Source organism: Ferrovibrio sp. (assembly GCF_964218355.1).
Taxonomy (GTDB): domain Bacteria; phylum Pseudomonadota; class Alphaproteobacteria; order Ferrovibrionales; family Ferrovibrionaceae; genus Ferrovibrio.
In genome coordinates this window covers 1-447,236 of sequence record NZ_CAXPMC010000016.1, presented here as the reverse complement: position 1 = coordinate 447,236, position 447,236 = coordinate 1, and the positions used below count along the sequence as shown (strand labels likewise).

Genomic DNA, 447,236 nt, shown 5'->3' with positions numbered 1-447,236 from the left:
ACAACAAGGTCGAGGCGGCGGATCTGCCGGCGCTGATCCGGCAGATCTATGGCACCCTGTCCGGCCTCGACGGCGTCGCGCCGGCGCCGGCGGTGCTGTCCGACAAGCCGCAGCCGGCCGTGCCGATCAAGAAGTCGGTCACGCCGGAACACATCATCTGCCTCGAGGACGGGCAGAAGCTGAAGATGCTCAAACGGCATCTGATGAGTCATTACAGCATGACGCCGGAACAGTATCGCGAGCGCTGGGGCCTGCCGGCCGACTATCCCATGGTCGCACCCAATTATGCCTTGCAACGGCAGGTGCTGGCGAAGAAAATCGGTCTGGGCAAGGGCCGGCGCCGCGGCCGCTGAACAGCCGGAAGGCTTGCCAGTCAGGTGGTGTTGCGCTACCTCGCTGGTCACCGCGGCCGGGCCGCGCCGGAATCTGCCGGTCGGGGGCAACGTGAAGAACAATAAAGAGGGCTTCGGCGCATGAGCAGCCGTCTCGAACAGCTTTGTGAACAGCTCGGCATGCGCATGACCGACCAGCGCCGGGTGATCGCGCAGGTCCTCAGTGCTTCCGACGACCATCCGGATGTGGAAGAGCTGCATCACCGTGCCGCGGCCGTCGATCCGCGCATTTCGATTGCCACCGTCTACCGCACGGTGCGCATGTTCGAGGAGAACGGCATCCTCAGCCGGCTCGATCTCGGCGACGGGCGCGCCCGCTATGAGGAAATGCCCGAGTCGCACCACGATCACCTGATCGACACGCGCAGCGGCAAGATCATCGAGTTCAACGATCCCGAGATCGAGGCGCTGCAGGAAAAGATCGCGGCGCGCCTGGGATACAAGCTGGTCGATCACCGGCTGGAACTGTTCGGCGTGCCGCTCGACGACAAGGGCAAGGCCCCCGGCAAGAAGGGCGCCGACTGACCTGTCGGCCATTTCCGTGACCATGACCCTGCGTGCCATTGCGACCCTGACCGTCTTCACGGTCTGGACGCTGCTGCTGATTCCGCTGCAGGTGCTGCTGATCCGCACCCGCAGCCCGCTGCGCCGGTCGCTGCCGCATTTCTACCACCGCAGTCTCGCCTGGCTGCTGCGGGTGAAGATCCGCCGGGTCGGCGTGCCTTCCGCCGCCGCGCCGACGCTGTTCGTCTGCAACCACATCTCGTGGCTCGACATCGTCGTGCTCTCGGCGGCCCTGCCGGCCAGCTTCATCGCCAAGCACGAGGTCAACGACTGGCCGTTCTTCGGCCTGCTGGCGCGGCTGCAGCGCACGGTCTTCGTCGAGCGCAACAACCCCCGCCGCACGGCCGAGCACCGCGACGAGATGCGCGAACGGCTGGAAAGCGGCGACAACCTGATCCTGTTCCCGGAAGGCACCTCGTCGGACGGCCTGCGCATCCACAATTTCAAGTCGGCCTTCTTCGCGGCCGCCGAACAGCCGGTGCGCGGTCGCCTGCTGACGGTGCAGCCGGTCAGCCTGGGCTACAGCCGGCTCAACCACATGCCGGTCGGCCGGCGCTGGATGCGGTTCTTTGCCTGGGTCGGCGACGAAGACCTGCTGCCGCATCTGTGGCGGTTCCTCAAGGCCGGCCCCAGCGAGGCGGTGGTGGAATTCCACCAGCCGGTCACCATGGACGCCTTCGCCTCGCGCAAGGGCATGGCCGCCTGGTGTCACCAGCGGGTGCTGGAAGGCCTCAGCGATATCAATGCCGGCCGCCCGCCCGGCCGTCGCAGCCTGCCGCCGCTGCGCCACTGACCGTCAGCCGGCATCGTGGAAGATGATGCCCAGCGTGTGCCGGCTGCCACTGCGCAGCCGGCTGACACCGTGGCGCATGGTCACGCGGTAGGTGCCGCGCCGGCCTTTCACCGGGCGGCCCTGCACGGGACGATGATGTACCGGGAAGATCGCCGCCTCGCCCTGCTGCAGCGGCACGACTTCGGCGCGCGACTGCATGCGCGGCCGCTGTTCGGTCAGCACCAGCTCGCCGCCGGTGAAGTCCCGCGCCGGGTCTGACAGCAGGATCACCGCCTGCAGCGGGAAGACCATCTCGCCGTAAAGATCCTGGTGCAGGCAGTTATAGTCGCCTTCGCCGTAGCGCAGCAGCAGGGGCGTCGGCCGCGTCTGCCCGGCGGCATGGCATTGCGCCAGATACTCGGCATGTGTGGCCGGCCAGCGTTGCGGGCTGCCGGCTGCGGCGGCCCAGCGGCCGGCGATGGCGGCCAGCGGCGGATACAGCGCCGTGCGCAGGGCCTGCACGATGGCGGGCAGGGGATAGGCGAAATAGCGGTACTCGCCCTGGCCGAAGCCGTGGCGGGCCATCACCACCCGGCTGCGGAACGGCGACGCCCCGTCATCAGGCGGCGCGTCATACAGGGCCGCCAGCGCGGCGCAGGTCTGTGCATCCAGCAGCGGGATTCCGGTGGTGGCGACGCCATGGCGGTCGAGAGCGGCGGCCAGCCGGTCCCAATCGAGCGGGGGATGCGGAAGGGGCGGATTCTGCAGGGTCATGGCGCCAGTCTAGGCATCCGGCACCGCCGGTGCTTCCCGGTTCCTGCGCCGGCCTGCAGGGGGGCAATAAAAATTTTCCGTTACGGTGAAGAAACGGCTGGCGCGGAACGTCTTGTGTATGGGGCCTCTGACCGGCGAACCCGTTCATCCCCGGAGCGTCCGGTAGTCAGCCAGCTTCCGCCAGCCAGCCATCCGGGCGCTCCTCTCGCATCGCCTGTGCCGGTTGCCTGCGCGGGTGATATTGACAATATTCCTAATTATACACTTTAGGTCATGACGCAAAATTCTATTATGTCACTGATGTAACTGCGTTTTATATCAACTTGACGGACGAGAGCAAAAAGGGTACGATCTGCCGCTAGATCGAGTCCGCTGACGATAAAACCAATTCCAATCCGGTTGGATTTATCATTGGCGTGATACAAAATGTAGCGTAGGTTTGTTGCGAAATTCGCAAACGAACGCAACCGCGTGCGGATTTCGCAAAAGGTGAGAGCGGCAGGTTTCCCTGCCGCCCTCGGGTCCCCCAACGGGGCTGCGAGCTATGGCGGTGTTGCTAGCGCCTCCATAGCCCGGAAGGAGATTATATTATGGGTTGCATGCCCACGCACCTCCTTTCGGCACTACACTTGGGGCGTGGGGAGGCCACCGACCGCTAAATCAACGGCCTCCCCGGCCCCAGCCAACTCCGGTTACGCAACCAGAGTGCCATAACGGTACGCGGAAATGCGGGAGTGGCAATAGCAGACTCTAAATCCGTGAACATTTTCTTGTAAGCCGTTGAATTACAAGGGGTGGTGCAGGCGTGCAAATCCGATAAACCCCAGAACAGGAAGCCTTCAGCCTCAAATATGACGAGCACGAGGCCGAGTCGCGGCTCCTGGTGGCGCTACGCGGTATGCTTGCCACCCCATAATATTCCATTCATTCCTATGTATGTTCGTGCCGGCGATGGCCGGATTGCTGTTGGACATCGTGGATCTGTCTGAGATCTGCCCGGTTGTGCGACTGGGCTCGAATTGGCTTTTATGATGGAAAACAGCCATATATTTTGGATCGAACGGGATTTTGCCGGCCAGGCCGGGATCGGACGGGCTTCTGCTGGCCGCAGCGGGCTGCAACGGGCTGCAGTGGGCCGGGCCGGGCCGCAGATGGCCGTCGCCGGCAGCGGCGGTGGCGGCCGGCCGGCGGGTTGCCGGATTCCCGGGTGGCATCTAAGTGACTGATTTTTCTGTGAAGAATCCGTGACCGGAGTGGCGTTGCGGCGTTGCGGCGCTTGATTCTGGCGCCCCAGATGGTAGGTTGTAGACCGGTCGGTTTCTCTTGCAAGGAGCGTCTGGGGCGGCTGCCAATCGCATTTTGCCCCGCTGAAACACGGACTTGGCCAAGAAGCTGTTTATCAAGACCTACGGCTGCCAGATGAATGTCTACGATTCCGCCCGCATGGCGGACGTGCTGGCCCCGCTGGGATACGCCAAGACCGAGACGCCCGATGATGCCGACATGGTCATCATCAACACCTGCCATATCCGCGAGAAGGCCGCCGAGAAGGTGTTCTCCGAGCTCGGCCACTGGCGCATCCGCAAGACCGAGGCCCGCGCCGCCGGCGGCGACGTCACCATCGCGGTCGCCGGCTGCGTCGCCCAGGCCGAGGGCGACGAGATCATGGCCCGCGCCCCCTTTGTCGATCTGGTGGTCGGCCCGCAGGCCTATCACCGGCTGCCCGAGCTGCTGGCCCGGATGGAAAGGAAGCAGGGGGCGGACCGCCGCCGGCCGGCGGCGGCCGGCCATGGGCCCGCCCTGCGCGGCAGCGGGGTGATGGACACGGATTTCCCGGTCGAATCGAAATTCGACCATCTGCCCGAACAGGCCGCCGCGGCGCCGGGCCCGGTCGGCCTGCTGGCGATCCAGGAGGGCTGCGACAAGTTCTGCACCTTCTGCGTCGTGCCCTATACCCGCGGCGCCGAATATTCCCGCCCCGCCGAGGCCGTGATCGCCGAGGCCGGCCGCCTGATCGGGGCCGGGGCCCGCGAGATCGTGCTGCTGGGCCAGAACGTCAATGCCTGGCATGGCGCGGCGGCGGATGGCGGCAGCTGGTCGCTCGGCCGGCTGCTGCGGGCGCTCAACGACCGCTACGGTGCGCAGCATCCCGGCCTGCGCTGGCGCTACACCACCTCGCATCCGCGCGAGATGGACGACGACCTGATCGCCGCCCATGGCGAGATCGCGGCGCTGATGCCGTTCCTGCATCTGCCGGTGCAGTCGGGCTCGGATGCGGTCCTCAGGGCGATGAACCGCGGCCATACCGGCGACGATTACCGCCGCATCATCGAAAAGCTGCGCGCCGCACGGCCCGATATCGCGCTCAGCTCCGATTTCATCACCGGCTTCCCGGGCGAAAGCGACCGCGATTTCGAGGCAACCCTGCAGCTGGTACGCGATATCGGCTTCGCCGCGTCCTATTCCTTCCGCTATTCGGCTCGGCCGGGCACGCCCGGCAGCCTGATGCCCGGCAAGGTGCCCGAGGCAGTGGCCACCGAGCGGCTGCATGCCCTGCAGGCGCTGCTGCAGGAGCAGGCGGCGGCCTTCAACCGGACGCTGGTCGGCCGCCGCATCGACGTGCTGTTCGACCGGCCGGGCAAGCATGCCGGCCAGCTGATCGGCCGTTCGCCCTGGATGCAGTCGGTGGTGGTCGCCGACAGCGGCCTCGCCATCGGCGATGCCGCCACCGTGACGGTCACGGCCGCATCCGCCAGTTCCCTTGCCGGACAGCTTGTGCTGGCCGGTGACGGCCGCGAGGCCGCGTGACGCGGGCCCGGCACAAGGACCTGCTTGAAATCGAAAGGCTCAAGCCTGTGAGCGATGCGCGCGGCGCCGGATCATCCGGCCAGCCGATCACCCTGGAATTCGACGACAACCGCCTGCTGGCCCTGCTGGCCGGCGAGCATGACCGCCATCTGGCACAGATCGAGCAGAAACTCGACGTTGCCGTCACGCCGCGCGGCAACCTGCTGATGATCAGCGGCGACGGGCCCGCGCAGCAGCGCGCGCGGGCGGTGCTGAACGAACTTTACGGCCGGCTGGCCCAGGGCCGGATGATCGAGATGGGCGATGTCGACGGCGCCATCCGCATGGCGCTTGCCGAGGATGCAGCACAGGGAGGCCCGATGAACGCTCCGGTGATCACCAAGTCGCGCGATCGCAACACGGCTGCCGGTGGCGGCGACCGGCCGGTGCCGGAAGGCGCCGTCCGCACCACCAAGCGGCTGATCATTCCGCGTTCGCCGGTGCAGAAGGAATACCTGACGGCGCTCAGCCGGCATGAACTGGTCTTCGGCCTCGGCCCGGCCGGCACCGGCAAGACCTATCTGGCGGTGGCCATGGCGGTCTCCATGCTGCTGGAGGGCCGTGTCGACCGCATCATCCTGTCGCGGCCGGCGGTGGAAGCCGGCGAGCGGCTCGGCTTCCTGCCCGGCGACATGCGCGAGAAGATCGATCCCTATCTGCGGCCGCTGTATGACGCGCTCTACGACATGCTGCCGGCCGAGCGGGTCGCCAAGGGCCTCGAAAGCGGCGAGATCGAGGTGGCGCCGCTGGCCTTCATGCGCGGCCGTACGCTGGCGAATGCCTTCGTCATCCTCGATGAATCGCAGAATACCTCGCCGGTGCAGATGAAAATGCTGCTGACGCGCCTGGGTGAAAACTCGCGGCTGGCAGTAACAGGCGACCTGTCGCAGATCGACCTGCCGATCGGCGTGCCTTCGGGCCTGCGCCATGCGCTGGACATCCTCGACGGCACCGAGGGCATTTCCTTCGTGCGCTTCGGCGAGGCCGATGTGGTGCGGCATCCGCTGGTCACCAAGATCGTGCGCGCCTATGCCCAGCACGAGCAGGAACTCGGCCTTGGCCGGCCGGATGCCAACGGCCGGCCGCCGCGGCGCTGAGCGACGGACGCCCCATGCCCGACGACCCCGGACCCAGTACCCGTTCCCGCCGAAGCCGCTCCCGCGCCGTCAGCGCGGAGATCGACATCCGCATTGCCGCCGCCGCCTGGCGTGCGGCGCTGCCCGGGCCGGCGGCGGCGATCCGCAGGGCGGTGACGGCCGCGCTGGCCGCCGAACTGCCGGCCGGCTGCCGCACCGCGCTCAGCATCCTGCTGACCGACGATGCCGAGATGCGCAAGCTGAATGCCGGCTGGCGCGAGAAGGACAAACCGACCAACGTGCTGTCTTTCCCGGCAGAGGCCGCGGTCGATCCGGAACACCCGCCGCCCTATCTCGGCGACATCGCCCTGGGTCTGGCGACCTGCGCGCGCGAGGCGAAGGCGCAGGGCAAGAGCCTGGCCGATCATGTGGCGCATCTGGCCGTGCATGGCGCGCTGCACCTGCTGGGCTATGATCACATGACGGCCGACGAGGCCGCCGCAATGGAGCCGCGCGAGGTGGACATCCTCGCCGGGCTCGGCATTGCCGATCCCTACCGGCTGCCGGCGAAACGCAAGGCGGCGAAGGCCGCCGTAAAGAAACCGTAAAGAAGACCGTAAAGAAAACCGTAAAGAAGACCGTGAACAGGACGAGTGCGAAAGTGGTTGCGAAACGGAAGCGGGCGGCATGAGCGAGCCGCGCGAAACGAATGGCAATGGGCATGGCGGCAGCCTGTGGCGCCGCCTGACCGGCCTGCTGCGCGGGCGCGGCCCGGAGGAATCGCTGCGCGACAGCATCGAGGAGCTGCTGGAGGAGCATGCCGGCGAGGACGGCACGCCGGAGGAGAGCGCCGAGCGCGCCCTGCTGCGCAACGTGCTGGAAGTCACCGAGCTCAGGGTCGGCGAAATCCGGGTGCCGCGCACCGACATCATTGCCGTGCCGCAGGACATTGCCTTCGCCGACCTGGTCGCCCGGCTGATCGAGGCCGAGCATTCGCGCCTGCCGGTCTTTCGCGACACGCTGGACGACGTGATCGGCATGGTGCATGTGCGCGACGTGCTGCCCTACCTGGCCGGACGCGAAGGCTTCGAGATGGCCAAGGTGCTGCGCAAGCTGCTGGTGGTGCCGCCATCGAAATCGGTGCTGGACCTGCTGCGCGAGATGCGCGACACCCGCACCCATATGGCGATCATCGTCGACGAGTATGGCGGCGTCGACGGCCTCGTCACCATCGAGGACCTGGTCGAGCAGATCGTCGGCGAGATCGATGACGAACATGACGAGACGGAAGGGCCGCTGCTGCTCGAACGGGGTGAAAACCTGTTCGAGGCCCATGGCCGCTGCCCGGTCGAGGATCTGGAAGAAAAGCTCGGCCGCCACCTGATCGACCCCGAAGACGGCGAGGATGTGGATACGGTGGGCGGGCTGATCGTCGCGCATATCGGCCGGGTGCCGCATCGCGGTGAACTGGTCGAGCATCCGGCCGGCCTGTCTTTCGAGGTGCTGGATGCCGATCCGCGACGGATCAAGCGGGTGCGCATCCATGTGCGCCGGCCGCAGCCCAGTGCCGATGCCGCGTAAACTGCCGCGACCCTGACATGGCCCGCATCGACGCGACGATCCGCCGCCTGCAGGCGCTGACCGGCTGGCGGCGCTGCGGATTCGCCCTCCTGCTCGGCGTCCTGCTGGCCGCTGCCCAGGCGCCGCTCTATCTGTGGCCGCTGGCTTTCGTTGCGCTGCCTCTGCTGCTGCTGCTGGGCGAGGCGGCCGGGAACGGCTGGCGCCATGGACTGACGGTCTATGTCTTCGCCTATGGCTATTTCGTGGCCGGGCTGTACTGGATCGGCATCGCCTTCTTCGTCGATGCGGCGCAGTTCGCCTGGCTGTCGCCGCTGCCGGTGCTGGGGCTGCCGCTGCTGCTGGCTGCCTTTCCGGCCGGCGGATTGTGGCTGGCGCGCCGCCTGGGCGGCGGTGGCGCCTGGAGTCTGGTGCTGGCCGCAGCCGGCTGGACGTTCGGCGAGTGGCTGCGCGGTTTCGTGCTGACCGGCTTCCCGTGGAATCTGCTGGGCTATGTCTGGGCCGATCATCCGCCGGCGATGCAGGCTGCCGCACTGGTCGGCAGCCATGGCCTCGGGGCGCTGACCTTCCTGGCCGCTGCCGGTCTGGCGCTGGCGCTGCGGCCCGGCAGCGGCCGCCGCGCCCGGCTGGCCGCCCTGCTGCTGCCGGCCGGTTTCGCTCTGGTGGTGCTGGCCGGCCAGCTGCGGCTCGTCCAGGCGCCGGAACGGTTTGTCGACGGTGTGCAGTTGCGGCTGGTGCAGCCGAGCATCGCGCAGACCCTGAAATGGCAGCCGGAATTACGGCAGAAGCATCTCGAGCAGCAGATCGCGCTGAGCCGCCGGCCGGCGGCCGTTCCGCCGACCCATATCGTCTGGTCCGAGACCGCGATCCCCTATCTGATCGACGAGGCCGGCGCCCTGCGCCAGGCGCTGGCACAGCTGGTGCCGCCGCAGGGGGCGCTGGTGGCCGGCGCGATCCGCCGCCGTTTCGGCGACGATGGCGGCATGATCGTCTACAACAGCCTGTTCGCGCTGAACGGTGCCGGCAATGTCGCGAATTATTATGACAAGCTGCATCTGGTGCCGTTCGGCGAATACCTGCCCCTGCGCCGCTGGCTGCATCCGCTGGGCCTCGACGCGCTGGCTGCCGGCAGCGTCGACTTCACCGCCGGCGAAAGCGCGGCGCCGCTGCTGCTCGACGGATTGCCGCCGGCGCGGCCGCTGATCTGCTACGAGGCGATCTTCCCCGCCGAGATCGCCGGCGCCGGGGCGCTGCGGCCCGGCCTGCTGCTGAACATCACCAACGATGCCTGGTTCGGGCATTCCTCCGGCCCCTACCAGCATTTCGCCTCGGCACGGATGCGTGCCGTCGAGCAGGGACTGCCGCTGGTGCGCGCGGCCAATAACGGGATCAGCGCCATCGTCGATCCCTATGGCCGCGTGATCGCCAGTCTCGGCCTCGATGCGACCGGCACGGTCGACGGGCCGCTGCCGGCAGCGATTGCCGCGCCGCTCTTTGCGGTCTGGGGCGATGGGCCTGCGGTTGCAGCCGCTGTGCTCGCGACGCTTGTGGCGGCGATGATCCGACGTAGACGGATCAAGCATTGACCATGTCCGCGGCCCCGCCCTAGAGTTGCCTGTCGCGGCAGCTGCCGCCCAGCCTGCCCAGACCGCCCGTCTTGTTCCGTTCCGGCCGTGCTTCTCGCCGCCGGCCGTGTGTAAAAAGGATTGTCTGCTTTGCCCAAGAACCCGGTCGATGTCCATGTCGGCAACCGGCTCAAACTGCGTCGCGCCCTGGTCGGTATGAGCCAGGACAGGCTTGGTCAGATTGTCGGCCTGACATTCCAGCAGATCCAGAAATACGAAAAGGGAGCCAACCGGATCGGCGCCAGCCGCCTGTACCAGTTCGCCACCATCCTCGATGTGCCCCCGGCCTATTTCTTCGAGGGCCTGGAAGGCCAGCCGGTGATCGCGCGCAACGGCACCACCCTGCAGGCCGCCGTGCCGGACGCGATTCCGGCCCCGGCCTTTGGCCGCGAGGATGTCGATCTGCTGCGCGCCTTCCATCTGGTCCGCGGCCCTGCCCTGCGGCGCCGGCTGATCGATCTGGTCCGTGCCATGGCCGAGGCCGCCGATGCCGATACCGAGACCAGGGCGGCATAATGGCGCCGGTCGCCTGAATACCGGGCTTTTCGCCCCATTCCGCTTGACCGCCGGGACAAGCTCTGCGAAATAACCGGGCCTTGTGCAAGGGCGGTTTTGCCGCGAATCCGTGCGATTCGGTGTGAAATCGCGATGACCCAATCCCGGCGCGCGCCAAGCGTCGGTGCGGGCTGATCTTCTTCTGGCCGGTTGGCGCGGCCGTGGGGAGTTACCAACGTGGCGCGTTCCTCTTACCTGTTCACCAGTGAATCGGTCTCCGAAGGCCATCCCGACAAGGTCTGCGACCAGATTTCCGATGCCGTGCTCGACCTCTTCCTCAAGGAAGACCCCTATGCGCGCGTCGCCTGCGAAACCCTAACCACCACCAACCGCATCGTGCTGGCCGGCGAAGTGCGCGGCCCGGCGAGCCTGGTGTCGAAATCGGGCAAGGTGAACAAGAAGAAGATCGAGGACGTGGCCCGTGCCGCCGTCAAGAAGATCGGCTACGAGCAGGACGGTTTCCACTGGAAGACCGCCAAGGTCGATGTGCTGCTGCACGGCCAGTCGGCCGACATCGCGGTCGGCGTCGATGCTGCCGGCAACAAGGACGAGGGTGCCGGCGACCAGGGCATCATGTTCGGCTATGCCGTCAACGACACGCCGGAACTGATGCCGGCGGCGATCCAGCTGTCGCACAACATCCTCAAGCTGATGGCCGATGCGCGCCACAGCGGCAAGGAGCCTCTGCTCGGGCCCGACGCCAAGAGCCAGGTGACCCTGCTCTACAAGAACGGCAAGCCGACCGGCGCCACCGCCGTGGTCGTCTCGACCCAGCATGCCCTGAAGGACAAGAAGGGCCGCGAGCTCGAATCCGGCGACATCAAGCGCATCGTGAAGCCCTATGTACTGAAGGCGCTGCCGAAGGGCTGGATGTGCGACGACGAGCATTTCTACGTCAACCCGACCGGCCGTTTCGTCATCGGCGGTCCCGACGGCGATGCCGGCCTGACCGGCCGCAAGATCATCGTCGACACCTACGGCGGCGCGGCGCCTCATGGCGGCGGCGCCTTCTCGGGCAAGGACCCGACCAAGGTTGACCGCTCGGCCGCCTATGCCGCGCGTTACCTGGCCAAGAACGTGGTGGCGGCGGGCCTCGCCTCGCGCTGCCTGATCCAGCTGTCCTACGCCATCGGCGTCTCGCATCCGCTGTCGGTCTATGTCGATACCTTCGGCACCGGCAAGGCGGACGAGAACAAGATCTCGAAGATCCTGCAGGAACTGATGAACCTCAGCCCGCGTGGCATCCGCGAGCATCTGAAGCTGAACCGCCCGATCTATGCCCGCACCGCCGCCTACGGCCATTTCGGCCGCAAGCCGGAAAAGGACGGCGGCTTCTCGTGGGAGAAGACCGATCTGGTCAAGGACCTGAAATCGGCCTTCAACGTGCGGTAAGCGTGGGCGACACGCCGCTTGACCCCGCGGCCGCGTCGCGGCGCCTGATCTACGGGCGCCGGCGCGGCCGCAAACTTTCTCCGGCCCGTGAATCGCGGATGGCCGAGTGGCTGCCGCGCGTCAGCTTCACGCTGCCGCCCGGGGGGCAGGGGCTCGACCCCGCTTCCCTGTTCGCCGCGCCCATGAAAGACGGCTACCGCGTCGAGGTCGGCTTCGGCGACGGCACGCATCTCTTCTCGCTGGCGGAAGCGATGCCGACGACCGGCTTCATCGGCGTCGAGCCCTACGAGCATGGCGTCGCCAAGCTGGTCACCCGCGTGGCTGGAAAGGTCGCGGCCGGCGGGCCGGACAATATCCGCGTGCTGACCGACGATGCCCGGCTGCTGCTGAAGGCCCTGCCCGATGCCAGCCTTGCCGGCGGCTATGTGCTGTTCCCGGATCCCTGGCCGAAGAAGCGCCACCAGTGGCGGCGCATCGTCAATCCCGACACCCTGGCCGACTGGGCGCGGCTGCTGCCCCAAGGCCATGAACTGCGACTGGCGACGGACGTGCCGGATTACCAGCGCTGGATGCTGCGCTGTATCCTCGGCGAGCCGCGTTTCGCCTGGCTGGCGGAAGGCCGCGCCGACTGGCTGCGGCGGCCCGCCGACTGGCCGGCCAGCAAATACGAGCAGAAAGCCATCGCCGCCGGCCGCACCCCGCACTACTATCGCTTGCAACGGGTGTGAAGCCCGGCAACGCGCGGAGGCACAATGCCGTTCCGTCTGGGGGCAGCCGCCATGATGGCGGCGATTCTGTCGACGCTGGCGGTGATGATCGCCCGCGCCGTCATCGATCCGCCGATCACGCCCGACATCCCCGGCCGCGAAGCCTTTCTGTTCCAGCATCTGATTCTTGCGGCGATGGCGGCGGTGATCCTGCAGATCCTGCTGCTGTGGCAGGGGCGGGCGGATTACCGCACCGGCCTGGTCTGGGGCGCCGGCGGCTTTGCCGCCGCGGTGGTGGCGCCATGGCTGGCCCTGCCGCACCTGCCGGTGGGCGAACTGCCCATGCACGATCCTGCGGCCCTGCTGTTCTGGCTGCTGACGGTGGTGGTCAGTGCGATCGGCCTGTGGCTGCTGCTGCGCGGCGGCTTTCCGCTGCGCCCGGCGGCACCGGGCGGCCTGCAGGCCCGGCTGGGCGGTGTTGTCCTGCTGCTGCTGCCGCTGCTGCTGGTCCCGGTGCCAGACTGGGCCGGAGCGGACTGGGCCGGGCCGGAGATGCCCCCGGCCGCCCATGATGCGTCGGGCGATCCGCTGAACGGGCTGGAGGATGACGGCGCGGCCGTGATGCTGGTGGTGAATCTGCTGTTCTGGCTGGCGCTGGGCCTGGCCTCAGTGCTGGCCGCCCGCCAGATCGTGCATCGCCCGGCGTCGTAGGTCCGCCCTGCAGGGAGGGATGATCGCTTTTTGTTCCTGCCGCTCCGGCGACTGCGGAAAGGAAGCCGGCACCGCTGCCAGGCCTGCCAACTAGCTCTTGCATCGCCCGGATTTGCCGCTATAACAGCCTCCGACATTGCTGGTCTGATCCGGTTCCGGATCGGAATGTGAGAATGGGCCAGCGGGCCCATTTTTCATTTCACCGCTTTCACGGCCGCAAAGCCGGCCGGGCCAGGCCGGTGCCTGATCTGCAGACCGGCTTTTTTTGAAGACCGACGAGGAGTTTCGCCGACGCATGGATGCGATGGCCCGGATTGCTGGCATGATCACGCCGACGCTGGACGCGATGGGCTTCCAGCTCGTCCGCGTCAAGCTGGTCGGCACCCAGCGGCCGACCCTGCAGATCATGTTCGAGCGCGACAGCGGCGGCGCCCCCCATGACGGTGGCGTCACTGTCGACGACTGCGCCGATGTCAGCCGCGCGGTCAGCGCCATCCTTGATGTGGAAGATCCGATTGCCGGCGCCTACCGGCTGGAAGTCTCTTCGCCGGGGCTCGACCGGCCGCTGCTGAAGCCGGCGGATTTCGCGCGCTTCAGGGGGTTCGCCGCCAAGGCGGAACTGGGCCGGCCGCTCGATGGCCGCAAGCGTTTCCAGGGCCGCATCGTCGAGGCGACCGGCAGCGAGGTCGTGCTGCGCGACGAGGAAACCGCTGCCGAATTCCGGCTGCCGCTGGCCGAGATCGCCTCCGCCAAGCTGGTGCTGACCGACGACCTGATCGCGGCCAGCGCCGCGGCACGGGCCGGCAAGGATGGCGTGGCGCAGGGTGCAACCATGGGCGGCGATGCCGCTGCCGAATAAGACCAGTCCAGTTAACGGGTTCGAGGAACAGGATCGATGGAAACCGTAACCAGTTTCAACCGGCTCGAGCTGCTGCAGGTAGCCGATGTCGTCGCCCGCGAGAAGGCGATCGAGCGCGATGTCGTGCTGATGGCGATGGAAGACGCGATCCAGAAGGCGGCGCGCTCGCGCTATGGCCTCGAGAACGACATCCATGCCGAGATCGACCGCAAGACCGGCGAAATCCGGCTCGAACGGCATCTGCAGGTGGTCGACAAGATCGAGAACGACGCCATCGAGATCGGCATCATCGAGGCGCAGCGCCGCAATCCGGACGCCCAGGTCGGCGACGTGATCGCCGAGCCGCTGCCGCCGATCGATTTCGGCCGCATCGCCGCGCAGACCGCCAAGCAGGTGATCGTGCAGAAGGTGCGCGAGGCCGAGCGCGAGCGGCAGTATAACGAGTACAAGGACCGCATCGGCGAGATCGTCAACGGCCTGGTCAAGCGCGTCGAATACGGCAACGTGACCATCGACCTCGGCCGCGCCGAGGCGATCGTGCGCCGCGACGAGCTGCTGCCGCGCGAGACCTTCCGCCAGGGCGACCGTGCCCGGGCCTATATCTACGACGTCCGCCGCGAGCCGCGCGGGCCGCAGATTTTCCTGTCGCGCTCGCATCCGCAGTTCATGGCCAAGCTGTTCGCCCAGGAAGTGCCGGAAGTCTATGACGGCATCATCGAGATCCGGGCCGTTGCCCGCGATCCGGGCAGCCGCGCCAAGATCGCCGTTCTCTCGAACGACAATTCGATCGATCCGGTCGGCGCCTGCGTCGGCATGCGGGGCAGCCGCGTCCAGGCGGTGGTCAACGAGCTGCAGGGCGAGAAGATCGACATCATCAAGTGGTCGCCCGATCCGGCCACCTTCATCGTCAACGCGCTGGCGCCGGCGGAAGTCGCCAAGGTGGTGCTGGACGAGGAAACCAATTCGGTGGAGGTCGTCGTGCCGACCGACCAGCTGTCGCTGGCCATCGGCCGCCGCGGCCAGAATGTGCGGCTCGCCTCGCAGCTAACCGGCTTCGATATCGACATCCTGACCGAGGAAGAAGAGAGCGAGCGTCGCCAGAAGGAATTCCGCGAGCGCAGCCAGCTGTTCATCGATACGCTGGATGTCGACGAGACCCTGGCCCAGCTGCTGGTCACCGAAGGCTTCACCAAGGTCGAGGAACTGGCCTATCTGCCGCTCGAGGAGCTGACCGAGATCGAGGGCTTCGATGCCGAAGTGGCGCAGGAGCTGCAGGAGCGCGCCCTCGAATATATCGACAAGCGCAACCAGGAGCTGGAAGAGAAGCGCCAGGCGCTGGGCGTCGGCGATGACGTTGCCGCCGTCGAGGGCGTGACGCCGGCCATGCTGGTCGCGCTGGGCGAGAAGGGGGTCAAGACCCTCGACGATCTCGGCGATCTGGCGGCTGACGAACTGCAGGAAATCGTCGGCGGGGAATTGTCCGACGAGGATGCGAATACCATCATCATGGCGGCCCGCAAGCACTGGTTCGCCGATGAGGATGAAAAGGACGTGCAGGAGGGCGACCAGGCGGATGCCTGACGCCCCGACGGGTCCGCGCCGCCGGTGCCTGTTGACCGGCCAGCGGACCCGGCCGGACCGGCTGCTGCGGTTTGCCGTCGATGCGGCGGGCGCGGTGGTGCCGGACCCGGCACGGCGGATGCCGGGGCGCGGGCTGTGGCTGGCGCCGGCACCGGATGCGGTGGCAGCTGCGGCGGCCAAGGGCCTGTTTGCCCGCGGTGCCAGATGCAGGGTGCAGGTGGCCGGGGATCTGGCCATGCGCACCCGCAGGGCCTGGGCCGCCCATGCGGCGGCACAGGTGGCAAAGGCCCGGCGTGCCGGGCTGGTACTGGCCGATGCGGCCGCGGCCGGCAGGGCGGATGTCCTGTCCGTGGCGGCGGAGGGCATCGGCGAAGGACAGCTGGTGCTGCGGCACACGCCGCTCACCCGCCGGCTGGCAGCGGATCTTGCGCTGCTGGCGGCGCTGGGGCCGGAAGATGACGGCCGGTAGTTGACGGGTGGGGCTGCGCAGTGCCAAGTGCGTGACCCCGCAGGCACCGCCCGATGACGGGCGGTGGCGAGTAGAGAAGTGATGCGGCAGGCGGAAGCGGACCAGGTAATGAGCGACGTGAACGAGCAGGACAAGGACAAGACGGCGGCGCGGCCCAAGCGGCTTGAGCTGAAGAAGACTGTCGAGACCGGACAGGTCCGCCAGAGCTTCAGCCACGGCCGGACCAAGGCCGTCACCGTCGAGGTGCGCAAGAAGCGCACCATCGTCCCGCCGGGCAGCAAGGGTGCCGCCGCGGCGGCACCGTCCGAGCCGCCAGCCGCCCCGAAGGCCGCCGGACCGGCGCCGACGGTGCATGTCCAGTCGGTTGCCGAGAAGATCGCCGAACACGATGCCGCCCGCGCGGCCGAGGCCGCCGCCCAGCGCGCCGCCGAGCCGGCCGAGGCGCCGGCCCGCAAGCCGGCCGCTGCCGAGGCGAGGCCGGCCGCCGCAGAGCCGGCTGCCGAAGCGGCAGCCCCGGCCGCACCGGCCGCCGATGCCGGCCCGCGCCAGGGCCCGCGCATGACCGCGCGCCCGACCGGCGATGTCCGCCCGGGTGGCGGCCGTGCCGAACGCCCCGATCGTGCAGCCCAGCGCCAGCAGCGCCCGACCGGCATGGTGCTGAAGCCGATGTCGGAAGAGGAAAAGCAGGCGCGCAACCGCGATGCCGACCTGCGCAGCCGCTTTGCCGAAATGCGCCGCGCCGCCGAGGACGATCTGCGCCGCCGCCAGGAAGATTTGTCTAAGGCCCATGCCGAACGCGAGGCGGCAATGCGCCGCCAGGCCGAGGAGGAAGCCCGCAAGAAGGCCGAGGATGAAGCCCGCAAGAAGGCCGAGGCCGAGGCGGCCCGCCGCCTGAATGCGCCGGAAACCGCCGGCAGCGAGGCCTCGCCCGGCGCGCCGGGCGGCCGTGCCGTCGATGATGACGATGACGGCGCCGCGCGCCGCCGCGGCGCCGGAGCCAAGGCGACCCCGGCCAAGCCGGCCCCGCGCACCACCCGCGATGCCGGCGAACGCCGCCGCGGCAAACTCAGCGTCAGCAAGGCGCTGGACGAAAACGAGCGTGTGCGCTCGGTGGCCTCGTTCCGCCGCCGCATCGAGCGCGAAAAGCGCATGCATCACCAGAACGACGGATCGGAGCAGAAGAAAGTGTTGCGCGACGTCGTCGTTCCCGAAACCATCACCGTGCAGGAGCTGGCCAGCCGCATGGCCGAGCGCGGCGTCGACGTCGTCAAGGTGCTGATGAAGATGGGCGTGATGGCGACCATCAACCAGACCATCGATGCCGATACCGCCGAGCTGGTGGTCGGCGAGTTCGGCCACCGCATCCAGCGCGTTTCCGAAGCGGATATCGAGCTCGGCCTCGGCGGCGAGGCGGATGCCGAGGAAGCACTGCTGCCGCGTCCTCCTGTCGTCACCGTCATGGGCCATGTCGACCACGGCAAGACCTCACTGCTCGACAGCCTGCGCCAGACCGACGTGGCCGGCGGCGAGGCCGGCGGCATCACCCAGCATATCGGCGCCTACCAGGTGCACCTGAAATCGGGCAAGGCGATCACTTTCCTCGACACGCCGGGCCACGAGGCATTCACCCAGATGCGCGCGCGCGGCGCCAAGGCCACCGACATCGTCGTGCTGGTCGTGGCTGCCGACGACAGCGTGATGCCGCAGACCATCGAGGCGATCCACCATTCGAAGGCCGCCGGCGTGCCGATCGTGGTGGCCATCAACAAGTGCGACAAGCCGCAGGCCAATCCGCAGAAGGTGCGGCAGGAACTGCTCAGCCACGAGATCGTGGTCGAACAGATGGGCGGCGACGTGCAGTCGATCGAGGTTTCCGCCAAGACCCGCAAGGGTCTGGACGAGCTCGAGGAAGCCATCCTGCTGCAGTCTGAAATCCTTGACCTCAAGGCCAATCCGGAACGCCGCGCCGAGGGCGTGGTGGTCGAGGCCAAGCTGGAACGTGGCCGCGGTTCGGTTGCCACCGTGCTGGTCCAGCGCGGCACCCTGCATGTCGGCGATGTTTTCGTGGCCGGCAGCGCCTGGGGCCGCGTGCGCGCCCTGATCGACGACAAGGGCAAGAATGTGGTCGATGCCGGTCCTTCGGTGCCGGTGGAGGTGCTCGGCCTGCAGGGCAGCCCGGAGGCCGGCGACGAATTCGTCGTGGTCGAGAATGAAAGCCGGGCCCGCGAGGTCGCCGAGTTCCGCGAGCGCAAGCAGCGCGAGGCCAAGGCCGCCATCTCGGCGCGCGGTTCGCTCGAGCAGATGTTCTCCAAGATCAAGGCCGGCGAGGCCAAGGAACTGCCGATCGTCGTCAAGACCGACGTGCAGGGCTCGCTGGAGGCGATCCTCGGTTCGGCGCAGAAGCTGTCCACCGAAGAGGTGGCGGTGCGTGTGCTGCATGGCGCGGTCGGTGCGATCAGCGAATCCGACGTGGCCCTGGCGGCCGCTTCGGGCGGCGCCATCATCGGCTTCAACGTCCGTGCCTCCAAGCAGGCCCGCGACCTGGCCGAGCGCGACGGCGTCGACATCCGCTACTACTCGATCATCTACAACGTGCTCGACGACCTGAAGGCGCTGCTCAGCGGCATGCTGGCGCCGACCATCCGCGAGAACTTCCTCGGCTATGCGGAAATCCGCGAGGTCTTCAACATCACAAAGGTCGGCAAGGTTGCCGGCTGCATGGTCACCGAAGGCCTGGTCAAGCGCGGCGCCAAGGTCCGCCTGCTGCGCGACAACGTGGTGATCCACGAGGGCGCGCTGTCCACCCTGAAGCGCTTCAAGGACGATGTCCGCGAGGTCAAGCAGGGCATGGATTGCGGCATGTCGTTCGAGAATTACGACGACATCAAGCAGGGCGACGTGATCGAGTGTTTCGAACTCGAAAGCGTGGCGCGCGAGCTGTAAGCCCGCGCGTCCACCCGGGGAGCAGGGCCTGATGGCGCAGCGCAAGCGCGGCGGCGGCAGCCGTGATCAATTGCCCGGCGGGCGCAGCCAGCGCCAGCTGCGGGTCGGCGAGGAACTGCGCCATATCCTGTCGGACGTGCTGCGCAACGGCCATTTCCGCGATCCGGACCTGGCCGATCTCGTGGTCACCGTCACCGAGGTGCGGATCAGTCCCGACCTGAAGGCGGCCACGGCTTTCGTCATGCCGCTGGCCGGCAAGGATGCCGCCAGGATCATTGCCGGCCTCAACCGCGCGCAGGCCTATATCCGCACGGAAGCCGTCAAGCAGATCAACCTGCGCGTGGCGCCGCAATTCAGCTTCAAGCTCGACCACAGTTTCGACGAGGCCGCCCGCGTCACCCGCCTGCTGCAGCAGCCGGCGGTGCAGGCAGACCTGCAGAAAGACGGATCCGGCGAGGAATGAGCCGCAGCCGCCGCGGCCGGCCGGTCCATGGCTGGGTCATCCTCGACAAGCCGCTGGGCCTGACCTCCACGCAATGCGTCGGCAAGGTGCGCCGGCTGACCGATGCCGCCAAGGCCGGCCACGGCGGCACGCTCGATCCGCTGGCATCCGGCATCCTGCCGATCGCGCTCGGCGAGGCGACCAAGACGGTCGCCTGGGCCATGGGGGCCGGCAAGACCTACCGTTTCACCGTCCGCTGGGGCGAGGCCACCGCCACCGACGACGCCGAGGGGGCGGTCACCTGCACCTCCCCGGTCCGGCCGGACCGGGCGGCGATCCTGGCCATGCTGCCCGGCTTCGAGGGCGAGATCCTGCAGACCCCGCCGGCCTATTCCGCCCTGAAGGTCGAGGGCCGGCGCGCCTATGACATGGCCCGGGCCGGGGATATGCCGGACTTGGCCCCCCGGCCGATCCGGATCGACCGGCTGGCCCTGCTGGATATGCCGGATGCGGACCATGCCGTCTTCGAGGTGGATTGCGGAAAAGGCGCCTATGTGCGTGCCCTGGCTCGGGATTTCGGCCAGGCGCTGGGCAGCTGCGGGCATGTGACCGCCCTGCGCCGGACCCGGGTCGGCCGGTTCGACGAATCCCGGGCGTTTTCGCTGGATTCACTGGCGGAACTGTGCCAAAAGGACGCCGCGCACGCGTATCTGTTGCCGGTTGAAACCGCGCTGGACGACATCCCGGCCCTGGTTGTGACCGGCCCGCAGGCCGAACGCCTCAGGCATGGCCAGCCGATACGGATCGCGCTCGCGGGTCCCGGACTCCCGCCGGAAGGACAGCTCCTGGTGAAAGCCGACGGCAGGGCCGTCGGCCTCGCCGAGCGTATCGCCGACGAGATCCGCCCGCTGCGTTTGTTCAATCTGTGATGTCGCGGAGATAACCGATATGTCGATTACCGCCGAGCGCAAGACCGCGCTGGTTTCCGAATATGCCACCAAGAAGGGTGATACCGGTTCGCCGGAAATCCAGGTGGCCCTGCTCACCGAGCGCATCAACAATCTCACCGAGCATTTCAAGACCCACAAGAAGGACGTGCATTCGCGCCGCGGCCTGCTGATGATGGTGAGCAAGCGTCGCAGCCTGCTCGACTATCTGAAGCGCAACGATGCACCGCGTTACGACGCCCTGATCCAGCGCCTGGGTCTGCGCAAGTAAGGGACATGGCCGCTCGCGCGTACAGAACCGCCAGCGGCCGTCATCCGGACACGACCATCGACGCCCGTCATCCCTTCCGTCCTTCCAGCAAGGCGGCAGCGGAGGCGGGCGTCGGCTTTATGATCGGCCCGGATCAGGCCGGCCACCACCGGGATGGGCCCGGCGGCCGGTTCGCCGCACGCAGCTGATGCAAGGCTGATGCGGCCGGGCGGGGGGCGATGGGCGCCGTCCCGCCGGGTGCCGTCCGTCAGGGACGGCGGCGCCTCAGAAGGAAGAAGGTAGATATGTTCAATATCCACAAGACCGAACTGATGTGGGGCGGGCGCAAGCTCGTCATCGAGACGGGCAAGGTTGCCCGCCAGGCCGATGGCGCCGTGATGGTGACCTATGGCGATACCATCGTGCTGTGCACCGCCGTGGCGGCGAAGTCGCCGAAGCCCGGCGTCGATTTTTTCCCGCTCACCGTGAATTACCAGGAGAAGACCTTCGCCGCGGGCAAGATCCCCGGCGGCTTCTTCAAGCGTGAGGGCCGTCCGAGCGAGAAGGAAACCCTGACCTCGCGCCTGATCGACCGTCCGATCCGCCCGCTTTTCGCCGAGGGTTTCCGCAACGAGACCCAGGTCGTCGCCACCGTGCTGTCGCATGATCTCGAGAACGATCCCGATATCGTCGCGATGGTCGGCGCCTCGGCCGCGCTCACCATCTCGGGCATCCCGTTCATGGGTCCGATCGGCGCCGCCCGCGTCGCCTATATCGACGGCCAGTATGTGCTGAATCCGACCAAGTCGCAGATGGCCGAGGGCAACAAGCTCGACCTCGTCGTCGCCGGCACCACCGATGCCGTCCTCATGGTCGAGTCGGAAGCGCAGCAGCTGCCGGAAGACATCATGCTGGGTGCCGTGATGTTCGGCCACAAGGGCTTCCAGCCGGTCATCGAGGCGATCATCGGCCTGGCCGAGCGTGCCGCCAAGGATGCGATGCCGCTGGCCGAGCGGACCGGTTTCGAGGCCGCGCTGAAGAAGCTGCAGGATTCGGGCATCGAGGCCGAACTGCGGGTTGCCTACGAAGAGAAGGTCAAGCAGGCCCGTTACGCCAAGGTCGGCGAAGTGAAGGCCAAGGCCAGGGCGCTGTTCGCCGAGGGCGAGGCCAACCCGGTCGATGTCTCGGATGCCTTCAAGCATCTCGAGGCCCAGGTCGTTCGCTTCAACATCCTGGATACCGGCCTGCGTATCGATGGCCGCGACACCAAGACGGTGCGCCCGATCGTTGCCGAGATCGGCGTGCTGCCGCGCGCCCATGGCGCCGCGCTGTTCACCCGCGGCGAAACCCAGGCGCTGGTGGTCACCACGCTGGGCACCGGCACCGACGAGCAGATCATCGATGCGCTCGATGGCGAATACCGCGAAAGCTTCATGCTGCATTACAACTTCCCGCCCTATTCGGTCGGTGAAGCCGGCCGCATGGGTTCGCCGGGCCGCCGCGAAATCGGTCACGGCAAGCTGGCCTGGCGTGCGGTGCGGCCGCTGCTGCCGGCGAAGGAGGAATTCCCCTACACGATCCGCGTCGTCTCGGAGATCACCGAGTCGAACGGCTCCTCCTCGATGGCCACTGTCTGCGGCAGCTCGCTGGCGCTGATGGATGCCGGTGTGCCGCTGAAGGCGCCGGTGGCGGGTATCGCCATGGGCCTGATTCTCGAAGGCGAGCGCTTTGCCGTGCTGTCCGACATCCTCGGCGACGAGGATCATCTCGGCGACATGGACTTCAAGGTGGCCGGTACTGCCGAGGGCGTCACCTCGCTGCAGATGGACATCAAGATCGCCGGCATCACCGAGGAAATCATGCGAGTCGCCCTTGGCCAGGCCAAGGACGGCCGCATGCACATCCTCGGCGAGATGGCCAAGGCGATTTCGCAGAACCGTTCGGGCGTGAAGGAAAACGCACCGCGCATCACCACCATGAACGTGCCGAAGGACAAGATCCGCGAAGTGATCGGCTCCGGCGGCAAGGTGATCCGCGAGATCGTCGAGAAGACCGGCACCAAGATCGACATCGAGGACGATGGCACGATCAAGATCGCCTCGTCCGACAATGCCGCGACCGAGGCCGCCGTGCAGTGGATCAAGTCGATCGTCTCGGAGCCCGAGGTCGGCGTGATCTACAAGGGCAAGGTCGTGAAGATCGTCGATTTCGGCGCCTTCGTGAATTTCTTCGGCAGCCGCGACGGCCTCGTGCATGTCTCGGAGATGGCGTCCAAGCGCGTCAACAAGCCGAGCGATGTGGTCTCGGAAGGCCAGGAAGTGCGCGTCAAGGTGCTGGGTATCGACGAACGCGGCAAGGTCCGCCTCTCCATGAAGGTCGTCGACCAGGAGACCGGCGAGGACCTGTCGCTGAAGAAGGGCGAGGTCGCCGACGAGGCGGCACAGGCCGAGTAACCACCCCCTGCCATCCGGCAGGATGCGAAGGGCCGGGAGTTAATCCCGGCCCTTTTCGTTTGCCGTCTTTCCCGCCATTCTGGCCCGGCAACCGATGCCGAGGGGCAGATGACGGATTCCCTGGTTCAGTCGTGGCGGCAGCCGGAAACCGGCCGGCTGCTGAGTGTGACATTCGACTGGTCGACGCTGGTGCTGTGGGACCGGCTGCTGTCGGCCGGCCGGCCGGATGATCCGTTATGGGCCGATCTGCGGGCCCAGCTTGGGCTGTTTCCCGGCAGCGACAGCGTCGGCCGCCGCATGCGGCTGCTGGCGCTCGGCCGTCTGGCCGGCGCAGTGATGCGCAGTGGTGTGGCCGGGGATGTTGCGGAATGCGGTTGCGCGGCCGCGGTGTCCACCACGCTGATCGCCAGCCAGCTGCAACGCGGCGGGTTTGCCGGCCGCCTGCATGTCTTCGACTCTTTCGAAGGCCTGTCGCCGCCACAGGCAGAGGACGCGGTTCCGCCGGACATGGCAACGCCTTACGGGCATCAGAGCAATCATGGCACCAACCGGCGGTTTGCGGTTCCGCTCGATTTCGTGCGGGCACGGCTGCAGGCCTTCCCGTTCATTGACCTCTATCAGGGCTGGATTCCCGAGCGGTTCCCCGAGGTCGCGGACCGCCGCTTTGCCCTCGTCAACATCGATGTCGACCTCTACCAGCCGACCCGCGATGCGCTTGAATTCTTCTGGCCGCGCCTGAGCCCTGGCGGCGCGGTCTTCATTGACGATTTTCACATCGTCGACTGGCCCGGTGCCACCCGGGCGGTCGAAGACTTTGTCGATGGCCTGCCATCGCCGCCTGCAGCGGTGCTGCCGCTGGCGCTGGGCGGCATCATTCTGCGCAAGGGTGACGCATGACACTCCGCAATGGCGACAAGCTGAGCCTCAAGGCCGAAGACGGGCAGACCAGGACGGTGGTGCTGGGCAACGACGTCGTGGCAACCTGGCTGCGCTACCAGCCCGTGCTGCTGAAGGACGATGCCTGGACCGGATACCGGGCCGTTGCCGCCCATGAAGAAGGCGATACGGTGTTCCGGCGCGCCCAGCTGATTCCGTTGCAGCCGGCCATCCGCAACCTGCTGCGCAATGGCACGCCGGGCAGTTTCGTCGATATTGCCCCGGTGGCCGGAATGCTGGCGCTGCTGCTGCACAGGCAGGTCGAACCCGGCCGGTTCTGGCGTGGCAAGCTGTCGCTGGCTGGGGAGGCCGCCGATCCGTCGGATGCGCCGCCGCCGGGATATGCCGATTATTTCGGGCTGCGGACGGCTGCACGGCCCCTGCCGCCCTATCCGGTCCATCCGGCCAGCCGCAGCGAAGCCGGCGACGCGGCTGGCCTGGCCGGCCTGCTGCCGCCACAGATCGCCTTTGCCCGCCTGTCGGCGCATCTGGCGCGGCCGACCGGCATCCTGCTGCCGGCCATGCTCGAGCGGCTGGCGCCGGGCGGCATGATCCTGCTGGCCGATTACGATTATGCCGATTTCCCGGGCGCCACCGCAGCCATCGACCGGCTGCTGGCAGACCGTGACGGCGGCCTGTTCCTGCCGCTTCCGCTGGGTGGCGGCATATGGATGCGGAACTGAGGGCCGCGCGGCCGGGACCGGGCGATCAGGATGGCGGTTCGCGCAGCGGCGCCACGATCCTGTCATAGGCGCCGGACTGGCGCAGCCCGTCATAGGCGGCACGCAGCTTCGCAACCGTGGCCGGCGGCAGGTTGCGCGAGCCGGCGATCCAGAAGGACATCAGGGCAAAGGCTTCGCCATGCTGGATCTCTGCCGGCGGAAAGCCCAGCTCATGCCAGGTGGCCCGGCCCACGGCGCGCAGGGTGAACCAGGCCTCGATGCGCTCGGCCCGCAGCAGCCGGGCGTTATGGTCCTCGGAGATGTTGGTCTCGACATTCTGCAGGCCGAATGAGCGCAGGATGCCGTGCAGTTCGGAGCCGCGCATGACACTGATCCGCTCCAGCCGCCGGGCTGCCGCAATTTCGCTGACCGGCGGTCCGTCTCGACGGGTAAACAGCACCGCCCGGTCTGCAAAGACTTCGCCGATCCATACATACAGATCCTCCCGCGGGGGAGTGCGCAGCAGGGCGGGATACAGGGTGTCGCCCTCGTCGAGCTGGCGCACTGCCCGCTGGAACGGCAGGATGCGCACCTCCTGGTCGATGCCGGCGGCGCGGGCAATCAGGCGGACCAGTTCGACTGCCGGCCCGCTGCCGCTGCCATTCCTGTCGACGATATAGGGCAGCCGCTCCGGGCCGACGATCTGGATATCCGGCTGCGCGGCTGCGGTGCAGGCACAGCCGAGCCAGGCCAGGATCGTCAGTCTCGACAGCAGATGCGGCAAACCGGGCTCCCGTGTGGACGGCGATCCGGCAAGAATACGGCGGATGGGCGCATTGCGAAATGCTAGGGTATTGATCTGTATCGGGATTTTCCGCCAGAATCTTGCCGCTTTCCCGGGGCATCATAGCGCAGACGGAAAGGAGTCCGCGTCATGGTCGAAGGAATGCCGTCGCGCCGCCTGCCGATCCTGCTGCTGGCTGTCCTGCTGGCCGCGCCGGCGGCCCTGCAATCCGCCCGGGCCCAGGACCGACAGGTTCAGGGCAGCGATCCCGGGGCGACCGAGGATGCGGTGGCCGGCAGCAAGACGGTGCGCGGCCATTACCGCGCCGGCGAAATCCAGGCGGACTGGGAAGCGGCGGTGCGCAACGGCCGGGTCGAACGCATTGTGGAATGGCGGGATTACGGCGCCTACGGCAACGCCAATGTCGTGTTCAACTTTTTCGGCGGCCGACTGATGCATTACGGAGAGAGCAGCCAGCGCCGGGCCGGTCAGGCCGGCACCGCCGACAGCTTCCGCCGGGTGTCGCTGAACCTCAATTTCGCTGCCGGCCGGTTCACCTCGGGAACCAAGACGGTGGATGGCATCGATACCGAGCTGGACGAAGCCGACATCACCGGCGCCGTGGCCCAGTCGCGGGCCGCCCTGCAGCGGCTGGAAGATATCCGGTCGGCCTGGGCCGGGGATGGTCGCGGTGGCACCACCCATTTCAGCCTGCAGAGCCTGCCGCAGCCCGAACCCGGGCCGACCGCCGAAGCCCGGCGGCTGGCCGGCGGGGGCGGCCTGGTCGCGTTTCGCTGCGACAATGGCCTGAATATCCTGCTGGGCAGCAGCGGCGACCGCCTGGTGGTTGACGGCAAGGGCATGCTGCCCGTCGTCCTGCACCGCCAGCCGCGCGGTGCCCGCTATGATTACATGTCGCCGGACTGGGGTGCGGAGCGCCAGGGCGACACGATCCGGCTCAGCCATCTGGGTGTGCCGTCGGTTTATTGCGGCGTCATCTCCGCAGAGGCGGCCCCGGCCGAGATACCGTCGCCGGCTGCCTCTCTTACGCCGATGGCCAAGCCGCCGGCGCCGCCACTGCCGCTGATGCCGCCGGCCACGCGCTAGGATTCAGGGCAGGATTCAGGGGCTGTCCGGAGCTCTGTCCGTCACCTTGAAGACGGCGCTGGTCCGGTTGGTGACGGTCTCGCCGGCCCGCAATTCGCAGCGCACCGTGATGAAATCCCGCTCGCGCTCGATTCCGGTGCAATAGCCTTCCAGCCAGGCGCCCATCGGGGCCGGGCGCTTGTATTCCATCTCCAGCCGTACCGTCCACATGCGGGCGATTTCAGGACGGGTTTCATGCACGAAAGCCGCCATGAAGGTGTCCGCCAGGGTGGCGAGGAAGCCGCCATGGCCCGTGCCGTGCCGGTTGGCATGCTTGGGGCGGACATGCAGTCCGTAGACCGGCGGCCGTCCGGGACCGTCGGGACGGACATAGACCTTGCCCAGGGTGGCGAAAAAGCGGGAGACCGGCGGCAGCGGTACGAAGCCGGCCGGCACCGGATGCGGTTTGCGTCTGCTAGGCATGATGCGCCTTGATGGCCCATGCGACCGGCGAAAGCAAGCCATGCAGGGTCTGCAACGATACCGCAAAAAGAGAGGGACGGCCGGGGGAAGGCCGTCCCTCAGGGGGGGATTCATAGGGGAGGAAATGAGAAACAAGAAGACGCTGCAACATCGATCTCGTTTCGTGAATTCTATATAGGCGCTGGCGTGCTGCGGTGCAGTGATGACGGTCACGATTCCGCGGGCACCGGAAACCGGCGGGATTTATGGCGGTTTCGTGGCGGCCGGAAGCCGCGCCGGTCAGGCCGGCAGCATGACGTCGACGGTGGTGCCGTGGCCGGGACGGCTGCGGATCTGCATATGCCCGCCATGCCGCTCCACCAGGCTGCGGCAGATCGACAGGCCGAGGCCGGCACCGCTGTTGCTGTGGCTGCGATAGGCATCGATGCGCTGGAAGGCCGCCATGGCGGCGCGGGTTTCCGCCTCGGTCATGCCGATGCCGGTGTCATGCACCGAGAGGCGCATCACCCTGTCCTCGATAACGGCGGCGAGCGTGACGCTGCCACCCTTGCGATTGTATTTCACGGCATTGCCCAGCAGGTTCACCAGAATCTGCGTCAATGCCCGGCGGTCGGCCCGTACCGCGAGATGGCTGGGGGAGAAGGAGAGGCCGATGCTGCCTGCCGCCGCCTGTGGCCCGACCATCGCCAGGGCGGCTGCGGCAATCTCGTCGAAGGCGCAGGTTTCGATTTCCAGTTCCAGCCGGCCGGTTTCGAGCCGCGACAGGTCGAGGATGTCGCTGACCAGCTGCAGCAGGTGCTCGCCGGACTGCCGGATGCTGATGGCATAGTCGCGCTGGCGGTCGCTCATGTTGCCGAGATATCCGGCGGCCAGCATCTCGGAAAAGCCGATGATCGCATTCAGCGGCGTGCGCAGTTCGTGGCTCATGTTGGCAAGGAAGGCGGTCTTGGTGCGGTTGGCGGATTCAGCCGCCTCGCGCTGCTCGATCAGCTGCGCTTCGGTTTCTTTCAGGCGGGTGATGTCGACGCCACAGGTGATGATGCCCTGGACCCGCCCGTCGGCATCGCGCAGGGGCACTTTCATTGCCCAGATGATCAGCTGCCGGCCATCCCGGCCGGCCCAGCCCTGTTCCATATGGATGGTTTCGCCGCTGGCCAGGATGCGCCGGTCTTCCTGTTCGACGGCAGCGGCGGCCTCCGGGCCGACCACCTCGCTCCAGGTGCGGCCGATGACGTTGACAAGGTCCGCCGGCATGATATCGCGCATGCGCCGGTTGATCATGCGGTAGCGCAGGTCGTGATCCTTGAAGGTCATGGTGGCCGGCATGGCATCGATCAGCGTTTCGCTGAACAGGCGGGCCTGATGCTCGTCTTCGCGTGCCCGCACCTCGCGCTGCCGGGCATTGTCGAACTCGATCATGATCAGGCCTAGTGCCGTCAGCAGATTGGCGAAGACGGAAAATGCCAGCGTGGCATTGAGATCGGCCATATGCATCAGCTGGACGGCATAAAAGACGGCGAGAATGCCGCGGCCCAGCAGCAGGATGCCGGTGGCCGAGTAGAGCAGGGAGCGGCGATGCCGCAGCAGCAGGCTGCCGCCATACAGCAGCCCGGCGCCGGTGACGAAATTGGCCGCACCGAAATACATCAGGTCCGAAGTCTGCTGCACCAGGGAGACGCAGGCGGTCAGGGCCAGGCTGAGCAGCAGGGCCGTCGTCATGCTGTCCTGGTGACCGGTCAGAACGCGGATGCCGGTGACCAGCATGACCATGAACGTGAGGCTGCCGGCGGTGGCTGCCAGCACCGAATACCAGACAGGATCGGCGATCCAGTCGGTGAAGCCGAGAATGCCAAAGGGCAGAACCAGTGCCACATGGCCCGCCGCCCAGAACAGCAAATGACCGCCGCCACCCAGATTGCGATAGGCAAACAGGCAGACCAGGCCGACCATCAGCGGTGCGGCCACCGCGGTTACGGCGATCGTCAGAAGAATCATCCGGCGGCCCTGTTTCCGTTCAGCGGCCAATCATCCGATTTGGCGGGTGGCAATTTCAATCAAAAACTGTATCGCGGGCCGGCCGGCCACCAGCCAAGCGCTTGAAACCGCGAATCGTTCTCTCCAGAGTGCGGGCATGGCAATGACTTGGTCACGGCTGCTTTCCGCCCAGCGACTCGGCCACCAGGGGGCTGAGCCGGTCACTCCGGCGCGCAATCCGTTCCAGAAGGACTGGGACCGGGTTGTATTCTGCTCGGCCTTCCGCCGCCTGCAGGACAAGACCCAGGTGCATTCGCTGCCGGAAAGCGACTATGTGCGCAACCGGCTGACCCACTCCCTCGAGGTCTCCTCGGTCGGCCGCTCGCTGGGCGCGCAGGTCGGCGAGAGCGTCGTCCAGCGTCACGGCGCCGATCTGGGCGGGGTCACCGCAGCGGAATTCGGCCACATCGTGGCGGCCGCCTGTATCGGCCACGATATCGGCAACCCGCCTTTCGGCCATTTCGGCGAGGCCACGATCCAGCACTGGTTCCGCTCCGGTCCGGGTGCCGAGCTGGTCCGCCCGCTGACCGCGCCGCAGCGCAGCGATTTCCTGCATTTCGAGGGCAACGCGCAGGGCTTCCGGGTGATGAGCCGGCTGCAGAACTGGCGCGATGCCGGCGGCCTGCGCCTGACCTGTGCCACCCTGGCCACCTTCATGAAATACCCTTTCGGCAGCCAGGCCGCCGATCCTGCCAAGGGCAAGTTCGGCCATTTTGCCGCCGAGGCCGGGCTGTTCGAAGACATGGCCGGCGCCGTGGGCCTCGAAGCTCTGGGCGGCGGTCGCCATGCCCGCCATGCCCTGACCTGGCTGGTCGAGGCGGCGGACGACATCTGCTACTCGGTGGTCGACATCGAGGATGGCTACAAGCTGGGCCGCATCACCTTTGCCGAAGCCGAGGAAAGGCTGCATGCCCTGCTGCAGCGCATGCCGCCGCGCTACCGCGAGATCGCCGACGAGCCCTGGAAGATCGCCTATCTGCGCGCAAAGGTGATCGGCGACCTGATCGACCTGGCCGTGACCGTTTTCCTCGATTGCGAACCGGCCATCATGACCGGCCGCTATGACGGCGACCTGATGGCGGAAACACCGGTGGCCGGCGCGCTGGCGGAGATCGCCGCCTTCACGCGGGCCCGCATTTTCGAAACGCGGGAGCGCTTCCAGACCGAAGTGATGGGCGGCGAGATCCTGACCAGCCTGCTCGATGCCTTCTGTGATGCCCATCTGGCACTGGAGATGGCCGGCGGCGAATTCGCCGCGCTGGCGCCGCGCCAGCGCGCCCTGCTGCGCCTGATGCCACAGCCGCCGCAGGCCGGCGCCGCCCGCTACGAATGGCTGCTCAGCGTGACCGATTTCATCAGCGGCATGACCGACAGCTATGCCCTCAAGCAGTTCCAGCGGCTGCGGGGGCTGCAGTAAAAAACCCGATCGCCGGAGGAAACCCATGGCTGCCCGAATCGACTACATCTTCACGCCCGTCTCGCCCTGGGCCTATCTCGGCGCGCCGCAGTTCAACGCCATGGTGGCGAAATACGGGGCGGATGTGAAGGTGATGCCGGTCGATCTCGGCAAGGTCTTCTCGGTCTCGGGCGGCCTGCCGCTGGCCAAGCGGCCGCCGCAGCGCCAGGCCTATCGCCTGATGGAGCTGAAGCGCTGGCGCGATTTCCGTGGGCTGCCGCTGAACCTGCAGCCGAAGGGGTTTCCGGTCGATGCCGGCCTGGCGTCACGGCTGATCACAGCGACGCGGGAGCTGTCGCAGAAGCAGGCGCTCGACCTGTCCTTTGCGATCGGCCGTGCGGTATGGGCGGAGGAGCGCAACATCGCCGATGCCGAAACGCTGGAGGAAATCCTCAACGAATGCGGCCTCGACCCGGCCCGGCTGTTTGCTGCGGCCGACAGCGATGCCGTGAAGGCGGCCTATGACGCAGATACCCAGAAGGCGATGGATATCCAGGTATTCGGTGCCCCGACCTATATTCTCGACGGCGAGATGTTCTGGGGGCAGGACCGGCTGGATTTTCTCGAGCGCGCAGTGGCAAAGGCAGGGTAAAACAGGCTGCTGGATTCTGGTTTCCGCTTCCGGAGCCCCATGATCGACAAGCTCGAATTCCTGCTCGCGCTGGCCCGCGAGCGCAATTTCGGCAAGGCCGCCGAATTGTGCGGTGTCACCCAGCCGACCTTTTCAGCCGGCATCAAGCAGCTGGAAGAGCAGCTTGGCGTGATGCTGGTGCAGCGCAGCTCGCGTTTCCTCGGTTTCACCGCGGAAGGCGAACGGGTGCTGGACTGGGCGCGGCGCATTGTCGCCGACACCCGGGCGATGCGGCAGGAGGTGCATGCCCAGAAGCGGGGTCTGGTGGGGCATCTCAAGATTGCGGCCATCCCGACGGCGCTGGCCATGGTTTCGGCGCTGACCACGCCATACCGGGCGAAGCATCCGAATGTGAAATTCACCATCTATTCGCGCACCTCGATCGAGGTGCTGTCGATGCTGGAAAATCTCGAGGTCGATGCCGGCCTGACCTATCTGGACAACGAACCGCTGGGCAAGGTGCGGGCGGTGTCGCTGTATCCGGAGCAGTACCGGCTGCTGACCTCGGAAGACAGCCCCTATGGCGACCGCGACCAGGTCAGCTGGTCCGAGGTCAGCCGCATTCCGCTCTGCCTGCTGACGCCCGACATGCAGAACCGCCGCATCATCAACCGGCTGCTGCGCAATGCCGGCGGCGGCGAGCCGCAGCCGACGCTGGAATCGAATTCGATGATCGTGTTGTTCTCCCATGTGCGCACGGGGCGCTGGGCCAGTGTGATGCCGGAGAAGCTGGCCGACACGCTGGGCCTGACCGAGAAGCTGCGGTCGATCCCGATCGTCGAACCGGAAGCCGTGCACATGATCGGCCTAGTCGTGCCCAACCGCGAGCCGATGACGCCGCTGGCGGCGGCGCTGGTGGCAGAGGCCAAGCACCTGGCGGCCAGCCTGGCAAAATCTTCATAAGAGAACGCTTCTTAATTGCAGTTCTTACGGATTGGTTTTACGCCCGAATTCCATAAACACGCCAATTTTGATAGAAATGTTCTATCGCAGCATCCGACCGCTTTATTGAAGCTTCCATCCGCGGGGCAGATGATCCGCCCGTAATTGTTGGGTGGAGCGCTTCGATGTTTGCCGCTTGGGACGAAAACCGGGCCACGGAAATCATTGCACAATTTGCCGGGACGGAGGGTGCGGCGCTGCCGATGCTGCATGCCCTGCAGGCGGAGTTCGGCTTTCTGCCGGATGCCGCGCTGCTGGCCGTGGCCGATGCCCTGAACCTGTCGCGGGCGGAAATCCATGGCATCGTCAGCTTCTATCATGACTTCCGCCGCGCCCTGCCGGGCCGGCATGTGCTGAAACTCTGCCGGGCGGAGGCCTGTCAGGCAATGGGCGGCGAATCGCTGGCCAGGCAGGCGCTGGACCGGCTTGGCCTCGACTGGGGTGGCACCACCCCGGATCGCCGCCTCACCATCGAGGCCACCTACTGCCTCGGCCTCTGCGCCTGCGCGCCGGCGGCGATGATCGACGGCCGCGTGATCGGCCGGCTGGACGGCGACGGCCTCGACACGGTGATCCGGGAGGCGCGCGGCTGATGGCCAGGATTTTCATTCCCCGCGATGCCGCGGCACTGGCAGTGGGTGCCGAGGCCGTGGCCGCGGCCATCCGGACGGAAGCGGCGAAACGCAATCATGCCATCGAGGTGGTGCGCACCGGCTCACGCGGCCTGTTCTGGCTGGAGCCGATGGTCGAGGTCGAAACCCCGGCCGGGCGCATCGCCTATGGCCCGGTGCAGGCCGCCGATATTCCCAGCCTGTTCGAGGCCGGCTGGCTGATCGGCGCGGCGCATCCGCGGCGCATCGGCCGACCCGAGGACCTGCCCTTCCTGCAGCGGCAGACGCGCCTGACCTTCGCCCGCTGCGGCATCGTCGATCCGCTGTCGCTGGAGGATTACCGCAGCCATGGCGGCTATCGCGGCCTGACCCGTGCGCTGTCGCTGGGTCCGGCCGGTATCGTTGCGGAGGTGACGAAATCCGGCCTGCGCGGGCGCGGCGGTGCCGGTTTCCCGACCGGCATCAAGTGGAAGACAGTTGCCGATACTGCCGCCGACCGGAAATACATCGTCTGCAATGCCGATGAAGGCGATTCCGGCACCTTTGCCGACCGCATGCTGATGGAAGGCGACCCCTTCGTGCTGATCGAGGGGATGACGATTGCCGGCATCGCGGTGGGGGCCACCAGGGGCTATGTCTACGTGCGCTCCGAATATCCGGATGCGGTTCGGGTGATGCAGGCCGCCATCGACGTGGCGCGCGCGGCCGACTGCCTCGGCGACCGGGTCTGCGGCACTCCCTATGCCTTCGACATTGAGGTGCGGGTCGGTGCCGGGGCTTATGTCTGCGGCGAAGAAACCGCCCTGCTGGAAAGCCTGGAGGGCCGGCGCGGTGTGGTGCGGGCCAAGCCGCCGCTGCCGGCCCATAAGGGCCTGTTCGGCCGCCCGACCGTGATCAACAACCTGGTGTCGCTGGCCAGTGTGCCGGTCATCCTGGCCGAAGGCGCCCAGCATTACGCCGATATGGGCCTCGGCCGCTCGCGCGGGACCATGCCGATCCAGCTGGCCGGCAACGTGAAATACGGCGGCCTGTTCGAGGCGGCCTTCGGGCTGACGCTGGGCGAGATCGTCGACGATATCGGCGGCGGTGCCGCCTCCGGCCGGCCGGTTCGTGCCGTGCAGGCCGGCGGGCCGCTGGGAGCGTATTTCCCGCGGGCGCTGTTCGAGACGCCCTATGATTATGAGGCCTTTGCGGCCGCCGATGGCCTGATCGGCCATGGTGGCCTGGTCGTGTTCGACGATACCGTCGACATGGCGCGGATGGCCCGTTTCGCCATGGAATTCTGCGCCATCGAATCCTGCGGCAAATGCACGCCCTGCCGCATCGGCTCGACCCGCGGCGTGGAGGTGATCGACCGCATCATTGCCGGTACCGACCGGGCGGCGAACATGGCGCTGGTGGAAGACCTGTGCCAGACCATGAAATTCGGCTCGCTCTGCGCACTCGGCGGCTTCACGCCCTATCCGGTGCTGAGCGCGCTCAGGCATTTCCCCGAGGATTTCGGCCGGCCGTCCCTGGCCGCGGCCGCAGAATGACCAGGAAGGCGCCCCATGCCTCTCGTCCCTGAAACCGATTTCGGCACCCCGGCCAGCAAGGCCGAAAAGACCGTCACGCTGACCATCGACGGCATCGGCATCACCGTGCCCGAGGGCACCTCGGTGATGCGCGCCGCGATGGAAGCCGGCATCCAGGTGCCCAAGCTGTGTGCCACCGACATGGTCGATGCCTTCGGCTCCTGCCGGCTCTGTCTGGTCGAGATTGCCGGTCGCGCCGGCACGCCGGCCTCCTGCACCACGCCGGTCGCCGAGGGCATGGCGGTATCGACGCAGACGGCGCGGCTGAAACAGCTGCGCCGTGGCGTGATGGAACTGTATATCTCCGACCATCCGCTCGACTGCCTGACCTGCGCCGCCAACGGCGACTGCGAATTGCAGGACATGGCCGGTGCCGTCGGCCTGCGCGAGGTGCGCTATGGCTACGAAGGCGACAGCCATCTCGGGCAGGCCAAGGACGAAACCAATCCCTATTTCACTTTCGATGCGTCGAAATGCATTGTCTGCTCGCGCTGTGTCCGGGCCTGCGAGGAAGTGCAGGGTACCTTTGCGCTGACCATCCAGGCGCGCGGATTCGACTCGAAAGTGTCGCCCGGCATGGCGGAAGATTTCCTTGAATCGGAATGCGTGTCCTGCGGTGCCTGCGTGCAGGCCTGCCCGACGGCAACGCTGATGGAAAAGTCGGTGATCGAGATCGGCCAGCCCGAGCATTCGGTGGTCACCACCTGCGCCTATTGCGGGGTCGGCTGCAGCTTCAAGGCCGAGATGCGCGGCAACGAGGTCGTGCGCATGGTGCCCTACAAGGATGGCAAGGCCAATCGCGGTCATTCCTGCGTCAAGGGCCGCTTCGCCTGGGGCTATACCAATCACCGCGAACGCATTCTCAACCCGATGATCCGCGACAGCATCGACCAGCCCTGGCGCGAGGTCAGCTGGGAGGAAGCCATCGGCCGGGTTGCCTCGGAGTTTCGCCGCCTGCAGGACCGGTATGGCAGGCGGTCGATTGGCGGCATCACCTCGTCGCGCTGCACCAACGAGGAAACCTACCTGGTGCAGAAACTGATCCGTGCCGGCTTCGGCAACAACAACGTCGATACCTGCGCCCGCGTCTGTCATTCGCCCACCGGCTATGGCCTGAAGACCGCCTTCGGCACGTCGGCCGGTACCCAGGATTTCGATTCGGTCGAGCAGGCCGACGTGGTGATGGTGATCGGCGCCAATCCGACCGACGGTCATCCGGTTTTCGCTTCGCGCCTGAAAAAGCGTCTGCGCCAGGGCGCGAAGCTGATCGTGGTCGATCCGCGCCGCATCGATCTGGTGCGCACGCCGCATGTCGAGGCGGCCCACCACCTGCCGCTGCTGCCGGGCACCAATGTGGCCATCCTCAATGCGCTGGCCCATGTGATCGTGACCGAGGGGCTGGTCGACGAGGCCTTCGTGCGGGATCGCTGCGACTGGGAGGATTTCTCGGAATGGGCGGCCTTTGTTGCCGAGCCGCAGAACAGCCCGGAAGCGGTCGGCCCGATGGCCGGTGTCGATCCGCAGGAAATCCGGGCCGCCGCCCGGCTTTATGCCACCGGCGGCAACGGCGCGATCTATTACGGCCTCGGCGTCACCGAGCACAGCCAGGGGACGACCACCGTGATGGCCATCGCCAACCTGGCCATGGCCACCGGCAATCTCGGCCGCCCCGGCGTCGGCGTGAATCCGCTGCGCGGCCAGAACAATGTGCAAGGGTCCTGCGACATGGGGTCCTTCCCGCACGAACTGCCGGGCTATCGCCATATCTCGGATGACGCCACCCGTACCATGTTCGAAGCGGTCTGGGGCACCGGGCTCGATCACGAACCCGGCCTGCGGATTCCCAACATGCTGGATGCCGCAGTCGGCGGAACCTTCAAGGGCATCTACATCCAGGGCGAGGACATCCTGCAGTCCGACCCGAATACCCAGCATGTGGCAGCCGGCCTCGCGGCGATGGAATGCGTGGTCGTGCAGGACCTGTTCCTGAACGAAACGGCCAACTACGCCCATGTCTTCCTGCCGGGTTCGACCTTCCTCGAAAAGGACGGCACCTTCACCAATGCCGAACGCCGCATCAACCGCGTGCGCAAGGTGATGCCGCCGAAGAACGGCTATGCCGACTGGGAGATCACCCTGCTGATCGCCGAGGCCATGGGTGTGCCGATGGCATACAGCCATCCGTCCGAAGTGATGGACGAGATCGCCCGCCTGACCCCGTCTTTCGCCGGCGTATCCTATGCCCGGCTGGAGGAGATGGGCTCGGTGCAGTGGCCCTGCAACGAGCAGAAGCCGCTGGGCAGCCCGATCATGCACATGGACGGGTTCGTCCGTGGCAGAGGCAAATTCATGATCACCGAATACGTGCCCACCGAGGAGCGCACGGGTGCCCGCTTTCCGCTGCTGCTGACCACCGGGCGCATCCTGTCACAGTACAATGTCGGCGCCCAGACCCGGCGTACCGACAACGTGGTCTGGCATGAGGAGGATCGCCTCGAAATCCATCCCCATGATGCCGAGCAGCGTGGCGTGCGGGATGGCGACTGGGTGCGAATCCAGAGTCGGGCTGGCGAGACGGCCCTGCGCGCACTGATCACTGACCGGGTGGCGCCGGGCGTGGTCTATACGACCTTTCATCATCCGGCGACCCAGGCCAATGTAGTGACCACCGATTATTCCGACTGGGCCACAAACTGTCCGGAATACAAGGTCACTGCCGTGCAGATCGCACCATCCAATGGTCCGTCCGAATGGCAGGAGCAGTATCAGGATCTCGCCGGCCGCAGCCGGCGGATCGCCCGGGACGCGGCCGAATGACCGGCCCGTGCCAGCCAAGCCGGCGGGTGGTCCGGCAGGCCTGGACCGGCAGCGGTTTTGCCGGCGGCGAGCGGGCCGTGCCGGAAGAGACGGCGGTTGCAATCACCTGCAACGGCAGCACCCATGCGGTGATGATGGCAACGCCGGCGGACTGCGAGGACTTTGCCATCGGCTTCTGCCTGTCGGAGGGCATCGTCGCGACGGCGGGCGAGATCCGCGAGATCGAAGTGGTCGAGACCGCCGCCGGCCTCGATCTGCGCCTGTGGCTGGCGGATGACCGTGCCGCAGCCTATGCGGCGCGCCGCCGTGCGATAGCGGGCCCCACCGGCTGCGGCCTATGCGGCATCGAGAGCCTGGACGAGGCGATGCGGCCCGCGACCCGGGTCGACAGCGATGCGCGCTTCACGCCGGACCAGATCATTGCGGCCATGGCGACGCTGCCGCCGGCCCAGCGGCTGAACACCGTCACCCGGGCCGTGCATGGCGCCGGCTTCTGGGAGCCGGGCGCCGACCTGGTGGCGATCCGCGAGGATGTTGGCCGTCACAATGCTCTCGACAAGCTGGCCGGCGCACTGGCGCGCCAGGGCACGGCCGTGTCCCGCGGGCTGCTGCTTCTGACCAGCCGGGTTTCCGTGGAAATGGTGCAGAAGGCTGCCCGCCTCGGTGTGCCGGCTCTGGTCGCGGTGTCGGCGCCGACTTCCCTGGCCATCGCGATGGCGGAGCAGGCGGGACTGACCCTGGTCGCGGTCGCCCGTGGCAGCGAATTCGAGGTTTTCACGCGGCCCGACCGCGTGCTGCAGGGAGCCCGCGACCATGTCGCCTGACAAGCTGGTGATGATGGCCAACCAGATCGGCAGGTTCTTCACGCCGCAGCGCCGGATCGATGTTCCGGCCGCGATTGCCGATCACCTCGAAAAATTCTGGGATCCGGCCATGCGGGCGGCAATCGTCGCGCATCTGGAGGCCGGCGGTGCCGGCCTTGATCCACCGGTTCGCGCGGCCGTTGCCCGGCTGAGGAAACCGGTAGCGACTATGCCCCGGTAAAGCGTGCCGGCCGTTTCTCGACGAAATGGGCGACGCCCTCGCGGAAATCGGCACTCCGGAAGCTTTGCAGCATCTCGGCATTGCCGATGGCGGTTGCTTCGGCCAGGGTCTGGAACTGCGCATCCCATAGCTGACGCTTCATCACCTTCAGCGAGCGCGGCGAGACATTGGCCGCCAGATCGGCCGCGTAAGCGCGAACCTCGCCCATCAGCTGCCCGCCGGGGACAGCCCGATCCACCAGCCCGATGCGCAATGCTTCGGCGGCATCGACCTTGCGGGCGGAGAACATCAGGTCCATGGCCCGCGCCGGGCCGACCAGGCGCGGCAGCAGCCAGCTGATACCGTGTTCGGCGATCAGTCCGCGCCGCGAAAAGGCGGTGGTGAACACGGCGCTGTCGGCAGCAAAGCGCATGTCGCAATACAGCGCCATGATCATGCCCAGGCCGGCTGCCGGACCGTTCACGGCAGCGATGACCGGCTTCGGGATGGACGGGAAATAGCCGTACTGCATCTGGAAATCCGGCCGCGCGGTCAGGTCGAAGGCCGGTGGTGGGCCCCGGCGTTCGCCGCCACCCTGGATATTGTTGAGCAGGTCCATGTCGGCGCCGGCACAGAAGCCACGGCCGGCGCCGGTCAGCAGGATCACCCGCACGGCGGCATCTTCTGCTGCCCGTGCCATCGCCGCCCGCACCTCCGTTTCCATGGTCGTGGTCCAGGCATTCAGCCGGTCCGGCCGGTTGAGTGTGACTGTCGCAACGGCATCAGTCACATCGTACAGGATCTCGGTATAGGCCATGGCCGGCGTCTCCTCCTTGCTTTTGCGGCAATGCTGCTACACTGCGGCCCGCGAAACAACGGAGAAGACAACGGGAGAAAGCGTCATGATCACCAGCGCGGAACTGCAGGCCCTGCTTGATGCCATGACTGCCGCAGCGGAAAGCGGCGACAGTGCCGGCTTCGCTGCGGCGTTTACCGGGGATGCGGTCTATCACGACTATATCTACGGGGATCACGCCGGCCATGCCGGAATCCGCAGCATGCTGGACGAGCATTTCCTGCGCGACGCGACGGATTATCACTGGAAGTTCTTCGATGCGGTGTGTGATGGCGATCATGGCTATGCCTGGTCGCTGTCGCGCTTCGTCTCGACGGTGCCGGAATTCGCCGGCCGGCCGGTTCTGATCGATGGGATGAGCCGGTTCCGCCTGCGCGGCGGACTGATCGCCGAATACTGGGAATCGGTCAATGGCGGCATCGCAATGGCGCAGCTGGGCGTGGCCCCGGCCCGCATGGAAAAGGTGTTCCGCAAATGGGGCGGCTGGCTGGAGGCGAGGCCGGAGGTGCGCCGGTATCTGGGTCTTTAAATTAATTGTTGACTTAATTAAGCAGAAATCATAAATAAAGGCCCATGCAGGGCTTCGCCGCGCTTTCCGATCCTACCCGCCGCCGCATCGTCGAGATGCTGGGGCAGGGCGAATTGTCGGCCGGGGAGATCGGCGCAGTCTTTGCCATGAGCGCACCGGCGGTGTCGCAGCATCTGAAGGTGCTGCGCGAGGCGCGGCTGGTGCAGGTCCGCGCCGAGGCCCAGCGGCGCATCTACAGCCTCGATCCGGCGGGTCTGGCCGAGATGGACCGCTGGATCGCCCAGGTGCGGCGTTTCTGGGGCCCGCGTCTCGACGATCTCGAGCGCGAACTGCGCCAGCCGGAGCGGCCGGCAGCGAAACCGAAAGGACGCAGGAAATGAGCGGCGAAGTGATCGACAACGATGCCTATGGCCAGGTGCTGGAATCCGGCGCGGTGCGGTTCCGCCGCCTGCTGCCGGGACCCGTCGAACGGGTCTGGAGCTACATCACCGAACCGGAGAAACGCGCGGTCTGGCTCGCGTCCGGCAGCATGGAGCTGCGTGTTGGCGGTCGCGTGGTGCTGAATTTCCACAATGCCCTGCTGGCGCCGGCGGGAGAGCCGGTGCCGGAATGGCTGCAGCCCTATTCCGGCCCGCTGACCCAGCGCGGCCGCATCACCCAGCTCGATCCGCCGCAGCTTCTGGCCATGACCTGGGGCGAGGCCGAGGATGGCAGCCCCGCTTCCGAGGTGGTTTTCGAACTGACCCCGCAGGGCCGCGACGTGCTGCTGGTTCTGACCCACCGCCGGCTGACCAGCGGTACCGAAGGCCTCATGGTTTCCTGTGGCTGGCATGTGCATATGGGTGTACTGATCGCCAGGCTGAAAGGCGATCCGCAGCCGGCCTACTGGGGCCGGTTCGACCAGGTGCAGGCGCATTATAAAACGCTCTTCACAGCCTGAAGCCCCGTAATTGAAAAGCCCGATCCTGCGGTCGGGCTTTTCTGCGCGTGCCGGCGCCGCACCGATTACACCTGTATACAAGCACGCAGAATTCCGCCCGCGCCGGAGATTGCGGGTATACCCGTGCATGGCGACCCGCCATAGTCGTGCAGAGACGCGCGCCAGAAGCGCGCGCCTGAAACGGGGTCGTCATTCGGCAGGCGCGGGGAAGATATGCTGACGCTTCTGTTGCAGTTCTCGGATCGGATCAATACGGCTGCCGCACAGGTCATTGCCGCGCGCGAGGCTTCCGGCGCGACCGCTGCCAGCGCGGCAGTCCTGCCCGGCCTCGTTGCCGCCGCTGCACCGTCATTCGCCGGCATCAGGCAGGCGGTTGCGAAACTGCCCGCAGCCGAGCGGGCCGGCCTGTATGATGAACTGAACGCGCTGACAGCACGGAATGGACCGGCGCGGCGGAATGCATCCCTGGCGGCGCGCGTCGCCGGCCTGGTGCTGCATCCGAAGCTGGGCAGCGCCACAGACGATGCGATCCTGCTGTATCTTCTGTTCTGGCTGCTGGACCAGCTGGTGATCGCCGATTTCGTGGCCATGAAGCAGCCCTTCGATCTGCGGAATCCATCACCGGACTACTGGTATCAACGCACCGATACGGCCGGCAGCCATGCATTCAACACCGCCGATGGCTGCTATCTGGTCAACAGCATTCCGGCGATACCAAAGCCGTCATCGGGTCAGGCGCTGCAATATTTCAATGCCGAGATCTACAACAGCACACAGACATCGGTTCAGCCCAGGAATGTGATCGTCAATCTCTTTCCGGTCGACGATCCGAAAACCGATCCGGCACATTTCTGGTACGACCTGTTTCTCAATGTGCCTTATTCCCCCGCCACCGGCCTGCGCTTCGAGGCCGAGGTCAAGGCCTCGAACCCTGATGGCGGCTCGCGTGGCTGGGGCTTCTGGAACACGGATGTGTTCCCGCTCAGCATGCAGATTGCGTGGTTCATCCAGCTGCAAGGCCAGAGCGGACCGGGCGAGAAGCCGCTTTATCCCAATGGATTCTATGCCACCGTCCAGAACGGCCTGACGGTCAGGTCGGTGCCGCTGGCGGGGGTGGATATCCAGGCCTGGCATCATTACCGCATCGATGTGACGGCCGCGGCGGTGGAGTTCTTCATCGATGGGCAGTCTGTGTTTGCGATATCCGACCCGGCTGCGATTCCCTCCGCGCCGATGGCTTTTCATGACTGGGTCGACAATGCCGTCTTCGGGTTCGAGGGCGGCGTGATCACGCATATCCTGCAGACCACCACCCTGCCGCGCAGCAACGCCATGAAGAATCTGCGGCTCAGCAGCCTGACATCATAGCCGGTCAACGAAAAAGCCCGGCCTTGCGGCCGGGCTTTGCCATGGAGTGAACCGGCTGCGGTCAGTTCACGCTCTGGATTGCATCCTTCAGGATGCCGAAGATGTCGTCGATATGGCCCTTGTTGAGGATCAGCGGCGGCGACAGGGCGATGGTGTCGCCGGTCAGGCGGCACATCAGGCCGGTCTCGTAGGCCTTCACGAACACCTCATAGCCGCGTTTGCCGACCCCGTCCTCGCGCGAGGCCAGCTCGATGCCGGCCATGATGCCGCAATTGCGGATGTCGATGACGTTCTTCACGCCCTTCAGGCTGTGCACGGCGTCTTCCCAGTAGGGTGACAGCGCCTTGGCATTCTCGAAAATGCCTTCGTCGCGATAGACATCCAGGGTGGCGATGCCGGCGGCGCAGGCGAGGGCATGGGCCGAGTAGGTATAGCCGTGGAACAGCTCGATCATGTTCTCCGGCCCCTGCATGAAGGCGTCATGCACGTGTTTGCGGGTGAAGACCGCGGCGGCCGGCACGGCCGCATTGGTCAGGCCCTTGGCCACCGTCATCATGTCGGGAATCACGCCGAAGGTATCGGCGCCGAAAGCGGCACCGGTGCGGCCGAAGCCGCAGATCACCTCGTCGAAGATCAGCAGGATACCGTGCTTGTCGCAGATCTGCCGCAGCTTCTGCAGATAGCCCTTCGGCGGGATCAGCACGCCGGTCGAGCCCGCCACCGGCTCGACGATCACCGCAGCGATGGTGCTGGCGTCATGCAGGGCGACGATGCGTTCAAGATCGTCGGCCAGATGCGCGCCCCAGTCGGGCTGGCCCTTCGAGAAGGCCATGTCCTTCAGGCTGTGGGTATGCGGCAGGTGATCGACGCCGGCCAGCAGCGGGCCGAAGACCTTACGGTTGGAGACGATGCCGCCCACCGAGATGCCGCCGAAGCCGACGCCGTGATAGCCGCGCTCGCGGCCGATCAGCCGGGTGCGGGCGCCTTCGCCGCGGGCACGGTGATAGGCGATGGCGATCTTCAGCGCGGTATCGACCGCTTCCGAGCCCGAGTTGGCGAAGAAGACATGGTTCAGGTCGCCCGGGGCCAGATGGGCCAGGCGGGCGGCGAATTCAAAGGCCTTCGGATGGCCCATCTGGAAGGTCGGCGCGAAATCCATCTCCGCCGCCTGTTTCTGGATCGCGTCGATGATCGGCTGGCGGCAGTGCCCGGCATTCACGCACCACAGGCCGGCGCTGCCGTCGATGACCTGGCGGCCGTCATGGGTGGTGTAATGCATGTCCTTGGCACCGACCAGCAGACGGGGCTTGGCCTTGAACTGGCGATTGGCGGTGAACGGCATCCAGAAGGATTCGAGGTCGTTCGGAACGGCGGCGGTGGCAACGGCCATAAGGCTCTCCATGGGGTGTCGGCAGGGCACGGGTCCGGCCGATATTCGGCGAGTTTCACCGGCCCGGATACTCTATTTCTTTGATTCTGCAAGCTGTTGATTTTGCAGGGCGGAATGTCAGAATGTTCAGGATATTGAACACCTGAACAGCCCGACGGAGCATCCGCCATGGAGATCGATATCGGGGCCCGGCTGAAAGCAGTGCGGCAGGCCCGCAAACTGTCGCAGCGCGAACTGGCGCGCCGGGCCGGGGTGACCAACGCGACCGTCTCGCTGATCGAGTCGAACCAGGTCAATCCCTCGGTCGGTGCACTGAAACGGGTTCTCGACGGTGTGCCGATGGGGCTGGCCGAGTTTTTTGCCCAGGACATGGCTGTTCCCCGCCAGGCTTTCTACAAGGCCGAGGAGCTGACCGAGGTCGGCCGCGGCAAGATCAGCTTCCGCCAGGTCGGTGCCGATCTCGCCGGCCGGGCCCTGCAGATCCTGGTCGAGCGCTATGCGCCCGGCGCCGATACCGGCCGGGTGCCGCTGAAGCATGAGGGCGAGGAGGGTGGCATCGTGATCCGCGGCCGGCTGGAAGTGACCGTGGCCGGCCAGACCCGGGTGCTGGGCCCCGGCGATGCCTATTATTTCGAGAGCAGCCAGCCGCACCGTTTCCGCAATATCGGCGGCGAGGCCTGCGAGATCGTCAGCGCCTGCACGCCGCCCAGTTTCTGAGGGCGGGCACCGGCATCAGTCTTTCGTGGCCGCGACGGCGACGATCTCGATCAGGTCGCCGTCTTCCAGGCTGGCGCCGATGCAGGCGCGCTGCGGCGGATTGTCCTGGTCGACCCAGCCCAGCCAGACCTCGTTCATCTGCGGTTTCAGCGCCATGTCGGTGATGTAGACCGTAACCGACAGCAGCCGGCTCTTGTCGGTACCGGCCGCGGCCAGCTGGTGGTCCAGCTTGGCCAGCGCCTCGGCGGCCTGCTTGCGCATGTCGAGGTCGTAGGTATCCGCCGTGGCGACGGTGAAGACCATGCCGTTCCAGACAGTGGTCTGGGCACGGCCCGGGGCGCCGGGAAAGCGGCTGATCGGCAGCATGGCGGATGTTTCCTTCTCGAAAGGCCGTGCTTCAGCCCGGCCCGATCATCTGCGCCGGCAGCCAGGTGGCGATGCCGGGGAAGATGAAGATCAGGGCCACCGCGATGCACATCAGCAGGAACAGCGGAAAGGTGACGCGGGCAATGTAGGTGATCTGGTGGCCGGTCATGCCCTGCAGCACGAACAGGTTGAAGCCGACCGGCGGCGTGATCTGGGCCATCTCGACGACGAGAACGACGAAAATGCCGAACCAGATCAGGTCGATGCCGGCGCGTTCGATCATCGGCAGCACCACGGCCATGGTCAGCACCACCATGGAAATGCCGTCCAGGAAGCAGCCGATCAGGATGTAGAAGATGGTGAGGGCGATGATCAGCAGGGCAGGGCTGAGGCCGAGATGGTCGATCCAGTCGGCCAGCTGGCGCGGCAGGCCGGTGAAGCCCATGGCAAGGGTGAGGAAGGCGGCGCCCGACAGGATCAACGCGATCATGCAGCTGAGCCGGGTGGCACCCAGCAGGCTTTCCTTGAAAGTGGCCCAGGTCAGGCTGCCCTGCGCGCGCGAGATCGCCAGGGCGCCGACCACGCCCAGCGCCGCCGCCTCGGTGGCGGTGGCAAAACCGGTATAGATCGAGCCAAGCACGGCAAGGATCAGGCCGATGGTCGGCAGCAGGCTGCGCGAAGCCCACAGCTTCTGGCCGAAGGACAGGCGCTCGGCCGGCTGCGGTATGCTGCCGGGCTTCAGCCAGGCGTTGACCATGACATAGCCCATGAACAGGCCGGCCAGCAGGATGCCGGGCAGCACCCCGGCGATGAACAGCTTGGCGATCGAGACTTCGGCGGCAACGCCGTAGACGATCATGATCAGGGACGGCGGGATCAGCAGGCCGAGCGTGCCGGAACCGGCCAGCGTGCCGACGATCAGGCCTTCCGGATACTTCCTGGCGCGCAGTTCGGGGATGGTCATCTTGCCGATGGTTGCGCAGGTGGCGGCGGACGAGCCGGAGACGGCGGCAAAGATGGTGCAGCCGATGATGTTGGTGTGCAGCAGGCGGCCGGGGATGTTGGTCATCCACGGCGCCAGGCCGCGGAACATGTCTTCCGACAGCCGGGTGCGGAACAGGATTTCGCCCATCCAGATGAACATCGGCAGGGCGGTCAGCGTCCAGCTGGTCGACGAGCCCCAGATGGTGGTCAGCATGGCATCGCCGACCGGTCGCGTGGTGAACAGGGCCATGGCGATCCAGCCGCAGGCGATCAGGCCGAGCCCGATCCACAGGCCCGCCGCAAACAGCGCGAAGAGGGCGACGATCAGGAAAACGGCAATCAGGATCTGGTCCATCGTCCTATTCCGTGTGCGAGATGTCGGAATGACCGGCCGCCGGCGCCTTGCCGCGCAGCACCAGGACGAATTCCTCGATGAAGGCCAGCGCGAAAACCGTGGTGCCGACGGCGATGCCGAGCTGCGGAATCCACAGCGGCGAGGCATCGTTGGCCGACGAGATGTCGTGGAATTTCCACGACCACCAGGTCATCTTGATGCTGTAGAAGGCAAAGGCGCCCGAGACCGCAACGGCCAGTGCCAGGCAGAACAGCTCGAAGCCGCGCCGGGTGCGGCCGGTCAGGCGGCCGATCACCAGGGTCACGCGGATATGGTCGCCATGGGTGAAGGTGCCGGCCAGCGCCAGGAAGGCAGCCGCAGCCATGCAGTATCCGGCATAGGCGTCGATGCCGCGGATATAGAAATCGAACTGGCGTCCGGCGATGCTGATCAGGATGGTCCCCAGCAGGGCGATCATGAACAGGCCGGCCAGCCAGAGGCAGGCGCGATAGAGCGGCGCAAGCGGGGATGTCATTGGAAAATCCGGAGCCGAAAGGGAGCCGGGCGGGCCCTGATGGGTCCGCCCGGCTGGATCGTTACATTTTCTTGTAGGCGTCGACGATGGCGGCGCCGTCGGCACCGGCCTTCTTGGTCCATTCCTCGATCATGGTGGCGCCGACCTGCTGCAGGCCCGTCTTCAGCTCGGCGCTGGGCGGGGCCACGGTCATGCCGTTCTTCACCAGGTCGGCCTTCGACGATTCCGTCTCGGCCTTCGAGGCATCCCAGCCGCGCTTTTCGGCGGCGGCGGCGGCATCGGTCAGGGCCTTCTGGGTGGCGGCATCCAGCTTCTTGAAGGCATCGCTGTTGACGATCACGATGTTCTTCGGCAGCCAGGCCTGGGCGTCATAGAAATACTTCAGGCTTTCCCAGACCTTGCTGTCGCGGCCGGTCGAGCCCGAGGTCATGAAGGTGGTCACCGTGCCGGTCGCCAGCGCCTGGGCCAGTTCGGCGGCCTGGATGGTCACCGGCTGGGCGCCGACCAGTTCGGCGATGCGCGAGGTGGCCGGGCTGTAGGCGCGCCACTTGGTGCCCTTCAGGTCGGTAATGGTCTTCAGTTCCGTCTTGGCATAGATGCCCTGCGGCGGCCACGGCACGGCATAGAGCGCCATCATGCCCTGCTCGGTCAGCTTCTTCTCGATCACCGGCTTCTGCGCTTTCCACAGCTTGGCGGCATCGTCATAGCTGGTGGCGAGGAACGGCACGCCATCGGCGCCGAAAGCCGCAATCTCGTTCTCGACGTTGACCATCAGCACTTCGCCGAGCTGGACCTGGCCAGTCTGCACCGCGCGCTTGATCTCCGGCGCCTTGAACAGCGAGGCACCCGGATGGACGGTGATGTCGAGCTTGCCGCCGGACATCTTCTTCACATCCTCGGCGAAGGTCACCAGGTTCTTGGAATGGAAGTTGTTGGCGCCGTAGGCACCGGGCAGGTCCCACTTGGTCTGCGCATGGGTGGCGCCGGCGACCAAAGCGGTACCCAGCACGGCTGTCGAAAGCCACGTCTTAAAAGACATCTGTCTGATCTCCCCGTTGAGACAAGCCACTGCTCCCGCGACGGCAGGAGCGTGCTGAAATTAGTTTGTCATCGTATGATGCGCTTTGGCAAGGCAGACCCGCACAGAAAGGCATCTGCCAAGAAAATCGGCAGCCATGGCGCGTAATCCGTCAGAATGCGGTTCAAACCGGCGGTCTGCCATGCCGCCGTAACAGTGGCAGGGTAGCGGAAGGCCGGATGAATTGGTCCGCGGCCATTGGGCCGCAATTGTTCGGTCCCGGCCGGAACGGCTAGGATGCAGCGGGTGGAGATGGCGGGGATGGAGAGCAGCATGGCGGTGGCAGCAGCGAATGGCGGAACCGGCATCCGCCCGGCGACCCCGGCGCCATGGTCGGCGCGACTGTCCTGGGCGTTCTTCGACTGGGCCAACCAGCCTTATTTCACCGTCATCACCACCTTCATCTTCGCCCCGTATTTCACCAGCAAGGTGATCGGCAACCCGGTGGACGGCCAGTCGCTCTGGGGCTTCGTCCAGGCTTTCTCGGCGGTGATCGTGGCGCTGGGCGCGCCGTTCCTCGGTGCCATCGCCGATGCCGGCGGACGGCGCAAGCCCTGGCTGTTCGGTTTCCAGCTGCTGCTGGCTTTCGGCTGTGCGCTGCTGTGGCTGGCGCAGCCCGGCCAGCTGCAGCTGCTGCCGCTGGTCATCCTCGGTCTGGTCCTTGCCAATATCGCCGCCGAATATTCGATCATGTTCAACAACGCCCTGCTGCCGGGGCTGGAAACACCGCAGCGGGTCGGCTGGCTCAGCGGCTTCGGCTGGGGCATGGGTTATCTTGGCGGGCTGATCGCGCTGTTCGCCGTGCTGGTCGTCTCGCAGCCCGAACTGGTCGGCATCAGGCCGCCGCCCGGCGAGGCCCTGCTCGGGCTGCAGCGCTCGAGTTTCGAGGCCGAGCGCATCATCGGGCCGGCCGCGGCCCTGTGGCTTGCCGTCTTCGTGTTGCCGATGTTCCTGTTCACGCCGGACCGGCCGGGCTCGGGCCGGCCGTTTGCCGATGTGGCACGGGCCGGCTTCCGGCGCGTGATCGACACCCTGCGCCATGTGCGGCAATACGGCAACCTGCTGCGCTTCCTGATCGCCTACATGATCTACTATGACGGCCTCGTCGCCGTGATCGGCTTCGGCGGTATCTATGCGGCCGGCATTTTCGGCTGGGGCACCACCGAGCTCGGCATCTTCGGGATCGCACTCAACGTGATCGCGATCCCGGCGGCGATTGCCGGCGGCTGGCTGGACGACCGCATCGGCTCAAAACGGGCGGTGCAGATCGCGATCGTCTCGGTGGCGCTGGGCACGCTCGGGATTCTCTCGATCACCGCCGACAGCGTGCTGTTCGGCATCGAGGTGGCACCGCGCGCGGCCGGTGCCGGCGCCTTCAGTTCCGCCGGCGAGCAGGTCTTCTTCGTCTGCGCCATCCTGCTCGGCCTCGGCATGGGACCGATGCAGGCGGCCAGCCGCACCCTGGTGGCGCGGCTCAGCCCGCCCGACATGGTGGGTGAATTCTATGGCATCTACTCGCTGTCGGGACGCGCCACCACGTTTCTGGCGCCGCTGCTGATCGGCATCGCCACGGCGGTCTTTGCCACCCAGCGGGTGGCCGCCGTGATCGTGCTGGTTTTCCTCGCCGTCGGTTTCGTGCTGCTGTGGAAGGTGGTAGAGCCGGAGCACACGTGACGGCGCAGAGACAGCGCCGGCCAGATAAGGCCGGCACCATGGCCGGCCCGTCCCCCCTGGCTGCACCGGCCGGTCAGCCCGTCTTGGCGAATGGCCGTTGTGGCTTCTCGGTGCCGGCCAGCCGCCGCTCGTCCTCCAGCATGTAGTCGCGGGTCACCGGCAGGGTGTCGACCCGCCTGGTCAGCTGCGCCTGGAACACCATGTGGCCCCAGTGCCGGAAGGTGACCTCCGAGGCGGCCAGATAGAATTCCCACATGCGGCAGAAGCGCTCGTCATACAGCGCCTTCGCCTTGTCCCACTGGGCGACGAAGCGCATGCGCCAGTGTTTCAGGGTCTCGGCGTAATGCAGGCGCAGGATTTCCATATCGGTCAGCCACAGGCCGCTGCGCTCGATGCTGGGCATCACTTCCGACAGGGCCGGGATGTAGCCGCCGGGAAAGATGTATTTGCGGATGAAGGCCGGTGTGGTGCCGGGACCCTCGCTGCGGCCGATCGAGTGGATCAGGGCGACGCCATCCTCCTTCAGCAGCCGGTGCACGCCGCTGAAATATTCCGGATAATGCGGCACGCCGACATGCTCGAACATGCCGACCGAGACGATGCGGTCGAACTGGCCGTCCAGCTTGCGGTAGTCGCAGATGCGGAACTTCACCCGGTCGGCAAGGCCGCGTTCCTGCGCACGGCTGGTGGCGATGGCGTGTTGTTCATGGCTCAGCGTGATGCCCAGCACCTCGACGCCGCAGGTTTCGGCCAGATACAGCGCCAGCCCGCCCCAGCCGCAGCCGATTTCCAGCACCTTCATGCCGGGCTTCAGCTTCAGCTTGGCGGCGATATGGCGCTTCTTGGCCAGCTGTGCCTGTTCCAGCGTCGCATCCGGCGCCGGAAAATAGGCACAGGAATACTGCTTGTCGGTATCGAGGAACAGGTCGTAGAGCCGGCCGTCGAGATCGTAATGATGGCGCACCCGGCGCGAGGCCGCGGCCTCGGGATTGAACTGGTGCCACCAGCGCATCAGCTTCTCCCAGCCGCGCTGCAGGACCTGGAAGGGCAGTTCGCCATGCGGGCCCAGATTCTGCACCACCGTTTCAAGGAAGTCGTAAATGCTGCCCTTTTCCAGTACCAGCCGGCCGTCCATGAAGGCTTCGCCGACTGCGAGCTTGGGATTGAGGGCCATTCGCCACGGGGTGAAGGCACCGTTGAGGCGTATTACCACCGTTCCGTCATGGACCGGTTCCCCGTAATGGAAGGACCGGCCTTTGGGGTCGATGACTGTCAGCGACCCGTGTTTGACGACCCGTTTCAGAAGGCCATCCAGCAACATGCGAAATCTCCTCGGTAAAAAAAGAGATAGCGCCCCATCCGGATGCTATAGTGGCGCCCTCAGGGGGCGACGGCAAGGGGGCTTGTTCGCGTGAAAGGCGCTGAAACTTTCGGTAGGCACCTGCGGGCGGCCATTCGCGCCTGCGGGATTGCCAGTGCGGCAGGGGTGCTGGCCGTGCTTCTGGCCGGCTGCATGCAGACAGGCTCGCCCGGCGAGGCCCGCTTCGATGCGGCCCTGTCACGCGACGATGCCGACTGGGATGCGGCCATGGCCCGCAGCGAGGCGACACTGACAGCCGAGGCCGGCAGCGGCGTGGCGCGCCGCAACGGCCAGCTTGAGCTGATGCTGGCCGATGGCCGGGTCATTGATGTGGCGGAGGATCGCGCCTGCGCCACCAGGCCGCCGCGGGACATCTGGCATGACTGCCTGCGCAAATATGCAATCTGGCGCTTTCCGCAGCAGGGCTTCTGGCTGCTGGCCGTGCGGCTCTATGCCGGCGAGGCCTATGCGCTGGTCGACATGCGCACCGGAGCCGAAACCCGGCTGATCGGGCCGCCGCATTTCTCGCCCGACGGCCGCCACCTGGTGGCGGTGAATGCCGCACCGAAGGGCGGCGACACGGTCAGCGGCGTCGAGGTCTGGTCGCTGGCCGGCCCGGTGCCGGAACTGGTTTTCTTTCGGCCGGCGCATCTGGAACAGGAATTCCGCTTTGCCGACTGGGCTGGCGGGACCGTGGCGCGGCTGACCGTGCAGGGGCGGCAGCGCGCGCCACAGGAAGCCGTGCTGTATTTCGCCAACCGGCGCTGGCAGCTCAGCCAGCCGCGCTGAGCCGGTGCCCGGCCGCCGGCCGGATCACCTCCAGCGGTGGGAGATGTCCGTTGAAATGTAGTCGGCAAACTGTTCGATGGGGGTGCATACGACGATCTTGTAGCCATCTTTGTCCGGAATGTCCGTCCCGTGGGTCATGATACCGAGAAAATCGTCGCCATAAAAAACCGGGCCACCGCTGTCACCCTGCTTTACAGGTATTGGATCGTCCTTTTTTACTTTCAGAATCATCACGTCTGTCAGTCTTTGTCGTTTTCCGTGTTCGTCCGTGAACGAAAATGTTTCGCGCACACCTGAGACAATGCCGACATGGACGCCGGTTCTCGCTCCCACAAACATGACTTGGGCCCCCTGCCTTGGGCGTGACCTGGCGATGCTTGTTATCTGTCGCCGCATGGTGCTCCGGCCGTCCGGGCCGACGAACCCCACGGTCCAGGGTTCGATATTCTGGTTCCTTACCGAATCGAGAAGTCCGACAAGTGCGAAGTCACCACCATCTCGACTATACGCATAATTTGCAAAGACCGTGCCGATCTGCACCCCGGGCTTCTGGTCTGGGGTCGCATCATAGACACGGGCAGTCTCCGCGCCCACGACATGACCGGCCGTGATGAGAAGGCGCGTATCCCCCGGGGATTTTACGGCAAGTCCTATCGTTCCCTGATATCCGTCTCTCCCACTTCGGCCCATAATAAGCCTGCCGCCCAAAATAGGTCTGGTCATTGTGAAGAATCCTCCGTGTATGCACTTGAGACCAGCCGCAACCACAACCAGATGCGGCCCGCCGCCTTCTGTCCTGTATCGGGGACACGGAGCTTCGCTAGCAGCCGGGAATAAGCCGGTGCATGCAGGCGGGTATCAAAAAAAGATCAATTTTTGGAATCAGGAGGAAAGTGGCGCATTAGGGCAGAGAAGTGGCCGGCCGTCCTCAGGCCACCGGCCACTTCTCTGCCCAGGCGATGCCCTGCTTCTGCATCATGCGCTGGAAGGCCGGCCGCGTGTAGGTGGCGCCGACGACCCGGCGGATATTCGGCCAGTCCCACATCGGCCGCTCGAGAAAACGGCTCCAGCGCGCCAGCATGGCCAGCCAGATGTCGCAGGCGGTAAAGGCCGGGCCGGCCAGCCATGGCTGGCCGCCGATGCCGTCATCGATCACCTGGAAGGACCGGTACAGTTCCCGCGCCGAGGCGGCCTTCAGTGCCGCCTGAGCCTCCGCGTCGCCGAAGGTCCAGTCGGGATGGAACCAGCCGAGGAAGGCCGGCTGCACCGTATTGGTCATGTAGGTCAGCCACTGGTAATAGCGGCCGCGGGCATGGCTGCCTGCCGGCGGTGCCAGGCTGGCTTCCGGATGCCGGTCGGCCAGATACTGGCAGATCGCCGCCGTCTCGAAGATGACGAAATCGCCGTCGACCAGGGTCGGGATGCGGCCGTTCGGATTGAGGCGCCGGTATTCGGCCTGCTCGTGCTGCTTCGCGGCGATGTCGAGGCGGACGGTCTCGTAGGCGGCGCCGATCTCCTCCAGCATGGCCTGCGGTGCCATCGCCGCGGTTCCGGGTGCCCAGAAAAGCCTGTACATCCTGCAGTCCTCCGTCAGTGGCGGAAATGCCGCATGCCGGTGAACACCATGGCCAGTCCGGCCTTGTCGGCCGCGTCGATCACCTCCTGGTCACGGATCGAACCGCCGGGCTGGATCACGGCGGTGGCGCCGGCCTCGACCAGCACCTCCAGCCCGTCGGCGAACGGGAAGAAGGCATCCGATGCGGCCACCGAGCCCTGGGTCAGCGGCGCGCCAAGACCTGCCGCCTTCGCCGCATCCTGCGCCTTGCGGAAGGCGATGCGGGCGGAATCGACGCGGCTCATCTGGCCGGCGCCGATGCCGACGGTGGCGCCGCCCTTCGCATAGACGATGGTGTTCGACTTCACATGCTTGCCGACCCGGAAGGCAAACAGCATGTCGGCCAGCTCCTGCTGGGTCGGCGCGCGCCGGGTGACGACCTTCAGCTCGGCCTCGGTGATGCGCCCGGCATCCCGGGTCTGCACCAGATAGCCGCCGGCGACCGACTTGACGAACCAGCCGGGGCTGAGCGGATCGGCCATGCCGCCGGTCAGTAGCAGGCGGAGGTTCTTCTTGGCGGCGAGAAGCGCCTTGGCATCCTCGTCGGCATCGGGGGCGACGATCACCTCGGTGAAGATGGCGCCGATCTTCTCGGCCGTGGCCTTGTCCAGCCTGCGGTTCATGGCGACGATGCCGCCGAAGGCCGAGGTGCTGTCGCAGCGCAGGGCGGCATCCCAGGCATTGCTGAGCGTGTCGGCGGTGGCCACGCCGCAGGGATTGGCATGCTTGATGATCGCGATGGCGGGCCGGTCGGCGAATTCCGAGACCAGCTCGAAGGCCGCGTCCGTGTCGTTCAGGTTGTTGTAGCTGAGCTCCTTGCCCTGCAGCTGGCGGGCGGTGGCGACGCCGGGCCGCGGTTCGCCGGTCACATAGAAGGCCGCCTGCTGGTGCGGATTCTCGCCATAGCGCAGGGTCTGCTTGCGCTCGGCCGACAGCAGCAGGGTGGGCGGGAAGCTCTCGCCGTTCTGGCGGGCGAACCAGGTGGCGATCATGCTGTCGTAGCTGCCGGTATGGGCATAGGCCTTGGCGGCCAGCCGGCGGCGCAGCTCCAACGGCGTGGCGCCGGCATTGTCCTTCAACGCCGCCAGCACGGCGCCGTAATCGGCCGCATCGACCACCACGGTGACATAGCCGTGGTTCTTCGCCGCCGAGCGGATCATGGCCGGGCCGCCGATATCGATATTCTCGATGCAGGTGGCGAAATCGGCGCCCTTGGCCACGGTGGCGGCAAACGGATAGAGGTTGACCACCACCAGGTCGATCGGCGGGATGCCGTGCTTGTCCATCGCCGCCCTGTGCTCGGGATGGTCGCGCAGGCTGAGGATGCCGCCATGGATGGTCGGGTGCAGGGTCTTGACCCGGCCGTCCATCATCTCGGGGAAGCCGGTATGCTCGGCCACTTCCTTCACGGCGATGCCGGCGTCTTTCAGGGCCCTGAAGGTGCCGCCGGTGGACAGGATCTCGACCCCCAGCCCGGCCAGGGCCTGGCCGAATTCCACCAGCCCGGTCTTGTCGGACACGGACAGCAAGGCGCGGCGGATCGGGATCAGGTCGGTCATGGCGGGGGCCTCGGCAGGAGGGAAAGAGGATGGCGGCGCGGTCATAGCATGCCGCGCCCGGGCGTGAAAGTCGGTCGGAGAATCCCGGAAAACAGGGTCTTTTCCAACGGGTTAGGGCATTTGTGCAAGGCTGCGATCCGTGCTACACGAAGCGCCCATGCACTCCTATCTGGAATTCGAGAAGCCGATCGCCGAACTCGAGGCGAAGATCGCCGAGCTGAAGCAGCTGGCGGCCGACGGCAATGCCGACATCGCCGAGGAACTGGGCCGCCTGGAGGCCAAGGCCGAACAGCAGCTGCGTGCCACCTATGCCAAGCTCGGCGCCTGGCAGAAGACCCAGGTTGCCCGCCACCAGGACCGGCCGCATTTCGCCGATTATGTCGCGGCGATGATCGAGGATTACACGCCACTGGCCGGCGACCGCGCCTTTGCCGAGGATGCCGCCATCATGGGCGGGCTCGGCCGCTTCCGCGGCCGCGCCGTGATGGTGATGGGCCACGAAAAGGGCCGCGGCATCGACGGCCGCATGAAGCACAATTTCGGCATGGCCAAGCCGGAAGGCTACCGCAAGGCGATCCGCCTGATGCGGCTGGCCGAGCGGTTCCGCCTGCCGGTGATCACCCTGGTGGATACGGCCGGTGCCTATCCCGGCGTGCAGGCGGAGGAGCGCGGCCAGGCCGAGGCGATCGCGCGGGCCATCGATTGCTGCCTCGACCTGCGGGTGCCGCTGATCGCCGCCATCGTCGGCGAGGGCGGCTCCGGCGGCGCGGTGGCGCTGGCCGCCGCCAACCGGGTGGTGATGTACGAGCATGCGGTCTATTCGGTGATCTCGCCGGAAGGCTGCGCGGCGATCCTCTGGGGCGATGGCGGCCGCGGCCCCGATGCGGCGGCGGCCCTGCGCATCACCGCCGACGACCTGCTGAAGCTGAAAGTGGTCGACGAGGTCGTGAAGGAGCCGCTGGGCGGTGCCCATCGCGACCCGAAACAGGCGATTGCCGATCTCGGCGACGCGCTGGAACGTGGCCTGCGCGACCTGGCCGGCCAGGAACCGGGGGCCCTGCGCGAGGCGCGCCGGCGCAAATTCCTCGATATGGGCAGCGTCGGGCTCTGAAGCCGCGCTAACCACCTGGAATCATGGACCGGCGGCCGTGGGATCGCCGCCTGTTGCGAGCCAATTGCATCCCATTCGCGCCAATGAGATGCCAATTCGCGCCCAGTGACAGCCAAGTCCCGCCAGTTGGCGCCAATGGCCGGCCGGTCGCGGCCGGTGCCGGCCGGATGTCTCCGGCCTGCCTGCAGGGGATTCACGATGTCCGTCAGCGGCAGCGCGGCAGCAGATGGTGCGGCGGGGCAGGCGCATCAAGAGGCGGGTCTGTTCAACCGCCGGTCCGGATATGCGCCGCCACCAGCGGCGCGATCTCGGCCGCCCGGTCCTTTGCGAAACCGTGGTCACCGCCGGCGATCACCTGCAGCTTCGCCCGCGGCAGCAGCCGCTGCAGATGCCGGCCCACCGCCGGCGGGCTGATCGCATCGGCATCGCCCCATAACAGCAGCACCGGCTGGCGCACATCCGCCATCTCGGCCGTGTGGTCGGGTTTTTCCGTTTCGATCCAGCGGGCGGCGCGGGGATATTCGGCGTAATAGCCGGGCCGCCAGTCGGCGGCGCCGAAGCGGCCGAGATCGAGGCCGCCGGACCCGGCCGTCAGCACCAGCGTGTTCACCCGGTCCGGATGCGCCAGCGCCAGGCGCAGGGCGACGATGGCCCCCATCGACTGCGCCAGCACGACATTGTCGCGCGCAACAAGATGACCGGCGGCCCAGGCGGTCAGGGCGTCGAACCCCTCGAAACCCGGCCGGTGACCTTCATGGCCGAGACCGGGCCAGCTGAGGAAGGTTTTCTGCCAGTCCGCCGGCAGCAGCGCGCCGAGCGGATGCCAGAATTCCGCGGCGCCGCCGGCACCGGGCAGGAACAGCAGATGGGGCACGGTTTCTCCTCAGTACCGGGAGCGTCCGATGATGCCCGGCGGCTGCCGCCAGCGCAAATTTTTGCGGCGCCGCAGAATACCATGGTAAACTCAGGCCCGAACCATACAGATCCGGCACGGCGATTCGCAGGGGGGAGGCAATCGCATGCATGCTTCGGACAGCGAGACGACGCGGCCGCCGGCCACCGGCGAAAACGACCTGCATGCGGCGCTGCATGCCATCCGCTATGGCATCCTGCTGCTCGATGCCGAATTCCGCGCCGTCTTCATCAACCAGGCCTTCCGGCGCATGTGGCGCCTGCCCGATGCCATGGCGGACAGCCATCCCAGCTTCGCCCAGCTGCTGGAACATGGCTGGTCGCAGGGTTTCTACCGGGTGCAGGAAGGCGATCACGACCGCTATTTCGCCGAGCGCATGGCCCAGGTCGAGCGGTTGGACGGCTCCGGCCAGGTGCGGCTCGACCTGCAGGATGGCCGCCACCTGCTGTTTGAAAGCGTGACCCTGCCGAACGGCCAGCGCATGCTGACCTATGCCGATGTGTCGCCGCTGGTGGAAGCCGTGCAGGCGGCCGAGAGTGCCAACCGCGCCAAGGCGGATTTCCTGTCCGGCATGAGCCACGAACTGCGCACGCCGCTGAATGCGGTGATCGGCTTTGCCCAGCTGCTGGAGATGCAGGCGCGCGACCGGCTGTCGGCACAGCAAGCCGGCTTCGTCGAGTATATCCGCCGCGGCGGCGACCACCTGCTGCGGCTGATCGACGACGTGCTCAGCTTCGCCAAGGTCGATGCCGGCAAGCTGCCGGTGCGGCCCGAGGCGGTGCGGCCCGCCGATCTGCTGGACGATATCCGGCCGATCGTGATGCCGCTGGCCGAGCAGGCGCAGATTTTCGTCGACTGGCCGGATCCGTCCGGGTTTCCGCTGCTGCTGCAGGCGGATCGCATGCGCGCTGCCCAGGCGCTGCTGAACCTGCTGTCGAATGCCGTCAAATACAGCCCGGCCGGCAGCCGGGTGCGGCTCGAATGCGGCCCCGGCGACGGCATGTTCCGCATCGCCGTGCATGACGAGGGGCCGGGCATCCCCTATGATCGCCAGGGCGAGGTGTTCCAGCCGTTCAACCGGCTGGGCCGCGAGGCCGGCGGCATCGAGGGCAGCGGCATCGGCCTGGCGCTGACCCGCAAGCTGGTCGCATCGATGCAGGGCCGGATCGGCTTTTCCAGCCGGCCGGGCGAGGGCAGCTGCTTCTGGATCGAACTGCCGCTGGCCGGCCGCGTCGAGGAGGCCGGCCCGGTCGCCGCCACGCCGCCGCCGGAGGCAAAGGAGGGCGAGGACGAGACCGGCGTGGTGCTGCGCGGGGGCTTCAGCCTGCTCTATATCGAGGACAATGCGCCGAACCGCGTGCTGATGCAGCATGTGATGGCAACCCTGCCGGATGTGCGCTATCTGGCGGCGGCAAGCGGCGCCGAGGGCCTGGCGGCTGCGCGCGCCAGCCGCCCCGATGTCATCATCACCGACATCAACATGCCCGACATGAACGGCTACGAGGTGCTGCAGCACCTGCGCGCCGCCCCGGAAACCGCCGCCATTCCGGTGCTGGCGCTGACCTCCGACGTGCATCCCGAGGCCATCGAACGCGGCCGGGCGGCCGGATTCGATCTCTACATCACCAAGCCGGTCGATCTTGCCGCCCTGCTGCGCGGGCTGGACCGGCTGCTGCGCAGCCGCGCGATCTGACGCCAGCCCGGCGGCGGCCGGGTTCAGTGCCTGCCGGCCAGCGCGACGGCGATCCGGGCCGCCAGCCGCGCGTTGTTTTTCACCAGGGCGATATTGGCGGCGAGGCTGCGCCCTTCCGTCAGCGCATTGATGCGGGCCAGCAGGAAGGGGGTGACCTCCTTGCCGGCGATGCCACGCCCTGCCGCCTCGGCCACGGCCGCGGCGATGGTCTGCTCGATGGCGGCGGCATCGAGGGCATCGGCCTCCGGGATCGGATTGGCGATCAGCAGGCCGGTGCCGCTGCCCAGCGCCGCATGCAGGGTGATGGCGGCGGCGATGGCGGCCGGATCGTCCAGCCGCTGCGGTGCCGCCTCGCCGCTGCGGCGCGCGAAGAAGGCGGGAAACGCGTCGCTGCCATGCACGATCACCGGCACGCGCTGGGTTTCCAGCACTTCCAGCGTCTTCGGGATGTCGAGGATCGACTTCATGCCGGCACAGACCACGGCCACCGGCGTGCGGCCCAGCTCGGTCAGGTCGGCGGAAATGTCGAAGGTGTTCTCGGCGCCGCGATGCACGCCGCCGATGCCGCCGGTGGCAAAGACGCGGATGCCGGCCTGCGCCGCCAGCAGCATGGTGGCCGATACCGTGGTGCCGGCACTGGCGCCCTGCACGGCCAGCGCGGCAAGGTCGCGGCCCGAGGCCTTGGCCGCATTGCGGTCGGCGGCGAAGGCCTCCAGCAGGGCATCGTCCAGGCCGATATGGAACCGTCCGGCAATCAGCGCGATGGTGGCCGGCACCGCGCCGGCCTCGCGGATGATCGCCTCGACCGACCGGGCCATGGCGAGGTTGTCGGGATACGGCATGCCGTGGGTGATGATGGTGGATTCCAGCGCCACCACCGGCCGGCCAGCGGCCAGTGCATCGGCAACCGCGGGCGAGAGGACCAGCTGTGCGGCGGATGTCGTCATGCCGGGTTCCCTATCATGGATCGGACAGGGCCGACAGGGCGGCGGCGAGATCGGCCCGCACGCTGTCGCCGCTTTCGACCGTCAGGGCTGCGGCCTGCAGGCCCTGCCGCAGGGCCGCCGCCAGGTCGCGGCCGGCGGCCAGCCCGGCCAGCAGTCCGGCCGCCAGCGCGTCGCCGGCGCCGGTCACGTCCGTCACCTGCCGTGCGGGTGCCGCCGGAAGATGCCGGCTGCCGGTGCCGTCGGCCAGCCGGCAGCCCTGCTGCCCCAGGGTGACCACCACGGCGCCGCAACCGCGGCTGCGCAGGGCCTGTGCGGCAGTTTCGGGCGCTGCGCCGGCGTCGGCGCAGAGCGTGCGGGCCTCGTCGAGATTGAGCAGCAGCAGGTCGATGCCGGCCAGATCCTGCGGCAGCCGCGCCACCTTCGGCGTCGAGACGGCATCCACGGCCAGCCGCCAGCCGGCGCCGGCCTGGCGCCGGTGCCGCAGGGCATCCAGCGTGGCGGCCGGCAGGTTGCAGTCGGCAAACACGAAGCCGGCCGCATCCAGCTGCGGCTGCAGCCCGGCCAGCCAGTCCGGCGTCAGCGTATCGAAGATCGCCATGTCGGCCAGCCCCAGCACCAGGCTGCCATCGGGCTCCAGCACGGCGGCATATTCGGCGGTGCTGTGGCTGCTGCTGCGTCCGATGCCGGCAGTGTCGATCCCGAGGGCGGCCAGATGCCGCCGCAGGGCCTCGCCGCGGCCGTCATCGCCGACCAGGCTGCCCAGCGCCACGCGGCAGCCCAGCCGGGCGAGGTTTTCCGCCACGTTGCGGGCGACGCCGCCGAAGCCCTGTACGCTGTCGACCGGATTGGACGTGGCCGGCCGGATCGCGGCGCGGCCGCGATACTTGCGGTCGACCGCGGCGCCGCCGAGACAGAGGATGCGGGGTGCCGCGCTCACACAGGCCGCTTCTTCACCAGCTGGTTGCCGAAGAAGCTCATCACCGTCTCGCCCTTCTGGTTCTCGATCCAGTATTTCATCTTCACGATGCCGCGGTCGGGTTTCGACTGGCTTTCGCGTTTGGCCTCGATGCTGGCCTTGCCATACAGCGTGTCGCCCGGCCGCACCGGCAGATACCAGCGCAGCTCGTCCAGCCCCGGCGAGCCCATGCTGCCTTTGCCCAGCAGGCCCGCCTGCAGCAGCATGCGGAAGCCCAGCAGGCCGGTCTGCCAGCCCGAGGCGATCAGGCCCTGGTAGATCGACTGGCCGGCGGCGGTCCTGTCGAGATGGAAGGGCTGCGGGTCGTAGCGGAAGGCGAAATCGAGAATGTCGGCTTCCGCGATGCTGACGCCGTCGGCGGCGATCACCTCGCCCACGTCGTAATCTTCGTAATAGCGTTCGCTCTTCGGCATCGGTCTCTCACAGGCTCTGCTTGGCAAAAAAGCTCTGCACGTCGGCGACGAAGGCCTCGGGCTGCTCCATCGCCACGAAATGGCCGCCGCGTTCCAGATTCGTGCGGTGCACCACATTGTAGCCGCGTTCCAGCCAGCCCGGCGGTGCCGGCGGCACCAGATCCCAGGGCGGCAGCAGGAAGCCGCAGGGCGGCCGCACGAAATCGCCGGGCTTCATGGCGAGATCGCCGGTCTCGGCGGCGGCGCGGTAAAGCCAGGTGGCGGTCACCATGCTGCCGGTCAGCCAGTAGAGCGCCACATTGGCGATGATGTGATCCATGGCGAAGGGCGGATCGTGATCGGCCGGCGCGCGCGGGAAGCCGTGGAATTTCTCGACGATCCAGGCCGCCATGCCGGCGGGACTGTCGGCCATGGCGAAGCCCAGCGTCGACGGCTTGGTCGACTGGATGGCGTGATAGCCGGCCTCGGTCGCCTGCAGCTTCTTCACCCGCAGCACCCATTCCTTCTCGGCGGTGGTCAGGGGCGGGCTGTCCCTGGTCAGCGGCGGGCGCAGGGGCACCATGTTCAGATGCAGGGCGGCGACATGGTCGGGGAAATCCGCCCCCAGCCAGCTGGAGACGATCGAGCCCCAGTCGCCGGCCTGCACGAAGAAGCGCGGATGGCCCAGCACCTCGACCATCAGGTCGCGCCACAGCCGGGCGATGGCGCGCGGGCCGATCGGTCGCGCCAGAGGCATCGAGAAGCCGTAGCCCGGCAGGCTGGGGCAGATCACGGTGAAGGCGTCTTCCGCACGGCCGCCGAAGCGTTCCGGATGCGCCAGCCGGTCGATCACGTCGATGAATTCGAAAACCGAGCCGGGCCAGCCATGGGTCATCAGCAGCGGCCGCGGCGCATCCCCCGAGCCCGGCTCGATCAGGACATGCACGGGCTGCAGGTCGCCGCCCGACAGGTCATGCCGTTTCAGCGCCACGCGATACTGCCGGAAGCGGTTGAGCTGCGCCTCCCACAGCCGCCAGTCGAAACCGTCCTGCCAGCGGGCGACGAAGCGGCGCATGTAGTCACCGTTGCTGCCATACTGCCAGGCGGCCTCGGCCGGTTCCGCCGGCCAGCGGGTCAGTGCCAGCCGCTGCTGCAGGGCGGCGAGATCGGCATCGGGAATGGCGGCGGTGAAGGCCTGCGCCGCCGGGGCCAGCCGCAGCATTTCAGGCCGACCGCTTCAGCGTGGCGGTCAGCAGCCCGGCACCGACCAGCATGGCGCCGCCGGCCCGGTTCATGTTTTTCAGCACCTGCGGATTGGCGATCACCCCGCGCGCGCGGCCCATGGCGAGGATATAGGCACCCTGGATCAGCGCCGCCAGCAGGTCGAAGGTGATCATGAACACGATCACCTGCGGCCAGAGCGGTCGCGCCGGATCGATGAACTGCGGCAGGAAGGCGGCGAAGAACAGCAGCCCCTTCGGGTTCAGCAGGGTGACCAGGAAGGTCTGGGCGACGGCGCGGCCGCCGCCGCCCGGCACCTGCGCCTGCACCGTCAGTTGCGGCGGCGGGCTGCGCCAGAGCTGGATGCCGAGCCAGACCAGATAGGCCGCGCCGAGCCATTTCATCACCAGGAATGCGGTGGCCGAGGCCGCGAGCACGGCGCTGAAGCCGAGCACCGAGAGCGTGATGGCGCAGATGTCGCCGAGCGTGACGCCGACCAGGCTGAGGGCACCCATGCGCCAGCCGCCCGACATGGTGTGGCCCAGCACCATCAGGGTGGTGGGGCCGGGAATGGCAATCAGGACGGCCGCGGCGGCGGCGAAGGCAAGCCACAGTTCGGGGCTGACGGGCATGATGTTTCCTCCACGTTTGCAGGTCAGCCAGCCACAGCCGGCCGGGCTTGGCAAGGCTGCCGTGGGGAAAGCGGGTTACAGCCCGTCGGCCGCCAGCGCCGCGAAGGTGGCAAGCCAGTGCTCGCCGCCGTAATCGCCGCTGTCGAGGAAGGGCAGGCTGGCGGCTTCGTGGGCCTCGGCGCAGGCGAGCAGGGCCGGCTGCCGCGCCGCCGGCAGGGCGGCGGCGATGCCACGCAGGCACCAGGCGCGGCTGAGATTGAGACCATCGAGATGCACGCCCTTGGCATCGGTGCGGTCGGCGACGATGGCCGGCGTGAAGGCGGCCGCCGCCTGCGGCAGGAAGGCCGTCCACCAGGCGGCGAAGTCTGGCGGCGGCAGCAGGTGCCGCAGCAGCAGGGCCTCGGTCAGGGCGCCGGACAGGAAATCGTCGCCGCTGGGCTCATAATGCGCCGGATAGTCGCGGTCGGACAGGAAGGCGTGCCGCGCATAGCCGTCGATGCCTGCCGCAAGCGCGGCATCGCCGGCGCCGCGGGCATACTGCAGCGCCAGCACCAGGGCGAAGGCGGTGTTGAAATGGGTGCCGGTGCGGATCGGATAGGTGAGCTTTGCCAGATAGGGCGCGAAACGCCCGGCCAGCAGCCGTTCCAGCGGCTGCAGCGCGCGGCGCCAGCCGGCGGCCTGCGGCTGCGGCAGCCGGCGCAGCTCGTCGGCCAGCGCCAGCAGCCAGCCCCAGCCATAGGGGCGGGTGAAACCGGCGCGGCCCGGTGCCTCGAAATACGCCACCTCGCCGGCGATATGTCCGGCGGTCAGATGCGCGTCGAACAGGGCCGTGATGGTGTCGGCTTCGGTGCCGTCGGGAAACCGCCGCAGGATGCGGGCCAGCAGCCAGAAACCGTGCACCGCCGAATGCCAGTCATAGCTGCCCCAGAAAGCCGGATGCAGGGCGCGCGGCGTCTGCGCATCGGCTGCATCGTTCAGCAGATGCATCACGTGGTTCGGGTATTCGCGCCCGAGATTGCGCAGCGGCAGGGCGGCGAAACGCGCCGCCCGCGCGGGGGTCAGGCCCGGAAACAGGCCGCCACCGCTCATTTGCCGTGGCAGTGCTTGTATTTCTTGCCCGAGCCGCAGGGGCAGGGCGCGTTGCGCGGGGTGTTCTTCCAGGTCGCCGGCTCGTCGGGGTCGACTGCCGTGCTGCGGTTGCCATGCACCGGGCGGGCCGGCAGCAGGCCCTGCGCCGCATCCGAATCGCCCGCGCCCTCGATCTCCTCGCCGCGGCTTTCATGCCAGGCCTGGCTCTGCGGCTGCGACGGCCGGGCGAACAGCTCCTGCGGCTGCTCCTCGGCGCGGATCTCGACGCGGGCGAGGATGGCGGTGACCTGCTCGCGCAGACGGGCCAGCATCTGGCCGAACAGCGCGAAGGCCTCGCGCTTGTATTCGTTCAGCGGGTCCTTCTGGGCATAGGCGCGCAGGCCGACCGCCTGGCGCAGGTAATCCAGGTGATGCAGATGTTCCTTCCAGCACTGGTCGAGAATCTGCAGCAGCAGGCTGCGCTCGACCATGCGCATCACATCGGGGCCGAAATTGGCGGCCTTTTCGGCCATCTTGCGGTCGGTGGCATCCAGCAGGCGTTCGCGGATCACCTGGTCGGCGATGCCCTCCTCCCGGGCCCAGTCGGCGATCGGCAGGTCGAGGCCGAAAATGCGGGCCACCTCCTGCTGCAGGCCTTCGGCATCCCACTGCTCGGCATAGGCCTTTTCCGGGATATGGCGGCTGACCAGGTCCTCGACGATCTCGTGGCGCATGTCGGTGACGGTATCCGACAGATCGTCGCTGCCCATCATCTCGATGCGCTGCTCGTAGATCACCTTGCGCTGGTCGTTCATCACATCGTCGAACTTCAGCAGGTTCTTGCGGATCTCGTAGTTGCGCGCCTCGACCTTCTGCTGCGCCTTTTCCAGCGCCTTGTTGATCCAGGAATGGATGATCGCCTCGCCCTCTTCGAGGCCGAGCCGCTGCAGCATGCTGTCCATGCGCTCGGAACCGAAGATGCGCAGCAGGTCGTCTTCCAGGCTGAGGAAGAATTTCGAGGCACCGGGATCGCCCTGGCGGCCGGAGCGGCCGCGCAGCTGGTTGTCGATGCGGCGGCTTTCATGGCGCTCGGTCCCGATCACGTAGAGGCCGCCGGCGGCCAGCACCTGCTCCTTCTCGACGGCCACCTCGGTGCGAATCTGCGCCGCCATCGCCTCCTTCGCGGTGCCGTCCATGCCCTGGGTCTCGGCCAGGATGCGCATCTCGGCATTGCCGCCGAGCTGGATGTCGGTGCCGCGGCCGGCCATGTTGGTGGCAATCGTCACCGCGCCGAGCCGGCCGGCCTGGGCGACGATGAAGGCCTCCTGGTCGTGGTGGCGGGCATTCAGCACGTTGTGGGTGATCTTCTGCTGCTTCAGGAAATCCGACAGCAGCTCGGATTTCTCGATCGACACGGTGCCGACCAGAACCGGCTGGCCCTTGGCCCGGCATTCGCCGATCAGCTTGACGATCGCCGCGTATTTCTCGCGGGCGGTGCGGTAGACCTCGTCATCGGCATCGATGCGGGCAACCGGCACGTTGGTCGGGATCTCGACCACGTCCAGCTTGTAGATGTCGGCGAATTCCGCCGCTTCCGTCGCCGCCGTGCCGGTCATGCCGGCCAGCTTCGGATACATGCGGAAATAATTCTGGAAGGTGATCGAGGCCAGCGTCTGGTTTTCGGTCTGGACGGCGACGCCTTCCTTGGCTTCCAGCGCCTGGTGCAGGCCGTCGGAATAGCGGCGGCCTTCCATCATGCGGCCGGTGAATTCGTCGATGATGATGACCTTGCCGTCCTTGACGATGTAGTCGACATCGCGGGTGAACAGCGCATGGGCGCGCAGGGCCTGGTTGGCGTGATGGACGACGGCGATGTTGTCGGTGTCGTACAGGGAGGCCGATTTCAGCAGGCCGGCATCGCGCAGCAGCTGCTCGATATGCTCGGTGCCGTCTTCGGTGAAATGCACCGTACGCTGCTTCTCGTCCTTCTCGTAGTCGGAGGCGACGAGCTGCGGGATCAGCACGTTGACCTTGACATAGAGGTCGGTGGTGTCTTCCGACGGGCCCGAGATGATCAGCGGAGTGCGCGCCTCGTCGACCAGGATCGAGTCGACTTCGTCGACGATGGCGAAGTTGAACGGCCGCTGCACCATCTGCGCACGCTGGAACTTCATGTTGTCGCGCAGGTAGTCGAAGCCGTATTCGTTGTTGGTGCCGTAGGTGATGTCGCAGGCATAGGCGGCCTGGCGTTCGGCATCGTCCAGCCCGTGCACGATGATGCCGGTGGAAAGCCCAAGGAAACCGTAGACCCGGCCCATCCATTCGGCATCGCGGCGGGCGAGGTAGTCGTTGACGGTGACGACATGCACGCCCTTGCCGCTGAGCGCGTTCAGGTAGACGGCCAGCGTGGCGACCAGCGTCTTGCCTTCGCCGGTCTTCATCTCGGCGATGCGGCCGTCATGCAGCACCATGCCGCCGATCAGCTGCACGTCGTAATGGCGCTGGCCCAGCACGCGCTTCGCCGCCTCGCGCACCACGGCAAAGGCTTCGGGCAGCAGGTCATCGAGATCGGCGCCGCCATTCTTGCCGTCGCCGGCGAGGCGCTGCTTGAATTCGACCGTCTTCGCCTGCAGCTGGGCATCGGTCAGCTGCGAGATTTCCGGCTCCAGGGCGTTGATCGCCTGGACCGTCTTCAAATAGCCCTTGACCGCCCGGTCGTTGGCCGATCCGAACAGTTTCTTGGCAAGCGCGCCGAACATGCCCTACTCCCGCGTATTCCGGCCCAGATTGTCGGCTGGAGAGACGTAAATCCGCGTCGCCAAAAGGAAACCGGCGACGGAAACCGGGGTTACAGATATGCATTGCCACCCCCGATGTCAACGAAGCCACCCTGCGGCAAAGCGGAGCGCCGGGCGCCGCCGGGCGCCGTTGACCCGCGCCGTTTCAAGGGGTTACATGCCACTGTCACGATCCGGTATTCCCCCGATGCGGCGGGAATGACGGCATCGCCCCGTTTTCCTGCCGCAAGGTTCCCACCGTGCCCCAGTCCGCCCCCGCCGTGCCTGCCCCCCTCGACCTTGCCCAGGCCCTGATCCGCTGTCCGAGCGTCACCCCGGCCGACAAGGGAGCGCTGGGTGTGCTGGAGGCGGCGCTGGTCCCGCTCGGCTTCCGCTGCGAGCGGCTGCGCTTCAGCGCGCCGGGCACGCCGGATGTGGAGAACCTGTATGCCCGCTGGGGCGATGGCGGCCGCAATTTCTGCTTCGCCGGCCATACCGATGTGGTGCCGGTGGGCGATGCCACCGCCTGGACGGTCGATCCCTTTGCCGGCGACGTCATCGAGGGCCGTCTCTACGGCCGCGGCGCCACCGACATGAAATCGGCGATTGCCGCCTTCGTGGCGGCGGCCGGGCGCTTCCTTGCCGGCGGCGGGGGCCGTCTAGACGGCTCGATCAGCCTGCTCATCACCGGCGACGAGGAGGGGCCGGCGATCAACGGCACCACCAAGGTGCTGCAGTGGCTGGCGGAGCGCGGCGAGGCCCTGTCGGCCTGCGTGGTCGGCGAGCCGACCAATCCGCTGCGGCTGGGCGAGATGATGAAGATCGGCCGGCGCGGTTCGCTGACCGCACGCATCACCGTGCATGGCATCCAGGGCCATGTCGGCTATCCGCATCTGGCCGACAATCCGCTGCCGCGACTGCTGGACATCCTGACGATGCTGAAGACACGACGGCTGGATGGCGGCAACGCCCATTTCGAGCCGTCGAACCTGGAGATCACCACCGTCGATGTCGGCAATCCTGCCAACAACGTGATCCCGGCCGCCGCCCATGCGGTGCTGAACATCCGCTACAATACCGAGCAGACATCCGCCGGCCTGAAAAGCTGGATCACCCGCTGCTGCGAAGCAGTCTGCGGCCCGGCCGGCCGCGCCGATGCCAATGCCGGCCGCTTCGATCTCGTGCTGGAGGACGGCGCGATGCCCTTCCTGACCGAGCCCGGGCCGTTCGTGGCGGCGATGGCGGAGGCCGTGCAGGCGGGCACCGGCCGGGTGCCGGAACTGAGCACCACCGGCGGCACCTCGGATGCGCGGTTCATCCAGGCTTTCTGCCCGGTGGTGGAATTCGGCCTGGTCGGCCAGACCATGCACAAGGTGGACGAGAATGTGCTGGTCGCCGACATTGCCGCGCTGTCGCAGGTCTACGAGGGCATGCTGCGGCGCTTCTTCGCCCTGCAGTCCTGACGCCGCCGCGCCATGGGATTTCCCACGCGCCTGGAAATGACCGCCGCCCTGCGCGGCTTCGCCGCTGTGCTGCGCGGCGAGGCGGATGCCCTGCGCCATTACGACCTGTCGGTGGATGGCTTCTGGCGGTCGTTCTGGCCGGCCCTGCTGCTGACCGTGCCGTATGTGCTGCTGCTGGAACCGCTGGTCGCCGCCGCCGCCGAGGATGCCGGCGGAGTCGGCTATATCGCCGGGCAGGGGCTGCTGCAGCTCGCCAACTGGTTTGTCTATCTCGGGCTGATGATCGTGCTGTGTCGGGCCTTCGGGCTGACCGGCCGCTATGCCGCCTTCGTGGTGCTGTATAACTGGGCGCAGGCCATCGCCATCCTGGCGACGCTGCCGGTGCTGGCATTGACCCAGTGGGGCCTGCTGCCGCCCGGCACGCCGCTGGGCTGGAGCGGCATCCTGCTGCTGGTCTGGCTCTATGCCGTGGTGCGGATGGCCCGTATCGCGCTCGGCGCCCCGCTGGCGGCGGCGCTGATGGCCGCCCTGCTGGATCTGGCAGTGACGGTGTTGTTGCACCGCCTGGTTGATTTTATACTCTAGGGAGCAAGCCTGCAGAGGGTGGCAATGAGGGTGCTGGAACGGCTCCTGGGGTTCCTCCTGCCGGTGCCGGTCAGCGACGCGGCGCTGCTGGCCGACCTGCGTCACGAGCAGATTGCTGCCGTTACCGCCAACATCACGGCGCTGAACATCTCCCGGCTCGGCCTGGCCGCGGTCAGCGTGGTGCTGCTGGCCGGGCAGGTGCCGGCCTGGATGCTGTCGCTGTGGACCCTGGTCTTCCTGCTCAAGACCGCATTCGACGAGCGCCAGTGGCGACGGTACCGCAAGGCGGCGCAGTTGCGGCGCAGCACGACGCGGCAGCGCCGCGCGCTGGTGTTCGATGCGGTGATCTTCGCCGTGATCTGGGCGGCCCTGCTGCTGTTCCTGCTGTTCGACCTGCCGCTGATCGACAAGGCGCTTCTGCTGCTGCTGGTCGGTGCGGTGATGATCTTCTCGATCATGACGATGCATCCGGTGCTGGGCGCCGCCTATGCCTATGTCTTCCCGATTTCCGCCATCATGATGATCCTGATCCCCTCGCTGGAACAGCCGCGGCTGGAGGCGCAGGTGCTGTTGCTGGTGATGGTGTTCCTGATGGGGCTTCTGGTGTCGCGCGCCAGCCATCTGACCTTCGTCGACGGGGTGCGGATCAAGCTGCAGAACCGTCGGCTGTTCGAGCAGGCCGAGATGGCCAGTCGCGCCAAGTCGGAATTCATCGCCAACATGAGCCACGAGCTGCGCACGCCGCTGAATGCCATCATCGGCTTTGCCGAGGTGATGCGGGCGGCGCCCTATGGCCCGCTGGAAGCCCATTACAGCGATTATGTGCAGGATATCGAATCGAGCGGCCGCCACCTGCTGGCCCTGATCAACGACATTCTCGACCTGTCGAAGATCGAGGCCGGCCGGATGGAGCTGCGCGAGGAGGCGGTCGATCTCGATGCGCTGGTCGAGAGCTGCTTCAGCCTGCTGCGGTCGCGGGCGGCGCAGGGCGGCCTCGATCTGGTCAGCCGGCTGCCGCCGGGCCTGCCGGAATTCTGGCTCGACCCGCTGAAAATCAAGCAGGTGCTGCTGAACCTGCTCAGCAATGCGGTCAAGTTCACCCCGGCCGGCGGGCAGGTGACCACGATGGCGGAGCAGGGGGCGGATGGCGACTGGATGCTGACGATCGCCGATAGCGGCATCGGCATGTCGCCCGAGCAGATCGCCGTGGCGATCCAGCCCTTCGGCCAGATCGACAACCGGCTGTCACGTAACCATGCCGGCACCGGGCTGGGTCTGCCGCTGGCCCGGCGGCTGGTGGAATTGCACGGCGGCGAACTGGACTTGCACAGCGTGCCCGGGCAGGGTACGCAGGTAAGCATCCGCCTGCCGGCGGACCGGCTTCTGCATAATGCCATGGCCCGGGCCCAGGATATCTGAACGCGGTATCCGCGGGCCGTGGCCGGGCGTCGCCGGGGTGTTTCACACGGGCCAAAGTCAGACGGGGGATTCCGGATGGACCAGAGTTTGCGTCAGCGCCTGATCGACATGGTCGACGAGGCTCGCCGCCTGCGCAGCGAGCTGGCGGCCGACGGCAGGCTGTTCATCGGCTACAACGCCGATCTGCGGGCAGCCCACAATGCCCAGGCCAAGACGCTGGCCGGGCTGGTCGACGAGTATGGCTGGCCCGATGTGGCCCTGGTCGGCGAGGATGGTGCCGCCGCCGCCTGGATGATCGCCCAGCAGGCCATCGGCCTGCCGCGGTTCATGCGGGCCTGCCTCGAGATGGTCGAGGAAGCCGCCGCCGCCGGACGGGTGCCGCGCTGGCAGGCTGCGCTGCTGACCGACCGGGTGCGCTGGCTGGAAGGCCGGCCGCAGGTCTACGGCACCCAGTTCGACTGGAACCAGGCTGGCGAGCTGGTGCCGCTGCCGATCGAGGACGAGGCGAATGTCGATGCCCGCCGGGCCACGGCCGACCTGAAGCCGATGGCCGACGGCCTGAAGCAGCGCCGCGAGGAGGCGGCCCAGAATGGCGAGGTTGCGCCTGCCGACTGGGCGGCCCGCCAGAAGGAATTCGAGGACTGGGCCAGGGCCATCGGCTGGCGTGGCTGATGCCCGCCAGAAAGGCGAGGGGGGGCTGGCGCGGCTGATGCCGGGCCGTCAGTAATCCACCCGCATCAGATACAGGCCCTCCGGCGGGGCCGTCGGCCCTGCGGCACGGCGGTCGCATTTCTCCAGGGCGGCCCGTACATCGGCGGCGGTCCAGCGGCCCTCGCCGACCAGCCGCAGCGTGCCCACCATGATGCGCATCTGGTTGTGCAGGAAACTGCGCGACTGTGCGGCGATGTGGATCTCCTCGCCGTCGCGGGTCACTTCCAGCCGGTCCAGCGTGCGCAGGGCCGATTTCGCCTGGCATTCGCTGGACCGGAAGCTGTTGAAGTCGTGATGGCCCACCAGCATCTGCGCGGCGGCCTGCATCGCCCCGGCATCCAGCGGCACCGGCACATGCCAGACGCGGCCGGCCTCGATGCCCGGCGGTGGCCGGCGGTTGAGGATGCGGTAGAGGTAATGGCGCGCCGTGGCCGATAGCCGCGCGCTGAATTCCGTGTCGGCAATGGCGGCATCCAGCACGCTGACGCGCGCCTCGCGCAGGTAGAAATTCAGGCCGTCGCGCAGGCGGTCGGGGGTGAAGTCGCGGTCGAGGTCGAAATGCACCACCTGGCCGCGGGCATGCACGCCGGCATCGGTGCGGCCTGCCACGATGGTCTCGATGGTCTGGCCGCTCATCGCCTGCACGGCGTCTTCCAGCGCCTGCTGCACGCTCGGCTGGTCGGCCTGGCGCTGCCAGCCGGCAAAGCGGCCGCCATCATATTCGAGGGTGAGGCGGAAGCGCGGCATTACGACAGCCGGCTGCCGCGCGGCAGCGGGTGGCCGTTCAGGAAGGCCTCCACCGGCACCGCGGATTTGCCGGGCCGCTGCAGGCGCAGAAGCCGCAGCGCGCCGGGATCGCTTTCCATGCAGCAGGCGACGAGCCCGGCATCGTCCAGCATCGTGCCCGGCCTGCCCCTGCCTTCGGCCGGCGCGCAGGCCAGCAGCTTGACCCGCTCGCCATTCTCCGTTGCGAAGAAAGTGCCTGGCCCCGGATTGAGGGCGCGCACCGCGCGGTCGATCTCGATGGCCGGGCGGGTCCAGTCGATGCGTCCCTCGTCGCGTGCCAGCTTGGCGGCATAGGTGACGCCCTCGGTCGGCTGCGGCTGCGGCACGATCCTGCCATCGGCAAAATCATGCACGGCGCGCACCATCAGCGGCGCGCCGGCGCGCGCGAGGTCGTCATGCAGTTCGCCCACCGTCATGCGCGGGCCGATGGCGACGGTCTCGCGGGCCAGCACCGGGCCGGTATCGAGGCCGGCATCCATCTTCATGGCACAGACGCCGGTCTCGGCATCGCCGGCCAGGATGGCGCGCTGGATTGGCGCCGCGCCGCGCCAGCGCGGCAGCAAGGAGGCATGCAGGTTGAAGCAGCCCAGCCGTGGCGCATCGAGGATCGCCGGCGGCAGGATCAGGCCATAGGCCACCACGATGGCGGCATCGGCCTGCAGGGCGGCGAAATCCGCCTGTGCCTCTGGGGTTTTCAGCGAGACCGGATGGCGGACCGGCAGCCGGTGGCGTTCGGCCGCCGCCTGTACCGGCGACGGGGTCAGCTTCTGGCCGCGGCCGGCGGGACGCGGCGGCTGGCTGTAGACGGCGGCAATCTCGTCGCCGGCGGCAAGGAAGGCCTCCAGCACCGGCACGGCGAAATCCGGCGTGCCCATGAACACGAGGCGCAGGCGCGGCATGGATGCGGGCCCGGCCTCAGCCGGCTTCGGCGAGGCGCTTCTGCTTCAGCAGCTTGCGCAGGATCATGTTGCGCTTCAGCGCCGAGATGTGATCGACGAACAGGATGCCGTCGAGATGGTCGATCTCGTGCTGCAGGCAGACCGCCAGCAGGCCGTCGGCATGCAGCTCCCGCTTTTCGCCGTTGTAGTCGAGATGGCTGACCTTCACTTCGGCCGGCCGGGCAACCTCGGCATACTGCTCGGGCAGCGACAGGCAGCCTTCCTCGTAGACCTTGTCCTCGTCGGAAATCCAGGTGAATTCCGGATTGACGATGAACAGCGGCCGCTTTTCCTCGTCCTCGCGCGAGACGTCGATCACCAGCATGCGCTTCGGGATGCCAACCTGGATGGCGGCCAGCCCGATGCCGGGTGCCGCATACATCGTCTCCAGCATGTCGTCGAGCTGGCGGCGCACCTCGTCCGTCACCGCCGCGACCGGGGTCGAGACGGTTTCCAGCCGTTTGTCGGGGGCCGTGATGATCGGCAGGAGGGCCATGGGGTCGGGTCCGGTGTCGGTTCCATTACATTCGCTGCGGCCAGATAGGATGCGGGCTGGCGATCCGTCAAGCCCGCTGCTATCTAACCCTGTATGGATATAGTGATTTATGCCGGTTTTGCCATCCTGGCGGCGCTGCTCGGGCTGATCCTGTGGCGGCTGTCGGCCGGCCCCCGGGCTGCTGCGCAAGGCCCTGACGCGGCAGCGGAAATCGCTGCCCTGCAGGCCCGGCTGGAGGCCGCCGCGGGCGGCCGCGAGGCGGCCGAGACAGAACGCGCCGAGTTGCGCGACCGGCTCGACTCGGCGCTGGCCGCCCGCACCGCGGCGGAAACCCGGCTGACGGAACTGACCGCCCAGATCGAGGCCGCCCGCGCCGCACTGGCCGTGGCGGAGGTCGCCCGCGCCGATGCCGACCGGGAACGCATCCGCCACGAGCGCGAGGCGGCGCTGGCGCGCCAGCAGCTGGCCGAGCAGGAGAAACGCTTCGCCGATTACGAGCAGACGGTGCAGCAGATGACCGAGGCCGCCAAGGCGGCGACGCTGGAAACCGGCAAGCAGCTCTCCGCCATGCTGCTCGAAACCCACAAGCGCGAGGCGGACGAGCAGAAGAAGCAGGCCGAGGAAAAGGTGAAGACCACTACCGAGGGCCTGCTGCAGCAGGTCACGGTGATCACCGACACGGTCAGCCGCCTGCACCAGCAGGTCGGCGACAGCCGCCGCACCATCGAGACGGTGCACCGCGCCCTGTCGCATCCCGGCGGCGCCGGCCGGCTGGCCGAGATCGGGCTGGAAAACACGCTGAAGGCCTTTGGCCTGCAGCCGGGCCACGATTTCATCATCCAGTATCACGCGGCCGGCGACGGCGAGCGCGGTGCTCTGCGGCCCGATGCCGTGGTTTTCCTGCCCGGCGACGCGGTGCTGGTGATCGACAGCAAGGCCAGCAAGCTGCTGCTCGACCATGCCGAGGCCGAGGACGCGGCTGCCGAGGCCGCCGCCCTGCAGCAGCTGGCCCAGCGGATGGGCCAGCATCTGCGCGCGCTGTCGGCCAAGGATTACGGCAATGCCGTGCTGGCGACTTGGCGCGAGACGAAGCGCGGCGGCAGCCTGAAGCGCAGCATGACGGCGATGATGCTGCCCAACGATGCGGCGGTGGAGAAGCTGCGCCGCGCCGATCCGGATTTCGAGCGCCGGGCGGCGGAAGCCGATATCGTGATCGCCGGGCCGTCGGCACTGGCGGCGATCATCGCGGTGTCGCGCATGCAGATCGACAGCGGCCGGCAGGTGGAAAATCTGGACCAGATCGTAGAGGCGGTCGGCAAGCTGGTGGAAAGCACCGGCACGGCGCTGACGCTTGCCGAGAAGGTCGGCAGGGGTCTGCAGCAGGCGAGCGACAGCTTCGACCAGTTCAGCCGATCGGTAAACCGGCGCCTGCTGCCACGGATGCGCAGCCTCGCCAAGCTTGGCATCCGGCCAGGAAAGGCGCCGCAGGCCCTGCCCAGCTTCGAGTTCACCATCCGCAACACCGATGACATCATCGACGCGGAAGCCGAGGAGGTGGCGGCACCGCAGCTGCCTGGCTTCGGCAACGGCAATCGCAACGGCGAGGGCGAATGACGGCGCAGCAGCCCATCACCCCGGAACAGGTCTATGCGCCGCGGCGGATTTCCGAGATCGTCGCCGAACTCTGCACCGGCAATCCGGAAGACCGCATCACCCTGCACGAACTGCTGGAGCTGTTCGAGGTGCGGGCCTTCGGTTTCCTGATCCTGGTTTTCGCGCTGCCGAACGGCATCCCGGCGCCGATCGCGCCGGGGCTGTCGGCGATCCTGGGTGCGCCCCTGCTGCTGCTGTCCGGCCAGCTGGTCTTCGGCTTCAACCATCCGTGGTTTCCGAAAAAGTGGCTGCAGCGCAGCTTCCGCCGTGCCGACGTGGCCAGGCTGCTGCGGCCGTCGATCCCCTGGCTGCAGAAGATCGAACGCTGGCTGAAGCCGCGGCTGGAGCGGATCGCCGGCTGGCGCGCCCGCCGCCTGATCGGTGTCATCGTGCTGTGGAATGCCTTCCTGCTGTCGCTGCCGATCCCGTTCGGCAACCTGATCCCGGCCTGGGCGATCATCCTGGCGGCGCTTGGCCAGATCGAGCGCGACGGGCTGCTGGTGCTGAGCAGCCTCGCCGTCAGCGTGCTGGCCACCGGCTGGGTCGGGCTGCTGATCTTCGGCGGCATCGAGATCGTCAGCCACCTGCTCGGGATGTGAGGCGGCGCGGCGCCATGACGGCCGACGAGATCATCGCCCTGCTCGGCCTGCAGCCGCATCCGGAAGGCGGGCATTATGCCGAAACCTTCCGCGATGCGCAGACCGATGCCGCCGGCCGGTCGCGGTCGACGGCGATCTATTTCCTGCTGAAACGCGGCGAACGCTCGCACTGGCACCGCGTCGATGCGGTCGAGACCTGGCACTGGCATGCCGGTGCGCCGTTGCGCCTGAGCATCGCCGCTGCGGCCGGGGCGGCAGTGTCGCATCTCGTGCTGGGCAGCGACCTTGCCGCCGGCCAGCGGCCGCAGGGCATCGTGTCCATGCATCACTGGCAGGCGGCGGAATCCCTGGGCGAGTGGACGCTGGTGGGATGTACCGTCGCGCCGGGTTTCGAGTTCGGCGGCTTTGAGCTCGCCCCGCCGGGCTGGATGCCATGACGGTCCGCCCCGCAGCGGTCCGGATTCGCGATGCGGTGCAGGAAGACATTCCGGCGGTCAGCCGGCTGCTGGCGGAAACCTGGCACGACACCTATGACGTTCTGCTGGGAGCTGCCAGGGTCGCCGAGATAACGCGCCGCTGGCATGCCCTGGATGTTCTGGCGGCCCAGCTTGGCGTGCGGGGCACGGCATTTCTGGTGGCGGAGACCGAAGACACCCTGGCAGGACACGGGCTCGCGATGTGGCGGGACGGGCATCTGCATCTGGCCCGCCTGTATGTCGCGCCGAAATGCCAGCGGCGGGGCGTGGGGCGGCAGCTGCTGGCGGCCCTGGCCGACAGGTTTCCCGGGGCAACGGGAATCCGGCTGGAGGTTGAGAAGGGGAATGTGAAGGGGGTCGGCTTCTACCGTCAGGCGGGCTTCACCGCGACCGGGGAAAGCGTCGATGACGGCGCCGTCATTCTCGCAATGGAGAAGCGGCTGGCCTGACGGCGGCAGGATTTCCGGCCGCGAAATACCTGCCCGGCGTGGTGCCGAGACTGCGGCGGAACATCGCCGTGAAGGCGGCCGGGCTGGCATAGCCGAGATCGGCGGCGACCAGCCCCACCGGCTGGCCCTGCGCCAGCCGTGCCAGCGCCTCTGCCAGCCGCGCCTGCTGGCGCCATTGCTGGAAGCCCATGCCGGTTTCGCGCCGGAACAGCCGGGCGAGCGTGCGGCTGCTCATGCCGGCGTCACGGGCGATCTCCTCCAGCGGCATCTCGTCGCCGATGCCGGCCTCGATACGGCGGCACACCGCCTGCAGGCGGGCGTCCCGCGGCTGCGGCAGATGCAGCGGCAGGGCCTCCACGGCGGCCAGTTCCTGCAGCAGCAGCCGGGCGATGGCATCGCCGCGGCTGCCGGGCAGATAGTCCAGCGGCTCTTCCATGATGGCGAGAACCAGTTCGCGCAGCAGCGGCGAAACCTCGATCACCCGGCAGGCTGCCGGCAGGCCGGGGGCAGCGCCGGGCTCGACATAGAGGGTGCGCATCTGCACCGGCCCGACCATGCGCACCGCATGTTCGCAGGCCGGCGGTATCCATACCGCCCGGTGCGGCGGCACGATCCAGATACCGCCCTGGTCGCTGCCGGCTTCCCGGGCGGTGATCCGCATCACGCCGCTGGCGGCATAGAGCAGCTGCGCCCGGGCATGGCTGTGCGGCGCGATCTCCTCGCCGGGGCCGTAATCCTTCGGCATGGCCGCCACCGGGGGGCGGCTGTGCTGGTAATCGGCCGAATCGATGCTGCGGCCGGGGATGACGCTGCGGGGCATGTCCGATTCTCGATAAAAGCAGGCAGGACTGTCTCTATCAGACACCCCTATCCTGCAGCCTGCAACCGTCTTTCCGCCGGAGTATCGGGATGTCGCAGGCACGCCGGGTGATCGGCTTCGTCAATCTGGCCCACAGCATCGACCACATGTTCGTGCTGATCTTCCCCACCGCCGTGCTGGCGATGGGCGACAGCTTCACCAGTTCCTACGGCGAGCTGCTGGCGCTGTCGGTGGGCAGCTTCATCGCTTTCGGGGCCGGTTCGCTGCCGGCCGGCTGGCTCGGTGACAAGTGGAGCCGGCGCAACATGCTGGCGGTGTTCTTCATCGGCATCGGCGCGGCCACCATCCTGACCGGACTGGCACAGTCCGAGGTCATGCTGGCGGTCTGCCTGACCCTGATCGGCCTGTTCGCGGCGATCTACCATCCGGTCGGCGGTGCGCTGCTGGCCAGCCATACGGAAAAGCTGGGCCGCGACCTTGGCATCAACGGCGTCTGGGGCAATCTCGGTATCGCCTTCGCCGCCCTGCTGACCGCCGGCATCGCCCAGTATCTCGGCTGGCGCTTCGCCTTTTTCATTCCGGGCGCGCTGGCCATCGTGGCCGGCATGGCTTTCCTCGTGCTGGTGCCCGACGACCATGTCGCCATGCGGGCGAAGGCCAAGCCGCAGGCGGCCGTGCCGCGCGCCGTGGCAATGCGGGTCTTTGCCGTCCTGACCGCGGTCACCGTTGCCGGCGGTGTGGTGTTCAGTGCCGCCACCGTGTCGCTGCCCAAGCTGTTCAGCGAACGGCTGCTCGGCCTGGTCGATTCGCCTGCCGCGGTCGGCGCGCTGGTCGCGGCGGTTTATGTCGCCGGCGCGGTGGCACAGCTGATCATCGGCGGTCTGGTTGATCGCCACAGCCTGCGGCGGATCTTCGTGCCGCTCGCGGCCCTGCAGGCGCCCTGCCTGTTCGTCGCCGCCACCGCCGGCGACTGGGGCCTGCTGCTGGCGGCGGCGGGGCTGATGTTTGCCGTGTTCGGCCAGGTCACCATCAACGACGCGATGATCGTGCGCTACACGGCCGATGAATGGCGCTCGCGGGCCTATGCCCTGCGCTACCTGCTGTCCTTCGGGGTCAGCGCCGCCGCCGTGCCGATGGTCGCGCTGCTGCACGACCATGGCGGCGGCTTTGCGTCGCTCTACCTGGTGCTTGCGGGCTTTGGTTTCTGCGTCTTTCTTGCGGCGCTGTTCTTTCCCGGCCGGCACGAGGCGGCACCGGCGGCGCCGTCTGCCGGCCTCAGCGGCGCTTCGCCCTGAGATCGCCGGTACCGAGCAGGGCGCCGGCGACGATCAGCGCGCAGGCCAGGGCCACCTGCCAGCGGGCCTCGCCCTGGCCGAAGGCGAGCAGCAGCAGGGTCGACAGCAGCGGTGCCGCATAGGCCATGCTGCCCAGCGCGCGGATGTCGCCGCGCTTCATGCCGTGGTCCCAGCAGAAGAAGGCCAGCCCGACCGGCCCGAGGCCGAGGCCCAGCACCGCCAGCCATTCGGTGAGGTCGGCCGGCCAGACGCTCTGCTCGAAGGCGAAATGCAGCAGCCATGACAGAACCGCCGTGGCGGCGCAGAAGCCGCCGACGGCGTCGGTCGGCACGCTGGCGAAGCGGCGGCTGAGCACCGAATAACTGGACCAGGTCAGCGCGGCGGCCAGCGCGGCCGCATAGCCGGCCAGATGCCGGCCCTCGAAGGCGACATCGCCCTTGCCGAGCACGAGGTTGACCGTGCCGGCCAGGCCGAGCACGACGCCGGCCAGGTGGAACCAGCGCAGCCGTTCGCCCGGCAGCAATCCGGAAAAGACCACGATCAGCAAAGGCCAGAGATAGTTGATCAGGCTGGCCTCCAGCGGCGGCGCCAGCTTCAGTGCCAGGAAATACAGGGCGTGATAGCCGAGCAGGCCGGCCACCCCCAGAGCCCAGGCCAGCGGCGGCTGGCGCAGGTGGCGCAGGGGATTCTCGCCGCGCGCCAGCCACAGGATCAGGGCGGCCAGCGCGGCGATGGTGAAGCTCATGGCATTGACCTGCAGGGCCGGCAGCGACGGGGTCAGCGCGGTGAACAGGGCCAGCGAGGCCCAGAGCAGGATGGCGATGGCGCCGATCAGGGTGGCGCGGCGGCGCTGCGCGGCGGCAGCGGGAACGGAATCGGTCATGGTTGGAATCCGGGAGACGAAATATCAGGAGGCGCGCAGGCCGCCGTCAGGGCAGGGCGCTGCACGGAGGATGATTGCGGCCGCCGGCGGCCGCGATCTTAGCGGAAGCCGCCTGCCTTGCAAGCAGGCAGGATGCCTTCAGACCGGGCGCGCGTCGTCCAGCCGGTAATAGAGGGCCGAAGCCTGCCCCTCCAGCAGCCGCAGGGTGCCGCGCAGCTGCAGCGGATTCCCGGTCAGGGCGACAGGCTTGCGGCTGCGCACGGCGACGATGCGGCCGAGATCCCCCATCATGCAGCCGGCGCAATGGAACTGCAGGCCGCCGAGCAGGAATTCGCGATGTTCTGCCTCCTGCCGGATCGGCATCATGTAGCCGCTGAGCAGGACCGGCTGCCCATCCAGGTCGCGCAGGGTGGCGGGAAAGCGGCTGATGGCGCCATCGCGGAAACGCTCGGGCCCGGCCGCAGCCAGCAATTCCCAGTCCAGGGCGCCATCGGCCGGCGGGGCGGCAAGGCGGAGATGTGCCGGCGCCGGCTCCAGCGACATGGCCCGCGCCGCAGCGACGGGAGTGCCGGCAAGGGCGAATCCGCCGGCGGCAACTGTGAAAGCGGACAGGAACTGGCGGCGCTGCATGGCGAGCCTCGCAGACGGGAGGGGATGAAACATTATATCGGCGTCGATCCCTACCGTTCAAGATGCCGCCTGCTTTTCCGGCGTGCGTCCGGCCCGGAACTTGCTTATAAACACCGGCGGGTTCCAGCGACCCGGCCAGCGGAGGTTGCCAGGATCGGCAGGCCGGCTGGCGGCCTGACCAGCAGGCCAGAACGACAGGATGCCCCGTCGATGCTGACCACCAAACAGAAAACCCTGCGTAAATTCTGGTATGCCACCGTGAAGCTGGAAGACCTGAAGGCGGGTCCGCAGCCCTTCCGGCTGATGGGCGAGGACATTGTCGTGTTCCTCGACTCGGATGGCCGGCCGGCCGCTCTGGCCGACCGCTGCTGCCACCGCACCGCCAAGCTGTCGAAAGGCTGGTGCGACAACGGCCATATCGTCTGCGGCTATCATGGCTGGACCTATGACCGCGACGGCCGGTGCGTCCGCATCCCGCAATATCCGGAAGGCAGCCCGGTCTCGGGCAACATCGCCGTGCCGGCCTATCGCTGCCAGCCGCGCTACGGCTATGCCTGGGTGGCGCTGGACGAACCGCTGACCGATCTGTTCGACATCCCGGAAGACAGCGATCCCGCTTTCCGCCGCATCGACCAGTTCTACGAGGACTGGGCCTGCGCGCCGATCCGCATGATGGAGAATTCCTTCGACAACGCGCATTTCTCCTTCGTGCACAAGGCCACCTTCGGCCAGTACGACCAGCCGAAGCCGGAGAAATACGAGATGAAGGAAACCGATTACGGCTTCTATGCCGAATCGGTCGTCCCCATTCTCAACCCGCCGGTTGCCCACCAGGTCACCGGCAGCACCGATCCGACCACCAAGCGGCATATGCGCAATCACTGGTACCTGCCGTTCAGCCGGCGGCTCGACATGGAATACCCGTCAGGCATCCGCCACATCATCTTCAACTGTGCCACACCCATGGAGGATGGCCGCATCAAGCTGGTGCAGTGGCTGTACCGCAACGATACCGAAGCCGACTGCCCGACCGCCAAGCTGATCGAGTGGGATGCGGTGATCACCGCCGAGGACAAGGACATCCTCGAGGCGACCGATCCCGATGCCTGCATCGACATCAGCCGCCGGGCCGAGAACCACATGCCGTCCGACCGCGGCGGCGTGATCATGCGCCGGCGCCTGCTGGAGCTGTTCCGCCAGCAGGGCGAGGACGAGGTCTATGGCGGCATGCCGGCACGGCCGCTGCCGCAGGCGGCCGAATAGCCAGGCTGCGCCGCCGCCCGACAACCCCGGCACAGGTCGGCGGCAAGTCGGCAGCCTGACGGTGACTTTGCCATCGCCCCGGCGTATAAGCCGGGGCGATGGTTGCAATCCATCCGGCATCCGAGCTTCCCCGCAGTCCCGGCCATGGCTGGCCGGTGGTGGCGGCGTTGTCGCTCGCCCAGGTGATTTCCTGGGGCACCATCTTCTACGGGTTTCCGCTTTTCGTCGTGCCGATGGAGGCCGAGCTTGGCTGGGGCCGGTCGGAACTGAACGGCGCGGTGTCGCTGGGGCTGCTGGTTTCCGGCCTTGCCGCCTATCCGGTCGGGCGCCTGATCGATGCCCGCGGCGGCCGCTGGCTGATGACCATCGGCTCGGCGCTGGCCGGCATCATGTTCCTGCTGTGGGCACGGGTCGGCAGCCTGCCGGTCTTCTATGCGCTGTGGTTCGGCCTCGGCATCGCTCAGGCAACCACGCTCTATGCGCCGGTCTTCGCCGTGCTGACCCGCATGTTCCCGGATGACTTCCGGCTGCGCATCACCATCCTGACACTGGCCGGCGGATTCGCCAGCACGGTGTTCATCCCCCTGATCGCCTGGTGGATCGAGGCGCTGGGCTGGCGCGATGCCCTGCTGGTGGTGGCGGCCTGCAACCTGCTGCTCTGCCTGCCGGTGCACGGCCTGCTGCTGCGCGACCATGGCCGCCGCGATGCCGATGCGGCGCCACTGCCGGCGGCGGAGGATCCGATGCGGCGCGCCCTGCGCCATCCGGTCTTCTGGGGTCTCGCGGTCTGCTTCACCTTCTATTTCCTGATGCACACCATGCTGGCATTCCATTTCATTCCGATGTTTGCGGAATACGGACTGCCGCTTGGTGTTGCCGTCGGCATCCTCGCGGTGATCGGCCCGGCCCAGGTGGCCGGCCGCGTGCTGCTGCTGTTCGGCCGCCGCCTCGATGCCGTGGCAAACGGGATTATCGTGATGGCGCTGTTCATGGTGTCGCTGCCGCTGCTGATCCTGTTTCCCACCATCGTGCCGGTGCTGTTCGTCTTCGCGGCGCTGTATGGCGCCGCCAACGGCATGATGACCATCCTGCGCGGCACGGCGGTGCCCGACCTGCTGTGGCGCGAGGGGTATGGCGCGATCAACGGCGCGCTGACCCTGCCGACGGCGCTGGCGGCAGCCGTCGCGCCGTCGCTGGCGGCATGGATCTGGGGCCTGGGCGGCGGCTATTTCCCGGTCCTGGTCTGCGCGCTGGTTTTTGCCATGATTGCCGCGACCGCCTTCGGTTATGCCGTTCTGCGGCGCCGGCGCGGCTGACGCGGCAGCCGGTCAATGAAAAACGCCCGCCGGACGGGCCGGCGGGCGCTGCAGAGTTAAGCTAGCTTCTGCTTTTTATTTCGTGGAGTGTCAGCGCTTTTTCGCGGCCTTCTTCGCCGCCGGCTTTCCGGCCTTCACCGGCTTCGGGGCCGGCAGCAGCCTGGCGACGAAGTTCGGCAGCGCGAAGGCGCCGAAATGGATTTCCGGGTTGTAGTAGCGCAGGCCCTTCAGCATCGCCTTGTCGAAGCGGGCAAAGACCTTGCGCGGGTCGACATCGGTGATGTCGCGGTCCGAGGCCCAGGTCATCGACATGAAGCCGCAGACGTAGGTCGGCACCACGGCGAGATAGGTGCCCGAATGCGCCCAGATCTTCTGGAACAGCCTGATCGCGTCGGTCAGTTCCGGGCCCTGCATATGCGGCACGCCGTTCTGGGCGACGAGAATCGCGCCCGGTTTCATCACCCGGCGGCAGTTATCGTAGAAGGCCTTGGAAAAGAGCACGGTGGCGGGGCCGACCGGATCGGGCCGGTCGACAATCACCAGATCGTAGCGCTCGTCGGTGTCGCGCACCCAGGCGGCGCCATCGCCGACCACCAGGTTTGTGCGCTTGTCGGAAAACGCCTTGCCGCAGATTTTCGGCAGGTATTTCCTGGCGATGTCGATCACCATGCCGTCGATCTCGACCATGGTGACGCGCCGGATGCTCTTGTGCTTCAGCACTTCCTCGAGAATGCCGCCATCGCCGCCGCCCACGATCAGCACCGACTGCACGGCGCCATGCGCCAGCACCGGCAGATGCGTCAGCATCTCGTGATAGACGAACTCGTCGCCCTCGGTGCACTGCACGACGCCGTCCAGCGCCAGCATGCGGCCGAAGCGGCCGCTCTCGAACACCTTGACCTTCTGGTACTTCGACTTGCCCTCGAAAAGGACCTTCTTGATTTCGTGACTCTGGCGGAAACCGGAATACAGAGTCTCGTTGAACCAGGTGGTCACAGAATCAGTCCCCGCTTCATCTCGGTGCACTGGATGTTGTCGGGCAGGAAGGCGCGGCGCAGCACCGGGATCGCCCGGGTCGGCTGGCAGTCGCCGCAGACGAAGACATCCAGCGCGGCATAGCCCTTTTCCGGCCAGGTGTGGATCGACATGTGGCTTTCGGCCAGCACGGCCACGCCGGAAATGCCGCCATTGGGCTCGAAATGGTGCAGGTCGATATTCAGCAGGGTGGCGCCGATCTCGCTCACCGCCTCGGTCAGGGTCTGCTTGACCAGCGCGAGGTTGTCGAGATGCTTGCCGCCCCACAGATCGATGATCAGGTGCATGCCGGCATAGCGCACGCCATCCTTGCAGATGAAATGCTCGTCGGCCGCATCAACGGCCGATGCTGCCGGAACTTCATAGAGGGCCGGCTTGGTTGCCTTGTTCGACATGGAATTCTCTCCACCAAAGGCGGGCCGCCGCGACTTGCCTGCTGGCGGTCCCTGGGTTTGTCCGATTGGCAGAGAGACTGTTGGGAAAGCCCCGTGGTTCCGGCCGGCAAAATCCATGAAATCGCCGGCGGCCAGTGCGCCACTTTCCAAACAGCCTCGGTAGGGGGGTATGGGGCACATCTCCCCGCGATGCAAGAAAAAACTGCCTTTCCGGGGGAGTTTTCTGCATTGCGGCAGAGTCATTCCGGCAGTGTCATATTTCTGTCAGGCCGCACGCCAGAATCTTGTCCGCGCGGTCAGATTCGCCTCATCTTCGGTCGTCAGTCCGTTGGCGTCGCATCGGCGAAAATCTGGCAGGCCATCACCATGTCGACGGTGCGGCCGTCATTGGCCAGCGGCAGCCAGATCACTTCGTAATCGTACCAGCGTTCGTCCAGCAGCTGCCGGTTATGGACCAGCAACGGGGCCGGATCGCGCACGATTGCCGTCAGTCGCCCGATCAGCAGCATGCGGTATTCCGGGGCGTCCATCTCGTCCAGCCACTGGCCGGTCGGGTCGCGGTCGAGCCGGCTGGCCTGGTTGGTGCCGGCAAGGCGGATGCGGAACCGCAAAGGATCACGATGCACCTCGATCAGCGCGACATTGCCGAGCGCCTTGCGCATGGTCAGCGGATCGAAATCGGCCCGGGCCGGCAGCCGCCCGGTTTCCGCCTGGCGGCCGAGCCAGTAGCGGTAGAGATCGGCGATCACGGCATGGCGGCAGGCTTCCGGCGCCGGAGACCAGGTCAGCTGGCCGTTGTCATTCGTGGTCGCAATCATCCGGAACTGGCGCCTGTGCTGGGAGAGCCCGATAATAACCCGCTAGGGGAATGTGAAATATTGCCCGGCGGCGGGCAAACCGCAAGCACCGCCGGTCTGGCGGGAAGCCCGGCAGAAGACGGGAGGGGCAGGGAATGTGATGATGCGGCGGGGGGATTTTGGTGGAGCCAAGCGGGATCGAACCGCTGACCTCCTGCATGCCATGCAGGCGCTCTCCCAGCTGAGCTATGGCCCCATAAAATCACGGACTTGAAGGCGTTCCGGAAGGAACGCCGGGGTCCGTCGGCGGGGGCGGACCATAAGCCGGCCCCCGGGACTTTGCAAGTGTTTCATCGGCCCCCGGCGCAGGGATTTCTCATGACCGCCGGATGTCGCTGCCGCCCGGGCGGAAGACCGGGCGGCAGGCGGCCTCAGAGACGGTCAGCGCTCTTCTTCGCCATCGGGCGCGGCATCGACGTCGATCTCTTCCGAGACATCGTCCTCGTCGAAATCCTCCTCGTCCTCAAGCACGTCGTCGCCGATATCGGAATCCTCGATATCGGTATCGACATCATCCGTGGCCGCGGGTTTCGGCGGCTTCGGCGCGGGCTTCGCCTCTTCCGGCTTGGCCGGCCGGCGCGATTTCACCAGCACATCGGGATTGAACTCGGTGCCGCATTTCGGGCACAGGATCGGCGACTTGTTGAGATCATAAAAGGCGGCGCTGCAGCTCAGGCAGCGGCGCTTGTTGCCCCACTCGGGTTTGGCCATCGACAGAATCTCCATGCCATGGGCGTCCGGACCCCGCCCTGGGGGCGGTCTCCGGTGCTGCCCCGCCGGTCTGGCCGGGGCGGCGCGATTGTGTTAAAGAAGCGCGCCCTGTCAACCCGTAATACCGGCTTTTTTCTGGCCGGTTGCCGCCCAGCCAGAACGAGACGGCCCCGCCATGACCGCCGCCCCCGACCCGCACTCCCGTCCGTATCGTGCCCGTCCCGGCCAGGCCCTGTCCGGCCATGCCGCCGTTCCCGGCGACAAGTCGATCTCGCATCGCGCCCTGATCTTCGGCGCGCTCAGTGTCGGCGAAACCCGGGTGACCGGTCTGCTGGAGGGCGAGGACGTGCTGCGCACCGCTGCCGCCATGCGTGCCATGGGCGCCGAGGTCGAACGGCTGGGCCCGAGTACAGCGGGAGGGGGCGAATGGCGGGTCTGGGGTGTCGGCATCGGCGGCCTGTCGGAGCCGGCCGATGTGCTCGACATGGGCAATGCCGGCACCGGCGCACGCCTGGTGATGGGGCTGGTTGCCAGCCACGATTTCACCGCCGTCTTCACCGGCGATGCCTCGCTGCGCCGCCGCCCGATGGGCAGGGTGACGGAGCCGCTGTCGCGCATCGGCGCCGTCTTCACCGGCCGCCGCGGTGGGCGGCTGCCGCTGGCGGTGACCGGCACGGCGCATCCGCTGCCGATCGAATACGAACTGCCCGTGGCCTCTGCGCAGGTGAAATCCGCGGTGCTGCTGGCCGGGCTGAACACGCCGGGCATCACCACGGTGATCGAGCCGGAGCCGACCCGCGACCATACCGAAAACCTGCTGCGGCATTTCGGCGCCAGCGTCGCCGTCGAGACGACGAAAACCGGTGGCCGCATCATCCGGCTGACCGGCCAGCCGGAATTTCGCGCCGCCGCCATCGATGTGCCGGGCGATCCGTCTTCGGCGGCGTTTCCGCTGGTGGCCGCTTTGCTGGTGCCGGGGTCGGAAATCACCATTGCCAATGTCGGCCTCAATCCGCTGCGCACCGGGCTGTTCATGACCCTGCAGGAAATGGGCGCCGATATCACCTACACCAACCGGCGTGAGGCCGGCGGCGAGCCGGTTGCCGATATCGTGGCGCGGCATTCGGCGCTGAAGGGCGTGACCGTGCCGCCGGAGCGGGCGCCCAGCATGATCGACGAATATCCGATCCTGTTTGCCGCCGCCGCCTGTGCCGCGGGCGATACCGTGGTGCGCGGGGCGAAGGAACTGCGGGTCAAGGAAAGCGACCGCCTGATGCTGATGGCGCGCGGCCTGAAGGCCTGCGGCGTCGATCTCGACGAGTTCGAGGACGGCCTCGTGATCCGTGGCCGCGGCCGCCCGCCGCAGGGGGGCGCGGCCATCGCCACCGAGCTCGATCACCGCATCGCCATGTCCTTCCTGGTGCTGGGCATGGCTGCGCGGGATGGCGCTGCCATCGACGATGCCCGGGTGATGGATACCAGCTTTCCCGGCTTCATTGCCCTGATGCAGGGGCTGGGTGGCAACCTCGCGGCGGAAAACCGCTAGCGCAATACCCCTCTGTTGCACCACCGGGTCTCGCCGCCATAATGCGGTGAAACGGGGGCGGCCATGACACAGACAGCGACGCCGGCATACCGGCCGGCTTTCGAGATCGTGCTGGTGAATGCCGGTGCGGTGTCGGGCGGTGCCTATACGGCGGGCGCACTGGATTTCCTCTACGAGGCCCTCGATCAGTGGACCCGCGCCAAGGCCGATGCGGCCGCGGGAAACGGCCCGGCGGTCCCCGATCATGATGTGATCCTGCGTGGTGCCGCCGGCGCCTCGGCCGGAGCCATCGGCAACGCGCTGACCGCCATCGCGCCGTGGCACGGCATCCACCCGGTGCGCGATCTGGTGCGGCGTGATCCGGACGGCACTCTGTCGGGCGTCGCCGCAGCGGAAGATGCCGCCAGCTGGCAGGTCAACGAATTCTTCCGCTCCTGGGTGATCGAGGCGGACCGTATCTCGCTGTTCGGTACCAGCGATCTCGAACGCGAGGCCACGGTGCCCTCGCTGCTGAATGCCGACATGGTGGATGCCATCGGCGACGGCCTGATCGGCCGTCTGACCGAAGCGGCGCCCGCGCCGCCGCAATACCCCTTCATCGCTGCCGATTACCGGCTGACACTCTGCGTCACCAACCTGCCGGGCCTGCCTTACCGCATCGCCATGGGCGGCCTTGCCGGCACCGACGGCCAGACCGTCACCACCCATGGCGATTACGTCGCCTTCCGTGTTTCCGGGCTGGGCGCCGGAGCGGCGCGCAGTGATCCGGCGCCTGCCGCCAGCCTGCCGCCGCCGGCCCCGGCGATGCGCGATGACTGGCTGCCGCTGACGGCGGCGGTGGCGGCCAGTGCCGCGGTGCCGGTCGGCTTCCGCGCCCGGCCGGTCGCGCAGCCGGCGGATGTTTATCTGCAACGACCCTGGACGGTGCCGGCCGACCCCGCTTCCGGCCGCCATACCGACCTGCGGCATATTCCGCCGGCCTGGGATCCGATGCCGGCGGAATATGCCTACTGGGCGATCGATGGCGGCATCGTCGACAATGCGCCGGTGGAGCTGGGGCGGCAGATCCTGGCCGGCGCCGGCAGCCGCAATCCGCGCGATGCCCGGCAGGCGCATCGCGCCCTGCTGCTGATCGACCCGTTTCCCGATGCGCCGCCGCCCTACCGTCCGCCGGGGCCGATGCCGGGCATGCTGGCGGTGGCGGGCAGCCTGTTCGGACTGTGGTGGCAGCAGACGCGCTTCGATCCGGCCGAACTGGAAACCGCGGCCGCCGAACCGGTGCGCAGCCGGTTCATGCTGGCGCCGGTGCGCGTTGCCGCCGGTGGCGAACGCTTCATCGGCGCGCGGGCGCTGTGTGCGGGCGGTCTCGGCGGTTTCGCCGGCTTTCTTGCCCAGCGCTACCGCCTGCACGATTATCAGCTCGGTCGCCGCAACATGCAGAAATTCCTGCGCGACCATTTCACCCTCGATCCGGAGAATGCCGTGTTCGGCGGCTGGCCGGCGCGGCAGCCGGAGGCGGCCGCCGCGTTCTTCGCCCGCGATCATGACGACCGCCCGGAGCGGCACGAATTTCCGGTCATCCCGCTCTGCGGCACGGCCGCCGGGGAAGTCCTGCCCTATCCCTGGCCGGCGGGAATCCCGCTGGCAAAGGACTGCGTGCCGCTGATCCGCCGCCGGCTCGACCTGATGCTGCCGCGGCTGCTGGCGGAAGCGGTATCGCATGCCGACCGGCATGCCGGGGCCGCCTGGCTGCATCGTGCGATCGGCTGGATGCTGCGGCCGGTGCTGTGGCTGCTGGGGCGCTGGCTGTCGGCGCGGCTGGTGAAGGCGATCGGCCGGCAGATCGATGCCTTCCAGGCCGACTGGAAGCTGTGATCAGGCGCGCTAGGCAGCCGGGCCAGTGGCGTCAGGCCTGGGGTGCCGGCTGCCGGGCCGGCTTGAGGATCAGGCCGAGTGCCAGGGCGACCAGCGCCAGCGCGGCGAATTCGGGCCAGCGCGGCTGCTCGCCCAGCATCACCATCGACGAGAAGACGCCGACCACCGGGATCATCAGCGTGCTCAGCCCGCTGATGCCGGCCGGCAGGATGCGCACCAGCGTGTTCCAGGCCCAGTAGCAGAACACGAAGCAGATGCTGGCATTGTACAGCATCGCCAGCCATGGCCCGGCAGAATAGACGAACCAGCGGTCGGTCTCCAGCAGCGGTGCCAGCACGAAGATCGGGATTCCGCCCAGCACCATCTGCCAGCCGACGAAGGGCACGGCATTCATCGGGATGGCATACAGCTTGGTCAGCAGGGTGCCGATGGCCCAGCAGATTGCCGCGCCCAGCACCAGCAGCACGCCGAGCGGCTCGCCGGCCATCGCCTCCCATTCGCCGCCGAGCAGCACGGCGAGGCCCAGCAGCCCGATGCCAAGGCCCGCCAGCTTCCATCCGGTCAGCCGTTCATGCAGCACCAGTGCGCTCATCGGCAGCAGCCACAGCGGCATGGTGAAGGCGAGGATGGTGGTGCGGCCGGCCGGCAGCATGCCGAGGCCATACAGCACGAACACGTTCCAGCCGGTGATGGTGAACAGGCTGATCGCCGCCAGCTTCCAGCCATAACCGCGCGGGATGCCCAGCGGCATGCGTTTCCAGAGGGCAATGGCAAACAGGCCGAGCGCGCCGCCGCCCAGACAGCCGGCTCGGAAAGTGAAGACCGGAATTTCCTGCAGCGCGATCTTCATGATCGGCCAGTTGACGCCCCAGAACAGGGTCAGCAGCGCCAGCAGGGTCAGCGCATAGGCGGAAATCGGGGGCTGTGCGGCCGCCGGGGCGGTGGCGGCGGAACGGTCGGTCATCGGGTTTTCCCGGGCTGGTGGGGCGGACGGGCAGGTTCGTCGGTATGCCGACAAACTAGGGCCGATGGCCTGCGAAGGCTAGAGCAGGTCCAGCACCCGTTCCGGCGGCCGGCCGACCACGGCACGCCCCCCGTGCACGAAAATCGGCCGTTCCAGCGCCGCTGGATGGGCGGCGATGCCGGCGATCAGGGCAGCCTCGGGCATGTCCGGGGTCAGGCCGGCCTCGGCTCCCTCCTTGCGGCGCAGCACATCTGCCGCTTTCAGGCCGAGCCGGTCGAGCAGGCTTTTCAATCCCGCTGCCGAGGGCGGGGTCTTCAGGTATTCGACAATGGCCGGCTCGACACCCTTCTCCTGCAGCAGGGCCAGGGCCTGCCGGGATTTCGAGCAACGCGGGTTATGGTACAGCAGGGTCTCGGCCATGGTCACGCTCCTGTCGTCAGGATGCCTCAAGAATGTCGCTATAACCGGGACTTAGCAACGTCTGCGAAGAGTTGCAATTTGATGACCAGGGTATAAATACTGGACGTCATGACCCGGCACTGGACACTGGACGACATTCCCTGGGCGCAGTTCGACCCGACCAAGGTCGATCCGGATCTGCTGCGCGCGATCAAGGCGGCCGCCCTGGTCGAGCATAATGCCGACGACTACGTCACCTATCTGTGCAACGTGTTCGCCGACGATCCGGATTTCGTCGCCGCGGCGCGGCAATGGGGCGCCGAGGAGGTGCAGCATGGCCAGGCCCTGGCGCGCTGGGCCCAGCTGGCCGATCCGGATTTCGATCCGGCGCTGGCGCTGCAGCGCTTCACGGAAGGTTACCGCCTGCCGCTGGAGGCGACCCAGTCGGTGCGCGGCAGCCGCAATGGCGAGCTGGTTGCCCGCTGCGTGGTCGAATGCGGCACCTCCAGTTTCTACAGCGCAATCCGCGACGCCGCCGCCGAGCCGGTGCTCAGGGCGGTTGCCGCCCGCATCGCGGCCGACGAGTTCCGGCATTTCAAGCTGTTCTACGATCACCTGCAGCGCTACCAGAAGACTAGGCCGATGGGACGGCTGCGCCGTCTGCTGATCGCGCTGACCCGCATGCGGGAGGCCAGCGACGATGAACTCGCCATGGCCTACTGGTGCGGCAACGGCTGCCGCGACGGCTACAGCCGCAGCGCCCAGAGCGCCGCCTATGAACTGCATGCCAGCCGCGTCTACCGTTTCGGCCATATCCAGCGCGGGCTGGGCATGGCCCTGAAAGCCTGCGGCATGGATCCGCAGGGCTGGTTCAGTCGTCGCTTCGCCGGGCTGACCTGGTATCTGCTGCAGCGCCGGCAGCGTCGACTCGCTGCCATCGCCGCCTGATCGTGATTCTCCGCATACTGCCGGCGTGCATATCTTTCCGGTAACATCGGCGGCGCCGGCTTGCACAGCATCTCCGGCGGTCTAGCTTATGCACATGATAACGCGGCCATTGCCCAAGAGCCGGCACATGATGCCGGTGGCGGAGAAGGATCTCGATCCCCGCCTGCAGGATTTGCTGCGCTACTGGCAGGGCAAACGCGCCGGTCGCCGCTATGCGGCGCGCGCCGATTTCGATCCGCTCGACCTGAAACCGGTGCTGGGCAACATCCTGCTGGTCGATGTGGTGGCACAGGACGACGGCAGCAGCCGTTTCCGCTACCGCCTGTTCGGCAGCGAATTCACCTTCTATCATGGTCGTGACCTGACCGGGCAGTGGCTCGACGACATCGCCAATACCGGTTTCCGCGACGAATTGCTGGCGCTGTACCGCGAGGTGGTCACCGCGGGCGAGATGCGCACCCTGTCCTACGATTACCTGGTCGATGACCGTCGCCACCGCTTCCAGGCGGTGCTGCTGCCGTTGTCGGCAGATGGCCGGCGGGTCGACATGGTGCTCGGCTGCGGCGTGCCGGTCGCGGTCTACTAGCTGGGGGCGGCGGTATTCCGCTGCGGCCCCGGCCGGATCAGGTGCGGACCCGGTCGGCGAATTCGGCGACGATCAACTCGTAGATCGGCCGCTTGAACGGCACGATGATGTCGGGCAGCGAGCGGAACGGCGCCCAGCGCCATTCATTGAACTCCGGATGCGCGGTGGCGATGTTGATATCGGCATCGCGGCCGCGGAAGCGGGCGAGATACCATTTCTGCCGCTGACCGCGATAGCGGCCCTGCCACACCCTGGCGGCCAGATCCGGCGGCAGGTCGTAATGCAGCCAGCCCCGGCTTTCGGCGATCACCTCGGCCAGATCCGGCCGCACGCCGATTTCCTCTTCCATTTCGCGCAGGGCCGCGGCCAGCGGATCTTCGCCGGGATCGATGCCGCCCTGCGGCATCTGCCAGGCTTCCGCCGTCTGGTCGATGCGCTGGCCGACGAAAACGAGATCGTCGGCATTCAGCAGTGCGATGCCGACGCCGTCGCGGTAGGGGCGGGTATCGCTGTCGTGGGGGGCACTCATGGTCTGACCTGTGCTGAAAAGCCACCGCGCAGCCGGAAACCGGTCCGGAGGCGGTGCGGATGTGGCGGTGCGCGACTGTTGCGGCGCGGCGGTTATTCCGGGTTCTGGCGGTTGGCCACGGCGGAGACCGGAACCAGCGCGATGCCCTTGCCCGGCAGCGTGCCGGTCCAGGCCAGCAGACGGTCGAGGGTGACAGGATAGGGCTGGGCCGAGCCGACGGCAACGCCGCTGACCCGGGCGGTGCGCTCCAGTTCTTCCAGCCGCGCATCGATCAGTTCGGCGGTGGGCAGCTGGTCGATCTGCCGGTTGCTGAAGGCATAGACGCCGCCGGCCTCGCGCACGATGCGGGCGGCAACGCTTTTCGGTGCCGTGCGGGCATCGACGAACATCAGGCCGCGCGCCTTCAGGGTGCCGGCGATCAGTTTCATGTGCTCGGGCGAGGAGGTGTATTTGCCGCCCATCAGGTTGGTAAAGCCGATATAGCCGGGCGCGCGGGCCAGCGCCCAGTCGAGCCGGCGGACATTCTCGTCCTCGTTCAGCGAGGTCAGCAGCGTATAGGGACCCGGATCGCTGGAAGGATAGTCGAACGGCTCCATCGGCAGGTTCAGCAGCACCTCGTGGCCGACGCTGCGGGTGCGCTCGATCTGCTTGTCGAGCCCCTGCGCATAGGGATTGAAGGCGAAGCTGATCTCGGGCGCCAGCCGCTCGGCCGCCAGCAGGCTGAGCTGCGGGTTGAGGCCCAGATTGTGCAGCACGATGGCGATGCGCGGCCGGTCGGCCGGCGCGTCATAGGGCCTGGCATAGGCGCTCCAGGGCTGGCGGCCATCGGCGCCGATCTTCGGCACCAGGCCGCGTGGCACACGTTCGGCCAGCGCCGGGTCGGGTGCGATCAGCAGGCCACTGGGCAGCCGGCCGACCTCGGCCGGCGCGGCGGCGCGGCTCTGCTTCTGTTCCGGCGCCAGCCGTGCTTCCGGCGGCAGGGTCAGGCGGGTGACGCCGATCACCACTTCCGAGCCCGGCAGGGCGGTCAGCGACTGGCCGGTGGTGACCAGCCAGCCGCCGGCACCGGCCAGCATCAGCAGCACGCCGGTCCATGCCGCCAGCAGCAGCCGGCGGTTGACCGTGCGCAGGTCACCGCGCAGGAAAGGCGGCCAGAAGACATAGCCGAGATAGCGGGTCAGCTTGTGCTTGAAACCCTCGCGGCGCGGCGGCGCTGCCGGTGTGGCGGCAATCTCGTCCTCGCCGCCATTGATGCTGCGCACCAGATCGGCGTCCTCGTCGATCCGCGTCGGGTCGGATGCGTCCTGCAGCAGATCGCCGGCGTCATCACCGGCATCGTCGCCGGCTTCCGCCGCCATGGCCGCCTGCCGCTTCGCCTTGCCACGGCCGAACAGCCGCTTCAGCAGCCCGGGCTTGCCTGCGGGTTCCGCCATGGCCCGATCCTCCGGATCGGCATGCAGCGGCGTATCTGCCATGCGGCGGCGGCCTTCCTGTGCCGGTTACTTCTTGGCGGCCGGCTTCGGCGGTGCACGCAGCACCTCCATGGCGGCCTGCAGCACCACATCGGGACCGTCCTCGCCGGGCACGGGGGCCTTGGCCTGCGGCGTCTTTTCGTTGCGGTCCGGCGCCTTGTCGGCTTCGTCGCTGGTTTCGTGCTTGCCGGTCAGGTCGCGCCTGGCCTTCAGCGCCGCTGCGATCATGTGGTCGCGCTCGTTCCAGGCCTCGATATCGGGGGCGATGCCGACCTTGTCGATGCTGCGGCCCGACGGCGTGAAATAGCCGGCGGTGGTGATCTTCATGCCACCGAACTCGCCCAGCGGGATCATGGTCTGCACCAGGCCCTTGCCGAAGCTGGTGTTGCCGACGATCACCGCGCGGTGGTGATCCTGCAGGGCACCGGAGACGATTTCGGAAGCGGATGCCGTGCCGCCATTGACCAGAACGGCGATCGGCTTGCCATCGGCGATGTCGCCGCGCTTGGCATTGTAGCGCTGGCCCTCGTCGGCATTCGGCCGCAGCGAGCGGGTCGAGACGATCTCGCCCTGGTTCAGGAAGGCATCCGAAACGGAAATCGCCTGGTCGAGCAGGCCGCCCGGATTGTCGCGCAGGTCGATGATGTAACCCTTCAGCGCCGGCCCCATCTCGGATTTCAGGCGGTCGATCGCCGCCGTCATGTCCTGGGTGGTGTGTTCGTTGAACGACGAGATGCGCAGATAGGCGAATTCGCCTTCGCGGCGCGAGCGCACCACGCGGGTCTTGATGACCGCGCGGGTGACCTTGACGTCGAAGATCTTGGCCGCGGCATCCATGCCGCGGCGCACCGTCAGCACGATGCTGGTATTCGGCGTGCCGCGCATCTTCTCAATGGCTTCCTGCAGCGGTTTGCCCATGACGGGATCGCCGTCGAGATGGGTGATCAGGTCGCCGGGCAGCAGGCCGGCACGCTGCGCCGGCGTGTCGTCGATCGGCGACACCACCTTGACCAGGCCGTTTTCCTGGGTGACCTCGATGCCCAGCCCGCCGAATTCGCCGCGGGTCTGCACGCGCGCTTCCTGGAAGCTGCGCGGCGGCATGTAGACCGAGTAGGGGTCCAGCGAGGCGAGCATGCCGTTGATGGCCGCCTCCATCAGGTCCTCGTCCTTGGTCTCCTTGTAGTAATCGTTGCGGACCCGTTCGAAGATCTCGCCGAACAGGTTCAGCTGGCGATAGGTCTCATTGGTCTGCAGGACACCCATCTTGCTCGGCGCGGCGAACAGCGCGACCGATCCCATCAGCGCGAAGGCGCAGACGCCACCGAGGAGGAAATTGCGCATCAGCCGCTCACCTTTCTTTCGCCCGAGGCCAGCCAGGGCAGCGGGTTGACCGGTTCGCCCTTGCGCCTCAGTTCGAGATACAGCACAGGCCTGTCGCCTGCTCCGGAAGTCCCATTCGCGGCGGCGCTCATCAGGCCGACCGGCTCGCCGGCCAGAACCCACTGACCGACCGCACGGTCGATCCGGCCGAAGCCCGCGAGCAAGCTATGGTATCCCCCGCCATGTGCGATGATCAAGAGTTGCCCGTAGCCGCGGAAAGGGCCGGCAAACATCACTTTCCCGTCAGCCGGTGCCACCACCTGGCCGCCGGAGCGGGTTTCGATGCGGATACCCCGCAGGGGCAGGCCATTCTCGTCGGTCTGGCCGAACCGCCCGACGACCCGGCCGCTGGCCGGTAAAGCGGCACTGCCTTCCAAAGCGGCATAACTGTCCGGCGGCTCGCGACCGGCAGGTTTTGCCGGTCCGGCCTGGCTGCGGGCTTCGGCGGCCCGGCGTTCCTGCTCGCGGCGCTCCTGCTCCACCAGCCGCTCGATCAGGGCACGCAGGTCCTTGGCCTGGGCGGCCAGCTGGCTGCTGCGCTCGCGCTCGGCGCTGCGCTGCTCGGCGGTTTCGGCCATGGCGGCATTGGTCTGCGCCTGCAGGAATTCCAGCTCGCGCCGTTCCTGGTCCAGCCGGGCGATGGCGCTGCCGAGCTTTTCCTGCTCGGCAGCGACGCCCTCGCGCAGGCGGGTCAGGCGGGTCAGTTCGTCTTTCAGCCGGGCGGCCCGGCTTTCGATTTCCGGGACCAGGGCCGCCATCAGCTGGCTCGCGCGCACCATGTCGAGTGCCGAACCCGGCGCCAGCACCATGGCTTCCGGCGGCTGCCGGCTCAGCCGGGCAAGGCTGGCCAGGGTCTGGCCGAGTTCGGCGCGCCGGGTTTCCAGCGCTGCCTGCGCGACTTTCTCCTCGGCCAGCAGCCGGGTCAGGCGGTCTTCGGTGCGGATGACGAGGTCTTCCTGGGTCTGCAGCTTGCGGGCGGCGGTAACCAACTGGCGCTGCAGGTCGCGCTGTTTCTGTGCCAGCTTGGCGGCTTCGGAGGCGAGGTCGCGTTCGCGCTCGCGGCTTTCCTGCAGCTTCTTCTGCACGTCCTGCAGCTGTTGCTGCTGCGGGGCGGCGGTCTGGGCACGCGATTCCCCAGTCCCGGCGGCGACCGCCAGCAGCAGGAAAAGGCCGGCGGCCCTATGCAAGACGGCGGGCGCCGGCTGCCGCCGCGGCGCCGGGCTGCGCGAGGTTGCGGCCGGTCATCGCCGCCGGCTGCGGCAGGCCGAGGAAATGCAGCAGGGTCGGCGCGATGTCGCAGAGCCGGCCGTCGCCGAGCGCATAGCCGTCGGTGCGGCGGCCGACCAGCAGGGCCGGCACCGGATTCGTCGTGTGCTGGGTATGGGCCTGGCCGCTCTGCAGATCGAGCATCTCTTCGAGGTTGCCGTGATCGGCGGTCACCAGCATCACGCCATCGGTCTGCTGCACCGCCTGCTCCAGCCGGCCGAGCGCGGCATCGATGGTTTCGGCCGCCCGGATCGCCGCCGGCATCGAGCCGGTATGACCGACCATGTCGGGATTGGCGAAGTTGACGATGATCAGGTCGAATTGGCCTGATGTGATCGCCGCCGTCAGCCTGTCGGTCACTTCCGGCGCCGACATTTCCGGCTGCAGGTCGTAGGTGGCCACCTTCGGCGACGGCACCAGGATGCGCTCCTCGCCCGGGAAGGGCAGTTCCTCGCCGCCATTCATGAAGAAGGTGACATGGGCGTATTTCTCGGTCTCGGCGATGCGCAGCTGCGTCCGGCCGGCCTTGGCCAGGGTTTCGCCCAGCGTGTCGGGATAGCGCACCGGCGCATAGGCCGTGGCAAGAAACGGATTCAGTGCGGCCGAATACTCGGTCAGGCCGACGGCGCCGGCGAATGTCACCAGCCGCGGCCGCGCGAAGCCGTCGAAATGCGGGTCCAGCAGGGCGGTGAGAATCTCGCGGGCACGGTCGGCGCGGAAATTCGCCATCAGCAGGCCGTCGCCGTCGCGCATGCCGGAAAAGCCGTCAATCGCGGTGGGCTGCACGAATTCGTCGGTCTTGCCGGCGGCGTAGGACTGCTCGATGGCGGCCTCGGCGGTGGCGGCCGCTTCGCCCTGCGCATCGGTCAGTGCGGCATAGGCGGCGGCGACGCGGTCCCAGCGCTTGTCGCGGTCCATGGCGAAGAAGCGGCCCGACACGGTGGCAACGGCAATGCCTTCCGTGCCGGCGATGGCCTTGCGGAAATCGGCGACATACTCCAGCGCGCTCTGCGGCGGGGTGTCGCGGCCGTCGGTGAAGGCATGCACCCGCACGGCGATGCCGGCCCCGGCGAAAATCTTCGCCACGGCAGCCATGTGATCCTGGTGCGAATGCACGCCGCCCGGCGACAGCAGGCCCAGCAGGTGCAGCGCGCCGCCGCTGGCTTTCAGCTTCGCAACCAGGCCGGTGATGGCGGCATTGTCCTTCAGGCTGCCATCGGCCACCGCGTTGTCGATGCGGCCGAGATCGGGCACGGCGATGCGGCCGGCACCGATATTCATGTGGCCGACCTCGGAATTGCCCATCTGCCCGTCGGGCAGGCCGACATCGCGGCCCGACGTGCCGATGCGGGCGAAGGGGCGGGTTTCCAGCAGGCGGCGGTAATTGGGCAGCCGTGCCTGGGCCAGGGCGTTGTTGGCCGGATCGTCACGCAGGCCCCAGCCATCGAGGATGCACAGGATCACGGGTTTCTTGGCGTCGGGGGTGTCGGTCATGGGTCGGCGGCATCACGCAGAAGAAGGTGGAGAAATCAGTTTCCTAGATAGCGCATGCCGGTCCCGCCGTCACGCCGGGCTTTCCGTCTGCAGTGATCGATTCCGTCGATTTCCGGCGGTTTTCAGGCGATCTACGGTCAGTCCCGGTGGTAGGGATGGCCGGCCTGCAGGCTCCAGGCGCGGTAGAGCTGTTCCAGCAGCAGCATTCTCGCCAGCAAATGCGGCCATGTCATGGCGGACAGCGACAGGGTCAGGCGGGCCCGGTCCAGCACTGCCGCATCGTGGCCATCGGCGCCGCCGATCAGGAAGGCGACCTCCTGTTCGCCGCCATCGCGCCAGCCGGCCAGGGTCTCGGCGAATTGCCGGCTGCTCAGGCTTCTGCCTTTTTCATCCAGCGCCACGATCACGGCCCCTTTCGGGACGGCGGCCAGCAGCAGGGCGCCCTCGCGGGCCTTGCGGTCGGCGGCATTGCCGCCCTGCCTGCGGTCTTCCACCTCGCGGATCGTCACCGGCCAGGGCAGCCGGGCGCGATAATCTTCCAGCAGGCTCTGGGCCGCATCATGCTTGGCCCGGCCGGCCCGACCGATGCAGGCAACCGTGATCTTCATGGGGTGATTTCACCGCCCCGGTCTGGCCCGGAGCGATGCTTTCATCAGGCCGCCGCCGGTTCCGGAATCGTCGCGCCCCACATCTTTTCCAGATTGTAGAAGCCGCGCACTTCCGGCCGGAAGATATGCACCACGATGTCGCCGGCATCGATCAGCACCCAGTCGCCGGCAGCCTTGCCTTCGGCCCTCAGCTTGCGGCCGGCCGTGGCACTGATGCGCTCGACCAGATGCTCGGCGATGGCGCCGACCTGGCGCGACGAGCGGCCCGAGGCGATCACCATGTAGTCGGCCACCGAGGATTTCCCGGACAGGTCGATCGACACGATGTCCTCGGCCTTGTCGTCATCCAGCGATTTCAGGATCAGTTTGTGCAGCTTCTGCACCGCGGCGGGGATGCCGGTTTTCTTCGGGGCTGCCGGCTTCGCGGCTTTGGGTTTCGCGGCCCTGGATTTCGCGGCGGTCTTGGCCGTCGCCTTGGCCGTCTTGGTCACCCGGGTCGTCACGGTCTTCGCCGTGGGCTTTTTGGCCTTGGCCGCGGGCGATTTGGCGCCCGGTTTGCTCTTTACTGCGCTTTTCACGGTTCTGGCGGCCTTGGGCTTGGACCCGGCGGTCGCGGCAGCGCGCTTGCGCGTCGTCGTGGTTGCGATGGCTAGACCCTCCTCGATTGCACCCCGATCCGGGGCGGGCGGGGCCGCGCCCGAATCGGGATCAGTTTACCCCGACTCGGGTTTACCGACAATTACAGCCTTGTGAATCCCGCAGCGGTCACAGCAGCCACAGCCAGGTGACCAGGGCGAAGACCGGCAGCAGCACCGGCACCGACCAGGCCATGAAGCCGAAGAAGCTCGGCATGCGGATGCCGGCCTGCTCGGCGATCGCTTTGACCATGAAATTCGGCGCATTGCCGATATAGGTCAGGGCGCCCATGTAGACGGCACCCATCGAGATCGCCAGCAGGGTGTTCACCAGCGGGCCCATCAGGGTCGGGGCATCGCCGCCGGCCATGTTGAAGAACACCAGATAGGTCGGCGCGTTGTCGAGGAAGCCGGAGAGGATGCCGGTCAGCCAGAAATACATCTCGTTGCGCGGACCGCCGCCGGGGCCGGTGGCCAGTTCGATGATGCCGCTGAGCGCGCCGTCGGTGCCGGCGCGCAGGATGGCGATCACCGGCACGATGGTCAGGAAGATGCCGGCAAACAGCTTGGCGACCTCGAGGATCGGTTCCCAGTTGAAGCCGTTGCCGACCCGGGTCTCCTTGCGGGTGATCACCAGCGAGAGGCCGGCGAGCGCGAGCAGGATGGCATCGCGGGCCAGGTTCTGCGGCTTCACGTCCACGCCCCAGACATCGAAGCTCCAGCCCGGCTGCCACGAGCCGGACATCAGCACGGCACCGACCACGCCGGCCAGCAGGAAGATGTTCAGGCCGCCCTCGACGCGGATCGGGGTATCCGGCGTCGGGTCGCGGGTGACGCCTTCCTTCACGTAGTAATAGCGGTCGACCAGATAGAATACCGCCAGCAGCAGCATGCTGATCAGCAGGGTCGGTGCGAACAGATGCTCCATGGTCCAGAAGAACTTCACGCCGTTGAGGAAGCCGAGGAACAGCGGCGGATCGCCCAGCGGGGTGAGTGCGCCGCCGATATTCGCCACTAGGAAGATGAAAAAGACGATGACATGGGTGTTGTGGCGGCGGTTGTCGTTGGCGTTGATCAGCGGCCGGATCAGCAGCATGGCGGCGCCGGTGGTGCCCATCCAGCTGGCCAGCACGGTGCCGGCGGCCAGCAGGCCGGTATTCAGGCTGGGGCTGCCATGCAGGTTGCCGACGATGCGCACGCCGCCGGCGATGGTGAACAGCGACAGCAGCAGGATGGTGAAGGGGAGGTATTCATGCAGGGCCACTTCCAGCACCACATGGGCGGTGCTGCCGATGCCGTCCAGCAGGGCGAAGGGTACCAGGAAGGCCAGGGCCCAGAAGCCGGCGATCTTGCCGTAATGATGGTGCCAGAAGGCCGGCGCCAGCAGCGGGAACAGGGCGATGGACAGCAGGATGCCGGCAAACGGGATGCCCCAGACCAGCCCCATCGCGGCGCCGTCGACCGCCGCGGCTTCCGCCGGCAGTGCGATGGACATGATGGCCGTGGCCGCGCCGCTGGCGCGGAGCAAGGGCATGAACATTGCGGAACCCCCTGTGAAATCGCAAATTTCGCGATCCCATATGGAGATTCCGCGCCGTTTCCGCAACCCCCGGCCGGCGCCGGGTCTGCCGATTTCCGCCTCAGAACAGGAAGAACAGCAGGGTGACCAGCGCGAAACAGGGCAGCAGAATGCTGCAGCTCCAGGCCATATAGCCGAAAAAGCTCGGCATCCTGAGGCCCTTTTCCTCGGCGATGGCCTTGACCATGAAGTTGGGCGCATTGCCGATATAGCTGTTGGCGCCCATGAAGACGGCACCGGCCGAGATCGCCATCAGCGTGGTGAACAGCGGTCCCATCAGGGTCTGGGCATCGCCGCCGGCCATGTTGAAGAACACCAGGTAGGTGGGGGCGTTGTCGAGGAAGCTCGACAGGATGCCGGTCAGCCAGAAATACATGATGTTGTTCGGGCTGCCATCGGCGTGCGAGGCCAGGCTGACCAGCGGCCCCAGCGCGCCGTCAGTGCCCGCGCGCAGGATGGCGATGGCCGGGATGATGGTGACGAAGATGCCGGCGAACAGCTTGGCGACCTCGGCAATCGGGCCCCAGGTGAATCCGTTGCCATCGCGGGTCGCCTTCGCCGTCAGCTTCAGCGAGGCGAAGGCGATCGCCAGCAGCAGGATGTCGCGTGCCAGATTCTGGGTTTCGACATGCACGCCGGCGATGCTGATGCCGTGGCCCGGATGCCAGGTGCCCGACATCAGCACGGCCAGGATCACGGCGCCGAGCAGGATCAGGTTGATGCCGCCCTCGATGCCGATCGGGCTGTCCGGGGTCGGGTCGGCTGGCACGCAGCCCTCGCGGCGGTACAGCCAGCTGTCGAGGGCGTAGAAGATGCCGAGCAGAAGCACCACCACCACCATGGTCGGCAGGAACAGGGCATGGGTGGTCCAGAAGAAGCTGACGCCCTTGAGGAAGCCGAGAAACAGCGGCGGATCGCCCAGCGGGGTGAGTGCGCCGCCGATGTTGGAAACGAGGAAGATGAAGAAGACCACCACATGCACGCTGTGTTTACGGTTGTCGTTGGCGCGCAGCAGCGGCCGGATCATCAGCATCGAGGCGCCGGTGGTGCCCATCCAGCTGGCCAGCACGGTGCCGACCAGCAGCATGGCGGTGTTCAGGCTGGGGCTGCCATGCAGGTTGCCGGTCAGCCGTACGCCGCCGGCCACGGTGAACAGAGTGAACAGCAGGATGATGAAGGGGATGTATTCGTGCAGGGCGGTTTCCAGCAGGGTGTGCAGGGTTGCGCCGGCGCCCGCGGTCAGCGCGAAGGGCAAGACCACGCAGAGGCCCCAGAAGGCGGCGACCTTGCCGAAATGGTGATGCCAGAAATGCGGCACCGCCAGCGGCATCAGTGCGATCGACAGCAGGATGCCGGCAAAGGGCAGGGTCCACAGCAGGCCGAGACTGCGGCCGTCGATCCCTTCCGCGGCCAGCGCCGGCATGGTAGGCAGCAGGACAAGGGCGGCAGCCGCCAGGACAAGGCTGCCGGGCGCGAAACGGCGGATCGTCATGTCTGTGGACCTCTCCGGATACCAGTGGCGGCGGAGATCAGCCTGCCGCCCTTGGCGGCGGAGATTAGCCCTGCCGCCTGCCGCCCTCAACCCCGGTGCCGCCGCCGGCGGGGTCCTGGTGGATGATGACTTCGGCGCCGGGGAACAGTGCGAGGATCTCCGCCTCGATGGCATCGGAAATCCGGTGCGCCTCGCGAAGCGATATCTGCGGGTCGAGTTCGAGGTGGAACTGGATGAAGGCCTGGTTGCCGGACTGGCGGGTGCGCAGGTCATGCAGGCCGCGGGTTTCCGGGTGGGCCCGCACCACCTGCGCGATCCGGTCGCGGTCGGCATCGGCCAGTTCGCGGTCCATCAGGTGGTCCAGCGCACCACGCACGATGTCCCAGGCGCTTTTCAGGATCACCGCGGCCACCACCAGGGCGCAGGCGGGATCGGCCCAGGCCAGATCGGGCCGCGTCGCCAGCAGCAGGGCGAGGATCACGGTCGCATTGGTCAGCAGGTCGCTGAGATAGTGCAGGCTGTCGGCCGAGACGGCCAGCGAGCCGGTCTGGCGGATCACGTGGCGCTGGTACAGCACCAGCCCGCCGGTCAGCAGGATCGAGACCGCCATCACCGCCAGGCCGGGCAGGCTGTGGTCCACCGGCCGCGGACTGAGCAGGCGGTCGGTGGCCTCGACCACCAGGAACAGTGCCGAGCCGGTGATCAGCGCGGCCTGGCCCAGCCCGGCCAGCGCCTCGGCCTTGCCATGGCCGAAGCGGTGCTCGGCATCGGCCGGGGCCAGCGCCTGGCGCACCGCCAGCAGGTTGACCAGCGAGGCCAGTGCATCGAGCAGGCTGTCGACCAGCGACGCCAGCAGGGCGACCGATCCGGTAACCAGCCAGGCGGCCAGCTTGGCCCCGATCAGCACGAGCGCCACCGCCACCGAGGCCCAGGTGGCGCGCCGCATCAGCCGCGCCTTCATGGCCGGGTCGGTGGCGACGAAGGCGGCGGGGCCGCTCATCCGGCCGGCACCGTCACGGGAACAGCCGCTCCGTCGTCCAGCCGGCATCCCCTTCAGCATTCTGGCTGCGGCTGTAGACCAGCCGGTCATGCAGGCGGAACGGGCGGTCGGCCCAGAATTCGATGCTGGCCGGCGCGATGCGGAAGCCCGACCAGTAGGGCGGCCGCGGCACCTCGCCGATGGCATATTTCGCCGCGTATTTCGCCACGGCCGCCTCCAGCGCGAAGCGGCCTTCGACCGGGCGGGATTGCTGCGAGGCCCAGGCGCCGATGCGGCTGTCGCGGGGGCGCGAGGCGAAATAGGCATCGGCCTCGGCATCGCTGACAACGCTGACCGCGCCGCGGATGCGCACCTGGCGGCGCAGGCTTTTCCAGTGGAACACGGCCGCCGCCTGCGGGTTGGCGAGCAGCTCGCCGCCCTTGCGGCTTTCGAAGTTGGTGTAGAAGACGAAGCCCTGCGCGTCATAGCCCTTCAGCAGCACCATGCGCACATTGGGCAGCCCGCCGGTATCCGCCGTGGCCAGTGCCATGGCATTGGGGTCGCTGGGTTCGCTCTTTTCCGCTTCCGCCAGCCAGGCGGCGAAATGGGCGAGCGGATCGGCATAGGCATCCATCGGGGAACCGTGGCAGTTGGATGTGACAGCCTGGGGGCAGCCGCAGGCGGGTGATCGCAAACGCGTCGCAAATGCCTGGCCGGCAGGACGGGCGGGCAGTCGCGGACGGCCCGATGGTAGGGGCGATCCGCCACGGATCGCAAGAATTCCGGCCGCAACAATTCCCCACCCCCGCCGCAATCCCGCCGTAATCCCTGCGCAGGATTTCCATGCTGTCCCCGTGAAAACCACGGCGGGACATCGAGAAGAGGAATTCACAGCCATGCAGATTCTGCGTCAGCGTTTCGCCCCCGCCGTTGCGGCCATCGCCGTGGCCGGCCTGCTGGCAGCCTGCGCCGACACCGGCCCGAAACAGAATGTCGGCACCGTGCTGGGCGGTGTCGGCGGTGCCGTGGCCGGCTCGCAGTTCGGCAAGGGCAAGGGCCAGCTGGTCGGTGTTGCCGCCGGCACCCTGCTGGGCGCCCTGGTCGGCTCGGAAGTCGGCAAGTCGCTCGACCGCGCCGACCGCACCTACATGGAACGCTCCAACCAGCGGGCGCTGGAAACCGCGCCCTCGGGCACCCAGGTTTCGTGGCGCAACCCCGACAGCGGCAATGCCGGCACCATCGTGCCGCAGCCGGCCTACCAGACCAGCAGTGGCCAGTATTGCCGCGAGTTTCAGCAGACCATCCAGGTCGGCGGCGAGTCCCAGCAGGGCTACGGCACCGCCTGCCGCCAGCCCGATGGTAGCTGGAAGATCGTCCAGCAATAGGCCGCATCAGGTTTTCCCCCGTGCGCCATCCCCCCGGCGCACGGATTTCCCCCCAGACTAACGGCGCGCTCCTCCCCCCGGACGCGCCGTCTTTTTTTGCCTGCGGCCGTCATCGCTCCGCGCGGGTCAGGCGCGGGCGAAGACCAGGCTGGCATTGACGCCGCCGAAGCCGAAGGCATTCGACATCACGTAATCCAGCGTCTTGTGTTTCGCCGTCTGCGGCACCAGGTCGAGACCGGCCGCCGCCTCGTCGGGCTGTTCAAGATTCAGGGTTGGCGGCAGCAGGCCGTTGACCAGCGCGAGGATGCTGTAGATCGCCTCGACCGCGCCGGCAGCCCCCAGCAGGTGGCCGATGGCCGATTTGGTCGAGGAGATCGACAGGTTGCGCGTGTCGTTGCCGAACACCGCCTTCACCCCGGCGATCTCGGCGGCGTCGCCCACCGGGGTCGAAGTGGCGTGGGCGTTGATGTAGCCGATCTCGGTCGGCCGCAGCCCGGCCGCCCGCAGGGCCAGCTGCATGGCCCGCCGCGGTCCGTCGCCATCCTCGCGCGGTGCCGTGATGTGGTGGGCGTCGGCCGTGGTGCCGTAGCCGGCCAGTCGGGCCAGAATCCGGGCGCCGCGTGCCTTCGCATGGGCGAAGGATTCCAGCACCAGCATGCCGGCGCCCTCGCCCATCACGAAGCCGTCGCGGCCGGCATCGAAGGGCCGCGAGGCTTTGGGCGGATCGTCATTATGGGCGGTGGCAAGGGCGCGGGCCGCGGCGAAACCGGCGATGCTGACGCGGTCGATGCAGGCCTCGGCGCCGCCGGCGATCATCACGTCAGCCTCGCCGGCGCGGATCGCCCGTGCCGCATCGCCGATCGCCTGCGCGCCGGCGGCGCAGGCCGTCACCGGGCAGCCGATCGGGCCTTCGAGGCCCCAGCGGATCGAGGCATGCCCGGCCGCCAGATTGCCAAGGAAGGAGGGAATCACGAAGGGCGACAGCTTGCGCGGGCCGCTTTTCTCCACCGTGCGGGTCGCCTCGGCGATGGCCGGAAAGCCGCCGATGCCGGTGCCGATAATGCAGCCGGCGCGGCTGCGCGCCTCGGCCGCTTCGGACGGATGCCAGCCGGCCTGGCCGATGGCCTGCGAGGCGGCGGCCAGTGCGAACTGGATGAAGCGGTCCATCTTGCGGCGATCCTTTGGCGGGGCCGCCGTCTCCGGATCGAAGCCCTGCGGATCATCGGCGATGTCCGGCACGATGCCGGCGACTTTCGCCGGCAGGTCGCCGGTCTCGAAGGCGGTGATCCGCCGCAGGCCGGAATGCCCGGCGGTCAGCCGGCTCCAGTTGGTGTCCACCCCGCTGCCCAGCGGGGTGACAAGGCCAAGGCCGGTGACGACGACATCCTGATCCTGCATGATGCACTCCCCTTCTATGTATATACATGGACCTGGCAGGCATGTAGGATGCACGGGCTCCTGTTACAAGGGCCCCTGTTGCAGGGCCGCTGATGCAGGGCCGCTGATGCAGGGGCATGGCGGCATTTCCGGCGGAGATGATGGCGGGCAGAGGCGGAACGGGGAAGGATGCGGCGGCGGACCGGGCTTTGCGGCAGCTGGAAACGGCGGGCTGCACCTCGATGCGCCTGCAGGCGGCGGCGCGGCTCGCCATGCAGATCTATGCCCGGTATTTCGCCGATTCCGGCCTGACCGGGCCGCAATTTGCCGCCCTGGCGCATCTCTGCCGCGACGGCGAGCTGACGGTCGGGCGGCTGGCGGACCTGCTCGATGCCGACCAGACCACCGTGACCCGCAACCTGCGCCTGCTGGAACGGCGCGGCCTCGTGCGGCAGGCGGTGGATCCGGGCGACCGCCGCCGTCGCGTGATCGGCCTGACCGCCGAGGGACGCCGCGCCTTCCGCGCCGCGCTGCCGAACTGGCAGAAGGCGCAGGCCGAGCTCGCCCGCCGTCTCGGCGGGGATCGCACCGGGAAACTCAACCGCCAGCTGGACGACGTGCTGCCCCGCCTGCGGGGCTGATGCCGGCGGAATGCGCCGGTGCGGGGTTGATGGCGCCGGCGGTCCCGGTATGGTTGGCCGTCAAACCAACCGGGAGGACCCATGCTGAGCGAAATCCTGCGGCTGGAAGTCGTGGTCGCGCCGCCGCAGAGCGCCGGCCGCGCCGCCACCGGCGAACGCCGCTGCATCCCGATCACCGGCGGCCGGGTCAGCGGCCGGCTGACGGGCCGGGTGCTGGCCGGCGGCGCCGACTGGCAGGTGCTGCGGCCGGACGGCATGGCCGATCTCGATGCCCGCTACATGCTGGAAACCGATGCCGGCGCCCATGTCGAGGTATGGAGCCGCGGGCTGCGGGTTGCCACGCCCGAGATCATGGTGCGCATGGCCGCCGGCGAGCCGGTCGATCCCTCGGCCTATTACATGCGCACGGCGATGCGGTTCGAAACGGCGGCGCCGGACCTGCAATGGCTGGTCAGCCGCCTCGCGGTGGGTTTCGGCGAGCGGCGGCCCGACCGGGTTCTGCTGACGGTCTTCGCGGTGGACTAGGCCGTGGCCGGCTGTACCGGCCGGCGCAGCACACCGAAAATGTGCCGCACATTGCCCTGGCCGTCGGTCTGCGATTCGCCGATCGCCTCGCGCAGGCAGCCGGCTTCGCCGAAGCGGTCATCGGGCCTGCGCAGGCGGAAGACGATGCGGTCATGCCCGGCGCCGTTGCGCAGGCGCTGCACATGGCGGCGCACGGCCTCGTGATCTTCCGGCACCACCAGTTCCAGCAGGGCGGCCAGCGCCGCCGGACAGGCCTGCGGTTCCAGCCCGACCAGGCGGTAGAACTCGTCCGACCATGACATCGTGTCGGCAACCGCATCCCAGGTCCAGCTGCCATAGCCGGCGATGCGCTGGGCGGCGGCATTCTCGCTGAGGATGTCGCGATAGGCCTGCTCGATGTCGTGGCGGCCGGATTCCGCGGCGGCGCGGGCACGATCCAGTTCGCCGATCAGCTCGGCATTGCGCAGGCGCAGTGCTGCGCCCAGCCTTTCGCGGCGGTTGCCGGCATGGGCGGCCAGCGTCATCGCGGTGCCCAGCACCAGCCCCAGCAGCGCCATGTAGATGGCCGGCTTCTCGCCCGACAGGAAGGTGCGGGCGTAGACCGGCACCGACATCGGCAGCAGGAAGGCGTAGTAGGAAGGCAGGTGCAGGGCGCGGGTATTCAGGCTGCTGAAGGCCAGTCCTGCCCAGGCCACCGCCATCACCGCCTGCAGGCGGAAATCGCCGGCGGGAAAATACAGTGCGCCGAGAATGCCCCAGGTCAGGCCGGTGCAGGCCGAGCCCAGCATGAACCGCCGGCCCCAGATTTCCGGCTCGCCGATTTCCCCGTCCATCCCGGCCAGCCTCTGTCGCTGGCGGTCGAGATACCATGTGCCCAGCGTATACAGCGCGGTCAGGCCGATGATGCTCCACCAGTCGGCATAGTCGCGGAATACCAGGAAGGCACCGAACAGCATCGGATAGGGGACGTAGCGAACCGGCCAGCTCGACTGGTACAGCCGCTCGACCATCAGGGCGTCGATATCGCGGGTGCGGCCTTCGAGCAGGGAGTCGTCTGCTTCCGCCAGCCGCCTCAGCAGTGCGGATGACATGCCGCGCCGCTCTGTCATGCCGATGGAACCCCCAGATTCTGTGCGCGGCGCTGCCCCCGCAGCGCGGCATGCGGCAAGCCTAGCAGGCCCGGCCGGAAAAGCCAGCCGGTCGCGGCAGGGATGGCCGGGCGGCCATCCGGCCGCGATTTTCAGGGCATTTCCGCGCGCAGTTTCTGGCGCAGCAGGTCGATCGGCTTGAGTTTGCCTTCGACCTCGAAATGCCAGAAGGTCCAGCCATTGCAGGCCGTCGCACCCATCACATGGGCGCCGATCTTGTGGATCGAGCCGCTGGCATCGCCGGTGACCAGGCTGCCATCGGCGCGCACTTTGGCGGAATGGCGGCGGCTCGGGTCGACCAGCACGGTGCCGGCCGGCAGCAGGCCGCGCTCGACCACCCAGCCGAAGGGAATCCGCGGTTCGTCCTTTTTCGAGCGCGTCACTTCGACATCGTCGGCGGTTGCCGGCTGCACGGTGGCGATGCGGCGCTCGGCGGCCTTCGCATAGGTTTTGTCGCGTTCGATGCCGATGAAATGGCGCCCCAGCCGCTTGGCAACGGCGCCGGTGGTGCCGGAGCCGAAGAAGGGATCGAGGATCACGTCGCCGGGCCGGGTCGAGGCGACGATCACCCGGTGCAGCAGGGCTTCCGGCTTCTGGGTCGGATGCGTCTTGGCGCCATCGGCGCCGCGCAGCCGCTCGCTGCCGCCGCAGATCGGGATCAGCCAGTCCGAACGCATCTGCAGGTCGTCGTTCAGCGCCTTCATGGCATCGTAGTTGAAGGTATAGCCCTTGGCATCCTGGCTGCGCGCGCACCAGATCAGCGTCTCGTGGGCGTTGGTGAAGCGCTTGCCGCGGAAATTCGGCATCGGGTTGGTCTTGCGCCAGACCACGTCGTTCAGCATCCAGAAGCCGAGATCCTGCAGCTGGGCGCCCAGCCGGAAGATGTTGTGGTAGCTGCCGATCACCCAGATGGTGCCGTTCGGCTTGAGAATGCGCTGCGCCGCCAGCAGCCAGGCCTTCGAGAAGGAATCGTATTCCGAGAAGCTGCCGAACTTGTCCCAGTCGTCGTCGACCGCATCGACCACGCTGTCATTCGGCCGGCGCAGCTCGCCGGTCAGCTGCAGATTGTAGGGCGGGTCGGCGAAGATGCAGTCGATGCTCTCGGCCGGCAGGCCGTTCATCTGCGCGATGCTGTCGCCGATCAGGATCTTGTCCAGCGGCAGGGCGGGATGGGGTTCGTTCACGGCCGGCGCGGCACGGGTCGGCACCGGGGTGGCCTTCAGGGCCTTGCCGCGCGTCGTGCGCCGCCCGGTATCGGGATTGGCCGTCACCAGGCTGAGATGGCCCTTGCGGAACGGCTTGCGGGTCGGGTCGGTAAAGCTCGGCGCCATGTGCGGATCATCCCCCAGAAGTGACCCGCAAGTCATTAGATTCTTTGGATTATCAACTGGTTAACGTGGATTCATCATCTGCATTTACCACATCTTGAGTCATCAGCCGTCTCAGAGGCGCAAAACCTAGTCTGTGATGTGGCGAGATGCCGGCGGCCGCCAGTCCGGCCCGGTGCGCCGCCGTGCCGTAGCCCTTGTTGTCGGCCCAGGCATAGGCCGGATAGCGGCGGCCGAGGCGGGTCATCGCCCGGTCGCGGATCACCTTGGCGACGATCGAGGCGGCGGCAATCGACAGGCTTTTCGCATCGCCGTCGACCACCGCCAGCGCCGGACAGGCGAGCTGCGGGCAATGCTTGCCGTCGACCAGCGCCCGGGCCGGCACCACCGGCAGGGCGGCCACGGCGCGGCGCATTGCCAGCAGGGTGGCGCCGAGGATGTTCAGCCGCTCGATCTCGGCGACGCTGGCGGCGCCGATGCCGACTGCCGCGCAGTCCAGCACCGCGGCGAACAGCGCCTCGCGCCGGGCCGGCGACAGCTTCTTGGAATCGTCGATGCCCGGCGGCAGCCGCTGCGGATCAAGGATGGCCGCGGCGGCCACCACCGGCCCGGCCCAGGGGCCGCGGCCGGCCTCGTCGATGCCGCAGACCGGCCCGGCGAACTGCGCCTCGATGCGGAAATCGGGCAAGCTGCCCTCCTGCTGCCATGAATCGACCCTATCTCTACGGCAGCTTGCCGCGCCGCCGCCGGCTATGGAAGACTTGCCGGCGCAGAGAGAGGACCCCGCGACATGAGTACAGCGCCCAGCAGCCATCCGGATGGCGAGATTCTCACCCGGCGCGATGGCGCGGTTTTCGTGATCGGCCTGAACCGCCCGGCCAAGCTGAACGGCTTCACCCCGAAGATGCTGAAGGAACTGGCTGCCGCCTATACCGCCTTCGAGGCGGATGGCGAGGCCCGTGTCGCCGTGCTGTATGCGGAAGGGCCGCATTTCACTGCCGGCCTCGACCTGCCGAAAGTGGCACCGCTGATGGGCGAGAAGGACCTGCTGGCGGCGCCGGGCCAGATCGATCCCTGCAACAATGTGCCGCCCTTCCGCAGCAAGCCGGTGGTGGTGGCCGTGCAGGGCATCACGTTTACCATCGGCATCGAGCTGATGCTGGCTGCCGATGTGGTGATCGCCGCCAGCGACTGCCGCTTCAGCCAGCTGGAGGTGAAGCGCGGCATCATGGCCACGGGCGGCGCCACCATCCGCATGGTCGAGCGAGCCGGCTGGGGCAATGCGATGCGCTATCTGCTCACCGGCGACGAATTCGACGTGGCCACCGCGCTGCGGCTGGGCTTCGTGCAGGAGGTCACCGAGCCGGGCGGCCAGTTCGCCGCGGCGATGCGGATGGCGCAGCGGATCGCCGCGCAGGCGCCGCTGGCGGTCGCCGCCACCCTGCGCAATGCGCGGCTGGCGGTCGATCACGGCCCGGCGGCCGCCGTGGCCGATTTCCGCCCGACCCAGATGGCGCTGATGCAGACCGAGGACGTGAAGGAAGGCGTCGCCAGTTTCGTCGAACGGCGCACCGCCGCCTTCACCGGGCGCTGACCATGACGCGGCTGCGCCACATTCTTCCCGTCCTGGCGCTGGCCGCAGCCAGCGCCCTTGCTGCGGTGCTGCCGGCGCCGCCGGCCGCGGCGCAGATTTTCATGTCGCCCGAGGATGCGAGGAAGCTCGGTGCCCAGGAGCATCCGAAGATCCTGCAGCAATTCGGCGGCGCCTATGACGATCCGCAGATCGGTGCCTATGTCGCCGGCATCGCCGGCCGGCTGGCGGCGCAGTCCGGCGAGCCTGCGGACAGCTTCACCTTCACCGTGCTGAACTCGCCGGTGGTGAATGCCTTCGCGCTGCCCGGCGGCTATGTCTACATCACCCGCGGCACGCTGGCGCTGGCCAACAACGAGGCCGAGGCGGCCGGCGTGCTCGGCCACGAGATCGGCCATGTCATCTCACATCACTCCGAGAAACGGTATGACCGTGCCTTCGGCACCAATCTCGGCGTTGCCGTAGGCTCGATCCTCGGCAGTGTCTTCGGAGGACAGGCGGTGGGCGACCTGATCGGTCAGGCCGGGCAGCTGTTTGGCGGCATGTGGCTGGCTGGCTATTCGCGCGAGAACGAGTTCGAGGCGGATCTGGTCGGCGTGCGGCTGATCAGCCAGGTCGGCTACGGCCCCGATGCCCAGGCGGCCTTCCTGCAGTCGCTGTCGGATTACAGCGACCTGGCGACGAAGCTGGCCGGCCAGGCCGGCCGCGACCGCACCATGGACCTGTTCGCCACGCATCCGCGCGGGCCCGACCGCGTGCGCGCCGCGATCGCCGAGGCCGATACGCATCCGGCCAGCCCGGTCTACCGCCGCGACGCCTATCTCGACCGCATCGACGGCATGCTCTACGGCGACGACCCGAAGGAAGGCGTGGTGCGCGGCAGCAGCTTCCTGCATCCGGGCCTGCGCTTCAGCTTTTCGGTGCCCGACGACTGGCGCATCGTCAATTCCAGCGATGCGGTGCTGGCCTCGGGGCCGGGCGGCAAGCTGCAGTTCGACATGGAACGCGACCGGAAGAAGGTGCAGGCCTCGCGCAGCGCGCTCGACTACCTGACCCGCCAGTGGGTGCCCAACCTGCGCCTGCGCGATGCCGAGGCGATCAAGGTCAACGGCATGCCGGCGGCGACCGGCACCGCGCGGGTGCAGCTGAAAAGCGGCGGCAATGCCGATCTGCGGTTCATCGCGGTGGGCTTTCCCACCGATGACATCCTGCGCTTCGTGGTCATCGCCCCGGCCGGCGGACTGGCGAAGATCGAGGCGGCCATGATCCGCAGCGTGAATACGCTGAAATATCTTTCCGAGGCCGAGGCGAAAGCCGTGCGGCCGCTGCGGCTGAAAGTCGTGCCGGTGCGGCCGGGCGATACCGAACAGGCCTTTGCCGACCGGCTGCCATTCGCGCGGCTGAAGCTGGAGCAGTTCCGGGTGCTGAACGGCCTGCGCACGGGCGAGACGATCCAGCCCGGCCAGCGCGTCAAGATCGTGGAATAGGCGCGGCGGCGGGCTGCTGCAGGTCGGGAATATCGCCGAGCCGGCCGCGCAGGCGCTTCAGCGCCTGGTGCTCGAGCTGGCGCACGCGTTCCTTGGAAATGCCGAGCCGCACGCCCAGCCGTTCCAGGGTCACCGTCTCCTCGCTGAAAAAACGCGCCCGCACGATTGTCCGCTCGCGCGCCGGCAGGGTCTCCAGCGCATTGCCGATCCAGCGGGCGCGCAGCCGGCTGTCATGGCGCAGCATGGCGGTTTCCTCCGGTGTCGGCCGGTCGTCGACCAGCAGATCCTGCCAGACCGACTCGCCGTCTTCGCTGACCACCGCGTTCAGCGACCGGTCGACCGCGGCCAGCCGGCTTTCCATGTGGCGGACATCGCCTTCGCTGACTTTCAGCTGGCGGGCCAGCTTGTGGCGGCCTTCCGGGCTGAGCGCCTCGCGGCCGCCGCCCTCGATGCGGTTGCGCAGCCGGCGCAGGTTGAAGAAGAGGGATTTGTGGGCGGCCGTCGTGCCGGTGCGCACGATCGACCAGTTGCGCAGCACGAAATCCTGGATCGCGGCGCGGATCCACCAGGCGGCATAGGTGGCAAAGCGCACCTCGCGCTCGGGTTCGAAGCGGGTGGCGGCCTGCATCAGGCCGAGATTGCCTTCCTGGATCAGGTCGTTCAGGGGCAGGCCGTAATGACGGAAGCGGACCGCGGTCGAGATCACCAGCCGCATATGCGGCGTGACCAGCCGGTGCATGGCGGTCTGGTCCTGGGTGTCGCGCCAGCGCCGCGCCAGCGCCGCTTCCTCGTCAGGGGAGAGCAGTGGCAGACGCATCGCCCGGCGCACGAAGGCACGGTCACTGGCGTCGGACGAGGCGTGTCCCAAACGCGCATGAGTACGGTCGTGTGTCATGGCAGCCTCGCAGGTCTGCTCATTCTACGCACGGAACCGGGGCGCGGATCACCTCACGGTTTCGTGTTCACACGGTTGCAGTTTTGCGCGCGAACTACGCGCCGTCTTCCATGGGCAGCGGTCGCCGCTGCATCGGGGCCGGGCGCCAGGCACCGGGTAGGTTGACGCTCAGGAAACGGATGACCGCTCCGTCCGGTCCGGTCAGTGGCAGAATCAGTCGCTTCCAGGCGGTGACCGAGACATGGGGCGGCGGCAGGTGGTGGCTGAATACCGCCTGCCGGCGCAGCAGGGCGGCCCGGTACAGCGCCCGCATCAGCCGGGTCATGTAATTGTTGCCGCCAACTTCCGAGACCAGCCGCCCGGTCATGTCCTCGCCGTACATTTCGGCGACCTTGGTGCCATACAGGCGGAACCGTCCGTCGCGGCCGTCATCGATCACATCGATCAGCAGAATGAAGCCCAGCGCCGGCCGCAGGTCGAAGGGCGAGACGGCGCTGACCGGCGGCAGGTCGGCATCGCCGCGGATCGCCAGCCAGTGCGACAGGGCATGGGCCAGCGGCTGCTCCGGGCAATCGGTCAGTGCGGGATTCCAGATCAGCCCGGCCAGGGTGGCGCCATTCCCGGCCATATACCCGTCAAGGGCAGGCCGGTCATCAGCCAGAAACGCATTCACCAGAGGCTGCAGGTCGGCCGGTTCGCTCATATTGGGGGTATATCAGACCGCTTCAGATCGCGAAACTCTCGACGATCGCGCCGTCCAGCGAGAAACAGGCCACGTTCAGCGGCCCGCCAAAGCCGGCCCCGCCATCGAGGCAACAGGTGAAGGCATCGAGATGCGCGCCTTCCCCGCGGGGGTTGCAGCCGCTGATCACCCGGCGGAAGCCGGCATAGGGCTGCGGCATGCCGCGGAAGGAGGGTGATCCCCACCACAGGTGATCCGACTGGGCCTCCAGCGGGGCATGGGGATCGATGCCGGCATGCACGAACAGCAATTCGCCGCCGGCGGTGTAGGCCGCCCGCCGCAGGCTGCCGAACAGGTCGTCATGGCCCGGATGCTTGCGGATTGCGGTGCGCAGGACATTGGTCCAGCGGCTGACCGCCAGCGCGCCCTCGCGCAGGATGCCGCGCACCTGCCGCGGGTCGACGCCGTAGCCGCGCAGGGACGGTTCCAGCCCGTGGCGCAGCATCCAGTCGAAAACCTCGCCGGGGCCCGGCGCGAACTGGATCTGCAGCAGCTTGCGCCACATCTCCTCCTGCGCGCCGCGCAGATACACGATGTCCTCGGGCTCGACGCCCGGCAGGCAGAGGAAGTCGCGGCGGAAGGCCAGCAGTTCGTCGAAGGTGGCAAGCGCGTCGGCGCCATGGCCGGTCAGGTTGCCCAGGTAGATCAGCCGGTCGCCGGGCAGCACGCGGGCGGCCAGTTCCTGGTGCGCCTCGCGCAGGCGGGTGGTCTCGGCATGGATGGCGGCGACCGCCCAGATGCGCCGGGCATGGCGCAGCACGGCGAAAGCCTCGGGGGAGGCGGCAGCCTGGACGGGTCGGTTCGAAGAAGGCGCGGACAAGTCGCTCACGAATCGGGTGATAAGGGCAGCTTAAAACGAAATGGGTCCGGCAACCAATGCTGCCGGACCCATTCAGCAAAACGAAAGGCAGGGGGCGGCGGACTGCCGCCCGCCGGGTCCGTCACGCCACCTTGAGAATCTTTTCCAGCTTCTTGGTGGCGGAATCCTCGTCGATCCGCTCCACGGCGGCCAGTTCGCGCATCAGCCGGTCGAGGGCGGATTCGTAAATCTGCCGCTCGGAATAGCTCTGGTCGGGCTGGCCGGCGTTGCGGTGCAGGTCGCGCACCACCTCGGCAATCGATACCGGGTCGCCGGAATTGATCTTGGCCTCGTATTCCTGGGCGCGGCGCGACCACATCGCCCGCTTGACGCGGGCGCGGCCCTTCAGGGTGTCCAGCGCCGATTTCATCTTCTGCGGCGAGCTGAGCTTGCGGATGCCGACCGAGTTGACCTTCGACAGCGGCACCCGCACCGTCATCTTGTCGCGCTCGAATTCGACCACCATCAGCTCCAGCTCGAAACCGGCAATCATCTGGCGCTCGATGCGCAGGATCTTGCCGACGCCATGGGTCGGATAGACGACATGGTCGCCGGCGGCAAAATCCATTTTCACCTTGGCCGGCACCGGCTTCAGCGGCACCACCTTGATCGGCTGCGACGGCTGCTTGGGTTCGGCCGCGGCGGGCTTCACCGGCTGCGGCAGCGGCCGGCTGGGCGGGGCCGAAACGGCCATCGGCCGGACCGGCATGGTCTTCGCGGCCGGCTTGGCGGCAGCCGGCTTCTGGGCGGCGGCCTTTGCCGCCACCTTGGCCGGCGCGGCCGCCTTGGCCGGCTTCGCCTCGGGCTTTTTCCTGGCGGCGGCAGCCGTGGTCCTGGCGGCAGCCTTGGCCGGGGTCTTGGCGGCGGGTTTCGCGGCGGCCCTGGCAGGGGCCTTGGCGGCAGGTTTCGCTGCCGGCTTGGCGGCCTTGGCGCTCTTGACGGTGGCCGGTTTCTTGGTGGCTGCTGCGCGGGCGGCCGGCTTCACGGCCTTCGTCTTGGCGGCGGCCTTGCTCCGGGTCGTGCTGCCGGTCTTGCTGGTCTTGGCTTTCTTCACTTGCCACCCTCGTTTCGTGTCATCGCGACGGAACAGCCATTCCGCAGGTTCCGGCAGGAACCCGGCGCAACATGCATGCCTCAGTCGAAACCAAATCCATCAGGCGCAACCTCCGGTAAGCAGCCCGGAAATTGCTCCGCTCGTTCAGCCATGATCCGCCGACGAGGTTATTGTTCGGTTACATATATACCACATGCGGCCTGCATTGGACAGCAGCCATCAGGGCGCGCAAGTCGTCAGAGCTTCGCGCAATAATAGAAATCCGGGATATCGGAAGGGCCGCCCGTGGCACGGACAACTGGCAGCAGCCAGTCAGCAGTCGCCAGTCAGCCGTTGGGTCAGCTGCCGGAGGTGCCGGGGTTGGGGCTGAAATGCTTCTCGAACTTGCCCTCGACGCCTTTCCACTGGTCGGCATCGGACGGGGCCTCGCCCTTGCGGGTGATGTTCGGCCATTTCGCGGCATATTCGCGGTTCATCTCGACCCAGGATTCCGCCCGGTTGTCGGTATCGGGCAGGATCGCCTCGGCCGGGCATTCCGGCTCGCAGACGCCGCAGTCGATGCATTCATCGGGATTGATGACCAGCATGTTCTCGCCGACATAGAAGCAGTCGACCGGGCAAACCTCGACGCAATCCATGTACTTGCACTTGATGCACTGCTCGGTCACCACATAGGTCATCGACGGAACCCTCGCTGAACGTCCGGTCGCTGCGCGGCCCGGTCACGGCCGCCTGCAGCCGCTGCCAATATGGGGCGGCAGCGGCAGTCGGGTAGCACAGCAGCATAAACCGGTCAATTATTTGTGTACATATGAAAATGGCAATCCCGCCTCCGGCGCCGGCCGGTTTTCAGGCGGCGGGATTTCCGCATAGGTCGCCTGGGCCTCGGCGGCCGGTCCGCGACGCAGGGGCAGGCGGGTCACCCGCAGCACGCGCACCCCGCCGGGCAGCGGCAGGGTCAGCACGTCGCCCGCTCGTACCAGGGCATGCGGCTTGTCGACCACCCGGCCGTTGATGCGGATGCGCCCCTTGCCGGCCAGGGTCTGCGCCAGCGCGCGCGACTTGCACAGCCGCACCATCCACAGCCACTTGTCGAGCCGCACCGCGGCGGTTTCGGTCGTCATCGCCGCATCATAGGACGACGACCCGGTGTCGTCATCTGCAGCCGTGTCAGGCGCCGAGGCCGGTTTCCTGCCGGTAAAGGGCGGGCAGGAAATTCTCCAGCAGGCCGACTTCCTCGATATTGTGGCGCAGCCAAGCCAGGCCCCGCTGGCGCGGAAATCCGAACCGCTGCATCAGTGGCGTGATGGTGCGCCGCCAGCCGGCCTGCCCGCCGACCAGCAGGGAATTTTCATACAGCGTGCCGGTGGCGGTGGCAGTGAAGCGGTACTCCATGCGCGCCAGGCCGGAAATGCCATGCAGCTCCGGATTGTGGATGAAGCCCTCCTCGTCGAGTTTCTCGATACGGGTCGTGATGTTGACCGCGTAGCCGGGATTGCCGCCGAGATATTCGCGCAGCCGGATCACCGCGCCGGGGCCGACACTGCCATCGGGCAGGCGGTGCGCGTAGCTGGCATGCACATGGTCGAAGGGATGCCAAGCACGATAGCGGTTGACGCGCCGGCCGCCGATCTCGACATCGCCTTCCAGATGCGCGAACCACCAGGCCAGCATGCGTGGCGTGACGCCCTTCAGGATGTCATGGCGGATCCAGTAGCAGAGCCGCCCGTCCGGCAGGCGCTCGACGCCGTAATCCGCCGAGCCGAGCGGCTTAAGCGCCCAGGGCAGGCGCAGCGGTTCGGCCGGCCGGGCGCGGCTGGCCGGGTAGGCCGCAATGGCGCCGCGGGTCTCCGGGTGCAGGCAGGCAGGCAGGGCAGTCATTCGGAGGGCTCCGGAAAATAATTAGTATAGCAATCACTATATACTTTATCCGGAGCCGTCAAGCCGGTACGGTCGGCCGTCATGACCCGCGGTCCGCGTCCCACCAAGCATATTGATATCCTCTGGGCTGCCATCGGGCTGTTTGCCCGGCAGGGCGTCGCCCAGACCAGCACCCGCGAGATCGCGGCGGCGGCCCGGACGACCGAGCGGACGCTGTTCAAGCATTTCGGTTCCAAGGACGGCCTTGTCCGTGCGGTGATCGACGAGGCGGTGCTGCCGCATCTGGTGCCGGGTTCGCTCGATTCCCTGCGCCGGGCCGTTGAGGCGCAGGGCGGCGACCTTGCCGCCTGGCACCGGGGGCTGCTCACCGGACGCGCGCAGGCCATCGAACAGGCACCGGATCTGGCGCGCCTGCTGCTGGTCGAACTGCTGCGCGATGCCGCCCTGCGCCAGCGCTTCGCCGTGCAGTGGCAGGCGGCAGTCTGGCAGCCGCTGACCGGGCTGTTCACGCGGCTGCAGGCAGAAGGCCGGCTGACGCACCGCGTGTCGGCGCAGAGTCTGGCCCGCCTGTTCCTGTCGCTCAATCTCGGCTATCTGGTGGCGCGCTTCGCGATTGCCCCCGGCATGGTGTGGAATGATGCGGACGAGATCGATGCCGTGGCCCGCCTGTTCGCGCGCGGTGCCGCGCCGGACTGAAACATCACCGCCACTGGCGCCGCACAGGGCCCTGCGATAGATTTGCAACTATGCCAGATCGTCAGCGCACGCTCATCCTCACCGGTGCCTCCCGCGGCATCGGCCATGCCACCGTGAAACGCTTTTCCGCCGCCGGATGGCGCGTCTTCACGGTCTCGCGGCAGCCCTTCTCGGAACACTGCCCGTGGGAGGGCGGCGCCGAAAGCCATGTGCAGATGGACCTCAACGACATCTCGACGCTGCCGGCGACCATCGCCGACCTGAAGAAGCGCCTGCCCGACGGCAGGCTGGATGCGCTGGTCAACAACGCCGCGATCTCGCCCAAGGGGCCGGGCGGCAGCCGCATGGGCGTGCTGGATACCGACCTGGCCGCCCTGATGCATGTCTACAACGTCAATCTCTTCTCGGTGGCTCTGCTGGCCAAGGGCCTGTTCGCCGAATTGAAGGCGGCCCAGGGCTCCATCGTCAACGTCACCTCCATTGCCGGCAGCCGCGTGCATCCCTTCGCCGGCATGGCCTATGCCACCTCGAAGGCGGCGCTGGCGGCGCTGACCCGCGAGATGGCCTGGGAATTCGGCCCCCACAATGTGCGGGTCAATGCCATCGCGCCGGGCGAGATCGACACCTCAATCCTGTCGCCCGGCACCGACGAGATCGTGCGCCGCGACATCCCGATGCATCGCCTGGGCAAGCCCGAGGAAGTCGCCGCGACCATCTACTTCCTCTGCACCCAGACCTCGTCCTACGTGAACGGGGCGGAAATCCACATCAACGGCGGCCAGCACGTCTGATAAATCCCGCCGGGTCTTGTGATTTGCGGCGGGGTGGATTAGCCTGAAACACACATACTTCGCGTGATTATTGCGGCGGGGCTTCAGCCCGGCCGGAAACGCCGGGGCTGACCGTGCTGAATGGCAAACGCATCCTGCTGGTAATCTCGGGCGGCATTGCCGCCTACAAGGCGCTGGACCTGATCCGGCGCCTGCGCGAGCGCGGCGCCGCGGTGCGCTGCGTGATGAGCAAATCCGCCCACCAGTTCGTCACCCCGCTTTCGGTTGCCGCGCTCAGCGGCGACAAGGTCTATGACAGCCTGTTCTCGCTGACCGACGAAGCCGAGATGGGCCATATCGAACTGTCGCGCGATGCCGACCTGCTGGTGGTGGCGCCGGCCAGCGCCGACCTGCTGGCGCGCATGGCACACGGCCTTGCCGACGACATGGCGGCCACCGTGCTGCTGGCCACCGACAAGCCGGTGCTGGCGGCGCCGGCGATGAATGTGCGCATGTGGCTGCATCCGGCCACCCGGAGGAATGTCGCCCAGCTGCAGAAGGACGGCGTGCGCTTCATCGGCCCCGGCGACGGCGACATGGCCTGCGGCGAATATGGCCCCGGCCGCATGGCCGAGCCGCTCGAGATCGTTGCCGCCATCGAGGCCCTGTTCGCCGATCCGCCGCCGCCGGCGAAACCGCTGCCGCGGCCTGCTGCCGGCGGGACTGCAAACGGCGCCGGGCGCCTGGCCGGGCGGCGCATGATCGTCACCTCCGGCCCGACCCACGAGCCGATCGACCCGGTGCGCTACATCGCCAACCGTTCGTCGGGCAAACAGGGCCATGCCATTGCCGCCGCGCTGGCGGCCGAAGGCGCCGAAGTCACGCTGGTGACCGGGCCGGTGACCCTGCCAGATCCGCCGGGCGTGAAGACCGTGCATGTGGAATCGGCGCGCGACATGTTTTCCGCCTGCTTCCTCGACCTGCCGGTGGATGCCGTGATCTGCGCCGCCGCGGTGGCCGACTGGCGCGTTGCCGTCGAGGCCGGCCAGAAGCTGAAGAAGGACGGCGACGAGCCGCCGGTACTGCGCCTGGCCGAGAATCCCGACATCCTGCGCGCCATCGCCACCACCGATGCGCGCCGCCGCCCGGCCCTGGTGATCGGCTTCGCCGCCGAAACCGAGAAGGTGGTCGAATATGCCGGGAAGAAGCTGAGGGCGAAAGGCTGCGACTGGATTCTCGCCAATGATGTCGGCGAGGGCACCGGCACCTTCGGCGGCGACAGCAACACCATCCACCTCGTGCGCCGCGACCAGCCGGCCGAACACTGGCCGACCATGAGCAAGGCCGAGGTGGCCGCGCGGCTGGCCGCCCGCATCGCCGATTTCTTCGCCGCCACCCCGGCCGCCACCACCCCGGCCGCTGGCGGCCGAGGCAAGCCCGCCGCCACATCGAAAGCCAGACCGAAAGAGTTGCGTCCATGACGAGTTCGTCCCCGCTGCATGTCGCCATCCGCCAGCTGCCCCATGCCGAGGGCCTGGCCCTGCCGGCTTACGCAACCGCCGATGCCGCCGGCCTCGATCTGCTGGCGGCGGTGGATGCGCCGGTCACCCTGCAGCCGGGCGAGCGCCGGCTGGTGCCGACCGGCATCGCCATCGCGCTGCCGCCGGGCTTCGAGGCGCAGGTGCGGCCGCGCTCCGGCCTGGCGCTCAAGCAGGGCGTGACCGTGCTGAACGCGCCTGGCACCGTCGATGCCGATTACCGTGGCGAGGTCGGCGTCATCCTGATCAATCACGGCCAGCAGCCCTTTGTCGTCAACCGCGGCGAACGCATCGCGCAGATGGTGATCGCCGCCTACAGCCGCGTCGACTGGATCGCGGTCGCTGAACTGCCCGACACCGCCCGCGGTGCCGGCGGTTTCGGTTCGACCGGGACCGGCGCGGCGAAAACCGCATAGGAGACCGAACCATGCTGAAATGCTCGCGGCGCACCATGCACGCGCTGGAAGCGGTGGTCGATATCGCCTTCCATGCCCGGCCCGAGCCGGTGCAGTCCAAGGACATCGCCGCCCGCCAGAATGTACCGCAGCGCTATCTCGAACAGGTGATGCAGCATCTGGTGCGCAACGGCGTTCTCAAGGGCGTGCGGGGCCCGCGCGGCGGCTATACGCTGGCCCGCGAACGCCGCCGCATCACGGTGGGCGAGATCGTGCGCATCGTCACCGAGCTGGATGCCGATGGCGAGGAGAGTTTCCTGGCCGGTTCCGAACTCGGCCGCCGCACCGTGCAGCCGATCTGGGACGAATGCCAGGCCAGCATCCTCGCGCGCATCGACAAGATCACCATGGAAGAGCTCTGCGCCCGCGCCGAAGGGGCCGGCCTCGAAGCCGAACTGGAAGGCGCGGACAACTTCACTATATGAGTCGTTGCAGACGACCGTCCGCCGTTTCAAAAAATATCCGCAGCAGCGGGAGGAACCCATGACCGAGGCCAAACCGAACACCATTCGTCCCGTCAATCCGCCGCGCGGCCGGGTCTACGACTCGATCGTCGACACCATCGGGGCGACGCCGCTGGTGCGGGTGAAGCGGCTGGCCGCCGAGGCCGGCGCGAAGGCCGACCTGCTGGCCAAGCTGGAATTCTTCAACCCGCTGTCGTCGGTGAAGGACCGCATCGGCATTGCCATGATCGAGGCGATGGAGCAGAGCGGCCGGCTGAAGCCCGGTGCCACCATCGTCGAGCCGACCTCGGGCAATACCGGCATCGCGCTGGCTTTCGTCGCCGCCGCGAAAGGCTACCGGCTGATCCTGGTGATGCCGGAGAGCATGTCGCTGGAGCGGCGCAAGATGCTGAAGTTCCTCGGCGCCGAGCTCGACCTCACCCCGGCGCCGCTGGGCATGAAGGGCGCGCTGGCCCGTGCCGACGAGCTGCTGAAGGAAATCCCCGGCGCGGTGATGCCGCAGCAGTTCGAGAATCCGGCCAATCCCGACATCCACCGCCGCACCAGCGCCGAAGAGATCTGGACCGATACCGGCGGCAAGGTCGATGTGGTGATTTCCGGCGTCGGCACCGGTGGCACGCTGACCGGCATCGGCAGCGTGCTGAAGCAGCGCAAGCCGTCGCTGCGCATGGTTGCGGTCGAGCCGGAGGACAGCCCGGTGATCTCCGGCGGCAAGCCGGGCCCGCACAAGATCCAGGGCATCGGCGCCGGCTTCATCCCCGGCAACCTCGAAACCGGCCTGATCGACGAAGTGATCACCATCGGCAACGAGACCGCCTTCGAGACCTCGCGCCGGCTGGCGCGGCTGGAAGGCATCCCGGCCGGCATCTCGTCGGGTGCGGCGATGGCCGCCGCGCTGGAGGTGGCCGGGCGCAAGGACATGGCCGGCAAGACCGTCGTCGTCATCATCCCGAGCTTCGCCGAACGTTACCTGTCGACGGCCCTGTTCGACGGGCTGTGACATCTGCTAGCGTCCGGTCATGACGCAGTTCACCGCGGACGAGCTTGAGCGGTATGCCCGGCATATCATCCTGCCGGAGATCGGCGGCGCCGGTCAGCAGGCGCTGAAGCGCGCGCGCGTGCTGGTGATCGGTGCCGGGGGCCTGGGCTCGCCGCTGCTGCTGTATCTGGCCGCCGCCGGCATCGGCACCATCGGCATCGCCGACGATGACACGGTCGGCCTGTCCAACCTGCAGCGGCAGGTGGCACATGCCTCCGACCGGGTCGGCCAGCGCAAGACCGAGAGTGCCGCCGTCGCCATCGCGCAGCTCAACCCGCATGTGCGGGTGGTCGAGCACAGCCTGCGGCTGACGGCGGAGAATGCGGACGGGATCATCGGCGCCTATGATGTGATCGCCGATGGCAGCGACAATTTCGACACCCGCTTCCTGGTCAACGACACCTGCTTCCGCCTCGGCAAAACGCTGGTGACGGCGGCGATCCTGCGTTTCGACGGCCAGCTGTCGACCTTCAAGGCGCATCTGGGCGATCCGCATCCCTGCTATCGCTGCGTCTTCCCCGAGGCGCCGCCGCCGGGCAGCATCCCGGCCTGTTCGGAAGCCGGCGTGCTCGGTGCGCTGGGTGGCGTGATGGGCAGCCTGCAGGCGCTGGAGATCGTCAAGGAGATCGCCGGGGTGGGCGACAGCCTGTCCGGGCGGCTCATGCTGTATGATGCATTGCGCGGCGATTTCCGCACCGTGCGGCTGCGGCGCGATCCGCATTGCCGCACCTGCGGCAGCCGGGCCGCCGCTTGAGCAGCACGGCCGCAGGTCCGGCCGGCCGCGACCGGGTGGTCGAGCGTTGCGATGCCTGGCCAGCCCTGCCCGATCCGCGCCTGCTGGTTTTCCTGCGCCACTGGGCCGAGCGGCGGCAGGGCCTGACCATGCCGCGGCGGGCGATCGATCCGCTGGCACTGCGCTCCTGCCTGCCGCATGTCTGGCTGCACCGGTACCGGGAGGACAGCAGCGATTTCGTCTGCGTGCTGGCCGGCGAGCAGGTCAATGCCGCCTGGGGCGGCAATATCGCCGGCCGCCCGCTGGGCGAGATCATCCAGCCGGACCAGGCCGCACTGACCCAGGCGCGGTACCGCCAGGTGATGCAGCTGCCGGGGGTGCAGGTGGTGCGGCGCCTGATCCAGCCGGCCGATGCCGCGGCCAAGGCCACCGAGCGGGTGATCGTGCCGGTCGATGACGGCAGCGGCCGGCCCTGGGGGGTGTTCGGCATGACCCTGTACCATTTCGATCCGGTGGCCGGTGCCGACCTGCCGGTGAACCCCCATGGCGACGCCGTCCTCTATCTCTGCACCGGCCTGCCGGCGGCACCGCCATGACGGATGCGGATGCCGGCATTCCGGCCGAGGACGGCAGCGGCGAGATCGTCATGCGCGGGCAGTGGCCGGTGCTGGAGGATGAGATCTGCCGCCTGCTGCTGCACCGCTGGGCCGCCTGGCGGCAGGGCGGGCTGGTGCCGCGGCGCAGCGCCGTCGACCCGGCCGCCATCGTGCCCTGCCTGCCGCAGCTGTGGATCTTCCGGCTGGATGCCGGCCGCGGCCGGATGGTCTGCAGCCTGGCCGGCGACCGGCTCAACGAGGCCTGGGGCTTCTCGATCATCGGCAAGGACCCGGTGGGCCTGTGGGGGGCCGAGGATGGCGGCTTCATCAATGCCCGGCTGTGCCGGGTCGCGCAGATCCCGGCGCTGATTTACGGCCGCTCGGGCTTCACGCCGGCCGGCGACGTTCCGGGCAGCCGGGTCGCCCGCCGCCTGATGCTGCCGCTCTGCGACGATACCGGTGCCCCCTATGGCGCCTTCGGCGTGACCCTGCTGGATTTCGATCCCCGCCGGCACGAGCCGCAGGCGCCGCCGCCGATGATGCGGGCCTGGCGCTATCCCTGCGCCGACCTGCCGGCCACACTGCCGCCGGCCTAGGATTCCGGGCCCGGATGCGGCGGATTGTCGCAGGCCCGGGGCGGCCCGGCCGGCCTCTGCGGGAGCTGAATCCGGGGATTTTCCGCAATCGCGAATTGGCGAAGAAAACCCTGATCTTACAAGGGGGTTGATTTAGCAGTTGCGAGCGATTCGCAAATCAGGGCGCAGCGGCGGGCACCTTGACGCCCGCGGGGTGGATTTCTATGGTGCCGGCGCTTTCCGGGGGCGGTTCCCCGATTCAGCCGGAGGCTCTGCCATGGCCGAACAGGATCGACCGCCGGCACCAGGAGCCGCGCCGGGTGTGACGAAACCGGGTGTGACGCCCAGTGTGACGACCGATGTGGCAGAGGATGCGGCGCAGGGACGTGCCGCGCTCGACCGCCTGGGCACCGAACTGGCCGGGATCCGCAGCCGGCAGGCCGAAGCCGAAGGGCATACGGCCGATCCGCGCAGCGCCCGGGCGGTGGGCAAGGCCTGGTCGCTGGCCATCGAGATGGTGGCGGCGGTCGGGGTTTCGGTTTTCATCGGCTGGTGGCTCGACCGCTGGCTCGGCACCCAGCCGTGGTGCCTGCTGGGATTTATTTTGCTGGGGATCGCTGCGGCCATGTGGTCGGCGATCCGCACGGGACTGAGGATGCAGGCGCAGCAGCTGGCCGACGAGGCCCGCGATGCCGCCGCGAAGAAAGAAGGGGTTGAACGTGGCTGAGGCTCAACACAGTCCGCTCGAACAGTTCCAGGTCAAGTGCCTCGCCCTGTGCGGCGAGGGCGGCCAGATGCAGGCCTTCTCGTTCACCAATTCGTCGCTGTTCATGGTGCTGGCGGTGGCCGCCGCCACCCTGCTGATGGTCTACGGCATGCGCCAGCGCGCGCTGGTGCCGGGCCGGCTGCAGTCGATGGCCGAGCTGTCCTACGAATTCGTCGCCAACATGGTGCGCGAGAATGTCGGCCCCAACGGCCGCCAGTATTTCCCGTTCATCTTCTCGCTGTTCATGTTCATCCTGTTCTGCAACATGCTGGGCATGATCCCGTACAGCTTCACGGTGACCAGCCACATCATCGTCACCTTCGCGCTGGCGATCGTGGTCTTCCTCGGCGTCACCCTGATCGCCATCGCCCGCAACGGCATCCACTTCTTCACCCATTTCATGCCGGCCGGCGTGCCGATGTGGCTGGCCCCGGTGATCGTGCCGATCGAGATCATCTCGTATCTGTCGCGCCCGATCAGCCTCAGCCTCCGCCTTGGCGCCAACATGCTGGCGGGCCACACCACCATGAAGGTGTTTGCCGGCTTCGTCGTCTCGATGGTCGGCATGGGCGGCGCCCTGTCGGCCAGCGGCCTGCTGCCGCTGATCATGGTGACCGCGCTGACCGCGCTGGAATTCCTGATCGCCTTCCTGCAGGCCTATGTGTTCGCCATCCTGACCTGCCTCTACCTGGCCGAGGCGGTCAACATGGAGCATCACTGAGTTTCCGAGTTTTCCGTATCAACCTGTTCTGACCGAACCAACCCAAGAGAAGGATGAGTATCATGGATCTTGCTTCCGCTAAGATGATCGGCGCCGGTATCGCTGCTATCGGCATGGGCGGCGCGGCGATCGGCGTCGGCCTGATCTTCGCGAACTTCCTCAACGGCGCGCTGCGCAACCCGGGCGCCGCCCCGAAGCTGTTCGGCAACCTGATGCTGGGCTTCGCGGTGACCGAGGCGCTCGGCATCTTCGCGCTGCTGATCGCCCTGCTGATCCTGTTCGTCTGAGCTAGATGCCTCAGCTCGAAACAGCAACCTTCCTGCCCCAGCTCGTCTGGCTGGCGATCACCTTTGTCGTCCTCTATCTGCTGATGGCGAAGGTGGCCCTGCCGCGCGTGGCTGGCGTGCTCGACGAGCGCAAGAAGCGTCTCGAGCACGATCTGGAGGAGGCTGCCCGGCTGAAGCGCGAGACCGAGAAGGCCATTGCCGAATACGAACAGGCACTGGCCGCGGCCCGCACGAAGGCGCAGACGATCGCCGGCGATGCGAGGGCGAAGATGGCAGCCGATGCGGCTGCTGTCCGCGCCCGCAGCGAGGCCGGGATCGCCGAGCAGACCAAGGCTGCCGAAGCCCGCATCCTTGCGGCCAAGCAGCAGGCGCTCGGCGCGCTCAAGGCGGTGGCGGTCGACACGGCTTCCGACGTGGTGGCCAAGCTCGGCGGCGCGGCCCCGGCGGCAGGTGCCGTCGAGGCGGCGGTGACCGGCGCGATGGCCCGGAACTGAGGATCGGAGGTATCACGATGCTGCACGATCCGACATTCTGGGTTCTGGTTGCCTTCATCGCCTTCTTCGCGGTGGTCTTTTACCTGAAGGTGCCGGGCAAGCTCGGCGCCCAGCTCGACGAGCGCGCGGCGAAGATCCGGCGGGAACTGGACGAGGCGGAGACGCTGCACCGCGAGGCGCAGCACCTGTTCGCCGAATACCAGCGCAAGCAGCGCAACGCCCTGCGCGAAGCCGAGGAGATCGTCGCGGCCGCCGAGGCCGAGGCGAAGATCCTGGCCCGGCAGGCCGAGGAAGAGCTGCGCACCAGTCTGGAGCGGCGCCGCAAGCAGGCCGAGGACAAGATCGCCCAGGCCGAAAAGCAGGCGCTGCAGGAAGTGCGCGACACCGCGGTCGAGGTGGCCATTGCCGCCGCCGGCCAGGTGCTGGCCCAGCAGCTGCAGGGCCAGGCTGCCGCCGCGCAGATCGAACGCGCCATCGGCGACGTCAAGGCCCGTCTGAACTGACGCCATCCGCATGACCATTCCGGAAGGGCCGCAGCGATGCGGCCCTTCTGCTTTTGGCCGTTCTGGACCTTCGCCCAAGGCCCTCGCTATACTGGCCGCGGGTGAAAAACGGATACCGATGAACGCCACGCCGCCGATGCGCCAGCGCTGCCGAAACCATGCTCCGATGAGCGGGCCGGTTCCGGCAGTTGTCGCGGCCATCGCCACCACCATCGCTGCCGCCGTCGGCACCAGCGCGAGCGCCGGCACCAGTGCCGCCGCACAGCAATCCGATCCCCAGGGGCTGGCCGCGGCGGCCATCGGTCCCGATCTGCAGCAGTCGGAAGCCATGCTTGCCAGGATCTGGCAGGCTTTCGAAACCGGCCTCGGCCTCGGACTGCAGAGCCTGCCGCGTCTTGGCGAGCTCCCGCAGCAATTCGCTGCCCGCTGGCGCGAGGAGGCCGGTGGCACCGGCCTTGCCGATTATCTCTTCAGCCTTGTCGTCGTCCTTGCCGTGGCGGCCGCGATCGGCTGGGCTGCGCGGTGGCTCACGGCCCGTCTCCTGCAGCGGCGCGCGGCGCGCCATCCGGCCACCGCCGCGGCGGACGATCTGCTGGCACGCTTCGGCATCTGCCTGCGCCGCGCCGGCGCCGACCTTGCCGGCCTCGTCGTCTTCGCCGTGGCCGCCGTGCAGATCGGCCGCGTCAGCCTGCCGGGCAACGAGTTCATGCTGCTGGCCGGCCGCGACATGCTGCGCGGCATCCTGGTGACGATGCTGTTCGTGGTCGTGGCCCGCTTCCTGCTGTCGCCCTCCCGCTCGGTGTCCGGCGCCGGCCGCGCGCCGCTGCTGCCGATCCCCCGGCCCGGCTGGCATTTCGCCATGTGGATGGCCTATGGCGTGCTCGGCATGCTGAACGGCACCGTGGTGCTGCTCGCCACCCGCGCCGGTGCCGATCCGCAGGTGATCGAGGGCTGGTTCCTGCTGATGGTGGTGGTGCTGACCGTGCAGAAAGTGTGGTGGTTCTGGGCCGGCCGGCACGATATCGCCGCGGCGCTGGGACGGGACGCGGCCGCCGGCTGGTGGCGCCGCACCATGGCCCGCGGCCTGCCATGGCTGCTGATCGTCATCGCCCTGGCGATTGCCTTCGCCGCTTTCATGGCGGCGTCACAGCCGGAGGCGGTTTCCTGGGGTGCGGCGGCCGGCACCACGCAATTGCTGGTGATCCTGCTGCCGATTGCCGCTCTCGGCTGCGATGCGATCATCGGCGCCTGCATCGACCGTCGCCAGGCGGCCGCCACGCCGGCGCCGATCCGGGTGGCGCTCGCCGTCGTTGCCCGCCAGGTGGCAACCGGCATCGTCTGGGTGGCAGGCCTGTTCGTGCTCGGCCGGCTATGGCGCTTCCTGCTGCAGGATATGGGACTGGCCGATGGTTCCGGCGTGCTGCCGCAGGTGGTGGCGGCAGGCATCACCGGCTGGGTGATCTGGAGTTTCCTGCGCGCCTATTTCGAGGCCCATATGCCCAGGCAGGGCAGCGGTCTGCCCGGTGCCGTTGCCGAAGACGAGGATGGCGAACGCAAGGTGCTTGGCCGCGTCGCCTCGGTACTGCCGGTGATCCGCGATCTCGCCTTCGGCGCGGTCATCGTGATCACCGTGCTGGTGGTGCTGGCCGCCATGGGCGTCGATATCGCACCGCTGCTGGCCGGCTTCGGCGTGATCGGCCTCGCCATTTCCTTCGGCTCGCAGGCACTGGTGAAGGATATCGTGTCGGGCTTTTTCTTCATGACCGACGACGCCTTCCGCGTCGGCGAGTATATCGACACCGGCCGGCTGAAGGGCACGGTGGAGAAGATCTCGCTGCGCTCGGTGCGCCTGCGTCACCAGAGCGGCCAGGTCCACACCATTCCCTTCGGCACCCTGCAGGCGATCACCAATTTCTCGCGCGACTGGGCGACGATCAAGTTCGCCATCCGCCTCGACCGCGAGGTCGATTTCGAGAAGGTGCGCAAGATCATCAAGAAGGTTGGCCAGCAGATGCTGGAACAGCCCGAATTCGCGCAGGAATTCATCATGCCGCTGAAGCTGCAGGGCATGCAGGAGGTGACCGAGACGGCGATGATCGTGCGCTGCAAGTTCACCTGCCGCCCGGTGAAGCCGAGCTATCTGCAGCGCGAGGCGCTGAAACGCATCTATGCGGCCCTGCGCGAGGCCGGCATCCCGCTGGCATCCAATGCGGTGACGGTGCGCTCGAACCTGCCGGGCGGCGAAGCCGACGCGGCTGCGGCCGGCACCCTGCCGGCACAGGGCGGAACGCCCCCGGGGCAGTAGCGCAGGCCGCCATTGCGGCGGTGCGGATGACATGCCCGACTCCGCACGGCAGACAGCGAAAAGAGCCGCAGTCACCTGCGGTTCTTTGTGCCACCGATGATGACCGGGCAATGGTGACAGTTCCGAAGTTATCTTCGTGACACATATCTCCGGTAGGATTCCGCGATGCGAATCGGTATTGCCACCTGCAGGGCTTATCCGGCCCTCTACCCCTCGGACACACTTTATGCCGCCGCCCTGGAACGGCTGGGCTGCTCGGTAGATGTGCTGGAGTGGAACGCAGCACAACTTGATGCCTTCGGCCGCTGCGACGCCATCGTCATCAGAGCGACATGGGACTACCAGGACGACATGTCCGGCTTCGACCACTGGCTCGATCAGCTGGAGACACTCCGGTGGCCTGTTTTCAACACGCCGGCGCTGATGCGCTGGAACAACGACAAGCGTTGTCTGCTCGACCTGGCGCGGAAGGGTGTTGCCATCCCTGCAACCATACCGCTGGTTGGCCCGGATTCGCTGGACGAAGCAATCAGGCGCATCGATGGCGATCATATCGTTCTGAAGCCCTGCTGGGGCGGCGGCGGAATCGGTGTCGATCTGGCACCCCGCGAGGCGGCGGCGGCCGTGCTGGACCGGCTGACTGTGGCAACAGGGGCCCGTGCATTCATGGTGCAGGAATACCTGCCCGAGATCGCCGACGGAGAATTGTCATTTGTGTTCGTTGCCGGTCGGCACGCCCACACCGTCCTGAAGCGTCCCGCTGCCGGTGAATTCCGGGTCAACGGCCGCTACAGCCCGCCGCCTCCGGTTCCCTACCGGGCGGCTGACCGGCTTGTCGCTGACGCGACCGCCGCGCTGGCGGCTGTCGGGAGCGAAACTCTGTATGCCCGGATCGACGGGGTTGTGCGCAACGACAGGCTGATCTGCACCGAGATCGAACTGACCGAGCCGACGCTGTATATGGATGTGGTGCCGGAAACGGCGCCCCTGTTCGCCGAAGCGACCCTGCGGATGCTGGCAGCGGCTTCCGCATAGTTGTGGAGCGGCCGCTCAGTCCACCACGCGGCAGTAGATGCGGTAGAGGCGGACGATATTGGCGTCCATGGCGCTGATGCGGATCGCCCAGTGCTCGCCTTCCGAGATCACCCAGTCGCGCTCGTTTTCGTTGATGTTCTTGCCGAGCAGCTTGAGGTCGCGGTCGTAGCCCGAGAAGGCATCGATCACGGCGCTTTTCACCTCGTGGCTGACATCCTCGATGTAGCAGATGACGAAATTCAGGCTTTCCAGCTCGGCCTGCAGGCCTTCCGGGGTCAGCAGATGCGGCTTGACCGGCTCGCGCTCCCACCAGACCTCGTAGATGCGGCTGTCGGTCGGGCCGGTCAGCAGGAAATCGGTCAGCATCAGCTGGCCGCCCGGCTTCATGGCAGCGCGGATCTTGGCCAGCAGCAGGCGCTTGTCCTGCACGCTCATCAGCCCTTCCTTGGACAGGAAGACGTCGATGCTCTTGCGCTTGAACTTGAGGTCGTCGAGCGGCTGGTTCTTCAGGTTGGTGCGCTGGCGCAGGCCCTGGCTGCGGGCCAGCTCGCCGGCGGCGGTGAACAGGTCCGGATCGGGCTCGTAGGCGTCGATCCACAGGCCGTCGCGGGCCAGCATGCGGCTCATGCCGCCCATGCCGCTGCCCAGTTCGGTGATCGACATGTTGGGATTGAGACCCAGCGGCTGGGTCAGGGTCTTCATCAGCTCCTCGCCGCCGGGCTGGTTGAAGCCCTCGCCGAACAGCCGCTGCACGATCTGCTGGCGGCGCGGGGTCCAGCGCTCGATGGTCGGGGTCTCGACCGGCACGGCCGGTTCGCCGCCGGCCTCCGGCGCCACCGCCTCCGGCATCTCGTCGGGCAGCATGTGGCGCATGGCATAGTCGTCGCCATGCCACCAGGCACGCAGCTTCTCGCGCCACGTGATCTCGCCGTCCTGCTCGGGATTCTCCTTCGCCACCACAGTCATACCTGCCGCCTGAATCAGTCAGCCGTATCAGCGGACGGTTGATTTTCCGTTGCCCGCTGCGCCGGGGCCCGGCCCCGCGCGCTCCTCCTGTGGATAAATCTGACCCAGGGGCCGGCAATAGGCAAGCGCCCGCGATGGCTCGCGGGCGCCTAAGGCATTGATTTCCGGTAATCTCCCGCTGGTTGCGGGCCGCGTTTCCGCGGGATCGGCCGCCGTGTCAGCGGCGGCCGGCGCTGCGTTCGGGCAGCAGGTCGCGCACCCGGCGGCGGGCTTCCGAATCCCGGATGCGGGCCGACTGCGCGGTGATGATCAGCCGCGGGGCCGGCGGATTGGCCAGCACGGTGACCGGATCGGTCAGCAGGCTGTCGGCCAGCTGCTTGATCTCGGCCGGCAGGGTGGTGGCGAAGACGATGGTCTGGCGCTCGGTCGGGGCGGCCTCGAAAATGGCGCGCAGCTCGTTGGTGACGCCGAGTTCCAGCATGCGGTCGGTCTCGTCCATCACCATGATCTCGAGCTTGTTCAGCTCCAGCTGGCCGGCATTGATCAGCTCGACCACGCGGCCCGGGGTGCCGATCAGGATGTCGATGCCGCGGCTCAGCGCCTGTGCCTGCGCGGCCTTGCCCGGGCCCTCGTAGACGGTGGCCTGGCTGAGGCGCACAAAGCGGCCATAGGCGCGGAAACTCTCGTGGATATGCTGCACACGCTCGCGCGAGGTGGTCAGCACCAGGGCGCGGGCCTTGCGGGCGCCGGCCGGATGCCGGTCGATCGACAGGTGCTGCAGGATCGGCAGGGTGAAGGCGACGGTCTTGCCGGCGCCGGCATCGGCCTGGCCCAGCAGGTCGCGGCCCTGCAGCAGGTGCGGGATGGCTTTGGCCTGGATCGGGGTCGGCTCGACGTGCTTTTCGGCCGTGAGCGCCCGCTGGATGGGTTCAACGAGATCGAGCTGCGAGAATTGGACGGTGTTCAACATCAGTCTGCAATCAGTTGCAATCTTGGTTCATGCGGTACGATCCGCCGGATGACGACTTCGCCCTGCCCGGCCGCGCCGGGGCGCGGCGGCTGACAGAACGGCTGTCACGGAAGCCAGGGGGACCGGAGCTGTAGCGCGGCGGTGTCCGGCGGGGGACCGCGAACCCGCGTGATACTAGCGACGGTTCCTGGTTTTGCAAGCGCGAAACCTCATGGTGCGACAATCACGTATGGCGGGTGGGGATAACCCTGGCAGGGGCAGTCACCCGGGTATCTAACTTGGGGTTAATTTTCTGATTTTCAAGATTATTTTCTGAAAAAACGGGATTCACGGAATGGTCCCGTTCCGGTCGGCTGGCGATGCCTGCCACCCGGATTTCCGGCCTCTGAAACCTGGGCGTGCAGGCGACTCGGCCTGTCTGGAGGGGGCGCATACATATGTATTCTATCCTCTGGCGACATGGCGGCCGGGCGGCCCGACCCCGGCCCGGTCCAGGCCCGGACCCGGCCGGGGCCGGCGGAAGCGGCGGGAAAAGCCGGAATCATCCCGGTCCGCGGCCCGCCGGGCGGGCTTGCAAAGGCAGGGCTCTGCCGCTACAAACGCGCCCCTGTATCGGGCGTTCCGGCCGGAAGGGCTGCCGAGTTCGCCTTGAAGATCACTCCATACCTTTCGGAGGTTATGAAATGCCCAAGCTGAAGACCAAGAGCGCTGCGAAAAAGCGCTTCAAACTCACCGCCACTGGCAAGGTGAAGCGCGCCCATGCGGGCAAGCGTCACGGCATGATCAAGCGCACCAACAAGCAGATCCGGAACCATCGCGGCACCGCGATCGTGTTCGAGGGCGATGCGCGCAAGATCATCAAGAACTACCTGCCGAACGCCTGAGCCTGAAGGAGCCCAATCACCATGGCACGTGTCAAACGGGGCGTTACCGCCCATGCCCGCCACAAGAAGGTCCTGAAGCTCGCCAAGGGCTATCGTGGCCGCAATTCCACCGTCTACCGCGTCGCGATCGAGAAGGTCGAGAAGGGACTGCAGTATGCGTTCCGCGACCGTCGCGCCAAGAAGCGGAATTTCCGCGCGCTGTGGATCCAGCGCATCAACGCCGCCGCCCGCGAGCAGGGTCTGACCTATGGCCGATTTATCAACGGCCTCGCGCTCGCCGGCATCGAGGTTGACCGCAAGGTCCTCGCCGATCTCGCCGTGCATGAGCCCGAGGCCTTCAACGCCCTGGTGGCGCAGGCGAAAGCCGCCCTGCCCGCCGCGGCGGCCTGACCGGCCCTCGCTCGCCAGACCACAGCGCGACCGTTTAGCGAAGGGGGCCGTCACCCACGGCCCCCTTTTTGTTTGTCCAAGCCCTGCTGTCCATCCCCGTCGCGCTGACGCTTCAGACTGATGAGGACCCATGACCGAGATCACCACGCTGGCTGCTGAGGCCGAACAGGCAGTGGCGGGCGCGCAGAGCCTTGATGCGCTGGAAGAGGCGCGCCTCGGCGCCCTGGGCAAGAAGGGCTGGCTCAGTGCCGCGCTGAAGGAGCTGGGCAGCCTGGCGCCGGACGACCGCAAGGCGCGCGCCCAGCAGCTCAACGAGGTGAAGGAGCGGCTCGGCGCCGCCATCGAGGCGCGCCGGACGGCCCTGGCCGATGCGGCCATCGACGCACGGCTGCGGGCCGAGACGCTCGACATGACGCTGCCGCTGCACGAGAGCGCGGAAGCGCAGGGCCGCATCCATCCGGTCAGCCAGGTGATCGACGAGATCACCGAGATTTTCGCGGCGATGGGTTTCGCGATCGCCGAAGGGCCGGATATCGAGGACGACTTCCACAATTTCACCGCCCTGAACATTCCGGCCGAGCATCCGGCGCGGCAGATGCAGGACACGTTCTATCTGCCGCCGCGCGACGGCGACGGCGAGCAGATGGTCCTGCGCACCCATACCTCGCCGGTGCAGATCCGCACCATGGAAAGCGGCCCGCCGCCCTACCGCATCGTCGTGCCGGGGCGCACCTACCGCTCCGATTACGACATGACCCATACGCCGATGTTCCACCAGGTCGAGGCGCTGGTGATCGACCGCAACATCCATATGGGCCACCTGAAGGGCGCCCTGGTCGAGTTCTGCCGGGCCTTCTTCGAGACCGACAATGTGAAGATGCGGTTCCGGCCGAGCTATTTCCCCTTCACCGAGCCGTCGGCGGAAGTCGACATCAACTGCTCGCGCGAGGGCGGCGTGCTCAGGGTGGGCGAGGGCGACGACTGGCTGGAGATCCTCGGCTCCGGCATGGTGCATCCGCGCGTGCTGCGCCATTGCGGCCTCGACCCCGATGAGTGGCAGGGCTTCGCCTGGGGCATGGGCATCGATCGCATCGCCATGCTGAAATACGGCATCCCCGACCTGCGCGCCTTCTTCGATGCCGACCTGCGCTGGCTGAAGCATTACGGCTTCGTGCCGCTGGACGTGCCCACTCTGGGCCAGGGGGTGGCCCGATGAAATTCACGCTCAGCTGGCTGAAAAGCCATCTCGACACGCAGGCGCCGCTCGACGAGATCGCCGCGAAACTGACCGCCATCGGCCTCGAGGTCGAGGGCATCGCCGATCCCGCCGCCCTCTATGCGCCCTTCGTGGTCGCCGAAGTGAAGAAGGCCGAGCCGCATCCGAATGCCGACAAGCTGCGGGTCTGCGAGGTCTTCACCGGCACCGAGACCTTCCAGGTGGTCTGCGGCGCGCCGAATGCGCGGGCCGGCATGAAGGGCGTCTTCGCGCCGGTCGGTTCCACCGTGCCCGGCATCAATCTCACGCTCAAGGCCGCCAGCATCCGCGGCGTGGCGTCGAACGGCATGCTCTGCTCGGAACGCGAGATGGGCCTGACCGACGAGCATACCGGGATCATCGACCTGCCGGCCGACACCAAGGTCGGCGCGCCCTTCGCGGCGGTTGCCGGCCTCGACGATCCGGTGATCGAGATCAAGCTGACGCCCAATCGCGGCGACTGTCTCGGCGTGCGCGGCATCGCCCGCGATCTCGCCGCCGCCGGGCTGGGCACGCTGAAGCCGCTGGCGGTCACGCCGGTGCCCGGCCAGTTCGACAGCCCGATCGGCGTGCGTCGCGATTTTGCGCCATTGGACGACAGGGCCTGCGCCATTTTCGTCGGCCGCCTGGTGCGCGGCGTGAAGAACGGCCCGTCGCCGGCCTGGCTGCAGCGCCGGCTGAAGGCGATCGGCCTGCGCCCGATCTCGGTGCTGGTCGATATCACCAATTTCTTCACCTACGATCTCGGCCGGCCGCTGCATGTCTTCGATGCGGCCAAGGTGAAGGGCGACATCGTGGCCCGGCTGGCCAGGCCGGGCGAGACGCTGCTGGCGCTGGACGGCCGCGAATACACGCTGGATGCCGGCATGACGGTGATCGCCGACGAGGCCGGACCCGAGGGTATCGGCGGCATCATGGGCGGCGAGCATTCCGGCTGCACGGAGGCCACCACCGACGTCTTCATCGAATGCGCCTGGTTCGACCCGGTGCGCACGGCGACCACGGGCCGCCGGCTCGGCATCCATTCCGATGCACGCCACCGCTTCGAGCGTACCGTCGATCCCGGCTTCGTGCGCGACGGCATGGAACTGGCCACCGCCATGGTGCTGGAGCTGTGCGGCGGCGTGCCCTCGAAGGTGGTGGTTGCCGGCCAGGAACCCGACTGGCAGCGCAACCTGACCCTGCGTCCCGCGCGGCTGCAGGGCCTGGTCGGCTTCGACCTGCCGGTCGAGCGCCAGGTGGCGATCCTGAAATCGCTCGGCTTCATGGTCAGCCACAGCGGCGACAATCTCGCGGTCAGCCCGCCCTCGTGGCGGCCGGACATCGATGGCGAGGCCGATCTGGTCGAGGAAATCGCCCGCCTGCACGGCTTCGATGCGATCCCCTCGGTGCCGCTGCCGCTGGACCGCGCGGTGCCGGCGCCGGCCCTCAGCCTGCCGCAGCGCCGGCTGCGCCTGGCGCGCCGCGCGCTGGCGGCCCGCGGCCTGGTCGAGGCCGTCACCTATTCCTTCATCCGCAGGGCCGCGGCCGAGGCCTTCGGCGGCGGCCAGCCCGGCCTGCTGCTGGTCAACCCGATCTCGGCCGACATGGACGCCATGCGCCCCTCGGTGCTGCCTGGCCTGATCGCGGCGGCGAAGCGCAACATGGATCGCGGCAATGCCGACCTGGCGCTGTTCGAGACCGGCCCGCAATATGCCGATGCGACGCCGCAGGGCCAGGCGCTGGTCGCCAGCGGCATCCGCCGCGGCCAGAGCGGCCCGCGCCACTGGCGCGAACGGCCGCGCCCGGTCGATGCCTATGATGCCAAGGCCGACGCGCTGGCGGCGCTGGCGGCGGCGGGCGTGGCCACCGATGCGCTGCTGGTGATGGATGGCGCCCCCGCCTGGTACCATCCGGGCCGCTCGGGCACCCTCAGGCTGGGTCCGAAGACGGTGCTGGCGCAGTTCGGCGAGCTGCATCCGCGGACCCTGCAGGCGATGGACATCAAGGGCCCGCTGGTGGCCTTCGAGATCTTCCTCGACCGCATTCCGCTGCCGCGCGCCGCGAAGGGCGGCGGCGGCCGGGCGAAACCGGCGCTGAAGCTGTCCGACCTGCAGGCGGTGGAGCGCGATTTCGCCTTCATCGTCGACCAGCCGGTGGCGGCCGACACGCTGGTGAAAGCCGTGCGCGGGGCCGACAAGGCGCTGATCGCCCGGGTCTCGGTCTTCGACGTCTTCGCCGGCGCCGGCATTCCCGAGGGCCGCAAGTCGGTGGCGCTGAGCGTGCGGCTGGAGCCGCAGCAGCAGACCCTGACCGATGCCGAGATCGAGGCGGTGGCCAGGAAGATCGTTGCGGCGGCCGAAAAGGCCTGCGGCGCCACCCTGCGCGGCTGACCGGACACAGGAACCCAGACCCATGCTGATCCTCGGTATCCATTCGGGCTACCACGATGCCTGCGCGGTTTTGTTCGACGACTACCGCATGGTGGCGTCGGTGGCGCTGGAACGGCTGACCCGGCGCAAGATCGACGGCGGCCGCATCCCCTTCGAGGCGATCGCCGAATGTTTCGGCATCGCCGGCGCCGGGCCCGAGGATATCGGCGCGGTGGCCCTGTCGCGCGGCGCCTTCCCCAGCCGCTATTACCGGCATTTCCCGCTGCCGCGCCTGGTGGAAAACCGGGTGCGCGAGATGGTCGGCCTGGAAAAGCACAAGTCGATGGAACGCGAATGCGTGCGCTACGGCCGCACCGACAGCGCGACGATGTTCGACACCACCGCCTTCCTGCGCGACCTCGGCTGCCGCGGCGGCCTGCCGGTCACCTTCTACAACCATCACGCCTCGCATGCGCTGGCCACCCTGTTCCACACCGACTGGGATGACGCGCTGCTGTATACGGCCGATGGCGGCGGCGACAATGTGCAGTACAGCCACCGCATCCTCAAATACGGCCGCATCGCCACGCTCTATGGCGGCGATGACGGCCTGCTGGCGCCGGTGAAGATCGACTCGCTGGGCCTCGCCTACGGCTATGCCACCCAGGCGCTGGGTTTCCGCATCAACAAGCATGAAGGCAAGCTGACCGGCCTGGCCGCGCTGGGCGAGCCGATGCTGGCTGCGGCGCTGGCGGCGCATTTCCGCATCGACGACGACGGCCGCATCGAGAGCGATTTCGCCAGCTATCCCGAGATGCGCCGCTGGGTGTTCGGCTGGGCGGAGGGGCATCCGCGCGAGGTGGTGGCCGCCTCCGTGCAGAAGGTGCTGGAGGATTTCATCACCGAATCCGTGCGCCGCCTGCTGGCGCGCCACGAGACCCGCCGGCTCGGCCTGTCGGGCGGCGTCTTTGCCAATGTGAAGCTGAACCAGAAGCTGGCCGAGGAACTGCCGGTCGACGAGGTGTTCGTCTATCCGGCGATGAGCGACCAGGGCCTGGCGGCCGGCGGCGTGCTGCAGCATCTGCTGGTGCGCGACGGCACCGAGGCCTGGCTGAAGCAGCGCCACCGGCTCGACCATCTCTATTACGGCCGCGACTACAGCAACGACATCGACCCGGTGCTGGGCGGCGGCGGCGCGCGGCTGGTCAGCAGCGAGCCGGTGCAGGCAGCCGCCGCGCTGATCAATGCCGGCAAGGTGGTGGCGATCTACACGAAGGGCATGGAATACGGCCCGCGCGCGCTGGGCGCCCGCACCATCATGGGCGCGCCGACGAAGGCCGAGATCAACCAGACCCTGAACGAACGGCTCGACCGTTCGGAATTCATGCCGTTTGCGCCGGTGGTGCGCGACGTCGACGCCACCCGCATCTTCCGGCTGCCGCCGCAGTCGCTGTATGCCGCGCGCTTCATGACCATCACCTGCCAGGTGCAGGATGACTGGCGCGACCGCATCCCGGCCGTGGTGCATGTGGACGGCACGGCGCGGCCGCAGGTGATCCGCCGCGACGACAATCCGCTCTATTACGACATCCTGTCGGCCTATGCCGGCCTGTCGGGCATTCCGGTGCTGATCAACACCAGCTTCAACGTGCATGAAGAGCCGATCATCAACACGCCGGCGGAATGCCTGACCGCGCTGCGGCAGGGCCGTATCGACTACGTGGTCACCGAAAGCGCGGTCTGGGAATATCCGGGCTAGCCGGCGGTCTTCCGCAGCCAGGCCCAGGCATCGCCGATCTGGGTCTCCAGTGCCGCACGCTGCGGCTGCCAGCCGAGCACCGCGCGCGCCTGCGCCGCATCGGCCACCAGCACCGGCGGATCGCCGGCCCGTCGTGCGGCCTCCTGCACCGGAATGGCGCGGCCGGTGACATGCCGGGCCGCATCGATCACCTGCCGCACCGAAAACCCACTGCCATTGCCCAGATTGAGACGGGCGCTGTCGCCGCCGCCCAGCAGATGGCGCAGCGCCAGAACATGGGCCGCGGCCAGGTCGCTGACATGCACGTAATCGCGGATGCAGGTGCCGTCGGGGGTCGGATAATCGGTGCCGTAGACGGCGATCTGCGGGCGCTGTCCCGCCGCGGCCTGCAGCACCAGCGGGATCAGATGTGTCTCCGGGTCATGCCGCTCGCCCAGCTCGCCATCCGGATCGGCGCCGGCGGCGTTGAAATAACGCAGGGCCACGAAACGCGAGCCATGGGCATAGGCGAAATCCGCCAGCATGCGCTCGGCCGCCAGCTTGGTGGCGCCATAGGGATTGACCGGCAGCAGCGGGTGGCTTTCCGCCAGCGTCGCGCTCTGCGGCAGGCCGTAGACGGCCGCCGTGCTGGAGAACACGCAGATCCCGATGCCGGCCTCGCGCAGGGCCTGCAGCAGCGACAGGGTGCCACCGACATTCACCGCGTAGAAGGCGCCGGGATCGCGCATCGATTCACCGGCCTCGATGCGGGCGGCGAAATGCAGGGCCGCCATCGGGCGATGCTGCGCCAGCACGGCGGCGAGGCGGCCTCCGTCGCGGATGTCGCCGCGTTCCAGCGGGCCCCAGCGCACGGCATCTTCGTGGCCGGCGGACAGGTCGTCGTAGACCACCGGGCGGAAGCCGGCCGCGGCCAGCGCCTTGCAGACATGGCTGCCGACGAAGCCGGCGCCGCCGGCCACCAGGATGGCGGGCCCGTCACTCATGTTGGCCTGTCGCTCACGCTGCCTGCCCCGTTTCCAGGCAGCGCGGATAGGGATGGAAGCCGTCAAGCTGGCTGGGCACGCCGAAATCCTTCAGGCCCTCGGCGATCAGCCGGCCATCGTCGGCCGGCAGCGGCAGCCGCGCCCGCAGCCAGCGCAGCCAGCTGCCGGCCAGCGGGGCATCATTGGGAAAGCGGCGGCGGAACTTCAGCGCCCGGCCAGTGGCGCGCCGCGCCGCCAGCCTGCGCTGGTCCGGCGTGAGGTCCGGCCGTTCGCGCAGGGTTTCCAGCAGCAGCAGGTTGATGTCGTGCAGGGTGCGCGCCGGCGCATCCGACAGCCGGCCCGGCGCCACTTTCGGCATCAGGGCGATCGGTCCCGGCACATAGGCGACCGGGCCCAGCGGTGCCAGCTTCAGCTGCAGCGAATAATCCTGCGGAATGATGTGCTCCTTGCAGCCGCCGACCTGGCGATACAGGTCCGCCGGCACCATCATGTAGCTGGGGCTGACGAAGGAATTGCGGATCAGCATGGTCATCGCATCGGCAATGACGCGGGAGACGGGCGGGGCCGGCAGTTCCGGCATCACCACCGGCTGTCCGAGTTCGTAGCTGCCGCCATCGCCATAGGCCAGCACCGCCTTGTGTGTCTGCAGGGCCTCCAGCAGCCACAGGCTGCTGTCGGGCACCAGGATATCGTCGGCATCCACCGATTTCAGATAGGGCAGGCGGGCGGCGGCGGCGGCGGCGTTCAGCGCCGCGCTGGGCCCCCTGTTGGCCTGGCGGATCAGCGTGACGTTGCCCCAGCCGGCGGTCAGCTTTTCCACCAGCTCCGGCGAGCCGTCGGTCGAGCCGTCATCGACGAAGATGAATTCGCGTGCGAAATCGCCGCGCTGGGCGGCCAGCCCGGCCACCACGCCTTCCAGATAGGGCGCCTTGTTGTAGACGGTCAGCAGATAGGAAATGCCGGACATGCCTGTATCCCGGAGACGTGCGAAATGCGGACGGCGGGAGCATAGACGGGCGGCCCGGCAGGCGCAATTTCCGGTGCCGGGCGGTGCCGGGGCTGACGGGTGGAATGATCAGCCCGGCCGGTCGATGATGCCGGTCGTGCCCAGCCGCGCGTCCAGCGCGGCATGGAAATGCCGGATGCCGGCCTCGTGGCGGCCATAGACCAGGGTGCGGTTGGCGCCCGAGGCCATGCCGATCTGCGCCTGCTCGGCCACCTGCAGGTCCTCGGCCTGGAACACGCCGCCCTCGATCATGCGGAAGGACCGCTGCCAGTGGGCATCCTCCCGCTCGTCGCGCGGCGCATGCGGCGTCAGCATCACATGGCAGATTTCGGTCTCGTCGGCGGCCAGCGGAAACAGTGTCAGGATGCTGACATAGTCGGGATGGATCACCAGCACGGTATTGGGGAACAGCAGATAGGCGAAGCTGGCATGCAGGCGGTCGTTCCACTGCGCCTCCGGCAGGCCGGCGATGGTGCCGAATTCCTGCCGTGCCACGGCGGAGCGGGTATGCGGACCGATGCAGTCCATCACCGCCATCGCATCCAGGAAGAAGGGGCCCACCGTGTTCCGGTGCAGCCGCACGACATGATAGCTTTCGAGGAAGGCGTCGATCACCAGCTTCCAGTTGGTGCGCCGCCGCGTCACCGCGCGGGCATAGGCATGCAGCCCGGCAAAGCCGAATACGGCGAGGTCGGCATCCAGCCCCTGCAGGAAGCCATCGATATCCGTCGCGCCGGCGCCGGCCGCATCGGCCTGCGGGATGCCGAAGATCACGCCCTCGCGCACCGCCAGCGGAACTGGCGTCAGGCCGCGCGTCGCCGGATCGAGGCCGGGGAAACTGTCGGCCAGCGGCACATGTTTCAGCCGCCCGTCGAGATCGTAGGTCCAGTGATGATACGGGCAGGTGAAGCCGCTGTGCCGCTGCACGCCCAGCGCATTGTCCCGCTCGCCGCGATTGCACAGGCGGGTGCCGCGATGGCGGCAGACATTGAGGAAGCCGCGGATCTCGCCGTCGCGGCCGCGCACCAGCAGCAGGGGGCGGTCCGGCAGGTCGGCCACCAGGGTGTCGCCCGGTTTCGGCAGCAGCGCGGCATGGCCCAGCACCTGCGGCAGGCGGCGGAAGACAGCCTCCATCTCGGCGGAGAAACGCTCCGGCCGCCAGTAGATGTCGGCCGGCAGCTCGAAAGGCTGCGCGGCGGCGAATTCGGCGCGGTCGCCCCGCACCATGGCCAGCAGGCGGCGGAACTGCGCCAGATGCGGCGCGTATTCCATGGCGTTCCTCCCTGAACGCGGTTTTTCTGCCGTTCAGGGAAGCACAGCGGCGGCCGATGTCCAGCGCAGAATCCGGGAGACGTGGCGTCAGGCGTCCCGGTTTTTCAGGCGCCTGACATCGTCGAGCTGGCGGCGCAGGGCGGCGATGGCGTCCTGCTCGGCCGGCGTCAGCCCGTCGAGCGTCGTGCGGTCGAGCAGAACCGCCAGCGCCTCGCCGATGCGGCCGAGCTGGCGGCCGTAGGAGCCGACCTCGTCGAGGATGCGGCGCTCCAGCCCCGGATCGGCCGACTGGCCGAGGCTGATATTGACCAGGCCGAACTGGCTGGCCTTGGGCTGGAAAAACCAGGTCCAGGGATTGATGGTCTGGCTCACATCGCCCGAGAGCGGGAAATGCAGGTCGAGCGGCAGGCGGATATCCGGCATGGCGGGCCTCCTCGGAAAGGGCTGCCGGCAGGCTAGGCCGGCGCGGGGCGGCCGGGCAGGGGAATCCGCCGGCCTGCACATAAATGTATGCATCTCTTGAATTTTGCCAAATCTGTTCCATATATGTTCATATCATCAAGCTTCGCAATCATCAGCTGTTTTCCGGCACAATCCGTACTGGCACAAGGAGAACGAACCGTCACGAACCGCGACGAACCGCCCTGAACCGGGACGAACCGTTCCGAACCATCGGGAACCGGGACGAACCGTCGGGAACCGCCCCGAGCCGCCGTGAGCCGTCCCGGGCGGACTTCGTTGCCGGCCCCTGTTGCCCGGCCGGCTTCGTTGCCGGCCCCTGTTGCAGGTGCTAAAACCCCGGCCCATGAACGCTCCCCAGATTCCAGGCGCAGCCGGGCCGGACGTGCCGGCCGGCATGAAGCAGCTCGATTTCATGGGCTTCATGGAAGTCAACGGGCCGCTCTGGGGCCGGCTGGACCCGGAAGACGGCCTGCCGGTGATGGGGTTCCGGGTCGAGCCGCGCCATTGCAACCCGATGCAGATCTGCCATGGCGGCATGCTGATGACCTTCGCGGACATGCTGCTGGGTTTCACCTGCGTGGTGGCGGCCGGCGGCCGCAAATTCCTGCCCACCGTGAACCTGGCCGGCGACTATGTCGGGCCGGCGCCGCTGGGCAGCTGGGTGGAGGGCAAGGGCCGGCTGGTGCGCAGCACGCGCAATCTCGGCTTTGCCGAAACCCTGATCACCGCCGACGGCGCGCCCTGTCTGCGCGCATCGGGCATCATGAAGATTCCGGCGCAGGAAAGCCGCGAGGCCGACATCCTGCAGCTGTTCCGCTGACCTTCGTTTTCCTCTTTCCGATCCAGAGCACCGCACCGTGGCGACCGACCTCGAGCTGATCCGCAACTTTTCCATCATCGCCCATATCGATCATGGCAAGTCGACCCTGGCCGACCGCCTGATCGAGGCCTGCGGCGGTCTGGAAAAGCGCGAGATGACCGCCCAGGTGCTCGACAGCATGGAGATCGAGCGCGAGCGCGGCATCACCATCAAGGCGCAGACCGTGCGGCTGAACTACACGGCGAAGGACGGCAGGACCTATGTGCTGAACCTGATGGACACGCCCGGCCATGTCGACTTCGCCTACGAGGTGAGCCGGTCGCTGGCCGCCTGCGAAGGCTCGCTGCTGGTGGTGGATGCATCGCAGGGCGTGGAAGCCCAGACCCTGGCGAATGTCTATCACGCCATCGATGCCGGCCATGAGATCGTGCCGGTGCTGAACAAGATCGACCTGCCGGCGGCCGAACCCGACCGCGTCAAGCAGCAGATCGAGGACGTGATCGGCCTGGATGCCTCCGATGCCGTGGAGATTTCGGCCAAGACGGGCCTCGGGATCGACAGGGTGCTGGAGGCCCTGGTCACCCGGCTGCCGGCGCCGAAGGGCGACCGCGCGGCGCCACTGAAGGCCCTGCTGGTCGATTCCTGGTACGATGCCTATCTGGGCGTGGTCGTGCTGTTCCGCGTCATCGACGGCACCATCCGCAAGGGCATGAAGATCCGCTTCATGTCGTCGGGCGCGGTGCATCCGGTCGAGCGGGTCGGCATCTTCAATCCCAAGCAGACCATGATCGACGAACTGGGGCCCGGCGAGATGGGCTTCTTCACGGCCGCCATCAAGGAGGTGGCCGATACCTCGGTCGGCGACACCATCACCGAGGACAAAAGGCAGGCGGCCGCGGCGCTGCCGGGCTTCAAGCCGTCGATCCCGGTGGTGTTCTGCGGCCTCTATCCGATCGATGCGGGCGCCTTCCCGGAACTGCGCGAGAGCCTCGGCAAGCTGCGGCTGAACGATGCCAGCTTCCATTTCGAGATGGAAAGCTCGGCCGCGCTCGGCTTCGGCTTCCGCTGCGGCTTCCTCGGCCTGCTGCATCTGGAGATCATCCAGGAGCGCCTGATCCGCGAGTTCAACCTCGACCTGATCACCACCGCGCCCAGCGTCGTCTACCATGTCTACAGGACCGACGGCACGATGGAAGAGGTGCACAACCCGGCCGACATGCCCGATCCGATGCTGATCGACCATATCGACGAGCCGTGGATCAAGGCCACCATCATGGTGCCGGACGAGCATCTGGGCAGCATCCTCAAGCTGTGCGAGGAAAAGCGCGGCCGCCAAGTCGAGCTGACCTATGCCGGCAACCGCGCCATGGTGGTCTACCGCCTGCCGCTGAACGAGGTAGTGTTCGATTTCTACGACCGCCTGAAATCGGTCAGCCGCGGCTATGCCAGCTTCGATTACCAGATGGACGGCTACGAGGCCGGCAACCTGGTCAAGATGACCATCCTGGTGAATGGCGAGAATGTCGACGCGCTCGCCACCATCGTTCATGCCGGCCGGGCCGAGACCCGCGGCCGCCAGCTCTGCGAGCGGCTGAAGGAACTGATCCCGCGGCAGATGTTCAAGATCGCCATCCAGGCCGCCATCGGCGGGCGCATCATCGCCCGCGAGGACATTTCGGCCCTGCGCAAGGACGTGCTGGCCAAATGCTATGGCGGCGACATCTCGCGCAAGCGCAAGCTGCTGGAGAAGCAGAAGGAAGGCAAGAAGCGCATGCGCAATGTCGGTAATGTCGAGATTCCGCAGGAAGCCTTCATCGCTGCCCTCAAGATCTCCGACCAGTAGGGCCGAAGCAGCGCCGGTTCACGCAAGGGCGCCGAAGCGGCGCCGGCGGCTCGGCGGCCGTTTGCGGAAGATCACCAGCAGCAGCAGGCCGGGGATGCCGAGCGCGAGGATGGCCGGCCAGGTCAGGATGGTGATGACGCCCGGGTCCCAGATTTCCGGCAGCAGCCAGCGCTGCACCACGGCCTGCAGCAGGTTCAGGCTGCCGGGGTCAAGCCGGTACCAGAATTCGCCCAGCGCCGAGAGCACCAGCGTGCCGTTCTGCAGCCAGCCGAGCCCGTCGGCCCCGGCCGCCAGCAATGCCAGCGCCATCAGAATCCAGCCCAGAATCCGCCCCAGCAGCACGGCCCGTTTCCCCGCAAATCGGCCTGTCCTGACGGGACTTTACGCAATTCTGCCTGCCGATTGCAAATTCGTGTCCGGCGGGTATAGTGCCGCCCGCGCCGGAGGGATGGCCGAGTGGTCGAAGGCGCACGCCTGGAAAGTGTGTATACCTCAAAAGGGTATCGTGGGTTCGAATCCCACTCCCTCCGCCACCTAGTCAGCCCCTGGAGAACAGGTTCTCCGTGGGACGCCAAATGATCAAACATTCCGCGCGCTTTGCGCATATATGGCCTCGGAGATCGACGCTTCAGGGCGGCATTTCGGCCGTCATTGGCTGGCTGAATGGCCGGTTTTCTCCGGACCCCACCCACGAAGTCTCGTTTTGAATTTCCGCCGCTAAACGAGCGCGGGCCATGCGTTGCACGAGCCATATCATTCTCCAGCTTTTCAGTGAGGATCAGGCGGCCGTGAAGCCGAACATGCGCCGCTGGTCGGCCCAATTCGGTGGAATGGTCCGCATCATGTCCTTGAGCATCAGGGTCTGCGGCTGGCGGCCTTCGAGGATGGCCTCGGTGATGTCCGGCGCCAGGTAAGCCATCCTGATGATGGCCGACACGTAGCCTCGTGTGAGGCCACCGGCTGTGGCAATCTCATTCAGGGATCTGACCTTGCCGGCATGTAGCTGCCTGGTCCAGGCATGTGCCCGGACCAGCGCCTTGATGAGCGCCGGATCGCGGCGAGGCTTTTCATTACCTGTTTGTCCATCATTGATGATCAGCTTCGTCTCACTGCCGATCCGACGGAAGTTGGCTTTGAAGGTCATGGAGTAAATCTGCTCCTTTGACCCCCGAGCTCGGCCGACATCACCCAGACCGCAGGCGACGGCAAGGCCAATCTTATCGATCTGGAGAGTCAATTCCTCCTGGCCGACGATGACTTTATGGACGATGCGTTTAAGTACATCTGCGGCCTCTTGGGGCGATCCCGTCAGTGTCTCGCGAGCCTTGAGCCTGTGCCCTTTGGTCAATCCGTCGGTATTCAGAATCTCTGCCAATCGCTGCGGTGAGTTCAGCACGACCATAAGGCGGTCGATGATGAGTTGCTCCAGGTCTCCTGCAGCCACACGGATCGCGCGCAGATCCTGTCCATGGTTTTTTGCCGGTCCAGAGACATAATAGCGGTATCGCAAGCCGTTCTTGTTGGTATGGCTGGGAGAGAGGCGACGACCATAGTGGTCATAGACTAGGCCAGCCAGCAGGCTGGGATCCAAAGTCCGGCTCTTGGTGATGTGGTCCCGACGATTGGTCGATATCAGGGCCTGGACTTTGTCGAAGATATCCTGGTCGACAATGGCGGTGTGTTCACCAGGGTAAGATTTGCCTTTATGGACGGCCTCACCGATATAGGCGCGGTTCTTGAGGATGTAGTAGAGCATGCCCCGGGTATAAGGCGTGCCGCCCATCTCCCGGCCGGTCTTGCTGACGCGTGCCTTCGTCTTAATGCCATCCCGGTCCAGTTCAGCCTTGAGCAGGGAGGCATTTCCGAGTCCCAAATAACGCTCGAACATCCACCGCACAAACTTAGCGTCAGTCTGGTTGACCACCAGCTTCCGGTTATCCAAGTCATAGCCCAGTGGAATATTGCCACCCATGAAGATGCCTTTGCGGCGGGAGGCGGCGACTTTGTCCCGGATGCGCTCGCCCGTCACTTCACGCTCAAATTGCGCGAAGGAGAGCAAGACGTTCAGCGTCAGGCGTCCCATGGAGCTGGTCGTATTGAACTGCTGCGTGACCGATACAAAGGACACGCCTTTCTTATCGAAGATCTCCACGATCCTGGCGAAGTCAGATAGCGACCGCGTCAGCCGATCTACCTTGTAGACCACCACGACATCGACCAGGCCCTTCTCAATATCCTCGAGAAGACGTTGCAGGGCGGGGCGGTTCATCGTCCCGCCTGACAACCCACCGTCGTCGTAACTGCCTGGGATCAGCGTCCAGCCTTCATGCCGTTGGCTTTGTATGAAGGAGGCGCAGGCCTCACGCTGGGCGTCGAGCGAGTTGAAATCCTGCTCTAGCCCTTCTTCGGAGGACTTACGGGTGTAGATGGCGCAGCGCAGGTTAGGCATCGACGGACGCTCGCGGGCGAGCAACCTTCTTCAGCCCGAAGAAGACCGGGCCGGACCAGCGGGTGCCAGTGATCTCCCGGGCTATCTCAGAAAGGCTGTCGAACTGCCTGTTTTTGTATGCGAAGCGTTTCTCGAGTACCGTGACCTCGTGACGCTCGCCTTGCCATTCCCGTACCAGCCGTGTGCCCGGCTTGATGCGGATGGGGGCGTTGCCACCTATCTTGCCAGACAGCTTCAGATCGCCGGTGAGCGTGTCGATCTGTCGCTGAAGCTCCCGCGGCAAGCCCCCGAATTCTGCAGCCTGGAGCTCCCCGGCCAAACCTAGAACCAGAAGTTCTCGACTAACCTGTTTGGGGAGCTGAACGGGCCATTTTCGATGCCATCGTTGCTTTAACTGCGCTGTCGACAGCTCTTCAAGTTTCTTGATTTCGGCCGCTGTGCGGCCCTTCTGACCTCGAGCCGAGTCCAGCATGTACGGCCCTCCTTTGAGGCCCATACACGCTTACCGTGGCCGACATAGCCAGCGAAATGTGCTCTGATAATGACCTAAGTACTTCATAGACTTCGATTTCCGTCGTGTTTCTTGGCCCGTGGAAGACGCTGGTTAGTCACTCTGTTCAGTCGCGGGAGAAAATGCCGCGTATCCAAGCCCAGAGCTGGCCAATCTTGGATACCCAAGAGTCGCTCCGTTGAGGCTGTTCTTCGAGAATTGCGGGCTTGTCTCGCTGGTCGAGGTAACGGCGCACATCGAACATCGGGTCGCCGACCGCTTTGGCCGGGTAATGGGGGCACGGCTTACCCCGCCGCCGCGACAGGCGGTCGGACGGCATGATCGTCCCCAGGTTGGCGTCGTAGGCGAAGTAGGCACTACGCAGCGGGTCTCGCGTCCAGGGTGTGATCAGCTGCACAACGAGACCAACGGCGGTGGACGCCAGCACGCCATTCGGCCAGACGACCTGGGGCCGGCTCCCTGCGGCACCATAGCGCTGCGCCTCCGCCTTTAATTTCTCGTCGGTGATCAGCTGAAGGCATCGCAGGCAGGGCTCCCCCGGAGTCGACAGCACGACCTGACCGCTCACCAGGCTCTCCCAAGTGTCCGGTAGCGCCGTCACATCCATGCCCATGTCGATGTAGGGGATCATGAAACGACGACAGAAGGACTCGAGCTCGTCCTTCGAGCCGACATGGTCGAGGCCGCCGACAATTATATTACAGCCTTTCAGAAGATCTCCGGCCTCCTGCCACTTGGCGCGGCGCATGACGATCTGCGCTTTCGGGTTCACCGCGCGGATGACGCGCGCAGCAATCTCTATCTTCGAACGTTCGGCTCCCACGTCGTCTAACGTACCGCCGACCAGCCGGTTGAGATTGGTTAGGGTGATGATGTCATCGTCGAGAAGGACGAAGCCACCAATCCCCAGGTGGGCCAGCTGTTGGACAACATGCGAGTTACCACCGCCCAGGCCGACCAGGCCGATGGTCGCTGCCGCCAGCCGTGCATCGCTTTTCGTGCCGAGGAAACTCTGTCGATCAAGCCAGCTCATAGGTCCCCCATTCGCGCTGCAGCGGCGCGTCAACGCGTTGGAATTGATCGATGATCACCGGCGGTCGATCGCTGGCGAGCCACAGGAGGCCATGGGCGGCGTCGTTGCTGAGAACCAGCAGGCCGTGTGGCATACGTGGAGTGGTTTCGAAGAAGCCGGGGACGAAGGCCATGGCGCTGTCGAGGTCAACCCCGCTGAAGCTGGGTTTGCCTTGGCCGCCGTGGGTGTGGACGTGCAGTAGCGCTGCCGCAGGCCGGTACGCCGATTGCACCGCCTTGCGCATTGCCGCCGAGCCGATCTTGGCTCCAACCTTACGGTCGATCTCGTAATCCTCGTCGGCGACCGGCGTATAATCTCGGACGAGCAGAAGCAAGCGGTCGCCGAGATCGGCGGCGCCGGCCGTGAAGAAGCCGACCCGCTCGTAGGCGAAGGGGTGTGGTCTGTGCAGGTCGTGCCTAACGGTATCGAGCAGCCGGCCATTGATCTTCAGGTGTATCGTCATTGCAGTGGCCTCAAATGCGCGCCCAGGATTTCGTCCCAGGCAAGCTCGGGATCGACGCCGTTCCACGACATGGTGTGCCAGATGGCGCCGAGGATGTTGTGCGTGGTCCAGTTCTGGCCGCGGGTGGGGAAGGGCTTCGATAGGAAAAGGCGAGATACGTAGCCACCGTGCTGACGGGGGCAGAGCAGGCCATTGACCGTCTCCACCCCGCCCGCATGCTCGACCCGAAGCTCCGGAAGATGGACGAGCGGCTGCCCGCCATCTTCATGGAGCTCAGCTCGGCGACAAATCCGACGAAGCTTGCGCAGTTCTGACGTCGGATCTCTCACGACGAGTGCCCCGCCGGCGGGTGGGAGGAGAACTCCATGCCCTCGCGAATCTTGATAAGCTCGCCCGGCTTCAGCTCGCGAAACTCGCCGTCTCGCTCGATCAGGTCGAGGAGATAGCCGGCTGGAGCCTTGAAGATCGCGATCAGCTGCTCGGTCGTATAGACGCCTCGCTCAAGTTCGAAGGGCGCTTCTTTGTAGTAGACCGTCACCGTCTTGGGCGGGCGGCGCAGCATCAACCGCTCTACGCCTTTGGCGGCCAGGTCCACCAGGTCATTGTCCTCGAACACGACATCGCCGTCCTCGGTGTCGAGGACCAGCATCTGATCGTCGCTAGCCTTGGCCAGGAACTTGATGTGCTTGGCTGCCAGCTTCGCCTTGGGCCATTCCATTGACAGCCCCTCCACCGTGAAACGGTGGAGATCGTCGCCGCGCATGATGAAGAAGCGCTCGACACCCTCCTCCGCCAAGTCGACGGCTTCGGTGGGCCGGATCGACTCCAGTTCGCCCGAGCGCAGGTGGCGAAGGATGACGAAAGCCTCGATCGGGTGGGCGCCGGCGGCTTCAGCGATCTGCGCGCCGACCACCTTCCGGTCGTCGAAACGTACGCGACGGAACTGGAAGTCCTTGTCGCTAACCTCGACCGAGAAAACGCCGGCGGCATCTCGGTCGAGGACACTCTCCTCTGTGGGGGCGAGTTGGGTCATGGGGTAGTTACCTCTCGGGCTTAGGGCCATGTTCGGCCGGGTCGTGGAGGTGGCCTGAATGCCATCCTTGTCCATATAAATAATAGCTAATAAATAGCTAGTCAATAGCTAAATTAAAGCTATAAAGCGTTGACAAAATCCCTAAGTTTGTGTAATGTCCGGCCTTGCCAGCGAGGAATGTGTGATGGAAAAGAAAACAATGACGCTCAATCTCAGCGCCCAAGAGATGGAGGTTGTTGACCGTCTGGCCGAAGATAAGGGGCTGTCAAAGACAGCCCTGCTTCGCCAGGCACTACGGCTTTATCAGTCCATCTGCTTGCGGTTGGAGAATGGTGAGAAAGTGTTCGTTGAACACCCGACCACCAAAGAAAAGGCGGAACTGATGGTCCTGTGAGGCCATCATGTTGTTGGGCATATATGATGTTCTGAATCAGGAGATTGGCTCATTTGAGCCAGCCGAGTTGCACTCGCCTATTGGGGAGAGCAACGTCCGCGACTATTCAGATCATTGGCGCCCAGCATTTGAAGAGCGAGTTCGGCATCTGCGCACTCAGGGCGCGTTGGCCTCAGGGATGTCGGAAGAAGGCCTGCAGGCGGTACTGGGGAACAACGATCTCCAGGATGCGCACTGGCAATGGGCCCATAAAGTCAAAGAGCGAGCTTCAACTTTGGAGTGGAAATCCTTTGCTGTAGAGGCAGGAGGGATGACCCAGGCGTTGATGTTCGTTCGGCTGAGTGGATTCGCCCTAGAGCCGACGCAGAAGAATTTACCATTAGCTGGCATCGATCTTCTCGCGACGGCTCCTTGGAATCGCCGGCGGCTCGCGGCGACTCCAAAATACAAAGGACTCGGCAGGCTGCTGATGGCTGCCGCAATCAGTCTAAGTGCTGACGAAGAATTCAAAGGGCGGATCGGGCTGCATGCCCTTCCGCAGGCAGAGACCTTCTATCGCGATGTTTGCGGTATGACGGATCTGGGAATCGACCAAACAAAAATGCGGTATTTCGAAATGACAGAAAGCCAGGCGATGGCTTTCCTTAAGTGACAGGAGGAGCAGATGCGAATGCTAGTCTCGCGGGAGTGGCTCCGAAAGAAAATCGAGGCCGAGCCCGAAGCCGACGTGGAAGCCGGCCCGCCCATAGAGGTGCTGGACGATATTGGTATGTTTTTATCAACAGATGTCGTTGCGGCGTCTGACGCTAAATCAGAACTTAAGGAAGCTCTCCCCCAACTATTAATTAAGGCGCGAATTCGGAAGGGGCTCACTCCAAAAGATTTGGCGAAGGCTCTCGGATTAAAAGAACAACAGATTCGAAGATACGAAGCAGACGAATATAGGGGTGCCAGTGTCAAGCGGCTCCGTGAGATCGCCGCTGCCTTGGGAATAGATATCAAGGAAACATCCAGTCTCCATGCGCCGACCGATCCCACTTTTGCTTGGGCGGATTTTCCTGTGCGGGAGATGAATAAAAGAAAATGGTTTAATGATTTTAATGGAACAACTGCTCAGGCGGTTGCGCGGGCAGATGTCCTGGTTCCTACATTTCTGAGGAGCGGGAATTTATTGCAGCCTGTTGCAATGTTAAACAAACAGAATGTTCGTAAAGGCAGTGCGTCCAACCCGTTAGCTTTACTTGCTTGGCAAGCACGAGTTTCTTTCTGTGCGTCTCAAGAGACGATACCGGCATACAGGCACGGCTCCATAACATCTAATTGGGTGAAAGAACTCGTTTCTCTTTCCGCCAAACAGGACGGGCCAGCATGTGTAAAACCATACCTAAACTCTTTAGGAATCCATTTCTTTGTTGAAGAGCATTTACCTCAAACTCATTTGGATGGTGCTGTGTTCGTGAGCGCTGAAGGTCAGCCAATTATTGGCATGACTATTCGTCACGACCGTCTTGATAATTTTTGGTTCGTCTTGCTCCATGAGGTGGGGCATGTGGTTCAGCATTATGATTTGTTAAAAGCAGCACCCATATTTGATGAAGATATTGAAGGAGAAGATAAAGATTTAATTGAGGATCAGGCTGATGAGTATGCTCAGGAAGCCCTGATCCCAAGTTCCTATTGGAACGAGGCGCTTTCTAGGTTCTTTCCATCCGACGATACAATCGTCGCTGACGCTGCGGCATTAAAAATCGCTCCAGCAATTATTGCTGGGCGTATTAGGCGTGAGCAAATGAAGTATACAATTTACACCAAGCTTATTGGACAAGGTGAGGTTAGAAAACTTTTCAATAGGGGGTAGCATGTTTAATCATAAGCATTACGTCCCAGTCTTAAAATGGCGGCAGGGAGAATATCTCGCGCTGTCAAAGTTAGGGAAATTAGAAAAGTCAAAGATCACTCCTGTACTCGACATACCGCCAGTTGAGTGGGACTTTGAAAAAGGCGAGCACGCAAAAACAATAGACCGTCATCTAGAGACTTTTGGTGCACGGTTAGAAAAAAATTGGGGCACGCGACCGATCTTCGTAGATCTAAAATTGGTCGATCAAAAAATGATAATGAGTGATGGAACACATCCCATTACTCGCGTTCATAAACTTTCAGTGGACAAAAAGTGTAATTGCATTTTTGTAACCGGATTAAATCGACCGAATGACTATCAAGTTGCACTGAAATCAATTGTTCCCGCGACTGATGGATTGGCTATTAGGCTCAACCCCAATCACTTTGCGGATGTAAAGTTGCAAGAAAACCTAGAGACTCTTCTTAATTTTCTGGGGGCGAAAAGTAAGCCTGTCGATCTAATTCTCGATTTGCTGTCTCCCTCGTTTCAGCCGCTCGCCGGCTTTACCGCTCTTGTGATAAATCAATACAATAAGTTACTAAGCTTTCGTGATTGGCGAACGGTTACAATTGCGGCTACGGCATTTCCTAAAACGATGGCGGGTATAAATCCGGGTGTTTTTAAAGTGGAACGCTTGGAATGGACGTTCTACAAGACTCTTGTTGAAGCCTTAGGTGGAAAAGGGCGTTTACCTACCTTTGGAGATTACTGCATCGCTCATCCTGAACTTCCCACTGAAGATCCTAGAAAATTTAAGCCGGCCGCAACCGTGCGATATACCTCCGACGGCAGCTGGCTGATATCAAAAGGGACCACTGTTCGAAAGAAGGATGGTTTCAAACAGTATCGTCAGCGCTGCGAAGAGATCGTCGCCAGATCTGAGTTTAGGGGAGCTGGGTACTCAATGGCAGATCAATACATTTCCGACTGTGCCGAGGGGAAGGCTTCAACAGGAAATCTGACGACATGGAGGTGGGTTGGTACAAACCACCACATTACGAATGTGACTGAAGATCTCGCCAAGTTTTTCGCTGCCTAATCTTTTCGGAAACCAACAACTGTAAGATTTCCAAGCGGCAGCTAAGGACCAGGGCCTCACATAATATCCATTTAGGACGGCGGAGCAGTTTCGCATCTGCTCCGATGCTGTCTAAAATTGATACAAGCTCTGGCCGCCAAAGCTGCGCCGCGATCGCCAACGGTGATACGGACCTATTGCGAGCTGCTGGACGATCTTCAAAAAGTAAAGCCGACCCAGCTGCTGATGGCTCAACAACAATAATTCCCCAAAACGAAGGTAAGATAGCTTTTGCCTTCGTATAATGGCGCTGGGTCGTAACGAGGCTGGTATGATCCATTACGGATGAATACGCATCGATCTGCGCAGGGAGCCGTCTTAAAGAATCACCATCACCTTTAATTTCGTATCCTTGGAAGCAGCCATTAATGACGGCGATATCTACTCTTGCTTCACCGCCTTCTAAGCCCCATTCATCAATAACAATGGAGTTTGGATCCTCGTGATGCTGTTTCAACCAACTGCGATGCATGCTGGAGCGAATCAGCGAATCGCTTAAGTTCCCTGCGGCTGATCGGCCTACCGGCATAGTAAGTACCTAGAAATCTCAAGGAATGTTCGAGAATAAGTACCCCAAATAGCAATAAGGGTCTAATCCAAAAAAATGCCTATTTTCTGCGGATAATTCATTTCTCTGAGTCCGAAACGTAGAGTGAGGCAAGTTACAATCTTGCCGGTCCCGGCTCCACCGTATGAAGGCGAATTTTAGAAATGAGCCTCAATCCATACGAACATATCAATCCTAAATACTCGGCCGTCCTATCCAAAGCCCGCCGTGAAATGATGCGTTTCGAAGCTGCCATGATCGGCGATGATCTTCGTGACCATGCTGAAAATTTCTGCATCACCATACACTCATTTCGGGACCTATTTTGGGTTATGAACCGAAACGCCATATGTAATGCTTATGGATTTCACGGTCTCTTCGCCAAATTCTCATACTTGCACTGGATTCGGCGACATCCACTGCTCCCGGCGGTAAAGGTTTGCAGTGAAGTAATTATAGGTAAGAGAAATCTATTCTCACTCGATGAGTGGAAATCCCCAGAAGCCACTATGATAGGAAGTCGGAGGTCAGAAAGCCTAAAAGCTCAATTGACATTCGAGCAAGCTGCCTTGGAGCTACGCCTGTTTTCCAGTATGGAGAATGAGCTTCTAACTGACTTGCGTCGCTAAGTGACTACAGGGCCAGATCTGATACTTCCGAAGCGCCAGTCCAACACCAAAGCGAAAAGTTATCACGTGATCAGATCCTAGCCGATGTTACTTCTTGGCATCGGGCACGAAACGCAACTCGCCACTGCTGCCAGTGCGAGGCTCCATGATGCCAATGCGTCGCCCATCGCGATCATACACAATGTACGAGCCAGCGCGCCCAGTCATTGGTACATATCGATGGCCACTGCTAAGTGATGGCTTCGAGCGCGGAACGCCGTCGCTCGCTAGGCCGATGTTGGACCAAGAGCAGGCTATGAATGTTCCCGCTGCCATCCTGCCAGCGCGCTTAAGGCAAAAAGCAAAGGCCTCCTGCACGTTACTGGAACGATTTGTTGTTTACATACATTCGGACAGGACGGTCGCCTCCAGGCGCTCTTAGCCAAAGGCGAGATACCCCTGTGAGGAGGCTGTAGTCGTCCATAGTTCCTGTGACGCCAGCCTTCAAGAAGATACAACCTTGGACTGCCTGCATCCATTTGGCGTCTTGGGCGTTGATGGCCCGGCTCATTTCATCCATGGCGTCTTTAGTGGCGCACGCAGGCCATCCCTCCTTCAGCTTGTAAACGGTTTGTGCCAGCGCCGGAGCAGATACTAAAAGAAGCCCCATCCATACAATTTTCCACATAGCAACCCTCTAATTTCCCTGCATAATTTCATCAAATAAAGAACCATAGTGCGTATTTAGTCAACTAGAAGAATATCAGTCACTGTCACCGAATCGGTCTGACCGGTAACCCTCCGCATCGGAGGCTACCTTTGGCGACTCTCAAGCAAATTTTCGGGGCAAATCTTCGTCAGGCCCGCCGAGTAAAGGGCTGGACCCAGGCTGCTTTGGCTGAAGCCGGCAACCTGTCTCTGGATATGATTGGGCGCCTTGAACGAGGGACGGTAGGGCCATCGTTCGAAACCATCGAGATCTTAGCTAAAGCCTTGAATGTCTCGCCGGTAGGATTATTCACCGGACAGCTGGTAAAGGCCGGCAAGGCTGCTGATCGAGCGCAAGTCCTGAACAAAATCGCGATGCAGCTCAGCAACGCTACTGATGCTGAGCTGCGCCGGATCGAGAAGGTGATTTCTGCATCGTTAGATTCCTAGCGAAAGCGAAATCGGTTGGCTCTGCTGCCAAGGCGTGGTTGACCAGTCCATCTATTCATCCGCAGATGAATGATTAGCCTTAAGCGCACTGATGGCATCATCGCCTGTGTCCGTTGCCGGCGTGCCGTCAGTACCACTTTCCAAAGGCGCCGCCGCGGGAGCCGTATCTGAAGCATCGGTGGAAGCAGCTGCTTCCCCTTCTTTCTTTTCTGCCCAGGCGAAGACTTCATCAAGGGATTTTTTAATCTCTTCAGTCCAGACGAAATTGCTATCTGGCAGCAAGCCGCCGGATTTAACAGGCCTGATGACTTCATGCTTGACTGCAGTCTGCCGCGCCTGCAGCCAGATCTTCCAGGCTTTGGCATCACCGCTCAGTGCCGCCTGTCGGATTTTCAGCCATACGGCCTGCTCGGCTGTCACTGTTGTCTTCTTCCCGTTGAGCTTGATCGTGACCAGCTCAGAGGCGACGGCAACATAGGCCGACTCGTTGATGCTCAACGGCGTTTTCTTAGGGCGCCCCTTCTTGTTACCACTCTGCCCCGGTTTGAACTTGGTCTTCTGAGGCGGCACGCCATAGCCAACCTCGTAGCTTTTGCCGTCGGATGCCTTAGACATGGACAGGCTCCGTGCCGCTCTCAGTGTCGCCGGCCGCAGAAGTGTTATTGGGCTTGCGCGGAGACGCCGCTTTCATTTCGGCATAGGTCAGGCCCGTTTCAGTATGGATGGCCTCATGCCCGGTCCAGGCCTGCCAGCGTTCGATGGCGGTATCGACGTAGAGCGGGTCCAGCTCAATCGCACGCGCGATCCGCCCAGTCTTTTCGGCTGCGATCAGAATCGTGCCACTACCAGCAAAGGGATCGAGCACAATACCATTGCGATGCGAGCAGTCACGGATGGCATCCGCGATCATGGCGACGGGTTTGACCGTCGGGTGAAGACTAAGATCCTTAATGCCCCCTTTCTTGAAGGTATTCGCACCCGGGTACTGCCAGACATTGGTGCGGTAACGACCCTTCTCGCCCAAGCCAAAATTGTTGATGTGCGGAGAGGTGCCGTTCTTGAAGACAAAGATCATTTCGTGTTGGGAACGATAGAAGGTGCCCATGCCGCCCACGCCTTTGTTCCAAAAACAAAGATTTTTCAGTTCGTCAAAGGCCTTACCCGCGTCGAGAACATGGCGCATGTGGCGCCAGTCCATGAAGATGTAAATGATTGCCCCGTCCTCACTGTTCTCCACCATGCGGTTGAAGGCGGAGCGCAAGAATTCCACGAACTCCGGATCAGACATTTCACCGGATGCCATGGGAAATTCCCGATGCTTGATCTTGCCCGCACCGCCAACATGGCCCTGAATGGGAACGTTAAAGGGGGGATCAGAAATCACCATCTGGGCTTCATCCCCGCGCATGAGAATGTCAAGGTCATCACGCTCTAAAGCGTTGCCACACAGCAGGCGGTGCACCCCAAGCTCCCACAAGTCCCCAAGCTTGGACACCGGAGGCCTGACAGGCACGGGCACCGTGTCGTCAGGATCCGGCTTCGCCTTCGGCGCGGGTGAGTTCCCCAACTGGATCTGGTCGATCTCAAAGGTCTCGAAGCCCGTGAGCTCGACATCAAAGTCGAGTTCCTGGGTACACAGGAAATCCAGCTCAATGGCCAGCTGCTGTTCATCCCAGCCGGCATTGGTCGCAACCTTGTTGTCCGCCAGCATGTAGGCGCGCTTTTCGGCCGGCGTCAGATGATCCACGAGAATAGTCGGAACCGTTTCAAGGCCAAGTGCCTGCGCCGCCATGAGACGACCATGGCCAGCCAGGATGACGCTGTCTGCATCGATCAGGATCGGGACGAGGAAGCCGAAACGCTTAATGCCGGCTTTCAGCTGGCTGATCTGCTTGGGCCCGTGGGAACGAGCATTGTGCAGCGACACCTGCAGACTACTGAGCTGGCGCTGCTCGATGGCGCTGACGTGAGGCGACGCATGTACGGAGGTCGCACTGGAGGGCTTTAACGTGTGAGTTACCTTTACGCTCATGACGCATCACCTGCCTTTGCCGGCGTCGATGCGATGGAGCCTTTCTCCAGGGCACCAACGACAGCGGTTGAACCACTGTCGCCGACGATGCCCTCCTTGGCGGTATCGGTAACGAGGTGATGGATAGACAGATATGCCCTATCCTGACAAGGGGCACCCGATGATGGCTACTCATCGCACAGGCCTGATCAAATACGACGGGCCGCCATTTTTGATGATTTTGACGTGAATCAGGATGGATTTGGCCGATTTTTGAGAAATTTCGGCAAGTGCGGGCAGACCATTTTTTATTTTCTCGGTGGCTGGGCCACACGCCTTTTAACGCACCACCAGATGGCTGTTCTTGTCGATCAGGAGTGCGACTGGTCGATTCGAGCCTCGGCTATGGGGGCAGCTTGCGGCTGTGTTTTTAGCGTCGTCTTATTTTCCGTATTGAAACGGTCTCCGTATGAGCTGCCACCGCATGGCATGCCCCAACCTCTGCCACCAGCATCAGGTATGGCTAAGCGGCGACACTCGGCTGCCTGCCCGCAATGCTGATTAACCGATCGGTTGCTGCCCGATATTCGCGTTCCATCCGCGTGATCAGGTCGGCGACACGTGGAACATCGTGGATCGAACCGACACCCTGACCGGCACTGAGGATATCGCGCCAGCGCTTCGGCTCGCCCAGAACATCGCTGACATTCATGCTGCCCACTTGGCCACCGGCGCGCAGGTTGCCGGTGGTTGGCAGAGTCTGGCGCAGCCAGTTGGCGCCGACGCCATCGACTTCGGCGGAGTAGATGATGTCGTTGATATTCGACTCGATGATCAGCTGCTTCATCTGCGCCGAGGCCATGCTTTCCGCCGTGTTGATCAGGCGGGTCCCGACATAGGCGATATCCGCACCCGCAGCGATGGCGCCGGCGATGCTGCTGCCGTCTCCAATGCAGCCCGAGAGGATCAGCGTCTTGTCGCCAAGGATTGGGCGCAGTTCGCCGATGAAGGCGAAAGGATTGTAGACACCGGCATGGCCGCCGGCGCCGTTGCAGACGGCGATGATGCCATCGACATTCATTTCCAGCGCGCGACGGGCATGCTGCATGTTGATGGCATCGTGGAACACCAGGCCGCCATAAGCATGCACCGCATCGGTAACCTCGCGGGTGATGCCGAGCGCCGTGATCAGGATCGGCACCTGATATTTCACTGTCAGCGCCATGTCTTCGGCCAGGCGGGCGTTGGTGCGATGCACGGCGAACTGCACGGCCCAGGGTGCATCGGCCGGCGTCAGTCGCTGGCGGATGTCCTTCAGCCACTCCTCGTAGCCGGCCGTGGTGCGCTGGTTGAAGCTGGGGAAGCTGCCGATTACGCCGGCCTTGCTGGTTTCCACCACCAGGTCGGGACCGGAAATCAGGAAAAGCGGCGAGGCCAGTACGGGCATGCGCAGGCGCTGGGCCAGTTGGGTCGGCAGCATTTGTATCTCTCCCTGTATGACGGATGCCCGCCACAGATATGACTTATAAATAATATTATTTACTTAAAAGTCAAATTGACTATAGTCGAGACAATTCCCGCCGGATGCCTGCATCCGGGCCTGCTGCATGCCGGCCGGCCCGGTAGGACGATGGCGACAGCTCGGGCCGCAATGGCCGGCTGCAAAAAAATGAATGGAGGGAACTCGATGGCTGCCAGTGAAATCGACAGCGAACTGGTCGAAGGCGTGCGCCGCTTCGTGCAGAAGCGCATCGCTCCTCATACCGCGGTCTGGAATCGCGATGGCCAGGTGCCGGACAGCGTGCTGGCCGAAATGGGCGAGATGGGCCTGTTCGGCCTGCTGTTGCCGGAGGCGTACGGTGGTTCTGGCTGCAATCTTTCCACTTTCATTGCCGTGATCGAGGAACTGGCGGCCGGCGACGGCGGACTGTCCACCCTGATCCATGTGCATGGCTTGGGTACCGCCATGTTGCTGGCGCGGCTGGGCACAGAGGCACAGAAGCAGGCCTGGCTCGGCAAAATGGCCAGCGGTGAGACGATTGGTGCCGTTTGCCTCACCGAGCCGTCAGCTGGTTCCGATCTTTCCGCCATCACCGGGCGGGCGACGCGCGCCGAAGGCGGCTGGGTGCTCAATGCCGAGAAGCAGTTCATCTCCAACGGCGCCCGGGCCGGTCTGGCGATCGTGCTGGCGGTCACCGATCCGCAGGCCGGCTCGCGCGGGAAAACCTTCTTCCTGGTGCCGAGAGGCACGCCTGGATTCACACCCGGCAAACCCGAACGCAAGATGGGGCAGCACACCTCCGATACCGTGCAGATGCATTTCGAGAACTGCTTCGTGCCGGATGACATGGTTCTCGGCGGCGTCGGTGAGGCTTTGCCGCTCACCATGGGCCTGCTGTCGGATGGCCGCATTTCAGTGGCGTCACAGTCGGTCGGCATGGCGCGGGCCGCCTATGAACTGGCGTTACAGTATTCGCGTGAGCGCACCGCTTTCGGCAAGCCGATCTTCGATCACCAGGCGGTCGGCTTCCGACTGGCCGACATGCATGCCGCCATCGATATGGCGCGGATCTATACCCGCCATGCCGCACGTCTCTTCGATGAAGGGATAGAATGTGCGGTCGAGGCCTCTGTCGCCAAGCTGAAGGCCGCGGAAATGGCGGAGAGAGTCTGCTCTGATGCCATCCAGACTCATGGCGGTAACGGTTATCTGAATGACTATCGCGTTGAGCAGATATCCCGCGATGTGCGGGTCTGCCAGATTTACGAAGGCACCAACGATATCCAGCGGCTGATCATTGCGCGCCGAATCCGTGAGCAGCAGATTTAACTGTCTGGAGCAGTTTAGGCCAAGATTGGGGAACGCGGCATGACCGGCAAACTGGTGACTTTCGAGCGCAAGGGCGCAGTGGCGTGGCTGACGTTGACGCGACCCGAGGCCGGCAACGGCATGAATGTCGCGCTGCTGACCGATCTTGGTGAGGCGGTGCGGCGCTGCGAGGCAGACGCTGATATACGCGCGGTGGTGCTGACTGGTAGTGGGCGCTTCTTCTGTGTTGGCGGCGATCTCAGCGGTATGCGAGATCCAGCCGAAACCGCGCTCAGCATCCGCACCATGACCCTGCATCTGCATGGCGCTATCGCCGCGCTCGCACGGATGCGGGCGCCAAGCATCGCTGCGGTGAACGGCCCGGCCGCCGGGGCGGGGTTCAGCCTGGCACTGGCCTGCGATTTCCTCATCGCATCGGACACCGCACAATTCGCCTCGGCCTATGCCGCGGCCGGGCTTTCCGCCGATGGTGGACAGTCCTGGACGCTGCCGCGCCGCATCGGTTCACAGCGTGCCCGCCTGATGATGCTGCAGGGCCGCAGGGTGCCGGCAGCCGAAGCGCTCGACTGGGGTATTGCCGATCAGGTAGTTGCCCCCGATCAGCTGACCGTCGCCGCCACCCAGATGGCGGAAAACCTGGCCAGCGGGCCGACCGCTGCTTTCGGCCGCATGAAGAACCTGTTGGCCGATTCAGATTGCACCAGCCTTGAAACCCAGCTGGAGCTGGAAGCGCGCGGCATCGCAGCCTGCGTCGATTCAGCAGATGCGCAAGAGGGCATCGCTGCCTTCGTGGAAAAGCGCAAGCCGGTATTCCAAGGCCGGTAAACCGTTTCAGCCTCGGAAGGCGACCACCATGACACAGGACTGGCGCGGCCTGGTTTTACGTTCCTGCATTACGGCGGCGGGAGAGCTGCGTGTTGCCGTGACCGAAGAAGCGGCCGGAATGCCGGGAACGAATGAAGTGGTGGTGCGGGTTGAGGCGGCGCCGATCAACCCCACGGATATGGGCCTGCTGTTCGGCCCGGCCGATCTTGCGGCCGCGCGGCTTGAAGGAACTGCACGGCAGCCGGTGCTGGTGGCGCCGGTGCCGCCGGCCGCAATGTCCTTTGTCGCGCTGCGCATCGACCAGCCGTTGCCGGCCGGCGTGGAGGGGGCCGGTGTGGTGGTGGCGGCCGGATCCGGCCAGGAGGCACTGCTGGGCAAGACCGTGGCCATGATGGGCGATGGCGCCTATGCGCAATACCGCCGGATTGCGGTGGCCGACATCCTGGTACTGCCCGATGGTACCAGCCCGGCGGATGGCGCGGCTGCTCTGGTCAATCCGCTAACCGTGCTTGGCATGCTGGAAACCGCCCAGCGCAACGGGCACAAGGCGATTGTCCACACGGCGGCGGCGTCCAGCGTCGGCAAGATGCTGATCCGCGCCTGCCGGCAGGATGGTGTGCCGCTGGTGAATATCGTGCGCCGCGACGACCAGGTGGCCGAGCTGCGCGCCATGGGCGCCGAACATGTTTGCAATAGTGCCGCGCCGGAATTCCGGCAGGATTTGGCGCGTGCGCTGGCCGATACCAATGCTACGGCCTGTTTCGATGCCGTGGGCGGCGCGCTGACCGGGCGCATCCTGGGCGCAATGGAAGCCGCCGCCTCACAGCACGCCACGCAATACAGCCGCTACGGCACCAATGTGCTCAAGCAGGCCTTCGTCTACGGCGCGCTCGACCGCGCGCCGATCGAGATCAGCCGTATCGTCGGCCTGAACTGGAGCGTGGCCGGCTGGCTGCTGTTCGACTTCCTGCAGCAGGCCGACGCGGCGACGCGGGCCAGACTGCGCCAGCGCGTCTGCGACGAACTGCACACCACCTTTGCCGCCAGCTATGCCGCAACCATTTCGCTGGCCGCCGCCGTGCAGCCGCAGACCGTAATGGCCTACATGGAAAAGCGCAGCGGCGTCAAATACCTGATCAACCCGCAGCTTTGATGGCGCCATCGACTGGGGCACGGTCGCGCCCAAGGATTTCTGCCGTATGTTCGCCCAGGCCCGGCGCGCCGCGGTGGATGGCACTGTGATAAGCGGAGAACTGCACCGGCTGCAGGATATGCTCTTCGCCGCCGGGCAACTGCTGGAACAGGCCGCGGGCACGGAAATGCGGATCCTGCAATACACCGGTGAAATCATGCAGCGGCGACCAGGCGATGTTGCCGGCGGCATCGAATGCCGTGGCCCAGTGGGCGCGTGGTTGCCGCGCCAACAGAGCCGAAATCTCGCCGTGCAATTCGGCGCGCCGCCGCCGCCGTTCCTTGGCCTTCAGGTCGGCATGCTGCGGCAGCCCCAGGGCATTGCACAGCGTCGCCCAGAAGTGATCCTCATGCGCGATGCTGAGGGTCAACTGCTTGCCGTCACTGCAGGTGAAAATGCCATAGGCTGGCTCGTCGAAGACCTCGAAAGCCTTGTCGCCGCTCATATGCGGTACGAGATAGGGCGTCATCCACGAGACCAGGCCATCGGTCATCGAGACATCGATGGCGGTGCCGTGGCCGCTGCGCTCGCGGCCATAGAGCGCGGCGGCGATGGCGAAAGCGGCGAAGGTGGCGCTTGAAAGATCGCCCAGCGGGATTTCCGGCATCGCAGCCGGGGCACCGGCGCTGCCGAACACCATCCCCGCGACCGCCTGGTAGGACAGATCATGGGCCGGCCGCATCCGGCTCGGACCGCTCTGGCCGAATCCGGTGATCGAAGCATAGATCAGCCGCGGATTGCGGGCCGACAATGCGGCATAGCCGAGACCCAGGCGGTCCATGGTACCAGGGCGATAGCCCTCCAGCAGCACATCGGCATCGGCGGCCAGGGCGATGAGTTCGGTGCGGCCTGTTTCGGATTTCAGGTCGAGGCATAGGCTGCGCTTGTTGCGCCCCACGGCGCGGAAGAAGGACGGAAAAGCCCGCGCCGGGTCGCCGCCCGCAGGTCGCTCCACCAGGATCACGTCGGCGCCGAGATCGGCCAGCAGCAGGGTGGCATACGGGCCGGGTAACTGCTCGGCCAGTGAGAGCACGCGGACACCGTCGAAAATCCCTTTCATCTTCCTCTCCTGCTGCTTACGATTCGATGCGGCCCATGGCCGGGTTGTCCGAGTCGGCGGTCTCGCCGCCACGGTAAATAGCTTCTGCATTGCGGACAGCTTGTTTGACTTTGCGGTAAGATTGTTGAAAGTTTCCAGCCGCCGATCCGATTCCCGGGTTTGGGCATCGCCCCCGGTCCAGGCCGGCGGGTATTTCGGGTAAGATTTAAGGGAGAGTGCGTGTGGCACAGCGCGGTCGCAAACCATCGGCTTGGAAGAATGTGGCGCCCAGCCGCGATGAGCTGTTTGCGTTGAAACGCACCGCCCTGCTGCGGGAGGCGGCACGCGCCTTCAGCGCCCGTGGCTATCACGATACCTCGCTCGACGACGTCGCCAAGACTTTGGGCGTCACCAAGCCGGCCCTGTACTACTACGTCACCAACAAGCAGGAGATCCTGTTCGAGTGCCATATGCTGGCGCAGGACCTTGGCAACGTCGCCTACGATTATGCCGTCGAGCATGGCAAGACCGGGCGCGAAAAGATCGTACTGGTCTGTCGTCGTTATATCGAACTGATCACCAGCGAGATCGGCTCCTGCGCCGTTCTGAGCGAATTTGCCGCGCTGGAGCCCAAGAACCGGGCCGTGATTGCGAAGCGCCGTGACGATTTCCAGAAGAAGTTCAGCGAACTGATCATCGAGGGTGTAAAGGACGGCAGCATCCGCGAGGCCGACCCGCGCATGACGGTGTTCTTCTTCATGGGGGCGATCAACTGGATGACGCAATGGTTCCGCCCGGACGGCGATATGAGCGGCGAGGGCATCGCCAGCGTGTTCTCCGACCTGCTGGAGCATGCGCTCAAGCCGCAGTGACGTTCCGCCGGTTACGAGCGGCCAGGTAATCCGCCTGTAACCGTCGCACCAGGTCGGCAACACTCTCAATCGCCCGTACGTCGCCAACACCATGGCCGGCGCTCCATATATCGCGCCAGGCTTTCAGCATCTCCACTTCGCGCAGCAGGCTGAAGCCGCCTTCATGCTTCTTGCCGGTTTTCAGACCGGCGCTTTCCAGACTCTGGCGCAGCATGTTGGCCGGGATGCCGGTGATCTCTGCCGTCAGGATGATATCGTCGGCATTGGCATCCAGCAGCATGTCGCGATATTTGTCATTGGCCATGCTTTCGCGCGTGACGATGAAGCTGGTGCCGATATAGGCCATGTCGGCGCCCATCTCCTGCGCCACGTGGATATACTGGCCGCGTGAAATGGCGCCCGCCAGTACGATCGGGCCGTCGAAGAATTCGCGTACGGCGCCAACGAAGGCGAAGGGATTGAGCCAGCCGGTATTGCCGCCAGAGCCGGCGCATAGCAGGATCAGGCCATCGACCCCGACCTCTGCCGCGCGTCGCGCATGCTTCAGCGAGGCGACATCAGAAAAGACAAGCCCGCCATAGGCATGCACGCGGGCGACGATGTTAGCAGGACTGCCGACGCTGGCGATTACCAGTGGCGCCTTATGCTTTTCGACCAGCATCATATCTTCTTCCAGCCGTGTGTTGCTGGGATGCACAATCATATTGACCGCATACGGCGCAGCATTCGGGCCGCTGGTTTCGGCTGCGATGCGCGTCAGCCATTCGTCGAGCAGTACTGTCGTGCGGGCATTCAGGCTTGGGAAGGAACCGACCACTCCCGCATTGCAGCAACCGATCACCAGATCTGGTCCGGAAATTAAAAACATCGGCCCAGCGATGACCGGAAGTTGTAGCCGCGACATAAAGCGCGCGGCGAGCTGGCGGCTACCGAATTGCAACGACATTTCATGTCCTCCCCAGGATATGCGAAAGAGAGATTGACATGAATTGACCCGTAAGTAAACTAGACGTCCATATGGTCAGATACGTAAATCTGATTGGCCACCGGGACGAACCCGGCTGATGCCAGGGAGGAAATGAGTGGAAGCGATGGCAGTGCCGCATGGCGCGGCTGCCGGAGCGCGCAAGCGTCCGGTGCTCGCCGCCCAAGACATCGGTTTGCAATTCGGCGGCATCAAGGCGCTGGATGGCGTCACCATTGAGATTGGCAGCGACGAACTGGTCGCAGTGATCGGCCCGAATGGAGCCGGCAAATCCTCGCTGATGAACTGCTTCAGCGGCTTCTATCGTCCGCAGCGCGGTGAAATCCAGTTCGATGGCGGACCCGTGGTCGGCAAATCGGTGCACCAGATCGCACGTGCCGGTCTCGCCCGCACCTTCCAGGGGACGCATATCTTCGGCGGCATGACAGTGATCGAAAACATCATGATCGGCCGGCACATGCATATGCGCAGCAGCATCCTGGATGCCTTTATCCACTTTGGCCGTTCCCGCAACGAGGAATTCGCCCAGCGCGAGGTGGTTGAGGAAATCATCGAGTTGCTGGAAATGGAATCGATCCGCCACCGTCCCGTCGGCACGCTCGGTTACGGCCAGCGTAAGCGGGTCGATCTCGGCCGCGCGCTGGCGCAGGAGCCGAAGATCCTGCTGATGGACGAGCCGATGGCCGGCATGAATACCGAGGAAAAAGAAGATCTGGCCCGTTTCATCCTTGATGTGCGTGAAGCGCGCGGCATTCCGGTGGTGCTGGTCGAACATGACATGGGCGTGGTGATGGATCTGGCCGACCGCGTGGTCGTGCTGGATTTCGGCCGCAAGATCGCCGAGGGCACGCCCGCCGAGGTGCAGCGGGATCCGGCAGTACTCAAGGCCTATCTGGGCGAGGGGACGCGCTGATGATCGCGATGCAGACCCTGCCCCAATTGCTGCTGCTGCGCGGCCAGCAGGAGCCCGGCCGCCTGGCGCAGCGCCACAAGAAGCGCGGCATCTGGCGCGAATACAGCTTCGGCGATGTGCTGGAACAGGTGCGCGGCCTTGCCCTCGGCCTTGATGCCATGGGCGTGAAACGCGGCGAGACGGTCGCCATCATCGGCGAAAACGAGCCGGACAATTTCTGGGCCGAGTTCGCCGCGCTGGCGCTGGGCGCCAAGGTGATCTCGCTTTACCCGGACCTGACGGCCGGCGAAATCGACTATCTGCTGAACGACAGCGAGGCGGTCTGCCTGATCGCCCAGGATCAGGAGCAGGTCGATAAGGGGCTGGCTATCCGCGATGCCGTGCCGGGCCTGCGCCATATCCTTTACTGGGACACCACCGGTATGTGGTCCTACGGCGACAAGGGGCTACATACCACCCAGGAAGTGACAGCCCGGGGCATCGAGCGCCATCGCGCCAGTCCCGATGCCTTCGGGGCTATGGTGGCGGCGGGACAGCCGGACGAAATCGCGGTGCTGTCTTACACGTCGGGCACCACAGGCCGACCCAAGGGCGTGATCGTCACCCACAAGATGATGATCGATAACGCGCATCGTATCATGAGTGCGGCCGAGGTGCGGCCCGGCCTCGATTACCTCACCTATATCGCACCGGCCTGGATCACCGAGCAGATCGTCGGCGTCACCATGGGCCTCGCCGTGCCGATGGTGGTGAATTTCCCGGAATCGCCCGAACAGGTGTTGGCCAACCTGCGCGAAATCGCGGTCGAGATGATGGTCTTCGCGCCCCGGCAGTGGGAAAGCCTGGCAGCGACGATCCAGGCCCGCATGCTGGATGCCGGCCCGCTGCGCCGGCGCATCTATGAATGGGGCGTGGCTATTGGGCATCAGGTGAATGTCGGCCGCCTGGAAGGCAAGCCGGCACCCCTGCTGGCGCGGCTGCTGTATCCGCTGGCGGATGGACTGGTGCTGGAACCGCTGCGCGACAAGCTTGGTCTGACCCGACTCAGCCTACCGGTCTGCGGCGGTGCCACCATGGCGCCGGATGTGTTCCGCCTGTTCCATGCCATCGGCGTGCCGCTGCGCAACATTTATGGCGCCACTGAAATCGGCCTGCTGACCCTGCATCAGAGCGAGAGCTACAACCTCGAAACCGTTGGCCACTGGATGAAACCACATCCCGATGCCGGCAAGCCGCTGGAATGGAAACTGTCGGAGGCCGGCGAGCTGCTGGTGCGCGGCGGCTCCTTCTTCCAGGGTTATTATCGCAACCCGGAGAAATCGGACGAGCGCCTGCAGGATGGCTGGTATCAGACCGGCGACGCGGTGACCCAGACCGAGAGCGGCGAGCTGGTTTTCCTCGAGCGAATCAGTGACCTGCGCCGCATGCGCAGCGGCGACAGTTTCCCGCCGCAATATATCGAAACCCGGTTGCGCTTCAGTCCCTTTATCAAGGATATTCTCACTCTTGGTGATGAAAGCCGGGATTTCGTTGGTGCGCTGATCAATATCGACATGGAAGTGCTGTCGCGCTGGGCGGAAGAGCGCAACATCACATATTCCACCTTTACTGACCTGTCGCAGAAGCCGGAAGTGGCGGCGCTAATCCGCGAGGACATCCGCCGGGTCAACCTCTTCCTGCCGGAACATGCGCGCGTGCGCCGCTTCGCCAATTTCCCCAAGGAACTCGATCCTGACGAAGGTGAGTTGACCCGGTCGCGCAAGCTGCGGCGCGAGTTCATCACCGAGCGCTACCAGGCTTTGGTGGAAGAGATCTATCGCGGTAGCAGCACGGCGGCCGTGAATATCCTGATTACCTACCAGGACGGCCGCAAAGGCACGCTCTCGGCAACAGTTCGCATCAACGATGTCGACGAGGGCTTTAACATCATTGAATTGCAGGACAACAGGCGGGCCATCGCATGAGCGAGTTTCTCAACTACACCATCAATGGTGCGCTGATCGGGCTGCTCTATGCCCTGATCGCCATGGGCTTTATCGTCATCTACCGCGCCTCCAAGGTCTTTAACTTCGCGCAGGGCGAGCTGGTGGTGTTCGGTGGCTTCGTGGTCTGGTGGATGATCACATCCATCGGCCTGCCATACTGGATCGGCATTCCGCTGGCTTTCGTCGCCGCGGCACTTTTCGGTTTCGCCATCGAGCGGATCTTCTTCTCGCGCCTGGTCGGCGAGTCGGTCTTTGCCATGGTGATGGTCACTATCGGGCTCCTGATTCTGCTGCGCGGGCTGATCCTGGTGCTGTTCGGCCCGCAGGTGCGGCCGTTCCCGATTATCTTCCCGCTGCAGCCGGTGATCATCGGCGACATCCTGATCCCGCGCTCGCTGTTCATTGGCGGCATGATCACCATCGTCGTTGGCCTTGGCCTCTCCTGGTTCTTCAACCGCACCCGGCCTGGTCTGCGCATGACGGCGGTGGCAGAAGATCACCAGGTTGCGGTGTCGATGGGCATTTCAGTCAAGCGCTCGGTGGCTTTTGCCTGGATCCTCGGTTCGGTGCTGTCCACGCTGGGCGCGATTATCTTCCTGAGTGGAAAGTCTGTCAGCTTCCTGGCCTCCGAGATCGGGCTCGCCGCGCTACCGGTCGCCTTGCTGGCTGGTTTTGAATCGATCGCTGGCGTGCTGCTTGCCGGGATTATCGTGGGCATCATTCAGGGCCTGGTCATGGCTTATGTCGATCCCGTGATCGGCGGCTCGGTCGGCAACGTTTTCCCGTTCATCATCATGCTTGTCATCCTATTCATCCGACCAACCGGCATGTTCGGTTGGAAGATGGTCGAGAGGGTCTGAGTCATGGATCCCGCTGGCGTCTTTGCAACCAGCTTCGCGCGCGACCAGTCGCTGATCCGCACGCGCAAGCAGCTCATCTGCCTGATCCTCTTCATGGTGCTGCTGGCGGTGTTGCCGCTGCTGGTCGGCCCGCGCCTGGTAGCGGTGGCGACCTCGGCACTGATTACGGTCGTGGTGACTGTCGGCCTGCAGATCTGCACCGGCTATGGCGGCCAGATCAATCTCGGCCAGGCCGCCTTCATGGGCAGTGGCGCCTATGCCACCGCGGTGCTGGCCAGCAAGTTCGGCTTCCCGTTCTGGGCCGCAATCCCGCTGGGCGGCTGTGCGGCCGCGGCGTTCGGCTTCATCTTCGGCCTGTCGGCAGTGCGCATCAAAGGCTTCTACCTTGTGCTCACCACCATCGCGGCACAGTCGCTATTCCATTTCCTGGTGCTCAACCTGCCGCAATCATGGCTCGGTGGCTCGAACGGCCTGTCGCTCGAGCCGGCGCAACTGTTCGGCTATGTCATCGATACCGATCGCTCGATTTACTATCTCTGTCTGGTCTTCGCCGTGGTGATGGTGGCCGGCGCCTTCGGCATCGCCCGCAGCCGTCATGGCCGCGACTTCGTGGCGGTACGCGACGATGATGTCGCCTCCGGCATGATGGGCATAGATGTGGTCCGTACCAAGGCCATGGCCTTCCTGGTGGGGTCTTTCTATGCGGGCATCGGCGGTGGGCTGTGGGCCTATTATGTCCGCTTCGTCGCCGTCGACCAGTTCACGCTTTTCCATTCGATCTGGTTCGTGGCCATGGTGATTGTCGGCGGGATCGGCTCGATCACCGGCGCCCTGATCGGGGTCGTGGTCATCCTCTCGATCCGCGAGAGCTTCATCAGTCTCGGCCCCACTTTCGTGCAGGTGGTGCCCTGGCTCGGTGGCGACGTGGTGTTCGCCACACTCAACATCTTCCTTGGTGGTGTGATTGCCGCCTTCCTGATCTTCGAGCCGCGCGGTTTGATGCATCGCTGGTCGATCATCAAGCGCTCCTACCGGCTCTGGCCGTTCTCTTACTAGCGTTCTGCATGGCGTAGACGATTTCCACACACATGAAAAACGGGAGGAAGTAACAATGAAAATGTTCGCACGCACAGTGCTCGCCGGAATGGCCACGCTCATGCTGGCTGCCCCGGCGCAGGCCCAGACCACCTATAACATCGCTTCGCTGGCCGATTTCACCGGCCCTTATGCCGACGTGATGAAGGATCTCAATGGCGCACGGCACTCCGCTGTTGCCTGGTGGAATGCCGAAGTGGGCAAGGACCTGGGCGTCCAGCTTAAGATGAAGGACTACGACCATCGCTACGACGCCGCCCAGGTCGCCAGCCTGTGGCCCGGCATCAAGGCTGAGCTGAATCCGATCATCGCACTGGGTGTCGGCGCGCCGGATGCCACCGCTTTGCAGGGCCGCCTGCCGGCCGACGGCATTCCGCTGATCATGTCCACCGCTGGTTATGGCTTCGGCTGGAAGAGCGACCCCTGGGTGTTCAACCCGCGCTCCACCTATGCGCATGAGGCGGCCGCCTTCCTCGAATGGTATCGCAAGCAGAACAACGTCTCCGGCGCCCTGAAGGTTGCGGTCTTCTCGTCCGAAGCGTCGCCGGCCTATGTCGATATCGCCAAAGGCCTGCGCAAGTATGCCGATGAGAACAAAGCCACCATCGATCTGGTCGAAATCGTCTACACCGAAGTGCAGCCGACCGACCTGACCACCCAGGTCAACCGCGTGCTCAACAAAGGCGCCCAAGTGCTGGACGTGCAGACCAACACAGCGGCCGTCGTGGCGGTGAAGCGCGCGTTGCAGGCGCTGAACAAGAAGGTGCCGATCGTGATGAGTTCGCACAACGGGATCACGGCCTCGGCCTCGGCCATAGGCGGCATTGCCAACCTGGAAGGCGATTACGAAGTTTATGGCATGGCGATGCCGACCGACGAAAACACCAAGTCGCGCCAGTTCTATGAGAAGCTCAAGAGCCAGTACGGGATGAAGGGCGGCTGGACGGTGCCGACCGTGATGGGTCTGAACCAGACCCTGGTGGCCTTGCGTGCGGTAGAGGCGGCGGCCAAGAAGTCGGGCGCGGCAAATGTCACCGGGCGCGGTGTGCGCGAAGCCCTGCTCAGCACCACGATCACCAGCGAGCAAACCTTCGAAATCCTGTCGGATGTAAAATACACAAACGATGCGCCGTTCCCGACCACGGGTGCGACGGTCAATATCGGTATTGTGAAGGGCGGCAAGTATATCACCGCTGCCCCGGGTGTGGCGGTGCCGCAGATCGGGAAGTGGTAACCCAGTCGCAAGGATGGGCCGGGCGCAATGCCCGGCCCTGCAATGCCGGAGGCGCGCGTGCTTGAGCTCAACAATGTCGAAGTGATCTACAGCGAGGTCATCCTGGCGGTGAAGGGTGTCTCGATGCGCATCAGCGAGGGGCAGTGCGTCGCCCTGCTGGGTGGTAACGGCGCCGGCAAGTCGACCACGCTGAAGGCGATTTCGAATGTGATCAAAACCGAGGACGGGCGCGTCACCTCGGGTAATATCCAGTTCAATGGCAAGCGCATCGACAATCAGGATGCGGTCGACATCGTCGATACCGGCATCATCCATGTGATGGAAGGGCGCCGCGTGCTGCGCCACCTCACCGTGGAGCAGAACCTGATCATCGGTGGGCACAAGGAAACCAGCCTGCGTGCGGTGCGGCAGCGACTGGATGAGGTTTATTCCCGCATCGGCCGGCTTGCGGCCCTGAAAGATCGCACCTCTGGCTATCTGTCAGGCGGTGAGCAGCAGATGTTGGTGATCGGCCGTGCCATGATGGCACGACCGAAGCTGATGCTGATCGACGAGCCGTCGCTCGGTCTGGCACCGCTGATGGTCGACGAGGTTTTCGCCGTTCTGAAGTCACTGAAGGATGCCGGCGTCACGCTGCTGGTGGTGGAGCAGAATGCGCGCGTTGCGCTGCAGCTGGCGGATTATGGCTACGTCATGGAAAACGGCCATATCGTGCTGGAAGGCGCAGGCGATGAACTGCGCAGCAATGAAGACGTACGTGAATTCTATCTGGGCCTGAATGTCCAGGGCGAGCGCAAGAGCTACCGCGATGTCAAACACTATCGGCGGCGCAAGCGCTGGCTCGGCTGAGCCAGCCAGAATTTACTGTCGCAGATCGCGCACCAGTGGCGCTTCAGCGTTCAGCTCCGTGCTGCCGGCAATCTCGACATGGTCGGCCTTGAGGCGTGACAGTTCGCGGAACTTCGCCTGAGCGGGTTCGGTCACGCTGCTGGGATCGATACCATCCTGCAGGGCCAGGCGCAGCGTGACGCAGTCGCGATGCCCCTCGCGGGTGATCGAGGCCTGGGCACGCTGGATGCCGGGGATGGCGATCGCCAGTTCCTCCAGCTGCCGTGGATAAATGAAGATCTCGCGCGCCTTCACGGACTGACCGACGCGGCCCTGCAGCATGGAGATATGTGCGACGCTGCCATCGGCATACAGCGCGCGGGCGATGGCGACATCACCGGTGCCGAAGCGGATCAGTGGCCAGCCTGGCCGCAGCGTCGTTACCACGATTTCACCGGGCTCGCCCACCGGCAGCGGGTTTCCGCTGACCGGATCGCAGATCTGCACGATGCGGTCGGGGTGGATTTCGTAGCCTTCCTGAGTGTCGCGTTCGAAGCCGATCAGGCCGAAATCCGCTGTGGCATAAACCGAGAAGGTCCGCAGGCCATAACGCACCTCCAGCCTGCGGCGCTTGCCCATCCAGTCGCCGAATTCGCCGCCCAGCAGGGCGGACGTGACGCCCCAATCGCGCGGCAGCTCGTGGCCGGCCTGTTCCAGTGTTTCGGCCAGGGTGACGAAATAGGCCGTGGCCGCGCAGATGCAGGTCACGCCAAGGTCGCGGATCAGCTTGGCCTGCATTTCGCTGCCTCCAGTGCCGGCGGGAATGACGCTGGCACCGGTGCTGCGCAGGCCTTCATCCAGCAGCAACCCGGCCGGCACCAGATGATAGGACCAGGTGTTCAGCACCACATCGCCGCCGCCGATCCCGGCAGCAGCAAAGGCGGCGCCGAAACCTAGGCCGTCTATCTCACCGCGGAACTGCGGCTCGTTGATCGGGCCGGGCGAGACGAAGATACGCTCGATGTCCGTGGCCGGCGCGGCCAGGAAACCGCCATAGGGCGGGGCCAGGCGCTGCCGCTCGATCATCGCCTCTTTCTTGAACACCGGCAGACGTGCCAGGGCGGCGGCATCGCTGAGTTGATCCGGGTGCAGGCCGGCGGCATCGAACAGGGTGCGGATGGCAGGGGCCTGCGCATAAGCATTGGCCTGAATGGCGCGCAGTCGCGCAAAACGCGTCTCGGTCATCGTGGGCTCTCCCTGGGTCAGCGTCCGGTAAAGCGCGGCTGGCGCTTTTCCACGAAAGCGGCCAGACCTTCCTTCAGATCGGCGCTGTGCGCATGCACTTCCGACGCCAGCAGTTCCAGCCGCAGCGCCTGGGCGGATGGCTGCTCCAGCCCGTCATCGACCAGCGCCTTCATGCGCCGCAGCACCAGCGGGCTTTTCACCGCCAGCTTGGCCACCAGGCGACCGGTGGCAGCCACCAGGTCGGCATCCTCCACCACCTCGTTGACCAGACCGGCAGCCACCAGATCTTCGGCAGGAACCGACTCACCGGTAAATAGCAGATACTTGGCGCGGGTCGGGCCGATCTTGCGTGGCAGACGCACCGAACTGCCGCCGCCCGGCAGAAGGCCAAAATTCGCATGGGCGTCGCCAAGGCGGGCCGACCGCGCCGCGATCACCATGTCGCAGCACAGCAGCAGTTCCAGCCCGCCCGCCATCGCCAGGCCATTCACGGCGGCGATCACCGGCCGCGGGAAGCGTTCCAGCCGCGTCATCATGTCTAGCACGGAATTCAGGAATTTGCTGACGTTCTGGCCATCTTCGCCGCTGGTGGCGCGCACGAACTTGAGGTCGGCGCCGGCACAGAAGGCGCGGCCGCTGCCGCTTAGCACCACGGCGCGGATATCGTCCCGCTCGGCGCGGTCGAGCGCTGCCTGGATGCCGGCCACGATGTCCGGCGTGATGGCATTCAGGGCGGCCGGCCGGTTGAGGGTGATCCAGACGGCGCTATCGCGAACCTCGATCAGGACGCTGGAATCAGCGGATGTGTTCAAGGGTTCCCTCCGTTTATTGACTCATGAGTCATTAAATAATATTATAAGTCATAATGTAGACTATAAAGAAATATTGGCAAGCGCCGTGAGGTCCCTGGATGGCCGGCAGCGCTTATCCAAGGACGAGCCCTGAGGGAGGGAAGGATGGAACAGGTTTACATCGCCGGCGTGGGCATGACGTATTTCGGCCGCCAGCTCGACAAGACGATCAAGACCATGGCCGCCGAAGCGGTGCAGGGTGCGCTGAAGGATGCCGGTCTGGAGGGCCAGCCGGCAGAAGCCGCCTTCTTTGCAAATTCGGCGCAGGGCCACATGGAACGCCAGCACATGATCCGCGGCGAAGTGGTGATGCGCAGCATGGGGGTCGGCGGCATTCCGGTGGTCAATGTAGAGAATGCCTGCGCCAGTGCCGCCACGGCCTTTAACCTGGCAGTCAATTTCCTCAAGGCGGGCGACGGGGATGTCGCGCTGGCGCTGGGTGCCGAGAAGATGTTCTCCACCGATCGCGAGCTGATGTTCTCGGCTTTCGATGGTGCCTGGGACGTGCAGGACATCCCGGCGATCCGCGAGCGCCTGCTGAAGCTGGGCGACGGCGTAGAGGTGCCAGACGGCACGACCTCGCCGAAACCCTACAGCGCCTTCATGGATGTCTACGCCGCCTTTTCGCGTGCGCATATGAAGCGTTTCGGCACCACGCAGCGTCATCTCGCCGCTGTTGCCGCAAAAAACCATACCCATTCGGTGCACAATCCGCTGGCGCAGTTCCGTGATGCCTATACGGTCGATCAGATCCTGGCCGCGCCGCCGATCACCTACCCGCTGACCCTGCCAATGTGCTCGCCGATCTCGGATGGCGCCGCTGCTGCGGTGCTGGTCACCGAATCTGGCCTGCGCCGACTTGGCATCGACAAAAGCCGCGCCATCAAGGTGCTGGCCAGCGTGCTGCAGTCCGGCAGCGACCGCGATCCCACCGAAGTCGAGAAGCACTGCACGGCGCTGGGGTCCAAGCGTGCCTATGAAAAGGCTGGTGTTGGTCCGAAGGATATTTCGGTGGCCGAGGTGCATGACGCGACCGCGATGGGCGAAATCATCCAGATCGAGAATCTCGGTTTCTGCGATTTCGGCGAGGGCGGCCCGATGTCGGAGCGTGGCGAGACCGCGCTGGGCGGTCGTATCCCGGTTAATCCCTCTGGTGGCCTGGAATCCAAGGGCCATCCGGTTGGCGCCACCGGCATTGCGCAGGTCTTCGAACTGGTGACGCAGCTGCGCGGTGAAGCCGGTCCTCGTCAGGTGGAAGGCGCGCGACTGGCGCTGGCCGAAAATGGCGGCGGCCTGCATGGCATCGAAGAGGCGATTGCCAGCGTCATTATCCTCGGCCGTTAAAACACTGCCGTTTCATTCCCGGGAGGAAAACAATGAATCTCCAAAATAAGGTCGCCGTTGTCACCGGCGCCGCATCCGGTCTTGGCTTTGCCACCTGCAAGATCCTGGCGGCCGCCGGCGCCAGGGTGGTTGGCCTTGACCGCGACGAGACGAAGCTGGCTATGCTTGCATCCGAACTTGGCGTCAATGGCCTCGTCCGCAGCGTCGACGTGGCGGATGAAGCCAGCGTGCAGGCCGGCATTGATGCGGCAGTGCAGGCTTTTGGCACTATCCACGTCGCCGTGAACTGCGCCGGCGTGGCCGATTCAGCAAAGACGCTGTCGCGTGGTCAGCCATTCCCGCTTGCGACCTGGAGCAAGGTCATCGCGGTCAACCTCACCGGCACATTCAACGTCATCCGCTTCGCGGCTCAGGTCATGAGCGCGAATGAACCCGAAGTGGGTGGGGAGCGCGGCGTCATCATCAACACCGCCTCGGGCGCGGCCTGGCAGGGCCAGATCGGCCAGGCAGCCTACAGCGCCTCCAAAGCCGGGGTGATGGGGCTGACGCTGCCGGTAGCGCGTGACCTTGCCGAATTCGGCATCCGCGTGGTGACCATCGCGCCCGGCTTGTTCGACACCTCGATGGTGGCCGGCCTGCCGGAGAATGTGTCGCAGTCGATCATCAACCGCATGATCCTGTTTCCCAACCGCATGGGTCAGGCCGAGGAATTCGGAAGCCTAGTGCGGCATATCGCGGAGAACCAATATCTCAATGCGACCACTATCTCGCTTGACGCCGGCGCACGCATGTCTGCGCGTTGACAGGGGAGGGCGGAACGGCGCGACGGCTGGTTACTTTGCCAGCCGTACACGCGACGCAAGCCCGCGATAGATTTTCCATAGTAAAACGCTATCTGATTCTCGGATTTCAGAATTAACGTATAGTCCAGCGCACATCAAATAGCACGGCGGTCTGTAGATGGAGGTATCGAAGGTTCGGCGCAGAGGCCGACACCGAAGTTAATCTCAGAAAAGTATTAGGAGTGAATCGAAACGCTACGAATGTTCGGTCAGACAATTCACGTTATTTGTTGCGTGACTGACCGGCTTCGCCGCTACCTTCAACCACGCTGATAGCGTCGGAACTGGAGCAGATCCAAAACACCTCAGCGTCTTCAAGTCCGTGCGCTAGACAAACATGGCCCATGGTGCTGTCGAAATAGACGCAGTCGCCAGGTTCGAGAATGACTTCCTCATAGAACTCGGTGATGAGCTTGATGCGCCCCGCGAGGACGTAAATCACTTCTTCGCCCTCATGCTTGATCAGGGGGCTAAAGTCCTTCCATTCCCGCTGTTTGATGCGGGCCTTCAACGGAATGATGCGCTTACCAACCACATCGGTGCAAAGCATCTCGTAATCGTAGGTTTCGGTCTCGAAAACCTTACCTTTGCCAAGCCGTGTGATCGAACGCCGGCCATGCGGCGATAATTGCGGCTGATCTGAAAACAGGACCGCAATATCCACGTCCAGACCACGCGCCAGCCGGATGATGTTTTCATATGTTGGCGATAACCGGTTGTTTTCGACCTTCGACAGTGTCGCGACGGCCAGACCTGAGCGGTTGGCCACATCCTTCAGCGTCATGCGCTTGGACTGTCTGATACCCCGCACCCGCGATCCGAGATCGACATTGGTGCCCTGGCCGTACTGCGTCCCCACGCCAGACGAACTGTCCGGCAATTGAGGTAAAGGGGAACGAGGTATCTGATTCATCCGAGATTTTCTGTTCGGCGACTTTTGGTTGGCGTCACCGGTCCAAAAAGGAGCATAGGGCGTTAGCCCCGCGTCCTTAGGTTTACTAGATATCGGATTCGAAATTTTTTTCAAGGTAATACGAATTGACCTCGGTTTAGTCAGAATGCACTCCGGGAAGATTGGGGTTTCGATTTAAATAACTGTATAATAATGAGAAATAACAATTTCGGAATGCAGTTGGACGCGCTCAGGAAGCGACCAGACTGCCAATATTTCAAGCTAAATCAGATTCCCAATCGGATTAATAATTTTCGTATTGGAAAATTTTTGTCGTAATGATAACTACGCAATCACGCCAGATTACTCCCGTAATCGCTGTTTATTCGCTGCGGCCTCCACGCCGCCAATGAGGGAATGACCAAATGTCAGTCGACGCGAAGTCGCTTCACGCGGATGCCATCATCATCGATCCGGTTTGCCCGTTGCTGCATCGGAAGGAGATGCTCGACGTCTACAAGAAGGGCGGATTGACCGCGATCGCCCCGACCGTGGGCGGGTGGGACAACGCGGCCACGACCATGCGGGGCCTTGGCAGCTGGGTTCAGTACATCCGGGAGCGCGGTGATGCCATCCTGGTTCGTAGTGCATCCGACATCGAGGAAGCCAAGCGCACTAACAAGATCGGCGTCATCTTTCACTTTCAGGGCACCGACCCGCTGGAAGACAGCCTCGACCTGATCGATGCCTACAAATCGCTCGGTGTCGGCATGATCCAGCTGACCTACAACGTCAAGAACCGCGTCGGTGACGGTTGCGAAGAGCGCACCGATGCCGGTCTGAGCAAGTTCGGCCTGAAGGCGATTGCCCGTATGAACGAGGCCCGCATCATCGTCGATTGCTCCCACACCGGCTATCGCACGACGATGGATGCTTTCGAGAATTCTGCGGCACCCACGGTGTTCTCCCATGCAAATCCGCGAGCGGTGTACGGCACGCCCCGCAATGTTCTGGACGAGCAGATCAAGGCTGCCGCGGCGACCGGTGGCCTAACTGGCATCGTCGGCTTCCCGCCGTTCGTGGCCGCCGACAAGCGTCCGACCATCGATCAGTATATCGACCACATCAGCTACGTGGCTGACCTGGTCGGCATCGATCACGTTGCACTCGGCATCGACTATTTCACGGGCCAGTCGCCATACACGCCGGATGATGAAGCGCAGAAGTTCTACGACGAAACGATCGCTTCTGGCCGCTGGACTCCGGCTGCGTATCCGCCGCCGCCGTATTTCTATCCGGAGGGGATGGGCACGCCCGACCAGATGCCGAACCTGACGGCGGCGCTGGTGAAACGCGGCTTCGCCGAAGCCGATATCCGGAAAATTCTGGGCGGCAACTGGATGCGGGTGTTCCGCGCCGTTTGGGGCAGCTGAGCCCGAACGGTCTTGAATTTTCACTCATCGCTTAACAGGAATGGGGGTTCTTAAAATGCGTATTCGGATACTGAACATCGCTGCGGCGATCGCGATTGCCACCGTCTCGGGCCAGGCCATGGCAGGCAAGGCCGACGACACGCTGAATGTCGCCTTCGAGGAAGAAGTCAGCACGCTGGACGGCTACAAGGAGATCTCGCGTTCGGGCCTTATTCTCGCCCGCATGCTCTATGACAACCTGCTGATGAAGGATATCAAGACCGGCGAATTCCTGCCGGCCCTGGCCGAGTCCTACAAGATTGTCGACGAGAAGACGCTCGACTTCGTGATCCGCAAGGGCGTCAAGTTCCACGACGGCAAGGAACTGACTGCCGATGACGTGGAATACACGCTCAACCAGGTCAGCAAGAAGGAATACAACACGCGATACCAGATCACGGTGAGCTGGATCGACGTGGTCGAGAAGACCGGCCCGTATTCGGTTCGCATCCGCATGAAGGCGGTATATCCGCTAGCATTGGAAATGCTTGCCGGCCCGTTGCCGATCTATCCGAAGCATCATCTCGAAGCTGTCGGATCGTCTGGCATGTCGGCGAAGCCGATCGGTACCGGGCCGTATCGCCTGGTCGAATCGACCACGGGGACGCGGTTCGTGCTGGAACGGTTCGACGAGCATTATGCGGGCAGCCCGAAGGGCCGTCCGGCCATCAAGCGCTTGGTCGCGAAAGTGCTGCCGGAAGCGAACGTCCAGTATGCCGAGCTGATGAACGGCCAGCTGGACTGGATCTGGCGCGTGCCGCACGACGCCTCCAGGCGCCTGGCGTCGCGGCCGAACCTGACAGTGAAGGCCGCGCCGATCCTGCGTTTTGCTTTCATGGGCATGAACCCGAATTTCAGTGGCGGCAAGAGCCCCATCGCAGACGCCAAGGTGCGTCAGGCCATCAACCATGCCGTCAACAAGGACAGCATCATCACGGCGCTGGTGGGCGGTGCATCTGAATCGATTGCCGCGGCCTGCCATCCGATTGCCTTTGCCTGCTCGAAGGATGTGGTGAAGTATGCCTACGATCCGAAGAAGGCCAAGGACCTGCTGGCGGAGGCCGGCTATCCCAACGGCTTCCCGCTGGAGCTTCTGACGGCGACGACCTTCCCTCGTTCGCAGGTCGAGGCCATTGCCGCCAATCTGAATGCCGTCGGGATCAAGACCAGCATCAACGAGCAGCAGTCCGCGGTGATGCGGACGAACTACATCGAAGGCAAGGCGCCCACGTACCTCTCGAGCTGGGGCGCTTACGGCATCGCCGATGCCGGTCTGGGCACCAGCCCGTTCTTCGGCGGCGCTGGCGACGACGTCGTGAAAGATCCGCAGGTGGTTGCCGACCTGAAGATCGCCGACACGACGCTCGACCGCGATGTGCGCAAGAAGCACTACGAGGCCGCACAGAAGCGGGTTGCCGAACAGGCTTACTGGCTGCCGCTGTGGGCCTTCAGCGTCAACACCGCGCAGGCGAATAACCTGTCACTGGATGTCGATCCGGACGAGTTCGTGCCGTTCTACAAGGCTGCCTGGAAGTAATCACCTCAAGTCCGGCCACCGATGGGATAGTATCCCGTCGGTGGTTCAGTGCAGCAAGTGAGGCGGAATGTATCGCTATATCCTGCGTCGGTCGGTATCTGGACTTCTGCTGATTCTGGCAGTGTCGCTGGCGACGTTCTTCCTGATGTTTGCGGGTGGCGATCCGGCAACGCGCATGGCCGGCGAGTCGGGCAGCGTGGCGGACATCATCCGCATCCGCGAAGCCTACGGGTTCGACCGCCCCATCATCCTGCAGTATCTGTCCTGGCTTGGCGGGTTCCTGACCGGTGACCTTGGCCGCAGCCTGTATTTCGACCTGCCGGTCTCGTCGATCCTGGTCGAGCGGATGTTCACCACCATGAGGCTCGGCGCCTGTGCCATTCTTCTGGCGGTTGCCATCGGTGTGCCGCTGGGTGTCGCAGCAGGTTGTCATCCGAATACGAAGATAGACAGATTTGCATTGCTGTTTGCGGTGGTGGGTCAGGCGATGCCGACCTTCTGGTTTGCCCTGCTGCTGGTGATTGCGTTCAGCGTGACATTCCCGATTCTGCCGAGTTCCGGCCTCGACAGCTGGAAGCATTACATCATGCCGATGGTGGTGCTGTCTTACTTCGCAGCGCCCGCCATCATGCGTCTCACTCGTTCGGGCATGATCGGTGTCCTCGATACCGATTATATTCGTACGGCGCGCGCCATGGGCATCGTGCCCCGCAAGGTGCTGATGAAATATGCCCTGCGGAATGCGTTGATCCCGGTGGTGAGCCTGGCGGCGGCGCAGTTCGGCTACATGCTGGCCGGATCGGTCGTGGTGGAAAGTGTGTTCGCGATCCATGGCGCCGGACGGCTTGCCTGGGAGTCGATCCTGCGCAGCGACCTACCGGTCATTCAGGCGCTGGTCCTGTGCTTCTCGCTTTTTTATATCGTGCTGACCTTCCTTGCGGATGTGGTCAATGCCTGGCTTGACCCCCGAATGAGGATTTCATGACCGCCGCGCCCGTAGCGTCCGCTGTCGGCGCCAAGCCCATCGTCACGCGCATCCTGCCGCGCTGGCGTCAGCATACCGGCTTCATGCTCGGCTTCTCCGTGCTGGTTGTCTTCGCACTGATGGCGATTCTTGCGCCGCTGCTGGCGCCTCACGATCCCTATGCCCAGGATCTGATGTCGCGTATGCGTCCACCGGTCTGGATGGAGGGCGGCAGCTGGGATCACCCGTTCGGGGCCGATCAGGTTGGCCGCGACTACCTGTCCCGCATTTTCTACGGGGCGCGTATCTCGCTCTTCGTTGGCCTGTGCGTCACGCTGCTTTCATGCCTGATCGGCACGACGCTCGGTGTCGCCGCCGGATATTTCGGCGGCCGGGTCGATACGGTCATTTCATTCCTGATCACGGCCCGCCTGGCCATTCCGGTGGTGCTGGTTGCCCTTGCCGTGGTGGCGCTGGTCGGATCCTCCCTGCAGGTGGTGATCGCGGTTCTCGGTTTGCTGTTATGGGACAGGTTCGCGATCGTCATGCGCGCCACCACCCAGCAGATACGCTCCGCCGATTTCATCGTGGCGGCCAAGGTCCAGGGGGCTTCCCATCTGCAGATCGTGGTGCAGGAAATTCTCCCGAACGTCGTCAACAACCTGCTGGTGGTGGCGACCCTGGAGATCGCGCAGGCGATCGTGCTGGAGGCTGCCCTGTCATTCCTCGGCATCGGTGTGCCTGCGCCGACCCCATCCTGGGGCCTGATGATTGCCGAGGGTCGTGCCGACGTCTTCTTCGATCCATGGCTGATTACCATTCCGGGCGCGTTCCTGTTCGTGCTGGTGCTGGCCACCAACATGACCGGCGACGGCCTGCGCGATCTCACCGCGCCAGAGGGCCGTAACCGATGAGTGCCACCGATACCTTGCTCGACGTCAGGGGATTGCGGGTCGATATCCCGACCCCCAAGGGCATACTGCATGCCGTCCGCGGCATCGATTTCGACCTTAAGCGCGGAGAAACGCTCTGCCTGGTCGGCGAGTCCGGTTGCGGCAAGTCGCTGACCGCGATGGCCCTGATGGGGCTGCTGCCGCGCAAGGCGCTGCGCACGGCCGACCGGCTTGAGTTCCAGGGGGACGACATCCTGTCGTTGCCGGAGAAGGCGTTCAATCGCCTGCGCGGCAACCGGATGGCGATGATCTTCCAGGAGCCGATGACCTCGTTGAACCCGGCACTGACCATTGGGCAGCAGCTGGTCGACGTTCACCGCCAGCACCGCAATGTCAGCACAAAGGAAGCCCGCGAACGTGCCCTGTTCCTGTTCGAGAAGATCGGCGTCAGTGCACCGGTGGAGCGACTGAAGCAGTATCCGCATGAACTGTCCGGTGGTTTGCGTCAGCGCATGATGATCGCCATGGCGCTGATGTGCGGCCCGCAACTGCTGCTGGCGGACGAGCCGACCACGGCACTGGACGTGACCATCCAGGCTGAACTGCTGCGCGTCCTGCGCAATCTGCAGGAAGAATTCGGCATGGGCATGATCCTGATCACCCATGACCTGGGCGTCGTGTCTCGCATGGCCGACAAGGTTGCGGTGATGTATGCCGGAGAGATCGTTGAGCGCGGCGACGTGCACCAGGTCTTCAATCGGCCGAGCCACCCCTATACCCGTGGCCTGCTGGAATGCCTGCCGATTCCCGGCCGCCACAAACACATGGCCCATCTGCCATCCATCCCGGGCGTCGTGCCGTCCCTGATCGGCGATCTGGCGGGCTGCGCGTTTCGCCAGCGCTGCCAATATGCCGAAGAGCGTTGCGGCGAGGCTGATATCGACTGGCAGCAACTGCCGGATGGGCAGGGCTACCGGTGCATCCTGCCGGTGAGTTCATATGGCGCCACCAGCGAGGTGTCGCGATGACACAGTCCGAAGCGCCTATTTTCGAGGTCAAAGCGGTCAGCCAGCAGTATCAGCTTGGCGGACATCTGTTCCGTCGCCGCTATCTGCGCGCCGTCGACGATGTGTCTCTGCAACTGCGCCGTGGCGAAGTGCTCGGGCTGGTCGGCGAGTCCGGGTGCGGCAAAACCACGCTTGCCAAGATCATGATGGGATTGATCCAGCCGACGGCCGGCGAAGTGCGCCTGAACGGCAAGCGGTTGGCCGATATTCCCCGGCTCGAAGTGGCCAGCCGCATCCAGTATGTTTTCCAGGATCCGTATTCAGCGCTGAATCCGCGGCACTCCATCGGCCGGATCATCGAGCAGCCACTCCGGATTCACGGTATCGGAACCTCTGCTGAGCGTGCGCAGAAGGCGCGGAAACTGCTGGATGTGGTTGGCCTGCCGCAGCGTCTGATCGACAGTCCGCCGAGCCAGTTGTCGGGTGGTCAGCGTCAGCGTGTTGTGATCGCGAGAGCATTGGCGCTCAGGCCGGACATTCTGGTCTGCGATGAACCGACATCGGCGCTGGATGTCTCGGTTCAGTCGCAGATCCTCAATCTTCTGCTCGATCTGCGGAGCGAGTTTGGCCTCACTTACGTATTCGTAAGTCATAATCTGGCCGTCGTCGAACATATGGCGACGTCTGTGGCGGTCATGTATCTGGGCCGCATCGTCGAGCAGGCCGCGACAGCCGAGCTGTTCGGAAATCCCCAGCATCCTTATACCCGCGCGCTGCTCCATTCGGTGCTGGCGCCGGATCCGGGTGCCGGCATTCCTGATCTGGGGCTTGGTCGAACCGTGCCGAACCCGGCCAAACTTCCCACAGGCTGCCGTTTTCATCCGCGCTGCCCGGTGGCGGTTCCGGTGTGCAGTACCAATGAACCGGCGCGCGGCAGAGGCGAACGCTGGGCCGAGTGCCACCTTGTGGAAGATTCGGCCAGCGCGGCGGCTTGAATGTGTAGGCAGCATTGCTGTCATAAGGAGTGAAAGCGTGAAGGTTATTACCGCGGCAGAAATTCGGCAGAGTCTCGACTGGGCTTCGACAATCCAAGTGCTCGAACAGGCTTTCATTCAGGACAGCAAGATGCCGACGCGACATCACCATGTGATGGCGGACGGGCCGGAGCCGCCGGTACATCTGCTTATGCCCGCTTGGATTCCCAATAAGTATCTCGGTGTGAAGGCGGTGAATGTTTTCCCGGCCAATGCAAAAGCCGGAAAGCCTGCCGTGTCGGGCGTGTATCTCCTGTTTTCCGGCGAGACAGGCGAGACTCTGGCGATCCTGGAAGGCGGTGAGCTGACGGTGCGTCGCACTGCTGCCGCCTCGGCCCTGGCCGCCCGTTATCTGGCGCGCAAGGATGCGAGCAGGCTGCTGATCGTCGGCACCGGGCGGCTGTCCAGGCATCTTGCCTTTGCCCATGCCGCCGTGCGGCCCATAAAGTCCGTGTCCGTCTGGGGCCGTAACCCGCAGAAAGCGGAAGAGGTGGCGCAGGAACTGCGGCAGGGCGGCCTGGAGGCCAGTGCAGTCACGGATCTGGAAACGGCTGTTGGCAACGCGGATATCGTCAGCTGTGCCACGCTGAGCACGCTGCCCCTGGTGCAGGGCGCCTGGTTGCGGCCCGGCACGCATCTCGATTTGGTAGGCGGCTTCACGCCGGCCATGCGTGAGGCGGATGACGAGGCAATTCGCCGCAGCGAAATCTTTGTCGATACCCGTGCCGGTGCAACCAAAGAGGCAGGCGATATCGTGGTGCCGCTGCAGACTTCGGTGCTTTCGGCGGATGGAATCCGTGGCGACCTGTTCGATCTGACCCGCAAGACGCATCCCGGTCGCACCCAGGACAGCCAGATCACGCTGTTCAAGTCGGTGGGTGTCGCGATCGAGGATCTTGCCGCCGCTTCGCTGGTCTACGAGAAAGCGCATTGTCCGGTCGCCGCTTGATGACTACCGACATCGCCATCATCGGTGGTGGTGTCATTGGCATTGCCTGTGCGCGGATACTGCAACGTGCAGGGCGGCAGGTCACAGTGGTTGATGCGGGCGAGATCGGGCGCGGTTGCTCTTTTGGCAATGCAGGTCTGATTGCGGTCGATCATGTTCAGCCGCTTGCGCGTCCAGACGTACTTCTGGGCGCTTTCGGAATGCTTGCCAATCCGCTTGGACCTTTGCATCTGCGATGGGCGTCGTTGCCGTCACTGCTGCCATGGCTGGTACGGTTTGCGCTGGCATCACGACCGAGCGCGGTCCGGAAGGGCACTGATATTCTGGCCCTGCTGCTGCGGAACGCAGTTCCGGCCTGGAGGCAGCTGGCCAGTGAGCCCGGCGAGGCAAACCTGTTCCAGCGGCAAGGGTATCTCACGCTCTTCGAGACCGCGCAGGCTGCCAGGGCGGCCGAAGACGAGAACCGGCTTCTGCTCGAACATGGCATCAGGTTCGAGCCGGTTTCGGGATCCGGAATTCGGGCGATGTGTCCGGCATTGAAACCGCAGATGCATGCGGGCCGGTTCCATCCTGACGCCATATACACGACGGATCCATTCGGACTGGTACAGAACCTGTATCGCAGGTTTGTTGGGGATGGCGGGATTGTGGTGGAAGGTCGGCGCGTCCTGCGGATTCTGACAGAGGCCGGGGCGGCGGTCGGCTTGCAGTTGCAGGATGGCGAGCTCAAGGCCGACAATGTTGTGCTCACGGCAGGAAACGGCTCTCCGGATCTGATCCGGCCGCTCGGCGTGAAGGCGCCGCTAACCAGCGAGCGCGGATATCATGTCATGGTGGAAGCGGGCAAAGTCCCACTGAACATTCCGCTGCTGTTTGCCGAGCGTGGCTTCGTCGCGACGCCGATGGCCTCAGGTCTGCGGCTGGCGGGGACCGTCGAGCTGGGAGCCCATGCACCAGACTGGAAGCGGGCGGATGTCCTGAGGCGGCATGCAGCCGAACTTTTTGATCGGCCGGGATTGGCCGAGCAGACCCGCTGGTTCGGCGACCGGCCCACACTGCCGGACTACCTGCCAATGATCGGAATGGTGCCGGGCTACCGGAACGTGACGCTGGCGTTTGGCCATCAGCATCTGGGACTAACATTGGCTGCAATCACAGCCGAATTGGTTGGCGATATTCTGCGAACCGGTGCGCCTCGACATGACATAAGCGCACTTTCGGTGAGCCGGTTTAGTTGAAGGGTGAAGGTTGCTCGCAGTACTTAGTTGATTATAAAAAGTTGCGGGCCAGCAATTTAAACATCCTTCTGTCCGGTTCTCCACGGCGTCGCGCTTAATCAAACATTCCCGGCGCTGATCGGCCGAGGGCCGGAATTCCGGATTTGGAATTGTTGTCCTGAACGGACGGCGCAGTGGCCCGGAAGCATGCGCCATCGGGCCATATGAAATCAGGCCGCGTATCGCTTCGCCATTTCGACGATACGTACGCCGGCTGCCACCGCCGCCTTGTGGTCCTGGGAAAAGTTCAGGCGGATGTTCGACGCATGCGGGCCGAATTCGGTGCCCGGCGTCACGGTCACATTGGCCTGATGACGCAGCAGCCTGACAAAATCCTGCAGATTGACGCGCAACTTGGGCAGACCCGGGAACAAGTAGCTGCCCGCCTGCGGAATGCGAACCTTCATCCCCGCGCCGCGGAAGGTCTGGACCAGTTCGTCGCGGATCGCCTGATGCTGGACGATACGCTCGTCCATCCAGCCTTCCGGTTCATTGAACCAGGTACGCAGCACCGCCTGATTGTAGCCCGGCGCCCGCAGCGACACGATGGCCTGAAGCTTTTCCATGCGTTCGATGACGGCAGGGGAACCAAAGGCCACACCGAGACGGTAGCCGCTCAGCGACTCCGTCTTCGACGGCCCCATGATGGTAACGACCTGGCTGTCGGGCAGCTCCGTCGCACGCATGTGGGTATAGGTCGCGCCCTCGTAGCGCAGGCGGGAATAGAGCTGGTCGGCAATGACGGTGACGCCAAATTCCCGGGCCAGATCGGCGATCGTGCGAATTTCCTCCGCAGAGTAGACGACGCCGGTCGGATTGTTCGGATTGGAGAACAGGAAGACGCGAACGCCCGCCTCGAACGCAGCCTTCAGCTTGGACAGGTCAAGCCCGGCACCTGGCACGTCGTTCTGGTATTCGATCGAAACCGGGTAGATTTCGCCACCGAAGAACTGCACCAGCTTGCGATTGGCAAAATAGTCCGGCTGCACGATGGCGACCTTGTCGCCGGTTGAGACTGTCGCGGCGACCGAAAGGAAGAGGGCGCTCTGCGTGCCGGGCGTCAGGATCATCTCGTCCTGGCCGGAGATGGCGCTGCCGGTGAAGTCGCCCAGCCGGGTGGCGAGCTCGTCGCGGATATCGGCCGAGCCACGGTATTCGGTATAGGCTTGGCTGCCACCGATCTCGACGGCTTCGAGGAAGGCTTCCATCGAACCCGGTGTCGGCGTGAAGGCATCGACGTCGCCGTGCGAGAAATCGACGGCTGTGCCGGGCAGGATATCCCCGATCATCAGATTGCCGATATTGCCGGTGGTCTGCCGGACTTCCTGTCCCGGTGCGTTGTCGGTGGCGAGCGCCTTGAACTTGTCTTCAATCGACGACATGGGTGCCTCTCGTTAGTGTGCTGATGCTTCGATATCGATCGTCAATGTGCTGGTCATTGCGCGTGAGCAGCATGGGGTAAATACCGCATTCGCTGTCTTGTCCGCGTCGCTCAGGCAGATATCCCGATGATCGGGAATCCCGTCGACAACGCGCAAAGTGCAGGAGCCGCAGATTCCGGCCTCGCAGGAATGTGGAATATCATAGCCTGCGGCGAGCAGGGCCTGGAGCGCAGAGGTGCCGTCAGGCACGAAGATGCTTTGTCCGCGTCCGGCGATCTTCAGGGTGAACCCCTGGCCTGATGTATCGATCACGGCGGCAAAGTGCTCGCGATGCAGGCGGTCCTCGGCCCATCCCGCCTTGCGGGCGGTCTCGAGCACGACATCGATAAATCCGGACGGGCCGCAGATATAGAGATGCGTGCCGGGCGGAGCAGCCTGCAGCACGCCGGCCACATCGAAGCGGCCGCTGTCCGGCGCGTCATCGAAATAAAAGCGGCTGCAGGGTGCAATCTCGCCGGCCCGCATTTCATCCCGGAATGCCATGCGCTCCGGGGAACGGGCGCAATAGTGCAGTTCGAACGGCTTTCCGGCGCGCCGCAGCTCAGAGGCCATGGCCAGGATCGGCGTAATGCCGATGCCGCCCGCGATCAGCAGACTGTGCGGTGCGGCTTGCAGCTGGAACAGGTTTCTGGGCTGGCTGACACGCAGCGTGCTCCCGGCCGTGATGCGGTCGTGCATCGCCATCGAGCCGCCCCGGGAGTTCGGGTCTTTCAGGACTGCAATGCGCCAGACGCCGCCGGACAGCTCGCCGCAGAGCGAATACTGGCGTGTCACGCCGGGTGCGGCTTCCACATCGATATGAGCGCCTGCCGTATAGGGCGGCAGTGCCGAGCCGTCGGTTGCTTCCAGGATGAAACTGGCAATCCCCTGCGCCGCCGCCGTGACTTCGCGAACCCGAACTTCAAAGCTACTCATCCACGCGCCCCACTGAAGCGATACTGTAGTCACCCGCACCTGACCCAAGCTGTCGTCATCCTGTACTAACGCGCGCAGTGAAAAGCGGACAAATGAGTTTTCCTGATAGACTCATTCTTTGCGGGAACACGTCCACTCATTGCGTGGGCGGACACTTACCGGATCGACCGGATACCTAAGGTTGATCGCCGCACCACTTCGGCATCCGACATCCATTGACTCCCGAGCGATGATTTGTGCCACGCAAGCGCCGCGCGCCAGTATGAGCCTGACTCGTCCTTACATGAATCTTCCGAAAGTGGTGCTTAGAAGTTTTACGCATACCAAGGCGGGTCTCGTATGAGCCGGAGTCATGGAATAACGCGATAAAATCAATTGTTTCGGGGTTTGAAGAAAATACCATCGACAACTCATTTGCATGTTGGCGCGCTCAGCATGCGCGACTAAAACATGAGTGGAAGGCAAGTGTGCATGCGAGCAGTTTTTGTAGACGCGAGCGAGACTCTCGCGGAGGTCATGGAGCGCCGGTCTGGCGCCCAGGGTGTCAGCATCCAGGTGAACCGGCAGCCGTCGATCACGCCGGATGCGCTGCCCGCCCTGCTGGCCGATGCAGAAATTGCAATCATCGATCACACCGGCTTTCCCACCAAAAATGCCAGGCTGTGCCCCAGGCTGAAACACGTGATTTTCCTCGGCACCGGCGCGCGCAGCTACATGAGCCCCGAGGAACTGGCCGAAATCGGCATCTCGGTAGATATCATCAAGAATTACGGCGACACGGCCGTGGCCGAGTTTGCCATTGCCTTGATGTGGGCCGCGGCCAAGAGCCTGGCACCGATGGATCGTGCCGTGCGCGCCGGGAACTGGCTGCGCACCGACGGCCTGCAGCTGACCGGAAAGACTCTGGGTCTGGTTGGCTTCGGCGGCATCGCGGGCGAGGTGGCGCGTATTGCTGTCGGTGCCGGCATGAAGGTACTGGCCTGGAATCGCAGTCCGAAATCCTGCCCGGGCGTCGAATTCACCGATCTGGACACGGTGCTGGCGCAAAGCCACGTGCTGTCGATGCATCTGCTGCTCAATGACGAGACCCGCGGTTTCCTGTCGCGCGCGCGTATCACCCAGATGCGCAAGGGCGCCATCCTGATCAACACGGCGCGCGGCGCGGTGGTCGACGAAGCCGCCATGATCGATGCGCTGAAGTCGGGCCAGATCGGACATGCCGGGCTGGATGTGTTCGAGGTCGAACCGCTGCCGGCCAATCATCCGCTCATCAGCCTGCCCAATGTCACCCTGACCGCCCATTCGGCGTTCCGGACGCAGGAAGCGAGCGAAAACCTGATCGATGCAGCGCTGGCGCATTACACACGACTGACCGGGACAGCATGACCTCGAACCGCACTTTGCCGCCACTTCTGGCCCTGCGGGCCTTCGAAAGTGCAGCGCGACACCTCAGCTTCAGCAAGGCGGCCGAGGAACTCTGCGTGACGCAAAGTGCGGTCAGCCGCCACATCAAGAATCTGGAAGAAACCTTCGAATGTGAACTCTTCCTGCGCCGTGGACGGGCCGTGATCCTGTCCGCCGAGGGGAAACAGCTCTATGAGCGGATCTCGATCGGTTTCAGCCTGATCGAGGAAGGCAGCAAACAGCTGCTCAATCGCCGCAACGACAGCGTGTTGCGCCTGAATGTGCTGCCCACGCTCGGCATGCGCTGGCTGGCGCCGCGCCTGCACCGGTTTTCGCAATATTATCCGGATGCCGAAATCCACCTGATCTCATCCATCGAGGCGGTCGATTTCAACGACAACCAGGTCGATGTCGCCATTCGTGTCGGGAAGTTCGAAGGCGAAAGTGAAAACGAATCCTTCTGCCACGCCAAACACGCCGGCGACGAGACCGGAGCCGATCTGGCCAAGATCGACCTGGAAATGCTGGCTGACGTCGAAGGGATCGAGGGCCAGCGATTATTCGCCGACAAGCTGGTCGCGGTCTGCAATTCGCGCCTGCTGACGCCGCCGTCGCGGCCCGAAGACCTGGTCAAGTTTCCCCTGATCACCACGCTGACGCGTGCCAGCGCGTGGGATGACTGGTGCCGGATTGGCGGCCTTCCGCCGATTGCTGCGCGGAAGAAACTCTCGTTTGGCCATTTCTTCATGAGTCTGCAGGCCGCGCTGGAAGGCAAGGGGATTGCAGTACTGCCGGAAGTTCTGATCGAGCAGGAACTCGCGCTCGGAAATCTTCAGAGCCTGTTCCACAAGGCCGCGAGTGCCGGCGAATACTACCTGCTGTATCGCAAACGCGAAGCGGAATCGAGAAAGGTACGCCTGTTCAGGCAATGGCTGACGGAGGAAGCAAAGGAATATCGGCGTACGAATGAATGAGAGCTGTGACGCACTTCAAAGCTGCGGTCACAGATCGATTCTCGCGCAATGCTGATGCTGCATTTTGCGGCGTTGGAATGCTTATTGAGCACGACATTGGAAGTATGAGTTTGACTCATAACTGTGGTCACAAAACTGACTTGTCCCACTTTCGTAAAACTCAAACACTGCTTGCAGCAGTCGAACTGCGAGGCGTGGTTCGATCTGGTGCTTTGTACAAGCTGCAATGATGGATAGAGGGGGTAAAACAGAGATGCATACTGTCGTTACGAAGTTCGCTACATCGGCTTTCCGTTCCATGACGCTGTCGCTGGCCGCAACGGCCGTGGGTGTCATGCTCTTCGCGCCGACTTCGGCCTCTGCTGATCCGTCGCAGGCCATCATCGAAGCGGCCCGCAAGGAAGCCACCCAGGGCAAGTTCGTCAACATGATCAGCTCGCCGAAGGGCGAGAGCGCCCAGAAGGCCATCATGGATGCCTTCCAGAAGCGCTTTAACATCAAGCTCGACTGGGAATGGCTGCCGCTGACCTCCGCTGTCGCCGCGCCGCGTGTCGTTGAGCAGGCCAAGGCGAAGGTGCCACTGCCGACCGTGATCGGCGGCTTCGGCTACAGCACCTACGAACACATGATCGTCAAGAACGGCCTCGATCTGAAGGTGGACTGGGTCGGCGAGTTCGGCACCCTGTTCCCGACCATCAAGGCCGCTGCCGTCGACGGCATCATTCCGCGTTACCACGGCCGCATGCTGCGTCAGTGGGATGTGAGCTATGTGATCGTCTACAACACCGACCAGCTCAAGGCGAAGGATGCTCCGAAGTCGCTGCAGGAGCTGACCGAGCCGAAGTGGAAGGGGCGTTTCGCGATGACGAACCGCTCCACCGCGCCGCTCGACATTCTGGCGCTGGAGCTGGGTGTCGATGGCACCGTTGACCTGACCAAGAAGCTGATGGCCAACCAGCCGCGCTTCAAGGCCGGCCCGCCGGCCGTCGTCGGCGCTGTCGCCACCGGCGAAGTCGCGGTTGGCATGGGCTACACGGCACTGGCCGATGCGCAGAAGAAGATGGGCGCACCGGTGGATTGGGTTCTGGCGGAAAACCTGCCGCTCGGCCCACTGTTCATGTTCCTGCTCAAGGACGCGCCGCAGCCCAATCTCGGCAAGCTGTTCTCGGCCTGGATGGTCACCGAAGGCCTGAAGATCCAGGAAGAGCACGAATACCTGTCGTTCCTGGGCGACAAGGAGTCGCCGACCACCAAGGCCATCTACAAGGCCAATCCGAACGTCAAGGTCATCGAGGCGCGGTCCGACGAAGACACGGTCGTGCTGGAGAAGGCGCAGCAGGAGATCCTCAAGGTGTATTCGGCCGCGCCGAGCAAGTAACCGGCGCGTTGGCCGGAGTGCAGGGAATTGGGACGGGAGGAGTAAAGTATGCTTTCAGTGGAAAAGAACCGGCTTCTGTGTTCGGTCGATGCGGGGACGCCGGGTGGCGAGCTTTTCAGGTCCATGTGGCTGCCCGCCCTGCTGTCTGCGCAGCTTCCCAATCCCGGCTGCAGTCCGGTCCGTCTCAAGCTGCTGGGCGAAGAGCTTCTCGCCATTCGTGTCGGCAGCGGCAAGGCCGGTATCATCCAGTCGCGGTGCGCCCATCGTGGCGCACCACTCTTCTTCGGCAAGATGGAAGAAGAGGGCATCCGCTGCGCCTATCACGGCTGGGTGTATGACGAGAACGGCAAATGCACCGAAATGATGAATGAGCCGAACAAGAACCTGTGCCGCAATGTGAAGATGCGGTCGTACCAGGTTCAGGAAAAGGCCGGCATCGTCTGGGTGTTCATGGGTTCCGGCGAGCCGCCGGCGCTGCCCAAATTCCCCTGGATCGACCTGCCGCAGGATCAGTTCCTCGCCACGGTCTGGCTGCAGGAAACCAACTGGTTCCAGGGCGCGGAAGGCGAAATCGATTCCTCGCATGTGTCTTGCCTGCATCGCACCAATGCCAATGCGACCTCGACCCGTGTGCACCGCCACTACACCTATTCGGATCCGTCGCCCAAATACTTCATCCGTGACACCAATGCGGGCTTCATGTCGATTGCCCGCCGCAATGCGGACAACGAATTCTACTGGCGCATCACACAGTGGATGGCGCCGATGTTCTCGCTGATTCCGAGCGCGGCCTGGCCGATCGGCGGTCGGGCCTGGATTCCGATCGACAACGAGAACACCTATTGCTGGGACTTCAGCTATTCCAAGGACCAGCCGCTGCAGCAGCCGTTCCTCGACTTTGTCGCCAAGGGCGCGGCCTTCCCGCCGGAATATGAATACAAGCCGCATCAGCTCAACACCGGCAGCATGATCGACACCTGGATTCCGCGGCGGCGCATGGACAACAACTATCTGATCGACCGCGAACTGCAGCAGACCTTCAGCACCACCGGTATCTACGGCGTCAACGACCAGGATCGCGCGATGCAGGAAGGCATGGGCCGCATCGCCGATCGCTCGAAGGAGATGCTGATCTCCAGCGACATCGCCATCGTGACGGCGCGTCGCCGCGTGCTGGACATCCTGGAAGCCGAGGGCGGCATCGCGAAATTCCGCGAGAGGATCGCGGATGGCACGGCCTTTGCCGTCGACCCGGTCGACGTCGTGCTGCCGATGGACGGAGTGGACGACTTCCTCGCCGCCCAGGGATTGGCCTGATGCCGGCCGGAATCAATCGCACGCGGCGCGACGTCAAAATCCTGGGCATCAACACCGGGTATTATCGCGAGGGCTCCGGCCCGACGGTGCTGCTGCTGCATGGCGGCGCGCCGGGCGCCTGCTCGGATGTGAACTGGGGTGTGACCTTCAACGCCCTGAGCGGAATGGGTTACGACGTCATCGCCTATGATCAGCCTGGCTTTGGCCACAGCGATGCGCCCACCGACCATTCCATCGAGTTCCGGTATCGGCATGCGGTCGCCTTCATCGAGGCGCTCCAGCTTCAGGATGTCATCCTGGTAGGGAATTCCATCGGCGGCCTGCTGGCGACCATGATGCGGATCCGCGAGGCCTCGCTGCCATTCACGATCGCAGCAATTGTCTCTGTTGCGCCATATCCGCATTTCCCGCTGTCCCCCGAAGGCGAGGCGGCCATCAATGCGCTGCGCGGCCGGTTCTCCAGCCTGGAGCCGACGCTTGAGAGTGTTGAGAAAGTGTCGCGCAATACGTTCTATTCGGCCGACAAGCTGACCCCCGATCTGGTCGCGCTGCGCCATGGCATGATCGCCGGCAAGAACTGGGATCCCATTGCGGCGCGCCGGGAGGCCGGCAACGTCATCGGCGACGATATTGCCAATGTGATGATCCCGGGACCGACACTGATCATCTGGGGCATGAACGATCGCAGCATCCCGGTGCAGGTCGGCTATGAGGCCATCCGCCGCTTTGCCAATGCAGAATTTGTATTCATGCCGGATTGCGGACACTGGCCGCAGACCGAGCAGGCCGAACTCTTTACCGAGCATCTCGGCAGCTTCCTGAAGAACCTGTCCGGCCGCACCAAAGCCGCCGCGTAGTTGGAGTCCAGTATGGGGGACAATATGAAAGTACGGTTCGCAATCTGCGGTCTTGGCTTTGCCGGTTCGGTGCTGATGGCGCCGGCGATGAAGGCCCATCCGGACGTGGAAATCATTGCTGCCTGCGATCCGAATGCCGAGACCCGCGAGAAATTTGGCGCCGACTTCCAGATTCCGACCTTTGCCAGCCTGAACGAGCTGCTGGCCAGCGTGAAGCCGGATGCAGTCTATATCGCGTCGCCGCATCAGTATCATTGCGAGCATGTGCTGCTGGCTGCCGAGCATGGCGTCAACATCATTGTCGAAAAGCCGCTGACGCTGTCGCTGAGCGATGCAGACCGGATGATCGCCGCCGTCAAGGATCGCGGCGTGCATCTCGTTGTCGGTCATTCCCGCAGCCACGATCCGGTGATCAAGACGATGCGGCATATCATCGACAGCGGCGACGTCGGCCGCCTGGCGATGATCAACTGCTGGAACTACACCGACTTCCTGTATCGCCCACGGCGTCCGGAAGAGCTGGATACCTACAAGGGTGGCGGCATCGTGTTCAACCAGCTGCCGCACCAGATCGACTCGATCAAGGCGATCTCCGGCCAGACCATCACCTCGGTGCATGCCATCGCTGGCATTCTCGATCCGAAGCGGCCGACGCAGGGGCATTGCACGGCCCTGCTGAAGCTGTCCAATGGCGTGAGTGCCTCGCTGGTCTACAGCGGCTACGACCATTTCGACAGCGACGAGCTGCAGTTCTGGGTGGCCGAAGGCGGCCGCAAGAAGACGCCGAACCATGGCAACTCGCGCCGCGTGCTGAGCGAGCTGCCGGCCGGTGGCGAGGCCGCCATGCGGGTGCAGCGCTACGGCTATGGCGGCCCGATTTCCAAGGGTTTTGCCGCCGGCGAAATCGGCCGTCAGCAGCCGCATTTCGGCATCATGGTCGCCACCTGCGAGCAGGGCGATCTGCGTCCCTCGCCGACCGGCGTGCTGATCTATGGCAATGAAGGCATCCGCGAGGTCGACGCCATGGTCGGCCGCGGCAGCTTCGGCCAGGGCGACACGATCGATGAACTGGTGGATGCGATGGCCGGGCGCAAGCCGGTCATGCGCGATGCGGCCTGGGGACGGAATACGGTGGCGGTCTGTCTCGCCATTCTGGAGTCATCCAAAACCGGGCAACCGGTTGAGGTGTGAGGGATAGGTTATGGGTCTGAAGATTGAAGGCGTTTCCAAGATTTATCCCAACACGATCGGCGGCCGTGCGCTCGCGCTCGACAATGTGAGCCTGGAGATTCCGACCGGTGCCTTCCTGACCCTGCTGGGGCCGAGCGGCTGCGGGAAATCGACGCTGCTGAACATGATCGCCGGCCTGGATGATCCGACCGCAGGCAGCATCACCCTGAACGGCCGCACCATCTACGATCATGTCCGCAAAATCCAGGTGCCGTCGGCCGGCCGTGACATCTCGATGGTGTTCCAGAGCTACGCGATCTGGCCGCATATGACGGTGCGCGAGAATGTGGAATTCCCTATCCATCATGGCGTCAAGCGGATCACCAACACCCAGCAGCGCCGCGAGGAAGCCCGCAAGGCCGTGGCCAAGGTGCATCTGGAAGCCCTTATCGATCGCGCGGCTCCGCTGCTGAGCGGCGGGCAGCAGCAGCGTGTCTCACTGGCGCGTGCCCTGGTGCAGAAGCCGTCGCTGCTGCTGCTGGACGAGCCGCTGTCGAACCTGGATGCCACGCTGCGCGAAAGCATGCAGAAGGAAATCCGCTCCATCGTGACCAGCGAGGGGGTGACAGCGGTCTATGTCACTCACGACCAGCGCGAGGCGCTGTCGATGTCGGATGTGATCGCGGTGATGAGCGAGGGCCGCATCGAACAGATCGGCACCCCGCGCGAAATCTATTTCGAACCGAACAACCGCTTCGTTGCCGACTTCATCGGGTCCCCGAACCTGATCGAGGCAACGGTTGAATCGGTCGAGCCTGCCTCGGGCCGGTTCCTGGCCGATACGCAGCTCGGCAAGCTGCTCGTGAAGAGCAAGGCGACCGCGCCGGTTCAGGGTGATGCCGTCACGCTGGTTCTGCGCCAGCAGGACTTCGAGTTCGAACCGCCGCCGAATACCGTCAATGCTGTCAATCTCCCGGTCGACCAGCGCGCCTTCTTCGGCGGACAGGTCGAACTGGTCTGCGATATCGGGAATCAGATGATCTCGGTCTATGTCGACTCGCGCGTCGATACGCTCGCGCAAAAAGTCAGGGTCTCTTACGCGCCTGAGCATATTCATTATTTCTGAGGCGATTGAAGCGGGCAGGCTCTCTCTTTTGGTGGAAGTGCAGTAATGGTCGTACTGGTAGGATTGGCGGCAGTATTGCTCATGTGGCTCACGGTGATGCCACTGACGGTACTTTTGATGACGAGCTTTCACCACGTCGGCACCTACGGTCTGGCGAGCGGCGAGTTCACGCTCGACAATTTCATCAAGCTGTTCATGCAGGACGACCTGCCGGTCCTGCTCGGCAATACCAGCGTCTATGTCGGTGGCACCATCGGTCTCACCACGATTCTCGCCTCGATCTGGGCCTGGATCACGGAACGCACTGACTTCAAATACAAGACCACGACGCGCGTGCTGATGATGACCGTGATGGGCCTGCCGCCCATCATCCAGGGCTTTGGCTGGACACTGCTGCTCAACCCGAACAACGGCTATTTCAATCACCTGCTGCGGCAGTTCTTCAATCTCGAGTCCAATTACGGTCCGGTGAATATCTACAGCATGGGCATGATGGTCTTCATCAGCGCCTTCCTGCTGACCCCGACCGTCTACCTGATGTTGTCCGGCGTCATCCGCAATCTCGACTACAAGCTGGAATTCCCGGCCATCCTCGCCGGCGTCCATCCGATGCGGCGCCTGATGCATATCATCATGCCGATCCTGCTGCCGGGCCTGCTCTCGGTGGTGATCTACACCGTGATGATCATGATTCAGGTGTTCGATATTCCGCTGACCATCGGTCTGACGGCTGGTATCCATGTGCTCAGCACGCGCATCTTCCTACTCAGCACTGCCGATCTCGGTGTGCCGAACTATAATCTGGCCGCGGCTTTCGGCGTCTTCCTCGTCATCATCGCCGTCGGCTTCATGATCCTGTATCGGCACCTGACACGGATGGCGGAGAAATTCTCAGTCATTTCGGGCAAGAACTATCGCCATGTGATGACACCGCTGGGCCTGAAGCGGTTCGGCGTCTATCTCTATTCGTCCGTCTTCTTCCTGATGGCGCTGGCACCGGTGTTAATCCTGGCCTGGGCCAGCCTGCTGCCCTTCTACCGGCTGCCGTCGATTGGCGCATTGCAGGCCATTTCATTGAACAACTACTGGCGCCTGTTTGACTCGCAGGTGTTCCAGACCTCGTTCGGCAACACCGTCATCGTCGTGCTGGTCGGCTCCACGATCACGGTGGCATTCAGCCTGCTGGTCGCCTATGTGGCGCTGCGCACCAAGGGTGTTGTCGGCCAGCTGGTCGATGTATTTGCCTTCTTGCCGATCGCCATCCCCCATGTCGTGCTCGGCCTGGCGGTGCTGCTGCTGTATGTGCGCACGCCGATTTATGGCTCGATCGCTGTCATCATCATGGCGCAGGTCAGTGTAAATCTGGTCTTCGGCGTCCGCTCGATATCCTCGACGCTGATCCAGGTCCATCCGGATCTTGAGCGCGCCGCGGCGATCTGCGGCACCGGGCGACTCAAGACGATCTGGCTGGTGCTTATACCGATCCTGCGGCCATCGCTGATCAATGGCTGGCTGTTCATCTTTGCCCATGCCATGCGCGACCTGGCCATTCCGCTGATCTTCCTGACGTCCAAGACAATGGTGCTGAGTTCTGCGCTGTGGATGTTGTGGGGCTATCCGAATATTCCGAGCGGCGCGGCACTCTCGATGGTTCTCGTCGGCATTCTGGTGGTGCTGGTTGTGCCGATTCAGATTTACGCGTCACGCCTCGATGCGAAGGCACAGGGGTAAACACGCGACCTGTGATGCCAGGGCATCAATGTGAGCGGATTACTCATTTGTCCGATTTGCCGGGGTCGGCTAGGACAGTCGAGACTGAGGAAGTTTGCTTAACGCACAGCATGCATGGAGTAAGGCAGTGAGCGCAGTGATTCAACTCGAGGACGTCAGGGGCTCAGCGAAAGCCGCCAGCGCACCGCTGCGCGTTGCAATCGCCGGCCTGGGCACCATCGGCAAGGTCGTCGCCAAGCGTATCGACAAGGGCCTGGATGGTTGCGAACTGGTTGCTGTCTCGGTGCGCAATCCGGGGCCTGCCAAAGAATTTCTGGCCGAGCTGAAGTCGCCGGTGACGCTGGTCGAACTGGAAGACCTGCCGAAGGTCGCCGACGTGATCATCGAGGCCCTGCCGGCTTCAGTGTTCGATACGCTCGCGGAACCTGTTCTGAAGGCGGGCCGTACGCTGGTCGTCATCAGTGTCGGCACGCTGGTCAGCCGCCCACATCTGTTCGACCTGGCCAGGGAATACGGCGGCAAGATTGTTGCCCCGACCGGCGCGCTGATCGGTCTGGATGCCGTCAAGGCAGCCGCGGAAGGCACCATCAACTCGGTCCGCATGGTCACACACAAGCCGGTGAAAGGTCTCGAAGGGGCGCCGCATCTGGTGAAGAACAACATCTCGCTGGAAAACCTGACGGAACCCAAGAAAGTATTCGAAGGCACCGCCCGCGATGCCGTCGTCGGCTTCCCGGCCAATGTCAACGTCGTCGCCGCTTTGAGCCTCGCCGGCATCGGTGCCGACCGCACCATGATCGAGATCTGGGCCGATCCGGCCTCGGACCGCAATCGTCACCGCATCACGGTCGACAGCGACAGTGCTGCCTTCTCGATGGAAATCGCCAACATTCCCTCGGTCGAGAATCCCAAGACTGGCAAGATCACCGCGCTCAGCATCATCGCTGCGCTCAAGAACCTGAGCGGCCCGGTGCGGATCGGCACCTGATGCCGGGGCCAGCCGGTTTCGCAGCACGCAGACTTTATGGAGGGATCGATGAGCCAGCAGACCATCAGCAAAAGCAATTCAGCAGAGCCGAAGTTCTTCGCGGTTCGTCGCCTCGGTCATGTGAACCTTTATTCCGCCGATTTCGACGGCGCCATGAAGTTCTACACCGAAGTCATCGGCGTGGAAGAGGTCTATCGCACACCTCTGGTGGGCGGTGGCTTCATGAGCAATGGCAACACCCATCACGATATCGCCTTTATCGACGTGAACGGTCCGGTGGCCAGGGCGCGCAAAGCTAAGTCGCCGCAGCTCAACCATCTCGGCTTCGAACTGGAATCGGAAGTGGCGCTGGTGGAGTGCTACAACAAGGCGATTGCGGCAGGTCAGACCTTCCTGCGCACCATGGACCATGACATCGCGCACAGCGTTTACAACTTCGATCCGGACGGCAATGTCTACGAAGTGTATGCCGATGTTGTAAGGGAATGGCGCAACCAGCGTTCGGGCACGGTCACCAAGCCCAAGCCGGACTGGACGCCGGGCTCGACTCCGCCGATCGTTGAATCGCTCTATCACGTCGACCCGGAAATCCGGCGCGTGTCGTCCGCGGTGTTCCATCCGGCTTACACCACCCATGCCGCCATGGTCGTCAAGGACCTGGCCAAGTCGGAAGCGCATTACCAGGACCTCATCGGCCTGCGCACCCTTTCGAAGGGCGCCAATGGTGACATCGCCGTGATGGCGGGCACTGCGACCGATATTGCACTGGTCCTGATCCAGGCCACGGATGCCCGTCCGGCTGGCTACCATCATGTCAGCATGAAGGTGGAGGATGTGGCGGATCTGAAGGAGTCGACCTGGAAGGCGCGGTCCATGGGCCTGCCGATTGCGGTTGAGATTTCCGAGTCAGGCCGGTTCGCGGTTCAGATCAGGGATGGCGAGGGCTACTTGACACATCTTTATGCCGACAGCGCCCGGGGGCCGGACTACGAAAGCCTGACGGCGGACAAGGCATTGCTGCTTCTCTGAGTAGGCAGAATTGCTTTTTCTTGTCCGATCACGGACACCAGATTAGCTCAGCTGGCTAGACTTGATCGGTGCCAAGCTTGGGGAGGCTTTTGAACTGCTCGATTTCCTGGAAGTCGCAACATTCCGAATGTGCCCCGCTGAAGCTGCATTGCGAAGCTCATGCTCTCCTGATCCGTAGCGCTGGCTCCTAGATAATTCCCTGATCGATGTCGCCGCCCTTTGCCTCGGTTGGCGATAAACGGTTGATTGGGGTCGGAAATCTCCCGGCCCCGGCCCGCCGGGCGGGACAAAATGCATGAATTTCCCAGTTATTTGCCCAGATCAGGGAAATTGAGTCTGGAGCACAGCTAGCTTCTGACTGCCTCCTCCGCCAGTATCGCCTAGTCACGGTCCCGCCGGCGCAGCAGATAGCTGTCCATGATCCAGCCATGCGCCGCCCGGGCCGCCGCACGTTTCCGCGTGATCTCGTCGGCCACATCGGCCAGCCGGCCGGCGACGAGAATCTCGTCCGGCGTGCCGATATAGGCGCCCCAGAAGATATCGAGATCCGCGCCGGCCAGCCGGGCAAAGGCCTGGTCGGCATCCAGCATGACGAAGACGCTGTCGGCATCGGCCGGCCAGCCGCCGGCGGCCAGCCGGCGGCCGGTGGTGATCTCGACCGGCCTGCCGATCCGGTTCAGGGTCGTCCGGTGGCGCGCCGTCAGTGCCTGCAGGCTGCTGATGCCGGGGATCACCTCGTAGTCGATGGCATGCCGGCCGCTGCTGGCGATGCTGTCGATGATGCGGATGGTGCTGTCGTAAAGGGCGGGGTCGCCCCAGACGAGGATGCCGGCGCACTGGCCGTCTTGCAGTTCCGCGCCGATCAGCTGTTCGAAGACCGCCTGCTTGTCGCGGTTCAGGCCGTCGATCACCGTGCCGTATTCGCCGGCATCGCGGCTCCAGTCCGGGCTGCGGGCCTCGGCGAAACGGTAGCGGCGGTCCGGCCGGATGAACCGCGTGCAGATGTCCCGGCGCAGGGCGATCATCGCCTGCTTGGCCTCGCCCTTGTCCATGAGGAAGAAGACGTCGACCTGGTTGAGTGCGGCGATGGCCTGCGCCGTGATGTAGTCCGGGTTGCCGGCGCCGATGCCGATGATCAGGATTCTCTTCATCTGCCTTGCCGTCATGTCAGGGCCGGGTCCGTTCGGCCAGCTGCCGGAAGGCTCTGGCTGCCGGCGACAGTTCGTAGCCTTTCTTGGCATAGATATGGAAGCTGCGCATCACCACCGGGCTGGCGATGTCGATGAAGGCGGCCCCGAACAGCCGCCCGAAAGGTTCGGCATAGCCCGGCGCGGCGGTCACGCCCATGCCGCGGCCGACCAGCGCCAGCGCGGTGGGCAGATAGCGCACCTGGGTGGTACGCGGCAGATGCACCGACATGCCGGACCACACCGTGCGTTCGAGATGGCCGCTGAAGGTATCGGAATAGAGAATCCATTCGGCATCGGCCACATCGGCCCAGACGAGCATGTCGCGCCGGGCCAGCGGGCTGTCGGCGGCGCAGACGCACTGGATGCGCTCCTGCCACAGCAGGTCCGCCTGCACACCCTCGGGCACCGGCCGTTCGGGACCGATGCCGAGCTCCGCCTCGCCGCGGCCGACCGTGTCCACCACCCGGTCGGCGGTGGTGTCGGTCACCGTCACGGCGATCTCGGGATACAGTCCGCGGTACTGTGCCAGCACCGGCGGCAGCCAGGAACAGGCCAGCATCTGCGGCACCGCCAGCCGCAGGGTGCCGCGGCGCAGGGCGCGCAGGTCGGCGGCGCCATCGACCACCTCGCGCAGGTCGCCGAGGATGCGCTGGGCGATCGGCAGCAGCTGCTGTCCGGTCTCGGTCAGCCGCACGGCGCGCTTGACCCGGTCGAACAGCGCCAGGCCGATATCGGTTTCCAGCTGGCGGATCAGCATGCTGACCGCCGACTGGGTCAGATGCATGCGGCGCGCGGCCTGTGTGAAACCGCCGGACTGGGCGACCTCGCAGAAGGCCCGCAGCTGTCGCAGGGTGATGTTCATAAGATTTCCTTATGAAAAGAGAAGTAGAATTCATTTGTATGATGGATCAACCGCTCTGACAATACATCTCCATGACGGCACCGTGTCCGAACGGGGCCTTTCGGGGGATGGCATGCATATTGCTGTAATCGGTACCGGTATTGTTGGCGTTTGCACGGCGGCATGGTTACAGCGCGATGGCCATCAGGTGACCTTTATCGATCCCCGCGAGGCGGGCGAGGCCTGCTCGTTCGGCAATGCCGGCTCGCTGTCGCCCAGCGCCTGCCTGCCGGTCGGCATGCCCGGCATGTGGAAGAAGGTGCCGAAATGGCTGCTGGACCCCGAGGGGCCGCTGACCATCCGGCCGGCCCATCTGCCGGTGGTGCTGCCCTGGCTGGCCCGCTTTCTGCGCGCTTCGACCCGGGAGGAAGTGACCCGCATCGCCGCGGCCATGCGCGAGCTGCTGAAACCGGTCTTCGACTGCTACGAGCCCCTGCTGCAGCGGGCCGGCGCAACCGGACTGGTGCGGCGCAGCGGCTGTCTTTACGTCTATTCCTCGCGCCAGGCCGCCGACCAGTGGAAATGGGGCATGGACCTGCGCCGCAGTCTCGGCGTCGAACTGCGCGATGTCGACAGCGACGAACTGGCGGAAATGGAGCCCGACCTGAAGGGCCGCTTCCGCTTCGGCCATTACGCGCCCGATAACGGCTCGGCAGCCGATCCCGCCGCGCTGGTGAAGGCGATCTATGCCCAGGCGATCAGGGACGGCGCCACGCATCTGCGCCAGGGCGCGGCGGATTTCCGGCAATCCGGCGGCATCGTTTCGGCTGTTCTGCTCGACAATGGCGAGGCGCTGCCGGTGGATGGCGTGGTGGTGGCCGCCGGTGCCTGGTCGGCCGCGCTGGCGGCGCGGGTCGGTGCCCGCGTGCCGCTGGAGTCACAGCGCGGCTATCATGTCACCGTCGCCAGCTCGAACCTGCAGCTCGGCCGCACCGTGATGGCGACCGAATACAACATGATGGTCAACCCGATGGCGATGGGCCTGCGGCTGGCCGGCACCGTCGAACTGGCCGGCCTGAAGGCGCCGCCGCGCTATGCCCGGGCCGAGGCCCTGCTGAAGAAGGGGCGGGAGCTGTTCCCGCATCTCGACACCAGCAGCACCAGCCTGTGGATGGGGCACCGCCCCTGTCTGCCTGACAGCATGCCGGTAATCGGCCGGGCCCCGCGGGCGGAGAATGCCTGGCTCGGTTTCGGCCACGGACATGTCGGCATGTGCGGCGGTGCCAGCACAGGCCGCGAAATCGCCAACCTGGTTGCCGGCCGGGCGCCGGAAATCGAGCTGGCGCCCTTCCGGCCGGAACGGTTCGGCGAGAGGAGGGCGGGGTGAACGCAGCCGCATCCTGGTCGGTGGGCATCGATGTCGGCGGCACCTATGTGGATGCCGTCGCCAGCGATGGTACCGGCCGGCTGCTGCGGCGCAAGATTCCCCGCACCGATGCCGATCCGGCGGTTTCCGTCCTCGCCGCGACCGACGATTTCCTGGCCGCTGCCGCGATTGCGCCGGCCGCGGTCGGCCGCATCATCCACGGCTCGACCCTGGTCACCAACCTGCTGCTCGAGCAGACGGCGCCGTCGGTGGCCGTGGTCACCAACCGGGGTTTCGGCGATGTGCTGCTGGTCGGCCGGCAGAACCGCCGCGACCTGTATACCCTGACGCCGGAACCGCAGACGCCGAAGGCGCTGTTCCCGGATGCGCTGCGCTTCGGGATTGCCGGCCGTCACGATGCGTCCGGTGCGGAAACCGAGCCGCTGGATCCGGCCGAGCTGGCTGCGCTGGTCCGCCGGGTTGCCGATAGCGGCGTGCCGGCCGTGGCGGTCTGCCTGCTGCATGCGACACGCAATCCTGCCCACGAGACGGCAGTGGGGGCGGCCCTGGCTGCCGTCCTGCCGGACCTGGCGATCTCGCTGTCGCACCAGGTCGATGTGGCTGCCGGCGAGTTCGAACGGTTTCTTGCCACCGCGCTGGATGCCTATGTGAAGCCGTCGGTGCGGCGCTATCTCGATGCGCTGACCGCGGGCCTGCTGGCGCGCGGTCTGCCGGAACCGGCCATTGCGACCTCGGATGCCGGTCTGTGCCTGCCCGCCGCTGCCGCGGCGGCGCCGCTGAGCCTGGCCCTGGCCGGTCCGGCCGCGGCGATGAGCGGTTTCCAGCTCCACGGCGGCGCTGATCCGGCGGTGCCGTGCATCTCGGTCGAAACCGGCGGCACCACCACAGATATCGGCCTGATCGGGCCGGCGGGCATCGTCTGCGGACGCCGGGTCGGGATCGGCGGCCTGACTGTCAGCCTGCGGGCGGCAGACATCCTTTCGGTGCCGGTCGGCGGCGGCAGCATCGTGCAGGTCAACCAGGCCGGCGCCCTGCGCCTGGGCCCGCGCTCGGCCGGCAGCCTGCCCGGCCCGGCCGCCTATGGCCGCGGCGGCACGGCCCCGACCCTGACCGATGCGCTGGTGGTGCTGGGTCGCCTGCCGGCCCGGCTGGCCGGCGGGCTGGATCTGGATGCGGCGGCGGCGCGGCGGGCGATGGATGGCGTGGCGCTGGCGCTGGGCTGCGACCGCGTGGCGGCGGCGGAAGCCGTGGTTTCGGCGGCGGCAGCAATGATCGCCGAGGGCGTGAAGGCGCATGCCTATCGCCATGGCATCGATCCGACCGGTGCGCGGCTGATTGCCGGTGGTGGTGGCGGCGGCCAGCATGCCGCCGAAGTGGCCGATCTGCTGGGCTGCAGCCGGGTCACGATCCTGCCGGATGCCGGCGTGGTGTCGGCGCTGGGCTGCCTGGCGGCGCCGCAGATGCAGGCCGGGGAATGTGCCCTCGATCTTGCCCTGACGGATGCCGGCTGGTCTGCCCTGCAGGCGGCGGCACGCGGGATTGCCGCGGCGGCCGGCCCGCAGGCGGCCATCGAATGGTCGGTCGAGGCCGTGTATCAGGGCCAGTCGGCGGCACTGGAAATTCCCTTCGACCCGGATCGCGACACGGCGGCGGAACTGGCGCAGCGGTTCGACGATGCCCATGAGAAGATCCGCGGCCATGCCTTTGCCCGCAGCCGGCAGCTGCTGCGCCTGCGCGGCCAGTGGGTGACGATTTCCGCCGCGCTGCGCGAGCCGGCCAAACCGGAAGCAGCGCCGCTGCATGCCGATGCCGATCTGGCCGGGCCGGCGGCGCTGTTCACCGACACCACCAGCGTCTGGGTTCCGGCCGGCTGGTTCTGCCGGCGCGAGGCGGGCGGCGGCCTGGCGCTGCAGCGCGGCGGCCTGGCGGAGATGCCGGCCTGCCGGCTGGAGGGGGCGGCATGAACCCGGCCCGCCTGCCTGCCGCTCTGGTGCCGCGGGCCGAACCGCTGCGGCTGTCGCTGCAGGCGGCGGCCGACCGCATGCAGGACAGCCTGATCGGCGGCGCCTATTCCGCCATCGCCCGCGAGGCCGGCGACGGCGCGGCGGCGCTGTTCCTGCCCGATGGGCGGCTGCTGGCACAGGCGCGCTCGCTGCCGCTGCTGCTGGGGTCGCTGATCCCCGCCGTGGCGGCCGTGCTGGTGCGCTTTCCCGCAGTGTCGATGCGCGAGGGCGACGGCTATCTGCTGAATGATCCCTTCGCCGGCGGCACGCATCTGCCCGACCTGACGCTGATCCGCCCGGTCTTCCTGGGCGGCGAGCTGATCGGCTTCGCGGCGGCCAGCCTGCATCACCAGGATGTCGGCGGCATCACGCCGGGCTCGATCCCGCCGCATGCCACATCGATCTTCCAGGAAGGGCTGCGCATTCCGCCGATGCCATCGCACCGCAACGGGCTGCTCGATCCGCAGCTCGAGGCGCTGCTGGCGGCCAACAGCCGCACGCCCGACCTGCTGCTGGGCGATCTGTCCTCGCAATGGTCGGCGACGTCCCTGGGCAGCCGTGAACTGCAGCAGCTGGCCCTGCGTGAAGGCGCGCATTTCCCGGCTCTCTGCGATGCACTGATCGCCCAGGCGGATATCCTGACGCGCCAGGCACTGCTGGCTGCGCCGGATGGCACCGGCCGCTGGGAAGACGCGCTGGACAGCGATGGCGTCGGCGACGACCCGGTGCCGATCCGCGTGACCGTGGAAAAGCGGGGCGACCGGCTGCGCATCGATTTCACCGGCTCGTCGCCGCAGACGCGCGGTCCGGTCAATGCCGCACCGGCCGCCGTCCTGTCGGCCGCCCTGTATTTCATGCGCTCGCTGGCGCCCGATGCACCGAACAATGCCGGCTGCCTGGCGGCCCTCGATCTGGTGCTGCCGGAAGCCAGCGTGGTCAATCCGCACTGGCCGGCCGCGGTGAATGCCCGCACCGGCACCGTGAAGCTGGCCTGCAATGCCATCATCGGCGCCTGGAGTGCCATCGCGCCGGAAACCGCCGCTGCGGCCAATGCCGGGGTGGCCGCGGTGATCGCCTTTGCCGGGACCGGACCCGACGGGCGGTCCTTCGCGCTGACCGAGGTGGTGGCCAGCGGCGCCGGCGGCCATGCCGGCGGCGATGGCACCGGCGGCATCTCCACCGATGTCAGCAATGCCCGCAACACGCCGGTCGAGATCGTCGAGGCGCGCACGCCGATCCGCATCGAAGGCTATGGCCTGGCGGCCGGTTCCGGCGGTGACGGCCGGCATCGCGGCGGCGACGGGCTGCGCCGGATCTACTGCCTGACCGGTGGCAGCGGCACGGTTTCCTATCGCGGCGAGCGGCATCGACAGGCCGCCCGCGGCGCGGCCGGCGGCGCGCCCGGCGCGCTGTCGCTCGCCTGGATCGAACGGGCGGATGGACGGATCGAGACGCTGGGCGCGAAAGCCCAGTTCGAGTGGCGTGCCGGGGATCGGCTGCATGTCGAGACCGCAGGTGCCGGGGGCTGGGGACAGCCGGAGGGTCGACAAGCGACTGCAACAAGCGAAGGAGACTGAGATGACAGGGGTTATTCGACGGGACATGCTGAAAGGGGCGGCGGCCCTGGTTGGTGCCGCGGCCATGGCGCTGGTGGCTTCGGCCGGGCCGGTGCTGGCGGACACCTATCCCTCCAAGCCGGTGACGATCGTGGTGCCGTTTCCGCCGGGCGGTTCGACCGACCTGCTGGCCCGCCAGATCGCCGAGAAGATTGCCGGCCCGCTCGGCCAGCCGGTGGTGGTGGAGAATCGCGGCGGTGCCGGCGGCACCGTCGGCGCCTTCCATGTGGTGAAGTCGGCGCCGGATGGCTACACGCTGCTGATGGGCGTGACCGGTTCCAACGCGATCAGCGCCGCCCTGCGCGACGACCTGCCCTATGACCCGGTCAAGGATTTCGCCCCGGTCAGCCTGGTGGTCAGCGCGCCGCTGGTGCTGGTGGTGAATGCCGACAGCAAGTTCAAGACCGTGCAGGATGTCGTTGCCCACGCCAAGGCCAAGCCCGGCACCTTCACCCATGGTTCGCCCGGCGTCGGCACCTCGATGCATATGGCCGGCGAGCTGTTCGGCCTGCAGTCGGACACCAAGCTGGTGCATGTTCCCTACAAGGGCAGTGCCGCCGCCCTGCAGGACCTGCTGGGCGGACAGATCGATGCCATGTTCGGCGATCTGCTGGTGGTGTCGGAGCATGTGAAGGCCGGCAAGCTGCGGGCGCTGGGCGTCACCTCGATGAAGCGGCATCCGATGCTGCCCGACACTCCGACCATTGCCGAGACGGTGCTGCCGAAATACGAGGCGACCTCGTGGCAGGGCGTGTTCGCTCCGGCCGGCACGCCGGCGCCGGTGCTGACACGGCTGTATCAGGAAGTTTCCAAGGCCCTGGCCACGGACGAACTGAAGGCGTTCTTTGCCCAGCGCGGTTTCCTGGTCGAAGGCCGCACCCCGGAAGAATCGAAGGCCTTCATCGCGGCGGAAGTGCCGAAATGGAAAGAGGTCGTGAAGGCGGCCGGGATCAAGACGCAGTGATCGAGCATATCGGCGGGCCTGTCCTCAGGGGAGGACAGGCCCAACCCATCACACCGGTGATCCGCGTCGATGCCCCGCTGGTTTTCATAGCCGGGCTGGTGCCGATGGTGGACGGCAAGCCGGCGGCACCGGATATTACCGGGCAGACCCGTTGCGTGATCGGCATGGTCGAGGCCGAACTGGGGAAGGCCGGCTGCCGGCTGGAGGATATCGTCAAGGTCACCGTATGGCTGACCGACAAGGACGATTATCCCGGCTTCAATGCCGCCTATGCCGAAATCTTCGGGACCGAGCGGGCGCCGGCCCGGTCGACCGTGATTTCCGGCCTGATCGCGCCGGTGCGGATCGAGATGGAAGTGGTCGCCGCCTGCCGGCGATAGGAACAGGTTTCATGCAGCCTTCCGGAGACGAGCAGATGCAGGCGCATTCACCGGACGAACGGCGGGCCCGCCGCCACGAGCAGATAGCGGCGGGTGTCGTCATGCTGTTCGGCCTGGTCATGGGCGCCATCGCCTATGGCTATCCGATGGGGTCGCTGGCCCGCCCCGGGCCGGGCTTCGGTCCCCTGCTGATTGCCGGGCTGATCGTCGTGCTCGGCGCGGCCGTGATGTTCGAGATGCGCCATGCGGCGGTCCGTCCGTTCAGCCTGCCGCTGCGGCCGCTGCTGGCGGTCAGTGCCGGCATCCTGGCTTTTGCCCTGCTGGTCGAGCAGACCGGGTTCATTCCGGCCACCATCGCCCTGGTGCTGCTGAGCGGCCTTGGCGAGCGCCGCCTGTCGGGCTGGCCGCTGCTGGGCGTCGCGGTTTTCATGGCGCTGTTCGGCTCGGCCGTGTTCATCTGGGGACTGGGCGTCCCCCTCAAGGCGGTGGGGTTGCCGTGATGACGGATTTCCTGTCCAACCTGATGCTTGGCCTGCAGACGGCACTGAGCCCGTCGGCGCTGCTGTTCTGTTTCATCGGCGTCACCGTCGGCACCTTTGTCGGCGCCCTGCCGGGCCTCGGCCCGCTGGCGGCGATCTCGCTGGCCCTGCCGATCACCTACTATCTCGATCCGACCGCCGCCCTGATCATGCTGGCCGGCATTTTCTACGGCACCCAGTATGGCGGTGCGATCGCCTCGATCCTGCTGAATCTTCCGGGCACCGCCACGGCGGCCGTCACCTGCATCGACGGCTACCCGCTGGCGCGGCAGGGCAAGCCGGGGCTGGCCCTGTTCACCACCGCCATCAGCTCCTTCTTCGGTTCGTCCTTTGCCATCCTGCTGGTGATGGGTTTCGCGCCGCTGATTGCGTCCTTTGCGCTGGCTTTCGGTTCGGCCGAATATTTCTCGGTGATGATTCTCGGCCTGGTGGCGGCCTCGACCCTGACCGTCGGCTCGCCGCTGAAGGGGCTTGCCATGGTCGCCTTCGGTCTCGCCATCGGCCTTGCCGGCACCGATGTCGATACCGGCATGTACCGTTTCACTTTCGGCATCCTCGAACTGTCGGACGGCTTCAGCCTGGTGGCGGTGGCCATGGGCCTGTTCGGGGTGGCCGAGATTCTCTGCAATATCGGCCTGCCGGATGGCGAGCGGCTCAATCACGGCCGCATCTCGCTGCGCTCGATGCTGCCCAGCCGCAAGGAATGGCGGCAGTACTGGGCACCGGCAACCCGCGGCGCCGTGGTCGGTTCGTTCGTCGGCGCCCTGCCGGGTACCGGCCCCGGCATCGCGTCGTTCATGGCCTATGCGTTGGAGAAGAAAATCTCCAAAACACCGCAGCGCTTCGGCCATGGCGCGCTGGAAGGCATCGCCTCGCCGGAATCGGCCAACAACGCCTCGGCCCAGGCCGCCTTCATCCCGACCCTCAGCCTCGGCATCCCGGGCGATGCGATCATGGCCGTATTGCTGGGTGCCATGATGATCCATGGCATCACCCCCGGCCCCAGCCTGATCAGCGAGCACCCGGCCATGTTCTGGGGGCTGATCATGAGCTTCTGGATCGGCAACATCCTGCTGCTGATCCTGAACATCCCGCTGATCGGCATCTGGGTGCGGATGCTGACAATTCCCTATCACCTGCTGTATCCGGCGGTGCTGGTCTTCATCTGCATCGGTGTGTACAGCGCGGATAACAGCGTCTTCGACGTCTATATCGTGCTGATCTTCGGGGTGATCGGCTATTTCATGCGCCGGTTCGACTATCCGGCGGCACCGCTGCTGCTCGGCTTCATCCTCGGGCCGCTGCTGGAAGAGCATTTCCGCCGCGCCCTGCTGCTGGGACGCGGCGATCCGGCGGTGTTTCTGGAGCGGCCGATCAGCCTGGTCTTCGTGATCCTCAGCCTGCTGTTCCTGCTCGGCTCGTTCCTGCCGCTGATCCGGCGGCTGGCCGCCCGTTCCGAGGCCTGAGCGGCGACGGCCGTTCGGGTAGCAGGGCTTCAGGCGGCCCGGCTGCTCAGGCCGCCGGGGCGTCGCGGTAGAGCCGGGCCAGCTTGGCGCGGAAGCCGGGCGCGTTCTTGGCCAGGCTGCCGCTGACCGGATCGGCGCCGGCCAGCATGGTGTCGGTGGCGTCGCGCGAGAAGCGCACCACGAATTCCACCCGGTCGCGGCGTCGCTGCTCGATGCGGCGCACGGCCCCGGCAAGATCGCCGTCGTTGCCGGCCAGTGCCTGCCGCAGTTCGGCGACGGCGACGCAGGCATCCTCCATGGCCTGGGTGGCGCCCTGGCCGAGAGTGGGAACCATCGGGTGTGCGGCGTCGCCCAGCAGCAGGATGCGGCCATTCGGATCGGCGAAGGCCATGTCGGCTTCCTGCAGCCGGGCCCAGTGAATATCGGCCACATTGCTGCAGATGGTGTCGATCAGCCAGGCGCTCTGGGCATGAGCTGCGCCATCGGCCGGGGTATACAGGGCGCGCAGCGCCGCGGCGGTTTTCGCCGCCGCCGGCACATCCCGGTCGGCGGGAATCGGGAAGGACCCGGCGATATAGGTGGCATTGCCCGGCACCCGGAAGGCCAGCAGGCGGTTGGGGCCGTTGAACCACTGTTCGTAATCATCGATCAGTTCGGGCCTGGTTTCCTCCACCAGCAGGCGGAAGATGCAGACGCCGAGGAATTCCGGCTGCGGCCGGGCGAGGAAAGTCTCGCGCACGGCAGAATAGCGGCCGTCGCCGGCAATCAGCAGGTCGATGCCGTCGATCACTGCGGTCACGCCGCTCCGGCGGTTGCGGGTCTCGACCACGATCGGCCCCGCCTCGCCGGCACGCGCATAGCGCATGGCGATGACCTCGGTGGAAAAGCGCACATGCTGCAGCACCGGCTGGCGCAGCAGGCGGTAGAGTGCCGACCAGCGGATGCGGATGCCCGGGTTGTCGGCCACATCCAGCAGCGGCAGGTTCATCAGCTCGCGGCCGTTGGTCAGCGAGATGCGCCAGCTGTTCCACGGCAGGCTCTGCTCGACCAGCGTTCCGGCCAGGTCGGGCAGGAAGGCGCGCAGGGCCTTGATCGCGTTGGGGCCGACATTCAGACCGGTGCCGGCATCGCTGTGATCCTCCGGTGCGGCGCGTTCCAGGCAGATGATATCGGCCCCGGCAATGTCCTTCAGGCCGTAAGCGAGGATGCTGCCGGCGACACCGGCGCCGACGATGACGATGCGCCTGCGGGGCCCTGCCGTCATTTGCCACCCCAGTGCACGAAGGATTTCTCGATCACCAGGAAGACCCAGTTCATGCCGTAACCCAGTGCACCGGCGGCAAAGATCGCCGCATACATGGTGGGCATCTCGAACAGCATCTGCGCCTCGATCAGCCGGTGGCCGATGCCGTCGGTCGAGCCGATGAACATCTCGGCCACCACCACGATCACTAGCGACAGCGAAATGCCGTTGCGCATGCCGATGAAGGTCTGCGGCAGCGACTCCCAGAAATACACGTCGGCCAGCACCCGCCAGCGGCCGGCGCCCATCACCTTGGCAGCCAGCACCCGGGTCTTGCGGGCATTCATCACGCCATAGGCGACGTTGAACAGGATCACCAGCACGGCGCCGAAGGCCGCCACCGCGATCTTGGTCTTGTCGCCGACCCCGAACAGCACCAGGAACAGCGGAAACACCGCCGAGGCGGGGGTGGAGCGGAAGAAGTCGATGACGAATTCCACCGAGCGGTAGAGCTTCTCCGCGGCGCCGAGGATCACGCCGAGTGGAATCGCGATGGCCGAGGCAATCGCGAAGGACAGCACGGTGCGATAGATGGTCTGCCAGAAATCGAACAGCAGCGGGCCGGCGACCAGGCCGTCGACCAGTGCCTGCAGGGCCTTCTGCGGCGGTGGCAGCAGCACCGGATCGGCCAGTTCCATGGCGGTGGCCAGCCACCAGACGAAAACCAGCAGGATGACGCCGGCCACCGGGCGCAGGCGGCCAAGCTTGGCGGAAGCGAAGGTCAGCGCGGCGTTCACAGTCTGGCCTCCCGCCGGAAGATGTCCAGGCAATGGCTCTTGATCTCGACGAATTTCGGATCCGACAGGGTCTCGGCGCTGCGCGGACGTGGCAGCGGCACCTCGACATAATCGGCGATGCGGGTTGGCCGCCGGGTCAGCAGCAGCACATAGTCGGCCAGATACACGGCTTCCTCGAGGTCATGGCTGACGATCACCATGGTGGTGTTCGTCTCCATGAAGGCCTTCTGCATCTGGTCGCGCATGAACAGCGTCATCTCGTAATCGAGTGCCGAGAAGGGCTCGTCGAGGAACAGGACTTCCGGTTCCATCACCAGGGAACGCAGGATCGAGACAGTCTGCTGCTGGCCGCCGGACAGCTCGTAGGGATAGCGGTTGAAGTCGATCTTGACGTCGAAGCGGGCCAGAAGCTTTGCCACACGGTCCTCGCGCTCCGCCTTCGACAGGCCCATCAGCTTCAGCGGGTAATGGATGTTGTCGATGGCGCGCAGCCAGGGGAACAGGGCCTCGCGGTAATTCTGGAAGACATAGCCGATCCGGGTCTCGTCGATGGTCTTGCCGTCGAACAGGACATCGCCCTTGTCGACCGGGATCAGGCCGGCAATCATGTTGATGATGGTGCTCTTGCCGCAGCCATTGGGTCCGAAGACCGAAACCACCTTGCCGCGCGGCAGGTCGAGGTCGAAGTTGTCGTAGATGACCGTACCGTTGAACTGCTTGGAGAGGCCGCGCACCGTGATATGGGTGCCGGGCGGAAACCAGCGGTATGACTTTTCGTCGGCCGGAGCCGGGGGCGGCGTCTCCGCCGCCCCGCCGTTCACCAGCCGCATCGCGCTGCGCGACCCTCCGAACATCAGCTGGCCGCCTTCTTGTCGAGGACGACGAGATACTTCGAGGTATCGACCTTCTCCTTCAGCACGCCGCTTTCGGTGGTGAAATCGATCACCTTCTGGAAGTCCTTCTTGTCCTGGGCCGAGAGCTGGTCGACCATCAGCATGCGCGGCAGCGGGATGGTCATGGCCAGATCGGCCGGGGTGAAGGTATTGCCCTTCAGCAGCTCGCGGGTGGTCGGATCCTGCTCGATGTCCTTCAGCGCCTTGCGCCAGGCGGCGGCGAAACGCTTGGCGACCTCGGGCCGCTCCTTCATGAACTTGCCGGTGATGGCGCCGCCGGCCATGAAGGCATAGGCCTCCTCGCGGCCGATGATGTATTTCGACACCACGCCGGCCTCGACCGTGGTGGCGGCCCCGGTCTTGTTCATCACCGTGCCGTTCGGCTCCAGTGTATAGCCGGCATCGAAGGTGCCGGCCTTCATGGCATCCACATGCAGGTTCATCGCCAGCTCGGTCAGGGTGTAATCGGAACCCTCCTTGAGGCCGACGGCGCCCAGAACGGCGCGGGCCATGGCCATGTTGCCGGCGCCGGGTGCCGACATGATCTTCATGGTCTTGCCCTTGAAGTCCTTCACGGTCTTGGCGTCGATGCCGGACTTGGCCACGAACTGCTCCATCTGGGCGAACTTGTTCTGGCCGTAGAGGGCGACGTAATGGACCAGGCCCTCCTTCTTGGTGTTGGCATTCATGCCGTCGACGGTGACGAGATTGGCGCCGGCATCCAGGTCGCCGGTCAGCATGCCCTGCACGATCGGCGGCGCGCCCATCAGCTTGACCATCTCGGCATCGATGCCGGCTTCCTTGAAATAGCCGCGCTCCAGTGCGACGAAATAGGGCAGGGCGGACGAGACCGGGAAGACACCCACCTTCACCTTGTCGGCAGCGGCGGCCATACCGGGGAAGGCGAGGCCGGCCGCGAGGGCCATGGCGGCGGTACCGGCCAGGATCAGGGCGCGCCGGCTGAGGGCATGCAGGGCAGTCTTGGTCTTGGTCATGTCAGCATCCTTTCTGTGAAACGCAGGTCCGGGAATTTCAGGCAAATTCGTAGGCGGCCGGATCGAAGAAACCGGCGCCGGCGACATAGCGCCGGCCCTCCGACATGTCGGGCGGCGGGCCGGATTCGGAGCGGCCGTCGAAGGTCAGCTCAAGCTGCACGCCGTTGGGGTCGTAGACGAAGAGCTGCCAGTAGGTCGTGTTCGGCACCAGGAATTCGCGCCAGGCGATGCCCTGCCGGCGGAACCGGGCGATGAAATCGTGGTAGCCGACGGCGGTCAGCGAGATGTGGTCGATGGCGGCGGTGCCACGCGGCGCCTGGCCGTCGGGGCCGAGCGCCGGGCCGCCGGCATAGATGTGGATGATCGCCTCGCCCACCGGAGTCGGCACCGCGATCCAGGCGCCGGGATAGCCGAAATCCGGACGCGGCGCTTCCGCAAGGCCGAGCAGGTCGCAGTAGAACCAGCGGGTCCGGTCGAGATCCGCCGTCTTGATGGCCACATGAAACAGGCCTGTGATCACTCCGGACATGGCACTGGACCGCTGCGCAGGGTGTATACAATTTCCGGAAGGCAAATTTGCAAGCCGCGTGCCATGCACGCGGGGGCTGCTGCGCCGGAGGCTGCCCGGCCGGGATTCAGCTTAAGGGCGACGCTGGCCGTGCCATTGCCGGAGAATCGTTCAGCTGTGCGGGCGGCGGCGCCCAAGAATTGGGCGTTTTACCGGCGGAGCGGCGCAAATGCCGGGCGATGCGGCGCGGAAAGCGGCGGAATGCAATTTGCTTCAGGCTTCATATCCGTGTTCGCCGTGCAGTCCGGAGGATTATCATGCGCGCGTCCGTTCATCGCCTCGGGATGGCGCATCCCGGCGATCTTTCCCAGCTTGCAGCATTGTTCGACAGTGGCGTGGTCGATCCGCGCCATGTGGTGGCGGTGATCGGCAAGACCGAGGGCAATGGCGGCGTGAACGATTTCACCCGCGGCTATTTCACGCTCGCTTTCTCGGCTTTGCTGGCCGAACGCACCGGCCGCCGGCGCGGGGAAATTGTCGAATCGGTGCCCTGTGTGCTGTCCGGCGGCACCGAAGGCGTGCTGACGCCGCATTACCTGGTGTTCTCCCGCGATCCCGCTGCCGATGGGCCGGCAGGCGGGCCGAAGCGGCTGGCGGTAGGCGTCGCGTTCTCGCCGCCGGTGCCGCCGGAAGCAGTCGGCCGGCAGACCCATGTGGAGATGGTGGCGGCCGCCGTGGGCCAGGCCATGCGGGATGCCGGCATCAGCGACCCTGCCGATGTGCATTTCGTGCAGGTGAAGGCACCCTGCGTGACGGCAGCCCGGGCGCAGGAAGCGGCGGCCCGCGGTGCCTCGGTGCTGACCGCCGATTCCGGCCGTTCGATGGCTTATGCCCGCGTCGCCGGTGCCTTCGGGGTGGCGCTGGCGCTGGGCGACGCACCGGCCGGTCGGCTGACCGAAGCTGCCATGTTCCGCGACTATGACATCTTCTCTGACCGGGCCAGCATTTCGTCCGGCGTCGAGGTCGCCTGCAATGAGGTGATCGTGCTGGGCAATGCCGCCGGCTGGTCCGGCGATCTGGCCATTGCGCATCGGCCCATGAAAGACGCTCTCGATATCGGCGGCATCGTCGCGGCGCTCGATGATCTCGGACTTGCCGCCGCGCCGCAGCTGGTGCCGGCCGCCGCGGCGCGAGTCCGGGGGGTGCTGGTGAAATGCGAGCCAGACCGCCGCGGCCTGGTGCGCGGCAACCGTCACACCATGCTGGACGACACGGATATCAATGCACAGCGGCATATCCGCGGTGCACTGGGCGGGCTGGTGGCCGGCGTGCTGGGCGATGGCCGGATCTTCGTCTCCGGCGGTGCCGAACATCAGGGCCCCGATGGCGGTGGCCTGATCGCCGTGATCGCGGAAATCTGAGGCGTGCCAGCCCGGCAGGCTGACTGCTCCGGGATGTCAGCCTAAGAGGCTGACATGAGCGGAAACCACCTTCCAGCCGTCGGGCGTCCGCATCCAGGTCTGGCTCTGCCGGCCGGTCTTGGTCGAGCCTGCCCGCCGGAATTCGGTATTGGCGGTGGCGAAGTCGCGGCCATAGGTGGTGATCGCCGTGTTGAAGATCTCGCGTTCCAGCCCGGCCGGCGAGCGGCCGGCGCGGAAGGCCTGGATCTGGTCATAGCCATAGAGATTCTCGGTCACGCCATAGCGGATGGTATGCGGGCTGTTGCAGAACAGCTCGTCCAGCACCGCCACGTCATTCGAGGTCAGCGCCTTTTCGTAGCGCATGAAGGCGGCGGTCACCTCGGTCAGAATCTCGGGGATATTGATCTCCATACGCTCCTCACACGGCTTTCGACGCGGCGATGCCGGTCTTCTCGAGATGGCGGGCGACGCGCAGGGCGAGGTCCTCGCGCCACGGCGCGGCGATCACCTGCACGCCGATCGGCAGTTTTCCGTCCCGCTCCGCCCAGGGTGCGGCGACCACCGGCAGGCCGATGGCGGAAACCGGCTGGGTGAACAGGCCGAGATTGGCGCGCACCGGCATCTCGACCCCGTTCAGGGTTATCATCACCTGACCAAGCTTCGGCGCCGTACAGGGCGTGGCCGGGGCGAGGATGATGTCGACATCGCGGAACACCTCGGCGACCCGGGCGCGGTACCAGGCGCGGAAGCGGTGCGCCTGCACCAGCCAGTCGGCCGGCAGCATCAGGCCGGCGAAAAAGCGGTCGCGGGTGGCCGGATCGAAATCGCCGGCGCGGGTCTTCAGCCGCTCGCGATGCAGGTTGGCGCCCTCGCTGGCGGTGATCACATAGGCTGCCGCGCGACCGCGGCCGGCTTCCGGCAGGGTGACGTGGCGGTCGGTGCCCAGCGCCTTCGCGAAGGCGGCCACGGCCGCATGGGCCTCCGCCTCGCCGGTGGCGGCAAAGTAATCGTCGGCGACGGCAATGCGCAGGCCGTCGATGCCGGCTTCCAGCGATGGCAGGGCCGGTTCGGACGGCTTCTGGGCGCACCAGCGGTCGGCCGCATCCGGCCCCTGCATGGCATCGTAGCTGAGTGCGAGATCTGCCACCGATCGCGCCATCGGCCCGAGATGGTCGAGATCGGCCACGAAGGGAAAGCTGCCATGGCGCGTCAGCCGGCCAAAGGTCGGTTTCAGGCCGAACAGGCCGCACAGCGACGAGGGCACGCGGATCGAGCCGTTGGTATCCGAGCCCAGCGCCAGCGGCACCATGCCGGCGGCCACCGCGGTGCCCGATCCGCCCGACGATCCACCCGACATGCGGGTCGGATCATGCGGATTGCGCGACGGGCCGTAATGCACATTCTCGCCGGTGAAGTCATAGGCGTATTCGCCCATGTTCAGTGCGCCGACCAGGATCGCGCCGGCGGCTTCCAGCCTTTGCACCAGGGTCGCATCGGCGGCCGCCGGCTTGCGGTCGCGGTTGATCTTCGATCCCGCCAGCGTCGACAGGCCGGCGATATCGAACAGGTTCTTCACGGCAAAGGGCATGCCGGCCAGCGGACCCAGCGGGCGGCCTTCGTCACGCATCCGGTCGATGGCCGCGGCCTTCGCCCGTGCCCGCTCGGAGGTGACGGCGGTGAAGGCATTGAGTGCGGGATTGGTGTGTTCGATCCGGTCCAGCGAAACGCGCACCGCCTCGGTGGCGGAAATCTTTCCGTCGCGGACGGCGGCGGCGATCTCGGCACCGGTGCTCTGCCAGGTGATCATGGCCGCACCGTCAGGGCTCGAAGCGCGAGGCCGGCTCGGTCTCGTCGGGCAGGGGATGCGACAGGAAAGACTGGGCGATCTGCCAGGATCGCTGCAAGTTGTCCTGAATTCCCGGTTTCCAGCTGTCATCCAGTTCCAGGCCGAGCATGCCGGCCGCGGCCATCATGTGTGCGCCGGCATCGAAAGGAGGTTTGTTCACGCGACTTTCTCCATCGGATCATTCGCTTCGGGCCGGTCGTCACCGGGGAAATGGCAGGCCACCGAATGGCCGGGCCCGACAGCATGCAGCAGCGGCATGCTCTGTTCGCAGGCAACGTTACCTTTCGGACAGCGGCCATGGAAGCGGCATACCTTAGGCGACGGGTCGATCGGGCTGCGCGGTTCACCGGCAATGCGCAGGCGCGGTGCGCCATGACCGTCCTTCCGTGTGCCGGGCTCGAAATGCGGGATCGCCGACAGCAGGGCGCGGGTATAGGGGTGCTGCGGATTCCTGAAAACTTCTTCCGCCGGGCCGGTTTCGACAATACGGCCGAGATACATCACCATCACGCGGTCGCACAGCAGGCGCACGACATTGAGATCATGGCTGACGAACAGGTAGCTCATCCCCAGCCGCTGTTTCAGATCCTGCAGGAGCTGCAGGATCACCACCTGCACCGAGACATCCAGCGCCGCGGTCGGCTCGTCGAGAATCAGCAGGTCAGGTTCGACGGCAATGGCCCGCGCGATGCCGACACGGGCCTTCTGGCCACCCGAAAGCTGGTGCGGAAAGCGGCCGAGAAGTTCTGCCGGCAGGCCGCACATGGCGGCGAGTTCCTCGACCCGTGCCTTCAGGGCGGCCCGCGGCAGCGGCTTCAGGCGCTGGATCGGATCGGCGATGGCGGCGGCAGCCGTGAAGCGCGGGTTGAGGCTGTCGGTGGCATCCTGGAATACCATCTGGATGCGCGGCCGGAAGGGTGAATTCCCGAACCCTTTCGCCGGCATCTGGCCGATCTCGATGCCGTCCAGCCGGATGCTGCCATCGGTCAGATCCAGCAGGCGGGTCAGCAGCCGGACCAGGGTCGACTTGCCGCAGCCGCTTTCACCCACCAGCCCCATGGTTTCGCCGCGGGCGATGGTGAAGGTGACATCGTCCACCGCATGCAGAAGCGACGGTGGCTGTGCGGCACCGCGGATGCGGTCGATCAGTCCGGCCTTGCGGCCGACCGGGAACTGCTTGTGCAGCGACTGCACGTCCAGCAGCGGCTGGCTGAAGGGCGGAGTATCGTCAGGGGCGGTCATAGCGGGTTCCAGCAGGCGACGACACTGTCCGGCCCGTCGCCCAGAACGCGGGGCAGGGCCTGGTCGCAGCGCGCCAGCCTGCGTTCGCAGCGGGCGATATAGCGGCAGGGTGGAATTTCGGCCTGCCGCAGGTCGGGCAGGCCGCCGGGGATGGCGGCGAGCTCGGCCAGGCTGGCGGTCGGCCGCGGTGTGGCGGCGATCAGCTTGGCGGTATAGGGATGGCGCGGATGCCGGAACAGCTCGGCGGTCGGCGCCGCCTCGACGATATGGCCGGCATGCATGACGACGATACGGTCGCAGTATTCGGCCGCCATGCCGAGATCATGGGTGATCAGCAGGGTGGCCATGCCCTGGGCGCTGCCCAGTTCAGCGATCAGATCCATGATCGCCGCCTGGGTGGTGACGTCGAGGCCGGTGGTCGGCTCGTCGGCGATCAGCAGCCTGGGGGCGCAGCTCAGCGCAATGGCGATCATGATGCGCTGGCACATGCCACCCGACAGCTCGAAGGGATAGGCGCGGGCGCGGCGCTCCGGATCGGGGATGCGCACCCGCGCCAGCATCTCGACAGCCCGTTTCGGGGCTTCGGCGCGGGTGACGCCGCCATGCTGCAGCAGCACGTCGGCGATCTGGTCCCCAACCCGGCGGATCGGGTTGAGCGCCACCCGCGGATTCTGGAAGATCATCGACATCTCGCGCCCGCGGATGTCGCGCAGGGCCGCTTCCGGGGCGGTCAGCAGGTCGAGGCCGCCGAAGGTGGCGGTGCCGCCGGAGACGCGGCCGGCCGGGTCGAGGATTCCCATCACCGTATAGGCGGTGACCGACTTTCCGGAACCGGATTCGCCGACTATGGCGACCATCTCGCCCCGACCGATATCGAAGCCGACATGCTCCAGCGCCCTGACGATTCCGGCTCGGGTGCGGAATTCCACCGACAGGTTGTCGACGCTGAGGACCGGTGCGGCGGTCATGTGCGCCTCCGCTTGCTCTCGGTCGGCGCACTCATGTGCGCCTCCGGGGATCGACGATGTCGCGCAGGCCGTCGCCCAGCAGGTTGAAGCAGAACACGGCTACCATCAGCGCAAGGCCGGGAAACAGGGCCACCCACCACTCGCCCGAAATCATGAAAGCGGCGCCCTCGGCCACCAGGATGCCCCATTCCGGGGTTGGCGGCGCGATGCCCAGCCCGATGAAGGACAGGCCGGCGGCATTCAGGATGGCATAGCCCATGGTCAGTGAGCATTGCACCATCAGGATCGGCAGGATGTTGGGCAGGATCTGCAGCAGCAGGATGCGTGCCTCCGAATTGCCGGACAGCCGCGCCGCTTCGACGAATCCGGCATTGCGGCGGACATTGGCCTCGGCACGGGCAACGCGGGCATAGAGTGGCGTGTTGATGATGGCCGTGGCCAGGACGATATTGCCGACCGAGTTGCCGAGCGCGGCGACGATGCCCATGGCCAGAACGAATAACGGGAAGGCCATGATGGTGTCGGCGGTGCGGCCGACAATACGGTCGGTCCAGCCGCCGAAGAAACCGGCCGCAATACCGGCCAGCGCGCCGATGGCAAAGGTCAGCAGAACAGACGCAAAGGCGATGCCGAGATCAAGCCGGGTGGCGACCAGAACGCGGCTGAAGATATCGCGGCCGAGTGCGTCGGTGCCGAACCAGTGGGCAGAGGATGGCGGCTGCAGCGCCATGGCGGCATTGGTCGCCAGCGGGTCGTAGGGGGCGAGCCAGGGCCCGAAGATGCCGCATAGGATGATGAAACCGAACAGCGCGAAGGCGAACAGCGTGATCGGGTTCTCGGTCAGCACATAGCGGATATGGCGCAGAGTTGCGGTCATGCCTCGAAGCCCACCCGCGGATCGATCACGATATAGAGGATGTCAATGGCCAGGTTGAGCGCCACATACATCAGCGCCATGGTCAGCACGAAACCCTGGATCGGCGCATAATCCGAGGCGATCAGCGCCTCGATCGCGAACGTGCCGATGCCGGGCCAGGAAAAGACCTTCTCGACCAGAACATTGGCACCCAGCAGGAAGGAGAACACCATGCCCAGGGTGGTGATCACCGGCAGCATCGCGTTGCGGAAAGCATATGTGTAGATGATCTTGCGGCGCGGCAGGCCGGCCGCGCGGGCGGTGCGCACGAAGTCGCTGGCCAGAACCTCCAGCATGGCGGCACGGGTCATGCGCGCCAGCGGTGCCAGAGTGAAGACGGCCAGCGTGACGACCGGCAGGATCAGCTGGGCAGCAGCGGCGCGGAAGGTCTCGAGATCGCCCTCCAGCAGCGTGTCGATCAGGTAGAAGCCGGTAACGCGGGTGGGCGTGGAATAGAAGATGTCGAGCCGGCCGAGCGGTGCCGGAGCGATACCCAATTGGTAATACAGCACATAGACCAGCAGCAGGCCCGTGAAAAAGGCCGGCAGGCTGACGCCGGCGGTGGTGACCACGCGGCAGGTATGGTCAATGAGCGAACCTGGCCTGGTGGCAGCCATCACGCCGAGCGGCACGGCAATCAGCACCGACACGATCAGGCCAAGCAGGGTGAGTTCCAGCGAGGCCGGCAGGCGGGTGACGATCTCGGTCAGCACCGGCTGGCCGGTGGCGACCGAATTGCCGAGATCACCCTGCACGAGATCCTTCAGGTAGACGATGAACTGTTCCGGCAGTGACTTGTCGAGGCCGAGGCTGCGCCGGATTTCCTCGATGGCTTCCTTGGTGGCGGCCGGACCGGCGAAGAAGGCGGCCGGGTCGCCGGGCAGGGCGCGGGTGAGGACGAAGGTGACCACCAGGACGCCGATCACGCTCGGGATTGCCGACAGGATCCGTTTGCCGATCAGGCCCAGCATGGTGCTCCTTCGCCCTCCTCGTTACCGCGGATGTCCGGTCACATCTTCTCGATGGTGCGGAAATCGAGCTGGCGGTGGAACCAGTAGGTATAGCCCTTGATGTTCTTCTGCATGCCGACATCAAGGATCTGCTGGTACAGCGGGATGCGCGGGGCATCGTCCATGGCCAGCTGGATGAATTTCATCACCTCCGCCTTGTACTTGGCCGGGTCGTGTTCGTAGCGGGCGGTGTCGATCAGCTTGTCCATGGCCGGATTCTGGTAGGACATGGTGTTGAACACCGCGTTCTGGCCGTGATAGCCCCAGAAGAAGAAGTAATCCGGATAATTCAGCCAGCCGCCGAAGCTGGCGATGTGGATCGGCCGGTTCTTCTGCAGCATGGCGCTGCGGAAATTGGCGCCCGGAATTTTCTCGATCGTCGCCTTGATGCCGATCTTGCCCAGGGCTTCCTGCAGCAGGATGGCTTCCGGCTCGGAGGCGGTGGCGTCGCCGAGGTCGATCGAGATGGTGGTCTCGAAGCCATCGGCATAGCCGGCTTCGGCCAGCAGCTTCTTGGCCTTCTCCAGATCGGTCTTGTAGGGGAAGGGCTGCGGCCAGCTGGCATCCTTCGGCCCGGTTGCGTCCGAGCAGCACATCGGGATGCCGCGGCCATAGATCGCGGACTTGTAAATCTGCTCGTAGGGCACGGCATAGGCCACGGCCTGGCGCACCTTCGGATTGTCGAAAGGCTTCATGGTGGTGACCAGGCCGATGTATTTCAGCGAATTCTCGATCGGCACGCCAACCACGGTGTATTTGCCCGAGCCGCCTTCGGCGACGATTTCGGACGAATCCTTCTGCGGCATGTCGACAGAGATATCGGCATCGCCGCGCTCCATCAGGGCGCGGCGGTTGCCGGCAGAAGGCACTTCACGCAGGATCACGCGCTTCACGTTGGAGGCCTTGCCGCCCTTCCAGCCCTCGAAACGGGTCAGCACCGTCTCCTGGCCGGGGGTCCATTTCTCCAGCTTGAAGGCGCCGCTGCCGGCGTCGTTGGTCTTCATCCATTCCATCGCCCACGGATCCTTCTCGGTCGCGTGCTGCTTGGCGAGCTTGGAATTGAAGATGGCAGGCACCACCACGGCCATGTCGGGCAGTGACAGTTTGTCCTTTTTTGGCAGGTCGACCCGGAAGGTGTAGTCGTCGACCACCACGAACTGCTCCGGCTTCTCGAGGCTGCCGGCCTTCATCTGGAAGGTCGGGAAGCCGCCGACGCTGACTGCGCGGTCGTAAGACCACTTCACGTCATGGGCGGTCACCGGGCTGCCATCATGGAAGGTGGCATCCCTGCGCAGCTTGAAGGTGATCGACTTGCCGTCCTCGGCCATGATGAAGCTTTCGGCCAGTTCCGGCTCGATCTTGCTGGAATCGTAGGACAGGGTACCGTCCGGCAGCGTCTTGCGGCCGAAGGTGACAAGCCGGTCGTACATGTTCCAGGCGGCGACGTAGGAGCGGAAGCTGGTTCCGACACCATGGATGTCCATGCTGTTCGGGCCGTTCTCGACCAGAACGACCAGGGTTTCCTTGCGCGACTGCGCGGCAGCCGGTGTGGCGGCGAGGGTCGCGGCCAGGGCGGCGGCGACAAGGCCCGATGTGGCAGACAGGAACAGGCGGCGATGCATGGCTGGACTCCCCCTTTGGCGACGATGGCGATGGCTGGTGCACTGCAACGGATATGCCATTTGCGGTGGCGGCCATGCCTGCGCCGGTAATCGCCTGAAGCGGCAGGAAGAATCCTTCGAGGGCGGATCAGGGGATATCGTCAGGCAATCGTATACAATGGTTAAAATATATGCATATTTAGACGCAGCGGCACAAAAAACAGCCCGGCGGTGTGCCTGAAAATCCATACTTTACTGTATCTTATTGATAGAAATCAGCGGTACACAAGTTGCATACAATAACCCTGAGTGCAGCCGGGCAGCGCGCTTTCCGGCCGCCGCTGGCATGATTATAGACATTGGGGACAGCATGATCGGATCCTTGGACATCGCCACGCTACGTGCCGCCTATGCCGCCGGCGGGCTGACCCCGGCCGACCTCGTGGCGGCGATCTATGATCGCATCGCTGCCCGCGGCGAGGATGCCGTGTGGATCACCCTGGTGCCGCGCGAGGCGGCCCTGGCGCGTGCCACTGAACTGATGCAGGGCCTGCGCGCCCTGCCCCCCGAGGATATGCCCCTCTGGGGTGTGCCGTTCGCAGTGAAGGACAATATCGATGCCGCCGGCCTGCCTACCACGGCGGCCTGCCCGGCCTTCGCCTACACGCCGACGGATTCGGCGCTGGCGGTCGAGCGCCTGCTGCGGGCTGGCGCCATCCTCATCGGCAAGACCAATCTCGATCAGTTCGCCACTGGTCTGGTCGGCGTGCGCAGCCCCTATGGCGTGGCGCGGAATCCCTTCGGCGATGATGTCATCCCGGGTGGCTCCAGTTCCGGCTCGGCGGTCGCAGTCGGCGCCGGACTGGTCAGTTTTGCGCTCGGCACCGACACCGCCGGCTCCGGCCGGGTGCCGGCCGGGTTCAACAACATCGTCGGTCTGAAGCCCAGCATCGGCCTGATCAGCGCCACCGGCATGGTGCCGGCCTGCCGCTCGCTCGACTGCATTTCGGTCTTTGCCAATACCGTAGCGGACAGCCTTGCCGTGCTGCAGGCGGCTGCCGCCTACGATGCACGCGACGGCTACAGCCGGCCGGCCCCCACCGGCTGGTCGCCGACCCTGACCGCGCCGCCGGCACGCTTCCGTTTCGGTCTGCCGCAGGCCGGACAGTTGAAATTCTTCGGCAATGCCGCCGCCGAGACTTTGTTCGGCCAGGCGGTGGCGCGGCTTCAGGCGCTGGGCGGCGAAGCCATCGAGATCGACTATGCACCATTTGCCGAGGCGGCGTCGTTCCTCTACCAGCCGGCCGGTACCGCCGAGCGCACGGCTGCGCTGGGGGATTTCCTCAGCAGCCATGCCGACGATATGCATCCGGTCACCCGCGGCATCATCGAGCGCGGACGCGACGCCACGGCGGTCGACGTGCATAACCTGTATTACCGCCTGCGCGAACTGCGCCAGCAGACGGCCCCGGTCTGGCAGCAGATCGACGTGATGCTGGTGCCGACCAGCGGCACGGTCTACCGCATTGCCGAGGTCGAGGCCGACCCCGTGACGCTGAACAGCAACCTCGGCTACTACACGAATTTCGTGAACTACTTCGACCTGTCGGCGCTGTCGGTGCCGAACGGCTTCCAGCCCGACGGCCTGCCGGCCGGCATCACCCTGATCGGCCCGGCCTTTTCCGAACCAAAGCTGGCGGCACTCGGTCATGCCTTCCACGCCGCCACCGGCCTGACCATGGGCGCCGGCGGCTATGCGCCGCCGGCGACCGGTGCGCTGGCGCCGGTTGCTGCCAATGAAGTGGAGGTGGTGGTGTTCGGTGCGCATCTCTCGGGCGAGCCGCTCAATCCGCAGCTGCTGGATCTGGGTGCGCGACTGGTCGGACCCTGCCGCACCAGTGCCGATTATCGTCTGTTTGCGCTGAAGGAACGGCTGCCGCGGCCCGGTCTGCTGCGGGTCGGTTCCGGCGGTGCAGCCATCGAAGGCGAAATCTGGGCGCTGTCGCCGGCCGCCTTCGGCACTTTCGTGGCCGGCATTGCCATGCCGCTGGGCATCGCCGATGTGCGGCTGTCCGACGGCCGTCTGGTGAAGGGTTTCGTGTGCGAGGCGGCCGCGGCAGCAGGCGCCACCGAAATCACGGATTTTGGCGGATGGCGGGCGTATCGTCGGGCCAGTGCTGCGGCATGAGCGGCTGACCGGGGCGGTGTTCCTCGACGAAATCCACCGAAGCCACCGTCACCTTCGCCACATGGGCCCGCATCGCTGCTTCGGCAGCCGCACCGTCGCCGCGCAGGATCGCCTGCACCACCTGGTCATGCTCGGCATGGGAACTCGACAGGCGGCCGACGACGCGGAACTGTGACACGCGGAAGGGCAGAACCCGGCGGCGCACGGCGCGCGCCGTCTCCTCGAGGAAGCTGTTCTTGCTGGCACGGTAGATGATGTCGTGAAAATCGTTGTTGAAGCTGGCATAGCCCTGCATGTCGCCCGTGCGGACGATGCCCAGCGACTGCAGATGTGCCTGCTCCAGAAAGCGCCGCTCGGGTCCGGTCATGCGGATGGCGGCGAGCCGGGCGCAGGTTGCCTCGATCTCGGCCATCACCTCAAACATCTCCTCCATGCGCCGGCGGGTGGGCAGGGCGACCACCACGCCGCGATGCGGCCGCTGTTCCACAAGGCCCATGCCGGCCAGTGCCTTGAAGGCTTCACGCACCGGAGTGCGCGACATGCCGAAGCGCGTCGCCAGCTCGATCTCGTCGAGCCGGGTACCCGGCCGCAACTCCCCGCTGACGATCTGTTCTGCCAGGTTTTCGCGCAACCGGTCGGCGAGAGTGGACTTTTCGGACATGCGTATGGCTTCGGACCAGAGAGAACGGCGACTCGGAGGATTATAGGGGAAATCCGGACCTTCATGCTGCATCTTTTCGCAGCCATGGTTGACCATATTCCCCCGCGCGGCCATCTTTCGCGCAGACGGCCCCGCTTGCCAAGGGTGCCCATGAAAAACCGATGAGGAACGCCGATGTCGAATGCCCCAGCCAAGGCTTTTGCCTCCACCGGAGACATGGAGGAAAAGACCGTCTCCTTCACCCAGCTGGCTGAAGGGCTCTATGCCTTCACCGCCGAGGGCGACCCCAATACCGGCGTGATCGTCGGCGATGATGGCGTGATGGTGATCGACACCCAGGCGACGCCAAAAATGGCCGGCCAGGTGATCGAACATATTCGCAGGGTGACCGACAAGCCGGTCAAATACGTGCTGCTGACCCATTATCATGCCGTGCGCGTGCTGGGCGCTTCGGCCTACCAGCCGCAGCAGGTTCTGGCGTCGGAGGCGACCCGCAGCCTGATCGTCGAACGCGGGCAGGAGGACTGGGATTCGGAATACGGCCGCTTCCCCCGGCTGTTCCGCGCCGCCGAGAGCATTCCCGGCCTGACCTGGCCGACCATGACCTTCCCGTCGAAATTCACCCTCTACATGGGCAAACGACGGATCGAGATCATGCATCTGGGACGCGGTCACACGGCGGGGGATACCGTCGCCTGGGTGCCCGATGCGGGTGTGATGTTCTCGGGCGACCTGGTCGAGTATCACTCGGCCTGTTACTGCGGCGACGCGCATTTCGGCGACTGGCCGAAGACGCTGGACCGGATTGCAGAATTCTCGCCGAAGGCGCTGGTGCCGGGCCGCGGCGATGCGTTGCGCAACGGCAAGGAAGTCGGCGACGGTCTGGCGCTGACCCGCGATTTCCTCACCACATTGTATGGTTCGGTGTCGGAAAGCGCGGCGAAAGGCCTGCCGCTGAAGGAAGCCTTCGACCGTTGCAACGACGCGATGCGGCCGCGCTTCGGCAATTTCGCCATTTTTGACCATTGCCAGCCGTTCAACGTGGCCCGTGCCTATGACGAGGCGCTCGGCCTCGACCATCCGCGCATCTGGACGGCCGAACGTGACCAGCAGATGTGGGCGGCGTTGAACGGCTAGCGCTTAGCTGGCGTGTTTGGCCGGCGACCAGCCGGTCGGCGCGAGGTTGCGGCTGCCGGCATCGACGCCAATATCTTCCAGCGTGGTCGCCATTGAATCGTTCCAGCGGTTCAGGAAGCCGAACAGGGCCACCACGCCGACAATCTCGACGATCTCGTCCTCGCTCCAGTGAGCACGCAGTTCCTGCTGGATCTCCGGCGTGACGGCATTGGGCACGCAGGCGGCGGCCAGCGCGAAGTCGAAGGCGGCACGCTCGGCATCGGTGAAATGTGGGCTGGTCTGATATTCCCAGATGGTGCCGAGGCGCTCCGGGCTGGCGCCGAAGCGTTCGGCGGCGAGGATCGTGTGCGCCTCACAGTAGCGGCAGCCGGCGGCATGCGATGCCACATATCCGATCAGGCGTTTCTGTTCGGCGGTCACCCGGCCGCCGTTTTCCATCACGGCCTTGTTCAGATCGGTGAAGGCGCGTGCGATGGCCGGCCGGCGTTGCATGGTCAGCACGCTGTTGGGCACCACGCCGAGCGGGCCGCGGAAGAACTGGATTAGGTCGACGAGATCGGGGTTGTGGTCTTCGGGCAGGGGTGCGACGAGCGGCATGACGACTCCGGACAGGCGATGGGGCGAACAGTCAGTCGGCGGCGACGGAACCGGCTGCAGCCGCGGCTTTTTCCTGGTCCTGCAGCACTCGCCACAGGATCTTGCCGGTGGCCGATTTCGGCAGGCTGTCGGAAAATTCCACGATGCGCGGCACCTTGTAGGCCGCCATGCGCTCGCGGCACCAGGCCTGGATCGCTTCCGGGGTCATGTCGGCGGCGCCTTGCTTCGGCACGATCACGGCCTTCACGGTTTCGCCGCGATGGGCATCCGGCGTGGCGATGATGCAGACCTCGCGGATGCCGGGATGGGCATACATCATGCCCTCGATCTCGGTCGGCCAGACCTTGTAGCCGGAGGCATTGATCATCCGCTTGAGACGGTCGACGATGAAGAAATAGCCTTCCTCATCGTAGTAACCGAGATCGCCGGTGCGGAAGAAGCGCTTGCCGTCGCGCTCGAAGAAGACCTGCGCCGTTTCCTCCGGCCGGTTCCAGTAGCCGAGGAAGACCTGCGGCCCCGCCGTGACGATCTCGCCGGTCTCGTTGGGGCCGAGCTCTTCCAGCGTGTCGGGATTGACGATGCGGGAATCGATGTCGAAGACCGGGATGCCCAGGCATTGCGGCTTGGGGCGGTCGACCGGGTTGATATGGGTGCCGGCGATGGTCTCGCTGAGCCCGTAGCCCTCGATATAGTCCAGCCCGGTCAGCGCCTTCAGCTTGGCGGCCACGGCACCGGGCATGGCGGCCCCCCCGCCGCCGATACCCAGCAGGCTGGAAAGATCGAATGTCTCCACATCGGGGTCCGAGAGAAAATCGATCGCCATCGTCGTGATGTTGCGCCAGTGGGTAACGCGGTGGCGGCGGATCAGTTCGGCGGCGACCCGGCGGTCCCAGCGCGTCATCATCACGATGGTGGAGCTGTTGTAGAGCGGCCCGTTCATGGAATTCTGCATGCCGGTGACATGGAACAGCGGCAGGGTGCAGAGCTGCACGGAATCCGACGCGGCCGGATTCCACGTCACCGAACCGTACAGCGTGGCGGTGACGCCGCGGATATTGTGCAGGCAGCCTTTCGGTGCCCCGGTAGTGCCCGAGGAATAGGGCAGCACGCACCAGTCTTCCGGCGTGGCGTGATGGGGCCCGGCAGCATGGCCGGCCGCCAGCGCCTCGTGCCAGGCGATGGCGCCCGGTGCGGCGACAACGGCACGCGGCGCGCTGACCACATCGGGCAGGGCAAGGTCGGTCGGTGCAGCAACATAGTCGCCATAGGCAGCGACCACCGCATGGCGCAGGCTGCCCGCTTCCAGCAGCGGCTGCGCGAAGCCGAGCAGCTCCTGGCCGCACAGCACGGTGGTCGCACCGGTATCGGTGGCGATATGGCGCAGCTCCTCCAGCCGGCTCATCGGATTGACCGGCACGACCACAGCAGTCAGCCGCTGGATGGCGTAGAAGGCGATCACGAATTGCGGACTGTTCTGCATGTAGAGCAGCACGCGGTCGGTGCGCTGCACGCCGCAGGCCTGCGCCAGCCAGCCGGCCAGTGCGTCGACCTGGCGCTGCAGGTCGGCATAGGTGATTGCCGTGCCGTAATAGAGGATGGCCGGCTTGCCGGGAAAGCGGCGGGCGGAAATCTCCAGATTCTCGTACAGGCTGGTTTCCGGCAGCGTCAGATGCTGCGGCACGCCCTGCGGCCAGACCGCGAAATGCCGGTCGAACATGGTTTCCTCCTGCCCTTTGCCCGCATGCTCGATCTTTTGCCGCCGGAATTCAATGCGTTACCTTGCGTCACCGGAAACGGCCTTGACGATGTCGGGCCCGGCGGATATTATTTGCAAATACAAATAAATCTCCGGGAGGAGGCCCCATGACCGCTTTGATGCCGCCCGGCGCCCTGGCGCCCGTCTGGGAAGGCGACGGCTCCAGCCGCATCCCCTTCTGGGCCTATACCGATCCCGATATCTACCGCCGCGAACTCGACCGCTTTTTCTACGGCCGCGGTCACTGGTGCTACGTGGCGCTGGAGGCGGAGCTGCCCGAGCCCGGCGACTACAAGCTGTCTTTCGTCGGCGAGCGGTCGGTGATCGTGGTGCGCGACCGCGACCGCAGCCTGCATGTGGTGGAGAATCGCTGCGCCCATCGCGGCGTGCGCTTCTGCCAGAAGCCGCGCGGCAAGGCGCGCAGCTTCGTCTGCCCCTATCATCAATGGACCTACAAGCTGAACGGCGATCTTGCCGGACTGCCCTTCCGCCATGGCGTGAAGAAAGGCGATGCCGTCGAAGGTGGCATGCCGGAGGATTTCGACCTTAAGCAGCACGGCCTGACCAAGCTGAAGGTCGGCACCTATAACGGGCTGGTCTTCGCCAGTCTCGATCCCGAAGCCCCGCCGCTGACCGACTATTTCGGGCCCGACGTGATGCCGTGGATCGACCGCATCTTCAATGGCCGCAAGCTGACCATCCTCGGCACCAACCGGCAACGCATTCCGGGCAACTGGAAGCTGATGATGGAGAACATCAAGGATCCGTATCATCCGGGCCTGCTGCACACATGGTTCGTCACCTTCGGCCTGTGGCGCGCCGATCAGACCTCGCGCATGGTGATGGATGCGGAGGGCCGCCATGCCGTGATGATCTCGCAGCGCAATGCCGGCGGCGAGGCGAAGGCGGTGACCGAGGGTGTGACCAGTTTCAAGAAAGACATGGCGCTGAACGATCCGCGCCTGCTGGATGTGGTGCCCGAGCCGTGGTGGAACGGTCCGTCGGTCACCATGATCACCCTGTTTCCCACCGTGATCATCCAGCAGCAGGTCAATTCGCTGTCTACCCGCCATATCGTGCCGGCGGGGCCGGATTGTTTTGATTTCATCTGGACCCATTTCGGCTTCGAGGACGACACGCCGGACATGACACAGCGCCGCCTGCGCCAGGCCAATCTGTTCGGCCCGGCCGGGTTCGTCTCTGCCGATGACGGCGAGGTGATCGAATTCTCGCAGGATGGCTTCCGCCAGACCGGCGGCCGGGGCGAGACCGTCTGCGAGCTGGACGGCCGCGGCATCGCGCAGACGCCGCATATGGTCACCGAGACACTGATCCGCGGCATGTATGCCTACTGGCGCCGGGTGATGGAGATCTGATCATGGCCGATCCAGCCCTCGCCCTTCGCCTGCCGGCTGCACTGGAAACCCAGCTGCTGGTCGATCGCTTCAATGCCGCCTATGCCGCCGCGCTGGATGCCGGCAACTACGAGGCCTGGATCGGCATGTTCCGGCCCGACTGCCTCTACAAGGTGATCCCGCGCGAGAATCACGATGCCGGCCTGCCGCTCTGCACCATGGCCCTGGAGGGACAGGGCATGCTACGCGACCGCGTCTACGGCATCAGCAACACGCTGTTCCATGCGCCCTATTACCAGCGGCATGTGATCGGCCCGGCGCTGGTGCACGAGGATGACGGCCGCGAGATCCGGGCCGAGGCGAATTACGCGGTGTTCCGCACCAAGCCTGGCTCGGTATCCGAGGTCTACAATGTCGGCCGCTATCTCGACCGGCTGGTGCGCGAAGACGGAAACCTGTTGCTGCAGGAGCGGCTCTGCGTGTTCGACAGCGAGCTGATCCTCAATTCCCTGATCTACCCGATCTGATCAGACCACATGATCGCGCAGGTCCGCCGCGGCACGCAGCAGCGGCGGCAGGAAGTCGTCCTTCATCTGCTTCGGCGTTGCCCGCTCGATGCGGATGCCGATATTCAGGGCCGCCACCACGCGGCCATCGAAGCGTCGTACCGGTACGGCCAGCGAGCGGAAACCGAGTTCCGCCTCCTGGTCGGATAGCGCATAGCCCTCCTGTCCGGCCTTCTCGATCGCGGCGGCCAGTTCATCCCGGTCGGTGACGGTCTTCGCCGTCAGCGCCTGCGGCTGCAGGGTCGCGAGCCAGGCGGCCCGTGCCTCAGGGCCGAGGCCGGCCACCAGCACGCGGCCAAGCGCGGCACTGAAAGCCGGCACCCGGAAGCCGATGCCCGGTGCGGAGGAGAGAAAGCGCGGCGGCGAGGCATGCGCCACCATCGCCGCCATTTCGCCGTCCAGCACCGCGGCCGAACAGGCTTCGTCGATTTCCAGGCACAGCCGGTCGCAGGCCATCTGCAGGGCGGTGGCATTACCGGCAGAGCCGAGATAGGCGCCGGCCAGCCGCATCACTTTCGGGCTGAGCCGGAACAGGCGGCCGTCGCTGTCGAGATAGCCGAGCTGTTCGAGGGTGTAGAGCGCGCGGCGCACCGTGGCGCGCGGCAGATCGACGATGCGGGCGACATCGGACAGCGTCATCTGGCGATGCTGACTGTCGAAAGCGGTCAGCACGCCCATGCCGCGGGCCAGTGCCTCAAGGAAATCGGGGCCGAGCCCGCTTTTCTGGCGTTTTTCGGCATCGGCGGTGCGCAGACGGGTCATGATCGGTCTTTGGGCAAAAGGAAGATGGCGACAGATTGAACAGCCGGGCTTGTCGTGGCTCGCTGGCCCTACTATAATCGCACATACGTTCGCTAGTCGAACAGAATCTTTCTCGGCTTGTGGGAGAGCTGCGATGACCACCCATGAACAGAATATGCGCATGACTCTGGTCGGTCCCGACAAGCCGGCCGGCAAACTGCTGCGCCGCTACTGGCAGCCGGTCGCCCTCATCGAGGAGCTGGAGGACATCCGCCCGGTCAAGCCGGTCAAGCTGATGGGGCAGGATTTTGTGCTGTTCCGCGACGAGCAGGGCCGTTTTGGCCTTCTGGACCGTGACTGCCCGCACCGGGGTGCCGATCTGGCCTTCGGCCGGCCGGAGGATGGCGGCCTGCGCTGCCCGTTCCATGGCTGGCTGTTCGATGTCGCCGGCAACTGCCTGCAGACCCCGGCTGAGCCGGAAAACAGCCGTCTGTGCCAGCGCATCAAGCAGAAGGCCTATCCGGTGGTGCTGAAGAGCGGGATTCTCTTCGCCTATCTCGGCCCGCTCGATGCCGATGGCAAGCCGCCGGCCTTTGCCGATCTCGACTGCTTCGTCGCTCCCGACAGCCATGTCTTTGCCTTCAAGGGCCATATCGCCTGCAACTGGCTGCAGGCGCTGGAGGTCGGCATCGATCCGGCCCATGCCTCCTTCCTGCACCGGTTCTTCGAAGACGAAGATCCGAACGCCAATTACGGCCGCCAGTTCCGTGCCAATTCTGCCGATTCCGACATGCCGATGACCCGGGTGCTGCGCGAGTTCGAGCGCCCGGTGATCGAGGTTGAGCGTACCGATTACGGCATGCGGCTGTTCGCCCTGCGCCAGCTCAGCGAGAAGAGCACCCATGTGCGGGTGACCAACCTGCTGTTCCCGCAGGCTTTCAACATCCCGCTCTCGGCCGAGATGACCATCACCCAGTGGCATGTGCCGATCGACGACGAGAACTGCTACTGGTACGCCATCTTCACCAGTTTCACCGGTCCGGTCGACAAGCGGCAGATGCGCGAACAGCGCCTGCAGCTCTACACCCTGCCGGACTACATCCCGCGGCAGAACAAGAGGAACAATTACGGCTTCGACCCGCTGGAGCAGAAGACCCAGACCTATACGGGCATGGGCAGCGACATCAATGTGCACGACCAGTGGGCGGTGGAAAGCCAAGGGCCGATCCAGGACCGTACCCGCGAACATCTGGGCAGCACAGACAAGGGGATCATCAACTACCGGTCGATGCTGATGAAGGCGATCGAGCAGGTCGAAACCGGCAGCGGCACGCCGCTGATGGTGCTGGATGCCGCCGAAGCAAAGGAAATTCGCGGGCCGATCACTGTCGACGGCGTTGCCCCCACCGAAGGCTGGCAGGCATACTGGCGCGAGGTGGATGCCCGCAAGCGCCAGGCTTCGTCCTGGCAGGCACCGGCGCCGCTGGCTGCTGAGTAAGCCGCGGCGCATCGGCAGGACGAGGTATCGCAGGGGCAGTATTGCAGGGGGGTAGGGTGGAGCGTTTCGTCGACCGGCACGGCTTGTGGACCGAGCAGCAGCAGAAGGCAGCGAAGGCCGTCGAGAAGGAAGTCGCAGAGCGCGGTCTTGGCGTTGTCCGCTTCTCCTTCGCCGACCAGCACGGCATCCTGCGCGGCAAGACAGTGGTGGCCGAGGAGCTTGGCAGCGCCATGCACAGCGGCGTCGGCTTCACCACTACCCTGCTGGCCAAGGATACATCGCACCGCACGGTATTCCCGGTCTTCACCAGGGGTGGCGGCTTCGGTCTGCCGGAAATGCAGGGCGCTGCCGACATCCTGATGGTGGCCGACCCTACCACGTTCAAGGTTCTGCCCTGGGCGCCGCATACCGGCTGGCTGCTCTGCGATCTCTATTTCGCCGATGGTCGCCCGGTGCCGTTTTCCACCCGCAAGCTCTATCGCGATGCACTGAAGAAAGTGAACGACGCTGGCTACGACTATGTCGCCGGGCTGGAGGTCGAATTTCATGTCTTCAGGCTGGAAGACCCGAAGCTGGCCCCGGCCGATGCCGGCCAGCCCGGCAATCCGCCCGATGTCAGCCTGCTGACGCAGGGCTACAACTATCTCACCGAGCTGCGCTACGACCAGTATGACGAGGTCTACGAGATCCTGCGCAGGGATATCCAGGCGCTCGGCCTGCCGTTGCGGTCGATGGAAGTGGAATTCGGGCCAAGTCAGGCCGAATTCACCTTCCGGCCCGGAATCAACATGGAATCGGCGGATACCATGGTGCTGTTTCGCTCGGCCGCCAAACAGATCGCCAGACGCCATGGCTACCACATCACCTTCATGTGCCGTCCGAAGCTGCCCAACATCTTCTCCTCGGGCTGGCATCTGCACCAGTCGCTGGTTGACCGCGGGACCGGCGTCAATGCCTTCATCCCGACCGAAGCTGACCAGCCGCTGTCGCAACTCGGCCGGCATTTCCTGGCCGGCCTGCTGGAACAGGCGCCGGCCTCGGCGGCCTTCGCCGCGCCCACCATCAATGCCTACCGCCGCTACCGGCCCTATTCGCTGGCACCCGACCGGGCGATCTGGGGGCGCGACAATCGCGGCGTGATGTGCCGTGTGCTGGGCGCCCAGGGCGATCCGGCCAGCCGCATCGAGAACCGGCTGGGCGAGCCGGCTGCCAATCCCTATCTGTACATGGCTTCCCAGCTTCTGGCCGGTCTGGACGGTATGGCGAAGGCCGCCGAGCCGCCACCTTCGGCCGATACACCCTACGAGACGCCGGCGCCGCCCCTGCCGCGCAGCCTGGAGGCCGCGCTCGCCGCCCTGCGCGGCAATGCCTGCTACCGTGCCGGCTTCGGCGACACTTTCATCGACTATTTCCTGCATATCAAGGAAGCGGAGATCGCCCGCTACCAGCTCGAAGTCAGCGAGTGGGAGCATCGCGAATATTTCGATCTGTTCTGAGGCGCGATCTGCTATAAGGCCGGGCCATGACCCTGCTCAGCCTGTTTCCGACCCGCATCTACTCGGCGCCGCTGAAGCGCAGCGGTCTCGACCGCCTCAACCGTACCCTGATCGATGAATGCGACAGCCTGCGGCTGGCTGATGCCGCAGGCCAGGACTGGAGCGCGCGGCATTATCCGGGCGGTTACACGTCCTATGGCAGCCACGACAAGCTGCATCTGATCTCGTCGGGCTTTGCGGCACTGGAAAAGGCCATCGCACCCCATGCGAAAGCCTACGCGAAGGCACTCGGCTACGACCTGCGCGGCCGCCGTCTGGAAATGACCGACTGCTGGGTCAACATGATGGCTGGCGCGGTGGCCCATGGCCTGCACCTGCATCCGCTCAGTTTCATCAGCGGTACGTATTATCTGCAGGTGCCGCGCGGTTCGGCCGCGATCAAGTTCGAGGATCCGCGTCTCGACCGCCTGATGGCGGCACCGCCGAAACGGAGCGACCTGCCGCCGCGTGAGCGGCTGCATGTCAGTGTGAAGCCGAAATCCGGACAGGTGATCCTGTTCGAGAGCTGGCTGCGCCATGAAGTGCCGCCCAGCTTCACAAGGAATGAACGCATTTCAGTAAGTTTTAACTATGGCTGGACCGCAGGCTGACATGCCCCCGGCGATCAGGCGGTATCCGGTTTGCGGCCGCGCATTGAGGATTGCAGTCGGCTGCTGCGCATGTCGACCAGACCGAAATCCCTGAACCATTCCATCATTTCTTCTTCGGTATGTACGCCGTGATAGGTCGGCGTGTAGCCATCGAACATCGCCAGCGCCGAGCGGTCGTGGGTCTCGTGCCTGAAGGTGAAGGGCATCTGCCGGTAGAGGATCTCGAGCAGATGATTGTCGGGCCAGGTGCGGGCAAGGCCGGTGATCCAGTGGCACCATTCATTGAAGGCCTTGTGCGGCAGACGTGAGGTCAGGGGAATCCAGTGCTGCCGTTTGGCGAGATGCGGGCCGTAAACCCAGATGGCCAGTTCTCCGCCGGGGCGCACCAGCGGCACCAGCCGGCCAGCATACTCCCGGGTATCCGGCGTGTGGTGCAATACGCCGCAGGAGACGACGAAATCGAAGGTCTCAGGACGAAATGGCAGATTGCCGATATCAGCCTGCAGAACGATCGAGCGGTCGTGCCCCAGCAGGCAGTGATGGGCAACATCCACCGACAGGCTGAGGTCTGCCCCAATCACCCAGGCCCCCCATTCCGCCAGCAATTCAAGAAGGCGGCCGCTGCCGCAGCCGGCATCCAGCACCAGTTTTCCGCGCACGTCTTCCGGAGTTAATCCCGTTTTCGAGATGAAGTCGGTTTTGCTGAAATCGGAATTGTTCGGAGCGTCATGCTGCGCCGATTTGTACAGCGTCCACTGGAATGAGAAGGACCTTACATACTGGTCCGATGCCACAAAGCGGGGAACTCCGTTGACCACCGGTATCGAGGAACCATCGGCAAGGGTCAGTCGGTCTGTGGCAGCGGAGACAACCGGAGAATGGAAGATTCCGGCAAGCCGAGCGGCAAAGGCAGGATCCAGCGATTTTCCAAAGGCGTTGGTCAGCGAGGCAGGATCGGCAGCCTGAACGGTCATATACCCTCCGTGAGACAGCGCAGGGTTAAACCGGCCGGGGCTTGTTCATCTGCATCCTGCTCAACGATCGCCTGCAGGCCCGCCACAGTTGCTGCCGGTGCGAGTGTCGCGATCAGAATCGCCGCTGCATCGGCGTCGATCCGGCAGCCGAGCGGGATGTCGCCGTCGCGCAGTGCCGCAACGAAACCGGTCAGCCATGTCTGGTACTCCGCGGCCGTGCCGCAGGCTTCGGACATGCCGGCCCGGATGGATGCGAGATCGGACAGATGCAGGGCGGCGGATGTCAGTCCGGCTGCCGACCAGCTGAGGGACATATCTGCCCACACCTGGTCGCCGCCGCGCAGGATGGCCCGTTCGAGGCGCAGATGGCAATCCGCTGTGCAACCAACCGTCATTTCGATATGGGCGGGTCCGGCCAGCCATGGTGCGGTGACGGCATCCGCCTGTATTTCGATCCGGTACCAGTCATTCTCAGGTCCAGACCACTGCACAGCAATATGTTTCGCAAGGATTTCGCCAAAGCCGAGCGGCCGGCAGTCTATGCCGACCTCGGAGAGATGAAATCCGCCGGAGGCTTCCGGCACTGCAGTGCCGATCTGCAGGGCGGCGCCCAGATAGACCTGCAGCTTTGCCAGCAGCCAGAGGCCGAAATTGCCGGTTCCGGTGCGCTGCTTGTTAAGGCCGCGCAATGCGCTGACCTTCTTCATATCCTCGGTGAGCGTCTCGATCAGCTTGTAGTCACGGATTGGCCTGTCTGCCATGACGTTGTCGGACGGGGAGAAGAAGATCGTGTTCTCGACGTGCAGATAGCGCCCGCCGCCGGTCTTCGCCACCTCCTGGCCGCTCAGGGCTCTGGGATGTGGCAGCAGAACATCATCCTCCAGCAGAAGAAAGACTGAACGGCCAACCGTCGCATTCAGGAACCGGGTCTTCAGCTGGGTCGCGTATCCATAGGTGCCGAAGCGCGTGGCGGATTCGACGCGGCCTATCCGGGGCGCCCGGATGAAACTCTGCAGCAGCAGCGGAAGACCGCCGCCGAACTTCGACTGGCGACGGATGGTCGTCAGGAAGAAAACCGTCAGCGCACTGCTGCAGAGGAGGATCGAGAAGATGTTCCGGTCGGTCACTGGGCCTCGGCGCGACACACGGCGCGAATCGCTCCGGCAGCCTAACAGACGCTCAGCGGAGAGGCACCTGTCATCACAGGCCGGGCTGACGGTTGCCTCTTCTCCAGCGGCCGAGGGCCATGACGGCGCCGCCGGCAGCTAGGCCCCAGAAAGCGCCGCCGATCCCGAAGAAGCTGAGGCCCGAAGCGGTCACCAGGAAGGTCATCACGGCGGCCTCGCGGTCTTCCGCCTCCTTCATCGCCCCCAGCAATGCGGTGCCGAAGGCGCCCAGCAGGGCAAGGCCGGCCACCGCCTCGATCAGGATCGGCGGTGCGGCGGTCATGAAGGCCGTTGCTGCCTGCGCGCCGAGGCCGAGCAGGATGTAGGCGAAACCGGAAATCGCCGCCGCCCAGTACCGTGCCTTTGGGTCCGGGCCGGCCTCCTCGCCGGCACAGAGCGCAGCCGTGATGGCGGCAAGGTTGACACCATGGCCGCCGAATGGTGCCGCCAGCAGGCTGAAGATGCCGGTGGTAGTGAATAACGGACCCGGCGCCGGCCGGTAGCCATTTGCATTCAGGATGGCGATGCCAGGGATGTTCTGCGACGCCATGGTGACGATGAACAGCGGCAGCGCAATACCGATCATTGCAGACAACGGGAATTGCGGCATGACGATTTCGGCCCGCGGCCACAGGTCGCCGAGGCTGCCGGCCGGGAAAGTCGTGGTCGTTGCGATCAGCAGCGCGGCGACCAGCACGGCAACCGGAACCGCATAAAGCCGCCGGAGCTTCGCCGTCACCGCCCAGGCGATCACGATGGCCAGCCCCATGGCCGGCGCCTGGATCACGGCTTTTACCGGCGCGAGACACAGGCCGAGCAGCACGCCGGCCAGCATCGCGTTGGCCAGGGCTGCCGGAACCGCCGCCACCCAGCGGCCGAGTGATCGCCACAGGCCGGCCAGCACGATCAGCGCGCTGCAGACAAGAAAGGCGCCGATGGCGGCCGCAAAGCCGCCTTCCGCCATGCCGGTGGTGGCCAGCAGGGCGGCGCCGGGCGTGGACCAGGCGATGCTGACCGGCAGGCGGGTTTTCAGGCTGAGGATTACCGCGCAGAGGCCCATGGCAATGGACAGCGCCATCAGGCCGGATGCCGCTTGGGCCGGCGTGGCGCCCACGGCGGTCAGGCCCTTCACGATCACCGCAAAGGACGAGGCAAAACCGACGAAGGCCGCCAGCAGGCCGGCGGCAATTGCCGGCGCTGCCGGCGCCGTCAGCGGCAGGCCGGATGGCATTGCTTCAGCCATGTTTCACGAAGTCGGCGATCCGCGCGACGGCACCATCCAGCTTGTCGGTGCTCTTGGCGAAGCAGAAGCGGGCGACGCTGCGCACATGGTCGGCAGCATAGAAGGCGCTGACCGGGATGGCGGCGACTTTGGCCTCTTCCACCAGCCGGGTGCACCATGCGGCATCGTCGATATTGTTGGCGAGCGGGCTGAGGTCGATATTGAGGAAATAGGTTGCCCGGCTGGGCAGCACGGTCAGCCCGGCCTGCGTCAGCCCGGCGGCGAAGCGGTCGCGTGCCGCCTGCAGGTCGCGGCGCATGCCGAGGAAATAATCGTCGGTCTTGCCGAGGCCATAGGCCACGGCGGTCTGCAGGTTCGGCGGCGTGGTGAAGGTGATGAACTGGTGTGCCTTGGCCAGCACCTTCATGATCGCCGGAGCGGCACAGACAAAACCGACCTTCCAGCCGGTCAGCGAGAAGATCTTGCCGGCGGAGCCGATCTTGACGCAGCGTTCGCGCAGGCCAGGCAGGCCGATCAGCGGCTCGTGCCGGAGGTCGTCGAACAGCACATGTTCCCAGACCTCGTCGCAGATCGCTATGGCGTTGTGCTTTTCGAGATAGCGGCCGAGCAGTTCGAGATCCTCGCGCGGGAAAACGGTCGCGGTCGGATTGAGCGGGTTGTTGAAGATCACGGCTTTCGTCTTCGGCGAGAAGGCGGCCTTCAGGGCCGCCTCGTCGATGCGCCAGTGCGGCGGGCGCAGGGTGACGAATTTCGGCACGCCACCGGCACGCTTCACCAGCGGCAGATAGGCATCATACATCGGCTGGAACAGCACGACCTCGTCGCCGGGTTCGATCAGGGCCAGCAGGCTGCCGGCCAGCGCCTCGGTGGCCCCCGATGTGATCATCACCTCGCGCTCCCAGTCGAGGTCGAGGGCATGGAAGCGCCGGTAGTGCGCCGCCACCGCCTGGCGCAGTTCGGGCAGACCCATCATCGGCGGATACTGGTTCCATCCCGTCAGCACCGCTTCGGCGGCGGCGCGGCGCACATCCTCGGGCCCGGGATCGTCGGGAAAGCCCTGGCCCAGATTGATCGCCTGGTGCTGGATCGCCAGCCGCGACATGGTCTCGAAGATGGTGGTGGGGATGTCGGCGAAGATCGGATTCATGGCGAATGGTCTTTGTTATCTTTGCCGGCAGGGTGTAGCACGCGGCCGGTCGGCCCGGAAGCCGCCTTATCCCTCAGGCCGGCTGCGGTTTTACCGCCTGCCGACGCAGGATCAGCCGTCGCAGCATGGCCAGCAGCAGGGCCACGGCCAGCGAACCGGCGATGCCGATCACGAAGCCCGCCACACCGCCCAGTCGGCCGGGCAGCAGGATCAGACTGAGAAAGAAAGGCACATGGCTCAGCAGGCCGTATTGCGTGGCACGCAGGGCCGCCCGCATGCCCGCCGTTTCCAGTCGGCGCGGCATGAACAAGCAGACCACCAGCAGGGCGACCGGGAAGGAGGCAAGGATGCCGGCAATGCGCGGGCCCAGCAGGTCGGCCGTGCCGCTGATGAAGGCCACCAGCAGTCCGGCGGCAGCGCCGCGCAGCGCCACTTCATAGACCGGCGAGCGACCGCGCGCGGCCGGCGCGGTCAGGGGCACCCGGCGCCCGGCGGTCCATGCCAGCAGGGCGGCCGTGGCAAAGACGGCGAGCGAGACCGGCAAGGCGGCGGGCAGCAGGCGGATGCCAGCTGCCGCGATGGTCCAGGTTGCCAGGGCGGCCGGCAGGGCAAATGTCATCGGCAATCTGGCCAGCAGGGCGATGACGACTGCGAGAAACAGCTGCACGGCGCCGATGGTGGCGAGACTGCCGAGCGCGGCGTGGCTGGCAAAGGCCGGTCCGTCATGCACCAGCAGGAACAGGTAGGCGGGCGCCGTGACGATCGGCAGGGCCAGTACGATGCCGCCGATGAAGGGCGAAGCGCGCTCCATCAGCCAGATGACCCCGCCGACGAACAGGGCGGTGGCGATGCCGCGGGCCGGGATGGCCAGCCAGACGAGATCGTCGCCGGTCATTGCGGTCGCTCCGTGGCGGCCGGCTCCGGCGGCGGTGTTCCCTGGCTCAGCCTCTGGGTCGGGGCGAACAGGCGATGGCCGCTGACCTCGGCGCCGGCATTCGAGGGCAGGTGGATGAAGGCCAGCGCTGCAAACATTGCGACGAAGCCGACAGTGAAGAAGGCCGGACTGAAATCACCGGCCCCGATCTGCCCGGTTCCGTCGGCAGCGCTGACCGTGGCGTGCAGAACCAGTGCGCCGAGGCCGACCCCGGTGGACAGCGACAGCTGCTGCATCATGCTGGTGAAACTGGTGGCGCGGCTCATGCGGCCGGTCTCGATATCCGAAATGGTCAGCGTGTTGATGCTGGTGAATTGCAGCGAACGGAAGAAACCGCCCATCAGCAGCAGGCCGAGAATCAGTGCATGCGCCGTGTCTGGCCGGAACAGGCCGCAGATGGCGATGAAGCCGCCGCTGAGAACGGCATTGCCGATCAGCACGGTGCGGAAACCGAAACGGCGCAGGATCGGACCGGCCGCCATCTTCATGGTCAGGGCTCCGGCGGCCGAGACGAAGGTGATCATGCCGGATTCGAAGGCGCTGAGCCCGAAGCCGAGCTGCAGCATCATCGGCAGCAGGAAGGGCAGGGCACCGACACCGATACGGAACAGGAAGCCACCGACGATGCCGGCCCGGAAAGTCGGCACTTTCAGCAGCCGCAGGTCGAGCACCGGATGCGGATGCCGCAGGGCGTGACGGATATAGAGGCCGGTGCCGATCGCGCCCATGACCAGCAGGCCGGCGACGGCGGACCCGGGCAGCAGGCCGCGGCCGATGGTCTCGAAGCCGAACACCAGACCGGTCAGGCCGAAGGCCGACAGCAGGAAGCCGCGCATATCCAGCGGCGGCACGTCATCCTCGCGGATATTCGGGATATACAGCGTGACCAGAATCATGCCGAGCAGGCCGATCGGCAGGTTAATCCAGAAGATCCAGCGCCAGGACAGATAGGTGGTCAGGAAGCCACCGAGCGGCGGGCCGATCACCGGACCGATCAGGGCGGGCACGGTCAGCCAGGCAATAGCGCGCACCAGTTCGGATTTGGGAACCGATTTCAGCATCACCAGACGGCCGACCGGCACCATCATGGCACCGCCGAGGCCCTGCAGGATACGGGCACCGACGAGAGTCCAGAAGCTGTCGGCCAGGCCGCAGAGCAGGGAGCCGATGGTGAAGACGGCGATGGCGGCCCGAAAGACGGTGCGGGCACCGAAACGGTCGGCGACCCAGCCGCTGACCGGAATGAAAACGGCCAGACTGAACAGGTAAGAGGTAATGGCAAGATTGAGCCGCAGCGGGCTTTCGCCCAACGAGGCGGCAATGCTCGGCAGCGCGGTGGCCAGCACGCTGCTGTCGAGGTTTTCCATGAACAGCGCGCAGGCGACGATAAGGGGGATCAGCATGACAGAGGCACAAGCGGCGGAAGCCTGATCCTAGCCCGCAAGTGGTTTCCAGACCGTTGCAAATCCTGCAGGGGAGGCATTCGCCCCCGGGGAGTGCGACCGGCGGCCGCAGTGCGGCAATCCGCCCGCCGTATCTGCCTTGATCCGCATCGTCATCGCTGCATGTTATACATCGTCCGCGCGTGGAAGTCGCTGGCGGATGAGGCTAGCAACGGAGTTCCCGATGCACCCGCTGTTCGATCCCCTGTTTCTCGCCCGGTTGCAATTCGCTTTCACGGTCTCGTTCCATATCATCTTCCCGGCCTTCACCATCGGGCTGGCCAGCTATCTCGCCGTGCTGGAGGGTCTGTGGCTGTGGACGAAGCGGGATGTCTTCATCCGCATCTTCCGCTTCTGGCAGACTATCTTTGCCGTTACCTTCGGTATGGGTGTCGTGTCGGGCATCGTGATGAGTTACCAGTTCGGCACCAACTGGTCGGTCTTCTCTGACAGGGCCGGCCCGGTGATCGGTCCGCTGATGGGCTATGAGGTCCTGTCAGCCTTTTTTCTCGAGGCCGGTTTCCTGGGGGTGATGCTGTTCGGGATGAACCGGGTCGGCCGTGGCCTGCATTTCTTCGCCACCCTGATGGTGGCGTTCGGCACTTTTCTCTCGGCCTTCTGGATCCTCGCGGTCAACAGCTGGATGCAGACCCCGGCCGGCCATGTGCTGGCCCCGAACGGTCAGTTCGTGCCGGAAGACTGGCTGGCAGTGATCTTCAATCCGTCCTTCCCCTACCGGCTGGTACATATGGTGCTCGCTGCCTACCTGACCACCGCCTTCGTGGTTGGCGCAGTTGGCGCCTGGCATCTGCTGAAGGATCGCGGCAATGTCGCCGCCCGGATGATGTTCTCGATGGCGATGTGGATGGCGGCCATCGTTGCCCCGGTGCAGATTTTTGCCGGTGACCTGCACGGCCTGAACACGCTGAAGCATCAGCCTGCCAAGGTCGCTGCCATGGAGGGTCACTACGACAGCCATAATGGCGCGCCGCTGATCTTGTTTGGCCTGCCCGACAACGACGCGGCCGAGACGAAATATGCGGTCGAAATCCCGAAACTCGGCAGCCTGATCCTGACCCACGACTGGGATGGCCATGTCGCCGGCCTGAAGGCTTTTCCGCGCGAGGACTGGCCGAATGCCGCCGTGGTGTTCTGGAGCTTCCGTATCATGGTCGGGCTTGGCCTGCTGATGGCGCTGATGGGCGGCATCTCCCTGCTGTGGCGCTGGCGCGGGCGGCTCTACGAGGCGCCGTGGCTGCACCGGGCTGCCGTGATGATGGGGCCGAGCGGCTTCATTGCCGTGCTGGCCGGCTGGGTGACCACAGAAGTCGGCCGCCAGCCCTGGACGATCTATGGCCTGCTGCGCACCGCTGACTCCGTGTCGCCCATCGGCCTGCCCGGCGTGGCCACTTCGCTTCTGGCCTTCGTGGTGGTTTACTTTCTCGTTTTCGGGGCCGGCATTTTCTACCTGTTCCGCCTGATGGGGCGGCCGCCGGGTATCGAGGTGGCGGAACCGCCACTGCCGGAAGCGCCCTTGCGCAGCACCAGCGGGGCACCAGTGGTTGATCTGCTGGCAGAGGAGAAACCATGACCATCGACCTGCCGTTGATCTGGGCCGGCCTGATCGCCTTCGCGGTGCTGGCCTATGTGGTGCTGGATGGTTTCGACCTTGGCATCGGCATTCTCTTTCCGCTGTTCCGCGAGGAACGCCAACGCGACCGGCTGATGAATTCGGTGGCCCCGGTCTGGGACGGCAACGAGACCTGGCTGGTGCTGGGCGGCGGTGGCCTGCTAGCGGCCTTTCCACTGGCTTACGCGATTGTGCTGCCGGCGCTCTATGCGCCGCTGACCGCCATGCTGCTCGGCCTCGTCTTTCGTGGAGTCGCCTTCGAATTCCGCTGGCGCACCCGGCGCTGGAAGCGTGTCTGGGACTACAGCTTCGCCCTGGGTTCGCTGCTGGCGGCACTGATGCAGGGTATTGCGCTGGGAGGCCTCGTGCAGGGCATCCATGTGGAAGGTCGCGCCTATGCCGGGGGCTGGTGGGACTGGCTGACGCCGTTCAGCCTGCTGACCGGCGTGGCCCTGGTGGTCGGTTATGCCCTGCTGGGCGCGACCTGGCTGATCATCAAGACCGATGGCGCCGTCCAGGACCGCTGCTATCTGCTGGCGCGGCGGTTGGCGGTGCTGCTGGTGGCGATGATCGGCATTGTCAGCCTGTGGACACCGCTGCTGAATGCCCGCTTCCTCGATCGCTGGTTCGGTTGGCCGAACCTGATTCTCACTGCGCCTATGCCGGTGCTGGTGTTGGCGGCTGCCTGGCTGCTGTGGAACGGCCTGCATCGCCGTCACCGCGAGGCACAGCCGTTTTTTGCGACGCTGGCCCTGTTCGTGCTGTCCTATGCCGGTCTCGGGATCAGCTTCTGGCCGCTGATGGTGCCGCCCTCCATCACCATCCGCGAGGCGGCAGCGCCGGACGCCAGTCTCGGTTTCCTTCTGGTCGGCGCCGCCATCCTGCTGCCGGTGATCCTGGCCTACACGGCCTATGCCTACCGGGTCTTCCGCGGCAAGGTGGACGACCATGCCGGCTACCACTGAACAGCGCCGGCCGTTGTGGCGACGGCTGCTGTGGTTCGCCGTGCTATGGGCTGCCGGGGTTCTTGCCGTCGGTCTGGCCGGTCTGGCGATCCGCTTCATCCTGAAGAGCTGACCAGCCGCATTGCGCCAGCGCGGCCTGCATGTGGGGCGGCGGGGCAGCCATGACAGTGATGGGATCTCGCTTCGGATAGATCGGCAGCGTGATGCTGCGGCTGTGCAGGTGCAGCGGCAGGTCGCGGTCGGCTGCGGCATCACCATACTGGTGGTCGCCCAGCAGAGGGCAGCCCAGCGCGGCGAGATGCACGCGGATCTGGTGTGTGCGCCCGGTCTGCGGCCGGCATTCGATCCAGCTCAGCCCGCCGCCCTGACCGAGGACGCGATAGCCGGTTGCCGCCTGCTGGCCGTCCTCGGCGGTCACCATGCGCCAGCCGCCAGCCTTGGTGGACAGTTTCTTCAGCGGCAGGTCGACCCGCCCTTCCGGAGCGGCCGGCTGGCCGCGTGCAATGGCCCAGTAGACTTTGCCGACGCGGCCTTCCTGGAACAGTTTGCCCAGGCGGCGCAGCGCTTTCGGATGACGGCCAAGCACCAGGCAGCCCGAGGTGTCGCGGTCCAGCCGGTGCGCCAGTGCCGGCGGTTTCGGCAGGCCGAAGCGCAGATGCTGAAAATAGCGCTCAAGATTCTCTCCGCCGCCGGGCCCGGCATGTACGGGCAGGCCGGCGGGCTTGTCGAGAATCAGCATCAGCCCATCGCGATACAGCAGGCGGGCTTCCAGGTCAGCGGCGGTCAGGGAGGCGGTGGCCATGGGGCATGGCATGGACCGGACGGCGGCAGCCGTCAAGCCGTCTGCATGTTTCCGGCAGCGGTCCAGCTATAAGAAGGCTGCCAGTCCTCTGGTCGCTTGCCGGCCCGGCCCGGCATTCCCTAGGGTTCCGTCATGCTTCTGCCTGCGGGTTTCTCACTTCATGATTACGGTCCGGCCGATGTCGAGGCTGTGCGGGCCCTGCATCGGCAGGCATTCCGTGCACTGGCCGCCGGCCATCACACACCGGCGCAGATCGCCGCCCATGATGCGCTGGTCGCATCTCCCGCCTATGTTGAGGACCTGGCAGGCAGCAACCTGCTGCTGGCCCGCGATGGTGCAGGCCTGCTGGTCGCCACGGCCGGCTGGCTGGCAATGTCCGACCGGCCGGACACGGCGCGTATCCGCAAGGTTTTCGTGCATCCGGCATATTCCCGCCGCGGCCTGGCCACGGCTATGGTGCGCGCAGCCGAGACGCGGGCGGGGTCCGCTGGCCTGCCGCACCTGTTCGTGCGGGCCAACATCAACGCCGTGCCGTTGTATGAAACGCTGGGCTACCGCGCCGTGGAACCGGGCGTGATGCCTGCCGGCACCGAAGCCCTGCCTGTCCTGTTCATGTGTCGCTAGGCAGGGCGGACAGCCGCGGCACCGGCGAGGCCAGCAGGATCATTGCCTGCAAGGCGAAGGCGGTCGCGGCGGCCACGAGACAGGCTTCCATGCTCCACAGGAGGCTGACGGCGGCACCGATGCCGGCGCCGACGGGGCGGCAACCCTGTGCCATGGTGAACAGAGCCGAGACACGGCCCAGCATCGCGGCCGGGGTGACGGCCTGCCGCAATGTCGTGGTGCTGATCGTCCACAGGATCGGTCCGGCACCGATCAGCAGGAAGGCGAGGCAGGCCAGTGCCGGATGCGGCAGCCAAAGCGTCGAGACCATGACCATCGCGGCGATGAAGCCTGCCACCGGGCCGATTGCAACGACGATACCGAAGCGCAGACAACGCATGATCCGCGGTGCCAGCAGCGCGCCGGCCAGCATGCCAGCTCCGTAGAAAGCGAGTGTGAAGCCGGTTTCGCCGGCATCAAGGCCCAGCCGCTGCACGGCATAGGGCACGAAGACGGCCATCAGGATGAAGAATGCGGTATTGAACACCATTTGCGTCAGCAGCATCGGCAGCAGCAGGGGATGGCCCAGTGTGAAGGTCGTGCCATCCCGCAGGTCGCGTAAGGGGTGTCGCGCCGGTGCCGGTATCCGGGCGGGCTCGTGCAGTCCCCTCAGCAGCAGGGCTGCCGCCGTCGACAGCAGCACGGCGACGGCAAAGGCCGGGGTGGCACCGGTCCAGCCGACCAGCAGGCCGGCCAGGGCAGGGCCACCGGCAAAAGCCGCCGTGCGGGCGAGCTCGATACGGCCATTGGCAAGGCCAAGCAGGGCGCGTGGCACCAGTGCCGGAACCAGGGCGGGCGCAGCCACGCTGTAGGCGACTGTTCCGGCGGCACCGGCAAAGCCGAACAGCGCCAGCAGCGGCAGGCTGAGCAGGCCGGTGGCGGCGCAGGCGAGGATGCCGAGCAGAGACAGGGCACGCAGCCCCTCGGCCAGAGTCATCAGCAGCCGGCGCGACCAGCGGTCGGCCAGCAGGCCAGCCGGGATCGCCAGCAGCAGGAAGGGCAGGGTCTGCGCGGTTTGCAGCAGGCCGGTCTCGCCGGCGCCGGCCCCCATGGCCAGTACGGCCACGATCGGCGCGGCGGCCAGTGCCACCTGCTCGGCCGACTGGGCGGCCAGATTGGACCAGGCCAGACGGTGGAAAGCGGGCGGCAGGTCGCGGGCGGGGGCAGTGAGGATGGTTTCAGACATGATGGCATCGGCAGACAGGGGAAAGCGACCTGCGTTCTGCCGCACTGCAAGCCCGACCGGATATACGCATCTTGCTGTCTGATACGGAGTGCCTGGGTCGCATGGCCCGCCCGCACTGCCAATATAATTGGCAATGCGATCCCTATCTGTCCCAGAGCCGATGGTGATTGGTCCGCGGCAACGCGCAGCTGACTTTTCAAACAAGGCTGTACCAATTCAGCAGTGAGCCGATATCGCTGGCATATCGATTGCATACACGATGCAACGGACTGGATGCCTCTCCAGCCATTCTGGGCCAATGAACCCGCAACCAACGGAGCAAGATCCATGAAACGCCGCACCTTTGTGAAGGCGGGGCTGGCCGGCGGCGCTGCCGCTGCGTTTGCCGCGCCGAGTGTCGCCACCGCGCAGTCGAAGACCTTCCAGTGGAAGATGACCAACGCCTATGGGCCGGGCTCGCCCTTCTATGTGACCGGCCCGGGCAGCCCGATGGATTTCTGCGCCATGGTCAAGTCGATGTCGGGTGGTCGTCTGCAGATCCAGCATTTCGCCGCCGGCGAACTGATCCCGGCGCTGGAAGGTTTCGACGCCGTATCCAAAGGCACGGTCGAGATGAATGCCGCCAATGCCTATTTCTGGGCGGGCAAGAGCTTTGCGGCACAGTATTTCACCACCGTGCCCTTTGGTCTGAATTTCCAGGGCATGAATGCCTGGCTGTATCACGGCGGCGGTATGCAGCTGTGGGAAGAGCTGTACAAACCCTTCGATCTGGTGCCTATGCCGATGGGCAATACCGGCGTGCAGATGACCGGCTGGTACCGCAAGCCGATTACCGGCCTTGACGATTACAAGGGCCTGAAAATGCGCATTCCGGGTCTTGCCGGCAAGGTCTATGCCCAGCTCGGCGTGGACGTGAAGCTGCTGCCCGGCGGCGAAATCTTCCCGGCGCTGGAGCGTGGCGTGATCGATGCCGCCGAGTTTGTCGGTCCCTACCAGGATCGCCGCCTCGGCCTGCAGAAGGCAGCGAAATACTACTACACCACCGGCTGGCACGAACCGTCGAATGTCACCGAGCTGATTGTCAATGCCAAGGCCTGGGCCTCGCTGCCGGACGACCTGCAGGCGATCGTGCGCGCCGCGGCCGCGGCTTGCAACGTGCTCAGTCACACCTGGTGCGAGGCGACTAATGCCGAGGCGCTGGACGATCTGGTCAAGAACCACGGCGTCATCGCCCAGCCGTTGCCGCCGCAGGTGGTGGCCAAGCTGAAGGACGTGACCGAGCAGGTGCTGTCCGACGCCGCCGGCAAGGATGCCGCGGTGAAGAAAGTCCACGACAGCTTCATGAAGTTCAAGGCCAACCACGACAAGTGGGCCGGCATTTCGGAAGCGGTCTACCAGTCGCAGATTCGCGGCACGATGTCGCTCTGACGGCGGAGCGCAAGGTCATGGGACGCGTGGTGCGGGCGCTGGATGCGGTTGTCGAGGGTTGCGGGCGGGTTACCGCCTGGGCCGCACTGGCGATCGTTCTGGTGATGGCGACGAATGTGCTGCTGCGCTACGCGTTCAGTACGGGATCGGTGGCCATGCAGGAGCTGGAATGGCACCTGATGGCCCCGATTGCCATCCTGTCCATGGCCTATGCCATCCGGCATGACGGGCATGTCCGGGTGGATGTGATCTACAACCGGTTTCCGCCGCGCCTGCAGCGGGGAATCGAAATGGTTTCCTTCCTGCTGGTGGCGGCGGTTTCCGCCCTGATCGTCTGGCTGTCGATTCCCTACGTGATGCAGTCCTTCTCGGTCGGCGAGGGCTCGCCCGATCCGGGCGGTCTGCCCTATCGCTGGGTCCTCAAGGCCTGCATCCCTGCCGGTTTCGTGCTGCTGGTATTGCAGAGCCTGGCGGCTGCCCTGCGTGTCATTCTCACCGGGTCGGCAGCCCTGTCCGCTGCTGGCCAACCAGGTTCCATGGTTTCGCCCCGTCATGCCGCTGAATGAAATTCTGGCGATTGCCTGCATCGCCTCGTTCTTCCTGCTGCTCGCACTCGGTATCCCGGTCGCGCTGACCCTGGCAGTCAGCGGTTTTGTCTTCGGTTATCTCGGTTTCGGGGCGCTGCTGTTCAACCTGCTGCCGGCGCGCATCTTCGGGGTGATCTCGAACTACACCCTGCTGGCAATTCCGTTATTCGTCTTCATGGGTGTGATGCTGGAGAAATCCCGCATTGCCGACGAGCTGATGGATGTGATCGGGCATCTGGCCGGAAGCCTGCGTGGCGGCATGGGTATCGGCCTCGTGCTGGTCGGCGTCCTGATGGGGGCAACCACCGGCGTGGTCGGTGCCACCATCGTCACCCTCGGCCTACTGACCCTGCCGGCCCTGCTGCGACGCGGCTATGACGCGCGGATTGCCTGTGGCGCGATCTGCGCCTCGGGCTCGCTTGGCCAGCTGATTCCGCCCAGCCTGATCCTGATCCTGCTGGCCGATATTTTCGGCGAGTCCGTCGGCACGCTGTTTGCGGCGGCCGTTTTCCCCGGTCTGCTGCTGTCGGCGGTCTACGTCATCTATCTGCTCGGGCTGGGCTGGCTGCGGCCCGACCTGATGCCGCCGGTACCACAGGCAGAGCGCGATGCCATGCCGCGGCGGGAACTGCTGGTCAAGGTGCTGCAGGTCGGGCTGCCGCCGGTCGGCCTCGTGATCGCCGTGCTGGGGTCGATCATCGGCGGCGTCGCGGCGCCGACCGAGGCGGCTTCCATGGGCGCTCTGGGCAGCATCCTGGTGGTGGCACTGGCACGCCGCTTCAGCTGGACGGTTCTGCGGGAGGCGGTCTATTCCACCACCCGGATCACCGCGATGATGTTCTTCGTGCTGATCTGCGCCCAGGTCTTTGCACTGGCCTTCCGCGGTCTGCATGGCGAGCAATTGGTCCAGGATGTCTTCCGATTGGTTCCGGGCGGGACCACCGGTGTGATCATCTTCATGATGGTACTGATCTTTATCCTCGGTTTCTTCATCGAATGGATCGAGATCAGCTATATCGTGGTGCCGCTATTCCTGCCGATCCTGCAGGCCGACAGTGTCAATCTGGTCTGGGTCGCGATCCTGATCGCGGTCAACCTGCAAAGCTCCTTCCTGACTCCCCCTTTCGGCTGGGCGCTGTTTTACCTGCGTGGTGTCGCTCCGCCGCAGGTCGCCACGCTTGACATCTACCGTGGTGTGGTTCCATTCATCGGACTCCAGATCATCACTCTGGTGCTGGTCTTCCTCTACCCGCCGTTTGCCACCTGGCTGCCGAAGGCCATCGGCTGGTAGCGGCCGGTTGGCACCAAGGGTAAAAAGGGCTGTTTCGCATGGACCTACCGCTTTCCGACCTGCTGATTTTCGGCGGCCTGCTGCTGGCGGCCGGTGCAGTGGCAGGCATAACGGCAGGCCTGCTCGGCGTCGGCGGCGGCATCGTCATCGTACCGGTGCTGTGGCATCTGTTTTCCAGCATCGGCATTGACGAGGCGGTGCGGATGAAGGTCGCGGTTGGCACCTCACTGGCCACCATCATCGTGACCTCGGTGACGTCGGTGCGGGCGCATCATCGGCGCGGCGCCGTGGATTTCGACCTGCTGAGGTCCTGGGGGCCGTGGATCTTCCTTGGCGTGCTGGCGGGCACCGCACTGGCGGGCGTGGTACGCGGGCCGGTGCTGACGGCGGTATTCGCCGTGGTGGCGACCGTCGTCTCGCTGCATATGGGCTTCGGACGTCAGGATTGGCGCATCGCCGAACGCCTCCCGGAAGGTCCGCCGAAAAGCGCGCTGGCCTCCGTGATCGGGGCCATATCGGCGATGATGGGCATCGGCGGCGGCACACTGAGCGTGCCGATCCTGACCCTGTTTGGCTATCCGGTGCATCGCGCGGTTGGCACGGCTGCGGCGATCGGTTTCATCATCGGCATTCCCGGCACCATCGGATTCGTGATCAGCGGATGGAATGCGGAGAATCTGCCGCCATTCTCGCTGGGCTATATCAACCTGATCGGCTTTGCACTGATCTTCCCGACCTCGTCGCTGCTGGCGCCGGTGGGGGCGCGGATGGCGCATGGCCTGAACACGAAGAACCTGAAGCGGGTCTTTGCCGTGTTCCTCGGCCTGACCGCCCTGCGCATGTTCCACGGCCTGCTGTTCTAGGCACGTCATGCTGAACACGCCCCGCGCCCGCCGTGGCATGGTCACGGCTCCGCATCATCTGGCTTCCGAAGCCGGCCTGCGCGTGCTGCGTGAGGGCGGCAACGCCATCGAGGCGACGGTTGCCATGGCCGCCACGCTGACGGTGGTCTATCCGCATATGACCGGCATCGGCGGCGACGGGTTCTGGCTGATTGCCGCGCCGGGGCAGGCCCCGGTGGCGATCGAGGCCTGCGGCCGCGCCGCCGCCGCGGCGACACCGGACCTCTACCGCCGCGCCGGTCATGACAGCATCCCCTGGCGCGGACCGCTGGCCGCCAATACCGTGGCCGCCACGGTCAGCGGCTGGGGCGAGGCAATGCAGCTGAGCAGTGAACTGGGTGGCCGCCTGCCGCTGTCGCGCCTGATGGAAGACGCCGTCTGGCATGGCGAGAGCGGCTTCCCGGTGACCGCCAGCCAGCAGGAACTGACCGCCGAGAAACTGCCGGGCCTGAAGGATGTGCCGGGCTTTGCCGCTGCTTTCCTGCCGGATGGCCGGCCGCCGCGCGAAGGCAGCCTGCTGAAACTGCCGGCCCTGGCGGCCACCCTGAAAGCCATCGGTGCCGGCGGCACCGAGGATTTCTATCGCGGTGCGCTGGCCGGAAGAATCGCTGCCGATCTCGCCGCTATCGGCAGCCCGGTGACCGGGGCCGACCTGGCCGCGCACCGGGCCCGCCGGCTCGCGCCGCTGTCCGTCGATATCCGCACAGCCGGCGGGGCGACCCTGTACAATTTTCCGCCGCCGACGCAGGGGCTGTCCTCGCTGATGATCCTCGCGATCTTCGACCGGCTCGGTGTCGGCGAAGCCGAGGGCTTCGACCATCTGCATGGCCTTGTTGAGGCCACCAAGCAGGCTTTCCTGGTGCGCGACCGCATTCTCGGCGATCCTGACAGCATGCCGGAGCGGGCGGAAGACTGGCTGCAGGCCGACCGCCTTGATGCGCTGGCGGCAAAGGTCGACCGCCGCACGGCCCTGCCGTGGCCGCAGCCGGCGGAAGCCGGCGACACCACCTGGATGGGTGCCATCGACGGCAGTGGCCTGATGGTCAGTTTCATCCAGTCGATCTATTTCGAATACGGGTCCGGCTGCGTGCTGCCCGAGACCGGCATCAACTGGCAGAACCGCGGCAGCAGCTTCACGCTGGACGGGAACGGTCCGCGCCTTCTGGCACCCGGCCGCATGCCCTTCCATACCCTGAACCCGGCCATGGCCCGGTTTGTCGACGGGCGGGAAATGGTCTACGGCACCATGGGCGGCGAGGGCCAGCCGCAGACCCAGTCGGCCCTGTTCAGCCGCTATGCCATGTTCGGCCAGAAGCTGCAGGCGGCGGTCACCGCACCGCGCTGGCTGCTGGGCAAGACCTGGGGCGAGGGCAGTGTCAGCCTCAAGCTGGAGGGCCGCTTCGACCCTGCACTTGTCACCGAACTGCAGGCGGCCGGTCATCTGGTGGAAAGGCTGCCGGATTTCACCGGTACCATGGGGCATGCCGGCGCGATTGTGCGGCATACGGATGGTATGCTGGAAGGTGCCACCGATCCGCGCAGTGATGGCGCCGTAGCCGGCTTCTGATGGGGTCTGCCTGAAAAAATGGCGCCGGCTGACCGGCCATTGGGCGGATATGGCGCGGCTGGCCGTTTAGGGCTGGACAAGCGCGCGGCATACCGATTGCATCGGGGCAGAGAACATCTGTCCGAGAGCCAGCAGGATGAGCATCCAGGTCGCGCTGCATCACCGTACCAGCTACAGCTACGATCGCCTGATCAGCCTCGGTCCACAGACCATCCGGTTGCGTCCGGCCCCACACAGCCGCACCCCGGTTCTCAGCTATTCGCTGCGCATCGAGCCGCAGGACCACTTCATCAACTGGCAGCAGGACCCGCAGGGCAATTATCTCGCCCGCCTGGTCTTTCCGGAAAAGACCGACCGTTTCGAGGTGGTGGTCGACCTGGTCGCCGACATGGCGGTCATCAATCCCTTCGACTTCTTCCTCGAACCGGATGCCGAGCATTTCCCTTTCGAATACGACCACACGCTTGACCAGGAGCTGGCACCGTTCCAGCGCGTGGACCCGCCGGGCCGCCTGCTCAGCCAGTGGCTGGCTGCCGTGCCGCGCGAGCGCGCCCGCACCGTCGATTTTCTCGTCGGCCTGAACCAGCGGCTGGCCAGCGAAATCAAGTATCTCATCCGCATGGAGCCGGGGGTGCAGACCGCCGAGCAGACCCTGGAGATGAAAAGCGGATCCTGCCGCGACACCTCGTGGCTGCTGGTGCAGGCCCTGCGCCACCTCGGCTTCGCCACGCGTTTCGTTTCGGGCTATCTGATCCAGCTGGTGGCCGACGTGAAGCCGCTGGACGGCCCCGAAGGGCCGGCGGCGGATTTCACCGACCTGCATGCCTGGGTCGAGGTCTACCTGCCCGGCGCCGGCTGGATCGGCCTTGATCCCACCTCGGGCCTGATGGCCGGGGAGGGTCATATCCCGCTGGCAGCCACACCGGAACCGCAATCGGCAGCACCGATCTCGGGCGCGCTGGAGAAAGCGGAAGTCAGCTTCGACTACGACATGCGGGTTACGCGGTTCCGCGAGACGCCGCGGGTGACCAAGCCGATTTCCGACGAGAACTGGCAGAAGATGCTGGCGCTCGGGGACGCTGTCGATGCACGTCTGGTCACCGGCGACATGCGTCTGACCATGGGCGGCGAACCGACCTTCGTGTCGGTCGACGACATGGAGGGCGCCGAATGGAATACGGCCGCCCTCGGGCCGACCAAGCGGCTGCTGGCGGGCAAGCTGCTGCGGCGACTGGCTGATCGTTTCGCGCCGTCGCCGCTGCTTCATTATGGCCAGGGCAAATGGTATCCCGGTGAGCAGCTGCCGCGCTGGGCGCTGAGCTGTCACTGGCGCCGCGATGGCGAGCCGGTCTGGCGTGAGCGCGACCTGCTGGCCGCCGATGAGGATGCCGGTGATGGCGCCACTGACCGCGATGCCGACATCTTTGCCGCAACTCTGGCCGAACGCCTGCAGGTCGATCCGGGCTGTCGCATCCCCGGCTTCGAGGATATCTGGTATTACCTGTGGCGTGAACGCCGCCTGCCGGTGAATGTCGACCCTTTCCGGTCGCATCTGCAGGATCCAGAGGAACGCGCACGCCTCGCCCGCGTGTTCGAGCAGGGCCTCGACAGGGCAGTCGGTTATGCCCTGCCGCTGACCCGCGATTACAGCAGCGGCGTGCCGCGCTGGCGCTCCGGGCCATGGTTCTTCCGGCCGCAGACCATGTACCTGCTGCCCGGCGATTCGCCGATGGGTTTCCGCCTGCCGCTCGATTCTCTGCCCTGGGTGGCCGCCAAGGATTATCCGTATCAATATGCCGAAGACACCATGGCGGACCGGCCGCCCCTGCCACCGCATGCCGTGTTCCGCGAGGCGAACCGGCAGGTCGCCGACCGCATGCAGGCCTGGGCGCGCGGCCAGGGTGTGACCGGACAGCTTCGGCGCGAGCAGGCGCCGCTGCCGCCGGGCAGCCAGCAGTCCGATGCTTCCGTCACGCGTACCGCCATGTGCATCGAGCCGCGCGGCGGCCTGCTGCATGTCTTCATGCCACCGCTGCAGCAGGCGGAAGACTATCTCGATCTCGTCACCGCCATCGAGGACACGGCGGCGACGCTCGGCCGCAAGGTGGTGATCGAAGGCTATCTGCCGCCGCGCGATCCCCGCCTGCTGCATTTCAGCGTCACACCGGACCCGGGCGTGATCGAGGTGAACATCCACCCATCTGCCAGCTGGCGCGAACTGACCGAGCGCACCACGGTCCTGTACGACGAGGCACGGCAGACCCGGCTGGGTACCGAGAAATTCATGCTTGATGGCCGTCATGTCGGCACCGGCGGCGGCAATCACGTCGTCATGGGCGCCGCACAGCCGGCCGACAGCCCGTTCCTGCGCCGGCCCGACCTGGTGCGCAGCCTGGTCGGCTACTGGCAGAATCACCCGTCGCTGTCCTATCTGTTTTCCGGCCTGTTCATCGGTCCGACCTCGCAGCATCCGCGTGTCGACGAGGGCCGGGACGACGCTCTGGTCAACCTCGAGATCGCTTTCGAGCAGGCCAGCCGCAATCCGGATCCGCCCCTGTGGCTGGTCGACCGCATTTTCCGCAATGTGCTGGTCGATATCACAGGCAATACGCATCGTACGGAATTCTGCATCGACAAGCTGTATTCACCGGATGGCCCGACCGGCCGCCTCGGCCTTGTCGAGCTGCGTGCCTTCGAGATGCCGCCGGATGCGCGCATGAGCCTGGCCCAGCAATTGCTGCTGCGCGGCCTGCTGTCGGTATTCTGGGACAGGCCCTATACCCGCCGGCCGGTGCGCTGGGGCACGCGGCTGCATGACGAATTCCTGCTGCCGCATTTCTGCCTGCAGGATTTCCATGACGTGCTCGACGACCTGCAGGAAGCCGGACTGCCCTTCGAACGCGACTGGTTCGCCGCCCATGGCGAATTCCGCTTTCCGCAGATCGGCAGCTTTGCCGCGCGCGGGCTTGAGGTCGAACTGCGTCATGCACTGGAACCCTGGCATGTGCTGGGCGAGGAGGCGACCGGCAGCGGCACTGCACGCTATGTCGACAGCGCGGTCGAACGCCTGCAGATCAAGGTGCAGGGTCTGGTGGACGGCCGCCATGTGCTGGCCTGCAACGGCCGGGCCGTGCCGCTGCGGGCAACCGGCGTGCCGGGGGAGTATGTGGCCGGCATCCGCTACAAGGCCTGGTCACCGCCCAGTGCGCTGCATCCCACCATTGGCGTCCATACGCCGCTGACCATCGACCTGTTTGACGGCTGGAACGGCCGGTCGCTAGGGGGCTGCAGCTACCATGTGGCGCATCCGGGTGGCCGCAACTACGACACTTTCCCGGTCAACGGGAACGAGGCCGAGGCGCGCCGCCGGGCCCGGTTCTTCGCCATGGGCCACACACCCGGGCCAATGCCGGTGCCGGTGGCGCCGACCCGGCGCGAACAGCCGCTTACTCTCGATCTGCGAACCGGTTAAACTCGCATCCCGATTCGGATGCCGCCCATGAACTCGCCCCTGCAGGCCATGACTGCCCCGGCACCGGCCGCGCAACCGGCCTCCGCGCCGATGGTGCCGGTCGAGGAAGCCTATGATGAAATGGTCACCGGCCAGGGTGTGATCCGCGCTCACTGGCAGGGCCTGCTGGCGAGTCTGTCGACACTGGGCTCCAGCGGCCTCGCCGAACGCGCCCAGCGGGCCCGCCAGTATCTCGAGGATGAGGGCGTCACCTACAATCTCTATGAGTTGCCGGGCGATACCGGTGCGGCCAGCGAGATCGTGCCGCCCCTGCCGGAACAGCGGCCCTGGCGCCTCGATCCGGTTCCGGTGCTGCTGTCCGCCGAGGAGTGGAGCCATATCGAGGCCGGGCTGATCCAGCGTGCGACCCTGCTCGATCTGGTCCTGCGGGACTTGTACGGGCCGATGCGGTTGCTGGCCGAGCGGCGGATTCCGCCGGCGCTGGTCTTCGGGCATCAGGAGTTTCTCCGCCCGGCCTGCCGCACGGACGGCGAGATGCCGGGGCGTATGCTGCAGCATTATGCCGCCGAGCTGGTGCGCGGCCCGGACGGCATCTGGCGGGTGATAGCCGACCGCACCCAGGCCCCGGCCGGGGCCGGTTATGCCCTGCAGAACCGGCGCGTGATGTCGCGCGTGATGGGCCAGGCGCTGCGGCAATGCCGGGTGCGGCCGCTGAACACCCATTTCGAATACTGGCAGGCCGATCTTGCGGCGCGTGCGCCATCGGGGCCGGACAATCCGAAGGTCGTCCTGCTGACGCCGGGGCCATATAACGAGGCCTATTTCGAGCATATCTATCTGGCGCGCGAACTGGGCGCGACGCTGGTCGAGGGCGCCGATCTTGCCATGCGCGACGGCAAGGTCTTCATCAAGACGCTGGCCGGTCTCGAACAGGTCGACGTGGTGCTGCGCCGCATGGATGGCGAATGGTGCGATCCGCTGGAACTGCGTGCGGATTCCGCCCTCGGGGTTGCCGGCCTGATGCAGGCGGCCCGTGAGGGGCATGTCGCGATCTGCAATGCGATCGGCAGCGGTCTGGTCGGCGCGCCGGGACTGCAGGCCTTCCTGCCGAACCTGGCCGAGCATCTCCTGGGGGCGCGGCTGCTGCTGCCATCCATCGCCACCTGGTGGAGCGGCCAGGCTTATGCTCTGGCCGAAATCGAGCAGCGTTTCGACAATCTGGTCGTGCGCAATGCCCACGACCTGCGCAACCAGCCTGTTGTGGTGGGCGACCTGCAGGACGACCAGCGTGCAGCGCTGCTGGCGCGCATCCGGGCGCGGCCGGCGGATTTTGTGGCGCAGGAACGCATTGTTCCCTCGGTGGCGCCCGGGCTGGGTGAACAGGGCCTGGAACCGCAATCGATTCTCTTGCGGGTGCAGGTGGTGGCGGATGGCGATGGGTATGTCGTGCTGCCCGGCGGCATGGCGCGCGTCCCGGAGAAAAACGATCCCTTCGGCGCCACCCTGCAGCGCGGCGGCGTCAACAAGGATGTCTGGGTGGTGGCGCAGGAGCAGGCGCCGACCGTGATCCGTGGCAGCAGCCAGCGCCAGCGGCTGGCATTGCGGCGCTCGTCGGGCACGCTGCAGAGCCGCGTTGCCGAAGACCTGTTCTGGCTCGGCCGCAGTGTTGAGCGGCTGGACGATGGCGCCCGGCTGCTGCGCGCGGTGCTGTCGCGGCTGGTCGGCGAGTTTTCCACCGCACGCGATCTGGTGGAAATGGCCGTTCTGGCCCGGGCGCTGGCCCGCTGCGGCATCATCGACCAGAAGGATGCGGCGGCGCCGCCGGACACGTTGTCCTTTGCCAATGCGATCACGCGCAGCTGCGCGCCGAACCAGCTGATGGGACAGACGCTGGACAGCATCGAAAGACTGGCGGCGGTTTCGCGTCACCGTCTGTCGGCGGATATGTGGCGCATGTTCAACCACCTGATGGGGGAATTGCATATCAGCCGGCCGGTCGCTGCCGGCGATGCCGATGCCATGCTGGAATTCTGCGACCAGATGATCCGCGCCACGGCGGCGATTGCGGGCATGCTATCGGAGCATATGACGCGGGGATCGGGCTGGCGCTTCCTTGATGCCGGCCGCCGGCTCGAGCGCGGCATCTTCATCGGCCGCACGGTTTCCGCGGCGACCACGGCGCTCGGCGGCAACCCGGACAGCGCCTTCCGGATTGCGCTTGAGATCAACGATTCCAGCCTGACCTACCGGCGGCGCTACCGTTCGACCCTGCAGGCGGCGGCGGTATTCGACCTTCTGCTGCTGGATGTCAGCAACCCGCATGCGCTGGCGTTCCAGCTCAGGACGATGGCCCAGCATCTCGACGCCCTGCCCAATCCTGAGGCGCCGCCGCGTGGCGCCGACTGCATTGCCCTGGCCCAGCCTTTTGCCGATCTGGTGGCGAAGTTCGACCGCGACGAGATTGCACCCGAGGAATTCGCCCAGCTGGCTACCCGCCTGCGCGGCAGCCTGGATGCGGCCTGCCAGGCGATGATGGATGTGTCGGATCAACTGACGCGCAGCTATTTCAGCCATGTGCAGATGGCGCGCGCCTTCGGCTTCGGACTCTGACCATGCGCTACCGGCTGCGGCATACCACCTCCTATACCTACTCCTGGGCGGTCGATATTTCGCATCACATGCTGCATCTGGCGCTGCCGGAACTGCCGCGCCAGCGGGTCAAGGCCTGTCTGGTGACGACCAATCCGCAGGCCGGCCGGCTGGCGGCGCAGATCGACCATTTCGGCAACCGGGTCGCACACCTGACCATCGAGGCACCGCATACCCGCTTCGATGTCGAGCTGCGTGCCGAGGTCGAGGTCGATGCCTATCAGGCGCCCGATGCGGCGACGACGCCGGCCTGGGAAACGCTGCGGGATGCCCTGGCCGGGGACGGGTTTCCGGAGTTCATGGCCGAGAGCGAATTCGCCCAGATATCGCCGCTGACCGCCGGCACGCCGGAGATGATTGCCTATGCCCGCGAGAGCTTCACGCCGGGCCGGCCGGTTCTGGATGCGGCCCGCGACCTGACCATGCGCATTTTCCAGGATTTCCGTTACGACCCGACGGCCACCGATGTCTCGACGCCGGTGGCCTCGGTGATGGAGGCGCGGGCCGGTGTCTGTCAGGATTTCGCCCATGTCGAGATCGCCATGCTGCGCGGCCTCGGTCTCGCGGCCCGCTATGTCTCCGGCTATATCCGTACCCTGCGGCCGGCCACCGAGGCGGCGCCGGCGGACAAGAAGCCGGCGGAAGGTTTGCGCGGGGCCGATGCCAGCCATGCCTGGCTGTCGGTCTGGTGCGGCGCTGCGACCGGCTGGGTCGATCTCGATCCCACCAACAACCTGATCTGCTCCGACGAGCATGTCACCGCCGCGTATGGCCGCGATTACGGCGATATCAGCCCGGTGCGCGGCGTGGTGCTGGGCGGCGGCCCGCACCGGATCGGGGTGGCCGTCGAGCTGGTGCCGCTGCCCTAGTCCGGCCTGTGGCTGTCTGCCCGGGGGATGGGCAGCCCGCAGGCAGGTCGCCCGCTTCTTGCGCAAGCGGATGGCGAAAATCGGCCGGAAATGACCAATGCGCCAAGGATCGGGCTTGGCATGAAACCTGCTTTACAGAAAGCAGCATTCCGGTGCCGAGGCGCATCGGGCTGCGAGACCCGGCTCTTTTCCGCCGGGTGGCGAGACGGACACTTGCGCCGGCCGCAACGGTTCCCACCGTTGCTGCCGGCGTTTTTTTCGATCCTCCGGTTCCGGACCCCGGCTGGCGGCCCCGGCGGCGAGCGGCTAGGCTCTGCCGGCAATCAGTCCTGAGGAAACCCCATGAAGCTCTATTTTTCCCCGACCTCGCCCTATGTCCGCAAGGTCACGGTTATGGCCCTGGAAACCAACCTCGACAGCCGCATCGAGCGCATTCCGGCCGCGACCACCCCGATCGAGCCCAATGCCGCCGTCGCGGCCGCCAACCCGCTGGCCAAGGTGCCGGCCCTGGTCACTGATGGCGGCGAGATTCTCTTCGACAGCCGGGTGATCTGCGAATATCTCGACAGTCTGCATCAGGGGGCGAAGTTCTTTCCTGCCGATGCGGCGCGCTGGAGCGTGCTGCGCCAGCAGGCACTGGGCGATGGCCTGCTTGATGCAGCCCTGCTGGTGCGGTACGAGAGCTTCCTGCGTCCCGAAGACAGGCGCTGGCCGCAATGGGCGGATGGCCAGTCGGGCAAGATGCACGGTGCCCTGGCCGAGATCGAGAAACTGGCGCCGGGCTTCGGTGACCGCGTTGATATCGGCACCGTGACCATCGCCTGCGCGCTGGGCTATCTCGATTTCCGCTACGACCATCTGAACTGGCGCGGCAGCCACCCGCAGACTGCGGCCTGGGCCGACCGGTTCTTCGCCCGGCCGTCGCTGAAGGCCACCATCCCGGCCTGACCGCGATGGACTCGGCGCCACAGCCCTGGACCGTCGACCGCCGCGTCCTGCGGCTGCTGGATTACTGGCGCATACGCCAACCGGCCGCAGGCCGGCTGCCTGCCCGCGCGGATATCGATCCGGTCGCGCTCGGTCCTGACCTGCTGCCGTATATGGCGCTGGTCGATGTGATCGATGCCGGCGGCGACAAGGCTTTCCGGTTCCGGCTGGTCGGCACCATGCTGGCGGAACAGGCGGGGCTTGACCTGACCGGACACCGGATCGACGAGCTGAATCCCAACCGCAGCTATGCCGCCTATATCAACGGACTGTACCAGCAGTCGCTGGCGTCGCGACGGCCGGTCTATTCGGAAACCGGCTATCGTGCGCTCAGCGGCCGGCGGGGACTGACCCGCCGGCTGATCTGTCCGCTGGCGGCGGACGGTCTCGTGCCGGACATGTTCGTCGCCATACAGGTCTTCGAGACGGACACCGCCTTCGGCGATGCGCCCACCTACACCCATGCCAAGGATTTCATCCCCGGCCCGACCCTGGTCGTGCCGTGACCGGCTATGCCGCCAGCGCGCGGCGCCGGTCCTCGACCACGCGGTCGGCCAGCTTGCCGGCCAGTTCCTGCAGGTGATCGAAACAGCTGGTGAAGCCGCCGACCCCCATGGTCGCCGAACGCAGCTCGACAGCCAGATCGCGCATTTCCGCCTCGGGCATGTAGCAGTCGATCTGGTCCCAGCCGGGCCAGCCCTCGCGCGCCGCCATGCCGAGAATCTGGCCGCGTCGCGCCGAGACGATGGCATGCACCTTGGCAGTATATTCGTTCGGCACGGTGAAGCTGACGGCCTGGATCGGCTCCAGCAGGACCGGCGCGCATTCCGGCAGGCCTTCGCTCATGGCGATGCTGCCGGCAGTGCGGAAGGCCTGATCCGATGAATCGACCGAATGGAACTGCCCGTCGGTCAGGGTCACCATCACGTCGATGACAGGAAACCCGAGCGGGCCGCGTTGCAGCGAATCCTGCACGCCCTCGTCGACGGCGGGAATGAAGTTCTTGGGGATGGCGCCGCCGACGATGCGGTTGACGAAGCTGTAGCCGGTACCGCGCGGCAGCGGCGCGATGTCGATCTTGATGTCGGCGAACTGGCCATGACCGCCGGACTGCCGCTTGAACCGCGCATGCTGGTGAGCGCCGTGGCGGATGGTTTCGCGGTAGGCGGTGAACGGCAGGCCGGTGCGCACGCCGACATTGAAGCGCTGCTGCAGCTTGTCGATGGCCAGTTTGAGGTGAATCTCGCCCTGGCCGCGCAGCAGCAGCTGGTTGTCGGTCTGATCGATCACCAGGCTCGGATCCTCGTCGCGCAGACGGGCCAGCGCGGCAGTCAGTTTCACCTCGTCCTTGCGATCGGTCGGCGTCAGGGCCACGGCATGCACGGGTGCGGCCGGCATCGGCCAGTCGGCAACCGGCATGCCGTGGCCATCGACATCAAGCTGCATGCCGGTGGCGATGTCGTCGAGCCGGCCGAAGGCCACCACATCGCCGGCCGTGGCCTGGCCGGCCCGTTCGACGGCGGCACCCTGCAGGCGGTACAGCCCGGCCAGGCGCCGGCTGCCGAACTGGGTATTCTCGGCGATGCTGCCCTGCCAGAGGCGGGCGATGCTCAGCTTGCCGGTATGCGGCTGGTGCAGGGTCTTGAACACGGTGGCGGACAGCGTATCGCCCGTGGCCAGCCCGAGCCGCGTGGCGGTTTCCGCCGGCTGCGGTGTTTCATGCCGCAGGGCCTTCCACAGCCGCATCACCCCGTTGCCATGTTCGGCCGAGCCGAAGAAGACCGGCACGATCAGGTCGCCGGCCAGATCCTTGCGCAGCTGGGCGTATATGTCGGCCGGGCCAGGCACGCTGTCCTCCAGCAGCTGTTCCAGCAGGGCATCGTCGAAATCGGCAATGGTTTCCAGCAGCTGCTGGCGGGCCTCGCTCTCACGCGGCTGCAGTTCGGTCGGCATGCCGATCAGGTCGGAGGCGGCATTCTCGCGCCAGCGATAGGCGCGTTCGCTGACCAGGTCGACATAGCCGGTGACCGTTTCGCCGTCGCGGATCGGCACCTCGCGCAGTACCAGCGGCCGGTCCGAGACCTGCTGCAGCACGGCCAGCAGGTCGCGCATGCGGATATCGGTCCGGTCCAGCTTGTTGACGAACAGCAGATGCGGGATGCGGCGCGCGTCGAGAAATTTCAGCAGCGGGGCAAGCACGACGGCACGCGCCGGATCCGGCTCGGCGACGACGATGGCGATATCGGCAACCATCAGGGCAGCGAGGGCTTCCTGCGCCAGTTCGACCGAACCCGGGCAGTCGAGGAATACCCATGGATCGTCGAGAAACCGGCAGCCGGCGATGTTGGGCTCGATGGTCATCTGGCGGCTGCGTGCCTCGGGCGCGGCATCGCCGAGGCTGGTGCCGGCGGCAACGCTGCCCTTGCGCGGCAGGGCGTCGGCGGCAAACAGCAGGGCTTCCAGCAGACTGGTCTTGCCGGCCGTGTAGGGGCCGACCAGGGCCGCCACCCGGGCGGCAGACGGTTGTCTCGCGGTCATGGCTTGTCCTCCCTCTGGCGCAGCGGGGCTGCGCGGTGGTGTCCGGCCCGGGGGCCGGCGAGAAAGCGGTCTGGACAGGCTGTCGCGACGGTCGGTTCTGACGCCGAACTGCGCGGCGGGCTCACTCAACCTGCCGACAGGATTCCATAGCGCCGCCGGCCCGAACAGAGGGGTTTTGTGACTTTATCGTGCCGCGTACGGAGCGAGGGCTTGTTATTTTAGTAACAGCTAATATCTGTGAGGGAGACCTGATCCGGCCGCTGTCCGGCCGAGGGATACGACCATGAGCGAAGCGTTGCATATTGCCTGCCCCCATTGCAGCAGCCTGAACCGGGTGCCGGCCGACCGGCTGTCGGATGGCGGCAAATGCGGGCGCTGCGGCCAGCCGCTTTTTGCCGGCCGGCCACTGGCGCTGACCGCACAGAATTTCGAGCGCCATGCCGGCAGCGACCTGCCGTTGCTGGTGGATTTCTGGGCCGCCTGGTGCGGTCCCTGCCGGATGATGGCGCCGGTGATCGACACAGCCGCGCAGGAATTCGAGCCGCGGCTGCGGGTGGCCAAGCTGGATACCGAGGCCGAGCAGGGGCTGGCGGCCAGGTTCGGCATCCGCTCGATCCCGACCCTGATGCTGCTCCGCAAGGGACGCGAAGTTGCCCGCACCGCCGGTGCCATGCCAATGCCGCAGCTGAAGGCCTGGCTCGGGCAGGCGCTGTCGGCCTAGGCGTCAGAGCGGCCAGAACACCGGCAGCAGCAGCATGGCGACGCCGAACACGACGATTTCCAGCGGCAGGCCCATGCGCCAGTAGTCGCTGAAGCGATAGCCGCCGGGGCCCATCACCAGCAGGTTGTTCTGGTGGCCGATCGGGGTGAGGAAGGCGCAGGAGGCGCCGATTGCCACCGCCATCAGGAAGGCATCGGGGCTGACCTGCAGGCGCTGGGCGATATCGATGCCCAGCGGCGCCATCAGCAGCGCGGTCGCGGCATTGTTGACGATATCGGAAACCAGCATGGTGACCACCAGCACCAGGGCGAGAATCCATAACGGCGACAGGTCGCCGGACAGGCCGACCAGAAGGTCGGCGATCAGTTTCGTCGTGCCCGTCTTGTCGAAGGCGTCGCCCACCGGCATCATGGCGGCCAGCAGCACCAGCACCGAGCCATCCACGGCATCATAGGCCTCGCGCAGGCGGATGCGGCCGCTGACCATCAGTACAACGGCTGCCGCTGCCAGGCAGATGGCGGCCGGTGCCAGGCCGAATGCCAGTGCCAGCAGGGCCAGAAACACGATGCCGATGGTAACGAAGGCGCCGGGCCGGGGGCCGATGGTAAGATCGCGGGTGGCGAGCGGCAGCAGGCCAAGCCGGCCGACCGCATCGTCGATGCGGTCGCCTTCACCCTGCAGCAGCAGCACGTCGCCGGGGCTGAATCGCCAGTTCTTCAGGCCGCGGAAACGCCGCACGCCCTCGCGCGCGACGCCGAGAAGATTGACCAGATAGCGCTGGCGCAGCCGCACTTCGGCCGGGGTCAGGCCTTCGATCAGGCCATAGGGGCGCACCACCGCCTCGATCAGCTTCAGGTCGCCGGCGCGGGCATCCTCGATGACCTCGTTGTCGGGCTGGAACAGGGACAGGTCCAGCGCCTTGACCATTTCGCCGACATCGTCCGGCGCGGCTTCGATCAGCAGGGTGTCGCCGGCGCGCACCGGGGTCCACTGGGCGGCACTCGGGATGGTCACGTCGCCGCGTTTCAGCCCCAGCAGGGTGGCGTCATGCTCGTCCAGTTTCGTCGTTGTCTCGCGCAGCGGCTTGCCGGCCAGCGGCGATTCGTCGCCGACACGGGCCTCCAGCAGGTATTCCTGGACGCCTTCGTGCCCGCCGCCGTTTCTGGCCGCCACCCGCTGCGGCACCAGCCGCCAGCCGATCAGCGCGATGAAGGCAATGCCGGCAATGGATACGGCGATGCCGACCGGGGCGAAATCGAACAGATGGAAGGCCTCGCCCAGCCGGTCGGCGCGCACCGTGGCGATGATCACGTTGGGCGGGGTGCCGATCAGGGTGATCAGGCCGCCCAGCATGGAGATGAAGGACAGCGGCATCAGCGTCAGGCTGGGTGAGGCCTGGGCCGAGCGGCTGACGGCAATCGCCACCGGCATCATCAGGGCCAGCGCGGCCACGTTGTTCATCACCGAGGAAGCCAGGGCCGCCGGCAGGCCGAGCAGCACAATCAGCAGGAAGGGATGCTTTGCCCGTGCGGCCAGCCGCGAGGCGACATTGTCGAGAATGCCGGTGGCGGCGATGGCGCGGCTGACGACGAGGGCGGCGGCCACGGTGATCACGGCGGGATGGCCGAAACCGGCAAATGTCTGGTCGAACGGCACCAGGCCCAGGATCACGGCCACCAGCAGGACCAGCAGGGCCACCAGGTCATGGCGCAGCCGGCCCGATGCAAACAGGACCAGGGCGACCAGCAGCAGGATGAGAATCTCAATCTGGGGAAGGGTCATGGCCGGAGCGTATTCAAAACCGCGGGAGGCGTCCAACGCCGCGCAGCCGGCCTGTGCATAACCCGGTACGGACGATTCGCCGGCCGCGCCGGTCGGGGCCTGCCGGTTTCTTGACCATTTGGACAACATCTGGGCGCATCCGTCTCCCCGATCCGCGGATTGCGCGGCATTTCCCCGACGCCAGCTTGGCAGCCGCCGGATGAATGCTCTAACCTGTCGGCGAGACAGACGGGGCGGGCTGAACGCACAATGATCGACGCTGAAGCGCTGGATCGCAGAATCCGCGCCGGACGAACCGGCCATGCGCACTGACACCGACAGCATTGCCAGGGATGTGGCGGCGGTTCCGCTGCTGGAAACCCATGGCCTGGTGAAGCGGTTCGGTGCGCTGGTGGCCAACGACCACATCGATCTTGCCGTGCGACCGGGCGAAATCCATGCACTGCTCGGCGAGAACGGTGCCGGCAAATCCACCCTGGTGAAGATGCTCTACGGACTGCTGCAGCCCGATGCCGGCCAGATTCTCTGGCAGGGTGATCCGGCGCCGGCGGCCGAACCGCGTGCGGCCCGGCAGCGTGGCATCGGCATGGTGTTCCAGCATTTCTCGCTGTTCGAGGCAATGACGGTGGCGGAGAATGTGGCGCTTGGCCTCGACGATGCCCCGCGCGATGCGCGGGTGCTGGCGAAGCGGATTCGCGATGTCTCGGCGGCCTATGGCCTGCCGCTCGATCCCGCCCGCTACGTGCACGACCTATCGGTCGGTGAACGCCAGCGCATCGAGATCGTGCGCTGCCTGTTGCAGGCACCGCGCCTGCTGATCATGGACGAGCCAACCTCGGTGCTGACCCCTCAGGAGGTGGATCGCCTGTTTGCCACCCTGCGCCAGCTAGCTGCCGAGGGCTGTGCCATCCTCTATATCTCGCACAAGCTGGAGGAAATCCGCAGCCTGTGCGACCGGGCCACGATCCTGCGTGGCGGGCGGGTTGTCGCCGCCTGCGATCCGCAGGCAGAAACCGCCCGCAGCCTGGCCGCGCTGATGGTCGGATCGGAATTCCGCACTGCCGAACGGCGGGCGGCCGATGCCGGTGGGGATGCCGGTGCGGATGCCGGCGCGCCGCGGCTGGAGGTGGCCGGCCTGTCGCTGGCCGCCGAGGCGGCCCATGGGGTCGGTATCGCCGATGTCAGCTTTGCCGTTGCAGCCGGCGAGATTCTCGGCATCGCCGGCGTTGCCGGCAACGGCCAGGGTGAATTGCTGGCGGCGCTGGCTGGCGAGCGGCTGTCCGACACGGCGGCCAGCCTGCGCATCAATGGCGAGCCGGCCGGACGGCTCGGGCCATCCCGGCGCCGGCGTCTCGGCCTTGGCATCGTGCCGGAAGAGCGCAACGGCCATGGCGCGGTGCCGGAACTGTCGCTGGCCGACAATGTGCTGCTGACGGCACGCGACCGGCTGGGCATGGTGGCGCGCGGTTTCCTGGATCGTCCGGCGGCGCGTCGGTATGCAGAGAAGGTGATCGCCGCCTTCGACGTGCGCTGCAAGGGACCGGAGGCGCCGGCAGGCAGCCTGTCCGGCGGCAACCTGCAGAAATTCATCATCGGCCGGGAAATCCTGCAGGAACCTGACGTGCTGGTGGTCGCGCAGCCGACCTGGGGCATCGATGCCGCGGCGGTCGCCACCGTGCAGCAGGCCCTGCTTGATCTGGCCGCGCGCGGCTGTGCCGTGGTGGTAATCTCGCAGGACCTTGACGAATTGCTGGCTTTGTCGGACCGCATTGCCGTGATTCATGGCGGCCGGCTGTCGGCGCCGCGCCCGACCGTCAGCCTGACGGTCGACGAGATCGGCCTGCTGATGGGCGGTGCATCCGTGGCGGCGGTGCATTGATGGCCATCCGCATCGAAAAACGCGCCGCTGCCTCGCTGCCGCTGCTTTATGCCACACCGCTGCTGGCGCTTGGCCTCACGCTGCTGGCCGGGGTGGTGCTGTTTCTGGCGCTGGGTGTCGATGCCGGAGCCGCGCTGTATCACATCTTCATCGAACCCTTCGAAACGCTGAGCAGCATTGGCGAGGTGCTCATCAAGGCGGCGCCGCTGGTGATGATCGGCATCGGGCTGGCCATCGGTTTCCGCGCCAATGTGTGGAATATCGGTGCCGAGGGGCAGCTCACCCTGGGCGCAGTCGCTTCCGGCGGCGTGGCGCTGGCCTTCTGGCACGAAACCGGCGTCTGGATATTTCCGCTGATGGTGCTGGCCGGCATTCTCGGCGGCATGGCCTGGGCGGCCATTCCGGCTTTCCTCAAGGCGCGCTTCAACGTCAACGAGATCCTGACCAGTCTGATGCTGACCTATGTGGCGGCGCTGTTCCTCTCCACGCTGGTCTACGGCCCGTGGAAGGATCCGCAGGGTTTCAATTTCCCGCAATCGCGCATGTTCAACGACTCCGAGACCCTGAGCCTGCTGGTGGAGGGGACCCGCATCCATGCCGGCGTGCCGGCCGCCATCGTCATCGCGCTGCTGGCCTATGTGCTGCTCGAGCGCACGGTCACCGGTTTCGAAATCCGCGTCGCCGGGCTGGCGCCGGCGGCCGCGCGCCATGCCGGCTTCCGCGAGAACCGGCTGGTCTGGCTGTCCTTCCTGGTCTCCGGCGGCCTGGCCGGCCTGGCCGGCACCCTGGAAGTGGCCGGCCCGATCGGCCAGCTGGTGCCGGTGATCACGCCGGGCTACGGCTTCACCGCGATCATCGTGGCGTTTCTCGGCCGGCTGCATCCGATCGGCATCCTGGCATCCGGCCTGCTGATGGCCCTGACCTATGTCGGTGGCGAGAATGCGCAGATCGCGGTCGGCCTGCCGCGGGCCGCCACCGGCATGTTCCAGGGGCTGCTGCTGTTTTTCCTGCTGGCGACCGATTTCCTCGCCCGCTACCGTGTCCGTATTGCCGCCCGCGCGGAGGCCCGCCCATGACCGCCGACCTGCTGGTGCCGATGTTCGTGACCGTGATCGGGGCGGCAACGCCGCTGCTGTTCGCGGCGCTGGGCGAGCTGGTCACCGAGCGCTCCGGCGTGCTCAATCTCGGGGTCGAGGGCATGATGCTGGCCGGTGCGGTCACCGGCTTCGGCACCGTGGTCGCCACCGGTAGTCACACGCTGGGCATGGTGGCGGCCGCAGTGGCGGGCGCCGGCATGGCTCTGCTGTTTGCCGTCCTCACCCTCAGCCTGCTGGCCAACCAGGTGGCGACCGGACTGGCGCTGACCATTTTCGGGATCGGGCTCAGTGCCCTGATCGGTGCCCGTTATGTCGGTACGCCGATCCCGGCGATGCCGAAACTCGACCTGCCGGGATTCACCGATCTGCCGGTACTGGGGCCGATCCTGTTCGGTCAGGATGCCCTGGTCTACCTGTCACTGGCGGCCACCGCCGGGGTTGCCTGGTTCCTGTCGCGCAGCCGTGCCGGCCGCATCCTGCGGGCCTGCGGCGAATCCGATATTTCGGCCCACTCGATCGGCTATCACGTGATCCGCATCCGCTATCTCGCCGTCCTGTTCGGCGGCGCGCTCAGCGGATTGGGCGGCGCCTGCCTGTCGCTGTCGGTGACACCGATGTGGATCGAGGGCATGACCGCGGGCCGCGGCTGGATCGCGCTGGCGCTGGTCGCCTTCGCCTCGTGGCGGCCGGGCCGGCTGCTGGCCGGTGCCTACCTGTTCGGCGGCGTGACCATCATCCAGCTCTATCTGCAGGGCTCCGGCCTCGTGCAGATTCCGGCCCAGGTGATGAACATGCTGCCGTATCTTGCCACCATTGCGCTGCTGACGGTGATCGCCGGCGGCGCGTGGCGCGGCCGGCTCGATGCGCCGGCCTGTCTCGGCAAGCCTTTCAGTCCGCCCAGCTGACCAAAGTTTCCGGACCCGAATTGCATCAGCAAAGGAGAAAACAGATGCTCTGGAAAATTGACCGCCGCCGCTTCCTGCAGGGAGCCGCCGCCACCACCGCCCTCGTGACGGCATCCGGCATCCGCGCCGCCCAGGCCGCCGAACCCCTGAAGGTCGGCTTCGTCTATGTCGGTCCGATCGGCGATTATGGCTGGACCCATGGCCATGACCTTGGCCGCAAGGCGGTCGAGAAGAAGTTCGGCGACAAGGTGAAGACCACCTATGTCGAAAGCGTGGCCGAGGGCCCGGATGCCGAGCGCGTGATCCGCCAGCTGGCCCAGCAGGGCCATGGCCTGATCTTCACGACCTCCTTCGGCTACATGGAACAGACCCTGCGGGTCGCCAAGCAGTTCCCGAAGGTGATGTTCGAGCATGCCACCGGCTACAAGACCGCGCCGAACATGAGCGCCTACAATTCACGCTTCTACGAGGGCCGCGCCATCCTTGGCCATATCGGCGGCAAGCTGACCAAGACCGGCAAGATCGGTTACGTCGCCTCGGTGCCGATCCCCGAGGTCGTCATGGGCATCAATGCCACGGCGATTGCGGCGCGCAGGGTGCGGCCGGATGCCGAGGTGCGCGTGGTGTGGGTGAATTCCTGGTTCGATCCGGCCAAGGAATCCGATGCCGCCAAGGCGCTGATCGACCAGGGCGTCGACATCATGACCCAGCATACCGACAGCCCGGCGCCGCTGCAGGTGGCCGAGGCGCGCGGCATCCTCGGCTTCGGCCAGGCATCCGACATGAAGCAGTATGCCCCGAAGGCGCAACTGTCGGCGATCCTCGACATCTGGGCCCCGCATTACATCGCGCGCGTCCAGGCCGTGCTGGATGGCACCTGGAAGACCCAGTCGACCTGGGAAGGCTTCAAGGAAGGCGCGCTGGTGATGGCGCCCTGGGGCGATGCCGTGCCGGCCGAGCTGCGCAAGGAGGCCGATGCCATGGTGGCGGATACCATCTCGGGCAAGTTCCATGCCTTCACCGGCCCGATCAAGAACCAGAAGGGCGAAGTGGTCGTGAAGGCGGGCGAGCGCATGTCCGACGGCGACCTGCTGAAGATGGACTGGTATGTCGAGGGCGTGAAGGCCTGAGGCCTCCGGTCTTCCGGACCAACCGGCGCGGGCGGCTTCGGCCGCCCGCGTTTTTTGCGTCAGCCGAGCCGCACGGCCAGCGACAGCAGGATGCCGGCCAGCAGCAGGGCCACGCCGGCAATCTCGCTGCGGGCCGGCCGCTCGCGGAAAATCAGATATGCCACCAGGAAGGTGAAGACCATCTCCACCATGCCCAGCATGCGGACATAGGCAGCCACCTGCATCGCCATCGCCGTGAACCAGCCGGCCGAGCCGGCGGCCGATGCCATGCCGACCACCAGGCCCGGCCGCCAGGCGGCGGCGACCCGGCGCAGTTCGCCCGGCTCGCGCCACAGCAGCCAGCCCAGCATCAGCAGGATCTGCACCGATACCGCCCAGGCGAGCGTGGTCGCCGCCGCCAGCGGCATGAAGGTTTCGTCCAGCGACAGCGAGGCAGCGCGGAAGCTGATCGCCGAGACCGCGAACAGCGCACCGGACCCGATCCCGATCAGCGCCGGCGTCTCGCGCCAGCCCCACAGGAAATCATGCAGCAGGTTGCGGCTGCCCTTCAGCGAGATCAGCAGCACGCCGACCGTGCCGATCAGGATGGCGGCGATGCCGCCGGCACTGACCGGCTCGCCCAGCATCACCATGCCGAAGGCAGCGGCCTGGATCGCCTCGGTTTTCGAATAGGCGGTGCCGACGACGAAGTTGCGCATGGTCAGCGCGAGGATCAGCAGGTTGGTGGCGAGAATCTGTGCCACCGCACCCAGCAGCATCCAGCCGAGGAATTCCGCATGCGGGGCGGGGGTCGGCCGGCCGGTGGCGAGGACGGTGGCGGCAAGATAGGCCAGCGCCAGCGGCAGGCCGTAGGCGAAACGGGTGAAGCTGGCGCCGTTGGTGCTGAGCCGGCCCTTGAGGTGTTTCTGCAGCGCCGTGCGGGTGGTCTGGCACGCCGCCGCCCAGATGGTGATCGGGATCCAGGCCCAGTCCACGATGCCCTGCCTCCGGCGGAAAACGGCTTCCTGCATAGGCCCTGTTGCCGCGGCGGGCAAATGAGAAGCGTTCCTGCCGCCCTTGAGACGAATTTGCCGGGCCGGACTGGCCGGCAGGTTTCGCTTGCATGCCGCGCTGCAGCGCTGTGAAGTGGAGCTGCGATGCGCAGGAGATCCCGCATGAGGCGCTGCTTCGGCCGGCCGGCTGGCTTTCTCGCTGCCAGCCTGCTCGCTGCCAGCCTGCTCGCTGCCGGCCTGGCTGCGCCGGCTGCGGCCGAAAGCCCGGCCGAAAGCTGGCGGGTGGCCTGTGACGAGAATTTCCCGCCCTACAATTATGTCGAGGCCGGGCGGGTGGTCGGCCTCGATGCCGAGATCGTCTCGGCGATCGTCCGCCAGGCCGGCGCCGAACCGAAGCTGCTGCCGCTGCCCTGGAACCGGGTGCAGCAGCTGCTGGAGCAGGGCGACCTCGACGCCGCCTTCCAGTTCGTCGGCCGGCCCGAGCGGTTCGAGAAGTATCACATGGTCGGCCCGCATCGCAGCGGCCAGACCGTCTTCGCCGTGCGCCAGGAATCCGACCTTGCCGATTATGGCGGCCTGGCCGGATTGCGGGGCCGCCGCATCGGCATGGTGCAGGGCTATACCTACGGCGCCGCCTTCGACACCGCCACGGATCTCGACAAGGATGCCGCCGCCGGCTCGAACGGCCAGCTGGTGCGCATGCTGGTGGCCGGCCGGGTCGAGGTGATCATCGGCGACCGCGAGACCCTCAGTTTCGAAGCCCGCCGCGCCGGCCTGCGCGAGCGCATCCGCTTCCTGCCGCGGGCCTTCGCCGAGGTGCCGCGCTACATCGCCGTGCCGCGGACAAAGCCGGTGGTTGCCGCGCGGCTGGCCTGGGCGCTGGGCGAGCTGCGGGCCAATGGCGGGCTGGCGGCGATCCTGCGCCGCTGGGAATGAACGGCGGCCGGGAGTGGCAAAGCAGCGGCAATCCGGGTAAACCCGCTGGCGATGTCTGCTGATCCCGCCCCCGCTTCCGCCCGTGCCCCGGTCATCGCCGTGGACGGCCCCGTTGCCGCCGGCAAGGGCACGCTGGCCCGCCGGCTGGCCGCCCAGTTCGGCTTTGCCTATCTCGATACCGGCGCCCTGTACCGGGCGGTCGGATCGAAGGTACTGCGCGCGGGCGGCGATCCCGCCGATGCCGGTGCCGCCACGGCCGCCGCCGCCGGCCTGGCCGAGGCGGACCTGAAGGCGCCCGACCTGCGGTCGGAGGCGGTCGGCCTTGCCGCCTCGAAAGTGGCGGCCATTCCCGGCGTGCGGGCCGCCCTGCTGGATTACCAGCGGAGCTATGCCGCCCGCCCGCCGGGGGGGCAGGCCGGCGCCATCCTCGACGGCCGCGATATCGGCACCGTGGTCTGCCCGGATGCCCGGGTGAAGCTGTTTGTGACCGCGCGGGACGAGGTGCGGGCCGCCCGTCGGCATAAAGAGCTGATCGACAAGGGAGAAAACGCCACCTACGACCAGATTCTGGCGGATTTGCGCCGTCGTGACGCCCAGGACCAGGCCCGCGAGACGGCGCCGCTGAAGCCGGCCGGGGATGCGCACTTGCTCGATACCTCGGATTTGGATATAGAAGCGGCCGTTGCGGCAGCCGCCGAGATCGTTGCCGCAGCCCTGAAGCCCTGACGCCGCTTCAGGCGGATCCACCGAACCCCCGGTCGCTGCGTCGGCGCCGGATGCCTGCACCGTCCCGCGGTCGCGCCCAGATCGGATCCCGAGCGGATCCCGCGCACCGGCAGGCCACCAACCCAGGGACATCCAGGAGACAATATGGCTAAAACCAGCGCTGTGCGGGCTGATGACAGCTCGTTCGCCAGCAACGAAAATTTTGCCGCCCTGCTCGAAGAGTCGTTCACCAGCTCCTCCGCCATGGAAGGCTCGGTGGTCAAGGGCGTCGTGGTCGCCATCGAGAACGATTTCGCGCTCATCGATGTCGGCCTGAAATGCGAGGGCCGCGTCCCTCTGAAGGAATTCGCCGGTCCGGGCCGTGCGCCCGAGATCAAGGTGGGCGACGTGGTCGAGGTGTTCCTCGACCGCATCGAGAATGCCCAGGGCGAAGCCGTCATCAGCCGTGACAAGGCCCGCCGCGAGGAAGCCTGGGAGAAGCTGGAGCAGAGCTTCAACGCCAACCAGCGCGTCGAAGGCGTGATCTTCGGCAAGGTCAAGGGCGGCTTCACCGTCGACCTGTCGGGCGCCGTCGCCTTCCTGCCGGGCAGCCAGGTCGACGTCCGTCCGGTGCGCGACATCGGCCCGCTGATGGGCCAGCCGTCGCCGTTCCAGATCCTCAAGATGGACCGCCGCCGCGGCAACATCGTCGTGTCGCGCCGCGCCGTTCTGGAAGAGAGCCGCGCCGAGGCCCGCAGCGAGCTGGTGTCCAACCTGAAGGAAGGCCAGATCCTCGACGGCGTGGTCAAGAACATCACCGATTACGGTGCGTTCGTCGATCTCGGCGGCGTCGACGGCCTGCTGCATGTCACCGACATCGCCTGGCGTCGCGTCAACCATCCGTCGGAAGTCCTCTCGATCGGCGCTACCGTCAAGGTGCAGGTGATCCGCGTCAATCCGGAAACCCAGCGCATCAGCCTCGGCATGAAGCAGCTGGAAGCCGATCCGTGGGAGGGCGTGAAGTCCAAGTACCCGGTGACGGCGCGCTTCATGGGCCGCGTCACCAACATCACCGACTACGGCGCCTTCGTGGAGCTGGAGCCGGGCGTCGAGGGTCTGGTGCACGTCTCCGAGATGAGCTGGACCAAGAAGAACGTCCATCCGGGCAAGATCGTTTCGACTTCGCAGGAAGTGGAAGTGATGGTGCTCGAGGTCGATCCGGCCAAGCGCCGCATCAGCCTGGGTCTCAAGCAGTGCATGTCGAATCCGTGGGATGCCTTCGCCGAGAAGCATCCGGTCGGTTCGAACATCGAGGGCGAGATCAAGAACATCACCGAGTTCGGCCTCTTCATCGGTCTCGATGGCGGCGTCGACGGCATGGTCCATCTGTCGGATCTCGACTGGAACAAGCCGGGCGAGCAGGCGATCGCCGAATACCAGAAGGGCCAGGTGGTGCAGGCGCAGGTGCTCGACATCGATGTCGAGAAGGAGCGCATCAGCCTCGGCATCAAGCAGCTGGCCAATGACCCCTTCCAGTCGCTCGGCGACCTGAAGAAGGGTTCGGTGGTCACCTGCACGGTGGCTGCGGTCGATCCGCGCGGCCTGACCGTCAGCGTCGGCGACGGCGTGCAGGGCTACATCCGCAAGGTGGAGCTGAGCCGCGACCGCGACGAGCAGCGCCCGGAGCGCTTCTCGGTCGGCGACAAGCTGGATGCCAAGATCGTCACCATCGACGGCCGCGCCCGCAAGCTGACCCTGTCGGTCAAGGCGCTGGAGATGGAAGAGGACCGCAAGGCGATGGAGCAGTATGGCTCCACCGACTCGGGCGCCTCGCTGGGCGACATCCTGGGTGCCGCCATGCGCAAGAAGAAGGACGACGAGGCCGGCCAGTAAGCCGCCTCGCTTCCGGACAGACTTCGGGAAACCCCGGCGGTGCGATCCGCCGGGGTTTTTCTTTTGGCGCGACCGGGCTGCGGCCGGTCAACATATTGAAAAGACGGGACAGAGGCCGGCCGGCACCGGCCTGCTGCGAGCCAATTGCAGCCAAGTGCGTCCAATTGGATGCCAATTCGAGCCAATTCGATGCCCATCGGCGCCAATCGGCGCCCATCCGGTGCCGGTTGGCACCCGTTCCCGCCCATCCGCGCCGGGCATCGCCCGCAGGCTTCCGGTCCGGGGCTTTCGGCCCGGGGCTTCCGGTCCGGGTCCGCCGGGTGCCCGTGACAGATCAGGGCGGGGCAGATCGGGGCGGGACAGATCGGGTGGGGCAGGCCGTGCCATGCAGGCATGCCTCCCACAGGCAGATTCACGATGTCCGGCAGCAGGGCTTTATGTGAAATATAGAACAAAAAATGAACTATTGCAATAAGGTTCAATTTTCAGCCACAAGAACTGCCTTAGGTTGTATTTGTTTCGAAGGAATTAGGGGGCGGCTGCATGGGGAGCGGAAGATGAGATTGCATCAATTAACGATTGAAGGGTTTCGAGGCTATCTGGAACCCACGTCTTTTACACTTGAAGCCTTTACCTCGATCATTGGCCGAAACGACGTGGGAAAGAGCACTTTGCTGGAGGCGCTTCGTATCTTTTTTGATGAAGAGAAGCCTGATGCCGAGGACCTAAATGTCCGCAGCCAAGAGCGGATAATTCGCATTTCCTGTCAGTTCGAAGATCTGCCATACGAAGTGGTTCTTGATGCGCAAGCGAGAACAACGCTCGCGAAAGAGCATCTTCTAAATGCAGCGGGAAGATTGGAAATTCTAAAAGAGTACGATCTCAGTACGGCAAAGATGGCTGTGCGCGTGTTTGCATTGGCGCTACATCCTGTCGTGGCTGGAGCGAATGATCTGCTGCAGTTGAACAACGCAAAGCTCAAGGCGCGGGCCCGAGAAATTGGTGCGGCACTTGAAGAGGTGGATGAGCGAGTAAACTCGGATATTCGCAACAGCATCTGGAGGCACGTTGGTGCATTAAACTTACAGCCCACCAAGGTTCCGTTGAGCGAAGAGGACGGAAAGAAAATATGGGCGCAAATTCAGAGGTACCTTCCTGCATTTGCACTGTTTCAGGCTGATCGCCCAAGTCGCGATGATGATTCTGAGATCACAGACCCGCTTGATGCGGCGGTCAAAGAAGCCGTTAGGGCCATGGAGGGGGAGTTAGACAAGATAAAGGAAGCTGTTCGAGCGAGGGTTGAGGCTGTCGCGCAACAGACATTAGAAAAGCTTCGAGAGATGGACGCATCTCTAGCGGATGCCTTAAGACCGACCCCAAAGGCAGAACCTAAATGGGCATCATTTAAATTTTCTCTGACAGATCAGAATGCGGTGCCGATAAACAAACGTGGGTCCGGAGTCCGACGCCTAATTTTGTTAAATTTCTTCCGTGCTGAAGCGGAGCGCCGGCAAGCTGAAAGTGGCGCTCCCGGGATTATTTACGCCATAGAAGAACCCGAAAGCTCTCAGCATCCAGTAAATCAAAAGATGCTAATAAACGCATTGATAGATCTTAGTGAAGCCTCCGGAGTTCAGGTGATTGTAACGACGCATGTGCCCGGAATTGCTTCGTTAGTTCCTTCATCCGGCATTCGCTACGTCAGGCGTGATGAACTTCTCCATCCAAGGATTGTTGATGTCGATGATGAGATACTAAGGGTTGTCGCAGATCAATTGGGTGTTTTACCAGATAACAGGGTGAGGCTTCTCCTGTATGTCGAAGGCCCCACGGATGTTATTTGCCTTGAGCATCTCTCAAGACTTTATGGCCATATAGATTTGGCTACAGACCCTCGCGTTGCATTTGTTGTTACGGGTGGTGGAACGCTCAAGCATTGGGTCAATCGCCGCTATTTACGTGGTTTGCACAAACGCGAAGTTCATTTTTATGACCGCGATAATGAGGCAGGTTATCAGGCGCAGGTCGACGAAGTGAATGGTAGGGGAAATGGGGATTTTGCGTTGCTAACCTGCAAGAGAGAAATCGAAAATTATCTTCATCCTGATGCAATACTGAACGCACTTAATGTTCGAATTGCTGTTGATGATGATTGCGATGTTCCATTGCTGGTAGCTCAACAGATTCATTTGATGGCCGACGGTGCTCGGCCGTGGGATCAACTGGATGATGCTGATATAAAGAAAAAGGCGAGCAATGCAAAACGCCGCCTGTGCGGAGAGGCCGCGTCTAGAATGACCTTGCCAATGCTTCAAGAGCGAGACGCCAAGGGTACGTTGGATGGTTTATTCCGCCGAATACAGGCGATGCTGGCAGAGTAGCTTTGATTGTTGCAGCTATTGGATTTGTGTCGCCCATGCCATACTGCTCTGTATGCGTCCGCTGGTGCGTCCCCTCTGGTCCGGTCTCGGCCTGCTGGCCACCGGCCTCGGCATTGCCGGGGTGGTGCTGCCGCTGCTGCCGGCGACGCCGTTTTTCCTGCTGGCGGCCTTTGCCTTCGCGCGGTCCTCGCCCCGGCTGCATGCCTGGCTGACCGGGCATCGCCGTTTCGGTCCGGTGATCGCCGACTGGCAGCGCCATGGCGCCATCGCGCGGCGGGCCAAGGTTACGGCGGTGGCCGTGATGGTGCTGACCCTGGCGGCCGGCGCGCTGGCCGGGCTGCAGGCCTGGCTGCTGGGGGTGCAGGCCGCCGCGATGGCCGGGGCCGCCGCCTTCATTCTCTCGCGGCCGGAACCGCCGCGTGATCCGGCCGCGGCTGCGGCGGAGGCCAGGGCGGATGCGGCAGAGGCGGCCGGCGACGATGCGGGCGCCGCGGGCGGCTAGCTGTCCGCGGCCTGTTCGGCGCGCCGTTCTTCGATCTGATCCTGGAAAGCCTGCACGGTGCGCAGGATCTGGTCGAGGCGGACCGGCTTTTCCAGATAGCGGTCGAAACCCATGGCGATGCCCCGTTCGGCATCGCCGGACATCGCGTTTGCCGTCAGGGCAATGACCGGTATCGCCTTCAGGGCGGGGTCGGCCTTGATTTCCCGCAGCACGTCGTAGCCGTTCATGCCGGGCAGGTTGATGTCGAGGAAAATCAGGTCGGGCCGGCGGGTCCGCGCGGCATGGAGGCCGCCAAGGCCATCCGGCGCCTCGATCACCTCCACATTCTTGAGCACGGCCATGAAATGCCGGAACAGCTGCCGGTTATTCTCGTTATCCTCGACATACAGAACCCGCATCGGCCCGGTCGCCGCCGGAATCTGCACCGGCAGGCCGGCCTCGGTCCGGGCCAGATCGTCCACGCTGTCGGCTTCGGCCTTCAGCATGTCGACCCAGAACACGCTGCCTTCCCCTTCGGTGCTTTCGAAACCGACCCGGCCGCCCATCATCTCGGCGAGGTTCTTCACCAGCGCCAGTCCGACGCCGGTGCCCTCGACCGTGCCCTGTTCGGCGCCCATGCGGTTGAAGGCCTGGAAGGCGCCGGCCTGGCGGCCCTGCGGGATGCCGCGGCCGTTATCGGCCACCCGGATGCGCACGAAATCGTCGGACAGGATTTCGCAGGAGAATTTCACCCAGCCGCCGCGGCGGTTGTACTTGATCGCGTTGCTGCCGAGATTGATCAGGATCTGTGAAATCCGGGTCAGGTCGGCGGAGATGAAAAGGTCGTCCGGCGCCACGCCCCTGGCATCGATCGTCACCCGGTTGCGCTCCGCCAGCGGCTGCAGCGTGGCCACCGCCGATTTCACCGTGGCGACGACATTCACCGGCTCGATGGAAACCGAGATTCGGCCGGCCTCGATCTTGCTCAGCTCCAGCACCTCGTCCATCAGCTTCAGCAGATGCTCGCCGCTTTTCTTGATGATGCTGGCATATTCGGCCTGCTTGTCGTTCAGCTGGCCGAAAAACTGTCCGACCAGAAGATCGGCAAAGCCGAGGATGGAATTCATCGGCGTGCGCAGTTCGTGGCTCATCGAGGTCAGGAAGGCCGATTTTGCCCGGGTCGCTTCCTCGGCCGCCTCGCGGGCGGCTTTCTGCGCGATTTCGGAGGCCTTCAGATCGCTGACATCGAAAACCAGGACATAGAAGCCGAGCACCGTTCCGTTCTGGATGTCCGGCAGGTAATGGGCCTGTGTCGCATGGGTCTTGCCGGTCTGATCGGTCAGGTCCCGTTCGAATCTTTGCGGCTCGCCGCGCAGGGCGGCCTCGACGAATGGCCGGTTTTTCTCGAACAGGGCGTCGCCCAGCAATTCGCGCATGTGCCGGCCCTTCAGCCAGCCCGGGGTGACCCCGAACCAGTGTTCATAGGCATGGTTGGCAAAACGGTTGTGCAGGTTGCTGTCCCAGTAGGCGATCATCGAGGGAATCGCATTCAGGATGTTTTCCAGATCCCGCCGCGCCGTGTCCAGATCGGCCGTGCGTTCGGCCACGCGGGCTTCCATCTCCTCCAGCAGGGCGCGGACCTTCTGCTCGGCCTGGTACCGCTCCTCGATGTCGGTGTTCGAGCCGATCCAGCGCATGACCTTGCCGGCGCTGTCGAGGATCGGCTCGGCACGGGTATAGAACAGGCGGTACTGGCCGTCATGCCGGCGGATGCGGAACTCGACCCGGAAGGAGGTGCTGGTCGCCACCGATTCCTGCCAGGCAGCCACCAGTCCGTCGCGGTCATCCGGATGCACCTGGTCGAGCCAGCCTGCACCAAGCTGGGCCTCGGCCGGAATGCCGGTATAGCGGGCCCATTGCTCGCTGAGGAAGTCGCAGGCCCCCGAGGCATCGCAGGTCCAGACCAGCTGCGGCAGGGAATTGGCCAGTTCCTGCCAGCGCTGCTGGGCGGCCGAGAGGACCTTGATGGCCTCGCGCTCGGCCGACACGTCGGTCACGCCGGCCACCACCAGCCGCTGGCCGCCGATATCCATCGGCGCCAGATGGATCTGGGCCGGGAATTTCGAACCGTCGCGGCGCCGGGCGATCACCTCGCGCTGCCGGCCCATCACCCTGACGGCATAATCGTATTGCCGGCGCTGCTGGGCATGGGCAATGCGGAATTCTGCCGGCATCAGGTCTTCGATCTGCTTGCCGGCCAGGGCTTCGGTGCTCCAGCCGAACAGGCCGGCTGCGAAGGGATTGGCGCGCACGATCCGGCCGTCCTCGTCGGCCACGATCAGGGCCTGCGGCGCGGCATCGACGATGCCATAGGCGAAAGATTCCTGCTGCCGCTTCATGGTGCCGGACCGTTCGCGGTTCCGCGCAATGCCATAGGCGGCGATTGCCAGCAGCAGGCCGATGCCGGCGATCACCCCGCCCAGCAGCCAGGGGGAAACCGCTCCATGCTTGGCGAGGAAGGCGGGCAGGATATGGTAGCGGACGAGCCAGCGGCGGCCGAAGATCACGATTTCGGCAGTGGTGGCCAGCCGGCCGTCCGTGACGGCGGCCGGATCGAAGCCGGGAGAGGCATAGAAGCTGGTTTCCTCGGCAGTATCGGTCAGCGAGAAGGCGATCTCGTCCCGGCGCGGCCCCAGGTTATGCAGCACCTCGCCGACCACCAGCGGCGAATAGGTCCAGCCGACCGTGGCCGCCAGCCGCTCTTCCGCATTGGCGGGATGGGCCTGCCCGGCATAGACCGGCAGCAGCAGCAGGAAGCCGTGATTGACCTCGCCGGTGGCCTGCACCAGCGTGATCGGCGCGGTCAGCTGCGGATTGCCGCTGCGGGCCGCGGCGATGGCGGCGCCGCGCCGGTTCGCCTCGGAGGCGATGTCGAGGCCGGTGGCGCCGCCATTGCCCTCCAGCGGGTAGATATACTTGATGACAAACCGTTCGCCGGCATTCGGGGCGAGTTCGCGGATGGCGAAAAGCGGGAAATTGTCGGCCCGGGCGGCCTGGGCGAAGGCGGCGGAATCGGCATTGGCGACGCGGATGGTATAGCCGATGCCGCGGGCGCCGGGAAATTCCCGCCGCAGTTCGCGGGATTCGTAATAGCGTTCGAACTGCAGCCGGGTGATCCTGTCCGGCCCGGCGGTCAGCACCACGCCGCGCGCGCCGCGCAGGCCGTATTCATACAGCTGGAAGCGATCCGCGATCAGGCCGCTGAATTCGGAGGTCAGGCCGGCAAACTGGGATGCATAAAGACGGTCCTGGCGGTCCCGCTGCAGGAATCCGGCCGTCAGGCCGGACAGGATCGACGCGGCGGCAATCAATGCAGCAAGCCCCGCCGGGAAACCCGAACGTTCCGTCAACCCGCTTCCCCCGCATTCTTCTGCACAAGATATACTTGAGGCTGGTTCAGCCACTAATATATATGCTTGGCGTGGTGCCGGACCAGCATTATTCCACCCACGAGGGCCCGGCGCTGGGGTGCTTCGGTGTGATTTCAGGCCTGGCAGGGCGAGGTGAGGAATGACGATCCTGTTGATCGAGGATTCGCAGCATGATGCGCTTTACTTGCAGGATCTGCTGTCCCATGCCGGGTATGTCCTGACCCATCTCGTCAGCCAGGCGGATTTCCACAATGCCTTCGCGCGGCTTTCCGCCGCCGAGCGCGAACGCACCGTCATCATCGCCGACCTGTTCATGCCCGGCAGCGACGGTTTCGAGCTGATCCGCGACCTCGCTGCCGAGGGGGTGACGACACCGGTGATCCTGATCTCCGGAAACGACGCGCAGTTTCTGGCCATGGCTATGGAACTGGGCCGCAGCCGCGGCCTGAACATCATCGATGCCATCGCCAAGCCGGTCGATGCCGACCGTCTCGTCGGCCATCTGCGCCAGCTCGGCCTGCCGGCATCCGGCATTCCGACCGGACAGGCGGGCTAGCCCGCCTCGCCGAAACCCTGGCCCGGGGCGCGCGGCTGCAGGCGGATCAGCCGCGAATCCTCGACGGCGGCCTGGCGGTGCTTCACGGCTTCGCGGTAGACCGGATCACGGACCATCTCGACGAAGGCGCCGACCGACGGATATTCGGCGATGAAGCAGTGGTCCCAGCGCTCGCTCTGCGGGCCGATCAGCATCAGCTCGAAGCCGCCCTGCCAGACGATCTTTCCGCCCAGCCGCCGGAAGACCGGGCCGCTGTCGCGGCCATAGGCTGCATAGGCCTCGGCGCCGGTGGCGGCGCGGCCATCCGGATAGGCGGCGGCGGCGCGCAGCCGCACCAGGTTCAGCATGTGGATCGGGCCCGGCCGGTCATTGTCGCGGAACTGCGCAAAGATTTCTCTGGTCGGGTCGATATGGCCGGTCATTGCGGTTTCCTCGCCGTTTTCCTGTTTCCGCAAGTGTAGGACCGTCGGCGCCGGGATTGAAGACGGCGCCGGCCGCGTTATCTCGGTGCTGACCGAACGGCATCAGGCAGATACAGGGAGATGCGCCGATGAAACTTCCCGGCAGGGATCATCCGATCGCCATCGCACCGGCGGCGGGCCGCGTGCGCGTGCATTTCAACGGCCGCATCGTTGCCGACAGCAGGCAGGCCCTGGTGCTGCGCGAGGCCAGCTATCCGCCGGTCTTCTACATCCCGCGCGGCGATGCCGACATGTCGGTCTGCGAGCCGAGCACCCATGGCAGTCACTGTCCCTACAAGGGCGATGCCGGCTATTTCAGCCTGGCGGTCGATGGCCGGCGCGCGGAAAACGCCGTCTGGACCTATGACGCGCCCTATCCGGCGGTGGCGGCGATTGCCGGCCATCTCGCCTTCTATCCCGACCGCGTGGATGCCATCGAGCAATTAGACGGCTGAGGGGCTGGCGGCGCCGAAGCGTCAGGCCCGGGCGCCGGCCAGCGGGTCGAAATACAGCGCCACCTTCTTGGCCATCTGGGCGTCGAGGCAGCGGTATTTCATCGCCACGAAGCCGTCCTCTGTGTAGCGCACCACGTCGCCCTCGGCATCGAAGGTGATCTGCAGCTTCGGGTTCTTGATCTTCACCGTCAGCTTCAGCAGCTCGCCTTCCAGGAAGGTGCCGGTGATCGGACCGAACAGCAGGCCGATGGCGCTCCAGTTCTTCAGCGGGATACGGGCGCCTTCCAGCACGACATGATCCTCGGGGCCGCACTGGGTGCGGGTCGAGCGGCGCTGGTCGCCCTGGGCGAGGCGCTGGATCAGCGGATCGAGAATGCCGAGGAACTGTTCGCGGCGATGATCCGACAGGCCGGCGCTGACCGTCTTCTTGCGCAGCTCCTGGGCGATCTCGACCTTTTCTTCCGTGGTGTAGGCGGGATCGACGAATTCCTTTTCGAGATCGCGGTGCTCGAACAGGAAGGCGATGTATTTCAGCAGGATTTCCTTCGGGCCCTCGCCGATCGCTTCCTCGAACAGCTGCAGGGCGGTCATCAGCTTGGGCGCCGAGTAATAGCCGGGCACCAGCTTGGCCAGCTTCTCGGCGGTGACCAGTCGCACCATGCGCTTCTCGAACAGGTCGGCAGCGCCGAGCTCCAGCGCGAATTCGCGGTCGCGGGTCAGCAGTGCATAGACTTCGCGGGTGGCCTGGAATTCCTCGGCCGGCTCTTCCGAGGCCAGCGGCACCGAGGAGATCAGCAGGCGGCGTACCAGCTGCACGATGGCATCGCGCAGGGCCGGCATCTTGTGCGCCGCCGTGGTCTCGTGCAGGCGTTCGGCGAATTCGGTGGCATAGGCCTGCTCGTCGACCGCATAGCGGCGGTCGAGGATCGCCATGAACTGGATGATGCGCAGCTTGCCGTCCTGGAACTTGCCGAACAGCTCCGGCACCGCCGACTTGGCCTGCAGGATCTCGGCCAGGGCCTCGTCCAGCACGGTCAGCGCCGGATGCTCGATGCCTTTTTCCAGCAGCTTCAGGCAGCGGTCGGCCTTCTCGGTCCAGTGCTTGGAGAATTCGAGATGGTGGGCGAGGGCGGTATAGGCGATGCGCTCGCCATAGAGCGGGTCGGAGCCGCAGAGCTGGGTCAGCAGGCGATGGCTGAGCGCGGTGGCCGGCAGCCGCTTCTCGAAGGCCTCGACCTGGGTGACAACCGCCGTGGTGATGGCGAACAGCTTCTTCACCTTGTCGCGCACCGGGCTGTTGGAGGCCTGCGCCTGCGCCACCGCCGCTTTCTGGACCAGCGCGGCATAGAGATTCTCGGCGTTGTTGATCAGCTTGGCATGGCCGCTGTGATGCAGCAGCTCGATCGGCGTCAGGATATTCTCGTCGAGATAGTCGCGGCAGACCCGCCCCAGCATGTGCCGGGCCCGCCGGTCCGACAGGGCATGGGCATCCTGGCACAGCACGACGCCGCCCGAGATTTCGGTAATCCCTGTTGGTGCACTCATCCCGCGTTCTGTCCTGCCTCTGCCGGCCGCCGGCTTCTCCGCCGGCCTTCTCTGTGACCTCACTATGACAGGCGCGGGTTTAAAAGGGAATGAACAGGGCCGGCCGCGGGCGGCCGCATCCGCGCATGCCATCTGCAGGCGCGTTTTGCAGCGCGAGGGTTAACCGGAAATTGATACTGCCGGCCGCCGCGGCGGCTCAGCGGCGTTTCGGCGTGCGGCCGCCGGGATTGGCGGCGGCCGGCGCCTGTGCCGGCGCCGCGCCCGGGATATGGGCCAGCGGCGAGATCGGCCGCTCGCCGAATCGTCCCAGCGTGATCAGGCGGTCGTACATGACGATGGCGCCGGCCACCGCCACGTTGACGCAGAAGCTGGTCGGGATCTTGATCACATGCCGGCAGCGGGCCACCAGCTCGGGGCTCAGGCTGCCCATTTCCGGCCCCAGCACATAGGCGGCCCGCAGCGGGTGGCGGAAGCGCGGCAGCTCGACCGCCGTCTCCAGAAGCTCGATGCCGACCAGCTCGCAGCCCTGCGGCAGGGCAAGGTCGGCGGCGCTGTCATACTCGTACCAGGGCAGAGAGTCCGGCGACTTGCTGGTATCCGAACGGGCCCGCTTCACCGAGTATTCGGCATCGATGGTGAAGACGAAACCGGCGCCAAAGGCGTGGGCGGTGCGGAACAGGTTGCCGGCATTCATCGGCTTGCTCATCCGTTCGACGCCGATTCCGAAATAGCCACGCATGCGGGGGTCCTGATCCTGTTCGGCCGGCGGCCGGCTGTGTATAAGCGGGCAGTTTGCAGAGGAGGCAGCCATGGGCCAACCCTTCCACCCCCTGCCGGCGCCCGGTGCGCGGCCCTTTATCGTCGAGGTCAGGCGCGGCGCGCAAGTGGAAAGCCGCCATCCGGTGGTGGCCGCCATCGTCGATGCCGATGGCGGCACCGTCGCCGCCTGGGGCGATCCGGCACAGATGATCTTTCCGCGCTCGTCCAACAAGGCGATCCAGGCCCTGCCGCTGGTCGAGAGTGGCGCCGCCGACGCCTTCGGCCTGAGCCAGGCTGAGCTGGCGCTGGCCTGTGCCAGCCATGGCGGCGAGGCACGGCATACGGACACGGTGGCCGCCTGGCTCGCCCGCATCGGCCGCAATCCGGACGATCTCGAATGCGGCGCCCACTGGCCCTATCACGAGGCCACGGCACGCCAGATCGCCCGCGATGGCGCGGCGCCGTCGACCCTGCACAACAACTGTTCGGGCAAGCATGCCGGCATGGTCAGCGTCGCCACCCATCTGGGCGAGGACATCCGCGGCTATGTGCGCCCCGATCATGCCGTGCAGCGGCGGGTGACGGCCGCCATCGAGGATGTCTGCGGCGTGCGGATCGCACCGGAGACGGTGGCCATCGATGGCTGCTCGATGCCGACGATGCCGGTGCCGCTGCACAGCCTGGCGCACGGCTTCGCCCGCTTCGCCACCGGCCATGGGCTGACGCCAGAGCGTGCGAAGGCGGCGCGGCGGCTGGCGGCGGCCGTGGCCGCCGAGCCGTTCTTCGTCGCCGGCAGCGGTCGGTTCTGTACGGCCGTGATGCAGGCCGGCGGCGGGAAATTCATTGCCAAGACCGGTGCCGAGGGCGTCTATACGGCGGCCAGCGCCGAACGCGGCATCGGCATCGCACTGAAGGTGCTGGACGGCACCGCGCGGGCGGCGCAGACGGCGCTCGGCGGACTGCTCGAGCATCTCGGCCTGCTCGATGCGGCCGGCCGCGAGATGATCCGTCCGCTGGTCGAGCAGCCGCTGACCAACTGGCGCGGCCTCGATGTCGGCAGCATCGGACTGGCGCCCCCTGCCTTCTGAGGCGGTCTTCTAGTCGGGGCAGGCCGCCAGGGCGGCGGTCAGCACAGCTGCGGTCTCCAGGGCCTGTCGCACGTCGCGTCCGCCCCAGCGGCGCACGAGCCGGGCAAGGCCGAGCAGCCAGCCCATGCGGCGGCGCAGCCGGCGCAGGGCGCGACGGCTATCCGGTGCCGCCGCCGCCAGCAGATGTGTCGCCAGGGCGGTCAGCCGCGGCGCATCCGGCGCGGGGTCGTAACGGGCCAGCGAATAGATGAACAGCAGCAGGTCGCGGGCCTGCCGCTCGGCCGTCATCATGCCGGGCAGGTCGTGATCCTCGAAATCCAGCAGGCCGATCTCCCCGGTCGCCGGCGACCGGCAGAAATTGCGGATCTGCGCGCCGCCATGCCAGTGGCCGGCCGCATGCAGCCGGCCGAGCAGGGCAGCGGCACCGGCGATCAGCGCCCAGCGCGTTTCGTCATCGGCGGCGGCATTCAGCTGCGGCTCCAGTCCCTCGCTGGCATCGCCCAGCACCAGCCATTCGGGTGCGCAGGCAATCACGGCCGGCACCGGAAAGCCCGCCGCGGCCAGTTCGCGGATCGCGGCCGCTTCGGCAGCAAGACCGGATGCACCGCCGGGCATGTGCGGCGGCCGTAGCAGCGGCAGCCTGAACAGGCCGGCCAGCGCGGCCTGAAGTAGAACCGAACTGCGCAGCCGCGGCGGGCCGGCCGATTTCACCCAGTATTTGCAGCCGGCATAGGTCAGCGCAAAAACGCGGTTGCGCGCTGTCGCCCGCAGACTGCGGACCAGTGCGGCCAGATCCGGATCGGCAGAAAGGTCGGGCTGCGGATCGGCAGGCTGGGACATGAACGGCGATCAGGAGGCTGGTGGTGTTTCGGCCTGCTGCAGGGCGGACAGGGTCTGCTCGATCACCTCGCGCGCCAGGTCGCGGGTGATGAAGACGATACGGCTGCGGCGGTCGGCATCGGGCCAAGCCGGAATGGTGGCCGGCGGATGGAACAGGTGCTGCACGCCGTGGATCACCACCGGCCGGTCGACCCCCGCGACATTGACCAGACCTTTCACCCGCAGCAGGTTGTCGCCGCGATAGGCGGCCAGCATGTCGAGCCAGGTGGCCAGTGTGTTCCAGTCGAACGGGGTGTCGAAGGTCAGGCAGAAGGACTGGATCGCGGCATCATGGCGGTTGACGTCGAGGCTGCCGTCCGCCTTCAGGAAATGCGCATGGTCATGCCCGTGGCCATGGTCATGCCCATGGTCATGTCCGTGGTGATGATGCCCGTGACCATGGTCGTGATCGTGATCGTGGTGATGTCCGTCTCCGTAGGCCTCGGCGCGCAGCCAGTTCTGCACGTCGAAGCTCTTGGTGGCAGGATCGTAGAGCCCGGCATTGAACAGCGGTTTCGGTGCGATGTCACCGGCGATAGCCGTGAAGACCGGCGCGCCGGGATTGAGGTTCTGCAGCCGGTGGCGCAGGCTCTGCACCGCCTTTGTGTCCGCCATGTCCACCTTGGTCAGCACCAGCCGATCAGCCACGGCGGCCTGTTTCACGGCCTCCTGGTGATGGTCCAGGGTGTTTTCGCCGTTGACGGCATCGACCAGGGTGACGACGCTTTCCAGCCGGCAGCGTTCGGCGACCACGGGGTCGCTCATCAGGGTATGCAGAACCGGCGCCGGATCGGCAAGGCCGGTGGTCTCGATGACCACGCGCCTGAACGGCCTGATTTCGCCCCTGTCGCGCCGCGCGGTCAGGTCGCGGATGGTATTCACCAGATCGCCGCGCACCGTGCAGCACAGGCAACCCGAGCTGAGCAGAACGGTGTCTTCCTGGCTGGAGGCGATCAGTGCATGGTCGAGGCCGATCTCGCCGAACTCGTTGACGATGACAGCGGTTTCGCCCATGTCCGGATGGCGCAGCAGGCGGTTCAGCAGGGTGCTCTTGCCGGCGCCGAGGAAGCCGGTGATGACGGAAACGGGGAAACGGCTGTCGGTCTGTTCGGACATTCGGCACTCCTTGGCTGCCGCTTATCTCGGGTGGCGGCCCCCGCTTGTCCAGTGGCGGATGGCTAGAGGGTCCAGTAGCGCAGGCCCTCTGGCAGCGGCCGGCTGCGCCACAGCCCCTTGATATCGGCAATCAGGCCGCCGGGCTTCAGCAGGGCGGCAAGGCCTTGGCCGGGGAGGTCGCGATAGGCCCGGTGCGGCACCGCGGCAACCACCGCGTCGAAGCCGGACAGCGCGTCGAGGCGCGGGCTGAGCATCAGGCCATACTCGTGCTGCGCCTCGTCCGGATCGGCCAGCGGGTCATGCACGGCCACTTCGTGGCCCAGCCCGGTCAGATGGGCGATCAGGTCGGCGACCTTGGAGTTGCGCAGGTCGGGCACGTCTTCCTTGAAGGTCAGGCCCAGAACCAGCACCCGCCCTGCCGCCGGCAGGCGGCTGGATACGGCCTCGGCGATATGGCGGCTCATGCCGTCGTTGATGGCGCGGCCCGACAGGATGATGCGGGCCTGGAGGCCGAGTTCTTCTGCGCGGTATGCCAGGTAATAGGGATCGACGCCAATGCAGTGGCCGCCGACCAGTCCGGGCTGGAATTTCAGGAAATTCCACTTGGTCCCTGCGGCCTCCAGCACGTCATGGGTGGAGATGCCGAGTTTGCCGAAGATCATGGCAATTTCGTTGATGAAGGCGATGTTGATGTCGCGCTGGGCGTTTTCGATCACCTTGGCGGCTTCGGCAGTCTTGATGTCCGGAGCCAGGTGAATGCCGCCCGAGGTTACGGTGCCGTAGATGTCGGCGAGTTTTGCCGCGACCTCCGGGGTCTGACCTGCCACAACCTTGGCGATCCGGTCGACAGTGTGCACTTTGTCACCGGGGTTGATGCGTTCCGGCGAATAGCCGAGGAAAAAGTCGCGCCCGCAGACCAGGCCGGATTCTTCCGCAATGATCGGGCCGCAAATGTCCTCGGTAACACCGGGATAGACCGTGCTTTCAAAGACGACGATGGCGCCGCTGCCGACGGCGCCTTTCAGGGCGCGGCCGACCGTGCGTGCAGCGCTGCGCACCGGGCCGAGATCGGGGGCGTTCATGGCGTCCACCGGGGTCGGCACGGTGACGATATAGATGGCATGGCCCGGCAGGTCGGCGGGATCGGCACTGACTGCCAGACGGCTGTCGCGCAGGGCTTCCGGGGCGACTTCGCGGGTCCGGTCCTCGCCACGGCGCAGTTCTCCGACCCGGCCCTGGTCGATATCGAAGCCGAGAACCGGAAAGCTGCGGGCCAGCGTCACGGCCAGCGGCAGGCCGACATAGCCAAGGCCGATGACGGCGATCCGGTGGGGAAGGGGGGGAGTGGTCACGGGAGATCTGCCACAGACTGCAAAGGACGTCCGGGGTATCCTGCCGCCCCCCCCCTTGTCAACCGGAGCCGCGGGCCGGGCTGCCGCGGGCGCCTTGACCCGGCCGGGCATGCGCGATAGAGCCCCGGGATGACCCGCCGGCTGCTGATTGTCGTCCAGGAGGCGCTGTTTTTCACCACCCACCGGCTGCCGGTGGGGCGGGCGATGCGCGATCGCGGCTGGGAGGTGCATGTGGCCGGCCCGGCCGATCCGGCCGTCGCCGCCCGGCTGGAGGCCGAGGGGTTCCGGTTTCACCCGATCCCGCTGACCCGCGGCGGCCTTAACCCGCTGGCCGAGCTGCGTCTGCTGGCCGCCCTGTTTGCCCTGCAGCGCCGCCTGCGGCCCGATATCGTGCATCTGGTCTCGATCAAGCCGGTGATCTGGGGGGGGCTGGCCGCGCGGCTGGCCGGCATGCCGGCTGTCGTGCACGCGATCACCGGGCTGGGTTTCCTGTTCATCCGCACAGGCGGCAGGGCGGCACTGGTCCGCCGCCTGCTGCTGCCGCTGTACCGTTTTGCGCTCGGCCACCGCAACAGCACGGCGATCTTCCAGAATCCCGATGACCTCGGCGTATTCCAGGCGCACCGGCTGGTGCAGTCCGATGGCTGGGTGATGATCCGCGGCTGCGGCGTCGACATGCAGGTTTTTGCCGAACAGGCGGAGCCTCTGGCCGATGCCGGGCATCCGCCGGTGGTGATGTTTCCGGCCCGGCTGCTGGGCGACAAGGGCATCAGCGAATTCGTCGGTGCGGCCCGGCAGCTGAAAGCGCAGGATGTGGCGGCACGCTTCGTGCTGGTCGGCCGCCACGACCCCGACAACCCCACCGATATCGGGCCGGCGCGGCTGCAGGAGTGGCTGGCCGAGGGCTGCGTCGAATACTGGGGCTATGCTGAAGACATGCCGGCGATGCTGGCGCGGGCACATGTCATCGTGCTGCCGTCCTATCGCGAGGGCTTGCCGCGCGGCCTGATCGAGGCGGCGGCAGTGGGCCGCGCCATCGTCACCACCGATGCGCCGGGCTGCCGCGAGGTGGTGCGGCACGAGGAAAACGGTCTGCTGGTGCCGGTGGCCGATACGGCGGCCACGGCGGCGGCGATCCGGCGCCTGGTCGAAGATTCCGAACTGCGCCGGGCTCAGGCTGCGCGCGGTCGCGCCATCGCCGAGACCGAGTTCTCGGTCGGGCGCTTCGTTGCCGACAGTCTGGCGGCCTATGACAGGCTGCTGCCGGCCGCGGAGCGCGGGCCATGACCATGGCGCCGCAGGACTGGTTCGCTCCGGTTGCCACGGCCGCGGCCAGCGGTCTGGTCGTTCTGCTGCTGCTGCCGCCGCTGATCGCGTGGCTGACGCGCCGTGCGGTGATGGATATCCCCAATGCCCGGTCCAGCCATGTCCGGGCCACACCGCGGGGCGGCGGCATTGCCCTGGTCGCCGGCATCCTGTTCGGCAATGTGGTCTGGCTGGTCCTGCAGCCGGATACCGGTTATCCGCTGGCCGTGCTCGGCATGGTGGCGCTGGCGGTGATTTCATGGCTGGACGACCGCCATGGCGGCCTGCCGGTAATGCTGCGGCTGGGTATGCAGGTGTTGGTGGTCGGCGTCGTGCTGGCGCTTTTCCCCGCCAATGGCAGCATGACCACCGGACTGGTGCCGGTATGGATCGAGCGCGTCGTGCTGTTCTTCGCATGGATATGGTTCATCAACCTGTTCAACTTCATGGACGGCATCAACGGCATCAGTGGCGTGGAGATGGTGTCCATCGGCCTTGGCGCCGCCCTGCTCGGCCTCTGGCAGGGGGAGGACCCGGCCGGTCAGGTCCAGGCGCTGGTGCTGGCGGCGGCGGCCCTGGGGTTCCTGCCATGGAACTGGGGCCGCGCGAGGGTCTTTCTCGGTGATGTCGGCAGCGTGCCGGCGGGATTCATGCTGGGGCTGCTGCTGCTGACCCTCGTTTCTGCCGGCCAGTGGGCGGCAGCCCTGATCCTGCCCATGTATTACTGGGTGGACGCGACGCTGACCCTGCTGCGCCGCCTGCTGCGGCGCGAGAAGGTCTGGCAGGCCCATCGCAGCCACTTCTACCAGCGCGGTGCCGACCGGCTGGGCAGCCATGCCGCCGTGGCCGGGCGGATCGCACTGCTCAATGTGGCGCTGATCGGCCTGGCGCTGGCTTCGACCCTGTCCCCGGCGGCGGCGGTGCTGGCGGTTGCCGCCGCCCTGGTCCTGGCCCTGCTGCTCTGTAAGCATTTCGCCGGGCCGGCAAAGCCGGTAGTATGACCGCCGACGACAACAGCCGCAGATAGACACGTCCTTTGGCAGCCAGATTTCCATTCGGCCTTCGCCTGAACAGCCGCATCCTGCTGGTTGCCCTGCATGATGTGGTGATGGCGGCCGCGTCGCTGCCGCTGGCGGTCTGGCTGCGCTACTGGCTGGCTGACCAGGCCTGGGCGGCGCAGCATATGCCGGAAGCAACGCTTGCCTTTGCCGCCATTGCGGCCGTGGTCTTCCGCTATGCCGGCCTGTATCGCGGCATCTGGCATTTCGCTTCCCTGCGCGACATGATCGCGGTGGTGCGCGGGGCGATCCTGTCGATCCTGATCTTCACCCTGCTGTTATTCTTGCTGACCCGTCTTGAAAGCGTTCCGCGCAGTGCGCTGGTGCTGCAGTTCCTGCTGCTGGTGGCGCTGCTGGCGGGGCCGCGCATGCTGTATCGCAGCTGGAAGGACGGCTCGCTGCTCGACAGTTTCGCCCGCACCGATTCAGCGCGCGTGCCGGTGCTGCTGGCCGGTTCCGGCTCGGCGGCCGAGGTGTTCATCCGCGAGATGGAGCGCAACCGCAAGGCCGGCTATCGCGTGGTCGGCATCGTCGACGAAAAAGAGGCCCGGCTCGGCCGCGACCTGCGCGGGATCCGGGTGCTGGGCGGCATCGCCGAGCTCGACGCCGTGGTGCGCGACCTGCCGTCGGCGGACCGGCCCCGCCGCCTGGTTGTCGCCGATGATCGCCTCAGCGGCAGTGCCATCCGCCATCTGGTCGAGGCGGCGGCCCATATCGGCCTGCCGGTGGCCCGGCTGCCGCGCCTGACCGAATTCCGGCCCGAAGGAGGCGTGTCGCAGCAGCTGCGCCCGGTGGATGTGGAAGACCTGCTCGGGCGGCCACAGCGGGTGCTCGACCGCGCGGCGATCGCCGCCCTGATCGGCGGCCGCCGTGTACTGGTCAGCGGTGCTGGCGGCACCATCGGGTCAGAACTGGCGCGCCAGGTGGCGGCGCTGGGTCCGGCGCAGCTGGTGCTGCTGGAGCAGAGCGAGCATGCGCTGTACCAGATCGACATGGAAATGGCCGAGCGTTTCGCCGAGCTGCCGCGCGCCGCGATGCTCGGCGATGTCCGCAACGCACAGGCGGTCGACGACGTTTTCCGGCAGCACCGCCCTGAGATCGTCCTGCATGCAGCCGCCTACAAGCATGTGCCGCTGGTTGAGGCCAATATCGAAGAAGGGGTGATGACCAACGTGATCGGCACCCAGGTGATGGCCGATGCCTGCCGCCGGCACGGCATTGCCATCATGGTGATGATCTCCACCGACAAGGCGGTGAACCCGACCAACGTGATGGGCGCGACCAAGCGGCTGGCCGAGATGGTCTGCCAGAGCCGCGACATCGAGGATGCCGGTACCGGCCGCACCCAGTTCGTCACCGTCCGCTTCGGCAACGTGCTGGGGTCTTCCGGTTCGGTGGTGCCGCTGTTCCAGCGCCAGCTGGCCAAGGGCGGCCCGCTGACCGTGACCCATCCGGATGTCACCCGCTTTTTCATGACCACGCGCGAGGCGGTCGAATTGATCCTGCAGGCCGCGGCCCTGCCGGCCGGCACATTGCATGCCGAGGGCAAGATTTTCGTGCTCGACATGGGCGAGCCGATCCGCATCCAGGATCTCGCCCGGCAGATGATCCGGCTGGCCGGCCTGCAGCCCGACAAGGATGTGATGATCCGCTACACCGGCCTGCGCCCCGGCGAGAAGCTCTACGAGGAAGTGCTGCATCGCGACGAGACGCTGGTGCCGACGGCGCAGGATGGCGTGCTGCTGGCGGCGCCGCGGGTGATCGGCCGTGTCGAACTCGATGCGGCGCTGGAGGCGCTGGCTGCCGCGGCGCGGCGGCGTGACACCGATCAGGTGCTGGCGCAGATCCGCGCGCTGGTCCCCGAATTCGCCCATGCCCCGAACGGCCAGGACCAGCAGGCTGGCGCCGGCATGGCGGCGCCGGAGACTGCCTCTCCGGCCAGCAGCGCGGCGTAACGCCGCGCCGCTGCCTCAGCCGGCGGCGATCAGCTCGGCCTGCTTCACGATTCCCTCGGCCTGGCGGATCGAGGCGATGTCGATCAGCTTGCCATCCAGCGCCACGGCGCCCTGGCCCTTGGCCTGCGCCTCTTTCATCGCTTCCAGAATTCGCTTTGCCTTGGTCACTTCCGCCTCCGGCGGGGTGTAGACCTCGTTGGCCAGCGGAATCTGCGCCGGATGGATGGCCCATTTCCCTTCGCAGCCGAGGATCGCGGCGCGGTTGGCCTGGGCGGTATAGCCTTCGTTGTCGGAGAAATCGCCGAACGGGCCGTCGATCGGCCGCAGGCCGTTGGCGCGGGCGGCCACCACCATGCGCGAAATGGCGTAATGCCACATGTCGCCCCAGAAATACTCGCGCGGCCTGTCGCCGTCCTTGTCGGTCAGCACGCCGTAGAGCGGGTTGGGACCGCCGATCGACGTGGTGCGGGCGCGGGTGGAGGCGGCATAGTCGGCGACGCCAAAATGCAGGCTTTCCAGCCGCGGCGAGGCGGCGGCGATCTCGTGGATGTTCTGCATGCCCAGCGCGGTCTCGATGATCGCCTCGATGCCGATGCGCTTCTTGAAGCCTTTCGCGGCCTCGATCTGGGTCAGCAGCATGTCGACGGCATAGATGTCGGCCGCGGTACCCACCTTCGGTACCATGACGAGATCGAGCTTGTCGCCGGCGCCCTCCACCACCTCGACCACGTCGCGATACATGTAATGGGTGTCGAGGCCGTTGATGCGCACCGACATGGTCTTGCGGCCCCAGTCGACATCATGCAGGGCCTGCACGATGTTCCTGCGCGCCTGCGGTTTGTCGTCGGGGGCGACGGCATCTTCGAGATCGAGGAAGATCACGTCGGCCGCGCTTTTTGCGGCCTTCTCGAACAGCTTCACGCTGCTGCCGGGCACCGCCAGCTCGCAGCGGTTCAGCCGGGCCGGGGCGGGGGTGATCGTCTTGAAGCTCATGGCGCCTGTCTCTCCCTGTCGATCTATGCTGCATCTGCTAACTGGACCGAAAGGGATTGGCAAGGGCTCCGTAAGGGTAAGGAAATTACCCGAGCGCCTTCAGTCTCTTGCCAGCGGGTCCTGCGCCAGGGGGTGATGCTGGCGCACCAGCGCCTGTTTCCGCGCCTCCAGCACATGGGTGTAGATCTGGGTGGTGCTGATATCGGCATGGCCGAGCATCTTCTGCACCGCGCGCAGGTCGGCGCCATGGGCCAGCAGGTGGCTGGCAAAGGCATGCCGCAGCACATGGGGCGAGACTTTTGCCGGGCTGATCCCGGCGGCAAGGGCGAGGTCCTTCAGCAGCTGGCCGAAACGCTGGCGGGTCAGGTGGCCGCTGTCGCCGCGGGAGGGAAACAGCCAGGGCGAGGCCTTGCCGGTGATGAAGGCGGCGCGCCAGCCGGCATAGTCGGCGATGGCCAGCCGCGCCGGTTCGCTCAGGGGCACCAGCCGTTCCCTGCCGCCCTTGCCGCGGACCACCAGGAAGCGGGCATCGTCGCCATGCGGCGGCCAGCGCAGGCCGACCAACTCGCTGACCCGCAGGCCGGTGGCATAGAGGATTTCCAGCAGGGCGGTCAGCCGTGCGGCTTCGGCCGGGTCGTCACGGCTGCCGCGCGCGGCGGTCAGCAGGGCATCAACCTCCGCCTCGCTCAGCAGTTTCGGCAGCGGCCGGGCGCGCCTGGGAGCATCGAGCAGTGCCGAGGGATCGTCGGTGCGGATTCCATCCTGGGCAAGGAAGCGGAAGAACTGGCGCAGTGCCGAGATGCGGCGCGCGGCCGTGGCCGGTTTCATCCCGGCATCGGCAAGGCCCTGCACATAGGCGCGCAGGCTGTCGATGCCGACGCGTTCGGGCGCTTCGCCGCGGGCGGTCAGGTGGCCGGCGAAATCGGCCAGATCCGTGCGGTAGGCCAGCAGCGAATTCTGCGCCAGGCCGCGCTCGGCACTCAGCATCTCGATGAAGCTTTCGATATGCCTGCCGGTGCTGGCGGCCCGCGCCATGGCGGCCGGTCAGAACCCGCGCAGCAGCGCGGCTTCCAGCGCCACCTGGCGGGCCTCGGCGGTCAGGCCGACGCTGCGCAGGGCGCCAAGCGCGGTGGCCAGGGACTGGCCATCGGCCTGTGCGGTGCCGTCGGGCCCGAGCAAAGCCAGCGCCAGCGCCAGACTTTCGGCGCGGGCATTGGCGGAGACACTGCGCAGCAGGTTGCGCCACACCGCCAGCGAAGCCTGCGGCTGGCCGGTGGCGGATTTCTCCGCCGCCGCGGTCAGCAGGCCATCCCAGCGTTCGGCAGGCACGGCGACGCCGGCACCTTCGGCCAGCACCAGCAGCAGGGCGGCCCGGGCATTGCGTTCGGCAGGCGGCAGGGCATCCAGCGTGGCCAGCCAGGCATCGAAACGGCTGTCGCGCCATTCGCCATTGTCGTCGCCAGCCAGCAGCAGCAGCGGCCAGGCGGCGGCCGCCAGATCGCCGGCCCGATCGCGTTCCGGCGGCATCAGCATCAGCATGGCGCCCCAGCGCCGGGCGGTTTCGGTCTCGCCGGCAGCCAGCGCCATGCGGATGATCGCCGGTGCGGCGGCGGCCGCATTTTCTGCCGGGGCCAGTGCCGCCAGCTGCGGCCTGTACAGGGCGGCGGTCGGCAGTGCCAGATTGCGGGTCTGCGCGAGATCCCAGGCCCGCTGCAGCAGGTCGATGCGGGTCGCGGGATCGGCGGCAGACTGCACGGACTGGTACAGATAGGCAGCGGCGCGCGCGCCGGTCTCCCTGCTTTTGCCGCCGGCCATGGCGGCGCGTGCGGCTTCGGGGATCGCCAGCCCCGCATAGGCTTCGCCCAGGGCGGCGGCCGGCAATGCGCCATAGGCGGCCGCCTGTTCTGCGGCTTCCAGCCGTAATTCAGCCTCGGCCTTGTCGTAGCCGGCGAGGGCCGCCAGCAAGGCCGGCGGCGCAACGTCAAGCGTATCCTTCGGCAGCGGCCGTCCGGCCGCGCGCAGCATGGCGAAATGCAGGGCACTGCCGCCGCCCAGTGTCTCGATCTTCACCTTCGCATCGCCGCGCAGGGCGGCGGCCAGTGCATTGAAGGCGGGGTCGTCGCCACCGCCATCGCGCCACAGGCTGAGCGCCAGGTCGCCGCCGGCGACATCCCTGGCCTGATAGCGGCAGAGCACGTTCAGTTTCTGCCAGAAGGCCGAGCCATCCTCGCGCAGGCCCTGCTCGCTCATGCCGCAGGCCTGGGCGGTGTCATCCTTCAGCAGCGCCGCCTCGGCCGGAAGCTGCAGGAAGACCGGGTCTTTCAGGCCGGCCGGCTTTGGCACGGCAAGGGTCTGTGCGGCGGCGATGTCGCCGATCCGGTAGAGCTGGGTGACGCGCAGGCCGAGCAGGCTGGGGGTGCCGGGATTGCCGCCGGGGACCTCGGCAGTGGTCAGCAGCAGGCGCCGCTGCAGGCCGTGCAGGGCGACGGAGCGCACGCTGCCAGGCAGTACGCCGATGGCGCGCACGGCCTGTATCCGGTCGCTTCCGCGCCACATGGTCACGCCAAGGCCGCCATTGGTGTCGTCCAGCAGGCCGGCTGCCGATGGATCGGGCGCCTGCAGCGGCCGGACCACGAAGTCGGACGTCTCTGCCGGCGCGGTGGCAGGCTGGTCCGGTGCATTCTGGATGGCGGCTGGCGGCGTGCCGATCTGGCCGCCGGGCGGGGAAAGCTGGGGCGGCGGCAGCGGGACGGGGGCCGGATCGGCCGGGGCGGTTTCGGCGGGGGCAGCTGGCGGGGGAATCAGCCGAATCGGCTGGGCGCAGGCCGGCGCGGCGGCGAGGCTGCCTGCCGCAAGGCCTGCTGCCAGCAGGACCTGCCAGTATGCAATGTGCCGGCCCGGCCTGGATGCCCGGAGCATGCGCTACTTCCCGAGCCGGTCGGCGGGAATCACCTTCTCCACCTTGGCGCGGGGGGCGGGGATGTCCCAGGTGGCGAGGAAAGCGGCACCGCCACCCACCACGATAACGAGAAACAGCAGGAAAAAAACGGACATGCGGGCCATGCGGCATCGGCTCCGGACTCTGGGCGGGACCCGGCCGGCGCCTGGCCGGCAGACCCCGCGTGCTGGAAATGTGACGCGATTGCTTTATTGTACCGGCGTGGCGCGGCCCAGGCAATGCGGCCGGCCATTCACGGAGTATAGTGTGACGGCCATTGAGACCAGTACCGCCAGCCCCGCCGGGCGCCCTGCGGCCGGACCCGCCGACGGCGCTGTGGGGGCGGACTCCGTGTCGGGTGCCGGGCCGATGCCGGCGGATCTGCGCAGCCTGGTGCTGGTCGGACTGATGGGGGCGGGGAAGAGTTCGGTCGGCCGCCGGCTGGCGGCGCGGCTTGGTTTCGGCTTCGTCGATGCCGATGCCGAGATCGAAAAGGCGGCCGGTGCCAGCATCCCGGAGATCTTTACCGCCCATGGTGAGGCGGCGTTCCGCGACGGCGAGCGCAAGGTGATCGCCCGCCTGCTGGAAAAACCCGGCATCGTGCTGGCCACCGGCGGCGGCGCCTTCATGAATGCGGAAACCCGCACGCGTATCCGCGAAAAGGGCGTGTCGATCTGGCTGAAGGCCGATCTTGACGTGCTGGTCAAACGCTGTGCCCGCCGTACGCACCGGCCGCTGCTGAACAACGGCGATATCCGCGGCACGCTGGCCGGCCTGATGGAGCAGCGCTATCCGGTCTATGCCGAGGCCGATTACACGGTGATCAGTGCCGACGGCCCGCATGACAGCGTGGTCGACCAGATTCTGGCCGTATTGCCGGCCGCCTATAACGGCCTTGCGGCCAACCAGCAGAGCTGAGGCAGGACGCGGCAATGACGGACCGCATTGTGAAAGTGGCCCTGGGCGACCGCGCCTATGATATCCGGGTCGGCGGCGGTCTGCTGGCACGGGCCGGCGAGCATGTCGCGCCGCTGCTGCACCGGCGCTTTGCCGTCGTGGTGACCGACGAGAATGTCGCGGCGCGGCATCTCGATACGCTGAAGCGGGCACTGGCATTGCAGAATGTCGGCTGCGAGACGGTGATCCTGCCTCCCGGCGAAAGCCAGAAGAGCTATGCCGGTTTCGAGCGGCTTTGCGAGGCGCTGCTGGCGCTCAAGGTCGAACGCCGTGATCACGTCATTGCGCTGGGCGGCGGCGTGATCGGCGACCTGGTCGGTTTTGCCGCCAGCGTTCTGCGCCGGGGGATGGATTTCATCCAGATTCCGACCAGTCTGCTGGCCCAGGTCGACAGCTCGGTCGGCGGCAAGACCGCGATCAACAGCCGCCAGGGCAAGAATCTGATCGGCGCTTTTCACCAGCCCCGGCTGGTGCTGGCCGATGTCGATCTGCTCGACACCCTGCCGCCGCGCGAATTGCGCGCCGGCTATGCCGAGGTGGTGAAATACGGCCTGATCGGCGATGCCCCCTTCTTCGGCTGGCTGGAAGAAAACGGCGCGAAGCTGCTGGTGGGCGACCGGGCGCTGCGCACCGAAGCCGTGGCGCATGCCTGTGCCCACAAGGCGCGTGTGGTGGCGGCCGACGAGCGTGAACAGGGGGAACGTGCCCTGCTCAATCTCGGCCATACTTTCGGCCATGCGCTGGAGGCCGAGACCGGCTATTCCCAGCGCCTGCTGCATGGCGAAGGGGTTGCCGTCGGCATGGCGCTGGCATTCCGGCTGTCGGCTCAGCTCGGCCTGTGCGATGCGGCACTGGCGCCACGCATCGAGCGGCATCTGGCGGCCGCCGGCCTGCCGGCGCGGCTGGCCGATGTCGACGGTGCCGGCGGTTTCACGGCCGAACATCTGGTTGCCCATATGCAGCAGGACAAGAAGGTGCGCGACGGCCGTCTGGTTTTCATTCTGGCCGCGGCAATCGGCCAGGCCATGCAGCGCGACGACGTGCCGCCGGCCGCCGTGGCCGCCCTGCTGGGCGAACAGCTGGCCGCGGCGGCCTGAGCGCCCGGCCCCATGAGCGAAACCGAAATCATCGGCTATGGCGCAGCGATCCTGCTGCTGCTGGTGCTGTCGGCCTTCTTCTCGGCTTCCGAGACCGGCCTGACGGCAGCCTCGCCGCCGCGCATCCACCATCTGGCCGGGCAGGGCAAGAGCCGTGCCGATACCGTGCTGCGCCTGCTGGAAATCCGCGACCTGCTGATCAGTTCGATCCTGCTGGGCAACAACGCCGTCAACATCCTGGCATCGGCGCTGGCCACCAACCTGCTGATCGCGCTGTTCGGCAATGCCGGCGTCGTCTATGCGACCATTGCCATGACGCTGCTGGTGCTGATCTTCGGCGAGGTGATGCCAAAGACTTATGCGATCAACAAGCCGGAGCGGGTGGCACTGGCGGTGGCGCCGGTGATCGCGGTGCTGGTGCGGGTAATGGCGCCGATGCTGCATGCGGTGCACTGGGTCGGCAGCAACGTGCTGCGGCTGTTTGGCGTGCACATCGTGCGCGAGGTGCTGCTCAGTGCCAGCGAGGAGATGCGGTCAACGCTGCAGCTGCATGCCGAGGAAGGCACCATGGTCAAGCACGAGCGTGACATGCTCGGCTCGATTCTAGATCTCGAAGAGGTGCCGGTTGGCGATATCATGGTGCATCGGCGCAACATGGTGATGCTGGATGCCGACCTGCCGCCGCAGGAAATCGTACGGCAGGTTCTGGCCAGCCCGCATACCCGCATTCCGGTCTGGCGGGGCGAGCCGGAAAACGTGATCGGCGTGCTGCATGCCAAGGACCTGCTGCGCGCGCTGTCGGCCGTGCGGTTCGACGTGTCCCGGCTCGATCTGCCGCGGCTGGTTTCGCCACCCTGGTTCGTGCCGGAAACCACCACCCTGCGTGGCCAGCTCAACGCCTTCCGCCAGCGGCGGGCCCATTTTGCCCTGGTGGTCGACGAATACGGCGCCATCATGGGGCTGGTGACGCTGGAAGATATTCTTGAGGAGATCGTCGGCGACATCCGTGACGAGCATGATCCGGCCAGCCGGCTGTACCGCCGCCAGCCCGACGGTGCGCTGGTGGTGGATGGCATGGCGACGATCCGCGATCTGAACCGGCAGTTCGACTGGCGGCTGCCTGACGACGACGCCACCACCATCGCCGGTCTGGTGCTGCACGAAGCCCAGATGATCCCCGAGCCCGGGCAGGTTTTCGTTTTTCACGGATTCCGCTTCGAGATTCTGCGCCGGCACCGGCATCAGATCACCCTGCTGAAAGTTATCCCGATCGCCGCCGGCAGCCCTGCGCAGGGCTGACGCGGCGTCCCGCCCATTCCCGTCCTCCTGTTCCGGGGCCATCATGTCGTTTTCCCTCATCGCCGAGGTGTTTTCGGTCATCGCGCCGCTTTTCGTGCTGGCGGGCATCGGCTTCATCTGGGCCAAGCGCGGGCGGCCTTTCCAGGTCGAGACGGTCAGTCTTCTGGCCACCAATATCGGTACGCCCTGCCTGGTGATCCACACTTTGCTGAATGCCGAGGTCGACCACACGATGATCGGCACCATGACGCTGGCTGCCTTCCTGGCGCTGGCCAGCTTCATGGCCGTCAGTGCCGTGATGCTGCGGCTGCTGGATATGCCGGTGCGCAGCTTCGTCTCGTCGCTGACCTTTCCCAATGCCGGCAATGCCGGCCTGTCGCTCTGTCTGTTTGCCTTTGGCCAGCCCGGCCTGGCGCTGGGCATCCTGTTTTTCGCCGTCTCGTCGCTGGGCAATTTCACACTGGGCCAGTCGCTGCTGGCGGGGCGCGGCAATCTGCGGGCGGTGATCGCCTCGCCGATGATCTATGCCGTGCTGATCGGCATTGCCGGCAATCTCGGCGGCCTGCATCCGCCGGTCTGGATCATGCGCAGCCTGCAGGTGGCCGGGGGGATCGCGATCCCGCTGATGCTGCTGACCCTCGGGGTGTCGCTGGCGAACCTGAAGGTGCGCGACCTGAAACAGGGCGCGATCCTGTCGGTGCTGCGACTTGGGCTTGGGCTTGGTGTCGGTTTCGGTCTGGCGACGCTGCTGGGGCTCGAGGGCGCTGCCCGCGGCGTTTTCATCATCCAGTGCGCCATGCCGGTGGCGGTGGTGAATTACGTTTTCGCCGCGCGCTACAACCGCGATCCGGAAGCCGTGGCCAGCCTGGTCGTGCTGTCGACCCTGCTCAGCTTCGCGACTCTTCCTGTCCTGATCCTGCTCGTCCTGGCCTGAAGGCCGGATTGCCGGCATCGGCCATGGCCATGCCGGCGCGGGACATGAAATAGGCGAGGATGGCGCTGCGCACCCGCGAGGTCAGTGTCTTCTCATGCCGCAGCGGATCGCGGTCGACCCGGGTGGCAAAGGCATGGCGGTCGATGCCCTCGGTGCGGCAGATGGTGTCCAGTGCGGCCCATTCCACCTGTTCGAGGCGGATGCTGGTGCGGCCGCGGTCCAGCCGCAGGTTGCGGGTGACGAGGCTGGGGCCGTTCACCGGCTGGTCGCTATGGGCAGGTTGGCGTGTCACTGGCATGGCACAACCCATAATATCTCTTTCCGGATTTTTCAAATAATAAGGTTGTGGTCCCGCAATAAAATGAATCGCCAGATTGCAATATTCGCCAGCTACACCAGTATGACCTTATAAAAATCAAGGATTTGCGTGGGTGGAGGGCGCCGTTTACTCGTCAGGAGCGAGTGCGGTAATGGCAAGGGCATGAACCGGACCAGCCAGCTCCTCGGCCAGAATCCGGTTCACCAGCCGCTGCCGCTGCAACCGGCCGAGGCCGGCAAACTGGGCGGAAACCACGGTCAGCCGGAAATGGGTCTCTCCAGCCGCCAGCCCCTTCATGGCGGCATGGCCGGCATGGCGGGCGGATTCGTCCTCGAGCTCCAGCCGCAGCGGTGCCAGGGCGGCGGTCAGCTTGTCGGTGATGCGGCCTGCGATCGACATCGGAAAATCCCTGAACCATTGAGAAAAATACAATGCAGGCCCGAAGGTAAGGCAGCGGCAATCACCTTGCCAGTGCCTGCCCGGCAACCCATACTCTGGGCATCATGACCCGAGCCCGTTCCGCCCAGCGCCGGATTTTTGCCGAGGCCGCGTTCGGCCCCGCTGCGGCCGCGCGCCGCTGCGATCATCCGGAATGCAGCGCGGAAGGCAGATTTCCGGCGCCGAAAAGCCGCGAGCCGCGCGACGGGCGCTGGCATTTCTGTCTCGACCATGTGCGCCAGTACAATGCCGGCTGGGATTTCTTCCGCGGCATGACCGACGACGACATCCTGCGCTATCAGCGCGAGGACGTGCTCGGTCACCGCCCGACCTGGCGGCTCGGCACCAAGCCGCAGCGCGAGGAGCCGCAGGTCTGGGTGAAGGATGATCTCGGCCTGCTGGCCGAGGTCGGCATCACGCTGGGCGCGGCCCGCCGCAAATCCCATGCCGAACTGCGCCTGCATCCGCGCGAGCGCGAGGCCCTGACGATACTGGGCTTCGATCTCGGAACCCTGTCGCTGCCGTTGCGGAAGGCCGAGCTGAAGGCGCAGTACAAGGTCATGGTGAAACGCTACCACCCGGACGCGAATGGCGGCGACAAGGCCGCGGAAGAAAGGCTGAAAACGGTCAACCAAGCCTATGCCTATCTGCAGACGCGCGGTTATACTTGACCCCATATTCCTCCCAGACGGCCAGTTAAGCCCAAGAAAACCCCGAGAGTGACGATGACGGCCCTTCAGACCAAGCCAGTTTCCGCGCCGGCGAGCGACACGCCGGATATCACCATTTCCGTGCGCGACGTCTTCGGTATCGACAGCGACATGCAGGTGCCGGCCTTCAGCCAGCCGAGCGAGCATGTGCCGGATCTCGATCCCGCCTACCGCTTCGATCGCGAAACCACGCTCGCCATCCTGGCCGGCTTCGCCTACAACCGCCGCGTGATGGTGCAGGGCTATCACGGCACCGGCAAGTCCACCCATATCGAGCAGGTCGCCGCCCGCCTGAACTGGCCCTGCGTGCGCATCAATCTCGACAGCCATATCAGCCGTATCGACCTTGTCGGCAAGGACGCCATCGTTTTGCGCGACGGTAAGCAGGTCACCGAATTCCGTGAAGGCATCCTGCCCTGGGCGCTGCAGTCGCCGGTGGCGCTGGTATTCGACGAATACGATGCCGGCCGGCCGGACGTGATGTTCGTGATCCAGCGCATCCTCGAGGTCGAGGGCAAGCTGACCCTGCTGGACCAGAACCGCGTGATCCGCCCGCACAAGGCCTTCCGCCTGTTCTCGACCGCCAACACGATCGGCCTCGGCGACACCACCGGGCTCTATCACGGCACCCAGCAGATCAACCAGGGTCAGATGGACCGCTGGAGCATTGTCTGCACGCTGAACTACCTGGCGGCTGATGACGAGGTTGCCATCGTGCTGGCCAAGTCGCCGGCCTATACCGGCGAGCAGGGGCGCAAGACCGTACAGAACATGGTGGCGGTGGCCGAGTTGACCCGTGCCGGTTTCATCAACGGCGACATCTCGACGGTGATGAGCCCGCGCACGGTGATCACCTGGGCCGAGAATGCCCGCATCTTCGGCGATGTCGGTTTCGCCTTCCGGCTGACCTTCCTCAACAAATGCGACGAACTGGAGCGGCCGATGGTGGCCGAATACTACCAGCGCTGCTTCGGCGAGGATCTGCCGGAAACCGCTGCCAAGGCAGACCTGAAGTAAGGGGCGGGGAGCCCAGGCATGGCGGGTAAGCCGGAAAGCCCGATCGAACCGTTCAAGCGTGCCCTGACCGCGGCGACGCGGGCGATCTCGCATGACCGCGACCTGCAGGTCAGTTACGGGCCGGAAACGCCGGGCCTGCGCGGCAAGCGCGCCCGCCTGCCGGTGCCGGGCCGCGACCTGCCGGCGGCGGAAGTGGCTCAGATCCGTGGCATGGCCGACGCCATGGCCCTGCGCCTGCGCCACCACGATGACAGCGTGCATGCCAGGCTGCTGCCCCAGGGCGGCACGGCCCGCGCGGTTTTCGATGCCGTCGAGCAGGCCCGGGTCGAGGCGATCGGCAGCAACCGCATGGCCGGCGTGGCGCATAACCTGAATGCCGCGCTGGACGACCGCTGCAAGAGCCGCGGTTATGCCAAGGTCAAGGACCGCTCCGAGGCACCGCTGGCCGATGTGCTCGGGCTGCTGGCCCGCGAACGGCTGACCGGACAGCCGGTGCCGGCGGCGGCCCGGCAGATGGTGGAATGCTGGCGCGACTGGATCGAGGACAAGGGCGGTACCGACCTTGACCAGATGCTGGCGCGCATCGACGACCAGCGCGCCTTTGCCAAAGTGGCCCGCAAGCTGATCCGGGATCTCGACCTCGCCGACGATGAAAGCGGCGACCTCAATGACGAGGATGAGGGCGAGGACGACAATGCCGACGGCCAGCAGCCGCAGAGCCAGTCCGATGGCGAAGACTCCGAGCAGGGCGAGGCGGCGTCCAGCGGCATGCAGCAGGCCGATGCGGCCGATGCCGCCGGCGGCGAGGCCGTCGAGATGGAAGCCGATGCCGGCATGGAGCAGGAAGTCGCCGGTTCTGGCGAGGAGGCCGGCAAGGGCCGCCGGCCGCCGGGCGCCGACATGGCCGGCCACAACCGCGAAGCCGCCTACAAGGCCTATACCCGGCAGTTCGACGAGGTGGTCGGCGCCGACGATCTTTGCGATACCGAGGAGCTGGCGCGGCTGCGGCACCATCTCGACCAGCAGCTCAGCCACCTGCAGTCGGTGGTCGGAAAGCTGGCCAACCGGCTGCAGCGCCGGCTGCTGGCGAAGCAGACGCGGTCGTGGCATTTCGATCTTGAGGAAGGCATTCTCGACGCGGCGCGGCTGGCCCGCGTGGTTGCCAACCCGACCCTGCCGCTCAGCTACAAGCAGGAAAGCGACACCGAGTTCCGCGACACCGTGGTGACCCTGCTGATCGACAATTCCGGTTCGATGCGCGGCCGCCCGATCACTGTTGCGGCCATGTGTGCCGACATCCTCGCCCGCACGCTGGAGCGCTGCGCGGTGAAAGTGGAGATTCTCGGCTTCACCACCCGCGCCTGGAAGGGCGGCCAGAGCCGCGAAAAATGGCTGTCCGACAACAAGCCGCCGCAGCCGGGCCGTCTCAACGACCTGCGCCATATCGTTTACAAGGGCGGGGACCAGCCCTGGCGCCGTGCGCGCCGCAACCTCGGCCTGATGCTGCGCGAGGGTCTGCTGAAGGAGAATATCGACGGCGAGGCGCTGCTGTGGGCGCATGACCGCCTGCTGGCGCGCCCCGAGCAGCGGCGCATTCTGATGGTCATTTCGGATGGCGCACCGGTTGACGATTCGACGCTTTCGGTCAATCCGGGCAACTATCTGGACCGCCATCTGCGCGAGGTGATCGAATGGATCGAGAAGCGCTCGCCGGTCGAGCTGACCGCGATCGGTATCGGTCATGACGTCACCCGCTATTACAAGCGCGCCGTCACCATTGTCGATGCCGAGCAGCTCGGCGGTGTGATGATGGAAAAGCTGGCCGAGCTGTTCGATGAAGCGCCGCCGATCCGGACCGGTACCACGCGTGGTTCCCGGCGCGCCGCCTGACGCCGCGATCTGATGCCGCGGCACCCGACCCGGCAGTTCAGTTCAGTTTCTTTAGGGAAGACAGCAGGTTGCCAAGGCCGGCCCGGGCGCTGTCGCTGAGCCCGCCAGTCGGGGCCTGCTTTTGCGCCTCTGCGGGCGGTTGTGGTGCTGCCGTGTTGCCAGGCGGTGCACCATCCGGTGGTGCAATATCCGGCTGTGTGGCATCCGGCGTTGCCGTGCCGCCGAGAGCCCGGTTCATGGCGGCTATCAGCTGCGGCAGTGCAATCGGCTTGGCCGCATAGTCGTCCATCCCGGCCGCCAGATAGGCCTCGCGGTCGCCCTCCATGGCATTTGCGGTCAAGGCCACGATGGGAATACCCGCGACCTTTCCGGGCAGGGCGCGGATCGTGCGGGTTGCTGTCAGCCCATCCATTTCCGGCATCTGCACATCCATCAGGATGAGGTCGTAGGGTGCCTTCTGCACCTGCTCGCAGGCCTCCTGGCCGTTGTTGACCATATCGATCTGGTGCCCCAGCTGGCGCAGCATCAGGCCGATCACCATCTGGTTCACCTGGTTATCCTCAGCGACCAGGATGCGGAGAAGTCGCTGGGTTGCCGGCCCTTCGGCGATCTCCGGCTGGGCGGTCTCCACGATGGCTTCGCCCGTGGCCAGGGTGACGGTGAACGAGAAAGTGCTGCCTTCACCTTCGACGCTGTCGACCCAGATCCGGCCGCCCATCAGTTCCACCAGCTGTTTGGAGATGGCAAGGCCGAGTCCGGTACCGCCGAAGCGCCGGGCAATCGAGCTGTCGGCCTGGCTGAAACGTCCGAACAGCTGGTCAACCTTGTCGGCGGCGATCCCGATGCCGGTGTCGCGGACCCGGAATGTGATCCGGTGCCGGCCGTCGGCTTCCGGGGCGCTGTCGACCACGATCGCGACGTCACCCCTTGCAGTGAACTTGATGGCGTTTCCGACCAGATTGAGGATGATCTGGCGCAGCCGACCGGTATCGCCTTTCAGGAAGCGCGGCACTTCGGCAGGCACGCTGGCGGACAGGCGCAGCCCTTTCATGACGGCACGCGGGTTCATCATCGAAATGATGCTCTCGACCAGGTGCGGCAGGTCGAAATCGATATCTTCAAGAGTAATGCGGCCAGCTTCCAGCTTCGAGAAATCGAGAATGTCGTTGATCAGTGCCAGAAGATGCTCCGCCGAACCGCGGGCTGTCGACAGCAGCTTGGCCTGATGCGGGGTCAGATCGGTATTCAGCATCAGGCCGATAGTGCCAAGCACACCGTTCATCGGCGTGCGGATTTCATGGCTCATCATGGCGAGGAATTCGGATTTCGCCCGGTTGGCTTCCTCGGCACGCTCCTTCTCAATGGCATAGCTGTCGGCAAGGGCGCGTAGCTGGAAGGCCTGCTGCTCGATCTGCCGCATGGCAGCCTGCTGTCCGGCAATATGCGTTTCCAGGGCGGTCTGGGTCTTTTTCAGGGAAGTGATGTCGCGGGCGACGCTGACAATACCGCCGTCAGCTGTGCGGCGCTCCTGCACCAGCAACCACAGGCCTTCACGGGTGTGCCGCTCCATCACTGCACCGGGATGGCGGTGCGCCCGTATCCGTTCGGCAATCCAGGTCTCGACATCTCCCTCTATATCAAACTGGCCGGCGCTGACCCGACCGCGCATGACCTCCTCGAAGGTCATGCCAGGCTTCAGGAAGCCCTTCATATCCGGGTAATAGTCGACAAGGCGCTGGTTGAACATGACGATGCGATCTTCGCTGTCGTACAGGACAAAGCCCTCGTCAATCGCTTCAATGGCGTCACGCAGCTTCTGCTCCGCCTGCTTCAAAGCGGTGATGTCGGTCCCGATGCCGACAATGCCACCTTCCGCGGTGCGCTGCTCGCGGATCAGAATCCAGCGTCCGTCTTCCAGATGGCGCTCGATCGGCCCTTGCGGGTTGCGATGGCTGTTCAGCCGCTCGGCGATCCAGGCTTCCTCGCCGCCGGCCGGTGCCGGAAAGAGTCCGCGGGTCAGGCCGGCACGCAGGATGTCTTCGAACCGTGCGCCGGGGCGAATGACATCGGCCAAAATCCAGTAGTATTCCACGAACCGCTGGTTAAACAGGACGATCCGGTCGTCGACATCATACAGGATGAAACCTTCGTTGGTGGCCTCGATGGCCTCGCGCAGGCGCTGTTCGGCCCGTTTCAGGTCGCTGATATCGCCGAAGACGGTGATGACGCCGCCATCGGCGGTGCGACGGCGGATCATGCGCAGCCAGACGCCGGGGAAAGGCTCGGCATCTACGGGATTGCCGGTCGGCTGCCAGAATTCCTGCGTCAGCTTTTCGACATAGGCTTCCTTGTCGAAGTCTTCAGCATAATTCTCGCGCTCCACAGTCAGGCGCATGATGTCGGTGAAATGAATGCCGGGTTTCACCCGCTCAGGATCCTGGCGGGTCGTCTCATAATACCGGCGATTGGCCATCAGCAGGTAGCCGTTGCGATCATAGAGCAGGAAGCCCTCGTCGAGCGTCTCGATGGCGTCGCGCAGGCGTTGTTCGGCCAGCTTGAGGTCGGAAATGTCGGCGAACAGGCTGATTTTGCCGCCGGTCGAGGTGCGCTTGCGGGTAACGCGGACCCATTTGTTGGGTTCCCCGTTGACGGTGCCGTTGACGTCCAGCGGCTGGCCGGTAATGTCGCGGAACTCCTGACGGCGTATTCCAAGGAATGTCTCGGCATCAAAATCCGGATTGCGCTGCCGGTTCCGGTTCACGAGGATCGACATGATGTCCTCGAAGCTTGATCCGGGCTTGATTATGTCCGGATCGTGCCCTGTGATTTCGTAGAATCTCTGGTTAACCATCACGATCCGGTCATTGGCATCGTATAGAAGGATGCCGTCGCCGATGCTGGCAAAGGCATCAGCGAGCACCAGCTCGGCCGTCTTCAGGTCGGTGATGTCATAGATAACAGAAATCGTGCTGCCATCAGATGTGCGGTGACGGACGTTGCGCAGCCAGCGGCCCGGCGTGTTTTCTCCGTCGACAGGCCGGCCAGCCGGATCGGCGAAGTCGCTGATCAGGCGGTCGACAAAGTCATCATCGGGGACTTTGCCCCAGACCTGCCGCCGCTTCTCGGCGATATGGCGGGCAACCTCGCTGTAGGGGGTGCCGACAGTCACCAGGGCCGGATCATGGCCGGTCAGTTCGTAGAAGCGGCGATTGGCCATGCGCAGCCGGTTGTCCGGTCCATACAGGGTGAAACCTTCGGACAGGCTCTCGATTGCATCGCGCAGACGCTGCTCGGCCTGTTTCAGCGCGGTGATGTCGGTGATGATGTCGACGGCGCCGCCATCGCGTGTCGGATTGACGGTAAACCGCAACCATCGGCCATTCTCCAGCCGGGTTTCGAATTCATAACCCTCACGGCGTTCGCGCAACACGCGCTGACGGTGCTCCAGATGGCGGGCGCGGATTTCCGGTGTCGAGTATGGGCCGACATCAGTCGCCACCGCCTCGAGGATGCGATCGAACGGGATTTTCTGGTCACCCGGGAAATGCGCCAAAGCAGGCAGCAATTCTATGCTGCGGCGATTGGACAGCACGAGATTGTCACTGCGATCGAACAGCATGAAGCCATCCGTCATCGCTTCGACGGCATCGGTCATGCGCTGCTTGGTAACGACGAGATCGGAGATGTCGGAAACAATACTGATCACGTCGCCGTCAGCCGTGCGATGGCGGACGGTACGCAGCCAGTATCCGGGCCGGGCCTCGATATCGAAGGGCCGGCCGCTCGGTGCCTCGAAGTCGGCACGCAATGTGGCCGTATAGGCCTCGGCTTCAGCGACGCGGTCGTTCTCCCGCCCGATGGCAAGGATACTGTCGAGGATGTCGTCGTTATGGGTGCCGCGGCCGATCTGTGCAGGGTCATGACCGGTCAGTTCGTAATAGCGCCGGTTGACGGTAACGATCCGGCCGTCGCGGCCGAACAAAACAAAGCCCTCCGACAGGGATTCTATGGCTTCGGACAGCCGGACTTCAGCGGCACTGGCGCGGGACATCTGGCGCTGCAGGATCAACAGGAATCCGCCGGCTGCCAGCCCGGCCAGCAGCAGGGCAATCACGCTGAAGACCAGGTTCTCGCGCCAGGTGGCGAGCGCATGGTTTTCGGATATTCCGGCCGCCACCAGCAGGGGGTACCCGGACACCCGGCGATAGGCGATCAGGCGGGGTGTGTCGTCGAAGTCGCCGGAACTGACGATCTCGCCGCGGGAAGTCTCGCCGATTGTCTGGCTGACCTGCCTCCAGCCGGAGACCTGGCTGCCGACTGCCGCGGTATCGAGGTCGGGCAGGCGGGCGACGCGGATGCCATTCTCGGTGATCAGGGTCAGGAGAGTATCGGGCGAGACCTGGGCATCGCGGTAGAAGGCCTTGAAGTAGTCCGGCTCGACGGCGGCAACGACGATGCCGCCGAAACTGCCATCCGGATTGTTCACCCGGCGGCTGACGTTGATGATCCAGCGGTTCGAGATGCGGTTGAGCAGGGGTTCGCTGATGAATACACCGGCATGGGGCCGCTCGGCATGGATACGGAAGTAGGCCCGGTCGGCGCCGTTGAACGGCCGTGGCGCGATGCTGGCACTGTCGAGAACGGAATCGCCGTTGGAATCCAGAACGATGAAAGCGCGCACCTGCGGCAGGTCGGCCAGGCGGGTGTTCATCCGTTCCCGCAGGGCGGAGCGCGTGTTGATCTGAACCGTGCCAGGCAGCCCGCTCAGGGTATCTGCAAAATCGCTGAGAAACAGATCAACGGCGCTGAAACTGCGGCCGGCATGCTCTTCCAGGGTTGTGGTCAGTGCACGGGCCGTCGCCTGTGCGGCCCTGATTTCGTCATGATGCTGGCGGTATAACTGGACGCCGAGAATCAGGGCGAGCAGCAGCAGCAGTCCGGCAACAAACAGGACAGGCGCCCGCATCATGCGGCTGGAAGAAGCTCGGGGTAAGGCCGTCATGGCTCCCGGCAGGTTGCAAAAGTGTCAGGAAAGCATAGAACATGACGGTCTTGCCACAAGGTAAACATTTGATAATTCTGGCACTGCTGCTGGCGCCGCCCGTGACGCCGGTTGCAGCCGGCCCGATTCCCGTCCGCGATGCCGAACTGGTGCTTGATCCGCAGAATCCGTCGCTGCGGCAGGTCGGCCGCCTCGATTATCTGGGTGGTTTGGTCCTGGCCAGCGAAGATTCGCGTTTTGGCGGCTATTCCGGCCTCGTGGTGGATCCGGATGGCGGCGGGCTGTGGGCGATCTCGGATACCGGCCACTGGCTGCGTCTCGATTTCGACACCGATGCCATGGGCCTGCCGCGCCATGTCGCCCGCGCTGAAATCCTGCCGCTGCGCGATGCGCAGGGCCGGATCCTGGAGGACAAGCGCGACAGCGATGCCGAAGCCCTGCGCAGAACCGCGGATGGCGGCTGGCTGGTCGCTTTCGAGCACCGGCACCGAATTTGGCGCTATGCCGAGCCGGGCGGGCGGGCCGTCGGGGTGGTGGCGCTTCCGGATGCGCTGGCAGGCCAGCCGGCCAATGGCGGGATCGAGGCCATGGCGGTGCTGTCCGGCGACGGATTGCTGCTGCTGAGCGAAGGGGAAGTCAGCGCCACAGGCCGCGGGGCTGCCTGGCTGCATCGCGGCGGGCAGTGGTGGGCGCGATCATGGCCGCTGGCCGACGACTTCGCGCCGACCGATGCCGTTGCCCTGCCCGATGGCAGCGTGGTGGTGCTGGAGCGGTTTTACCGGCCGCTGGCCGGCCCCAGGGCAAGGCTGCGCCTGCTGCCACCAACGCAGGCCGCTGGGCCTGACCAAGCCTGGCAGCCGCTGCTGCTGGCCGAACTGGCGCGGCCATATTCTGTCGACAACATGGAAGCCCTGGACGCACGACCGGCCGCCGATGGCAGCGTCTGGTTCTATGTCATGTCCGACGATAATCGGAATGCCCTGCAGCGGACCCTGCTGATGGTCTTCCGCCTGCAGCCGCAATAGCCGGTGCTGCCGGTGCCGAACGGCAACGCCCGCCGGAGCGGGCTCCGGCGGGCGTCAGGAAAACCGTGCGGACGGGACGGGCGGCTCAGGCCGCCTGCTTGGCCGCCAGTGCCTTCTTGATCTTGCGCTTCAGCACCTTCGCGTCGTCCGACAGGCGGTCGTCGCGGGTCTTCAGCAGCCAGTTGTCGATGCCGCCGTTATGCTCGACCGAGCGCAGGCCATGCGACGACACCCGCAGGGTGACATCCCGGCCCAGCGCCTCGCTGATCAGCGAAACGACATGCAGGTTGGGCAGGAAGCGCCGCCGCGTCTTGTTGTTGGCGTGGCTGACATTGTTACCGGTCCGGACGCCCTTGCCGGTGACTTCGCAGCGACGAGCCATGGTGAACCTCTTAAGACTTTCCAGTGATTCCGTAAAATTGGCGGCCGGTTATAGGGGCTGGACCCCCGGCCGTCAACACCAAAGGGCCCGCAAAAAGCATGGGCGGAAGCGGCCAATACCACGTTGACTCTGCCGGTGCGAGCCCGTATACAGCGGGACCGATTTTGCCGGGGGTCCGCTTGGGCCCCCTGTTTGTGCGTTCAAGTGTCTTTCTTTGGCGGTTTTCCGCGGAAAGACGCCTGTCAGACGGAGAGCCGCTGTGAAACGGACCTATCAACCCAGCAAGCTGGTGCGCAAGCGTCGCCACGGCTTCCGCGCGCGCATGGCCACCAAAGGCGGCCGCAAGGTGATCGCTGCCCGGCGCGCCCAGGGCCGCAAGAAGCTCTCGGCGTAAGATTTGCCGCGATGGCGTCGGGCGGCGTCGAACGACTCCGCCGCCGCGCGGATTATCTCCGGGTGCAGGCGGCCAACCGGCGCGTAGCGCTGCCGGGGCTCTTGCTGCAGGCCGCCCCCGCTCCACCAGACAATACGACTGTAACGGCCACGGCCTTTCGCGTCGGATTCACGGCTTCGCGCAAGGTCGGCAATGCCGTGCTGCGCAACCGCGCCCGGCGGCGCCTGAAGGCGCTGGCTGCCGAAATGCTGTCGAGCCATGCCGCGCGTGGCCATGATTATGTGCTGGTTGCCCGCCAGGCGACGCCAGCCCGGCCCTTTGCCGATCTGCGGCGCGATCTTGAAGCCGCCCTGAAGAAACTGCGCCTGTGGCAGGCGGCCCCAACGCCGGTCGCCGCTCCGGAGGCCGCGACATGACGCCGCTGGCCCGCTTTCTGGCCCTGCCCGTGCAGGCCTACCGCTTGTTCCTGTCGCCGTGGGTCGGTCATAACTGCCGCTACCAGCCGACCTGCTCCTGCTATGCGCTCGAGGCTCTCGAACGGCATGGCGCGGTGCGCGGCGGCTGGCTGACCCTGCGGCGTCTGGCCCGCTGCCATCCCCTCGGCAGCAGCGGCTATGACCCGGTGCCGCCGTCTTCATCCGTACAGCAAGGTTCCGTCTGATGTCCGACCAGAAGAATCTCATCATTGCGATCGTCGTTTCGGTGGCGATCCTGCTCGGCTTCCAGCTGCTCATCGAAAAACCGAGGCAGGATCGCCTGCGCGAGCAGCAGGCGACCCAGCAGGCACAGACTCCGGCTGCCGGCGGCCAGGCCCCGGCTGCCGGCAGCCTGCCGCAGCTGCCCGGACTGCCGCAGCAGCCGGCGGAAGCGGCGGTGACGCGCGAGGCCGCGCTGGCCGGCAATCCGCGGGTGAAGATCGCCGGCAAGCGCGTCATCGGCTCGATCAACCTGACCGGCGCGCGGATCGACGACATTGTGCTGCCGGAATACAAGGAAACCATCAAGCCGGGCAGCCAGCCGATCCATCTGTTCTCGCCGGCCGGCGGCCCGCAGCCCTATTATGCCGAATTCGGCTGGACCGCCCAGGGCAGCGGCGTGGCACTGCCCGACGGCAAGACACTCTGGACTGCGGACCGCGACACGCTGACGCCGGCCCAGCCCGTGACCCTGACCTGGGATAATGGTCAGGGCCTTGTGTTCAGCCGCAGCATCGCGGTCGATGACAATTACCTCTTCACCGTCACCCAGACCGTCGAGAACAAGGGCGACAGGGCAGTGACGCTGTTCCCCTATGCGCTGGTTTCGCGCCATGGCACGCCGACAACCGACGGCCTCTACATCCTGCATGAAGGGCCGCTTGGCGTGTTCCGGGAAACCGGCGACGACAACGGCACGCTGAAGGATTTCACCTACAGCGACATCGCTGGCGATTCCGCGCGTGAATTCAACAGCGTCGGTGGCTGGCTCGGCCTGACCGACAAATACTGGCTGACAGCGCTGGTTCCCGGCGACAAGCAGAGTGTGAAGGCGCGCTTCAGCCACAGCAAGGCGGCAAGCGGGACTGACCTGTACCAGGCCGATTATCTCGGCGGCGGCATGGCGCTGGACCCGGGTCAGTCGGTGCGCAGCACCAGCCTGCTGTTTGCCGGTGCCAAGGAAGTGAAGCTGATCGACCGCTACGAGCGGGAGAAGAATATCGCCCGGTTTGAACTTGCGATCGACTGGGGCTGGTTCCATTTCCTGACCCGGCCGATGTTCTGGGCAATCGACAACCTGCATGCCCTGCTCGGCAGCATCGGCCTCGCCATGCTGGCGGTCACCGTCATCGTCAAGCTGCTGTTCTTCCCGCTGGCCTACAAGTCTTACGTCGCGATGAGCGCGATGAAGAAGCTGCAGCCGGAAATGACCAAGCTGCGCGAGCGCTATGCCGACAATCGCGAAATGATGCAGAAGGAGCTGATGGCCCTCTACAAGAAGGAGAAGGTCAATCCGGCAGCGGGCTGCCTGCCGATCCTGCTGCAGATTCCGGTCTTCTTTGCCCTCTACAAGGTGCTCTACATCGCCATCGAGATGCGGCATGCGCCGTTTTATGGCTGGATTCATGATCTCTCGGCGCCGGACCCCACCTCATGGCTGAATGGTTTCGGCCTGCTGCCCTGGGATGTGCCGGCGCTCGGGCCGCTGGCAGTGATCTCGATCGGCGTCTGGCCGATCATCATGGGCATCTCGATGTATCTGCAGATGAAGATGAACCCGACGCCGCCGGACCCGGTGCAGCAGAAGATCTTTGCCCTGATGCCGGTCGTCTTCACCTTCATGCTCGGGCATTTCGCGGCCGGCCTGGTGATCTACTGGAGCTGGAACAATACCCTGAGCATCCTCCAGCAGTATGTGATCATGAGGCGGATGGGCGTGAAGATCGGCGGCGGCGCCGAAAAACCCGAACCGCCGGCCCCCAAGGCCGCCAAGCCGAAGAAGTAACCGCATGGCCGATCTGCCGGCCGCACAGGATGAACTGACGCCGGCCGCGCTGGAGCGCGGCCGGCTGCTGTTTGCCGGACCCTGCGAGTTCTTTGCCGGCGCCATGATCATGGACCAGCTGCCGCCTCCGCGCGGGCCCGAGATCGCCTTTGCCGGGCGCTCCAACGTCGGCAAATCGTCGCTGGTCAATGCGCTGACCGGCCGCAAGACCCTGGCCCGGGTTTCGACCACGCCCGGGCGGACCCAGCAGCTGAATTTTTTCGACCTGGGTGCCGGGAAAATGACCCTCGTCGACCTGCCCGGCTATGGCTATTCCTCGGTCGGCAAAGCCAAGGCGGCCGCCTGGACGGATACCACCCGGGCTTTCCTCAAGGGCCGGCCGGAGCTGCAGCGGGTGTTGCTGCTGGTCGATGGCCGGCATGGGCTGAAGGCCGGCGACGAAGACATCATGAAGCTGCTCGACAAGTCGGCTGTTATCTACCAGGTGGTGCTGACCAAGGCCGACAAGGTCGGACCTGTGGAACTGGAGAAGGTCCGGGCGGCCACAGCCACGGCTCTGTCCCGGCATGTCGCCGCTCACCCTGTCATCCGGGTGACATCCAGTGCGGCGGGGGCCGGCATCCCGGAACTGCGCGCCGAGCTTGCCGCGCTGGCCGAAGCGACCGTATAAAACCGGCACAGCCTTGCTGCCCGTCCGTCCGACCCGAGAAGGATCGCCATGAAAACCACCGGCCCGAAGCCCCTGGAAGCGCATCTGCAGGCCACTGCCAAGGTCCTCTCGGAGGCGCTGCCCTATATGCGCCGGTTCGCCGGCCAGACCATGGTGATCAAATATGGCGGTCATGCCATGGGCGACGAGGAGCTGGCACATCAGTTCGCCCGCGATGTCGTGCTGATCAAGCAGGTCGGGATCAATCCGATCGTCGTGCATGGCGGCGGCCCGCAGATCGGCGCGATGCTGGAGCGGCTGAAGATCAAGAGCGAATTCGTCGATGGCCTGCGTGTGACCGACCAGGCCACCGTCGAGATCGTCGAGATGGTGCTGGCAGGTTCGATCAACAAGCAGATCGTCACGGCGATCAACGGCGCCGGCGGCACCGGTATCGGCCTGTCCGGCAAGGATGGCCGGCTGATCGAGGCGCGCAAACTGCGTCGTTCGGTGCGCGATCCGGGCTCGAATATCGAGAAGCTGCTCGATCTCGGCTTCGTCGGCGAGCCGGTCCGGGTCAATCCGGAGATCCTGCGCACCATGCAGAATTCCAACCTGATCCCGGTGGTGGCGCCAATCGGCATCGGCGAGAACGGCGAAACCTACAACATCAATGCCGATACCTCGGCTGGCGCCATTGCCGCCGCAGTAGGGGCCAGCAAGCTGCTGATGCTGACCGACGTGGCCGGCGTATTGAACAAGGACAAGCACCTGATTCCGACCCTGACCGCCAAGGAAGCACTGGTGCTGATGGGTGACGGCACCATCTCGGGCGGCATGATCCCCAAGGTCGAGACCTGCCTCGATGCGGTGCGCGGCGGCGTGGCTGCGGCCCATATCCTCGATGGCCGTATCCCGCATGTGCTGCTGCTCGAGCTGTTCACGCCCCATGGCGTCGGCACGATGATCGAAAGGACGCCCTGAGGGGCTATTTTCGCAGAGGCGCGGTTTCGGCGAGCAGCCAGTCGCGGAAGGTACGGATTGCCGGCTCGCGTTCCCGTCCGGCCAGGCAGAGCAGGTAATAGCCGCCCGGGCGTTGCAGGCGGATATCCGGCAGCGGCTCGGCCAGCCGGCCATCGGCCAGTTCGGCCCGCACATACATCTCCGGTACCAGCGCCAGCCCGAGGCCGTTGACGGCTGCCTCGATCGACATGAAGAAATGCTCGAAGGCCGGGCCGGCCGCCGGTTTCGCCGCAGTCAGCCCGGCGGCGGCGAACCATTCCGCCCAGGCCCGCGGCCGGGTCGAATGGGTCAGCAGCACATGGCGGCCGATATCGGCGGCGCGCTTCAGGGGTTTCGCCTTCAGCAGGGCCGGGCTGGCCACCAGAATGACCGTCTCGCCCATGAGAAATTCGGCGGTCAGGCCTGCGGGCCAGTCGGCGGCAGCTGCATGCGGGCCATACTGGATGCCGACATCCACCGGCTCGGCAGAGAAATCCACCGGCCGGTCGACCGCGGTGACGTCCACAGTGATCGCCGGGTGGCGGCGGTGGAAGCCGGCCAGTCGGGGCATGAACCAGCGCATGGCGAAGGTGGGCAGCATGGTGATGGCCAGATGGTTGGCCGGCCGCGCCGGGCGGGCCACCAGCCGGGTCGCGGCCGTCAGGCGCTGGAAGGCATCGCTCAGGCTGGGCAGATAGGCGGCGCCGGCGGCGGTCAGCGCGAGGCCGCGCGGGCCGCGTTCCAGCAGCTTTGTGCCCAGATCCTCTTCCAGCTGTTTGACCAGCCGGCTGACGGCACCCTGGGTGACATGCAGTTCGGTGGCCGCGCGGGTGAAGCTGAGATGCCGGCCGGCCGCCTCGAAGGCGCGCAGGGCATTCAGCGACGGCAACCGGCTATCATGAGAAAAACTCATAGCGTGGCGAGTTTAAATCGATTGTGGCCGGCAGGCCAGCGGCTATCATCGCGCCGATACCGTTCCGGCCAGCAAGGAGCCCCCCATGAATGCCCTGACCCCCGCGAAAGCGCAGACCCGTACCATCCGCCCCTTCCACCTGGCCTTTCCGGTTCGCGACATTGCCGAGGCTCGCGCTTTCTATGGCGATCTGCTGGGCTGCGAAGAGGGCCGGTCGTCGGAAAGCTGGGTCGATTTCGACTTCTACGGTCACCAGGTGGTGGCGCATCTGGCGCCGGAGGAAACCGGCTACAAGAAAGCCGGCGCGGTCGATGGCCACGATGTGCCGGTCAAGCATTTCGGCGTGATCCTGACCATTCCGGACTGGAAGGCCCTGGCCAGGAAGCTGACCGATGCCGGCATCACGTTCATCATCGAGCCCTATGTGCGTTTCGAGGGCGAGGTGGGCGAGCAGCACACCATGTTTTTCCTCGACCCTTCGGGCAACGCCCTCGAATTCAAGGCCTTCGCCAACGACGAGATGATCTTCGCCAAATAGCCTACAGACCGGCGGCGAGCGCTTCCCTGGCGACGCGCTCGCCCCATTCCTGCACGAAATGTCCGGCCTCGCCGAGTTCCAGCGGCGCCGGGCAGTTCCTGATCAGCCTCTGCAGGCTGCGCATCACCGGCGGCCCGAGCACCGGATCGGTCATGCCGATGGCCATGAAGCTCCTGCCGGCCCATTCATTCTTCCAGAAATCCCGCGCCCGCCGCGAATGCGCGGCGCCGCCGGCCTCGGGTGAATCCGGCACCAGATTCGGAAAGCGCCGCACGCCGCCCTTGTAATCGGCGTCGGGATAGGGCGCTTCGTAGGCGGCGGCTTCGGCTTCGCTCAGATGCGGGCAGCTGCGCTGCATCAGCCTGGCGACCGGCATGTCCGGATTCTTGTTGTTCCAGGCGCGCCAGTCGAGGAAGCCCTGCGTCAGCGGCGCGTCGCCGGTGCCCAGCGCCGTGTTCATCACCAGCAGGCCCGCGAACCGCTCCGGCATCTTCATCGGGATGGTCAGGCCCAGCAGTCCGCCCCAGTCCTGGCAGACCAGCACAATATCCTGCAGGTTCAGGGCCCGGATCAGGGCGATCAGGCTGTCGCGGTGGAAATCGAAGCTATAGACCGACTCGTCGCGCGGCTTGTCGGAGCGGCCGAAACCGAACAGGTCCGGCGCCACCACGCGATGGCCGGCTGCTGTGAAGACCGGGATCATCCGCCGGTAGAGATAGCTCCAGGTCGGCTGGCCGTGCAGGCAGAGGAAGGTGCGGCCGCCATGCTTCCCCTCGTCGAGGTAATGCATGCGCAGGCCGTTGTCGTGGGTCAGGTAATGCGGCTGCCACGGATAGCCGGGCAGATTGGCAAACCGGTCATCCGGCGTGCGCAGGGCCTCGATCATGGCGTCTCTCTCCCTCTTTTCCGCAAGGAGAGGACGCCATGGCGGCTATGTCAACGCTTCTTGCCGGCGGCCGGCTTTTTTGCCGCCTTCTTCGCTGTCTTGCGGGCGGGTTTCGCTCTGGCGCGGCTCCTCTTCACGCCGCCCTTCTTCGCGCCGTTCCTCTTCACGCCGGGCGTGACACCTTCCCTGCCGAAGACACGGGCGAAGATGGTGTCGACATGCTTGAGGTGGTAGCCAAGGTCGAACAGGGCGGTCAGCTGCGCCGGCTTCAGTCGGTCGGTGACCTCCTTCTCGGCCAGTAGGGCCTGCAGGAAATCGCCGCCCTGCTGCCAGATGCGCAGGGCATGCTTCTGCACCAGCCGGTAGCTGTCCTCGCGGCTGAGGCCGGCCTGGGTCAGGGCCAGCAGGACACGCTGGGAATGCACCAGGCCGCCGAAGCGGTCGAGATTCTTCATCATGTTGTCGGGATACACCACCAGCTTCTCGATCACGCCGGCCAGCCGGTGCAGGGCGAAATCGAGATGGATGGTGGCATCCGGGCCGATGCCGCGCTCCACCGACGAATGGCTGATGTCGCGCTCGTGCCACAGCGCCACGTTCTCCAGCGCCGGCACCACCGCCGAGCGGACCAGCCGGGCCAGCCCGGTCAGGTTCTCGGTCAGCACCGGGTTGCGCTTGTGCGGCATGGCACTCGAGCCCTTCTGGCCCGGCGAGAAGAATTCCTCGGCCTCCATCACCTCGGAACGCTGCAGGTGGCGGATCTCGGTGGCCAGCCGCTCGATCGAGGCGGCGACCACGGCCAGATGGGCGAAATAGGCGGCATGGCGGTCGCGGGGGATCACCTGGGTCGAGACCGGCTCGGGCTGCAGGCCGAGCTTCTTCGCCACATGCTCTTCCACGGCGGGGTCGATATTGGCGAAGGTGCCGACCGCACCCGAGATGGCACAGGTGGCGACTTCCTCGCGGGCCAGCACCAGCCGCTTGCGGGCGCGCTGGAACTCGGCATGGTAGCCGGCCAGCTTGAGGCCGAAGGTGACCGGCTCGGCATGGATGCCGTGGCTGCGGCCGATGCAGGGCAGCAGCTTGAACTCGAAGGCACGCTCCTTCAGGGCGGCCAGGACGCGGTCGCAGCCGGCAATCAGCAGGTCGGCGGCGCGCACCAGCTGCACGTTGAAGCAGGTATCCAGCACGTCCGACGAGGTCATGCCCTGGTGCACGAAGCGGGCGGCCGGGCCGACATATTCGGCGAGGTTGGTCAGGAAGGCGATCACGTCGTGCTTGGTCTCGCGCTCGATGGCGTCGATGCGCTTGATCTCCCACTGGCCCTTCTTCCAGACCTCTTTCGCTGCCGCCTTCGGGATCACGCCCAGCGCCGCCTGGGCGTCGCAGGCATGGGCCTCGATCTCGAACCAGATGCGGAATTTCTGCTCCGGCTCCCAGATGGCGGCCATTTCGGGACGGGTGTAGCGCGGGATCATGCGGAACCTCGTGGCAGGGCAGCGTGGCGTGGCGGAAAGACGGGCGGAAAAGCTCCCGCGGGCCTGTGGAAAAGTCGCGGCAGGTGTAGCCCTTACCGGCCCGGCAATCAAGGCCGACTGACGCTGCGGCAGGGTTGATTCCGCGGCCCGGGGGCGGCAGCCTCCGCTTGTTCCGGGGAGTGAAGCACCATGGCCGCAGAGAACAGCCTGTCCACCGTCAACCGCCGCGATCTCGATTTCCAGCTTTTCGAGCATCTGGACATCGGGAGCCTGACCGAGGCGCCGCATTTTGCCGATCATGACCGCGGCACCATGGCGGCCGTGCTGGATACCGCGCAGGCCATCGCGGCCGAGCATTTCCAGACCCACAACCGCAAGGCTGATCTGAACGAGCCGCATTTCGACGGCCAGACCGTTCACATCATTCCCGAGGTGCGGGCGGCGCTCGACCGCTTTGTCGAAGCCGGCTTCATGGCGGCGCACCGCTCCTACGACGAGGGCGGCCAGCAGCTGCCCTGGGCGGTGCTGCAGGCCGCCTTCACCTGCTTCAATGCCGCCAATATCGGCAGCATCGGCTATGCCTTCCTGACCATCGGCGCTGCCAACATGATCGGCGCCTTCGGCAGCCCGGAGCAGAAGGCGCGCTTCATGCAGCCGATGTTCGAGGGCCGCTTCTTCGGAACCATGTGCCTGAGCGAGCCGCAGGCCGGCTCCGGGCTCGCCGATATCCGCACGAAGGCTGCACCGGTCAGCAACGCCGCCGAGGCCGGCATCGAAGGCTCGCTGGGGGCGGCCTACCGCATCAGCGGCAGCAAGATGTGGATCTCGGCCGGCGAACACGAGCTGACCGAGAATATCGTCCACATGGTGCTGGCCCGCATCGAGGGGGCGCCGGCCGGCGTGAAGGGCATCTCGCTGTTCATCGTGCCCAAGCGCCGGGTCGAGGCCGATGGCAGCCTCGGGTCGCGCAACGACGTGCAGCTGATGGGCCTGAACCACAAGATGGGTTTCCGTGGCACCGCCAACACGCTGCTGTCCTTCGGCGAGAATGGCGACTGCATCGGCTATCTGGTCGGCGAACCGCATCGCGGCCTCGACTATATGTTTCACATGATGAACGAGGCGCGGATCGGCGTGGGCCTGGGCGCCACCTCGCTCGGGCTGGCCGGCTATCTCTACAGCCTCGATTACGCGAAGCAGCGCCCGCAGGGCCGCGCGCCGGACAACAAGGACCCGGCCTCGAAGCCGGTGCCGATCATCCAGCATGCCGATATCCGCCGCCTGCTGCTGGCCCAGAAGGCAGCCGTCGAGGGTGCGCTGGCGCTGTGCCTCTATGCGGCCTCTCTGGTCGACCGTATCCACACGGCGGCGGACGATGGCGAAAAGGCGCGGCTGTCGCTGCTGCTCGACATGCTGACCCCGATGGTGAAGTCCTGGCCCAGCGAGTTCTGCCTCGAGGCCAACAAGCATGCCATCCAGGTGCTGGGCGGCTACGGCTATACCCGCGACTATCCGGTCGAGCAGTATTACCGCGACAACCGGCTCAACCCGATCCACGAGGGCACCCACGGCATCCAGGGCATCGACCTGCTGGGCCGCAAGATGGTGATGAAGGGCGGCGCCGGGGCAAAGCTGCTGTTCGAGACCATTGCCGCCGACATTGCCGCCGCCCGCGCGCTGCCCGACTGTGCCGCCTGGGCCGAGGAACTGGACGGCGCGCTGGCCCGCATGGCCGCCACCACCCGGGCGATGCTGCCGGCGGCGCAGGACGGCCGGGCCAGCCTGTATCTGGCCAATGCCACCCTCTATCTCGATGCCATGGGGCATCTGGTGATTGCCTGGATGTGGCTGCGGCAGGCCGGCACGGCGGCCCGCGCCCTGTCCGGGGCGGAAGGCGACGACGTCGCCTTCTACCGCGGCAAGCTGGCGGCGGCGCGGTATTTCTACGCCTACGAACTTGGCCGGCTGGACCACTGGCTGCCGCTGCTGGCACGGCTGGAGCCGGCCACCCTGGAGATGCAGGCCGACTGGTTCTGAGATCGTGGGGGGCGCCCGATTGCCGCCTGACAATTCGGTCCTCCCGCGCGGCGGCGGGGCACGCTAGGCTGGAGACGGTTGCCCCAGCCGGACAGAAAGATACCCCATGCCCACGACCGCCAACCTGATCGCCTTCGCGCTGGTCTCGCTCGGCATGGTGCTGACGCCGGGGCCGAACATGCTCTACCTGATCTCGCGTTCGATCTGCCAGGGCCGCATGGCCGGCCTGATCTCGCTGGGCGGGGTGGCGCTCGGGTTCGTTTTCTACATGCTCTGCGCCGCCTTCGGCATCACCGCCCTGGTGCTGGCGGTGCCCTATGCCTACCAGGCCCTGTGCTGGGGCGGTGCGGCCTATCTCGGCTGGATGGCCTGGCAGGCACTCAGGCCCGGCGGCCGTTCGCCCTTCCAGGTGCGGGCCCTGCCGCAGGACAGCCCGCGCCGGCTGTTCACCATGGGGGTGGTGACCAACCTGCTGAATCCGAAGATCGCCATGCTGTACCTGTCGCTGCTGCCGCAGTTCATCGACCCGGATCAGGGCCATGTGCTGGGCCAGTCACTGGCGCTGGGGGCCACCCAGATCGCGGTCAGCGTTTCGGTGAATGCCCTGATCGCGCTGACGGCGGGCAGCATTGCGGTCTTCCTGGCCGGGCGGCCTTTCTGGCTGGTGGTGCAGCGCTGGCTGATGGGGACGGTGCTGGCTGGCCTGGCCGTGCGCATGGCACTGGAGGCCCGGCGCTGATGCGGTGGCTGGTGCCGCCGCCTGCAAATTTCCGCACAGCCGCCTGAAAATCCTTTCGATACCGGTGCCGTCGGGGATGGCCTAAGTCGCTGTCAGGCGGCAATGGGCCGCCGCATCCAACCCGAGCGGAGTTCCCGATGCAGCGTTACGACCTGATCAGCAACGATCTCTGTCCCTATACCCAGCGCGCCGCCATCCAGCTGGCCGAGAAGGGCGTGCCCTTCACCCGCACCTATATCGACCTGGCCGACCGTCCGGACTGGTTTCAGCAGATATCGCCTCTGGGCAAGGTGCCGGTGCTGCGTGTCGGTGAGGCCGTGGTGTTCGAATCCGCGGTAATCTGCGAATACATCGAGGAAACCGCGCCGGGCCGTGCCCTGCATCCGGCCGATCCGCTGGCGCGCGCGCAGCAGCGCGGATGGATCGAGTATGCCTCGGCGATCATCGCCGACGTTTTCGGCTTCTACATGGCGCCGGACCGGACCGCGTTCGAACGCAAACGCGGCGATCTGCAGGCCCGCTTCCGCCGGCTGGAGGGCGGCCTTGGCGCCGGGCCCTGGTTCTCCGGGGCCGACTTCGGTCTGGTCGATGCAGCCTTCGCGCCGATCTTCCGGCTGTTCGACGGTTTCGACCGCATCGGCGCTTTCGGCATCCTTGACGACCTGCCGAAGGTGGCGGCCTACCGGGCTGCGCTGGCTGGCCGGGACAGCGTGCGGGATGCCGTGGTGCCGGACTACCAGGCCCGGTTCCTGCGCTATCTCGCCGGCCGCGGCTCGCATCTCGCCGGGCTGGCAGCGCAGCAGGTGGCCGCCTAGGCGGCGATCCCGCCCAGCAGTGCCCGCGCGCCCTTCAGCTTTGCGGCAAGGGCGTCGCCGGCACTGCGGATGCGGGGCAGGCGGGCGATGTCGGGGTGGCCCAGCAGCCACAGCCCGGTCGTCAGCCCGTCCAGCGGCGGCGTCACCTGTGCGAGGCCGGGAATGCTGCCGCCGACGAAGCAGGGTAGGATGCCGCAGCCGATCCCCGACCGTACCGCCTGGGCGGCGCCGAGCAGGGTGTTGGCGCGGAAGCGGATCGACGCATCCGGAACATGTCCGGTGATCCAGGTGCCGGGTCCACTGCAGGCCAGGGCGTCGTCAAACCCGATCCAGGGTGCCATGGCGATGTCGGCTTCTGAAGCCGGCAGGCCCTGCCGGGCATAGACCGCCATGGCAACGTCGCCAATGCGGCGGCCCTTCAGGGCGGGGTCCGGGCTGTCGGTCACGCGCAGGGCCAGGTCGGCGGCCCGCTGCGCCAGCGACAGGATCTGGTTGGATACCTGCAGTTCGAAGGTCAGGGCGGGGTTTTCGTGGCAAACCGCGGCCAGCACCGGCGGCAGCAGGTATTCGGCCACGGCATCCGGAGCGGTCAGGCGGACCGGCCCGGCCGGCGCGCTGTCGCGGCCGGCAATGCGGCGTTCCAGCCCGGCGATGTCGTCGCGCAGGCGGCGCGCCAGTCCGCAGGCTTCCTCGCCGGCCGTAGTGGGCCTGCAGGCTTGCGGCGTGCGGTCGAACAGGCGGGTGCCGAGCCGATCCTCGATCAGCCGCAGGCGGCGCGACAGGGTCGGATGGCTCAGGCCGAGTGTGGTTGCGGCACCGGAGAGCGTGCCATGCTCGGCGACTGCGAGCACAAGGCGCAGATCGTCCCAGTTGAGGGCTGTGGCAGACATGGGCGGATTATAGAGGAGAAATCGCCGCCGAGAAATCGCGGCCGAGAAATCGCGGCCCGGTGCGGCCGGCCGGCGGGCCGGCTTAGAGGTCCGGCCCGCAGAAACTGCGGGCCGGATGCATATGCCCTCAGACCGGCTTGGCCGGTGCCATCGGCATGGCGGGTGTCGCGGCCGGGGCCGGTGCAGGCGCAGCCATTTTCGGAGCGGCCTTTTTCTTCTTCTTGGCGGCTTTCTTCTTGGCCGGCGCCTTCTTCACGGCCTTCTTTTTCGTGACCTTCTTGACCGCCTTTTTCGCCGCTTTCTTGGCGGCCTTCTTGGTCTTTACGGCCTTCTTGGCGGCCTTCTTGACGACCTTCTTGGCCTTCTTGACGGTCTTTTTGGCAACCTTCTTGGCTGCCTTCTTCACTTTCGCGGCCTTCTTGGCCGCTTTCTTCTTCGCCATGTAGTCCCCCTGTTGCAGGTCCGCCCGCGGCGGACAGATGAACCGGACATCGCGGCACGACTCGATTCGCACCGCTGCGATCCGGCGTTACAATAGCTCTGCATTTTTTCTTCCGGGAAGAGGAAATTTCGCGATGCGCCTGTCGACCTTCGTCTTCATCCTGCTGCTGCTGCCAGTCATCGCCCTGGCACAGTCGGCGGGGCCGGCCGTGCCGACTGTGCCGGAGCCGGCCCGGCCCGCGGTGCCGGCGATGCCCGGCGCCACCACCGAGAGCCGGCCGGGTGCGGCAAAGCCCGCGGCCGGCGGCCTTCTGCACGGTCTGCGTCATGGCATGGTGGCGGCCCCGCAGCTGCCCGGAAACGGCGCCTTCGGCGCCGTCCAGGAAATCCTCGCCATCCTCGAGGCCGACCCGAAGACAGACTGGGGGCGCGTCGATCTCGATGCCCTGCGGGCACACCTGATCGACATGAACGAGGTGATGCTGCAGGCCGGGACGGCGGCAATGCCGGTGGCGGGCGGCCTCCGCATCACCGTCACCGGTACCGGCCGGACCCTGGCGGCAGTGCAGCGTATGGTGCCGGCCCATGCCCGCGAGATCGATGGCCATGATGGCTGGAGGGTGGCGGCGGAAGGGGCGAAGGAGGCCGTGATCCTGACGGTGACGGCAAAGGATGCGGGTCAGACAGCGAGAATCCGTGCACTGGGCTTCGCCGGGATCATGGCCACCGGCGCCCACCACCAGATGCATCACCTGGCCATCGCCCGCGGTCAGCCGGCCCATGCCGGCGGGCACCGGCACGGGGGGCAGCCGTGAACGGACCGGTTCGCGAAGGTCAGTATTTTACAGCTGGCTTGGGCGGTCCCTCTGGTCCCAGCACGACGGCCGTTGTCAGTGATCCTGTGGTTTCCAGATAGCGGGCCACTGACCGGACGCTGGCGACCTCATAGCGGCGGTTGCCGGATTCATCACTGCTGTGGTCATCAAACCGGACATTCGCCCGGGTAAAGGCCGCGCCCAGCCGCTGGAAGTCCCCGATCCGAACGGTATCAGCCCGGTAGCCATGGGCGGCAAAATACTGCTGGGCTTGGGCACGGGTATGGACAGCCCCTTCGGGAGCTTGGGCCATGGCGATGGTCTCAAGCAGCCACTGGTTCGAATTCTGGTACTTAGTGGCAGTTGGGCGCGCGATCATGCTGTAAACCGGGTGATGCAGTTGGGTCGCCCGGGGGCCCGACAGAATTGCCGTCAGCCGATGCTGGAGTTCGGGTTTCGGGATCAGCACCACTCCCTCGAAGGCAAACAGGTCGTCGAGGTAGAAATTGACCAGACCCTCGTCGTAGATGCCCGATGTATCGGCGCCGCATTCGTTGAGCAGGTGGACGAACATCCAGTGGCCGGCCGGGTGATTCCGCAATACTGCTCCCATATGGGTGTAGCGTAGGCCGTGTTCGGACAGATCCGCGCCAACACGCGCAACCAGTGCAACTTCGGCTCCGGATTGTTCAAGGTAGTCGCGGGTCCGGGCCGCCATGTTGAAGGCCTGCCGCAGTTCTGTGGGTTCTATCGCGCGCTGGGTGCAGCCACTGCCGGCTTCAGCGGTTCCGGCCGCCGTGATGGTCAGTAGCGCCGCTGCGGTCGGGATAGCGAGGTGCTTCGGGAGCATCATGGTCCTGTTCTCAGCGCTTCGACTGGTAAATCATGGCCCGACCCAGCTCATTTGGGATGAAGGCGATAATCTTGCCAGCATGGACAAGGGCATAACCCGCAGCCTCGGTACTGACCTGAACGACGGCGCCGGCCGTCAGCGACGCGGCGGCGGCTGTTGCTTCCGAAATGCGGACGCTGACCCGGGCGCTCTCGCCGGCCGCCTGGAGGACCACGACAACGCCTTCGGCTGTCGATTCGAGGGCTTGCACTGTGAGGCGTCCGGACGCAGCCACGCTTTCCATGCTGCCGGCGACCATGACGCCGGACCCGTATGCAGATAGCCCCGAGGCATTTGACAGCGCATTCGAGAAGTTCGCCACACTCTGTCCGTAAGCCGTCGCCCCGGGCGCCACGGATATCAGCAACGCGATGCCCAAAATGGCATGTGTGCCGGCCGAAAAGCGGATAGTCATGAAGCCCTCCAAGAATAGTCCTGCCGGTTCGTAATCCAGGGCCGCAACGCGAAGAATCGGTGGCGGATTTGTGGAGAAAGTGTGACTTCCGGTTGTCTTGGCGTCAAACGGTTCCGGTCTTGCCGAAGCTGGCTTGGGCCTTCCGGCCAAACTGAGCCAGGCCACCCGATCGCTGCTCTGCCGCTGGCTGGCTGGACCGGGAATCGGAAAACCGTATACAGTCTGGCTACGAATTGTCCGGTCGATTCGGTGCCGAGCCGCGCGGCCGGGCGGATGGCCGGACGGGAATGCCCCAGGCGGGGTATTCCCCAGATAGGGTATTCCGATGGGACAGGGCGCAGCCAAGCCGCGGGCAGACCGCACGGCCGGAAGTGGCGCGGCGCCCGTCAAGGCGCGGCCCCGGCTGCGCAAGATCACCGCTGCCGAGATGGGGGCGATACCGGATCTGGCGGCGGCACCGCGCCGCCCGGCCGGCCGCGGCAGCAAGCCGAAATCGGTCGACGACCAGACCATCTACAGCAGCGTCTACACTGCGATCGTCGAGCATATCATCCTGCCGGGCACCAAGCTGCCCGAGGACGTGCTGGCCAAGGCCTTCGGCGTGTCACGCACCCGGATCCGCAAGGTGCTGCAGGCGCTGGCGCATGAGAATCTCGTTACCCTGCAGCACAACCGCGGCGCCTCGGTCACCAAGCCGGGCGTGCAGGAAGCCCGCGAGGTCTTCGCCGCCCGCCGCATCGTCGAGACCGGCATTGCCGCCGAACTGGCGCGCCGGATCACCGCCGCCCAGCTCGCCGAATTGCGGCGTTTCGTGATCCGTGAGCAGGAGGCCGAGCATGCCCGCGACCGCCGCGGTGCCATCAACCTGGCCGGCGAATTCCATCTCGAACTGGCCAAGCTGCTGGATAATGCACCGCTGACCGCCTTCCTGCGGGCGCTGATTTCGCGCACCTCGCTGATCATCGCGGTCTACGAATCGCCGGCCAGCGCCATGTGCAGCCATGCCGAGCATGGCATCCTGCTCGACCGGCTGCAGGCTGGCGATGCAGCCGGCGCGGTCAGCTACATGGAAGAGCATCTGCAGCGGCTGGAAGACAGCCTCGATCTGGCTGCCGCCCGCCGCCGCCCGGTCGACCTGCAGGATGTTTTCACCCGGCTGGCCGCCGGCCCGAAGACCGGCGGCTGAGCCGGGTGTAGGCCGTCCGCCGCCCGGTCAGGCGTTGGCGCCGCCATCCACGGTGATCTGCGCGCCGGTCACATAGCTGGCGGCCGGACTGGCGAGGAACACCACCGTATCGGCGATCTCCTGCGGCCGGCCGTAGCGGCCAAGCGCGGTCAATGCCGTCATCGCCGGCGCATTCTCGCCATTGGCCGGGTTCATGTCGGTGTCGATCGGGCCGGGCTGCACGACATTCACGGTGATTCCGCGCGGGCCGAGATCGCGGGCCAGGCCGCGTGTCATGCCGGTCATCGCCGCCTTGCTCATGGCATAGAGCGTGACGCCGGGGAAGCCCACTTTCTCACCCAGACATGAACTGATGGTGATGATGCGCCCGCCCTCACCCATCAGCGGCGCGGCGGCAACCGCAGCCACATAGGGTGCACGGGTGTTGATCGCCAGCATCCGTTCGATGTTTTCCAGCGAGTCGTCGCCATAGGCGACGCCGGCATTGTTGACCAGGATATCGAACCGGCCCAAGCGTTTTGCGGTTTCGGCGACGGCGGCCTGCACGGCCTTCGGGTCGGCGCTGTCGGCCTGGATGGCGAAGCTCTTGCCGCCGATTTCCGCCACGACCTGCCCGGCCTTGTCCGGCGAGGCGCTGTAGGTGATGGCGACATCCGCGCCGGCGGCGGCAAGGGCTTTTGCGATGGCGGCGCCGATGCCGCGGCTGGCGCCGGTAACCAGCGCGGCCCTGCCCTTGAGCGGGGACTGGGAGGAAGCGGTCATGGATAGTCTCCTATTTGTAGTGATCGATACAGAAAGAGAGGCGGAAGATAGGAGCTTGTCCGGGGCGGTCAAGGGATTTATTTATCGGTTGCTACAGAATCGGAATGGAATCGCAGGAAACGGTCATGACCGTGCGCAGCGTCACAAAGCGGGAGGGCACAAAGCCGGATAAGACAAAGGTCGTGCCGAAAGCCGCCGGCAAGCCCGCCCGCGGGCGGCCACGGGGCTTCGACCGTAATGCGGCGCTGCAGGCGGCCATGCAGGTCTTCTGGCTGCGCGGTTATGAGGCCACCTCGCTGAGCGATCTGACCAAAGCCATGGGCATCAATGCGCCAAGCCTCTATGCAGCCTTTGCCTGCAAGGAGGCCCTGTTCGAGGAGGCGCTGGAACTCTATGAGGCTGCCGAGGGCGCTTTGCCGCAGCGATTGCTGCGGGAAGGCAGGACGGCGAAAGAGGGCTTTGCCGCCATGCTGCGTTTTTATGCCGGTTATTACGTCAGCACGGACCATCCGCCGGGCTGCATGGTGGTGCTGTCGGCCATCGTCGGCGCGCCGGAGAACAAAAGCGTGCGGGCGCTGATGACCAGGAGTCGCCGTGCGGCGATGGAAGCACTGGAGCAGCGCATCCGGCGCGGCCAGACAGAGGGTGATGTACCCGCCACGGCTGATGCTGCAGTCATGGCAGCCTTCTACACGACCCTGGTGCAGGGCATGTCAATTCAGGCACGCGACGGCGCAACGAAGAAACAGCTGCTCGCCATTGTCGAGACGGCCATGAAAGCCTGGGACGGCATGGCGGCAGCAGGAAAACCGTAAAGCGGCCTATCCCTTCCAGGGATGCACCTTCATCCAGTGCCGGGCGATGTCGAGGCGGCGGGCGACCCACACTTTGTCGTGGCCCTGGATATAGTCCATGAAGCGGGCCAGCGCGGCCGCCCGGCCCGGCCGTCCGGCCAGCCGGCAATGCAGGGCCACCGTCATCATCTTCGGTGCCCCGTCCTGCCCCTCGCGGTACAGCATGTCGAAGGCGTCTTTCAGGTAGTCGTAGAAATCGGTGCCGGTGGCGAAGCCGTGCAGCTGGCCGAACTTCATGTCGTTGTTGTCGAAGGTATAAGGCAGGATCAGCTGGGGCCTTTTCCCGACGGCTTTCCAGTATGGCAGGTCATCGTCATAGGTGTCGGACGAATAGACGAAGCCGCCGTCTTCCGCGACCAGCTTCAGGGTGTTCGACGACAGCCGCCCGGTATACCAGCCCAGCGGCCGCTGGCCGGTGGCCTGGCGGATCGCCTCGATGGCCAGCTTCATATGGGCACGCTCGGTGGCCAGCGGCACCCGGCTGTAGTCGTACCAGCGCCAGCCATGGCTGGCGACCTCGTGGCCGGCCTCGTGCATGGCCTGTGCTGCTTCCGGATAGCGCGCCACCGCCATGCCGACAGCCCATGACGTGAAGGGGATACCGCGCTCGCCGAACAGGCGCATCAGGCGCCAGAAGCCGGCACGGCTGCCGTATTCGTAAACCGACTCGACCTGCTCGTCGCGCATCTTCTCGCGCGGGATGCCGCCCGGCACCTCATGCAGGAAAGTCTCCGAGACCCTGTCGCCATGCAGGATGCTGCGCTCGCCGCCTTCTTCATAGTTCAGCACGAAGCTGACCGCGACATGCGCTCCCCCTGGCCATTGCGGATCTGGCGTGCGGGCGCCGTAGCCCTTCAGGTCGCGCGGATAGGGCTTGCCGCCCAGTGCCGCGGCGACGATGTTCCGTTTCGCACCAGCTTTCTTAAGTGGGGTTCTCTTCGATGCAGCTTTCTCCGTGGCTTTCTTCTTGGCCATGACCGTCAGCCCAGCAATTCGCAGAGGGTGCGGGCGACCACCTCGGTGGCCTTGTGCAGGTCGCTCAGGACCAGCTTCTCGTCGGCACGGTGGCCATTGGCTTCCAGCAGGTTGCGCGGGCCAGCCCCGTAGAGCACGGTCTTCACGCCTTTCGCCGAATAATGCCGCGCATCGGTATAGAGCGGAATGCCCTCGGTGCCGACCGGTTTGCCCATCACCTCGGTGGCGTTGCGGGTGAGAATGCCGATCAGCTTCTCCACACCCGGCACAGTGCCGAAAGGGCGGGCCAGCATGATCCGGGAGACATGGGCAGTGATGCCGGGCAACTGTTCGACCGCATGGGCGACAAGGTTGCGCAGGTTGGCTTCGACGGCTTCCGGATTCTCTTCGGGGATCATGCGGCGGTCGAGCCGGAAGGTGACGCGGTCGGGCACCACGTTGGTGTTGATACCGCCCCTGATCAGGCCGACCACCAGGGAGGGCGAGGTGATGCCTTCCACCTGCGAGCGGATATCCGCCAGCGTGTCGCGATAGGCGTAGAGCGCGTTCAGCACCTGCACGGCCGCCTCCAGCGCGTCATGGCCGGTATCGGGTCGGGCCGCATGGGCCGACTTGCCGTTGACGGTGACTTCCAGATGCAGGCAGCCGTTATGGGCGGTGGTGACGGCATAGGAGAAGCCGGCCGAGAAGGCATAGTCGGGCTGGGAGATGCCCTGCTCGATCAGCCATTGCGGACCGATGGCGCCGCCGGCCTCTTCGTCGTAGGTCAGGTGCAGCTCCACGCTGCCCTTCAGCGGCCGGCCCAGTTTCTCCAGTGCCAGCAGGGCATAGGCATAGGTGACGAAGTCGGATTTCGACACCGCCACGCCACGGCCGTACATCACGCCGTCCTTCACGGTGGCCGCGTAGGGATCGACGCTCCAGCCTTCGCCGGGCGCGACCACGTCGCCATGGGCATTGAGCGCCACCACCGGGCCGTCACCGAATTTTTTCCGCACCACCAGGTTGGTACAGGAGATCATGCCGTTGGCTTTCACCAGCCCGGCCGGCACCGGATGCCGCTCCACCGTAAAGCCGAGGCCTTCCAGCAGTTCCGCGGCGCGTGCCGCATGCGGGGCGCAGTCGCCCGGCGGATTGTCGGAGGGCATCTTCACCAGTTCGGCCAGCAGGCCGGACATGGCACCGGCGTTGGAGGCAACGAAGTCATGAATGGCCGCAGCGGCGGCCGCATCGATGGTCATGCGACGGGCTTTCAGTTCACGGGACGGAAATTTTCGATGAAATGCAGCAGTGCGCCGGTGGCCAGCTCCACATCTTCGGGAATCACGGCTTCCAGCGGATTGTGACTGATGCCGCGGGTGCAGCGCATGAAGATCATGGCGATCGGGCAGAGCGGCGCCAGCGTGGCGGCATCATGGCCGGCGCCGGACGGCAACCGCATGGTCGTCACGCCCTGGGCCGTGATGGCGGCTTCGGCGGCATCCATCAGCGCCGGATGGCAGGGGGTCGCGGTGGAGCGATAGAGGTCAGTGAAGGCCACTGTCAGCCTGCGGCGGCTGCAGATGGCGCGAATCTCGGTCTCGATATCGGCCCAGGCGGCGTCACGGGTGGCATCGTCGCCGGCGCGGATGTCGACCGAGAACACCGCCCTGCCGGGGATCACGTTCATGGCGCCGGGCAGCGCCTCCATCATGCCCACGGTGCCGACCAGCGTCTCCGTGCCGGTGCAGCGGCGCTCGATGAAGCTGACCGTCTCGGCGGCGGCGACGAGCGCATCCTGGCGCTGGCCCATCGGCACGGTGCCGGCATGGCCGGCAAGGCCGGTGATCTCGACGCGAATGCGGCGCGCGCCGGATATGGCCGTCACCACGCCGAGCGCGAGGCCGTTATTCTCCAGCACCGGACCCTGCTCGATATGCAGTTCCATGAAAGCAGCGATGCTGCCGGGTTTGCGGGCGCAGCCGCCGATCTTGGCGGGATCAAGACCAAAAGCCTTGTAGGCGTCGCCCATGCTGACGCCCTGCCGGTCGGTTTTGGCCAGCGTGGCCGCATCGAAGGTGCCGGCGATGGCGCGGCTGCCGGCCATGGCATCGCCGAAGCGGGTGCCTTCCTCGTTGGCAAAGCCGACCAGTTCGATGGCGTGCGGCAGCCGCACACCGCGCCGGTTCAGGTCGGCGACACAGGCCAGCGGCGCGATCACGCCCAGCATGCCGTCATACTTGCCGGCATTGCGGACCGTATCGAGATGCGAGCCGGTCATCAGCACCGGCGCGCCGCTGCTGGCTCCGGCATAGCGGCCGACGACGTTGCCGGCCGCATCATGCTCGACGGTCATGCCGGCCTCGCGCATCCAGCCGGCCACGGTCTCGTGGGCGGTGCGGTGCTCCGGCGTGAGGAAGGTGCGGCACAGGAAATCCGGGCTCTCGCTGATCCGGCCGAGCGCGTCGAGCTGTTCAAGCATGCGGTCGGCGAATCGGAAGGCGGGCATGGGGCGGCTCCTGCTAGGCGGGATTGTATACAGTTTTCCCGACCATACACCGGCCGTTGATGCTGGCCAAGGGCGCCCGCATGGATTAGCAACGGGTCCAGGGAGGACCTGCATGTCGTTCGATCCGGAAACCCTGCTGCGGGCGATGTTTGATGCGGCCCGTGGCGCCGCCGACCCGGCCGTCTGCGTGTCGCCGCATGTTCCGCCGGCACCACGCCGCACTGACGGAAGCTGGGGCCGCACTGTGGTCGTTGGTGCCGGCAAGGCGGCTGCCAGCATGGCCAGTGCCGTGGAAGCGGCCTGGGCGGCCAAGAACGGCGATGCGCCGCTCGACGGGCTGGTGGTCACACGCTATGACCACGATGTGCCCTGCCGCAGCATCGTGGTGGTCGAGGCCTCGCATCCGGTCCCGGACAGTGCGGGCGAGAAGGCTGCCGCGCTGATCCTTGAGAAGGTGAAGGGCCTGACCGCCGATGACCTCGTGCTCTGCCTGATCTCCGGGGGTGGCTCGGCGCTGCTGACCCTGCCGGCACCGGGCCTGACGCTGGCCGACAAGCAGGCGGTAAACCAGGCTCTGCTGAAATCCGGGGCGACAATTTCCGAGATGAATTGCGTGCGCAAGCATCTCTCGGCGATCAAGGGCGGCCGGCTCGCCGCGGCAGCGGCGCCGGCACGGGTGATCACCCTGCTGATCTCCGACGTGCCGGGCGACGATCCGGCGGTGATTGCCTCGGGGCCCACGGTGCCCGACCCGACCAGCTTCGCCGACGCCCGCGCCGTCATCGCGAAATACGGCATCACCCTGCCACCGGCCGTGGCGAAGCATCTGGACGCTGGGCGGGAAGAGACACCGAAACCCGGCGCGGCGGCCTTCGCCCGCACCGAGACCGTGATGGTCGCCACACCGCAGATGGCGCTGGAGGCCGCGGCCACCGTGGCGCGGCAGGCGGGGGTGGCGCCGGTGATCCTCGGCGATGCCATCGAGGGGGAAGCGCGCGAGGTCGCCACGGTGATGGCCGGCATCGCCCGGCAGGTGCGCCGGCATGGCCAGCCGGCCGCCGCGCCCTGTGTGCTGCTGTCAGGCGGCGAGACCACAGTGACGGTGCGTGGCGGCGGCCGCGGCGGCCGCAATGCCGAGTTCCTGACCGCGCTGGCGGTGGCGCTGGACGGCGCCGGGGATATCTGGGCGCTGGCCGCCGATACCGATGGGATCGATGGCAGCGAGGACAATGCCGGTGCCCTGCTGGCACCCGACAGCATTGCCCGCGCTGCCGCCAAGGGGATCGACGTGAAGGCCAGCCTGGCCGACAACGATGGCTACGGTTTTTTCCAGGCCGCCGGCGGTCTGGTGACAACCGGGCCGACACTGACCAACGTAAACGATTTTCGTGCAATATTGATTTTATGACCCGGTCGGCCCTGCGGTTGCTTGTGATCGCCCTGCCGGCGCTGTTGGCGGCCGGATGCCGCGAGGCGTCGCCGCAGGCTGCGGCGCCATCTACCCCTGCGATCACTATGGCCGCCGCCGGTATCCGGTTCGATGCGGCAGGGCCCGATATGGCTTTCTATGCCGGACCGAATGGGCAGTTTCCGCGTGCCGATCTCCGCAACTGGTGGCTGCCCGCCTATAGTGTGGACAGTTTCTCCCGCCTCGATGAAATCCTGCCGGCCCATGTGGTCCGCCGTGGCGAAGCCAGCGCGTGGCGGCGCGCCGCCGTCGAACCCGCGATCACCTACACGGTACCCTCCCAGTTCGGCGGAGGCCGGCTCTCGCTCGATGCGTATCTCGACCGCAACCCAGTCACCGGCCTGCTGATTGCGGTCGGCGACACCGTCCAGGTCGAGCGCTACCGCTACGGCCGGACCGATGCCCAGCGCTTCACGTCTTTCTCGATGGCCAAGACAATCTGCGCGCTGCTGGTCGGACTGGCCGTGGCCGATGGCGCCATTGCCTCGATCGACGATCCGGCGGAGCGCTACGTGCCGGTGCTGAAAGGCAGTGAATACGGACGCACGCCACTCCGCCACCTGCTGACCATGTCCTCCGGTGTGCGTTTCCGCGAGGAGTATGACGGCAACGACGATGTCAGCCGCCTGGCCCGTGCCACGATGCCCGGCGGCGCCGGCGGCATTGCCGCCGTGCAGCAGTTCAACGACCGGTATGCACAGCCCGGCGAACGCTGGTACTACGCCTCGGCGGAAACCGAGGTGCTGGGACTGGTGCTGCGGGCGGCGATCGGCCGGTCCATAGCCGATTATCTTTCCGAGCGGGTCTGGCGGCCGATCGGGGCCGAGTCCGATGCCAGCTGGGTCGTGGATGCCACCGGGCAGGAAGTCACCTATGCCTATTTCAACGCCGTGTTGCGCGACTATGCACGGCTTGGCCGGTTGCTGGCCGATGGCGGCAGGGTTGGCGATCGCCAGGTTGTGCCGGCCGCCTGGCTGGCCGAGATGACCCGGGCACAGGTTTCCGCGGCGCGGACCGGTCGCTGGTACGGCTATGGTTTCCAGACCTGGATATTCCCCGAGAATGACGGCAGCTTCGTGCTGCTGGGGGTGCGCGGCCAGAGCCTGTTTGTCGATCCGGGGCGCCGGCTGGTGATGGTGCACACCGCCGTGCGGCGGGATTCGCGGGACCCGCGGGTTGCCGAGACGCTCGCCCTGTGGCGCGGCGTGCAGGCGGCATTTCCGCGCCGGCGCAACTGAAGCCGGCCGAACAGGCTGGCGCCGGTCCGCGACAGCATTGTATACAGAAATTCCTGCTGCCCATCCCGGACCGATCGCATCTGGCCATGACCGAGACCGCCTCATCCCACCTTGCGCTGACCTTGGCCGATCTGAACCGCATCGCCGGTCCGGATTTCGTCAGTGTGCTCGGCGGAATCTTCGAGCACTCGCCCTGGATTGCCGAGCGGGTCGCCGGGCGCCGGCCCTACGGCAGCCTCGATGCCCTGCATGGTGCCATGGTGGCGCAGATGTGGGCGGCGACAGCGGACGAACAGCTTGCCTTGCTGCAGGCCCATCCGGAGCTGGCCGGCAAAGAGGCGGATTCCGGCGCCCTGACCAGCCATTCGACTGCCGAGCAGGACAGTGTTGGCCTGACCCGGCTGAGCGCCGGCGAGAAGCAGCGTATCAGGTTGTTGAACGAAGCCTATCGCGACAAGCACGGTTTCCCCTTCATCATTGCCGTGCGCCTGCGCAGCAAGAGCCAGATTTTTGCCGAGTTCGACCGGCGCCTGAACAATGATCCGGCCGAGGAATTCACCACTGCGCTGGCGGAAGTGGGGCGGATCGCCCGCATCCGCCTTGAGGCCCTGATGTCGGCGATGCCGGCCTGAATGGAAGAGGAGAGCCTGGATGGGACGCCTGAGCACCCATGTGCTGGATACCATGCATGGCCGGCCGGCTGCCGGCATGACAATCGACCTCCATGAACTGGATGGCAATGCGCGCCGGCTGGTGAAGCAGATCACCACCAATGCCGATGGCCGCGCCGACGCGCCGCTGCTGGCAGGCGCCGATTTCCGTGCCGGCCGTTACGAGCTGGTCTTCCGTGTGGCGCCGTATTTTCTTGCCCGCGGCGTGACTTTGCCCACCCCGCCATTCCTTGATGACGTGCCGATCCGCTTTGGCATGGCAGAGGCCGACGGGCATTACCATGTGCCACTGCTGGTCTCGCCGTGGAGCTTTTCCACCTACCGGGGCAGCTGATCCGTGAGCCACGACAGCTACATGCGCCGGGCTATCGCACTGAGCCGCCAGCATATGCAGGCGGGGGCCGGCGGGCCATTCGGCGCGGTAATCGTGCTGGATGGCAAAGTGGTCGGGGAGGGCTGGAACCAGGTCACCTCCGGCAACGATCCCACTGCCCATGCCGAAGTGGTGGCGATCCGTGCCGCCTGTCGCGCACTCGACCGCTTCGATCTGCGCGGGGCCGTGCTGTATACGAGTTGCGAGCCCTGCCCGATGTGTCTGGCTGCCGCCTACTGGGCGCGGATCGACCGGCTGTATTACGGCAATACCCAGTCCGATGCGGCGGCGATCGATTTCGACGATGCCTTCCTCTACCGCGAACTCAGCCTGCCGATGCCACAACGCGGGTTGCGCTGCGAGCAGATCCTGCATGACGAGGCCCGCGCGGTATTCGACGAATGGGCGGCGAAGCCCGACAAGATCCGCTACTGAACTGGTGCCGGGTCAGTCCAGCTTCGCACCGGCGGCGATCCAGGCACCCAGCATCTGGCGTTCTTCCTCGGTCATCTCGGTGGCATTGCCCGGGGGCATTGTCTCGGTGCGCACTGCCTGCTGACTGATCAGCGCGGCAAACCGCCTCAATTCCGCCGGCGTTTCCAGCAGCACGCCCTTCGGGGCTTCGGCGATGCCATCGAAGGTCGGCTTCGCCGCATGGCATGGAGTGCAACGCGCCGCGGCGATCTTCTGCACATCCTCGACCGTGACCTCGATGCCGATATCCCGATGCCGTGGGTCCCAGTGGGTAAAAAAGACGAGGCCGGCCGTCAGCAGAAAGGCAATGGCGAGGAACTCGTAACGCAGGCCCCGGCCCTGGTTCTTCAGGTTGAAGAAATGCCGGACCAGGCCGCCGATGATCATCACAATGGCCAGGATCACCCAGCCGTAGGGATGCCCGTAGGTGACCGGGTAATGATTGCTGATCATCGCGAACAGCACCGGCAGGGTCAGATAGTTGTTGTGCAGCGAGCGCTGCTTGGCCTGCTTGCCGTAAGTCGGGTCCGGCGTCTCGCCGGCCAGCATCTGTGCCACGGCCTTGCGCTGGTTCGGGATGATGTTATGGGCCACGTTGGCAGCCATGATGGTGCCGATCAGGGCGCCGACATGCAGATAGGCGGCGCGTGCCGAGAAGACCTGGGTATAGCCCCAGGCGGCGGCAACCAGCAGCACGAAGCCGACAATGGCCAGCACGGCATCGTTCTTTCCCAGCGGCGACTTGCACAGAAGATCGTAGACGATCCAGCCCAGCGCCAGAGATGCGAGGCTGAAGCCGATGGCTTCGCCCTGGCTCAGCGGCAGCACCTTGTCGTCGATCAGGTAGAGGTCGGCGCCCACATAATACAGCACACCCATCAGGAAGAAGCCCGACAACCAGGTGAAATAGGCCTCGTATTTGAACCAGTGCAGCTCCGGCGGCAGTCTGGCCGGCGCCACCGAATACTTCTCGGTGAAGTAGAAGCCACCGCCATGGATCAGCCAGGCCTGGCCCAGCACGCCCGGCTGCTGGTCGGCACCCTTGCGCAGCGAGTTGTCGAGCCAGACGAAGAAGAACGACGAGCCGATCCAGGCAATGCCGAAGATCAGGTGCATCCAGCGCAGCACCAGATTGAGCCATTCGAGGGCCAGATCAAGCATGGGGGCGAAGACTCCGGAACCAGGCGGGCAGACGCCATGGCGGCCCCGCATTGCAGCATGGCTCAAGCCGTAATGGCGCAGGGCAGGGTCGTCAACCGGAATTGTGTACAATTTTTCAGAGGCTTCAGTTCAGGCGTGCCGGCCGGCCCGGAGCCAGCTGCACCAGCACCGCACGCACGCTTTCGAGATGCGGATTGATCGCCAGAGCTGCGGCAAAGGCCTCGGCAGCCGCAGCCATCTCGCCATGGCGCAGGCAGATCTGGCCGAATCCGCAGATGGCGCCGAAATGCCGGGGCTCCAGTTCAAGGGTCCGGTGGATATCGGCGATGCTCTCGGCGTCGCGATGGCTGAGATAATGGACGGTGGCGCGCTTGTTCCGCGCCTCCGCCCAGTCTGGTGCTTCGGCAACCAGTGCATCCAGCAGCATCCCGGCTTCGTCGAGATGGCGGCGGGCAATGGCGGCAATCGCCCGTTGCATGCGGGCTTCCAGCGCCGGATCGTCGTGGCCTATCCAGATCGCCCAGATGTCGTCCTCAATGGCATGGGCCGGGGATGTCGGGGTTTCGGATTGCAGGGCGCGGAACAGTTCGCCCAGCCGGCCACGACCGCCAGGGCCGCTGCCGCGGGGCGGCCGGCGTTGCGGACCGTCCAGAATCATCTTCAGGGTTTCGGCTAACGGCAGGGCCATCTTTCCGTCTCTCGGGATCGGTCTAAATCTAGGTCCGTGGCAGGCGGTGGCGAGGGCGTGATGCGGTATTTCCGGCTGGGCGTTGTGTTGTGGATGCTGGGGCTGGTGCCGGTGGCGGCGCAGGACAGGCCGACGGAGGAGATGCTGTGGCAGGCCCTGCGCGAGGGCCGGGCGGTAGCGCTGATCCGGCATGCCACGGCCCCTGGAACCGGAGATCCTGCCGGCTTCCGCATTGGCGATTGTGCAACCCAGCGCAACCTTTCTGAAACGGGGCGTGCCGAGGCGCGTCAACTGGGGATTCTGTTCCGGGTCAACGGGATCGCGGCGGCGACGATGCGCAGCAGCGCCTGGTGCCGGTGCCATGATACGGCGGTGTTAATGGAACTGGGGCCGGTGGTGACGGAACCGGCACTCAATTCCCTGTTCGGCGCCCGTCCGGAGGAGGCCGCCCGCACGGCCGAATTGCGGCAGGTGATTGCCGGGCTTCCGCCGGGCCTGCCGGTGGTTCTGGTCAGTCACCAGACCAATATTGCAGCACTGACCGGCATCTATGCGGCCAGCGGTGGGATCGTCGTGGTGGAGCGCGGCAGCCTGGCCGTGCTGGGCAGGCTGGGAACGTGATCCCTACCAGTGCTCGATGGTCAGGGTTACATGGTCGGCGGCGAAGCGTGCGCGCACGTATTCCACCGGCTTGCCGCGTTCGTCGACATTGACGGTTTCGCTGACCAGCACCGGCCGGGTACGCGGCAAATCCAGCAGACGGGCATCGCCGGCCGAGATCAGGCGCGCCGCCACCCGTGTGGTGCGCCGGTGATAGTCGGGAATGCCGGCCAGTTTCAGTGCCTCGGTGATCGATCCGGCCCTGCGGAACAGGTCGGGCATGGTGGGAAAGCGGTCGACGAAAAAGAAATGGCTGCTGACGCCGACGGGCCGGTCGTCCGCCCTGTTGCGGGTTTCAAGCTGCCAGAGCGGGGCGCCGGTCGGAATGCCGAGGGCGCGTGCGATTTCCGGCGGTGCCGGCACATTGTCGGCCGAGAGCAGTTCGCGGGTCGGCTTCTTCTGGCGGGTGAGCAGGTTTTCGGTGAACCGTGTGCGTGGCCCCAGCGCATAGTCGAGAGAGCCCTCGGCCACGAACATGCCGCGGCCCTGCTCGATGCTGACCAAGCCCTGCTCGGCCAGCCGGTTCATCGCCTGGCGCACGGTGTGGCGGTTGACCCCGAAGCTGTTGGCAAGCTGCTTCTCGGTCGGCAGCTGCACGCCCGGCCGGTAATCGCCGCGCCGGATCGCCGTCTCCATGGCGCCGGCAATCTGTCGCCACACTGCCATGCCGCTGCCGCGCTCGATCATCCCGTATCTCCGTCCTGCGGGCCGCGCCGGTTGGCCGCCCTGTCATAAAAGCTTCGCCCGTTTATGGCTTGATGATCCGGCGAAGCGGGAGTAGATATATAGATGTCTAGACCAATTTAGACCTCTGCGCAAGAGGTCTGTATGCCAGGGCGGGACGCCCCGGAACGGAGATTTCCGATGAACGCCGCGACCCCGAAGCCGGATCAGGACATCGCCCCCCGCCAGCGTCGGCTGGCCATTCTGGCCCGCACCGACCGCAGCCGGCTCGAAGCCGTCTGGGAGGGGCTGGCCGACAAGCCGGCCTTTCGCCGGCTCAAGGTACCGGAAACCGGCCTTGCCATGATCCGCGCCCGTGCGGGTGGCGTCGGCCAGCGTTTCAATCTGGGCGAAATGACAGTGACGCGCTGCGTGGTGGCGCTGGATGACAGCGGCAATATGGGGGTCGGCTATGTGCCGGGCCGCGATACCCGCAAGGCCGAGCTGGTGGCGCTGTTCGATGCCATGGCCCTCGACCCGGCGCGGCTGCCGCAGATCGAACGCGATCTGATCTGCCCGTCGGAGGCCGGGCTGGCGGCCGGGCGGGCCGCCCGTGCGGCCCGGGTGGCAGCCACCAAGGTCGATTTCTTCACCATGGTGCGTGGCGAGGACTGAGCATGCAGATGACAGCAACTTCCGCCCCCGCCGCCGGCTTTGCCGATCCGGTGCAGCAGAGCCAGACGGCTTTCCGTGCCCTGCTGGATGCCATGGCCCGGCCCGGCCGCATGACCCTGATCGACAGCGCGGTCGGCCATCCTGACGGCGTGGTGCCGGCCCTGGCCGCTGCGGCACTCACGCTCTGCGATCTCGACACGCCGGTCTGGCTGGGGCCCGGCCTGGATACCGAAGCCATGCGCGGCTGGCTGCGCTTTCATACCGGCGCACCGCTGGTATCCGCACCGGAAAAGGCGGATTTCGCGCTGCTCGATGCCGCTGCCGGCCTGCCGGCTCTCGGGATGTTTCACCACGGCAGCGATGCGGCACCCGAAGGCGGCGCCACCCTGCTGGTACAGACAGGTGCGCTGGACGGCGCAGCAGCGATGACCTGGCGCGGCCCGGGCATCCGCGACGCAGCGACCATGCCGCTCTGCGGCCTGCCGGAAGACTTCTGGCACAGCCGCGCCGCGCTTTCGGCCGCCTTTCCGCGCGGCATCGACCTTTATCTCTGCGCCGGCAGCGCCCTGATCGGTCTGCCGCGCAGCACCGCCATCAGCTTTACTGCGGAGGCCTGACATGTATGTGGCAGTGAAAGGCGGCGAGACCGCCATCGGCAACGCCCATGCCCTGCTGGCCGAAGACCGCCGCGGCGATACCGCTCTGCCCGAGCTGTCGGTGGCGCAGATCCGCGAGCAGCTGTCGGGTGCGGTCGACCGGGTGATGACCGAGGGTTCGGTCTACGACCCTGAACTCGCGGCGCTGGCGCTGAAACAGGCGCGCGGTGACCAGGTCGAAGCGATCTTCCTGCTGCGCGCCTATCGCACGACCCTGCCGCGGCTGGCCGTGTCGCGGCCCATCGATACGGCGAAGATGCGGATCTCGCGCCGCATCTCCTCCTGTTTCAAGGACATGCCGGGCGGCCAGCTGCTGGGGCCGACTTTCGACTACACCCATCGCCTGCTGGATTTCGCGCTGCTGGCCGGCGGTGACCCGGCGGCGGCACCGGAAGGCGGCCGGCTTGCGGATGCCATGCCGCAGGTGGTCGACCTGCTGAACGCCGAGGGCCTGATCGAACGTGAGGAGCCCGATGCGGAGGATGCGCCGGTCGGCGACCTGACCCGCGAGCCGCTGATGTTTCCGGCCGGTCGCGATGTGCGGCTGCAGAATCTCGCCCGCGCCGATGAGGGCTGGCTGCTGGCGATGGGGTACTCGACCCAGCGCGGCTATGCCAAGTCGCACCCCTTCGTGGGCGAGATTCGCTCAGGTGAGGTAAGCGTCGAGATCGATATTCCGGAACTCGGCTTTGCCGTCGATATCGGCGATATCACCGTCACCGAATGCCAGATGGTGAACCAGTTCCGTGGCTCGAAGAGCGAGCCGCCGAAATTCACCCGCGGCTACGGCCTTGCCTTCGGCTATGCCGAACGCAAGGCCATGGCCATGTCGCTGGTCGACCGCGCCCTGCGCGCCGAGGAACTGGGCGAGGATGTCACCGCGCCGGCCCAGGACCAGGAATTCGTGCTCTACCATGCCGACAATGTCGAAGCCTCCGGTTTCGTGCAGCATCTCAAGCTGCCGCATCACGTGGATTTCCAGTCGGAGCTGACCCTGGTGCGGCTGATGCGGGCCGAGATTGCGGCCGGGGAGACGGCGGTCACTGCGCAGCAGGACGAGACCCTCGAGGAGGCAGCGCAATGACCGCGATGCAGCAGCAATACGAGGCGAGTGCCGGCGTGCTGGATGGCTATAACTTTGCCTTCCTCGACGAGCAGACCAAGCGGATGATCCGCCGCGCCATCCTCAAGGCGGTGGCGATCCCGGGCTACCAGGTGCCTTTCGGCAGCCGCGAGATGCCGCTGCCCTATGGCTGGGGTACCGGCGGCATGCAGGTGACGGCCGCGGTGATCGGCCGTGCCGATACGCTGAAGGTGATCGACCAGGGTGCCGACGATACCACCAATGCCGTCTCCATCCGCCGCTTCTTTGTGCGCATGACCGGCGTGGCGACGACCGAGAAGACCCGCGAGGCGACCCTGATCCAGACCCGCCACCGGGTGCCGGAAACGCCGCTTCAGGAAGACCAGATTCTGGTCTATCAGGTGCCGATCCCGGAACCCCTGCGCTGGCTGGAGCCGCGTGAAACCGAAACGCGCAAGATGCACGGCCTCAGCGAGTATGGCGTCATGCATGTGAAGCTGTACGAGGATATTTCCCGCCACGGGCATATCTCAACGGCCTACGACTATCCGGTGATGGTGAATGGCCGGTATCTCATGCGTTGTTCGCCGATTCCGAAATTCGATACCCCGAAGCTGCACATGAATGCCGCCCTGCAGCTGTTCGGTGCCGGCCGCGAGAAGCGCATCTACGCCGTGCCGCCCTATACGGAGGTGAAGCCTCTCGATTTCGACGACCATCCCTTCGAGATCGAGCGCTGGTCGGAAGCCTGCGCATTGTGTGCGGCCGAGAACAGCTTCCTCGACGAGGTCATCCTCGACGACAGGGGCGGGCGGATGTTCGTCTGCTCGGACACGGATTACTGTGGTGAGCGCCAGGCGGCCGGCCATCGCGGCCCGATGGCGGCGCCCTACAAGGACAGGGAGGCCGCGGAATGATCGGGATGCCGCTGCTGAATGTGGACGGCCTGAGCAAGCATTTCGGCCGCCAGGCCGCCTGCCGCGAGGTCAGTTTTGAATTGTGGCCGGGCGAGGTGCTTGGCATCGTCGGTGAATCGGGCTCGGGCAAGTCGACCCTGCTGAACTGCATCGCCGGGCGGATCGCGGCGGATGCCGGCCGGATCGATTACCGCACGGCTGCCGGCGGGATCGTCGATCTGGCAACGGCCTCGGAGGCGCAGCGGCGCCATCTGATGCGCACCGAATGGGGTTTTGTGCAGCAGCATGCCCGCGACGGGCTGCGCATGGATTTCTCGGCCGGCGCCAATATCGGCGAGCGGCTGATGGCCCTGGGCCAGAAGCATTACGGCAGCCTGCGCGATACTGCGCTGGACTGGATGTCGGCGGTGGAAATCCCGGCCGACCGCATCGACGACCTGCCGCGCACCTTCTCGGGTGGCATGCAGCAGCGCCTGCAGATCGCCCGCAACCTGGTGACCCGGCCCCGTATCGTGCTGATGGACGAACCCACCGGCGGGCTGGATGTTTCGGTGCAGGCGCGCCTGCTCGACCTGCTGCGCCGGCTGGTGCAGGAGTATAATGTCGCTGCCATCGTGGTGACCCATGATCTGGGCGTTGCCCGCCTGCTGGCGCACCGGCTGATGGTGATGCGTCGCGGCGAGGTGGTAGAGGCGGGGCTGACCGACCAACTGCTCGACGATCCGCAGCACGCTTATACCCAGCTGCTGGTCTCCTCGGTGCTGAGCGTGTGAGGATCCAGCCATGGAAATGATCCGCGTCGAAAACCTCGACAAGACCTTCATCCTGCATCTGCGTGGCGGCGTCGCCCTGCCGGTGCTGCGTGACACCAGCCTCAGCGTCACCGCCGGCGAATGCGTCACCCTGCATGGCCCGTCCGGTGCCGGCAAATCCACACTGCTGCGCTCGATCTACGGCAATTACCGGCCACAGGCAGGTCGCATCCTGATCCGTCATGACGGTGTGCTGGCCGACATCATCGGCGCGCCGGCCCGGCTGGTGCTCGACATCCGCCGCCGGACGCTGGGTTACGTGACGCAGTTCCTGCGGGTGATCCCGCGCGTCTCCACGCTGGATATCGTGGCCGAGCCCCTGCTGGCCCGCGGCCGGCCTGCCGCCGAGGCGGAGGAGCGTGCCCGCGAATTGCTGTCGCGCCTGCAGATTGCCGAGAAGATGTGGGCCCTGCCGCCGGCCACTTTCTCGGGCGGCGAACAGCAGCGCATCAATATCGCCCGTGGCTTCGCGGCCGATTTCCCGGTGCTGCTGCTGGATGAGCCGACCGCCTCTCTGGACGAGCGCAACCGCAAGATTGTCATTGATCTGATCAATGATGCCCGCGCGCGCGGGACCGCCATTGTTGCCATCGTGCATGATGCCGAAACCCGCGCCGCCATCACCACACGTCTTCTCCCCCTGCAAGCCCATGGAGCAGCGGCATGATTTACGAACCCGGTTCCGAGCTGGCCGTCATCAATGCCCGCATCGTGACCCGCGACGGCATTGTCGAGGCTGGCAGTCTGCTGGCCCGCGACGGTGTGATCGCGGCGGTCGATGACGGCCGGGCGGCCGTTGCCGGCGCGGTGGATTTCGGCGGCGACTACCTGCTGCCGGGGCTCGTGGAGCTGCATACCGACAATCTGGAAAAGCATTTCTCGCCGCGGCCCGGCGTGCGCTGGCCCGGCAATCTTGCCGTGATCGGCCATGACGCCCAGGTGGCGGCAGCCGGTATCACCACGGTGATGGATGCCATTGCGGTGGGCGACGTGCGCGAAGGTGCGGTGCGCATGCAGATCCTGCGTGACATGGTGGCAGCGATCGAGAGCGCCCAGAAAGCCGGCATGCTGCGCGCCGAGCACCTGCTGCATCTGCGTTGCGAGGTATCGTTCGGCAACCTGATGGAACTGGTTGAACCGATGACGGAACTGAGCTGGCTGCGGCTTATTTCGGTGATGGACCACACGCCGGGCCAGCGCCAGTTCGTCAAGCCGGAGAAATACCGCCAGTATTACCAGGGCAAGTTCGGCCTCTCCGATGAGGCGATGGACAAGTTCATGGCCGAGCAGATCGCCGCTGCCCAGGCGCATGGCGTGCAAAACCGTCGTGCCATCGTTGCGCTGTGCCGTACCAAGGGTCTGCCGCTGGCCAGCCACGACGACGCCACGCCCGAACATGTGGCGGAAGCGGCCGCCGACGGCATGGTGGTGGCCGAATTCCCCACCACCCACGAGGCAGCCGATCTGTCGCGCCGGCATGGCATGAAGGTGATGATGGGCGGGCCCAATGTGGTGCGTGGCGGTTCGCATTCCGGCAACATCTCGGCCAAGTCGCTGGCCGAGAAGGGCCAGCTCGATATCATCTCCTCCGACTACGTGCCCTCCAGCATGCTGCAGTCGGCCTTCCTGCTGCCCGGACAGGTGCCGGGTGTCAGCCTGCCGCAGGCGGTGGCGATGGTTTCGGCCAATCCGGCCGAGGCGGTCGGGCTGACCGATCGCGGCGCACTCGAGCCGGGCCGGCGGGCGGACATGATCCGCGTCAGCCTGGTCGACAGCACGCCGGTGGTGCGCAGCGTTTGGCGCGCCGGCCAGCGGGTGATGTAGGCGGGGCGGAGCAGGGAGGGCGCGTCATGGATATCCTGGACCATATCGTCACATTGCTGGAAAAGGCCGGTGCCGAGCGCTACGGCATGGAGGCGGTCAGCCAGCTTGAACATGCGCTGCAATGCGCCATGCATGCCGAGCGCACCGGGTCGTCGCCGGCACTGATCACCGCCTGCCTGCTGCATGATATCGGCCATCTGGTCGGCGACGGCGACGAGGGGCTGGCCGAGCAGGGTGTCGATGCCGGCCACGAATCGGTGGCGGCTGACTGGCTGGAGCGGTATTTCCCCGAGGCGGTGGTGGCGCCGGTGCGGCTGCATGTGGATGCCAAGCGCTATCTCTGCCGTGCCGAGCCAGCCTACTGGGCCGGCCTGTCGCAGGCCTCGCAGACCAGCCTGGAGCTGCAGGGCGGCATCTACAGTCCCGAAGAAGCCGCGGCCTTCATGGCGCAGCCCCATGCGGCCGACGCAGTGATGCTGCGGCGCTGGGACGATGCGGCCAAGACGCCGAAGCTGAAGACCCCCGACCTCGACCATTACCGGCCGGTCATGGTGGCCGCCCTGAAAACGGCAGCCTGAACCGATGGCGGCAGCAAAGCACGGCCGCCTCGTGCTGGTGGTCGGCCCCAGCGGGGTTGGCAAGGACAGCGTGATCGACGGCGCCCATGCGGCGCTGGCCGGCCGCGACGATGTGGTCTTCCCGCACCGGTATGTGACCCGCGCGCCGGGGCTGGGTGGCGAAGCCTATATCCCGGTCAGCGAGGCGGACTTTGCAACGATGCAGGCACGTGGCGACTTTGCCCTTTCATGGCCGGCCCATGGCCTGCATTACGGCATCCCGGCCGCCATCGACGCCGATCTCGCCGCCGGCCGGCAGGTGGTGATCAACGTCTCGCGCGCCGTGATCGACGCGGCGCGACGGAAATATCCCGGCCTGCTGGTGGTGCTGGTCACGGCCTCGCCCGAGATACTGCGGCAGCGGCTGACGGCCCGCGGTCGCGAGACGCCGGCCGAGATCGAGGAGCGGCTGGCGCGCGCCGCCGCCTTCACGCTGTCGGGTTCAGATGTGGCTGTGCTGCGCAACGACGGTGCGCTGACCGGATCGGTTGCCGCTTTCATTGCCTTGCTGGAGACGGCGCCCACCTGACCCGATTGCGCATGCCGGGGCCGTTGCGCTCTGGCATACTTCGGCGACCCCGAATCCGGAGACCGCCATGGACATCCTGCTGCCGCTGTTCGGCATCGTCACTGCCATCGCCATCGGCGCCGCCAGCCCGGGGCCGAGTTTTCTGCTGGTCGCCCGCATCGCGGTCGCCGGCGGCCGCAGCCGCGGACTGGCCGCTGCTGCCGGCATGGGGTTCGGCGGGGTCGTCTTCGCCGCACTGGCCCTGGCCGGTCTGATCGCCCTGCTGGCCAGCGTCGACTGGCTCTACCTGCTGCTGCGGCTGGCCGGCGGCGCCTATCTCCTGCTGCTGGCCTGGCGCATCTGGCGCGGTGCCCGCGCACCGCTGGCGGTGCCGGACGACATGACGGAAGCGTCGCGGCCGCGCGGCCTGCTGCGCGCCTTTGTCACTGGGCTGGTCACCCAGCTCAGCAACCCGAAGACGGCGGTCGTCTATGCCGGCATCTTCGCCGCCCTGCTGCCGGCGCAGCCGACGGCCGCCCTGATTCTGGTGCTGCCGCCGCTGGTTTTCGCGGTCGAATGCGGCTGGTATGCGCTGGTCGCGGTTGCCTTCTCGGCCACCCGGCCGCGCGCTGCCTATCTGCGCGGCAAGCACTGGATCGACCGCTGCGCCGGCGGCGTGATGGCCCTGCTGGGCCTGCGGCTGATCGGCAGCAGCCTGCGCGGCTAGCCGCCGAGGCGGTAGCGTCCGGCGATCCGGAAATTCGCGTCCGGCGCCGGCTGCACGAACAGGCAGATTTCATCCACCGCAACGGGCTTGCGGGTGAAGGGTTTCGTCTCCCGCTCCAGATGCTGCAGGAGGGCGCTCCGTTCGGCCTCGTCGGTCACCCGGCCGGTCAGGGTGAAATGCAGCCGGAACTCCTCCAGCACGTAAGGATAGCCCCATCGCAGCAGATATTCCTCCTGCCGGGGGGTGAGACCCGCGGCGCGGCGGCGGACCAGTTCCCCCTCGTCGGCGGATGCACGGAACGGATCGAATTCCCGCACGCAGGCGGCGGCCAGGTCATCGGCTTCCGCTGACGGGGCTGAAGGGCGCAGCGCGAGGAAGCCACCCAGAGCCGCCAGTTGCAGCGGCGGCAGCCGGAAGGGCCGGCGGCGGCCTGCAAACTGCTCCAGCGCAAGGATCAGCTGCGCCTCGTTGCACCCATCCGCGAGGCGGAAAGGCGGTTTCAGGGTGGCGTGAAGGCCATAGCGGCGGGGCTCGGCGGTCAGGGCGGCGATCCGGGATGCCGACAGGCCGCCCGCCGCTGCCGCGGTCACGCTTTCCCCGGTTTCAGGGTCGCGGCCCAGCCAGGCGGCGGCGAAGCCGTGCAGCGGATCATCTGCAGGCGGAGCAAGATACAGGGCGAATCGGTCAGCCACGCAATACTCCCTAGACGAGTCCGGGAAGGGTCCTGCCGGAGGCCGTGCCAGCGGGCGATTTCACCCCGGCGTCGCCGAACCGCAACAGAACTGTCATGCCCGGTTGCTATGGCTGCCCGCACACCGCAGACGGTCCACAGGGGGAGTCGCATGCGCGCCGCCATCGAGATTGCCCATCTATCGAAAACCTTCCGGACGGGCAAGCGCGCGCTCGACAATGTTTCGCTGACGATTCAGCCGGGCGAGATGGTGGCCCTGATCGGTGCTTCTGGTTCGGGCAAGTCAACCCTGCTGCGCCATGTGGCCGGCCTGATGGCCGGTGATCGTGAACAGCTTGCCCAGATCGCTGTCGGCGGCCGCATGGTACAGCAGCAAGGCCGCATCGCCCGCGGTATCCGCGCCACCCGCGCCAATATCGGATTCATCTTCCAGCAGTTCAACCTGGTCGGCCGCATGCAGGTGATCACCAATGTGCTGGCCGGAAATCTCGGCCGCATGCCGCTCTGGCGCAGCCTGTTCCGCCTGTTCACCGACGAGCAGCGCCGGATCGCGGTGGCGGCCCTCGACCGCGTCGGCATTGTCCATTGCAGCTTTCAGCGTGCCTCGACCCTGTCGGGCGGCCAGCAGCAGCGCGCCGCCATCGCCCGCGCCCTGGTCCAGCAGGCCGAGGTGATCCTGGCCGACGAGCCGATTGCCTCGCTGGATCCGGAATCCTCGCGCAAGGTGATGGAGACCCTGGCGGAGATCAACCGTACCGACAATGTCACCGTCGTCGTTTCGCTGCACCAGGTGGATTTCGCCCTCAAATACTGTGGCCGTGTGGTCGCGCTGCGCGATGGCAAGGTGATGTATGACGGCGCGGCCGCCTCGGTCAGTTCGGCCCTGCTGCGCGGCATCTACGGCAACAACACCGATCTCGATTTCGGCTCGCTGGAAGGCGACATGCCTGTGCCGGCGGACGACAACCAGCCGGCCGGCGGCACGCCTGCTTCGGCCGCTTCTTCGCGCGCACTGCCGCGCATGCAGGCCCTGCTGGCCTGACCGTCTTTCCATCCGTTTACGTTTACCAACCGGGAGAAAAACCATGCTTCGTCGCACTTTCCTGACTGCTGCCGTTGCCGCGGCCGCACTGGCCGGCTCGGCCCAGGCTGCCGATCTGAAGGAAATCAATTTCGGCATCATCTCGACCGAGTCGACGGCCAACCTGAAGCCGCTCTGGACCCCCTTCCTCGCCGATATGGAAAAGCAGACCGGCATGAAGGTGAATGCCTTCTTCGCGCCTGACTACGCCGGCATCATCGAAGGCATGCGCTTCAACAAGGTGCAGATTGCCTGGTTCGGCAATGCCTCTGCCATCCAGGCCGTCGACCGCGCTGACGGCGAGGTCTTCGTGCAGACCGTGGCGTCCGATGGCTCGCCCGGTTACTGGTCGCTGCTGCTGGTGCACAAGGACAGCCCGGTCAACTCGCTGAAGGATCTGCTTGCTGCGCCGGGCAAGTACACGCTGGGCAACGGCGATCCGAACTCGACCTCGGGCTTCCTGGTGCCGAGCTACTTCGCCTGGGGCCAGAACAATATCGACATCCGCAAGCATTTCACCCGTGTGGTAACCGCCAATCACGAGACCAATGCCCTGGCGGTGGCCAACAAGCAGGTGGATGTCGCCACCAACAATACCGAGAACATGGACCGCCTGAAGAAGACGGCGCCGGAAAAGCATGCACAGATCAAGGAGATATGGAAGTCGCCCCTGATTCCGTCGGATCCGATCGTCTGGCGGAAGGATCTCTCGGATGCCGACAAGAAGAAGGTCAAGTCCTTCTTCCTGACCTACGGCACCAAGGACGAGGCCGAGAAAAAGGTGCTGACCGCCCTGCAGTGGGCGCCGTTCAAGGAATCCTCGAACAAGCAGCTGCTGCCGATCCGCCAGCTCGGCCTGTTCCGCGACAAGCTGAAGCTGGAGGCCGATGCCAATATGGCCGCTGACGAGAAAGCCAAGAAGCTGGCCGAGATCGAGGCCAAGCTGGCCGATCTCAACAAGCAGATGGGTTCGTAATCTGAACGCACGGCGGGGCGGTCACGGCCGCCCCGCCGGTTTTCCTGCCGGGAACCGCGCCATGTCCGTTAATGCAGCTGTCGTTCACGATCATCCGATCCGCCCGCCGAAACCCGGGCTGAAGGCTTCGCTGGGCCGTATGCTGGTCTATGGCCTGATCGCGGCCACCGTGGTCTGGTCCTATCAGGGGGCCGAGATTGCGCCGATGAAGCTGTGGGCCGATGCCGGCAACATGGCAACCTTCCTGAGCGATTTCTTTCCGCCCGATTTCACCGACTGGCGCTATTACCTGGAAGAACTGATCGTCACCCTGCATATCGCCATCTGGGGCACCCTGCTGGCGGTGGTTTTCGCGGTGCCCTTCGGCCTGCTGGCTTCGGCCAATATCACGCCGCCCTGGATCCACCAGCCGGTGCGCCGCCTGATGGATGCCTGCCGTGCCATCAACGAGATGGTTTTCGCCATGCTGTTCGTGGTGGCGGTGGGGCTGGGGCCTTTCGCCGGCGCCATGGCCCTGTTCGTGCATACCACCGGTATCCTTGCCAAGCTGTTTTCGGAAGCCGTCGAGGCCATCGACCCGCAGCCTGTGGAGGGTATCCGTGCCACCGGCGCCAATGCCGTCGAGGAGGTTGTCTACGGCGTCATCCCGCAGGTGATGCCGTTATGGGTGTCCTACTCGCTCTACCGTTTCGAATCCAACCTGCGCTCGGCTTCGGTGGTCGGCATGGTCGGGGCCGGCGGCATCGGCGTGGTGCTGTGGGAAGTGATCCGCGGCTTCCAGTTTGCCCAGACCTGCGCGGTGATGATCATGATCATCCTGCTGGTCAGTGCAGTGGACGTGATCTCGGCACGGATCCGCAAGCTGCTGATCTGACCGGCGCGGTTTCCTCGTTTTCCGGACTGGGCCCGCCACGCAGGTGGCGGGCCTTTTGTCGTGCCGGCAGGATGTCAGTGGCGGGTGGCTGCGTCGCGGCGACGGCGGCGCATGGTTGGGCGGGCCGCGCGCTCGTTGCGGGTGCGGCGGCGGGCCAGCAGGCGGGCGCGGGCCTTCGACAGGGCTTCCTGGGTGACGTAGATCAGCAGCGTGTTGGTCAGCATGACTGCCTCGGCTGATTATGGGGAGGGCAGGACCATTGCGGGCCTGCCAGGAGGAAATACGGAAAAGGTAAACAAATCCTGCGCAAGGCGCCGCCGGTCTCTGCGGATCCGCCATCGTCGCCCCGGCTAGCAGAGGAACCGGGGTGACGATGGCGGGGGCCAGGCCGGGGGTGGGGCGGCGACCGGGCCGCGGCGCGGTGACGGATGGGGGATCCGCCACGGGATGAGGCAGGCGTGGCGCGCCGCTCCGCAGAAATACAACTTATTTCTTCTTCTGCTCCTCGTGGTACAGCAGGCCGCCGGCAGTGCCGGCGGCTGCGCCGATGATGGCGCCGGTCAGCGTGTGGCCGGTGATCAGGCCGATGGCAGCGCCGGCGCCGGTGCCAATGGCGGCACCAGAAAGGGTGCGCTGCTGCTGCTCGTTCATGCCGCTGCAACCGGCCGCAACGAGGCCGGTGACGGCGAGGGCGGCGATCTGCGACTTGAGCATCAAGGTCTCCTTTCGGGCAATTCTTCAGGTTCGCGACATTCGGCAGAGGCCGCTTCCTCCGGCGCTACAGTCCGGGAGGGCCGGAGGACGCGATCTGCTGCCCCAGCATTTGGGAATGTCGGATCGGCGCGCAATGGATATTTGCAGAATGACGCGAATTATTGCGGAAGTCACAAGTATATATCCGGATGATCACAGGAATATCACAGGAATTACTATGGAATTAATATCGCATTCCGGCATGTTTATCTTTGTGCCTGACCCTATCCGGTATGAGACATGCCTTTTCTCTTGGCGGCTGCTTGCGTATCGTCGCAACCATGCCGATTCCGGTTTTCTCCGTCCTGCCCCGCCTCCGGTCCATGGGGCTCCGCAATCTGGTGCCGGCAATGAGTGCCGTCACCCTGCTGGCTGGCTGCGCGCTGCTGCAGCCGCCGGCGGCATCCCCGCCGACACCGTCAGCGCCGCCGCCCGCCGCCGTGCCGGCAGGGCCGCCGCCGCGTACCGCCGTGCCGGTGCCCCGCAGCAAGCCGTTGCCGCCCGGCCTGGCGTCGCCCGGACTGGTCACCGACGGGGCCGGCCGTCCGCTGGTGGTTGGCCTGAACCGTCAGGCGCTGATCCGTCAGTTCGGCACACCGCGGGCGGAGCGCGAAGCGCCCCCCGCGCGCGTGATGGAATTCGGCCATGAGGATTGCCGGCTGGCCGCCTATCTCTACTTCGATACCGCCCGCAGCGACTTCTATGCCCTGCAATACGAAGTGAACGATTCGGTCGAACGCAGTGCGCAGGCGGATCGCTGCTTAGCAAGGATTGCCCGCAATGCCCCCCGCCCCTGAAACCGCCCGCCAGGCAGTCACCCCGGTGGTTGCGGTGGTGGATGACGATCCGCTGTTCCGCGAAACCGTCTCTGCCAATCTGGCCGAGGCGGGCTACCGTGCCGTTGCCTTTGCCGGCGGTGCGGCCCTGCTGGACTGGCTGGCGCAGAGCAACCAGCCGGCAGCCCTGCTGCTGGACTGGCAGATGCCTGAACAGGATGGACCGGCCGTTCTGGAAAAACTGCGCCAAGCCGGCTACGACCTGCCGGTGTTGTTCCTCACCGGTCTGAACCAGCCGATCTTCGAGGAAAAGGGATTGCGGCTGGGCGCCGTCGATTTCGTCGACAAGAGCAAGAGCTTCGCCATCATCCTGCAGCGCCTGCGAATCGCCCTGACCGCCAAGGTGCCGACGGCGGATGCGGCGGTTCTGCCGGCGAGCGGCGGGCTGGTGCTGGACGTGGCCAGCGCCCGTGCGGCCTGGAATGGCCATCAGGTCGATCTGACCCATGGCGAATTCAAGGTGGTGCACCTGCTGGCGCAGCGCATCGGCCGCGATGTCGGCTATCGCGAGATATACGATGCGATCCGCGGGGCCGGCTTCGAGGCCGGCCACGGACCTGACGGCTACCGGGCCAATGTCCGTGCCATGGTCAAACGCATCCGGCAGAAATTCCGCGATCTCGATCCCGGTTTCGATGCCATCGAAACCTATCCCGGTTTCGGTTACCGCTGGCGCCATGGCTGAGCGCCCCGGCAGCGGGCTGAACCGGCTGTGGCGGTCCCTGACCCTGCGCGCCGCGCTGGTGCTGGTGCTGTTCGTGGCTTTGCCGTTCATTCTGTATCTGACCTTCCGCCAGGCCGATTTCGACCGCCAGCGCCTGCTGCTGGAAAGCATTCGGGTGAAGGGACTGACGGTCAGCCGGGCGCTGGAAGAGCGGCTGCAGGATGTCGACACGATCCCGATGTTCCGGCTGGGCGATGAACTGGACCGGTTCCGTACCGAGGGTATAGCCCTGCGCCTGCTGTTCCGGCCGCGCGATGCGGCGCCGGACAGCGGCTTTCTCTATGTCGCTTCGGCGCCGGCCGTGGCGCCCGACGATCTGGACTGGGAGCGGCAGCAGCTGGCCGAAACCGGGGTGCTGGACCGGCTGGCGGCCTCCTGTGCCGGCGACGTGCCGCTGGCCCTGCGCATGGATCGCGCCAACGGACTGACCCGCCTGATCACCTCGATCACGCCGGTGCGCAGCAAGCGCGGATGCTGGGCCCTGGTGATCTCCAATGATCTGACGGACCGAGCCGAGCAGCGGCTCGGCCTGCCCTACTGGCAGGCGCCGGAAGTGCAGCTGGCGGCAGCGGTCTATTTCGGCTTCGCGGCCATCGTCCTGCTGATTGCCTTCGATCTCTGGCGCAGCCTGCTGCGTTTTGCCGCGACCGCCCGCGCGGTCGCCGAGCGTCGCATCGAGGGCCGATTCGTGCAACGCAACCGCCTGCCGGAACTGGAGACGGTGGCGGCGGCTTTTGATCGCATGGAAGACAGTCTGCGGGCGACGGCCGGAGAGCTGCGATACGCGGCGGAAGAAAGTGCCCATGCCTTCAAGACGCCGCTTGGCACCATCCGCCAGGCGCTGGTCCCCTTGCGCAGCCGTCTTCCGCAGGGCGATGAGCGCAGCCGGCAGGCACTGCAGGCCATCGATGCGGCGCTGGATCGTCTTGACGATCTGGTGCGGGCAGCACGGCATCTGGACGATGCCGTGGCCGATCGGCTCGATCCGCCGCGTGAGGCGGTTGATCTTGATGCCCTGGTCGAAGACGTTGTCGAGGCCTATGCCGGCGATGCGGCCGCCCGCAACCTGGTACTCGAGGCCGAGATTGCCAGCACCGCATCGGCGCCGCTCGGCGGTCGCCTGATTGCCGATGCGCTTGGCCAGGTGATCGAGAATGCCCTCAGCTTCTCACCGCCGCAGGGTCGCGTGCGGGTGCGGCTGGGCCGCGAATTCGACCGGCCCGTCATTACCGTGGCGGACGAGGGGCCGGGCGTTCCGGCAGAATGGCTGCCGCAGATTTTCGAGCGGCATGCTTCCTTCCGCGATCATGGCAGCCGGCCGCAGGCGGCCGAGCGTGGCCAGAATTTTGGTCTTGGCCTGTGGGTCGCGCGGCGCAACATGGAAGCCGTCGGCGGCACCATATCTTGCGCCAATCGACCGGGCGGCTTTATTGTGACTTTGGCATTGCCGCGGCAGGGCTGAAGACGGCGCCTGACGAGCCCGGGGCAAGGAAATGGGAAAGATACCGGCGCAAACGGCGTCGCGGCGGGGGCATGTTCAGATTCCACAAGACCGACCGGCAGCTGCTGGCCGCCATATTCGTCCTGCTTCTGGCGGTGCGGGCGGTTCTGCTGGCCATCTATGGACCGGTTGAGGCGCCGGACAGCGGCGGCTATATCGCCTATGCCAACATCATTCTCGCCGGACAGCTGAATAGCCAAAGCCTGGCGGCCGATCTGGCGCCGCACACGGTTTTCCGCATGATCGGCTATCCCGCTGTTCTTGCTGCCGGCCTGCTGGTTGTCGGGAAGCTGTGGGCCTGGCTTGTGGTTGCGCTGCAGATTCTGCTCACCCTGGCCTCTGTCGCGGCCCTTTACCACGTCGCCCTGCTGCTGTGCGGTACGCGGGTCATGGCGGTTCTGGCCGGGCTGGCCTATGGGCTGTCGATGCCCCTGGTGTTCGACCAGATGATACTGACCGACAGCCTGGCCGCCTCCGTGCTGATCCTGGCGGCATGCCATCTGGCCGTCTGTATCCTGCAGCGCCGGCCTCTGCGGTGGCAGGGAGCTGTGGTGGCGGGCCTGCTTCTGGCAATCACCTTTCTGATCCGGGAAGCCTCATTGCTGCTGGCCGGCACAGGCTTGCTGCCGCTGGCTCTGGCTGCGGCCTTTGCCGACCGCTGGCCGGAAAGACCCTGGCGGCTGCTGCGCCTTTCCGGACTGCCGCGCATCACCATCGCCCTGGCGGTTCTGGTGCCGGTCCTTCTGACCTGGCAGGGATACCGGCTCTGGAATGCCGACCGCCTGGGCGTCCCGCTCGTCACCAGCGTCGGGCAGTCCACCATCCTGCAGGGACTGGCGGTTTCTGCCCAGAGGAATCCGGCGGTATTCGATCGCAGCCATGTATTCGACCGGGTCGCGGCTGAAACCTTTTCAACCTATTCCTTCGATGAGATATGGCTGATCAATGGCCGGCTGTACAAGGAATACGGTATGACGGCCGACAGGATCGCCAGCGCGGCCTATGCGAGTTATTTCCGGGCCTGGCTGCGTGAACCGCTCAGCATGCTCTGGATCCCCCTCTACCATGTGCGCATGAGTGTCGTGCTCTCGCCCTTCCAGCCTTTTGCCTCAGTGCGGCTTCTGCACCTCTGGGCAACGGGTGAAGCGCTTGAGCTGGGCACCCGCCGCGCCATGCAGGAGAGGAACTGGACGATGCTGCCGGTTTTCCTGCTGGATACGGTCTGCCGTGCTTTCGCCATTGCGATCTTTGCGGCTTTTCTGTTTGGAACGCCATGGCGGCTGCTGCGTCAGGGCTGGACACCGCAGGTGGTTGTGTCGCTGGGGTTTCTCGGGTTGTTCGTCGCGATGCATGCCGGCTACGCCATGGTGCATCTGGAGCCGCGCTACCTGATGCCGGCAATCGCCGGCGGGACGGTCGTCGGCCTGTTCAATCTGCGCGATCTCTGGCAATGGTATCGCAAACGGCGCCGGGGCGGAATGGCGGAGGCAGAATGATGAACAATGCGGCCGGGGTGGCAGGCGATGCCGACGCAGCCATCGGAATTTCCGTCATCGTGCCCTTCTATAACGAGGAAGGAAGCATCCGCCCGCTCTATGAGCGGCTTGCCGCGGTCCTTCGCGATTTGGGGCGCAGCAGCGAGGTCATTTTTGTCGATGACGGCAGCCGCGACGGAACCCTGGCCCATGCCCGTGAGATCGCGGCGCAGGACCGCAGCGTGCGTGTGATTGCGCTGCGCCGCAATTACGGCCAGACGGCCGCCATCATGGCCGGGATCGACCATGCCCGTGGCGAAGTCCTGATCGCCATGGATGGCGATGGCCAGAATGACCCATCCGATATTCCGTTGCTGCTGGCAGAACTGGACAGGGGATTCGACGTGGTGTCGGGCTGGCGGCGCGAGCGCAAGGATAATGCCCTTGTGCGTACGCTGCCGAGCCTTATCGCCAACGGACTGATCTCGCGGATATCGGGTGTGCGGCTGCATGATTACGGCTGCACGCTGAAAGCCTACCGCCGCGATGTCATCAAGGATGTCAGGCTCTATGGCGAGATGCACCGCTTCATCCCGATCTACACGACCTGGTTCGGCGGTCGCGTCACCGAACTTCCGGTGCGACATCATCCACGCACCAGCGGACAGTCGAAATACGGCCTCAGCCGCATCGTCAAGGTCCTGCTCGACCTGATGGTGGTGATGTTCCTGCAGCGCTATATGACCAAGCCGATCTACCTGTTCGGCGGTTTCGGTTTTACCTGCTTCGCCGGCAGCCTGGGCGGCTTTGTGTGGATGTTGTGGCTGAAGCTGTTCGAAGGCAAATCCTTCATCCAGACGCCGCTGCCGATTCTTGTGACCATGCTGTTCGTGGTCGGCATCCTGTCGATCCTGATGGGCCTGCTGGCGGAACTGATGGTGCGGACCTATTACGAGGCGCAGAGCAAGCACGCCTATTCTGTCCGTCAGCTGGTCAATTTCGACCAGACCTGACATGTGCGGTCTGGCGGGATTTGTCGGACAGGGCGGGGAGCATGACCTCCTTGCGATGACCCGGGCACTGGTCCATCGCGGACCCGATGGCGAGGGCGTCTACCGCGATGCCGACGCGCCGGTCTTTCTCGGCCACCGCCGGCTGTCCATCATCGACCTCGCCGGCGGCGCGCAGCCGATGGCCGATGCCACCGGCGAGGTCGTCGTCGTCTTCAACGGCGAGATTTACAATCACCGCGACCTGCGCCGTGATCTGGAAGCGCGCGGCCATGTCTTCCGCAGCGACCACAGCGATACGGAAGTGCTGGTGCAGGGCTGGCGCGAATGGGGAGAGGCGCTGCCGGCACGGCTGAATGGCATGTTCGCCTTCGTCGTCTGGGACCGGCGCCGGCAATGCCTGTTCATGGCGCGGGATCGCTTCGGCGAAAAACCGCTCTACTGGGCCTGGCAGGACGGGCGGCTCCTGTTCGCATCGGAGCTGACGGCTCTGGCCGGGCATTCGGGCTTCCGGGCGGAAATCGCGCCGATGGCCGCGGCCAAGCTGCTCGGATACGGCTTCATTCCCGCTCCCAATGCATACTGGCGCGATGTGCAGAAGCTGCCGGGCGGCGGCTGGCTGCGTTTCGATCTGCCGGCGCGGCGGGTCAGCACCGGCGCCTACTGGCGTTTTGCGGTGGAGCCGGATGGCGATCTGCCCGATGAAGTGGCGGCGGACCGGCTGCGTGGCCTGCTGGAACAGGCGGTGCAGCGCCGGCTGATGAGTGATGTGCCGCTGGGCGTATTCCTTTCCGGCGGAATCGATTCCAGTGCCATTGCCGCCATTGCCGCGAACCTGCGGGGGGCTGCCGGCATCGACAGCTATTCGATCGGCTTTGCCGAGCCGTCCTACGATGAATCCGCTTACGCGCGGCAGATGGCCGCAGCGATCGGCGCCCGCCATCACGAGGAAAGGCTGACACTGGATGCCGCCCGCGATCTGGCTCCCGCGGTGCTGGGGCGGCTGGACGAACCGCTGGGTGACCCGTCGCTGCTGCCGACCTGGCTGCTCTGCCGTTTCGCCCGCCGCGGCGTCACGGTGGCGCTGTCCGGCGATGGCGGCGATGAACTGTTCGCCGGCTATGACACCTTTGCCGCACTCGGGCTCGGCCGTATCTACCAGGCAGTGGTCGGTCGCGGCGGCCTGCATCGCCGCCTGCGCCGCCTGGCCGACCTGCTGCCACATTCGCCCCGCAACATGAGTTTCGACTACAAGCTGCGCCGGGCCCTCGGTGGCCTCGATCACGGGCCGGAGCTGTGGCATCCGGCCTGGCTGGCGCCGCTGGAGCCTGCCGCGATTGCCGAACTGCTGGAAATGCCGGTCGATCCGGAAGAACTGTATGCGGAGGCGCTGGCAATCTGGCGTGGCGGCCATTCGGACAGCCTGGTCGACCGCGGCCTCGAATTCTATACGCGGCTCTATCTGCAGGACGACATCCTGGCCAAGGTCGACCGCGCGGCCATGATGCACGGGCTGGAAAGCCGGGCGGTGTTTCTCGATAACGATCTCGTCGATTTCGTCCGCCGGCTGCCGGCTCATCACAAGCTGCGCCGTGGCCGGCGCAAATATCTGCTGAAGCGGGCTGTTGCGGGGCTGGTGCCGGCCGAGATTCTCCGCCGGCGCAAGAAGGGGTTCGGCATTCCGCTGTCCGGTTGGCTGAAGCAGATCGACATCCCGGCCAATGCACTGCCCGGCGGAACCGGGGCGCCGCTTGCCGGCCGCTGGCATGCCGCGCATCGGCAGGGCCGCGCCGACCACCGGCTGATGCTGTGGTGCTGGACGGTCATGGGGTATCACGGCGCCGGACGGCGGCCGGGCTGATATTTCAATTTTTATCAAAATGAGACTGGACAAGCGCTCCGGCGGTCCATATATTTCGATAGTATTCGGAATGTGGGAATAAGCCATGGCTTCCGTGATTCCGTTTCCTGCGCCCTGCTGCCCCGCTCCGACAGTCCCCGGCCCGGCGCGATCTGCCGGTGGCTGGCGCCGGCTGCGGGCGATCCTGGGCGGCCGCCGGTCCCGCGATGAAGCCATGCCCGACCCGCAGCTGGTGCGCATCATGGCGCGGATCTGGGTGACGCGCGGCGGCACCGGCAGGGAGGGGTGAGGCATGGAAACCGTCAATGCCGTGACTGCGCTGGGCGCGCTGGCCCATGAACACCGGCTCGGGCTCTACCGGCTGCTGGTGCAGCGCGGCCCCGATGGCCTGCCGGCCGGTGCGCTGGCGGATGCGCTCGGGGTGCCGCCGTCGTCGCTGACTTTCCATCTGCAGCAGTTGCTGCATGCCCGCCTGGTCACCCAGCGCCGGGTCGGCCGCCAGATCTTCTATGCCGCCGATTTCGCCGCGATGAATGGCTTGGTCGGCTTCCTGACCGAAAACTGCTGCGGGACCGGTGCGCTCTGCGCGCCGGCCTGCCAGCCCGCTGCCGCGCTTGCCAAGGGAGACACCAATGAAGCGCCTGCACGTCAACGTCGCCGTTAACGACATCGCGGAATCCGTCCGCTTCTATTCGGTGCTGTTCGGCGCCGGACCGGTCGTGCAGGAGTCCGACTATGCGAAATGGATGCTGGAGGATCCGCGCGTCAATTTCGCCATATCGACGCACGGCACCATCCGCGGCCTCGACCATCTCGGCATCCAGGTCGAGGACAAGGCCGAGCTGGAGGCGGTATCCGGTGCCCTGAAGGCGGCCGGCGCGGCGGTTTTCGACCAGGGCGAGACCACCTGCTGCTATGCGAAATCCGACAAGGCCTGGGTGCGCGATCCCCAGGGCATCGCCTGGGAAACCTTCCTGACCCATGGTCGCAGCACCACCTATGGCGATTCCGCCGCATTGCCGGCCGCAGCGTCCGTCGTGATGTCGGATGCGGCGCAGAGCTGCTGCGCTCCGGCTGCCGATCCGCAGCCGAAATCGGCCTGCTGCGGCTGACGGAGAGCACGATGACCGGGCGAATCTACAACGTTCTGTTCCTGTGCACGGGCAATTCGGCCCGCAGCATCCTGGCCGAGGCGATCATGAACAAGCTGGGACACGGCCGTTTCCGTGCCTTCAGTGCCGGCAGCCAGCCCAAAGGAGCGGTGCATCCCTATGCGCTCGAGCTGCTGCAGAACCTGCATCACGACATGACCGGCCTGCGGTCGAAATCCTGGGACGAATTCGCCGCACCGGAGGCGCCGCAGATGGATTTCGTCTTCACCGTCTGCGACAACGCCGCCGCCGAAGTCTGTCCGGTCTGGCCCGGCCAGCCGATGTCTGCCCACTGGGGTATTCCGGATCCGGCGGCAGCCGAAGGCACCGAGGCGCAGCGGCGCTACGCCTTCACGGAGGCCTATCGCCTGCTGGGCAACCGGATCGGCATTTTCCTCAGCCTGCCGCTGAAGGCCATCGACGAACTGAGCCTGCAGCGCAAGCTGGACGAGATCGGTCGCATGACAGACCGCTCCACCGATAGCGCCGCCTGACAGAGCACCGCACCGATGTCGCTGTTTGAACGGTATCTCACTCTCTGGGTCGCGCTGTGTATCGTGGCCGGTGTCGCCCTCGGGCATGTCCTGCCCGGGCCGATACAGGCCATCGGAGCCATGGAGATCGCCCAGGTCAATCTGCCGGTGGCGGTGCTGATCTGGCTGATGATCATTCCCATGCTGCTGAAGATCGACTTCGCGGCTCTGGGGCAGGTGCGCGAACACTGGCGCGGCATCGGCGTCACCCTGTTCATCAACTGGGCGGTGAAGCCCTTCTCGATGGCGTTGCTGGGCTGGCTGTTCATCGGCTGGCTGTTCCGGCCCTGGCTGCCGGAGACGCAGATCGACAGCTACATCGCCGGACTGATCCTGCTGGCTGCCGCACCCTGCACGGCTATGGTCTTCGTGTGGAGCAACCTTGCCGATGGCGAGCCGCATTTCACGCTCAGCCAGGTGGCGCTGAACGACGCCATCATGGTGGTGGCCTTTGCGCCGGTCGTCGGCCTGCTGCTCGGGCTGTCGGCAATCACCGTGCCGTGGGAAACCCTGCTGCTGTCGGTCGGGTTGTATATCGTGGTACCGGTGATCGCGGCACAACTCTGGCGCCGGGCGCTGCTGCGCCGCGGTGCGGTGGCGCTGCAGGCAATGCAGAAGACGCTCGGCCCGATTTCCCTGATGGCCCTTCTGGTCACCCTGGTGCTGCTGTTCGCCTTCCAGGGGCGCCAGATCATCGACCAGCCGCTGGTGATCGCGCTGCTGGCGGTGCCGATACTGATCCAGGTCTATTTCAACTCCGGACTGGCTTACTGGCTGAACCGCCGCTTCGGCGTTGCCCATTGCGTGGCGGCGCCCTCGGCCCTGATCGGCGCCAGCAACTTTTTCGAACTGGCGGTGGCGGCCGCAATCAGCCTGTTCGGCTTTGAATCCGGTGCGGCACTGGCCACCGTGGTGGGCGTGCTGATCGAGGTTCCGGTGATGCTGTCGGTGGTAAGGATCGTCCGATCCAGCAAGGGCTGGTATGAACGCGGTGCCGCGCCGGCACATGTCCTGAAGGGGAAGGCTGCGGAATGACCAGCATCCTTTTCCTCTGCGTGGCGAATTCGGCGCGCAGCCAGATGGCCGAGGGTCTGGCGCGCGACATGCTGGGGCCCGGGATCCGCGTGCAGAGCGCCGGTTCGTCGCCAACCCGGGTCAATCCTTACGCGATCGCGGCCATGCGCGAGATCGGTATCGACATCACCGGCCAGTCGTCGAAGATCGTCGACAGCATCGACCCGGCCGGTATCGACCTGGTTGTCACGCTCTGCGCCGAGGAGGTCTGCCCGGTCATGCCGGGGCGGGTGCGGCGGCTGCACTGGCCGATCCCCGATCCTGCCTCCGACGATCCGGCGCTGACCCCGGCGCAGATGGCCGACCGGTTCCGGACCGCCCGGGACACCATCCGTGCCCGGCTGGAGCGCCTGAAAGGCGAACTGCCTGCTGGCGTCTAGTCGATGATCATCCGGTCGCGCTGGTGCTGGCGCCAGGCAAAGGCCAGCACGGCGATGCCGACCAGCAGGGCGATCACGCCGATGATCCAGGTGGTGACGACCGCCACCGCGCCGGGAAAGATCAGCAGCAGCAGGGCGAAGGCCACCAGCAGGATGCCGCCCTTGCTGAGCGGCCAGTCGGGACCGAACTCGCGTTTCAGCCGCAGGCTGCCGGCGATTTCGATGATGCCGAAGATCAGCGCCCAGGCTGCCACCAGATACAGCAGCAGCACGATGGTGGCATCCGGCCACAGCACGCTGATCAGGCCGATGGCAACGGCGCTGCCGCCGTTGAGCAGCAGAAAACCGCGACGGCCCTGGCCGGCCGGCTGCCGCAGGGCATAGAGCAGGGTGATGGCGCCATCGATCAGGGCGTAGGCACCGAAGATGACCACCAGCAGGGCCAGGCTGATGCCCGGCCAGAACACGGCCACCAGACCGAACAGCAGGGCGGCCATGCCACGCATGACGATCAGCCACCACAGGCGGCTCGACATCGGGGCGGCCCTGCCGGGCGGCATGCGTTCGACCATCGGGACTGTCCTTCCTTTCCTGCTGTCGCTCCGGCCAATATAGGGACTCCGTGGCCGGATTGCATCGCCATGCCGTTTTATGCAGCTCTGCCGCGATTGCAGCCCTGCCGGCCTGGCGTTACCCTTGATCCATGACCGATCCCGCTGCCTTCATCGCCGGCCTGCCCAAGGCTGAACTGCATGTCCATATCGAGGGCACGCTGGAACCCGAACTGATGGTGGCGCTGGCGCGGCGCAACAACGTGGCGCTGCCCTATGCCGATGTCGACGCCGCGCGGGCGGCCTACAGCTTTGGCAACCTGCAGGACTTCCTCGACCTCTACTATCAGGGCATGAATGTCCTGCAGCAGGAGCAGGATTACTACGACTTGGCCATGGCCTATCTGCGCCGCGCCGCCGAACAGAATGTTCTGCATGCCGAGATTTTCTTCGATCCGCAGGGCCATACCGACCGCGGCATACCCTTCCGCACGGTGATCGACGGCCTGTGGGCGGCCATGAAAGACGCCGAGCGCAGCTACGGCCTGACCACCAGCCTGATCCTCAGTTTCCTGCGCCATCTCGACGAGGCGGCGGCCGAACGCACGCTGGACGAGGCGATGCCGTGGCGCGAGCGGTTCATCGGCGTCGGCCTCGATTCCTCCGAGAAGGGTCATCCGCCGTCGAAATTCCGGCGCGTCTTCGCCCGTGCCCGCGGCCTCGGCCTGAAAGCGGTCGCCCATGCCGGCGAGGAGGGGCCGCCCGGATATGTGCGCGAGGCCCTCGACCTGCTGCAGGTGCAGCGCATCGACCATGGCAACCGGGCGCTGGAAGACGACGCGCTGGTCGTGCGGCTGGCACAGGAGCAGATGCCGCTGACGGTCTGTCCGCTGTCGAATCTGCGGCTCTGCGTGGTGCCGGACATGACGCAGCATCCCCTGCGGCGCATGCTGCAGGCCGGGCTGGTGGCGACGGTGAATTCCGACGACCCGGCCTATTTCGGCGGCTACATGACCGAGAATTTCACCGCCGTGCAGCAGGCCCTGGGCCTGACGCGGGACGAGATTGTCACGCTCGCCGGCAATGGTTTCCGCGCGGCGTTTCTCGACGAGGCGGCGAAACAGCGGCATCTCGCCGCGCTGGCAGCCTACGCTGCCGCTGCGATCTAGCGCCGGACCATGTCCAGCAGCCAGTCGCGGAAGGCGCGCAGCGCCGGATCGTTGCGCCGCGCCTCCGGATAGAACAGGCAATAGGCCTGGTTGCTGCCCAGGCTCTGCGGAAACGGGATGACCAGATCGCCGGCCTTCAGTTCGCGCTCCACCAGAAAGCGTGGCACGATCGCCGCGCCCATGCCGATCGCCGCCGCCTGCACCACCATGGCGAACTGGCCGTAGCGCGGGCCCAGCGGCACCGGCGGGCAGGCGATGCCCTGCAGTGCGAACCAGTCGGGCCAGGCGCTGAGTCGCGTCGACTGCTGCAGCAGCGGGATGCGGAACAGGTCTTCCGGTTTGCGGATTTTATGCTGCGCCAGCAGGCGGCGGCTGGCCACCGGTACCAGTTCTTCCTCGATCAGTTTGTCGACCACGGCTCCGGGCCAGACCGGATCGCCGAACGAGATGGCGGCGTCCAGCGGCTCGGCGGCGAAATCGAAGCTTTCGATGCGGGTCGGCAGGTTGACCGTGATCTGCGGATGCTTCTCGGCGAAATCCGGCAGGCGCGGGATCAGCCAGCGGGTGCCGAAGGTGGGCAGGGTGGCGATGGTCAGCGTCGCCTGGCCGGCCCGGGCGGCCATGGTGTTCACCGTCGCCGTGCCGATGCGGCCCAGCGCGTCCTGCAGCTCGCGGGCATAGGCCGCGCCGGCCGGGGTCAGGATCACCCGCTGGCGGACCCGTTCGAACAGGGTCAGGCCGAGGATTTCCTCCAGCAGCTGCACCCGCCGGCTGATCGCCGCCTGGCTGATATTCAGCTCGCGGGCGGCGGCCGTGAAGCTTTCGTGGCGGGCGGCCGCCTCGAAGGCGGTCAGCGCCGACAGCGGCGGCAGGAAGCGGCGGGGCAGGGCCAAAGTTGATAACCTCCGGTCATCAAGTAATAGCGAGAATTCGTTTGCGCGCCAACCGTCGGTCTGCCAGCTTGCCGGACCGGAATTCGGGGCTAACTCCCCGCAAAACAGACACCGATTCCCGTCCTGCCCTGAGGAAACCGCCATGAACGCCCAGAGCCCTGCCGCCCGCGCCGCCTTCCAGTGGGATGATCCGTTCAACCTCGATGCCGAGCTGACCGAGGACGAGCGCCTGATCCGCGACACCGCCCGCGACTACTGCCAGAACAAGCTGCTGCCGCGGGTGAAGGAGGCTTTCCGCGAGGAGAAGACCGATCCGTCGATCTTCCGCGAAATGGGCGAGCTTGGCCTGCTCGGGCCCACGATCGAGGGCTATGGCTGTGCCGGCACGTCCTATGTCGCCTATGGCCTGATCGCCCGCGAGGTGGAGGGCGTCGATTCAGGCTACCGCTCGATGATGAGCGTGCAGTCCAGCCTGGTGATGTACCCGATCTATGCCTATGGCACCGAGGCGCAGCGCGAGAAATACCTGCCCAAGCTGGCCTCGGGCGAATGGATCGGCTGCTTCGGCCTGACCGAGCCCGACCACGGTTCCGATCCGGGCGGCATGAAGACCCGCGCCAGGAAGGTGCCCGGTGGTTACGAGATGACCGGCGCCAAGATGTGGATCTCCAATTCGCCGATCGCCGATGTCTTCGTCGTCTGGGCGAAGACCGAGGATGGCGTGATCCGCGGTTTCGTGCTGGAAAAGGGCATGAAGGGCCTCAGCGCGCCGAAGATCCAGGGCAAGCTCAGTCTGCGCGCCTCGATCACCGGCGAGATCGTCATGGACGGCGTGTTCGTGCCGGAAGAGAACCTGCTGCCGAACGTGCAGGGCCTGAAGGGCCCGTTCGGCTGCCTGAACAGCGCCCGCTTTGGCATCGCCTGGGGCGCCATGGGTGCCGCCGAGGCCTGCTGGCACCAGGCGCGCCAGTATGTGCTGGAGCGCAAGCAGTTCGGCCGGCCGCTGGCCGCCAACCAGATCATCCAGCTGAAACTGGCCAACATGCAGACCGAGATCGCGCTGGGCCTGAACGCTGCCCTGCGGGTCGGCCGCCTGCGCGACCAGGACCAGGCCGCGCCGGAGATGATCTCGCTGATCAAGCGCAACAACTGCGGCAAGGCGCTGGAGATCGCCCGCATGGCCCGCGACATGCACGGCGGCAACGGCATCCACGAGGATTATCACGTGATGCGCCACCTGGTGAATCTGGAGACGGTGAACACCTACGAGGGCACCCATGACGTGCATGCGCTGATCCTCGGCCGCGCCCAGACCGGCATCCAGGCCTTCTACTGATCCTGTCCCGCAGCCACTGACGGAGGGCGGCATGCGCGCGCTCGACGACATCGTCGTGCTCGATCTCAGCCGGGTGCTGGCCGGGCCCTGGTGCACCCAGAACCTGGCCGATCTTGGCGCCACCGTGATCAAGATCGAGAAGCCGGGCGAGGGCGACGACACGCGCCGGTGGGGTCCGATCTACCTGAAGGACCCGGAAACCGGCGCGCGGGCCGATTCTGCCTATTATCTGGCCGCCAACCGCGGCAAGCGCTCGGTCACCATCGACATGGCCACAGAAGACGGGCAGAAGATCCTGCGCGACCTTGCCGCCCAGGCCGATATCGTGGTCGAGAATTACAAGCTCGGCGGCCTGAAGAAATACGGCCTCGACTACGACAGCCTGGCGCAGGTCAATCCGCGGCTGATCTACTGCTCGATCACCGGCTTCGGCCAGACCGGGCCCTATGCGCCGCGGGCCGGCTACGACTTCATCATCCAGGGCATGGGCGGGCTGATGAGCGTGACCGGCGAGCGCGACGGCCTGCCCGGCGGTGGCCCGCAGAAGGCCGGCGTGGCGCTGGCCGACGTGATGACCGGCCTGTATTCCACCATCGCCATCCTCGGCGCCCTGCACCAGCGCGACCGCACCGGGCAGGGCCAGTATATCGACATGGCGCTGCTGGACGTGCAGGTGGCGGCGCTGGCCAACCAGGCGACCTATTACCTGGTCGGCAACGAGGTGCCGGTGCGCATGGGCAACGGCCATGCCGCCATTGTGCCCTACCAGAGCTTTCCGACATCAGACGGCCATGTGATCATCGCGGTGGGCAATGACGGCCAGTTCGGCAAGCTGGCCGACGAGCTCGGCCATCCGGAGTGGAAGACCGATCCGCGCTTTGCCACCAATATCGAGCGCCTGCAGCATCGCGCCGAAATCGTCGCCGCCATCGAGGCCGAGACGCGCCGACGCACCATGGACGACCTGATCGCGGCGCTGGAAAAGCGCGCCGTGCCCTGCGGCCCGATCAACACGGTCGACCGCGTGTTTGCCGATCCGCATGTGCAGGCCCGCGGCCTGCAGCAGACGGTGCCGCACAGCCAGCAGGGCACGCTGCCCAGCGTGGCCAGCCCGCTGCGGCTGTCGGCCTCACCGGTCAGCTATGACCGCGGCCCGCCCCTGCTGGGCGAGCATACCGGCGAGGTGCTGCGCGAGCGGCTCGGCCTCGACGAGGCGGCGCTGGCCGCCCTGCGCAGCAGGGGCGTGATCTAGGCTGGCGTGATCTTGGCCGGCATGATCTCAGTCAGGCCATGATCGCCGGCCGCGCCGGCCGCACGTTGCGCACCGGCCGCTGCGGCAGCCGCGGGCGGCGGCCGTAATTGCGGTTCACGCCGCTGGTCACCGAAACCAGCCGGTTGATCGGCCGCGCCTCGCTCTCGGCCTGCGGCCGCGAGAAGAACAGCTCGGCATGGAACAGGCCGTCGGCCTCCTTGCCGGCGGCGCTGAGGCCGCGAGCCGACAGCGCTTCCAGCGTGCCGCGCATTTCCTCTTCGTCGCGGAAGCGGCGCTGCACGAAGGTGGCGCCTTCGAATTTCTGCGTCACCAGGCCGTGGCGCTTCAGCACCTGGGCGATGTCGCCGTAATCGAACATGCGCAGCACGAAGGAGGCGACCCAGGGCGCTTCGCGGCCGGCGGCGATGCACAGATCGGCCAGCCGCCGGAAGCTGCGGCTGGTGACATAGCCGACGCAGCCGGTCGACACGATCAGGTCTATGCCCGACAGCAGGGCGGCAGCCTCGGCGCCGGGGTCTTCGCTCTCCAGGTCGGCGACGATGCCGGCATCGAGGATGCCGCAGCTTTCCGCATAGCGCACGGCCGGGCCGGACACGTCGAGGCCGATCACGCGGATATCGGGCCGCTGCGGCCAGGCGGCATAATAATGGCGGTCGAGCCGCAGCATGTCGTCCGGGCCGGCCTGCTGCTGGGCCATCAGGTCGTAGCGCTCGATCAGCTGGTCGTAGCCCAGCGCATATTTCATCAGCGCGGCATTGACGCCGTAGGAGCAGCCGAGATCGAGCACGGTCACCGTCGCGTCTTCGCCGGCGGCCAGCCTGGCCTGGCGGCGGGCGGCGATCAGCTGCTCGAAGACCGGCCGGGCCAGATGCGGGATGCCGTAGCCCAGCGCGCCCAGCGTGCGGAAATAGGCGCGCGGATCCGGCTGCACGTAGATGGCGGAAAAATCGGCCTTGGCCTGGTTGATGGCGGAATAATCCCCGTCGATGGCGGCGGCGGCAGTGGCGGCGGGGGCCGGGCCGGCCGCAGCCGGGGCTGCAGCAGCCGGGGCGGCGGGCGTGGCGGGCGGCGTGGCAGACATGGTCGTCTCCTCGTTGTCTCGGCCGCGGCCGCCAGGGCTGGCGGTGCGGACCGGTTTCTGGGGCGGCGGAAAAACGCTGCCGGATGGCCGGCCGGGAAGCGGCAGGCCTGCGCGGGATATGACTTGTCGAGTACCCGCCGAGGATACCCCCATACGGGTGGCCGGTGCAAAGACTACCCGGCCCGTTTCCGGCCGATGGCCGCCCTATGTTCCCGCAAGTCTCTGGAATTTCACGAAATTGTCGCCGGGCCGGACCGAGGCGGGGCGCGGACGGAGCCAGTTGCGGCCAGTTGCGGTTCGTCCCGGTTCGCGACGGTTCGGCGCGGTTCGTTTCGGCTCCGGGCGGTTCGTGGCGGTTCGGCACGGTTCGCGTCGGTTCATATCGGTTCGGCACGGTTCGTGGCGGTTCGTTCCGGTTCCGGGACGCCCGGTTTACATACACATGCATGCAGCCCGGCATCAGGCTCTCCCGGCGTCAGACCCTGGCGTCAGACGGTGTGGTGCAGGTCTTCACGATGTCCGGCAGCGGGAAGAGTTCAGTGCAAACATATAGGGAACATTCCGGCCGCGACAAGGGCGTCCGGATGTGGCCGGACCCGGGGCGGGCGGTGTCGCGATGTCAGGGAAAACCTGGAGCGGGTGAGGGGAATCGAACCCCCGTCGTAAGCTTGGGAAGCTTCTGCTCTGCCATTGAGCTACACCCGCTTAAGCCGCCGCGACGATAGCCAAGCCGCCGCCGATTATCAACGGGTCCGGTTTCCGGCCGGCCCGGCTTTTCAGCGGCTTCTGCCGTCCCGCGCCCCCCTCGGCGCTGCCCGTCCTTCAGCCTTCGCCGCCTTCAGCCTTCGCCGCCTTCAGCCATCCGCGCCTTCCGCGGCCGCCGCCATCTCGCGGGCGGCGTCGATGCCGAAGACCCGGGCGAGGCCCAGCTGGCCGGCCGGGGTCAGGGTCACGGCGCGGCTGTCCGGCCGGCGCAGCAGCCAGCCCTGCTCGAAGCAGCGCCCGGCAATGGCGGCGCCCAGCCCTCCGGCCAGATGCGGCACCCGTTCGCTCCAGTCCAGGCAGGGCCGGGCGAAGCCGCGTTTCTGCCGCGCCACGGCCGCCACGTCGATTTCCAGTTTCGCCAGCAGCAGGCGGCCGGCGGCGCTGACCGTGTAATCGCCGTCCCCGCCGTGGCGGTGGCCACCATCGCCGTCGTCATGCAGGGCCGGCAGCAGGCAGCCCTCGCGCAGCAGGCGGTCGTGGATCTGCACGCCGAGCCGGCCGGCCAGATGGTCGTAGCAGGTGCGGCCGGCCCGCAGGGCGCCGGTCAGCGCGCGGTTATGCCGGTGGCGCGGCAGCGGCTTTTCGCCGGCCAGCGCCATCAGGCTCTCGATGGTGCAGGCCACCAGGCTGCCGGCCAGCCGGTAATAGCGGTGGCGGCCCTGGGCCAGCACGCTCAGCAGTTCGGCCGCCACCAGCTTGCCCAGATGGCCGCTGGCGGTGGGCGCCGTCACCCCGGCAATGGCGGCCAGCTCCTTGGCCGTGCGGGCGCGGCCATCCATCAGGGCACGCAGGATATTCGCCCGCGCCGGATCGCCCAGCAGGGCGGCCACGGCGGCGAAATGCGGTTCGGTGCTGCCCGTCATTCGCCAGTGCCTGTCATTCGCTGGTGCCTGTCATGGCTCTGACTCTGGCCCGCCGGCGGCGGCGGCGCAATGCGGGATGCTTCGGTCGCGGCCGAAGCATCGGCACGGGGTCCGGTGGATGGTTCGGCCGGCCCCGAACCATGGCCGGCCGGCCCGGCGCTATACCGGGGCCGTGACCGAATCCGACCTGCATGAGGACCCCGCCATGACAGCTGCAGCCAGAACCACCGCCAGAACCGGCACCAGAACCACCGCCAGAATCAGTGCCAGAACCACCGCCAGAATCAGCTCCCGCCCGGTCCATCCGTTCCGCCTGCTGGCCGACGGGTTTCTGTGGCTGGTCACCCTGCAGACGCGGGCACGGATGCGGGCGGCACTGGCGGAACTCGATGACCGCCAGCTCGCCGATGCGGGGCTCAGCCGCGCCGAGCTGATGGCCGGGCTGGCGCGGCCGTTCTGGCGCCGGTAGCGGGGCCCGGCTTCCCACCGCGCGTCGCGGGCCGCCCCATGGCCACCCCGTGGCCGCGAGGGGGTCGTCACGGGGCCGTCACGGGGCAGGCGTATGAAGGAAAGCCCCAGACAAAAACAAACGGTGTCTCGCCATGTCTTCGCCCACGATCATGATCACCCGGACTCCGTCCGGCGCCCTGCTGTCGCCGCGCAGCCTTGCCGCACGGCTGCGGCAGGCCGTTGCCGCCTTCGCTGCCGATCTGCTGGCGGCGCAGCGACTGGGCCGCGAACGCGACCAGCTGGCCGAACTCAGCGATGCGGCCCTGAAGGATGTCGGTCTGACCCGCGCCGATGTCTGGGCCGAACGGCGCAAGCCGCTCTGGCGGCGCTGACCGGCGGCGCTGAACGGCACTAGATCGGGAACACCAGGCAGGTGGTGGTGCCGGTGGCATAGAGCTTGCCGGCCGAATCGAAGATGCGGCCTTCGGCGGTGCCGACCCGGCTGCCGACCTGGATCGCCCTGCCCTCGGCATAGACGGCGCCGATCCTGTCGGTGATCGCGCGCACCAGGCTGACCTTGTATTCCAGCGTCGTGTAGCCCTGGCCCTGCGGCAGCAGCGACTGCACCGCGCAGGACATGGCGCTGTCCAGCATGGTGCCGGAAAAACCGCCATGCACGCTGCCGATCGGGTTGTAATGCTGCGGTCCGGGCCGGGAGCCGAACACCACCCGGCCGGGCTCGGCCTCGTGGATCCACATATTCATGATCTGGGCGATCGGCGCCCCGGGCAGCCTGCCCGCCATGATGCCGCGGAACAGCTCGATGCCCGGCATGCTGCGCAGGGTTTCCACCGGCACCACGGCATAATCGCCGCCTTCGGGCGGCCGGGCGTCGAAGGGATAGCGGGCGGCATGGCCGGCCGTGTCGGCCGGGGCGGTTTCTCGGGGGGCGGCGGACATCGGCAACTCTCCTGGGCGGCACGGGTCGGGTCAACGGAGCACGGAACTGGTGGGGTGGCAGTCTGGGGAGACCGGCCGGAAGGCAGGCCGGCGGCGCCGGATGGCGATCTTGCCCCGCCGGCCTCTATCGTGTATATACACGATATGGAGCCAGCCCCGCAACCCCGTCCTGCCGCCGGCGCGATCCGCCCGGCAGACCCGGTCATCCTGCCGCCGCCGGCCCCCGATGGCCGCGAGGATTGTGTCTGCTTCCTGCTGCGCTCGGCCGCCCGCCGGGCCAGCGCGCTGTATTCCCGTCATCTGGCGCAGATCGGCCTCGGCCTGCCGCAGCACAGCCTGGTCGGCATGGCCGCCGCCTTCGAGAAGCGCAACGGCCGGCCGGCCAGCATCACCGAACTGGCGCGGGCGCTGGATCTCGACCGCACCACGCTGACCCGCAACCTCAGGCCGATGGTCGCGGCCGGCCTCGTCACCCTGGAACCGGCCGGCCGGGCCAAAGCGGTGCGGGCGACCCGCGAGGGCCGCCAGGCCTACCGCGCCGGCATCGCCCTGTGGCGCCAGGCGCAGGACGAGATGCTGGGGGCTTTGGGTGCGGCCTATCCGGGGCTGGCGGCCGGGCTGGCGGCGGCGATTGCCGGCATGCCGGCCCCTGCCGATCTGCCGGCCGATCCCGCCGTCGCCGGCGAGGACTGAGCGCCAATAATTCTTCCTTGTTCCCTAATGCTTTGGTCGAAGGGATCGGCGGGGCACCTTGTTCCCGCGGCAGGTGCGGGGCATCATTGCCGCGAGACATGCCGCGGCCCGACAGGCCGCGCGGCAGGAAACGCCACCCGTCTGCCATCGGTGATCAGCCACCGGTGCCGGCGGGCCGACAGAGAAAATGCGGGAAGGAGAGCCGATCATGGCCGAGAACGAACTGTTTCCGGTATCGGGCGACTGGGCGAAGCGCGCCTGGGTGGATGCTGCGAAATACAAGGCCATGTACGACCAGTCGGTGCAGGACCCGGAAGGCTTCTGGGCCGAGCATGGCAAGCGCGTCGACTGGATCACGCCGTTCACCAAGGTGAAGGACGTCTCCTATGACAAGAAGGACCTGCATATCCGCTGGTTCTACGATGGCGTGCTGAACGTCTCGGCCAACTGCATCGACCGCCATCTGCCCAAGCGTGCGAACCAGACTGCCATCATCTGGGAAGGCGACGACCCGGCGAAGTCGGAGAACATCACGTACCAGAAGCTGCATGACGAAGTCTGCCGCATGGCCAACGTGATGAAGGCGAAGGGCGTCAGGAAGGGCGACCGCGTCACCATCTACCTGCCGATGATCCCGGCGGCGGCCTATGCGATGCTGGCCTGCGCCCGCATCGGCGCGGTGCATTCCATCGTCTTCGGCGGCTTCTCGCCCGACAGCCTCGCCAACCGCATCCAGGATTGCGACAGCCAGTTCGTCATCACCGCCGACGAGGGCCTGCGCGGCGGCCGCCCGGTGCCGCTGAAGGCCAATACCGATGCGGCGCTGAAATCCTGCCCCGGCGTAAAGACCGTGCTGGTGGTGAAGCATACCGGCGGCAAGATCGACATGGCCGCCGGCCGCGACGTCTGGCTGCATGAGGAAGCGGCGAAGGTGCCGGCCACCTGTGCCGTCGAGCCGATGAATGCGGAAGACCCGCTGTTCATCCTCTATACCTCGGGCTCGACCGGCAAGCCCAAGGGCGTGCTGCATACCACCGCCGGCTATCTCGTCTTCGCCGCAATGACCCACCAGTATGTCTTCGACTACCACGATGGCGACATCTACTGGTGCACGGCGGATGTCGGCTGGGTCACCGGCCACAGCTATATCGTCTATGGCCCGCTGGCCAACGGCGCCACCACGCTGATGTTCGAGGGCGTGCCGAACTATCCGGATGCCTCGCGTTTCTGGCAGGTGATCGACAAGCACAAGGTCAACATCTTCTATACCGCGCCCACCGCGATCCGCGCCCTGATGCGCGAGGGCGAGGCGCCGGTGAAGAAGACCAGCCGCGCCAGCCTGCGGCTGCTCGGCTCGGTCGGCGAGCCGATCAACCCGGAAGCCTGGCTGTGGTATCACCGCGTGGTCGGCGATGGCCGCTGCCCGATCGTCGATACCTGGTGGCAGACCGAGACCGGCGGCATTCTCATCACGCCGCTGCCGGGCGCCATCGGCCAGAAGCCGGGCTCGGCCACTTTGCCCTTCTTCGGCGTGCAGCCGCTGATCGTCGATGGCGAGGGCAACCCGCTGGACGGCGCCACTGAGGGCAACCTGTGCATCGCCGACAGCTGGCCGGGCCAGATGCGCACCGTCTATGGCGACCACCAGCGCTTCATCGACACGTATTTCTCCACCTTCCCCGGCCGGTATTTCACCGGCGACGGCTGCCGCCGCGATGCCGATGGCTATTACTGGATCACCGGCCGCGTCGACGACGTGATCAACGTGTCCGGCCACCGCATGGGCACGGCCGAGGTGGAAAGCGCGCTGGTCGCCCATGCCAAGGTGGCCGAGGCCGCCGTGGTCGGCTATCCGCACAACATCAAGGGCCAGGGCATCTATGCCTACGTGACGCTGAAGGCCGGCGTCACCGCCACCGAGGAACTGCGCAAGGAGCTGGTGGCCCATGTGCGCCAGCAGATCGGCCCGATCGCCTCGCCCGACCTGATCCAGTGGGCGCCGGGCCTGCCGAAGACCCGCTCGGGCAAGATCATGCGCCGCATCCTGCGCAAGATCGCGGAGAATGAATTCTCCAGCCTGGGCGATACCAGCACGCTGGCCGACCCGACGGTGGTTGACGATCTGGTCAACAACCGGATGAACAAGGGCTGACGGTTCAGGCTGGCGCCGGCCTGAGCCGCGCCGCCAGCCGCCCGACCTCGGCGGCCACCGCCATGGTTTCCTGCAGCCGCTGTTCCAGGCTGCCGGCGGCGCCGTCTGCCGGCACCGGTGCATCGGTCGCTTCCGGCTCCAGCTGGCCCAGCAGCCGCTCGCGGTTCTGCAGCACCAGGCTTTCCAGCGTTTCCGGTGCATAATCGCCGCCGCGCATGCGCAGCAGCACCTGCAGCGAGGCAAGATACGAGGCCAGCCGGTAATTGGCGGTCAGGAACTGGCGCAGCAGGGCCAGGTCATGCTGCCGCCCCGGCTCGTCAGGCAGGCGGCGCAGCATGCCGGCAAAATCGCTGATCGCGTCGAAAACCTGCTTGCGGGTTAGCCGATAGGCCTGCTCGACCGGATTGCGGCGCAGGGCCTGGCGGATATAGGCGCGGTCGGCCTGCAGCAGGGCGGCGATGCGCCCGGGCAGGCCCTGCCGCTCCCAGACCGGCAGCAGGAAGCTGAAAGCCGCAGCAATGCCGGCGCCGAGCGCCGTATCCAGCAGGCGGGCCAGCAGCAGCGCCTCCTCGTGCGGGTTGATGAAATGCATCAGCAGCAGGGCCATCACGCAGGCCGCGGTCGATGTCACCCGGTACCGCACCGGCGCATAGGCATGCGAAAAGCCGATGGTGACGAAGGTCAGCACCAGCAGGGCCGGGTCGGGCAGCACATGCAGCGCGAAGGCGGCCAGCACGCAGCCGACCAGGTTGCCGATCAGGCGGTCCTTCTGGCGCTGCCGCGTGGCGCTGTAGCTGGCCCGCATGATCACCGCCACGGTCAGCAGGATCCAGCTCGAATGCGGCAGCCACGGCTCCAGCAGTTTCGACAGCAGGAAAGCCACCGCCATCGCGGCGGTCAGCCGCAGGGCATAGCGCAGGATCGGCGACCGCCAGCGCAGCTGCCGCCGCAGCGCGGCCAGCCGCCAGGGTTTCGGCGGCAGGAAGGCATCGAGGTCGATTCCGTCGAGCCGCGCCTGCGCCGCCGCCGGCTCGCGCATCACCCGCTGCAGCATCACCAGCTGGTCGATGCCGTGGCGGATCGTCTCGATGCGCGCCTGCACGGCCGCAATGGCTTCCTGCTGTGCCGCGTCGCCGGCCGGCGTGTCGATCTGCAGCCGGTCGGCTAGCCCGGCGATCTCGGCAAAGCGGCCCTGCAGCCGGACAAAGGGCGGCGCCTCATGGCCGCTGCCGATCTCCAGCGCCAGGCGGTCGAGCAGGCCGGCGCATTCGACGATGCCGTCGCGGATCGCGGTCATGATGGTGGCCTTGCCCAGCCGCTCGCGCAGCAGCCAGTAATCGGTCTGGCTGGACAGGAAGGTCTCGAAGGCATCGAGTGCGGCACCGAGCGCCGCCGCCATCTGCCGGTCATGATCGCCGTTGATGCGGCGGAACAGCAGGTTGCGGGCAGCCTGCACACGCTCCATCAGCAGCACCTGCCGCTCGATCAGGGTGGCGAAGGTTTCGTCGATGCCGGCCTCGATGTCATACAGCCGGGCTTTCAGGCGCGCGTAATCGGCAAAGGCATGCAGCGATTCCGCCAGGGCCAGCTGTTTGTGGCGGGCCTCCAGCAGCCAGCCGGCCAGCATGCCATACAGCGCGTAAGCAGCCCCGCCGGCGGTGAAATACAGCGCATGCTCGATGGCGGCGCGACCGTCGCGCAGCGGCGTGCCCAGCACGAAGATCAGCGACAGGATCAGCGCCATGCTGAGTGGCATGGCCGGCCGGCCATAGACCGTGATCATGGCGCCCAGGAAGCTGACGGCCACCACCAGCAGGCCGACCAGCCAGGGCAGGTCGCCGCCGAGACCCGCCGCCAGGGTGATCAGGCCGCCCAGGCCGCAGGCAATCAGGAAACCCGCCGGCTTGTGTTCCAGGGCATCCGGGATATCGACGATGCTGGTGCAGGCGGCGCCGGTCGCCATCGCGGCGGCCACCGGGGCGCCGCCCGCGATGCCGGCTCCCGCCGCCACAATGGCGACGCCGATGGCCGCCGTCAGGCCGCTGACGATCTGCTGCGAGGGCAGGGACAGGCTGGTGAAGCTGAGACGCATGCAACCCCTTGCGAGACCGCAGTCTAGCCAGCCGCGGATGGCCTAGGCGAGGATTTTGTAGAAGAAGGCGCAATCGGCCAGCCGGCTGCCATCTGCCGTCATGGCATAGCCGGGCACGCAGCCGAAGCGGACATAGCCGAGCGCCGGATAGAATCCGTCGGCGATGCTGCCGCCTTCGGTATCGAGGGTCAGCAGCCGGCGGTTCCGCTGCCGCGCCTCCTGTTCAACAGCCTGCATCAGCAGGCGGGCGAGGCCCTGCCGCCGGGCGCGGCGATGCACCAGCAGTTTCTTCACATCGGCCCGATGCGTCTGGTTGGGCGGGGTGTCGAGGCCGAGCAGCACGGTGCCGGCAATGCGGCCGGCTTCATCCTGCGCCGCCAGCATGACGGTGCCGCCGGCCGCCATGCTGTCGATCACCCGCAGCCAGAAATCCCGGGCCTCGTCGCGGCCGAAGGGTTTGACGAAATTGACGCTGGCGCCGCCATCGACGCTGTCCCACAGCAGCTCGGCAAGGTCGTCGAGCGCGGTCCGGGCGGCGGCGGCATCCAGCCGGGCAATCCGGGTCATGGCGTCAGCATCTTCTGCAGGAAGACCAGGTCCAGCCAGCGGTCGAATTTCCAGCCGCATTGCCGGATCAGGCCGGCGCGTTCGAAGCCGAGGCTTTCATGCAGGCGCAGGCTGGCTGCATTGTCGGCGGTGATGCCGGCCACCATGGTGTGCAGGCCGCGCCCGGCGGCCCGTTCGACCAGGGCGCCCAGCAGGCGCCGGCCGATGCCCTGGCCGCGCCGTTCGGGTGCGATGTAGATGGCATTCTCCACCGTATGCAGATAGGCCGGCCAGGGCCGGAAGGACCCGAAGCTGGCATAGCCGGCCACGATACCGTCGCATACGGCCACCAGCACCGGCAGGTCCTGCCCGGCCTTGGCCTGCAGCCAGGCGACCTGGGCGGCGGCGTCGCGCGGCGCATAGTCGAACACCGCCGTGGTATTGACCACGGCATCGTTGTAGATGGCGCGGATCGCCTCGGCATCGGCCGGGCCGGCATCGCGCAGCAGGATCGGGTCGGTCATGGCCCAGATGATAGCCGGCCGGCCGCCGGCTGTGCTAGCAACAGGGCATGACCTGGCTCGACACGCTGAAAAGCGGCCCCGACGGCCGCCGCCTGCCGCAGGATGGCCGTTCGCCCTTCCAGCAGGATGCCGACCGCATCGTCTTTTCCTCGGCCTTCCGCCGCATGCAGGACAAGACCCAGGTGCACCCGCAGCCGCAGAGCGACTATGTCCGCACCCGCCTGACCCATTCCATGGAGGTGGCCTCGGTCGGCCGTTCGCTGGGTGGCCAGGTGGCGCGGCTGCTGTTCCGCAGCGGCTATGCCCCGGAAGGCCGGCATCGCGACCTGGCTGCCGATCTCGGCGACATCGTGGCGGCGGCCTGCCTGGCCCACGATATCGGCAACCCGCCCTTCGGCCATACCGGCGAGCAGGCGATGCAGACCTGGTTCGACGCCCATCGCGAGGCGGCCTTCGCCGGCGACCTGGATGCCGCCCAGCAGGCCGATTTCCTGCTGTTCGAAGGCAATGCCCAGGGATTCCGCATCCTCACCCGGCTGCAGATGGACCGCAACCAGGGCGGCATGCGGCTGATGGATGCCACGCTGGGGGCCTTCACCAAGTATCCCTGCGATGCGCAGCACAGGCAGGGGCGGGATGCCGTCTATATCGGCCGCAAGAAGCATGGCTACAAGCAGAGCGAGGCGGCGCTGTTCGAGGCGATGACCCTGCGGCTCGGCCTGCCGCTGCTGGATGCGGAGCTGCCCGGGGCCTGGCGGCGGCATCCTCTGGCCTACCTGGTCGAGGCGGCCGACGACATCTGCTATCGCGTGGTCGATGTCGAGGACGGGGTCAAGCTCGGCCGCATCGGCTTCAGCGAGGCCGAGGAGCTGTTTCTTGCCATCATCGGCACCGGCATGAGCGACCGCTACCGCGCCCGCAGCAACGACGAGAAGCTGTCGACCCTGCGGTCGCTGTCGATCGGCGCGCTGATCGATGCCGCCTGCCGCGCCTTCGTCGATCCGGCAAACGGCTTCCTCGATGCCGCGCAGCCGAAGGCCTTGCTCGACCTGACGCCCCATGACGCTGCGGCACGGCAGCTGAAGACGCTGGCGATGGGCCGGGTCTATCTGTGGGAGCGCACGGTTACCGAGGAACTGAAAGGCATCACGGTGCTGCACCGCCTGCTCGACCTGTTCGTGGCGGCGATGAATGCCGGCCCGCGGCATGTGACGGCCCAGCGGCTGCTGTCGCTGATTCCGCATTACGATGCGGCCGCCCCGCGTTACCAGCGGCTGCTGGCGGTGACCGACTACATTTCCGGCATGACCGACCGGTATGCCAAGGAGACCGCCGAGCGCCTGCGCGAGGTCGCCCTGCCGGCCTAGGCCCAGCTGCGGCCGGTCAGGACCAGCTTCGCGCGGATGCCGGGCCGACTTTCCTTGACGATCGGAATCTCGAAACGCAGCCCGCGGCCGGCCGCATCCTCGAAGGGAAAACCGGGCGCCTCCCGGCTTACGCCGTTCGCGGCCTCGCTGTCGAAGCCGTAAAGGGCACTCCACCTGCGATCCTGCCAGGGGCCGAAGACCTCGAAATTGATCTTGTCGCGGAAGATGTACCCGCCGGCATAATGGTCATCCAGCCACAATGCCCGGTCGACCTCGTATTCGGGCACCAGAACGCCGAAATCCAGCGCAAAGCCGATGCTGTCGCGGCCGGGCAGGCGCAGGCCGCTGTTCATGAACAGGGTGAACAGCACCGGTTTGTCATGGCCCTGGCGGGGCTCGTCTTCCGGATCGGCCCGGTCCGGGAACAGTTCCCCGTATTTCCGGAACACCGTGGAATGTTCGGTGGCGACGCGGCGCGACAGGTCCCACAGGCTGCGGCGGATCTGCGCCACGGCCTCGAAATGGTAGGAGGCGCGCACCCGCCGCTTCTCCTTGTCCTTGATCTGCTGCAGTCTGGGCGGCAGCGTGATGTCGTCCACCTCGATATGGGCATCCACCCGCACGTCGCCAAACAGGAAGCGCACCAGGTTCTGGTAGCCTTCCTCGGAATTGACGATGCCGTAATGGCCGGAATGGCTGCGATGGACATAGGCACGCGGTCCCGGCCGCAGCGGGCCATCCGGCTGGCCGGGCGGCGGGCCGACGATGCTGGCATTGTCGATGCGGACGAGGCCGTCGCTCATCTCGCCGGCCAGCGCCTTCGACAGGCCCATTGCCGCGGTGTAGTCGCGGGCATTGGTGCCGACCAGGGAAAAGAAGCGGTCCGGATCGAATTTGCCGCCCAGGCTGGAGGCCGGATCCCCATCGCGCAGCTGCAGGTATTTCCGCATCCTGCTGCGGTTGAAATTGTCGATCCAGTCCCGGCTGAGAAAGCTCGGAACATTGCCGATCAGGGCGGCATCGATGCCGTTATGCGGCGTGGCGTAGGTGAACACCTTGTCGACGGCCTGCTTGCTTTCGCGGCTGCCGACCGTGTCGTTCTGCAGCAGGCAGCGCACGATCAGCCCGCCCATGGAATGGGCCACCAGATAGACCCGGAAGGCGGCGCGCCTGGCGGCATCGTTGCCGCAGCGCAGGTCGCGGACCCTGAGGATCAGGTCATGCAGGCCGCGGGCGAAATGCTCGATCGGCGAACCCTGGCTGCCATCGCCGAAGGCTTCCGAGACGGTGTCGTAATAGCGGTAGATGAAGACCGGACGGTCCGGCAGCCGGCCGTGGCGGTCCCAGTTCTCGCCGTCAAGATAGGTGTCGCTGTAATGATGCTCCTTCATCAGCCGGATCAGCGGGGATTCGAAATAGTGGCGGTCCAGCCTGCCGGTCCAGCGCAGCCGCACCTTGGTCGATCCGAGATTGAAGCCCATGAACGGGTCGGCGACGGTGTCTTCCACCTCGCCGCCGGACATCGCGAAGCCGCGCACATAGATGATCGGATGATACGGATGCGTCATGGTCGCCCCCAGTCCACGCCGTCCTGTCTGCCGGCAGGCTAGACGACTTGCGGTTGCCGGCGAAGGGAATTACGCGGAGATGGCGAAAACGGCATGCGGATGAATATTCCGATATGCGGCAGTATGGCGCAGCCCTGCAGCCGCACGATCACGGATCTGTCACGGTGCCGGGTCTTGGCAGGCGCGGCTGCCGCGCCCAGATCATCAGGGCCCTGTCCGCGACGGAGACCGCCCATGCATCACCTGGCCCTTCTGACAGCCTCGGCCCTGCTGGCGGTGCCGGCACTGGCGCAGATTCCCGAAACCGCAAAAACCGAGGCCGGCCCGATCCGGGTGGTGACCGTGGCGCGCGGTCTGGAGAATCCCTGGGGCCTTGCCTTCCTGCCCGATGGCCGCCTGCTGGTCAGCGAGCGGCCGGGCCGGCTGCGCCTTGTCGCCACGGATGGCCGGCTGTCGCCGCCGCTGGGCAATGTGCCGGCGGTCTACCATCGCGGCCAGGGCGGCCTGCTGGACGTTGCCGTCGATCCGGATTTCGCCCGCAACCGCCGCATCTATTTCACCTATGCCGAACCCGGCGATGGCAATGCCGGCACCGCGCTGGCCACGGCGCGGCTGGGCGAGCGGCAGCTCGACGAGGTGGCGGTGCTGTTCCGCCAGCAGCCGAAGACCGGCGGCGGGCTGCATTTCGGCAGCCGCGTGGTGGTCGGCTCCGACGGCATGCTGTGGCTCGGTCTCGGCGAACGCTACCGGCGCGACGCGGCGCAGGATCTCGGCAACCATCTCGGCAAGGTGATCCGCATCGCCCGCGACGGCAGCGTGCCGGCCGACAATCCCTTCGTCGGCCGCACGGATGCGCGGCCGGAAATCTGGTCCTGGGGCCATCGCAACATCCAGGGCATGACGCTGCATCCGCAGACCGGCAGGGTCTGGCTGCACGAACACGGCGCGCAGGGCGGCGACGAGATCAATATTCCAGACCGGGGCCGCAATTACGGCTGGCCGGTGATCACCCACGGGATCGACTATTCCGGGGCGAAGATCGGCATCGGCAGTGCGGCGCCGGGCATGGAACAGCCCCTGCTGCACTGGACGCCGTCGATCGCGCCGGCCGGCATGGCCTTCTATACCGGCGACCGGGTGCCCGCCTGGAAAGGCAACCTGTTTGTCGGTTCGCTGAAATTCGGCAGTCTGCACCGGGTGGTGCTGGACGGGAGCCGCGTGGTGGCGCAGGAGCAGATGCTGACCGAGATCGGCGAGAATATCCGCGACGTGCGCGACGGGCCGGATGGCTACCTGTATCTCGCCACCGACAATCCGGACGGGCGCATCCTGCGGCTGGAGCCGGCCGCAGACTGAAGAGCGACCTCAGCCCAGTTCGCCGGTCTTTTCGTTGTAGTTGTTGATCACCCGGTGCAGCACGTCGAGCATGTTGCGCTGGATCGGGTCCTGGCCGTTCAGGATCAGGGTCAGCGCAACGCGGGTGATCGCCAGCTTGGATGCGACATTGTCCAGCGAGATGCCGCGCTGCCGGCAGGCATCGTTGACCATTTCGAACGAGCCGCGGTCGAGGAAGACGCGGCCCCATTCGTCGCGGCCGTTGAGCCGGATCGGCTTGATCTCCGCCTTCTTGCCGCGCTCGGCCTTTTCGGCCCGCCTTGCCGGCTGTGCCTGGGGGCTGCCGATGCTCGGCCGGGCGATGCCGGTGCGCTGCGGCGGACGCCAGTCCGGATCGCGCTCGAAAACCTCGAGCTGCGGGGCCTGGGCCATCAGGTGTTCCAGCATCTTGCGCATATGGCCGAGCAGGTCGCCGGCGGTGCCATCGGCCTCGGGTCCGTCGACCAGCAGGCTGTTCAGTTCCTCGAGGCGTTTCAGCCGCGAGGCGAAGAATTCCCGGGCGCCGTAGGGCAGGGCGGTGCGGGCCTCGATCAGGTTTTCGAGATAGCTCTGCTTGATGTCGATCTCGATCTTGAGGATTTTCGCACGCACCTGCATGACATAGCGGCGCAGTTCGTCGCGCCGGCCGGTCCGCAGCACCGACAGCCGCCCCTCGGCCGTCTCGGCGGCCTGGTGGAAATCGTCCACCATGGTGGAGAATTTGCGGAAACCGGCCACCGAATTGCGCTTCTCGTCGCCGGTTTCGGTGAACTGGAATATCTCGAACGCACGCTGCTCGATGCGCGTGACCAGTTCGTTGGCTTCCTTGTTATGGGCCTGATTGTCAGCGGTCATGATCGGCGGAGTGTTGTCCGGTCAAGGTTACGTTAACCTTAACACGCAGCCCGCCGGCGGGCGACAGCGGAAACTGTCGGCCCCGTCTCAATCAGCGCAGATTCTGCAGATTCTCGTGTTCGACTTTCTGCGTAACCCGCGCCAATGCACGCTCGAAGCGGTCAAACATCTCGTCAATTTCGCTTTCCTCGATAATCATCGGCGGGCAGAAGGCCATGGTGTCCCCGGCGATGGCCCGCTGGATCAGCCCTTCCTGCTCGGCGAAGGCCATGCAGGTGGCGCCGACGCCGGCGGCCGGGGCGAAGGGGCGGCGGGTCGCCTTGTCGGCGACCAGTTCCACCGCGCCGATCAGGCCGATGCCGCGGGCCTCGCCGACCAGCGGATGGTCCGCCAATTGGTTCAGCCGGGCCTGGAAGCGCGGCGCCACCCGGTTCACGTGGCCGAGGATGTCGCGCTCCTCGTAGAGTTCCAGCGCCCGCAGGGCGACCGCGGCCGCCACCGGATGGCCGCCATAGGTGAAGCCATGGCCAAAGGTGCCGATCCGGCCGGAATTGTCGCGGATCGTCTCGAAGACATGTTCGGGCACCAGCACCGCCGAGATCGGCAGATAGGCCCCGGACAGCTGCTTGGCGCAGCTGACGAAATCCGGCTGATAGTCCAGCGTCTGCGCGCCCCACCAGCGGCCGGTGCGGCCGAAACCGCAGATCACCTCGTCGGAGATGCTGAGGATGTCATGCTTCTTCAGCACGGCCTGCATGGCGGGATAATAGCCTTTCGGCGGAATGATGACGCCGCCGGCACCCATCACCGGCTCGGCGAAGAAGGCGGCGATGCTGTCGGCGCCCTGGGTCTCGATCAGGATTTCGAGGTTGCGGGCCAGCCGGCTGACGAAATCCGTCTCGCTCTCGCCCGGCTCGGCATAGCGGTAGTAATGCGGGCAGTCGACATGCTGGATGCCGGCGATCGGCAGGTCGAAATCGCGGTGATTGGCGGCCAGCCCGGTCAGGCTGGCGGTGGCGACGGTCACGCCATGATAGCCCTTCACCCGCGACAGGATGGTCTTCTTGTCCGCCTTGCCGCGGGCGTTGTTGTAATACCAGACCAGCTTGATCAGGGTGTCGTTGGCGCCCGAGCCGCCTTCGGCGAAGAAGACCTTGCCGACCGGCACCGGGCTCAGCTGTTTCAGCTTCTCGGCCAGTGCGATCACCGGCGCCGTCGTCTTGTGGCCGAAGCCGTGATAGAAGGGCAGCTTGCGCATCTGTTCGGCGGCGGCATCGACCAGCGCCGCCTCGCTGAAACCGAGGCCCGCGCACCACAGGCCGGCCATGCCCTCGATGTATTCCTTGCCCTGGTCGTCATAGACATAGATGCCCTTGCCGCGCTCGATCACCAGCGGCCCGGCGGTCTCGTGCTTCACCAGGTTGGTGTAGGGGTGCAGCACATGGGCAATGTCGCGGGCGGCGAGGGAATTCGGCAGGGCGGTCATGGCGCGGGCTCCGTGGAATCGTCAGTAGGCGGCTGAACCCGATCCTGTCAAAATCCCCGGCCCGCCGCTACAGTCGACGCATGACCGAACCGCAGATCAGCCCGAATACCAGCCTGGTTTCCCCGGCCGACGGCCTTGTCCTGCAGGGCCATGAATGGCTGCCGGCCGGCAATGCGCGTGCCGTGGTGGTGATCGCCCATGGCATGGCCGAGCATGCCGGCCGCTATGCCCGGTTCGCATCGGCGCTGACGGATGCCGGCCATGCCGTCTATGCCTTCGATCATCGCGGCCATGGCCATACTGCCCGCAGCGTGGCCGAGCTCGGCCATTTCGCCGACCGCGACGGCTGGAACCGGGCCGTCGCCGATCTTGCCGCCATCTGCGACATGGCTGCCCAGCGCCATCCGGGCCTGCCGCTGCTGCTGTTCGGCCATTCGATGGGCTCGTTCATGGCCCAGCAGTTCCTCTACGAGCATGGCGGCCGGCTGGCCGGCTGCGTGCTGTGTGCCTCCAACGGCAGGCCGCCCCCGCTCGCCGCGCTGGGCCCGCTGGTGGCCCGGCTGGAAAAACTGCGCCATGGCGGCCGCGGCATCAGCATGCTGATCCATACGATGTCGTTCGGGGCCTTCAACAAGCGCTTTCAGCCGGCCCGCACCGAATTCGACTGGCTGTCGCGCGATCCGGCCGAGGTGGACAAATACATCGCCGATCCCTTCTGCGGCTTTCCGATCACCGTGCAGAGCTGGATCGATTTCCTCGCCGGGCTGCAGGCCATCGCCCGCCCGGAAAACCAGGCCCGGATCCGCAAGGATCTGCCGATCCTGGTGACTGCCGGGACGCATGACCCGGTCTCGGCCGGCACGAAGGGGCTGCGCCAGCTGCTCGATGCCTATGCGGCGGCCGGGCTGACCCGTGTCGAGCATAAATTCTACGAAGGCGCCCGGCACGAACTGCTGAACGAGACCAACCGCGATGCGGTGACCGCGGATATCACCGGGTTTTTCGGACGCTGCCTGCCGGCCTGAGCCGCCGGGTCCGGCCTCAGGGGGCGGTTTCGGCGCTGTCGCCGGTTGCTCCGGCCGCCGCCAGGTTGCGGTAGGCCCGGATCAGCAGGGCTTTCAGCTGGGCGGCCTCGGCGGCATCGAGGCCGGCCAGTGCGGTTTCCTCCAGTGCCAGCGCCTCCGGGATCAGCCGCAGGGTCAGGGCATCGCCGTCCGGCGTCAGCCGCAGGGCGATGGCACGGGCATCGCCGCTGTCCTTCTGGCGCGCCACCAGGCCGGCGGCCTCCATGCTGCTGACCAGGCGCGACAGGGTGGATATCTCGATGCTGGTGCGCTCGGCCAGTTCGGTCAGACGCAGCCCGTCGCGCTCGCGCAGGGCAGCCAGCACGCGCCAGTCCTGCAGGGAAATCCCCGCCCGGCGCAGCACCTGGCCGAAATGGGCGGCCAGCGAAATGCCGGTGCGGTTGACCAGATAGGGGAGATAGTCGTCGAGCCGAAGCGAAGTTGCGGGCATCGGCCGGTCCGCCGGGTGTTCAGGCGCCGAGTTTGCCCAGCACGGCTTCGATCTTCTGCTTCATCGTGGCGGCATTGAACGGCTTGACCATGTAGTTGTTCACGCCGGCCTGGATCGCCGTCTTGACCATCTCGGTATCGCGCTGGCCGGTGGCCATGATGAAGGGCATACGCTTGGTCAGGGGATTGCTGCGGATGGTCTTGAGCAGAGTGAGGCCGTCCATCCCGTCCATGTTCCAGTCCGAGATGATCAGGTCGAACTTGTTCGACCCCATGGCGACCAGCGCCTCGCTGCCGCTTTTCGCCTCCACAACATTCTTGATGCCGATTTCCTGCAGGCAGTAGCGGGCAATGCCGCGCATGCTCATCTGGTCATCGACAATCAGAACCCGAAGTGTGCTGGCCGAAGGCATATGGCCCCTCGCTCTGTCCTCACATCCACAAATACGGACCCGGCGCACCGGACCCACGCACGATTCTGCGCCTAAGACTATGGTATTTAGCGCAAAAAACCCGACTCCTCAACGCTGTTTGCAGCGGTTCAGTATCTCGGCCGCGACTTGTCCGATCGCCACCTCGGCCTGGACCGCACCCATCAGCTTGGCGGCCTTGGGCATGCCGTAGACCAGACTGGTCGATTCGTCCTGGCCGATGGTCTGCGCCCCGGCCTCCAGCATTTTCTTGAGACCCGCGGCACCATCCTTGCCCATGCCGGTCAGGATCACGCCGATCGCATTGTGGCCGGCATGCTCGGCCACCGAATTGAACAGCACATCGACCGAGGGGCGATGGCCGGAAACCGGCGCATCATGGTTAAGCTTGGTGTAATAGTGACCGCCGGAGCGATGCAACGTCAGGTGATAATCGCCCGGCGCAATATATACATGGCCCGGGAAGACGCGGACATTGTCCTTGGCCTCGGAAACGGCAACCGCCGACAACGAATCGAGGCGGGCGGCAAAGCTGCCGGTGAAGCGCGGCGGCATGTGCTGGGTGATCAGCACCGGCGGACTGTCCGGCGGCAGGATCGTGATGACTTCCTTGAGGGCCTCGACGCCGCCGGTGGACGAGCCGATCGCCACGATGATGTCGGTGGAGTTGAAGCCGGGACCGGGGGTGAGACGCTTCGGTGCCTGGCCTTCGGGGGGGCGGCTGCGGGCGACGACGCGGGCGGTCGACGCCATCTTCACCTTGGCAATCAGGTCGGTCTTGATCTCTTCCAGGGCATGCTTGATGTCCAGCGTCGGCTTCGGCACGAAGTCGACGGCGCCCATTTCCAGCGCCTGCATGGTGATGGTGGCGCCCTTCTGGGTCAGGGTGGAAACCATCACCACCGGCATCGGCCGCAGCCGCATGATCTTTTCAAGGAAGGAGATGCCATCCATGTTCGGCATCTCGATGTCCAGCGTCAGGACATCGGGATTCAGTTCCTTGATCATGGTGCGGGCGACCAGCGGGTCCGGCGCCGCGCCCACCACCTCGATTTCCGGATCGCTGGTCAGCGTCGCCGTCAGCAACTGCCGGATCAGCGCGCTGTCATCGATCACCAGGACTTTTATCTTCTTGCCGGCCACGATTCACTCCCGACCCAGCGGGGTCAAGCAATCTTGCGATGGATGTTGCGGCCCAGCAGCTTGAACCGTTCGGTGATGCCGAACAGGTTCTCGGAATGGCCGATATACAGGAAGCCGCCGGGAACCAGCAGGTTGGCGTAGCGGTCGAACAGCACCCGCTGGGTGTCCTTGTCGAAATAGATCACCACATTGCGGCAGAAGATCGCGTCGAACGGGCCTTTCATCGGCCAGTTGCCGATCAGGTTCAGGTGCTTGAAGCTGATCAGGTTGCGCGCCTCGGCGGCCAGCCGCACCTTGTCGGTGCCATGCGGTTCGAAATACTTGCGGGCGATGTCGGGCTCCATGCCCTCCAGCGCTGTGGCCGGATAGACGCCTTCGTTGCCGCGGCGGACCATCTCGGTGTCGATATCGGTGGCGAGGATCCTGGCATCCCACTGCTTGATGTCGGGCATCGCGCGCAGCAGGGTGATGGCGATCGAATAGGGTTCCTCGCCCGATGAGCAGCCGGCCGACCAGATGCGCAGCCGGCGGCCCTGGCTGGCGGCGCGGCCACGGATTTCCTGCAGGGCGGCAGTGCCGAGATGCTCGAAATGGTGGTTCTCGCGGAAGAACTTGGTCAGGTTGGTGGTCAGGGCATTCAGGGTGGTGCCCAGCTCATCGACCCCCGCCGGCGTGCCGATGAACTCGATATACTGGTGAAAACTCTTGAAACCCAGCTTGCGCAGGCGCTTGGCCAGCCGCGCATAGACCATGTTCTGCTTGGTCGGCCCGAGTTCGATGCCGCTCTTTTCCTTCAGCATGGCGCGCAGGAAGGCGTAATCGTCGGACGAGAAGCTGAACTCGCGGTCTTCCGGGGTCGGAGCCTCGGGCGACGGGCGCATCTCGCGGGATCGGGTTTCGGTTGCCATGGCGGAGCCTCGCTGCCTCAGGCAGCGCCGGCAGCCTCCGTCGGACCGGTCAGCATGGACTGGCTGGCGGCACCGTCGGCGGCCTCCAGCATGCGTCCGGCGAACATGCGCTCCAGGCCGATCAGGCCGACCATGCGTTCGCCAACGGTGATCAGGCCTTCCATGAAGCCGATGCCGCTGACCTGTTCCATGCTCGGCATCGGGCGAATTTCGTCTTCGTTGATCGTGATGATGTCCGAAACGGCATCGACGAGGATGCCGACGATGCGCGAGGCAACGGAAACGATGATCACGACATTATACTTGGTCGGTTCCGTGCGCGGCATGCCAAAGCGGGCGCGCAGGTCGAAAATTGGCACGATGGCGCCACGCATGTTGATCACGCCGCGCACGACTTCCGGGGTGTTCGGCAGTGGCGTGGTTTCCGACCAGGCGCGGATTTCGCGCACCGCCATGATGTCGACGCCGTATTCCTCGTTGCCGACCGTGAAGGAGACAAGCTGCACGGTCCGGCCGGAACGGCCGGTTTCGCCAGAGCCCTGACTGCTGCGCGGATCGTTGGCGGATGCCATGGCGACTCTCCTGTTCAGGCGCTGGCCCGCAGCGGCGCCGGCGCATTGCGCTGGGCGGCCGGCAGGGCGGGGCGCTGTATTTCATGCTCGGCGATATGCTTGATGCCGGCCACGTCCAGGATGAGCGAGACGCGGCCATTGCCGAGGATGGTGGCGGCACCGACGCCGCGGATCGGGTCGAAATTCTCCTCCAGGCTCTTGATGACCACCTGCTGCTGGCCGACGATTTCGTCGACCACGAGGCCCATCTTGGAACCATCCTCCAGCTCGACGATGATGACCAGGGCCTTGGTCGGATCGTCGATTCCGTTCGCCACCTGGAAGACCCGGTGCAGGTAGACCAGCGGCACGTATTCGCCGCGGATGCGCAGCAGCTGGCTCTGGTTGGCGACGATGTTGATCTGGTCGGTTTCCGGGCGCAGGCTTTCGACGATATTGGCCAGCGGAATGATGTAGGACTGCTCGCCGACCTTGAGCACCATGCCGTCCAGCACCGCGAGGGTCAGTGGCAGGGTCAGGATGAAGCTCGATCCCTGGCCGGGGCGCGACTGGATATGTACCCGGCCGCCCAGCGACTGGATGTTCTGGCGCACCACGTCCATGCCGACGCCGCGGCCGGAGATGTTCGACACCGTATCCGCCGTCGAGAAGCCGGGCAGGAAGATCAGGTTGTCGATTTCCTCGTTGCTGAGCGTGGCGTCCGGCGCAATCAGTTTCTTCTCCAGCGCCTTCTTCATCACCTTTTCGCGGTTGATGCCGCGGCCGTCATCGGTGATCTCGATGACGATGCGGCCGCCGCGCTGGTCAGCGGAGACATGGATCAGGCCTTCCGGCTGCTTGCCGACGGCAGCGCGATCCTCGGGGCTCTCGATGCCATGATCGCAGGAATTGCGGATCATATGGGTCAGCGGATCGCCCAGCTGCTCGATCACCGTCTTGTCGATTTCGGTGTTCTCGCCGCTCATCTCGAGGCGGATCTTCTTGTTGGTCATCATCGCCAGTTCGCGCACCAGGCGCGGCAGGCGGGCGAACACGCTCTTGACCGGCTGGGCGCGCATCGCCATCACGCTTTCCTGCAGGTCGCGGATGTGATGGGACAGTTCGGCCAGGCCGTTGGCGAGTTCCGGATGCTGGTCGGCATGCAGGTGTTCGGTCTGCTGCGCGATCATGGCATGGGTGATCACCAGCTCGCCGACCATGTTGACCAGCTTGTCGACACGGTCGAGATCGACGCGGATCGAGCGCACGGCCTTGGTTTCGCCGCCGGCCGCACCGCCAGCAGCAGGGCCGGCTGCCGCACCGCCTGCCGGTTCCGCCTTGGCGCCGCCGGCAGGCTTCGCCGGTGCGGCAGCGGCTGGTGCGGGGCCTTTCGGCGTGTCGGTCTTAGGCTGCGCCTTCGCGGCGGCTTCGGCATGGGCCGGTGCGGCCGCGGTCTCGCCGTCGTCCTCGTCTCCGGAGCCTTCATCGGCACCGGCCTTGGCGCCGGCCTCGCTCAGGTTGACGATTTCGAGATCGCAGTCGTCGAGGACGAATTCGAAGACGTCACGGATGGCGGCCTCGCCGCGATCGGTCTCGATCTCGAATTCCCATTTGATATACGCGCCTTCGGGCTGAATCTGGTCGAGCGGCGGCACGGCCGCGGCATCGGCCTTGGCAATGAAGCTGCCCAGCTCGCGCAGTTCGCGGATCAGGATCAGGGGTTCGTTGGCGCGCTGGTAGAGCGCGTCGCGGGGCGCGAATTTCACGAGGAATTTCACCAGCGGCACCCGGCCCGGTGCGGCTGGGGCGGCCGGCGCCGCAGGCGCGGCGGCCGGTTCATCGGGCGCGGCGGGCGCCGTCTCGGCGACAGCATCGGGTCCGCCGGCAGCGAGCTGGGCATCGAGCGCCGCCAGCTCGTCGTCGGCGGCATGCGGGTCGGCATTGACCCCGACGGTGGCAGCCAGGTCGATCAGCGACTTGCGGCCTTCGTTTTCATGGTCAGCCGGCAGTTCCGTGTCGGTCTGGGCGGCGCGCACCAGGTCCGACAGGATGTCGGCGCAATGCAGCACCAGCAGGACGGAATCCGGTGTCGGTTCCAGCCGGCCGTCGCGCATCAGGTCGAGCACGGTTTCGAAGATATGGGCAAAGGCGACCAGGCGGTCGAAACCGAAGGCGCCGGCGCCGCCCTTGATCGAATGGATGGCGCGGAATACGGCGTTCAGGGTGTTGTTGTCGCCCTCGCCGGACTGCAGGGCCATCAGATGGCCTTCCAGGTCCCCCAGCAGCTCTTCGCATTCAGCGAAGAAGGTCTGTTTGAATTGGGCTAGGTCGTCCATGGGCGCGTCCTGCTTCTGCTCCGCGGCTCAGGATGGGCTTACGGGCTGACTTTGCGGATGACTTCCAGCAGCTTGCCCGGATCGAACGGCTTGACGATCCAGCCGGTGGCCCCGGCGGCGCGGCCCTCCTGCTTCTTGGCCTGGCTGCTTTCGGTGGTCAGGATCAGGACCGGCGTCGCCTTGCATTTCGGCTTCTTGCGCAGTTCCTTGATGAAGGTGATCCCGTCCATCACCGGCATGTTGATATCGGTGATGATGACATCGACATCGTTGGCATCCAGCAGGTCGAGGCCTTCCTGGCCATTTTCGCCCTGGATGACCTCGTAGCCACCCTGCTTCAGCGCGAATTGCAGCATCTGCAGCATCGTCTTGGAATCGTCGACGGTGAGAACCCTTTTGCTCATGTCTGTACCGGCCATTTCATGAGATACGAGAACAGGCCCAAATCGTCGAAGGCGGTCACGAAAGCGTCGCTCGGCGATTTGATGACAAATGGAATGCTGTGCTGCTCCATATGCTGGACGGCGGACAGCAGAATCTGGACGCATGGGGTGGACAGCCGGTCGACGGCCGAAGCGTCGATCACAACCTGTCCGCCTTGTGCCATAATCTCGTGGAAACTGTGCAGCAGCGGGTCCGCTGCGCGCAGGTCCATGCTGGCCACAAGGCTGAGTTGGGTCGTGTCGTCAGCCTTCGCAATCGTGAAAGGATCCATCCCTTCCCCCTTCGCCGCTCATCCTGGCGGCGTCTCCGCCGGCTGCCGGCGGGCGGCAGGCGGCGAAATCGGTCACAGCCTAGCCGAGGGTCTGACAGGACGGAAGGGGGATAGCGCGGGGGGTAACCAAAAAAACACTGTCGCATCCGAGGGTTCGGACGTGATTTTTCGATTACTGGGTGCGCCCGCGATCAAAGGTCATGGACTGGTGTGCCATCAGGGCCAGCTTGATTTCATGGTAGCGCTGGCGCAGTTCCTGGCGGGTGCCCCCGGCCAGCTGGAACATCAGCATGATGGCGCCCTCGAGGTCGTCGGCGCAGCGGCCGATGCTGTCGATATCGCCATCCGACATCTCGGTTTCACCGAGCTGGCGCAGATAATCGACGATCCAGAGGGAGTGAACCGCAAGTTGTGACAGCGACAGGCCGTGGAACCGGGTTTCGGTGTTGAAGCGGTCGGCCATGCGCGGGAGGGGGGCGGTCTGTCCCGGTGCATCCTCGCCGATATCCTCGATATCCTCGGCATCGACATCGATCACGGGATCGTCGTGATAGCCGCTGGCGTAACCGGCATCTTCCTGGCCGCTCTCGGCCGCATTGTCGCTGAACAACCCTTGATTAAAGTCCACGGGGTGTTCCTATCCCTCAGGTTTGGGTTCGGATGCCGCGAATCGGCTCTGCCCGAGTCGTGTTAACCTTAGCTTTGGCGAATCGGAGGGTCAAGGAGAACCGCTAGATCGGGTGCCGCGCCTGCTCCCGACCACTAGGCGTTGCGGCCGTCGGCCTTACCCGGCGGCGGTGGCGGCTCAGCCGCGGCCGCCGATCCGTGCGCCGGTCTTCAGGACCACCTTTTCGAGGCCGGCGACCAGCTCCCGGCCGATCACGCCGCCATCGCCACTGATCTTCTGGGTCAGCACCACGTTCAGCGCGTCGATATGGGCGGTGACAATGGTCGGCACCACCCTGGCCTCGGCATGTTCAAGGCAGTGTTCGAGGTAGTTGCTGAGATAATGGGTGATCGTGGTGACCAGCGGATAGCCGAAGGTGCCGCCCAGGCCCTTCATGTCCCAGCAGATCCGCAGCATGGTGCGGATGCCCGAGGGATCGTCGAGGCTGGTTTTCTTCAGCCGGTCGAAGGTCTCGCGCATGCGGTCGAGATCGGTATCCGCCCACTGGGCATACATCTTGTGCCCCAGCACCTGGACGGCGATCTCCGCCTCCTTGATCGCTTCCTTGTCAATGCCGCCGCTGCCGACCTTCATCTTCAGGTAATTCGGCGGCGTCACGAACTGCGCCTTGCCGGGCGTCCGGGGGGACTGATCGGCGGCGGCAGTATCGGCAGGAGCGTTGGCGCGGTCTTTTTCGGCCATTCGTGGACCTCGAAACGACGGTGGCAGCCGTCAGGGAGAATGCCCAACCCTAGTCAACCTGCAGGAGCGCCGCAACAGAAAGCATGGTCCGGCGGCGGAGGGAATGCAGGTCAGAACAATTCCACTTCGCTGGCATTGTCGGGCGTGCGGCGCTGGTGGCGCGGCGGGGTATTATGCGGCGAGCCCATCAGGTAATGATGGAAATGCGTGCGCACCTGCTCCAGCGTCTGGCCGGCAATCAGGCCTTCGCCCCAGCCGGCGGCACGTTCGGTCAGCGACGGTGCCCAGTTGCGGCCGGCCTGCTCGTGGATGATGTTCTCGACATAGCGCAGCGCATTGATGACATGCTGCTGGCGCTGGTTGCGCAGATCATCGCCCTGCATCAGGGCGATGATCTCGCCCATCTCGGGAACCGACGGTACCTGGGCCCCCAGCTCCATCAGCTTGCGGGAAAACGCCTCGGCGGTCTCGGTCTGCATCTGCTGCAGATCCTCAATCTCTTCCTTGATCGCCAGCAGGACCAGGGCAATGAAGTCGATCAGCTCCCGGCTGCTGGCCGAGGCGACGGCTCCCTCGGCCTTGCCGGCATCGCCGGCCGGCGGCGGTGCAGCTTGCATACTCTTGCGATGCGGCATTCAGTCTTCCCCGTTACCGGCATTGTTCCATAAGCGTGACGGAATTGCACCTGCCCCGACTGGTCCGTAGGCGTTCGATCCGGATTGCCGGCCCGGTCATTATCCATGGCTTCGGAGACAGCTGGAAGTCCGACTGCAGGTTGTGTCCAAATTTCAACCTGCCAAAGCATTTGCAGGGGGCGGCCCGGCGGATCAAGATGCATGCCTACTGGGTGGTATGGCGCCCGCCAGAAACATGATAACTAGCCGTTCCGCAACGGGCGACAGGGCATGGATCCGATCGACATCAAGGAGATGCTGCACCACCATCACCTCTGGCTGAAAGGGATGCCGGCGGGGCGGCCGGCCGACTTTTCGGGCCGGGACCTGGCGGGGGTTGATCTCTCGGGGGCTGATCTGCGGCGGGCCAGTTTCCGCTCCGCCAGCCTGCGTGGTGCCAATATGAGCAAGGCCCAGTTGATCCAGAGCGATTTCTTCAAGGCCGACCTGTCCGGCGCCGACCTGTCCGGAGCGGACCTGACCCGGGCCGACCTGCGCGGCGCCGTGCTGGAAAATGTCGGCATGGCCGGCGCCAACCTGACCGGGGTGAATTTCCGCCGCGGCCTCGAGATCGGCGCCAATCCGGCCGCCGCCATCGAAGTGCTGCGCCAGAATGTCACCGGCAGCAATTTCGAGGGCGCGACGATGATCGGCGTCGATGCCCTGGGGGCGGATTTCTCGGGCAGCAACCTGTCCGGCGCCAATCTGCAGGATGCGGCCCTGACCGACTGCCAGCTGGTCAGCACCGACCTGTCGGGTGCGGATCTCGGCGGGGCCACCCTGGCCGGCGCCAACCTGGTGGGGGCGGAACTCAGCGGTGCCAATCTTGCCGGCGCCACCCTGCAGGGTGCCAATCTGACCGATGCCCATCTGCATGGCGTTGATCTCAGCGATGTCGAGATTTTCGGCGCCAATGTCGCCATGGCCAACCTTGCCGCCGCCCCGGTGGCACCGGCCCGGCCGATGACCGAGGCGGAGATTCGCGAAGCCCTGGAGGCCCACCGGCTCTGGGTCGAGGGGGGCAGCGGCAGTCCGGCCGTGCTGCGCGGGGCCGACCTGAGCGGCTTCGATCTCAGCGGCCAGAACCTGTCCGGCATCAAGCTGCGTGGCGCCGTGCTGCGCAATGCCACTCTCGACCGGGTGATTTTCAAATTCGCCGATCTGTCCGGTGCCGACCTGCGGGCGGCCCGGGCGCATGAGGCCCTGTTTTCCGGCTGCAACCTGGCCGGGGTGGATTTCCGTGGCACCGACCTGACCGCCAGCCGGTTTGACAGCACCGAAATCATCAGCGCCAAGGGTGAGCGGACCGGGCGCCGGGTCTATACCGACCTGTCGAATGCGCGGCTGGCCGGCGCGGTCTATGCCGGCGTGGACTGGGCCGACGCCATCCTGCGGGATGTCAGCGGCCTTGAACCCGAGCCGGCCGGCAGTCCATGATGCGGCCGACATGAGCACGACGCCTGGCACCCTGCGCCGACCGTCAACCGGAGATTCCGGCGGTACCGCTGCGTCAGGGGGAGAGCGCCGCCGCTATTTCGACCCCGTGCTCAAGGTCAATGTGGTCCAGGTCTTCCAGGGTGACTTTTTTGTGTCAACCCGCACCGGCGAGATGCTGGCGACGGTTCTGGGCTCCTGCGTGGCATCCTGCATCCGCGATCCGGTTTCCGGTGTCGGGGGCATGAACCACTTCCTGCTGCCGGACAAGGGCGGGGACAACAATCCCGATTTGCCGTTCTCCGCCTCTTTGCGCTACGGTAGCTACTCGATGGAGCAGTTGATCAACGGCATACTCGCGGCAGGCGGCAAACGGGATCGCCTCGAAGTGAAGATTTTCGGTGGCGCGAATGTGCTGGCCGGCCTGCGCGGTATCGGCCACCAGAATGCCGATTTCGTCGAACGCTATCTCAAGGCGGAAGGCTTCAAGGTGGTGGCTGCCGACCTGCGCGGCAACCTGCCCCGCAAGGTGCAGTATTTTCCGTCCACCGGCGTGGTGCGCCTCAAGCATATCGAGGATGCCAGTGCCAAGACCGTCTTCCAGCGCGAGACGGCGAAGAAGATCACCGCCGTCCAGACCCAGTCCGGCAGCGTCGAGCTGTTCGACTGAGGCAAGCCGCGACACAGTTCGACCATGACTTACAAACTCAACAACGTGGCAGTGCTGGCGGTCGACAGCAATCACAACCACATGCAGCTTATCAAAGAGGTTTTGCGACCGCTCGGGGTCAACCGCATCGCCGAGGCGATGAATGCCAAGGATGCGCTTTCGTATCTCGAAAACAACGTCGTCGACATCATCTTTACCGAATGGCACATGGACGGCGAGATGGACGGCATCGGCTTCGTCGAGTGGGTGCGCAAGAATCCCGCTTCGAAGAACGTGTTCGTGCCGATTGTCATGGTCACGGCGCAGTCCGAGGAATGGAAGGTGATGAAGGCGCGCGACTGCGGCATCACCGAGTTCCTGGTCAAGCCGTTTTCGGCCAAGACGATGGCGCGCCGCATCACCATGGTGATCGAGAATCCGCGCCAGTTCGTGCGTTCCGACGACTTCTTCGGTCCTGACCGCCGGCGTCACATCGTGTCCAACTATACTGGCGAGGAGCGCCGCAAGGACCTGATGGCAAAGGGCGACCAGATGATGGACGATACGGCGGTCGAGGAGCTGCTGAAGGAGCTCTGAGCGGCACTGTTCGCTTGACGGCGGCGCCCTGCGGCGCCAAGATTCATACAGAATGATGACAATTCCCGAGGGGAGGTGAGCCGTCTCGGCATGAGCGAGGTGATCGCCTTGCACCAGTTTCGGCGTCCGGCGGCGCGGGATGAAATCCCGGCCATCACGGGCGCCGGGAAACTGACAACCGGCCGGGCGGCGGCAGAGCCCCCAGTATTCTTCAACCGTCGCGAATTCAGCCAGATCCTGAATGTCTATGCCCGCATGGTCGGCATGGGCGAGTGGCGCGACTATGCCATCGGCCATGACCGCGACAGCTGCAGCTTCGCGGTGTTCCGGCGCAGTGCCGACGGCGCGCTGTTCCGCATCGTCAAGACACCGCGGCTGGCCCGCAAGCAGGGCGCCTTTGCCATCATCGGCCAGGGCGGCCGTATCCTGCGCCGCGGCCGCGACCTTGGCGTGATGCTGCGCTTTTTCGAGCCCAAGCGCGACGTCGCAGACTGACGCCGGGCCGCGTAGAGTCCGCACCATGAAAAAAGCCCCCGTCCTGCGACGGGGGCCCGTGATGTCTGGACCGGCTGTTCCGATGCCGGTCCGTCAGGCGGCCTTCTTTGCTTTCTTGGTCTTCGCGACCTTCTTTTCCCCGGTCTTCTTTTTCTTCTGCGCCGTCTGCTTCTTGGCCGGCTTTTTCTTTTCGGCCTTCTGTGCGGCCTTGGCCGCCGGCTTGGCCGTCTGTGCGGTCTGCGCGGCGGCGGCCGGGGCAAGGGCGGGGGCGACAATGCCGGCCAGGAAGCCGGCCATAACGAAGGCGGCAGCGATCGTCTTCACGCGGGTCAACATCGGGATGCATCCCTTTTGCAGTGCTGCATATCCGGCCTGGCGGTACCGGCCGCGAATCGGGAGCCGGATTGCATCGACGCCATTCTCTGCCTGCGGGGAGTCGCCGTCCATCGGCGGCTTCGGCCTGCGACACCCTGTCCGGGGGCGTCCCCGTTCAGCCGAGTGCCGCCAGTTCGCGACGATGCTTGGCCACCGCCGGCCGCTCGGCCGCGCGGCGCTCGAACCACGGCCGCACCGCGGCGGCCTCGCCGGCCCGGGCGCCGGCCTGCAGCCAGAGCTGCCAGAACAGGTCGCGCTGGGCATGGCTGCCGCCGATCTGCTGCAGGCCGTCCAGCGCCGGCCGCAGCCGCGTGAAGGCCGCGGCCCAGTCGCCGCGGCCATAGGCGGCGACACCTTCGGCCAGCGGCCGGCCGACCTGCCGCCAGATCCGCCCGGCCAGCCGGTCGGGCTGGCGGGCGACATGATCACGCAGGCTGTCGAGCAGGGCATCGGCAGCGGCATCGCGGCCGGCCCGGGTCAGGCCCAGCAGGTAATGGGCATCGAGAAAGGGCTCGACATGCTCGTCGGGCCCGCGGGCGGCGATGAAATCCGCCACATCCTGCCAGCGGTCGCCGACATCGAGCCCGGCGAATTCCAGCCGCGCCAGCAGGGCAACGGCATTCACCTGGTCCTGGCTGTATTCCTTCCACACCCCCCAGACATGCCGGTCGTACAGCTGCAGCGCCAGGTCCGGCCGGTCGCCGTCGATGGCGAACAGGCCGGCATGCCACCAGTTATGGGTCAGCATGAAGGAATTGCGGTCGGCCCATGTATCGGCCAGCGCGACCATGAAATCGTAGCCCTCCGCGCAGCGCCCCTGGGTTTCCATCACATGGGCAACGGCATGATGCGCCCAGGGTTCGGCGCGCTGCAGCCCGATGGCATGCCGGCCGGCCCGTTCGGCCTCGTCCAGCCGGTTCATCTCCTCCAGCGCGAAGGCATGCATGCCGTGCATCTCGGCCACGCCCGCATGCACCGGCAGGCCGGCTTCGGCGATATCCAGCATGCCGGCGAGGTCGCCGACATGGAACATGTGAAACTGCGCCATCTTCATGGCGGCCAGGTCCTGCGGCCAGCGTGCGACAATCGCGCGGCACTGCGCGATGGCGGCCTCGGCATCGCCGGCGGCCCAGGCCGCCACCTGGCCGTGCCACAGCCGTTCGCGCTCCGTCGCTGCCGCCAGCTGCGCCGTCACGGCATCCAGCCGCGTTTGTGCTTTCACCGGTCCTGCGCCGGTCTGCAGGAACAGCTCCAGCGCTGCCGCCTTGGCCGCCGCCATCACGCTGTGCGGATCGGCCGCCGATGCCTCCCACACGGCGCCGGCCGTGGTGCCGTAAGTGAGGAAGCTGGTGTCGAAACTGTCCAGCCCGGCCAGCGCGGCGGGATTGTCGGTCGAGACAGGCAGGCCCCAGCGGTCGGTCAGCATCGCCTCAGGCGGTCCAGTCGTTGATGCGGTCGAGCGGATAGATCGGATGCCGCAGATTCCTGTAGGGGATGATGCTGTTATCCGAGGTGGTGACGCCTTCGCCATCCAGCGTGAAGGTCGCTTTCGCCAGCGGCGCAAAGCCGGCGCGATAGTGGATGCGCGATTTCAGCAGCAGGAAGCGCTTGAATTCCGGCTGGATGCCGACTGAGCGGAACACGCCGGTATCCCAGGGTTCATGGTGGTGCGAGACAACCACGATCTGCATGCACCCGTCGACCTCGAACACTGCCGTCGGCCCCATCTTCACCCGGTAGCCGTTATACATCGGACCCTGCACGGTCCATTCGCCGTCGGTGATGGTGCGCACCCGGCCGGTCAGCTTCAGCGGCCTGCCTTTCAGCCCCAGCGCCGGCATGTCGCTCCTGCCGCCCAGTTCCAGCGTGACGGTGGCGCCGATGCCGGCCTTCTGCATCGCCTGCACGGCCTCGGGGTCCCAGACCGCGCCGACGGCGACATCCTCAAGGCCCTGGCGCAGCACCTCGGCAATCACCATCATCACGTCCTGGGTGCCGCCCGAACCGCAATTGTCGGCATGGTCCAGCAGGATCACCGGGCCGCCGAGATTTTTCGCCGCTTCCTGCTTCGCCTTCGCCACCGTCTCGCCGAGATCGCGGTGCTTGTAGACATGCCCGTCGCGGGCATCCCACACCGTGGCCGCGATGCGGTCGGCTGCCGCGTCGGCCTGGGCCTGGTCGTCGCCCACCGTGATCACGCTGGCTCCGGCATGGACGATATCGGCCATGGCGAAACCGCCGAACACGCTGGCGCAGGGCAGGCCGGCGGCCTCTTCCGCATTGCAGGCGGCGATGGCCGATTTCATCGGCTCGTCGTCGGTGCCCTGGCACAGGGTCTGCGACAGCAGGGGCAACTGGCGCAGGGCCATCGCGGGGGCCTCGCGCCGGCCGGCGATGACGTCCATGACCACGCGGCCGACCCGTTCGGCCACCACATCCATGTCCACATGCGGATAGGTCTTGTAGCCGATCAGTGCCGTGCAGTTCCCCACCATCTTCGGCGTCAGGTTGCAATGCAGGTCCAGCGTGACGGCAATCGGCAGATCCGGCGCGATGGCGCGGATCTTCTCCAGCAGGGTGCCCTCGCCATCGTCGGTGCCCGCGGCCACCATGGCGCCATGCAGGTCGAGCAGGCAGCCGTCGCAGCCGGCCTGCACGGCCTCGAGGATCGGATCGGTCAGACGCCTGTAGGCATCGGCGGTGACGATGCCGCTGGGCGGCGCCTCGGCGGCGATCGGCAGCACCACCTCGGCGCCGTATTCCTGCGCCAGCTTCAGGTAGACGCTGAGCGGCATGTTGGTCTTCGCATAGGCCTCGATGGCGGCCTGGTCCCTGTATAGCCCCCAGGCCTCGAACCGTGCCCAGTCGGTGACGATCGGCGAGAAAGTGTTGGTCTCGTGCTTCATCATCGCCAGGACAAGTTTCATGGGGCTGGGCCTTCTTTGCTGGGGTTCATTCGTAGGCAGACGAACAAAAGCTTAAAGCCGCGGCGCCGGGCTTGTCACGGCCAAAAGAAAAGGCCCCGGCGGGTTCTCCGCCGGGGCCTGGTTACGCTTCTCGGGTGTTAAGCGCGGAAGCTCAGTTGTTGCGCTGGCCGAACAGCTGCAGCAGCGCCATGAAGATGTTCAGGAAGTTCACATACAGCGAGGTGGCGCCGAACACCGCCTGCTTGGTCTGGAGGTCGGCCGGGTCGCCCTCGTAGAACTCCGACTTGATCCGCTGGGTGTCGTAGGCGGTCAGGCCGGTGAAGACCAGCACCGTGATCGCCGAAATGGCGAACTGCAGCACGGTCGAGCCGAGGAACATGTTCACCAGGCTGGCGATCACGAGGCCGATCACGCCCATGAACAGGAAGGTGCCCATCCCGGTCAGGTCGCGCTTGGTGGTGTAGCCCCACAGGCTCATGGCGCCGAACATCGCCGCGGTGATGAAGAAAATCCGCAGGATCGATTCGCCGGTGTAGACGATGAAGATCGTCGACAGCGACAGGCCCATGGTGGCGGTGAAGGCCCAGTACAGGCCCTGCACGGCGCCGGCCGACAGCTTGTTGGCGCCGAAGCTCATCACCAGCAGCAGGCCCAGCGGGGCCAGCATGACGACGAAGGCCAGCCCGCTGCCGAACAGGGTCTGCATCAGGGCCGGCGACTGCGACACCAGAACGGCCACGATGGCGCTGAGCGCCAGGCCGGAAGCCATGTAGTTGTAGACCCGCAGCATGTAGGCGCGCAGCGCCTCGTCGACCGTGGCGCGGTCGACCGAAGTGGCGCCGTAGCCATAGCGCGGCTGATTGAACGGCGTCGACATGGATTTGCCTCCTCAGGGAAATTGTTTTTGCGGGTGTTATATTGGCGATACTGTGTAGCTTTTCAAGGCCAGTTATCCGTTTTCGCCTGCCATAAGTCTTTCATCTGGCAGGTTTTCCGCGAACCCTGCCGGCTGCCGCACAACATTCGTGCAACCTGTGACCGGCGGCACTCGTCAGCCTGCGGAGGATGGGATAGAAGGGCCATCTCCCCCATGGCGGAAAACCGCCGAATACCTGTTCCAGGACCGAAGCCGCCATGTCTGCATCTCCCAGTCCCGCCAAGCCGGGCGCCTCCTCGCTCTGGCGCCTGACCCTGGTGCTGGGCGCGCTCAGCGCCTTCACGCCGCTGGCGGTCGACATGTATCTGCCCGGCCTGCCGACCCTGGAGCGGGCCTTCGGAACCGATGCCGGCCGGGTGCAGATGACCCTGTCGGTATTTTTTGTCGGCCTCGCCCTCGGCCAGCTGCTGCTCGGGCCGGTCAGCGACCGTTTCGGCCGGCGCCGGCCGCTGCTGGCGGGCAACCTGCTGTTCATCGCCGCCTCGGCCGGCTGTGCGCTGGCGGCGGATATCGACAGCCTGATCGCCTGGCGCTTCCTCGAGGCGGTCGGCGCCTGTGCCGGCCTGGTGATCGGCCGCGCCATGGTGCGCGACCTGTTCGAGCCGCGCGACATGGCGAAGGTGTTCGCGCTGCTGATGCTGGTGATCGGGGTGGCGCCGATCCTGGCGCCGCTGCTGGGCGGCTATCTGCTGGTCTGGTTCGACTGGCATGCGATTTTCTGGTTCATGGCGGCCTTCGGCGTGGTGGCGATGGCGGCCGGAGCGATCCTGCTGCCGGAAACCCACGACCCGGCCACCGCCCAGTCGCTGCATCTGGGCCGGGTGCTGGCCGGATATGGCAGCCTGCTGGTGAACCGCCGCTTCATGGGCTACACGCTGGCCTCCAGCCTCGGCATGGCCGGCATGTTCGCCTATATCGCCGGCTCGCCCTTCGTGTTCATCGACCTGTATGGCGTGCCGGCCGATGCCTTCGGCTGGATCTTCGGCGCCAATGCCATCGGCATCATCGGCATGGCGCAGGTCAACCGCCTGCTGCTGCGCCGCTTCACCCTCGACGAGGTTCTGATCGCGGCTGTCGCCCTGGTGGCGCTGGCCGGACTGGTCCTGCTGGCAACGGCCGCATCCGGCGTCGGCGGCATGATCGGCATCTGGCTGCCGCTGTTCTTCTATATCGCCAGCCTCGGTGCCGTTTTGCCCAATGCCGGGGCCAGCGCCATGGCCGGCGAGGGAGCGCGGGCGGGGATGGCGGCCGCCCTGATGGGCACGCTGCAATTCGCCGCCGGCGCGGTCAGCAGCGGACTGCTCGGCCTGCTGCAGGACGGCACGGCCCTGCCGCTGGCCGGCATCATCGCCGCCTGCGGCCTCAGCGGCCTGGCCGCACGGCTGATCCTGGTGCGCTAGGGCCGCCCCGGCAGCGCCGGGGCGGGGTGCGCGGGCGGTCAGACCGTCACGACGATCTTGCCGAACTGCTCGTTGGACTCGAGGAAGCGGTGCGCCTCGACGATCTGCTCGAACGGGAATATCCGGGCGATGACAGGCCTGAGGGCACCGGATGCCAGTCCCTTCAGCACGAAGGCCTTGGCGGCTTCCAGCCGCTCGGGATCGGCGGTGATCTCGTGGATCAGGTAGCCACGCAGGGTCAGGCTCTTGCCCAGCACGGTCCCCAGCGGAAAGGGCGTCGGCTCGGCGCTCAGCGCGCCGTATTCCAGCAGGATGCCGCCCCGTGCCATCGCCGCCGTCAGCGGCTCGAAGGCGGGGCCGCCCACGGGGTCGAACACCACCCGTACGCCGTCCGGTCCGGCAATCTCCGGCAGGCGTGACCCGAGATCCTCCTCCGCCGAAGCGACGACATGTGCCGCGCCGGCCTGAAGCAGTGCCTGCCGCTTGGCGCCGGTGCGCGTGACCGCGATCGGGATGGCACCGACCATGTTGGCGATCTGGATGGCGGCGAGCCCGACGCTGCTGGATGCGGCGGTGATGACCACGAACTCGTCCTTGCGCAGGCCGGCAATGTCGATCAGTGCACCATAGGCGGTGACATACTGCATCCACACGGCAGCGGCTTCCTCCCAGTTCAGCGCCGGCGGGTGCCTGACGACCAGCGACGCCGGAAAGGTTGCCAGTTCCCCGTAGGCCGGCCAGTCGGTCATCGATTGCGGTGGTATGACGCTGACGGCATCGCCGGGCGCGAAACCCGCGACATCGCGGCCCACGGCATCGATGATGCCTGCGGCCTCGAAGCCGAGGCCGGAGGGCAGGTCCGGCTGCATGATGTAGGAGCCCGACCGGACCATGGCTTCAGCCCGGTTCAGCCCCAGTGCCTTGACGCGGATGCGGATCTCGCCCGGGCCCGGCGCGGGCATGTCGATGGTTTCGATCTGCAGGACCTCGGGACCGCCGAGCTCATGAAAACGAACAACGCGTGTCATCTGTCACAACTCCGAAATGATTGACCGCGATGAGGCTAGCCAGCCGTGGCGGCGCCGATAAATGGCTGTTCCGGCATGACAGCCGAAACCGGGAGTTTTGAATGATGGATCGCCTGACCAGCATGGCCGTGTTTGTCAGAACCGCGGATGCCGGCTCCTTCGCCGCGGCGGCTGCGGCCCTGGGTCTGTCCGCACCGATGGTGGGCAAGCATGTCCGCTTTCTGGAGGACCGGCTTGGAATGCAGCTGATCAACCGCACGACGCGGCGCCAGGGACTGACCGAGTTCGGCCGGGCCTACTACGAGCGCTGCAAGGCCGTGCTGGCCGAGGCCGAGGCTGCCGACGCGCTGGCGGCCGACCAGCGGTCGCAGCCGCAGGGCAGGCTGCGTGTTGCCCTGCCGGTCCTGTTCGGCCGGCGCTGCGTCGCCCCGGTGCTGCTTGAACTGGCGCGGCAGCATCCCGGGCTCGAACTGCACCTGTCCTTCAACGACCGTCTCGTCGATCTTGCCGAGGAGGGCTTCGATCTCGCGGTGCGCACCGGCCGCCTGGCGGACCAGGCCGGACTGGTGGCACGCCGCGTGGCCCGGCAATCGATGATTGTCTGCGCGGCACCGGGCTATCTTGCCGCCCGCGGAACGCCGCAGCAGACCGGCGACCTGGATGCGCACCAGGCGATTGTCTACAGCCGGTCGGGCCGCGTTCCGCCATGGCTGTTCCCGCGTGAAGACGGGGCCCCGCTGGAGGTCTGGCCGACCAGCCGCCTGCGGTTCGACGATCTCGATGCCATTGCCGACGCGGCGGCGGCAGGAATGGGGCTGGCATGGCTGCCGTCGTGGCTGGTGCGGGACCGGATCCAGGCCGGAGCGCTGGTTCCACTGCTGCCGCAAGGCCGGCGCTATCCTTACGAATGCTATGCCCTGTGGCCGCAGACGCCGCATATGCCGTTGCGGGTGCGGCTGGCCATCGATGCGCTGGCCGCCGCGCTGCCCCGCATGACGGACTAATAAGGGGTCATGCCGTCCGCAGCAGCGGTGCCGGTTTTGCCGCCAGCGCCTGCCAGGCGCCGATCAGGCCGAGCGCCAGCGTCGCCGCCACGCCGCCCAGCGCGGTGGCCGCGGCGATGCCCGGCGACAGCAGGAAGGGCGCGTTCATCATCTGGGTGACCATCGCCCAGGCGGCGGCCCAGCCGAACAGGAAGGCGAGCGCGGCGCCGGCCAGCCCGACGATGCCGTATTCGATCAGATGGGCGGCGAGGATGTCGCGCCTCGTGGCCCCCAGCGCCTTGAGGATGGCGCCCTCGCGCAGGCGCCGGCGATGCTCGGCGGCCAGCGCGCCGGCCAGCACGAACAGGCCGGCCACCAGCGTGACGGCGGCCGCGCCGCGCACGGCGCCGCCCAGTTTCTCGACGATGGCATTCAGCTCGGTCAGCACGTCCTTCATGCGCACCACGGTGATGTTGCTGAAGCGGTCGGTGACGGTGCGGAACAGCGCGGTTTCGGCCGGGCCGTCGGCCTTCACGGTGGCAAGGAAGGTATGCGGCGCACGCTCCAGCAGGCCGGGCGAGAAGACCAGCACGAAGTTGATGCCGAACGAGGTCCAGTCCAGCCGGCGGATATTGGCGATGCGGGCGTCGATCTCGCGGCCCATGATGTTGACGCCCAGCCGGTCGCCGACCGCGAGGCCGAGGCCCTGCGCCGCGCGTTCCTCCAGCGAGATCAGCGGCGGGCCGTCATAGTCCCGCGGCCACCAGTCGCCGGCCACCAGCGTCGAGCCCTCGGGCAGGTCTCGGGCATAGGTCAGGCCGCGGTCGCCCTGCAGCACCCAGCGCTGTTCCGGCGCCGCCTGCACCTCGGCGGCGGGCACGTCCCGCACCCGGGTGATGCGGCCGCGCAGGTTGGGCACGGTCTCGACATCGCGGGCGCCGGGCACGGTGGCGACCAGCGCCCGGAAATCGTCGAGCTGGCCGGGCTGGATGTCGACGAAGAAGAAGGCCGGTGCCTCGTCGGGCAGACGTTCCTCGACCTGGGCATGCAGGTTGCCCTCGACCAGGGCGATGGTGACCAGCAGCGACAGCGACACGCCGAGCGACAGCAGCAGGGCGGCAGTCGACGAGCCCGGCCGGTGCAGGCTGGCCAGCGCCAGCTTCAGCCGCACCCCGCGCGGCGGTGTGACGCCGCGGGCGACGGCGGCGAGCCCCGCGGCCACCACACGGAAGAACAGGAAGGCGGCGATGGCGCCGGCGACGAAGAAGGCCGCGAAGCGCGGTTCCGCGGCGCCGAAGACGGCCAGCGCCGCCAGCAGGCCGAACACGGCCAGCATCGCCGCCAGGTAGGCCGGGCGCGGCAGCCGGCGGCCGGGTGCCACGAGATCGCGGTAGAGCGCGGCGGGACGGATATCGGCGGCGCGGGCCAGCGGCCAGATGGTGAAGGCCAGCGCCACCAGCAGGCCGTAAGCGGCCGCCATGCCGAGCGGTGCGGCATAGATTCCGGGCACCAGCGGCAGCGGCAGCACGGCCGCCAGCGCGCCGGCGGCAAGATTGGGCACGGCCGTGCCGACCGCGATGCCGATCGCGATGCCGACCATTGCCAGCAGCAGGGTCTGCCACAGATAGACGCGGAAGATCAGGCCGGTGGTGGCGCCGAGCGATTTCAGCGTCGCGATGGTCGGCGTCTTGCCGTCGAGATGGGCATGCACGGCATTGGCGACGCCGACGCCGCCGATCAGCAGGGCGGTCAGGCCGATCAGCACCAGGAACAGCGCCGCGCGGTCGAGGAAGCGGCGCACGCCGGGGCTGCCCTCCTTCCAGTCGCGGATGCGCCAGCCGGCATCGGGCAGGGCCTGTTCGGCCGCCGCGGCCACCGCCGTCGACGCCAGACCCGGTGCCAGTTTCAGCCGGTAATGCCAGTAGGCGAGGCTGCCCGGCTGCACCAGCCGGGTTGCCGGCAGGGCATCGAGGCCGATCATCACCCGCGGGCCCAGCGTCAGGCCCTCGGTGGCGCGGTCGGGCTCGCGGGCGATCACGGCGCGGATCTCGAATGCCGCCTCGCCCAGCATCAGCCGGTCGCCGATGGCGGCATCCAGCCGGATCAGGCTCTGCGGATCGACGACGGCGCCGGCAATGCCGTCGCGCGGCGCCAGCAGGGCGGCAAGGTCGCCGGGCTGTTCCAGGGCGAGGCTGCCATAGAGCGGATAGGGGCCGTCGACGGCCTTGAGTTCGACCAGCGCGCGCCGGTCGCTGCGCAGCGCATGGGCCATGACGCGCATATGCGCGGTTTCCGAAACCGTGCCCTGGCGCGCGAGAAAGGCCCGCTGGGCATCGTCGGCCGCGCGGTGAATCAGGCGGAATTCGATATCGCCGCCCAGCAGGCTGCGGCCGTCGCGTGCAAGGCCCTCGACGATCGCGGCCGACAGGGTGCCGATGCCGGCGATGACCGCCACGCCGAGCGCGAGGCAGGCGACGAACAGCCGGAAGCCGCGCAGGCCTCCGCGCAGTTCCCGCAGCGACAGACGCAGCGACAGCATCTACTCGGCCGCCTTGCGGCGGGCCGGCGCGGCCGGCGTGATGACACTGTGGATGCGGCCGTCCTCGATGCGCACCACGCGGTCGCAGAGCGCCGCCAGCGCATCGTCGTGGGTGATCAGGATCAGCGTCGAATTCAGCCGTGCCGCCTCGCCGAACAGCAGGTCGATGATCGCATGGCCGGTGGCACCGTCGAGATTGCCGGTCGGCTCGTCGGCCAGCAGTAGGCGCGGGCCCGGCGCCACCGCGCGGGCCAGGGCCACGCGCTGCTGTTCGCCGCCGGACAGCTGGGCCGGATAATGCGTCTCGCGATGGGCAAGGCCGACCTGGGCCAGCGCGGCACGGGCCCGCGGCAACGCGTCGGCGGCGCCGGCCAGTTCCAGCGGCACGGCCACATTTTCCAGGGCCGTCATGGTCGGGATCAGGTGGAAGCTCTGGAACACGATGCCGATCTGGCTGCGCCGCCACAGGGCCAGCCCGTCCTCGTTCAGGCTGTTCAGCCGCGCCCCGGCCACCGCCACCTCGCCGGCCGTCACCTTCTCCAGCCCGGCCAGCACCGCCAGCAGGGTCGATTTGCCGGAACCGGACGGGCCGACGATGCCGACCCGCTCGCCCGGCTGCACCGCGAGGTCGATGCCGCGCAGGATATTGACCGGCCCCGCCGTGCTGGCGAGGGTAAGGTGCACGTCGCGCAGCTGGACAATCGGCTGGCCGGCATCAGATAGGGTCATGGAACCTTCCAGTTGGAAACGGGGCGGCAGACTTGAGATATCACGCAGAATATGGGGCTTTCCGGCGCGGTCGCAATGCGATGTGGCGGCTGGCGGTGATGCTGGTCACGCTGGCGGCCCTGATCCGGCCGGCAGCCGGCGAGGCGGCGGCGATCCGTCTGCTGGCCTTCGGCGACAGTTTGACGGCGGGCTACAACCTGCCGCCGGACGCGGCCTTCCCGGCCCAGCTGGAACAGGCCCTGAAGGCGAAAGGGCTGGATATATCCGTGATCAATGCCGGCGTATCGGGCGATACCACGGCGGGGGCGCTCTCGCGGCTGGACTGGGCGCTGGCCGACCGGCCGACCCATGCGCTGGTGGCGCTGGGTGCCAACGACATGCTGCGCGGCCTGCCGCCGGAGCAGGCCGCGGCCAATCTGGATGCCATCGTGGTCAGGCTGCAGCAGGCCGGGGTGAAGGTGATGCTGGCCGGGATGCGGGCGGCCCCCAATCTGGGGGCCGATTACGGTCGCCGTTTCGAGGGGCTCTATCCCGAGATCGCAGCCCGGCGTCAGGTCCCGCTTTACCCCTTCTTCCTCGACGGGGTGGCGGCCGTGCCGAAGCTCAATCTCGACGACGGGATGCATCCGAACCGGGCCGGGATCGCGGTGATTGTGAAGCATATGTTACCCCAGATTTTGGGGTTTCTCGGACGCTGACCGCAATTCATTGTTGTAAAATTAACGACCTGCCGACAATATGGGCCTGCTGCGGATTTGGTCGCGGCCATCGTGAGTTGGGAGTTTTGTCATGGAGTTCCGTCGTTTAGGCCGCACCGATATCCAGGTCAGCCTGATCTGCCTCGGGACCATGACATGGGGCGAACAGAATACCGAAGCCGAAGCCCATGCCCAGCTCGATTACGCGCTGGAGCGCGGCATCAATTTCATCGACGCCGCCGAGATGTATCCGGTGCCGCCCAGGGCCGAGACCCAGGGCCGCACCGAAGCCTATATCGGCAGCTGGCTGAAGGCGCGCAAGAACCGCGACAGGGTCGTCCTGGCGACCAAGGTGGCCGGCCGTGGCGGCGGGCCACGCGGCCAGTTCGACTGGCTGCGCGACGACAAGCAGCCGCCGGATCTCAGCCGCCGGCAGATTTTCGAGGCGGTCGACAAGAGCCTGAAGCGGCTGCAGACCGACTATATCGACCTGTACCAGACCCACTGGCCCGACCGCCTGACCGTCAATTTCGGCCGCGCCGAATATCCGTGGAACGAGGAAGCCTCGGTCGCAATTGCCGAGACGCTGGATGCCATGGGCGACCTGGTGAAGGCCGGCAAGATCCGCACCATGGGCGTGTCGAATGAAACCGCCTGGGGCGTGATGAAGCATCTGGGCGATGCGGCAGCCAGCCCGGCGCGGCCGCGTATCGTCTCGATCCAGAATCCCTACAGCCTGCTGAACCGCTGGTACGAGGCCTCGCTGTCGGAAATCGCGAAGCAGGAAGAGGTCGGCCTGCTGGCCTATTCGCCGCTGGCCATGGGCGTGCTGTCGGGCAAGTATCTCGGCGGCGCGCGGCCACCGGGCAGCCGGCTGGCACTGTTCACCCGCTTCACCCGTTACAGCAATCCGCAGGTCGAGCGGGCCACCGAGCGCTATGTGGCGCTGGCGCAGCAGCACGGCCTCGACCCGGCGCAGATGGCGCTGGCCTTCGTCAACAGCCGCCCCTTCATGACGTCCAACATCATCGGCGCGACGTCGCTGGAGCAGCTGAAGACCGACATCGACAGCATCGACGTGAAACTCTCACAGGAGGTACTGGACGGCATCGAGGCGATCCATCGCGATCAACCGAACCCGAGCGCCTGATCCCGCGGCCCGCGGTTGCGGGCGGGGGAGGCGGCGGCTCGATCCTGGGCGTGAAACGCCCGTTCCAGCGGAGGGCCCTGCCATGATCCGCTTGTTCGTCGCCGTAAGCTTCCCCGACGAAGTCCGTCGGTCCCTCGCTACCCTGTGTGCCGGCGTGCCCGGCGCGCGCTGGGTCAATCCCGACCAGTTCCATCTCACCCTGCGTTTCCTCGGCGAGGTCGATGGCCGCATGGCCCGCGCGGTCTGCGACGAACTCGACACCGTCACCATGCCGGCTTTCGACCTGAACCTGTTCGGCGTCGGCACCTTCGGCGACCGCCGCAGGGCGCATACCCTGTGGGCCGGCGTGCGGCCCAATCCCGCCCTGCATCGCCTGCAGGACAAGGTCGACAACGCCATGCTGCGGGTCGGCCTGCCGCCCGACCGGCGCAAATTCGCGCCCCATGTCACGCTGGCCCGGCTGAACAATGCACCCTTCGACCGTATCGGTGCCTTCCTCAGCCATCACGCGCTGTACCAGGCCCCGGCCTTCACCTGCGACCGGTTCACGCTGTATTCCAGCTTCCTGTCCTCCTCGGGCGCCATCTACACGCCCGAGCATGTCTATCGCCTCGATGGCGGCCTCGCCGAATCCGGTGAGCATGACTGGATGGCCGACGAGGCCGAGGCCTGGGCGGAGGAGGACGAGGCGGTGTTCGGTGCCGGGGCGGTCGCCTACGGCACCTGACGGGACGCATGCCACAGCCTTTCCGCTCGCTGGTGATCCTGACCGGTGCCGGCATCTCGGCCGAATCCGGGCTTGGCACCTTCCGTGACAAGGACGGGCTGTGGACGCGCTACAGCCTTGAGGATGTGGCGACCCCGGAAGGTTTCGTCCGCGATCCGGTGCTGGTGCATGATTTCTACAATGCCCGCCGGCGCAACCTGATCGACGCCGCGCCCAATGCCGCCCATGCCGCACTGGCCGAACTGGAGCGGCACTGGGATGGCGATTTCCTGCTGGTGACCCAGAATGTCGACGACCTGCATGAGCGTGCCGGTTCGCAGAAGCTGCTGCACATGCATGGCGAACTGCTGAAGATGCGCTGCGAGAATTGCGGCCAGGTCACGTCGTGGACCGGCGATGCTGCGCCGGACAGCATCTGTCCGGTCTGCCGTGTGCAGGGCTATATGCGGCCGCATGTGGTCTGGTTCGGCGAGATGCCCTTCTACATGGAGATGATCTTCACCGCCCTGCAGCGCTGCGACCTGTTTCTCTCGGTCGGCACCTCCGGCACCGTCTATCCGGCCGCCGGCTTTGTCTCGGAAGTGCGGCAGGCCGGCCGTGCCCACACGGTGGAGCTCAATCTCGATCCCTCCGACGGCCATTCGCTGTTTGCCGAACACCTGCACGGACCGGCCACCGAGGTGGTGCCGCGCTATGTGACGCGGCTACTGCAGGCGGATACGCCGCTGGTCTGAACCACCCTGCATCAATAGAGGAAAATCGCCCCGCATGGATGACGGCGCGGCACGTGTGACCTGCGGCAGCAGGGCGGGTACTTCCGGTGCATGTGGCGGCGCCTTCCGCGTCGCTCCGGTAGAGGGGGCGCGCTGCCGGCGGCCTCCCTGTTGCAGCGACCCTGCCGTCTGCATAGTTTGGCTATGGGGGTAGCCATGCAGGCAGGGTCATCACAGGAGTCCGGGGCGGCGATGCGGGGCCAGGTAGTGCTGCGCTGGATCGACGGAACATTTGCCGATCCGGAGATGGAGGCCGGTTTTCTGCGCAGCGAAGCCGCCGGCACGACGGCCTATTCGCGCACCGCAGTTGGACTGGCTGCCGCACTGTTCGCGTCCTTCGGCGTTTCGGACTGGCTGTTCGCGCAACAGCAGGCGCTGGCCCTGACCCTGATCCGGATTGCCGTTGTCGGGATTCTGCTTGTTTTTTTCATGCTGCTGCGGCCGGCCGCTTTCATACCGAACCGGCAGCCGCTGCTGCTGCAGGTGGCTGCCATTGTGGTCGGTGCCGGCTATGTCGCGGTGGTTGCGCTGACATCGCCGGACCTGCGGCGGATCTATCTCGACTGCGTCATTCTGATCGTGATGGGCGTTTTCGTGATCATGCGGCTGAGCGTTGCCCGCGCGGTTATCTCGGAAATCGTCATCATCGTCCTGTTCGACCTGGCCTATGTGCTGGTGCTGTGGGACAGCATGCAGGAATTTGTCGTTCTTCAGGTGATGATATTCGCGGCCTTCTCTATCGGCCTGTTCTGCAACTACGTGTTCGAGCGGCAGCGCCGCATGGCCTATTTCGGACGCATGGAAGCCGAACACCAGGCGGAGCGGCTGCAGGCGGCCCTGCAGCGAACCGCCGAAGCGCAGATGCGGGCCGAACAGGCCGCCCGGGTCAAGTCCGATTTTGTCGCGCATGTCAGTCATGAACTGCGCACGCCGCTGAATGCGGTGATCGGCTTCGGCCAGGTCATCGAGCAGCAGATATTCGGCGCCATCGGACATGCAAAATATGCGGAATATGCCCGCGACATACGAGAGAGCGGCGAACACCTGCTGGCGCTGATCAATGACGTGCTGGACCTGTCGAAGATCGAAGCCGGGCAGATGACGCTGCATCACGAGACGCTGCAGCCGCAGGAACTGATGCGTGCCAGCCTCGTTCTGGTCTCCGGCCTGTCGCAGGCATATGGCACGCCCGTGCAGATGCAGCTGGCGCCGGAGCTGCCGGCAGTGCGGGCCGATGCCCGGGCGGTGAAACAGATGCTGGTCAACCTGCTCAGCAATGCCATCAAGTTCACGCCGGTCGGCGGCAATGTCACCGTTTCGGCCGAACAGGATGACGGTCAGGTGGTCTTCACGGTGGCGGATGACGGTCCCGGCATGACGCCCGAGCAGGTCAAGATCGCGCTGACGCCTTTCGGCCAGGTCAGCGGCCTGGTTGCAGAGGCCGACCGCGGCACCGGGCTTGGACTGGCACTGGCCAACCGCCTGTCGGAACTGCATGGCGCGCCGCTGCGGATCGACAGTGCATTGGGGCAGGGGACCCGGGTGTCCTTTGCCCTGCCGGCAGTGCTGCATGCGGCAGAGGCCGGCTGAGCGGATTCAGTCCGCCGTCTCGATCCGGTCCATGTCGTCGTCGGACAGGCCGATATGATGGCCGATCTCGTGGATCAGCACATGGCGCACCACCCGGCGCAGGTTCTCGCCGGTCTCGCACCAGAAATCCAGCAGCGGCCGGCGGTACAGGAAGATCATCGCCGGCAGGGTGCCGGTCTCGCCGCGCTGCTCGGCGAGGAAGCTGCCGCCACGGTAGAGGCCGAGCAGGTCGAACGGGCTGTCGCAGCCCATCTCCTCCAGCGTCCCGTCATCGGCGAAATCGGCCACCTGCACCGGCACGCCGTCGATGAAGCGGCCGAGCGCCGGGCGCAGACGCTGCAATTCGGCTTCGGCCAGGGCGGCGAGATCGTCCAGGCTGGGCGGCAGGCGGTCTGCGGTCATGCGGCGGATCGTCCCATCTCGGTCCTGTGATCCCGGGCAAGGTTGATGCAAGGGGTTCTGCGCGCTAGCTTGCGCCGCACCGGCCTGCCGGGCCGTCCGAGGAGCATGACATGGCGATCACGAAACTGGAAGGCGCCGCCCGCGCCGCCGCATTGCAGGCCCTGGCCGGCTGGCGGCCGGTTGAAGGCGGCGGCCGCGATGCAATTGTGAAAAGCTTCCGCTTCGCCGATTTCAACACCGCTTTCGGGTTCATGACGCGGGTGGCGCTGATGGCCGACAAGATCGACCACCATCCGGAATGGTTCAATGTCTATAACCGTGTCGAGATCACGCTGACCACCCATGATGCCGGCGGGCTCAGCGCGCGCGACCTGACGCTCGGGCAGTTCATCGACGCCGCCGCCGTGCAGGCCGGCGGCCGGGCGGAGTAGGGCCATGGGCGCGGCAGGGCGGGGGATGATGCGCGGGCTGCTGATCGTCTGCGTGCTGGTTCTGGCCGGCATTGCCGGCGTTGCGGCGGTGCAGTGGCTGGCGCCGCAGGGCGAGCAGGCCGGCGGCCCGGTGGCGATCGGCGGGCCTTTCGCGTTGACCGACCAGGATGGCCGGGCGGTGACCGAACAGAGCTATGCCGGCGAACTGATGCTGGTCTATTTCGGCTATACCAACTGCCCGGATATCTGTCCGACCGGCTTGCAGACCATCGCCATCGCCATGGACGAACTGGGCGAGGCGGGGAAGGCGGTGCGGCCGATCCTGATCACCGTCGATCCCGAGCGCGACACCCCGGCGGCGCTGAAGGAATACGTGCAGGCCTTTCATCCGCGCCTCGTCGGCCTGACCGGCAGCCCGGAGCAGATCGCCAAGGTCGCCCGGGAATACCGGGTCTATTACCAGAAGGCGGAGCTGAAAGGCTCCAGCCTCGGTTATGCGGTCGACCATTCCGGCTTCATGTATCTGATGGATGGCCGCGGGCGGTATCTGGCGCATTTCCGCCACGACATCAGCCCGGGCGAGCTGGCGCAGCGCATCAGGGCAAAACTCTGAGCCGGTATGCCCATTTATTGGGCTGCCCATGTTTTATGCTGCAGTGCAAAATAAATTGTGCGGGTGCGGAGGAAAGCCGGTAGGATGAGGCTGTCGCCGAGTCGCTACCATCGGACGACCCAGTCTTGACGCTTTCCGTTGCAGTGTGATGACGGCCGCCCTCCGGGGCCTGCCGCTCCGGCTGAAGGGTGGGACCTGATGCTCTACCAGCTCTACGAACTCCAGCATGCGGCGCTCCAGCCGGTCCGGGCCTTCACCGAGGCCCAGGCCCAGGCCCTGAAGCTGCCCTACCTGCCGATGAATTACACGGCGGCGGCGCGCACCATGGCGGCCGGGCTGGAGCTGTTCAACAACATCACCCGCCGTTATCCGAAGCCGGAATTCGGCCTCGCCACCACGAAGGTCGATGGCGAGACCCGCAAGGTCACCGAGCGCATCGTGCTGCGCTATCCCTTCTGCCAGATCATCCGCTTCGAGCGCGAGGGCTGCGAGGAGCGCCGCGATCCGAAGCTGCTGATCGTGGCGCCGCTGTCGGGCCATTACGCCACGCTGCTGCGCGGCACCGTCGAGGCGATGCTGCCCAACCACGATGTCTACATCACCGACTGGATCGATGCGCGCGACGTGCCGCTGAAGGAAGGCGCCTTCGGCCTCGACGACTATATCGACTACGTGCGCGAGTTCCTCGACCATCTGGGGCCGGGCTGCCATGTGATGGGCGTGTGCCAGCCTTCGGTGCCGGTGCTGGCCGCGGTGGCGCTGATGTCGGCCATGAAGGATCCCAACACGCCGCGTTCGATGACCCTGATGGGCGGGCCGATCGACACCCGGCTCAGCCCGACCGTGCCCAACGACCTGGCGCAGGAGCATTCCATCGAGTGGTTCGAGCACAGCGTGATCAACCGCGTGCCGCTGCCCCATGCCGGCTTCATGCGTCCGGTCTACCCGGGCTTCATCCAGCTGACCGGCTTCATGACCATGAATCTCGACCGCCATGTCGGCGCCCATGTGCGGCTGTTCCATCACCTGATCAAGGGCGACGGCGACAGCGCCAAGGCCCATAACGACTTCTACGACGAGTATCTCGCGGTGATGGACCTGCCGGCGGAATACTATCTGCAGACCGTGAAGCGTGTGTTCCAGGATCACGACCTGCCGCTGGGCCGCATGACCTGCCATGGCGACCCGGTCGACCCGAAGGCGATCCGCAGGACGGCGCTGATGACGGTGGAAGGTGAGAAGGACGACATCACCGGCCTGGGCCAGACCATGGCTGCCCATGACCTGTGCACGAATATCCCGGCCCACCGCCGCGCCCATCACATGCAGGCCGGTGTCGGCCATTACGGCGTCTTCAACGGCCGCCGCTGGCGCGAGGAAATCGCCCCGAAGGTGACCGCCTTCATCCGCCAGCACGACCACGACTGACCCGGCGTGACGGACCGGGCCGCGCCGCCGCTATCCGGGACGGCGTTCCTGCTCTAGATTGCCGGCATGCCCCGCACCCTGCCTTTCTGGCGCCGCAAGCGCCTCGAACAGATGACGCCTTCCGAATGGGAGTCGCTGTGCGACGGCTGCGGCAAATGCTGCCTCTACCGGCTGGAAGACGAGGAAGCCGGCACGCTGGAACAGACCAACGTGGCCTGCAAGCTGCTGAACTGCGCCACCGGCCAGTGCAGCAACTATCCGAAGCGCAAGAAGCTGGTGCCCGACTGCATCCAGCTCACGCCCGCCAAAGTGCGCAAGATGAACTGGCTGCCGAAGACCTGCGGCTACCGGCTGGTGGCGCAGGGCCGCGACCTGCCCTGGTGGCATCACCTGAAAAGCGGCAGCCGCGACACCGTCCACCAGGCGGGCATGTCGGCGGCCGGGCGCTGCATCTCGGAAAAGCAGGCCGGCGAACTGGAGGACCATATCGTCTACTGGCTCGATGGCCCGAGCCCGCCGAAACCGAAAAAGCGCTGAGAACCGCCGCCGGCGCCGGGCATAAATTTGCCCGATTCCGCCGCCAGCCTGATGCCATGGTCCTGCGCCACCCCGTCATACCGCTGCTTGCCGCCGCCATCCTCGCGCTGCTGCCCGGGTCCGGCCGCACGCAGGAGGATCCCGGCCTCGAACTGCAGCGCCGCATCCAGCAGGAAACCCGCCGGCTGGAGCAGGAGCGCGAACTGCGCCAGCTGGAATCGCAGCAGCGCCTGCGCGAGGACATGCTGCGCCAGGACGAGGAACGCCAGCGCCGGATGCAGCAGGACCTGCGCCGCGCCGACGAGCTGGGCCGCCAGCAGCGGCAGGACGATGCCGCCGCCCGCCTGCGCCGCATGCAGCAGGATCGCGACGACGAGGCCCGCCGGCTGCAGATCGAGAACGAGCGCCGCCTGCTCGACCGCGAGCGCCGGGATCTCGAAAACCGCCGCCGCCAGCTGGAAAAATGACGGCCCGGCTCCGACAAAGGCCGCATTGACGCGGCGTCACGGCTGGCGCCGGCCGCCGCTTACCCGTTAATCTCCCCGGGCTTTGGGAGATTCGTCCATGCATCTTGACGCCGATCTGGTGGCCCGGTTCCGGGCGGTGAAACTGCTGTCGCTCGATCTCGACGGCACGCTGACCGATGGCGGCCTGTATTACGCCGAGGACGGTTCCGAGCTGCGCAAGTATTTCGTGCAGGACGGCTTCGGCATCCTGCTGGTGAAAGAGGCCGGCATCGAGGTCTGCCTGATCACCATGAGCGACACGCCGGCGATCCAGAAACGCATCGACCGGCTGAAGATCCGTTTCGGCCTGATGGGCGTGCGCGACAAGCTGCCGCGCCTGCAGGCGATCTGCGCCGAGCTTGGCATCGGCCTCGATGCCGTCTGCCATGTCGCCGACGATCTCAACGACCTTGATGTGCTGCAGGCGGTCGGCCTGCCGGTCGCGGTCTCGAATGCCCGGCCGCAGGTGAAGGCGGCCGCGGCCTATGTCACCGATGCGGCCGGCGGCCATGGTGCCGTGCGCGAGGTCTGCGACCTGCTGCTCGAATACAGAATCTGATTTCGCAAAAGAGGAGGAAACAGGATGGCCATCGATTTCAAGGGCCGCGTTGCCATCGTCACCGGCGCCGGCGCCGGGCTGGGCCGCAGCCACGCGCTGCTGCTGGCCGAGCGCGGTGCGAAAGTCGTCGTCAACGACCTGGGCGGCGCGGTGGATGGCAGTGGCGGTTCGTCCAAGGCGGCCGATGCCGTGGTCGCCGAGATCAAGGCGAAAGGCGGCGAGGCGGTGGCCTCCTACGACAGCGTGTCGGAACCGGCGGCAGCGGCCAACATCGTCAAGACCGCCACCGATGCCTGGGGCCGCGTCGACATTCTGGTGAACAACGCCGGCATCCTGCGCGACAAGACCTTCGCCAAGATGGAGCTGGCCGATTTCGACACCGTGGTCGACGTGCATTTCCTCGGTTCCGCCTATGTCACCAAGGCGGCCTGGCCGGTGATGCAGCAGCAGGGTTATGGCCGCATCGTCATGACCTCGTCGAATTCCGGCCTGTACGGCAATTTCGGCCAGTCGAATTATGCCGGTGCCAAGATGGCGGTGGTCGGCCTGATGAATTCGCTGAAGCAGGAAGGCGCCAAATACGGCATCCTCGTCAACACCATCGCGCCGGTGGCTGCCACCCGCATGACCGAGGCCCTGCTGCCGCCGCAGCTGCTGCCGCATCTGAAGCCGGAATACGTATCGCAGGCGGTGGCCTATCTCTGCTCGGAGGCCTGCGCCGCCACCGGCGACATCATCTCGGCCGGCGCCGGCTTCTATGCCAAGATGCAGATCATGGAATCGCAGGGCATGTTCTTCGGCGTCGATGCGAAGGTGACGGTCGAGGATTTCGCCGCCAGCTACGCGAAGATCACCGACATGGCGCAGCCGCAGCATTTCGGCTCGTCGATGGAGGAAGTGGCCCACATCGCCAAGCCCTTCGTCGGGCAGTAGGCGCTTTCCGCCTCAGGCCGGCAGCCGCGCCAGCGCGGCTGCCGCCAGCGTTTCGACGATGCGGCCCGCGCCGGTCGCGCAGGCCTGCCCGGCCGCGCCCGCCGCCTCGGCGCGGCGCGGCTCCGCCAGCAGGATGCCGGCGGCGGCGGCCAGTTCCGCCGCGTCCCGCACCTGCTGGGCGCCGCCGGCAGCCAGCAGGCTGTCGACCGCCTCGCTGAAATTCTCCATCGACGGCCCGAACAGCACGGCGCAGCCCAGCCGCGCCGGTTCCAGCGGATTCTGGCCGCCATGGGCGATCAGCGACCCGCCCATGAAAGCCAGCGGGCAGAGCCGGTACCACAGGCCGAGTTCGCCGAGCGTGTCCGCGACGAAAATGTCGGTGGCCGGGGTGGGCTCCTCGTCGCGCGAGCGCAGGGCGAGGCTGTGCCCCTGCGCCGCCAGCGCCGCCGCGATCTCGGGGCCGCGCTGCGGATGGCGCGGCACGATCAGGGTCAGCAGATCGGGAAAGCGCTGCTTCAGGTCGGCATGCACGCGCGCGACGATCTCTTCCTCGCCCGGATGGGTGCTGGCCGCCAGCCAGCGCGGGCGGTCGCCCAGCCGCATCTGCCAGCCGACCACGGCCTCGGCATCGGCGGGCAGCGGCGGTGCCGCCTGTTTCAGGTTGCCCGCCTCGATCACGTCGCCGGCGCCCAGCCGGCGCAGCCGCACCGCATCCTGTGCGGTCTGCGCATAGATGGCGGCAAAGCCGCCCAGCAGCCAGCCGGCCACGCCCGGCAGCTTTTCCCAGCGCCGGCACGAGCGTTCCGACATCCGCGCGTTGACCAGCAGGGCGGGGATGTGCCGGCGCCGCAATTCGGCCAGCAGGCCCGGCCACAGGTCGGATTCGCTCCACAGCACCAGATCCGGCCGCCAGTGATCGAGGAAGCGGTCGCCCGGCCCCGGCAGGTCGAGCGGCAGATACTGGTGGAGGATGCCGGGCCCGCCGCGCTTCTGCACCAGTTCGGCGGAGGTGACGGTGCCGGTGGTCAGCAGCAGCACAAGGTCCGGGCGCAGGTCATGCAGATGCCGCAGCAGGGGCAGCAGGGCCTGCGCCTCGCCGACGCTGGCGCCATGGCACCAGACCAGCGGACCCTGCGGCCGTGGCAGCGATGCGTGGCCGAAGCGTTCGCCCAGCCGTGCCGGATCTTCCTTGCCGCGCGCCGCGCGCCTCTGTAGCCACAGGCGCAGGGCGGGGCCGAGCAGGCGGCCGGTGCCGCGCCACACATGCCGTCGCCAGTCGCTGTTGGTGCCGGAAGCCTGCATGATCTGAACCCTGCGCGACATTGCCGGAACGGAAAGCAAAGTGAAAGGGCTTGCGGTGCGGCGGCGGCACTGTCAGCCTGTCCGGCATCCGTTACCGAGGGGGAAATGCCATGGCCGTGCATGTCGAGCGCCGGGATACTGTCACCACGATCATTCTCGATCGCCCGCAGGCGCGCAATGCCGTGGACCGTCCGACCGCCGATGCCCTGCGTCAGGCCTTCAAGGATTTCGATGCCGACGATGGCGCCCGCGTCGCCGTGCTGTGGGGCGCCGGCGGCACCTTCTGTGCCGGCGCCGACCTGAAAGCCGTTGCCGACGGCGCCAACCGCAACGATGTCTCGCCGGAAAGCGAAGGCCCGATGGGGCCGACGCGGCTGATGATGTCCAAGCCGGTGATCGCCGCCGTCGCGGGTCATGCGGTGGCCGGCGGTCTGGAACTTGCCCTGTGGTGCGATCTGCGCGTGGCCGAGGAGGATGCGGTGTTCGGCGTCTTCTGCCGCCGCTGGGGCGTGCCGCTGATCGATGGCGGCACCGTGCGGCTGCCGCGCCTGATCGGCCACAGCCGCGCGCTCGACATGGTCCTCACCGGCCGGCCGGTGAAGGCCGACGAGGCGCTGCAGATGGGGCTGGCCAACCGCGTGGTGCCGAACGGCCAGGCGCGCGCGGCCGCCGAGGCACTGGCCGCCGAGATCGCGCGTTTCCCGCAGGCCTGCATGAAGGCCGACCGCGCGTCCAGCTACCGCCAGTGGGACCTGTCGCTGGATGCCGCCCTGCATGACGAGGCGGAAAGCGGCCTGCCGATCATCGAGCAGGAAGCGATCGCCGGTGCCGGGCGCTTCAGGGACGGGCGCGGCCGCGGCGGGGATTTCTCGTCGATCTGACGGCCGGCTTCCCGGCCGGCGCGGTATCCGCAGGCAGCAGGCCGAGCATCTTTTTCATCACCGTCGGCAGCGCGGCCTTGCTGGGCGGCTGCCACAGGCCGTCGATTTCTGCGGCTTCCGCCGCGCCGATGCAGCCATGTAGGGCCGTGATCTTCAGCGCGAAATGCGTGAAGACATGCTCGGCGGCGCCGGCCGCCGGCCGCCAGTCGATGGCGGCAGCCGGGGCATGCGCCTTCCCCTCGCCATCGCTCCACGGCAGGTCGCGCCATGGCGTGCTGGGCACTTCCAGCATGCCGCCCAGCAGGCCCTCGGGCGGCCGCCGGCGCAGCAGCACGGCGCCATCGGGCCGCTGCAGCAGGAAGGCCACCGCATGGCGCACCGGGCGTGGCTTCTTCTCGGTTTTGCGCGGCAGGCTTTCGGCGATGCCCTGCCGGCGCGCCGCGCAGGACTCCTGCAGGGGGCAGAGCAGGCAGTCGGGCCTGCGCGGTGTGCAGACCGTGGCACCGAGATCCATCATCCCTTGCGCGAAATCGCCGGGCCGCTGCTGCGGCGTCGTCAACCCGGCCAGCCGGCGCAGTTCCGGCTTGGCCTGCGGCAGCGGCGTTTCGACGGCGAACAGGCGCGCCAGCACACGCTCGACATTGCCATCCAGCACCGCGGCCGGGCGGTCGAAGGCGATGGCGGCAATCGCCGCCGCCGTATAGGCGCCGATGCCGGGCAGTTCCAGCAGGCCCTCGACGGTGTCGGGGAATCTGCCGTCCAGCCGCGTGCTGACCGCCTGCGCGCATTTGTGCAGGTTGCGCGCCCGCGCGTAATAGCCGAGGCCCGCCCAGGCCTCCATCACATCCTCGACCGATGCGGCGGCAAGGTCATGCACGGTCGGCCAGCGGGCCAGGAATTTCGCGAAATAGGGCATCACCGCCGGCACGGTGGTCTGCTGCAGCATGATCTCGCTGAGCCAGACCCGGTAGGGTTCGGGCGGCGGAGTGCCCGGCGGGCTGCGCCAGGGCAGGCGGCGATGCTGGCGGTCATACCAGGCCAGCAACGGCGGCGCGATTGCCGCTGCGGTCTGCGCTACCGTGGCGACGGTCGGGACGGTCATGTTACGGCGGCGCGACATGCCGCGCGACCTTAGGCGGCGGCTGCCGCCACGGCAAGCCGGCCGGCGGCTTGCCAGCGCCGGTGCAGCCGGTATCCTGTCGCCATACAAACACGGGGGAAGCTTATGCGGCGCATCGCCATCACCGGTGCCGTCATGGCCGTTCTGCTGTCTGCCGGCATGGTTCCGGACCTGCCGTCGGCCAGGGCGGCCGGCCGCGACGCCATCGTCATCGGCACCATCACCGACCTGTCGGGCCCGGCCGCGCCATATGGCCATGCGGTGGTCAACGCCATGCGCATGCGCATCGACGCGCTGAATGCAGAGGGGGGCCTGCATGGCCGCCGGCTGCGGCTGGTGGTCGAGGATCACCAGTTCCAGGTGCCGCGCGCGGTGCAGGCGGCCAACAAGCTGATCAACCGCGACCGCGTCGTCGCCATGGTCGGCAATCTCGGCAATGCGCAGACCGAGGCGGTGCTGCCGCAGCTGCGCCAGGCCGGCATCCCCAATCTGTTTCCGATGGCGGCCAGCCGCGACCTGGTGCAGGGCGCGGATTCGATCAGCTGGATTTCCGGATCGCTGTATTACGACCAGATCCGCACCGGCGTGAAATGGATGGTGACGGAAAAGCGCAAGCAGGCGGTCTGCCTGCTGGCACAGGGCACGGATTTCGGCCGCGAGGTGCAGCAGGCGGTGCAGGACCAGCTGGCCGTGCATGGCCAGGTCCTGAAGGAGGTCGTCACCCACCGGCCGACCGATACGGATTTCACCGCACAGGTCACCAGACTGCGCGCTGCCGGCTGCGACCTGGTGGTGCTGGCCACCCTGCTGCGCGACACCATCCTGCCGATGGCCACGGCCAGGGCGATGGGCTGGAAGGATGTCGATTTTCTCGGTCCCTCCACCACCCACGATTACCTGCTGGCGGCGGCGCCGGGCGGCGCCACCCAGGGCTTGTACAGCGTCTCGTCGCTGGCGCTGCCCCGGTATGAGACGGCACCGGCGGCGGTGGCGGCCTGGATGGAGGCCTACCGGGCGCGCTTCGGCGCCGAGCCCAATGCCGGCGCCATCTACGGTGCAGCCCTGATCGACCTTGCCGTGCTGGCGCTCGACCGGGCCGGCGGCGATTTCCGCCTGCCCAGGATCGCCGCCGCCGTGCAGTCGATCCGCGGCTGGCGCGACGCCTTCGGCGGCACCCTGCAGGATTTCTCCGACGGCAGCCGCCAGGGCACCCGGCAGGCCTATATCTACCGGCTGCAGGGGCCGCATTATGCGCGGCTCGGCGAGGTCGCGGGCTACTGAACCGGGCCGGAGCGGTGTAGGCTGCGGCCATGAGCGACGACGGAAACAAGGCCCGGCGGCCGGAACCGCCGCGGCGCCTCAATGCGCCGAAGGCGCTGGGGGTGACGCTCGGCCGGCTGACCCGGCCGGTGCTGAAAAAGCGCGGCGCGGCGCTGGCCGATATCCTTGCCCGCTGGCCCGAGATGACCGGCCCGCTGCTGGCCGCCGAAACCCAGCCCGAACGGCTGATCTATGCCGCCGGCGCCGGCGCCGATGCCACCCTGGAAGTGGCGGTCAGCCCGGCCTTCGCGCTGGAACTGCAGCATCTGGCGCCGCTGGTGATCGAGCGGATCAACGGCTGGTTCGGGTATCGCGCGGTGGCCGGCCTGCGGCTGAAACAGATGCCGATTCGGCGTGCCGAGTCGCCGGCGGCGCCGAGTCGCACCGCCCGGCCGCTGACGCCCGAGCAGCGCGCCCGGCTCGATGCCATGCTGGCCGGAATCGAGGACCGGGCCCTGCGCCAAGCCCTTGAGACTCTTGGCCGATCACTTCTCGGTGACAGCCGGCGCTGAAGGCCGGGGCGCCTTGAGTGCGCCAGATTCTTGTGGATAACGAGAGAGTCCGGTTGCAGGCCGGATCGGCCCACCTACAATGCCCCCTCAAGATGTTGGGGGTAGGAGCATCCCTATGAAATATATACAGCGTTTTGTCGTTGCTCTGGCCCTGAGTCTGGCGGCGTTTGCAGGGGGCAGCCATGCCGCCCGGGCCGCCGATCCGCGCCTGCAGGACATGGTCCTCGGCAGGGCCGACGCCCCCATCACCATCATCGAATATGCCTCGCTGACCTGCCCGCATTGCGCCGATTTCCACGAGAGCGTCCTGCCCGCGCTGAAGAAGGACTATCTCGATACCGGCAAGGCGAAGCTGATCTTCCGCGACTTCCCGCTGGACAATCTCGCCTTCGCTGGCGCCATTGTCGCCCGCTGCGCCGGGCCGGAGAAGTATTTCACCTATCTCGGCGTCCTCTTCGCCCAGCAGCGCCAGTGGGCCACCGCGCAGGACCCGAAGGCGGCACTGAAGCAGATCGCCCGGCTGGGCGGCATGCCCGGCGACCAGTTCGAGGCCTGCCTCACCGACAAGGCGGTGGGCGATTACATCCTGAATTCGCGCCTCGAGGGCAACCAGAAATTCAACGTCAATTCCACGCCGACCATCATCGTCGACGGCAAGCCGGAATCCGGCGTGCCCTCCTATGAGGATCTGCGCAAGAAGCTCGACGCGCTGGCGAAGAAGTAATCGCCGGCGATTTAGCACCGAAAGGGAGTTCCCGTGCAGTTCACCAAGTTGCGCCTGTCCGGTTTCAAGTCCTTCGTCGAGCCGACGGATTTCGTCATCCATCCGGGTCTTACCGGCGTGGTCGGCCCGAATGGCTGCGGCAAGTCGAACCTGGTGGAAGCCCTGCGCTGGGTGATGGGCGAGAATTCCGCCAAGCGGATGCGCGGTTCCGGCATGGACGACATGATCTTTGCCGGAACCGCGACGCGGCCTGCGCGCAACATCGCCGAAGTGACGCTGACGCTGGACAACAAGACCCGCACGGCGCCGGCGGCATTCAACGAGCAGGAAGTCGTCGAGATCACCCGCAAGATCGAGCGCGAGAAGGGGTCCGACTATTCGATCAACGGCAACGACGTGCGCATGCGCGACGTGCAGCTGCTGTTCGCCGATCTCGCCTCGGGCGCCAATTCGCCGGCGATGGTCAGCCAGGGCCGCGTCGGCGCCCTGATCAATGCCAAGCCGACCGACCGCCGCATGCTGCTGGAAGAGGCGGCCGGCATTTCCGGCCTGCATTCGCGCCGCCACGAGGCCGAGCTGCGGCTGAAGGCGGCGGAGTCCAACCTGGAGCGCGTGGTCGACGTGATCGGCCAGCTCGACAACCAGCTGCAGTCGCTGAAGCGCCAGGCCCGCCAGGCCAGCCGCTACCGCAACATCGCCGGCCAGATCCGCAAGACCGAAGCCATTCTCTATCACCTCAAGCATGCGGCGTTGAAACAGGCGCTGGCCGATGCCGAGCATGCGCTGGAAGCGGCCGACCGCCAGGTCGCCGACCGCACCCTGCAGGTCTCGGAGGCGCATGAGGCCGAGCGCATCGCCGCCGAGGCGCTGCCGCCCTTGCGCCAGCACGAGGCCGAGGCCGGCGCCCGCCTGCACCGGCTGGCCGTGGCCCGCGACGGGCTGGATGCGGACGAGGCCCGCGCCCGCGAGGCCGCCGAGCAGATCCGCCAGCGGCTGGCCCAGATCACCGCCGACAGCGACCGCGAAAGCGCGCTGTCGCAGGATGCCGAGGCCACCGTCGCCCGGCTGGATGCCGAGAACCGGGAGCTGGAAACCCTGAAGGCCGGCGAGGCCGAGGCCGAGGCTGCCGCCGATGCGGCGGTGACCGAGGCGCGCGCCCGCGTCGAGGAGCGCCAGGGCGAACTCGACAGGCTGACCGACCGCGCCGCCCAGGAGCAGGCCAGCCGCGCCCGCCTGCGCCAGGCCATCGAGGATGCCGAACGCCGGCTGGCCCGCTTGCGCGGCCGTATCGAGGAAATCGCTGCCGAGGAAGCCCGGCTCAGCGAGCGTACCGAGGCCGTCGCCGAGGCCGAGGAGGCCAATGCCGAGGTTGCCGCGAAGCAGCAGGCGGTGGAGGAATCGCGCCAGCTGCTGGAGATGACCGAGGCCGAGCAGACCGCCAGGGTCGAGGCGGCGCGCCAGGCCTATGAGGCGATCGAGGCCGAGCAGGCTCGCCTGATCGAGGCCGCCCGCGCCGCGCTGGAGACGGTCGAGGCCGGTCATGCGCAGAAGATCGAGCAGGCCCGTGCCGCGCTGGCCGCCCTGCAGGCCGAGCACGAGCAGAAGATCGACGCCGCCCGCGGCGGCCTGAACAGCGTCGAGGCCGAGCATGCGCAGAGGATCGAGGCGGCGCGCGGCGGGCTGAATGCCGTCGAGGCCGAGCATGCCGAGAAGCTGGCCGCCGCCCGCCGCGGCGTCGAGGCGGCGGAGGCCGCCCGCGCGCAGGTGGCGCAGGCTGAGCAGGCTGCCCGCGATGCCTGGCAGGGCGTGCAGGGCGAGCTGACCCGCCTGAAGGCCGAGGAAGCCGGCCTGACCAAGCTGCTGAAGATCGACGAGAGCAATCTGTTTCCGCCGCTGATCGACCAGGTCAGCGTGGCGCCGGGCTGGGAGAAGGCGCTGGGCGCCGCCCTGGCCGACGAGCTGAATGCCGCCACCGACCGCAACGCGCCGATGCACTGGGACGCGCTGCCGCCGCTGGCGGATGCGCCGGCGCTGCCGGCCGGCGTGACGCCGCTGGCGGCCCATGTCACCGGCCCGGCCGCCCTGCAGCGGCGCCTGTCGCAGATCGGCATCGTCGCCGAGGATGCCGATGGCGCCCGCCTGCGCGAACAGCTGCGGCTGGGCCAGCGGCTGGTGTCGAAATCCGGCGCGCTGTGGCGCTGGGACGGCTTCACGGTGAAGGCCGGCGCGCCCACTTCGGCCTCGATCCGGCTGGAACAGCGCAACCGGCTGGCCGATCTGCGCGAGGAGCTGCGCGATCTGGAAGGCCGGCTGAATGCGGCCCAGGCCGCCTATGCCGAAGCCCGCCAGGCGACCGAAGCCGCGGCCCAGGCCGAGCGGGATGCCCGCCAGGCCGTGCAGGCCGCCGACGAGGCCCGCAGCGAAGCCCGCCAGCAGGCGGCCGGGATCGTGCAGCAGGCCGAGCAGGCCCGCAGCGAAGCCCGCCAGCAGGCCGCCGCCATCGTGCAGCAGGCCGAACGCGCCGCCGCCGAAGCCCGCGACCGTGCCGCCGGCGCGGTGGCCGAGGCCGAGCGCGAGCGCCAGTCCGCCCGCGACCGCGCCAACCAGGGCATTGCCCAGGCCGAGCGCGACCGCCAGCAGGCCCGCGAGCGCGGCAGCCAGGCCATCGCCGCCGCCGAGCGCGACCGCCAGCAGGCCCGCGAACAGGCGAACCAGGACCTCGCCCGCGCCGACCGCGAGCTGAATGCCGCCCGCGACCGCCAGGCCGAACTGGTGCGCAAGGAAGCCGAGCGCCAGTCGCGGCTGGCCGCCCTGGCCGAACAGAAGCAGCAGACCGAGGGCGAGATCGCCGAGACCGAGGCCGCCCGCGAAGCCGAGGCCGCGGCCCTGGCCGCGCTGCCGCCGGAAGAAGAGGTGCGCGAACTGATCGCCATGGTGCGGCAGGAAACCGACGGGCTGCGCCAGGCCCTGGCCGAACGCCGCGCCGCGCTGGAACAGCTGCATCGCGACGCGGAAAGCCGCGGCCGCCGGCTGGAGGCGATCGTCATCGAGCGCCGCAATGCGGCCGCCCGCCATGAAGGCGCCGGCCAGCAGATCGCCCAGCTGACCGCCCGCCGCGCGGAAGCCGAGGCCGAACTGGCCAGGCTGGAGCAGATTCCGCTCGAGATCGAAAGTCGCCGCAGCGGTCTGCTGGACGAGCTGGCGAAGGCGGAAGCCGCGCGCCAGGAAGCCGCCGACCATCTCGCCAATGCCGAGGCCGCGCAGCAGCTGGCCGCCCGCACCGCCCGCGAACTGGAACAGATGCTGGGCAGCATCCGTGAGGAACGCGTGCGTGCCCAGTCCGATCTCGAACACCAGCGGGTCAGCCTCGACGAGCTGGCGATCCGCGTGCGCGAGGCGCTGGACTGCACGCTGGATGCCGTCCTGCAGGCCGGCGAGGTCGGCGACGACGAGGATTTCCCCGAGCTGCCGCAGGTCGAAACCCGGCTGGAACGGCTGCGCAAGGAACGGGACAATATGGGCCCGGTCAACCTGCGCGCCGAGATGGAAGCCAACGAGGTGGAAGAGAAGCTGACCACCCTGCAGACCGAGCAGACCGACCTGGTGGAGGCCATCGACAAGCTGCGGCAGGGCATTTCCAGCCTGAACCGCGAGGGCCGCGAGCGGCTGCTGGAAGCCTTCAAGCAGGTGGACAGCCATTTCCAGAAGCTGTTCGTCGAGGTGTTCGGCGGCGGCAAGGCCTATCTGCAGCTGGTGGAATCCGACGATCCGCTGCAGGCCGGCCTCGAAATCTATGCCTCGCCGCCGGGCAAGCGGCTGCAGGTGATGTCGCTGCTGTCGGGCGGCGAGCAGGCCCTGACCGCCCTGTCGCTGCTGTTCGCGGTGTTCCTCACCAACCCGGCGCCGATCTGCGTGCTGGACGAAGTGGACGCCCCGCTGGACGATGCGAATGTCGAGCGCCTGTGCAACCTGATGGAGGCGATGGCGCGCCAGACCTCGAATCTGGGCGAGGGCACCCGTTTCGTGGTGGTCACCCACCATCCGATCACCATGGCGCGCATGGACCGCCTGTTCGGCGTCACCATGGCCGAACGCGGCGTCTCGCAGCTGGTCTCGGTCGACCTCGCCGGCGCCGAGGCGATGAAGGCGACGGCGTAAGTCATACAGGACGGAAGACAGGCGCTGCGGCGCCTGTTTTTCTGTCCGGGGCTGCTACCTGAGGGAGTCCTGATGCAGGCGTTGCACAGAATGCTAGCAAAGCTGCCGCTGGCGCCGCTGTCTCTCGTACTGCTGCTGGCAGGGTGTGGCGCCAGCAGTCTCGACAAGGATGCGACCTTCAGCCCCGCCGACGATGCCGGCATGGTGGTGATCGGCTACCTGCCGAGCTATGGGATCGATAAGGGTTTCGGGCAGGTGAATTTCGCCAGGTACGATGTCGAGACGAAGAAGGTGACCGGCATTTCCTATATGGGGAAGATGGTGGGCATGCTCAGCGACGATGCCATCGTCCTCACCGACAAATGGCGGAGCGCGCGGTTTCGCGCCTACAAGATGACTCCCGGCGAGTATGTCCTTGCCCATGCCGACCTCGTCTACGGGACCAATGCGATGCGGACCACGTTCTACATCGACACCGACAGCAAGGCCCTGCGGGACAATTCCCCGGTCTTCACGGTCAAGCGGGGCGAGATCGTCTATATCGGCGATGTCGCCATGGATTTTGGCCGGTTCCCGGCCGGACTGGCGATCAAATCCGACGTGGGCAGGGCCGCGCAGTTCGTGAAAACGATGCCCGGGGTCACCAACCAGACCATGACCTTCCGGCCGCTACGCAGCTTCGTGCTGCCGGCTGCCGGCAAACAGTAAGCCGCCCGCCCGCATCACGCCGCCGCCGGTATCGCCGTGCCGCCTTCCGCCTGCGGCAGGCAGCCCAGCCCGCCGAGCGTTTCCGCCACCGCCTGCGCCAGCGGCGTGTGCGGCTCGGCGCCGAGGAAGGCGGTCAGCTTCGCATTGTCGAGCCGCAGGGCGTCGCGCCACAGATGGCGCATCTCGTGCAGTTCGCGGAACAGCGGCATGACCGGCGCCAGCAGCGGCAGGGCGAACCACGGAAACCGCCGCACCCGCAGGTCGGGCCGGGCGCAGGCGGCGCGGATCGCGGCGATCATCGCCGTACCGTCGGCATCGACATGGCCGCCGAAATGGAAGCTGTCGAAGGCTGGCAGCTCCGCCTCGCGCTCGGCCAGCCGCGCCATGGTTTCGGCCAGATCCGGCAGATAGGCCCAGCTATGGCCGGCGCCCCGGCCTTTTCCGTGGCCGGGCCAGGTGATCGCGCGCGGCACCCGGCCCGGCTTCACCAGGCCCTGCGAGAACCAGGTGCTGCCGGCGCGCGGCCCGAAGAAGTCGCCGGCGCGCACCACCAGTGCCCGGATGTTGTCACGCCCGGCCGCCGCGCGCAGGCGGCTTTCCATCTCGACGCGGATGGCGCCCTTGCGGGTCTGCGGCTGCTGTGGCGCGGTTTCGCCGACCAGCGGCAGGGCATCGGGGCCGTAATTGTAGACATTGCCGGGCAGCAGCAGGCGGGCACCGCTGGCCCTGGCCGCCGCGATGCTGCTGTCCAGCATGGGCAGCACCAGTTTGTCCCAGTCGCGGTAGCCCGGCGGGTTCACCGCATGCACGATCAGCCGCGCGCCGGCGGCGGCGGCCACCACGTCCTCCCGCACCATGGCGTCGCCCGGCAGCCATGCGAGGCCATCCCGGCCGGCCATGGCCGCCGCCCGGCGATGCAGGGCCCGCACCTGCCAGCCGCGCCGCAGCAGGGCCGCCGCCATTTCGCCGCCGATGCCGCCGGTGGCGCCCAGAACCAGTGCCGTTGCCATGTCGTCCTCCGTCGCTGTCCGATGCCGGCAGGATGGCCCGGCCGCGACATAAACGGAATTGACTAAAATAATGCCTGATCTATACAGAAATGCATGGATCAGGCCTTGCCCGGCTGGGACCTCTACCGCTCTTTCCTCGCGGTGCTGCGCGAAGGCTCGCTGTCGGCCGCCGCCCGCAGGCTTGGCCTGACCCAGCCGACCCTGGGCCGCCATGTCGCGGCGCTGGAACAGCTGCTCGGCGCGGCTTTGTTCATCCGCTCGCGCAGCGGCCTCAGCCCCACCGAGGCGGCTCTCGACCTGCAGCCCTATGCCGAGGCGCTGGAGGCGACGGCGGCGGCGGCCCTGCGCAGTGCCTCGGGCCGCGGCCGCAGCATCCGCGGCAGCGTGCGGGTCAGCGCCAGCGAGATCGTCGCCATCGAGGTGCTGCCGCCGATCCTGGCCGGCCTGCAGGCGGCGCATCCGGATCTGGTGATCGAACTGGTGCCGTCCAACCGCGTCGAGAACCTGCTGCTGCGCGAGGCCGATATCGCCGTGCGCATGGTGGCGCCGGCGCAGGAGGCGCTGGTGGCGAAGCGCATCGGCGCGATCGAACTGGGCTTTCATGCCCATCGCGACTATCTCGCCCGCCGCGGCACGCCGCGCAGCCTGACTGCGATGGAGGCGCACAGCCTGGTCGGCTACGACCGCGAGACGGCCTTCATCCGCCGTGCCCGCGAATTGCTGCCCCTGCCCGAGCGGATCGCCTTTGCCTTCCGCAGCGACAGCGACGTGGCCCAGCTGGCGGCGATCCGCGCCGGCATCGGCATCGGCGTCTGCCAGGTGCCGCTGGCGCGGCGCGACCCGGCCCTGGTGCGGCTGCTGCCGAAGGCGTTCAGCTTTCCGCTGGAAACCTGGCTGGCCATGCACGAGAACCTGCGCGACACGCCACGCTGCCGCGTGGTGTTCGATGCGCTGGCAAAGGGCCTGGCCGGCTATATCGCCGGCGCGAAAACGGGCTGAAGGCTGCCGGGTCGGGCACTGGCCAGCTACAGACTTCCCGGCTACAGACTTCCCGGCTACAGACTCCCGGATGGCAGGAAGCCGTGGCTGCCGTCCAGCATGGCGCCGCGGAAATCGGCACCGCCGAGCTTGGCGCGGCTGAGATTGGCGCCGCGCAGGTCGGTGCAGATCAGCCGGGCGCCGCCGAGATCGGCGCCGGCAAGGTTGGCGCCCGACAGGTCGGCGCCGGAAAGATCGGCATGGGCGAGGCTGGCATCGATCAGGCAGGCGCCCTGCAGGCCGGCGCGGCTGCCCTTGCGGCCATTGCTGGCGATCCAGTCGGCATGGCTGGCCAGCACGGCATCGACCTCGTCGGCGCTCAGCCGCTTGGGCGGCCGGCCGCCGGCGGCGGTCACCGCCTCGGCCATGCCGGGGCCGAGATCGGCGAGGCCGAAATCCACCCGGCGCAGGTCGGCGGTGCCGAATTCGACATTCTCCAGCCGCGCGAAGGCGAAATCGGCGCCATCGAGATCGGCGCGGTCGAACTGCACGCCGTCCAGCACCGCGCGCGCAAACGACGTGCCCTTGATCACGGCGCCGGTCATGCGGGTGGTGCGGCCGCCGCCTTCGTCATCACCGTCGCGATAGGGGCCGAGGCCGGTGGCGATGAAGCGGGTCTTGGTCAGCACGGCGCGGCTGAGATCGGCACCGCGCAAGTCGGCACCGGAGAAATCGGCGCCGGAGAGGTCGGCGGCGCTGAAATCGCAGGCCGGCAGCGATGCCTCCTGGAAACTGCTGTGGCGCAGGTCGGAACAGGACAGCCGGCAATGGGCCAGCGCCACATGGTCCAGCAGCTTGCGTTGCCAGTTGATGGCGCCGAAATCGACATGTTCGAGTTTCAGCTGGCGGCCCATGCGCACGGCGCCGCCCATCGACTGCAGATACCGGCCGTGGGAGGCCAGCAGGTCGCTCAGATCGGCAGGAGCCTTGGAAAAGGAGGGCGTCGCAGTCATGGGGCCGGATTTGCTGTTGCCGCAGTATGCGGCAGCCGGCGGTCTGCAGGGAACAGGAAAATGCGCGCCGGTGCTAGAGCAGGCCGGCGATCACGCGGTCCGGCGGCGCATGGCCGTCGGCGAAGGTCTTGATGTTGATGATGACCTTCTCGCCCATGTCGATGCGGCCTTCGAGCGTGGCCGAACCCATATGCGGCAGCAGGGTGACATTGTCGAGTTCGAGCAGCTTCGGGTTGACCGCCGGTTCATGCTCGAACACGTCCAGCCCGGCGCCGGCCAGCTCGCCCTTGCGCAGCTTGCGCACCAGCGCGTTCTCGTCGATCACCTCGCCGCGCGCGGTGTTGACGATATAGGCCTGCGGCTGCAGCAGGTCGAGCCGGCGCGCCGACAGCAGGTGGAAGGTGGCCGGCGTGTGCGGGCAGTTCACCGAGATGATGTCCATGCGGGCCAGCATCTGGTCGAGGCTTTCCCAGTAAGTCGCCTCCAGCTCCTGCTCGACGCTGTCATGCACGCGCTTGCGGTTGTGGTAATGGATCGACAGGCCGAAGGCCCGCGCCCGGCGGGCGACCGCCTGGCCGATGCGGCCCATGCCGATGATGCCGAGCCGCTTGCCCCAGATGCGCTTGCCCAGCATCCAGGTCGGCGACCAGCCCTCGAACTTGCCGCCCTGCAGGGCATTGGCGCCTTCGACCAGCCGGCGCGGCACCGCCAGGATCAGGGCCATGGTCATGTCGGCGGTGTCTTCGGTCAGCACGCCCGGGGTGTTGGTGACGGTGATGCCGCGCTGGCGGGCGGCGGCGAGGTCGATATGGTCGACGCCGGTGCCGAAATTGGCGATCAGGCGGAAATTCGGGCCGGCATGGGCGAGGATGGCGCCATCGATGCGGTCGGTGATGGTGGGCACCAGCACGTCGGCGGTCTTCACCGCCTCGATCAGCTCGGCATGGGACAGCGGCTGGTCCGCCACGTTCAGCCGCGTGTCGAACAGCTCCATCATCCGCGTCTCGATCGGATCCGGCAGTTTCCGGGTCACAATCACCAGGGGGCGCTTCTTGGGCGTCGGCATGACAGGCGTTTCCGGCTCCGCGAAAGGATGGGATGGCCCTCTCTAGCAGATCGACCCGACCGAGACAAACCTCGGCCGGGTCGAAATCGGCTGCCCCAGCGGAAGCGGGCAGGGCGTGAGGCGGCGGCTCCGTATGCGTACGAACAGCCGCCTTTTCAAGGCGTTATGCCCTAGCGGACATAGAGCGGCATGTACTGCCGGATGTTCTGCTCCAGCTCGCGGTTGACGTCCATCATGGTCGCCTTCACCAGCTCGTGGATCAGCCGGTCGCGGTCGTTCAGGCTGGCCTTCTCGCTCATGGTGGTGCTGCGCTTGGCCGAGGCGGTGGCCTCGCCGACCTTGAAGCCGCGGGCATCGCGCAGCTCGACCGCCATGGCGACGTCGGTGCTGAAGCGCGCGATCTGGTCCTCGGTGAAGCTGCCGCGCAGGCCCGGGGTCTTCTTCAGATCCTCCTCGGTGACGGCGGCGCGGCGGATCACCACGGTCAGGCGGTAGGGCTGGCTGTTGTCCAGCGCGATGCGGTCGCGGGTCCAGCGCTGGGCCACCAGCACCGGCGATTGCGGGATGCCCAGCTCGATATGGGGCGGCTGGGCGCTGGGCTGGTATTCCTGGATCGTCTCCACCGAGGCGGCGGCGAAGGTCAGCTTCGGCTGGTCGGCAAAGCCGATCTCCGGCAGCATCAGCTTTTCCGGCGCCGTCGTGCAGGCGGCCAGCAGGGCGGTCACGCCCAGCGCGGCAAAGCCCTGCAGCAGGGTCTTGCGGGAGGGACGGAAGGACATGGCGGTTTCTCCTTGTTATCCGCCGCCGACCAGAGCGCCGAATTGGGGCGGATTCAAGGCCCGGGGATGACGGAAGCCGGGCAATTCCGCCGCTTTCCGGCGGAAACCGGCCGCCGCTCAGCCCTGCACGGCCGCGGCCGGGAAATCGTAGGCGGCCGAGCAGAACTGGCAGGTCACCGAGATGACGCCTTCGACCGCCATCGATTCGATCTCCTCGGCCGAGAAGGTCGAGAGGATGCCGCGCACCTTGTCGGCCGAGCAGGTGCAGGCATTGTCCAGCGGCGCGGCATCGAAGACGCGCACGCCATCCTCGTGGAACAGCCGGTAGAGCAGGTCGTTCTGCGGCAGGGCCGGATCGGTCAGCTCGCCGGCCGAGGTGGTCGCCTGCAGGGCGGTGGCCTTTTCCCAGGCCAGCCCGCGTTCCTCGCCGGTCAGGCCGCCCGGCTGCAGCGGCAGCTGCTGCAGCAGCAGGCCGCCGGCCCGCCAGCGCCGCCGCCCGCCGGCGTCGCGGCGGTGCTGCGCCGCCAGCACGATGCGGGCATTGAGCTGTTCGGACTGGGCAAAATACAGATGCGCGGCCTCGGCCAGGGTCGGGCCGCTCAGCTCGACGATGCCCTGGTAGCGCTCCATGTCCGGCCCTTCCGGGTCGATGGTGAAGGCGAGATAGCCCTTGCCCAGCAGCAGCGGCACGATGCTCTCGATGCCGCCGGGGCCGAGTTCGAGGCCGTCCAGCCGGCCGGCATCGAAACTGGCATAGCCGCGCAGATGGCCCGGCGTGCGGCAGTCGGCCACCAGCAGCGAGACCGGGCCGTCGCCCTTGGCCTGCACGGTGAAGGTGCCGTCGAATTTCAGCGCGGTGGCCATGGTGGCGGCCAGCACCACGGCTTCGGCCACCAGCTGCGCCACCGGCTCGGGATAGGCATGGCGGCTCAGCAGGCGGTCGAGGGCGGGGCCCAGCCGCACCAGGCGGCCGCGCGTGTCGCACTGTTCGATCTGGAAGGGCAGGGTGAGGTCGTCGGAAAGCGTCTGGGTCACAGCGGGATTATATAGGCAGGCTCAGGCGCCGAAACACCAGGCGAGGATGGCTTTCTGGGCATGCAGGCGGTTCTCCGCCTCGTCGAACACCACCGAACGCGGCCCGTCGATCACCTCCGGCGTCACTTCCTCGCCGCGATGGGCCGGCAGGCAGTGCATGAAGATGGCATCGCCGGCGGCCCTGCCCATCAGCCCGGCATTGACCTGGTAGGGGGCCAGCACCCTGTGGCGGCGCTCGGCATCCTTCATGCCCATCGACACCCAGGTATCGGTGATCACGCAGGCGGCATCGGCCACCGCCCTGTCCGGGTCCTCGCTGACGAAGACCTGGCCCTGGCGCTCGGCCGCCCAGGCCAGCACCTTCCTGCTGGGGGCCAGTTCGGCCGGGCAGGCGAGGTCGAGGCGGAAGCCGAACTGCACGGCGGCATGGATCAGCGAGGTGGCCATGTTGTTGCCATCGCCGACCCAGGCCAGCTTCTGGCCGCGGATCGGGCCCTTCTTCTCCTCGAAGGTCAGCACATCGGCCATCACCTGGCAGGGATGGCTTTCGTCGGTCAGGCCGTTGATCACCGGCACCGAGGCATTGGCAGCCAGCTCCAGCAGGGTTTTCGCCCGGCCGGTGCGCATCATGATGGCATCGACATTGCCCGACAGGATCCGCGCGGTATCCGCCACCGTCTCGCCGCGGCCGATCTGCATGTCGTCGCTGCGCAGCACGATGGTCTTGCCGCCCAGCTGGCGCATGGCGACGTCGAAGCTCAGCCGCGTGCGGGTCGAGGGCTTCTCGAAGATCATCGCCAGGATGCGGCTGTCGGCCGGCTGGCCGGGTTCGACCGCGCCCTTGGGCTTGCCTTTGCGGCCGGCCTTCATGCGTGCCGCATGGTCGAGGATGCCGCGCAATACCGCCGGCTCGAAATCGCTGAGATCGAGGAAATGGCGGATCGCGGCGGCGGGCGGCGCGGCCGTCATGCCGCGCTCTCCGCCTTCGCGGTGCCGCGCAGCCGCAGGCAGGCCGCCTCGATGCGGTGGATGCCCTCGGCGAGATCCTTTTCCGGAATCGTCAGCGGCGGCATCAGCCGCACGGTGTTGTCGCCGGCCAGCACGCCCAGCACATGCTCCTCGCGCAGGGCCGCCGCCACCGCGGTATTGGCCGGCTGGCATTTCAGCGCCATCAGGAAACCCTGGCCGCGGATTTCGCCGATGATGTCGGGGAAGCGGTCGGCCAGCATGGTCAGCTGCTGCTTGAAATACGAGGCGCGTTTCTGCACGCCGTCGAAGAAGCCCGGCTCCAGCATCACGTCGAGCACGGCATTGGCCGCCGCCATCGCCAGGATGTTGCCGCCGAATGTCGTGCCATGGGTGCCGGGCGCCATGCCGGCGGCCGCCGCGTCGGTAGCGAGCACGGCGCCGACCGGAAAGCCGCCGCCGAGCCCCTTGGCCAGGCTCATGATGTCCGGCGCCACGCCCGCCCATTCATAGGCGAACAGCTTGCCGGTGCGGCCCATGCCGGTCTGGATCTCGTCCAGGATCAGCAGCAGGCCGCGTTCGTCGCAGAGCGCGCGCAGGGCGCGCAGCATCTCGGTCGGCACCGAACGGATGCCGCCCTCGCCCTGGATCGGCTCGATCATGATGGCGGCGGTTTCCGGCGTGATCGCCGCCTTCAGGGCGGCCATGTCGCCGAACGGCACCTGGTCGAAGCCGCCGACCTTTTCGCCGAAGCCGTCCATGTATTTCTGGTTGTTGGTGGCCGCCAGCATGGCCAGGGTGCGGCCGTGGAAGCAGCCCTCGAAGGTGATGATGCGCCACTTTTCCGGCTGGCCTTTCGCCGCGAAATGCTTGCGCGCGATCTTCACCGCACCCTCGTTCGCCTCGGCGCCGGAATTGCAGAAGAAGGCCTTGTCGGCAAACGAATGGGCGACCAGCCGGCCGGCCAGCTTCTCCTGCTCGGGCGACCTGAACAGGTTGGAGACATGCCACAGCCTGCCGGCCTGCTCCTGCACGGCCTTTACCAGATGCGGATGGCTGTGGCCGAGCGCGGTGACCGCGATGCCGGAGCCGAAGTCGAGATAACGTCGACCGTCGGCGGTGTAGAGGTAAGGACCCTCGCCCCGCTCGAACGCGAGGTCGGTCCTCGCGTAAGTCGACATCAATGCTTCGCTCACGACACCTTCTCCCATGGCAGGAAGGCCGGACCCGGACCATCCGGGCCTGAACGGCGATCCCGAAAACGATGACGCCAGCCCCGGCTTTTTTCGGCGGCCGGGCTGGCGGGAAAGGCCGGACTCTAAGGGCCTGCAAACCCTTAGTCAATTCAGCGAATGTCGGCAGACAATCGGGCCCGGCCTGCCCCTGGGAAACGGGCGCCGGGGAAACGGGCCCCGCGGGTCAGGCCGCGGGTGACAGAGGCTTTTATATCGCTAGGCCCGGGCCTAGGACGTGGCATCGTGGCCGGGCCTCCCGTTCTTCGTTGCCGGCCTCTCCCCGGGGAAGGCTGGCCGGGTCTGCGGGGGCGGTGCTAGTGTCTGGAAAATATCGGGAATTGCGGGAGGTGCGACCATGACCGGCTTGAGTTTCGAGACCACGCGGCGGGTCTATTGCGAGCCCGGGGCCAGCGCGAAGCTCGGTACCCTGATGACCGAGCTGGGCGCCGGCCGCGTCCTGCTGGTCACCGATCCGGGCGTGATGAAGCTGGGCCTGCCGCAGGCGGCGCTCGACAGCCTTCAGGCCGCCGGCATCGCCACCGCCATCTACGACCGCACCGAGGCCGATCCGCCCGAGAAACTGGTGCATGCGGCGGTGGCGGCCGCGAAGGAGCACCGGGCGGATGGCATCGTCGGCTTCGGCGGCGGCAGTTCGATGGACATCGCCAAGCTGGTCGCCCTGATGGGCGGCGATGGCGGGCAGCCCCTGGCCGAGATGTACGGCATCGGCAATGCGAAGGGCCGCCGGCTGCCGCTGGTGCAGGTGCCGACCACCGCCGGCACCGGCTCGGAAGTGACCGGCATCTCCATCATCACCACCGGCGAGAGCGAGAAGAAGGGCGTGGTCTCGCCCCTGCTGCTGCCCGACATCGCCCTGCTGGATGCCGATCTCACGCTGGGGCTGCCGCGCGGCGTTACCGCGGCCACCGGGGTGGATGCCATGGTGCATGCCATCGAGGCCTATACGACGAAGCATAAAAAGAACCCGATCTCGGACGCGCTGGCCCGCGAGGCGTTGCGGCTGCTGTCGCGGAACATCCGCACCGTCTGCAGCGAGGCCGGCGCGAAGGACCGTGCCGCCCGCTCCGACATGCTGCTGGGCGCCATGCTGGCCGGCATGGCCTTCGCTAATGCGCCGGTGGCGGCGGTGCATGCGCTGGCCTATCCGGTCGGCGGGCATTTCCATGTGCCGCACGGCCTGTCGAACGCGCTGATGCTGCCGCATGTGCTGCGCTTCAACCTCGAAAGCGCCGCCGCCGCCGCGCAATATGCCGAACTGGCCGGCATTCTTCTGCCCGGCAAAAGCTTTGCCTCCGCCTCGGCGGGCGCCGGCGCGTTGCTGGCGGAGCTTGAGGCGATCATCGACGACGTGAAGCTGGAAAAGCAGCTCCGCCAGGTCGGCATCAGTCACAACCACCTGCCGATGCTGGCGAAGGATGCCATGAACCAGCAGCGCCTGCTGGTCAACAACCCGCGCGAGGTGGCCTACGACGATGCCCTGCGCATCTACGAACAGGCGCTGTGACCCGATGAACGACGTGCCCGAGCCGAAGCTCGATCCGAAGCTGGAAGTCCGCGGCAATTACCGCCACAGCCTGCTGATCCCGACCCGGCTGGCCGATATCGACGTCTACCAGCATGTCAACAACGTGGTCTATTACGCGTATTTCGACACGCTGGTGAACGATTACATGATCCGCTTCGGCGGGCTCGACATGGTGCGCGACCCGGTCATCGGCCTGCTGGTGGAAAGCGGCTGCCGCTTTCACCAGTCGCTGAATTACCCGGAGACCATCGAGGGCTGCCTGCGCACGGTGAAGATCGGCACTTCCTCGGTGCGGCACGAGATCGCGCTGTTCCGCGAGGGCCAGACGCATCCGGCGGCCACCGGCCATTTCGTGCATGTCTTCGTCGAGCGCGGCCCGCAGAAGCCGGCGCCGATCCCGCCCCGCATCCGCGCCGCGCTGGAAAGGCTGCTGGTGTAGGCGGCGGCGATCAGTTTTCGGCCGGGCGAATTGCCCATTTGCGATCGTTATAGAAAAATACCCGCTGCGAATCCTCGCGGACCCAGTGGAGCGCATCGCGGCCGAGCCAGAACAGGGACCCTTTCGGCTGATCGAACATCGGCTTGCGTTCAGGCATGCTGATCTGGATCTGGTTGCGGTTGGTGCAGACTTTGCCGAGCAGCCGGTAGAAATGCCGCGACAGCAGGTCATGCTCGTGATTGCCGGGATCGCGGTAGAAGGTGATGACGCAGTGCTCCATGAACGGCGCCGTCTTCAGCTTCTCAGCCGTATATATTGGCTGGAACATCTGGAACAGGAAAGCAGGATTCTTATCGGCATGATTGGCGATGCCCCAGGAGCCGCGCCCGGGCTCAACCTCGTCAGGCAGCCACTGAACGTCCGGCTGCCAGTTTTCGTCGAACACGCCGACGATGTGACCGCGCCTGAGAATGCCGGGCACATCGAGCAGCTGCCTGAACCGCGGAACCGCCGGCCTCTCCTTGGCCTGGCGCTGCTCCCGGGTCAGGCTTTCATAATACCGGATCGTCGGAAAAGTTTCCGCCAACAGGTCAGCGAAAGCCCGCCAGTCGGCTTCGGTCAGCCAGACGATGCGGGTTTTCATGGAGGAATAAACGGCCATAGCCCTTCGATCTCCCTGATACGGCCAGCTTAAAGCTTGCTCTTGGCTTTTAATACAGCCTCGATCCGCGGGCCGAGCTTGGCGGCAAATTCCCGGGCCTGTTGCCGATAGGCATGCCGCGCCTCCGGGCTGACCACACCGTCCGGCCGGTCGGCCAGCAGCTTCGGAGCCAGCACCATCAGTTCGCCCGGCTTGTTGTACTCTGCATTGGCGATCTGATCGCGCTCACGCTTCACACCAATATCGGGGTTTCTCTTCAGCATCCTGCCGGTGAAAATGCGCAGATATTCGGGTTCGAGGCCTTCGACCAGATATCGGATCGTCGCATCCGGCCAGCTCGCGCCCTTGGTCCCTTTGCTGTCGCGTCCTTCGATGTATTCTTCCGGCACCTCATCGCCGTCAGCCTCTCCATCCTTTCGTGAGCCATATGCATGCTCCCACTTTCCGGGCATATCGGCGCGCTGCTTCTGCAAATACTCCAGAAGCTCCTTCACCATATCGGCGTTGCCGAGCCGCGTGGCCTCGATGCCCTTCCGGCCGCCCTTGTTGATGAAGACCAGCATCAGTTCCTTCGCCAGGTCCTGGTCGAAGGGTTCCAGACCCTCGTACCACTCCTGCATCTCCGGCAGGATCAGCTTCTCGTCGGGGATGTCCGGCGCGGCGGCCGGGCGGCCGGGCAGGCGGTCGTCGAGCACGGGCGGAATCAGCGGCGGCACCTGCATCATCTTTTTCTCGGCCTCGCCGATCGGCTTCGAGGGCGGCAGCGGTTCCCAGTCCTGCGTCACGAAGGCGGCCTGCTGCGCGTCATCCGGGCCGGGCGGCAGGCGCCGGCCCCGTTCATGCAGGTCCTGCGTGGCCTCCAGCAGGCTGCGCAGGTTGTCGCGCGCATAGCCGAGGCGCCGGGTTCCCTCGCGGGCAGCGGCCTTCACCGCCGGGGCCTCATGGGGATACGGGCTGGGCCGCCGCGTCCCGTCATGGCCTGCCTGGCCGGCCGGCGGCGGGACTGGTATTCCGGTCAATGGTGCCGCGATCTGCGCCACCTGCGCGCCGGCACGGAAGGCGGGCCCGGCATCGTCGGGGACATCGCGGATCGCCGGCGGCGGCGCGGCCCTGTCCGGCGCATCGCCGCGCCGGGCTTCCTCGTCATGCTGCCGGTCGATGTCCTCGGGTGTCGGGGCCGGGCCCATTCTGTCGCCCACGGCATCGCGCAGGGCGGCCGCGGTCGCGCTGCAGGCGCTTGATGCCCGGCACCAGGCCGGAGCCGGGCCAGCCGGTGGGCAGGCCCGGTTCGGGCAGGTCGAGGTAGCCGGCCTCGGCCAGCAGCATCTGCGCCTTGATCACATCGGCGCGGGCATTTTCGGCCAGATGGCCGACCGGGCCGGAGAGCGAGAAGGGATTGGGGTCGTCGACGGGACGCAGGGGCATGGGGAGACTCC

General features: G+C 66.2%; 436 protein-coding genes and 3 tRNA genes (1 of these 439 running past the window's edge). 252 read left to right on the top strand and 187 right to left on the bottom strand.

From position 1 onward, the window contains the following. From ACEQZY_RS11365 to ACEQZY_RS11355, 3 genes are all read left to right on the top strand, one after another. A protein-coding gene (locus ACEQZY_RS11365; RefSeq protein WP_370154372.1) for a MucR family transcriptional regulator crosses the window boundary here: on the top strand, nt 1-353 show its 3' portion. 70 nt of this gene lie to the left of the window's left edge; 353 of the gene's 423 nt are visible here — the last part of the coding sequence; its start codon lies off the left edge, out of view; the stop codon is at nt 351-353. A 120-nt stretch (nt 354-473) separates the two neighbouring features. Then, nucleotides 474-917, top strand: coding sequence for a Fur family transcriptional regulator (locus ACEQZY_RS11360; RefSeq protein WP_341705187.1), 444 nt, complete (start codon nt 474-476; stop codon nt 915-917). 22 nt (nt 918-939) lie between these two features. Next, complete coding sequence (locus ACEQZY_RS11355; RefSeq protein ID WP_370154446.1) at nt 940-1,749, top strand: lysophospholipid acyltransferase family protein; 810 nt, start codon at nt 940-942, stop codon at nt 1,747-1,749. A 3-nt stretch (nt 1,750-1,752) separates the two neighbouring features. On the opposite strand, the gene ACEQZY_RS11350 is transcribed toward ACEQZY_RS11355, so the two are convergent. Then, nucleotides 1,753-2,502, bottom strand: coding sequence for a 2OG-Fe(II) oxygenase (locus ACEQZY_RS11350; RefSeq protein ID WP_370154370.1), 750 nt, complete (start codon nt 2,500-2,502; stop codon nt 1,753-1,755). A 1,380-nt stretch (nt 2,503-3,882) separates the two neighbouring features. On the opposite strand from ACEQZY_RS11350, the gene miaB reads away from it, so the two are divergent. The 19 genes from miaB to ACEQZY_RS11255 all read left to right on the top strand — a co-directional run bounded on the left by miaB (nt 3,883) and on the right by ACEQZY_RS11255 (nt 24,556). Further along, on the top strand, nt 3,883-5,310 hold the full coding sequence (gene miaB, locus ACEQZY_RS11345; RefSeq protein WP_341705189.1) for a tRNA (N6-isopentenyl adenosine(37)-C2)-methylthiotransferase MiaB: 1,428 nt from the start codon (nt 3,883-3,885) through the stop codon (nt 5,308-5,310). Nucleotides 5,311-5,357: 47 nt separating this feature from the next. Then, nucleotides 5,358-6,446, top strand: coding sequence for a PhoH family protein (locus ACEQZY_RS11340; protein ID WP_341705190.1), 1,089 nt, complete (start codon nt 5,358-5,360; stop codon nt 6,444-6,446). Between the two features lie 14 nt (nt 6,447-6,460). Then, nucleotides 6,461-7,033 carry an rRNA maturation RNase YbeY gene (gene ybeY / locus ACEQZY_RS11335; RefSeq protein WP_370154368.1) on the top strand — a complete coding sequence of 191 codons (573 nt, stop codon included), beginning with the start codon at nt 6,461-6,463 and terminating at the stop codon, nt 7,031-7,033. Nucleotides 7,034-7,112: 79 nt separating this feature from the next. After that, nucleotides 7,113-8,006: a hemolysin family protein gene (locus tag ACEQZY_RS11330; protein ID WP_341705799.1), complete on the top strand. Its 894-nt coding sequence runs from the start codon at nt 7,113-7,115 to the stop codon at nt 8,004-8,006. Nucleotides 8,007-8,023: 17 nt separating this feature from the next. Continuing rightward, nucleotides 8,024-9,589, top strand: a complete 1,566-nt coding sequence (gene lnt / locus ACEQZY_RS11325; protein WP_370154365.1) for an apolipoprotein N-acyltransferase — start codon at nt 8,024-8,026, stop codon at nt 9,587-9,589. A gap of 129 nt (nt 9,590-9,718) precedes the next feature. Continuing rightward, nucleotides 9,719-10,144, top strand: a complete 426-nt coding sequence (locus ACEQZY_RS11320; RefSeq protein ID WP_370154362.1) for a helix-turn-helix domain-containing protein — start codon at nt 9,719-9,721, stop codon at nt 10,142-10,144. A gap of 216 nt (nt 10,145-10,360) precedes the next feature. Continuing rightward, a complete protein-coding gene (gene metK / locus ACEQZY_RS11315; protein ID WP_341705159.1) occupies nt 10,361-11,575 on the top strand; it encodes a methionine adenosyltransferase in 1,215 nt (404 codons plus the stop codon). 98 nt (nt 11,576-11,673) lie between these two features. Then, the gene (locus ACEQZY_RS11310; RefSeq protein WP_341705160.1) at nt 11,674-12,303 is read left to right on the top strand and encodes a tRNA (guanine(46)-N(7))-methyltransferase TrmB; all 630 of its coding nucleotides are present in this window, start codon (nt 11,674-11,676) and stop codon (nt 12,301-12,303) included. A 24-nt stretch (nt 12,304-12,327) separates the two neighbouring features. Beyond that, the gene (locus ACEQZY_RS11305) at nt 12,328-12,993 is read left to right on the top strand and encodes a CbtA family protein (protein WP_370154360.1); all 666 of its coding nucleotides are present in this window, start codon (nt 12,328-12,330) and stop codon (nt 12,991-12,993) included. A gap of 265 nt (nt 12,994-13,258) precedes the next feature. Beyond that, nucleotides 13,259-13,852, top strand: coding sequence for a ribosome maturation factor RimP (rimP, locus tag ACEQZY_RS11300; protein WP_341705162.1), 594 nt, complete (start codon nt 13,259-13,261; stop codon nt 13,850-13,852). Between the two features lie 36 nt (nt 13,853-13,888). Continuing rightward, on the top strand, nt 13,889-15,433 hold the full coding sequence (gene nusA / locus ACEQZY_RS11295; RefSeq protein WP_341705163.1) for a transcription termination factor NusA: 1,545 nt from the start codon (nt 13,889-13,891) through the stop codon (nt 15,431-15,433). 31 nt (nt 15,434-15,464) lie between these two features. Further along, a complete protein-coding gene (locus ACEQZY_RS11290) occupies nt 15,465-15,902 on the top strand; it encodes a DUF448 domain-containing protein (protein WP_370154357.1) in 438 nt (145 codons plus the stop codon). A gap of 108 nt (nt 15,903-16,010) precedes the next feature. Continuing rightward, entirely contained in the window at nt 16,011-18,845 is a 2,835-nt protein-coding gene (gene infB, locus ACEQZY_RS11285; RefSeq protein WP_370154355.1) for a translation initiation factor IF-2, read from the top strand. Between the two features lie 31 nt (nt 18,846-18,876). Further along, nucleotides 18,877-19,308 carry a 30S ribosome-binding factor RbfA gene (rbfA, locus tag ACEQZY_RS11280; RefSeq protein ID WP_341703098.1) on the top strand — a complete coding sequence of 144 codons (432 nt, stop codon included), beginning with the start codon at nt 18,877-18,879 and terminating at the stop codon, nt 19,306-19,308. Next, complete coding sequence (gene truB / locus ACEQZY_RS11275) at nt 19,305-20,216, top strand: tRNA pseudouridine(55) synthase TruB (RefSeq protein ID WP_370154354.1); 912 nt, start codon at nt 19,305-19,307, stop codon at nt 20,214-20,216. Before rbfA ends, truB begins: the two co-directional genes overlap by 4 nt. A 19-nt stretch (nt 20,217-20,235) precedes the next feature. Further along, nucleotides 20,236-20,505, top strand: coding sequence for a 30S ribosomal protein S15 (gene rpsO / locus ACEQZY_RS11270; RefSeq protein ID WP_341703096.1), 270 nt, complete (start codon nt 20,236-20,238; stop codon nt 20,503-20,505). Between the two features lie 284 nt (nt 20,506-20,789). After that, nucleotides 20,790-22,937 carry a polyribonucleotide nucleotidyltransferase gene (pnp, locus tag ACEQZY_RS11265; RefSeq protein WP_370154352.1) on the top strand — a complete coding sequence of 716 codons (2,148 nt, stop codon included), beginning with the start codon at nt 20,790-20,792 and terminating at the stop codon, nt 22,935-22,937. Between the two features lie 108 nt (nt 22,938-23,045). Continuing rightward, nucleotides 23,046-23,834, top strand: a complete 789-nt coding sequence (locus ACEQZY_RS11260) for a TylF/MycF/NovP-related O-methyltransferase (protein ID WP_341703094.1) — start codon at nt 23,046-23,048, stop codon at nt 23,832-23,834. After that, complete coding sequence (locus ACEQZY_RS11255) at nt 23,831-24,556, top strand: hypothetical protein (RefSeq protein WP_341703093.1); 726 nt, start codon at nt 23,831-23,833, stop codon at nt 24,554-24,556. Before ACEQZY_RS11260 ends, ACEQZY_RS11255 begins: the two co-directional genes overlap by 4 nt. A 25-nt stretch (nt 24,557-24,581) precedes the next feature. On the opposite strand, the gene ACEQZY_RS11250 is transcribed toward ACEQZY_RS11255, so the two are convergent. Next, nucleotides 24,582-25,319 (bottom strand): transporter substrate-binding domain-containing protein, encoded by a 738-nt coding sequence (locus ACEQZY_RS11250; RefSeq protein WP_341703092.1) that lies wholly within the window; start codon nt 25,317-25,319, stop codon nt 24,582-24,584. A 150-nt stretch (nt 25,320-25,469) separates the two neighbouring features. Between ACEQZY_RS11250 and ACEQZY_RS11245 the strand changes: the two genes are divergently transcribed. Beyond that, a complete protein-coding gene (locus ACEQZY_RS11245; protein WP_341703091.1) occupies nt 25,470-26,426 on the top strand; it encodes a hypothetical protein in 957 nt (318 codons plus the stop codon). A gap of 15 nt (nt 26,427-26,441) precedes the next feature. On the opposite strand, the gene ACEQZY_RS11240 is transcribed toward ACEQZY_RS11245, so the two are convergent. Then, nucleotides 26,442-26,888 carry a PaaI family thioesterase gene (locus ACEQZY_RS11240; protein ID WP_341703090.1) on the bottom strand — a complete coding sequence of 149 codons (447 nt, stop codon included), beginning with the start codon at nt 26,886-26,888 and terminating at the stop codon, nt 26,442-26,444. A gap of 279 nt (nt 26,889-27,167) precedes the next feature. Beyond that, a complete protein-coding gene (locus ACEQZY_RS11235) occupies nt 27,168-28,883 on the bottom strand; it encodes an ATP-binding protein (protein WP_370154348.1) in 1,716 nt (571 codons plus the stop codon). A 136-nt stretch (nt 28,884-29,019) separates the two neighbouring features. Between ACEQZY_RS11235 and ACEQZY_RS11230 the strand changes: the two genes are divergently transcribed. The 8 genes from ACEQZY_RS11230 to ACEQZY_RS11195 all read left to right on the top strand — a co-directional run bounded on the left by ACEQZY_RS11230 (nt 29,020) and on the right by ACEQZY_RS11195 (nt 37,997). Then, a complete protein-coding gene (locus ACEQZY_RS11230) occupies nt 29,020-30,339 on the top strand; it encodes a deoxyguanosinetriphosphate triphosphohydrolase (RefSeq protein ID WP_341703088.1) in 1,320 nt (439 codons plus the stop codon). A gap of 25 nt (nt 30,340-30,364) precedes the next feature. Further along, entirely contained in the window at nt 30,365-30,970 is a 606-nt protein-coding gene (locus tag ACEQZY_RS11225; protein ID WP_370154346.1) for a 2-hydroxychromene-2-carboxylate isomerase, read from the top strand. A 39-nt stretch (nt 30,971-31,009) separates the two neighbouring features. Then, on the top strand, nt 31,010-31,912 hold the full coding sequence (locus ACEQZY_RS11220; RefSeq protein ID WP_341703086.1) for a LysR family transcriptional regulator: 903 nt from the start codon (nt 31,010-31,012) through the stop codon (nt 31,910-31,912). 164 nt (nt 31,913-32,076) lie between these two features. Next, complete coding sequence (locus ACEQZY_RS11215) at nt 32,077-32,544, top strand: formate dehydrogenase subunit gamma (protein WP_341703085.1); 468 nt, start codon at nt 32,077-32,079, stop codon at nt 32,542-32,544. Next, complete coding sequence (locus ACEQZY_RS11210; protein WP_370154344.1) at nt 32,544-34,097, top strand: formate dehydrogenase beta subunit; 1,554 nt, start codon at nt 32,544-32,546, stop codon at nt 34,095-34,097. The genes ACEQZY_RS11215 and ACEQZY_RS11210 overlap by 1 nt, the downstream gene beginning before the upstream one ends. Nucleotides 34,098-34,112: 15 nt before the next feature. Then, nucleotides 34,113-36,953: a formate dehydrogenase subunit alpha gene (gene fdhF / locus ACEQZY_RS11205; RefSeq protein WP_370154342.1), complete on the top strand. Its 2,841-nt coding sequence runs from the start codon at nt 34,113-34,115 to the stop codon at nt 36,951-36,953. Then, a complete protein-coding gene (gene fdhD, locus ACEQZY_RS11200; protein ID WP_370154340.1) occupies nt 36,950-37,777 on the top strand; it encodes a formate dehydrogenase accessory sulfurtransferase FdhD in 828 nt (275 codons plus the stop codon). Before fdhF ends, fdhD begins: the two co-directional genes overlap by 4 nt. 10 nt (nt 37,778-37,787) lie before the next feature. After that, on the top strand, nt 37,788-37,997 hold the full coding sequence (locus ACEQZY_RS11195; RefSeq protein ID WP_341703081.1) for a formate dehydrogenase subunit delta: 210 nt from the start codon (nt 37,788-37,790) through the stop codon (nt 37,995-37,997). Here ACEQZY_RS11195 and ACEQZY_RS11190 read toward each other — a convergent pair. Next, the gene (locus ACEQZY_RS11190; RefSeq protein WP_370154336.1) at nt 37,984-38,793 is read right to left on the bottom strand and encodes an enoyl-CoA hydratase; all 810 of its coding nucleotides are present in this window, start codon (nt 38,791-38,793) and stop codon (nt 37,984-37,986) included. The genes ACEQZY_RS11195 and ACEQZY_RS11190 overlap by 14 nt on opposite strands. A gap of 85 nt (nt 38,794-38,878) precedes the next feature. Between ACEQZY_RS11190 and ACEQZY_RS11185 the strand changes: the two genes are divergently transcribed. From ACEQZY_RS11185 to ACEQZY_RS11170, 4 genes are all read left to right on the top strand, one after another. After that, complete coding sequence (locus ACEQZY_RS11185; protein ID WP_341703079.1) at nt 38,879-39,361, top strand: nuclear transport factor 2 family protein; 483 nt, start codon at nt 38,879-38,881, stop codon at nt 39,359-39,361. 44 nt (nt 39,362-39,405) lie between these two features. After that, entirely contained in the window at nt 39,406-39,741 is a 336-nt protein-coding gene (locus ACEQZY_RS11180; protein ID WP_341703078.1) for a metalloregulator ArsR/SmtB family transcription factor, read from the top strand. Next, on the top strand, nt 39,738-40,301 hold the full coding sequence (locus tag ACEQZY_RS11175) for an SRPBCC family protein (protein ID WP_370154334.1): 564 nt from the start codon (nt 39,738-39,740) through the stop codon (nt 40,299-40,301). Before ACEQZY_RS11180 ends, ACEQZY_RS11175 begins: the two co-directional genes overlap by 4 nt. Nucleotides 40,302-40,514: 213 nt before the next feature. Next, nucleotides 40,515-41,669, top strand: coding sequence for a hypothetical protein (locus ACEQZY_RS11170; protein ID WP_370154332.1), 1,155 nt, complete (start codon nt 40,515-40,517; stop codon nt 41,667-41,669). 61 nt (nt 41,670-41,730) lie between these two features. Here the strand turns inward: ACEQZY_RS11170 and ACEQZY_RS11165 are convergent, their stop codons facing one another. Then, nucleotides 41,731-43,059 (bottom strand): aspartate aminotransferase family protein, encoded by a 1,329-nt coding sequence (locus ACEQZY_RS11165; RefSeq protein ID WP_341703075.1) that lies wholly within the window; start codon nt 43,057-43,059, stop codon nt 41,731-41,733. A gap of 168 nt (nt 43,060-43,227) precedes the next feature. On the opposite strand from ACEQZY_RS11165, the gene ACEQZY_RS11160 reads away from it, so the two are divergent. Then, nucleotides 43,228-43,776 carry a cupin domain-containing protein gene (locus ACEQZY_RS11160; protein ID WP_341703074.1) on the top strand — a complete coding sequence of 183 codons (549 nt, stop codon included), beginning with the start codon at nt 43,228-43,230 and terminating at the stop codon, nt 43,774-43,776. Between the two features lie 15 nt (nt 43,777-43,791). On the opposite strand, the gene ACEQZY_RS11155 is transcribed toward ACEQZY_RS11160, so the two are convergent. The 5 genes from ACEQZY_RS11155 to ACEQZY_RS11135 all read right to left on the bottom strand — a co-directional run bounded on the left by ACEQZY_RS11155 (nt 43,792) and on the right by ACEQZY_RS11135 (nt 47,348). Continuing rightward, the gene (locus ACEQZY_RS11155) at nt 43,792-44,142 is read right to left on the bottom strand and encodes a RidA family protein (protein ID WP_370154328.1); all 351 of its coding nucleotides are present in this window, start codon (nt 44,140-44,142) and stop codon (nt 43,792-43,794) included. 31 nt (nt 44,143-44,173) lie between these two features. Continuing rightward, nucleotides 44,174-45,481, bottom strand: a complete 1,308-nt coding sequence (locus ACEQZY_RS11150; protein ID WP_341703072.1) for a TRAP transporter large permease subunit — start codon at nt 45,479-45,481, stop codon at nt 44,174-44,176. A 4-nt stretch (nt 45,482-45,485) separates the two neighbouring features. Continuing rightward, nucleotides 45,486-45,995: a TRAP transporter small permease gene (locus ACEQZY_RS11145; protein WP_341703071.1), complete on the bottom strand. Its 510-nt coding sequence runs from the start codon at nt 45,993-45,995 to the stop codon at nt 45,486-45,488. 61 nt (nt 45,996-46,056) lie between these two features. After that, nucleotides 46,057-47,034, bottom strand: a complete 978-nt coding sequence (locus ACEQZY_RS11140; protein WP_370154326.1) for a TRAP transporter substrate-binding protein — start codon at nt 47,032-47,034, stop codon at nt 46,057-46,059. Nucleotides 47,035-47,102: 68 nt separating this feature from the next. Further along, the gene (locus ACEQZY_RS11135) at nt 47,103-47,348 is read right to left on the bottom strand and encodes a hypothetical protein (RefSeq protein WP_370154324.1); all 246 of its coding nucleotides are present in this window, start codon (nt 47,346-47,348) and stop codon (nt 47,103-47,105) included. Between ACEQZY_RS11135 and ACEQZY_RS11130 the strand changes: the two genes are divergently transcribed. Beyond that, nucleotides 47,347-48,747 (top strand): MFS transporter, encoded by a 1,401-nt coding sequence (locus ACEQZY_RS11130; protein ID WP_370154322.1) that lies wholly within the window; start codon nt 47,347-47,349, stop codon nt 48,745-48,747. The two genes, ACEQZY_RS11135 and ACEQZY_RS11130, sit on opposite strands and share 2 nt — an antisense overlap. A 73-nt stretch (nt 48,748-48,820) precedes the next feature. Here the strand turns inward: ACEQZY_RS11130 and ACEQZY_RS11125 are convergent, their stop codons facing one another. Further along, complete coding sequence (locus ACEQZY_RS11125) at nt 48,821-50,068, bottom strand: cyclopropane-fatty-acyl-phospholipid synthase family protein (RefSeq protein WP_341703068.1); 1,248 nt, start codon at nt 50,066-50,068, stop codon at nt 48,821-48,823. 165 nt (nt 50,069-50,233) lie between these two features. Here ACEQZY_RS11125 and ACEQZY_RS11120 point away from each other — a divergent pair, with 165 nt between their 5' ends. Further along, nucleotides 50,234-50,896 (top strand): hypothetical protein, encoded by a 663-nt coding sequence (locus ACEQZY_RS11120; protein ID WP_341703067.1) that lies wholly within the window; start codon nt 50,234-50,236, stop codon nt 50,894-50,896. A 24-nt stretch (nt 50,897-50,920) separates the two neighbouring features. On the opposite strand, the gene ACEQZY_RS11115 is transcribed toward ACEQZY_RS11120, so the two are convergent. The 3 genes from ACEQZY_RS11115 to purH form a co-directional block, all read right to left on the bottom strand. Beyond that, on the bottom strand, nt 50,921-51,619 hold the full coding sequence (locus ACEQZY_RS11115) for a trypsin-like serine protease (RefSeq protein ID WP_341703066.1): 699 nt from the start codon (nt 51,617-51,619) through the stop codon (nt 50,921-50,923). Between the two features lie 205 nt (nt 51,620-51,824). Beyond that, nucleotides 51,825-52,472, bottom strand: coding sequence for a glutathione S-transferase family protein (locus ACEQZY_RS11110; protein WP_341703065.1), 648 nt, complete (start codon nt 52,470-52,472; stop codon nt 51,825-51,827). Nucleotides 52,473-52,486: 14 nt separating this feature from the next. After that, nucleotides 52,487-54,070, bottom strand: coding sequence for a bifunctional phosphoribosylaminoimidazolecarboxamide formyltransferase/IMP cyclohydrolase (purH, locus tag ACEQZY_RS11105; protein ID WP_341703064.1), 1,584 nt, complete (start codon nt 54,068-54,070; stop codon nt 52,487-52,489). A 157-nt stretch (nt 54,071-54,227) separates the two neighbouring features. Between purH and ACEQZY_RS11100 the strand changes: the two genes are divergently transcribed. Next, the gene (locus ACEQZY_RS11100; protein WP_370154317.1) at nt 54,228-55,181 is read left to right on the top strand and encodes an acetyl-CoA carboxylase carboxyltransferase subunit alpha; all 954 of its coding nucleotides are present in this window, start codon (nt 54,228-54,230) and stop codon (nt 55,179-55,181) included. A 265-nt stretch (nt 55,182-55,446) separates the two neighbouring features. Here the strand turns inward: ACEQZY_RS11100 and ACEQZY_RS11095 are convergent, their stop codons facing one another. Continuing rightward, nucleotides 55,447-56,055, bottom strand: coding sequence for an alpha/beta fold hydrolase (locus tag ACEQZY_RS11095; protein WP_370154315.1), 609 nt, complete (start codon nt 56,053-56,055; stop codon nt 55,447-55,449). 145 nt (nt 56,056-56,200) lie between these two features. On the opposite strand from ACEQZY_RS11095, the gene ACEQZY_RS11090 reads away from it, so the two are divergent. After that, nucleotides 56,201-57,787, top strand: a complete 1,587-nt coding sequence (locus ACEQZY_RS11090) for an ATP-binding protein (RefSeq protein ID WP_370154313.1) — start codon at nt 56,201-56,203, stop codon at nt 57,785-57,787. 23 nt (nt 57,788-57,810) lie between these two features. Here the strand turns inward: ACEQZY_RS11090 and ACEQZY_RS11085 are convergent, their stop codons facing one another. The 7 genes from ACEQZY_RS11085 to secA form a co-directional block, all read right to left on the bottom strand. Further along, the gene (locus ACEQZY_RS11085) at nt 57,811-58,734 is read right to left on the bottom strand and encodes a pseudouridine-5'-phosphate glycosidase (RefSeq protein ID WP_370154311.1); all 924 of its coding nucleotides are present in this window, start codon (nt 58,732-58,734) and stop codon (nt 57,811-57,813) included. Nucleotides 58,735-58,747: 13 nt separating this feature from the next. Continuing rightward, nucleotides 58,748-59,671 (bottom strand): carbohydrate kinase family protein, encoded by a 924-nt coding sequence (locus ACEQZY_RS11080; RefSeq protein ID WP_370154310.1) that lies wholly within the window; start codon nt 59,669-59,671, stop codon nt 58,748-58,750. Then, the gene (locus ACEQZY_RS11075; protein ID WP_341705544.1) at nt 59,668-60,123 is read right to left on the bottom strand and encodes a MaoC family dehydratase; all 456 of its coding nucleotides are present in this window, start codon (nt 60,121-60,123) and stop codon (nt 59,668-59,670) included. The genes ACEQZY_RS11080 and ACEQZY_RS11075 overlap by 4 nt, the downstream gene beginning before the upstream one ends. Nucleotides 60,124-60,130: 7 nt before the next feature. Further along, a complete protein-coding gene (locus ACEQZY_RS11070) occupies nt 60,131-61,324 on the bottom strand; it encodes an epoxide hydrolase family protein (protein WP_370154306.1) in 1,194 nt (397 codons plus the stop codon). Between the two features lies 1 nt (nt 61,325). Then, on the bottom strand, nt 61,326-61,955 hold the full coding sequence (locus ACEQZY_RS11065; RefSeq protein WP_341705542.1) for a LysE family translocator: 630 nt from the start codon (nt 61,953-61,955) through the stop codon (nt 61,326-61,328). Between the two features lie 75 nt (nt 61,956-62,030). Then, entirely contained in the window at nt 62,031-63,044 is a 1,014-nt protein-coding gene (locus ACEQZY_RS11060) for a DUF2891 domain-containing protein (RefSeq protein ID WP_370154303.1), read from the bottom strand. Continuing rightward, nucleotides 63,041-65,782 carry a preprotein translocase subunit SecA gene (gene secA, locus ACEQZY_RS11055; protein WP_341704712.1) on the bottom strand — a complete coding sequence of 914 codons (2,742 nt, stop codon included), beginning with the start codon at nt 65,780-65,782 and terminating at the stop codon, nt 63,041-63,043. Before secA ends, ACEQZY_RS11060 begins: the two co-directional genes overlap by 4 nt. A 278-nt stretch (nt 65,783-66,060) precedes the next feature. Between secA and dapE the strand changes: the two genes are divergently transcribed. The 4 genes from dapE (at nt 66,061) to ACEQZY_RS11035 (ending at nt 69,939) form a co-directional block, all read left to right on the top strand. Further along, entirely contained in the window at nt 66,061-67,263 is a 1,203-nt protein-coding gene (gene dapE, locus ACEQZY_RS11050) for a succinyl-diaminopimelate desuccinylase (protein WP_341704713.1), read from the top strand. 12 nt (nt 67,264-67,275) lie between these two features. Further along, nucleotides 67,276-67,848: a hypothetical protein gene (locus tag ACEQZY_RS11045; RefSeq protein WP_341704714.1), complete on the top strand. Its 573-nt coding sequence runs from the start codon at nt 67,276-67,278 to the stop codon at nt 67,846-67,848. Nucleotides 67,849-67,878: 30 nt separating this feature from the next. Continuing rightward, complete coding sequence (locus tag ACEQZY_RS11040) at nt 67,879-69,267, top strand: ATP-binding protein (RefSeq protein ID WP_341704715.1); 1,389 nt, start codon at nt 67,879-67,881, stop codon at nt 69,265-69,267. A gap of 75 nt (nt 69,268-69,342) precedes the next feature. Next, nucleotides 69,343-69,939, top strand: coding sequence for a DUF6624 domain-containing protein (locus ACEQZY_RS11035; protein WP_341704716.1), 597 nt, complete (start codon nt 69,343-69,345; stop codon nt 69,937-69,939). A gap of 48 nt (nt 69,940-69,987) precedes the next feature. Here the strand turns inward: ACEQZY_RS11035 and truA are convergent, their stop codons facing one another. The 3 genes from truA to def are packed head-to-tail and all read right to left on the bottom strand — an operon-like array spanning nt 69,988 to nt 72,198. After that, entirely contained in the window at nt 69,988-70,725 is a 738-nt protein-coding gene (gene truA / locus ACEQZY_RS11030) for a tRNA pseudouridine(38-40) synthase TruA (RefSeq protein WP_341704717.1), read from the bottom strand. Continuing rightward, on the bottom strand, nt 70,725-71,654 hold the full coding sequence (gene fmt, locus ACEQZY_RS11025) for a methionyl-tRNA formyltransferase (RefSeq protein WP_370154443.1): 930 nt from the start codon (nt 71,652-71,654) through the stop codon (nt 70,725-70,727). Before fmt ends, truA begins: the two co-directional genes overlap by 1 nt. 25 nt (nt 71,655-71,679) lie before the next feature. Beyond that, nucleotides 71,680-72,198 carry a peptide deformylase gene (gene def, locus ACEQZY_RS11020; RefSeq protein ID WP_341704718.1) on the bottom strand — a complete coding sequence of 173 codons (519 nt, stop codon included), beginning with the start codon at nt 72,196-72,198 and terminating at the stop codon, nt 71,680-71,682. 93 nt (nt 72,199-72,291) lie between these two features. Here def and rmuC point away from each other — a divergent pair, with 93 nt between their 5' ends. Genes rmuC through ACEQZY_RS11000 form a run of 4 tightly spaced genes read left to right on the top strand, consistent with a single transcriptional unit; the run spans nt 72,292 to nt 75,375 of the window. After that, complete coding sequence (gene rmuC / locus ACEQZY_RS11015; RefSeq protein ID WP_370154296.1) at nt 72,292-73,812, top strand: DNA recombination protein RmuC; 1,521 nt, start codon at nt 72,292-72,294, stop codon at nt 73,810-73,812. Continuing rightward, on the top strand, nt 73,809-74,450 hold the full coding sequence (locus tag ACEQZY_RS11010) for an exopolysaccharide biosynthesis protein (RefSeq protein WP_370154293.1): 642 nt from the start codon (nt 73,809-73,811) through the stop codon (nt 74,448-74,450). The genes rmuC and ACEQZY_RS11010 overlap by 4 nt, the downstream gene beginning before the upstream one ends. A 14-nt stretch (nt 74,451-74,464) precedes the next feature. After that, on the top strand, nt 74,465-74,887 hold the full coding sequence (locus ACEQZY_RS11005; RefSeq protein ID WP_370154290.1) for a cupin domain-containing protein: 423 nt from the start codon (nt 74,465-74,467) through the stop codon (nt 74,885-74,887). Next, nucleotides 74,884-75,375, top strand: coding sequence for an N-acetyltransferase family protein (locus ACEQZY_RS11000; RefSeq protein ID WP_370154287.1), 492 nt, complete (start codon nt 74,884-74,886; stop codon nt 75,373-75,375). The genes ACEQZY_RS11005 and ACEQZY_RS11000 overlap by 4 nt, the downstream gene beginning before the upstream one ends. Here the strand turns inward: ACEQZY_RS11000 and ACEQZY_RS10995 are convergent. After that, the gene (locus tag ACEQZY_RS10995) at nt 75,344-76,195 is read right to left on the bottom strand and encodes a helix-turn-helix domain-containing protein (protein ID WP_370154284.1); all 852 of its coding nucleotides are present in this window, start codon (nt 76,193-76,195) and stop codon (nt 75,344-75,346) included. The two genes, ACEQZY_RS11000 and ACEQZY_RS10995, sit on opposite strands and share 32 nt — an antisense overlap. Nucleotides 76,196-76,284: 89 nt before the next feature. Between ACEQZY_RS10995 and ACEQZY_RS10990 the strand changes: the two genes are divergently transcribed. Continuing rightward, nucleotides 76,285-77,490, top strand: coding sequence for an MFS transporter (locus ACEQZY_RS10990; RefSeq protein WP_370154281.1), 1,206 nt, complete (start codon nt 76,285-76,287; stop codon nt 77,488-77,490). On the opposite strand, the gene ACEQZY_RS10985 is transcribed toward ACEQZY_RS10990, so the two are convergent. Both ACEQZY_RS10985 and ACEQZY_RS10980 read right to left on the bottom strand, forming a co-directional pair. Then, nucleotides 77,471-78,373 carry a DMT family transporter gene (locus ACEQZY_RS10985; RefSeq protein WP_370154278.1) on the bottom strand — a complete coding sequence of 301 codons (903 nt, stop codon included), beginning with the start codon at nt 78,371-78,373 and terminating at the stop codon, nt 77,471-77,473. The two genes, ACEQZY_RS10990 and ACEQZY_RS10985, sit on opposite strands and share 20 nt — an antisense overlap. A gap of 138 nt (nt 78,374-78,511) precedes the next feature. After that, nucleotides 78,512-79,003, bottom strand: coding sequence for a hypothetical protein (locus tag ACEQZY_RS10980; protein WP_370154275.1), 492 nt, complete (start codon nt 79,001-79,003; stop codon nt 78,512-78,514). A gap of 210 nt (nt 79,004-79,213) precedes the next feature. On the opposite strand from ACEQZY_RS10980, the gene ACEQZY_RS10975 reads away from it, so the two are divergent. Both ACEQZY_RS10975 and ACEQZY_RS10970 read left to right on the top strand, forming a co-directional pair. Then, nucleotides 79,214-80,266: a Rieske 2Fe-2S domain-containing protein gene (locus ACEQZY_RS10975; RefSeq protein WP_370154273.1), complete on the top strand. Its 1,053-nt coding sequence runs from the start codon at nt 79,214-79,216 to the stop codon at nt 80,264-80,266. Nucleotides 80,267-80,364: 98 nt separating this feature from the next. Beyond that, the gene (locus ACEQZY_RS10970) at nt 80,365-81,582 is read left to right on the top strand and encodes an MFS transporter (protein WP_370154270.1); all 1,218 of its coding nucleotides are present in this window, start codon (nt 80,365-80,367) and stop codon (nt 81,580-81,582) included. Between the two features lie 90 nt (nt 81,583-81,672). Here the strand turns inward: ACEQZY_RS10970 and speE are convergent, their stop codons facing one another. From speE to ACEQZY_RS10945, 5 genes are all read right to left on the bottom strand, one after another. Continuing rightward, the gene (gene speE, locus ACEQZY_RS10965; protein ID WP_370154268.1) at nt 81,673-82,578 is read right to left on the bottom strand and encodes a polyamine aminopropyltransferase; all 906 of its coding nucleotides are present in this window, start codon (nt 82,576-82,578) and stop codon (nt 81,673-81,675) included. Beyond that, nucleotides 82,575-83,012, bottom strand: a complete 438-nt coding sequence (gene speD, locus ACEQZY_RS10960) for an adenosylmethionine decarboxylase (RefSeq protein WP_341704297.1) — start codon at nt 83,010-83,012, stop codon at nt 82,575-82,577. The genes speE and speD overlap by 4 nt, the downstream gene beginning before the upstream one ends. Nucleotides 83,013-83,332: 320 nt before the next feature. Next, complete coding sequence (locus ACEQZY_RS10955) at nt 83,333-83,830, bottom strand: PAS domain-containing protein (protein ID WP_370154265.1); 498 nt, start codon at nt 83,828-83,830, stop codon at nt 83,333-83,335. Nucleotides 83,831-83,989: 159 nt separating this feature from the next. Continuing rightward, nucleotides 83,990-84,065 (bottom strand) — tRNA-Ala (locus ACEQZY_RS10950). Between the two features lie 185 nt (nt 84,066-84,250). Beyond that, complete coding sequence (locus ACEQZY_RS10945; RefSeq protein ID WP_341704295.1) at nt 84,251-84,580, bottom strand: TIGR02300 family protein; 330 nt, start codon at nt 84,578-84,580, stop codon at nt 84,251-84,253. A 175-nt stretch (nt 84,581-84,755) separates the two neighbouring features. On the opposite strand from ACEQZY_RS10945, the gene aroA reads away from it, so the two are divergent. Both aroA and ACEQZY_RS10935 read left to right on the top strand, forming a co-directional pair. Beyond that, entirely contained in the window at nt 84,756-86,126 is a 1,371-nt protein-coding gene (gene aroA / locus ACEQZY_RS10940) for a 3-phosphoshikimate 1-carboxyvinyltransferase (RefSeq protein WP_370154261.1), read from the top strand. Between the two features lie 63 nt (nt 86,127-86,189). Then, nucleotides 86,190-88,001, top strand: a complete 1,812-nt coding sequence (locus tag ACEQZY_RS10935) for a hypothetical protein (RefSeq protein ID WP_370154258.1) — start codon at nt 86,190-86,192, stop codon at nt 87,999-88,001. A gap of 31 nt (nt 88,002-88,032) precedes the next feature. On the opposite strand, the gene ACEQZY_RS10930 is transcribed toward ACEQZY_RS10935, so the two are convergent. Next, nucleotides 88,033-88,965: a DMT family transporter gene (locus ACEQZY_RS10930; RefSeq protein ID WP_341705358.1), complete on the bottom strand. Its 933-nt coding sequence runs from the start codon at nt 88,963-88,965 to the stop codon at nt 88,033-88,035. Between the two features lie 78 nt (nt 88,966-89,043). Further along, nucleotides 89,044-89,385 (bottom strand): arsenate reductase (glutaredoxin), encoded by a 342-nt coding sequence (arsC, locus tag ACEQZY_RS10925; RefSeq protein ID WP_341705359.1) that lies wholly within the window; start codon nt 89,383-89,385, stop codon nt 89,044-89,046. Nucleotides 89,386-89,493: 108 nt separating this feature from the next. Between arsC and ACEQZY_RS10920 the strand changes: the two genes are divergently transcribed. After that, nucleotides 89,494-90,312 (top strand): ferritin-like domain-containing protein, encoded by an 819-nt coding sequence (locus ACEQZY_RS10920; protein ID WP_341705360.1) that lies wholly within the window; start codon nt 89,494-89,496, stop codon nt 90,310-90,312. Between the two features lie 127 nt (nt 90,313-90,439). Then, a complete protein-coding gene (locus tag ACEQZY_RS10915; RefSeq protein WP_370154254.1) occupies nt 90,440-90,898 on the top strand; it encodes a PAS domain-containing protein in 459 nt (152 codons plus the stop codon). A 37-nt stretch (nt 90,899-90,935) separates the two neighbouring features. On the opposite strand, the gene ACEQZY_RS10910 is transcribed toward ACEQZY_RS10915, so the two are convergent. The 11 genes from ACEQZY_RS10910 to pdxH form a co-directional block, all read right to left on the bottom strand. Beyond that, entirely contained in the window at nt 90,936-91,427 is a 492-nt protein-coding gene (locus ACEQZY_RS10910; RefSeq protein ID WP_341705362.1) for an RNA pyrophosphohydrolase, read from the bottom strand. Nucleotides 91,428-91,519: 92 nt separating this feature from the next. Continuing rightward, complete coding sequence (locus tag ACEQZY_RS10905; protein ID WP_370154251.1) at nt 91,520-92,902, bottom strand: divergent polysaccharide deacetylase family protein; 1,383 nt, start codon at nt 92,900-92,902, stop codon at nt 91,520-91,522. Nucleotides 92,903-92,926: 24 nt separating this feature from the next. Beyond that, nucleotides 92,927-94,240, bottom strand: a complete 1,314-nt coding sequence (locus ACEQZY_RS10900; protein WP_341705589.1) for a S41 family peptidase — start codon at nt 94,238-94,240, stop codon at nt 92,927-92,929. After that, nucleotides 94,240-95,466 carry a murein hydrolase activator EnvC gene (locus ACEQZY_RS10895; protein ID WP_370154248.1) on the bottom strand — a complete coding sequence of 409 codons (1,227 nt, stop codon included), beginning with the start codon at nt 95,464-95,466 and terminating at the stop codon, nt 94,240-94,242. Before ACEQZY_RS10895 ends, ACEQZY_RS10900 begins: the two co-directional genes overlap by 1 nt. Continuing rightward, the gene (gpmI, locus tag ACEQZY_RS10890) at nt 95,459-97,039 is read right to left on the bottom strand and encodes a 2,3-bisphosphoglycerate-independent phosphoglycerate mutase (RefSeq protein WP_370154246.1); all 1,581 of its coding nucleotides are present in this window, start codon (nt 97,037-97,039) and stop codon (nt 95,459-95,461) included. The genes ACEQZY_RS10895 and gpmI overlap by 8 nt, the downstream gene beginning before the upstream one ends. Before the next feature lie 137 nt (nt 97,040-97,176). Continuing rightward, entirely contained in the window at nt 97,177-97,647 is a 471-nt protein-coding gene (locus tag ACEQZY_RS10885; protein ID WP_341704671.1) for a 23S rRNA (pseudouridine(1915)-N(3))-methyltransferase RlmH, read from the bottom strand. 44 nt (nt 97,648-97,691) lie between these two features. Next, nucleotides 97,692-98,150: a ribosome silencing factor gene (rsfS, locus tag ACEQZY_RS10880; protein ID WP_370154243.1), complete on the bottom strand. Its 459-nt coding sequence runs from the start codon at nt 98,148-98,150 to the stop codon at nt 97,692-97,694. A 262-nt stretch (nt 98,151-98,412) separates the two neighbouring features. Next, complete coding sequence (locus ACEQZY_RS10875) at nt 98,413-99,822, bottom strand: sodium:proton antiporter (protein ID WP_341704673.1); 1,410 nt, start codon at nt 99,820-99,822, stop codon at nt 98,413-98,415. Nucleotides 99,823-99,922: 100 nt separating this feature from the next. After that, on the bottom strand, nt 99,923-101,353 hold the full coding sequence (locus ACEQZY_RS10870) for a sodium:proton antiporter (protein WP_370154240.1): 1,431 nt from the start codon (nt 101,351-101,353) through the stop codon (nt 99,923-99,925). Nucleotides 101,354-101,417: 64 nt separating this feature from the next. After that, nucleotides 101,418-102,353, bottom strand: coding sequence for a cation diffusion facilitator family transporter (locus ACEQZY_RS10865; protein WP_370154237.1), 936 nt, complete (start codon nt 102,351-102,353; stop codon nt 101,418-101,420). Between the two features lie 13 nt (nt 102,354-102,366). Continuing rightward, nucleotides 102,367-102,966, bottom strand: a complete 600-nt coding sequence (gene pdxH, locus ACEQZY_RS10860; protein WP_341704676.1) for a pyridoxamine 5'-phosphate oxidase — start codon at nt 102,964-102,966, stop codon at nt 102,367-102,369. 262 nt (nt 102,967-103,228) lie between these two features. On the opposite strand from pdxH, the gene ACEQZY_RS10855 reads away from it, so the two are divergent. Further along, complete coding sequence (locus ACEQZY_RS10855) at nt 103,229-103,717, top strand: RT0821/Lpp0805 family surface protein (protein WP_341704677.1); 489 nt, start codon at nt 103,229-103,231, stop codon at nt 103,715-103,717. Between the two features lie 126 nt (nt 103,718-103,843). On the opposite strand, the gene fabF is transcribed toward ACEQZY_RS10855, so the two are convergent. After that, nucleotides 103,844-105,115 (bottom strand): beta-ketoacyl-ACP synthase II, encoded by a 1,272-nt coding sequence (fabF, locus tag ACEQZY_RS10850; protein ID WP_341704678.1) that lies wholly within the window; start codon nt 105,113-105,115, stop codon nt 103,844-103,846. Between the two features lie 116 nt (nt 105,116-105,231). Here fabF and ACEQZY_RS10845 point away from each other — a divergent pair, with 116 nt between their 5' ends. Together ACEQZY_RS10845 and ACEQZY_RS10840 are read left to right on the top strand one after the other, a co-directional pair. Next, a complete protein-coding gene (locus ACEQZY_RS10845; RefSeq protein WP_341704679.1) occupies nt 105,232-105,735 on the top strand; it encodes a MarR family winged helix-turn-helix transcriptional regulator in 504 nt (167 codons plus the stop codon). An 81-nt stretch (nt 105,736-105,816) separates the two neighbouring features. Continuing rightward, entirely contained in the window at nt 105,817-106,260 is a 444-nt protein-coding gene (locus ACEQZY_RS10840; RefSeq protein ID WP_370154232.1) for a DUF3237 domain-containing protein, read from the top strand. On the opposite strand, the gene ACEQZY_RS10835 is transcribed toward ACEQZY_RS10840, so the two are convergent. The 3 genes from ACEQZY_RS10835 to ACEQZY_RS10825 form a co-directional block, all read right to left on the bottom strand. After that, nucleotides 106,257-107,351 (bottom strand): PAS domain-containing protein, encoded by a 1,095-nt coding sequence (locus ACEQZY_RS10835; RefSeq protein ID WP_341705606.1) that lies wholly within the window; start codon nt 107,349-107,351, stop codon nt 106,257-106,259. The two genes, ACEQZY_RS10840 and ACEQZY_RS10835, sit on opposite strands and share 4 nt — an antisense overlap. Before the next feature lie 149 nt (nt 107,352-107,500). Then, nucleotides 107,501-108,529 (bottom strand): site-specific DNA-methyltransferase, encoded by a 1,029-nt coding sequence (locus ACEQZY_RS10830; RefSeq protein ID WP_370154441.1) that lies wholly within the window; start codon nt 108,527-108,529, stop codon nt 107,501-107,503. Nucleotides 108,530-108,791: 262 nt separating this feature from the next. Continuing rightward, nucleotides 108,792-109,424, bottom strand: a complete 633-nt coding sequence (locus ACEQZY_RS10825) for a ribonuclease HII (protein ID WP_370154229.1) — start codon at nt 109,422-109,424, stop codon at nt 108,792-108,794. A gap of 102 nt (nt 109,425-109,526) precedes the next feature. Here ACEQZY_RS10825 and ACEQZY_RS10820 point away from each other — a divergent pair, with 102 nt between their 5' ends. Next, nucleotides 109,527-110,330, top strand: coding sequence for a crotonase/enoyl-CoA hydratase family protein (locus ACEQZY_RS10820; RefSeq protein WP_370154226.1), 804 nt, complete (start codon nt 109,527-109,529; stop codon nt 110,328-110,330). A 2-nt stretch (nt 110,331-110,332) separates the two neighbouring features. Further along, nucleotides 110,333-111,814, top strand: coding sequence for a M48 family metalloprotease (locus ACEQZY_RS10815; protein WP_370154223.1), 1,482 nt, complete (start codon nt 110,333-110,335; stop codon nt 111,812-111,814). Here the strand turns inward: ACEQZY_RS10815 and ACEQZY_RS10810 are convergent. From ACEQZY_RS10810 to ACEQZY_RS10780, 7 genes are all read right to left on the bottom strand, one after another. Beyond that, the gene (locus tag ACEQZY_RS10810) at nt 111,798-112,709 is read right to left on the bottom strand and encodes an RNA polymerase factor sigma-32 (RefSeq protein ID WP_370154221.1); all 912 of its coding nucleotides are present in this window, start codon (nt 112,707-112,709) and stop codon (nt 111,798-111,800) included. The genes ACEQZY_RS10815 and ACEQZY_RS10810 overlap by 17 nt on opposite strands. A 94-nt stretch (nt 112,710-112,803) precedes the next feature. Beyond that, the gene (locus ACEQZY_RS10805; RefSeq protein ID WP_341705282.1) at nt 112,804-113,412 is read right to left on the bottom strand and encodes a PAS domain-containing protein; all 609 of its coding nucleotides are present in this window, start codon (nt 113,410-113,412) and stop codon (nt 112,804-112,806) included. A gap of 22 nt (nt 113,413-113,434) precedes the next feature. Continuing rightward, nucleotides 113,435-114,211 carry a hypothetical protein gene (locus ACEQZY_RS10800; protein ID WP_341705283.1) on the bottom strand — a complete coding sequence of 259 codons (777 nt, stop codon included), beginning with the start codon at nt 114,209-114,211 and terminating at the stop codon, nt 113,435-113,437. A gap of 181 nt (nt 114,212-114,392) precedes the next feature. After that, nucleotides 114,393-115,364 carry a CarD family transcriptional regulator gene (locus ACEQZY_RS10795; RefSeq protein ID WP_370154218.1) on the bottom strand — a complete coding sequence of 324 codons (972 nt, stop codon included), beginning with the start codon at nt 115,362-115,364 and terminating at the stop codon, nt 114,393-114,395. Between the two features lie 338 nt (nt 115,365-115,702). After that, a complete protein-coding gene (fdxA, locus tag ACEQZY_RS10790; RefSeq protein ID WP_341704443.1) occupies nt 115,703-116,044 on the bottom strand; it encodes a ferredoxin FdxA in 342 nt (113 codons plus the stop codon). 117 nt (nt 116,045-116,161) lie between these two features. Continuing rightward, the gene (locus ACEQZY_RS10785; RefSeq protein WP_370154215.1) at nt 116,162-116,488 is read right to left on the bottom strand and encodes an RNA-binding S4 domain-containing protein; all 327 of its coding nucleotides are present in this window, start codon (nt 116,486-116,488) and stop codon (nt 116,162-116,164) included. A gap of 46 nt (nt 116,489-116,534) precedes the next feature. Further along, the gene (locus tag ACEQZY_RS10780; RefSeq protein ID WP_341704445.1) at nt 116,535-117,245 is read right to left on the bottom strand and encodes a DAPG hydrolase family protein; all 711 of its coding nucleotides are present in this window, start codon (nt 117,243-117,245) and stop codon (nt 116,535-116,537) included. A gap of 81 nt (nt 117,246-117,326) precedes the next feature. Between ACEQZY_RS10780 and ACEQZY_RS10775 the strand changes: the two genes are divergently transcribed. From ACEQZY_RS10775 to ACEQZY_RS10700, 16 genes are all read left to right on the top strand, one after another. After that, nucleotides 117,327-117,941 carry a helix-turn-helix domain-containing protein gene (locus tag ACEQZY_RS10775; protein WP_341704446.1) on the top strand — a complete coding sequence of 205 codons (615 nt, stop codon included), beginning with the start codon at nt 117,327-117,329 and terminating at the stop codon, nt 117,939-117,941. 50 nt (nt 117,942-117,991) lie between these two features. After that, nucleotides 117,992-118,732 (top strand): SDR family oxidoreductase, encoded by a 741-nt coding sequence (locus ACEQZY_RS10770; protein ID WP_341704447.1) that lies wholly within the window; start codon nt 117,992-117,994, stop codon nt 118,730-118,732. 113 nt (nt 118,733-118,845) lie between these two features. Beyond that, complete coding sequence (gene coaBC, locus ACEQZY_RS10765) at nt 118,846-120,192, top strand: bifunctional phosphopantothenoylcysteine decarboxylase/phosphopantothenate--cysteine ligase CoaBC (RefSeq protein WP_370154205.1); 1,347 nt, start codon at nt 118,846-118,848, stop codon at nt 120,190-120,192. Then, the gene (gene dut, locus ACEQZY_RS10760) at nt 120,189-120,665 is read left to right on the top strand and encodes a dUTP diphosphatase (protein WP_341704449.1); all 477 of its coding nucleotides are present in this window, start codon (nt 120,189-120,191) and stop codon (nt 120,663-120,665) included. Before coaBC ends, dut begins: the two co-directional genes overlap by 4 nt. 11 nt (nt 120,666-120,676) lie before the next feature. Beyond that, a complete protein-coding gene (locus ACEQZY_RS10755) occupies nt 120,677-121,129 on the top strand; it encodes an Rrf2 family transcriptional regulator (RefSeq protein WP_341704450.1) in 453 nt (150 codons plus the stop codon). Nucleotides 121,130-121,187: 58 nt separating this feature from the next. Next, nucleotides 121,188-122,168 (top strand): cysteine synthase A, encoded by a 981-nt coding sequence (gene cysK, locus ACEQZY_RS10750; protein ID WP_370154200.1) that lies wholly within the window; start codon nt 121,188-121,190, stop codon nt 122,166-122,168. A 19-nt stretch (nt 122,169-122,187) separates the two neighbouring features. Beyond that, nucleotides 122,188-122,961, top strand: a complete 774-nt coding sequence (locus tag ACEQZY_RS10745) for a ThiF family adenylyltransferase (RefSeq protein ID WP_370154197.1) — start codon at nt 122,188-122,190, stop codon at nt 122,959-122,961. Further along, nucleotides 122,958-123,536, top strand: a complete 579-nt coding sequence (locus tag ACEQZY_RS10740) for a PAS domain-containing protein (protein ID WP_370154194.1) — start codon at nt 122,958-122,960, stop codon at nt 123,534-123,536. Before ACEQZY_RS10745 ends, ACEQZY_RS10740 begins: the two co-directional genes overlap by 4 nt. Next, nucleotides 123,533-124,132, top strand: a complete 600-nt coding sequence (locus ACEQZY_RS10735; protein ID WP_341704454.1) for a PAS domain-containing protein — start codon at nt 123,533-123,535, stop codon at nt 124,130-124,132. Before ACEQZY_RS10740 ends, ACEQZY_RS10735 begins: the two co-directional genes overlap by 4 nt. Before the next feature lie 256 nt (nt 124,133-124,388). Beyond that, nucleotides 124,389-124,838, top strand: a complete 450-nt coding sequence (locus ACEQZY_RS10730; protein ID WP_370154191.1) for an AtpZ/AtpI family protein — start codon at nt 124,389-124,391, stop codon at nt 124,836-124,838. Next, nucleotides 124,831-125,598, top strand: coding sequence for a F0F1 ATP synthase subunit A (locus ACEQZY_RS10725; RefSeq protein ID WP_341704456.1), 768 nt, complete (start codon nt 124,831-124,833; stop codon nt 125,596-125,598). The genes ACEQZY_RS10730 and ACEQZY_RS10725 overlap by 8 nt, the downstream gene beginning before the upstream one ends. A 62-nt stretch (nt 125,599-125,660) precedes the next feature. Then, nucleotides 125,661-125,885 carry a F0F1 ATP synthase subunit C gene (locus tag ACEQZY_RS10720; RefSeq protein ID WP_144068315.1) on the top strand — a complete coding sequence of 75 codons (225 nt, stop codon included), beginning with the start codon at nt 125,661-125,663 and terminating at the stop codon, nt 125,883-125,885. A 5-nt stretch (nt 125,886-125,890) separates the two neighbouring features. After that, nucleotides 125,891-126,379 carry a F0F1 ATP synthase subunit B' gene (locus ACEQZY_RS10715; RefSeq protein ID WP_341704457.1) on the top strand — a complete coding sequence of 163 codons (489 nt, stop codon included), beginning with the start codon at nt 125,891-125,893 and terminating at the stop codon, nt 126,377-126,379. A gap of 17 nt (nt 126,380-126,396) precedes the next feature. After that, nucleotides 126,397-126,882, top strand: a complete 486-nt coding sequence (locus tag ACEQZY_RS10710) for a F0F1 ATP synthase subunit B (protein ID WP_341704458.1) — start codon at nt 126,397-126,399, stop codon at nt 126,880-126,882. Nucleotides 126,883-127,048: 166 nt separating this feature from the next. Further along, complete coding sequence (locus ACEQZY_RS10705) at nt 127,049-129,187, top strand: mechanosensitive ion channel family protein (RefSeq protein WP_370154186.1); 2,139 nt, start codon at nt 127,049-127,051, stop codon at nt 129,185-129,187. A 165-nt stretch (nt 129,188-129,352) separates the two neighbouring features. Beyond that, a complete protein-coding gene (locus tag ACEQZY_RS10700) occupies nt 129,353-130,222 on the top strand; it encodes a RimK family alpha-L-glutamate ligase (protein WP_370154183.1) in 870 nt (289 codons plus the stop codon). Between the two features lie 15 nt (nt 130,223-130,237). Here ACEQZY_RS10700 and ACEQZY_RS10695 read toward each other — a convergent pair whose 3' ends face one another. Together ACEQZY_RS10695 and ACEQZY_RS10690 are read right to left on the bottom strand one after the other, a co-directional pair. Then, complete coding sequence (locus ACEQZY_RS10695; protein ID WP_341704865.1) at nt 130,238-131,188, bottom strand: methyltransferase domain-containing protein; 951 nt, start codon at nt 131,186-131,188, stop codon at nt 130,238-130,240. Nucleotides 131,189-131,405: 217 nt separating this feature from the next. Further along, entirely contained in the window at nt 131,406-132,158 is a 753-nt protein-coding gene (locus ACEQZY_RS10690; RefSeq protein WP_341704864.1) for a DEAD/DEAH box helicase, read from the bottom strand. A gap of 683 nt (nt 132,159-132,841) precedes the next feature. Here ACEQZY_RS10690 and rpmI point away from each other — a divergent pair. From rpmI to ACEQZY_RS10665, 5 genes are all read left to right on the top strand, one after another. Next, nucleotides 132,842-133,042: a 50S ribosomal protein L35 gene (rpmI, locus tag ACEQZY_RS10685; protein ID WP_330892868.1), complete on the top strand. Its 201-nt coding sequence runs from the start codon at nt 132,842-132,844 to the stop codon at nt 133,040-133,042. A 21-nt stretch (nt 133,043-133,063) separates the two neighbouring features. After that, nucleotides 133,064-133,432 carry a 50S ribosomal protein L20 gene (rplT, locus tag ACEQZY_RS10680; protein WP_341704863.1) on the top strand — a complete coding sequence of 123 codons (369 nt, stop codon included), beginning with the start codon at nt 133,064-133,066 and terminating at the stop codon, nt 133,430-133,432. Nucleotides 133,433-133,562: 130 nt separating this feature from the next. After that, nucleotides 133,563-134,648 carry a phenylalanine--tRNA ligase subunit alpha gene (gene pheS / locus ACEQZY_RS10675; RefSeq protein ID WP_341704862.1) on the top strand — a complete coding sequence of 362 codons (1,086 nt, stop codon included), beginning with the start codon at nt 133,563-133,565 and terminating at the stop codon, nt 134,646-134,648. After that, nucleotides 134,645-137,059 carry a phenylalanine--tRNA ligase subunit beta gene (pheT, locus tag ACEQZY_RS10670; RefSeq protein WP_370154177.1) on the top strand — a complete coding sequence of 805 codons (2,415 nt, stop codon included), beginning with the start codon at nt 134,645-134,647 and terminating at the stop codon, nt 137,057-137,059. The genes pheS and pheT overlap by 4 nt, the downstream gene beginning before the upstream one ends. A gap of 22 nt (nt 137,060-137,081) precedes the next feature. Next, a complete protein-coding gene (locus tag ACEQZY_RS10665) occupies nt 137,082-138,797 on the top strand; it encodes a carbamoyltransferase C-terminal domain-containing protein (RefSeq protein WP_370154174.1) in 1,716 nt (571 codons plus the stop codon). On the opposite strand, the gene galE is transcribed toward ACEQZY_RS10665, so the two are convergent. From galE to ACEQZY_RS10645, 4 genes are all read right to left on the bottom strand, one after another. Beyond that, nucleotides 138,794-139,780 carry a UDP-glucose 4-epimerase GalE gene (galE, locus tag ACEQZY_RS10660; protein ID WP_370154171.1) on the bottom strand — a complete coding sequence of 329 codons (987 nt, stop codon included), beginning with the start codon at nt 139,778-139,780 and terminating at the stop codon, nt 138,794-138,796. The two genes, ACEQZY_RS10665 and galE, sit on opposite strands and share 4 nt — an antisense overlap. A 13-nt stretch (nt 139,781-139,793) precedes the next feature. Beyond that, nucleotides 139,794-140,747 (bottom strand): glycosyltransferase family 2 protein, encoded by a 954-nt coding sequence (locus tag ACEQZY_RS10655; protein ID WP_370154168.1) that lies wholly within the window; start codon nt 140,745-140,747, stop codon nt 139,794-139,796. 108 nt (nt 140,748-140,855) lie between these two features. Continuing rightward, nucleotides 140,856-142,058 carry an aromatic ring-hydroxylating dioxygenase subunit alpha gene (locus ACEQZY_RS10650; RefSeq protein ID WP_370154165.1) on the bottom strand — a complete coding sequence of 401 codons (1,203 nt, stop codon included), beginning with the start codon at nt 142,056-142,058 and terminating at the stop codon, nt 140,856-140,858. Nucleotides 142,059-142,145: 87 nt separating this feature from the next. Next, the gene (locus tag ACEQZY_RS10645; RefSeq protein WP_341704387.1) at nt 142,146-142,481 is read right to left on the bottom strand and encodes a hypothetical protein; all 336 of its coding nucleotides are present in this window, start codon (nt 142,479-142,481) and stop codon (nt 142,146-142,148) included. A gap of 382 nt (nt 142,482-142,863) precedes the next feature. Here ACEQZY_RS10645 and ACEQZY_RS10640 point away from each other — a divergent pair, with 382 nt between their 5' ends. Continuing rightward, the gene (locus ACEQZY_RS10640; protein WP_370154157.1) at nt 142,864-143,340 is read left to right on the top strand and encodes a PaaI family thioesterase; all 477 of its coding nucleotides are present in this window, start codon (nt 142,864-142,866) and stop codon (nt 143,338-143,340) included. A gap of 37 nt (nt 143,341-143,377) precedes the next feature. Continuing rightward, nucleotides 143,378-145,183, top strand: a complete 1,806-nt coding sequence (lepA, locus tag ACEQZY_RS10635; RefSeq protein WP_341704385.1) for a translation elongation factor 4 — start codon at nt 143,378-143,380, stop codon at nt 145,181-145,183. Nucleotides 145,184-145,201: 18 nt separating this feature from the next. Here lepA and ACEQZY_RS10630 read toward each other — a convergent pair whose 3' ends face one another. Next, complete coding sequence (locus ACEQZY_RS10630; protein ID WP_341704384.1) at nt 145,202-145,525, bottom strand: hypothetical protein; 324 nt, start codon at nt 145,523-145,525, stop codon at nt 145,202-145,204. 100 nt (nt 145,526-145,625) lie between these two features. Here ACEQZY_RS10630 and ACEQZY_RS10625 point away from each other — a divergent pair. Then, a tRNA-Ser gene (locus ACEQZY_RS10625) sits at nt 145,626-145,716 on the top strand. Nucleotides 145,717-145,961: 245 nt separating this feature from the next. Here the strand turns inward: ACEQZY_RS10625 and ACEQZY_RS10620 are convergent. The 6 genes from ACEQZY_RS10620 to ACEQZY_RS10595 form a co-directional block, all read right to left on the bottom strand. Continuing rightward, nucleotides 145,962-147,632, bottom strand: coding sequence for a recombinase family protein (locus ACEQZY_RS10620; RefSeq protein WP_370154153.1), 1,671 nt, complete (start codon nt 147,630-147,632; stop codon nt 145,962-145,964). Continuing rightward, nucleotides 147,625-148,104, bottom strand: coding sequence for a DUF2924 domain-containing protein (locus tag ACEQZY_RS10615; RefSeq protein ID WP_370154150.1), 480 nt, complete (start codon nt 148,102-148,104; stop codon nt 147,625-147,627). Before ACEQZY_RS10615 ends, ACEQZY_RS10620 begins: the two co-directional genes overlap by 8 nt. Nucleotides 148,105-148,249: 145 nt before the next feature. Beyond that, nucleotides 148,250-149,176 (bottom strand): ThiF family adenylyltransferase, encoded by a 927-nt coding sequence (locus ACEQZY_RS10610; protein WP_370154147.1) that lies wholly within the window; start codon nt 149,174-149,176, stop codon nt 148,250-148,252. Beyond that, on the bottom strand, nt 149,163-149,678 hold the full coding sequence (locus tag ACEQZY_RS10605) for a hypothetical protein (protein ID WP_370154144.1): 516 nt from the start codon (nt 149,676-149,678) through the stop codon (nt 149,163-149,165). The genes ACEQZY_RS10610 and ACEQZY_RS10605 overlap by 14 nt, the downstream gene beginning before the upstream one ends. Further along, nucleotides 149,675-149,884, bottom strand: coding sequence for a hypothetical protein (locus ACEQZY_RS10600; protein ID WP_370154141.1), 210 nt, complete (start codon nt 149,882-149,884; stop codon nt 149,675-149,677). The genes ACEQZY_RS10605 and ACEQZY_RS10600 overlap by 4 nt, the downstream gene beginning before the upstream one ends. A 119-nt stretch (nt 149,885-150,003) precedes the next feature. Continuing rightward, complete coding sequence (locus ACEQZY_RS10595; protein ID WP_370154138.1) at nt 150,004-150,711, bottom strand: multiubiquitin domain-containing protein; 708 nt, start codon at nt 150,709-150,711, stop codon at nt 150,004-150,006. A gap of 184 nt (nt 150,712-150,895) precedes the next feature. Here ACEQZY_RS10595 and ACEQZY_RS10590 point away from each other — a divergent pair, with 184 nt between their 5' ends. Genes ACEQZY_RS10590 through ACEQZY_RS10575 form a run of 4 tightly spaced genes read left to right on the top strand, consistent with a single transcriptional unit; the run spans nt 150,896 to nt 154,047 of the window. After that, nucleotides 150,896-151,105 carry a ribbon-helix-helix protein, CopG family gene (locus tag ACEQZY_RS10590; protein WP_370154135.1) on the top strand — a complete coding sequence of 70 codons (210 nt, stop codon included), beginning with the start codon at nt 150,896-150,898 and terminating at the stop codon, nt 151,103-151,105. Between the two features lie 7 nt (nt 151,106-151,112). Beyond that, complete coding sequence (locus tag ACEQZY_RS10585) at nt 151,113-151,757, top strand: hypothetical protein (RefSeq protein WP_370154132.1); 645 nt, start codon at nt 151,113-151,115, stop codon at nt 151,755-151,757. Nucleotides 151,758-151,769: 12 nt separating this feature from the next. Continuing rightward, a complete protein-coding gene (locus ACEQZY_RS10580) occupies nt 151,770-152,963 on the top strand; it encodes a helix-turn-helix domain-containing protein (RefSeq protein WP_370154130.1) in 1,194 nt (397 codons plus the stop codon). 1 nt (nt 152,964) lies between these two features. Next, entirely contained in the window at nt 152,965-154,047 is a 1,083-nt protein-coding gene (locus ACEQZY_RS10575) for a beta family protein (protein ID WP_370154127.1), read from the top strand. On the opposite strand, the gene ACEQZY_RS10570 is transcribed toward ACEQZY_RS10575, so the two are convergent. Next, on the bottom strand, nt 154,004-154,558 hold the full coding sequence (locus tag ACEQZY_RS10570; protein ID WP_370154124.1) for a sce7726 family protein: 555 nt from the start codon (nt 154,556-154,558) through the stop codon (nt 154,004-154,006). The two genes, ACEQZY_RS10575 and ACEQZY_RS10570, sit on opposite strands and share 44 nt — an antisense overlap. 1,502 nt (nt 154,559-156,060) lie before the next feature. On the opposite strand from ACEQZY_RS10570, the gene ACEQZY_RS10565 reads away from it, so the two are divergent. Then, nucleotides 156,061-156,399: a helix-turn-helix domain-containing protein gene (locus ACEQZY_RS10565; RefSeq protein ID WP_370154122.1), complete on the top strand. Its 339-nt coding sequence runs from the start codon at nt 156,061-156,063 to the stop codon at nt 156,397-156,399. Nucleotides 156,400-156,450: 51 nt separating this feature from the next. Here ACEQZY_RS10565 and ACEQZY_RS10560 read toward each other — a convergent pair whose 3' ends face one another. The 3 genes from ACEQZY_RS10560 to ACEQZY_RS10550 all read right to left on the bottom strand — a co-directional run bounded on the left by ACEQZY_RS10560 (nt 156,451) and on the right by ACEQZY_RS10550 (nt 159,890). Further along, nucleotides 156,451-157,014 carry a DUF5681 domain-containing protein gene (locus ACEQZY_RS10560; protein ID WP_370154119.1) on the bottom strand — a complete coding sequence of 188 codons (564 nt, stop codon included), beginning with the start codon at nt 157,012-157,014 and terminating at the stop codon, nt 156,451-156,453. Next, on the bottom strand, nt 157,007-158,431 hold the full coding sequence (locus ACEQZY_RS10555; RefSeq protein WP_370154116.1) for a site-specific DNA-methyltransferase: 1,425 nt from the start codon (nt 158,429-158,431) through the stop codon (nt 157,007-157,009). Before ACEQZY_RS10555 ends, ACEQZY_RS10560 begins: the two co-directional genes overlap by 8 nt. Nucleotides 158,432-158,933: 502 nt before the next feature. Continuing rightward, nucleotides 158,934-159,890: an NAD(P)H-dependent flavin oxidoreductase gene (locus tag ACEQZY_RS10550; RefSeq protein WP_370154113.1), complete on the bottom strand. Its 957-nt coding sequence runs from the start codon at nt 159,888-159,890 to the stop codon at nt 158,934-158,936. A gap of 207 nt (nt 159,891-160,097) precedes the next feature. Here ACEQZY_RS10550 and ACEQZY_RS10545 point away from each other — a divergent pair, with 207 nt between their 5' ends. From ACEQZY_RS10545 to ACEQZY_RS10535, 3 genes are read left to right on the top strand one after another with little or no spacing between them, the layout of a single operon-like run. Beyond that, the gene (locus ACEQZY_RS10545; RefSeq protein WP_370154110.1) at nt 160,098-161,240 is read left to right on the top strand and encodes an acyl-CoA dehydrogenase family protein; all 1,143 of its coding nucleotides are present in this window, start codon (nt 160,098-160,100) and stop codon (nt 161,238-161,240) included. A 39-nt stretch (nt 161,241-161,279) separates the two neighbouring features. After that, complete coding sequence (locus ACEQZY_RS10540) at nt 161,280-162,065, top strand: enoyl-CoA hydratase/isomerase family protein (RefSeq protein ID WP_370154108.1); 786 nt, start codon at nt 161,280-161,282, stop codon at nt 162,063-162,065. Nucleotides 162,066-162,093: 28 nt separating this feature from the next. Further along, nucleotides 162,094-163,218, top strand: a complete 1,125-nt coding sequence (locus ACEQZY_RS10535) for a zinc-binding dehydrogenase (RefSeq protein ID WP_370154105.1) — start codon at nt 162,094-162,096, stop codon at nt 163,216-163,218. Here ACEQZY_RS10535 and ACEQZY_RS10530 read toward each other — a convergent pair. Continuing rightward, on the bottom strand, nt 163,202-164,317 hold the full coding sequence (locus ACEQZY_RS10530) for a CaiB/BaiF CoA-transferase family protein (RefSeq protein WP_291008874.1): 1,116 nt from the start codon (nt 164,315-164,317) through the stop codon (nt 163,202-163,204). The two genes, ACEQZY_RS10535 and ACEQZY_RS10530, sit on opposite strands and share 17 nt — an antisense overlap. Before the next feature lie 221 nt (nt 164,318-164,538). Here ACEQZY_RS10530 and ACEQZY_RS10525 point away from each other — a divergent pair, with 221 nt between their 5' ends. Beyond that, nucleotides 164,539-165,168, top strand: a complete 630-nt coding sequence (locus ACEQZY_RS10525) for a TetR/AcrR family transcriptional regulator (protein ID WP_370154102.1) — start codon at nt 164,539-164,541, stop codon at nt 165,166-165,168. Here ACEQZY_RS10525 and ACEQZY_RS10520 read toward each other — a convergent pair. Next, nucleotides 165,155-166,114: an NAD(P)H-dependent flavin oxidoreductase gene (locus ACEQZY_RS10520; RefSeq protein ID WP_370154099.1), complete on the bottom strand. Its 960-nt coding sequence runs from the start codon at nt 166,112-166,114 to the stop codon at nt 165,155-165,157. The two genes, ACEQZY_RS10525 and ACEQZY_RS10520, sit on opposite strands and share 14 nt — an antisense overlap. 145 nt (nt 166,115-166,259) lie before the next feature. Between ACEQZY_RS10520 and ACEQZY_RS10515 the strand changes: the two genes are divergently transcribed. The 6 genes from ACEQZY_RS10515 to ACEQZY_RS10490 are packed head-to-tail and all read left to right on the top strand — an operon-like array spanning nt 166,260 to nt 173,089. Beyond that, complete coding sequence (locus ACEQZY_RS10515) at nt 166,260-167,066, top strand: ABC transporter ATP-binding protein (RefSeq protein ID WP_370154439.1); 807 nt, start codon at nt 166,260-166,262, stop codon at nt 167,064-167,066. Further along, complete coding sequence (locus ACEQZY_RS10510; protein ID WP_370154096.1) at nt 167,066-169,030, top strand: long-chain fatty acid--CoA ligase; 1,965 nt, start codon at nt 167,066-167,068, stop codon at nt 169,028-169,030. Before ACEQZY_RS10515 ends, ACEQZY_RS10510 begins: the two co-directional genes overlap by 1 nt. After that, nucleotides 169,027-169,911: a branched-chain amino acid ABC transporter permease gene (locus tag ACEQZY_RS10505; RefSeq protein WP_291008862.1), complete on the top strand. Its 885-nt coding sequence runs from the start codon at nt 169,027-169,029 to the stop codon at nt 169,909-169,911. Before ACEQZY_RS10510 ends, ACEQZY_RS10505 begins: the two co-directional genes overlap by 4 nt. A gap of 3 nt (nt 169,912-169,914) precedes the next feature. Next, complete coding sequence (locus ACEQZY_RS10500) at nt 169,915-170,967, top strand: branched-chain amino acid ABC transporter permease (RefSeq protein WP_291008860.1); 1,053 nt, start codon at nt 169,915-169,917, stop codon at nt 170,965-170,967. A gap of 55 nt (nt 170,968-171,022) precedes the next feature. Further along, nucleotides 171,023-172,240, top strand: a complete 1,218-nt coding sequence (locus ACEQZY_RS10495; RefSeq protein ID WP_291008857.1) for an ABC transporter substrate-binding protein — start codon at nt 171,023-171,025, stop codon at nt 172,238-172,240. Nucleotides 172,241-172,297: 57 nt separating this feature from the next. Continuing rightward, nucleotides 172,298-173,089, top strand: coding sequence for an ABC transporter ATP-binding protein (locus ACEQZY_RS10490; protein ID WP_370154091.1), 792 nt, complete (start codon nt 172,298-172,300; stop codon nt 173,087-173,089). Between the two features lie 12 nt (nt 173,090-173,101). On the opposite strand, the gene ACEQZY_RS10485 is transcribed toward ACEQZY_RS10490, so the two are convergent. Both ACEQZY_RS10485 and ACEQZY_RS10480 read right to left on the bottom strand, forming a co-directional pair. Beyond that, nucleotides 173,102-174,313, bottom strand: coding sequence for a phenylacetate--CoA ligase family protein (locus ACEQZY_RS10485; protein ID WP_370154088.1), 1,212 nt, complete (start codon nt 174,311-174,313; stop codon nt 173,102-173,104). 17 nt (nt 174,314-174,330) lie between these two features. Further along, entirely contained in the window at nt 174,331-175,125 is a 795-nt protein-coding gene (locus ACEQZY_RS10480) for an enoyl-CoA hydratase/isomerase family protein (protein ID WP_291005571.1), read from the bottom strand. Between the two features lie 144 nt (nt 175,126-175,269). On the opposite strand from ACEQZY_RS10480, the gene ACEQZY_RS10475 reads away from it, so the two are divergent. Together ACEQZY_RS10475 and ACEQZY_RS10470 are read left to right on the top strand one after the other, a co-directional pair. Continuing rightward, complete coding sequence (locus ACEQZY_RS10475) at nt 175,270-176,508, top strand: thiolase family protein (protein WP_291005568.1); 1,239 nt, start codon at nt 175,270-175,272, stop codon at nt 176,506-176,508. A gap of 32 nt (nt 176,509-176,540) precedes the next feature. Beyond that, entirely contained in the window at nt 176,541-177,311 is a 771-nt protein-coding gene (locus ACEQZY_RS10470) for an SDR family NAD(P)-dependent oxidoreductase (protein ID WP_291005566.1), read from the top strand. A gap of 262 nt (nt 177,312-177,573) precedes the next feature. On the opposite strand, the gene ACEQZY_RS10465 is transcribed toward ACEQZY_RS10470, so the two are convergent. After that, a complete protein-coding gene (locus ACEQZY_RS10465; protein ID WP_291005562.1) occupies nt 177,574-178,263 on the bottom strand; it encodes an XRE family transcriptional regulator in 690 nt (229 codons plus the stop codon). A 404-nt stretch (nt 178,264-178,667) separates the two neighbouring features. Between ACEQZY_RS10465 and ACEQZY_RS10460 the strand changes: the two genes are divergently transcribed. The 8 genes from ACEQZY_RS10460 to ACEQZY_RS10425 all read left to right on the top strand — a co-directional run bounded on the left by ACEQZY_RS10460 (nt 178,668) and on the right by ACEQZY_RS10425 (nt 187,336). Next, nucleotides 178,668-179,675 carry a dipeptidase gene (locus ACEQZY_RS10460; protein WP_291005560.1) on the top strand — a complete coding sequence of 336 codons (1,008 nt, stop codon included), beginning with the start codon at nt 178,668-178,670 and terminating at the stop codon, nt 179,673-179,675. Between the two features lie 55 nt (nt 179,676-179,730). Then, the gene (locus ACEQZY_RS10455) at nt 179,731-181,251 is read left to right on the top strand and encodes an ABC transporter substrate-binding protein (protein ID WP_291005558.1); all 1,521 of its coding nucleotides are present in this window, start codon (nt 179,731-179,733) and stop codon (nt 181,249-181,251) included. Between the two features lie 67 nt (nt 181,252-181,318). Further along, a complete protein-coding gene (locus ACEQZY_RS10450; protein ID WP_291005555.1) occupies nt 181,319-182,236 on the top strand; it encodes an ABC transporter permease in 918 nt (305 codons plus the stop codon). After that, entirely contained in the window at nt 182,233-183,129 is an 897-nt protein-coding gene (locus ACEQZY_RS10445; protein WP_291005553.1) for an ABC transporter permease, read from the top strand. The genes ACEQZY_RS10450 and ACEQZY_RS10445 overlap by 4 nt, the downstream gene beginning before the upstream one ends. After that, entirely contained in the window at nt 183,126-184,136 is a 1,011-nt protein-coding gene (locus ACEQZY_RS10440) for an ABC transporter ATP-binding protein (protein ID WP_370154081.1), read from the top strand. The genes ACEQZY_RS10445 and ACEQZY_RS10440 overlap by 4 nt, the downstream gene beginning before the upstream one ends. Next, nucleotides 184,133-185,110 carry an ABC transporter ATP-binding protein gene (locus ACEQZY_RS10435; protein WP_370154078.1) on the top strand — a complete coding sequence of 326 codons (978 nt, stop codon included), beginning with the start codon at nt 184,133-184,135 and terminating at the stop codon, nt 185,108-185,110. The genes ACEQZY_RS10440 and ACEQZY_RS10435 overlap by 4 nt, the downstream gene beginning before the upstream one ends. Before the next feature lie 37 nt (nt 185,111-185,147). Further along, complete coding sequence (locus ACEQZY_RS10430) at nt 185,148-186,098, top strand: ornithine cyclodeaminase family protein (RefSeq protein ID WP_370154075.1); 951 nt, start codon at nt 185,148-185,150, stop codon at nt 186,096-186,098. A 59-nt stretch (nt 186,099-186,157) separates the two neighbouring features. Next, nucleotides 186,158-187,336: an NAD(P)/FAD-dependent oxidoreductase gene (locus tag ACEQZY_RS10425; RefSeq protein ID WP_370154437.1), complete on the top strand. Its 1,179-nt coding sequence runs from the start codon at nt 186,158-186,160 to the stop codon at nt 187,334-187,336. 209 nt (nt 187,337-187,545) lie between these two features. On the opposite strand, the gene ACEQZY_RS10420 is transcribed toward ACEQZY_RS10425, so the two are convergent. Both ACEQZY_RS10420 and ACEQZY_RS10415 read right to left on the bottom strand, forming a co-directional pair. Continuing rightward, nucleotides 187,546-188,757, bottom strand: a complete 1,212-nt coding sequence (locus ACEQZY_RS10420; RefSeq protein WP_370154072.1) for a pyridoxal phosphate-dependent aminotransferase — start codon at nt 188,755-188,757, stop codon at nt 187,546-187,548. A 12-nt stretch (nt 188,758-188,769) separates the two neighbouring features. After that, a complete protein-coding gene (locus ACEQZY_RS10415; protein WP_370154069.1) occupies nt 188,770-189,732 on the bottom strand; it encodes a 2Fe-2S iron-sulfur cluster-binding protein in 963 nt (320 codons plus the stop codon). Nucleotides 189,733-190,248: 516 nt separating this feature from the next. Here ACEQZY_RS10415 and ACEQZY_RS10410 point away from each other — a divergent pair. The 10 genes from ACEQZY_RS10410 to ACEQZY_RS10365 all read left to right on the top strand — a co-directional run bounded on the left by ACEQZY_RS10410 (nt 190,249) and on the right by ACEQZY_RS10365 (nt 201,706). Beyond that, a complete protein-coding gene (locus ACEQZY_RS10410) occupies nt 190,249-191,118 on the top strand; it encodes an NAD(P)-dependent oxidoreductase (protein WP_370154066.1) in 870 nt (289 codons plus the stop codon). Beyond that, the gene (locus ACEQZY_RS10405; RefSeq protein WP_370154063.1) at nt 191,115-192,110 is read left to right on the top strand and encodes a LysR substrate-binding domain-containing protein; all 996 of its coding nucleotides are present in this window, start codon (nt 191,115-191,117) and stop codon (nt 192,108-192,110) included. Before ACEQZY_RS10410 ends, ACEQZY_RS10405 begins: the two co-directional genes overlap by 4 nt. Nucleotides 192,111-192,408: 298 nt before the next feature. Further along, complete coding sequence (locus tag ACEQZY_RS10400) at nt 192,409-193,488, top strand: ABC transporter substrate-binding protein (RefSeq protein ID WP_370154060.1); 1,080 nt, start codon at nt 192,409-192,411, stop codon at nt 193,486-193,488. Nucleotides 193,489-193,536: 48 nt separating this feature from the next. Next, nucleotides 193,537-194,805: a Rieske 2Fe-2S domain-containing protein gene (locus tag ACEQZY_RS10395; RefSeq protein ID WP_370154057.1), complete on the top strand. Its 1,269-nt coding sequence runs from the start codon at nt 193,537-193,539 to the stop codon at nt 194,803-194,805. Continuing rightward, entirely contained in the window at nt 194,805-195,662 is an 858-nt protein-coding gene (locus ACEQZY_RS10390; RefSeq protein ID WP_370154054.1) for an alpha/beta fold hydrolase, read from the top strand. Before ACEQZY_RS10395 ends, ACEQZY_RS10390 begins: the two co-directional genes overlap by 1 nt. A 12-nt stretch (nt 195,663-195,674) precedes the next feature. Beyond that, on the top strand, nt 195,675-196,853 hold the full coding sequence (locus ACEQZY_RS10385; protein ID WP_370154051.1) for a Gfo/Idh/MocA family protein: 1,179 nt from the start codon (nt 195,675-195,677) through the stop codon (nt 196,851-196,853). A 10-nt stretch (nt 196,854-196,863) separates the two neighbouring features. Then, nucleotides 196,864-197,958, top strand: a complete 1,095-nt coding sequence (locus ACEQZY_RS10380; RefSeq protein ID WP_370154048.1) for an ABC transporter ATP-binding protein — start codon at nt 196,864-196,866, stop codon at nt 197,956-197,958. 117 nt (nt 197,959-198,075) lie between these two features. Continuing rightward, complete coding sequence (locus ACEQZY_RS10375; protein ID WP_370154046.1) at nt 198,076-199,689, top strand: ABC transporter permease; 1,614 nt, start codon at nt 198,076-198,078, stop codon at nt 199,687-199,689. Between the two features lie 127 nt (nt 199,690-199,816). Continuing rightward, nucleotides 199,817-200,677, top strand: a complete 861-nt coding sequence (locus tag ACEQZY_RS10370; RefSeq protein ID WP_370154044.1) for an aspartate dehydrogenase — start codon at nt 199,817-199,819, stop codon at nt 200,675-200,677. A 48-nt stretch (nt 200,678-200,725) separates the two neighbouring features. Beyond that, a complete protein-coding gene (locus ACEQZY_RS10365) occupies nt 200,726-201,706 on the top strand; it encodes a VOC family protein (RefSeq protein ID WP_370154042.1) in 981 nt (326 codons plus the stop codon). A 380-nt stretch (nt 201,707-202,086) separates the two neighbouring features. On the opposite strand, the gene cobF is transcribed toward ACEQZY_RS10365, so the two are convergent. Next, nucleotides 202,087-202,857, bottom strand: coding sequence for a precorrin-6A synthase (deacetylating) (gene cobF / locus ACEQZY_RS10360; protein WP_341704383.1), 771 nt, complete (start codon nt 202,855-202,857; stop codon nt 202,087-202,089). 16 nt (nt 202,858-202,873) lie between these two features. Continuing rightward, nucleotides 202,874-203,758, bottom strand: a complete 885-nt coding sequence (locus ACEQZY_RS10355) for a LysR family transcriptional regulator (protein WP_341704382.1) — start codon at nt 203,756-203,758, stop codon at nt 202,874-202,876. Nucleotides 203,759-203,870: 112 nt separating this feature from the next. On the opposite strand from ACEQZY_RS10355, the gene ACEQZY_RS10350 reads away from it, so the two are divergent. From ACEQZY_RS10350 to ACEQZY_RS10320, 7 genes are read left to right on the top strand one after another with little or no spacing between them, the layout of a single operon-like run. After that, complete coding sequence (locus tag ACEQZY_RS10350) at nt 203,871-205,124, top strand: NAD(P)/FAD-dependent oxidoreductase (RefSeq protein WP_372530178.1); 1,254 nt, start codon at nt 203,871-203,873, stop codon at nt 205,122-205,124. Continuing rightward, complete coding sequence (locus ACEQZY_RS10345; protein ID WP_370154037.1) at nt 205,121-207,088, top strand: hydantoinase/oxoprolinase family protein; 1,968 nt, start codon at nt 205,121-205,123, stop codon at nt 207,086-207,088. The genes ACEQZY_RS10350 and ACEQZY_RS10345 overlap by 4 nt, the downstream gene beginning before the upstream one ends. Continuing rightward, the gene (locus tag ACEQZY_RS10340; RefSeq protein ID WP_370154035.1) at nt 207,085-208,704 is read left to right on the top strand and encodes a hydantoinase B/oxoprolinase family protein; all 1,620 of its coding nucleotides are present in this window, start codon (nt 207,085-207,087) and stop codon (nt 208,702-208,704) included. Before ACEQZY_RS10345 ends, ACEQZY_RS10340 begins: the two co-directional genes overlap by 4 nt. Before the next feature lies 1 nt (nt 208,705). Continuing rightward, nucleotides 208,706-209,707: a Bug family tripartite tricarboxylate transporter substrate binding protein gene (locus ACEQZY_RS10335; RefSeq protein ID WP_370154033.1), complete on the top strand. Its 1,002-nt coding sequence runs from the start codon at nt 208,706-208,708 to the stop codon at nt 209,705-209,707. Then, nucleotides 209,704-210,087 (top strand): RidA family protein, encoded by a 384-nt coding sequence (locus ACEQZY_RS10330; protein WP_370154031.1) that lies wholly within the window; start codon nt 209,704-209,706, stop codon nt 210,085-210,087. The genes ACEQZY_RS10335 and ACEQZY_RS10330 overlap by 4 nt, the downstream gene beginning before the upstream one ends. Before the next feature lie 11 nt (nt 210,088-210,098). Then, nucleotides 210,099-210,587, top strand: a complete 489-nt coding sequence (locus ACEQZY_RS10325; protein WP_341702428.1) for a tripartite tricarboxylate transporter TctB family protein — start codon at nt 210,099-210,101, stop codon at nt 210,585-210,587. Continuing rightward, nucleotides 210,587-212,092 carry a tripartite tricarboxylate transporter permease gene (locus tag ACEQZY_RS10320; RefSeq protein WP_341702429.1) on the top strand — a complete coding sequence of 502 codons (1,506 nt, stop codon included), beginning with the start codon at nt 210,587-210,589 and terminating at the stop codon, nt 212,090-212,092. The genes ACEQZY_RS10325 and ACEQZY_RS10320 overlap by 1 nt, the downstream gene beginning before the upstream one ends. A gap of 46 nt (nt 212,093-212,138) precedes the next feature. Here ACEQZY_RS10320 and ACEQZY_RS10315 read toward each other — a convergent pair whose 3' ends face one another. The 5 genes from ACEQZY_RS10315 to ACEQZY_RS10295 are packed head-to-tail and all read right to left on the bottom strand — an operon-like array spanning nt 212,139 to nt 216,549. Next, nucleotides 212,139-213,356, bottom strand: a complete 1,218-nt coding sequence (locus tag ACEQZY_RS10315) for an FAD-dependent monooxygenase (RefSeq protein WP_370154028.1) — start codon at nt 213,354-213,356, stop codon at nt 212,139-212,141. Continuing rightward, nucleotides 213,353-214,132, bottom strand: a complete 780-nt coding sequence (locus ACEQZY_RS10310; RefSeq protein ID WP_341702431.1) for an ABC transporter permease — start codon at nt 214,130-214,132, stop codon at nt 213,353-213,355. The genes ACEQZY_RS10315 and ACEQZY_RS10310 overlap by 4 nt, the downstream gene beginning before the upstream one ends. Next, a complete protein-coding gene (locus ACEQZY_RS10305; RefSeq protein WP_370154026.1) occupies nt 214,129-214,986 on the bottom strand; it encodes an ABC transporter ATP-binding protein in 858 nt (285 codons plus the stop codon). Before ACEQZY_RS10305 ends, ACEQZY_RS10310 begins: the two co-directional genes overlap by 4 nt. Continuing rightward, the gene (locus tag ACEQZY_RS10300) at nt 214,986-216,020 is read right to left on the bottom strand and encodes an ABC transporter substrate-binding protein (RefSeq protein ID WP_341702433.1); all 1,035 of its coding nucleotides are present in this window, start codon (nt 216,018-216,020) and stop codon (nt 214,986-214,988) included. The genes ACEQZY_RS10305 and ACEQZY_RS10300 overlap by 1 nt, the downstream gene beginning before the upstream one ends. Before the next feature lie 37 nt (nt 216,021-216,057). After that, complete coding sequence (locus ACEQZY_RS10295; RefSeq protein WP_370154024.1) at nt 216,058-216,549, bottom strand: VOC family protein; 492 nt, start codon at nt 216,547-216,549, stop codon at nt 216,058-216,060. Nucleotides 216,550-216,845: 296 nt separating this feature from the next. Here ACEQZY_RS10295 and ACEQZY_RS10290 point away from each other — a divergent pair, with 296 nt between their 5' ends. Beyond that, entirely contained in the window at nt 216,846-217,949 is a 1,104-nt protein-coding gene (locus ACEQZY_RS10290) for a ring-opening amidohydrolase (protein ID WP_370154022.1), read from the top strand. Between the two features lie 36 nt (nt 217,950-217,985). On the opposite strand, the gene hpxZ is transcribed toward ACEQZY_RS10290, so the two are convergent. From hpxZ to ACEQZY_RS10250, 8 genes are read right to left on the bottom strand one after another with little or no spacing between them, the layout of a single operon-like run. Beyond that, entirely contained in the window at nt 217,986-218,360 is a 375-nt protein-coding gene (gene hpxZ, locus ACEQZY_RS10285) for an oxalurate catabolism protein HpxZ (protein ID WP_341702436.1), read from the bottom strand. Between the two features lie 7 nt (nt 218,361-218,367). Beyond that, entirely contained in the window at nt 218,368-219,756 is a 1,389-nt protein-coding gene (locus ACEQZY_RS10280) for an AtzE family amidohydrolase (RefSeq protein ID WP_370154020.1), read from the bottom strand. A 10-nt stretch (nt 219,757-219,766) separates the two neighbouring features. After that, complete coding sequence (locus ACEQZY_RS10275) at nt 219,767-219,955, bottom strand: DUF4089 domain-containing protein (protein WP_341702438.1); 189 nt, start codon at nt 219,953-219,955, stop codon at nt 219,767-219,769. Next, entirely contained in the window at nt 219,952-221,037 is a 1,086-nt protein-coding gene (locus ACEQZY_RS10270; protein ID WP_341702439.1) for an ABC transporter ATP-binding protein, read from the bottom strand. The genes ACEQZY_RS10275 and ACEQZY_RS10270 overlap by 4 nt, the downstream gene beginning before the upstream one ends. Further along, nucleotides 221,034-222,005 carry an ABC transporter ATP-binding protein gene (locus ACEQZY_RS10265; RefSeq protein WP_370154018.1) on the bottom strand — a complete coding sequence of 324 codons (972 nt, stop codon included), beginning with the start codon at nt 222,003-222,005 and terminating at the stop codon, nt 221,034-221,036. The genes ACEQZY_RS10270 and ACEQZY_RS10265 overlap by 4 nt, the downstream gene beginning before the upstream one ends. A 31-nt stretch (nt 222,006-222,036) precedes the next feature. After that, nucleotides 222,037-222,882 (bottom strand): ABC transporter permease, encoded by an 846-nt coding sequence (locus ACEQZY_RS10260; RefSeq protein WP_341702441.1) that lies wholly within the window; start codon nt 222,880-222,882, stop codon nt 222,037-222,039. Further along, nucleotides 222,879-223,892: an ABC transporter permease gene (locus ACEQZY_RS10255; RefSeq protein ID WP_341702442.1), complete on the bottom strand. Its 1,014-nt coding sequence runs from the start codon at nt 223,890-223,892 to the stop codon at nt 222,879-222,881. Before ACEQZY_RS10255 ends, ACEQZY_RS10260 begins: the two co-directional genes overlap by 4 nt. Before the next feature lie 38 nt (nt 223,893-223,930). After that, complete coding sequence (locus ACEQZY_RS10250; protein ID WP_341702443.1) at nt 223,931-225,553, bottom strand: ABC transporter substrate-binding protein; 1,623 nt, start codon at nt 225,551-225,553, stop codon at nt 223,931-223,933. 349 nt (nt 225,554-225,902) lie between these two features. Between ACEQZY_RS10250 and atzF the strand changes: the two genes are divergently transcribed. Further along, nucleotides 225,903-227,720 carry an allophanate hydrolase gene (gene atzF, locus ACEQZY_RS10245; RefSeq protein WP_370154015.1) on the top strand — a complete coding sequence of 606 codons (1,818 nt, stop codon included), beginning with the start codon at nt 225,903-225,905 and terminating at the stop codon, nt 227,718-227,720. Here the strand turns inward: atzF and ACEQZY_RS10240 are convergent. After that, nucleotides 227,668-228,381, bottom strand: a complete 714-nt coding sequence (locus ACEQZY_RS10240) for a GntR family transcriptional regulator (RefSeq protein ID WP_341702445.1) — start codon at nt 228,379-228,381, stop codon at nt 227,668-227,670. The genes atzF and ACEQZY_RS10240 overlap by 53 nt on opposite strands. A gap of 174 nt (nt 228,382-228,555) precedes the next feature. Here ACEQZY_RS10240 and ACEQZY_RS10235 point away from each other — a divergent pair, with 174 nt between their 5' ends. Further along, complete coding sequence (locus ACEQZY_RS10235; RefSeq protein ID WP_370154013.1) at nt 228,556-229,518, top strand: MBL fold metallo-hydrolase; 963 nt, start codon at nt 228,556-228,558, stop codon at nt 229,516-229,518. 3 nt (nt 229,519-229,521) lie between these two features. Here ACEQZY_RS10235 and ACEQZY_RS10230 read toward each other — a convergent pair whose 3' ends face one another. Continuing rightward, entirely contained in the window at nt 229,522-230,115 is a 594-nt protein-coding gene (locus tag ACEQZY_RS10230; protein WP_341702447.1) for a carboxymuconolactone decarboxylase family protein, read from the bottom strand. Nucleotides 230,116-230,146: 31 nt separating this feature from the next. Beyond that, nucleotides 230,147-231,832: a long-chain fatty acid--CoA ligase gene (locus tag ACEQZY_RS10225; RefSeq protein WP_370154011.1), complete on the bottom strand. Its 1,686-nt coding sequence runs from the start codon at nt 231,830-231,832 to the stop codon at nt 230,147-230,149. Nucleotides 231,833-231,978: 146 nt separating this feature from the next. Here ACEQZY_RS10225 and ACEQZY_RS10220 point away from each other — a divergent pair, with 146 nt between their 5' ends. After that, on the top strand, nt 231,979-233,247 hold the full coding sequence (locus ACEQZY_RS10220) for an aromatic ring-hydroxylating dioxygenase subunit alpha (protein WP_370154009.1): 1,269 nt from the start codon (nt 231,979-231,981) through the stop codon (nt 233,245-233,247). 2 nt (nt 233,248-233,249) lie between these two features. Continuing rightward, on the top strand, nt 233,250-233,753 hold the full coding sequence (locus tag ACEQZY_RS10215; RefSeq protein ID WP_341702450.1) for an aromatic-ring-hydroxylating dioxygenase subunit beta: 504 nt from the start codon (nt 233,250-233,252) through the stop codon (nt 233,751-233,753). Here the strand turns inward: ACEQZY_RS10215 and ACEQZY_RS10210 are convergent, their stop codons facing one another. Next, the gene (locus ACEQZY_RS10210) at nt 233,754-234,554 is read right to left on the bottom strand and encodes an IclR family transcriptional regulator C-terminal domain-containing protein (RefSeq protein WP_341702451.1); all 801 of its coding nucleotides are present in this window, start codon (nt 234,552-234,554) and stop codon (nt 233,754-233,756) included. Nucleotides 234,555-234,687: 133 nt separating this feature from the next. Between ACEQZY_RS10210 and ACEQZY_RS10205 the strand changes: the two genes are divergently transcribed. The 3 genes from ACEQZY_RS10205 to ACEQZY_RS10195 are packed head-to-tail and all read left to right on the top strand — an operon-like array spanning nt 234,688 to nt 238,177. Beyond that, the gene (locus ACEQZY_RS10205) at nt 234,688-236,031 is read left to right on the top strand and encodes an aromatic ring-hydroxylating dioxygenase subunit alpha (protein WP_341702452.1); all 1,344 of its coding nucleotides are present in this window, start codon (nt 234,688-234,690) and stop codon (nt 236,029-236,031) included. Nucleotides 236,032-236,087: 56 nt separating this feature from the next. After that, nucleotides 236,088-237,527 (top strand): glutamine synthetase family protein, encoded by a 1,440-nt coding sequence (locus tag ACEQZY_RS10200; protein WP_370154007.1) that lies wholly within the window; start codon nt 236,088-236,090, stop codon nt 237,525-237,527. 26 nt (nt 237,528-237,553) lie between these two features. Further along, nucleotides 237,554-238,177: a TIGR02466 family protein gene (locus ACEQZY_RS10195; protein WP_370154005.1), complete on the top strand. Its 624-nt coding sequence runs from the start codon at nt 237,554-237,556 to the stop codon at nt 238,175-238,177. A gap of 14 nt (nt 238,178-238,191) precedes the next feature. On the opposite strand, the gene ACEQZY_RS10190 is transcribed toward ACEQZY_RS10195, so the two are convergent. From ACEQZY_RS10190 to ACEQZY_RS10165, 6 genes are all read right to left on the bottom strand, one after another. After that, nucleotides 238,192-239,151 carry a class I SAM-dependent methyltransferase gene (locus ACEQZY_RS10190; protein ID WP_370154003.1) on the bottom strand — a complete coding sequence of 320 codons (960 nt, stop codon included), beginning with the start codon at nt 239,149-239,151 and terminating at the stop codon, nt 238,192-238,194. Continuing rightward, a complete protein-coding gene (locus ACEQZY_RS10185; protein WP_370154001.1) occupies nt 239,148-239,984 on the bottom strand; it encodes a hypothetical protein in 837 nt (278 codons plus the stop codon). The genes ACEQZY_RS10190 and ACEQZY_RS10185 overlap by 4 nt, the downstream gene beginning before the upstream one ends. 367 nt (nt 239,985-240,351) lie before the next feature. Then, nucleotides 240,352-241,560: a benzoate/H(+) symporter BenE family transporter gene (locus tag ACEQZY_RS10180; protein WP_370153999.1), complete on the bottom strand. Its 1,209-nt coding sequence runs from the start codon at nt 241,558-241,560 to the stop codon at nt 240,352-240,354. Further along, the gene (locus tag ACEQZY_RS10175; RefSeq protein ID WP_370153997.1) at nt 241,553-242,707 is read right to left on the bottom strand and encodes an aminotransferase; all 1,155 of its coding nucleotides are present in this window, start codon (nt 242,705-242,707) and stop codon (nt 241,553-241,555) included. The genes ACEQZY_RS10180 and ACEQZY_RS10175 overlap by 8 nt, the downstream gene beginning before the upstream one ends. Nucleotides 242,708-242,780: 73 nt before the next feature. Further along, entirely contained in the window at nt 242,781-243,602 is an 822-nt protein-coding gene (locus ACEQZY_RS10170; protein WP_370153995.1) for a hypothetical protein, read from the bottom strand. Next, nucleotides 243,599-245,044, bottom strand: coding sequence for a DHA2 family efflux MFS transporter permease subunit (locus tag ACEQZY_RS10165; RefSeq protein WP_370153993.1), 1,446 nt, complete (start codon nt 245,042-245,044; stop codon nt 243,599-243,601). The genes ACEQZY_RS10170 and ACEQZY_RS10165 overlap by 4 nt, the downstream gene beginning before the upstream one ends. A gap of 223 nt (nt 245,045-245,267) precedes the next feature. On the opposite strand from ACEQZY_RS10165, the gene ACEQZY_RS10160 reads away from it, so the two are divergent. The 3 genes from ACEQZY_RS10160 to ACEQZY_RS10150 are packed head-to-tail and all read left to right on the top strand — an operon-like array spanning nt 245,268 to nt 247,790. Then, entirely contained in the window at nt 245,268-246,674 is a 1,407-nt protein-coding gene (locus ACEQZY_RS10160; RefSeq protein WP_341702461.1) for a cytochrome ubiquinol oxidase subunit I, read from the top strand. Continuing rightward, on the top strand, nt 246,671-247,678 hold the full coding sequence (gene cydB / locus ACEQZY_RS10155; RefSeq protein ID WP_341702462.1) for a cytochrome d ubiquinol oxidase subunit II: 1,008 nt from the start codon (nt 246,671-246,673) through the stop codon (nt 247,676-247,678). Before ACEQZY_RS10160 ends, cydB begins: the two co-directional genes overlap by 4 nt. Continuing rightward, nucleotides 247,626-247,790, top strand: a complete 165-nt coding sequence (locus ACEQZY_RS10150; RefSeq protein WP_371833203.1) for a DUF2474 family protein — start codon at nt 247,626-247,628, stop codon at nt 247,788-247,790. Before cydB ends, ACEQZY_RS10150 begins: the two co-directional genes overlap by 53 nt. Here ACEQZY_RS10150 and ACEQZY_RS10145 read toward each other — a convergent pair. Continuing rightward, the gene (locus ACEQZY_RS10145; protein ID WP_341702484.1) at nt 247,722-248,465 is read right to left on the bottom strand and encodes an RNA pseudouridine synthase; all 744 of its coding nucleotides are present in this window, start codon (nt 248,463-248,465) and stop codon (nt 247,722-247,724) included. The genes ACEQZY_RS10150 and ACEQZY_RS10145 overlap by 69 nt on opposite strands. A 147-nt stretch (nt 248,466-248,612) precedes the next feature. Between ACEQZY_RS10145 and ACEQZY_RS10140 the strand changes: the two genes are divergently transcribed. Beyond that, a complete protein-coding gene (locus ACEQZY_RS10140; protein ID WP_341702463.1) occupies nt 248,613-249,104 on the top strand; it encodes a GNAT family N-acetyltransferase in 492 nt (163 codons plus the stop codon). On the opposite strand, the gene ACEQZY_RS10135 is transcribed toward ACEQZY_RS10140, so the two are convergent. Continuing rightward, nucleotides 249,091-250,329 carry an MFS transporter gene (locus ACEQZY_RS10135; protein WP_341702464.1) on the bottom strand — a complete coding sequence of 413 codons (1,239 nt, stop codon included), beginning with the start codon at nt 250,327-250,329 and terminating at the stop codon, nt 249,091-249,093. The genes ACEQZY_RS10140 and ACEQZY_RS10135 overlap by 14 nt on opposite strands. Nucleotides 250,330-250,656: 327 nt before the next feature. Here ACEQZY_RS10135 and ACEQZY_RS10130 point away from each other — a divergent pair, with 327 nt between their 5' ends. From ACEQZY_RS10130 to ACEQZY_RS10085, 10 genes are all read left to right on the top strand, one after another. Then, complete coding sequence (locus ACEQZY_RS10130) at nt 250,657-251,757, top strand: TRAP transporter substrate-binding protein (protein ID WP_370153990.1); 1,101 nt, start codon at nt 250,657-250,659, stop codon at nt 251,755-251,757. A 17-nt stretch (nt 251,758-251,774) separates the two neighbouring features. Beyond that, entirely contained in the window at nt 251,775-252,323 is a 549-nt protein-coding gene (locus tag ACEQZY_RS10125; protein WP_341702466.1) for a TRAP transporter small permease subunit, read from the top strand. Then, on the top strand, nt 252,310-253,635 hold the full coding sequence (locus tag ACEQZY_RS10120; protein WP_341702467.1) for a TRAP transporter large permease subunit: 1,326 nt from the start codon (nt 252,310-252,312) through the stop codon (nt 253,633-253,635). The genes ACEQZY_RS10125 and ACEQZY_RS10120 overlap by 14 nt, the downstream gene beginning before the upstream one ends. 38 nt (nt 253,636-253,673) lie before the next feature. Further along, the gene (locus ACEQZY_RS10115) at nt 253,674-254,498 is read left to right on the top strand and encodes a sulfite exporter TauE/SafE family protein (protein ID WP_341702468.1); all 825 of its coding nucleotides are present in this window, start codon (nt 253,674-253,676) and stop codon (nt 254,496-254,498) included. Between the two features lie 7 nt (nt 254,499-254,505). After that, nucleotides 254,506-256,104: a gamma-glutamyltransferase family protein gene (locus ACEQZY_RS10110; protein ID WP_341702469.1), complete on the top strand. Its 1,599-nt coding sequence runs from the start codon at nt 254,506-254,508 to the stop codon at nt 256,102-256,104. A 136-nt stretch (nt 256,105-256,240) separates the two neighbouring features. Further along, a complete protein-coding gene (locus ACEQZY_RS10105) occupies nt 256,241-259,576 on the top strand; it encodes a DUF2126 domain-containing protein (protein WP_370153987.1) in 3,336 nt (1,111 codons plus the stop codon). A gap of 27 nt (nt 259,577-259,603) precedes the next feature. After that, a complete protein-coding gene (locus ACEQZY_RS10100; protein WP_370153985.1) occupies nt 259,604-262,186 on the top strand; it encodes a circularly permuted type 2 ATP-grasp protein in 2,583 nt (860 codons plus the stop codon). A gap of 2 nt (nt 262,187-262,188) precedes the next feature. Further along, nucleotides 262,189-263,094 (top strand): transglutaminase family protein, encoded by a 906-nt coding sequence (locus ACEQZY_RS10095; protein ID WP_341702472.1) that lies wholly within the window; start codon nt 262,189-262,191, stop codon nt 263,092-263,094. 342 nt (nt 263,095-263,436) lie between these two features. Beyond that, a complete protein-coding gene (locus tag ACEQZY_RS10090) occupies nt 263,437-264,042 on the top strand; it encodes a glutathione S-transferase family protein (RefSeq protein WP_341702473.1) in 606 nt (201 codons plus the stop codon). Nucleotides 264,043-264,047: 5 nt separating this feature from the next. Further along, entirely contained in the window at nt 264,048-264,587 is a 540-nt protein-coding gene (locus tag ACEQZY_RS10085; RefSeq protein ID WP_341702474.1) for a PAS domain-containing protein, read from the top strand. Between the two features lie 4 nt (nt 264,588-264,591). On the opposite strand, the gene ACEQZY_RS10080 is transcribed toward ACEQZY_RS10085, so the two are convergent. Continuing rightward, entirely contained in the window at nt 264,592-266,619 is a 2,028-nt protein-coding gene (locus ACEQZY_RS10080; protein ID WP_370153983.1) for an elongation factor G, read from the bottom strand. A gap of 283 nt (nt 266,620-266,902) precedes the next feature. Between ACEQZY_RS10080 and trxC the strand changes: the two genes are divergently transcribed. After that, the gene (gene trxC / locus ACEQZY_RS10075; protein ID WP_341702476.1) at nt 266,903-267,340 is read left to right on the top strand and encodes a thioredoxin TrxC; all 438 of its coding nucleotides are present in this window, start codon (nt 266,903-266,905) and stop codon (nt 267,338-267,340) included. Nucleotides 267,341-267,343: 3 nt separating this feature from the next. Here trxC and ACEQZY_RS10070 read toward each other — a convergent pair whose 3' ends face one another. Further along, nucleotides 267,344-269,122 (bottom strand): SLC13 family permease, encoded by a 1,779-nt coding sequence (locus ACEQZY_RS10070; RefSeq protein ID WP_341702477.1) that lies wholly within the window; start codon nt 269,120-269,122, stop codon nt 267,344-267,346. Nucleotides 269,123-269,423: 301 nt separating this feature from the next. Here ACEQZY_RS10070 and ACEQZY_RS10065 point away from each other — a divergent pair, with 301 nt between their 5' ends. Genes ACEQZY_RS10065 through ACEQZY_RS10050 form a run of 4 tightly spaced genes read left to right on the top strand, consistent with a single transcriptional unit; the run spans nt 269,424 to nt 274,133 of the window. Further along, nucleotides 269,424-271,001: an ABC transporter ATP-binding protein gene (locus ACEQZY_RS10065; protein WP_370153980.1), complete on the top strand. Its 1,578-nt coding sequence runs from the start codon at nt 269,424-269,426 to the stop codon at nt 270,999-271,001. Continuing rightward, complete coding sequence (locus tag ACEQZY_RS10060) at nt 271,001-272,077, top strand: ABC transporter permease (protein ID WP_341702479.1); 1,077 nt, start codon at nt 271,001-271,003, stop codon at nt 272,075-272,077. Before ACEQZY_RS10065 ends, ACEQZY_RS10060 begins: the two co-directional genes overlap by 1 nt. Continuing rightward, nucleotides 272,074-273,003, top strand: a complete 930-nt coding sequence (locus ACEQZY_RS10055; protein WP_341702480.1) for an ABC transporter permease — start codon at nt 272,074-272,076, stop codon at nt 273,001-273,003. The genes ACEQZY_RS10060 and ACEQZY_RS10055 overlap by 4 nt, the downstream gene beginning before the upstream one ends. Nucleotides 273,004-273,047: 44 nt before the next feature. Continuing rightward, on the top strand, nt 273,048-274,133 hold the full coding sequence (locus ACEQZY_RS10050; protein ID WP_341702481.1) for a BMP family ABC transporter substrate-binding protein: 1,086 nt from the start codon (nt 273,048-273,050) through the stop codon (nt 274,131-274,133). Between the two features lie 59 nt (nt 274,134-274,192). Here the strand turns inward: ACEQZY_RS10050 and ACEQZY_RS10045 are convergent, their stop codons facing one another. Beyond that, nucleotides 274,193-275,107 (bottom strand): EamA family transporter, encoded by a 915-nt coding sequence (locus tag ACEQZY_RS10045; RefSeq protein ID WP_370153977.1) that lies wholly within the window; start codon nt 275,105-275,107, stop codon nt 274,193-274,195. A gap of 180 nt (nt 275,108-275,287) precedes the next feature. On the opposite strand from ACEQZY_RS10045, the gene ACEQZY_RS10040 reads away from it, so the two are divergent. The 5 genes from ACEQZY_RS10040 to ACEQZY_RS10020 all read left to right on the top strand — a co-directional run bounded on the left by ACEQZY_RS10040 (nt 275,288) and on the right by ACEQZY_RS10020 (nt 281,542). Further along, the gene (locus ACEQZY_RS10040; protein WP_370153975.1) at nt 275,288-276,061 is read left to right on the top strand and encodes a substrate-binding periplasmic protein; all 774 of its coding nucleotides are present in this window, start codon (nt 275,288-275,290) and stop codon (nt 276,059-276,061) included. 51 nt (nt 276,062-276,112) lie between these two features. Continuing rightward, complete coding sequence (cmk, locus tag ACEQZY_RS10035; RefSeq protein ID WP_370153973.1) at nt 276,113-276,787, top strand: (d)CMP kinase; 675 nt, start codon at nt 276,113-276,115, stop codon at nt 276,785-276,787. 144 nt (nt 276,788-276,931) lie between these two features. Then, complete coding sequence (gene rpsA / locus ACEQZY_RS10030) at nt 276,932-278,659, top strand: 30S ribosomal protein S1 (RefSeq protein ID WP_341705645.1); 1,728 nt, start codon at nt 276,932-276,934, stop codon at nt 278,657-278,659. Between the two features lie 557 nt (nt 278,660-279,216). Beyond that, the gene (locus tag ACEQZY_RS10025) at nt 279,217-281,040 is read left to right on the top strand and encodes an ATP-binding protein (RefSeq protein ID WP_370153971.1); all 1,824 of its coding nucleotides are present in this window, start codon (nt 279,217-279,219) and stop codon (nt 281,038-281,040) included. 64 nt (nt 281,041-281,104) lie between these two features. Beyond that, nucleotides 281,105-281,542, top strand: a complete 438-nt coding sequence (locus ACEQZY_RS10020; RefSeq protein WP_370153969.1) for a YbaN family protein — start codon at nt 281,105-281,107, stop codon at nt 281,540-281,542. Here the strand turns inward: ACEQZY_RS10020 and ACEQZY_RS10015 are convergent. Next, nucleotides 281,539-284,931 carry a CHASE domain-containing protein gene (locus ACEQZY_RS10015; protein WP_370153967.1) on the bottom strand — a complete coding sequence of 1,131 codons (3,393 nt, stop codon included), beginning with the start codon at nt 284,929-284,931 and terminating at the stop codon, nt 281,539-281,541. The genes ACEQZY_RS10020 and ACEQZY_RS10015 overlap by 4 nt on opposite strands. Nucleotides 284,932-285,091: 160 nt before the next feature. Here ACEQZY_RS10015 and ACEQZY_RS10010 point away from each other — a divergent pair, with 160 nt between their 5' ends. After that, complete coding sequence (locus tag ACEQZY_RS10010; protein ID WP_341705148.1) at nt 285,092-285,508, top strand: response regulator; 417 nt, start codon at nt 285,092-285,094, stop codon at nt 285,506-285,508. Here ACEQZY_RS10010 and ACEQZY_RS10005 read toward each other — a convergent pair. Continuing rightward, entirely contained in the window at nt 285,505-285,930 is a 426-nt protein-coding gene (locus ACEQZY_RS10005) for a DUF1330 domain-containing protein (RefSeq protein ID WP_341705147.1), read from the bottom strand. The genes ACEQZY_RS10010 and ACEQZY_RS10005 overlap by 4 nt on opposite strands. 128 nt (nt 285,931-286,058) lie before the next feature. On the opposite strand from ACEQZY_RS10005, the gene ACEQZY_RS10000 reads away from it, so the two are divergent. Further along, nucleotides 286,059-286,424 carry a DUF427 domain-containing protein gene (locus ACEQZY_RS10000; RefSeq protein ID WP_341705146.1) on the top strand — a complete coding sequence of 122 codons (366 nt, stop codon included), beginning with the start codon at nt 286,059-286,061 and terminating at the stop codon, nt 286,422-286,424. Nucleotides 286,425-286,445: 21 nt separating this feature from the next. On the opposite strand, the gene ACEQZY_RS09995 is transcribed toward ACEQZY_RS10000, so the two are convergent. Both ACEQZY_RS09995 and ACEQZY_RS09990 read right to left on the bottom strand, forming a co-directional pair. Then, nucleotides 286,446-287,969 (bottom strand): hypothetical protein, encoded by a 1,524-nt coding sequence (locus tag ACEQZY_RS09995; RefSeq protein WP_341705145.1) that lies wholly within the window; start codon nt 287,967-287,969, stop codon nt 286,446-286,448. 196 nt (nt 287,970-288,165) lie between these two features. Further along, nucleotides 288,166-288,708, bottom strand: coding sequence for an RNA methyltransferase (locus ACEQZY_RS09990; RefSeq protein ID WP_370153964.1), 543 nt, complete (start codon nt 288,706-288,708; stop codon nt 288,166-288,168). A 70-nt stretch (nt 288,709-288,778) separates the two neighbouring features. Between ACEQZY_RS09990 and ACEQZY_RS09985 the strand changes: the two genes are divergently transcribed. Beyond that, nucleotides 288,779-289,816, top strand: coding sequence for an asparaginase (locus ACEQZY_RS09985; protein ID WP_370153962.1), 1,038 nt, complete (start codon nt 288,779-288,781; stop codon nt 289,814-289,816). A gap of 9 nt (nt 289,817-289,825) precedes the next feature. Here the strand turns inward: ACEQZY_RS09985 and ACEQZY_RS09980 are convergent, their stop codons facing one another. The 3 genes from ACEQZY_RS09980 to ACEQZY_RS09970 all read right to left on the bottom strand — a co-directional run bounded on the left by ACEQZY_RS09980 (nt 289,826) and on the right by ACEQZY_RS09970 (nt 293,163). After that, nucleotides 289,826-290,656, bottom strand: coding sequence for a hypothetical protein (locus ACEQZY_RS09980; protein ID WP_370153960.1), 831 nt, complete (start codon nt 290,654-290,656; stop codon nt 289,826-289,828). A gap of 9 nt (nt 290,657-290,665) precedes the next feature. Next, a complete protein-coding gene (locus ACEQZY_RS09975) occupies nt 290,666-291,811 on the bottom strand; it encodes a GTP-binding protein (protein WP_370153958.1) in 1,146 nt (381 codons plus the stop codon). A 62-nt stretch (nt 291,812-291,873) separates the two neighbouring features. Continuing rightward, on the bottom strand, nt 291,874-293,163 hold the full coding sequence (locus ACEQZY_RS09970) for a nucleotide sugar dehydrogenase (RefSeq protein ID WP_341704547.1): 1,290 nt from the start codon (nt 293,161-293,163) through the stop codon (nt 291,874-291,876). Between the two features lie 129 nt (nt 293,164-293,292). Here ACEQZY_RS09970 and ACEQZY_RS09965 point away from each other — a divergent pair, with 129 nt between their 5' ends. From ACEQZY_RS09965 to ACEQZY_RS09955, 3 genes are read left to right on the top strand one after another with little or no spacing between them, the layout of a single operon-like run. Then, nucleotides 293,293-294,450 carry a glycosyltransferase family 4 protein gene (locus ACEQZY_RS09965; RefSeq protein ID WP_341704546.1) on the top strand — a complete coding sequence of 386 codons (1,158 nt, stop codon included), beginning with the start codon at nt 293,293-293,295 and terminating at the stop codon, nt 294,448-294,450. Then, nucleotides 294,447-295,469 (top strand): glycosyltransferase family 4 protein, encoded by a 1,023-nt coding sequence (locus ACEQZY_RS09960; RefSeq protein WP_370153956.1) that lies wholly within the window; start codon nt 294,447-294,449, stop codon nt 295,467-295,469. The genes ACEQZY_RS09965 and ACEQZY_RS09960 overlap by 4 nt, the downstream gene beginning before the upstream one ends. A 35-nt stretch (nt 295,470-295,504) precedes the next feature. After that, a complete protein-coding gene (locus tag ACEQZY_RS09955; protein WP_370153954.1) occupies nt 295,505-297,481 on the top strand; it encodes a polysaccharide biosynthesis protein in 1,977 nt (658 codons plus the stop codon). Between the two features lie 15 nt (nt 297,482-297,496). Here ACEQZY_RS09955 and ACEQZY_RS09950 read toward each other — a convergent pair whose 3' ends face one another. The 4 genes from ACEQZY_RS09950 to ACEQZY_RS09935 form a co-directional block, all read right to left on the bottom strand. Next, complete coding sequence (locus tag ACEQZY_RS09950) at nt 297,497-298,474, bottom strand: CoA ester lyase (RefSeq protein ID WP_341704543.1); 978 nt, start codon at nt 298,472-298,474, stop codon at nt 297,497-297,499. 99 nt (nt 298,475-298,573) lie between these two features. Continuing rightward, entirely contained in the window at nt 298,574-299,509 is a 936-nt protein-coding gene (locus ACEQZY_RS09945; RefSeq protein WP_341704542.1) for a site-specific tyrosine recombinase XerD, read from the bottom strand. 9 nt (nt 299,510-299,518) lie between these two features. After that, the gene (locus ACEQZY_RS09940) at nt 299,519-301,393 is read right to left on the bottom strand and encodes a hypothetical protein (protein WP_370153951.1); all 1,875 of its coding nucleotides are present in this window, start codon (nt 301,391-301,393) and stop codon (nt 299,519-299,521) included. A gap of 3 nt (nt 301,394-301,396) precedes the next feature. Continuing rightward, entirely contained in the window at nt 301,397-301,528 is a 132-nt protein-coding gene (locus ACEQZY_RS09935; RefSeq protein WP_370153950.1) for a hypothetical protein, read from the bottom strand. 253 nt (nt 301,529-301,781) lie between these two features. Here ACEQZY_RS09935 and ACEQZY_RS09930 point away from each other — a divergent pair, with 253 nt between their 5' ends. From ACEQZY_RS09930 to ACEQZY_RS09915, 4 genes are read left to right on the top strand one after another with little or no spacing between them, the layout of a single operon-like run. Beyond that, nucleotides 301,782-302,330 carry a shikimate kinase gene (locus tag ACEQZY_RS09930; RefSeq protein ID WP_370153948.1) on the top strand — a complete coding sequence of 183 codons (549 nt, stop codon included), beginning with the start codon at nt 301,782-301,784 and terminating at the stop codon, nt 302,328-302,330. A gap of 14 nt (nt 302,331-302,344) precedes the next feature. Next, on the top strand, nt 302,345-303,466 hold the full coding sequence (gene aroB, locus ACEQZY_RS09925) for a 3-dehydroquinate synthase (RefSeq protein WP_341704170.1): 1,122 nt from the start codon (nt 302,345-302,347) through the stop codon (nt 303,464-303,466). A 12-nt stretch (nt 303,467-303,478) separates the two neighbouring features. After that, complete coding sequence (locus ACEQZY_RS09920; protein WP_370153946.1) at nt 303,479-304,765, top strand: HlyC/CorC family transporter; 1,287 nt, start codon at nt 303,479-303,481, stop codon at nt 304,763-304,765. A gap of 43 nt (nt 304,766-304,808) precedes the next feature. Beyond that, a complete protein-coding gene (locus ACEQZY_RS09915) occupies nt 304,809-305,699 on the top strand; it encodes an AEC family transporter (protein WP_370153944.1) in 891 nt (296 codons plus the stop codon). Here the strand turns inward: ACEQZY_RS09915 and ACEQZY_RS09910 are convergent. Both ACEQZY_RS09910 and ACEQZY_RS09905 read right to left on the bottom strand, forming a co-directional pair. After that, on the bottom strand, nt 305,653-305,997 hold the full coding sequence (locus tag ACEQZY_RS09910) for a ribbon-helix-helix domain-containing protein (RefSeq protein WP_370153942.1): 345 nt from the start codon (nt 305,995-305,997) through the stop codon (nt 305,653-305,655). The two genes, ACEQZY_RS09915 and ACEQZY_RS09910, sit on opposite strands and share 47 nt — an antisense overlap. A gap of 147 nt (nt 305,998-306,144) precedes the next feature. Beyond that, nucleotides 306,145-306,417: a BolA family protein gene (locus ACEQZY_RS09905; RefSeq protein ID WP_370153940.1), complete on the bottom strand. Its 273-nt coding sequence runs from the start codon at nt 306,415-306,417 to the stop codon at nt 306,145-306,147. 104 nt (nt 306,418-306,521) lie between these two features. On the opposite strand from ACEQZY_RS09905, the gene ACEQZY_RS09900 reads away from it, so the two are divergent. The 3 genes from ACEQZY_RS09900 to cobT are packed head-to-tail and all read left to right on the top strand — an operon-like array spanning nt 306,522 to nt 310,073. After that, nucleotides 306,522-307,127, top strand: coding sequence for a DnaJ domain-containing protein (locus ACEQZY_RS09900; RefSeq protein WP_341704175.1), 606 nt, complete (start codon nt 306,522-306,524; stop codon nt 307,125-307,127). A gap of 54 nt (nt 307,128-307,181) precedes the next feature. Then, the gene (gene cobS, locus ACEQZY_RS09895) at nt 307,182-308,183 is read left to right on the top strand and encodes a cobaltochelatase subunit CobS (protein ID WP_341704176.1); all 1,002 of its coding nucleotides are present in this window, start codon (nt 307,182-307,184) and stop codon (nt 308,181-308,183) included. Between the two features lie 18 nt (nt 308,184-308,201). Then, the gene (gene cobT, locus ACEQZY_RS09890; protein ID WP_370153937.1) at nt 308,202-310,073 is read left to right on the top strand and encodes a cobaltochelatase subunit CobT; all 1,872 of its coding nucleotides are present in this window, start codon (nt 308,202-308,204) and stop codon (nt 310,071-310,073) included. A 37-nt stretch (nt 310,074-310,110) separates the two neighbouring features. Here cobT and ACEQZY_RS09885 read toward each other — a convergent pair whose 3' ends face one another. Continuing rightward, complete coding sequence (locus tag ACEQZY_RS09885) at nt 310,111-315,042, bottom strand: PAS-domain containing protein (protein ID WP_370153935.1); 4,932 nt, start codon at nt 315,040-315,042, stop codon at nt 310,111-310,113. 74 nt (nt 315,043-315,116) lie between these two features. On the opposite strand from ACEQZY_RS09885, the gene ACEQZY_RS09880 reads away from it, so the two are divergent. Continuing rightward, on the top strand, nt 315,117-316,100 hold the full coding sequence (locus ACEQZY_RS09880) for an esterase-like activity of phytase family protein (RefSeq protein ID WP_372530177.1): 984 nt from the start codon (nt 315,117-315,119) through the stop codon (nt 316,098-316,100). Between the two features lie 85 nt (nt 316,101-316,185). Here the strand turns inward: ACEQZY_RS09880 and rpmB are convergent, their stop codons facing one another. After that, the gene (gene rpmB / locus ACEQZY_RS09875; protein ID WP_341704181.1) at nt 316,186-316,482 is read right to left on the bottom strand and encodes a 50S ribosomal protein L28; all 297 of its coding nucleotides are present in this window, start codon (nt 316,480-316,482) and stop codon (nt 316,186-316,188) included. Between the two features lie 259 nt (nt 316,483-316,741). Between rpmB and rpmH the strand changes: the two genes are divergently transcribed. From rpmH to argB, 6 genes are read left to right on the top strand one after another with little or no spacing between them, the layout of a single operon-like run. After that, the gene (gene rpmH, locus ACEQZY_RS09870; protein WP_341704183.1) at nt 316,742-316,876 is read left to right on the top strand and encodes a 50S ribosomal protein L34; all 135 of its coding nucleotides are present in this window, start codon (nt 316,742-316,744) and stop codon (nt 316,874-316,876) included. An 11-nt stretch (nt 316,877-316,887) separates the two neighbouring features. Beyond that, on the top strand, nt 316,888-317,292 hold the full coding sequence (gene rnpA, locus ACEQZY_RS09865; RefSeq protein ID WP_370153931.1) for a ribonuclease P protein component: 405 nt from the start codon (nt 316,888-316,890) through the stop codon (nt 317,290-317,292). Next, nucleotides 317,289-317,537 carry a membrane protein insertion efficiency factor YidD gene (gene yidD / locus ACEQZY_RS09860; protein WP_370153929.1) on the top strand — a complete coding sequence of 83 codons (249 nt, stop codon included), beginning with the start codon at nt 317,289-317,291 and terminating at the stop codon, nt 317,535-317,537. Before rnpA ends, yidD begins: the two co-directional genes overlap by 4 nt. Next, nucleotides 317,537-319,357 carry a membrane protein insertase YidC gene (gene yidC / locus ACEQZY_RS09855; protein ID WP_341704550.1) on the top strand — a complete coding sequence of 607 codons (1,821 nt, stop codon included), beginning with the start codon at nt 317,537-317,539 and terminating at the stop codon, nt 319,355-319,357. Before yidD ends, yidC begins: the two co-directional genes overlap by 1 nt. 4 nt (nt 319,358-319,361) lie before the next feature. Further along, on the top strand, nt 319,362-320,027 hold the full coding sequence (yihA, locus tag ACEQZY_RS09850; RefSeq protein ID WP_341704551.1) for a ribosome biogenesis GTP-binding protein YihA/YsxC: 666 nt from the start codon (nt 319,362-319,364) through the stop codon (nt 320,025-320,027). A 48-nt stretch (nt 320,028-320,075) separates the two neighbouring features. Further along, on the top strand, nt 320,076-320,990 hold the full coding sequence (gene argB, locus ACEQZY_RS09845; protein ID WP_370153926.1) for an acetylglutamate kinase: 915 nt from the start codon (nt 320,076-320,078) through the stop codon (nt 320,988-320,990). 4 nt (nt 320,991-320,994) lie between these two features. On the opposite strand, the gene gcvA (ACEQZY_RS09840) is transcribed toward argB, so the two are convergent. After that, entirely contained in the window at nt 320,995-321,897 is a 903-nt protein-coding gene (gene gcvA / locus ACEQZY_RS09840) for a transcriptional regulator GcvA (protein ID WP_370153924.1), read from the bottom strand. Between the two features lie 109 nt (nt 321,898-322,006). Between gcvA (ACEQZY_RS09840) and ACEQZY_RS09835 the strand changes: the two genes are divergently transcribed. Continuing rightward, complete coding sequence (locus tag ACEQZY_RS09835) at nt 322,007-322,459, top strand: VOC family protein (protein ID WP_341704554.1); 453 nt, start codon at nt 322,007-322,009, stop codon at nt 322,457-322,459. A gap of 1 nt (nt 322,460) precedes the next feature. On the opposite strand, the gene ACEQZY_RS09830 is transcribed toward ACEQZY_RS09835, so the two are convergent. Beyond that, on the bottom strand, nt 322,461-323,345 hold the full coding sequence (locus ACEQZY_RS09830) for a haloalkane dehalogenase (RefSeq protein ID WP_341704555.1): 885 nt from the start codon (nt 323,343-323,345) through the stop codon (nt 322,461-322,463). Nucleotides 323,346-323,395: 50 nt separating this feature from the next. Continuing rightward, nucleotides 323,396-324,823, bottom strand: coding sequence for an adenylosuccinate lyase (gene purB, locus ACEQZY_RS09825; protein ID WP_370153921.1), 1,428 nt, complete (start codon nt 324,821-324,823; stop codon nt 323,396-323,398). A 189-nt stretch (nt 324,824-325,012) separates the two neighbouring features. On the opposite strand from purB, the gene ACEQZY_RS09820 reads away from it, so the two are divergent. From ACEQZY_RS09820 to ACEQZY_RS09810, 3 genes are all read left to right on the top strand, one after another. Next, a complete protein-coding gene (locus ACEQZY_RS09820) occupies nt 325,013-326,860 on the top strand; it encodes an acyl-CoA dehydrogenase (protein WP_370153919.1) in 1,848 nt (615 codons plus the stop codon). A 106-nt stretch (nt 326,861-326,966) separates the two neighbouring features. Then, entirely contained in the window at nt 326,967-327,599 is a 633-nt protein-coding gene (locus ACEQZY_RS09815) for a LysE family translocator (protein ID WP_341704558.1), read from the top strand. Between the two features lie 137 nt (nt 327,600-327,736). Then, nucleotides 327,737-328,414 (top strand): glutathione S-transferase family protein, encoded by a 678-nt coding sequence (locus tag ACEQZY_RS09810; RefSeq protein ID WP_370153917.1) that lies wholly within the window; start codon nt 327,737-327,739, stop codon nt 328,412-328,414. Here ACEQZY_RS09810 and ACEQZY_RS09805 read toward each other — a convergent pair. Together ACEQZY_RS09805 and ACEQZY_RS09800 are read right to left on the bottom strand one after the other, a co-directional pair. Beyond that, entirely contained in the window at nt 328,411-329,304 is an 894-nt protein-coding gene (locus ACEQZY_RS09805) for a LysR family transcriptional regulator (RefSeq protein WP_370153915.1), read from the bottom strand. The genes ACEQZY_RS09810 and ACEQZY_RS09805 overlap by 4 nt on opposite strands. Before the next feature lie 127 nt (nt 329,305-329,431). After that, nucleotides 329,432-329,746: a hypothetical protein gene (locus ACEQZY_RS09800; RefSeq protein WP_370153913.1), complete on the bottom strand. Its 315-nt coding sequence runs from the start codon at nt 329,744-329,746 to the stop codon at nt 329,432-329,434. Between the two features lie 133 nt (nt 329,747-329,879). Here ACEQZY_RS09800 and ACEQZY_RS09795 point away from each other — a divergent pair, with 133 nt between their 5' ends. Beyond that, nucleotides 329,880-330,560 carry a hypothetical protein gene (locus ACEQZY_RS09795; RefSeq protein WP_370153911.1) on the top strand — a complete coding sequence of 227 codons (681 nt, stop codon included), beginning with the start codon at nt 329,880-329,882 and terminating at the stop codon, nt 330,558-330,560. 19 nt (nt 330,561-330,579) lie between these two features. Here the strand turns inward: ACEQZY_RS09795 and ACEQZY_RS09790 are convergent, their stop codons facing one another. Then, a complete protein-coding gene (locus ACEQZY_RS09790) occupies nt 330,580-331,413 on the bottom strand; it encodes a DUF2145 domain-containing protein (protein WP_370153909.1) in 834 nt (277 codons plus the stop codon). A gap of 10 nt (nt 331,414-331,423) precedes the next feature. Then, entirely contained in the window at nt 331,424-331,867 is a 444-nt protein-coding gene (locus ACEQZY_RS09785) for a hypothetical protein (RefSeq protein WP_370153907.1), read from the bottom strand. Nucleotides 331,868-332,192: 325 nt separating this feature from the next. Between ACEQZY_RS09785 and ACEQZY_RS09780 the strand changes: the two genes are divergently transcribed. After that, nucleotides 332,193-333,053 carry a GntR family transcriptional regulator gene (locus tag ACEQZY_RS09780; RefSeq protein ID WP_370153905.1) on the top strand — a complete coding sequence of 287 codons (861 nt, stop codon included), beginning with the start codon at nt 332,193-332,195 and terminating at the stop codon, nt 333,051-333,053. 27 nt (nt 333,054-333,080) lie between these two features. On the opposite strand, the gene ACEQZY_RS09775 is transcribed toward ACEQZY_RS09780, so the two are convergent. Continuing rightward, complete coding sequence (locus ACEQZY_RS09775; protein WP_370153903.1) at nt 333,081-333,815, bottom strand: SDR family oxidoreductase; 735 nt, start codon at nt 333,813-333,815, stop codon at nt 333,081-333,083. Nucleotides 333,816-333,940: 125 nt separating this feature from the next. Between ACEQZY_RS09775 and ACEQZY_RS09770 the strand changes: the two genes are divergently transcribed. After that, nucleotides 333,941-334,630 carry a TetR/AcrR family transcriptional regulator gene (locus tag ACEQZY_RS09770; protein WP_341704840.1) on the top strand — a complete coding sequence of 230 codons (690 nt, stop codon included), beginning with the start codon at nt 333,941-333,943 and terminating at the stop codon, nt 334,628-334,630. A 6-nt stretch (nt 334,631-334,636) separates the two neighbouring features. Here the strand turns inward: ACEQZY_RS09770 and puuE are convergent, their stop codons facing one another. The 3 genes from puuE to ACEQZY_RS09755 are packed head-to-tail and all read right to left on the bottom strand — an operon-like array spanning nt 334,637 to nt 338,132. Next, nucleotides 334,637-335,644, bottom strand: coding sequence for an allantoinase PuuE (gene puuE / locus ACEQZY_RS09765; protein ID WP_370153901.1), 1,008 nt, complete (start codon nt 335,642-335,644; stop codon nt 334,637-334,639). Nucleotides 335,645-335,649: 5 nt separating this feature from the next. Beyond that, nucleotides 335,650-336,885, bottom strand: coding sequence for an ArgE/DapE family deacylase (locus ACEQZY_RS09760; RefSeq protein WP_370153899.1), 1,236 nt, complete (start codon nt 336,883-336,885; stop codon nt 335,650-335,652). An 11-nt stretch (nt 336,886-336,896) separates the two neighbouring features. Then, nucleotides 336,897-338,132 (bottom strand): allantoate amidohydrolase, encoded by a 1,236-nt coding sequence (locus ACEQZY_RS09755; protein WP_370153897.1) that lies wholly within the window; start codon nt 338,130-338,132, stop codon nt 336,897-336,899. A gap of 112 nt (nt 338,133-338,244) precedes the next feature. Here ACEQZY_RS09755 and ACEQZY_RS09750 point away from each other — a divergent pair, with 112 nt between their 5' ends. The 5 genes from ACEQZY_RS09750 (at nt 338,245) to ACEQZY_RS09730 (ending at nt 342,317) form a co-directional block, all read left to right on the top strand. Then, the gene (locus ACEQZY_RS09750; protein WP_370153895.1) at nt 338,245-339,540 is read left to right on the top strand and encodes a glycerate kinase; all 1,296 of its coding nucleotides are present in this window, start codon (nt 338,245-338,247) and stop codon (nt 339,538-339,540) included. Further along, a complete protein-coding gene (locus ACEQZY_RS09745) occupies nt 339,537-340,838 on the top strand; it encodes a serine hydrolase domain-containing protein (RefSeq protein ID WP_370153893.1) in 1,302 nt (433 codons plus the stop codon). Before ACEQZY_RS09750 ends, ACEQZY_RS09745 begins: the two co-directional genes overlap by 4 nt. Before the next feature lie 86 nt (nt 340,839-340,924). Continuing rightward, the gene (gene uraD / locus ACEQZY_RS09740) at nt 340,925-341,470 is read left to right on the top strand and encodes a 2-oxo-4-hydroxy-4-carboxy-5-ureidoimidazoline decarboxylase (RefSeq protein WP_341704025.1); all 546 of its coding nucleotides are present in this window, start codon (nt 340,925-340,927) and stop codon (nt 341,468-341,470) included. A gap of 19 nt (nt 341,471-341,489) precedes the next feature. Continuing rightward, on the top strand, nt 341,490-341,843 hold the full coding sequence (gene uraH / locus ACEQZY_RS09735; protein ID WP_370153891.1) for a hydroxyisourate hydrolase: 354 nt from the start codon (nt 341,490-341,492) through the stop codon (nt 341,841-341,843). A 3-nt stretch (nt 341,844-341,846) separates the two neighbouring features. Then, nucleotides 341,847-342,317 (top strand): nucleoside deaminase, encoded by a 471-nt coding sequence (locus ACEQZY_RS09730; protein WP_341704027.1) that lies wholly within the window; start codon nt 341,847-341,849, stop codon nt 342,315-342,317. Between the two features lie 12 nt (nt 342,318-342,329). Here the strand turns inward: ACEQZY_RS09730 and ACEQZY_RS09725 are convergent, their stop codons facing one another. Next, complete coding sequence (locus ACEQZY_RS09725; RefSeq protein WP_370153889.1) at nt 342,330-343,517, bottom strand: urate hydroxylase PuuD; 1,188 nt, start codon at nt 343,515-343,517, stop codon at nt 342,330-342,332. Nucleotides 343,518-343,641: 124 nt separating this feature from the next. Then, a complete protein-coding gene (locus ACEQZY_RS09720; protein WP_341704030.1) occupies nt 343,642-344,205 on the bottom strand; it encodes a hypothetical protein in 564 nt (187 codons plus the stop codon). Between the two features lie 60 nt (nt 344,206-344,265). On the opposite strand from ACEQZY_RS09720, the gene ACEQZY_RS09715 reads away from it, so the two are divergent. After that, a complete protein-coding gene (locus ACEQZY_RS09715) occupies nt 344,266-344,826 on the top strand; it encodes a histidine phosphatase family protein (RefSeq protein WP_370154435.1) in 561 nt (186 codons plus the stop codon). 3 nt (nt 344,827-344,829) lie between these two features. Here the strand turns inward: ACEQZY_RS09715 and phnF are convergent, their stop codons facing one another. Then, entirely contained in the window at nt 344,830-345,552 is a 723-nt protein-coding gene (gene phnF, locus ACEQZY_RS09710; RefSeq protein WP_370153887.1) for a phosphonate metabolism transcriptional regulator PhnF, read from the bottom strand. A 177-nt stretch (nt 345,553-345,729) separates the two neighbouring features. Here phnF and phnG point away from each other — a divergent pair, with 177 nt between their 5' ends. The 10 genes from phnG (at nt 345,730) to ACEQZY_RS09660 (ending at nt 353,348) form a co-directional block, all read left to right on the top strand. Continuing rightward, nucleotides 345,730-346,203 carry a phosphonate C-P lyase system protein PhnG gene (gene phnG, locus ACEQZY_RS09705; RefSeq protein WP_370153885.1) on the top strand — a complete coding sequence of 158 codons (474 nt, stop codon included), beginning with the start codon at nt 345,730-345,732 and terminating at the stop codon, nt 346,201-346,203. Nucleotides 346,204-346,211: 8 nt separating this feature from the next. Continuing rightward, the gene (gene phnH / locus ACEQZY_RS09700) at nt 346,212-346,820 is read left to right on the top strand and encodes a phosphonate C-P lyase system protein PhnH (protein WP_370153883.1); all 609 of its coding nucleotides are present in this window, start codon (nt 346,212-346,214) and stop codon (nt 346,818-346,820) included. Nucleotide 346,821: 1 nt separating this feature from the next. Next, on the top strand, nt 346,822-347,943 hold the full coding sequence (locus tag ACEQZY_RS09695; RefSeq protein ID WP_370153881.1) for a carbon-phosphorus lyase complex subunit PhnI: 1,122 nt from the start codon (nt 346,822-346,824) through the stop codon (nt 347,941-347,943). Between the two features lie 5 nt (nt 347,944-347,948). Then, nucleotides 347,949-348,860: an alpha-D-ribose 1-methylphosphonate 5-phosphate C-P-lyase PhnJ gene (locus ACEQZY_RS09690; protein ID WP_370154434.1), complete on the top strand. Its 912-nt coding sequence runs from the start codon at nt 347,949-347,951 to the stop codon at nt 348,858-348,860. A 5-nt stretch (nt 348,861-348,865) separates the two neighbouring features. Beyond that, nucleotides 348,866-349,633 (top strand): phosphonate C-P lyase system protein PhnK, encoded by a 768-nt coding sequence (phnK, locus tag ACEQZY_RS09685; protein ID WP_370154432.1) that lies wholly within the window; start codon nt 348,866-348,868, stop codon nt 349,631-349,633. Between the two features lie 10 nt (nt 349,634-349,643). Next, nucleotides 349,644-350,339 carry a phosphonate C-P lyase system protein PhnL gene (gene phnL / locus ACEQZY_RS09680; RefSeq protein ID WP_341704038.1) on the top strand — a complete coding sequence of 232 codons (696 nt, stop codon included), beginning with the start codon at nt 349,644-349,646 and terminating at the stop codon, nt 350,337-350,339. Then, nucleotides 350,336-351,496, top strand: a complete 1,161-nt coding sequence (locus ACEQZY_RS09675) for an alpha-D-ribose 1-methylphosphonate 5-triphosphate diphosphatase (RefSeq protein ID WP_370153878.1) — start codon at nt 350,336-350,338, stop codon at nt 351,494-351,496. Before phnL ends, ACEQZY_RS09675 begins: the two co-directional genes overlap by 4 nt. Before the next feature lie 26 nt (nt 351,497-351,522). Further along, nucleotides 351,523-352,074 (top strand): phosphonate degradation HD-domain oxygenase, encoded by a 552-nt coding sequence (locus ACEQZY_RS09670; RefSeq protein ID WP_341704040.1) that lies wholly within the window; start codon nt 351,523-351,525, stop codon nt 352,072-352,074. Nucleotides 352,075-352,078: 4 nt separating this feature from the next. Next, nucleotides 352,079-352,642: a phosphonate metabolism protein/1,5-bisphosphokinase (PRPP-forming) PhnN gene (gene phnN, locus ACEQZY_RS09665; protein ID WP_341704041.1), complete on the top strand. Its 564-nt coding sequence runs from the start codon at nt 352,079-352,081 to the stop codon at nt 352,640-352,642. A 67-nt stretch (nt 352,643-352,709) separates the two neighbouring features. Continuing rightward, complete coding sequence (locus ACEQZY_RS09660) at nt 352,710-353,348, top strand: LysE family transporter (protein ID WP_341704042.1); 639 nt, start codon at nt 352,710-352,712, stop codon at nt 353,346-353,348. Here ACEQZY_RS09660 and ACEQZY_RS09655 read toward each other — a convergent pair. Continuing rightward, nucleotides 353,345-354,040, bottom strand: coding sequence for a DUF1045 domain-containing protein (locus ACEQZY_RS09655; RefSeq protein WP_341704043.1), 696 nt, complete (start codon nt 354,038-354,040; stop codon nt 353,345-353,347). The genes ACEQZY_RS09660 and ACEQZY_RS09655 overlap by 4 nt on opposite strands. A 150-nt stretch (nt 354,041-354,190) precedes the next feature. On the opposite strand from ACEQZY_RS09655, the gene phnC reads away from it, so the two are divergent. The 3 genes from phnC (at nt 354,191) to phnE (ending at nt 356,970) form a co-directional block, all read left to right on the top strand. Next, entirely contained in the window at nt 354,191-355,081 is an 891-nt protein-coding gene (gene phnC, locus ACEQZY_RS09650) for a phosphonate ABC transporter ATP-binding protein (protein WP_341704044.1), read from the top strand. Nucleotides 355,082-355,124: 43 nt separating this feature from the next. Beyond that, nucleotides 355,125-356,096 carry a phosphonate ABC transporter substrate-binding protein gene (phnD, locus tag ACEQZY_RS09645; RefSeq protein ID WP_341704045.1) on the top strand — a complete coding sequence of 324 codons (972 nt, stop codon included), beginning with the start codon at nt 355,125-355,127 and terminating at the stop codon, nt 356,094-356,096. A gap of 61 nt (nt 356,097-356,157) precedes the next feature. After that, nucleotides 356,158-356,970 carry a phosphonate ABC transporter, permease protein PhnE gene (phnE, locus tag ACEQZY_RS09640; RefSeq protein WP_341704046.1) on the top strand — a complete coding sequence of 271 codons (813 nt, stop codon included), beginning with the start codon at nt 356,158-356,160 and terminating at the stop codon, nt 356,968-356,970. Nucleotides 356,971-357,044: 74 nt separating this feature from the next. Here phnE and ACEQZY_RS09635 read toward each other — a convergent pair whose 3' ends face one another. Together ACEQZY_RS09635 and ACEQZY_RS09630 are read right to left on the bottom strand one after the other, a co-directional pair. Then, nucleotides 357,045-357,194 carry a hypothetical protein gene (locus tag ACEQZY_RS09635; RefSeq protein WP_370153874.1) on the bottom strand — a complete coding sequence of 50 codons (150 nt, stop codon included), beginning with the start codon at nt 357,192-357,194 and terminating at the stop codon, nt 357,045-357,047. A gap of 262 nt (nt 357,195-357,456) precedes the next feature. Then, on the bottom strand, nt 357,457-357,684 hold the full coding sequence (locus tag ACEQZY_RS09630; RefSeq protein ID WP_370153872.1) for a YMGG-like glycine zipper-containing protein: 228 nt from the start codon (nt 357,682-357,684) through the stop codon (nt 357,457-357,459). A gap of 362 nt (nt 357,685-358,046) precedes the next feature. Between ACEQZY_RS09630 and ACEQZY_RS09625 the strand changes: the two genes are divergently transcribed. The 11 genes from ACEQZY_RS09625 (at nt 358,047) to ACEQZY_RS09575 (ending at nt 368,268) form a co-directional block, all read left to right on the top strand. Then, a complete protein-coding gene (locus ACEQZY_RS09625) occupies nt 358,047-358,520 on the top strand; it encodes a hypothetical protein (protein WP_370153870.1) in 474 nt (157 codons plus the stop codon). Continuing rightward, complete coding sequence (locus tag ACEQZY_RS09620) at nt 358,504-359,244, top strand: response regulator transcription factor (RefSeq protein ID WP_341704234.1); 741 nt, start codon at nt 358,504-358,506, stop codon at nt 359,242-359,244. Before ACEQZY_RS09625 ends, ACEQZY_RS09620 begins: the two co-directional genes overlap by 17 nt. Next, nucleotides 359,237-360,745, top strand: coding sequence for an ATP-binding protein (locus ACEQZY_RS09615; protein ID WP_370153868.1), 1,509 nt, complete (start codon nt 359,237-359,239; stop codon nt 360,743-360,745). The genes ACEQZY_RS09620 and ACEQZY_RS09615 overlap by 8 nt, the downstream gene beginning before the upstream one ends. A gap of 1,531 nt (nt 360,746-362,276) precedes the next feature. Beyond that, a complete protein-coding gene (locus tag ACEQZY_RS09610) occupies nt 362,277-363,272 on the top strand; it encodes a glycosyltransferase family 2 protein (protein ID WP_370153866.1) in 996 nt (331 codons plus the stop codon). A gap of 1 nt (nt 363,273) precedes the next feature. Beyond that, a complete protein-coding gene (gene asnB / locus ACEQZY_RS09605) occupies nt 363,274-365,130 on the top strand; it encodes an asparagine synthase (glutamine-hydrolyzing) (RefSeq protein ID WP_370153864.1) in 1,857 nt (618 codons plus the stop codon). A gap of 85 nt (nt 365,131-365,215) precedes the next feature. Then, a complete protein-coding gene (locus tag ACEQZY_RS09600; protein WP_370153862.1) occupies nt 365,216-365,419 on the top strand; it encodes a hypothetical protein in 204 nt (67 codons plus the stop codon). 3 nt (nt 365,420-365,422) lie between these two features. After that, the gene (locus tag ACEQZY_RS09595; RefSeq protein WP_341704229.1) at nt 365,423-365,794 is read left to right on the top strand and encodes a metalloregulator ArsR/SmtB family transcription factor; all 372 of its coding nucleotides are present in this window, start codon (nt 365,423-365,425) and stop codon (nt 365,792-365,794) included. Continuing rightward, entirely contained in the window at nt 365,763-366,242 is a 480-nt protein-coding gene (locus ACEQZY_RS09590; protein ID WP_370153860.1) for an ArsI/CadI family heavy metal resistance metalloenzyme, read from the top strand. The genes ACEQZY_RS09595 and ACEQZY_RS09590 overlap by 32 nt, the downstream gene beginning before the upstream one ends. An 11-nt stretch (nt 366,243-366,253) precedes the next feature. Further along, nucleotides 366,254-366,775, top strand: coding sequence for an arsenate reductase ArsC (locus tag ACEQZY_RS09585; protein ID WP_370153858.1), 522 nt, complete (start codon nt 366,254-366,256; stop codon nt 366,773-366,775). A gap of 15 nt (nt 366,776-366,790) precedes the next feature. Then, nucleotides 366,791-367,849: an ACR3 family arsenite efflux transporter gene (gene arsB / locus ACEQZY_RS09580; protein ID WP_370153856.1), complete on the top strand. Its 1,059-nt coding sequence runs from the start codon at nt 366,791-366,793 to the stop codon at nt 367,847-367,849. Continuing rightward, nucleotides 367,846-368,268, top strand: coding sequence for an arsenate reductase ArsC (locus ACEQZY_RS09575; RefSeq protein ID WP_370153854.1), 423 nt, complete (start codon nt 367,846-367,848; stop codon nt 368,266-368,268). Before arsB ends, ACEQZY_RS09575 begins: the two co-directional genes overlap by 4 nt. Here the strand turns inward: ACEQZY_RS09575 and ACEQZY_RS09570 are convergent. Then, nucleotides 368,265-368,840: an HdeD family acid-resistance protein gene (locus ACEQZY_RS09570; protein WP_370153852.1), complete on the bottom strand. Its 576-nt coding sequence runs from the start codon at nt 368,838-368,840 to the stop codon at nt 368,265-368,267. The two genes, ACEQZY_RS09575 and ACEQZY_RS09570, sit on opposite strands and share 4 nt — an antisense overlap. A 131-nt stretch (nt 368,841-368,971) precedes the next feature. Between ACEQZY_RS09570 and ACEQZY_RS09565 the strand changes: the two genes are divergently transcribed. Continuing rightward, nucleotides 368,972-369,988, top strand: a complete 1,017-nt coding sequence (locus ACEQZY_RS09565) for an adenosine deaminase (protein ID WP_370153850.1) — start codon at nt 368,972-368,974, stop codon at nt 369,986-369,988. On the opposite strand, the gene gcvA (ACEQZY_RS09560) is transcribed toward ACEQZY_RS09565, so the two are convergent. Further along, nucleotides 369,985-370,881 (bottom strand): transcriptional regulator GcvA, encoded by an 897-nt coding sequence (gcvA, locus tag ACEQZY_RS09560; RefSeq protein ID WP_370153848.1) that lies wholly within the window; start codon nt 370,879-370,881, stop codon nt 369,985-369,987. The genes ACEQZY_RS09565 and gcvA (ACEQZY_RS09560) overlap by 4 nt on opposite strands. 142 nt (nt 370,882-371,023) lie before the next feature. On the opposite strand from gcvA (ACEQZY_RS09560), the gene ACEQZY_RS09555 reads away from it, so the two are divergent. Together ACEQZY_RS09555 and ACEQZY_RS09550 are read left to right on the top strand one after the other, a co-directional pair. Continuing rightward, entirely contained in the window at nt 371,024-372,217 is a 1,194-nt protein-coding gene (locus ACEQZY_RS09555) for an acyl-CoA dehydrogenase (protein ID WP_341704221.1), read from the top strand. 31 nt (nt 372,218-372,248) lie between these two features. After that, nucleotides 372,249-373,469: a CaiB/BaiF CoA transferase family protein gene (locus ACEQZY_RS09550; protein WP_370153846.1), complete on the top strand. Its 1,221-nt coding sequence runs from the start codon at nt 372,249-372,251 to the stop codon at nt 373,467-373,469. 31 nt (nt 373,470-373,500) lie between these two features. Here ACEQZY_RS09550 and ACEQZY_RS09545 read toward each other — a convergent pair whose 3' ends face one another. From ACEQZY_RS09545 to ACEQZY_RS09535, 3 genes are all read right to left on the bottom strand, one after another. Beyond that, nucleotides 373,501-374,571, bottom strand: coding sequence for a hypothetical protein (locus ACEQZY_RS09545; RefSeq protein WP_370153844.1), 1,071 nt, complete (start codon nt 374,569-374,571; stop codon nt 373,501-373,503). Between the two features lie 631 nt (nt 374,572-375,202). Next, a tRNA-Gly gene (locus tag ACEQZY_RS09540) sits at nt 375,203-375,276 on the bottom strand. A 149-nt stretch (nt 375,277-375,425) separates the two neighbouring features. After that, nucleotides 375,426-376,199, bottom strand: coding sequence for a winged helix-turn-helix domain-containing protein (locus ACEQZY_RS09535; RefSeq protein WP_341703810.1), 774 nt, complete (start codon nt 376,197-376,199; stop codon nt 375,426-375,428). A 118-nt stretch (nt 376,200-376,317) separates the two neighbouring features. Here ACEQZY_RS09535 and ACEQZY_RS09530 point away from each other — a divergent pair, with 118 nt between their 5' ends. Continuing rightward, nucleotides 376,318-376,668, top strand: a complete 351-nt coding sequence (locus ACEQZY_RS09530) for a DUF1127 domain-containing protein (protein ID WP_370153842.1) — start codon at nt 376,318-376,320, stop codon at nt 376,666-376,668. Nucleotides 376,669-376,801: 133 nt separating this feature from the next. Next, nucleotides 376,802-377,041 (top strand): DUF1127 domain-containing protein, encoded by a 240-nt coding sequence (locus ACEQZY_RS09525; protein WP_370153840.1) that lies wholly within the window; start codon nt 376,802-376,804, stop codon nt 377,039-377,041. A 19-nt stretch (nt 377,042-377,060) separates the two neighbouring features. Here ACEQZY_RS09525 and ACEQZY_RS09520 read toward each other — a convergent pair whose 3' ends face one another. Next, nucleotides 377,061-377,609 (bottom strand): PaaI family thioesterase, encoded by a 549-nt coding sequence (locus tag ACEQZY_RS09520; RefSeq protein WP_341703813.1) that lies wholly within the window; start codon nt 377,607-377,609, stop codon nt 377,061-377,063. Nucleotides 377,610-377,753: 144 nt separating this feature from the next. Between ACEQZY_RS09520 and ACEQZY_RS09515 the strand changes: the two genes are divergently transcribed. Both ACEQZY_RS09515 and acs read left to right on the top strand, forming a co-directional pair. After that, the gene (locus ACEQZY_RS09515) at nt 377,754-378,302 is read left to right on the top strand and encodes a MarR family winged helix-turn-helix transcriptional regulator (protein ID WP_370153838.1); all 549 of its coding nucleotides are present in this window, start codon (nt 377,754-377,756) and stop codon (nt 378,300-378,302) included. A gap of 208 nt (nt 378,303-378,510) precedes the next feature. After that, on the top strand, nt 378,511-380,454 hold the full coding sequence (acs, locus tag ACEQZY_RS09510; protein WP_341703815.1) for an acetate--CoA ligase: 1,944 nt from the start codon (nt 378,511-378,513) through the stop codon (nt 380,452-380,454). A gap of 4 nt (nt 380,455-380,458) precedes the next feature. On the opposite strand, the gene ACEQZY_RS09505 is transcribed toward acs, so the two are convergent. Genes ACEQZY_RS09505 through ACEQZY_RS09495 form a run of 3 tightly spaced genes read right to left on the bottom strand, consistent with a single transcriptional unit; the run spans nt 380,459 to nt 383,616 of the window. Next, nucleotides 380,459-382,546, bottom strand: coding sequence for an FUSC family membrane protein (locus tag ACEQZY_RS09505; protein WP_370153836.1), 2,088 nt, complete (start codon nt 382,544-382,546; stop codon nt 380,459-380,461). Nucleotides 382,547-382,588: 42 nt separating this feature from the next. Next, nucleotides 382,589-383,113: a GNAT family N-acetyltransferase gene (locus tag ACEQZY_RS09500; protein ID WP_370153834.1), complete on the bottom strand. Its 525-nt coding sequence runs from the start codon at nt 383,111-383,113 to the stop codon at nt 382,589-382,591. Further along, nucleotides 383,110-383,616: an N-acetyltransferase family protein gene (locus ACEQZY_RS09495; RefSeq protein ID WP_370153832.1), complete on the bottom strand. Its 507-nt coding sequence runs from the start codon at nt 383,614-383,616 to the stop codon at nt 383,110-383,112. Before ACEQZY_RS09495 ends, ACEQZY_RS09500 begins: the two co-directional genes overlap by 4 nt. Before the next feature lie 47 nt (nt 383,617-383,663). Here ACEQZY_RS09495 and dgt point away from each other — a divergent pair, with 47 nt between their 5' ends. Continuing rightward, nucleotides 383,664-384,983: a dGTP triphosphohydrolase gene (gene dgt / locus ACEQZY_RS09490; RefSeq protein WP_370153830.1), complete on the top strand. Its 1,320-nt coding sequence runs from the start codon at nt 383,664-383,666 to the stop codon at nt 384,981-384,983. Here dgt and ACEQZY_RS09485 read toward each other — a convergent pair. Further along, complete coding sequence (locus tag ACEQZY_RS09485; protein ID WP_370153828.1) at nt 384,980-386,551, bottom strand: esterase/lipase family protein; 1,572 nt, start codon at nt 386,549-386,551, stop codon at nt 384,980-384,982. The two genes, dgt and ACEQZY_RS09485, sit on opposite strands and share 4 nt — an antisense overlap. 234 nt (nt 386,552-386,785) lie before the next feature. Here ACEQZY_RS09485 and ACEQZY_RS09480 point away from each other — a divergent pair, with 234 nt between their 5' ends. Beyond that, nucleotides 386,786-387,907, top strand: a complete 1,122-nt coding sequence (locus tag ACEQZY_RS09480) for a PQQ-dependent sugar dehydrogenase (RefSeq protein ID WP_370153826.1) — start codon at nt 386,786-386,788, stop codon at nt 387,905-387,907. Between the two features lie 9 nt (nt 387,908-387,916). Here ACEQZY_RS09480 and ACEQZY_RS09475 read toward each other — a convergent pair whose 3' ends face one another. Together ACEQZY_RS09475 and ACEQZY_RS09470 are read right to left on the bottom strand one after the other, a co-directional pair. After that, nucleotides 387,917-388,780, bottom strand: coding sequence for a hypothetical protein (locus ACEQZY_RS09475; protein WP_341703822.1), 864 nt, complete (start codon nt 388,778-388,780; stop codon nt 387,917-387,919). A gap of 91 nt (nt 388,781-388,871) precedes the next feature. Further along, nucleotides 388,872-390,266 carry an aspartate aminotransferase family protein gene (locus tag ACEQZY_RS09470; protein WP_370153824.1) on the bottom strand — a complete coding sequence of 465 codons (1,395 nt, stop codon included), beginning with the start codon at nt 390,264-390,266 and terminating at the stop codon, nt 388,872-388,874. 80 nt (nt 390,267-390,346) lie between these two features. Here ACEQZY_RS09470 and ACEQZY_RS09465 point away from each other — a divergent pair, with 80 nt between their 5' ends. Continuing rightward, nucleotides 390,347-391,291 carry a lysophospholipase gene (locus tag ACEQZY_RS09465; protein WP_370153822.1) on the top strand — a complete coding sequence of 315 codons (945 nt, stop codon included), beginning with the start codon at nt 390,347-390,349 and terminating at the stop codon, nt 391,289-391,291. A gap of 16 nt (nt 391,292-391,307) precedes the next feature. On the opposite strand, the gene ACEQZY_RS09460 is transcribed toward ACEQZY_RS09465, so the two are convergent. From ACEQZY_RS09460 to ACEQZY_RS09410, 11 genes are all read right to left on the bottom strand, one after another. After that, complete coding sequence (locus ACEQZY_RS09460; RefSeq protein ID WP_341703825.1) at nt 391,308-391,781, bottom strand: MarR family transcriptional regulator; 474 nt, start codon at nt 391,779-391,781, stop codon at nt 391,308-391,310. Between the two features lie 19 nt (nt 391,782-391,800). Continuing rightward, complete coding sequence (locus tag ACEQZY_RS09455; protein ID WP_341703826.1) at nt 391,801-392,193, bottom strand: response regulator; 393 nt, start codon at nt 392,191-392,193, stop codon at nt 391,801-391,803. A 108-nt stretch (nt 392,194-392,301) separates the two neighbouring features. After that, complete coding sequence (locus tag ACEQZY_RS09450) at nt 392,302-393,354, bottom strand: chemotaxis response regulator protein-glutamate methylesterase (RefSeq protein ID WP_341703827.1); 1,053 nt, start codon at nt 393,352-393,354, stop codon at nt 392,302-392,304. A 23-nt stretch (nt 393,355-393,377) separates the two neighbouring features. Continuing rightward, a complete protein-coding gene (locus tag ACEQZY_RS09445) occupies nt 393,378-394,262 on the bottom strand; it encodes a protein-glutamate O-methyltransferase (protein WP_341703828.1) in 885 nt (294 codons plus the stop codon). Between the two features lie 17 nt (nt 394,263-394,279). Further along, nucleotides 394,280-394,834 carry a chemotaxis protein CheW gene (locus ACEQZY_RS09440; protein ID WP_341703829.1) on the bottom strand — a complete coding sequence of 185 codons (555 nt, stop codon included), beginning with the start codon at nt 394,832-394,834 and terminating at the stop codon, nt 394,280-394,282. A 14-nt stretch (nt 394,835-394,848) separates the two neighbouring features. After that, complete coding sequence (locus ACEQZY_RS09435; protein WP_370153819.1) at nt 394,849-397,149, bottom strand: chemotaxis protein CheA; 2,301 nt, start codon at nt 397,147-397,149, stop codon at nt 394,849-394,851. Between the two features lie 38 nt (nt 397,150-397,187). Further along, nucleotides 397,188-397,553, bottom strand: a complete 366-nt coding sequence (locus tag ACEQZY_RS09430; RefSeq protein WP_341705114.1) for a response regulator — start codon at nt 397,551-397,553, stop codon at nt 397,188-397,190. After that, on the bottom strand, nt 397,550-397,864 hold the full coding sequence (locus tag ACEQZY_RS09425) for an STAS domain-containing protein (protein ID WP_341705115.1): 315 nt from the start codon (nt 397,862-397,864) through the stop codon (nt 397,550-397,552). The genes ACEQZY_RS09430 and ACEQZY_RS09425 overlap by 4 nt, the downstream gene beginning before the upstream one ends. Before the next feature lie 172 nt (nt 397,865-398,036). Further along, nucleotides 398,037-398,492: a hypothetical protein gene (locus ACEQZY_RS09420; RefSeq protein WP_341705116.1), complete on the bottom strand. Its 456-nt coding sequence runs from the start codon at nt 398,490-398,492 to the stop codon at nt 398,037-398,039. A gap of 177 nt (nt 398,493-398,669) precedes the next feature. Beyond that, nucleotides 398,670-399,233, bottom strand: coding sequence for a hypothetical protein (locus tag ACEQZY_RS09415; RefSeq protein WP_370153816.1), 564 nt, complete (start codon nt 399,231-399,233; stop codon nt 398,670-398,672). A gap of 110 nt (nt 399,234-399,343) precedes the next feature. After that, entirely contained in the window at nt 399,344-399,868 is a 525-nt protein-coding gene (locus tag ACEQZY_RS09410; RefSeq protein WP_341705118.1) for a hypothetical protein, read from the bottom strand. A 270-nt stretch (nt 399,869-400,138) separates the two neighbouring features. On the opposite strand from ACEQZY_RS09410, the gene ACEQZY_RS09405 reads away from it, so the two are divergent. From ACEQZY_RS09405 to ACEQZY_RS09390, 4 genes are all read left to right on the top strand, one after another. Continuing rightward, a complete protein-coding gene (locus ACEQZY_RS09405) occupies nt 400,139-401,344 on the top strand; it encodes a pentapeptide repeat-containing protein (protein ID WP_341705119.1) in 1,206 nt (401 codons plus the stop codon). A 10-nt stretch (nt 401,345-401,354) separates the two neighbouring features. Beyond that, the gene (locus tag ACEQZY_RS09400; protein ID WP_341705120.1) at nt 401,355-402,011 is read left to right on the top strand and encodes a chemoreceptor glutamine deamidase CheD; all 657 of its coding nucleotides are present in this window, start codon (nt 401,355-401,357) and stop codon (nt 402,009-402,011) included. A gap of 24 nt (nt 402,012-402,035) precedes the next feature. Continuing rightward, the gene (locus tag ACEQZY_RS09395; protein ID WP_341705121.1) at nt 402,036-402,587 is read left to right on the top strand and encodes a response regulator; all 552 of its coding nucleotides are present in this window, start codon (nt 402,036-402,038) and stop codon (nt 402,585-402,587) included. A 75-nt stretch (nt 402,588-402,662) separates the two neighbouring features. Further along, on the top strand, nt 402,663-403,082 hold the full coding sequence (locus ACEQZY_RS09390) for a DUF2794 domain-containing protein (protein WP_341705122.1): 420 nt from the start codon (nt 402,663-402,665) through the stop codon (nt 403,080-403,082). Nucleotides 403,083-403,175: 93 nt separating this feature from the next. On the opposite strand, the gene ACEQZY_RS09385 is transcribed toward ACEQZY_RS09390, so the two are convergent. From ACEQZY_RS09385 to ACEQZY_RS09370, 4 genes are all read right to left on the bottom strand, one after another. Further along, nucleotides 403,176-403,418, bottom strand: coding sequence for a hypothetical protein (locus ACEQZY_RS09385; protein WP_341705123.1), 243 nt, complete (start codon nt 403,416-403,418; stop codon nt 403,176-403,178). Between the two features lie 154 nt (nt 403,419-403,572). Further along, complete coding sequence (locus ACEQZY_RS09380; protein WP_370153812.1) at nt 403,573-404,883, bottom strand: tetratricopeptide repeat protein; 1,311 nt, start codon at nt 404,881-404,883, stop codon at nt 403,573-403,575. Between the two features lie 4 nt (nt 404,884-404,887). Continuing rightward, entirely contained in the window at nt 404,888-406,384 is a 1,497-nt protein-coding gene (locus ACEQZY_RS09375; protein ID WP_370153810.1) for a M81 family metallopeptidase, read from the bottom strand. Nucleotides 406,385-406,535: 151 nt separating this feature from the next. Beyond that, the gene (locus ACEQZY_RS09370) at nt 406,536-407,261 is read right to left on the bottom strand and encodes a Bax inhibitor-1/YccA family protein (RefSeq protein WP_341705067.1); all 726 of its coding nucleotides are present in this window, start codon (nt 407,259-407,261) and stop codon (nt 406,536-406,538) included. Between the two features lie 257 nt (nt 407,262-407,518). On the opposite strand from ACEQZY_RS09370, the gene ACEQZY_RS09365 reads away from it, so the two are divergent. Beyond that, a complete protein-coding gene (locus ACEQZY_RS09365; RefSeq protein WP_341705068.1) occupies nt 407,519-408,721 on the top strand; it encodes a Bcr/CflA family multidrug efflux MFS transporter in 1,203 nt (400 codons plus the stop codon). Nucleotides 408,722-408,759: 38 nt separating this feature from the next. Here ACEQZY_RS09365 and ACEQZY_RS09360 read toward each other — a convergent pair whose 3' ends face one another. Further along, nucleotides 408,760-409,749: a zinc-dependent alcohol dehydrogenase family protein gene (locus tag ACEQZY_RS09360; RefSeq protein ID WP_370153807.1), complete on the bottom strand. Its 990-nt coding sequence runs from the start codon at nt 409,747-409,749 to the stop codon at nt 408,760-408,762. A gap of 101 nt (nt 409,750-409,850) precedes the next feature. On the opposite strand from ACEQZY_RS09360, the gene ACEQZY_RS09355 reads away from it, so the two are divergent. Continuing rightward, nucleotides 409,851-410,753: a LysR substrate-binding domain-containing protein gene (locus tag ACEQZY_RS09355; protein ID WP_370153805.1), complete on the top strand. Its 903-nt coding sequence runs from the start codon at nt 409,851-409,853 to the stop codon at nt 410,751-410,753. A gap of 7 nt (nt 410,754-410,760) precedes the next feature. Here ACEQZY_RS09355 and ACEQZY_RS09350 read toward each other — a convergent pair whose 3' ends face one another. Then, complete coding sequence (locus tag ACEQZY_RS09350) at nt 410,761-413,271, bottom strand: ABC transporter permease (protein WP_370153803.1); 2,511 nt, start codon at nt 413,269-413,271, stop codon at nt 410,761-410,763. After that, the gene (locus ACEQZY_RS09345; RefSeq protein ID WP_370153801.1) at nt 413,272-414,000 is read right to left on the bottom strand and encodes an ABC transporter ATP-binding protein; all 729 of its coding nucleotides are present in this window, start codon (nt 413,998-414,000) and stop codon (nt 413,272-413,274) included. 32 nt (nt 414,001-414,032) lie between these two features. Here ACEQZY_RS09345 and ACEQZY_RS09340 point away from each other — a divergent pair, with 32 nt between their 5' ends. The 5 genes from ACEQZY_RS09340 (at nt 414,033) to ACEQZY_RS09320 (ending at nt 418,938) form a co-directional block, all read left to right on the top strand. After that, nucleotides 414,033-414,698: an arylesterase gene (locus tag ACEQZY_RS09340; RefSeq protein ID WP_341704604.1), complete on the top strand. Its 666-nt coding sequence runs from the start codon at nt 414,033-414,035 to the stop codon at nt 414,696-414,698. A 91-nt stretch (nt 414,699-414,789) separates the two neighbouring features. Next, complete coding sequence (locus ACEQZY_RS09335) at nt 414,790-415,848, top strand: NADP(H)-dependent aldo-keto reductase (RefSeq protein WP_341704603.1); 1,059 nt, start codon at nt 414,790-414,792, stop codon at nt 415,846-415,848. A gap of 82 nt (nt 415,849-415,930) precedes the next feature. Continuing rightward, on the top strand, nt 415,931-416,575 hold the full coding sequence (gene thpR, locus ACEQZY_RS09330; protein ID WP_341704602.1) for an RNA 2',3'-cyclic phosphodiesterase: 645 nt from the start codon (nt 415,931-415,933) through the stop codon (nt 416,573-416,575). 8 nt (nt 416,576-416,583) lie between these two features. Beyond that, nucleotides 416,584-417,309, top strand: coding sequence for a Sir2 family NAD+-dependent deacetylase (gene cobB / locus ACEQZY_RS09325; protein ID WP_341704601.1), 726 nt, complete (start codon nt 416,584-416,586; stop codon nt 417,307-417,309). A gap of 231 nt (nt 417,310-417,540) precedes the next feature. After that, nucleotides 417,541-418,938, top strand: coding sequence for a sensor histidine kinase (locus ACEQZY_RS09320; protein WP_370153798.1), 1,398 nt, complete (start codon nt 417,541-417,543; stop codon nt 418,936-418,938). Between the two features lie 6 nt (nt 418,939-418,944). Here ACEQZY_RS09320 and ACEQZY_RS09315 read toward each other — a convergent pair whose 3' ends face one another. After that, nucleotides 418,945-419,340, bottom strand: a complete 396-nt coding sequence (locus ACEQZY_RS09315) for a metallopeptidase family protein (RefSeq protein ID WP_341704599.1) — start codon at nt 419,338-419,340, stop codon at nt 418,945-418,947. A gap of 110 nt (nt 419,341-419,450) precedes the next feature. Between ACEQZY_RS09315 and ACEQZY_RS09310 the strand changes: the two genes are divergently transcribed. The 7 genes from ACEQZY_RS09310 (at nt 419,451) to ACEQZY_RS09280 (ending at nt 424,347) form a co-directional block, all read left to right on the top strand. After that, a complete protein-coding gene (locus ACEQZY_RS09310) occupies nt 419,451-419,771 on the top strand; it encodes a 4a-hydroxytetrahydrobiopterin dehydratase (RefSeq protein WP_341704598.1) in 321 nt (106 codons plus the stop codon). A gap of 25 nt (nt 419,772-419,796) precedes the next feature. After that, entirely contained in the window at nt 419,797-420,384 is a 588-nt protein-coding gene (locus ACEQZY_RS09305) for an SCO family protein (RefSeq protein ID WP_341704597.1), read from the top strand. Between the two features lie 198 nt (nt 420,385-420,582). After that, nucleotides 420,583-421,812 carry a polyhydroxyalkanoate depolymerase gene (locus ACEQZY_RS09300; protein WP_341704596.1) on the top strand — a complete coding sequence of 410 codons (1,230 nt, stop codon included), beginning with the start codon at nt 420,583-420,585 and terminating at the stop codon, nt 421,810-421,812. Nucleotides 421,813-421,878: 66 nt separating this feature from the next. Further along, nucleotides 421,879-422,349: a YcgN family cysteine cluster protein gene (locus tag ACEQZY_RS09295; protein ID WP_341704595.1), complete on the top strand. Its 471-nt coding sequence runs from the start codon at nt 421,879-421,881 to the stop codon at nt 422,347-422,349. 56 nt (nt 422,350-422,405) lie between these two features. Next, nucleotides 422,406-422,816 carry a hypothetical protein gene (locus ACEQZY_RS09290; protein ID WP_370153795.1) on the top strand — a complete coding sequence of 137 codons (411 nt, stop codon included), beginning with the start codon at nt 422,406-422,408 and terminating at the stop codon, nt 422,814-422,816. Nucleotides 422,817-422,913: 97 nt separating this feature from the next. Then, nucleotides 422,914-423,414: an HAD hydrolase family protein gene (locus ACEQZY_RS09285; RefSeq protein ID WP_341704593.1), complete on the top strand. Its 501-nt coding sequence runs from the start codon at nt 422,914-422,916 to the stop codon at nt 423,412-423,414. Nucleotides 423,415-423,438: 24 nt separating this feature from the next. Continuing rightward, entirely contained in the window at nt 423,439-424,347 is a 909-nt protein-coding gene (locus ACEQZY_RS09280) for an SDR family NAD(P)-dependent oxidoreductase (RefSeq protein ID WP_341704592.1), read from the top strand. Nucleotides 424,348-424,359: 12 nt separating this feature from the next. On the opposite strand, the gene ACEQZY_RS09275 is transcribed toward ACEQZY_RS09280, so the two are convergent. Next, complete coding sequence (locus tag ACEQZY_RS09275) at nt 424,360-425,649, bottom strand: 3-deoxy-D-manno-octulosonic acid transferase (protein ID WP_370153792.1); 1,290 nt, start codon at nt 425,647-425,649, stop codon at nt 424,360-424,362. Nucleotides 425,650-425,759: 110 nt separating this feature from the next. Between ACEQZY_RS09275 and ACEQZY_RS09270 the strand changes: the two genes are divergently transcribed. Further along, on the top strand, nt 425,760-426,530 hold the full coding sequence (locus ACEQZY_RS09270; RefSeq protein ID WP_341705173.1) for a crotonase/enoyl-CoA hydratase family protein: 771 nt from the start codon (nt 425,760-425,762) through the stop codon (nt 426,528-426,530). On the opposite strand, the gene mutY is transcribed toward ACEQZY_RS09270, so the two are convergent. Further along, nucleotides 426,487-427,632: an A/G-specific adenine glycosylase gene (gene mutY / locus ACEQZY_RS09265; protein WP_370154430.1), complete on the bottom strand. Its 1,146-nt coding sequence runs from the start codon at nt 427,630-427,632 to the stop codon at nt 426,487-426,489. The genes ACEQZY_RS09270 and mutY overlap by 44 nt on opposite strands. Before the next feature lie 123 nt (nt 427,633-427,755). Here mutY and ACEQZY_RS09260 point away from each other — a divergent pair, with 123 nt between their 5' ends. The 5 genes from ACEQZY_RS09260 (at nt 427,756) to ACEQZY_RS09240 (ending at nt 435,072) form a co-directional block, all read left to right on the top strand. Further along, nucleotides 427,756-428,931, top strand: a complete 1,176-nt coding sequence (locus tag ACEQZY_RS09260; RefSeq protein ID WP_370153790.1) for an ABC transporter substrate-binding protein — start codon at nt 427,756-427,758, stop codon at nt 428,929-428,931. Nucleotides 428,932-428,960: 29 nt separating this feature from the next. Continuing rightward, nucleotides 428,961-429,482 (top strand): DciA family protein, encoded by a 522-nt coding sequence (locus tag ACEQZY_RS09255; RefSeq protein WP_341705175.1) that lies wholly within the window; start codon nt 428,961-428,963, stop codon nt 429,480-429,482. Nucleotides 429,483-429,597: 115 nt separating this feature from the next. Then, nucleotides 429,598-430,206, top strand: coding sequence for a DsbA family protein (locus tag ACEQZY_RS09250; RefSeq protein WP_341705176.1), 609 nt, complete (start codon nt 429,598-429,600; stop codon nt 430,204-430,206). A 33-nt stretch (nt 430,207-430,239) separates the two neighbouring features. Beyond that, a complete protein-coding gene (locus ACEQZY_RS09245) occupies nt 430,240-434,364 on the top strand; it encodes an AAA family ATPase (RefSeq protein ID WP_370153787.1) in 4,125 nt (1,374 codons plus the stop codon). Between the two features lie 90 nt (nt 434,365-434,454). Then, a complete protein-coding gene (locus ACEQZY_RS09240) occupies nt 434,455-435,072 on the top strand; it encodes a hypothetical protein (protein WP_341705667.1) in 618 nt (205 codons plus the stop codon). 14 nt (nt 435,073-435,086) lie between these two features. Here ACEQZY_RS09240 and ACEQZY_RS09235 read toward each other — a convergent pair whose 3' ends face one another. Then, entirely contained in the window at nt 435,087-436,082 is a 996-nt protein-coding gene (locus ACEQZY_RS09235) for an NAD-dependent epimerase/dehydratase family protein (protein ID WP_370153785.1), read from the bottom strand. 93 nt (nt 436,083-436,175) lie between these two features. Here ACEQZY_RS09235 and ACEQZY_RS09230 point away from each other — a divergent pair, with 93 nt between their 5' ends. After that, complete coding sequence (locus ACEQZY_RS09230; protein ID WP_341705438.1) at nt 436,176-437,081, top strand: LysR family transcriptional regulator; 906 nt, start codon at nt 436,176-436,178, stop codon at nt 437,079-437,081. 56 nt (nt 437,082-437,137) lie between these two features. On the opposite strand, the gene ACEQZY_RS09225 is transcribed toward ACEQZY_RS09230, so the two are convergent. The 6 genes from ACEQZY_RS09225 to ACEQZY_RS09200 form a co-directional block, all read right to left on the bottom strand. Beyond that, nucleotides 437,138-438,073: a pentapeptide repeat-containing protein gene (locus tag ACEQZY_RS09225; RefSeq protein ID WP_341705439.1), complete on the bottom strand. Its 936-nt coding sequence runs from the start codon at nt 438,071-438,073 to the stop codon at nt 437,138-437,140. A 73-nt stretch (nt 438,074-438,146) separates the two neighbouring features. After that, nucleotides 438,147-439,139, bottom strand: coding sequence for a 2-hydroxyacid dehydrogenase (locus tag ACEQZY_RS09220; RefSeq protein WP_370153783.1), 993 nt, complete (start codon nt 439,137-439,139; stop codon nt 438,147-438,149). A gap of 170 nt (nt 439,140-439,309) precedes the next feature. After that, nucleotides 439,310-439,918: a hypothetical protein gene (locus ACEQZY_RS09215; protein WP_341705441.1), complete on the bottom strand. Its 609-nt coding sequence runs from the start codon at nt 439,916-439,918 to the stop codon at nt 439,310-439,312. A gap of 117 nt (nt 439,919-440,035) precedes the next feature. Further along, nucleotides 440,036-440,953: an Hsp33 family molecular chaperone gene (locus ACEQZY_RS09210; RefSeq protein WP_370153780.1), complete on the bottom strand. Its 918-nt coding sequence runs from the start codon at nt 440,951-440,953 to the stop codon at nt 440,036-440,038. Nucleotides 440,954-440,974: 21 nt separating this feature from the next. Next, entirely contained in the window at nt 440,975-441,922 is a 948-nt protein-coding gene (gene argF / locus ACEQZY_RS09205; RefSeq protein ID WP_341705165.1) for an ornithine carbamoyltransferase, read from the bottom strand. Next, the gene (locus ACEQZY_RS09200; protein ID WP_370153778.1) at nt 441,919-443,115 is read right to left on the bottom strand and encodes an aspartate aminotransferase family protein; all 1,197 of its coding nucleotides are present in this window, start codon (nt 443,113-443,115) and stop codon (nt 441,919-441,921) included. The genes argF and ACEQZY_RS09200 overlap by 4 nt, the downstream gene beginning before the upstream one ends. Before the next feature lie 394 nt (nt 443,116-443,509). Here ACEQZY_RS09200 and ACEQZY_RS09195 point away from each other — a divergent pair, with 394 nt between their 5' ends. Both ACEQZY_RS09195 and ACEQZY_RS09190 read left to right on the top strand, forming a co-directional pair. Further along, entirely contained in the window at nt 443,510-444,679 is a 1,170-nt protein-coding gene (locus ACEQZY_RS09195) for an iron-containing alcohol dehydrogenase (RefSeq protein ID WP_370153776.1), read from the top strand. Between the two features lie 4 nt (nt 444,680-444,683). Further along, nucleotides 444,684-445,139, top strand: coding sequence for an acyl-CoA thioesterase (locus tag ACEQZY_RS09190; RefSeq protein WP_370153774.1), 456 nt, complete (start codon nt 444,684-444,686; stop codon nt 445,137-445,139). A 10-nt stretch (nt 445,140-445,149) separates the two neighbouring features. Here the strand turns inward: ACEQZY_RS09190 and ACEQZY_RS09185 are convergent, their stop codons facing one another. The 3 genes from ACEQZY_RS09185 to ACEQZY_RS09175 form a co-directional block, all read right to left on the bottom strand. Next, entirely contained in the window at nt 445,150-445,800 is a 651-nt protein-coding gene (locus tag ACEQZY_RS09185; protein ID WP_370153772.1) for a hypothetical protein, read from the bottom strand. Between the two features lie 29 nt (nt 445,801-445,829). Next, the gene (locus ACEQZY_RS09180; protein ID WP_370153770.1) at nt 445,830-446,729 is read right to left on the bottom strand and encodes a hypothetical protein; all 900 of its coding nucleotides are present in this window, start codon (nt 446,727-446,729) and stop codon (nt 445,830-445,832) included. A gap of 214 nt (nt 446,730-446,943) precedes the next feature. After that, a partial coding sequence (locus ACEQZY_RS09175) for a hypothetical protein (RefSeq protein ID WP_370153768.1) occupies nt 446,944-447,236 on the bottom strand: 293 nt, incomplete at its 5' end.

Coding starts and splice junctions, on each gene's coding strand:
- ACEQZY_RS11360 (WP_341705187.1), top strand. CDS start 474: ATGAGCAGCCGTCTCGAACAGCTTTGTGAACAGCTCGGCATGCGCATG.
- ACEQZY_RS11355 (WP_370154446.1), top strand. CDS start 940: ATGACCCTGCGTGCCATTGCGACCCTGACCGTCTTCACGGTCTGGACG.
- ACEQZY_RS11350 (WP_370154370.1), bottom strand. CDS start 2,502: ATGACCCTGCAGAATCCGCCCCTTCCGCATCCCCCGCTCGATTGGGAC.
- ybeY (WP_370154368.1), top strand. CDS start 6,461: ATGCCCGACGACCCCGGACCCAGTACCCGTTCCCGCCGAAGCCGCTCC.
- ACEQZY_RS11330 (WP_341705799.1), top strand. CDS start 7,113: ATGAGCGAGCCGCGCGAAACGAATGGCAATGGGCATGGCGGCAGCCTG.
- lnt (WP_370154365.1), top strand. CDS start 8,024: ATGGCCCGCATCGACGCGACGATCCGCCGCCTGCAGGCGCTGACCGGC.
- ACEQZY_RS11310 (WP_341705160.1), top strand. CDS start 11,674: ATGGCCGAGTGGCTGCCGCGCGTCAGCTTCACGCTGCCGCCCGGGGGG.
- ACEQZY_RS11305 (WP_370154360.1), top strand. CDS start 12,328: ATGCCGTTCCGTCTGGGGGCAGCCGCCATGATGGCGGCGATTCTGTCG.
- nusA (WP_341705163.1), top strand. CDS start 13,889: ATGGAAACCGTAACCAGTTTCAACCGGCTCGAGCTGCTGCAGGTAGCC.
- infB (WP_370154355.1), top strand. CDS start 16,011: ATGAGCGACGTGAACGAGCAGGACAAGGACAAGACGGCGGCGCGGCCC.
- rbfA (WP_341703098.1), top strand. CDS start 18,877: ATGGCGCAGCGCAAGCGCGGCGGCGGCAGCCGTGATCAATTGCCCGGC.
- truB (WP_370154354.1), top strand. CDS start 19,305: ATGAGCCGCAGCCGCCGCGGCCGGCCGGTCCATGGCTGGGTCATCCTC.
- rpsO (WP_341703096.1), top strand. CDS start 20,236: ATGTCGATTACCGCCGAGCGCAAGACCGCGCTGGTTTCCGAATATGCC.
- pnp (WP_370154352.1), top strand. CDS start 20,790: ATGTTCAATATCCACAAGACCGAACTGATGTGGGGCGGGCGCAAGCTC.
- ACEQZY_RS11260 (WP_341703094.1), top strand. CDS start 23,046: ATGACGGATTCCCTGGTTCAGTCGTGGCGGCAGCCGGAAACCGGCCGG.
- ACEQZY_RS11255 (WP_341703093.1), top strand. CDS start 23,831: ATGACACTCCGCAATGGCGACAAGCTGAGCCTCAAGGCCGAAGACGGG.
- ACEQZY_RS11245 (WP_341703091.1), top strand. CDS start 25,470: ATGGTCGAAGGAATGCCGTCGCGCCGCCTGCCGATCCTGCTGCTGGCT.
- ACEQZY_RS11240 (WP_341703090.1), bottom strand. CDS start 26,888: ATGCCTAGCAGACGCAAACCGCATCCGGTGCCGGCCGGCTTCGTACCG.
- ACEQZY_RS11235 (WP_370154348.1), bottom strand. CDS start 28,883: ATGATTCTTCTGACGATCGCCGTAACCGCGGTGGCCGCACCGCTGATG.
- ACEQZY_RS11230 (WP_341703088.1), top strand. CDS start 29,020: ATGGCAATGACTTGGTCACGGCTGCTTTCCGCCCAGCGACTCGGCCAC.
- ACEQZY_RS11225 (WP_370154346.1), top strand. CDS start 30,365: ATGGCTGCCCGAATCGACTACATCTTCACGCCCGTCTCGCCCTGGGCC.
- ACEQZY_RS11220 (WP_341703086.1), top strand. CDS start 31,010: ATGATCGACAAGCTCGAATTCCTGCTCGCGCTGGCCCGCGAGCGCAAT.
- ACEQZY_RS11215 (WP_341703085.1), top strand. CDS start 32,077: ATGTTTGCCGCTTGGGACGAAAACCGGGCCACGGAAATCATTGCACAA.
- ACEQZY_RS11210 (WP_370154344.1), top strand. CDS start 32,544: ATGGCCAGGATTTTCATTCCCCGCGATGCCGCGGCACTGGCAGTGGGT.
- fdhF (WP_370154342.1), top strand. CDS start 34,113: ATGCCTCTCGTCCCTGAAACCGATTTCGGCACCCCGGCCAGCAAGGCC.
- fdhD (WP_370154340.1), top strand. CDS start 36,950: ATGACCGGCCCGTGCCAGCCAAGCCGGCGGGTGGTCCGGCAGGCCTGG.
- ACEQZY_RS11195 (WP_341703081.1), top strand. CDS start 37,788: ATGATGGCCAACCAGATCGGCAGGTTCTTCACGCCGCAGCGCCGGATC.
- ACEQZY_RS11190 (WP_370154336.1), bottom strand. CDS start 38,793: ATGGCCTATACCGAGATCCTGTACGATGTGACTGATGCCGTTGCGACA.
- ACEQZY_RS11185 (WP_341703079.1), top strand. CDS start 38,879: ATGATCACCAGCGCGGAACTGCAGGCCCTGCTTGATGCCATGACTGCC.
- ACEQZY_RS11180 (WP_341703078.1), top strand. CDS start 39,406: ATGCAGGGCTTCGCCGCGCTTTCCGATCCTACCCGCCGCCGCATCGTC.
- ACEQZY_RS11175 (WP_370154334.1), top strand. CDS start 39,738: ATGAGCGGCGAAGTGATCGACAACGATGCCTATGGCCAGGTGCTGGAA.
- ACEQZY_RS11170 (WP_370154332.1), top strand. CDS start 40,515: ATGCTGACGCTTCTGTTGCAGTTCTCGGATCGGATCAATACGGCTGCC.
- ACEQZY_RS11165 (WP_341703075.1), bottom strand. CDS start 43,059: ATGGCCGTTGCCACCGCCGCCGTTCCGAACGACCTCGAATCCTTCTGG.
- ACEQZY_RS11160 (WP_341703074.1), top strand. CDS start 43,228: ATGGAGATCGATATCGGGGCCCGGCTGAAAGCAGTGCGGCAGGCCCGC.
- ACEQZY_RS11155 (WP_370154328.1), bottom strand. CDS start 44,142: ATGCTGCCGATCAGCCGCTTTCCCGGCGCCCCGGGCCGTGCCCAGACC.
- ACEQZY_RS11150 (WP_341703072.1), bottom strand. CDS start 45,481: ATGGACCAGATCCTGATTGCCGTTTTCCTGATCGTCGCCCTCTTCGCG.
- ACEQZY_RS11145 (WP_341703071.1), bottom strand. CDS start 45,995: ATGACATCCCCGCTTGCGCCGCTCTATCGCGCCTGCCTCTGGCTGGCC.
- ACEQZY_RS11140 (WP_370154326.1), bottom strand. CDS start 47,034: ATGTCTTTTAAGACGTGGCTTTCGACAGCCGTGCTGGGTACCGCTTTG.
- ACEQZY_RS11130 (WP_370154322.1), top strand. CDS start 47,347: ATGGCGGTGGCAGCAGCGAATGGCGGAACCGGCATCCGCCCGGCGACC.
- ACEQZY_RS11135 (WP_370154324.1), bottom strand. CDS start 47,348: ATGCTGCTCTCCATCCCCGCCATCTCCACCCGCTGCATCCTAGCCGTT.
- ACEQZY_RS11125 (WP_341703068.1), bottom strand. CDS start 50,068: ATGTTGCTGGATGGCCTTCTGAAACGGGTCGTCAAACACGGGTCGCTG.
- ACEQZY_RS11115 (WP_341703066.1), bottom strand. CDS start 51,619: ATGACCAGACCTATTTTGGGCGGCAGGCTTATTATGGGCCGAAGTGGG.
- ACEQZY_RS11110 (WP_341703065.1), bottom strand. CDS start 52,472: ATGTACAGGCTTTTCTGGGCACCCGGAACCGCGGCGATGGCACCGCAG.
- purH (WP_341703064.1), bottom strand. CDS start 54,070: ATGACCGACCTGATCCCGATCCGCCGCGCCTTGCTGTCCGTGTCCGAC.
- ACEQZY_RS11100 (WP_370154317.1), top strand. CDS start 54,228: ATGCACTCCTATCTGGAATTCGAGAAGCCGATCGCCGAACTCGAGGCG.
- ACEQZY_RS11090 (WP_370154313.1), top strand. CDS start 56,201: ATGCATGCTTCGGACAGCGAGACGACGCGGCCGCCGGCCACCGGCGAA.
- ACEQZY_RS11085 (WP_370154311.1), bottom strand. CDS start 58,734: ATGACGACATCCGCCGCACAGCTGGTCCTCTCGCCCGCGGTTGCCGAT.
- ACEQZY_RS11075 (WP_341705544.1), bottom strand. CDS start 60,123: ATGCCGAAGAGCGAACGCTATTACGAAGATTACGACGTGGGCGAGGTG.
- ACEQZY_RS11070 (WP_370154306.1), bottom strand. CDS start 61,324: ATGCTGCGGCTGGCCCCGGCGGCGCAGGCCTTCACCGCCGCCATTCCC.
- ACEQZY_RS11065 (WP_341705542.1), bottom strand. CDS start 61,955: ATGCCCGTCAGCCCCGAACTGTGGCTTGCCTTCGCCGCCGCCGCGGCC.
- ACEQZY_RS11060 (WP_370154303.1), bottom strand. CDS start 63,044: ATGAGCGGTGGCGGCCTGTTTCCGGGCCTGACCCCCGCGCGGGCGGCG.
- secA (WP_341704712.1), bottom strand. CDS start 65,782: ATGTTCGGCGCGCTTGCCAAGAAACTGTTCGGATCGGCCAACGACCGG.
- ACEQZY_RS11045 (WP_341704714.1), top strand. CDS start 67,276: ATGGGATTTCCCACGCGCCTGGAAATGACCGCCGCCCTGCGCGGCTTC.
- ACEQZY_RS11035 (WP_341704716.1), top strand. CDS start 69,343: ATGGACCAGAGTTTGCGTCAGCGCCTGATCGACATGGTCGACGAGGCT.
- truA (WP_341704717.1), bottom strand. CDS start 70,725: ATGCCGCGCTTCCGCCTCACCCTCGAATATGATGGCGGCCGCTTTGCC.
- def (WP_341704718.1), bottom strand. CDS start 72,198: ATGGCCCTCCTGCCGATCATCACGGCCCCCGACAAACGGCTGGAAACC.
- rmuC (WP_370154296.1), top strand. CDS start 72,292: ATGGATATAGTGATTTATGCCGGTTTTGCCATCCTGGCGGCGCTGCTC.
- ACEQZY_RS11010 (WP_370154293.1), top strand. CDS start 73,809: ATGACGGCGCAGCAGCCCATCACCCCGGAACAGGTCTATGCGCCGCGG.
- ACEQZY_RS11005 (WP_370154290.1), top strand. CDS start 74,465: ATGACGGCCGACGAGATCATCGCCCTGCTCGGCCTGCAGCCGCATCCG.
- ACEQZY_RS11000 (WP_370154287.1), top strand. CDS start 74,884: ATGACGGTCCGCCCCGCAGCGGTCCGGATTCGCGATGCGGTGCAGGAA.
- ACEQZY_RS10995 (WP_370154284.1), bottom strand. CDS start 76,195: ATGCCCCGCAGCGTCATCCCCGGCCGCAGCATCGATTCGGCCGATTAC.
- ACEQZY_RS10990 (WP_370154281.1), top strand. CDS start 76,285: ATGTCGCAGGCACGCCGGGTGATCGGCTTCGTCAATCTGGCCCACAGC.
- ACEQZY_RS10985 (WP_370154278.1), bottom strand. CDS start 78,373: ATGACCGATTCCGTTCCCGCTGCCGCCGCGCAGCGCCGCCGCGCCACC.
- ACEQZY_RS10980 (WP_370154275.1), bottom strand. CDS start 79,003: ATGCAGCGCCGCCAGTTCCTGTCCGCTTTCACAGTTGCCGCCGGCGGA.
- ACEQZY_RS10975 (WP_370154273.1), top strand. CDS start 79,214: ATGCTGACCACCAAACAGAAAACCCTGCGTAAATTCTGGTATGCCACC.
- ACEQZY_RS10970 (WP_370154270.1), top strand. CDS start 80,365: ATGGTTGCAATCCATCCGGCATCCGAGCTTCCCCGCAGTCCCGGCCAT.
- speD (WP_341704297.1), bottom strand. CDS start 83,012: ATGTCGAACAAGGCAACCAAGCCGGCCCTCTATGAAGTTCCGGCAGCA.
- ACEQZY_RS10955 (WP_370154265.1), bottom strand. CDS start 83,830: ATGATTGCGACCACGAATGACAACGGCCAGCTGACCTGGTCTCCGGCG.
- ACEQZY_RS10945 (WP_341704295.1), bottom strand. CDS start 84,580: ATGGCCAAACCCGAGTGGGGCAACAAGCGCCGCTGCCTGAGCTGCAGC.
- aroA (WP_370154261.1), top strand. CDS start 84,756: ATGACCGCCGCCCCCGACCCGCACTCCCGTCCGTATCGTGCCCGTCCC.
- ACEQZY_RS10935 (WP_370154258.1), top strand. CDS start 86,190: ATGACACAGACAGCGACGCCGGCATACCGGCCGGCTTTCGAGATCGTG.
- ACEQZY_RS10930 (WP_341705358.1), bottom strand. CDS start 88,965: ATGACCGACCGTTCCGCCGCCACCGCCCCGGCGGCCGCACAGCCCCCG.
- arsC (WP_341705359.1), bottom strand. CDS start 89,385: ATGGCCGAGACCCTGCTGTACCATAACCCGCGTTGCTCGAAATCCCGG.
- ACEQZY_RS10920 (WP_341705360.1), top strand. CDS start 89,494: ATGACCCGGCACTGGACACTGGACGACATTCCCTGGGCGCAGTTCGAC.
- ACEQZY_RS10915 (WP_370154254.1), top strand. CDS start 90,440: ATGATGCCGGTGGCGGAGAAGGATCTCGATCCCCGCCTGCAGGATTTG.
- ACEQZY_RS10910 (WP_341705362.1), bottom strand. CDS start 91,427: ATGAGTGCCCCCCACGACAGCGATACCCGCCCCTACCGCGACGGCGTC.
- ACEQZY_RS10905 (WP_370154251.1), bottom strand. CDS start 92,902: ATGGCAGATACGCCGCTGCATGCCGATCCGGAGGATCGGGCCATGGCG.
- ACEQZY_RS10900 (WP_341705589.1), bottom strand. CDS start 94,240: ATGCGCAATTTCCTCCTCGGTGGCGTCTGCGCCTTCGCGCTGATGGGA.
- gpmI (WP_370154246.1), bottom strand. CDS start 97,039: ATGACCGACACCCCCGACGCCAAGAAACCCGTGATCCTGTGCATCCTC.
- ACEQZY_RS10885 (WP_341704671.1), bottom strand. CDS start 97,647: ATGAAGATCACGGTTGCCTGCATCGGTCGGGCCGGCCGGGCCAAGCAT.
- ACEQZY_RS10875 (WP_341704673.1), bottom strand. CDS start 99,822: ATGTTCATGCCCTTGCTCCGCGCCAGCGGCGCGGCCACGGCCATCATG.
- ACEQZY_RS10870 (WP_370154240.1), bottom strand. CDS start 101,353: ATGACGATCCGCCGTTTCGCGCCCGGCAGCCTTGTCCTGGCGGCTGCC.
- ACEQZY_RS10865 (WP_370154237.1), bottom strand. CDS start 102,353: ATGAGCGGCCCCGCCGCCTTCGTCGCCACCGACCCGGCCATGAAGGCG.
- pdxH (WP_341704676.1), bottom strand. CDS start 102,966: ATGGATGCCTATGCCGATCCGCTCGCCCATTTCGCCGCCTGGCTGGCG.
- ACEQZY_RS10855 (WP_341704677.1), top strand. CDS start 103,229: ATGCAGATTCTGCGTCAGCGTTTCGCCCCCGCCGTTGCGGCCATCGCC.
- fabF (WP_341704678.1), bottom strand. CDS start 105,115: ATGCAGGATCAGGATGTCGTCGTCACCGGCCTTGGCCTTGTCACCCCG.
- ACEQZY_RS10845 (WP_341704679.1), top strand. CDS start 105,232: ATGGCGGCATTTCCGGCGGAGATGATGGCGGGCAGAGGCGGAACGGGG.
- ACEQZY_RS10840 (WP_370154232.1), top strand. CDS start 105,817: ATGCTGAGCGAAATCCTGCGGCTGGAAGTCGTGGTCGCGCCGCCGCAG.
- ACEQZY_RS10835 (WP_341705606.1), bottom strand. CDS start 107,351: ATGTCATCCGCACTGCTGAGGCGGCTGGCGGAAGCAGACGACTCCCTG.
- ACEQZY_RS10830 (WP_370154441.1), bottom strand. CDS start 108,529: ATGAACGGCCTGCCGGCCGAGAGCATCGACTGCATCTTCGCCGACCCG.
- ACEQZY_RS10820 (WP_370154226.1), top strand. CDS start 109,527: ATGAGTACAGCGCCCAGCAGCCATCCGGATGGCGAGATTCTCACCCGG.
- ACEQZY_RS10815 (WP_370154223.1), top strand. CDS start 110,333: ATGACGCGGCTGCGCCACATTCTTCCCGTCCTGGCGCTGGCCGCAGCC.
- ACEQZY_RS10810 (WP_370154221.1), bottom strand. CDS start 112,709: ATGACACACGACCGTACTCATGCGCGTTTGGGACACGCCTCGTCCGAC.
- ACEQZY_RS10805 (WP_341705282.1), bottom strand. CDS start 113,412: ATGAGCGAACCGGCCGACCTGCAGCCTCTGGTGAATGCGTTTCTGGCT.
- fdxA (WP_341704443.1), bottom strand. CDS start 116,044: ATGACCTATGTGGTGACCGAGCAGTGCATCAAGTGCAAGTACATGGAT.
- ACEQZY_RS10785 (WP_370154215.1), bottom strand. CDS start 116,488: ATGACGACCGAAACCGCCGCGGTGCGGCTCGACAAGTGGCTGTGGATG.
- ACEQZY_RS10780 (WP_341704445.1), bottom strand. CDS start 117,245: ATGACTGCCCTGCCTGCCTGCCTGCACCCGGAGACCCGCGGCGCCATT.
- ACEQZY_RS10775 (WP_341704446.1), top strand. CDS start 117,327: ATGACCCGCGGTCCGCGTCCCACCAAGCATATTGATATCCTCTGGGCT.
- ACEQZY_RS10770 (WP_341704447.1), top strand. CDS start 117,992: ATGCCAGATCGTCAGCGCACGCTCATCCTCACCGGTGCCTCCCGCGGC.
- dut (WP_341704449.1), top strand. CDS start 120,189: ATGACGAGTTCGTCCCCGCTGCATGTCGCCATCCGCCAGCTGCCCCAT.
- ACEQZY_RS10755 (WP_341704450.1), top strand. CDS start 120,677: ATGCTGAAATGCTCGCGGCGCACCATGCACGCGCTGGAAGCGGTGGTC.
- cysK (WP_370154200.1), top strand. CDS start 121,188: ATGACCGAGGCCAAACCGAACACCATTCGTCCCGTCAATCCGCCGCGC.
- ACEQZY_RS10745 (WP_370154197.1), top strand. CDS start 122,188: ATGACGCAGTTCACCGCGGACGAGCTTGAGCGGTATGCCCGGCATATC.
- ACEQZY_RS10735 (WP_341704454.1), top strand. CDS start 123,533: ATGACGGATGCGGATGCCGGCATTCCGGCCGAGGACGGCAGCGGCGAG.
- ACEQZY_RS10730 (WP_370154191.1), top strand. CDS start 124,389: ATGGCCGAACAGGATCGACCGCCGGCACCAGGAGCCGCGCCGGGTGTG.
- ACEQZY_RS10720 (WP_144068315.1), top strand. CDS start 125,661: ATGGATCTTGCTTCCGCTAAGATGATCGGCGCCGGTATCGCTGCTATC.
- ACEQZY_RS10715 (WP_341704457.1), top strand. CDS start 125,891: ATGCCTCAGCTCGAAACAGCAACCTTCCTGCCCCAGCTCGTCTGGCTG.
- ACEQZY_RS10710 (WP_341704458.1), top strand. CDS start 126,397: ATGCTGCACGATCCGACATTCTGGGTTCTGGTTGCCTTCATCGCCTTC.
- ACEQZY_RS10705 (WP_370154186.1), top strand. CDS start 127,049: ATGAGCGGGCCGGTTCCGGCAGTTGTCGCGGCCATCGCCACCACCATC.
- ACEQZY_RS10700 (WP_370154183.1), top strand. CDS start 129,353: ATGCGAATCGGTATTGCCACCTGCAGGGCTTATCCGGCCCTCTACCCC.
- ACEQZY_RS10695 (WP_341704865.1), bottom strand. CDS start 131,188: ATGACTGTGGTGGCGAAGGAGAATCCCGAGCAGGACGGCGAGATCACG.
- ACEQZY_RS10690 (WP_341704864.1), bottom strand. CDS start 132,158: ATGTTGAACACCGTCCAATTCTCGCAGCTCGATCTCGTTGAACCCATC.
- rpmI (WP_330892868.1), top strand. CDS start 132,842: ATGCCCAAGCTGAAGACCAAGAGCGCTGCGAAAAAGCGCTTCAAACTC.
- rplT (WP_341704863.1), top strand. CDS start 133,064: ATGGCACGTGTCAAACGGGGCGTTACCGCCCATGCCCGCCACAAGAAG.
- pheS (WP_341704862.1), top strand. CDS start 133,563: ATGACCGAGATCACCACGCTGGCTGCTGAGGCCGAACAGGCAGTGGCG.
- pheT (WP_370154177.1), top strand. CDS start 134,645: ATGAAATTCACGCTCAGCTGGCTGAAAAGCCATCTCGACACGCAGGCG.
- ACEQZY_RS10665 (WP_370154174.1), top strand. CDS start 137,082: ATGCTGATCCTCGGTATCCATTCGGGCTACCACGATGCCTGCGCGGTT.
- galE (WP_370154171.1), bottom strand. CDS start 139,780: ATGAGTGACGGGCCCGCCATCCTGGTGGCCGGCGGCGCCGGCTTCGTC.
- ACEQZY_RS10655 (WP_370154168.1), bottom strand. CDS start 140,747: ATGTCCGGCATTTCCTATCTGCTGACCGTCTACAACAAGGCGCCCTAT.
- ACEQZY_RS10650 (WP_370154165.1), bottom strand. CDS start 142,058: ATGGAATACGCGCCGCATCTGGCGCAGTTCCGCCGCCTGCTGGCCATG.
- ACEQZY_RS10645 (WP_341704387.1), bottom strand. CDS start 142,481: ATGCCGGATATCCGCCTGCCGCTCGACCTGCATTTCCCGCTCTCGGGC.
- ACEQZY_RS10640 (WP_370154157.1), top strand. CDS start 142,864: ATGAACGCTCCCCAGATTCCAGGCGCAGCCGGGCCGGACGTGCCGGCC.
- ACEQZY_RS10620 (WP_370154153.1), bottom strand. CDS start 147,632: ATGCCTAACCTGCGCTGCGCCATCTACACCCGTAAGTCCTCCGAAGAA.
- ACEQZY_RS10615 (WP_370154150.1), bottom strand. CDS start 148,104: ATGCTGGACTCGGCTCGAGGTCAGAAGGGCCGCACAGCGGCCGAAATC.
- ACEQZY_RS10610 (WP_370154147.1), bottom strand. CDS start 149,176: ATGAGCTGGCTTGATCGACAGAGTTTCCTCGGCACGAAAAGCGATGCA.
- ACEQZY_RS10605 (WP_370154144.1), bottom strand. CDS start 149,678: ATGACGATACACCTGAAGATCAATGGCCGGCTGCTCGATACCGTTAGG.
- ACEQZY_RS10595 (WP_370154138.1), bottom strand. CDS start 150,711: ATGACCCAACTCGCCCCCACAGAGGAGAGTGTCCTCGACCGAGATGCC.
- ACEQZY_RS10590 (WP_370154135.1), top strand. CDS start 150,896: ATGGAAAAGAAAACAATGACGCTCAATCTCAGCGCCCAAGAGATGGAG.
- ACEQZY_RS10585 (WP_370154132.1), top strand. CDS start 151,113: ATGTTGTTGGGCATATATGATGTTCTGAATCAGGAGATTGGCTCATTT.
- ACEQZY_RS10580 (WP_370154130.1), top strand. CDS start 151,770: ATGCGAATGCTAGTCTCGCGGGAGTGGCTCCGAAAGAAAATCGAGGCC.
- ACEQZY_RS10575 (WP_370154127.1), top strand. CDS start 152,965: ATGTTTAATCATAAGCATTACGTCCCAGTCTTAAAATGGCGGCAGGGA.
- ACEQZY_RS10570 (WP_370154124.1), bottom strand. CDS start 154,558: ATGCATCGCAGTTGGTTGAAACAGCATCACGAGGATCCAAACTCCATT.
- ACEQZY_RS10560 (WP_370154119.1), bottom strand. CDS start 157,014: ATGTCTAAGGCATCCGACGGCAAAAGCTACGAGGTTGGCTATGGCGTG.
- ACEQZY_RS10555 (WP_370154116.1), bottom strand. CDS start 158,431: ATGAGCGTAAAGGTAACTCACACGTTAAAGCCCTCCAGTGCGACCTCC.
- ACEQZY_RS10550 (WP_370154113.1), bottom strand. CDS start 159,890: ATGCTGCCGACCCAACTGGCCCAGCGCCTGCGCATGCCCGTACTGGCC.
- ACEQZY_RS10545 (WP_370154110.1), top strand. CDS start 160,098: ATGGCTGCCAGTGAAATCGACAGCGAACTGGTCGAAGGCGTGCGCCGC.
- ACEQZY_RS10540 (WP_370154108.1), top strand. CDS start 161,280: ATGACCGGCAAACTGGTGACTTTCGAGCGCAAGGGCGCAGTGGCGTGG.
- ACEQZY_RS10535 (WP_370154105.1), top strand. CDS start 162,094: ATGACACAGGACTGGCGCGGCCTGGTTTTACGTTCCTGCATTACGGCG.
- ACEQZY_RS10530 (WP_291008874.1), bottom strand. CDS start 164,317: ATGAAAGGGATTTTCGACGGTGTCCGCGTGCTCTCACTGGCCGAGCAG.
- ACEQZY_RS10520 (WP_370154099.1), bottom strand. CDS start 166,114: ATGTCGTTGCAATTCGGTAGCCGCCAGCTCGCCGCGCGCTTTATGTCG.
- ACEQZY_RS10515 (WP_370154439.1), top strand. CDS start 166,260: ATGGCAGTGCCGCATGGCGCGGCTGCCGGAGCGCGCAAGCGTCCGGTG.
- ACEQZY_RS10510 (WP_370154096.1), top strand. CDS start 167,066: ATGATCGCGATGCAGACCCTGCCCCAATTGCTGCTGCTGCGCGGCCAG.
- ACEQZY_RS10505 (WP_291008862.1), top strand. CDS start 169,027: ATGAGCGAGTTTCTCAACTACACCATCAATGGTGCGCTGATCGGGCTG.
- ACEQZY_RS10500 (WP_291008860.1), top strand. CDS start 169,915: ATGGATCCCGCTGGCGTCTTTGCAACCAGCTTCGCGCGCGACCAGTCG.
- ACEQZY_RS10495 (WP_291008857.1), top strand. CDS start 171,023: ATGAAAATGTTCGCACGCACAGTGCTCGCCGGAATGGCCACGCTCATG.
- ACEQZY_RS10485 (WP_370154088.1), bottom strand. CDS start 174,313: ATGACCGAGACGCGTTTTGCGCGACTGCGCGCCATTCAGGCCAATGCT.
- ACEQZY_RS10475 (WP_291005568.1), top strand. CDS start 175,270: ATGGAACAGGTTTACATCGCCGGCGTGGGCATGACGTATTTCGGCCGC.
- ACEQZY_RS10470 (WP_291005566.1), top strand. CDS start 176,541: ATGAATCTCCAAAATAAGGTCGCCGTTGTCACCGGCGCCGCATCCGGT.
- ACEQZY_RS10465 (WP_291005562.1), bottom strand. CDS start 178,263: ATGAATCAGATACCTCGTTCCCCTTTACCTCAATTGCCGGACAGTTCG.
- ACEQZY_RS10460 (WP_291005560.1), top strand. CDS start 178,668: ATGTCAGTCGACGCGAAGTCGCTTCACGCGGATGCCATCATCATCGAT.
- ACEQZY_RS10455 (WP_291005558.1), top strand. CDS start 179,731: ATGCGTATTCGGATACTGAACATCGCTGCGGCGATCGCGATTGCCACC.
- ACEQZY_RS10450 (WP_291005555.1), top strand. CDS start 181,319: ATGTATCGCTATATCCTGCGTCGGTCGGTATCTGGACTTCTGCTGATT.
- ACEQZY_RS10445 (WP_291005553.1), top strand. CDS start 182,233: ATGACCGCCGCGCCCGTAGCGTCCGCTGTCGGCGCCAAGCCCATCGTC.
- ACEQZY_RS10440 (WP_370154081.1), top strand. CDS start 183,126: ATGAGTGCCACCGATACCTTGCTCGACGTCAGGGGATTGCGGGTCGAT.
- ACEQZY_RS10435 (WP_370154078.1), top strand. CDS start 184,133: ATGACACAGTCCGAAGCGCCTATTTTCGAGGTCAAAGCGGTCAGCCAG.
- ACEQZY_RS10420 (WP_370154072.1), bottom strand. CDS start 188,757: ATGTCGTCGATTGAAGACAAGTTCAAGGCGCTCGCCACCGACAACGCA.
- ACEQZY_RS10415 (WP_370154069.1), bottom strand. CDS start 189,732: ATGAGTAGCTTTGAAGTTCGGGTTCGCGAAGTCACGGCGGCGGCGCAG.
- ACEQZY_RS10410 (WP_370154066.1), top strand. CDS start 190,249: ATGGAGCGCCGGTCTGGCGCCCAGGGTGTCAGCATCCAGGTGAACCGG.
- ACEQZY_RS10405 (WP_370154063.1), top strand. CDS start 191,115: ATGACCTCGAACCGCACTTTGCCGCCACTTCTGGCCCTGCGGGCCTTC.
- ACEQZY_RS10400 (WP_370154060.1), top strand. CDS start 192,409: ATGACGCTGTCGCTGGCCGCAACGGCCGTGGGTGTCATGCTCTTCGCG.
- ACEQZY_RS10395 (WP_370154057.1), top strand. CDS start 193,537: ATGCTTTCAGTGGAAAAGAACCGGCTTCTGTGTTCGGTCGATGCGGGG.
- ACEQZY_RS10390 (WP_370154054.1), top strand. CDS start 194,805: ATGCCGGCCGGAATCAATCGCACGCGGCGCGACGTCAAAATCCTGGGC.
- ACEQZY_RS10385 (WP_370154051.1), top strand. CDS start 195,675: ATGGGGGACAATATGAAAGTACGGTTCGCAATCTGCGGTCTTGGCTTT.
- ACEQZY_RS10380 (WP_370154048.1), top strand. CDS start 196,864: ATGGGTCTGAAGATTGAAGGCGTTTCCAAGATTTATCCCAACACGATC.
- ACEQZY_RS10375 (WP_370154046.1), top strand. CDS start 198,076: ATGACGAGCTTTCACCACGTCGGCACCTACGGTCTGGCGAGCGGCGAG.
- ACEQZY_RS10365 (WP_370154042.1), top strand. CDS start 200,726: ATGAGCCAGCAGACCATCAGCAAAAGCAATTCAGCAGAGCCGAAGTTC.
- cobF (WP_341704383.1), bottom strand. CDS start 202,857: ATGAAGAGAATCCTGATCATCGGCATCGGCGCCGGCAACCCGGACTAC.
- ACEQZY_RS10355 (WP_341704382.1), bottom strand. CDS start 203,758: ATGAACATCACCCTGCGACAGCTGCGGGCCTTCTGCGAGGTCGCCCAG.
- ACEQZY_RS10350 (WP_372530178.1), top strand. CDS start 203,871: ATGCATATTGCTGTAATCGGTACCGGTATTGTTGGCGTTTGCACGGCG.
- ACEQZY_RS10340 (WP_370154035.1), top strand. CDS start 207,085: ATGAACCCGGCCCGCCTGCCTGCCGCTCTGGTGCCGCGGGCCGAACCG.
- ACEQZY_RS10335 (WP_370154033.1), top strand. CDS start 208,706: ATGACAGGGGTTATTCGACGGGACATGCTGAAAGGGGCGGCGGCCCTG.
- ACEQZY_RS10325 (WP_341702428.1), top strand. CDS start 210,099: ATGCAGCCTTCCGGAGACGAGCAGATGCAGGCGCATTCACCGGACGAA.
- ACEQZY_RS10320 (WP_341702429.1), top strand. CDS start 210,587: ATGACGGATTTCCTGTCCAACCTGATGCTTGGCCTGCAGACGGCACTG.
- ACEQZY_RS10315 (WP_370154028.1), bottom strand. CDS start 213,356: ATGACGGCAGGGCCCCGCAGGCGCATCGTCATCGTCGGCGCCGGTGTC.
- ACEQZY_RS10305 (WP_370154026.1), bottom strand. CDS start 214,986: ATGTTCGGAGGGTCGCGCAGCGCGATGCGGCTGGTGAACGGCGGGGCG.
- ACEQZY_RS10300 (WP_341702433.1), bottom strand. CDS start 216,020: ATGACCAAGACCAAGACTGCCCTGCATGCCCTCAGCCGGCGCGCCCTG.
- ACEQZY_RS10295 (WP_370154024.1), bottom strand. CDS start 216,549: ATGTCCGGAGTGATCACAGGCCTGTTTCATGTGGCCATCAAGACGGCG.
- ACEQZY_RS10290 (WP_370154022.1), top strand. CDS start 216,846: ATGCGCGCGTCCGTTCATCGCCTCGGGATGGCGCATCCCGGCGATCTT.
- hpxZ (WP_341702436.1), bottom strand. CDS start 218,360: ATGGAGATCAATATCCCCGAGATTCTGACCGAGGTGACCGCCGCCTTC.
- ACEQZY_RS10280 (WP_370154020.1), bottom strand. CDS start 219,756: ATGATCACCTGGCAGAGCACCGGTGCCGAGATCGCCGCCGCCGTCCGC.
- ACEQZY_RS10270 (WP_341702439.1), bottom strand. CDS start 221,037: ATGACCGCCCCTGACGATACTCCGCCCTTCAGCCAGCCGCTGCTGGAC.
- ACEQZY_RS10265 (WP_370154018.1), bottom strand. CDS start 222,005: ATGACCGCCGCACCGGTCCTCAGCGTCGACAACCTGTCGGTGGAATTC.
- ACEQZY_RS10260 (WP_341702441.1), bottom strand. CDS start 222,882: ATGACCGCAACTCTGCGCCATATCCGCTATGTGCTGACCGAGAACCCG.
- ACEQZY_RS10255 (WP_341702442.1), bottom strand. CDS start 223,892: ATGCTGGGCCTGATCGGCAAACGGATCCTGTCGGCAATCCCGAGCGTG.
- ACEQZY_RS10250 (WP_341702443.1), bottom strand. CDS start 225,553: ATGCATCGCCGCCTGTTCCTGTCTGCCACATCGGGCCTTGTCGCCGCC.
- atzF (WP_370154015.1), top strand. CDS start 225,903: ATGATCGGATCCTTGGACATCGCCACGCTACGTGCCGCCTATGCCGCC.
- ACEQZY_RS10240 (WP_341702445.1), bottom strand. CDS start 228,381: ATGTCCGAAAAGTCCACTCTCGCCGACCGGTTGCGCGAAAACCTGGCA.
- ACEQZY_RS10235 (WP_370154013.1), top strand. CDS start 228,556: ATGTCGAATGCCCCAGCCAAGGCTTTTGCCTCCACCGGAGACATGGAG.
- ACEQZY_RS10230 (WP_341702447.1), bottom strand. CDS start 230,115: ATGCCGCTCGTCGCACCCCTGCCCGAAGACCACAACCCCGATCTCGTC.
- ACEQZY_RS10225 (WP_370154011.1), bottom strand. CDS start 231,832: ATGTTCGACCGGCATTTCGCGGTCTGGCCGCAGGGCGTGCCGCAGCAT.
- ACEQZY_RS10220 (WP_370154009.1), top strand. CDS start 231,979: ATGACCGCTTTGATGCCGCCCGGCGCCCTGGCGCCCGTCTGGGAAGGC.
- ACEQZY_RS10215 (WP_341702450.1), top strand. CDS start 233,250: ATGGCCGATCCAGCCCTCGCCCTTCGCCTGCCGGCTGCACTGGAAACC.
- ACEQZY_RS10210 (WP_341702451.1), bottom strand. CDS start 234,554: ATGACCCGTCTGCGCACCGCCGATGCCGAAAAACGCCAGAAAAGCGGG.
- ACEQZY_RS10205 (WP_341702452.1), top strand. CDS start 234,688: ATGACCACCCATGAACAGAATATGCGCATGACTCTGGTCGGTCCCGAC.
- ACEQZY_RS10195 (WP_370154005.1), top strand. CDS start 237,554: ATGACCCTGCTCAGCCTGTTTCCGACCCGCATCTACTCGGCGCCGCTG.
- ACEQZY_RS10190 (WP_370154003.1), bottom strand. CDS start 239,151: ATGACCGTTCAGGCTGCCGATCCTGCCTCGCTGACCAACGCCTTTGGA.
- ACEQZY_RS10180 (WP_370153999.1), bottom strand. CDS start 241,560: ATGGCTGAAGCAATGCCATCCGGCCTGCCGCTGACGGCGCCGGCAGCG.
- ACEQZY_RS10175 (WP_370153997.1), bottom strand. CDS start 242,707: ATGAATCCGATCTTCGCCGACATCCCCACCACCATCTTCGAGACCATG.
- ACEQZY_RS10170 (WP_370153995.1), bottom strand. CDS start 243,602: ATGACCGGCGACGATCTCGTCTGGCTGGCCATCCCGGCCCGCGGCATC.
- ACEQZY_RS10165 (WP_370153993.1), bottom strand. CDS start 245,044: ATGCTGATCCCCCTTATCGTCGCCTGCGCGCTGTTCATGGAAAACCTC.
- ACEQZY_RS10160 (WP_341702461.1), top strand. CDS start 245,268: ATGCACCCGCTGTTCGATCCCCTGTTTCTCGCCCGGTTGCAATTCGCT.
- cydB (WP_341702462.1), top strand. CDS start 246,671: ATGACCATCGACCTGCCGTTGATCTGGGCCGGCCTGATCGCCTTCGCG.
- ACEQZY_RS10150 (WP_371833203.1), top strand. CDS start 247,626: ATGCCTACCGGGTCTTCCGCGGCAAGGTGGACGACCATGCCGGCTACC.
- ACEQZY_RS10140 (WP_341702463.1), top strand. CDS start 248,613: ATGCTTCTGCCTGCGGGTTTCTCACTTCATGATTACGGTCCGGCCGAT.
- ACEQZY_RS10135 (WP_341702464.1), bottom strand. CDS start 250,329: ATGTCTGAAACCATCCTCACTGCCCCCGCCCGCGACCTGCCGCCCGCT.
- ACEQZY_RS10130 (WP_370153990.1), top strand. CDS start 250,657: ATGAAACGCCGCACCTTTGTGAAGGCGGGGCTGGCCGGCGGCGCTGCC.
- ACEQZY_RS10125 (WP_341702466.1), top strand. CDS start 251,775: ATGGGACGCGTGGTGCGGGCGCTGGATGCGGTTGTCGAGGGTTGCGGG.
- ACEQZY_RS10120 (WP_341702467.1), top strand. CDS start 252,310: ATGCCGCTGAATGAAATTCTGGCGATTGCCTGCATCGCCTCGTTCTTC.
- ACEQZY_RS10115 (WP_341702468.1), top strand. CDS start 253,674: ATGGACCTACCGCTTTCCGACCTGCTGATTTTCGGCGGCCTGCTGCTG.
- ACEQZY_RS10110 (WP_341702469.1), top strand. CDS start 254,506: ATGCTGAACACGCCCCGCGCCCGCCGTGGCATGGTCACGGCTCCGCAT.
- ACEQZY_RS10105 (WP_370153987.1), top strand. CDS start 256,241: ATGAGCATCCAGGTCGCGCTGCATCACCGTACCAGCTACAGCTACGAT.
- ACEQZY_RS10100 (WP_370153985.1), top strand. CDS start 259,604: ATGAACTCGCCCCTGCAGGCCATGACTGCCCCGGCACCGGCCGCGCAA.
- ACEQZY_RS10095 (WP_341702472.1), top strand. CDS start 262,189: ATGCGCTACCGGCTGCGGCATACCACCTCCTATACCTACTCCTGGGCG.
- ACEQZY_RS10090 (WP_341702473.1), top strand. CDS start 263,437: ATGAAGCTCTATTTTTCCCCGACCTCGCCCTATGTCCGCAAGGTCACG.
- ACEQZY_RS10085 (WP_341702474.1), top strand. CDS start 264,048: ATGGACTCGGCGCCACAGCCCTGGACCGTCGACCGCCGCGTCCTGCGG.
- ACEQZY_RS10080 (WP_370153983.1), bottom strand. CDS start 266,619: ATGACCGCGAGACAACCGTCTGCCGCCCGGGTGGCGGCCCTGGTCGGC.
- trxC (WP_341702476.1), top strand. CDS start 266,903: ATGAGCGAAGCGTTGCATATTGCCTGCCCCCATTGCAGCAGCCTGAAC.
- ACEQZY_RS10070 (WP_341702477.1), bottom strand. CDS start 269,122: ATGACCCTTCCCCAGATTGAGATTCTCATCCTGCTGCTGGTCGCCCTG.
- ACEQZY_RS10065 (WP_370153980.1), top strand. CDS start 269,424: ATGCGCACTGACACCGACAGCATTGCCAGGGATGTGGCGGCGGTTCCG.
- ACEQZY_RS10060 (WP_341702479.1), top strand. CDS start 271,001: ATGGCCATCCGCATCGAAAAACGCGCCGCTGCCTCGCTGCCGCTGCTT.
- ACEQZY_RS10055 (WP_341702480.1), top strand. CDS start 272,074: ATGACCGCCGACCTGCTGGTGCCGATGTTCGTGACCGTGATCGGGGCG.
- ACEQZY_RS10050 (WP_341702481.1), top strand. CDS start 273,048: ATGCTCTGGAAAATTGACCGCCGCCGCTTCCTGCAGGGAGCCGCCGCC.
- ACEQZY_RS10040 (WP_370153975.1), top strand. CDS start 275,288: ATGAGGCGCTGCTTCGGCCGGCCGGCTGGCTTTCTCGCTGCCAGCCTG.
- cmk (WP_370153973.1), top strand. CDS start 276,113: ATGTCTGCTGATCCCGCCCCCGCTTCCGCCCGTGCCCCGGTCATCGCC.
- rpsA (WP_341705645.1), top strand. CDS start 276,932: ATGGCTAAAACCAGCGCTGTGCGGGCTGATGACAGCTCGTTCGCCAGC.
- ACEQZY_RS10025 (WP_370153971.1), top strand. CDS start 279,217: ATGAGATTGCATCAATTAACGATTGAAGGGTTTCGAGGCTATCTGGAA.
- ACEQZY_RS10010 (WP_341705148.1), top strand. CDS start 285,092: ATGACGATCCTGTTGATCGAGGATTCGCAGCATGATGCGCTTTACTTG.
- ACEQZY_RS10005 (WP_341705147.1), bottom strand. CDS start 285,930: ATGACCGGCCATATCGACCCGACCAGAGAAATCTTTGCGCAGTTCCGC.
- ACEQZY_RS10000 (WP_341705146.1), top strand. CDS start 286,059: ATGAAACTTCCCGGCAGGGATCATCCGATCGCCATCGCACCGGCGGCG.
- ACEQZY_RS09995 (WP_341705145.1), bottom strand. CDS start 287,969: ATGAGTGCACCAACAGGGATTACCGAAATCTCGGGCGGCGTCGTGCTG.
- ACEQZY_RS09990 (WP_370153964.1), bottom strand. CDS start 288,708: ATGCGTGGCTATTTCGGAATCGGCGTCGAACGGATGAGCAAGCCGATG.
- ACEQZY_RS09985 (WP_370153962.1), top strand. CDS start 288,779: ATGGGCCAACCCTTCCACCCCCTGCCGGCGCCCGGTGCGCGGCCCTTT.
- ACEQZY_RS09980 (WP_370153960.1), bottom strand. CDS start 290,656: ATGTCCCAGCCTGCCGATCCGCAGCCCGACCTTTCTGCCGATCCGGAT.
- ACEQZY_RS09975 (WP_370153958.1), bottom strand. CDS start 291,811: ATGTCCGAACAGACCGACAGCCGTTTCCCCGTTTCCGTCATCACCGGC.
- ACEQZY_RS09965 (WP_341704546.1), top strand. CDS start 293,293: ATGACCCGCCGGCTGCTGATTGTCGTCCAGGAGGCGCTGTTTTTCACC.
- ACEQZY_RS09960 (WP_370153956.1), top strand. CDS start 294,447: ATGACCATGGCGCCGCAGGACTGGTTCGCTCCGGTTGCCACGGCCGCG.
- ACEQZY_RS09950 (WP_341704543.1), bottom strand. CDS start 298,474: ATGAGCTTCAAGACGATCACCCCCGCCCCGGCCCGGCTGAACCGCTGC.
- ACEQZY_RS09945 (WP_341704542.1), bottom strand. CDS start 299,509: ATGGCGCGGGCCGCCAGCACCGGCAGGCATATCGAAAGCTTCATCGAG.
- ACEQZY_RS09940 (WP_370153951.1), bottom strand. CDS start 301,393: ATGCTCCGGGCATCCAGGCCGGGCCGGCACATTGCATACTGGCAGGTC.
- ACEQZY_RS09935 (WP_370153950.1), bottom strand. CDS start 301,528: ATGTCCGTTTTTTTCCTGCTGTTTCTCGTTATCGTGGTGGGTGGCGGT.
- ACEQZY_RS09930 (WP_370153948.1), top strand. CDS start 301,782: ATGCCGGCGGATCTGCGCAGCCTGGTGCTGGTCGGACTGATGGGGGCG.
- aroB (WP_341704170.1), top strand. CDS start 302,345: ATGACGGACCGCATTGTGAAAGTGGCCCTGGGCGACCGCGCCTATGAT.
- ACEQZY_RS09920 (WP_370153946.1), top strand. CDS start 303,479: ATGAGCGAAACCGAAATCATCGGCTATGGCGCAGCGATCCTGCTGCTG.
- ACEQZY_RS09915 (WP_370153944.1), top strand. CDS start 304,809: ATGTCGTTTTCCCTCATCGCCGAGGTGTTTTCGGTCATCGCGCCGCTT.
- ACEQZY_RS09910 (WP_370153942.1), bottom strand. CDS start 305,997: ATGCCAGTGACACGCCAACCTGCCCATAGCGACCAGCCGGTGAACGGC.
- ACEQZY_RS09905 (WP_370153940.1), bottom strand. CDS start 306,417: ATGTCGATCGCAGGCCGCATCACCGACAAGCTGACCGCCGCCCTGGCA.
- ACEQZY_RS09900 (WP_341704175.1), top strand. CDS start 306,522: ATGACCCGAGCCCGTTCCGCCCAGCGCCGGATTTTTGCCGAGGCCGCG.
- cobS (WP_341704176.1), top strand. CDS start 307,182: ATGACGGCCCTTCAGACCAAGCCAGTTTCCGCGCCGGCGAGCGACACG.
- cobT (WP_370153937.1), top strand. CDS start 308,202: ATGGCGGGTAAGCCGGAAAGCCCGATCGAACCGTTCAAGCGTGCCCTG.
- ACEQZY_RS09885 (WP_370153935.1), bottom strand. CDS start 315,042: ATGATGCGGGCGCCTGTCCTGTTTGTTGCCGGACTGCTGCTGCTGCTC.
- ACEQZY_RS09880 (WP_372530177.1), top strand. CDS start 315,117: ATGACGGTCTTGCCACAAGGTAAACATTTGATAATTCTGGCACTGCTG.
- rpmB (WP_341704181.1), bottom strand. CDS start 316,482: ATGGCTCGTCGCTGCGAAGTCACCGGCAAGGGCGTCCGGACCGGTAAC.
- rnpA (WP_370153931.1), top strand. CDS start 316,888: ATGGCGTCGGGCGGCGTCGAACGACTCCGCCGCCGCGCGGATTATCTC.
- yidD (WP_370153929.1), top strand. CDS start 317,289: ATGACGCCGCTGGCCCGCTTTCTGGCCCTGCCCGTGCAGGCCTACCGC.
- yidC (WP_341704550.1), top strand. CDS start 317,537: ATGTCCGACCAGAAGAATCTCATCATTGCGATCGTCGTTTCGGTGGCG.
- yihA (WP_341704551.1), top strand. CDS start 319,362: ATGGCCGATCTGCCGGCCGCACAGGATGAACTGACGCCGGCCGCGCTG.
- argB (WP_370153926.1), top strand. CDS start 320,076: ATGAAAACCACCGGCCCGAAGCCCCTGGAAGCGCATCTGCAGGCCACT.
- ACEQZY_RS09835 (WP_341704554.1), top strand. CDS start 322,007: ATGAATGCCCTGACCCCCGCGAAAGCGCAGACCCGTACCATCCGCCCC.
- ACEQZY_RS09830 (WP_341704555.1), bottom strand. CDS start 323,345: ATGATCGAGGCCCTGCGCACGCCGGATGACCGGTTTGCCAATCTGCCC.
- purB (WP_370153921.1), bottom strand. CDS start 324,823: ATGATCCCGCGCTACACCCGTCCCGAAATGGCCGCCATCTGGGAGCCG.
- ACEQZY_RS09820 (WP_370153919.1), top strand. CDS start 325,013: ATGGCCGCAGAGAACAGCCTGTCCACCGTCAACCGCCGCGATCTCGAT.
- ACEQZY_RS09815 (WP_341704558.1), top strand. CDS start 326,967: ATGCCCACGACCGCCAACCTGATCGCCTTCGCGCTGGTCTCGCTCGGC.
- ACEQZY_RS09810 (WP_370153917.1), top strand. CDS start 327,737: ATGCAGCGTTACGACCTGATCAGCAACGATCTCTGTCCCTATACCCAG.
- ACEQZY_RS09805 (WP_370153915.1), bottom strand. CDS start 329,304: ATGTCTGCCACAGCCCTCAACTGGGACGATCTGCGCCTTGTGCTCGCA.
- ACEQZY_RS09800 (WP_370153913.1), bottom strand. CDS start 329,746: ATGGCGAAGAAGAAAGCGGCCAAGAAGGCCGCGAAAGTGAAGAAGGCA.
- ACEQZY_RS09795 (WP_370153911.1), top strand. CDS start 329,880: ATGCGCCTGTCGACCTTCGTCTTCATCCTGCTGCTGCTGCCAGTCATC.
- ACEQZY_RS09790 (WP_370153909.1), bottom strand. CDS start 331,413: ATGATGCTCCCGAAGCACCTCGCTATCCCGACCGCAGCGGCGCTACTG.
- ACEQZY_RS09785 (WP_370153907.1), bottom strand. CDS start 331,867: ATGACTATCCGCTTTTCGGCCGGCACACATGCCATTTTGGGCATCGCG.
- ACEQZY_RS09780 (WP_370153905.1), top strand. CDS start 332,193: ATGGGACAGGGCGCAGCCAAGCCGCGGGCAGACCGCACGGCCGGAAGT.
- ACEQZY_RS09775 (WP_370153903.1), bottom strand. CDS start 333,815: ATGACCGCTTCCTCCCAGTCCCCGCTCAAGGGCAGGGCCGCGCTGGTT.
- ACEQZY_RS09770 (WP_341704840.1), top strand. CDS start 333,941: ATGACCGTGCGCAGCGTCACAAAGCGGGAGGGCACAAAGCCGGATAAG.
- puuE (WP_370153901.1), bottom strand. CDS start 335,644: ATGGCCAAGAAGAAAGCCACGGAGAAAGCTGCATCGAAGAGAACCCCA.
- ACEQZY_RS09760 (WP_370153899.1), bottom strand. CDS start 336,885: ATGACCATCGATGCGGCCGCCGCTGCGGCCATTCATGACTTCGTTGCC.
- ACEQZY_RS09755 (WP_370153897.1), bottom strand. CDS start 338,132: ATGCCCGCCTTCCGATTCGCCGACCGCATGCTTGAACAGCTCGACGCG.
- ACEQZY_RS09750 (WP_370153895.1), top strand. CDS start 338,245: ATGTCGTTCGATCCGGAAACCCTGCTGCGGGCGATGTTTGATGCGGCC.
- ACEQZY_RS09745 (WP_370153893.1), top strand. CDS start 339,537: ATGACCCGGTCGGCCCTGCGGTTGCTTGTGATCGCCCTGCCGGCGCTG.
- uraD (WP_341704025.1), top strand. CDS start 340,925: ATGACCGAGACCGCCTCATCCCACCTTGCGCTGACCTTGGCCGATCTG.
- uraH (WP_370153891.1), top strand. CDS start 341,490: ATGGGACGCCTGAGCACCCATGTGCTGGATACCATGCATGGCCGGCCG.
- ACEQZY_RS09725 (WP_370153889.1), bottom strand. CDS start 343,517: ATGCTTGATCTGGCCCTCGAATGGCTCAATCTGGTGCTGCGCTGGATG.
- ACEQZY_RS09720 (WP_341704030.1), bottom strand. CDS start 344,205: ATGGCCCTGCCGTTAGCCGAAACCCTGAAGATGATTCTGGACGGTCCG.
- ACEQZY_RS09715 (WP_370154435.1), top strand. CDS start 344,266: ATGCGGTATTTCCGGCTGGGCGTTGTGTTGTGGATGCTGGGGCTGGTG.
- phnF (WP_370153887.1), bottom strand. CDS start 345,552: ATGATCGAGCGCGGCAGCGGCATGGCAGTGTGGCGACAGATTGCCGGC.
- phnG (WP_370153885.1), top strand. CDS start 345,730: ATGAACGCCGCGACCCCGAAGCCGGATCAGGACATCGCCCCCCGCCAG.
- phnH (WP_370153883.1), top strand. CDS start 346,212: ATGACAGCAACTTCCGCCCCCGCCGCCGGCTTTGCCGATCCGGTGCAG.
- ACEQZY_RS09695 (WP_370153881.1), top strand. CDS start 346,822: ATGTATGTGGCAGTGAAAGGCGGCGAGACCGCCATCGGCAACGCCCAT.
- ACEQZY_RS09690 (WP_370154434.1), top strand. CDS start 347,949: ATGCAGCAGCAATACGAGGCGAGTGCCGGCGTGCTGGATGGCTATAAC.
- phnK (WP_370154432.1), top strand. CDS start 348,866: ATGCCGCTGCTGAATGTGGACGGCCTGAGCAAGCATTTCGGCCGCCAG.
- phnL (WP_341704038.1), top strand. CDS start 349,644: ATGGAAATGATCCGCGTCGAAAACCTCGACAAGACCTTCATCCTGCAT.
- ACEQZY_RS09675 (WP_370153878.1), top strand. CDS start 350,336: ATGATTTACGAACCCGGTTCCGAGCTGGCCGTCATCAATGCCCGCATC.
- ACEQZY_RS09670 (WP_341704040.1), top strand. CDS start 351,523: ATGGATATCCTGGACCATATCGTCACATTGCTGGAAAAGGCCGGTGCC.
- phnN (WP_341704041.1), top strand. CDS start 352,079: ATGGCGGCAGCAAAGCACGGCCGCCTCGTGCTGGTGGTCGGCCCCAGC.
- ACEQZY_RS09660 (WP_341704042.1), top strand. CDS start 352,710: ATGGACATCCTGCTGCCGCTGTTCGGCATCGTCACTGCCATCGCCATC.
- phnC (WP_341704044.1), top strand. CDS start 354,191: ATGCGCGCCGCCATCGAGATTGCCCATCTATCGAAAACCTTCCGGACG.
- phnD (WP_341704045.1), top strand. CDS start 355,125: ATGCTTCGTCGCACTTTCCTGACTGCTGCCGTTGCCGCGGCCGCACTG.
- phnE (WP_341704046.1), top strand. CDS start 356,158: ATGTCCGTTAATGCAGCTGTCGTTCACGATCATCCGATCCGCCCGCCG.
- ACEQZY_RS09635 (WP_370153874.1), bottom strand. CDS start 357,194: ATGCTGACCAACACGCTGCTGATCTACGTCACCCAGGAAGCCCTGTCG.
- ACEQZY_RS09630 (WP_370153872.1), bottom strand. CDS start 357,684: ATGCTCAAGTCGCAGATCGCCGCCCTCGCCGTCACCGGCCTCGTTGCG.
- ACEQZY_RS09625 (WP_370153870.1), top strand. CDS start 358,047: ATGGGGCTCCGCAATCTGGTGCCGGCAATGAGTGCCGTCACCCTGCTG.
- ACEQZY_RS09620 (WP_341704234.1), top strand. CDS start 358,504: ATGCCCCCCGCCCCTGAAACCGCCCGCCAGGCAGTCACCCCGGTGGTT.
- ACEQZY_RS09615 (WP_370153868.1), top strand. CDS start 359,237: ATGGCTGAGCGCCCCGGCAGCGGGCTGAACCGGCTGTGGCGGTCCCTG.
- ACEQZY_RS09610 (WP_370153866.1), top strand. CDS start 362,277: ATGATGAACAATGCGGCCGGGGTGGCAGGCGATGCCGACGCAGCCATC.
- asnB (WP_370153864.1), top strand. CDS start 363,274: ATGTGCGGTCTGGCGGGATTTGTCGGACAGGGCGGGGAGCATGACCTC.
- ACEQZY_RS09600 (WP_370153862.1), top strand. CDS start 365,216: ATGGCTTCCGTGATTCCGTTTCCTGCGCCCTGCTGCCCCGCTCCGACA.
- ACEQZY_RS09595 (WP_341704229.1), top strand. CDS start 365,423: ATGGAAACCGTCAATGCCGTGACTGCGCTGGGCGCGCTGGCCCATGAA.
- ACEQZY_RS09590 (WP_370153860.1), top strand. CDS start 365,763: ATGAAGCGCCTGCACGTCAACGTCGCCGTTAACGACATCGCGGAATCC.
- ACEQZY_RS09585 (WP_370153858.1), top strand. CDS start 366,254: ATGACCGGGCGAATCTACAACGTTCTGTTCCTGTGCACGGGCAATTCG.
- arsB (WP_370153856.1), top strand. CDS start 366,791: ATGTCGCTGTTTGAACGGTATCTCACTCTCTGGGTCGCGCTGTGTATC.
- ACEQZY_RS09575 (WP_370153854.1), top strand. CDS start 367,846: ATGACCAGCATCCTTTTCCTCTGCGTGGCGAATTCGGCGCGCAGCCAG.
- ACEQZY_RS09570 (WP_370153852.1), bottom strand. CDS start 368,840: ATGGTCGAACGCATGCCGCCCGGCAGGGCCGCCCCGATGTCGAGCCGC.
- ACEQZY_RS09565 (WP_370153850.1), top strand. CDS start 368,972: ATGACCGATCCCGCTGCCTTCATCGCCGGCCTGCCCAAGGCTGAACTG.
- ACEQZY_RS09555 (WP_341704221.1), top strand. CDS start 371,024: ATGAACGCCCAGAGCCCTGCCGCCCGCGCCGCCTTCCAGTGGGATGAT.
- ACEQZY_RS09550 (WP_370153846.1), top strand. CDS start 372,249: ATGCGCGCGCTCGACGACATCGTCGTGCTCGATCTCAGCCGGGTGCTG.
- ACEQZY_RS09545 (WP_370153844.1), bottom strand. CDS start 374,571: ATGTCTGCCACGCCGCCCGCCACGCCCGCCGCCCCGGCTGCTGCAGCC.
- ACEQZY_RS09535 (WP_341703810.1), bottom strand. CDS start 376,199: ATGACGGGCAGCACCGAACCGCATTTCGCCGCCGTGGCCGCCCTGCTG.
- ACEQZY_RS09530 (WP_370153842.1), top strand. CDS start 376,318: ATGGTTCGGCCGGCCCCGAACCATGGCCGGCCGGCCCGGCGCTATACC.
- ACEQZY_RS09525 (WP_370153840.1), top strand. CDS start 376,802: ATGTCTTCGCCCACGATCATGATCACCCGGACTCCGTCCGGCGCCCTG.
- ACEQZY_RS09520 (WP_341703813.1), bottom strand. CDS start 377,609: ATGTCCGCCGCCCCCCGAGAAACCGCCCCGGCCGACACGGCCGGCCAT.
- ACEQZY_RS09515 (WP_370153838.1), top strand. CDS start 377,754: ATGGAGCCAGCCCCGCAACCCCGTCCTGCCGCCGGCGCGATCCGCCCG.
- acs (WP_341703815.1), top strand. CDS start 378,511: ATGGCCGAGAACGAACTGTTTCCGGTATCGGGCGACTGGGCGAAGCGC.
- ACEQZY_RS09505 (WP_370153836.1), bottom strand. CDS start 382,546: ATGCGTCTCAGCTTCACCAGCCTGTCCCTGCCCTCGCAGCAGATCGTC.
- ACEQZY_RS09500 (WP_370153834.1), bottom strand. CDS start 383,113: ATGACCCGGATTGCCCGGCTGGATGCCGCCGCCGCCCGGACCGCGCTC.
- ACEQZY_RS09495 (WP_370153832.1), bottom strand. CDS start 383,616: ATGACCGACCCGATCCTGCTGCGCGATGCCGGCCCGGCCGATGCCGAG.
- dgt (WP_370153830.1), top strand. CDS start 383,664: ATGACCTGGCTCGACACGCTGAAAAGCGGCCCCGACGGCCGCCGCCTG.
- ACEQZY_RS09485 (WP_370153828.1), bottom strand. CDS start 386,551: ATGACGCATCCGTATCATCCGATCATCTATGTGCGCGGCTTCGCGATG.
- ACEQZY_RS09480 (WP_370153826.1), top strand. CDS start 386,786: ATGCATCACCTGGCCCTTCTGACAGCCTCGGCCCTGCTGGCGGTGCCG.
- ACEQZY_RS09475 (WP_341703822.1), bottom strand. CDS start 388,780: ATGACCGCTGACAATCAGGCCCATAACAAGGAAGCCAACGAACTGGTC.
- ACEQZY_RS09470 (WP_370153824.1), bottom strand. CDS start 390,266: ATGACCGCCCTGCCGAATTCCCTCGCCGCCCGCGACATTGCCCATGTG.
- ACEQZY_RS09465 (WP_370153822.1), top strand. CDS start 390,347: ATGACCGAACCGCAGATCAGCCCGAATACCAGCCTGGTTTCCCCGGCC.
- ACEQZY_RS09460 (WP_341703825.1), bottom strand. CDS start 391,781: ATGCCCGCAACTTCGCTTCGGCTCGACGACTATCTCCCCTATCTGGTC.
- ACEQZY_RS09455 (WP_341703826.1), bottom strand. CDS start 392,193: ATGCCTTCGGCCAGCACACTTCGGGTTCTGATTGTCGATGACCAGATG.
- ACEQZY_RS09445 (WP_341703828.1), bottom strand. CDS start 394,262: ATGGCAACCGAAACCCGATCCCGCGAGATGCGCCCGTCGCCCGAGGCT.
- ACEQZY_RS09440 (WP_341703829.1), bottom strand. CDS start 394,834: ATGGCATCCGCCAACGATCCGCGCAGCAGTCAGGGCTCTGGCGAAACC.
- ACEQZY_RS09435 (WP_370153819.1), bottom strand. CDS start 397,149: ATGGACGACCTAGCCCAATTCAAACAGACCTTCTTCGCTGAATGCGAA.
- ACEQZY_RS09430 (WP_341705114.1), bottom strand. CDS start 397,553: ATGAGCAAAAGGGTTCTCACCGTCGACGATTCCAAGACGATGCTGCAG.
- ACEQZY_RS09425 (WP_341705115.1), bottom strand. CDS start 397,864: ATGGATCCTTTCACGATTGCGAAGGCTGACGACACGACCCAACTCAGC.
- ACEQZY_RS09415 (WP_370153816.1), bottom strand. CDS start 399,233: ATGGCCGAAAAAGACCGCGCCAACGCTCCTGCCGATACTGCCGCCGCC.
- ACEQZY_RS09410 (WP_341705118.1), bottom strand. CDS start 399,868: ATGCCGCATCGCAAGAGTATGCAAGCTGCACCGCCGCCGGCCGGCGAT.
- ACEQZY_RS09405 (WP_341705119.1), top strand. CDS start 400,139: ATGGATCCGATCGACATCAAGGAGATGCTGCACCACCATCACCTCTGG.
- ACEQZY_RS09400 (WP_341705120.1), top strand. CDS start 401,355: ATGAGCACGACGCCTGGCACCCTGCGCCGACCGTCAACCGGAGATTCC.
- ACEQZY_RS09395 (WP_341705121.1), top strand. CDS start 402,036: ATGACTTACAAACTCAACAACGTGGCAGTGCTGGCGGTCGACAGCAAT.
- ACEQZY_RS09385 (WP_341705123.1), bottom strand. CDS start 403,418: ATGTTGACCCGCGTGAAGACGATCGCTGCCGCCTTCGTTATGGCCGGC.
- ACEQZY_RS09380 (WP_370153812.1), bottom strand. CDS start 404,883: ATGCTGACCGACCGCTGGGGCCTGCCTGTCTCGACCGACAATCCCGCC.
- ACEQZY_RS09375 (WP_370153810.1), bottom strand. CDS start 406,384: ATGAAACTTGTCCTGGCGATGATGAAGCACGAGACCAACACTTTCTCG.
- ACEQZY_RS09370 (WP_341705067.1), bottom strand. CDS start 407,261: ATGTCGACGCCGTTCAATCAGCCGCGCTATGGCTACGGCGCCACTTCG.
- ACEQZY_RS09365 (WP_341705068.1), top strand. CDS start 407,519: ATGTCTGCATCTCCCAGTCCCGCCAAGCCGGGCGCCTCCTCGCTCTGG.
- ACEQZY_RS09360 (WP_370153807.1), bottom strand. CDS start 409,749: ATGACACGCGTTGTTCGTTTTCATGAGCTCGGCGGTCCCGAGGTCCTG.
- ACEQZY_RS09355 (WP_370153805.1), top strand. CDS start 409,851: ATGATGGATCGCCTGACCAGCATGGCCGTGTTTGTCAGAACCGCGGAT.
- ACEQZY_RS09350 (WP_370153803.1), bottom strand. CDS start 413,271: ATGCTGTCGCTGCGTCTGTCGCTGCGGGAACTGCGCGGAGGCCTGCGC.
- ACEQZY_RS09345 (WP_370153801.1), bottom strand. CDS start 414,000: ATGACCCTATCTGATGCCGGCCAGCCGATTGTCCAGCTGCGCGACGTG.
- ACEQZY_RS09335 (WP_341704603.1), top strand. CDS start 414,790: ATGGAGTTCCGTCGTTTAGGCCGCACCGATATCCAGGTCAGCCTGATC.
- thpR (WP_341704602.1), top strand. CDS start 415,931: ATGATCCGCTTGTTCGTCGCCGTAAGCTTCCCCGACGAAGTCCGTCGG.
- cobB (WP_341704601.1), top strand. CDS start 416,584: ATGCCACAGCCTTTCCGCTCGCTGGTGATCCTGACCGGTGCCGGCATC.
- ACEQZY_RS09320 (WP_370153798.1), top strand. CDS start 417,541: ATGCGGGGCCAGGTAGTGCTGCGCTGGATCGACGGAACATTTGCCGAT.
- ACEQZY_RS09315 (WP_341704599.1), bottom strand. CDS start 419,340: ATGACCGCAGACCGCCTGCCGCCCAGCCTGGACGATCTCGCCGCCCTG.
- ACEQZY_RS09310 (WP_341704598.1), top strand. CDS start 419,451: ATGGCGATCACGAAACTGGAAGGCGCCGCCCGCGCCGCCGCATTGCAG.
- ACEQZY_RS09305 (WP_341704597.1), top strand. CDS start 419,797: ATGATGCGCGGGCTGCTGATCGTCTGCGTGCTGGTTCTGGCCGGCATT.
- ACEQZY_RS09300 (WP_341704596.1), top strand. CDS start 420,583: ATGCTCTACCAGCTCTACGAACTCCAGCATGCGGCGCTCCAGCCGGTC.
- ACEQZY_RS09295 (WP_341704595.1), top strand. CDS start 421,879: ATGCCCCGCACCCTGCCTTTCTGGCGCCGCAAGCGCCTCGAACAGATG.
- ACEQZY_RS09290 (WP_370153795.1), top strand. CDS start 422,406: ATGGTCCTGCGCCACCCCGTCATACCGCTGCTTGCCGCCGCCATCCTC.
- ACEQZY_RS09285 (WP_341704593.1), top strand. CDS start 422,914: ATGCATCTTGACGCCGATCTGGTGGCCCGGTTCCGGGCGGTGAAACTG.
- ACEQZY_RS09280 (WP_341704592.1), top strand. CDS start 423,439: ATGGCCATCGATTTCAAGGGCCGCGTTGCCATCGTCACCGGCGCCGGC.
- ACEQZY_RS09275 (WP_370153792.1), bottom strand. CDS start 425,649: ATGCAGGCTTCCGGCACCAACAGCGACTGGCGACGGCATGTGTGGCGC.
- ACEQZY_RS09270 (WP_341705173.1), top strand. CDS start 425,760: ATGGCCGTGCATGTCGAGCGCCGGGATACTGTCACCACGATCATTCTC.
- mutY (WP_370154430.1), bottom strand. CDS start 427,632: ATGACCGTCCCGACCGTCGCCACGGTAGCGCAGACCGCAGCGGCAATC.
- ACEQZY_RS09260 (WP_370153790.1), top strand. CDS start 427,756: ATGCGGCGCATCGCCATCACCGGTGCCGTCATGGCCGTTCTGCTGTCT.
- ACEQZY_RS09255 (WP_341705175.1), top strand. CDS start 428,961: ATGAGCGACGACGGAAACAAGGCCCGGCGGCCGGAACCGCCGCGGCGC.
- ACEQZY_RS09250 (WP_341705176.1), top strand. CDS start 429,598: ATGAAATATATACAGCGTTTTGTCGTTGCTCTGGCCCTGAGTCTGGCG.
- ACEQZY_RS09240 (WP_341705667.1), top strand. CDS start 434,455: ATGCTAGCAAAGCTGCCGCTGGCGCCGCTGTCTCTCGTACTGCTGCTG.
- ACEQZY_RS09235 (WP_370153785.1), bottom strand. CDS start 436,082: ATGGCAACGGCACTGGTTCTGGGCGCCACCGGCGGCATCGGCGGCGAA.
- ACEQZY_RS09230 (WP_341705438.1), top strand. CDS start 436,176: ATGGATCAGGCCTTGCCCGGCTGGGACCTCTACCGCTCTTTCCTCGCG.
- ACEQZY_RS09225 (WP_341705439.1), bottom strand. CDS start 438,073: ATGACTGCGACGCCCTCCTTTTCCAAGGCTCCTGCCGATCTGAGCGAC.
- ACEQZY_RS09220 (WP_370153783.1), bottom strand. CDS start 439,139: ATGCCGACGCCCAAGAAGCGCCCCCTGGTGATTGTGACCCGGAAACTG.
- ACEQZY_RS09215 (WP_341705441.1), bottom strand. CDS start 439,918: ATGTCCTTCCGTCCCTCCCGCAAGACCCTGCTGCAGGGCTTTGCCGCG.
- argF (WP_341705165.1), bottom strand. CDS start 441,922: ATGACGGCCGCGCCGCCCGCCGCCGCGATCCGCCATTTCCTCGATCTC.
- ACEQZY_RS09195 (WP_370153776.1), top strand. CDS start 443,510: ATGACCGGCTTGAGTTTCGAGACCACGCGGCGGGTCTATTGCGAGCCC.
- ACEQZY_RS09190 (WP_370153774.1), top strand. CDS start 444,684: ATGAACGACGTGCCCGAGCCGAAGCTCGATCCGAAGCTGGAAGTCCGC.
- ACEQZY_RS09185 (WP_370153772.1), bottom strand. CDS start 445,800: ATGGCCGTTTATTCCTCCATGAAAACCCGCATCGTCTGGCTGACCGAA.